Origin of the sequence: Erythrobacter longus (assembly GCF_000715015.1) — a bacterium.
Taxonomy (GTDB): domain Bacteria; phylum Pseudomonadota; class Alphaproteobacteria; order Sphingomonadales; family Sphingomonadaceae; genus Erythrobacter; species Erythrobacter longus.
Map to the genome: position 1 here is coordinate 1 of NZ_JMIW01000001.1, position 458205 is coordinate 458205.

A 458205-nucleotide genomic window follows, 5' to 3' on the forward strand; every position below is an offset into this window, starting at 1 on the left:
TAAGCCGTGTTGACAAAAGCCTTCAGCCATAGGCGCGCTGCGGCGAGGTTGAGGAAGCTCTCGAAGGACAGGACCGTCTTGTCATAGCGGGTGGCGATGCGACGCTGCTGTTTGAGCTTGCCGAACATGCGCTCGACGCGGTTGCGGTCACGGTAGCGGCGATAGTCTGGGTGCTCCGGCACCTTGCGGTTCGAGCGGGGCGGAATGATCGGCAGGATACCCCGGATCAGCAGGCTTTCCCGGAAGGGATCACCATCGTAGCCCTTGTCCGCCAGCAGCGCCTTGGGCGTGGTGACGGGGATCTCCATGAGCGGCTCGGCTGCGGTGTAGTCGGATGCCTCGCCGCCGGTCAGGATGAAGCCGAGAGGCAGTCCCTGATTGTCGCAGCGGGCGTGGATTTTGCTCGTAAAGCCGCCGCGTGATCGACCAAGAGCGTTCGCACAAGCCCCCCTTTTCCGCCCGCCGCCGAGACGTGGCCGCGAACGCTGGTGCTGTCGATCATATGCTGCCAGTCATCGGTGAGGCCCAGATCAACCAGCGTCTGGAGGAGCGCATCCCAGACACCCTGCTCGGCCCAACGCCGAAACCGGACATAGACCGAATTCCACTTGCCATATCGCTCGTGCATGTCACGCCAGGGACAGCCGACCCGAAGCACGTGGAGCATTCCGTTGAGGAAACGACGGTTATCGCCAGCAGGTCGCGCCCAGCGACCCCGCTCAGGCGGTAACAGCGGCCCGATCAGTTCCCACTCCGCATCCGACAAATCCCCGCGACCCATGACTGCTCCTCAAAAAGCAGTCTTGAATCAGAACCAAGCCCGTTTGGGAATCCCTTTTGTCAACACGGCCTATCCTCAAAAAGCAGTCTTGAATCAGAACCAAGCCCGTTTGGGAATCCCTTTTGTCAACACGGCCTAGAGAAACTCTTCCAAAACTAGTAAACAGGCCTTTCGTTTCAAGACCTCTGAACCTCACGAATAAATCATGTGCATGTGGCACAGGTCCAATGCGATTGGTGCGCTCGGCAAGCCGTGCAAATTTTTCGTCAAAAGGCTCTTGAAGCCGTTTTCGCCAAAACTAGATCGCGAATTATCTCCTGCCGAGAATTGAGGAGATGTTTGTGTTCATTTCGCTTTGTAATGGAGGTTATGCATGCATTTTAAACCTTTGCACGATCGTGTGCTGGTTCGTCGCATTGAGGCGGAAGAGAAGACCGCTGGCGGCATTATCATTCCCGATACTGCCAAGGAAAAACCGATGGAAGGCGAAGTTGTCGCTGTCGGGCCGGGCACTCGTGATGAGAGCGGCAAGCTGATCGAGCTTGGCGTTGAACCGGGCCAGCGCATTCTGTTCGGCAAGTGGTCCGGCACCGAGGTGCGGATCGATGGCGAGGACCTGCTCATCATGAAGGAGAGCGACATCCTTGGCATCATCGAAACCACCGCCGAGCTTAAGAAGGCGGCTTAAACCCGATACGTTCAATCTTCTGTTCAACAGAAAGAAGCTAAGAAAGGAGCAGGCCAAATGGCTGCTAAAGAAGTAAAATTTGCGTCGGATGCGCGTGATCGCATGCTCCGCGGCGTGGATACGCTTGCAAATGCGGTCAAGGTAACTCTCGGTCCGAAAGGCCGAAACGTGGTGATCGAAAAGAGCTTCGGCGCGCCTCGCATCACCAAGGACGGCGTCACCGTTGCCAAGGAAATCGAGCTTAAGGACAAGTTCGAAAACATGGGCGCGCAAATGCTGCGCGAAGTTGCCAGCAAACAGAACGACAAGGCGGGCGATGGAACGACCACCGCGACCGTTCTGGCTCAAGCCATCGTGCGCGAAGGCGCCAAGGCGGTTGCTGCGGGCATGAATCCCATGGACCTCAAGCGCGGGATTGATCTTGCGGTTGGCACCGTCGTCCAAGACATCGAAAGCCACGCCAAGACGGTTTCGGCCAACAGCGAAATCGCACAGGTTGCCACCATCTCGGCCAATGGCGATCAGGAAGTCGGACGCATTCTTGCCGAAGCGATGGAAAAAGTCGGCAATGAAGGCGTCATCACCGTCGAGGAAGCCAAGAGCCTCGAAACAGAGCTCGAAACCGTGGAAGGGATGCAGTTTGATCGCGGCTATCTCTCGCCCTACTTCGTGACGGATGCCGAGAAGCTGCGCGTTGAACTCGAAGACCCTTATATTCTCATCCACGAGAAGAAGCTGTCGAACCTGCAGGCGCTTATCCCGCTCCTTGAAAAGGTTGTGCAGTCGAACCGTCCGCTGCTCATCATCGCTGAGGATGTGGAAGGCGAAGCTCTGGCAACCCTTGTGGTCAACCGCCTGCGCGGTGGTCTGAAGGTCGCAGCCGTCAAGGCACCGGGCTTCGGCGATCGCCGCAAGGCCATGTTGCAGGATATCGGTATCCTGACTGCAGGCGAAGTGGTGAGCGAAGAGCTTGGCACCAAGCTCGAAAATGTCACCATCGGCATGCTGGGCCGCGCCAAGAAGGTCATCATCGACAAGGACAACACCACCATCGTCGATGGCGCTGGCGAGAAGTCCGAAATCGAAGCGCGCGTCAGCCAGATCCGCGCTCAGATCGAAAGCACGACCAGCGACTATGACCGTGAAAAGCTGCAAGAGCGCGTCGCCAAGCTTGCGGGCGGCGTTGCTGTCATCCGCGTCGGCGGCGCGACAGAAGTCGAGGTCAAGGAGCGCAAGGACCGTGTCGACGATGCGCTGCACGCAACCCGTGCTGCCGTTGAAGAAGGCATCCTTCCCGGTGGCGGGATCGCTCTGCTTCGCGCGCTCAAGTCGCTCGAAGGCCTCAAGGCTGGCAATGACGACCAGCAGTCGGGTATCGACATCGTCCGCCGCGCGCTGCGCGCGCCGGCCCGTCAGATCGCCGAGAATGCGGGCGAGGACGGTGCCTACATCGTCGGCAAGCTGCTCGAAGGCGACGACTACAACCATGGCTTCAACGCCGCGACCGGTGAGTATGAAGACCTGGTGAAGTCGGGTGTGATCGATCCGGCGAAGGTCGTTCGCACGGCGCTGCAGGATGCGGCATCGGTCGCCTCACTGCTCATTACCACGGAAGCACTGGTGGCTGAAACTCCCAAGGAAGACTCGCCGGCTCCTATGCCGGCGATGGATTTCTAAGTCTATTTGCTAGGCGTCCGTTTCTCCTGGAAGCCGAACGGGCGCGCTCGAAAGGGTGCGCCCGCTTTTCTATCAAAGCATTGATTATAATATTGAAAAATTTAAGATTGGGATCTTGAAAGTGCTTTTAACCTCACTAAATCGAAAGGTGCCGGATGCCATAATGGATCCGGTTGGACATTAGGGCGTCAGCTCTTTCGTTCGCTGACGCTTCTCGTGCCCAGATTGCTCAACAAGGAGGATTTGGAAATGAGAACTGCATTTGACCTTGCTCCGTACCGGCGTTCCACCGTCGGCTTTGACCGTCTTTTCGACGCTCTCGAACGCAGCACGCGTGTAGAGACGCAAGACGGCTATCCACCCTTCGATATCGCCCGCACTGGCGAAGACAGCTATCGCATCACCCTTGCGGTGGCTGGTTTCAGCCCGGACGAAATCGATATCACGGCTCAGCAGAACCAGCTCGTCATTTCCGGTGAAAAGGCCGAGAAGGACGAGGAAGGCGTAGAAGTCATCCATCGCGGCATTGCGATGCGGGCGTTCGAGCGCCGGTTCCAGCTAGCTGATTATGTCGAGGTCCGCGACGCATCCTATGAAAACGGGATGCTGACTGTCTCGCTCGAACGCGTGGTTCCCGAAGCGATGAAGCCGCGCAAGATCGAGATTGGTTCGAGCGGTAACGATAACACCCCTCAGCTGACAAAGGACAAAGCCGCTTAAAGGCTTTGGACCCTGGCCAATCGGGTAGGCTGACGCACCAACCCGCCCTTCATCGAGTTCGCCCTGTCCCCCTGGCGAACGTGAGACGGCGGCTGACGCTTGCCCGTTTGGCAGAGGGATGCTCGCTCGCCCCCAAGTGACCCGAACGCGGGCATCCCTCACCCATTCTCACATGTTGAACAGTGAAAGGAGAAAATGATGAACGTTCGTGATCTTATTCCATGGTCTCGTAGTGCCGAGTCTCTCCCTGTCACTCGGCGGTTGGAGCGCGCTGATCCTGTCAGCACTCTTCGCAGCGACATTGATCGCCTTTTCGAACAGGCCTTTGGTTCTTTCGGCTCGTTCGGTTTTCCAGCCTTTGGCCGAACCCCCTCCTGGCCAAGCGTCGAAGTGCGCCGCAACGAGGGAGAGATGCTGGTAATCGCTGAAGTCCCCGGTCTTTCGCAGGACGATATCGAGCTTTCGCTTGATGACGGAATGCTCGTCATTCGTGGCGAACGTCGTTCGGAGGAAGGTGACAACACCAGCGGCTATTCAGAACGCTTCTATGGCCGGTTCGAGCGACGAATGAGCCTTCCGGCAGGCATAGAGGAAGACAAGGTAAGCGCTGAATTCCGCGACGGTGTTCTCACGGTGCATTTGCCACACACTGAGGACAGAGAAGTCTCGGGCCGACGCATTCCCATCAATCAGGAAACGCGTCACTGATAGAGGCTGCATGGAGCGACCGGAAACCCGCGTCGCTCCGTGCGAACACTAATCCGTTGTCAAAAGAGACGATGAACAGTTTGCTGCCACGTAGCGTTGGACGAGGCCAGTCGCTGCCGCCAGGTATATTGGCCCGCAGCGCACTTTACGGTGTGCATGAAACGGCGCGCCCTGCACAGCACGTCTCACAACGCGAGCGAAGCATTTCTGGCGAGCATGAGGTGAGCCATGCTGAGCGACCGCGCTTTGTTGGACGCGTGTCTGTGCTGGAGCCAGACATCCCCGACACCAATCGCTGCGCTCCCAAGCGCATCCGCTCGTGGAAGCTGCGTTTTCGTCGCGAGCGGGCTCCTTGGGCAGATCCCTTGACCGGATGGTGCTCTGGCGATGATCCCGAAGCCCACATCACCCTTAAATTCCCAACCGAAGAGGCCGCGCTTGCATTCGCTCAGAGGACAGGTTTGACCGTTCAAGGTTCACGCAACGGTTGGGGCAGCACATCCTAATTTCCGGCCTCCAGTTGGAGGTTCACCCGGCGGCGGTCTCCGCTGCGCAATAATGTAAGCTCGACTCTCTCGCCGACCGAGAAATCATCAAGACGGGCCAGCAAGTCGCCCACGCGGTCAACGGGCCTGCCGTTGAGAGCGACCACGATGTCGCCGGGCACTACGCCGCGCCGCGTTCGTCTGGCTGGAATGAGACCAGCCCGGTCAGCGACGGATCCGGGCGCAACCCTTAAAACGAACACCCCTTCGATATCAGCTGCACGTTTAAGCCTGTCATTGATGTCGTCATCGCTTTCAATACCAAGCGTTGGCCGAATGTAGCGGCCATTTTCGATCAGCTGGGGCACCACGCGCATGACTGTATCGACGGGGACCGCGAAGCCGATCCCTGCCGAGGCGCCCGAGGGGCTGTAAATCGCTGTGTTGATCCCGATGAGGCGACCAGCGGAATCAAGCAGCGGGCCACCGGAGTTGCCGGGATTGATCGCCGCATCGGTTTGGATCAGGTGGCGGATATCAGGGCCGCCTTCGTTTGGAAGAGAACGATCAAGCGCTGAAACGATCCCCTTGGTCAGGGTCCAGTCTAGGCCGAAAGGATTGCCGATCGCGAAGACATTTTGGCCCACCTGCAAATCACTGCTCGTACCAATTGGAATTCTGCGCGGAGCTGCGAAGCCAGCCCCGCCGATCTTGAGCACGGCGAGATCATGCTGCGGGCTCACCCCCACAAGTCTTGCGTTGAACTCGCGTCCATCGACGAGCTGTATTTGCGCCTCCGATGCGCCTTCAATGACATGGTAATTGGTAACAATGTGGCCAGCATTGTCCCACACCAGCCCAGACCCTGAACCGCGCGGCACAGTATACACATTGCGCGTCCAAAAATTGGTCACCCGCTCACGTGTCGAAATGAAAACGACCGAACCGCGAGCGTTCTGAAACAGGTCGATAGTCGCCCGTTCATCGGCTCCAAGATCGCCTCGCGGGGTTACAATGGGCGTTTCGGCTGCGGGGGCCGATTGAAGAAGCAAGAGCGATCCAACGGCGGAAAGGAGGGCGATGTTCATGACGGCTACGACGATAAAGATGGTTCTTGAACTGCCTGTGGCTCGGTTAGGCGGCTTATCCATGGAAGAGATTTAAGCAAGCGCCCGCTTCAATCAATGGCAGCATTTGCGGGTCGGCACCAAACGAAATGCCCAGCGAGGTGTGGCCGAGTCCGCACCTGCAGAAATCGCTTAGCATGGCGAAGGGTTCGTTCGTCGAAGGTCCGCTTAATGCATCGCTGAGCCCAAAAGCAGACAGACCGCTTACGGCCCAGTTTCAGTCATTGCGCGCGGCCAGGTTCGACAGCAGAAGATTCTTTCGCCCATGCAGATTGGAAAATTAGCAAGGATCGGGCTAGCGGCACATACTCAACCGGGTTCGCGCAAAATCGAGCAACGTTGGCGCGGAAATCCGTCTTCGCCGCTTCAAATCAGCGCATGTCTGCCGCAAAATCGGGGGGGAGCAAAAAATCTTCCGCGCCGAGGGCATCGGAGCGGCTTGTCCGCAAAAGTCTCTCACCGTCCATAGACGGTTCAAATCGTGCAAATCGTTGAAGAATTCTCCGAGTTTCAACTGAATCTCGCCCTTGCGCGCTACAGAAAAGTTCTCATTATGTTCCCCGGAGGGGCTGCTAGTGTCAGAAAAGAGAACGCCCAATGTCCAATACCGAACGTATCATCCGACTGAACACAGTGCTCGACCGCACCGGTCTTTCCCGCTCCACCATCTACCGCAAGATCGCCGAGGGCACTTTCCCGTCACAGGTGAAGATCAGCGTGCACGGCGCGGGTTGGCATGAGTCTGCTATCAATCGCTGGATTGCCGATCCTGCGCACTATCGTGAAGAGGGATCGGCAGAATGAGCGGGCAGCAACCCGTCGAGCCGATCTGCGTCCGGGTCAATGACGCCGCCCGCATGATCGGCGTTGGCCGAACAAAACTTTACGAGTTGATTGCCAACGGTGAACTTGAGACGGTCAAGATCGGCAAGGCAACGCGCATTACGACTGCCAGTCTGCACAATCTGGTTGAGCGGCATCGGGCAATGAACTGACCAGGCCGCGAACTCGCAAATGGACAGTGTCAGAACGTGGCATTATGCTGCGACAAGGCGCGCTACGCACCGCCCATCTATTCAGCTTTTTGATTAAAACGCTGAACCGAACCACCGTTAAATGAACGAAAATGTGGGGGAGAGTGTGGGGGAAGGTCTGCATTCTTTCCAAGAATAGAATTGATATCAAAGGGTTATTTTTCCGGTTCGATTCAAGCCCTGCACCACTTGGTTCCCATGACCGGCTTTTTCGACAGCCCTTTCATCTCGTCCAAGACTAGGCGTCCTTGAGCTTGGCGGCTTCATCGGGTCCGTCGAATTCTTCCAAATCGTCCTGGCCCATGATTTGCGCCATCTGCTCCTGGAACAGCGGGTCCCATTCTCTGCGCAGCTTTTTGATGAGGGCGATCATCTCCTCGTTCTCCCAAGCTGGCGTTCCAAAATCAAACGCTTCGGCCATGGGTAGCATCGTGCTGCGGTCCATTTCTTCAAACGCTGTGCGCATGGTTTCGGCGCGGGCCTTTGAAATGCCCAGGGCCTCGAAGGCTGACCGGCCCATCCGAAGGCTGCTGTCATAGGTTTCGCGGATGATGTCGCGGCAACCAAGCGACCACAATTCGAACACATGACCCCGATCATAAGCGCGCGCGACGATGTGCACTTGCGGGTATTGCTTTGTCACATGGGAGACGAGCCTGTTGGTCGCCTCTTTGTCATCGATGGCGATGATTAAAAGGCGGGCCTGTTCAATGCCGGCCGATTTCAACAGGTCAGGCCTTGCCGCGTCACCAAAATAAGTGCGGATGCCAAACTTGCTCAAACGATCAATCTGGGCAGAGGAATAATCGATGACCGTCGTGCGATAGCCAGCGGTTTCGAGCATCCGGTCAACAATCCCGCCGACCCGGCCGCGCCCGGCAAGAATGATATCAGTAGGCTTGTCGATATCGTCGAAGGCCCGCTCTCTCCCCTTTTGATAATGCGGAAGGATGGCCTTGTCGTAGAGGATGAACAAGAGCGGTGTTATCAGCATTGAAATCGCCACAATCAGCAGCAATTGCTGTGCCAGCAAATCGGGGATGACGTGCGCGCCAACTGCAAAACTTAGCAGCACAAAGCCAAACTCGCCCGCCTGCGCAAGGCCAAGCGAGAACAGCCAGCGGTCCTGACCTTTGATGCCAAAGAACGTGCTGAGCGCATAGAGCACTGCGATTTTTGTGATGACCAAAACGGCAGTCCAACCCAGCACGCTCGCATAGCTATCGAAGAGCAGCGCGAAGTTTATCCCTGCGCCAACCGTGATGAAAAAAAGCCCCAGCAACAGGCCCTTGAATGGCTCGATGTCCGATTCAAGCTCATGGCGATATTCGCTGTTTGCAAGGACAACACCGGCAAGGAAGGTGCCAAGGGCAGGGGAGAGGCCGACAACTGTCATTAGCAATGCAATCCCAACCACAACCAACAAGGCGGTCGCCGTGAACAGTTCGCGCAGGCCTGCCATCGCGATAAAGCGGAACAGTGGGCGGGTCAGGTAATTGCCCGCCAAAGCGACAAAAGCGATCGCTGCAAGGGTCGCTAGCCCCGAGGCCCAGGTGGGCAGCCCTTCGAGGATATTGATCCCGCCCCCATGGCTATCGCCCCCATGCTCACCGGAAACGCCCGCAGCCTCGCCTGCCAGCTCTGGCAAAGCCAACAGCGGAATAAGCGCCAACATCGGGATGACCGCAATGTCCTGAAACAACAGAACAGAAAACGAAGATTGGCCCCCTTCTGTCTTCATCAGTCCCTTTTCATCAAGGGTCTGTAGAATAATCGCAGTCGATGACAGCGCGAGGATCATCCCCACTGCGAGCGCGGTTTGCCACGCTTCGCCCACCATCAGCGCATAACTCGCCATGATCAGGACCGTCAAAAGCACCTGACTGCCGCCAAGTCCCAGCAATCGCACCCGCAGATCCCAAAGCTTTTTGGGTTCCAGTTCCAGCCCGATCAAAAACAGCATCATTACGACGCCAAATTCGGCAAAATGCTGAAGCGAGACGACATCCACGCCCAGCACATCGAGCGCGGGGCTAATCGCCATGCCCGCAATCAGATAACCCAGAACCGAGCCAAGGCCGAGCCGCGATGCGATGGGCACGGCGATAACGCCAACGGCGAGCAGGATCGTAGCGAGCAAGAGAGATTCAGTCATACCCACTAGCTATGACGGGCCGAGCGGCAATTTCAAAGCGTTTAGGGTGAGGCTTTCGCAGGGCGCAACCAAGAGGCCGTTTGATGACGCGACTGTGGTTTTGCTTTACAAGATGGCTTGCGGGCTGTCGTGGGCGGTCCTATCTGTGCGCGCCATGCAAGAGACACTTTCAAACGAACCTTCGGCGACACGCGGCTTGGACGACGTGGTTTTGACCGGTCGCCCCGTAATTTCATCGACGGGGCTTTTTACACCTGAAGAATCGATCACCAACGAAGAGTTGGTCGCAAGCTTCAATGAATATGTGGACCGCTTCAACGCGGCGAATGCAGCGGCGATTGAGGCTGGCGAGACGCAAGCTCTGACTTATTCCTCGGTTGAGTTCATCGAAAAAGCGAGCGGCATCAAAGCGCGCCACGTGATGAGCAAAGCGCCTATTCTTGACCCCGACATCATGACGCCGCGGTGGGAAGAACGCACGAACGATGAACACTCGATGATGTGCGAAATCGGCGTGAAGGCTGCTCGTCAGGCTCTGGAAAGGGCAGGGCGCGATCCCAAGGATGTGGACGCGGTCTTGTGTGCTGCGTCGAATATGGAGCGGGCCTATCCCGCAATGGCGATCGAGATCCAGCAGGCGCTGGGCATCGAGGGCTTTGGCTTTGACATGAATGTTGCGTGTTCATCGGCGACATTCGGTATTCAAACTGCGGCTGATTATGTGCGCGCGGGGAATGCGAAAAGCGTTCTTGTGGTGAGCCCTGAGATCACCTCTGGCCATCTTAACTGGCGTGACCGGGACAGCCATTTTATCTTCGGTGATGTCGCAACGGCGGTGTTGGTCGAAGACGAAGCGATTGCTCCCAAAGAGCATTGGGAAATCCTCAGCACCAAATTGAAGACGGTGTTTTCAAACAACATCCGCAACAACTTTGGCTTCTTGAACCGGGCCGCTCCTGAAAATGCGGGCAATGCCGACAAGCTGTTTGTGCAGGAGGGTCGCAAGGTCTTCAAAGAGGTCGTGCCAATGGTTGCGCAGATGATCATTGATGAGGCCAAACGCCTCCAGATGGACCCGGCAACACTGCGCAGGCTCTGGCTGCACCAGGCCAATGCGGGCATGAACCGTCTGATCGCACAGCGCGTTTTGGGGCATGAGGCCAATGATGACGAAAGCCCGACGGTGCTCGACACCTATGGCAACACGTCGAGCGCTGGCTCTATCATCGCCTTTCACTCGCATAGTGACGATCTGAAAGCGGGTGACACAGGGCTGATTTGCAGCTTTGGGGCCGGATATTCGGCTGGAACGGTGTTCGTGCGCAAGACCGCTTAATCGCACCCAAACCGAGGAATAACGCGCATGGATGTCGACGGGGCAGTTGTCCCAAAGGCAAGCAGCGCCTAAATGGTTTACCTATGGCAGGCGAAATTCTTGATAATCAGGGCCGCGGCGAGGCGAGCTGGGGCTTGCCCTCGATCCACCCGGAAGGGCGCAAATATGGCTTGATCGCAGCGGCGATCGCGCTCGTGCCTTTGCTTTTGGGATGGCAGTTTATCGGCTGGCCCTTGCTGCTTTTGTCGCTGGGTGTGTTTGCATTCTTTCGCGATCCCGAACGGGTTGTGCCGCAGGATGACAAGTCGATTGTTGCGCCCGCAGATGGCCTTGTGACGCTTATTCAAACGCTTGAACCACCGGCAGAAATGCTGGGCAGTGATGGTTCAGGGGTTCCCGGCCTTGCGCCAGGACCGGTCACGCGCGTTTCCATTTTCATGAGCGTGTTCGATGTGCACATTAACCGCGCGCCTATCGCCGGTACGGTGCAGCGAGTGGTCTATATTCCCGGCAAATTCGTGAACGCAGACCTTGATAAGGCGAGCGAGGAGAATGAGCGTCAGCTTGTCTTGATTGAGCGCAATGATGGTCTGATGATCGCCTTTACCCAAATCGCAGGGCTCGTCGCGCGGCGGATTGTGCCATTTATCAAGCCCGGTGATACGGTTGCGAAGGGGCAGCGCATTGGCCTCATCCGTTTTGGCAGCCGGGTGGATGTTTATCTTCCAGCAGGCACACAGCCCAAGGTCTTGTTGGGACAGCGCGTTATCGCAGGTGAGACGATCCTTGCCGAAATCGGCGCGACGGCCCTGCTTGAAGGGATAGCGCAATAACTGCGCTGAGAGGTCTGGAATGAGCGCTCCATCATCACCTGATGGGGGAAAACCTCCTGCACGCCTTGGACCAAAGGCGGCCGAAGCTGATGGTCTGGTGCCCAGCGACGATGACTTCGATGATGACTTCGATGATGAAGCAAACTCAGAAGAGAAAGGCGGGCTTACCCTTCGCGGTATGGTCCCCAACGCTATTACCGCAGCCGCTTTGTGCGCAGGGCTGACCGCGGTTCGTTTTGCGATTGACGAAAACTGGTCCTTTGCCGTCCTTGCAATTGTGGTTGCAGGCATACTCGACGGGATGGATGGCCGCATCGCCCGGCTCTTGAACGCGCAATCACGCTTTGGGGCGGAGCTGGACAGTCTGGCCGATGCCCTGTCCTTCGGCATGGCGCCGGCCTTGATCCTGTTTCTCTGGTCGCTGGAGGATTTGACCCGCTTTGGGTGGTTCGCAGCGCTTGCCTATGCGATTTGCTGTGCGCTTCGTCTTGCCCGTTTCAACGCGCAGATCGATGTCGAAGATCAGCCGCACAAACTGGCAGGTTTCCTGACCGGGGTTCCAGCGCCGGTTGGGGCAGGCCTCGCACTGACGCCCCTGTGTCTGTGGATTGAGACGGGAATGGACATATTTCGCGAACCGGTCTTCCTTGCCGTCTGGATGAGTGCGATCGGGGTGTTGTTCATATCAAACATGGCAACCTTGAGCTGGACCGCGATCCGCCCACAGCGCGACATTCGCATCTGGTTTATTGCAGTGGTCGCTATCGGATTTGCCGCAGCGCTGGTTGAGCCGTGGTGGACGTTTAGCGCCATTAGCCTCGGCTACCTTACACTGATGCCGTATTCATTGATCCGGTACGGCAAGATCAAGCGAGCGCGCGCGCCAATAACTTAGCCGATCGCTTGCACGCCGCCCAAGTTTGACCGTTTTGCGCCGCCAAAGCCGCTTTGCCGTGCGCGTGAAGCCGGGGCCCGCCGGGCAGAGCGGTGAAGCGGTTGACGCAGCCGTATTTCGCTGGCTTCGAGCTGAGGGACAAAGCCTGCGTCCAACAATTGCTGCTCACGAAAGACGCTCCAAAACGCAGCGCGCGCTTGGAGCCAATTGTCGAGAAGAGTGAGCCCGGTCGCCAAAGCGGCAATGACAAACAGGCAGGTTATGGTCATTGCAATCATCATCGGTCGGCTCCGCCTTATTCTTGTTCGTTCAGTCTTTGTTCTCACGTCTTGTTCCCTAAGTGTTCTTCCGCGTCAAGCAGTTTGTTCCATTTGTGTTCTTCCTCTTGCGAAAGGCACTAGATTTTGTGGCTCAGCCCCTCTATGTGCGCGGACCTCGCTAAAGGGCGGGTGCGAATCATCGCATCTGTTCCCACGCGAACTTCACATGGAAGAGCACACATACCGGTGCCACGGCGGGATTCACCGCCAACGGTCACAAACGCCCTTCCAGAGGACTAACCGGAAAGGAAATACCTTATGGCGACCACTACCGTCACCATGCAGCAATTGATTGAGGCTGGCGCACACTTCGGCCACCAAACCCACCGTTGGAACCCGCGCATGAAGCCGTATATCTTCGGCGCGCGCAACGGCGTTCACATTCTTGACCTGTCACAGACCGTTCCGCTCTTTGCGCGCGCTCTCGACTTTGTCGAGAACACCGTCCGCGCGGGCGGCAAGGTTTTGTTCGTTGGCACCAAGCGTCAGGCGCAAGAGCCGATCGCTGACATGGCGCGTCAATCGGGTCAGCACTTCGTGAACCACCGCTGGCTGGGCGGGATGCTCACCAACTGGAAAACCATCAGCGGTTCGATCAAGCGCTTGAAGACCCTTGAAGAGCAGCTTTCAGGCGACACCAGCGGCTTCACCAAGAAAGAAGTCCTGCAACTCACCCGTGAGCGTGACAAGCTTGAGCTGTCGCTCGGCGGTATCCGTGACATGGGCGGCGTTCCAGACGTGATGTTCGTGATCGATGCCAACAAGGAAGAGCTCGCTATCAAAGAAGCAGCTGTTCTTGGTATCCCGGTGATCTGCGTGCTCGACACCAACACTGATCCAACCGGCATCGCATTCCCGATCCCGGGTAATGACGATGCAAGCCGTGCTGTGCGTTTGTACTGTCAGGCTATCGCAGATGCGGCCAATGTTGGCCGTGGCCGTGCGGTTGAGCAATCGGGCGAAGATTTCGGCGCGATGGACACGCCTCCTGCTGAAACGGTTGCTGAAGAAGCGCCTGCTGCAGAAGCTTAAGTTCGCATTTCTGGTGGCGCGTCAAGGCGCTGTCACAAATCCAATCTAGCGCGCCGGGCTATAGCCCTCCCTTGGGTGCAACCCGGCGCCCCCAAATTACAAAAAGGAAATCACCATGGCTGCTTTTACCGCCGCTGATGTGAAGAAACTGCGCGAATTGTCTGGCGCAGGCATGATGGATGCAAAGAAAGCCCTGACCGAAGCCGATGGCGACATCGACGCAGCGGTTGACGCTCTGCGCGCAAAAGGCCTTGCAACCGCTCAAAAGAAATCCAGCCGCACCGCTGCTGAAGGCCTCGTTGGCGTTGCCGTCGAAGGCACGCGCGGCGTTGCAGTTGAAGTGAACTCGGAAACCGACTTCGTTGCGAAGAACGATAAGTTTCAGGACTTCGTGCGCAACGCCACCACCGCAGCGCTTGGCGTTAACGGCGATGATGTTGAGGCCCTGAAAGGGGCGGCGTATCCTGGCGGCGGCACAGTTGCTGACAAGCTGACCAGCAACATCGCGACCATCGGTGAGAACCAGCAGGTTCGCCGTATGAAGACCGTGAGTGTGACAAGCGGTGCAATCGTTTCTTACGTCCACAACGCAGCGGCTGACGGCCTCGGCAAAATCGGCGTTCTGGTCGCTCTTGAAAGCGATCTTGGCGCTGACACGCTTGAGCCATTTGGCAAGCAGATTGCGATGCACATCGCTTCGATGTTCCCGCAAGCGCTGAACGCTGACGGTCTCGACGCAGACGTCATCGCCCGTGAACGTGCGATTGCACAGGAAAAGGCTGCTGAAAGCGGCAAGCCTGAAAACGTGCAAGAGAAAATGGTTGAAGGCGCGATCAAGAAGTTTGCCAAAGAGAACGCTCTGCTCAGCCAGATGTTCGTGATGGACAACAAGACTTCCGTCGAAGACACGGTTGCCAAGTTCGGTAAGGACAATGGCGGTTCGGTCGTCCTGAAAGACTACGTCCGCTTCCAATTGGGCGAAGGCATCGAGAAAGAAGAGAGCGACTTTGCAGCAGAAGTTGCAGCGGCCGTTGGCGGTTAAGCGCTAACCCACGCTTTCAAGCGAATAGAGAAGGCCGTCGCGGGGAAACCTGCGGCGGCTTTTTTGACTAGAACCTGCAAAAAATCCTGACCATGGCTCGTACCGCTTGCTCAGGTACAAGATCACCTATCTCCTGAGTGCTCAGCGGCTCTTGAAACAGGTTCCCGCTATGCCAGAAGTATTTGCCGTTTTCGCAATTGAGTTGGATGACGCCTGAGAACTCAACGGTCTTGCCTTCACCACGGATCGTCAATTCTGGAGAACTGCCTGATCTTATGGGATAAGCCGTCCAGAAGTTCGAATAAACGCCTTCGATGGGATCCTCGTATAAAAATGTTCCGCCGAGATATTGCCCTTCCTTTGCAAGCTCGTCTTGCTCGAGCTTTCGCTTGATCGCCTCAATCTCGGAGCGTGTATCGTCAAGTTTGGTTTCCGTATCAGCGAAACCTTCGTTCAGCTTTGTCTCAGTGCCCGTAAAGCCCTGGCCGAGTTGCTGGGTTGTTTGGGATGCATCAAGCCGGTCGCGTTGATACCCCACAACCGAAAGCCAGAAACCGGCGAAGCCAAGGATTGCCAACAACCCAGTCGCCAAGGGATGTTCCCCAATAATCTCAATTGATTTTCTAAGCACTTACAAAAACCCTAAGATATTTCGAAAGCATAGCCTTGTTTGATTTGCATTCAAGTGGCTCGCTTTCCTCTTACTGGCGTGCTTTCCAAGCATATCCAATTGTGAGTGCTTTTCCTACAGACCCCTGATTTGCTAACCCGAGCGCGGCTCTTTCTCCACGTTGGTCCCCTTTGCATTTCAGCGGCGGTTAAACGTCCGGGTTCTGCTGCTCGCAGCTGGCAAAACGCAAGTTGACACTTGATCGCGTCAATTCCCGGTCAGGGCTCTGAACTATAAGTGAAAACCCGAAAACCCGAACTTTCTAAAAGCCTGGGGTTTGGTGTTTCAATTCTCACCCACAATCCTCATCGCCTGACACCATCCCTCTTGGCATAATCGCGCCTGCCGGATAAGGGCTCGGGTCAAGCGCAAATTCCTGCATGGAGACCGATCCCGTCATGACCCTTCCTCCCATCAAACGCGTTCTCCTCAAGCTTTCAGGCGAAGTGCTGATGGGGAACCAGGAATATGGCATTGATCCTGAATATGTCGCGCGCCTTGCCGAAGAGGTGAAGGCGGCCAAGGACAGCGGCATCGAAGTCTGCCTTGTGATTGGCGGGGGCAATATCTTTCGGGGTATCTCGGCGGCGGCCAAGGGGCTTGACCGGACGACGGGCGATTACATGGGTATGTTGGCGACGGTTATGAACGCGCTCGCGATGCAAAACGCCTTGGAGCAGGCGGGTGTGCAAACCCGCGTCCAGAGCGCAATTCCGATGGCGAGCGTGTGTGAGCCCTATATTCGCAGGCGCGCTGAACGCCACCTTGAAAAAGGGCGGATCGTGATCTTTGCAGCGGGCACGGGCAATCCGTTCTTCACGACTGATACGGGCGCGGCCTTGCGGGCGGCTGAGATGAACTGCGATGCGCTATTGAAAGGCACCAGCGTTGACGGCGTTTATGACAGCGATCCCAAGCACAACCCGGATGCTGTGCGCTTCGACACAATCACTTACGACCAGGTGCTAGCCGATAACCTCAAGGTGATGGACGCAACCGCCGTTGCGCTTTGCCGCGAGAACAATATCCCGCTAGTGGTCTTTTCAATCCGTGAAAAAGGCAATGTTGCCAAGGTGCTCTCGGGCGAGGGCACCCAAACGATCGTACAAAAGGACTGATGGGCAATGGCTCAGTATGACAAGTCAGACATTGAGCGCCGCATGGCTGGCGCTGTGGAATCGCTTAAAGGTGATCTTTCGGGTCTTCGCACAGGACGCGCGAACGTGGCGCTGCTCGATCCGGTTGTCGCCGAAGTCTACGGCGCGATGATGCCGCTTAGCCAGGTTGCCACCGTCTCTGCGCCAGAGCCGCGTATGCTGGCCGTGCAGGTGTGGGACAAAAGCAATGTGAGCGCGGTTGAGAAAGGGATCACGAAGGCGAACCTTGGTTTGAACCCGATGACCGATGGTCAGACCATCCGCTTGCCGATGCCCGATCTTACCGAAGACCGCCGTAAGGACCTTGCGAAACTTGCCGGTGAATATGGCGAGAAGGCCAAGATTGCCGCGCGCAATGTTCGCCGCGATGGCATGGAAAGCCTCAAGGCCGACGAAAAGGCCAAGGAAATCTCGGAAGACGAGCGCAAGCGCTTGGAAGACGAGGTTCAGAAACTTACCGATAAGCATGTGGCGGACATTGATGCTGCGATTGAAAAGAAGGTTCAGGAAATCCTGACGCAGTAAGTCGGGAGACGGGTCGAGAGAGAGCTAGGGGCATCAGTTTGGAGAACGGCGGCGTCAAGAACGGTGCTAGGCACGTCGCCATCATAATGGATGGCAACGGCCGCTGGGCGAAGAAGCGGGCGATGCCGCGCGCCCTTGGCCATCAGCGCGGGGTCGAAGCGGTGCGCCGCCTTGTGCGCGCATTGGAGCCGACGAACCTTGATTGCCTTACGCTTTACGCTTTCAGTTCGGAAAACTGGAAGCGATCCGAGGACGAGGTCGATGACCTCATGAACCTCATGCGCAAGTTCATCAAATCGGACTTGGCCGAATTTGTCGCGAATGGTGTGAAGCTGAAAATCATCGGCGATTGGCGCGGGCTGGCCCCTGACATTGTGGCCATGCTTGAAGATGCTTTGGAGCAGACCGCAGGTGGCACACAGACGCTGGCCGTGGCGCTCAATTACGGGTCACAAAACGAGATTGCACGGGCTGCGGCAAAGGCAGCGGAAAAGGGCGAGATTACGCCTGACACCATCTCAGCTGAGCTTGATACAGCCGATTTGCCCCCGCTTGACCTTTTGATCCGCACGAGTGGTGAGATTCGGCTCTCCAATTTCCTGCTGTGGCAGTCGGCCTATGCAGAAATGCTCTTCGTTGATACGCTTTGGCCAGATTTCAAGCCTGAGCACCTTAGTCAGGCGCTTCAGGACTTTGCGCAAAGGGAGAGGCGCTATGGCGGACGCTGAAGGTCAAAAGGCGCCGCAGATTAAAAGGCAACCCACAGGAACATCGGACCTGCCAGTGCGGTTTGTCTCAGCGGTGGCGATGATCGGTGTGTCGGTCATTGCGCTGTGGCTGGGCGGCTGGATCTGGATCGGCTTCGTCATCCTGCTTGCGGGGCTTGTCTTGTGGGAATGGAACCTGCTGGCGCGCGGCTTTGGCATTTCGTCCTTGGGCGAGGTGGTCTGGCAGTTCTTTGGCGCGATTTATGTGGGCGGAGCAGCGCTTGCGATGATCGCGGTGAGAAACGGATGGGGCTTTCTGTTTGGTGATGGCGCATCGCGCGGTTACGATATGTGGTCAGTACTTTTTGCATTCTTTGTGCCCGTTATCGCGGTTGATGTAGGCGCCTATTTCTCAGGCCGTCTTATCGGCGGTCCTAAAATCGCTCCATCAATCAGCCCGTCCAAAACATGGGCAGGCTTGATCGGAGGGGCTGCGGCAGCTTCGGCGGTTGCGGTTGCAATTGAATTTTTGGATTTTGGACCGGCGTCATTTGTGCCCGGCTACACATTGACCAGCATTCTTTGGGCGATCCTTGCAGGCGTTCTGATTGCAATCATCGCGCAGAGCGGGGACTTTTTTGAAAGCTGGATGAAACGGCGCGCAGGGGTGAAGGATTCAAGCAATCTCATTCCCGGCCACGGCGGCGTGTTTGATCGGCTTGATGGGTTTATTGCTGTGTTCTTCGTTCTGTTTCTCTTCGCCTTCATGCCTGCTCTGGTCGGTTTTTGATGATCCGCTCGATCACAATTCTGGGTGCGACAGGCTCGATAGGTGCCTCGACCCTCGATCTCATCCGGCGCAACCCGGAGCGCTGGCAAGTCGACACTTTGACCGCAAACTGTTCGGCCAAGGAACTTGCCGCTCTTGCACGTGAGTTTGAGGCAAAGCTCGCGGTGGTGGGCGATGAAAGCTGCCTTGGCGAACTGCGCGCGGCGCTTTCAGGAAGCGGGATTGAAGCGGCGGGCGGGGCACAGGCGCTGTGCGATGCGGCAAAACGGCCCGTTGATATGACTGTTGCAGCGATTGTCGGGTGCGCAGGACTTGCCCCCACGATGGCAGCGGTGGAGCGCGGCGGCACGATTGCGCTTGCAAACAAGGAGGCGCTGGTTTCTGCAGGCGAAGTGATGACCGGAGCCGTTGCCCGGCACGGTGCGACATTGCTCCCCACCGACAGCGAGCATAACGCCATTTTCCAATGCCTTGCGGGCGGAAAGATGGATGATGTCGCAAGGATCACCCTGACCGCAAGCGGTGGCCCATTTCGCACCTGGGACGCGGCAGCAATCCACGCCGCCACGCCAGAGCAGGCGGTGGCGCATCCCAATTGGTCGATGGGCGCAAAGATCAGCGTCGACAGCGCCACGATGATGAACAAAGGCCTTGAGTATATCGAGGCGCATCACCTGTTCCCCGTAGGACTGGACCGCCTTCGGATCGTAGTGCACCCGCAAAGCGTCATTCACTCCATGGTCGAATACCGCGACCGTTCAACGCTGGCGCAGCTTGGCCCATCTGATATGCGTGTACCGATTGCGTCGTGCCTTGCGTATCCTGACCGGATGGAGACCCCGCTCGAACCGCTGGATTTGGCAGCCATCGGGGAGCTCACTTTCCAAGCACCCAATGAAGAGCTTTTCCCTGCCACCCGCATTGCGCGAGAGGCGATTGAGGCGGGCGGGGCAGCGCCTGCGATCCTGAATGCAGCTAATGAAATCGCGGTCGAAGCATTCCTTGCTGGTCACATTGGGTTCAGCCGCATTACGGCAGTAGCGCAAAGCACATTAGAGCGCTATGAGGCGCCAGCGCCGAGCACACTGGAAGATGTGCTCGCAATTGATAGCGAAGCGCGGATACGCGCCGCTGAGGCTTTGGAGAGCAACCCCCTTGTTTGAGCAGCCCCCTTTCTGGATGTACTTCATCGGCTTTCTAGCTGTGCTGGGGCCATTGGTGACTTTGCATGAGCTGGGTCACTATCTCGTGGGCCGCTGGTTTGGTGTGAAGGCGGAGGCCTTTTCCGTTGGTTTTGGCTCGGAAATCGCCGGTTGGACCGATAAGCAGGGCACGCGCTGGAAGCTGTCCTGGCTGCCGCTTGGCGGTTATGTTCAGTTCAAGGGCGATATGAACCCGGCGAGCATTCCGAACGCCGATGCGCCGCTTGAAGGTCATGCCAATGACGGCAGTTTCCAGAATGCGTCATTGTGGAAGCGGGCTTTGATCGTTGCGGCTGGGCCTGTCACCAATTTGATTGTGGCCATTGCGATTTTTGCAGCGTTTTTCGCTATTTACGGCAATCCCACCATCGTTGGGGCCGACGATTCGCGCACTGTGGGCGAGTTTGCCGAAGGATCGGTTGCCCGCGATGCAGGGATGCAGGTTGGCGATACGATCATCGAGGTGGACGGTGATACCGTCGCCGACTTTGAAGAAATCCGCGATCAGGTCCTGCTTTATCCTGATAAAGAAATGGTCTTCACCGTCCTTCGCGATGGCGATGAAATCGAAATCCCTCTCACCACTGCCCGGATCGAAGAGCCCGATGGATTTGGCAATGTCAGTGTCCTTGGCCAGATCGGCGTGCGGCCAGATGGCGGGCGGTATGAGTTTGAAGAGGTTGGTGTTCTTGGCGCGATCCCGCTCGCAGCGGAGCAGTGCTGGAAAATAACCGGCATGATGGTCACCGGCATAAAACAGATTTTGAGCGGAGAGCGTTCGATCAAGGAGCTTGGCGGGCCGTTAAAAATCGCGAAATACTCGGGTGAGCAGATGAGCCTTGGCTTTTTGGCGTTTGTGAATTTTGCCGCGCTTATCTCGCTTAATTTGGCATTCATCAACTTCTTGCCAATCCCTGCGCTCGATGGCGGGCATCTGGCCTTTTACGCCGCTGAAGCGATCCGCCGTAAGCCGGTCGGGCCGCAAGCGACGGAGTGGGCATACCGCACCGGCATCGCGCTTGTGTTGTTGTTCATGGTCGTTGTGACCTGGAATGACATCACGGGATTGTTGCCAATCGGCAGCTAATTTCCCCCGTGAAACGGGGTTGCTTCGTAGGTTTGCCGGGTTAGACGGGCGGCTTATCGAAGAAAGGGGGCGGGCAATCGTGTATTGCCCGGTCATAGTGCGCTTAGCCTGCTTGACCGCTGCGACCTGCATCGGGCACAGGCGAAAGCTGTTTAGAGAAGGTTTGGCCTGCAAGGGTGGACCAGTCGCGTTTCGGGCAGGCGCATTGAATACGGGTAGGACGGGATATTTCATCCATGATGTTTTGTGAGCAAGCAGGCGGTGGCCTTGCGTCTTTCAATAATGCTGGCAGCAAGAGTTCGGTCACCCGCTTTGGGTTGGCTCTGACAGGCGCGACCATGCTGGCAGGTGTGCCGGTTGGCGCGCTTGCCCAGGATAGCACTCCCGCTGCTCAGCCAGCACCGGCTCCGGCACCTGCTCCTTCTGCGAACACGATCCGTTCGATCAATGTGGTCGGAGCGGAGCGCTTGGAGCCAACGACAATCCTTTCGTACATTCGTTTGCGGGTTGGTCAGGAATACACCTCTGCTGCTGCCGATGAGGCTCTCAAAGACCTTGGCGCAACAGAGCTGTTTGCCGATTTCTCGATCGTTAGCGAAAATGGCAATGTCGTTATTACCGTGGTCGAAAACCCGGTGATCAACCGCATCGTTCTTGAAGGCAATGAGCGCATCAAGAACGACAAGATCCTGCCGGAAATCCGACTTGCCCCGCGCCAGATATTTACCCGCTCTAAAGTGCGCGCAGACGTTGCGCGTATTATCGAGCTGTACAAGCGCCAAGGCCGTTTTGCCGCCACCGTTGAGCCGCAGGCGGTGTCTCTTCCGCAGAACCGCGTTGATATCGTATTTGAGATCACCGAGGGGCCCAAATCCAAGGTTCGTCAGATCAACATCATCGGGAACGAGAAGTTCTCCGATAGCGAGCTGCGCAGCGAAATGGTGACGAAGCAATCGCGCTTCTTCCGTTTCTTCAGCTCCAACACCAGCTACGACCCTGATCGCCTCGCGTTTGACCAACAAAAGCTGCGCCAATTCTATCTGACTGAAGGCTATGCCGATTTCCGCGTCGTGTCGGCTGTGGCTGAGCTTACGCCAGATCAGCAGGACTTCATCATCACCTATGTGGTTGAAGAGGGCGAGCGCTACACCTTCGGCGAAGTCGAAGTGGACAGCCAGCTGCGCGATTTCGACAGCGATGCGCTTGCATCGGGTCTCGGCATTCAGACCGGCAGTTTTTACGATGCGAAATCGGTTGAGGATACGGTCGAATCGCTGACCGAGCTTGCAGGCCGCTTTGGCTACGCATTTGCTGACGTGCAGCCGCGCTTTAACCGCAATCCCGAAGATTTGACGATGGATATTACCTTTATCCTGCGTCAGGCGCCGCGTGTGTATGTCGAGCGTGTCGATGTGAACGGCAACACGCTGAGCCAGGACAAGGTTATCCGCCGCGAATTCCGCTTGTCGGAAGGCGATGCGTTTAACTCGCTTGGTGTTCAGCGGACCACTGCGCGGATCAACTCGCTTGGATATTTCCAGGAAAACTTCGAAGTGAGCCAGGTCGAAGGCTCTGCGCCTGACCGGATCGTGCTTGAGGCCAATGTCGAAGAACAGCCTACGGGCGAACTTCAATTCTCAGCTGGCTTCTCCTCGATTGAGCGGTTCATTCTCGCAGGCTCCATCCGCCAGCGGAACTTCCGTGGCCGGGGCCAGACTGTTGGTCTGTCGCTGAACTTCTCGCAGTTTTCGCGTTCGGCACAGCTAAGCTTTACCGAGCCATATCTGTTCGACCGCAACATCTCGGCAGGCGCAGACATTTACCGCCGTGATTTCAACAGCTTTAACCGGTTCGACGGCAATCGTAACAACACGTTTGAACAGTCCACCACAGGCGGCGCGTTCCGTGCAGGTGTGCCTTTGACCGAATTCATGTCTCTCGTCGGCAGCTATACGCTGAACTACGACGAGGTGAGCCTGGATGAAGGCGTCTTCTTCACCGACAACAATAATGACGGTATTCTCGGAAACAGCCCGGATGACTTTTGTGATCCGTCACGCGCCGGCCGTTTCCTTTGCGACCAACTTGGTAATCGCCTCAGCTCGATCGTCGGCGTTAGCGTCAATTATAACACTTTGAATTCAGGCTTCCGTCCAACAGCAGGGCGGCAAGTGTCGCTCAGCACGGAATTTGCAGGACTTGGCGGTGATGTTCGCTACCTGCGTTTCCGTGGTCAGGGGCGTCAGTTCTGGAACCTGTTCAACACCGGATTTATCTTCTCGCTCTCGCTTGAAGGCGGGGCGGTTATTCCTTTGCGAGAGCGCGAAGGTATTGGAGTTGATGATGTGTTCCTCACCGACCGGTTCTTCCTCGGTGAGCCACAGTTTCGCGGCTTTGACATTCGCGGTGTAGGGCCGCGTGTGCTGCGTCAGGCCGCCCTTCCAAATCCCGATGTGAGCTCGTTGGCTTTGCTCGACGATGACGGCAATGTTCTCTTCAATCAGGAACGGCGCCAACAGCGTGATGACGCGCTTGGCGGCCGTTATTACTACCTTGGCCGCGCCGAAATTGAGATCCCGCTGGGCTCAGGCGCACGAGAGTTGGGCCTTCGTCCGTCAGTTTGGGTTGATGTGGGCGCGCTTTGGGGGCTTGAAACACCCGTACTGGATAGCACCGCAGTATTCGCAGAGCGTATTGAGACGCCGATCCTTGATGATAATGGTAACCCTACATTTGATGGCAACGGCAATCCAATCGTATCGGTCAACTTCATTGATACTCTCAATCCAATCGCGTCTGATGGCGTGACGCCAAACGCGGTTAGCTCAAACAATGTTCGCGAGATTTTCGTTGGAGACTCTTCCAGCCCTCGCATAACCGCAGGGATCGGTGTGAACTGGAATTCACCCTTTGGCCCCTTCCGTATCGACTTCGCCCAAACGATCCGCAAGGTCGAAGGCGACGACGATCAAGTACTCACGTTTAACGTAGGAACACAATTCTAATGACCCGTTTCACCACGACACTGCGCGCGGCCGCTCTTGCCGCTTGCGCTACTTTCGCTGCTGCTACGCCAGCAACTGCTCAAGTCGAAGGCCGTCTCGCGACCGCTGATGTCAGCCGCGCGATCATTGGTTCAACTGCGCTTCAGACCGCATACAACCAGATCGGCACGACCTATTCAGCTCAAATCCAGCAGCGCACTGCAAAACAGCAGGAGCTCACAACGCTGCTTCAGCCGTTTGACGCCAACGGCAACGGTCAGCTTGATGATGCTGAGGTGCCAGCCGTCCAGGGCGCGTCGAATTTTGCGCAAATTCAGACGCTCGAACAGGAAGTCGCAGCACTCACCGGTCAGGTGAACGGCGCGCGTATCTTTGCTGTTGAGCAGATTTTGGCTCAGTATCCAGCGGCTCTTACAGACGTTACAACTCAGCAGCGGATCGTGCTTGTTGTACAGCCTGACACTCTCCAATTTGCAGCGGAAGGCGCTGATATTACTCAGCTTGTCACAAGCGCGCTGAACACACGTGTGCCGTCTGTTCAGATCGTTCCACCCGCAGATTGGCGTCCTCAGCGTCAGTCAGCGCAGATCTTCCAGGAAATTCAGCAAACGCTTCTCACAGCTCAGTTTATTCAGCAGCAGCAAGCCGCACAGCAGCAGCAACAGCAGCCAGCTGCAGCGCCTTCGGGCCGCTAAGCCGCGCGAAAAAGCAGGGGGCAGAGTATGAGCGAAGACCAGAGTACGTCGCAGCCGATCACCGACTATGACATTCACAAAATCCTCAAGGCTCTGCCGCACCGCTATCCGCTTTTGTTGGTGGATCGGGTGCGCGAAATTCATCTGAATGAGCGCATCCACGCGGTGAAGGCCGTGAGCATGAATGAGGAGTTCTTCCAGGGGCATTTCCCCGGCGCTCCCATCATGCCCGGCGTGCTTCAGATCGAGGCCTTGGCGCAAGCGGCGGCAATCCTTGGAATTGAAACGCTTGGTCTTTCCGGGACTGGCAAGCTTGTGATCTTCATGGGTATTGACGGGGCGAAATTCCGCGCCCCTGTGACGCCGGGCTGTCTCCTCGACCTTGAGGTTGAATTTCTTCAACAGCGCCGCACTATCTACAAGTTCAAGGGCAAGGCCAGTGTGGAGGGCAAAACGACGTGTGAATGCGAATTCACCGCGATGATTGCTGACCCGCCAAAAGACTAAGCGTACATCTTCGCCTCTTGCAATTTTCGGGGGCGGCGTTATGTGCGCCGCTTCTTCCAGTTTTATAGCTCCTCCGGTCGGTACCGGCGAACGCTCACAAGGATAAAGACGATGAAAGCCGAAGGGCACCCACAATATCACATGATCACGGTCAAAATGACCGATGGCACCGAATTTCAAACGCGCTCCACCTGGGGCAGCGAAGGCGAGACGCTCGCACTTGAAATTGACCCGACAAGTCACCCGGCTTGGACCGGCGGCAACCGTCAAATTCAAGAAGGTGGCCGTGTGGCTGCGTTCAACAAGCGTTTTGGCGGCCTTACTCTCAAGAAGTAAGCGGCTTCCGATCTGAAACGAAAGAGGGCGGTCCTGTCGGGGCCGCCCTTTCTTTTTGGCGGTTCGGCTCACGCCGGTGTAAGCGTTCAGCGATGAACGCATGGATATTTCTGAGCCTTGCCATTGCCTTCGAGGTGACCGGCACCTTTTTCCTCAAGCTCTCATCGGGTTTTGAAAAATGGCAATGGGGCGTGGCCTCGCTTGCCGCCTATTCGCTCAGCTTCTGGATGCTTGCACCTGCGGTAAAGGTAATCCCGGTTGGGATTGCCTATGCAATTTGGTCAGGCTGCGGGATTGTCGCGATCAGTATGATCGGCCTGTTCGCCTTTGATGAACGGCTAAGCGCGCTGCAATTTGGCTTTATCGCGATGATCTTGATCGGGGCAGTAGGACTAAACCTGAGCGTTCAGCATGGGTAGGACGGCTTACATGCAAGCGTAGTCAACAAGCGTTGCAGATGCCGGTTTGGTCAGTTTACCGTTGTCGCTGGCCCATTCGATTTCATATCCATAAAGGCAGGGGATCCCCGGATACTCGCGCTCTGCATTCTTTGCCTCAGCATCGAGATTGAATTTATGCGTTTCGAGCCATTCAATTAGCTCGGCCTCGCCGGTGCCCACTGGGAATGCCTGCGCGAAATGGTCGATCTGAAGCTTGTCGGGCCACGAAAAATCGCGAAGGACTTCTGGGGGACGTTCGCTTCTTGCAGCAGCTATGCCGAGCATGATCGGCTGCCATGCAATTGCCACCAGAGCGCTGAGCACCAGAACTGCGGCAAGTGCCCATTTACGCCATCCTTTCAACACATGCTCTTTCACCACGGCCACTCCCTTTCCCGGTACCATTTGGTGATGACGTATTTCACGCCTTTGCGCACCTTCATTCCATGGTGAAGCGTGTTGGGGTTTAGCTCTCCGTCGGGGCGTTTGTTGTTCCAGCATAGGAGCTTTCCAACTTCGGGCTGAAAGGTCTTGCCCACGACTTTGAACCGAGTTGCGCCGCCGGCTTCGACCTTGTTCAAATAGATCATAAAGGTCCATGTGCGCTGGCCAGAATCGCTGCAGAATTTCTTGAAATCCGCTGTGCCCGGAGTGAAATAGTCGGTGTGCGGTTTGAACTCCTGTCCCACGTCATAGCGTTGCCCCTGAACCGGCTCACCCAACGAAGGGTCAATGCCGTTGAGATCATGCAAAAGCGCGTCGAGCTTCTGCACAACCGGGTCCTTTCGCGCGAGGTCGCAGGTTTCGCTGGTGCGAAAGTAATCATCGCCATTGGGGTCCGCGATCGTGCTGGGCCGCCGGTCATGATCGATCATCGCCATCAATTGCTGGCAATGGTCAGGGGTGAGGAAATCTCGTGCTTGAAAAAGCTCAATCGCGGGGTGGGGAATGCGCTGGATACCCTCGCGCCGCACAAGCTTGTCCAGTACAGAATCGGTCAGCACACCCATGCTTTCGCATTGTTAAGTGGATGACTGTTCAAGGCAAGCTTTCTTGCCGACGTAACATTATTGCGCAAAGTGCGATTGATGGCAGTTTTCGCTTCCAATGCTGGCGACATTGTGCAATTGGCTCGCGCCCGCACACAGCGGTCTTGACCTTGGCAGTTCTTCGAGCAATGGCGCGCAACGCAGCGCGACTTGGCAAAGGACCAACATGGTCACCCAAAGGAAGCGGGGCATGTGGCGATCGTAGCTCAGTTGGTTAGAGCGCCGGTTTGTGGTACCGGAGGTCGGGGGTTCGAGACCCCTCGATCGCCCCATTTTCCCCCTTTGGACTGCCCCTTTTCAAGGGCTTGGTTAAGCCGCGCGCGAAATATGCGCCGATGACGCCGGGGGCCCTGATTTATGACTGCTTTTTGGACCGAAGCCGATTTTGATGACCATGAATTCGTGCACTTTGTGCGCGATCATGCATCGGGTCTCACAGCGATTATTGCGGTCCACTCGACCCATTTGGGTCCAGGAGCGGGCGGTACGCGCTTTTGGCATTACCCAAACCCCAAAGACGGTCTTCGCGATGCGCTGCGTTTGTCGCGCGGCATGAGCTACAAGAACGCAATGGCGGGCCTTCCTGCTGGCGGTGGCAAGGCTGTGCTGCTCGCAGATGAAGCGCGCACCAAGACGCCTGAAATGTTGGCGGCGTTTGCCCGCGCTGTCGAAGGGCTTGGCGGGCGCTATATCACTGCGCAGGACGTTGGGATGTCGCAGGACGATATGGTCGCTCTAAAAGCGAACACCGACCATGTCGCAGGCCTTCCGGGGCAGGGCGGTGATCCGGGGCCGTATACGGCGCGCGGTGTGTTTCTGGGAGTGAAAGCGGCGGCTCAGCGCGCTCTGGGCGCGGGCGACATGCGCGGCGTGCGCGTCGCCATTCAAGGCCTGGGCAGCGTTGGCGGAGGTCTTGCGCGTTACCTGGCTGCTGAGGGGGCCGAACTGACCCTTGCTGACATCAATCGGGACCGTGCCACCGCGATGGCAGAGGAATTGGGCGGCACCGCCGTTTCCGCTGACCAAATACTCGCAGCCGAAGCCGATATTATCAGCCCCAATGCTTTGGGCGCGATCATAACTGAACAATCAATCGACGCGCTCAAGGCCAAAGTGGTCGCTGGCGGAGCCAACAACCAACTCGCAACCGGCAGCGAAGGCGCAATGCTGAGGGATCGCGGCATTTTGTACGCGCCCGATTATGTGATCAATGCAGGCGGGATCATCAATGTCCTGCGCCATGTCGATAATGCCGATGACGATGAAATCAACGCGCGCATTGATCGTATTCCAGGTCGTCTTTCCCAAGTTTGGGACGAAAGCGATACTTCAGGCCAATCACCGGATGTCGTCGCTGATCGCATGGCTCAGGAACTTATTGGCCGCGCATAAGTACATTTGCGAGTGCTGTTGCAAAGTTTGCGCTCTTGCTAGGTCCGCTGAGCGCTCTATGACGGGTCGCAAGAGGTATATGTCCGTTGCATATTTACGCGAACCCTAAGCGATTTTTGTCGCTCGCAAGCTGGATGACACCGCTCCTGTTTTGGGGCGGGTTGGTGATGGTTGTTGGATCTATCGCATGGGGCCTGTTGGTTGTCCCACCTGACCGCTTGATGGGCGAAACCGTCCGCATTCTGTTTATCCACGTGCCAGCAGCATGGCTTGGCATGGGCGGATGGACCGGGATTGCGATTTCCTCTGCTGCACTTTTGATATGGAAGCACCCGCTCGCAGGCCTTTCTGCGCGCGCAATTGCGGTGCCTGGCATGGTGTTTACCGGCATTTGTCTGGCCACCGGCTCCATCTGGGGACGGCCCACTTGGGGCACTTGGTGGGAATGGGACGGACGCCTGACCAGCATGTTGGTGCTTCTGTTCCTTTACGGCGGCTACATCGCGCTGGCTCAGGCAACCGCGCGCGAAGGCGGATCGCCCAAAATCCCTGCGATTCTCGGCATTGTGGGCGCGATTATTGTGCCGATCATCAATCGTTCAGTCGTGTGGTGGAATTCTCTTCACCAACCGCCAAGCCTTACAGCTGGCAAGAGCGCGATTGATCCAGAGTATTTGTGGCCACTTCTCATTTCTACCCTGGGCTTTTCGCTTTTGTTCGGAGCCATTGTGCTGATGCGCATGCGGGCTTTGATCGCAGAGCAGCAGGTTGAGGCGCGCCTGCGTCGGCGGGCGCTTGATGAAGATGTGGCGCCCGATAATGTGGCGCCCGATAATGTGACAGGCGTCACACCGTCCGGAATGGAGACCGCGTAATGCGTGAGGCATTGGACCATTGGCCCTTCGTGATCGGCGCTTATGCTATTGGCGCTCTGGCCATGGGCTTTCTGATTGCATGGAGTTATCAAGCCATGCGCAAGGCGGAAAAGCGCCGTGAGGAGTTGAAACGCAAATGAAGGCGAAACACCAGCGCATGACTTTGGTCATCCTTGCTCTGATCGCGATTGTGGCAGCGGGCCTGATCGCGGCTTGGGCATTGCGCAGCCAGGCCAACTATTTTTATCTGCCCGAACAGATGGCAGCAGAGCCACCTGCGGTCGGTCAAGCGGTGCGTTTGGGCGGTATGGTCGCCGCCGAATCCATCAAGACCGCCGAAGATGGGATTACCGTCAATTTCCTCGTCACCGGCAACACCGACGACATGATCCCCGTGACGTATAGTGGGATTTTGCCAGACCTATTCGTCGAAGGCTCGGGCGTTGTTGCCGAAGGGTCTTTGCAATCCGACGGCACTTTCCTTGCGACCAATCTTCTGGCCAAGCACGATGAAAACTACGTGCCGCGTGAGCTGGAAGGGCTTGAAGGACACGAGAAATCAGACAGCTATGCAGAAACCGTGGCGGGGTTGAAATAAGATCACATGATAGCTGAACTGGGACACGCTGCCCTATGGCTCGCCACGGCTCTTGCTGTGCTGCAGATGGTGGCAGGGGCGCTCGGGCTTAGAGAAATGGGCCTCAAAAACGCGAATGCGGGCGTTGTCGCTTTGGCAAGGCCTGCAGCGGTCGTGCAGGCTTTTCTTGCAACGCTGGCCTTTTTCCTCCTGCTCTATGCCTTTGCGATCACCGATTTGTCGATCAAGCTGGTTGCAACCAACTCACATTCGATGAAGCCGTTCATCTATAAGCTGACGGGCACTTGGGGAAACCACGAGGGCTCCATGCTTTTGTGGGTGGCGGTGCTGGCGCTGTCTGGTGGGCTTCTTGCAGGGTTAGAGCGGCGCCTGCCTGAAAAGACCATGTCAGCCACTTTAAGCGTTCAAGGCTTTGTTGCGCTTGGCTTTTACAGCTTCCTTTTGATCTCTTCCAATCCGTTTGAACGTCTGCCGCTGCCAGCTCCAGAGGGCTCTGGTCTGAACCCGCTGTTGCAAGACATTGGCCTCGCGATCCACCCGCCAACGCTTTACATTGGCTATGTTGGACTGTCAGTTGCGTTCAGCCTTTGCATGGGCGCGCTTATCACCAAACAAGTGACGCCAGACTTTGCCAAAGTCATGCGGCCATGGGTTCTGGGTGCCTGGGTGTTCCTCACCTTTGGCATTACGGCGGGCTCTTACTGGGCGTATTACGAGCTTGGCTGGGGTGGCTGGTGGTTCTGGGACCCGGTTGAAAACGCCTCGCTCATGCCGTGGCTTGCAGCGACCGCATTGCTCCATTCGGTCAGCGTTCTGGCCGCGCGCGATGCGCTGCGCACATGGACCATCATGCTGGGCGTTCTTGCATTCTCCATGTCGATGCTTGGCACCTTCCTGGTGCGGTCCGGCGTCATCACCAGCGTCCACGCCTTTGCCGTCGATCCAGAGCGCGGGAGCTTTATCCTTGCGCTTCTTGGGCTGTATATTGGCGGCGCTTTGGTGATCTTCGCAATGCGGGCAGGGTATATCGCAGAAGGAAAGCGTTTTACCGCGACAAGCCGCGAGGGCGCTCTGGTCTTTAACAATGTGATGCTTTCAGCGATCCTTGCGATTGTGCTTCTGGGCACGCTCTACCCGGTCTTTACCGAGGTGTTCGATGTGCGCGTTTCGGTTGGGCCACCATACTTCAACCCGGCAGGCGCAATCTTCGCGATCCCGATGTTTGTGGTGATGGCCATTGGCCCGCTCCTTCGCTGGAAAGACGATAAGCCCGCACGCATTCAGTTTGAGATGATGATGCTTGCCGCCATTGCGATCTCGGTCATCGCACTGGTCGCATTCTTTGGCAGCTATGGCTTCTTGCCGATCCTTGGCCTTGCCTTTGCGGCCGCTCTTGGCGTTGCTGCGCTCCTTCCTCTTCGCGGACGAAAGCTTTCGCGTGTTCCAACCGCGACTTATGGCATGGTGATGGCGCATTTTGGCGTCGCAGTCTCACTCTTTGGCATGGCAAGCGAAAGCGCATTTACAGCCGAAAAGCTCGCAGCGGTTTCTGCTGGTGGGCAAGAGCAAGTCGCAGACTGGACAATCGAGCTTGAAAGCGTCGATCCTATTGCAGGGCCCAACTGGACCGCGGTCGAAGCGCGCGTCATTGCAACGCGCGGCGACGGGGAAAGCGTGCTTCTCACCCCGCAGGCGCGCAATTTCTGGGCGCCTTCTCAAGCCACTAGTGAAAGCGCACTTCTCACCACCTGGGACGGACAACTCTACGCAGTAATTGGCGATTCTGCAGGCGTCGATGCAAACGGCAATCCGCGCTGGCAGCTGCGTATCTGGTGGAAACCGTTTGTGACTTTCATCTGGTACGGCGGCTTGCTCATCGCGTTTGGCGGGGTCTTGTCGATCATTGGCCGTTTGCAGGTCGATCTCAGGCGCCGCTCGGCGATCAAGCGCGGGAAAGAGCGCCGCGAGGACGCTGAAGCCATTGGCAGCAGCGCCGCGCCGGAGCCTGCGGAATAATGCGCCTTTTGTATCTCATCCCGCTTGCCCTGTTCCTGTTTTTTGCAGGGGTGGCTGGCTATCAACTGACCAAGCCTAAACAAACGGCAATTCCGTCGCAGATGGTTGAGCAGGCTTTGCCCGAGTTCGAGCTTCCACCTGCGCTGGACGGAATGCCAGGCGCATCGCGCGCCGATTTTGTTGGCGGAAAGCCCAAGCTTCTCAACATCTGGGCCAGCTGGTGCGTTCCCTGCATCGCTGAGGCACCGCACCTTGAACGCCTTAAGGAAGAAGGTGTCGAGATTATCGGCATCGCCGTGCGCGACCGGCCAGAGGCTGTTTCGGGCTTCCTTTCGCGTTATGGAAATCCCTACACCCGCATCGGAGCCGATGACATTTCGGAGCTTATGCTCGCTGTGGGGGCCTCTGGTGTCCCGGAGACTTACGTGATCGATGCAGAGGGAAACATCCGATACCAACACATTGGCGATATTCGTGAAAACCACGTCGATCTGCTTTTGGAAAAGCTTGAGGAGGCGGGTTGATGCGGCTTTTCATTGCGCTTTTGGCTCTCATTGCAGTGCAGCTTACCGGACCGGTTGCTGCCCAGTCGGGTATGCCGCCTGCGCCATACGCTTACACCCAGCTTGAAGACCCGGCATTAGAGGCTGAGGCGACGGCGCTGATGCACACGCTGCGCTGCCTGAAATGTCAGTCGCAAAGTATCGCCGATAGCGATGCTCCAATGGCTGGCGATATGCGCCATCAGGTCCGCTCGCGCCTTCTTGCTGGCGAAAGCGCGGATGAAGTGCGCGATTGGCTGACGCAGCGGTATGGCGACTATGTCAGCTATGAGCCCACGGTGAGCAGCACCACGTGGCCGTTGTTCGCCATCCCGCTGCTGTTGCTGGCCCTGGTCGGCCTTGTGTTATTGCGCCGTCTTGGCAAACGCGGCTCACATGCGGATGGTGCGGCATGATCGGTCAATGGCTTGCCATTCTCGCGCTCACTCTGGTGAGTTTTGCAATCGCGGCTTTCTACTTGCGGATGCCCAAACAAGGTTTCGCCGTCTTCGGAGCAGCGCTTTTGCTTGGCCTTGTGGGATACACCTGGGCCGGGTCTCCTGGACAGCGCGGCAGCCCCAAGCAGCCTGAAACGCAAGTCGAAGCCCAATCAGGCGAGGAAATGGTCGAAGCGCGCCGTGCCTTGTTTGACCCAAGCCAGGCCAAGCCCGATTATCTCACCTTGTCCGATGGCTTTGCGCGCCGTGGCAAGTTTGACCAGGCCGCTGCGCTCCTGCGCAAGGGTCTTCGTGAAAACCCCAATCACCTTGAAGGTTGGCTTGCGCTCGGCATGGCCCTGACCGGTCATGCAGAGGGGTTTGTCACGCCTGCTGCCAACTATGCCTATGGAAAGGCGCGGGAAATTGATCCGTCCAATCCGGGGCCGGACTTTTTCCTTGGTACATCTCTCTTGCAAACGGGCCAGATCGTTGCCGCGCGCGACATTTGGGGGCGGTTGCTTGAAAACTCGCCCGATGATGCGCCTTGGAAAGAGGAAATTGAAAACCGAGTTGCTCGCCTCGATCAGATGATCGCCAATGCGCCCATGCTTCAATAAATGCTCCGATAGGGACTTGTCCCTAGACCAGAGTTGCAGGGCCACATCCTCGGTGGTAGAGCGCGCGGCCTTGAACGGGTGAAGACACAACTGAGTCTCGCCGGTCAAGCCACGATACGGGATAATCGCACACCATGAGCGAAACCTCAGCAACACCAGAAGGCTCTTCGCTGGATACGCACTCCAGCGGGCACGCGCACGGCGGCTCTAAAGCCGCACTTGCGGTCGGCGCGATTGGTATCGTTTTTGGCGATATCGGGACCAGCCCGCTTTACGCTTTCCGTGAGACTTTTGCGGGCACTGCCAATGTCGCAATCGACCGGATGCATGTGTTTGGTGTCGTTAGCCTCATTTTCTGGTCGATGCTGCTTGTGGTGTCGATCCAATATGTGACCATCCTGATGCGCGCCGACAACAAAGGGCAGGGCGGTTCGCTCGCTCTCGTGGCGCTGTTATCGCGGCATATGGGCAAATCGTCCTATGGTTGGATGGTGGTCCTGCTGGGCGTGTTTGCGACTTCGCTATTCTACGGCGATTCCATGATTACGCCGGCGATCTCCGTTCTCTCAGCGGTTGAGGGACTGACCGTTGTGGATGCGGGGCTCAAGCAATATGTGATCCCGATTGCGCTGGGTCTGCTCGTGTTCCTCTTCATGCTCCAGGCTCGCGGGACAGCGAAAGTGGGCGCTTTGTTCGCGCCGGTTATGATCGTTTGGTTCACCGTGCTTGCAGGGTTAGGTGGATGGCAGATCCTCCAGAACCCCGACATCTTGTGGGCGCTCAACCCCTATTACGCTGTCATGTTCTTTGTAACCGATGGCTTTGTCGCCTTTCTTGCATTGGGCGCTGTGGTCCTCGCTGTGACGGGGTCCGAGGCGCTGTATTCAGACATGGGGCACTTTGGCCGCGGACCGATGCGCTTGTCGTGGTTCGGCTTTGTCATGCCGTGCCTTCTTCTCAACTATTTTGGCCAAGGCGCGATGATCGCCGGGCTTCCCGCGGATCAAGCCGCCGTTGTGGTCCAGAACCCGTTCTTCCTTTTGGCAAGCGAAGAGTGGCGCTTGCCACTGGTGTTTCTCGCTACGCTTGCGACCTTTATCGCTAGCCAGGCGGTGATCTCGGGCGCGTTCTCGATCACTCATCAAGCGGTGCAGATGGGCTTTATGCCGCGCCTTTCAATCCTTCACACGTCTGAGACCGAGGGCGGCCAGATTTACATTCCAGTCGTCAATTGGGCGCTGATGGTGGCGGTGATCCTGCTGGTGCTGACGTTCCAGAACTCGTCCAGCCTTGCAAGCGCTTACGGCATCGCGGTGACCGGTGCGGTCACTATCGACACGCTTCTGATGGCGTTTTTGCTGATCAGCGTGTGGAAGTGGAAATGGTGGTACGCAGCGCCGGTTGTGCTGCTCTTCCTGATTGTCGACGGAGCGTACTTTGCAGCCAACCTGACCAAGGTGCCGGACGGTGGCTGGTTCCCGCTGGCCGTTGGTTTTGTGGCGTTCACCCTTCTCACCACATGGGCGCGCGGTCGCAAGTTGATGCGGGCCAGGATGAGCGAGGGTGCACTCCCGATGGAGATTTTCGCCAAGTCCGCCAAAAACTCTGCACTACGCGTACCGGGAACTGCGATCTTTATGGCGAGCAGTCAGGCAGGCGTGCCCTCCGCGCTGCTCCACAATATCAAACACAATAAGGTCCTTCACGAACGGGTCGTGATCCTCACCGTCGACATTCAGGACGAACCTTATGTCGATCCTGACAAACGGTGCGAATACACCGACATGGGCGATGGCTTCTACCGCGCGGTGCTGCGCTATGGCTTTATGGAAGACACCAATGTGCCCGAGGGTCTTAAAAGCATGGGCGTCTATTGCGGCGGGCATTTCGACATGATGCACACCAGCTTCTTCCTCTCGCGCCAGACTTTGCTGGCCAGCGACAAGCCGGGAATGTCGATCTGGCGAGAGAAGATATTTGCCTGGATGCTGAGGAATTCAGCCAGCGCGATGGACTTCTTCAAACTGCCCACAAACCGCGTGGTGGAATTGGGCAGTCAGGTCGAGATTTAGAGCCACGGGCTCGGAATCGAAGTATTCAGGGGGAGCCGCTTATGCCCACGAAAGTCGATTTCAAACGCACCGTGCGCGATCATGCCAAGCTTGAGGGTGAGGCGGTCATTTCGATTGGCACCACCACTTTCACCGGAGATGGCGACCGGCTGTTTCTGAACTTCAAGGATGTCGGGATTCTTTTCTCTCACGAGGACGCCGAAGACTTTCTCAAAGCGGCGATGGCGGCATATTTGCGCCTTGGATATGGCGGCGATTCTGGCACTTCTCAGTAAGCTTGCACCGGGCCTATGAGACACCGGTGTCTCATAGGGTCCAACACGAAATGGGTTAAACCGCTGAAAAATGGTATCTTGTAGGCAAAATCCTATGAGACACATTTGCGGCAGAGCGCAAAAACGAGATTCACTTGTGAAAGAGCGGACGGCAGTATCGCGGCCTTTTCACAAGTAGGAAAGCGCCGCGATCAGGGCCTCTTTTATTCGCCTTTTGCGCTCTCTTTTTTATCGCCTTTGTCTTCCTCATCCTGCCCCACATCGAGCCCGTGCTTGAGCAGCATCGGCAATTGCGTGAAGGTGAAGAGGAAGGTGAGCGGCAGGAATACCCAGAGCTTTGCCCACAGCCAGCCTTCGAAATCGAGATAGGCGCGTAAACCTTCGTTGAGCCCTGCAAGCAGCAGGAAAAACACGCCCCAATTGCGCGAGAGTTTGAGCCAGCCTTCTTCCGAAAGCCCCTCAAACGCAGCTTCGAGCAGGATTTTGAGGAGGGCTTTCCCTTTGAAAAATCCGACCAGCAGCGCCACGCCGAAAAAGGCATAGATGATGGTCGGCTTCAATTGCACGAAGACCGGATCGCCAAAGAAGATCGTCAGCGCGCCGAAGCCTACGATCAATGCGGTGGAGAGCCACAACATGGGCGAGATTTTGCCGAGGCGAAATTTGGAGAAGAGCAGGGCGGCGACGGCGGCGACCATAAAAGCGCCAGTGCCATAGATGATGGCGAGAAGTTCGCTTGCTGCACTGGGCTCAGCAGGCGCGTTCCAGCGGTACACGCCAAGGAACACGAGCAGCGGGCCGTAATCGACCGCCACATTGAGCCAGCCCGATCCTTGCTTCTTTGTCTCAGTGGTCTCGTTCATCAGGCAACCCCTGCAATCACGCGCGCGACCAGATCGGGGTCGAACGGGCGAAGGTCTTCCATTTTTTCGCCAACGCCAATCGCGTGGATGGGAAGGCCATATTGCTCGGCCGCAGCGACCAGAACGCCGCCGCGCGCGGTGCCGTCGAGCTTGGTCATGATGAGGCCGGTGACGCCCGCCACTTCCTTGAACACGTCGATTTGGCTGAGTGCGTTCTGGCCGTTTGTGGCGTCGAGGACCAGGACCACATCATGCGGGGCCTCCTCGTTCAACTTGCCCAGAACCCGGCGGATTTTGGCAAGCTCTTCCATCAGCTCTTTCTTGTTCTGAAGACGCCCGGCGGTGTCCACGATCAACGCATCAATTCCGGTGTCGGTCGCCTGTTTCACCGCGTCAAACACGATGGAGGCAGGATCGCCGCCCTCTGGCCCTCGTACAAGGTCCACGCCAGCGCGCTCAGCCCATGTGGCAAGCTGTCCAATCGCGGCGGCGCGGAAGGTGTCGCCTGCTGCCAGAAGCACGCCGTAGTCATCCTCGGTAAAGAGGTGGGCGAGTTTGGCGATGGTGGTGGTTTTGCCAGAACCATTGACCCCGATCACAAGGATGACTTGGGGACGCGGGAATGCGGTGATTTCCAGCGGCTTTGCCACAGGGCGCAGGATCTCTGCAATTTCCTCTGCGACCGCCTCTTTCAATTCTTGTTGAGTGATCTCGAGACCAAAGCTCTTGTCCGACAGTTTTTGACGAATGCGCGCAGCTGCCGCTGGCCCCAGGTCCGAGATGATCAGCGCATCTTCCAGATCATCCAGCGTCGCATCATCAAGGCGCGTCGCAACACCCGTCAGATTGCTGCCGATACGCTCAGAGGTCTTGCGAAAGCCGCTAAAGAGCCGTTCGCTCCAGCTCTGCGTCATGTGAGCATTCCTCCTTCAAGGGCGTGCGGGGTGAGGGGTATGATCTCGCCCGGATTGGCGTTTGGCGGGCATGTTACCCGCGCGTAATTGGGGGCATAGCCGGTGCCGTCTCTTTCGGCGAGGACTGGGAGAGTTTCGCCCACAAGCGTGTTCAGCCAAGCCGTGCGGCGGGCCTTCACGGCATTGCGAAGCTCAGCCGCGCGGGCCTTTACAATCGCGCGGTCCAATTGCGGCATACGCGCTGCTGGCGTGCCGGGGCGCGGTGAATAGGGGAAGATGTGGCCGTGGACGATATCCAGCTCTTCGATGATCGAAAGGTTGGCGGCGTGGTGCGCATCGCTCTCGGTCGGGAAACCGGCGATCAGGTCTGCGCCAATGGCAATGTCCGGGCGCCGCGCCTTGAGGCGTTGGACCAGATCAACCGCATCACCGCGAAGATGGCGGCGCTTCATGCGTTTGAGGATCAGATCGTGGCCATGCTGCATCGACAGGTGCAGGTGCGGCATCAGGCGCTCTTCGCTCGCGAAAAGCTCAAACAGCACGTCGTCAATCTCGATCCCGTCAAGCGATGACATCCGCAGGCGTTCAAGGGCGGGGAAGCGGTCAAGCACAGCCTCAACCAGCGCGCCCAAAGGCGGCGTATCGGGCAGGTCATGGCCCCAACTGGTCACATCAACGCCGGTCAGCACGACTTCCTTCGCGCCAAGTTCAAGGTGATGCTCCACCTCGCGCAGGACCTCGGTGATGGTCATCGAGCGGCTTTTCCCGCGCCCCTGCGGGATGACGCAGAAGGTGCAGGCGTGGTCGCACCCGTTCTGCACCGCGATAAAGGCTCTGGTGCGCGTTGGCGGGGGAGGGGCCTCTGGCAGAGGCACATTCCACACGCGCGGGTCTAACTTGCGCTCATTGGCGATCAGGCCGTCAACCTCGGGCATGTCGGCCAATTGCTCGCGTTCGATATCGGCGGCGCATCCTGTCACCATAAGGCGCGCATCAGGACGCTCGCGGCGGGCTTTGCGGATCGCCTGGCGGGTCTGGCGCACGGCCTCGGATGTGACGGCGCACGAATTGATGACCACAACGTCGCCAGCATCGCCGAGCATTGCCTTCATGCGCTCACTCTCAGCGATATTGAGGCGGCAGCCCAAGGAGATGACTTCAGCACCGCTCACGCAAAGTCATCCCAGTTAAACTCGCCGCGAAAACTCTCAGCCGCAGGGCCGGTCATACGGATGCTCTCGCGCTCTCGCCATTCGATGATGAGGTCGCCGCCGGGGAGGGTGACGGTGACCCTGTTGCCAACAAGACCGCGACGGATCGCTGCAACAGCGGTTGCGCAGGCCCCCGTACCGCAGGCGCGCGTCAGGCCAGCGCCGCGTTCCCACACGTGAAGTTTCAAATGATCGGGGCCAACAAGGCTCGCCACATTGACGTTCACGCGGGCCGGGAAAAGGGCGTCGTGTTCGATCTCAGGCCCAATCGCGGCCAGGTCTACCGCGTCCGCATTCTCGACAAAGAAGATCACGTGCGGGTTGCCGACATTCACCGCAGCAGGATTTTCCAATTCGCCCCAGCCAACCGGCATGGCGCAAGTGTCCATCGCATAGTCGAGCGGGATTGCGTCCCACTCAAAACGCGGCTTGCCCATGTCCACCGTTGCTCCGCCCTCAGACGGCTCAAGCGCCAGGACCACCCCTCCAGCGGTTTCAATCGTGGCCGCTTCTCCATGAAGCAAAGCCACAGCGCGGGTCGCATTGCCGCACGCTTCGACCTCGCCGCCGTCCGAATTGTATATCCGCATTGTGAAGGCATGGGCCTCGCTTGGCTCCAGCACGATCAACTGATCGCAGCCAATACCGGTGTGGCGATCGGCAATCGCGCTCGCCATTTGTGCAGATAGAGCAGGCAAAGGCATTTCGCGCGCGTCAAGCACGACGAAATCATTGCCAAGTCCGTGCATCTTGATGAAGGGCGTGCGCATCGTGGGAGCGCATTTATGCACCCTAACCCCATGCGTCCAGTCTTAGCGGTGAATTCGCACCTATGCCCTGCGCGGCATGGCCTGTTCGATATCCGAGGTCTTGCGCTTGGGTGCGCCTGTGCTCGCGCCGATATCGCCCTCGACATGATCGGCAAGCCTGCCTGCCTCAGCCAGCCGTTTGCGGACCTGCTCTGCGCTTTCAGGGCGGCCATAAAGGAAGCCCTGACCTTTGAGTTTGCCCATCTGTTTCAGCTGGCGCAGGATGACTTCATCCTCAATCCCCTCGACCGTCATCGGCAGGTCGAGCCCGCGGCCAAGTGAAACAATCGCATCCACAAGCGGTGACTTGGCGCTTGGCGTTGAAAGTTCGCCGACAAAAGATCGGTCAATCTTGAGCCGGTCAAATGGCAGGGTGCGCAGCTGTTCCAGCGAGGAATAGCCTGTGCCAAAATCATCAAGACTGATCTGGACACCCTGGTTGCGTAGCGACACAATCATGCCGCGCACCATGTCGACATTGTCGTGCAGGCAGCTTTCCGTGATCTCCACTTCGAGCCTTTGAGGCGGGAAATTATGCTTGACCAGCATCTTAAGCAGCTTTTGCGCAAACCACGGATCGCGCATCTGAACTGGAGAGATATTGATCGACAAGGTGAGGCTCTTGTCCCAATCGCGCGCATCAACCAAAGCGCGGTCAATCAGTTGGTCTGAAAGATCAGAGATGACCCCGATTTCTTCTGCAATGGGGATGAAAACCTCCGGGCTGATTGTTCCCAGCGTGGGCGAAATCCACCGGGCCAACATTTCAAAGCCCATAAGGTCGCCGCTATCGAGGTCGATCTGCTGTTCGTAAAAGGGAACAAATTCTCCCTCCAACAAGCCTTTGCGGATACCCAGCTCAAGCTCATTACGAAAACGAAGTTCGTTTTCCATGCTTGGTTCAAACCAGAAATAGCGGTTCTTGCCCTCTTTCTTGGCTTGATACATGGCAATGTCTGCGCGGTGCATCAACGCATCCAATGAGCACAGATCAGGGTCCAGATCATTGTGTTCGTGGTCGCTGGCAAGGCCAATGGAAAAAGTTGTATCAACCGTGACCTTGTCGAGCGCAAAAGGCGTTGCCATTGCTTCAAAAAGGCGGATCACCAGATCATCAACGCGCTCTGGTTGGTGAGGGTCATAGGACCAGACAAACGCAAATTCATCGCCGCCAATGCGGGCAAGATGAGCATCCGCCGGAAGCGCAGTTCTGATCCGATTTGCCATTTCGATCAAGGCGCTATCGCCAGCGGTGTGGCCATTCATATCGTTGATTTGTTTGAAATTATCGAGATCGATCAAACCGTACACGACCGCCATGCCTGTGGCGTGTGCTTGATCGCGCAGAGCGTGCGTGGCGCTCGATATGCTACGCCGATTGAGGCACCCTGTCAGCGGGTCGGTTTCAGCCAGTTTGCGCGCCAAATCCTCTGCGTTGCGCCGCTCATTGATTTCGATTTTGAGTTCTCTGTATCGCCGCCATCCAAAGATGATGAGAACCACATTGAGAAGAAGCGCATTGACGAGCAGAGTGTCTGGTGCCGCGCCTACGCCGCGTAGCGAATTGACTATAGCGGGGAGGACCGCGCCGCCTGTGCCAACGAACAGAATGATAGCGGCAAAGGCAATACCAAGCGCAACCAGATCACGCTCTGCAGAACCTTTAAGCTTTTCGGGTTTTTCGCGATCCACCATACTTGATCCGTCGAAACTCGACCTTTTGATTACTCCAAGATGGATGCAAATATCCGAAACGTCTTAAAGATTGGGTTAACTGATGAAAGACTTGTGCATTAACCGCTTTGATCCGGCGTGTTGGCCCCAGGGTTCAACTGCTCAAAGCTGGAAACGTTCTTTGTCTTGCCCTATTTCGTCTGTCCAATCGCGAGGTTTTAAACGCGCCTTGCCCAATCTCATGTGGAGACTGCGACCGTGCCCCAATACTGGCTGATGAAATCAGAGCCGTTCAAATATAGTTGGGACGACCTTGTGGCCGAAACAGAGGGCGTTTGGGACGGGGTGCGCAACCATTCGGCCAAGCTGAACCTGCGGGCGATGGGAGTCGGCGACCAATGCTTTTTCTATCACTCACGCGAAGGGCTTGAGATTGTGGGAATTTGCGAGGTTAGCGTTGCCGGCATCCTCGACCCCACTGATGAAACCGGCAAATGGGCTGCGGTAAAGGTGAAGCCGATGCGCAAATTAGCAAAGCCTGTGAGCCTTAAACAGATCAAGGCCGAACCCAAACTGGCCGACTGTGAGCTTGTGCGCTTGTCGCGCCTTTCGGTGGCCAAGATCACGCCAGAGGAATGGCAGGTGATCTGCGATATGGCCGAAGGTTAGGTCCTGAGCCTAGGTCCTGAGCCTAAGACGGTTTGGACCTGAGCCCGCTGATTGTCGCACCGCTTGCCGCAAGCTGTTCGACGTCTATTTTCATGTGGATCAGACGCAGCCCCTCGCGGTTTTTTGCCTCGTTTAACGCTGAGACAAACTCTTGCGTGGTGGTCGCGGTTGCGCTCCATCCGCCAAAACTTGCCCCCAGCATTGCAAAATCCGGGTTTGAAAGACCAGTGCCCGAAACACGGCCCGGATATTCGCGCTCTTGGTGCATACGGATCGTGCCATAGGCACCGTTATCAACCACCAGCACGATAAGGTTTACCCCATATTGCGCAGCGGTCGCAAGCTCTTGCCCGTTCATCAGAAAGTCGCCGTCGCCAGCCACGGCCACCACGGTGCGGTCGGTGTAACGAAGGGCCGCAGCGACGCTTGCAGGCACGCCATATCCCATCGCGCCAGCGGTCGGTGCCAATTGGCTGGGATAGCCTGCGTAACGCCAATATCGGTGCCACCATCCGGCAAAATTGCCTGCACCATTGCAAATGATGCTGTCGTCTGGAAGCGCCTCTCGCATCGCGGTAACGCAGGCCGCCATATCGAGCGACGGGGGTGTTTGCGAAGGTGTGTGTGTGGCCCATTCGCGCCATTGCGCATTCGCCTCAGCGCCTGCATCAAACGGGATGATACTTGCATCTTCCCAAAGGCTTGCGGCTTCTGCGAATTCATCAACCGAACAAGCGATGCCAAGGTCCGTGCGGTACACGCGGCCAATTTCGTCGGGGTCCGGGTGGATGTGGATCAGCAATTGATCGGGATGCTCTAATGAGGGGACTTCGTATCCGTCGGTCGTGGCCTCGCCCAACCGTGCGCCGACCGTCAGCACGAGGTCAGCGTTCTTCACCCGCTCAATCAGCTTGGGGTTTGGCCCATATCCAAGGTTGCCAGCGTAAACGCTTGAATTGGGATCAATTGCATCCTGACGCCGGAACGCGGTCGCGACTGGCAGGCCGATGCGCTCAGCAAACTGTTGAAAACCGAGGCGCGCTTTCGTGTTCCAGCCGGCACCGCCGATGATGGCAATCGGGCTGGCCGCATCTGCGATCATCGCAAACAAGGCCTGCATCGCATCCGGGCACACCGCCTGGGTTGGGCGCACCGCAAGCGGGCGGGGCGCAAGATCGGCGGATACGGGATCGCACAGCATATCTTCGGGCAGGGCAAGGACGACTGGGCCAGGGCGCCCACTAATCGCGACCGAGTAAGCGCGGGCGATGTATTCGGGCACGCGAGCGGGATCATCAATACGCGCAGCCCACTTTGCAATGGGTCCGAAGAAGGCTTCGAAATTAATCTCCTGAAACCCTTCGCGGTCGCGGCAAGGGCGGGCGACATCACCCACGAACAAGATCATCGGCTGCGAATCCTGCATTGCAACATGGACGCCGATCGAGGCATTGGTTGCACCAGGCCCGCGAGTGACAAAAGCGATACCGGGGCGAAGCGCGTCTCCAGCCGCGCTCATCGCGCCATCGGCACACGCCATAAACGCAGCGCCGCCTTCCTGCCTGCAGATCACGGTTTCGATGCCGCTTTGTCCGTGAAGCGCGTCGAGCACCGCCAGAAAGCTTTCACCGGGGACAGTAAAGATCCGGTCAGTGCCTTGCGCCTCAAGGCATTCAACCAGAAGCTCGGCTGCGGATTTCGTTCTTTGCGTCACGTTATTACCCTTGTCCATTGCCGCTGGATTAGCGGGGGCGCGGGGCAAGAGCAAACGCTGTGACGGGGTTTTGCGCGGCGCGCAGAGGCTTGTGGAGATTAACCACGCCCTTGAGGATGTGTCCCGCTAATGGGCAGGGCAAAATAGGCGCTCGCGAAAAAGTTAAGAAAGTCTTAATGACATTCCATGAGCAACGCCATTTTGACCGCCGACGGTTTCCTTAACGCTGCCCCCGCTCCTGAGATCGAGCGCAGGCGCCTTCCGGGTCGCAAACGCCGCGCATTGGTTCTCACCGACGAAACGGCACGGCATCGGTTCAGAGCCACTTTGCCCCGGCATGTGACTGAAGTTCTTGATTGTGGCGAACAGCACTTCGAAACGGCCGCTGCCAGTCTTTGGCGTTTAACCAGAGACGATGTGCGCGGATTTGCGAGCGTCTATTTCGCTACTTTTGCCGCTGTGCTGGTGTTTATCCTCTAAAAAGGCCCAGAACCTCTAAAAAGGGTCAGCGAGGCCCGCCTCTTTTTCGGCCTTGTAAAGTAACCATCCAAGCCAGGCCGACACCATCGTCATCGCTGCTGCGACCAGCAGCTGGTCAACCACTGGAAGGCCAATGCTGGTCAGGCCAATCGCCAGTGCCGATCCCAGAACCATGCTGATGCAGTTGACGATATTGTTGACCGCAATCGTACGGCTTGCCGCATTCTTGGCGCAGCGGGTGGTGAGAAAAGCATAAAGCGGCACCACAAACATGCCCCCAGCTGTCGACACACCCAGCAGCATTGCCGACAAAGGCACCGCGAGAGGTTCAAGTATCCATTCGTCGATGGGCAGCAATTGACCGGCGGAATTGGGCGTCCAGGCTTTTGCAACGATGTAAAAGCCGATCAGAAAAGCGCCCATCACGACGACAGAAATTGGTGAATACCGTGCAGAGACAACGCCTTTCAAAAGCGCGTTGATGCTGACAGAGCCAATGGCGATACCAAGCGAGAAAATGACGAGAAACAGGCTGGCGACTTCGGGTGTCGCGAGCAATTGGTTTTTCGCCAGCGGGGGGAATTGAATGAACAACACCGCGCCCATCGTCCAAAAAAAGCTGATCGCGATAATGGCGAGCCAGATCTGGCGACTTTGCTTGACCTCTTTGATGAGGCGAAAGCTCATGACCACTTGGTCAGCGACGGCAACGAATGGGTAGCCCAGCCACCGCTTAACCGCATTCTTGGTTTTGGCGGCATAAGGTTCGAGCAGCGGGAAGTGCATCTCATAATCGCCTTGCGGCAAAGCCTCGGGCACAAAGCGGGCCGAGATATAGCCAAGGACTGCGGTGATCATAATGAGGATCATCGAAGTTTCGACCTCAACAAAGCCCGCCAAAATCGTTCCGCCAAGGATTGCGATATACGTGCCAGCCTCGACCAATCCGGTGCCCGGCAGCACTTCATTGGGTTTCAACTGTTGGGGCAAAATTGCGTATTTGATCGGGCCAAGGAACGCCGATTGGGTGGAGGCCAGAAACAAAACGACCAACAAAAGCGGGATCGCAAATGTGTGCACCGCAATCCCTTGCCACACCAGATAAAGCCCAAAGACCCCAAGGCTGGCCCAACCGATTTCGCACAGCTTGACCACTCTGATGATTGCGGCTTTGTCGCGCGTGTCGGCGAGTTGCCCTGCAAGAGCGGAAAAAAGCACAAAGGGCAGCACGAAGATGAGCGATCCCACCCCGCTGAACAGCGCTTCATCGCGTTCAGAGGAATAGACGGAATAGACCACAAAAAGGGTCATCGCGGTCTTGTACAGATTGTCGTTAAACGCGTTGAAGAATTGCGTCACCATTAGCGGCAAAAAGCGCTTTTGACGCATAAGGTGCGTTGCTGTGGTCATGCTTTACGTTGCGTCCCGGCGGCTTGTTGCGCACCCCATTTAGTGGAAACACTCAGGCACACAAGTGCGCGCGGTGTTCAATGTCCCGATCTCTTGCACCGCGAAACTAGGGTATTTTGCTTGTGACAAATGGGCGCTAAGGAGCGTTTCGTATCATGCTGACCTTGCCCAACATCCTTACCCTATCGCGCATTTTTGCGGTTCCGCTGCTCGGCTTCTTCTTGTGGTGGCCGGATTGGAAACTTGGTTATCTGATTGGTTTTGTGCTGTATTGTGGCATTGCCATCACCGACTTTTTCGACGGTTATCTGGCGCGGGCGCAAGGCACGGTGTCAAAACTTGGCATTTTTCTAGACCCGATTGCCGATAAAATCATGGTGGCCGCCGTCATCCTGATCCTGACCGCACAAGGGTATCTGCGCGGGCCATATGTGGGCGATCTGCATGTTATTGCTGGCGGTATTATTCTGGTGCGCGAGATTACGGTTTCGGGTCTGCGCGAATTTTTGGGCGGCATTCAGGTGTCTGTGCCCGTTACAAAACTCGCAAAATGGAAGACCACGCTCCAATTGATTGCGCTTGGCGCGTTAATCCTGGGCGGGGCGGTGCATGGTCAGCCGTGCCAGTCACCCGACCCTGATTGCCACACGATTGCGGAAAGCTGGATTCATGTTGTGGGACTGGCAAGCCTTTGGCTCGCCGCAGCTCTCACCTGTATCACGGGCTGGGATTACTTGCGGGTTGGCATCAAACACATGGAATAAGGCCCACAGAGCCCGGCGCGATTACGCTGCTGATGTATTCGACGCGCACGCGGAACGGATTTGCAAGCATGAGCGCGCGTTTCCATAGTCTTGATCCCAACGCGCGCTCGCCCAGTGCCACCCCGGGGGAAAGCAGTCGTCAGCTTGCGGTAACAGTAAAACTCATTTGGCCATAATTATCGCCGCCTGATACGAGCCACATTTGGCGCGGCGGTCCCGGTCGTTGTCGCTGCTGCTGTTTCTTTCGCAGTCGTTTTGGCAGCTTCCGTCGCCGAAGTCTTTGACGCATTGGTCAGCATGATCGGCACATCGCTCAGAATATCGGTGTCGCGGCGACGATCTAGGCTTTGTTGCAACCGGCCCAGTCGCTCGTGCAGCTGAGTGTTCTCGCGAAGGAGTTGGTCCGACTGACCGGCCTGTCTCTGCAAGGTGACCGCGTCTTTCTTCGCTTCCTCCAATTGCATCTCCAGGCGTTGGATGTCGCTATGCGCAGAATCGATCCGCAGGTGCGCTTCTTTAAGCTTGTCTCCATATTCTTGGACCTGCGCTCTGGACGCGCTCAATTCGCGTTTCATCTTTTGCGCATCTCTTGAAGAATTGACGGCCTGGTCTTTGAAAAGCGTGTTCTCATCGCTCAGCATATCGTTGCTTGAACGCGCTTCTTCCAGAAGTTTGAGCGTCATTCGGTGACTCTCGCGCTCCTGGCTAAGACCGTCATTCAATGCGATGATGCGTGCTTCTTGCGAGATTTTGAGTTCGGAATATTTGTTACCAAGAACGCGGATTTCTTCGCGCGATGTCTCGGCATTGGTCTCAAGCTCGGCAATCCGGTCCTTTGCTGCATCAATCTCAGCCGCCTTTTCCAGCACAACCCGCTCTTTGCGCGACAGTGCATCGATTACCTCTTCGTTTTGGTCTGTGAGCTTGGCGACCTGCATTCGCAGATCTTTTTCCTGCCGCATCAGCGCGTTTTGTGTCCGGTCACGTTCTGCCAGATTTGCCTTAAGGCAAGAGGCATCGATCTCGGCCTTGTCTTTGGCATCGCGAAGCGTTTCAACCTCGCGCCGGGCCTCGTTAAGCGCCGCAACCGCACTGCGCAGGCGATCTCCAATGCGTTCAGCATCCAGAGCATTTGCGTTCGCCTCGCGCTCGCTCTTTTCATAATCGGCGTGAAGGCGGGTAAGATCTTCTTTAAGGCGGCCGATTTCGCGCGCGGCCTCTTTGGCCTTGGTTGCCTCGGCAATTGTTTCGCGCGAGGTGTCTTCCAATTTATCGCGCAAGGCATCGTTTTCGCGGCGCAAGGATGCTGCCTGCCCAGCTTCGACTTCAAGTGCGGAGATATCTTCGATCATTTGATCGGCATCGCGGCGCGCATGTTCGATCTGATTCATGAGCACATCAAGATTGTCGCGGACCTGCATAGAGCGGCTCCCGCGCGATTGTGCAGCAACCGGGTCATTGACAACGGGCTCGCTGGTCAAATCCTGTGAACTTATTTCCTCTCGTGTTTGGCTCATGCCAAGGAGAGATCGGAACTGGAAAGCGTTGGCCATAATGTCCTCGCTGTTAAAGACTGTTTCACAGCACCGTGTCGCACGAACCATCGTGGTGAACACTTTGCTGCAAAACAGGGTTACTCGAAAACTAACGAACGGAACGGTACTTGAGACCTGCGGGGGAGCCCTAAGGAAAATAGCTTAGGGAATACCCGAGGGTCGCGTGAGTTGAGGACATCGAAGCCCTCGGGGGTTGACCTTGTGCGCGGTGCTTGCGAAGGAAGTTTCCAAGCGTGAAAAACGTAAAGGATAAAAGCTTCCATGACAGCCTGGCGCTTTGCGATTGATCGCGGGGGAACCTTTACCGATGTCGTCGCGCTGACGCCTAAGGGTGCGCTTGTAACCGACAAGCTGTTGTCAGAAAGCCCGGGACACTACGAAGACGCCGCAAGCGAGGCTGTGCGCCGATTGATGGGGCGACACGGGTCTGCCCCTATCGCAGAGCTAAGGATCGGCACAACGGTTGCCACCAACGCTTTGTTGGAGCGCAAGGGAGAGCGACTGGCCTTGGTGATTACCAAAGGGTTTGGTGATGCGCTGAGGATTGGCACACAGGCACGGCCTCACATTTTTGCACGGCATATCGTCTTGCCCGAACAATTGCCTGAACGTGTCATCGAAGTGGCTGAGCGTGTCGGAGTGGATGGCGAGGTTCTGACCCACCTTGATGAAGAGGCCGCGCGTGCCGATTTTGAGCAGCTTCGCAAGGATGGGTTTGACGCGGTCGCGATTGTTTTGATGCACGGCTGGAAATACCGCGCCCATGAACAGCGCCTCTCTGAAATCGCGCAGCAAGCGGGTTTTGCGCAAATCAGCACCTCTCATGAGGTTGCACCGCTGATAAAGCTGATCCCGCGCGGCGATACCACTGTGGTGGACGCCTATCTCTCGCCGGTGCTGCGCCGATATACCGATACTTTGCAGGCCCAGCTTCCCGATGCCGACGCCTTGCGCTTTATGCAGTCAAACGGCGGTTTGGCCGAAGTGGGCGCGTTCCGGGGCAAGGATGCAATCCTTTCGGGGCCAGCGGGCGGCGTTGTCGGCATGGCGGCTGCGTGTGAGCCACTGGGGCACTCTAAACTCATCGGTTTCGATATGGGCGGGACCAGCACCGACGTCGCGCATTATGCGGGGGAATATGAGCTAACCGGAGACAGCGTTGTCGCCGGCGTCCGGGTGGCGGCCCCCATGATGCAAATTCACACGGTTGCCGCTGGCGGAGGATCGATCTGCGAATTTGACGGGGCGCGTTTCCGCGTCGGGCCGCATAGCGCGGGCGCTGATCCGGGGCCTGCGTGCTATTGCAAGGGCGGGCCGCTTACCGTGACCGATTGCAACTTGTTCCTTGGCCGTATTGATCCGGCGTTTTTCCCAAGCGTCTTTGGCCCGGCTGGGGATGAGCCGCTTGATCCCAAGGCAGCGCGCACCGCCTTGGAACAGGTCGCAGCGCGCCTGCCGGAGCCAAAACCCCTGGAAGAGATCGCCGACGGTTTCCTATCCATCGCGGTCGACAATATGGCGAATGCGATCCGCAAAATCTCGGTCGCGCGGGGCCATGACGTCACCCAATATGCGCTTGCCTGTTTTGGCGGTGCAGGGGGACAACACGCGTGCAGGGTCGCTGACACTTTAGGGATGGAAACCGTCCTTGTTCACCCGCTCGCCGGGATGCTCTCTGCGTTCGGCATTGGCTTGGCACCTGTTAAAGCAATCCGCGAAGTGAGCGTGGTCCGCCCGCTTGGCGAAGGGTTTGCCGCCGACCTTGGCAAGCTTGAAAGCGCCGCCCGCAGCGCTCTGATCGATCAGGGAATTGGCGAAGACGCGGTCCACATCCACGCCCGCGCAAGGCTGCGCTTCGAGGGCAGCGATTCCATGCTCACCGTCGATTGCGGCGATATGGCCGAAATGGACCAAGCATTCCGGGCCTTGCACTTGTCCCAATTCGGCTATTCTGACGCGGGCGCCTCAATCATTGTCGAGGCGTTGAGTGTTGAGGCCAGCGGCACCTCTGGCGGTTTGGGCCGCGCTGAGGCGGTGTCGGTGTCTGTCGGGGCAATACCGTCGGGCAGATGGAACACGGTAGAACGCGCAGCCATGCGCCCCGGCGAAGTGGTCAAAGGCCCGGCGCTTGTCATCGATCCCGGTTCCACCACGGTGGTCGAACCCGGCTGGCAGGCAGCATTGGCCAAGGAGACGAGCCTCGTCCTGACCCGCAGCGTGCCGCTTGAAAGAGAGCGCGCAGCCGGGACCAGAGTTGATCCGGTGCGGCTTGAGATATTCAACAACCTGTTCATGGCGATTGCCGAGGAGATGGGCGTCGTGCTCCAATCCACGGCGACCTCGGTCAACATTAAAGAGCGTTTGGACTTCTCCTGCGCTTTGTTTGATGCACGAGGAAGCCTGATCGCCAATGCGCCCCATATCCCGGTGCACCTTGGCAGTATGGGCGATTCTATCGCTCGCGTGATTGAAGCGAGAGGAGATGCGCGCGACGGTCGCGGATTCCTTCGCGGTGATGCCTATGTGCTGAACGATCCCTATCGCGGCGGCACCCACTTGCCCGACATCACTGTGATCGTGCCGGTCTTCTACAATGACCAAAGCATCGCTCCCGACGCCTTTGTCGCAGCCCGCGGGCACCATGCCGATATTGGCGGCATTGCACCCGGTTCCATGCCGCCTGAAAGCCGCACTATCGAAGAAGAGGGCGTCCTGATCGACAACCTCCTGATGGTGGACCAAGGCGCGTTCAAGGAGGCGGCAGTGCGCGAAGTGCTGGCCTCCGCGAAATACCCGGCGCGAAGCCCTGATCGCAACATCTCCGACCTTCGGGCGAAATTGGCCGCCTGCACGAGGGGTGCAGAATTGCTCATCGGAGCCGCGCGTGATCAAGGCGCGGATGTGGTTGCCGCCTACATGGGCCATGTGATCGCCAATGCCGAAGAAAGCGTGCGGCGATTGCTGGGGCGGCTGGAAGATGGGAGCTTCACCACCCATCTCGATAACGGCGCGCAGGTGAAAGTCGCGATACGCATCGACCATGAGGCGCGATCAGCGGTGTTCGATTTCACCGGCACCTCTGACCAGCTTCCCGACAATTTTAACGCGCCAAGGTCCATCACACGCGCCGCTGCGCTTTATGTCCTGCGCACGCTTATCGACGATGTGATCCCGATGAATGATGGGTGTTTGCGCCCTGTAGAGCTTATCGTGCCCGAAGGCTCCATGCTGAACCCTCGGCCGGGCGCAGCGGTGGTCGCGGGCAATGTCGAGACAAGCCAGGCGGTGACCGACACGCTGTTCGCCGCCACCGGAAAGCTCGCGCCATCCCAAGGGACGATGAACAACTTCACCTTCGGTAACGCACGGCATCAATATTACGAGACGATCTGCGGCGGTTCTGGCGCAGGGCCTGACCATGACGGGACGAGTGCGGTGCAAACCCACATGACCAATTCGCGTCTCACTGATCCTGAAATCCTTGAAACACGGCTTCCTGTGCGGCTGGAGGAGTTTTCGATCCGGCGCGGGTCAGGGGGCAAGGGCGCGCACACTGGCGGGGACGGGACCATCCGCCGGGTGACTTTCCTCGAAGAGATGCGCGCCAATATGCTCGCCAATCGCAGAGCGGTGCCGCCGCGCGGTTTAGCGGGCGGAGGCGACGCGCAGCCGGGTCGCAATTGGGTCGAGCGCGTCGATGGCACGCGCGTTGAACTGACCGCCACTGACAGCGCCGAGATGGGCGTGGGCGATACATTTGTAATTCTGACACCGGGAGGAGGGGGATACGGCCATGAATGAGGCTGAAATGGCAACCAATTACTGGCCGTTGCTGGGCATCGCCTTGGTGGTGATCGGCTTTGCGCTGCGGTTCAACCCGCTGATGGTTGTTGTTGGCGCGGCGGTTGTGACAGGGCTTTTGGCAGGCATTGATATCATCGGTGTTGTTGAGGCCTTGGGAAAGGCCTTTAACGACAATCGCTATATCTCTGTCACCTGGATCATCCTTCCGGTCATCGGCCTGCTTGAGCGGCATGGTCTGCAACAGCGCGCTCGTTCGGTGATCGAAAGCGTGCGAGGGGCGACGATGGGTAAGCTTCTTGTGATCTATCTGGGCTTTCGCCAGATCACCGCAGCGTTGGGGATGAAGGATATCGGTGGTCATCCTCAGGCTGTGCGTCCGCTGGTCGCGCCAATGGCAGAGGCTGCGGCGGAAAAGTCGCATGGCGAATTGCAGCCCGAAGATCGCGAGAAAGTCCTCGCCATGTCGGCGGCGACCGACAATGTCGGATTGTTCTTTGGTGAAGATATTTTCTTCGCAATCGCTTCTATCCTCTTGATTCAAGGGGTATTTGAAAGCTACGGATACCCGCTCACCCCGCTTGAGCTTTCGGTTTGGGCGATCCCCACGGCGATCTGCGCGTTCCTCATTCATTCGTGGCGTATCAACGCCCTTGATCGGTCATTGGGGAGGCGCACGCCATGATTACCTATGAATGGCTATACTGGCTCGCAGGCGCGTTCTTTGCCTTCTGGTCAATTCTCAGTATTGGCGACAAACGCATTGGAAATGCTGCATTTTGGGGTCTTTTGGCTGTCAGTTTCTTCGCTGGCACACATCTTGGCGATCTTGCCAATGGCGTGCTGGTTCTTGCGCTGGTGGTGATTGCGGGCATGGGCGGGTTGAAGCGCTCTGACCCTGAGACGACATCGCCGGAAGAGCGTTCGGCCTTTTCCGAGGCGCTGGGCAACAGACTGTTTGTCCCGGCTCTGATCGTGCCGATCACCGCAGTCGCAGGGACGCTGCTATACAATTACACCCCGCTCAATGGGACTGGCCTGTTCGAAGAGCGGCGCGAGACGCTTATTCTGTTTGGGATTGGTGTGGTGATCGCGCTTGTTGCTGCGATGGTGTGGCTGCGTCCACCCTTGCTTGCGCCTGCTCAAGAAGGACGACGTTTGCTCGATTCCATCGGGTGGGCAGCAATCCTGCCGCAGATGCTGGCGGCGCTTGGCGCGGTGTTTGCGCTGGCCGGAGTGGGGGAGATCATCGGCGGGTTTGCAGGCGATATGATCCCTGAAGGCAGCGTGTTCCTCACCGTTGTCGTCTTCGCCCTTGGCATGGCGCTGTTCACGATGATCATGGGCAACGCCTTTGCCGCCTTCCCGGTGATGGCGGCGGCGATTGGTATTCCACTTTTGGTGGAGGGGTATGGCGGTAACCCGGCGGTGATCGGCGCGGTCGGGATGCTCGCAGGGTTCTGCGGCACATTGCTCACTCCGATGGCGGCCAACTTTAACATTGTGCCTGCCGCGCTGCTTGAGCTGAAAGATCAAAACGCGGTTATTCGTCAGCAGATCGGTACTGCGGTTCCGCTGTGGGTGTGCAATGTTCTCATCATTTACACCGGGGCATTTCTCTTATGGAACTGAAGCTTACGCCGGAAACTGCAAGCAAGTTTGCAAGCATCGCGATTGGTCATGTGGGGCAGGAATATCCCAATGCGCCCGGCCATGTGATGGCGGGGGATGCGGATGCAAAGACGCCGCGCGCGCTCCATCCGGCGTTTTTCGGCAGCTATGATTGGCACTCTTGCGTGCATTCATGGTGGCTTTTGTTGAGCTTACGGCGGCTTTATCCCGCAATCTCTGAAGTATCAGAGATAACTGGCTTGGCTGAAACAACTTTTACCCAAGAGAAGCTCGCTGTTGAGCTCGCCTATCTCGACCGTCCGACCGCGCGCGGGTGGGAGCGGCCCTATGGCTGGGGCTGGCTGTTACACCTCCACCATGAGGCGGAGCGCCACGATGACCAGCAATGGGGCGCGCGGTTGGAGCCACTGGCGCGCGCTTTTGCCAAGCGATTTACCCAGTTTCTGCCGCTGCTCACCTATCCGATTACGGTGGGAACGCATTTCAACACCGCCTTTGCGCTAACTCTCGCACGCCAATGGGCAAAGGGGCGTGATGCAGCGCTGCTTGAGCAGATCGACAATTGGTCGATGCACGCTTTTGCGAATAGAGAGGATTACGCCGGATGGGAGCCGGGCGGTGATGAATTCCTCTCGCCCGTGCTCACTGCGGCTGTGCTGATGAGTGACGTCATGGAGCCCGATCAGTTCGGCCCTTGGTTTGAAAGGCTTGTGATTACTAATGGCTGGCTTGAACGGGAGTGTAAGCCCGTCACCGTCTCTGATCGCAGCGACGGGAAGATTGCGCATCTCGACGGCCTGAACCTCAGCCGGGCCTGGTGTCTTTTACGCATTTCGCGGGTGCTTGGGCCTGCCAAACTTCGCGACCTGCTCAAAGCCCGAGCATCAGATCACCTTTCAGCTGCGATCCCGCACGTGGCAGGGGATTATATGGGCGAGCACTGGCTTGCCAGCTTTGCATTGCTGGCATTGCTTGAGAGCGCTTCAGCTAACCGATGAACGCTACGGAATGCCGCATTGTATCGCCCGTTCTGTTAACCAATTAGCTAAAATTTATCATATTCTTCAATGGGTTGATATTTACCAGATTTTACACGCAAGCTAATGCCGCGTTAACCATTTGGGGCTATTGACCCCTACGTATGGATACGCAGAAACTCATAAGCTCGCTATTGGCCACGTCTGTTCTGGCCACATTAACCCTTTCCGCTCCGGCTATGGCTGAGGGCGTGAGTGCGGGGTCTTTGATCGAAAACACGGCCACCGCCACCTACGAAGATGGTGAGGGGCCCAAGACGGTGGATTCAAACACCGTAACCGTGCGGGTGGATGAACTGCTCGATGTGACAGTGACGTCGCAAGACAGCACTCCGGTCGCAGCGGAACCGGGCCAAGAGGTGCTGACCTTCGAGGTAACGAACCAGGGTAACGGCCCCGAAGCTTTCACTCTGACCGCCAACCCGGCTGTGGCTGGCAATGATTTTGACACATCCGTCACGTCGATCGCAATCGATACCAATGGCAACGGCGTGTACGATGACGGGGTCGATGTGATCCTGACCGGACCAGAGACAACTCCTGATCTTGCAGCTGACGAAGCGATCACAGTTTTTGTTATCGTTGAGGTGCCAGCAGGTGTGAACGATGGCGATATCAGCGATGTAGAGCTGCTTGCCGAGGCCGTCACAGGAACAGGTTCGCCCGGTACAACCTTTGCAGGCGCAGGCGTTGACGGCGGCGATGCGATTGTCGGCACAACGGGCGCCGATAGTGCTGCAAACGGTTCGCTGGTTGTGGGCCTGACCACGGTGGACCTTACCAAGGCAGTGAGCCTTCTTGATCCCTTTGGCGGGACCGGCGCCGTTCCCGGAACAGTCGCAACCTTTACGCTTACCGCTGTGGTCGTGGGCTCAGGTTCGCTCGACAGCCTCGTGATCACTGACGGCATTCCGGCCGACACCACTTACGTGCCCGGCAGCCTGACGCTGGATGGCGCACCTCTTACAGATGCAAGCGGCGATGATGCGGGCGAAGCGTCCGATGCAGCCGGCATCTCAGTCGACATCGGCACTGTGAATGGCGGTGATAGCTACGATGTGACCTTCGACGTCACGATCGATTGAGCCACACAAATTAATACGACGGGTCAATAACATGAACACTTTCAAAAAAGCTCTCGCCACTGCCGCTTTCGTTGCATCAGCAGCGTTTGCCGGGCCCGCCTTTGCACAAGAGGCAAGCCCGGTCGTGCTTTCTGGCGATGTTAAAGCGGTTGTGACCTCGGCTGATGCTGAGGGTAAAGAGACCACCCAGCTGGTTGAGCCAACCACCATTGTTCCAGGGGACCGCCTGGTTTTTGGCACCGATTATTCCAACACAGGCGATGAGCCGGTGAAGAATTTCGTCGTGACCAACCCGCTTCCGGGTCCTGTTCGCCTTGCGCCTGATGCTGATGCTGACCTTACGGTGTCGGTTGATGGCGGGGAGACATGGGGGCCGCTCGCCTCGCTTTTGGTCACCCTCGAGGATGGCAGCACGCGGGCCGCTGGCCATGCCGATGTCACTCATGTTCGCTGGACCCTTGCGCAGATCGCGCCGGGTGAAAGCGGACGCCTCGAATATCCAGCGATCATCCGCTGATAGGGCGCTGATCGGGCGCTGAGAGAAGTTTCGTCCTTCAAAACAGGTTTTTCCCAACAGGGGGGACGTAAGCCGCCGAGCCTTGTGGGCGGCAATGATGACGCAGGGCACACACTCGCAAAGGACCACTTGCAATGAGACAATCTAAACGATTGCTGGGTGCAGTCAGCGCGTTCGCGCTGATTGCGATGTCCAGCACTCCGGCTCTCGCAGTCGGCACAACGGCAGGGGACACGATCACAAACTCCGTGACCGTCTCCTACCAGGTTGGCAACGACCCCAACACAACGCAATCTGTCACAGACAGTGACACATTCACCGTAGACCGCGTCATCGACGTCAACGTCAATCTGACCAGCGTGAGCCCTGTTACGGTTGCGCCAGGCCAGACACAGGCTGTTCTGGCCTTTGACGTGACCAACCTGTCGAACGATGTGGTCGATCTTGACCTCTCAACCGTTCTGACCGGCGGGACCGCTGCCAACATCGAGAACATCACGATCTATGCTGATCTTGATGGTGACGGCGTTCTGGACCAGGCTGAAATCGACGCTGGCCCGATCACTTTCCTTGACGAAGTGGCCGCTGACGATGGTGCGGGTTCTGAAACGATCAAAGTTCTTGTTGTGGCTGATATCACGACGGATGCGGTAAACTCAGACACCTTCGACATCGTTCTGATTGCTGACGCACACGAAGCTGGCGCTGCTGGCCTTGGCGTTGAAATCAATGCAAACAATGGCGATGCCAACACCGCAGGCGTGGACACCGTTCTTGCCGATGGTTCGGGCACTGCTGAAGAAGGCGTTGCAGGCGGCGATCACTCGGACTTGGGTTCGTTCAGCGTTTCTGGCGCGCTTGTCACGGTCGTCAAATCGAGCCGTATTGTAAGCGATCCGGTCAACGGCACCACTAACCCGAAAGCTATTCCGGGTGCGGTGATCGAATACTGTATCGCTGTTACCAACGGCGCGGGCGCTGCTGATGCGACGGCCGTTTCGGTAAACGATGACCTTCCAGGCGACGTGACCTTCACGGTCGGCTCTGGCATCTTCCTTGGCACCGCGACAGTCGACAGCTCGGGTGCAACCCCGGTTGCAACCTGTAGTGGCGGCACGGATGAAGAGGGCGGCGATGCCACCTTCACTGCTGGCGGTGCAAATGGTGCAGGTGTCATCAACGGCACGCTTGCCGACATTCCGGCGTCGACCACCAGCTCGGTCTATTTCGAAGTCACGATCAACTAAGATCCTGATCCAGAGACAATAGACCCATGCGTGTGTGCTCTTCTCTTAAGCGTCTGGCAGCAGGCCTCTCAGCAGTCCTGCTGCCTTTCGGCGTGCTTGCAGAAGACGCATTTGCGCAAACCAATACCAATGATGCGGAGGTAATCCGCACCATCACAAACACGGCGGAGGCCAGCTGGCAGTTCGAGGGGCGCCAGCGCGAAACGGTCTCCAATACGGTTGAGTTTGACGTCACATTGCCCCCACCTGCGATTCGAGCATTTCGTTCGACCCCTCAGGGCAATGTTGACCTCAGTTTCCGGGCACCATTGTGCGCAGCAAGCGGGCAAACCCCTGCATCTGGCGGTGGCGGAGCGCCTCCTTCGACAATTGAGCTTTCCCCTCAAGAAGGCATGGTCGAAGTCACATCGACGATCAGGCCGGGGCAAACGCTTCTGTTCGAGATCACCGCGCTCGCAGCCAATGTTGACCGAAATGCGGAAGATCGGCTGTCTGTAACCATCACCACTTCGACGGGTGATGAAGAAACTTTGACGATTTTTGAAACCGGTCCCAACACCGGCGTTTTCGTGGGTCAGATCGGCACCGCGCGCATCCCGCCTCTTCCTGCCGCTGGCGACTGTCAGCTGAGCATCAATGATGGCGCGAATATTTCTATCGAAGCAAGGCTTCCCAACGAAACCAGTGTTCTGGTCGAAACACGGGTCGAAGTGCTTGCTGATCCGTTTGGCGTTGTTTTTGACAGCGAAACCGGTGAGCCCGTTTCTGGCGCGCGCGTTTCGCTTGTCGATGCGGTAACTGGCGCGCCTGCAACGGTATTTGCCGAGGACGGTGTCACGCCGTGGCCTTCGACGGTGATTTCGGGTGAGCCTATCGCTTATGGCAATGGTCTTATCCAGATACAGGCACCGGGCGAGTTCTGGTTCCCGCTCACAAACCTTGGCGATTATCGCCTGGTTATCGAACCGCCAGAGCCTTACAGCGCACCGTCGGTCGTGGCTCCTGCAAGCCTTGCACAGCTAAGACGCCCTGACGGACGCGCTTTCGTTATTCTTGATGCGTCATTTGGTGAGGTTTTCACTCTTACTGATCCAACTCCGGTGCAGGTGGACATTCCGCTTGATCGTCCGGGCACTGACATTGGTCTTGTGAAGACCGCATCGCGCGACCGCGTTCAGCCAGGCGACGTGGTGTTCTATGCGATCACTGCCACCAACCAGGACCCATCGCGGCCAAAGCGCGGCGTGGTGCTGACCGATACGCCGTCTTCAAGCCTTCGCTTCCGCCCTGAGACGGTCCGCGTGAATGGCGCAGAGGCTGGCGATAATGTGCAATTTGCACCTGACGGCAGCACTTTGACCATCGCGCTTGGCGATCTGGCTGGCGGCGAAAGCGTGCGTGTCACATACGCCATGACGGTGCGCCCTGATGCCAATCCTGGCCCTGCGATCAACGAAGCTGTGACAGTGGACACGCTTGGCCGCGTAACGCGCGCTGGCGCAGTGGTTGATGTTGAGCGTGAGACGATTGCTGACCGCATGACGATTATTGGCCGCATCACCGCTGGCCCATGTTCAGTGCGCGACACCCGCGACAATCCGCGTCCCGGCGTACCCGGTGTGCGCGTGGTCATGGAAGATGGCTCTTACGCAATCACTGATGCTGATGGCCGCTATCACTTTGAAGGCGTGGTGCCGGGCACGCACGTCGTGGCTGTTGCTCGCATGACAGTGCCAGAAGGCGGCAAACTTGTGAATTGCCACCGCGACACCCGCAATGCCGGCAGCGCAAGCTCGCGCTTTGTTATCGGGCAGGGCGGCACGCTGGCGGTTGCGGATTTCCACATTGAGTTTCCTGAGCTCAGCATTGCTGACACCGATCAAGCCGTTGCAAACCTTGTGGGCGAAACCCGTCCAGAGGGCGCAACCGCACACGCGTTGAACGCAATCGCAGGTGGCTCTGGCCGCCCGAACATCGACCGCGCCACGCGGCAACTTGGTGATGATACTCTTACAGGTGCTGGCCTGCCCGCAACGACTGTAGAGGCCGCGACCCGCGCTGCGCCAAGCTATGCGCCGAACACCGATTGGATTGCGCTTGGCGATGGCGAAGATGGTTTCCTCACCCCAGGCGTCACCGCGAACCCGCGTGCTCCAGCGATCCGGGTGGCGATCCGTCACCGCCGTGGTCAGACGATCAAGTTGCGCGTCAATGGCGAAGAGGTAAGCGGCCTTTCCTTCGACGGAACGCTGACGCCAGCAGAGGGCCGTTTCGCGGTCAGCACATGGCGCGGCATCGTCCTTGAAGGCGAGCACACATTGCTCGAAGCAGACGTTGTGAATTCCTTTGGCGGCGTCAACGAAACCTTCACCCGCGAAGTGTTTTTCACCACCACGCCGACCCGTGTCGAACTGGTGCCTGAATTGTCGAACCTCGTTGCCGATGGCCGCACGCGTCCTGTGGTCGCGATCCGCGTCCTTGACCGCAACAACCGCCCGCTTCGCGAAGGTGTATCGGGTAACTTCACCCTGAATGCGCCCTATGAAAGCGCCGAACAGATTGATCGCCAACAGTTAAACCAATTGACTGGTTTCACGCCAAGCCAGGCGCGCTGGGTTGTCGAAGGCACAGACGGTATCGCACGGATTGAGCTTGCGCCGACCATGGTGTCCGGCTCACTGCGCCTCGACTTTGACTTTAACGATGGCGAATTGGTGCGTGAGCAGCAGCTTGAAACCTGGGTTGTCCCCGGCGACATTGAATGGACCATTGTCGGTCTTGCAGAAGGCACCGTCGGCGCTCGCTCGGTGGCTGAGAATATGGAGCGCGAGGGCCGATTTGACAGCGATCTTGGCGATGATGCGCGCGTTGCGCTGTACGCCAAGGGCCGCATTCTTGGTAAGTTCCTGACCACAATCGCATACGACAGCGCCAAGCAGCGCGAAGACCAGCGGGTTCTGGGTCAGCTTGACCCCAACGCATATTACACCGTCTTTGCCGATGCATCGTCGCGCCGGTTTGACGCTGCATCACGCGAAAAGCTCTACGTCCGGATTGAAACCGCGACTTTCTATGCGCTTTATGGCGACTTTGAGACCGCTTTCGATCAGACCCGCCTTGCGCGTTACAACCGCACCGCAACCGGCGTCAAAGCCGAAGCGCGTGTAGGCCAGTTCAAGGCTTCTGGTTTTGCCGCTGACATCTCGACCCGGCTTCAACGCCGCGAGATCCAGGGGCAGGGCATCACCGGGCCATATGACCTTGGCAGCCGCCGCATTCTTGCCAACTCGGACCGCGTGACCATCGAAGTGCGCGACCGTTTCCGTCCAGAGCAAATCGTCAACACGATCACTCTGACGCGCTTCCTCGATTATGACATCGACCTTCTCACCGGGACGCTGACTTTCACGCGCCCTGTGCTGAGCCGTGATGAAAACCTGAACCCGCAATTCATCATCACCGAGTTTGAAACCGATGGCTTTGGCGATGGCGAATTTAACGCAGGTCTTCGCACCGACTGGACCAGCGAAAACGGCCGCGTCCGTATCGGCGCCAATGCCATCACCGACAAGGGTGAGGGCGCGCGCACTGATTTGGGCACGCTCGACCTTCGCGCGAACATCGGGAACAACACCGAAGTGCGCGGCGAAGTGGCATTGAGCCGCAGCGAAGGCGAAACCGCAACCGGCTGGCTTGCCGAAGTGCAGCATCAGACCGGCAAGGTTGATATCCTTGCTTACGCCCGCCAGCTTGATCAGGATTACGGCATTGGTCAGCAAAACGGCGTTGACCTTGGCCGCCGCCGCATTGGCGTTGATGGCCGCGTGTTTCTTGGCGACAATTTGAGTGTTCTGGGCAGCGTTTGGCAGGACGACAGCCTGTCCGACACATCGCGCCGCCGTGCAGCCCAAACGCAATTGAACCTGACGCGGGCTGATACCGATTTCCGCGTTGGCCTCACGCACTTCAACGATCGTCTCATTGACGGCACGACCAACACCTCGACCGTGCTCGAAGGCGGCGTGACCAAGCGTCTGCTCAACAATTCGCTTGAGCTTTCGGCATCGACTGCAATCGCTTTGGACGAAGCCGAAAGCCTCGACCTGCCAGCGCGTCACCGCATTGGTGCTCGCTATGCGATTGCCAATGGTGTGCGCCTTGTGGGTACTTATGAGATTGCCGATGGCGAAAACATCGATGCACGCACGCTGCGTGGCGGGATTGAACTAACCCCATGGCAGGGTGGTCAGGTGATTACATCATTGGGTCAAGAAAGCATCGGCGAGCTGGGTAACCGCACTTTCGCAGCCTTTGGCCTTGCGCAAACGCTTCAGCTTACCCCTGAGTTTACTATCGATGCGACGATTGATGGCAACCGCACATTGAACGGTGCGCCTGATGCGACTGACCTTATCAATGTGGCACAGCCCGCTGCCTCTGGCGGTCAGCTTACCGGTGGCCAATTGTTCGAAGACTTCACCGCAGTCACCTTTGGTGGTGCATGGCGCAAGGACCGTTGGAGCCTTACCGCACGCGGCGAATATCGCGATGGCGAACAGGCTGATCGTTACGGTGCAACCTTCGGCGGCATCCGCCAATTGGGCGAAGGCAGCATTGTCGGCACTGGCATCACCTGGACGCGCGCCGAAGACGAGCTTGGCCCAGAAGTTGAGATCATGGACGCGAGCGTTGCTTTTGCTCACCGTCCAGACGCCTCAGAAATCGCGATGCTCGGCAAGCTTGAATATCGCAGCGACAAAGTGACCGGCGGTATCGCTGGCCAGGCAGGCGGTGCTGGCGCAAGCGCTTTGATCGTTGATGGCGACGCAATTTCGCGCCGCGTGGTCGCCAGCTGGTCCACCAATTGGAGCCCGCGCGACTATGACGATGATGAAAACGGCATCACGCGCCAGACGCGCCGCAATGAATTCGGCCTGTTCCTTGGTGGCCGCTATAACTTTGACGAGTTTGAAGGCACAGAGTTTTCAGGCACGACCGCTTTTGTTGGCGCAGATGCTCGCATCGGCATCGGTGAAAAGTTCGAGATCGGCGCAAGTGCAACCGTTCGCGCCAATCTTGAAGACAATGTGACCAGCTTCTCTTATGGCCCGACTATTGGTTTTACCCCAGTGGACGGGATGCTCGTGACTGTTGGTTATAACGTCGAAGGCTTCCGTGATGGTGACTTCTCAGAGGCGCGCAACACCGACAAGGGCGTTTTCGCAGCCGTTCGCCTGAAGTTCGACACCAGCAGCTTTGATTTTCTGGGGCTGGGCCGATGATTGGGTCGATGACCGTCAAATCTTGTAACGATTTGAGTAAGGTAAACGACGTGTTTACCAAAAACACCTATGCAGGCAAGATGTTCGAACGCGCCTTTTCCGCTGCAAAAACCCTCAGTGCCTGGGCGAGCCTTGCACTTGCCCTGTTTGTGTTCCAGCCAAGCACAGCTTTCGCGCAAAGTGAGGATATTGACTGGGGAGATGCAAACCAACCGAGCCAGGGCACTTTCCCCAGCGGCACGACGGTCACCGGGTCGGATGGGACCACGGCCACGGTCACGCGGGTGATCGCTACCGATGGGGGCACATTCACGCCGGCATTCTTTGCCACAGATTTCCTTAGCTATTTCAGTGGTCAGATCGGTGCAGGCACGCGACCCTTGCTGCTGAATTTTGACAACTCGTCATTCGACCCTGATGACACTGTCACCTACGACATTGTCTTGAGCCGTGCGGTTACAAACTTCAATTTCACATTAAGCGACGTGGACAATGGTGGAGGGACCGATGCGATTGAAGTGTTCTATGACGACGACCTGACAGGAGGCTTCACGAATGCGGCCGGCAACAATGCGCTTTGGGTAGGTGGGCCGTCTGTTACTCGTACAAACAACGCTGTGATTAATGGTTGGCGCGGAACAGGAGCTTCCGGGCAAACCACTACCGACGGCGATATCGCTTTCGACTTCAACACGGTACAAGTTCGCCGCATTCGCGTGGTGTTTCGCAGTTACACTGGCACCGGCGATCCGGGCGCGCAGTTTGTCGGACTTTCCACACTCAGATACGACGAAGCGACAATCGCACCGGGCGCCGATTTGTCGCTCACAAAGTCGCTGGTCGGCTCGCCGCCCGTACAAGGCGGTGTGGCAACATGGCGTTTGCGTGTGACCAATAACGAAATTTCCACGCAAGGTGCGACCGGTGTAATCGTGCGTGAGACATTCCCCGCTGCATTCACTCTTGGTTCTTTCAGCGGAGATGGCACATTTAATACGGGCAATGGAAACTGGACCGTTCCAGATCTTTTACCCGGCCAAAGCGCTTCGATCACATTCACCGGGACGATCTCTGCAACGGCCGGCACAACGGTAACCAATACCGCTCAGATAATTGCGTCCAACCAGCCTGATTTCGATTCCACGGTGAACAATGGCGTCACCACCGAAGATGATTACGCTACGAACAGCTTTGTCGTCCAAACTGGCCGCGCGCCGGGAACCCCTCCGGTTCTTTCATGCCCGGTCGGGCAATCGGTATTCGATTGGGACAATGTCACCAACTGGGGCAATGGCGATACTTCCAACACATCTGCTTTTGCTGGCTTTGGTGATGTGAATTTCACGCTGACCAACAATGGCGTTTATGTGAACAATGCGCTGTGGGGTGGAAACGTGCCGAACTTGGGGACGTATTTCAATGGCGGGTTGAACCCAGCTGAAGACGTGCTCCAAATCGTTTCCGATCAAGCAAACCAGTCAGGCGAAGTGGTTTTGACCATTGCCTTGCCGCGCAGTTTCACAGGACTGCAATTCTCGGTCTTTGACGTCGACTTTGGTGCAAACCAGTTTGCCGATCGCTTGATCGTGACGGGCAGCAACAACGGGACAACTTTCAACCCCACACTTACCAACGGCAACGTCAACTTTGTAAGTGGCAACACCGTCATCGGGGATGGAGTCGCTGATAATAATGCCTCGACCGGAAACGTGGTTGTGACGTTCACGCAAGAGATCGACACTGTCGTCATCAGATATGGCAATGCCAACACCGCGCCAGCCAATCCGGGGCAGCAAGGCATTGGTGTGCATGACCTTTTCTTCTGTACGCCAGATGTTGATTTGACGGTTAGCAAAGTCAGTTCGATCATTGCTGATCCGGTCAATGGAACGACCAATCCCAAGGCAATCCCTGGCGCAACGGTTGAGTATCTGATCACCGTGACCAACACCGGCATTGATGCCGCATTCGAAGACACGGTGCGCGTCCTCGACAATGGACCAGCGGATGCAAGAATGTGCCTCATCAGCCGTGCAGGTGGGCCGATCATTTTCAACGATCCGGGCGGCAATTCTAACCTGACTTACGCTTTTGCAAGTCTGGGTTCGGGCGCTGACGATGTGGAGTTTTCCAACAACAACGGAGCCTCATTCGCATATACGCCGGTTGACGATGGAACAGGCTGCGATGCCAATATCACCGATTTCCGCGTGAACCCGGGCGGCGCATTTGCAGCAGGCGCAACCTTTACCATCACCGTACGCTACGAAATCGAATAGGCATCAAAGGCTGTGCGAGCCTACCTCGCATAGCTATGCTCATTGTTGCATTGCAGCAAATGCGTTGACCACGCAGCGGTTTTCTCTACACTTTTGTGTCATGCATTCCACGCTTGCTCAAAGCGCGCCCCCAGCGCTTACGTCTATTGCCAAGGGCAAGGAGCTGGCGCTGTTTCTCGATTTTGATGGGACGCTGGTTGAGATTGCTGATGGCCCTGATGAGATTGCGCCGATTGCTGGCCTTGCAGATCGGCTGGCTCGTTTAGCGGATCGATTTGATGGAAGATGCGCGCTGGTGAGCGGGCGTGGAATCGACAATATCGAGCATCATCTGGGCACGGTTAGCATCGCCATTGCCGGCTCGCACGGTTCAGACATTCGCTTCGCCTCTGGAAAGGGGATGGGGCAAGGAGCTCGCAGCCTTCCGTCAGAGATAGAGGCCGAGTTGCGCGCCTTTTCGCACGAACACGGCGTTGAATACGAACACAAATCGCATGGCGGCGCGCTCCATTACAGGCGCAATCCTGAGATGGGTGAGCGCGCGGTCACCTTTGCAAAAGAGCTTGCCGCAAAACACGGCTGGAAAGCGCAAGGCGGCAAATGCGTGATCGAAATTCTTGAGAAAGGCAGCGACAAGGGAAGCGCTGTGCGCAGCTTCATGAAAGACGCCCCCTTTGCAGGGTCCTGCCCCATCTTCATCGGCGATGATCTGACTGATGAGGCGGGCTTTGCCGCTTGCCAAGAGCTTGGCGGGGTTGGCATCCTTGTTGGAAAGCGGGCGGACACTTGCGCCGGGTATCGTCTGGCGGATGTTTCATCCGTGCACAATTGGTTGGAGATTGAATAGCTTGTCGAAGCAACCGAATTTGGAGCTCTGGCCTATTGGCAATTGTCAGGTGTCTGGCCTTATTGATGAAACCGGCGCGCTTGTGTGGGGCTGTATCCCCCGGGTTGATGGCGATCCTGTGTTCTCAAGCCTCCTCAACGGGGATCAACGCGATGCTGGCATTTGGCGCTTTGAACTCGACGGGCAGGTGAGCGCCTCGCAAAACTATATCCGCAACACTCCCATCCTTGTCACGACCTTGGAAGCAGACGATGGGAGCGCTATCGAAATTCTCGATTTTGCACCGCGATTTGAAAGTTCAGGCCGGATGTATCGCCCGGTTGCATACGCGCGGATTGTTCGCCCGATCAAAGGGCACCCGCGCATCAAAGTGGTTCTCAAACCGACCAAGAATTACGGCGCTGGGCTGGCTGAGATGACCAGCGGCACCAACCACATCCGCTATCTCACTGCCGGGCACGCGCTGCGGCTCTCCACTGATGCGCCGGTCGGATATATCATGGAAGGGCGCACCTTCCGGATTGAGGAAGACACGCATTTCTTCCTTGGCCCGGATGAACCTTTCGTTGGAAATTTGCGCGAAACGGTCCGTTCGATGGAGCAGGCGACACGCAAATATTGGCAACGCTGGGTCAGAGGGCTGTCGATCCCGCTCGAATGGCAGGAAGAGGTCATCCGCTGCGCGATCACACTGAAACTGTGCCAGCATGAGGAAACCGGCGCGATTGTGGCGGCGCTCACCACCTCGATCCCCGAGGCCGCCCATTCGGAACGCAATTGGGACTATCGCTACTGCTGGATCAGGGACAGCTATTACACCATTCAGGCGCTGAACCGTCTGGGCGCGCTTGATGTGATGGAGAAGTATCTCGGATACCTTCGCAACATCGTCGATGGCGCGCACAAAGGCGAACAGGCCGGGCAGATACAGCCGCTTTATTCCGTGATGGGCGAAAGCGAACTGAATGAAACCACGGCCAGCTATCTTGCGGGCTATCGCGGGATGGGGCCGGTCAGGCGCGGCAATGCTGCCTACAAACAGATCCAGCACGATTGTTATGGCCAGATCGTCCTGCCCTCCGCGCAAGGCTTCTTTGACAAACGCCTGATGCGCCCGGCTGATGATGCGGATTTTACGAGCCTTGAAGAGGTGGGCGAGATGGCGTGGGCTATGCACGACCAACCCGACGCAGGCCTGTGGGAATTCCGGACGCGCGAGGAAGTGCACACCTATTCGGCCGTGATGAGCTGGGCAGCGTGCGATCGCCTTGCCAATGTTGCCGATCATCTTGGCAAACCGGACCGTTCCTGGCTTTGGCGAGAGCGCGCCGACAAGATCGCTGCGACCATCGAAGAAAAGGCATGGAAGCCAGATGCAAGCGGTGAGGGCGGCCATTATGGCGCAAGCTTTGAAAGCGATTATCTCGACGCATCGCTCCTGCAAATGGTGGAGCTAAGGTTCCTGTCGCCTGATAATGAACGCTTCCAACAAACCTTTGCCGCCGTTGAAGAGCATTTGCGGCGCGGCGACCATATGCTGCGTTATGCCGCCGAAGATGACTTTGGTGCGCCTGAAACCGCATTCAACGTCTGCACATTCTGGCTCATCGAAGCGCTGCATCTGGCGGGCCGCAACGATGAAGCGCGTACACTGTTTGAAACCATGCTCAGCCACACGACACAATCCGGCCTCCTTAGCGAAGATCTCGATTACGAGACCGGCGAACTGTGGGGCAATTTCCCGCAAACCTATAGCCTGGTGGGCGTGATCAATTGCGCGGGGCTCTTATCCAAGCCATGGTCCGAGGTTAGATGAGCCGTCTAGTCGTCATATCCAACCGTGTTGCTGTGCCAAAGGCACGCGGCGTTGCGGGCGCGCAAGGGGGATTGGCGGGGGCTTTGAATGCTGCGCTTAAAGACCGGGGCGGGGTTTGGTTTGGCTGGTCGGGTCAGGAAAATGACGAGCAGCTTGGCAATATGGATCTTCAGCGCAGCAATGGTGTGACGACGGCCACCATCGACCTGTCGAAACAGGAGCTGGACGAGTATTACAACGGCTATGCCAATTCGACGCTTTGGCCGCTGTTCCATTACCGCATCGATCTGGCGCGGTATGAAAACAAAACCGGCGAAAGTTATGAGCGCGTAAACGACCGTTTTGCGGAAAGCGTCATGCCTCTGATCGAGGAAGGCGATCTTGTCTGGGTCCACGATTATCACCTTATCCCACTGGGTGAGCGGCTGCGCTCGCGCGGGGTCAAGAACCGGATCGGGTTCTTCCTTCATACGCCGTGGCCCCCAACGCGCCTTTTAACCTCGCTTCCGTTCCACGAGCGGTTGGTCAAGACCATGTTGTCCTATGACCTTATCGGCTTTCAAACGCCCGAATGGCTTTCCAGCTTCGTGCATTATTGTGAGAACGAACTGGGGGCCAAGATCGATCGCGAGAGCGGGCGCATCACCCACGAAGGGCGCACCACAATCGCGCGCGATTATCCCATCGGTATCGATTGGGAACACTTTCAGGCAGAGGGTGCAAAGCCAGAGGCGAAGGAAGCTGAGCAGCGCTTCCTTGCTTCAATCCGGGGGCGCACGGGGATGATCGGGGTTGACCGGCTGGACTATTCCAAAGGCCTGCCAGAACGCATCGACGGGATCGGGCGATTTTTTGATGAGCATCCCGAACGCGTGCGCGACCTTGTCTATGTTCAGATCGCCCCGCCAAGCCGCGAAGATGTGCAAAGCTATCAGGAAATTCGTGAGGAGCTGGAGCAGAAAACCGGCCAGATCAACGGCGCGCGCTCAGAGGTCGACCTTGTTCCTATCCGTTATGTGAACCACGGGTACAGCCACGCCGAGCTCTATGGCTTCTTTCGCGCGTCCAAGATCGGCCTTGTCACGCCTTTGCGCGATGGGATGAACCTTGTGGCCAAGGAGTATGTCGCTGCGCAAGACCCGGATGATCCTGGCGTTCTGGTGCTTTCCGATTTTGCAGGTGCCGCCTATCAATTGGACTGTGATGGGAAGGGCGCGCTGCTTGTTAACCCGCACAGCCCGGATGCACTGGCGAATGCGCTGAACAAAGCGCTCGATATGCCGCTTGAGGAGCGCAAGAGCCGATATGAGGCGATGATCACCACCGTTCGCGATGACAATGTGCGCGAGTGGACCACGCAATTTTGTGATGATCTTGCAAAGGGTTAAGCGTATATTCGCTGTGGCTTGCTAAATCACTCTTCTGGGCCCGGCAGCTTTGTTTGCAAAGCCTGCGTTTTGTTCCAGATACGTCTGCAAGTCTTGATGCCGAGGCCGGTCCTTGCGCTTGGCAAGCACGCGCTGAACCCGGCTGGTAAGGCCGCGTGGGTCAAACGGCTTTCGGATGAACCCTTGCGCGCCAGCATAAATCGCCTGCGTTTCGTCCTGAACGCCGCTCATCGCGGTGAACATCAGAACCGGCAGATCATAGAATTCGGCGCTTTGCCGCAGTTTGCGCAGCATGGATAAACCGCTCATCCCCGGCATATCCTGATCAAGCAGCACCGCATCGGGACGCCGCCTTTTCAAAAGCTCCCAGCAGTCCTCCGCGCTTGTCACCCAACCGCACGCATGGCCTGCATCAATCAAAACCTGACTTGCAAGCTCCGCGATGAGTTCGTCGTCGTCTGCGATAAGAATAAAGGCCATGTATCGAATACCGTTAAGGAGTGAGCAGAATTAGAGCCTTTTCGAATTATGCGACCACTAGCAAATGCAGCGTGTTCAAGCGCCCTCGCACCACTACTTACGCGCGATTGCGGTATCTAAAGCCTTGGCCAACCCGGCATCCGGCTTGCCGCAAGCACTCAGCGCTGCCACAGCCTGTTTGCATGATTCGTGACCCTTTCCCCGAACCCTTCCTCACCACCGAGGGCATCCATAACCTGCGCGATTATGGCGGTTATGCGGGCGCTGATGGCGCAACAGTGCGCAAAGGTCTGCTTTACCGTTCTGGTCAGCATATTGATGCAAGCGAGGCCGATCTGGAGCTTGTGCAAAGCCTTGATATTCGCACCATCATCGACTTTCGCGGGGAAAGCGAGCGGGCCACTTTCCCGTGCGCGCGCCATCGGGAATTTGCCGCAGATGTGATCGCGTTCGACGGCGAAACTGCCAGCTCACCTCCCCATGAAGGGGGCTCGGAAAAAACCGATATGACCGCTGAAAAAGGGCGGCAGCGGATGATAGCGGTTTATACCCGTATGCCGGTGAACTCTGCGATGATCGATATGTTCTCACGCTATTTCAAAGCGTTGGAGACGCGCGAGGGTGCAAGCCTGATCCATTGCTTTGCGGGCAAGGATCGCACCGGGGTAGGGGCAAGTCTGCTCCTTCATGTGCTGGGCGTGCATTATGATGACATATTGGCCGAGTTCATGCTCACCAATGACGCGCCGACACAGCATATCTTGGAAGGCCAATCGCTTCCCCGGATGAAAGCGCATTATGGCGAGATCGAACCGCAGGCGATCCGCAATCTTATTGGTGTGCGCGAGGAATATCTTGGCACTTATTGGCAAGAGGTCACCCGCGACCACGGTTCCATCGACAATTACCTGGCGCAAACATTAGGTGTGGATGAGGCAAGGAAAGCTCGCCTCCAAGAGCGTTTGCTGGCGTGACAACGCGCCGCATCGCCCCCATATCTGCAACCACAACGACACCAATCTAAGAGAAATTCCATGGCTACACATCGCACAAAGATGCTCATCATCGGTTCTGGCCCTGCTGGCTATTCCGCTGCGATTTACGCAGCGCGCGCCATGCTTGAACCGATCGTGGTGCAGGGGCTTCAACCCGGTGGCCAGCTGACGATCACCACCGATGTTGAAAATTACCCCGGTTACCGCGAAGTGGTGCAAGGGCCGTGGATGATGGAAGAGATGAAGGCGCAGGCCGAAAGCGTCGGCACGCGCATGATGTATGACATCATCACCGAAGTGGACCTTGAAAACGGCTCACCTTTTCGCGCAGTTGCCGATAGCGGTGATGAATTTATCGCAGATACTATCGTCATTGCGACCGGCGCTCAGGCCAAATGGCTGGGTGTGCCGGGTGAAGAGGCGCTTGGCGGTAAGGGTGTTTCAGCCTGCGCGACCTGCGACGGCTTTTTCTATCGCGGCAAGAAGGTTGCGGTCATCGGCGGCGGCAACACGGCTGTCGAAGAGGCGCTGTATCTGACCAACCATTCGGACGATGTGACGATCATCCACCGCCGCGATGAATTCCGCGCCGAGAAAATCCTTCAGGAACGCGTGTTCAAATCGGACAAGATTAACGTCATGTGGAACAAGACGGTCGAGAGCTTTGAAGCGGGCGAAGACGGCACGCTGGGGCACCTCAACTTGCGCGATACTGTGACAGGCGAGACCTCGACCTTGGAAGTCGACGGAGCCTTCGTCGCGATCGGCCATGCGCCTGCGACCGAATTGTTTGAAGGCAAGCTTCCGATGCATTCGGGCAAATATCTTCAGGTTGAACCCGGCACCCCGAAAACCGCCATTCCCGGCGTGTTTGCAGCAGGCGATGTGACCGACAGCGTTTACCGCCAGGCGGTCACCGCTGCTGGCATGGGCTGTATGGCGGCGCTCGATGCCGAACGTTTCCTCGCAACGATGGAAGATGCGCGCGAAGCCGCAGAGTAACGGGTGAGGGCGGCTTTCCGGCCGCCCCCAGCGTCCTTCAAACGAAGACGATCATCGCCGCCTTTGCGATCAACACAATGAGCACCACGCTTGACAAAGCAAACAGCACGAACCGGACCATCACCCGGTTGGCGGTGACTTGGACGAGGCTGTGCGCAATGCGCAGACCGGTATAAATCCACGCCAGAAACGCGTTCATCCCGTCACCTGCGCCAAGGATCGCCAGAACGATTGCAACCGCGTAAAACACCGTGGGCGCTTCGTGCAGGTGGTTGTAATTGTCCGCCTTCCAATTGACGGTTTCGGGCAGCTTTTCGCGAAGCCCGGCACCGGTTGAGCCCACAAGCTTGCTTGGCGCTTCGATGTCGGGCGATTTGCTCATCGCGGGGATGCGTGTTGCATACATCCATGCCCACATCACCATCGTCCAGATCATCAGCGCGACCGCTGGGGCGAGAATTTCCATGCCAATCATAATTGGTCCTTTGGTTCTTTGTTATTGCGGGGCAAGGCTTGGGTCAGCAAAGGCGGTGGCCATAACGGCGCGCACGGCCAGGACTATCAGCACGACCGAACTGACCAGAAACAGCGCAAAGCGCACCGGAATCTTGTTGATGAGGATCTGCCAAAGCGAGTGCAAGATGCGCAAGGCAACATAAACCCACGCGAGCGTCACATCGATTGCGGCTGCTCCCACAATCGCCAGGATCACGCTAACGGCATAAAACAGCGTTGGTTGTTCATGCAGGTGCGTATGGTTGTGGGCGGGCCAATTGGCTTTGTCCGGGATTACCCCTTCCAAATCCTGTCCACGCACACCTTCTTTGCCTGCGAGCACGGACTTGTCCTCGAGCTTTCCAAATGCGCCAAAGCGTGATGGAATAATCCAGAACATTACGATGAGTGTCCACACCACCAAGACGGCGGCGGGCGCCAGCATTTGAGCTTGCATAGAAACGATCCCTATTCCCTGTTTTGATCATATTCCTGTGAGAGGCGGCCGTGATTGTCAAACCCGCTGGCTGCCTGATTTGGGGGTCAAGCGCGATTGTCACCTATCAAATCTTTTGGGCAATTGTTCGGGCGAAAGCCGCCGGATCGGCATTGCCGCCGGTGATCATGATGATAGTGCCTTCATCAATCGGCACTTTGCCAGCCAGCGCAGCGGCAAGCGCTGCTGCGCCGCCGGGCTCGACCACCAGGCGAAGGTTGGCAAACGCCCATCGCTGAGCGTCGCGAACTTCGTCATCGGTGACGGTGACGCCCGGTTCAGCGCGGGTTTTTAGGAGGCCCAGGTTCAATGCTTTTGTGGCCGTTGGCTGGAGCGCGTCGCAGATCGTCTTTGGCGCATTGGCGCTCGCAGTTACGATCTCGCCGCTTGCGATGGCCTGTCCCACCATGTCCCAGCCTTCCGGCTCTACCACGTGCACGGCTGCATCCGGGCAAGACAAGGCAAGACCTGCGGCAAGCCCCCCGCCGCCGCAACAGGCGATAAAACGGGAGGGCGCGCGGCCCAATTGCCCCTCCAATTGCCCCTCCAATTGCTTCGCCGCCTCAATCCCTGAAGACCCTTGCCCTTCGATTACCCAAGGATCGCCAAAAGCATGGACCAGCACGCCGCCTTGTTCCTCTATCAGTTTTGCGGCGATTTCATCACGGTCTTCGCCCCCCTGTTCCCTGGACGCGCGCTTATACAGCACCACGTCCGCGCCCAATGCCTTGGTATTGGCAAGTTTTACCTCCGGCGCATCGTGCGGCATCACGATGGTCGCCTTGATCCCGAGCCTTCTGGCTGCCCATGCGACGCCTTGCGCGTGATTGCCCGAAGACACCGCAACAACGCCCTGTTTGCGTTCATCTGGAGAAAGGTTGGACAATCGCCACCAGCCACCGCGAATTTTAAAAGCGCCAATGGGTTGAAGGTTTTCTGCCTTCACATGGGCGCCCACGCCTCCGATCTCGACCGGCAAAAGCGGTGTTTGAGGCAAAATTTCGGCGATGCTGCGCGCTGCGGCGACAACGCCATCGTGTGTAGGTGTTCGGATCATTTGTAGGCCTTAGCGCATTGGAGTAGGGGACGCGCAAGATTCGAATTTGCAAAGGGCAAGGTTATGTCAAAAGTATTGGTAATCGGGGCAGGGGGCGTGAGTTCTGTCTGTGTCCACAAAATGGCAATGAATGCTAAGATTTTCCCCGAAATCCATCTGGCCAGCCGTACTCAGTCAAAGTGCGACGCGATTGCCGCTTCTGTTAAAGAGCGCACCGGCGTCGATGTCCCGACCTACGAGATTGACGCAGAAGAGGTGCCCGCGATGGTCAACCTCATCAAACGTCTGGGCGCGACTCACGTGGTCAACTTGGCGCTGCCTTATCAGGATTTGCCGATCATGGATGCGTGTCTGGAAGCAGGCGCGCATTACCTCGATACCGCAAATTATGAGCCCAAGGATGAGGCCAAGTTCGAGTATCACTGGCAATGGGCCTATCACGACCGGTTTAAGAACGCTGGCCTGATGGCACTGCTCGGCAGCGGGTTTGACCCTGGCGTAACCAGTGTTTTCACCATGTGGCTGAAGAAGCATAAGCTCAAAACCATCCGCACGCTCGATATTCTTGATTGCAATGGCGGCGACCACGGACAGGCGTTCGCGACCAACTTCAACCCGGAAATCAACATCCGCGAAGTAACGGCTCCTGCCCGCCACTGGGAAAACGGCGAGTGGGTGGAGACGCCCGCGATGCAGGTGAAGACCGAGTTCGATTTTGAAGCAGTCGGTCCGAAAAACGCTTATCTTATGTATCACGAAGAGCTGGAAAGCCTTGCCAAGTTCAACCCTGAGATGGAGCGCGCGCGCTTCTGGATGACCTTTGGTGATGAGTATATCAAGCACCTCACCGTGCTCCAAAATGTCGGCATGACGCGGATTGATCCGGTAAAGTACAAGGGCAAGGAGATCATCCCGCTGCAATTCCTCGCAGCTGTTTTGCCCAAGCCAGAGACCTTGGGCGAGACGACCAAGGGGAACACCAACATCGGCTGTATCGCAACGGGCGAGGCACTGGATGGATCAGGCGAGAAGACCTTCTACATCAACAATATCTGCAGCCACGAAGCAGCGTTTGAGGAAACCGGCAACCAAGCGGTGTCCTACACCACCGGCGTGCCCGCGATGATTGGCGCAGCGATGATGGTCCAGGGCATCTGGTCAGGCGAGGGCGTCTTCAACATGGAAGAGATGGACCCTGACCCCTTTATGGATATGCTGAACGAGCATGGCTTGCCTTGGCAGGTGAAGGAGCTGGACGGGCCGGTCGGGTTTTAGGTTTTTGGGGTCACACGAAGACACAAAGGCACGAAGATGGAGCATGATGCTGAGATCGAACGGCTCGCAACGATCGTGATCGATTGTGGCTTCCACATTCATAAAGACTTGGGGCCGGGTTTGCTGGAATCAGCTTATGAGTTGATACTGGCGAAGCTTCTTGAAGAGCGAGGCGTCTCTGTGAGACGGCAAGTGGCAGTTCCTATTCATTATCAGGGCGTTGTCGTAGACAACGCATTCAAAATCGATCTTTTGGTTGAAGAACGCCTAGTCGTTGAGCTCAAATCAACCGAGCGCAATGCACCTGTTCACGCAAAGCAGGTGCTCACCTATCTGCGCCTAATGGAGTTACCACTTGGTATGCTTATGAATTTTGGATTGCCGACATTCAAAGGTGGCCTACAGCGCGTTGCTAACAATTATTTTGGTCAAAGCGGTAGGCACTGACCTCTTCGTGTCTTCGTGTGAGACAATAGGATACGCATAAAATGCAAACCCAAGCCGGAAATCCAGGCGCTTTCGCCCAGTTCGACCTTGCCCGCGTCGACAGCCCCGCATTCGTCGTGGATGCCGCCAAAATCCGCGCCAATTGCCAGATCCTTGCCGACATTCGCGATGCAGCCGACTGCAAGGTCTTTGCAGCGCTCAAGGCGTTCTCCATGCACTCGGTTGCGCACATCATGGGCGAATATCTCGACGGCGTATCCACCAGTGGCCTTTGGGAAGCGCGGTTGGCGTCCGAGTTCTACGACGGTGAAATCGCGACCTATTCCGCCGCTTTCAAGCCGGAGGAACTGGACGAGATTTGCCGCCTTTCCGACCATGTGATCTTTAACTCGCCCGCCCAGATGAAGCGCGCCGCGATGATCCTTGACCAAGCTTCGGTGACTGGCGGCGATGTATCCGTTGGCCTTCGGTTAAACCCAATGGTCGCAACAGGTGAAGTGCCAAAATACGACCCCAGCGCCCCGGGCTCGCGTCTCGGCTTTCCTATCGACCAACTAACCGAAGAGCATATGGAGGGCGTGGAGGGCATCCACTTCCACAATTTGTGCGAGCAGACATTTGAGCCGCTGCGTGCAACATGGGACCGCGTGTTTGACGCGATTGAGCCCTATTTCGGGCAGCTTAAATGGATCAATATGGGTGGCGGGCACCACATCACCCGCGCCGATTATGAGCGCGATGAGCTGATCGAGTTTCTAAAGGACGCGGCGGATGACACAGGCGCGGAGATCATTCTGGAACCGGGCGAAGCGGTGGCGCTCGATGCTGGTATTCTGGTGGGCACTCTGCTCGATACAGGGTTCAACGAAGTGCCCTTTGGCATCGCGGATATCTCGGCCACCTGCCATATGCCCGATGTGCTCGAAGCGCCCTATCGCCCCGCCATGCTAGGCGAACTCGAGGACGACAGCGTCCCCATTCGCCTTGGCGGGCCGTCATGCCTCGCTGGCGATGTGATCGGCGATTATCGCCTACCAGTCCCCGCAGAACCAGGCGCACGTTTCGCCTTCCTCGACCAAGCGCATTATTCGATGGTGAAGACCAATACCTTCAACGGCGTGCAGCTGCCCAGCATCTACCTTTGGGATTCAGACACAGACGTATTGGAGTGCGTGAAAAAGTTTGAATATGAGGACTTCCGCAACCGGTTGAGTTGAGGCGTTACAGCCCCTTGCGCCCAAATCCGCCCACGCGGCGCGGGGTCGCCTCGCGCACACCTTCCGTAATGCCGGGGTTGTCAGGTTTTGTCATGATCGGCGCAGCTTTCCCGCGCTCGGTCTGATTGATCGCCATGATCAAGCGGGCAAGCGCTGCGAATTGATCTGCGGTCTCTTGGGCGCGCCGGTTGTCTTCCTCAGCCTTCATTGAGCCGCTCTCGAACATGTTGTCGCTTTCGACCACCACGACCAAATGCTGGTCGAAGAAAAGCGCGCGGATGGACTTTCCGTGGAACGCTTTTTCAAGCGCTATCAGGTGCTCGACATAGGATGGGTGGATCAAGACACGCGCTTCGACCTGGTCATCGCTGAAGACTTCGAAAACGTCTTCAAACTGCGGGTGCACCTGATCGACATATTGCATACGGTGGCCGTCGAGATTGATCACGTCCTTGACGCCGCCAAGGCCTAACCATCTGTTATGCTTGCCCTTGCGTTGGAGCAGCGTGGTGGAGCGAAATGCGCGGCCAAACGGTACAGAGATAATTGCACCGCGAAACACCGTGACCCAGCGGCGGTTCTTGCCTGACCCTTTGCGCTCTTCCAGATGCGCCTCATACAGGTTGAATGCGTGGCCGCCCAGTTCGCCGTACCAACAGTCTTCAAACGCATCGCGGTCATATTTGGGGACAAGGCCGTAAGAGCGCGCCTTGTTGAACTCGACGCCGGGTTCGACATCTGCGTCATAGTTGATGCCAAGATCGCGTGCGATCGCCTCGTTTATGCCCACCTTAATGGCTTTCTTGGCCTCTTGGATGGGTTTGTAGCCCCAGGCACCCACGCCGAGGATCGCAGCGCCGGCTGCAAAAAGCTTAAGGTCGAACAGACCCAGCGGCATGAACCAAAGGAAGGCGAATACAGGCAAAAGGGCGATCCCGCCGTAAAACCAGCGGTCAAAGGCCTTCTTCTGGGCCGCATCGCGCATGTCAGATTGCTCAGCAAGCCAATTGCCAAGCTCCCCGCGCATTAGTCCCTGAACATCGGCCTGCATGGTCGTTAAAATTCCCTATCTCTTAACTATTGGCTGCTACGTTACTGTCAGAAAGTAAAAGAGGAATGGACGATGGTTGATATTTTCGGTTGGTTCTGGACTTCGGCGATTTTCGTCATCGCGTTTATTGGCGTGTTCGGCATCATCGCAATTTACAACACGCTTGTGCGCCTGCGTCAGAATGTGAACCAGGGCCGCGCGGATATTGACGCGCAATTGCGCCAGCGCCACGACCTGATCCCCAACCTCGTCGAAGCGGTGAAGGGTTATGCGGGCCACGAGAAATCGACGCTCGAAGAAGTGATCAAAGCGCGAAGTGCCGCTTCAAAAGGCGAGCCTGACAGCGCGAGCGAGCAGGGCCTCAAGATCGCTCTCGACAATTTGCTTGCTCTGGGTGAGGATTATCCTGACCTCCGCGCGTCTGAAAACTTTCAGGAGCTTCAATCTGAACTCGCTGATATTGAAGACAAGCTGGCCGCAGCGCGCCGCGCGCTGAACGCAGCAGCAGCGCAGTTCAATGGAGCGCGTGAAGCTTTCCCAGCTGTTCTGTTTGCCAGTATGCTTGGCTTCAAAGAGGCCGACTTCAACACGCTCGACCCTTCAGAACGTGGAACTGTGGATCAGGCACCCAAGGTGGCTTTTTCATAAATAACTCATATCCCCGGGAACTTACCGGGAAGATGCGAATTTGATTGCAGGCCTGCGCAAATGTTGTATTTGCGCAGGCCTCGCTGCCGAGCCTCAAGTCATTCTGGGGACTTAATCAACCGCAAGGCAGCCCTGTTGAAACGCTTACGGTTCGCGAACCGTTTTAAGGGGGTCCCTTGAGTTGTACGTTTATCCTGACGCCCAATATCCTGACGCAAAGGCTGTAACGCGGGCCCTCGAGCCCGACGAGCCCATCATCCTAAATCGCCCACACGCAGCGCGCCGTGCCGCACGGTTCTTTGTCGAGAAATTTCCCGGCAAAGTGCTTTATGCTGTGAAAGCGAACCCTGCGCCTGATTTGATCCAGGTTTTGTGGGAATCGGGCGTGACCCATTACGATGTCGCCTCGATTGCTGAGGTGCGTTTGGTGCGCGAGGCTCTGCCAGACGCTCAGCTGTGCTTTATGCACCCCGTCAAACGGCGCGGAGCCATTGCTGAGGCCTATCACCAGCATGGCGTCAAAACGTTCAGCCTCGACACTGTGGAGGAGCTGGAGAAGATCGTCGAAGCGTGCGCTGATCCGGAGACGGGTGAGCCGGCGAGCGATCTTCGCCTGTGCGTGCGCATCCGGGTTTCGAGCGAATATTCCGAGCTGTCTCTTGCCGCCAAGTTTGGTTGTGACCTCACCGAGGCGCCTGCCCTCCTTCAACAGGCCCGGCAGCATTGCGACTGGCTTGGGATATGTTTCCATGTCGGAAGTCAAGCGATGACGCCCTTTGCCTTTGTGCAGGCATTGGACCGCACCCGCGCAGCGATCGCCGAGGCCTCGGTGGTTATCGATATGATCGACGTTGGCGGAGGCTTTCCCAGCATCTATCCCGGTATGGAACCGCCCCCGCTCGAAGACTACTTCGCGATGATCGCCAAACACTTTGAAGCGCTCCCCATCGCCTACAACGCAGAACTTTGGTGCGAGCCGGGCAGGGCGCTTTGTGCGGAATACTCAAGCATGGTCGTGTGCGTGGACAAGCGCAGGGGCAATGAGCTTTACATCAACGATGGCGCATACGGCGCTCTGTATGACGCAGCCCATGTTGGCTGGCGTTTTCCTGTCGTCGCGCTCGAAGACGATCTGATCGAACCGTTGGAGGATTTCTCCTTCTACGGTCCGACCTGCGATGATGCCGACTTTATGGCAGGCCCGTTCGCGCTGCCCGCAGACATTCAGGCAGGCGATTACATCGAGATCGGAATGCTCGGCGCATATGGTGCAGCGATGAAGACCGGCTTTAACGGCTTTGGCAACGCGCAAGTTGTGACCGTGGCAGACGAGCCGATGATGAGCCTGTTTGATGGTTCTCGCACGCGCGAAGCTAGCGATAATGTTGTAAGCTTGCGGTGATAACTTCCCTTTGACCCGCAGAGCGAGGGCAGACCTTTCGTGAGCTCTGTTATCGCGGTAGACAATGCAGATGAACTCAGAAAACCTGAACCCGGAAAAACCAAAGCTCGTCATCAGAAAAGCGGAACTGGGGGATGCGCGAAATATCGCTGCCTTGTCGCGCAAAATCTACGGCAAGGACGAAGGCTACACCGCTGAAGAGTTGCGCGGTCAGATCAACAATTTTGCCGATGGCCAGTTGGTGGCCGAATACGAAGGCAAGATCGTGGGCCATTGCGCCACGTTTCAGATCTCCGAGAAAACGGCCTTTGCAGCGCACAGCTGGGCGGAGATCACCGGCGGTGGCTTTGCCGCCCGGCATGATCCAGACGGTGAGATCCTTTATGGCATGGAAGTCAGCGTGGACCCGGATTACCGGCGCCTTCGCATTGGCCTTCGCTTTTACAAAGTCCGCCGCGAGCTGTGCCAGCATCTGGGGCTCAAAGGCATTGTCTTTGGTGGGCGGCTTCCCGGTTACTCTCGGCGCAAGCGCAAATTTCCTGACCCGGCCGATTACCTCGCCGCAGTCGTCGAAAAAGAGTTCCGCGATCCCGTTATCAATTTCCAATTGAATCAAGGGTTTGTTCCGCTGGGTATACTCACCGACTATATGCCAAGCGACAAGGCATCAGGCGGCAATGCAGTCCATATGTATTGGGAAAATCCGCTTCAAGCTGAGGCGAAACTCTCCTCGCAAACCCCGCATGATCGCTTGCCCCAATCGGTGCGCGTGGCCACCGTGCAGTTTCAGATGCGCAAGATCGCATCACCAAGCGAATTCGAGGAACAGGTCGAGTATTTCGTCGATGTCGCCGCCGACTATGGCGCGGATTTCGTCACCTTTCCCGAGCTTTTCACCCTCCAATTGCTCTCGATTGAGAAAGAGAAGCTGGAGCCTGCAAAAGCGATTGAAAAGATCGCCGAATACACCGAGCGCTTTGTCGCCTTCATGGAGAAGCTCGCGGTCTCCTATCACATCAACATCATCGGCGGTTCACACCCGACGCGGATGGAAAACGGCGATATTCGCAACATTTCCTATGTCTTCCTGCGCAGCGGCGCGGTTTACACTCAGGACAAGCTGCACCCCACTCCAAGCGAGGTTCGCTGGTGGAACATTAAAGGCGGATATGGCGCAGAAGCCATCCCCACCGATTGCGGCCCCATCGGGGTGATGATTTGCTATGACAGTGAATTTCCTGAAATGGCACGGCATCTGGTCGATCAGGGCGCGATGATCCTCTTCGTGCCGTTCTGCACTGACGAACGGCGAGGCTATTTGCGGGTCCGCTACTGCTGTCAGGCGAGGGCGGTAGAGAACCAATGCTACGTCGTCATGTCGGGCGTTGTTGGCAACCTGCCCAATGTCGAGAACATGGACATCCACTACGCCGAAAGCGCGATCCTGACCCCGTCAGATTTCCCCTTCGCGCGAGACGGCGTCGCCGCTGATACTGCTCCCAATACCGAGACGATTGCACTTGCCGATTTGTCCATGACGAGCTTGCTTACCAGCAGGCAATCGGGCGCGGTGCAGAACCTGAAGGATCGGCGGTTTGATTTGTACCGGGTGGCGTGGAAGAAGTAGTTGGATTGCAGCGACCTGGAAGACGCAGATTTGGGTTGCTTCAGCAGTCACAAGCCGCCTTTTCAGTGAAGACACGCAGCGTGGTCACCTATGCCCACAGAGGCGTTAATGCCATGATCTTGTGCAAGGCCGCTTACGATCTTGAAAACTGTCGTCAAATCGCTGTTTACTCCAAGATAAAGCATTCATATGATATTCACGGCTTCGGGCGCCTTCGTTGTTTCGATCGATAAGGGATGACTTTAATGCAGAAGCGTTTCTCAATACTCGGCCTCGCATTCCTTCCTTTATCCATGGCAGCCGTGTCCAAGACTGCGGACACGTCGCAGACTGATCTTGTGGTTCGCGCCGGCGATACCATTGCGATGACGATCAACGATCAATCTGTCCAGTTTCGGCTCTCGCCCGATGCCATTTCGGTTCCGACCTTGAATGACGATGCAGCGCGCAGGATCGGTCTGAAACCGAGCATGATCGGATATGTCTATGTCATCGGTCCGGAGAGGATATCGTTCCGCACCGACAATGTGCGGTATCTTGCCGACGCCACGTCCTTCAAGCGTCGCACAGCTTTTAGCAATCGCAATCTCGTCGATGGCGCGGATGCGATTGCAGGGCCAGAAACTTTCCCCTTTCGTCGCACGATATTCATTTTGCGAGAGCCCCAGCCCGGTGATCGTGAGATAACCTTCCCCCTCGACAGTGAATTGGGTCGTAGCCAGACAAGCGTGCGGATCGACATTGGTGACCGCCCGATCTACGCAGCCTTCAGTCTGGACCGGTCCGAAAGCCTCATAACGGCAACGGGGGGCAAATGGATCGCCGATGCCAATGGCGGCTGGTTTGATGGCGATGCGCGCGACACACCCATCCTGTACGGCGTTGCTCGACCTATCCGCTCGTTAAAGCTGGAACGCCCACTGATGCTTGGAGAACTGCAGGTCCGCAATCTTGCGGTAAGGGTATCGGACGTGGGCAGTTCGCGAGGTATTGCGGAAGGAGCAGCACCAGAACAGGACCCCAACGAGATCGTGGTTTCAGGCGACGGCAAGCGGAAGGTTCCAAGCCAAAGGATGTATATAGGCATGGATACGATCGGACATTGCGCGTCGATCGCCTACGACTTCGATTCCGCAACCGTTACCCTCAGGTGTCCTGATCAACCTGCAATTCGAGAGGGCTAAAGGTTCAATTTCGGAAGGATCAAACCCTCACCTTCCGGCGATCATGCAATTGAAGGTTTCAATCAAACCCCACAAACGTCGCTGCCTCATCCACCGTCCGCCGCGTGATCTTTACAGGGTTTGCCGGAAAGTCCGGGTCGGGCCAGCCAAGCGCCACCGCTTTCATAATGACCTGATCGTCCGGGATGTTGGCGTGTTCACGTACCACGGGGCTTTGCATGATGCCTTGGGAATTGATGACGCAGCCCAGGCCCTTGGACCATGCGGCATTGACCAGAGCCGTGGTGGCGGCTCCGCAGTCGAAGACGGTATCGTCGGCCTCGGAAAGCTCTTTGTCATAGGTGATGATCACGCAAACGGGCGCGTCGAACTGGCGAAAGCCGCGCAGCACCCAGTCTGTGCGCTTTTCCTTGTCGTCGCGGCCAATGCCCATCGCCTCGAACAGCTGGATCGCGCAGCCCACCTGCCGGTCGCGGTGCTTGCCTTCGAAGGGGTGACCCTTGCGAAACTCGCGTGAGTCCGGTTCGCCCGCGAGAATACGCTCTGTATTGCCCTTGCGGATGCGGTCCAACGGTTCGCCGGTGATCACGTGGAAGTGATAGGGCTGTGTGTTCATCGAAGAGGGTGAGCGCATGGCCATCGCCAAAACCTCTTCGAGAAGCTCGCGCGGCACGGGTTTATCGAGATACCCCCGGATCGAGCGCCGCCCGTTTACAACTTGCGCAAAGGTCTGTGTTTCATCGCCGTATTCATTGGCCACGTGAGGCTCTCCCGAATTGTGTTTCGATTGGAGAGCTAGCGCAGCTTTGCTCTAGTGCAAAGGACGTTACGAAAGTGGGCGGTTCAAGTTGTTTTTGACGAACCAGCAGATCTGTCTCGATGACCGGGTTTGGGTGGGGAGTGGAACGTCGGCTTTTGGGAGATTGTGCCAACTTTCCGACCAGCATCGAGAATTCGCAATTACGCGGTAGCTGATGAAAGACGTCGATCCAAATCTCTGAGCTTCGCTGATTTCTGGATCAGGATTGGTGCCTGATCGAGGCTTTCGACAAAACGCCAAAGATATGAGAACATCGCGAAGACATCGCCCGCCTGAGGCTTTTCCTGAGCAGTGCCCACCTGCCAAAGGGCGACGACGAAGAGAACGATAACGAGCATTTCCATCAGGCCGAAAGCCGTGGACTCAGCATCTGAAAGCTTGATTCGCCAGCCAGCCAACGCCTCGAAGTGACGCCGGACCCGGTTTTCATTGTCATTCGAAAGCAGCCTCACCTCGCTTTCAAGGCGGTCGTTCAGACCTTTGTTAAGGAAACGGGACCTTCGTCCCAACCAACCGCCTACGAGCAGCAGCGGAACGCTTAGCGCAAGGCAGGCAAGAGCGAGCAACGGTTCTAGGAACGCGAGCGCAGACAATGAAACGGTCAAGGCTATGAAGGCATAGAGTACCCGAGGCACGTCTTCTTCCAGAAAGACCGTGTACTCACGGGAAAGCGCTACGCGGGCGACAACGCGTGCAGGCTCAAGCCCATCCGCGCGAGACCGGGCAACGACACTCGCAGCCAGCGCGCCATAAACTTTCGTGAATACGCGGGTGTCGTATCGCTTTGACGCAACCGTAAGCATTAGTTGCGCGGCATGGCAGCCCACAAGCCACAGAACTGCTTCGTACTTACCGGCCAGCACGCCGTTGATGGCAAAGCCAGTAGCTAAGGGATAGAGCAGTGCGGCAATCATGCCGCTAGCTGTAAGACAATAGGCAGTGAAAAAGCGTCCACGATGGACACGCGCAAGTTCGAGTAACATGGTAAGTCTCGATGATCAGATATGGAGATGTCGCGCGGATAAGCGCGCGTTCGGTCGCTTGTTTGCGCCGCTAAGCGGTGAATACTGACCTGATCATTTTGACCTCGGAATGCACTTCTAGAACCTCTCCTTATGTACTCGAATTAATGTGGGTGAGCAATGCGATTCCGAATGGCAACACTTCAGCGATAAATGTCTGCTGTAGGGTGTCGCCGGAAATAGACTGAATGGCCGAGATTCGGTCGATCGCTTAATGTCGGCTCTTGGCTCTCAGACTCGAATGGCCGCTGGTTCTTCGTTGTCCGCTCAGCTTTTACGCCGCCTCGGCAAGCTCAATATCGAGGCGGTCCCAGATTTCGACCAGAGCCTCGGTCAGCTCAGTCATCATCTCTTCGGTGTGATGCGGGCCAGGGGTGAAGCGCAGACGCTCTGTCCCGCGCGGCACGGTGGGATAGTTGATCGGCTGCACATACACCCCGTATTCGGCGAGGAGAATGTCGCTGATTTTCTTCGCACGCGCCGGATCGCCTACCATCAGTGGCACGATGTGCGTGACGCTGTCCATGACGGGGAGGCCCGCCTCTGCAAATTTCAGCTTGAGCGTCGCAGCGGCCTGTTGCTGCGCGTTGCGTTCCACGTTGGATGATTTGAGGTGCTTAACCGAGGCAAGCACGCCTGCAACGAGAACTGGCGACAGGGATGTCGTGAAGATAAAGCCCGGCGCATAGGAGCGGATGCAGTCGATGACCTTGGTGCTGGCGGTGATATATCCGCCCATGACGCCAAACGCTTTACCCAAAGTGCCCTCGATAATGTCGATGCGGTGAGCGGCGTTATCGCGCTCTGAAATGCCGCCGCCGTGGTCGCCATACATGCCAACCGCGTGCACTTCGTCGATATAGGTGAGGGCGTTGTATTTCTCTGCGAGATCACAAAACGCATGGATCGGGGCAACATCGCCTTCCATGGAATAGACGCTCTCAAACGCGATCAGCTTGGGCGTCTCGGGGTCTTCTGCGGCGAGCAATTCTTCAAGGTGGGCCACGTCATTGTGGCGGAAAACGCGCTTCTCACAGCCGGAATTGCGGATCCCTGCGATCATGCTTGCGTGGTTCAATTCGTCGGAAAAAATCACGCATCCGGGCAAAAGTTTTGCAAGCGTTGAAAGCGTCGCATCGTTCGAGACATAGCCGCTGGTGAACAGCAGCGCGCCTTCTTTGCCGTGAAGTTCGGCGAGCTCTTTTTCAAGTTCGACGTGGAAGTGGGTGTTGCCGCCGATATTGCGGGTGCCGCCGGAGCCTGCGCCCACATCGTGCAGCGCCTCTTCCATCGCGCCGATCACGACATCGTGCTGGCCCATGCAAAGGTAATCGTTCGAACACCACACGGTGATGGGTTTGGGGCCATTGTGCCCGTGAAAACACCGCGCATTGGGGTAGGAACCCTTGTTGCGCATGATATCGATAAAGACGCGGTAACGGCCTTCTTCGTGAAGGCGGTCAATCGCTGAATCGAAAATCTGATCGTAATTCATAGGCCAGGTTCTTTATCCCAACTTCGCGGCCCGTTTCAGGCTCTTCGATGTCTCATCTTGCTTTCATTCAGGACCATATAACCCGCCAATGGCCCAAAGGTTTCCGGCAGGCTATGTAGCATCTGAGCCGCGGATGAAAACCCGTGATCTTTGCGAATGGTTTGCGATTAAAACCGTTCAATCTGATCGATTCCATAGGTCGTTAACACAGGTTTCAGCATCAAAAAGTGATCCAGATCACCTGTTGTCACCGCGCGGTCAGGGCCGGTGCGCTGGAATGTTTCTCCATCGAGAAGATGCGCAATTCGCCGCGCAATTCCCGCAGCGCCATCGACAAATTGCACATCAGGTGACCAGCCAAGATCGTGCACTGCGACGTCAGCCAACTCTTTGCGCAAGAGCGGGAAGTGGGTGCAACCAAGGATAACCTGATCGAGCGCCATCGCCTCATCCTGCGCTGAAAGCGCATACAATGCAGCGGCGAGCACTTTGCGGTCTGGTGTGCCCCCGCGCAGTTTCCTTTCCGCTTCTCCCACAAGTTCAGGGGCGGCATGGCGAAGCAGGGTCTTGCCGCTTGCAAACTTGGCTTCGAGATCATCGACATATTGCTGCCGGATTGTACCGGCTGTGCCGAGCAATCCGATAACGCCCGTGCGTGTGTTTTCTGCTGCCGGTTTGATCGCGGGCACTGTTCCCACGATCGGGATTTCGAGCACCTCGCGCACCATGCCAAGCGCAATCGTGCTTGCCGTATTGCACGCGATGCAGGCAAGGCGCGGGCGATACCGCTCTGTCACCCGGCCCAGCAATCCTGCAACGCGCGCCGCCACTTGAGCCTCGGTTTTCTGGCCATAGGGCTGGCCCGCATAATCGGCTGCGAACAGGATTGGCGCTTGCGGCAGGCTTTTGCGCACTTCTCCAAGCACGCTTAGGCCGCCAACGCCGGTGTCGAGAAAAAGGATGGGGGAGGAGGCTTGCATTAGATAAAAACCGTTCGTGCCAAGCTTGTCGAAGCACGCCGCTTCTCCTAGCTTGATGGTCACATATAGAAATACGGCCCTTCGACAAGATCGAAGGCCAATTGGAGTTCTTAAATTGGAACCAATTCTGGCGGCACTTCTGGGTTATCTTTGCGGCTCAATCCCCTTCGGTCTGATTCTCACAAAGGCGGCCGGGATGGGCGATGTGCGTGATATTGGCTCTGGCAATATTGGTGCAACCAATGTGCTGCGCACCGGCAATAAAGGTCTGGCTGCGGGCACCTTGCTCCTAGATTTGCTCAAAGGGTTTGCGCCCGTTTTTGCAGCGGGTTTCATCTGGGCGGGCGAGATAAGCGATGTGGCCAAGGCGTTTGCCGCAGGCGGCGCGGTGATTGGCCATTGCTACCCCATCTGGCTGGGCTTCAAAGGCGGAAAGGGTGTTGCGACCAATGCGGGCGTTTCCTTCGGGCTCGCTTGGGTCATCGGCGGTGTCTATGCGCTCGTTTGGGTGTCGATGCTTGCAATTTTCCGCATTTCCAGCCTTGCCGGTATGAGCGCGGTTGTGGCGGCTGCGGCCGCTGCGCCTTTGTTCGGCTTTCCCCAATTCTTCCCCGTGCTCGCCGCGATTGCAGGGCTCATCATCTATCTCCACCGAGAGAACATCGGGCGCCTGATGAAAGGCGAAGAACCGAGGGTTGGGGGGAGTAAATGAGGGCCAATTGCGCCCTTGTGCTCTCCTGCGAAAGCAGGAGCCCATCTTCCAGCCTCGGAGTTGGACTCCTGCTTTCGCAGGAGAACACGGGTCAATGACCGAAAGCACACTCAGCCAGACAGAGGCCTTTGCCCGCATCCGCCTTTTGCGTTCGCCCAATATCGGCCCGGTTTCCTATCGCCAACTGCTTGCGCGGTTTGGCAATGCTGTGGCCGCGATTGAGGCTTTGCCCGAACTGACAGGTCGCGGCAAAAAGGCATATCGGCCCGCACCCAAAGACAAGATTGAGCGCGAGATTGAAGAGGTAATCAGTGCAGGCGCGCGTTACCTTTTCCACGATCAGGATCACTATCCACCGCTGCTTGCCGAAATCGACAGCTCGCCTCCGATCATCACGTGCCGGGGTGATCAGGCTCTTGCCAGCCAGCCATGTGTCGCGATGGTCGGCGCACGCAATGCCTCTGGCGCTGCGACCAAAATGGCGCGCGAATTCTCTCAATGTCTTTCGCAGGCAGGCTTCACAGTGGTCAGCGGCCTTGCACGCGGGATCGACGGGGCCGCGCACGAAGGCGCTATGCCGAGGACCATTGGCGTCATCGCCAGCGGCATCGACATCGCTTACCCGCCCCAGCACACAAAACTGCAAGAACAGATCGCCACCGAGGGATTGCTCATAGCCGAACAACCGCCCGGCACAGAACCACGCGGACGCCACTTCCCCAGTCGCAATCGCATCATCGCAGGGCTCGCCAGCGGCACCGTAGTGGTAGAGGCCGCGCCGCGTTCCGGTTCGCTCATCACCGCAAGGCTGGCCGGAGAGGCGGGCCGCGAGGTTATGGCGATCCCCGGCTCCCCGCTCGACCCGCGTTCCGCTGGATGCAACCAGCTGATCCGCGACGGGGCGGTGCTGGTGTCGACCCCCGAAGACGTGATCGAGATTTTGGAAACCTTCACCGGAGCACCGCGCTCAACCTACCGTGTCGCCGAAGATCCGACCCAGTTCGACTACGCGGAGTTGAGCAAGCTTGAATGGGGCGAGGCAAGGGCCTCGGGCGATGAAGCAGGCGCGATTGCCCGGCTCCTTACCAAAGCGCCCATTGGTGTGGATGAACTCATCCGCCAATCTGGCGCTCAAGCAGCGGCCGTGCATATGGTGCTCCTCGAACTGGAGCTATCAGGCGAGCTTGAGCGGCATTCTGATGGCGGGGTGAGCCGGTTGCAGAGCGACTGAACGTGCTTCACTTTCACAACATCTCGGGGGAATAAATTGGACCGATCGTTCAGCCAATTGCTGGTCGCAGAGCAAAAGGCCATCGCAAGCAGGGGGCTCAAATATATGATCGCCTTCCTGCTGCTTTGGGCGGGGCCTTACATCTACGTAGACATACAAATGCCGGATTCTAACGGAGCGTATTTTCTATTGTCGTTCGTTGGTATCGGACTGACTTTCTTTCTACTGTACAGCCTGTTGCGGTCCAGCAGCGCGCATGATGAGGCCACCAAAACGGGGATCGCAGGGTTCTTTGGCCTCTCCCTTTTGCATTCGATTGCTGTTTTTGCCGGCTTGCTTTTGTTCGTGATCCCGGGGCTCTATCTCGCGATGCGATGGTTGCCTGCGTTTGCGCGCTTGTTAAAATCTGATGAAGGCATAATCGAAGCGCTTCGCTGGAGTTGGGAGCGAACAGGCGGTTACCAAAGTGCCCTTGCGGTCCCTTTCATGTGGGTAATGTCACTATATCTTTTGGGAATGGGGCCGATCCTCGGCTGGGAGCTATTGTACCAATTTACGGACTATGTCTCGTACGAAACGCTCGACAGTCTGTATGAACCATCTGTGGTGCTGAGCAATATCGCTCTGGCTGTAGGCGCCGCATGGTACACGACCCTTGGCGTCGCCAGCTATGTGTGCCTGCGCGGTGAAGCAAGGTTAGAGGCTGAAACGTTTGAGTAGGCCGCTTTGTGAACTGAGCTTGCGCCAACGGCCTCATAAACCTACTTGACGCTAGCCCGCGAGGCGCGCCACCCTCGCGCGTACGCGTAAGGTGCTTTGGCACGTGTAAGGAAATCGAACCCTCTCTCATGCAGCTTGTCATTGTTGAATCGCCCGCGAAGGCGAAGACTATTGAAAAATATCTCGGCGGCGACTTCAAAGTCCTCGCCTCATATGGTCACATCCGCGATCTGCCGCCAAAGGATGGCAGCGTGGTGCCCGATGATGATTTCGCCATGAGCTGGGAGGTGTATTCCGACAAACGCAACCGCGAACAGGTCAAGGCGATCTCGGACGCGGCGAAAAACGCATCGCGCCTTGTGCTCGCAACCGACCCGGACCGCGAGGGCGAGGCGATCAGCTGGCACGTGATGGACGTGCTGAAAAAACGCAAAGCGCTTCCGACAAAGGTCGACCGGGTGACGTTCAACTCGATCACCAAGAAGGCCGTGACCGAAGCGATGGCAAAGCCGCGAGAGCTCGATCAGCCTCTGATTGACGCCTATTTGGGCCGCCGCGCGCTCGACTATCTGTTCGGCTTTACATTGTCGCCGGTCCTGTGGCGCAAGCTTCCTGGCGCAAAGTCAGCTGGCCGTGTGCAATCGGTGGCGCTGCGCCTGATTGTCGAGCGCGAGCGCGAGATTGAGGCGTTTAAGCCTGACGAATATTGGTCGGTGCTTGCCAAGCTGGAGCACGCCGGGACCGAATTTGATGGCCGGTTGGTGCGCTTCAAGGGCGAGAAGCTGGAAAAGCTCAGCCTTGGCGAAGAAGGCATTGCGATGGAGGCCAAAGCCGCTGTCGAGAGTGGTCGCTTTACGGTTGAGGACGTTGAGAAAAAGCCGCTCAAACGCAACCCTGCGCCTCCATTCACGACATCGACCATGCAACAAGAAGCCGCGCGTAAGCTCGGCTTTTCCGCCAGCCAGACCATGAGCGCGGCGCAGCGTCTCTATGAAGCAGGCGCAATCACCTACATGCGGACCGACGGTGTGCAGATGGATGGCAGCGCAATTGCTGCGTGTCGCCATGAAATCGGTGACCGGTATGATGCGGCCTATTGCCCTGAAAAGCCGCGCTTTTACGCGACCAAGGCTAAGAACGCTCAGGAAGCGCACGAAGCAATCCGCCCGACCAATTTCGCGAAAGATCGTGTGGGCAGCGGCGATGAGGGCAAGCTTTACTCGCTGATCTGGAAGCGCGCCATGGCTAGCCAGATGGCAACCGCGCAATTGGAGCGGACAACCGTTTCCATGCTCGACGCCACTGGCCAGCATGAACTGCGTGCCACGGGTCAGGTCGTGGTCTTCCCCGGCTTCTTTGCGGTCTATCAGGAAGGCTTTGACGATAAGGAAGAGGACGAGGATGGCCTGCTTCCCGCTTTGAAAGCGGGCGATACGCCTGCCAAAAAGTCTGTTGAAGCCACCCAACACTTTACCCAGCCACCGCCGCGCTTTTCCGAAGCGTCGCTGGTCAAGCGATTGGAAGAATTGGGGATTGGCCGCCCGTCGACCTACGCCTCAACCATTCAAACCTTGCGCGACCGCGACTATGTGCGCGTTGAAAGCAGGCGCTTTTTTGCCGAGGAATCCGGGCGTCTGTTGACCTCGTTCCTTGAACGGTTCTTCCCAACCTATGTCGCCTATGACTTTACAGCGGGCATGGAGGATGAACTCGACACCGTTTCCGACGGGCGTGAGGATTACAAGGCGCTGCTGGCGAAATTCTGGGCCGATTTCAAACCCAAGGCCGATGAGGTCATGGAAAAACTGCCTTCGGAAGTGACCGAGGCATTGGACGAATATCTCTCCGATTATCTCTTCCCGCCGCGCGAAGATGGCAAGGATGCGCGCCATTGCCCCATGTGCGAGACGGAAGGCCGCGAGAATGGCCGTTTGTCGCTGCGTGGTGGCAAATTCGGCGCGTTTATCGCGTGTCAGAATTATCCCGAATGCAAGTTCACCCGCCGCTTTGCACAGCCGGGCGGGGATGATGGATCAGACGATGGCCTTATGGGCGTGCACCCTGAAACGGGCGCAGAAATTCATCGCAAAACCGGTCGGTTCGGGCCTTATGTTGAGATGGAACATGAGGATAAGAAGACGCGCGCTTCGATCCCCAAGGACTTGGATGATTTCAACCTAGAGTGGGCAGTGAAGCTGCTTGATCTGCCGCGTATTATTGGCCCGCACCCGGAGACGGGTAAGGACATTGAGGCTGCGATTGGCCGCTATGGTCCGTATCTGCGCCACGATGGCAAATACGCCAATATGAAGAATACGCTGGACGTGTTTGAGACGGGCATGAATGCCGCGGTCACGCTTCTGGCGGAGGCTGCGAACCGCAAAGGCGGGCGCGCTAAGGCTGAGCCGATCAAGACGCTGGGTGAGCACCCCACAAGCGGGGGCGAGATCAAGGTGATGCCGGGGCGTTATGGCCCATACGTCACCGATGGCACCACCAATGCGACGATCCCAAAGGATATCAAGCCTGAGGACATCGAAGCGGCAAAGGCGATCGAGCTGATCGACGCCCGCGCTGCCAATGGCCCTGCGAAGAAGAAAGCGAAAAAGAAGGCTCCGGCGAAGAAGAAAGCTCCGGCCAAAAAGGCAGCGGCGAAGAAGCCCTCGGCCAAGAAAAAGGCACCAGCCAAAAAGAAAGCGCCCGCGAAGTCGGACGAGGCTTAAGCCGCAATGGGCAAAGAGAAATTCGAACGCCACAAGCAACCGTGGAACGCCGAAGAAGCGGGCCGCGTGCGTCTGCTCGCGTCGAAAGGGCAGGGCCTCAAACAGATTGCAAAAGCATTGGGGCGCAGTGAGGAATCAACCAAAACCTTTGCCAAACAGCAAAAGATCAAGATCGCCAAGAAGCATTGAATGTGTAGTCCGTGTGCGGCAAAGTCGTCACCCCAGCGATGGCTGGGGTCCAGGGCGAGCTAGCGCCAAGGGCGGCAAACAAAGCACCTCGCCGCTCTAGATCCCGGATCAAGTCCGGGATGACGGACGAAAGCGTGGGTTACTTCACCCAATCAAGCCCCATTTCTTCAAACACTTCCTTGTCATCGGACCACCCTTCGGAGTGCTTTACGTGGAGGAACAGGTGCACTTTCACGCCCAGAATTTCGGATAACTCTGCGCGCGCTGCTGCGCCGATTTCCTTGATGCGCGTGCCGCCTTTGCCAAGGACGATGCCTTTCTGGCTTTCGCGCGCGACAACGATCTGTTGGCGGATTTCCACGCTCCCGTCGGGGCGTTGCAGATAGCTCTCAGGCCGCACGGCGCTGTCATAGGGGAGTTCTTCGTGAAGCTGTTTGTAGAGCTGCTCGCGGGTGACTTCGGCGGCGAGAAGGCGTTCCGAGGCATCGGAGACCTGGTCTTCGGGATACATCCACACGCCCTCGGGCATGAGGTCTGCGAGCGCCTGTTTCATCTCCGGCACGCCGTCGCCGGTGAGGGCTGAGACGAAGAACACCTCTTCAAACGGGATACGCTCGCCAAGCTCTTGGGCGAGTTCCAAAAGCGGCTCTTTCTTCGCCTTGTCGACCTTGTTGAGGACAAGGATTTTACGCTCTTTGCGGTGCTCCAATGCCTCAACCAAAGGCAAAAGCTCATGGCGGCGTTGCTTGATCGGATCAACGATCAGCAGGATAGCATCGGCGCTTTCCGCACCTTCCCAGGCAGCTGAAACCATTGCGCGGTCGAGGCGACGCTTTGGCGCAAAGATACCCGGCGTATCGACCAGGATCATCTGCACCTGATCCAACAGCGCAATGCCCAACATCCGGGCGCGCGTCGTCTGCGCCTTGGCGCTCGTAATCGCGACTTTCTGGCCGACGAGCTGGTTCACCAGTGTCGATTTGCCCGCATTAGGCGCGCCGATAACGGCAACAACGCCGCATTTAGTCTTAGAAGGATTTGTATCTGTCATAAATTCCGTTTGCCCCCATTTGAGGGTATCTTTTGTCTCAACCAAATTGCTCAAGAAAGGCCTTGGCCGCAAGCTTTTCGGCTTCGCTTTTGCTGGTTGCTTCGGCTTCTGCTTCGCCGACATTGTGGATGCGAACCTTGACCATAAAGCGCGAGGCATGGTCAGGCCCGCTGCGCCCGGTCACGTCGTACTGCGGCATAGCGCGTTTGTTGTGAGCGGCCCATTCTTGCAGCGCGCTTTTGGGGTGCTTGGATTTTCCAGCATCGCCGGCAAGGTCACTTTTCCAGAGAGCCAGAATGACATCACGGGTGACATCAAATCCGTTGTCGAGAAAGCTTGCCCCGATCACCGCTTCCATGACGTCACCAAGGATATTGTCGCTATCCGCGCCGCCGTCTTCGCGCGCCTGTTTGCCAAGGCGCAAATGGTCCGGCATTGCGATAGAGCGGGCAATCCGGGCGCAGGTCCGCCCGCTTACCAACGCGTTCAAGCGTTGAGAGAGCTGCCCTTCATGGCTGTCGCTTGCGCTGTAAAGCCAGCTGGCAACGGCCAAGCCCAGCACCCGGTCACCCAGAAATTCGAGCCGCTGATAATCGCGGGCATGGTCTTCCTGAGCCGGGCTGCCTGAATTGAAGCTTCCGTGGGTAAGGGCCTCTTGCCAGATCGCCTCGGTTTTAACCGTGAAGCCGCAGGATGTGAGCCACTTAAGGCTTTCATCGGGGAGTTCGCTCATAACAAAGTTCCAATCCTGCCCCAGCGGACGGTCGAAAACCAACTCACCGGATTATACCAAACTGCGCTGCCATCGCTCGACCATAGAATGATCGCAGCCTCACCCACTAACAGGTCTTGGCTGACAATGCCCACGGCATCTCCGCTGCGCGCGGCAAAGCGACTGTCGCGTGAATTATCGCGGCTATCGCCCATAACGAACATATGGCCTTCTGGAATAGTGGTCGCGGTGAAATCATCGCCCGGGGTCAGGCCGAAATCCAGAGTATTGTAGCTGCGCCCGCTGGGCAGCGTTTCGCGATACTGGGTGTAGCGGCACAGCAGCTCGGCTTGCGCGCCGCGTTCTTCGCGCCCGCCCCATGCGCAACCGGTGTTAGGCGACAGCTCAATTGCGAAATCGGAGAGCGGTTCGCGGGTCAAGGGCGCTCCATTTAGGATCACCGCGCCGTCTTCGATTGCCACGCGGTCGCCGGGAAGGGCGATGACGCGCTTGACGTAATCGACGCCGTCCACCGGGTGTTTGAAAATCACAATATCGCCGCGCGTCGGCTCACCTTCCAGAACCCGGCCTGGAATAATCGGTGCGTTAAAGGGAAGCGAATGCTTCGAAAACCCGTACGGCCATTTGGCAGCCAGCAGCAGATCGCCGTTCATAAGGCGCGGCAACATGCTTTCCGAAGGGATAGAAAAGGGGGCAAAAATAAAGCTGCGGAAGATCAAAACCGCTACCAAAAGCTGCAACAGAAAGATCGTGAAGCTCTTAGGCGTCTCTTTCTTTACAGGGCGTGCAGACGTATTCGCGCCGTCCTCGGAGGAACCAAGGGCAGCATCGCTTGCGCTTTGTTGTCTATGGGCTTTACCATCCATTGCGACCCCCTTACTCGCACGGTTCCTTCGCGCATAGAGGTTTTGCCCAATGAAAACGTCCCAAAGCTCACTAACCACAGCAAACGCGATCTGGGAGCAGCTTTCGCAGCTTGATCGCAAGACATTGGCACAGCTGTTCGCAGCTGATGAGGCCCGTGTATCCAAGATGAGCCAGCGGCTTGAGTTTGACTTGGGAGAAGCGGGGCCAATGGGCATTTTCCTCGATTGGTCAAAGACGCATTTGGGTGATGGTGAGCTGTCGGCGTTTGAAGAATTGGCGAAAGTGATGGGCTTTGATGCGGCGCGAGAGGCGCTGTTTAGCGGCGGGATCGTAAACCCCACCGAAGGGCGCCCTGCCACCCACGGCGCAATGCGCGGCAGCGGGACCGAGGCCGACGTCGAAGAGGCTGACCAATTGCTTCGCCGGATGGGAATGCTGGTCGAAGCGATCCATCAGGGCGCTTTGGGAGAGGTGAAGCACCTTATCCATATCGGCATTGGCGGCTCAGCCCTCGGCCCTCAATTGGCGGTCGATGCGCTCACCCGCGATTTGGCGCTGGTGGATGTGCATGTCGTCTCCAACATCGATGGTCTGGCTTTGGAGCAGGCCTTTGCCGCGTGTGATCCTGAGACGACCCTGATCGCGGTCGCGTCCAAGACTTTTACGACAACAGAGACGATGACTAATGCGACCTCAGCGCTCAAATGGCTATCGGATAACAAGGTCGATGATCCCTCGGGCCGCGTGATTGCTCTGACCGCGAGTCCAGAAAAGGCGGTAGAATGGGGCGTTGATGAGACCCGCGTTCTGCCATTCCCGGAAAGCGTCGGCGGGCGGTATTCGCTATGGTCCAGCATCGGTTTCCCGCTTGCTCTGGCCGTCGGCATGGAAGAATTCACCGCGTTTCTTGCCGGTGCGCAAGGAATCGATACACATTTCCGCGAGGCAGAAGGCCGCGCCAACGGGCCTTTGCTCGCAGCGTTCGGCGACCTCTATTATTCTAGGCTGCGCGGATGCCAGACCCGCGCAGTTTTTGCCTATGACGAGCGTTTGGGCCTCTTCCCCGACTATCTCCAGCAGTTGGAGATGGAGAGCAATGGCAAGTCTGTCACCTCGTCTGGCGAACCGGTCGATGGGCCCACGGCTTCCATCACATGGGGCGGGGTGGGGACCGATGCACAGCACGCCGTGTTCCAGCTCCTTCACCAAGGCACGCATCTCATTCCGGTCGATTTCATCGCCAGCATCGCGCCCGGCGACGAGCTAGACCCTGCGCACCATAAGGCTTTGCTGGCAAATTGTTTCGCCCAAGGTGCGGCCCTCATGGCAGGCGGCAATATGAGCGCGGACGGGAAAGACCCCGCGAGAGGCTTTGCAGGCGACAGACCTTCCGCGACGATATTGGTTGATGACCTGGACGCCGCGACCCTGGGCGCGCTGATCGCCTTCCACGAACACCGCGTTTTTGCCGGAGCGGTCCTCATGGGCATCAACCCCTTCGACCAATTCGGCGTGGAGCTGGGCAAGAAAATGGCGAAAGAGGTGGAAAGCGGCGAAGGGGACTTTGATGCGAGCACCAAAGCGCTGATGGAAGCTGCGGGGTTGGGTTAGCATACTATTGGTCTTGCCTATCCCCTGCTTAGATTCGCTTGCGCCAGTATAACCATCGCTGGACTTGCAAGGAGCAACCCCAAAGTAGGAAGATGATCGCCACAATCAGCACAACGTACATACCAACTGATGCAAAGAACTGCCAATATCCGTCGGACCTCTTGACGTAGAGATCAAGCAAACCAGTGACCATAAGCGGGGCACCGTCGAATGCTCTAATAAGCCGATGGCGAAAGACGACAATTTGGGCGATCAAAACAGGAAACATAAATACTGTGGCGATCAATTCGTAACCTTTTGGTGGCCCCCAGGCCTCCAATTCTGATCTTGGCATGAATATCATCATCGAAGTTTAGACGATAGATTGGCTTAAGCAACAATCGGTTTGCATACCCCCGTTCGTCCTGAGCCTGTCGAAGGACGCGCTCCAACCTATCCGCCTTCCCGGTTTCGAGCGAGGCGTTTGATTTCATCCCAATCGCCTCGGATCAGTGCTTCCTTTTTGGCTCGGCTCCAACCTTTGATCCTTTGTTCGCTGGCTAGAGCCTCTTCGCGGGTCGGAAATTCTTCGCACCAAACGAATTCAATCGGTAGCCTTTCGGCCGTGTAGCCGGGGATCGCTCCCACTTTGTGCGCGGCTATCCGTGTTTCGAGATTGTCTGTGTGCCCAGTGTAATAGCTGCGATCATTGCATTTGAGGATGTAACAATAAAAGGGCATTCTGTGCGTCTACCATGGGTGTGCGTCCTTCGACAGGCTCAGGACGAACGGGGGTGGTGGTAGTTGCTAGAAAAGCGAATTGCTTTGACATCTGCCCCCGCATCCCCCATCTGCACCCCGAACACGAAACGCACACCTAAGCCAGCGTGAAGCGGCCGCTCGTTTGAGCACTGCCCCGGCTAAGCGTTTCATTCCGACCTCTTACAGCTTCCCAATTCACGCGGGCGGTTCCTTGAACCCGCGCTTCGTGACGCCCGTTTTCGGCGTTGCGCATCGCACTTTATGCGAGTCAAAATGACAACAACTGATACAACTACTTTCGACGATTTGGGGCTGTCACAGCCCATTCTTCAAGCTCTTGATCTCAAGGGCTATTCCATTCCTACACCGATCCAGGAACAGGCCATTCCGCCAGTTCTTGAAGGGCGCGATCTCCTTGGTATTGCGCAGACGGGGACCGGTAAAACGGCGGCCTTTATGCTGCCTGCGATTGATCGCCTGCGCGAAAGCGACAAGCAGATCCCGTTCAAATCCTGCCGTATGCTGGTGCTTGCCCCAACGCGCGAGCTGGTGCAGCAAATTGCCACCGCTTCCAAAGACTACGGTTCGCTTGCAGGGCTAAAAGTCCAGAACATCGTTGGCGGCACCTCGGTCAATAAGGACCGCAACAAACTTCATCGCGGCACCGATATTCTGATCGCGACGCCGGGGCGTTTGCTCGACCTCATCGACCAGAAGGCCTTTAACCTGAACGCTGTTGAAGTGCTGGTTCTGGATGAAGCAGACCAGATGATGGACTTAGGCTTTGTCCACGCGCTCAAGCGGATCAATGAACTGGTGCCCAAAGAGCGTCAGACCCTGTTTTTCTCTGCCACTATGCCAAAGGCGATCAAGGAGCTGGTGCGAAACTATTGCCGCAATCCGGTGCAGGTTTCCGTCACTCCAGAGAGCACGACGGCTGAGCGGATCGAGCAATATATCTTCATGGTCCAAAAGGATGAGAAGCAGGCGCTTCTCGATATGATCTTGTCAGGTCGCCACAAGGTGCCCGGCGATTTTGAGCGTATTCTGATTTTCACCCGGACCAAGCACGGCGCAGACCGCGTGGTGAAGAAACTTCGCCAGAGCGGGATTGAATCAAACGCCATCCACGGCAACAAATCCCAACCTCAGCGCCAGCGTGCTCTGGATGAGTTTCGCCGGGGTAAGACCAGCGTTCTGATTGCGACCGATGTGGCCGCGCGCGGAATTGATATTCCGGGCGTATCCCACGTCATCAATTACGAACTTCCCAATGTGCCAGAGCAATATGTGCACCGCATTGGGCGGACGGCTCGTGCTGGCAAAGACGGCGTAGCGATTGCATTTTGCGGTGAGGATGAGCGCGCGTATCTTAAAGATATTCGCAAAGTCACCGGCGCAGAACTCGACCGGCTTCCCCTGCCTGACAATTTTCGCGCAGTGGTTGAAGGCGTTGGTCCAACCAAGCCTGATCCCAAAGGCGCTACGCGGGTTTCCAAAAAGAAAATCCGTCCCAAACCTGTGGGACAGGCACGCAGCGAAGCGGCGCAAAAGCCCAAGAAGCCAAAGCATCAGGCCCGCAAGGGCAAGCCATCTTTTGGCAAGTCAACAGGGGGTAATCCATCGGGCCGTCCCCAAGGCAAACCCTCTGGCAAACCGGGCGGCAATCGCAGGCGTCAGGGCGGGGGCGGTGGTGGACGTCCACGCTCAGCCAACGGCTAAAACACTGTCAAAAGGGGTAAAATTTCTTCGCAAGCTCGAAGAGTTTTAAACCGAAATTAAGCAAAAGGCTCCTAACTGGCGGTTCAAACCAGTCAGGGGCTTTTTTGCGTTTATGATCCGCACCGATACCACATTGATTATTGGCGCCGGGGCAAATCGCGAAATCGAAATGCCTGATGGCCCAGAGCTGCTGAACAAGATCGCGAGCGGGTACGAGTTTGAGCGGCTCAATTCCGAGGTCAAATCGCGTGACCTTGTGAATTTGGCTCACCTGTTTGAACGCGTCGCACCCGAATTCGGGATGACCTATGACCAGTTGGTCGACGGGGCAAAGGCCATTCGCGATGCGACTTTGGTCAGCACCAATATTGACGCAATCCTCGAGCAATATGGCCATGATCCTGCGGTTCAGGCAGCGGGCAAGCTCGCAATCGTTTATTACACGCTTCAAGCGGAATCGAAGTCGACCCTTGCGGTAGAGCCGCGCGGCCCGGACGAGTTGCCCCTTCGCGGGTCGGAAAACTGGCTGTTCCAGCTCGGTCAGCTGATCGTCAAAGGCGTGCCGCGAGCGAAAGCAGAGGAATGCTTCGAAAAGCTGTCTATTGTCTGCTTCAACTATGACCGCGCGATTGAACATTACCTTCCATGGGTGGTCCAACGCGCGTTTGGGATGAGCCTTGAGGAAGCCCAGGAATTGGTCGCAGGGCGGCTTCGCATTGTGCACCCTTACGGAGTTGCAGGCCGCCTTCCGTGGCAGGGCGATGAAGAAAACGGCGCGGTGTGGGGCGATGTCGATGCGCAGAACATCGTTGCGCTTTCCCGTCGCATTTTCACCGCAAGCCAGCGAGAGAAATCGCGCCAGTTCCGCTCGTACCTGCGCTCAGAGATGTCGCGCGGCAAACGGCTTGGTTTTCTTGGCTTTGGCTTTGATCCGATGAATGTCGCTATGCTTTTTGATGAGCTGGAACATGACAATCCTGACATGCTTATCACGCTCCAGAACATTGGCGAGGTGGAGCAAAAGGCCATCCTTCGCCTCATCCACCGCCTGACGGGCATCACCGATGATGGGCTTATCACGCTTGAGAACATGAAAGCCTTTGAACTCTTGCGCGATTACGCACGCTTCCTTGAAAGCTGAAGGCTAGGCCAAGGGCCAGCGATTAGGAACTTCGCCGCGCTGTGCCGGTTATCCCTTGAAAGAGATCGAGGGACGCCAAGGCACACACATGAGCGATCAAGAGCAAAACTCAGAAAGCACCCTAAGGCGCGCCTTTGAAGCGCTTGCAATTGATGATGAGGGCCGGGCGTGCCGGGATATTCCCGAAAGCGCGTGTCGCGAAGAGCCGCGCAACTTTTTCACCCATGTGACCTCGTTATCGCTCAGCAAGCTTGCGGATGGTCTGGTTGATCCCAAGCTGGTTTTGAGCTGGCTGTTGACGAGCCTTGGCGCGCCAGGCGCTGTGATAGGGCTTTTGGTGCCGGTGCGCGAAGCGGGCGCACTTTTGCCGCAAATGTTCACCGCTGCATCCATTCGCGCCATGCCGCTGCGCAAATATGCGTGGGCAGGGGGCGCGGTAATGCAAGGGGTTGCAGCGCTTGCGATCTTCGCCTTTGCGCAGATGTTCGAAGGGGCAACAGCGGGCTGGGCAATCCTCGGGGCGCTAGGCGTGCTCGCGCTTGCAAGAAGCGTGTGTTCGGTGTCCTACAAGGATGTTCTTGGCAAAACCGTCTCGAAATCGCGGCGCGGCACGGCGACAGGGGTCGCAGGATCAATTGCGGCAGGAATGGTCATCCTATTCGCGGTGCTGCTGGTGTCTGGCCTGGTGGAACGGCGTACAATTGTGCTCGCAGCGCTTGTCGGTGCGGGGCTGTGCTGGATCCTTGGCGGGGTGGTTTTTGCAACCCTTCAGGAAGCCGAAGGAGCAACCGAAGGCGGTGAACAAGCCTTCAGCGTCGCGCGCCAGAACCTCTCTCTCCTTTCAGAGGACCCGCAATTGAGGATGTTCATCGCGGCGCGCGGATGTCTTACTGCAACTGCCCTTGCGCCGCCATTTATGGTCGCGGCTTCGTCGAGCGAGGGGCAAACCGCATTTGAAGGGCTTGGCTTTCTGGTCCTCGCATCATCCGGCGCGGGGCTGGTGAGCTCATTCGTCTGGGGGCGGCTTTCGGACCGGTCCAGCCGGAAGGTTTTGCTGATCTCGGCGTTGGCAGGCGCGCTTTCTCTTGGCGCGACAACCCTTGCGGCAGTGGCCGGCGCGCTTGCGACCATTTGGGTCTTGCCGCTGCTGCTGTTCGGTTTGATGATCGCATACCAAGGTGTGCGCCTGGGGCGTTCTACCCATCTTGTCGACATGGCGAACGAAGACACTCGCGCAGCTTACACGGCAATTTCCAACACTGTTATCGGGGTAGTCTTGCTCGTCGGAAGCGTTTTCGGCGTGGTGGCGCAAGCTTTCGGCAATGCCGCCGTGCTAGGCTCAATGGCCTCGCTGTGCCTTGCCGGGGCCTTTTTCGCGTTCCGCCTCGAAGAAGTGCAAGCGGAGTAACCAAGGCAAGTCTTTGCCCGAACAATGGGCGATGGGCTTGGCAAGCTGCCAGCACGCCTCCATATCGCATCGCAACGCACACGGGAGCGCTTCTTCATGGACGACACCACTTACGATTACGATCTTTTCACCATTGGCATTGGTTCAGGCGGAGTCCGCGCAAGCCGTGTCGCTGCTGCCCATGGCGCGCGCGTCGCCGCTGCAGAAGAATACCGGGTCGGCGGGACATGCGTCATCCGTGGCTGTGTCCCCAAGAAAATGCTCGTCTACGGCGCCCAGTTTGCCGAAGATCTGGAAGATGCAAAGCAATTTGGCTGGGACATTCAGGGCAAGAGCTTTGATTGGGTGCGCCTTCGCGACCACGTTCAGCGTGATATTGACCGGCTTGAGGGGCTTTACGGCGAAACGCTGAGCAATCACAACGTCACCGTTTATCACGAGCGCGCGGAGATCACTGGCGACCACGAAATCACCCTTGCAAGCGGCAAAGTGGTGACTGCGAAATACATCCTTGTCGCAACCGGGGCCCAGCCTCACATGCCCGATTTTGAAGGTAATGAGCACGCAATCACGTCAAATGAGGCCTTTCACCTCGACGAAATCCCTAAGCGCATTCTGATTGCAGGTGGCGGATACATTGCCAATGAATTTGCCGGTATCTTCCAGGAGTTCGGCAGCAAGGTGACCATTGCAAACCGTTCAGATGTTATCTTGCGCGGCTATGATGCGGCCTTGCGCGACCGTTTGCTGCAAATCTCGCTCACAAAGGGCATCGAATTTTGTTTCAACGTGCAGTTTGAATACGTCAAAAAGCAGGATGATGGCACGCTGCTGGTCAAATTGACCGGCCATGACGAGCGTGAATTCGATCAGGTGATGATTGCCACCGGCCGCACGCCCAATACCAAAGGGCTTGGCCTTGAGAAAGTCGGCGTTGAGCTTGGCGATAAAGGCGAGATCGTGGTCGATGCAGCGTCCAAAACCAATGTCGATTATATCTATGCCGTGGGCGATGTGACCGACCGCGTGCAGCTAACCCCGGTTGCAATCCGCGAAGGTCAGGCATTTGCTGATAGCGTGTTTGGTCCGGGCGAACCCTACACGGTCGATCACTCTTGCATTCCGAGCGCGGTATTCAGCCATCCGCCGATTGCATCTGTTGGCCTTACCGAAGGCGAGGCGCGCAACACGCTTGGCTCAATCAAGGTGTTTCAGTCCGATTTTCGCCCGATGAAACACGTCGTTGCAGGCCGCAATGAGCGCGGGCTTTACAAGATGATTGTCGATGCGGCGAATGACCGGATCGTGGGTATCCATATGATCGCGCCTGAAGCGCCAGAGATCATGCAAGCGGCAGCGGTCGCGGTTAAAGCGGGCCTTACCAAGGCTGATTTCGACGCAACCACCGCGATCCACCCGACCATGGCCGAGGAATTGGTACTTCTTAAGTAGCGCGTGAAAAGCGGCCCGGCGCAAACAGGGCGGGGGTGATGCCTCGCTCTTTCAGGTCGCTTGGCCACTCGCGCCCCAACGCAAGTATCTCTCCGATGTGGGCAAGGGCAGGGGAGGTTTGGAAGCCGTAACCACCTTGTCCTGCGCACCAGAAGAAACCGGGCGCATCAGGCGCAAAGCCCACCACTGGCAATTCATCCGGGGCAAAGCTCCTGAGGCCCGCCCATGAATGCGCGATGCGTTCAATTTTCAGATCGGTGGCCTCTTCAATGCGGTGCGCGATCGTGGCGATATCGATTTCTTCGGGCGCCGCATCGCAAGGCTCGCTTTCCCCTTCATCTTGAGGCGAAGCGAGCAATTGTGTGGTCCCTTCCGGAAGGAAGTAAAACCCTTCGCCAACTGTCTTTACAAACGGCCAATCGGTGGTTTTTGTACCTTCGGGCGAGGCAAAGGCGATTACGGTGCGGCGGCGTGGTTCAATGCCTATAGGAGTGACCCGCGCCATTTGCGCAATTTCGTCGGCCCACGCCCCGCTTGCATTGACAAGGACGGGAGCGGCAAAGTTCCCTACAGTTGTTTGCAAGCCCCAACCCTTGCCCCTGCGGCTGATGGATTGGACCATCGCCCCGCACACAAGCTCACCTCCACGCGCGCGAAGATCGCGCAGGTTTCCTTGAAGCATGGCGTCGGTGTCGAGTTTAAGCGCGCCATGGTCCAAAAGGGCTTCTGCAACAAAATCTGGCCCAGCCTTTAGCGCCGGGATAAGCGCCCTTGCTTCTTCTCCGGTTATCCTTTCGCAATCACATCCAAACCCCTTGTGAACCTCATCCAGCGCATCAAGCGCCGCGACTTGATCTGTGCGGGCGATGTGGAGCGCGCGGTGAGGGCGTGCGTAGCGCGCTCTGTCATCCACTGGATCAGCAGAAAGATCGGCAAGGCTCAGCGCCGTGAGTGTGCGAACGACCTTCTCCCCCAGACCAAAGTGAGCAAAAGCCACACTGCGGCCCGACGCATGATAACCCGGCGCATCTTCCGCCTCGAGCACGATCACAACTCCATGCTGAGCCAAGCGCGCGGCCAAAGACAGACCGGCAATGCCAGCCCCAATCACAAGAAAGTCTGCGCTTCTGATCGTTTCCGCTTCCATTGCTGGCTTTCCCTCAAACCGCTACGCCTGTCGGGATAACACAAAAATGAGGGTTTCGTTTATGACAAAAACCGTATGTGTCACCGGGGGCACTGGCTACATTGCCGGTGAATTGATCCGCCAATTACTGGCGCGCGATTGGACTGTCCACACAACGGTGCGCAGCAAAGCGAAAAGCGAAGAGACGCTTCGCAAACGGCTTGGCAATGCGCCGCAAGAGAAGGTCAAGGTATTCGATGCAGAGCTGATGTCGGATGACGGCTGGGCCGAGGCCATGGTGGGTTGCACCCACGTCGCCCACGTTGCCTCGCCTATCGCTGCCTCCACTCCCAAAGACGAGAACGAGATGATCGTGCCAGCAAGAGAGGGCACATTGCGCGCGCTTCGCTTTGCCAAAGAGGCAGGGGTCAAACGCTTTGTCCAGACAAGCTCGATGGCCGCTGTCGCCTATGGCCGCAGCGAGAAGGATTACACCGTTTCTGAAGCCGACTGGACCGATATCACCCACCCGGACGTCTATCCTTATATCAAGTCCAAGACCATTGCAGAGCGCGCCGCGCGCGATTGGGTCGCGGCGGAAGGGGGCGATATCGAATTTGTCTCAGTGAACCCATCGATGGTGCTGGGCCCGGTTGATGATCCTGACTTTTCGCCTTCCGTCGAGGCGGTGCGGCAATTGCTCGCTGGCGATGTGCCGATGGCCCCAGACCTCGGCTTTGCGATTGTCGACACGCGCGATACCGCCGAATTGCACGTCAAATGCCTAGAAGAACCGGGCCTTGCGGGAGAGCGCTTCTTGGCGGCGGGCAAGTTTTATAAGTTCATCGATGTCGCCAAAATGCTGAAAGAAGGCCTTCCGCCTGAGCACACCAAGAAGGTGCCCACGCGCGTCATGCCCAACTTCTTCGTTCACGTTCTTAGCCTTTTCAACCCAGCCATCCGCTCGATCAAAAGTGAGCTTGGCAAGAGCCGCCACTGCGATGTCAGCCATGCGAAAGAGCGGCTCGGTTGGGAAACGCGGCCCGCTAAAGAGAGCGTAGTCGACTGCGCCAAGAGCCTTATTGAGCATGGGGTGGTCAAAGTCTGATGGACCTGAAAGGCAAACACGTGCTGCTCACAGGCGGCACGAATGGCATCGGAAAAGCGCTCGCGTTCCAGCTTCGCGACGCGGGCGCGAATGTGGTTGTCACTGGCCGAAACGCCGAGAGGGTCGCGGCGATGCGAGCTGAGGGCTTTGAGGTAATCGAAGCCGGGCTTTCCAATGCCGCCGGCGTCGATGCGCTTGTCGATGGTTGGGGAGATCGCGCGCTCGATGTTCTCATCAACAATGCGGGCCAATTGGTTGATCACGACTTTCGCAAAATGCCGCCTGATTCTGATGCGGCGGACGATGCGATCTATGCCAATCTCAATGCGCCGATCCGCCTCGCGACAGCCTTGATGTCACATCTCCAATCGCGGCCGGAAGCGTCTATCGTCAACGTCACATCCGGCCTCGCGATTGCGCCTGCTGCGCGCCAACCGGTTTATTGCGCGACCAAATCGGGTTTGCGCTTCTATACCCTTGCTCTGCGCGAGCAGCTTAAAGGCACCCGGATCAAAGTGATCGAAGCGCTGCCCCCGGTGGTCGATACGCAAATGAACGATGGCAACCCGATGAAGAAGATGCCTGTTGAAGAGTGCGCGAGGCAAATTCTCAAGGCCATTTTGAATGACCGCGAGGAGGCCAACATCGGCATGACCAAGGCCTTGCGCTTTGCCGAAAGCCTCTCGCCCGGGCTTGCAAAGCGGGTCACGCTGAGGTTTTGAGAGATTGACGCTTCTTCGCTGCTCCGGCAACGAACGCGCGAAACATACAAACAGGGACCACTGAATGTCTGCCAATATTGCCGAAATGGAACGACGCCGCGAAGCCGCCAAGATGGGCGGCGGGCAAAAGCGCATCGATGCACAGCACGCCAAGGGCAAGCTGACGGCGCGTGAGCGTCTTGACGTGCTGCTCGACGAAGGCTCTTTCGAAGAGATCGACACTTACGTTGAGCATGACTGCGTCGATTTCGGCATGGAAAGCCAGAAAATCCCCGGCGACGGTGTGGTCACGGGTTCTGGCACCATCAACGGTCGGCTGGTCTATGTGTTCAGCCAGGACTTCACCGTCTTCGGCGGTTCGCTGTCGAAACGCCATGCGGAGAAAATCTGCAAGGTGATGGACACCGCCATGAAGGTCGGCGCTCCCGTCATTGGCCTCAACGACAGTGGCGGCGCGCGTATTCAGGAAGGCGTTGCCTCGCTTGGCGGCTATGCCGATGTGTTCCAGAAAAACGTGCTCGCATCAGGCGTCATCCCCCAAATCAGCCTCATCATGGGCCCATGCGCTGGCGGCGCAGTGTATTCGCCTGCCATGACCGACTTCATCTTCATGGTGAAGGACTCATCTTACATGTTCGTGACCGGCCCCGATGTGGTGAAGACCGTCACCAATGAAGAAGTCACGCAAGAAGAGCTGGGCGGGGCGATTACGCACACGACCAAGACTTCGGTCGCAGACATTGCGTTTGAAAACGATGTCGAGACACTGCTCGCAACGCGTGATTTCTTCAACTACCTGCCGCTCTCCAACCGCGAGGAAGCGCCAGAGCTTCCCACCAACGACCCTTGGGACAGGTTGGAGCCATCGCTCGACACGATCATCCCCGACAATGCGAACCAGCCTTATGACATGCATGAGGTGATCCGGAAGACGCTGGACGAGGGCGAGTTTTTCGAAATTCAGCCAGCGCATGCGGCCAACATCATCTGCGGATTTGGCCGGGTCGAAGGGCGCACGGTGGGTGTTGTCGCGAACCAGCCTATGGTGCTTGCTGGCGTGCTCGATATCGCGTCATCGAAGAAAGCCGCGCGTTTTGTGCGCTTCTGCGATGCGTTCGATATTCCGATTGTGACTTTCGTTGATGTCCCCGGCTTCCTGCCCGGAACGGCGCAAGAAATGGGCGGCATCATCAAGCACGGCGCAAAGCTATTGTTCGCATACGGCGAGGCGACCGTGCCCAAGATCACCATCATCACCCGCAAGGCGTACGGTGGCGCTTACGATGTGATGGCGAGTAAGCACCTTCGCGGCGACCTCAACCTCGCATGGCCCACCGCAGAGATCGCGGTGATGGGCGCCAAAGGCGCGGTGGAGATCATCTTCCGCCAGGACCGAGGCGATGCTGAGAAGATCGCGGAGAAAACCAAGGAATACGAAGACCGCTTTGCCAACCCCTTTGTGGCGGCATCGCGCGGCTATATCGACGAGGTGATCCACCCGCACTCAACGCGGCGGCGGGTTGCGCAAGGGCTACGTCGGCTGCGGACCAAGCAGTTGGAGAACCCTTGGAAGAAGCATGATAATATTCCGTTGTGAGGTGATATGACAGCGAGAGAATTGATAGTTCGAGTATCTTTTTGGACTATGGTAGGGACGGTGATCTTGACCGCATTCATCCTGTCTAGTCCAAGAATACCCTAGGAGGCGACTATCCTCTCTTCGTCACCCTGAACTTGTTTGAGGGTCTATTTCTCGGCTGGCGAAGTTGGTTCTCGAATGTGAAATGGATCCCGGATCAAGTCCGGGATGACGAGTGGGGGATGGTGACTGGTCAATGAAAGAACTTCTCCTGCCCCTCTCCCTGCTGCTCGCCACCGCCGCCTGCGCGTTCATCGCCCACCGCGTCTACCGAAGCCCCAATAACTGGCACATCGACGGCGAAACAAAGGAACTGCGCTTTCACAATTGGCCCAGTGTCGGCATATTTGTTTGTATCGGCGTGATGTGCGCGATGACAGGATATCTGTTGATGCTTGGTATTTTGAATTGAAGGTGAGCGGATGGACTGGTCCAGCATTTCAATAATTGTCGCCGGTGTCTGTTTCCTGGGCATGCTGTTGTTCTGGGGCCTTGCTGCGGCACAAAAAAGCGCAGGCAAGCTAGCTGGAAGGCCTTCCTACGCGCTGTTTGCATGGCTTGCATTTGTGTGCTGCTTGTTCTTTGTGTTCCTCGCATTTGCCACTCTGGAGATAAACGTAATCCAATGAAACTAGGCCGCCTTAATCACATCGGGATCGCAACGCCCTCTATCGCGGACTCCATCGCCCACTATCGGGACACCATGGGCGCGACGCAGATTACCGAGCCCTTTGACCTGCCCGAACAAGGCGTCAAAGTCTGCTTTGTCGATACACCTACGGACAGCGGAATGAACGGCACGCAGCTTGAGTTGATCGAGCCTTTTGACGAGAGCTCTCCGATCAATGGCTTCCTCGCCAAGAACCCGGCGGGTGGCCAGCACCATGTCTGTTTTGAAGTGCCCGATATCGACGAAGCGCGCGCTGAGTTTGAGGGACAAGGCAAGCGCATCCTTGGCCCCACGCGCATTGGCGCTCACGGCACGCCGATTTTCTTTCTGCACCCCAAGGATATGCAGGGCATCCTCACCGAGATCATGGAAACGCCTAAAGAGGGCGCGCATTGGTCCAACTGAGGCCTTATTGACGCAGCGCGACGTAGCGGACTTGTCTTGACGCTCACGTCAAGGCAAAGAGTTGCTAAACGAAACGCGCCAATAAAATGCGTATCCAAGATTCTGGGAGAGAGCCAAGATGACCTACGAAACGATTCTAGTGGAGCGTGAAGGCCCGCTGATGATCCTGACGCTGAACAAGCCGGATCGCCTGAACGCTATGGCACCGCAAATGGCTGATGAAATCGGTCAGGCGTTCTACGATCTTGGTGATGCACGCGCGGTTCTCATCACGGGTGAGGGCAAGGGCTTTTGCTCTGGCGCTGATCTTTCAGCTCGCGGCGATGGCAGTGCATTGGGCTCTAAAGGCGGCTCACACCAGGCGCTCCAAAAGCATTATAACCCCGCGATCAGCCAGATTATCCGCGCTGAGGTTCCGGTAATCTGTGCTGTTAACGGTCCAGCGGCTGGCGTAGGTTGCAGCCTCGCGCTGGCGGCAGACTTTACGATTGTCGGCAAAAGCGGCTATTTCCTCCAGGCATTTGTCAACATTGGCCTTGTGCCAGATGGCGGTTCGACCTGGCTGCTCACCCGCGCGATTGGCCGGGCTCGTGCAACCCGCATGATGATGCTGGGTGAGAAAATTCGCGGCGAACAAGCGGAAGAATGGGGCCTTGCCTACAAATGCGTCGAGGACGCCGATCTGATGAGCGAGGCGCGCGCTTTGGCTGAAAAACTCGCCAATGGACCAACGCTCGCGATTCGGACGATGAAGCGCAACATTGCGCTCGCGGCAGATGGCAGCCTTGAGCAGGTTTTCCTTGCGGAAGCAGAAGGTCAACGGCTTGCAGGGGCCAGCCAGGATGCGATGGAAGGCGGCATGGCCTTCCTGCAAAAACGCAAAGCCGAGTTCAAAGGGCAATAAGGGCAAAGGCTCTTAACATTGCCAAACAACGCAAAGTCCGGCGATTTTAACGCGCCTATATTCGCATTTCTTGCCCTGCTTTCGACAGGTGGTGCAGGGGTGGCGTGGCTCGATGCGCTCGACTTTGATCCTTGCGACTCCATCCTGACCAAAGGCGGTTCGGATTGCATTGAACCGGGCCTAACCGGGGCAATCGTTGGCGGTGTCCTAGTGCTTTTCGGTCTAGCGATTCTCTGGGGAGCAATCGTTGGAAGAAACGACGCACAAGCGCCCATTTTCATTCGCATCTGCCTCGGATGGTTTGGGCTCATGTTTGCCGCTTGCGGAGGCGCGATTGCCTTTGCGCAAATAACCGTAGGCGTGTGAGCAAGGATTAATTTCCCGCCCGCACTTTTTCCTCGGCCTGAATGTGGATATGGGACACACCATGACTGACACAAACAAATCCGGGCCAACCCCCGCCGATTGGAAAGCCCTCGCTGATAAGGAAGTGAAGGGCCGCGACCTGACCTGGGAAACACCAGAGGGGTTTGCGATCAAGCCGCTCTATACGGCAGAAGATCATGAGGGCTGGGACCCGGGGCTTCCCGGCTTTGCGCCGTTCACGCGCGGGGTGAAGGCTTCGATGTATGCAGGGCGCCCTTGGACAATCCGGCAATATGCGGGCTTCTCGACGGCTGAGGAATCGAACGCTTTTTACCGCCGCAATCTGGCTGCGGGTCAAAAGGGGCTGTCGGTCGCGTTCGACCTCGCAACGCACCGGGGTTATGACAGCGACCACCCGCGCGTTGTGGGCGACGTCGGTAAGGCGGGCGTCGCGATTGATACGGTCGCGGATATGGAAATCCTGTTCGACCAGATCCCGCTCGACACCATGAGCGTTTCCATGACGATGAATGGCGCGGTGATCCCGGTCCTTGCGTTCTACATCGTTGCGGCGGAACGTTCGGGGGTTTCTCAGGACCAGCTTTCCGGCACCATTCAGAACGACATCTTAAAAGAGTTCATGGTCCGCAACACCTATATCTATCCGCCAGAGCCCTCGATGCGGATTATCTCGGATATCATCGGCTACACCTCGGCTAACATGCCGAAATTTAACAGCATTTCGATCAGCGGCTATCATATGCATGAGGCGGGCGCGACGGCCGTGCAGGAGCTTGCCTTCACCATTGCCGACGGCAAAGAATATGCGACCCGCGCGATGGCAACAGGGCTTGATATTGATGCCTTTGCGGGGCGTTTGTCGTTCTTCTTCGGCATCGGCATGAACTTCTTCATGGAGATCGCCAAGCTGCGCGCCGCGCGCACGCTTTGGTATGAGGTGATGGATGGGCTGGGCGCAAAGTCTGAGCGGAGCAAAATGCTGCGCACTCACTGCCAGACGTCCGGTGTGAGCTTGCAAGAGCAAGACCCCTATAACAACGTCATGCGCACGACGATTGAGGCGATGGCGGCGACACTTGGCGGCACACAGTCGCTCCACACCAATGCGCTCGATGAAGCCATTGCGCTTCCCACCGATTTCTCCGCCCGCATCGCGCGCAACACTCAGCTGGTGCTTCAGGAAGAGACGGGGATCACCAACGTCGTCGATCCGCTGGGTGGCTCGCATTATATCGAAGCGCTGACTTCCAAACTGGTCGAAGAGGCGCGCGAACTTATGGCTAAGGTCGATGAAGCGGGCGGCATGACAGCCTATGTCGGCACCGGCGCTCCCAAAGCCGAGATCGAACGCGCGGCGGCGGAAAAGCAGACGATGGTCGATCAGGGCAAGACCGTGATCGTGGGCGTTAACAAATACCGCAAGGACAAAGAGGACCCTATCGACACGCTCGACATCGACAATGCAGCGGTGCGCAAAGGTCAGATCAAACGGCTTGCCGCAGTGCGCGCAGGCCGCGATGAAGCGGCGTGTCAGGCGGCGTTGAAGGCTCTCACCGAGGGCTCTGCAAGTGATGCGAACGTGCTGCAATTGGCCGTGGAAGCCGCGCGCCACGATGCGACTTTGGGCGAGATTTCCTCCGCTATGGAAGAGGTCTTTGGCCGCCACGATGCAACGCCAAAGCCAGTCTCTGGCGTTTACAAAAGCGCCTATGAGTTCGATCAACGCTGGGCGCAGGTGACGGACGGGGTGGAGGCGGTCAGCCGACGCTTGGGCCGCAAGCCGCGCATCATGGTCGCCAAAATGGGTCAGGATGGCCACGACCGGGGCGCAAACGTGATCGCGTCGGCGTTCTCAGACATGGGCTTTGAGGTCATCTCCGGCCCGTTGTTCCAGACGCCCGAAGAGGCGTGCAAAATGGCACTTGAGAAAGACGTCGACATCGTCGGCGCGAGTAGTCTTGCCGCAGGTCACAAGACGCTGATCCCGGAGCTGATAAACAAGCTCAAAGACGCAGGCCGCCCCGACATCAAAGTCACCGCAGGCGGCGTGATACCGCCGCAAGACTACGACTTCCTGCGCGAGGCGGGGGTGCAGGGCATCTACGGCCCCGGCTCAAACGTGGTCGAATGCGCGGCGGATATCCTGACGCTGCTAGGTCACAACATGCCGCCGCTGGACAGCGCGATGGAGGAGGCGGCGGAGTGAGTTTTGAATTCACTGCTGGCAAGATTGGTTGCATTGATCCAACTAATGGCGATGTCCTCAAGCGAAGGCATGAGCACTATCAAAGTCGGGAATACCATTACTCGATCATTGGTTCGGATGGCGTAACGAAGTTCACCGCGCTGGTGCTACAGGATGCCGATGGGCAGCGAGCGAATCCAAGTAAGAAAGGAGATCATGTCCTGGTCCGGGCACTCCGTCACAATATCGATGGCAGCACAACTGATGTGACATCATCTCGAGACCGCGACCTTTCCCGCTTAATCAGCTATCTCAAGAAAGTGCATTCACATAATTACACGGCCAAGTTCACCATGTCGGACAAACGGTTCCAGTATCGACCTATCGAAGGACCGCTCTTTCTCAGAGCCAAGGAACTAATCAAAAAAGCCCTTCGACAAGCTCAGGGCGAACGGAGTTTTGAAGATGACTGACCTACCCGAAGGCACACGGCCCGAAACCATGTCCGTTCACGCGGGCACGCAGCCTGACCCGACAACCAACGCGCGGATCACGCCGATCTACCAGACGTCCTCCTACGTCTTCGACAGCCCGGAGCATGCGGCAAACCTGTTCTCCCTCGCGGAGTTCGGCAACATCTACACCCGCATCATGAACCCCACCAACGATGCGTTGGAGAAGAAAGTCGCAGCGCTTGAAGGCGGCGTGGGCGCGCTGGGTGTCGCTTCGGGCCATGCAGCGCAATTGCTGGTGTTTCACACATTGATGGAGCCGGGCTGCAACATCGTCGCGGCGAGGAAGCTTTACGGCGGATCGCTCAACCAGATGGGTGAGGCTTTCCTCAAATTCGGTTGGGAAACGCGCTTTGTTGACGTCGATGACGTCGAGAACGTGCGCTCCGCGATGGATGAAAACACGCGGGCCGTGTTTATCGAGAGCCTTGCCAATCCCGGCGGCGTTGTCACCGATATCGAAGCCATCGCGGCTGTCGCTCATGAAGGCGGGGTGCCGCTGATCGTCGACAACACGATGGCTACCCCGGCGCTGTGCCGCCCGTTTGAGCACGGCGCGGATATCGTCACGCACTCGACGACCAAGTTCCTGAACGGTCACGGCAATGCCGTGGGCGGGGTGATTGTCGACAGCGGCAATTTCGACTGGAAAGCCCAAGGGGATAAGTACCCCTCGCTGACCAAGCCCAATGGTTCTTATCACGGCGCGGTTCTGGTCGATGCGTTGGAGCCAATTGGTCCCATCGCCTTTATCATCGCTTGCCGCGTTCTGGGTCTGCGCGACCTTGGGCCTGCGATGGCGCCTATGAACGCCTTCCTTGCGCTTACCGGAATGGAGACACTGTATCTGCGGATGGAGCGGCATTGCGCCAACGCCCATGCGCTTGCCGAATGGCTCCAAGAGCAAGATGCGGTCGAGTGGGTGAGCTATGCGGGGCTTCCCGACAATCCCTATAATGCCAACGCCAATAAATACCTTGGCGGTAAGGGCGGGGCGGTGTTCACCTTTGGCCTCAAAGGCGGTTACGAAGCGGGCAAAGCGCTTGTCTCAAACGTCAAGCTCTTCAGCCACTTGGCCAACATTGGTGACACGCGTTCGCTCATCATTCACCCTGCGTCCACTACCCACAGCCAGCTTTCAGCAGAAGATTTGGTTGCAGCAGGCGCTGGCCCGGATGTAGTGCGCATCTCGGTCGGTATCGAGCATATTGACGATATCAAAGCAGACCTTCTCCAAGCGCTAAACGTAAGGTAAAAATGACCCAAATTCGCAACGATTGGACCCGCGAGGAGATCGCGGAACTCTTCAACCTGCCCTTCACCGAGCTGCTTTTCCAAGCCGCGAGCATACACCGCGAGAACCACCCGCCAGAGCAAATCCAGCTGTGCACACTGCTCAGCATCAAGACCGGCGGGTGCCCCGAGGATTGCGGCTATTGCTCGCAGTCGGTGAAGGCCGAAAGCGGGGTCGAGGCGACCAAGCTGATGGACGTACAAGCCGTTCTGCAACGCGCAGCGCAGGCCAAGGATCAAGGATCGCAGCGGTTCTGCATGGGAGCCGCATGGCGCAATCCCAAAGACCGCGACATGCCTGCAATCGTTGAGATCGTGAAGGGCGTGCGCGATATGGGGCTTGAGACTTGTATGACGCTGGGCATGCTGGAGCCGCATCAGGCGGACATGCTCGCCGAAGCGGGGCTGGATTATTACAACCACAATATCGACAGCAGCCCGGAGTATTACGAGCGGGTGATTTCGACCCGCGATTTCCAATGCCGCCTCGATACGCTCGATAATGTGCGCAAGGCGGGCATCAATGTTTGCTCTGGCGGGATTGTTGGCATGGGCGAAACACGAGAGGACCGGGTGGGCTTTGTGCACACGCTTGCGACGCTTGAGAGCCACCCCGAGAGCGTTCCGGTGAATGCTCTGGTGCCCGTCAAAGGCACGGTTCTGGGCGATATGCTGGCCGATACGCCGATGGCCAAGATCGACGACATTGAGTTTGTGCGCACGGTTGCGGTGGCGCGGATCACTATGCCCATGTCCATGGTGCGCCTCTCCGCTGGCCGTGAAAGCATGTCAGAGGCGACACAGGCGCTGTGCTTCTTGGCGGGTGCAAACTCGATCTTCACCGGCGACAAGCTGCTCACCGCTCCCAATGCGGGCGATGACAGCGATGGCGCCTTGTTTGCGAAATTAGGGCTGACAGCATTGCAACAGGAAGAACCAGCACGCGCAGCCAAACAAATAGAGCCGGCCGAATGATATCTCAGATCGCAGCAGTGCTTCTCGCAGCTCAAGGGGCGCCAGAGTTTGCGCCGCTGGTGGTGGGGGAGACCGCGACCGCATCTGTCCTTGATGCGCAGCGTGAGATCAATGTGATCCTGCCGCCCGATTACGGCGATGATCTTGAGCGCCGGTGGCCAGTGGTGGTCATGCTTGATGGGGGATTGCAGCAAGATCTGTTTCTGGGTGTGGGCATCCACAATTGGAACAGGCTGTGGGGACGCAGCAAAGGTGTCATTTGGGTCGGGATTGAGACTAAAGACAGACAGCGAGAATTGCTTCCGCCAACACGCGACCTTGAACAACAAGAGCGTTTCCCAACTGCGGGAGAAAGCGAGCAATTTCGCAGCTGGCTCGTTGGTGAGATTCTGCCGATGATTGCCTCTCGCTATCGCACCAGCGACGAAGTCTTTCTGGTCGGCGAAAGTGCCGCTGGGCATTTTGTGATCGAAACCTGGGCGACCGGCACGGAGGCGTTTTCTGGGTTTGCTGCGATTTCGCCTAGTCTGCAATGGGATGAGCAATCGCTATCGCACCAAATTGCAAATCAGGGCGCGAGCGGTTCGTCGCTCTACATCTCACTGGCAGATGAGGGCGGGGCGACACAGGAGGGCATCCTGCGACTGGTTGAAGCGCTGCCTGAGAACCAAAACTGGTGTTTTTCGGACCGCCGCAAAGACCTCCTTCATTCCAACAGTTTGCATGGATTGCTTCCAGAGGCGCTGCAGTTCTTGTTGCCAACGCCAGCGGATTGGTTGGAGGAATACGGCTTCGTTCTTCGGTGCGATCAGAAGGGGAGCGGTTCTGACTAAGCCTGCTCTTGGCTTTGGCGTTGATACGCTGCTCCCCAAGGCGCGCGGGGGTGGGCGACTGCGCATGGGGCTGGCGCGGCTGACCGAGGCTGAGTGGCTTCAGCCGCAGCCTGATCTTGCCGCTCGTAGGCGCGGTTTTGCGGACTGGCCAGAGGGTGTTGAGCTTACGCGCGAGGCGGAGGCACCTGGCCGCGAATTGGCGGCGATGCTTGGTGTGCAAGGCGCGCTGCCCGAGGCCGCCTTGGCCGCGCACGAAGACATGTGCCTGCTGACAAAGGCGCCCGGCGATGACCAATATCGCCTGATTGGAGCGGCGGTCGCATGGCCCTCTGATTGGCACCCCAAGGACAAGATCGGCCTTCCGCTACGCGCGCTTCATGCACCGATTGCGGGTTATGAGGAGCATCTGGCAAGCGGTGTCGATCGGTTTATGGAAACGCTCAAACCGGGCGCGATCTTCGGGCGATGCAATTGGTTTATCGCTGCCACCGGAGAGCGGCGATGGCTGGAAACTCGCCCGGCGCTAGAAGCATTTGCCCATGTGACCGATGAAAATGCTGGCGAAACCCTGTTCGTTCGGTCGGAACGTCAAACCTTGAGGCGACTGCCTGAAACGGGCGCGATCCTCTTCACGATTGGCATCTATGTCGAACCGCTGGCTGCCTTGAGTGGGGGCAATACCGCCATGCTTGCGCTTGCAGCGAGTGACTTGCTCAAAGGAGAAGGTGACCGGCGCGGCGCTCCTGCGTATGCTGAAAGCCTGATCCAATTTGCCCGTAAGAGGAATGCTGAATGATATGGAGCCTGCTTTTAGTCGCAATGCAGCCCGAGGGCTTGCCTTCGTGCGATAAGGAAAAGGCTGATCAGGGTATTCAGCAAGAGATGAATATCTGCGCTGCCAACGACTTTTTTATTGCCGATCAGGAGATGAATGCGGCTTGGGCGCTTGCCCGCGCGAAGATGAAAGAGCTGGACAAGAGTTATGCCGACCATCCCGGCCCGCCTGAAGCCGACTTACGCAGCTATTTTGAAATCTTGCTTAGTGCACAGCGTGCCTGGCTCAAATACCGCGATGAGCATTGCAGATTGGATGGATATCGCGCGCGCGGCGGTAGCCTTGAACCCTTGTTGGTTTCGACTTGCAAGACGGTACTCACAGAGGCGCGCACAAAGGAATTGCGAGAACTGGCCGAGACTTATTAGTCGGGAAATCTGAGATCAAACTCGATAGGTTGCAAGGGGCCAACCAACCAGCCATAGGCGTATGCGCAACACGTTTTCCCACACGGAGAGACAATGTTTTCTAAGATTTTGGTGGCCAATCGCGGTGAAATCGCTTGCCGTGTTTTTCAGACAGCGAAGCGGATGGGGATTGCGACGGTTGCGGTCTATTCCGACGCGGACCGCAACGCGCCATTTGTGCGCATGGCCGATGAGGCAGTGCACATTGGTGCATCGCCTGCGGCTGAAAGCTATCTGATCCCGGAAAAGATTATCGCTGCGTGCAAGGAAACCGGTGCTGAGGCGGTTCATCCCGGTTATGGCTTCCTGTCAGAGCGGGCGAGTTTTGTCGAAGCTCTTGAAGCCGAGAACATCGCCTTCATCGGCCCGCCAGCAGGTGCGATTGCGGCGATGGGCGACAAGATCGAGTCCAAGAAGCTCGCCAAAGCCGCTGGCGTCAATGTCGTCCCCGGCTTTGTTGGCGAAATTCGCGACACCGATCACGCGGTCGAGATTTCCGATGACATCGGCTATCCCGTGATGATGAAGGCTTCTGCCGGCGGCGGGGGCAAGGGGATGCGGCTTGCGTGGTCTGAAAAAGACGTGCGCGAAGGCTTTGAAGCGACCAAGCGCGAGGGTCTCAACTCCTTTGGCGATGACCGTGTTTTCATTGGAAAATTCATTGAGAACCCGCGTCACATCGAAATCCAGATCCTCGGCGATAAGCACGGCAATACGCTCTATCTGAACGAGCGGGAATGTTCGATCCAACGCCGCCACCAGAAGGTTGTCGAAGAGGCGCCGTCGCCTTTTGTGACCGAGAAAATGCGTAAAGCCATGGGTGAGCAATGCGTCGCTCTGGCCCAGGCGGTGGATTATCATTCTGCGGGTACGGTCGAACTGATTGTTTCCGGCGCGGACAAGACGGGGGAGAGTTTCTACTTCCTCGAAATGAACACCCGCCTTCAGGTTGAGCACCCTGTGACCGAGGCGATTACCGGCGTTGATCTGGTTGAACAGATGATCCGGGTTGCTGCGGGCGAGAAATTGGAACTCACGCAGGACGACATTGGCATTGATGGCTGGTCAATTGAAAACCGCGTCTATGCCGAAGACCCCTATCGCGGTTTTCTGCCTTCGACGGGCCGCTTGATCGAATACTCACCCTCGGTCGAAGGGTGGAGCGATGACGGCGAGGTCGCTGGCAAGCCACGCCGCGGTGTGGCGCGAGGGAACGGCAGCGTGCGCGTGGATGACGGCGTCTTTGAGGGCGGCGAGGTTTCGATGTTCTACGACCCGATGATCGCAAAGCTCATTACATGGGCGCCAACGCGTGAAGAAGCGGCAGACCTCCAGATCGAGGCACTGGACAGCTTTCGCATCAAAGGGCTTGGTCACAACGTCGATTTTCTCTCAGCGATCATGCAGCACGAACGGTTCCGTTCAGGCGAGCTCACCACAGGCTTTATCGCGGAAGAATATCCCGAGGGTTTCGAAGGCGCGCCTGCAAGCGAGGCGCATCTTCGCCAGCTGGCCGCATTGTTCGCAGGGGCCGAGTTCGACACTCAGGTTCGCGCAGGCAAGATCTCAGGCCAGCTAAATGGTGGCGGCAATCCGCCATCCAATTGGATGGTCAAAATCGGCAGCAAAAGCTTTGATGTGATGCTCGAAGAAGGCGGGGCAACCGTCGATGGGCATCGCCTCAACGGCACATGGGACTGGCGCGTGGGTCAAACCTTCGCGAATGTCACCGGCGACAACACCATTGTTGTCCAGGTCGAACGCGAGGGCGTGCGGTGGCGCATTACCACACGCGGCGCGTCGCATCAGGCGTTGGTATTGCCAGCCCGCCTGACGGCCCATGAAGGGCATATGATCGAGAAAGAGCCGCCTGATCTTTCCAAAATGCTGATCTGTCCAATGCCTGGTATGCTGGTGAAACTGCACGTGGCCGAAGGCGAAACGGTTCAACCCGGGCAACCCCTTGCGACTGTCGAAGCCATGAAAATGGAAAATATTCTTCGCGCAGAAAAAGAGGCCGTGATCGCCAAGATCAATGCCGAAGAGGGTGAGAGTCTGGCCGTAGATGCAGTCATTCTTGAGCTAGAATAAGGCTCTAGTTGGATTGAACCGCAGTCTTCATCCCTTGTTCTGGGCTGAAATTTCATAAGTGGTTGCGGTAATCTTTGCGCTCTGACTGTTTCAAATTAGACCAATTGGTGCGCTTTTGCACAGATGTTCTGGCGCTGCCCTGCTGATTGTAGGATTATTACGTATCCGAATCGGATACTGTTTTTTGATATGCAATCTGAGGGGATCAAGTCGTGGCGAAAAAAGGGACAGGATATTTCGACCGAAAGGGTCATTTCTTCAAAACTGCCCGTGAGGCGACTGCCAGCGATTTGGCTGGCGTACTCGGACAGATTGGCGATGGCGAGAGTCTGGCGCCGGGGATTGCGATAACGCTCCTTGAAAAGCGGACAGAGATTGAACGGCTTTTCGCAGAGCACGATGCGATGATGGAGAATGAAGCGCTCTTGGACACGTCTGGCAAAGTGACGCAGCTCCCGCGCACTGCGAGCTAGGAAATACCTGCCAGCACCCTGCGCGCCAAGGCGTCGGGCGTTTGAGTATGGGTGTCCAATTCCAGATCGTATTCAATGCCCTTGTGGAGGCGTGACGATTGTTCGCGCGCCAGACCAGGTAACCTGTCGCCGCGCTCACGCTCGCGCCGTTCAAGTTCGGGCAAGGGGGCATCGACTTTCGCCACCAGGCACGATGGGCCCAGTCGATTGCGGTAATCGTCGATTACGGGTTTTTCTGCCACCTCGTCCACGATTACGTTGAAGCCGGCTTCTGACATTTGTTCAACCAACTGGCGCATCTGCGTCAGCAGACCCTCTCCGCTCGGGCCGTTGCCGATGCGTGGCAGCTCTTCGCCTTGATGGTTCACTTGAGTGATCGGAAACCAATCACGATCAAACTCGCTGCCATCGGGCAGCATCGCGACAAAGGTGTCCATTGCAATATGCAGCCAAATGTCGGTTGCGTATTTCTGGATCGCTTTGGCAAGCGTGGTTTTCCCGGCGCTGCTCACTCCATTGAGGATGATGACCTGCCCGTTCATAGCGTCCCCTACTCCTCGATAATCGCCACGGCACGGATCCATCCAGCACTGGCGCGTTCAATCTTCACCGGGAAACAGCTGAAAGTGAAGCCACGGGCGGGTAGGCTTTCGAGATTGGTCAGCTTTTCTATTTGGTAATAGGGGCGGATACGGCCTGCCTTGTGACCTTCCCAGATGATCTTGGGGTCGCGGGTCTCGGCCCAGCGCTTTGCGGTGTGGCTGAACGGTGCGTCCCAGCTCCATGCATCGGTGCCCACGACCTCAACGCCGCGCTCGGTTAGCCACAAAGTCGCCTCTGCACCAAGTCCCACGCCTTGATCGGTAAAATTGTCCGTGCCGTATACCGCGCCCGATTGGATCAAAACGATATCAAGCGGTTGGAGATCATAATCGATCCTGGCAAAAGCCTCGTCAAGCTCGGCAGCGCTCACCAAATGGCCGTTCGGCAGGTGGGTGAAATCAAGCTTCACGCCGGGGCGAAGGAACCGGTCTAGCGGTGCTTCATCAATGCTGGGTGCAGGTGCTGCGCCCGCATCAGTGGTAGAATGGTAATGCCATGGTGCATCCATATGGGTGCCGTTGTGGGTGGAGAGTTCCAGCATTTCCACCGCCCAACCTTCGCCATCGGGGAGGTCTTCTTTCTGAAGACCGGGGAAAAACATAGCGATCTGCTCCCAAGTGTCTTCGTGGGTCATGTAAGTGACCTTGGGGCGCATGACTTCAGGATCAGAGATCACATCATTGGTGATCGGGATGGAGAGGTCGACAAAGCGGGTCATGCCAGCTCCTCGTCCAGAAACTCGGCGACATCATCAAGCGCAACATCGCGCGCCATGTATGCCTCGCCAAGGCCCTTCAAAAGAAGGAAGGGCAGGGTGCCTGTCCCCTCCATCTTCTTGTCGTGGCGCATATGATCGACAAGCCGCGCGCCATCACAGGTAAGGCCAAGCTGGTTGATCTGGGATGGCAGGCCAGTTGTCCCAATCGCCTGTGCCGCGCGTGCCGCGTCATCGCGGGATATTTCCCCGCGCCGTGCCGAAAAACGCGCGGCTAAAACCATGCCAAGGGCAACTGCCTCACCATGCAGCAAGCGGTCCGAGAACCCGGTTTCAGCCTCCAAAGCATGGCCAAATGTATGCCCAAGATTGAGCAATGCCCGCGCGCCCGATGTTTCACGCTCATCTTCTGAGACGATGCGGGCCTTGGCGCGGATGCTGGTGGCGATGGCGTGTTGAAGCGGTTTGTGGGCGCGCGTCAAAACTTGCGCACCGTTTGCCTCTAACCAGTCGAAGAATTCCCGGTCGCCCAAAAGCCCATATTTGATAACCTCGGCATATCCCGCGCGCATCTCCCTGTCTGGCAGGGTGGTGAGCGTGTCCATATCGGCCAGCACAAGGGAAGGCTGATGAAATGCGCCGATCATATTCTTGCCAGCAGCAGTGTTGATAGCGGTCTTTCCGCCCACCGAGCTGTCGACCTGGCTCAGCAATGTGGTCGGCAATTGCACAAAGCCGCATCCACGTTTGAGGATGGCGCAGGCAAAACCGACCAGATCGCCCACAACCCCGCCACCAAGGGCAAAGACGTGATCTGATCGTGTCACCCCAAGGGAAAGGAGCCAATCCGTCAGCTTCTCTAACCCCGACCAGCTTTTGGACGCTTCGCCAGAGGGCACATCGTACCAGACCGCCTCGAACCCTGCTTTCGCAAGGGATGCTTCGATGCGCGGGCCGTGGTGGTCCCTTGCATTGACGTCGGCCACGATAGGCACCGGGCGCGTGGCATAAGATTTAAGAAACGGCCCTGCGAGATCGGCAATCTGGTCGAGCAGGCCCGCACCGACGATCACGTCGTAAGATCGTCCGCCAAGTTCCACTCTGATGGTTTCAGCCAAGGTCATAGCCATTTATCAATTGCCTCAAGGATCGCTTTGGCCGTTTCCGCGTGGGGCGCGTTTTTGCTTTCAACCCGGATTTGTGCCTGAGAATAAAAGGGTTCGCGCTCATTATAGAGGCGCGTCAGAATTTCTTTTGGATTGCCGTTTCGCAAAAGCGGCCGGGTGTTGCGCCGCGATGTGCGCTCAACCAGAATGTCAATGTCGGTATCGATCCACACCGCGATCGCTCTTTCAAGGATTAGCGAGCGGGTTTCAGGATCGACAAAGGCTCCGCCACCGGTTGCGATCACTCCGCCACCTTCTTCGATCAAGCGGGCGATCACCCGGCGTTCGCCGTCGCGAAAGTAAGCCTCTCCAAACTCTTCGAAAATCTCTGCGATTGAGCGCTGTGCTGCATCTTCTATCGCGTCATCCGCGTCGACGAAATCGCTCCCCAGCATTTCGGCGAGCCTTCGCCCGACGGTCGACTTGCCCACACCCATGAGGCCAACCAGGACAACGGGCCGGTCGATGCGCGCCGCTATTCGGGCAATTTCGCTCCCGTCCATTGCAAGGTGCTCACTCATCACTTGTCCGCATTTCTTGGCCACATAACTTTGACGTTGTATCGAAGTTTCGATTTTTCGTGTTTCATGTGGGCCTAGACTTGGGGTAAGCGCTGCGCAATATGTCAGGCATATCAGTGAAGAATAGAGTGCAATCCGATACACGCCCCAAATCACCCGCAGGAACGCCCTCTGGCAAACCTCGCACTTCCCTTTCGGCTGAGCGGGGGAAATCGAAGGCGCGCATCGCATTTTACGCAGTGGGAGCGCTGTTTGTGATTCTGGCTCTAGCTTATATCGACGGCGGCGAAGAGCCCCTCCATCCGATTGTGCAATCGGTTTCGGTCGCGGCTATGTCAGGGAACCAATCTTGAAGAATTGGCAAACCATGAATTGGAAAACTGGGGTTGCAGCGATTGCGATTGCAGGGGCATTGGGCGGAGCCTTGGCGAGCGGGCTTGCAACCGCGCAGGATGCACCCGAATCGCTCCTTCCGCCCGGATTTGATGATCCAGCGCCCGCACCAACGCCCGCGCCCCAATCAACATCCGCGCCCCCTGTTGCACCCCCTTCTAATTCAGGTGCCGCGCCTCGCGGCGCGCAATCATCGCCAACCGCGCCCAACGCAGGGTCTGTTCCCGGCAGTATTCCCAATGTACCTCAGCTTTCCGATTCTGAACGTTCCGGTCTGCCCAGCCTTGCGGAATTGGAAGAGCTTTCAACCGATGAGCTGGACGATCTTCTTGGGCTAAAGCCGCAGTATGACATTCCTCCCGCTGCACGCCGGTCATTGGCGAGGGTGGGGGTCTTGGCACCCTCTGAAGGCGGGCTTGCAACAAAGTCTCTGGCCAATCAGCCTGAACGATTGGTGCGCGCAATCTTGAAAGGCACGAAAGGGCCGCTGGTTTCGCGTTGGGGGCATATCATGATGCGCCGCGCGCTTGCGAGCCGCCTCGAAACGCCGAACGGGATGAACCCGGTTGAGTTTGCAGCGCTGAGGGCCGGGGTGCTCAATTCGATGGGCGAATTCACCATTGCCCGCGCCTTGGTGCAAGACATTGATGCGGGCAATTGGAACGATGATCTGACCAGTCAGGCGATCACCGCATACATTGGGGCAAGTGACATTGTGGGCACGTGCCCTGCGATAAGGCTGGGTGGCTCACGCTCGGATAATCCGCAGTGGGTCATGCTTTCGGCGATTTGCAACGCATATGCCGGTGAGGGCGCGCTGGCATCGCGCCAGCTGAACACAGCACAAAACGAAGAAATCGCGCCGGAAATCGATCTTTTGCTGGCTCAGCGATTTGCCGGGGCTGCTGGTCGAGGGCGCGGAGGGACCACTGTTAGCTGGGAAGGCGTCGAAGGGATCACCCCATGGCGTTTCAGCCTCGCAAAAGCTCTTGGTGAAACCATCCCGGCACCGCTCCTTGATGCCGCATTGGAAAGCCCGTCGGGCTCCTATTACATGCTTGCAGGCGCAGGATCGACGGCCGTTCCAATAAATGAACGCATACCTTACGCTGAATTTGCCGCGACGCGCGGTGTGTTTTCGGCAAAAGCGTTGGTGGGGCTCTACAGCGAGCTTTACAATAACGAAGGCCTTGGCGGCGATGCGGCGCAGCGTGCTGCGCGTTTGAGAGATGCCTATGTGACGCCTGATCCGGCGGCTCGAATAGCGGCAATGCGCGGGCTATGGGACACAGGAGCGACCGGCTTTGCTGGCCAAATTCTGACCGCTTATGCTGCCGCCCGCGTTCCGCCTGCTGCTGAAAACCTTGGCGATGCGCCGCAGTTGATCGGCTCCATGCTCACCGCAGGATTGGACCGCGATGCCATGGCCTGGGAGCCTTTTGTTGAAGAGGGTTCTTTGAGTTGGGGCCTGCTGGCGCTGTCTAACCCCAATGCTGGCAGTGCTAGTATTGCGGGCGTGGATGACTTTCTTAGCAATGACGACAGCCAAGAGGCGCGCAAATCAGCGTTTCTCATCGCTGGCCTAGGTGGTCTTGGCCGTTTGCCGGGCGGGGATGTCAACGGTTACGGCGCCCAAATTGGTGTGGATTTCGCACGTCAAACCCGCTGGACCCGGATGATCGACCGCGCGGCGCAGGTGAACAACAAGGCCATGGTCGCGTTTTTGGCGGGGCTGGGCATGCAAGGGGAAAGCTGGAGCCAGATGACCCCTGTGCATCTTTATCATCTCGTGTCGGCCTTGAACCAAGTGGGCCTGAATGCAGAAGCTCGAATGATCGCCGCAGAGGCGGTCGCGCGCGGGTAAGCTTGCCCATGTCGTCTGCGACACGGGATTTTCTCGATATGCTGGCAGCAGAGCGGGGCGCTTCGGCGAACACTCTTGCCGCTTACACCCGCGATCTGGATGGGGCCGAGGAGCTATTGGGCGACCTTGCCAAAGCGCCGCGTACCTCAGTTGCGAAGCTTGCCAGCGCTTGGAGCGACCTTGCCCCTTCGACAATTGCACGAAAGACGTCGGCGCTGAGGCAGTTTTTTGGTTTTGCGATTGAAGAGGGCTGGCGCGAGGATGATCCCTCAGGCGCTCTCCCCCGGCCACGCACGCGCCGCCCCCTTCCCAAAGTGCTGGGCCACGAAGCGGTCGATGTGCTTTTCAAACGTGCCGAAATGGAGGCAGAAAGCGGAAGGCCCGCAGCAATTCGCGACTTGGCATTGCTCGAATTGCTCTATGGCTCCGGACTTCGGGCGACCGAATTGGTAAGCCTTCCTTTAAGCGCGGTGCCGCGCGATGCGCCTTTGCTCACCGTCATGGGCAAAGGCGGCCAGGCGCGCATGGTCCCGGTGAGTGAGAGAGCAAAAGAGGCGATTTCGGCGTGGTTGGAAGTACGGCCAAAAGTGCCCGTATCGCGGTTCTTATTCCCGTCACGCGGCGGCAAACCGCTTAGCCGCGTGCGGCTCTTCCAGCTATTGAAGGAGCTTGCGACGCGCGCAGACCTCGACCCAAAAGGGATTTCTCCGCACGTCCTTCGCCACGCCTTTGCAACCCACTTGTTGGAAGGGGGCGCGGACCTGCGCGTTCTGCAGACGCTTTTGGGCCATGCCGACATCGCGACAACCCAGATATACACCCACGTTGATGCGGCACGGCTTGTTGAGTTGGTAAACTCGCGCCACCCTCTTGCCGAGAAGCGCGTGAAGCACTAGCGCAAAACCCATGATTTCTTATCTCGAATTTGAAAAACCCGTCGCAAGCTTGGAACAGCGTATCAAAGAGATGCGCTCGCTGGAAAGCGATGACGGCGTTGATGTGGCATCAGAGATTGAGCGGCTTGAAGTCAAAAGCGGTGAGCTGCTTGCATCAACCTATGCCTCGCTTACCCCGTGGCAAAAAACGCAAGTCGCGCGCCATCCGCAGCGTCCCCATTTTCGCGACTATATCGCCCACGCTTTCACTGACTTCATGCCTTTGGGCGGTGATCGCAATTTTGGCGATGACGAAGCGATCATGGGCGGTTTTGCAAAGCTTGATGGCAGGCGCGTTGTGGTCATCGGGCACGAAAAAGGCCACGATACCCAGACCCGTATCAAGCACAATTTTGGCATGGGCAAACCCGAAGGATACCGCAAAGCTATCCGCTTGATGGAGCTTGCGGGTCGTTTTGGCCTTCCGGTTGTCACACTGGTCGATACCTCAGGCGCATTTCCGGGAATTGAGGCCGAAGAGCGCGGGCAGGCGGAAGCGATCGCGCGTTCAACAGAAGCATGCCTTGCGCTGCCCACTCCGATGGTCTCTGTGATCGTGGGCGAGGGCGGTTCTGGCGGGGCGGTTGCGCTTGCGAGCGCTGAACGTGTCCTGATGCTTGAACACGCGGTATATTCGGTCATTTCGCCAGAAGGCTGTGCATCGATTCTGTGGCGCACGTCTGAAAAGGCAGCGGATGCGGCGCAAGCAATGAAAGTCACAGCGCAGCACCTTAAACGTCTCGGCGTGATCGACCGTATCGTCAAAGAACCGGTTGGCGGCGCGCATCGTGATCCGCAAGGGACAGCGATAAACCTTGGTAAGGTTATCGGCGAAGAGCTTGATAAATTGGGCGGTATGGACAGCACAGAAATTATCGCGCTTCGTGAAAAGCGGTTCCTCGACCTAGGCGGTTAATAGCCTCATAAGACAAGCAATCTGAACGAGCAGGGCTTGCTCGCAAGGTGTATTTCCCGTTAACATTAATCCCAAGGGGTTTTTCGAAGGCGGGAGATATACAATGGCCAAATTCGGGCGCAAAATTGGGATGGCAGGGACAGCGACACTCGCGCTTGCCTTAACCGGGTGTATGGGCGGGGGCGAAATCCCATCTGCTTCCACACCGATCACCACTACAGAAGCGCAGCAGGGCGCTGAATATCACCCGCAATTGCTCAACCAGTTTGGTGGCGCGATGACCGGTTCACAGGCGCAATATGTCGAATCGGTTGGTAAGAATATTGCGGTGCAATCTGGCCTTGGTAATGCGCGCGAAAGCTTCACCGTCAGCCTGCTCAATTCACCTGTAAACAACGCTTTTGCAGTACCGGGTGGGTATATCTACACCACACGCCAGCTCGTAACGCTCATGAATAACGAAGCGGAATTGGCAGCGGTCATGGGGCATGAAGTCGGCCACGTCGCGGCGCGCCATTCGCAAAGGCGCCAACAACGCGCGCAGCGTAACCAGATCGGCGGCGTCCTGGGCGCCGTTCTATCGGGCGTACTGCTGGGTGATAGCTCTATCGGGAACACGGTCTCTCGTGGGTTTTTGCAAGGGTCACAGCTGCTTACCCTAAGCTTTTCACGCTCTCAGGAAACGCAGGCCGATGATCTGGGCATCCAATACCTGACCAATGCCGGATACGATCCACGAGCGATGGGCACCGTTTTGGCAAGCCTGGCTGCGCAAAATTCCTTGGATGCAAGGCTGCAAGGCCGCAATGCGAGCGTGCCGGAATGGGCATCGACCCACCCGGAGCCCGCAAGCCGGGTACAGCGCGCGCTCACTGCGTCTCAGGGCCTTCCGGGCACTGTCACGAATCGCGACACATTCCTCTCGCGAATCGATGGGCTCATTTACGGGGATGACCCCGCGCAAGGCGTTATTGAGGGTAGCCAGTTTATCCATCCCGAGCTGCGCCTGAGTTTTACAGCGCCCCAAGGGTTTTACATGGTCAACTCAACGCGTGCGGTGAGCATCAATGGGCAAGGCGGGCAGGGGCAGCTTACCCTTGCGAGCTATTCCGGTGATCTTGCATCCTATGTGAGACAGCAATTCACGGCTTTGGGGGGAGAGAACAACGCTCTTGCGCCGCAAACTTTGGAGCGCACTACGGTCAACGGTCTACCCGCCGTTTACGGACAGGCGCGCGTAAATAACGGCAATTCCCAAGTGGATGTGACGGTCTTCGCGTATGAGTTTGCCCGCGACCGGGCCTATCACTTTGCGACCATTACCCCTGCGGGGAGCGCAAACCCCTTCGCATCCATGTTCCAGTCCATGCGGCGCATCACGGCATCAGAGGCCGGGCAGGTTGTACCGCGCCGTCTTGATGTCGTGACAGTGCAGCGCGGGGACACGATTTCGGGCCTTGCCCGCAGAATGGCTTATGAAAGTGGACAAGAGGAGCGCTTCCGCGTCCTCAATGGCCTTGGGCAAAGAGATGTCTTGCAGGCCGGGCAAAAAGTGAAATTGGTCGTTCGCGCCCGGTGAGAGCGCGCCCGCGCTTTTGAAGTGTCAATTTATTGCAGGCAAAAGAAAAGCGGCGGGGATGGACCCCGCCGCTTCGCTTTTTGATTAAGTCGCTTAGACTTAGCCAGCTGCAGTGATTGGCGCCTGCATGTCGCCTTGTACCTTGTTGAAGGTGTTGGTGAGCGTGCCACCAAGTGCACCCATAGCGGTGATTGCAGCAACAGCGATAAGAGCAGCGATAAGGCCGTACTCAATTGCAGTTGCGCCAGCTTCGTCACGTGCGAGTTTGTTGATGAAAGTCATTTGTAGTCTCCTGGTTTTGGTCTTCGGTACCCGTGTCCGCCTGCCCTGTGGCCAATTGGACGATTCGTGGATTAGACGGTAAGCAATTGAGAAATTCCTAATTCGGAACCTTTCTAAAACGTTACTAGTTGTTCATCGCCTCCACTGAGCGATCTTGAACGAGGGTCCATGTTTGATCGGAAACAGCTGCAACGCTTTGCAACGCACCGATCATGGCAATCACGATCAAGCTCACAATCAGACCGTACTCAACAGCTGTGGCGCCAGAATTGTCGTTCCCAATGTGCTTAAGGAAGTTCGTCAAATTCATGAAGTCACCCGTAAATACGTTCCTGACGAGTTAGAAAATCGCCGGAACCCGTTAAGAAAAGACTAAGGACAGGGCCAAAGATGGAAAAAAATCCGACATGACTGACGCTCCGCTCTGGGTTGTCGCTGGCGCTTTGGCTGGTCCTGATGCGCGGTGGCTTATGCACCGCAGGCCCTTAAACAAAGCTCACGGCGGACTATGGGAATTTCCTGGGGGCAAGGTCGAAGAGACTGAAATTCCCGTAGAATCCCTTGTACGTGAATTGCACGAGGAACTCGGTATCATTCTTAAAGCGCCCGATTGCACGCCTGTTTGCTTTGCCGAGGATCACCGCAAATCGGGGAATCGGCCGATTGTCATATTGCTTTACAAAATCACCAATTGGGTGGGTTTGCCGCAAGCTTTGGAAGGCGGGGAGGTCGGTTGGTTCAGCGCGCAAGAGGCAATGAAATTGAAAAAACCGCCGCTTGATGAGCAATTGGCGGCCCATTTGTTCGAAAAATGAGATTTGAGTGACAAATTGCACGAACTAGGGATTGCCAATCTGCTCACACCCTCTTATGTGCCGCACCTCAATGCGCGCCAGTAGCTCAGCTGGATAGAGTACCTGACTACGAATCAGGCGGCCGGAGGTTCGAATCCTTCCTGGCGCGCCAAGAAAGCCCATCCTCGAAAGAGGGTGGGCTTTTTTGGTTTCGGACCTCTCGGAACAATGAACGCAAATGCCGCGCTGTTCAGGAAGGACGTGCAATCTGACGATTGCTCTCTATATTTTGTGAGGGGGCAGCCTATTTCGGCTGCGATTGAAACTGATGCTTGTTCAGATGCAAATTTTGCACGGAACTATTTGAGCATACAGCGATTTTTACCCTTGGGATCTCGAAAGGAAGTATGACGGACCATCACCGGGTCCCTGTGCTTGCCATGAATATGCCGGCTTGCGGCAACAGAAAGGTAATGCGATGAACAATATGTGTAGCCACAGCCATGGCGAATTTGACCCGGATAATCCGTTGAACAAACCTGATGTTCCCGACGATGTGCAAGATGCAATCCGCACGCTTTTGCGTTGGGCGGGTGATGATCCCGACCGCGAAGGTTTAATCGACACACCCAAGCGGGTGGGCCGCGCGTGGCTCGAGTATTGCCGAGGCAATCAGGAAGATCCTGCGATCCATCTGGCGCGCATCTTTGAAGAGGTGGGCGGTTATGAAGAGATTGTGCTGCTCAAAGGCATTCCCTTTCAGTCGCACTGCGAACACCACATGGCCCCGATCACCGGAAAGGCTCACATTGCCTATCTTCCGGCCAAGAAAGTCGTAGGCATCTCCAAGCTTGCCCGCGTGCTGCATGGCTATGCTAACCGCCTTCAGGTGCAAGAGCGCCTGACCGCAGAGGTTGCCGACTGTATCTGGAACAACCTTGAGCCGCGCGGTGTTGCGGTTGTTATTGAGGCCGAGCATGGTTGTATGACCGGACGCGGCGTTAAAGTGCACGAGGTTGAGATGCTCACCAGCCGCATGATGGGCTGTTTCCTCGAAGATGCAGCAAGCCGCAAGGAAGTGCTCAGCCTCATGGGCTTTTGAGCTTACGCAAATTTATCGCTAGAGGGCGGGGATGACAAAGCTCCAACCCCTCCTGACAGCTGACGAACTCGTCGACTTTTTCTGCGAAGCTTTCCCCGGCCAAGACCGGTCTGCTCACGATTTTGTTGAGATCAAATCCGGCTTTCTGCGGCTGCGTAATTCAGCCAAGCACGCGATGCTGCGTCCGGGCGGCATTATATCCGGCCCTACACAAATGGCGGTCGCTGACCGCGCGGCCTATGCGGTGATCCTTGCGCATATCGGGATCGTTCCGATGGCAGTGACCAGCAACCTCAATATGAGTTTCCTGCGAGGCGTTGAGGCCCGCGACTTTTATGCCGATGCGCAGTTGATCAAGCTTGGCCGCCGATTGGCGACGGTTGATGTGCGGCTTTGGCAGGACGACGAGAGCACCGTGGTGGCGCAGTCCACCGTGACCTACGCGATACCCGACCAATAAAAAGGGCGCCTCAATAGTGGCGCCCTTTCTCAATTCGCTTTTTCCCGCCTTTTACATCTGGCCAAGCATATGCTCTGCGCTGGACACTTTGAAGTCGCCGGGCTCTTCGACGTTCAGCTGTGTGACTGTGCCGTCCTCGATCACCATCGAGAAACGCTGACCGCGCTTGCCCATGCCAAAGTCTGAACCGTCCATCGTAAGGCCAACCGCCTCGACAAATTCGCCATTGCCATCGGCGAGCATGGTAATGTCGCTGGACCCGGCTGCCTCATTCCATGCGCCCATGACAAAGGCATCATTGACGGCGGTGCCGACAATCTCATCTACGCCTTTGGCTTTGAGGTCGGCGGCTTTCTCTACAAAGCCGGGGAGGTGCTTGGCAGAACAGGTCGGTGTAAACGCGCCCGGCACTGAAAACAGCGCCACTTTCTTGCCTGCGAAATACTCTGAGGCTTTGACCGGTTGCGGCCCTTCGGCGGTTGCTTTCACCATGTTCACTTCTGGAACTTTGTCGCCAACTGAAATCGTCATCACTGTCTCCCTTGCGGTCTAAGGACTCGTACCTAGACACGCTGCGTGTCCAGATTTCTCATCCGATATAGGCGCTATAAGCGGCTCGACAATGTCTGAATTTTGAGGGGTATGCTTGGTTTATTTCGCTTAACTGCAGATGTTGAATTTCGCGTAAACTGATGCAGCGACCCTTGGGGACGTGGTGGAACACACGCCTTTAAGGATCGAGACAATGAACAAGCACGCTACATCTATAGACCGAGGGTTCTGGCGCGGTGCGAAAGCTGTGGTCATGGTCATGGCCACTGCGCTTGGCGCAGCAACGATGACCGCTCCCGCACAGGCGAACGCCGGGTCGACCACCGGTTTCGACCAGGCCCATTCCCTTCGCAGTCTCGACATCATGCTGATGGTGACCTCTCTGCGCTGCCGTTCTGGGCCTCATGATTTTCGAAGCGATTACAACAATTTCTCCGCCGTTCAATCGGCGCATTTGAATGCTGCGGGTCGCACTCTCAGGCGGTCTTTTGCTGCGAGCTATGGTGAGACAAACCCGGCACGCGCTTTGGACCGGATGGGAGTTAAGATTGCAAATTCCTATGGCGATGGTCACCCATGGCTTAACTGTGCCCAGTTGCAGCAAGCGGCTCGCGAATTGTCGCAAAGCCCAGATGTTGACCACCTTGCAAACAAAGCACGCTATTTGCTCAGCGCCCGGCGGCCGTTGGAACAACCCGCTGTGCCCCGCCAAATTGCGCAGTCTCAGCCTGTGCAGATCGCTTACAATATGACCGCTGATTGGGAACAGCGCCCCTAAATAACGTTCGCCAAGTGCGCCACTGCGGTGAGGGCATATGGTCATATAAAGGAAACTTTATATTGTGATTGCTCATGGACGGTTGGGCGGCTATCAGCGCGCCTAGCTTTTAAGACGCCGCGCGCTTGTCGATCGGCGTTTGTCTATAGAACACGCCCTTTGAACTTTAGGAGATGGCCCATGGCCACCGCAGCCCACACCCACGAATATGTGATCAAAGATATCGCGCTTGCCCAGTTTGGCCGTGATGAGATCGCCATTGCTGAAACCGAAATGCCGGGCTTGATGGCTCTGCGCGAGGAATATGGCGCTGCGCAGCCTTTGAAGGGCGCGCTTATCACTGGCTCGCTGCACATGACGATCCAGACCGCCGTTCTGATTGAGACGCTGGTCGCGCTTGGCGCAGAAGTGCGCTGGGCAACCTGCAATATCTTCTCGACCCAGGACCACGCAGCCGCCGCGATTGCCGACCAAGGCATTCCGGTCTTCGCGATCAAGGGTGAGACCTTGGCCGAATATTGGGACTATGTCGGCCGTATTTTCGATTGGTCGACGGATGCTAATCCTGATCAAACCGCCAATATGATCCTCGACGATGGCGGCGATGCGACCATGTTTGCACTTTGGGGTGCGAGGCTGGAAGCAGGCGAAGAAATGCCTGCGCCTGCCAATGCCGAGGAAATCGAATTCCAACGCGCTCTTAAAGCTTATGTGAAGGCAAAGCCTGGCTACCTCACCAAGAGCGTTCAGAACATCAAGGGCGTGTCGGAAGAGACCACGACGGGCGTTATGCGCCTCTATCAGATCGCGAAGCAGGGCAAGCTCCCGTTCCCGGCGATCAACGTCAATGACAGCGTGACCAAGTCGAAGTTCGACAACCTTTATGGCTGTAAGGAGAGTCTCGTCGATGCGATCCGCCGTGCGACCGACGTGATGCTGGCAGGCAAAGTCGCTTGTGTCGCTGGATATGGCGATGTGGGAAAAGGTTCGGCAGCGTCCCTTCGTGATGGCGGCGCGCGCGTTATGGTCACTGAGATTGACCCGATCTGTGCGCTTCAGGCGGCGATGGACGGCTACGAAGTCGTCTCCATGGAAGATGCCTGCAAGCGCGCTGATATCTTCGTGACCGCCACCGGCAATGAAGACGTCATCACCGGCGAGCACATGAAGAACATGAAAAACATGGCGATTGTGTGCAATATCGGTCACTTCGACAGTGAAATTCAGATCAGCGCTCTCGACAATTACGATTGGAAAGAGATCAAGGAAGGCACCGACATGGTCACCTTCCCAGAAGGCAATTCGTTGCTGATCCTTGCCAAGGGCCGCCTTGTGAACCTTGGTTGCGCCACCGGTCACCCAAGCTTTGTGATGAGCGCAAGCTTCACCAACCAGGTGCTCGCTCAGATCGAGCTTTTCACCAAGTCGGATGATTACAAGAACGATGTGTACGTTCTGCCCAAGCACCTCGACGAGAAAGTGGCGGCGCTTCACCTTGAAAAGCTTGGAGTGCAATTGACACAGCTGAGCCAGACGCAAGCAGACTACATCGGTGTGCCCAAAGAGGGTCCATTCAAGCCGGATCATTACCGTTATTGATCGGATTTGGGCGTAACCGCCCGAAGATATTCAGCCCCCGGACGCTCTCAGGCCCTCGGCCTGTGGGTTTCCGGGGGTTTTTGCACCATTTGCCCGTTGCATGAGGGCGCGCCCGCGCATAGCTCACACAAATGGAATTGACGCCGCCCGCCTTGATCGTGATCGCACTGTTGCTCGCCGCTTGGACGATAGCGGCGGCGGTCCTTGTGCTGCGTGCGGGAGCAAAGACGAGCCGAGCCAAAGCGCTGCAAACTTCGCTTCGCCGGATGCAGCATCTGATCGATGTGGCTCCAGCAATTCCGCTTTTGGTGCGCACCGATGGACGGATCGAAGCGCCAGAACGTTTGGCGCGGTGGTTGGGGCTATCGCAAATACCTGCCTACCTTTCGGAATTGGTGGGAGAAGACGGGGAAGGGCTTTCTCGCCCTCAGGTAGATGAGCTTTGGGAGAAAGTGCGCACGACGCAGAAAAGCGCCTCGCCTTTCTCGATGACGGTAACGCCGCCAGGCTCTCAGAGGAGCCTTGCGTTGGAAGGTTCGCTTGCCGATGCGCAGGTGTCGCCGGGCGGGGCCGCAATTGTCTGGGTGTTCGATTTTACCGCCAGCGAAAGCGAGCTTGCGCGCCTCAGCGAAGAAGCAAGCAACGCCAAATCCGATTTTGCAAGCCTCAGCGGCCTGATCGCATCTGCGCCAACGCCAATGTGGATCCGCGATACGGATATGAACATAAGGCTCGCCAACGAGGCCTATATCGAGGCGGTGGGCGCGGATAGCCTTGAGGCCGTGATAGAGGGTCAGATCGAGCTCCTCGAAGCGCGCGATGGGCAATCTCCGGCTCAGATCGCGATGGAGGCCTATCAAAGCAAAAAGCAGATCGACCGGATTGATGGCGTCACCATTGACGGTGAGCGCCGCTCGATGCGCGTGACCGATCTGCCCTTGGGCGAAGACGGCGTTGCTGGATACGCGATTGATGTTGAGGAACAGCAGCAATTGGCCCGCGATTTCCGGGCGTTCCGCGAGGCACAGCGCAGCATGCTGGATCAGCTTTCCGTGGGCGTGGCGCAATTTGCCCCGGATGAGACGCTAAGCTTTGCAAACCGCCCGTTCCGCAGGCTTTTTGGCTTGTTTTCCAATGATGCGCTCGAAGGCAAACTGCTTTTTAGCCGTTTGCTTTCCGACGCGCGTGAGCGAGGGCAGACGCCGGAGGTTCGCGATTTTCCAGAATGGCGTGAAGAGCACCGTTCGTGGTTTGATGCGTCAGAAACGCAGGAAGAGAATTGGCCGCTGCCCGGCGGAATGCACCTTCGTATCGTCGCGCAGCCAATGCCCGATGGCGGGCTAGTGATGATCGCAGAGGACCGCACGGAGCAACTCGCGCTTTCGGCCACGCGTGACACCCTCTTGCGCACGCGCACAGCGACCCTCGACAGCCTGATTGAAGCCCTCGCGATTTTCGCACCCGATGGCTCGGTCCAATTGTGGAACCGAAGTTTTGCAGGGACATGGGGCCTTTCAGGAGAGTTTCTCGATACTCACCCAAGTGCTCAGGATTTGCTGGGGGCGATTGGAAGCAATCTGCAAGACCCTTACGAGACGGAAGCCATTGGCGCTGTGGTGCGAGCAGCGACTTTGGATCGACAAGAGAAGCAGGGGCAGGTCAGGCTTTCTGATGGGCGCACATTGCGCTTTGCTGGCGCGCCTCTGCCTGATGGAAACGGTCTTTTGACTGTGCTCGACGTCACCGATTCGCAGAAAGCAGAACAAGCCCTTCGCGACCGGGCGAAGGCTCTCGAAGAGGCTGATGCGGTCAAGGCCCGCTTCCTTGCCAATATGTCTTATGAATTCCGCACGCCTCTCACCACGATTGGCGGCTATGCCGAACTGCTTGCGAGCGGGGCTGCGGGCGAAATGAACGAAGCGGCGAGTGAGTATGTCGATGCAATTCTTACGTCCGCGGCGCGGCTGACCGAGCAAGTTGAGAACGTCCTCGACCTTTCACAAACCGAAGCTGGCCTTATGCCGATAACCAAGGAGGACGTGGACCTCTTGCCTTTCCTAACCGCCCTTGTGCGCGAGCGGGAGACAGCGATTGTGAAGGCGGGCATTGGCCTTGACCTGAAAGGCCGGCGCGGGCGCATGGTCGAGGCCGATCCGCGCCAGCTTGGCCGCGCCGTTGGAAACCTTATCGACAATGCGATTGCCGGTACGCCGGAAGGGGGCAAGATCACCATCCAGCTTCCAAAGCCTGCGCGCGAAGATGATTGGCGCGGACGCATCATCATTCAGGATGACGGCTGCGGAATGTCGCGGGAGCAATTGGAGCGGGCCATGGGCGCTTCGTCCCAGCCTGAAGAGCCGGGCGAGGGCGCTGGCCTTGGGATAAGGCTGGCCCATCAATTGGTCGCAGCCCACGGGGGCATGCTTGAACTCGACAGCCAAGAAGGTGTTGGCACAATTGCGATGATTACGCTGCCGTGAGCGCGCCTTACACAAAAGTTCTGCCCGATCTGGAGGCGACGGCCGAATGGGGTGCAAAAATCGCTGACGCTTTGCGGCCCGGTGATGTCGTGGAGCTTAAAGGCGGGCTTGGTGCTGGCAAGACCACGCTTGCGCGCGCCATTTTGGGCGCTCTTGGGCACGCAGGCGAGGTCCCATCACCGACATTCACAATTATCGAAACCTATGACGCGCCGCCTTTGCGTGTTCCAGTGGCGCACGCCGATTTCTATCGTTTGGAAGACCCCTCAGAGGCGCTGGAACTTGGCCTTGATGATTACCGCGAAGACGCGGTTTTGTTGGCAGAGTGGCCCGATCACGCTGGCGGATTTGCGCATGAGGCGGGATGTCTTACGATTGTGTTGGAAAGTGCCGGAGAAAGCATGGGAGAAGGCCGCGTGGCGACTGTGAAACCGGGGAGAGATTGGTTAGAGCGTTTGCCATGAGCGATTTGCCCCAAGGATTTCACGAGTTTGTAGCGAAGGCTGGCTGGGAAAATGCGGCGGTGGAGCCGATCCCCGGCGATGCGTCATTCCGGCGCTATTTCCGTTTACGGCGCCAAAGCGGTGAGACGGCGATGCTTATGCACGCGCCGCCCCCGCATGAGGATCCCGTGCCGTTTCTCGATGTCGCTGCTTGGCTGCGCAAGCATGGGCAACGCGCGCCGCAAATCCTTAGCGAAGACAAAGCGCAAGGCTGGGTTCTGACAGAGGATTTTGGCAATGACCGGATGCGCGAATGGCTCGATGCGCGGCCTCAAGACGAAGTGCTGGCATATGAAGCGGCGATTGATGCGCTTGTGGCACTACACCGGGAGCCTGCCGGACCGTTTCCGCCGTATGATATGGCAGTTTATCAGCGTGAGGCGGGCCTTCTGACTGAATGGTATTGCCCAGCCAAATCGTTGCAAGTGGATGAGGCGGGATACACCGCCGCATGGGACGAGGCTCTTGCGCCAATGGTCAATCGGGCGCCGCAACCCGTCACAGTGCTGCGCGATTATCATGCCGAGAACATCATGCTTCTGGGTGCAAAGCCCACTGCGCCTCAGGGTCTTATCGACTTTCAGGATGCGCTCGTCGGGCACCGCGCTTACGATCTTGTATCGCTGCTTCAGGATGCCCGGCGCGATGTGTCGCTTGAACTCGAAGAGGCAATGCTCGCCCGCTATATTGCGGCCAGTGATGCGGACCAACACTTCCGCGCCGATTATGCGCGCCTTGGGGCCCAGCGAAATGCCAAGATTGTGGGCATTTTCACCCGGCTCGCAAAGCGCGATGGAAAACCCAAATACCTCTCCATGATCCCGCGCGTGTGGGCGGCGATGGAGCGAGATCTGGCGCACCCTGCCTTGGCGCCGGTGGCAAAATGGTTTGACGCGAACATCCCCGATGAACTGCGCAAATCTGGCGGAGGGACCATCGCGTGACAGGGCTTGCCAGCGACACTGCCATGGTGATGGCCGCCGGTATGGGAAAGCGTATGCGGCCCCTGACCGCGACGATGCCAAAGCCGATGGTGCGGGTTGCTGGAAAACCGCTGATCGACCACGCGCTTGATCGGCTCGCGGACAGCGGTGTTGAGCGCGCTGTCGTCAATGTCCATTATCTGGCCGACGCGCTTGAGGCTCACGTCCTTGAACGCGCGGTGCCAAAGATCACGATTTCGGACGAGCGTGACGCCCTGCTTGAAACAGGCGGCGGGTTGATCAAGGCGCAAGATATGCTGCCTGATCAGTTCTTTTGTCTTAACGCAGACAACATCTGGCTCGATGGTCCAAAAAGCGCTTTTCATGACCTTTCTGCGCGCTGGAACCCGGATGAAATGGATGCGCTGTTGCTTTTGGTAAGCCATGCGCGCGCTGAAAACTTCTCAGGCAAGGGCGACTTTCACATGGACCCGGTCGGGCGTCTCTCCCGCCGTAAATCGGGGCGGATAGCGCCATTTATCTACACCGGCATTCAGCTCCTTTCAAAGCGCCTCTTGCGCGATGCGCCAGAGGGCAAGTTTTCGACCAACATTTTGTGGAACAGGGCCATGGATGAAGGGCGCCTCTACGGTATTTCATTCACTGGCCTATGGTTCGAAGTCGGCACGCCTGACGCGATCGGGCCCACAGAAGACGCGCTCAAGCGTGGCTGAGGGTAAAACACCGAACATCTACTCCATTGCCGCGCACCGCGGTTTTGCTGATGCTCTCGTGGCAGGGCTGGTCCCGCGTTATGGTGATGACGAGCTTGGCCTTGCGCGCCTCACCCTGCTTGTTCCCAGCTCACGCGCGGCGCGGACCATGTCCGAAGCCTTTATCCGGCACGCGGGGGAAACCGGCAGGCCGGGAATGCTGATGCCGCGCATGGTGGCGATTGGCGATCTTGATCTCGACGAGGCATTGGGCGCGTTGCTTGATCCGCTTGGGGCAAGCGATATTCCGCCTGCAATCGAGCCCACGCGGCGCTGGCTTGGGCTTGCGCAGTTGATCGAGGAAGAGCGCAAAGAGCTTAGCGAGACACCTCTGCCCGGAGCTGCGCGCCTGCGATTGGCGCGGGAGCTTGCTCGCACGATGGACCGGCTTTTGGTTGAGGAGAAGACGCCCGACGACCTTCTGGGCGAGCCCATTCTCGATATGCTCGGAGATTTATCCGACCATTGGAAACGATCTCTTCGCCTGTTCGCGCGGGTTCAAGAACGGTGGCGTTCGCGCCTTGATGAATTAGGCGAAGTCGATGCCGCAACGCGGCGCAATCTGTTGTTCAACAGGGCGACCACAAAGTGGAAAGCAAGCACGCCAGCAACGCCGATTGTCGCCGCAGGTGTCACCAGTGCGTCGCCCGCCTTGGCGCGGATGCTTCGCGCAGTTGCCGACCTTCCCAATGGCGCGGTGATCCTGCCCGATCTTGACCTTAAGCTTCCCGATGACGCGTGGGAGGAACTGGGGAGGGCTGGCGCAGCGCCAGAGCCTGGAGGTGAGGTCTTTGGTTCCAAAGATGCGCTCACCCACCCGCAATATCATCTCAAACTCCTGCTTGAACGCATGGGGGTGGCGCGCGCGGAAGTGCGCCCCTGGCACCGATCTGGCATAAGCGCGGCGGAACCTGCACGCGCGGTCGCGATCAGCTCGTTGTTCTTGCCGCCTAAGGCAAGCCGGTCATGGGCACAGCTGGAACCTGAAAAGCGCCGTCTAAAAGATGTGCGCCTAATGACGAGCGCCACGGTCGAGGACGAAGCGCAGAGCATTGCTCTGTTGGTGCGTGAGGCATTGGAAGTGCCGGAAAAGCGGGTCGCGGTGATCAGCGCGGATCGCTCGCTTGCACGCCGCGTTACGCAAAATTTGCAGCGCTGGAATATCGAGGCGAACGATACAGCGGGGCGAGCCTTGTCGCTCACTCCTGCAGGTAGAATGCTCGGGCTGCTGGCCGAGTTGGTCTCACACGGACCGGGACCCGCGCACGTGATCGGCGCGCTTGCGCATCCGCTGGTGCTGCGTGATGACGCGGAGGCACGGGCCGAATGGTTGCGTTCTTTGCGCCAGTTTGACCGCAAATTGCGCGGACCATCGCCAGCACCGGGCCTTGGTCCATTGCGGGAGATTGCCCGCAAGGCTGGTGTTTGCGAATGGTGGGAAAAGGTGGAGGAGGTTCTTACCCCTCTGACAGATCTGCCAGAGCATTTGCCGCTTGCCGATGCGCTGGACCTGTTAGCGCAAGGGGGAGAGGCGCTTGCCGCAGAAGCATTGTGGTCGCGCGAGGATGGCCGCGCTCTGTCAGCCATGGTTGAAGACTTGCGGCTTAACGCGCGGCTGCTTGGCACTGTGATTGAGCCGGCGGACCTTGCGGGAATCGTGCGTGATTGCATGGACGAAATCGCGGTGCGCCCCCCTTACGGCGGACACCCGCGCGTGGCGATTTACGGCCTGCTCGAATCTCGGCTTGCAAGGGCGGATCTGGTCATTTGCGGCGGGCTGAACGAGGGCAGCTGGCCGCAGGCTCCCGGCTCTGACGCATTGCTTGCGCCCGGTGTTCTTCGCGCGCTTGGCGTACCTGGCGCAGAGTTTCGCATCGGTCTTGCCGCGCATGATTTGGCAGGGGCACTTGGTGCGCCTGAAGTTGTGCTTAGCCGGGCGCAGCGCGATGCGGAGGGGCCAACTTTGCCCTCGCGTTTCCTGCTTCGCGTCGAAGCCTTGTTGGGCGAAATTGTGCAGGAGACGCGCGAGACGCGCATGCCCTGGCTTTTGGCAAAGCTTGACCGCGCGCCCGAGCCTGCCGAACCCTATCCGCGCCCCGAACCCCTTCCCAGCGCCAAGCAGCGCCGCGTGGATATCAAAGTCACCGCGCTCGACCGGCTTCTGGGCGATCCTTACCAGTTTTATGCAAGCGAGATATTAGGCCTTCGCAAGCTTGACCCGCTCGCCGCCGACCCCTTCAGTGATCCGGCACTTCGCGGCACATTGGTGCACGAAATTCTGGACGCATGGCACAGGGCGAGGGAAGGCGACCCCGTACTGCCCATAGCGGAATTCGCCGCCCGAAAGTTTGCCGAAGCGCAAGTTCACCCGCTGTTTAAAGGGCTGTGGCAACCGCGCCTGATCGCTGCGATGGAGCGGTTTGAGGCATGGGTTGACGCGGCCAAGCAAGAAGGCCGCCATGTGCTTGCCACCGAAGCGGATGGGTCAATGATGGTGCGCGGCGTGAAAGTGCGCGGACGAGCAGACCGGATAGACCGGTTGGCTGACGGCAGCCTTGCGATTGTCGATTACAAAACCGGCAGCGCCCCTACTAAAAAGGAAGTCGAGAAAGGATTTCGGCTCCAGCTGGGCTTGCTCGGGCTTATCGCTCAAGACGGCAGTTTCGAGGTGGGCAATGAGCTCATTTCGGGCGCGGCAAGTGTTTTTGAATATTGGTCGGCGCACAAGAAAGACGGCGAATATGGCGAGATATTTGTGCCGATGAAGGTGGCTGGGAAGAAGTCGGGCCTCCTGCCCGACCAATTCCTTCCCGAGCACGACAAGTTTCTGCACATTGCTATCGACCGCTTTATCCTTGGCAGCGACCCTTTCACGGCGAAGGAAAACCCCGATTACCCCGGCTATTCCGACTACGATCAGCTTATGCGGCTTGAGGAATGGATCGTCCGGGTAAGCAATGCCGAAGGGGAGAACGGCCAGTGAGCGGCGCGGTCTATCCTCTTCAGGACAACCAGTTGGGCGCGGCCAACCCGCGCGATAATGTCTGGCTTTCCGCCTCTGCCGGAACGGGTAAGACACAGGTGCTTTCCGCGCGCGTTTTGCGGATGCTTTTGACGCCGGGCGTCGATCCTTCGCAAATTCTGTGCCTGACTTTCACCAAAGCAGGCGCTGCCGAAATGGCGACGCGGATCAATTCGGTTCTGGCGCGCTGGGTCAGGCTGGATGCGGGAACCTTGGGCAAAGAGCTCAAATATCTGGGCGCACCGATTGATCCCGACACACAGGCCCATGCGCGCACATTGTTTGCAAGCGTGCTGGATTGCCCGGGCGGCGGTCTGAGGATCGATACAATCCACGCGTTTTCGCAATGGCTGCTGGCGAATTTCCCCGAAGAAGCAAAGCTTACCCCCGGCGCGCGGCCAATGGAAGACCGCGAGCGCGAGCTTCTGGCGCGCGAAGTTTTGGCACAGATGCTGTCCGAGGGGGATGAGGAATTTGCCGCGGCAGTGGCAAATTTTTCCAAACTCAAAGAGCCCGACAGCCTTCGCCAGTGGTTGATGCGCTGCGCCAAATCGGCCGATATGTGGGAAGGCCAGGGCGCCTGGCAAAGCCCGATGGATGCGCGGGTCCGCTCGGTTCTGGGTATTCCTGTCGATGCCGGGGATGAATGGGTTTACGAAGGGCTTGGGCCTGATCGTTTTCCTGATGATCACGTTTTGAGGATGATCGGCCCGCTTCAGGAATGGGGCACCAAGACGGCTGATAAATGCATACCTTTTATGCAGGAGTGGCTGGGCCTCGGCCATGAAGAGCGGATCGGGGCGTATTCAGGATTTCGTGGCAAGTTGCTGCGGGCCGATGGCGAGCCTGCGCTCAATCTGAAAAAGCCGCGTGAAACCTATCCCGGCTTTGTCGAGGGGCAAGACCTTGTCTCTCAAGCTATCAAGATGGTCGAAGAACGCCGCGCCCTCCTGAACCTTGCGACCTTCCTCACCAGCGCGTTTGAAATGGGGCGCAAGTTTGCTCTGCGCTGGGAAAAGGCAAAGGAGCGTGAGGGCTATCTCGATTTCGACGATCTCATTCGCCGCGCTGCACAGCTGCTTGGCAATACCGATGCCTCGGCATGGATCCGCTACAAGCTTGACCGAAGCTTTGACCATATCCTGATCGATGAGGCGCAGGACACCAATGAAAGCCAATGGGATATTGTCTTTGCGCTGATCGATGATTTCTTTTCAGGCGAGGGCGCGCGCGGGGACAAGATCCGCACGATCTTCACTGTGGGTGATTATAAGCAGGCGATTTTCGGCTTTCAGGGGACCAGTCCCGAGAATTTCGAAGCTGCCAAGCTGAAGGTCAAGGCGCGCATTGATGCGGCCAAGGCCAACGCCCACGAACTGCGTGACGAGCGCCTCCTGCCGACCTGGAATGACCTCGATCTGGGTCGCTCTTTCCGTACAGCGCTTCCCGTGCTCGACTTCGTCAACCAGACCATGGACGCCATCGGGCATGCGGAATTCGGCCTGACAAAGCCGTCCGAACCTCACGAAGGCGATGATCGCGCTGGGCTCGTCACCCTTTGGGAGCCGGTGCGGGGCGGGGAGGAAGAAGCAGGTCACGAAGACCGCAAGCAGGATTGGCTGCCTGCCCATGACACTCAAATGGCGGAAAACATCGCAGAGCAGGTCCGCCGCTGGGTGAGCGGTGAAGAGCCCTTTGTGCTTGAAAAAGATTATGAGCGAACCGGAAAACGCCGCCATGCGCAGGCCGGCGATGTCATGGTGCTGGTCCGCAAGCGTAAGGATCTGGCGCGGCAGATCGTGGCAAAGCTGCATTCCAAAGGTGTCGCGGTGGCAGGTGTTGACCGGTTGAGGCTGGGCGAACCGCTGGCTGTCAAAGACCTGATGGCGGCTTTACGCTTTGCCTCGCAACCGCTTGATGACCTTAGCCTTGCCAATGTGCTGGTCTCGCCATTGATCGGGTGGACGCAGGAAGAATTGCTGGAGTACGTGCCGCGCGCGCCAAAGAAGCGGCTATGGGACCATTTGCGCGTCCACGAAGCGCCGCGCGTTTTGGAGACGGCCGAAAAGCTCAAGGCGCTGCTCGCGCGAGCCGACTTCGAGACACCGCAAGACCTATTGTCATGGCTGCTCACCGGACCATGGGCCGCCCGCCGCAAGCTGGTTGCAAGGTTGGGGCGCGAGGCCAACGACCCGATTGATGAGCTGATCAACTCCGCCTTTGCCTATCAGGCCGCGCATACACCCAGCCTTGCAGGCTTTATCGAGTGGTTTGATGCAGGCACCACCGACCTGAAACGCGATGCCGACGATGCGGGCGGACAGGTGCGGGTGATGACCGTGCATGGCTCCAAGGGTTTGCAGGCTCCGATAGTGATCCTTGCCGATGCGACCGGAGATCCCGATACGAAAGGTGATTTGGAGCTGCGAGATGATCGCTTGGGCGATCAGGCGCAGGACGCTCGCAAAGTGCCGCTGCCATCGCTCAAAAAAGAAGAGCAGGTCGGGCCGGTTGAGATCGCAAGCGACGCGTCCAAAGCGGCAGCGATGCAGGAGCATTGGCGGCTGCTTTATGTGGCTATGACGCGGGCAGAAGAGGCGCTGTTCATCGGTGGATCGCTGGGCAAACAGCGCGCGCAGAAGGGCCCCCATGAGGACAGCTGGTATGCGCGTCTCGAACCGCTCTTCGATGATGGCCCTACCGACGCCGACGAGATTTGGGGGACGCGTCGCGAGTTTGGTAACCGCGCTGATAATCAGGACATTTCACTTGATTCACCCGGTCACGACGAAGGCGATGCTCTGCCCCGATGGCTGACCAATCCCGTCGGCGAAGAGCCCAAGCCGCCTCGCCCGCTTGCGCCAAGTTCTGCTGGCGAAGAGCAGGGCGCTGACCCGCCGCTTGCACCAGAGATAGCAAAGGATGCCGCGCGCCGGGGAACGCTCATCCATGCGCTGCTTGAACGTCTGCCCGATGTGGCGCCCGATGATCGGCGCGAAGCTGCGAAACGCTGGCTTTCGAGACGGGCGCCGGACCTTGACGAAACGACGCGCGGCGAAATGCTTGAAAGCGCTCTTTCTGTCCTTAAAGAGCCCGATTTTGCTGAAATTTTCTCTGATAAAGCGCTCGCTGAAGTGCCTTTGACGGCGCAAGTTGGCGGCGTGGTGATCGCAGGGACAGCAGACCGGCTGCTGGTGACTTCTGACAGTGTCACGGTGGTTGATTTCAAGACTTCCCGGCGTCCCCCAACAGACCCAGATCACATTCCCAGGGGCACAATCAAACAGATGGCCGCCTACGCCTCAGCGCTTGAGGTGATTTATCCCGGACGAGAGATAAGGGCCGCTGTCCTTTATACCCACGCGCCCCAATTGTTTGAAATTGAGCGCGCAAAGCTTGACGAACACAAAAGAAGTTTGGGGGACACACAGGATAAGTTTGTGCCCCTTGACATTGAGTGAGGCGCGTTCACGTCCTAACTCGGGTCCAACAGCAATTAAGGAGTAGCCCCCATGGCCACCGTCAATGTCACCGATGAAAGCTTCAAAGCCGATGTGCTTGAGAGCGATAAGCCTGTTCTAGTCGATTTCTGGGCCGAATGGTGCGGCCCTTGTAAGATGATCGCCCCTGCGCTTGAAGAAATCAGCGAAGAGTTGGGCGAAAGCGTCACAATCGCCAAGATGGACATTATGGAGAACACCGGGATTCCAGCGGACATGGGCGTTCAGTCGATCCCGTTGATGGTCCTGTTCAAGAACGGTGAACCGGTGGCCCGCAAAGTGGGCGCGGCTCCTAAAAGCCAGCTTAAAGAATGGATTGAATCAGAGATTTGATCCGTTGATAGCCTAATCAACAGTCCACCCAACTGCGACTAAACTTACCTGCGGCTCGTTAAGTCTCGTTCCCCTCCCGCTTGCGGGAGGGGTTAGGGGTGGGACATCAACCCAGCTGCCCCTGAAGCCTCTTTGCAAAAGCTTCCCATAGATCGGGGTGCGATGCGCCTAGCAAGCCTTTGCGGCTCGGTTCGTCCACGCGGTATTCGCTGCCGTCATAGCGCGCGACTTTCCCGCCTGCTTCATTTAGCCACAATGCCCCTGCGGCATGGTCCCATGGAAGCGTGCGCTGGAAGGTTGAGATGTCGTTTTCGCCAAGTGCGAGGCGCGGATATTGCTCTGCTGCACAACGCGGAATGTCGGTCAGTGCATAATGCGGCGCGATTTTTCTATCCAGCTCAGCGCGCTCTTCCTCGTTTAGAAACAGGCGGCTGATCGCAGCAATCGGCGGTGTTTGCCCGCTTGTGCGTGCTTTAATTTTTTCGCCATTAATGAAAGCGCCTTCGCCTTTGCGCGCGTGGGCAAGGCGATCTTTGTGGGGGTCATAAAGCCAGCCTGCGAGAGTGGTTCCTGCATCGGCGAGTGCGACGATAATGCCGAAAGGCTCCTTGCCTTCGGTAAAATTCGCGGTCCCGTCCAGCGGGTCGATGATCCAGCACGCTTCGGACAGCTTTTCGAGCACCGTTTCGTCTGCCGCGACCGCCTCTTCGCCTACCACTGCCACATCAGGTGCAAGCCGGGTGAGAGCCTCTGTCAGGAACTGCTCCACCTCGCGGTCGACAACCGTGACAGGGTCATCGACGCCCTTCATCTCTATCTCCTCATCGGCCAGCGCCCGAAAACGCGGCATCATGGAGCGTTCGGCAGCAAAGCGAAGGAGATCGCGGATTTCTGCGTCGAGGGGAGAAAATTCGGTCATAAGAGCTCTTTACGACCGGTAATCCGCATTGATGGAGATATAGCCGTGGGTGAGATCGCAGGTCCAAACTGTGGCAGATCCTGCACCTATTCCCAACTCTACTGCGAGGTCGATCTCTTGGCCTTTTAAGTGTTTTGCCACAGGCGTTTCGTCATAATCCTCGACCGGCAAACCATCGCGTGCTGCCCAAACGCCTCCAAAAGCAATGGAGAGCTTGTCGCGGTCCGCCGGTTCTCCTGCCTTGCCCACCGCCATGACCACGCGGCCCCAATTGGCGTCCTCGCCCGCAATCGCGGTTTTGACCAGCGGTGAGTTGGCGATCGCAAGGCCCACAGCTCTCGCGCTGTCGTCGTCCACCGCGCCCGATACCCGCACCGAGATGAATTTGGACGCGCCTTCGCCGTCGCGCACCACCAATTGGGCAAGGGTGCGGCATACATCGTTCAACGCCGCTGCAAAGGCATCTGCGCCCGGACTATCCCAACCGGTAATACGGTGATTGCCTGCTTTGCCGGTTGCGAAGGCCAAAACCGTGTCACTGGTCGAGGTGTCCCCATCAACGGTGATGCAAGAGAAAGTCCGAAGATTTGCCGCGCTCAGCATCTCTTGCAAGAATGCCGGCTCCACATCGGCATCGGTAAAGATGTACCCCAGCATGGTCGCCATATCTGGCGCAATCATGCCGGAGCCTTTTATAATGCCGCACAATTCCACTCGCGTCTCACCTATTATGGCAGAGGCATGAGCACCCTTGTTGAAGGTGTCGGTGGTGTTGATGCTAGCGGCCGCATCCTCCCATCCGCACGGTTCAGCGTTCAGCGCACCGGCCACGCCTTCGCGCGCTTTGTCCTTGGGTAGTGGCACGCCGATTACGCCGGTGGAGGAGACCAGGACTTCCAGCGCACCACATCCCAGCGCGTCCGCAACCTGAGCTTGGATTGCTTCCACCGCTTCACGCCCGCGATAACCGGTGAAGGCGTTGGAATTGCCCGCATTGACGATCAACGCGCGCGCTGTGCCGGATTTCACCTGTTCACGGCCAAGTTCCACTTCGCTTGATGCGCAGGCGCTTTGGGTGAATACGCCCGCGACGCTTGTGCCTTCGCAAAGTTCGGCAAACGTCAGGTCGCAGCGGTCCCAATTCTTATACCGCGCCCTTGCAACGCGCAGCGTAACGCCTTCGATTGGCGGCATATCAGGGAAGGGCAGGGCCAGAGGAGAGGTTTGAAGTTCCATGCCTCGCCCCGTAAATCGGCAAGGCATGGGTTGCAATCACCTTCGCGCGAAGACAAGGCCGCATGTCTTACCGCTATTCTTACCGCTATGAAAAAGCGGTGCCGATCGCAAAGCAGATTGCCGTAATGGTCGAGTTCAGGATTGACGATATCCCCAAATGAATTTGCAGGCGCTGAGCGCTAGGCCTTTTGTAACCTTACACCAGTAGTGGACGGATCGCTTTTCAGGCATTATCTGAAGCCAAAGTAACCATGCGTCATCATCTGATCGCCCTTTTCGCCCTTTTGAGTGGCCTTGCTGCGCTTCAAGCGCCCGCCCAAGCCAATGCGCTTGAAGCGGCGGTGCATGACGCACACAGCGCGGCGCGCACGGGCGACAATAACGCGGTCCAGGTGTCAGTTGTGGCGATGCAGTCACTGCAAAGCGCGGCCAAGCGGCCAGCGCCTGTGTTTGCAACCTTTGCTGGTCGTGTGCTCCACACATTAGCCGCGCCTGTTCTTGTGGGAAGCGACCGAGCGCTCGAATAGCGCGCGAGTAAGCCGACTTTCTCTTCCTGTGTGCCTGAGAACAATCAGGCCCGCGATTTTTCCTAAATTCATAGAGCTTTATGACCGGCTGCGCGAGTGAACGCAGCGCTTGTGCATAAGGCGAACAATTTAAAGGCCTTGTTTAGTCCCATGTTCAACAAAATCGTCAAATCGGTCTTCGGCTCATCCAACGACCGTTACATCAAACAAATCAGCAAAGTCGTCGACAAAATCAACGCGCTAGAGCCAATGATCGAAGGGCTCTCTGATGACGCCTTGAAGGCGCAAACCGCCAAGTTCCGTGAGCAGCTCGATGCCGGGACCAAGCTCGATGACCTCCTGCCAGAAGCATTTGCGACGGTGCGTGAGGCATCGAAGCGTGTGTTTGGTATGCGCCACTTTGATGTGCAGATGATTGGCGGCATCGTCCTTCAACGCGGCGAAATTGCCGAAATGCGTACCGGCGAGGGTAAGACCCTCATGGCGACGCTTGCGGTGTATCTGAATGCGCTTGACGGCAAGGGCGTGCACGTTGTCACCGTCAACGACTATCTTGCCCGGCGCGATGCGGAGTGGATGGGACAGCTTTACAGCTGGCTTGGCCTCACCGTTGGCGTGATTGTCCCCAACATGATGGAAGCGGACAAGCGCGACGCTTACAATGCCGACATCACTTACGGCACAAACAACGAGTTCGGCTTTGATTACCTGCGCGACAATATGAAGCACGAGCGCGCCCAAATGGTGCAACGCCCGTTCAACTACGCGATTGTCGATGAGGTGGATTCGATCCTGATCGACGAGGCGCGTACGCCGCTGATCATCTCAGGCCCGACCGAGGATAAGTCCGACCTTTATGTCAAACTCGACGAGGTCGCCAAAGAGATCCCCGAAGAGTGGTACGACAAGGACGAGAAGACCAAGAACATTCAGCTGAATGAAGACGGCCTTGATAAGGTAGAAGAACTGCTGATCGAGAAAGGCTTGCTGGAAACGGACAACCTTTATGACGTTGAGAACACGCAGGTTGTTCACCACCTCGACCAAGCTCTCAAGGCTGTCCACATGTTCAAGCGCGATGATCACTACATCGTGAAAGACAACAAGGTTGTTATCATCGACGAATTCACCGGCCGGATGATGGACGGGCGGCGTTGGTCCAACGGTCTGCACCAGGCGGTGGAAGCCAAGGAAGGCGTCAAGATCGAGCCTGAGAACCAGACCATGGCCTCGATCACCTTCCAGAATTATTTCCGCATGTATCCAAAGCTTGCCGGGATGACCGGTACGGCGGCGACCGAAGCGGCTGAGTTCTGGGATATTTACAAGGTCAACGTCGTTGAAATCCCGACCAATCTGCCCGTTGCGCGGATTGATGAGGAAGACGAGTTCTACAAGAACACGATGGACAAGTTCCAGGCGATTGCCAAAGCGATCCGCGAAAAGAACGAAATCGGTCAGCCTATCCTTGTGGGCACGGTTTCGATTGAGAAGTCCGAGCTTCTTTCCAAATTTCTCGACGAAGAAGGTGTCCAGCACGAAGTCCTGAACGCGCGCCAGCACGAGCGTGAGGCGCATATTGTGGCGCAGGCGGGCCGCATCGGCGCGGTGACTATTGCGACCAATATGGCTGGTCGCGGGACCGATATTCAGCTTGGCGGTAACGTCCAGTTCCGCATCGATGGTGAACTTGGCGACATGGAAGACGGCCCCGAAAAGGAGGCCGCTATCGACCGGATCAAGGCTGAGGTTGCGGAAGAACGGCAAAAAGTGCTTGATGCAGGCGGGCTCTTCGTTCTGGGAACAGAGCGCCACGAAAGCCGCCGGATCGACAACCAGCTTCGCGGTCGTTCTGGCCGTCAAGGTGACCCGGGCTTGTCGCGCTTTTACCTGTGCCTTGAAGATGACTTATTGCGGATCTTTGGCCCAGATACGCTTTTCTCCAAGATGATGAATTCCAACCTTGAAGATGGTGAGGCGATTGGGTCAAAGTGGCTTTCCAAAGCCATCGAAACCGCTCAGAAAAAGGTGGAATCGCGCAATTACGACACGCGTAAGCAGGTCGTCCAATACGACGATGTCATGAACGACCAGCGCAAGGTCATCTACGAACAGCGCGGCGAAATCATGGAAAGCGCGACGGTCGATGATGTCGTGCTCGATATGCGCCACGATACACTTAGCGCGATCATTTACGGCAACTGCCCCATGGGTTCATACCCGGAACAGTGGAATGTTCAGGGACTTAAAGACAAGCTCGAAGAAGTCTTTGGCATCACGCCTCCCATCGATGATTGGCTTGAAGAAGACGAGGTCGAGCAAGAGATCATCGAGGAGCGTATCAGAGCGCAAACCGATGAGATGATGGAAACCAAGATCGCCAAGAATGATCCGGCGATCTGGCGCATGGTTGAAAAGCAAATCCTGCTGGAGCGGCTCGACTTCCACTGGAAAGAGCACCTTGCGACCCTTGATGCACTGCGCCAGGTGATCTGGATGCGCGGCGTTGCACAAAAGCAGCCGATCAATGAGTATAAGCAAGAGGCGTTCGGCCTGTTTGAAAATATGCTTGAAACCTTGCGCGAGGACGTGACCAAGCTTCTTCTCAAATCCGAACTGCGCATGGCAGAGCCTGAGCCTCGGGCATTGCCGGACCTGCCCGAATTCCTGACCAGCCATATCGACCCGCTCACCGGGCTTGATAACTCAAACGATGGTGATGGCTCGGAAAATCGTCCTGACCTGATCGGTTCGCTCGCGCCTTCGGCGCGCGCCGAAGCTGGCACTGGCGGGGCGGTGACCCAGAACCCCTATGCGCACATGAACCTTAGCCGCAATGCGGTTTGTCCGTGTGGTTCGGGCAAGAAGTACAAGCATTGCCACGGTGCAGCAGGCGTCCCGCCAGTCGCAGCTCCTGTCTAAGGCAGATTAGATCATGCCGCTGATCCTGCTTCTGGCAGCGGGGTTTTTCCTGACCGCGCTGCTTTATGCAAGTGTGGGGTTTGGCGGCGGATCAACCTATGCGGCGCTTCTGGCGATTGCGGGCACGGACCACCGGGTGCTGCCGCTGATCGCATTGGCGTGCAACATCGTTGTGGTGGCCGGGGCCACCATTCGCTTTGCCAGAGCGGGGATCACGCCGTGGAAGCCTGCATTGTTGCTGACCGCTTTGGCAGCGCCTGCGGCCTTTGTGGGCGGACTTGTTCCGATCGAGCGCGAGGCGTTCTTGCTTCTGCTTGGCGCAAGCCTTGTGCTGACCGCGCTCACCATGCTGATTCCTGTAAAGGAGGAAGCTGGCGAGGGACCGGGCGAAGGCACGCAGACCAGATGGGGCAAGGCCATGCCCTTTGTCGCTGCCCCCATAGGCTTTCTCGCAGGATTAGTGGGCATTGGCGGCGGCATATTCCTTGCGCCTCTGCTCCACCTCACCCGGTGGAAAGGGGCCCGCGAAATTGCAGCCACGGCGAGCCTTTTTATCCTTGTAAATTCGGCCTTTGGTCTCGCTGGGCAACTCCTCAAAAATGGTCCCGCTATGTTTGCAGGCGCGATGGTCGAGGCTCTGCCTCTATTGCTCGCAGTGGTTATCGGCGGCCAGATCGGGAGCCTGATGGCTGTGCGCGTGCTTCCGGGGCAGTGGATCCGCTGGCTGACGGCTGTGTTGGTTCTGTTTGTAGGTTTGAGGCTTTTATTTGTTTGAAGCTTGCGCCCCCCCGCGAATGCTCGCATTGTACTGAAAAAGGGGGGAAGAATCATTAAATTGAAGCAACCTTTTTTTGGGATCTCACATGAATATTAGAGCAGGTGCCTCACTTATCGCTGCATCGCTAATGGTCACGGCCTGTGGAGGTGGTGGGTCAAGCTCGCCGACACCCACGGCCACTTCATCCCCGACACCGCCGCCCGTCGCGGTGCTCACACCTATACCGGTTCGGACTTCCACCGCAGAATATAGGCGAGGTTTCACCCCGGATGATAACAGTGCCGTTGGCGGGTTTCGGATTTCGGTTACCAATGTGGAAACCGGAAACATCCTTGCAAATGGTAATCCCGAGCTGGAATCGGTTGTTGAGGTAGAGGAAGACGGCGGCCCGAGAAGCTCTGATGGCATCGGCTTTTCAGCCGGCTTTTTTTATGACCCGGCCTTGGGACAGGGCAGTTTTACTGACTTGGCCAACAACGTCTCGCTATTTGAAGGTGGGGCGACCAATCTCGAAAGGCAGTCAAGCTTCCTTCGATGGATTCTACCAGCAGGAGGGATGCGACCTAAAGCCCAAACTCTAACATGGAGCATGGCCAACGCCTTTGGAGGGCTGCAGCCTGAATTCTATTCGGTCGTCATGCTCGATTGGCCAGATACAAACGAAGTGCGGCGCACATGGATGTTCCTTGGCGGCTCGCCCACGCTAGGCGATGATTTGCCTCAAAGTGGACAAGAAGAACAAACCGCGCGGATCATGATGGAATCGGATGAGCCGGGCGATGGGAGCTATCTTTTGTTTGCCGATGGCCCTCTCACAATTGATTATTCCGCAGGCAAGATAACCGGCAGATTCGTAATGCAGCCGGCCAACAACTCGCTCGCCACCACAACTGTCGTCGATATCGATGCGGACTTCAATCTGGAGTTCGTGGCGCTTTCAACTCCGGTGGGTCAGATCCTTGGAGACGTGAACAGCACCTCTGGCCAAGGCCGGATTGTTGGCGCGTTCTTTGGGCCATATGGGCGCGAAATCGCCATGTCCTTCTCGTTCGAAACAAGCAATGGGCAGTCCTTCTACGGCGACCTTGAGGCACGGCGGCAATAGCCAGAATTATTCCTGCTTGAGATTTGTCCCGTCTTACCCGACGATGCGCAAAACCATTTCTAGCGCAGAACGGGTACATAAGGGGCAAATATGACCAGACCACTGTATTGGCGTCTCGGGGCGCTTTCGCTCTTACTTGCGGCCCCGATTGCCCCCTTGCATGCAGATGGTGATGTTCGAAACGTAAGTGCGCCTGCGGGTGAAACGGCGTTTATTCCGGTTCAGGCAGATGACCAAAAGGGACGCATTCTCCTGACGCTGCCGCGCCCGGATAAAGACGGCGTGGCGATGCGCCTTATCTACAGCACGGCTTTGCGCACCGGCCTTGGCTCTGCGCCGCTCACGCTTGATCGCGGGCGCACAGGCAATACGCAATTGCTCGCCTTTCGCCAGATTGGGGGCAAGGTCGCGGTTGAATTTGAGAACCCGCGTTTTCGCGCAAGCCAGGGTGATGCAGCGCAGCAAGATGCCGTGGCGAGCGATTTTGGTACCTCGCTTGTCTGGATGACCGACATCGTCGAGACGCGCGGCGACGGCAGCCTTGTGATCGACATCGCCTCGTTCTTAACTCGCGATGCCTTGGGCATTACCGGATCGCTTAATCAAAGCAGCGCCTCCTTCGGTCTTGATGCGGCAAGCAGCATTGCGGGCAAGGGCTTCAAACTTGATGACAAGCTGAGCCTTGCTGATCCTGCATCGGTGCGCGTGTTTCCCGACAATCTTGAGGTTGATGCGGTGCAGACTTTCGTGTCGAAAACACCGGGCGCGGAAGTTTCGAATATTGTGCCTGAACCCGATACGGTGACATTCCGCGTCCACCACAGCTTTATCCGCCTGCCTGAACCAGGCTTTGTCCCCTTGCGGTTCGACCCGCGCATTGGCGGGTTTTCGACGCAGGTGGTGGACTATTCCGCATCGCTGGCAGAGCCGGTGGTCTATGACCTTGCCAACCGTTTCCGATTGGAAAAGGTTGACCCGGACGCCGCACGCTCTCGTGTGAAGAAGCCGATCGTCTTCTACCTTGATCGTAACACGCCCGAACCCATCCGCTCCGCAGTCCTCGAAGGGGCAGGATGGTGGAGCGATGCGTTCGATGCGGCAGGTTTCATTGATGCCTACCGGGTGGAGATGCTCCCCGAAGGCGCAGACCCGCTCGATGTGCGATACAATATGATCAATTGGGTGGACCGAGCGACACGCGGATGGGCCTACGGACAACAGATCGCTGACCCGCGCACCGGAGAGATTATCAAGGGTATGGTCGTCCTCGGTTCCCTTCGCGCACGGCAGGATATCCAGATTTTCCAAGGGCTGGTCGGCGCCGGTCAAATGGGCACAGGCGGTCCGAATGATCCGGTCGAAGTGGCGCTTGATCGCCTGCGTCAATTGGGCGCGCATGAGGTTGGGCACACGCTGGGCTTTGCGCACAATTTCGCTGCCAGCACGCAAGACCGCGCGTCCGTGATGGATTACCCCCCGCCGCGCATTGGCCTTGTCGATGGTCGCCCGGACCTGTCCGACGCTTATGCCAAAGGGATCGGGTCTTGGGACATCGCGACGGTGCAGTACCTCTATGGCGGCGCAGACACAGCAGAAGTCGCAGAGACGGTGCGGCGCTTCCGTTATGTCCAAGACGATAACGCCCGCGCTGCTGATACGGCCTATCCATGGGGCGGGCTTTGGGACGACGGCGCAGATCCGGTTGATGAGCTCAATCGGTTGATGCAGGTGCGTAAGGCCGCCATTGACGGTTTTGGCCTCGATGCGCTCAGCCCCGGAGAGCCTGTCGCCAATCTTCGCCGACGTTTTGTCCCTATCTGGCTTTTGCACCGCTATCAGGTGATCGCGGCTGCCAAGCAGGTCGGCGGTCTGCAATTTGAATACGCAATCAACGGGGGAGGGCGCGAGGAAGCTGTGCCTGTATCTCCTGCTCGCCAGCGCGCTGCGTTGGAGGCGATTTTGGCGACGATCAACCCGGATGCCATGCGCGTGCCTTCTGATCTCTTGCCGCTGCTGTCTGCGGCGCAAAACGGGACGAGTGACCGTCAGTATGACGTAGAGGTTTTCGTGACTGCCGGGGGCCCCGTGTTCGATCCTCTGGTCGCAGCAGACGTTTCGACACAGCTAAGCGTTCAGACCCTGCTTTTCCCGCACCGCCTCGCGCGGATTGTCATTCAGCACCAGAACGATCCATCGACTTTGAGCCTCGATGAAACGCTAGACGCTTTGGTAAGCACGGTGTTGGCCTCAACCGGGGATGATCTGGGCCGCCGCATTGCTTTGCGCACGATCGCGACGATGGCGCAAATCGCAGAGCGCCCCGACGCAACCCCCGAAGTAAGCGCTGCGCTTGACCAAAAGCTTACAGAAGTGGGTGAGACGCTTTCCAGGCAAAAAGGCGATTGGGCACAAAGCCTTTCGCGCAAACTGCTCGACACCGAAGCCCGTATGCAACTCGCAAAAACCGCACGCCGCGGTGTGCGCGTGCCACCGGGATCGCCCATCGGTGAGGAAAGCTGGATGGACCTCTCAACGCTGCTGAGCGTTGATGAGTGATCGATTGAGCGGAAAGATGATGGCTCCCCGAGTTGGATTCGAACCAACGACCAAGTGATTAACAGTCACCTACTCTACCGCTGAGCTATCGGGGAGCAGCTTCCCAAGCGGTATAAAGGGAAGCGAGAGCGCGCCTATATGGGGGCTTTGCGACCTTGGCAAGAGGGTGATCTGCGTTTTTTGTGGTTCGCATCATTTTCATGGCTGAAAACTCGAACATAAAGGTCCGGGCCACACCACAATTTGCGCGTTAGTCGACCGCGAATTGCTCCGAAACGATGCGTTCGGCAAGGGACTGGCCCGGGTCAAACAACAGCTCTAGCGCAGAGGAGTGGTCGATATCGACGCTCACCTCTGCGATGTCGCGCAGTTCCTTTTGATCGGCCACTGCCGCCACGGGCCGTTTCGCCGGTTCTAGCACCCGCAAAGTGATGCGCATTTCATCAGGCAAGATCGCTCCGCGCCAACGCCGGGGGCGAAACGGGCTGATCGGGGTAAGGGCAAGCATGGAGCTGTCCAAGGGCAAAATCGGTCCATTGGCAGACAGATTGTATGCGGTGGACCCTGCCGGCGTGGAGACAAGAACACCGTCTCCCACCAATTCCTCAATCCTGACGCGGCTTCCCACCGTGACCTCGATTTTTGCTGTCTGACGCGTTTCACGAAGCAGGGATAACTCGTTGATAGCGCACATTTTGTGCATTTCGCCATCCTGCGTCACCGCGGTGATCCGAAGGGGCGAGATCGTTTTTCCCCGCGCCTTTTCCAACCGCCGCGTGACATTGGCGCGGTTGTCATAACGGTTCATCAAAAATCCGACCGTGCCCCTGTTCATTCCGTAAGCGGGCACGATGCGGCGCATATCGAGCATGTTGTGAAGCGTGTGCAGCATGAAACCATCACCGCCCAGAACGACGACCGCATCGGCTTCGTGTAACGGGACCCAGTCACGCTGAGAATAGAGCTTGGAAAAGGCTTCCTGCGCGCGCGGCGTTTCTGATGCGACCAGAGCGACTTTCTCAAATCGATTGATTGCCGCGTCATGCGATCCGCCGTCCGCATCCATGCTAATTGCCGTATCCATATGCGTACTCCGCAAGAATTTCCCCCATTGCAACGCTGCTTTCCCTTGCCATTGGCTGGCCCTCGTAAGACACAGTGCATGACGAAAAAGCAACGCGCCCCCCAATTTCGGCGCTTGTGGTGAACCCTGATGTTCCAAAATCGGTCAGATTGCAAACAGACAAAGCAATCGGGATAATCAGGGCTAAAGGACGAGGAATGGCTAACGGCAAGACATCCAATACGGTGCGGCTCGCAAATTCACTCAGAGGCCCAGTGGGGACCGATCTGGCAGGCGAATTTCCGGGTGTGAAGCCGGGCGCGCTTGACGCAGATCTTTTGCGCGCATTGGACCGCCGCGAGATTGAGGTTTTGTTTCAGCCGCAGTTTTCCTGTCGCACCGGGGCGCTTGTGGGCGCCGAAGCCTTGGCCCGATGGCAGCACCCTTCCTTAGGGGAGATCGGCGCGCGCGATTTGTTCGCAGTGGCCGAACGCGCAGCGCTTGTTGCGCCTTTGTCACGCCATGTGGTGGCGCGGGCTCTGGAAGATGCGAGCGAGTGGCCCAAAGAGCTCTCCGTGTCGCTGAACATTACGCCTGAAGAACTTGGCGATCCGCGTTTTGCGGCCGACTTTGCGCAAGTGATCGCGAAAAGCGAGATAGAGCCTCAGCGCCTTATGCTGGAGATTACAGAGGACGTACTGCTGCGCAATCTGGAGCAGGCAGGGTCTGCTTTGGGCGCGCTGAGAAAGCTTGGTTTCAAGACGGCGCTTGATGATTTCGGCGCAGGGTTTTGCAACTTTCGCTATTTGCGAGAGCTGCCCTTGGACGCGATCAAGCTGGACAAGATCATGGTCGATGGCGTGCCGGGCGATGCAAAGGCATTGGCGGTGCTGCGCGCGATTATGCAGCTTGCCAAGGCGCTTGATCTGGACATCTACGCCGAAGGGATCGAAGACGATGTCCAGCGCGCGGCGATCACGTCAGAAGGGTGCGATTACTGGCAAGGGTTCTTGCGCGCACAGCCGATGAAGAGTGATGATGTGCTGGCGCTCGCCGCAACGGCACGCGGGCGCGGGCATGGGTAGGCCTTAGAAATCGCCAACATCGCATTGCAGGCAGGTGATGCCTCGACGCCGCCACATATCGACCATTTGCTGCCGATCATCGACCGTGAAGTGGGTGGTAAGTCCTTCTGCTAGCAGCTGATCCAAAATCTCTTCTTTGATGATGTGGTCTGCTCTAAAGTCTTTGGCTTTGCGCATCAGCATACGGCTGAACGGTATTTCGTTCCATATCAGCCACTGTTCGGTAATCTTTCTGGAGGTTTCGCTCCTGCTAGTGACCAGAATCGGACTGTACTCGGGCGAAGACCAAAGCGTCAGGTAGAGCGAAACAACTGGCTCATTCGGAGTGTCGTCCCCCATGGCAGCGTTGAATGCCTTCCAATCGGGGGAAGGTTTATCCAAGTGGCCCCGGCGGCGCTCGATGTCCGCCAAAGTCCCGTCAATATCGAACAGCACGGTTTTGGGTTGACTGGGATTGTTCATTTGGGCGTTCATTTTCTGCTTAGAACGGTCCTACTTGTTCTTGCGGTGCTTGCGCACAATCCCCGACAGCCCCTTGGTGAGTTGGAACAATCCATTGAGGCGGCTTTCCGGGCTGCTCCATGCGCGGTTGATGACGAGTTTCATATCGGGGCGCAGTTTGGCGGTTTCCTGACCGTTCTGGTTCTTTGTCTGGTTCAGCCGGTCGACATAGGCGACAAGGCCGGGGCCATCGGGGAAGTCGTCCTTGTGGAAAGTCACTAGCGTACCGCGAGCGCCAACGTCGATCTTGGCAATGTTGGCCTCGATCGCCTGGTGCTTGATTTCAATCAGGCGAATGAGATTTTTGGTGGGGGCGGGCAGGTCGCCGAAGCGGTCGATCATTTCTGCGGCCATTCCCTCGATCTCGGCCTTGTCGGATGCTTGGTTGAGGCGGCGGTATAGCGCCATGCGCACTGCAAGGTCGGGCACATAGTCTTCAGGGATCATAATCGGCGCATCGACCGTGATCTGCGGCGAGAATGCGTCAGCGGCTTTCTCGAGGCCCATTTCGCCAGCCTTTGCGGCCATGATCGCATCTTCGAGCATCGATTGGTACAGCTCAAAGCCAACCTCGCGGATGTGGCCGGATTGTTCATCGCCCAGGAGGTTGCCCGCGCCCCTGATGTCCAAGTCATGCGAGGCAAGCTGGAACCCTGCGCCAAGCGAATCGAGATCGGAGAGGACCTTGAGCCGTTTCTCTGCAATTTCAGAAAGCTGCACGTCTTTTTCATAGGAGAGATAGGCATAGGCGCGCAGTTTTGATCTGCCCACGCGGCCGCGCAATTGGTAGAGTTGGGCGAGGCCAAAGCGATCAGCGCGGTGGATGATGATGGTGTTGGCGGTCGGCAGGTCGAGCCCGCTTTCCACGATGGTGGTCGAAAGCAGAACTTCGTATTTGCCCTCGTAAAAGGCGCTCATCCGCTCTTCGATTTCGCCTGCGCTCATTTGGCCGTGGGCGCTGATCGGTTTTACCTCGGGGACGTTTTCGCGCAGCCATTCTTCGACATCGGCCATGTCGGAAATGCGGGGCACGACGATAAAGCTCTGCCCGCCGCGGTGATGTTCGCGAAGCAGCGCCTCGCGCATCACCATATCGTCCCACTCCATCACGTAAGTGCGCACGGCCAAGCGGTCGACCGGAGGGGTTTGAATGGTGGAAAGCTCGCGCAGGCCCGTCATCGCCATCTGCAGCGTGCGCGGAATGGGCGTGGCGGTCAGGGTGAGCATATGTACGTCAGAGCGCAGTTGTTTGAGCTTCTCCTTGTGTGTCACACCAAAGCGCTGTTCTTCATCAACAATGACGAGGCCAAGGTTCTTGAACTCGGTCGATTTGGAGAGGATCGCGTGGGTGCCAACGATGATGTCCACGTTGCCGCTCGAAAGGCCCACGCGGGTTTCCGTCGTTTCCTTGGAGGAGACGAGCCGCGAAAGGCGTCCTACGTTCAGCGGAAAGCCGGCAAAGCGGTCTTTGAAACTTTGATAATGCTGGCGTGCGAGCAGGGTCGTGGGGGCAACCACGGCAACCTGCTGGCCGTTCATGGCGGCGACGAAAGCGGCGCGCAAAGCCACCTCGGTTTTGCCAAAGCCGACATCACCGCATACAAGCCGGTCCATCGGCCGCCCGCTTTCCAGATCGCGCAGCACATCGGTGATGGCCGCATCCTGATCGTCTGTCTCTTCCCACGGGAAACGGTCGACGAATTGGTTGAAGCTGGCCTCTTCTGCCTGGAAAACGGGCGCTTTCTTAAGAGCGCGCTCTGCTGCAACCTTCATCAACTCGCCAGCAATGGCGGTGATGCGTTCTTTGAGCTTGGCGCGGCGTTTTTGCCATGCTTCGCCGCCCAGACGGTCGAGCATGACCGCGTCTTCGGAAGAACCATAGCGGCTGAGTACGTCGATGTTCTCAACCGGGATGAACAGCTTGTCGCCGCCTTTATATTCCAACTGGACACAGTCGTGCTGGCTCTTGCCCACGGGGACGGGTTCGAGGCCCATATATTTGCCAATGCCGTGCTCGACATGGACCACAAGATCGCCTTTGGTGAGCGCCTGAAGCTCCGCCAGAAACGCATCGGAATCCTTGCGCTTCTTCTTGCGCCGCACAAGCCGGTCACCCAGCACATCCTGTTCGGTGAGGATTTCCAGCTCGTCACTGGAAAACCCTGTGTCGAGCGGCAGGACCATTGCGGCGATCTTGCCTTTTGCGGCCAATCCTTGGGCCTCTTGCCAAGTGTCAGCGATTACCGACGGTGCGCCTGCTTCATCAAGGATGGAGGCTATCCGTGCGCGGCTTCCGGTGGAATAAGCCGCGAAAAGCGCCTTTCGGCCAGACTTGGTAATGGCGCTGAAATGCTTGGCCGCCGCTTCATAGACATTGTCGCCGCGAGCGCGTTCGGGCGAAAAGTCACGGGCGGCCTTGAATCCGAAGTCCAGCGTAGCGGCGCTTTCGGCTTGCGCAAAGACGCTGGCCTTGTGAACGGTTTTGGCGGCAAGTGCGGATTTGAACTCATCCTCGCCCAGATACAAAGCGTCTTTGGAAAGAGGACGGTAACTGCCGCTCTTCTCGCTCGCGATCCGTTCGCGCTGCTTGTGGTAATCAGTGATGTCAGACAATCGCTCTTCCGCTGCACCAATCGCGCCTGCGTCAATAAGGACCACATCATCCGCGCCCAAGTGATCGAACAGAGTGGAGAGTTTATCTTCAAACAGGGGAAGCCAATGCTCCATCCCGGCAAGCCGCCTGCCTTCGCTGACTGCCTCATAGAGGGGATCTTGCGTGGCGTTTGCCCCAAACAGTTCGCGATAGCGTGAACGGAAACGCTTGATGCTCTCATCATCGATCAAAGCTTCGGATGCGGGGAGCAGGAGGTGGTCTTTCAGCCGTCCGGTTGACCGCTGGGTGCTGGTGTCGAAGAGGCGAAGGCTCTCCAACTCATCGCCAAAGAAGTCGAGCCTTAGCCCTTCGTCCAATGACGAAGGGAAGATATCGACAATTGATCCTCGCACCGCAAATTCGCCGTGGTCGATGACTGTATCTGTGCGCGAATACCCCTGGCGGGTGAGAAGGGCGGCAAGACTGTCGTGCCCGATGGTCGTGCCAACCTTAAACTCGCGCACGCTTTCGCGGATGCGAAACGGGGTGAGCACACGCTGAAGCATGGCGTTCGCGGTTGTGACCAACAACTGCGAGCTTGAGGAAGGGCGTTGTATGCGGAACAGGGCCGACAAACGCGCAGCGCTCACCGATAATGCAGGTGAGGCGCGGTCATAGGGAAGGCAATCCCATGCTGGAAACTCAAGAACCTCAATCTCGGGCGCAAAAAAGCGCGCAGCCTCTGCCACTGACCGCATCGCCGCATCATCGGCTGCGATAAACACGGCGCGTTGTTTTGCGGCCCGCGCCAGATCGGCCAGCACCAAGGGCTGGGCTCCGCGAGGGAGCGATGACAAGGTGAGCGGCGCCTTGGCCGAGAGGATGCGGGAGATATCAGGCATAGTCAGTTCAAAAGCAGCGAGGCCCCGCGGGGTTCCCGAGGGGCCTGTCAAAGGATTAGAGCTTGCGCGCTTAGCTTGGAATATCGACGTAGTCGAGGCGCTGCATCTTCTCGATCATGTCGCCTTGGAAACGCTCCGGCACAGCCTGTGTCTGAAGGCCCCATGCCATGACATCCACGTCATCTTCGGCAAGCAGGTCTTCGAACCAGTCCATCTCCGCCTCGCCCCATGTTTCGTGGTAGCGATCAAAATATCCGCCGATCATGTAGTCGGCCTCGCGGGTTCCTCTGTGCCACGCGCGAAACTTTGCGCGGGCTTTCCTGACTTCCATACTGGGCTGAGTTTCTAAAGTGGGCATATCCGACATGCCCGCACAGGTAAGACACTCGAAAGCTGCGCGCAAGCCGCCTATAGAGCAAACCCATGCGGCCAGACGTGCTCAATCCCCTGTTTGCTGAAAGCCAGACGCTGGACGGCGTTGGGCCAAAGCTTGCCAAGCCGTTGGAGAAGCTGGGCCTGACGCGGGTGCGCGATCTGATTTATCACCTGCCGGAGCGGTTTGTGACGCGCCGCGCGATCACCAATCTGGATGAGGCGGGCGAGGGTGAACAGGTCATCGTCGCGCTGACCCCGACAGAGCACCGTTCCTCGCGCAATCCGGGGCGCGGGCCTTTCCGTGTTCTGGCGCAGGATGACATCGGCAATATCTGCGCGATCACTTACTTTGGCCGCGCGTCTTACACGGGCAAGAAACAGCTTCCCGTGGGCGAGAAACGCTGGGTCGCGGGGCGGCTCGATCGGTATGGGGATATGCTCCAGATCGTGCATCCAGACCATGTCGAGGAAACGAGCGACGCCAATATGGGCCGGATGACGGAAGCCGTTTATCGCCTGTCAGAAGGGCTGACCCAGCCGCGCGTTGCTTCGTTGGTGGAGCAATCGCTGTCCAAGGCACCCGAATTGCCCGAATGGATCGAACCGGGGCAATTTGAACGCGAAGGCTGGCCGTCATGGCAAGAGGCTGTGAAGGAGGCTCACAAGGGCCCCAATGAGGCAGCGCGCAATCGCCTTGCCTATGACGAACTGCTGGCGAACAGTCTCGCGCTTCTTCTGGTGAAAGCGGACAGTCGCCGTCGCAAAGGGCAAGCGCTCCAAGGCGATGGAAGCCTTCGTGCTAAGCTCGACCTGCCTTTTGAGATGACGGGGGCGCAAAAACGCTCTGTCACCGAGATCGAGGGGGACTTGCAGCAAGAAGCACCCATGCTGCGCCTGCTTCAAGGCGATGTGGGGGCGGGTAAGACCGTTGTTGCCTTGCACGCGATGCTGATCGCCAATGAAGCGGGTAAGCAGGCAGCGCTCCTTGCTCCCACTGAAATCCTCGCGCGCCAACATTACGAGACCCTCCGAAAAATGGCAGCGCCGTGCGGTGTTGAGGTCGCACTCCTTACAGGGCGTGCCAAGGGGCGCGAGCGTGAGGGTTTGTTGATGGGCCTGATCCAGGGCGAAATCGACATTCTGGTCGGCACCCATGCGATCTTTCAGGATAGCGTTACCTACAAAGATCTCGGGCTTGTTGTAATCGACGAACAACACCGTTTTGGCGTGGCACAGCGGCTGGCGCTTGCGGGGAAGGGCAAGCGTGCGCCGCACACCCTTGCCATGACCGCAACGCCGATCCCGCGCAGCCTTACCTTAGCGCAATATGGTGAGATGGATGTCAGCCGCCTCGATGAATTGCCTCCGGGACGGCAGGCCATAGACACACTCGTATTCCCGCAAAGTCGGCTGGACGAGATGGTCGCAGCGGTGGGACGGCACCTTGCCAGCGGGAGCCAGGCCTATTGGGTCTGTCCCATGGTGCGCGAAAATGAAGTGACTGACATTGCGGCGGCAGAGGCGCGCTATGCCGCATTGTCCGAACATTTTGGCGATGCCGTGGTGATGGTCCACGGCCAGCTTCACCCCGACATCAAAGACGCCAATATGGCACGCTTTGCCAGCGGTCAGGCAAAGCTGCTGATCGCAACCACCGTGATCGAGGTGGGCGTTGATGTGCCAAGCGCCACTTTGATGGTGATCGAACAGGCAGAACGCTTTGGTCTGGCACAGCTTCACCAATTGCGCGGGCGTGTGGGGCGGGGCTCGGAAAAGAGCCGCTGCGTTCTGCTTCGCGGGGATGAACTTTCCGAAACCGGTAAGAAGCGCCTGACCTATGTGAAGGAATCGCAGGACGGCTTTCTTTTGGCGGAAAAAGACCTTGAGCTTCGCGGTGGCGGGGAACTGCTTGGCACGCGCCAATCGGGCGAGGCCGCGTTTCGCATCGCTGACCTTGATCAGGTGCAAAAGCTGTTGCCCGCAGCCCATGCCGATGCGCGTCTTTTGATGGAACGCGACGGTGGCCTCACCTCAAAACGCGGCGAGGCGGCGCGGATACTGCTTTATCTGTTTGAGCGCGATTGGGGCGTGCAGCTTTTGCGCGGGGGGTAAAGCTATTGCGCAATGGTCTGCTTTGTGCGCGATTCGCCGCGCCCTTGTGATACCAGCTGCCTGATTAGTGCATCAACGGCCTCGCTAATGACGGTCCAGCATTTCTCGAAATCATCGTCATCGCCGTAATACGGATCGGCGACTGAACTGTCTGTGTGATCTTCAAAAACATTCATCAACAGCCCGACTTGCGCCGTCGCCTGCCGTGGCGTTCGGGCACTGATGCCAGCCATGTTCGCTGTGTCCATTGCAAGGATGTGCGTAAACCGTTCGAAATCCTCATCGGCCAGCTGGCGTCCCCGCAATTGCGAGATATCAACACCGTAGCGCGCAGCGGTTGAGATGGCTCGTGGGTCTGGTGGTTCTGCGATGTGATAAGCGGCGGTACCTGCCGAATCCACCTTCACGCTAAGGCCTGCCTTTTCGGCGGCGTTACGAAATGCGCCTTCTGCCATTGGTGATCGGCAAATATTGCCGAGGCACACAAACAGAACCGCTGGCTCAACGTTATTTTCCCATTGCATCTGTGACACTTAGCATCACTAAGGTTAGTTGCAACAAATCATAGTTAAAAAGTGGGCAAATTCTTTCCCACATCTTGCGCAATGCTAATCTTGATTAACTGCAAAGGCTTTTGTTTTGCCGAGAACTTCTTCGGTCATGCGCCGCACGTTAACTTTCGCTTTCAGCCTTGCTCCCAAAAGCGCTGTGCCAGAGACTTTGCGTTGCACGAACAAGGTTTCGATAGGCGGGAAGGCCCAGGTTGCCTTGTCCTGAGCAATCTCCCAGCCTTCATCGCGGAGCAGTGGGATAAAGCTACGATCGCCAAAATCGAAGGGCGCATCCTCGCGCATTTCGTTGATCACAATGTCGATCATCCGGGCAACGCGTTCAGGGTGGCGTTCGGCGACGATGGGCATCATGGACCCTGATTCAATGGTCGCTTTCAGCACTTCATCGCGGTTTCCATTGAGCCCTGCTTCAAGCATTCTGCGATAGCCATTGGCCACTACAGGATCGACCGTGCGGCAGGCTCCAAAATCGAGCAGGATGATCTCGTCCGTATCGCGCCGGTATCGGAAATTGGCAAAATTGGGGTCGGTTTGCATGACGCCAAATTCGAACAATTCGCGGCAAACCAGACGCATCATTCGTCCGGCAATATCGTTGATGCGTTCGGCAGGCAGGTCGCTCAAATCTTCGATACTGGTCCCCGCCTCAAAACTCATCGCAAGGATTGCGCCGCGCGTGAGCCCTTCGTGAAGGGTTGGGACGACGAAACCTTTGTCACCGGCCAAGCGGTTGCGATACATCTCCATCTGCTCACCCTCTCGGGTGTAATCTGCCTCTTCGTGAAGCTGTTTTTTTGCAGCGGCGAGAAGCTTTTCGATTTCAAGCTCGGGCGGGGCGAAACCTGCGATTTTGAGCAGGGTCATCACATTGTCGACGTCGCTGTCGATGCTTTTGGCAACGCCGGGATATTGGACTTTGATCGCTAATTCCTGACCATCCCTGGTCATCGCCTTGTGCACTTGACCGATGGAGGCCGCAGCAATCGGGCGCGGGTTGAACCATTTAAACTGGCGGCGCCAATCATTGCCCCATTCCTTTTTAAGGACGGTGTCGAGCTGTTTGGTAGGCATGAAATTGGCCTGATCGCGCAGGCGCGCCAGAATGCTGGAAAGCTCCTCAGGCAGAAAGTCGCCTGCATCCATGCTGATCATCTGGCCCATTTTCATGGCTGCGCCGCGCATGTGCGACAGGCGATCCGTCATACGGGTTACGTTGCCCGGCGTTAGGATAAGCTCGCGTGCAGAAATGCCTTCTCCACTGGCGAGCCGCCGCGCGCCTTCAGCGGCCATCCCGCCTGCGACACCGCCAACCAACCTGCCGAACGAACCGATGCGCGCAATGCGGCTTGAAGGGACTGCGCGCTCGCGTGATCGTTCGGCCCGGCCCACGTTTGTTGTGTGCGCACCCGTTCGCTCACTATCTGGTACCGCGTTTTCTGCACTCGTATCGGGGGTTTTATCAGGCACGCGGTCTCTCAATGTGTTAGATGCGAATTTATAACGGGAATGTGGGGAACCGGTTCCGCTTTCCAAGCGCTGTAGCGATACATTGTGTGTCAGCGTACTCGGGTGTGCGCAGTGTTCGTCAATTCAAGAAGATACCTCAATGAACAATCAAACCTCACTAACTCCCGCGTCGCGTTGGCTTGGTTACGCAGGGCTTTTGCCGCAGATCATCTGCCTTGGCTTGGCGATCACGGGGCATGAATATGCTTACACCGCGCTCGCTGGCGGGTTTGCCTATGGTGCGGCGATTTTCAGCTTTCTAGGCGGTGTTTGGTGGGGGCAGGCTATCCAGAGCGGGAGAGCAGGAACGATTGCAGGAGAGCCTGCGGGTGCGGGCGCGTATTTGATCGCGGTCATGCCAAGCCTTATTGCCGTTGCCCTGTTTCTGCCGTGGAGCTTTGGGTGGGAATGGCCCGGACCCGCTTTGCTTTATCTGGGCGCTTTTATTGCGTTGTCGCCTCTGGTGGACCGGGCCCTTGGCTTTGCCGCGCCTGATTTTATGCGCCTTCGCTGGCATCTGTCCTTGGGGCTGGGCGGGCTCACCATTGCTCTTGGCTTTGCGTCAATGCACCTTATGCGCAGCGGGCTTTCGGTTTGACTTTACAAAAGCCTATCAATGAATGCTAAGCCTGCGACCAACCGATTTTCTTTGAGGGAGCCGCCATGCTGGCCCGTTTTTTCGCTGTTCTTTGCGCGTTTTCATTTGCCCCCTTTGCGCTGACATCGCCCGCGTTTGCTGAGCCGATTGGCTATTTTCAGGTCGAAGGTGTCACCTACGACGAAAGCGTTCCGGCATATGAAGATGCAGCAGGCTACGAAATCGGCGAGCGGCCTGTGCGCCTTGGCGAGATGGTCCCCTATTTGCGCGGACTTGCGGCGAATTCGGACCGGATCGTGGTTGAGACATTGGGCTATTCGCATGAGCGGCGCCCGATCCTGTCTTTCATCGTCACGAGCCCTGAAAACCACGCCAATCTGGAAAGCATTCGCCAAACGCATTTGGCGCGCCTTGAGGGCAGGGCAGGGGCTAATGATGCGCCAATGGTGCTGTGGCTGAACTTTGGTGTGCACGGGGCAGAGACGTCTGGGATGGAAGCATCGGTTCCCGTGCTTTACCACTTTGCCGCGGCTCAAGGGCCAGAGGTTGAGGCGATGCTGGACAACACTGTCCTTATCTTCACCGTGCCGTTTAACCCGGATGGCCACACCCGCCGGATTGACCATGTCGATACCTACTGGTCATACGCCGACAATTCCGACCCCAATGATGCCGCGCACGACCTTTGGGTAGAAGCGCGCACCAATCATTACTGGTTTGATTTGAACCGCCAATGGCTCCTTTTGACGCAGCCTGAATCTCAGGCGTGGATCAAGCAGTGGCACAAATGGAAGCCGATGCTGTCCGTGGATTATCACGAGATGGGATCGAACGCGCCGTACTACTTCCACCCGGGGGAAGAAAAGCGCAAGAACCCGCTGATCCCGGACCGCGCGCGTGATTTGACGTACAGCATCGCAACGCGTCATGCGGCCTATCTGGATAGCGAGAAGCACCTCTACACCACCGAAGAGCGGTTCGATAATTACTATATCGGCAAGGGTTCGACCTATCCGCAGGTCAATGGCTCGCTTGGCATTTTGTTCGAAGCAGGGGCAGCGCGCGGCGGCGCAATCCAGACCGAGCGCGGCCTTGTCAAAACGGCGCAAAATGTGCGCACTCAGTTCCGCACAAGCCTGACCAGCATTCAGGGCGCGCTTGACCTTCGCCAAGAGATCACCGCCTACCAACGCGACTTCTTTGCAGAGAACGCGCGACAGGCAACAGGCGGTGGCTGGGTCTTTACCGCAGAGGGCGATCCAGAACGCGCGGCGCGCTTTGTCCGTCTTCTCAACATGCACGATATCGAAGTCAGCGCGCTTGGCTCTGACCTTAATGCAGGCGGCAAAACCTATAAGGCAGGGGCAAGCTATTTTGTCCCGATGTCGCAGACGAACAACCGCCTCATCCGTGGCATTTTTGAACGGGTGACGCAGTTTGAAGAGAACATCTTCTACGATGTGTCGGGCTGGACCCTGCCGCTGGCCTATGACCTTGATTACGCGCAGATAAGCCGCGCGCCATCGGTCGCAGGCCGGGCACAAGGTGCTTTTCAGAGCGCCGCTGCACCCGATGTTGCTCCCTATGGCTATGTGTTCGACTGGTCGCACACATATGCGCCGCGCGCGCTGAACCGTATTTTGTCAAAAGACATTATGGCACGCGCCGCGATGGAAGGCACGATTGTGCGCACCACCACCGGCGAGGTGACACTTGGACGCGGTTCGATCTTTGTACCGCTCGACCGGCAAGAAGTGTCTGCCGATGCAATCCACGAGGTAATGCAGACGATCGCCGACAGTGACGGCGTGCCGGTTCACTCAGCAATCTCTGGCCTTACGCCTGTTCCGGGACGTGACCTTGGCGCTTCCAATGTTTTCCGCGCATTGGAACAACCGCGCGTGGTGCTCGCCTACGGCGACGGTCTTGCCTATTATGACGCAGGCGAGATGTGGTGGACATTGGACCACGGGCACAACATGGCCGTCACTTTGGTAAGCAAGGACCGCCTCGGCAGCCTTGATTGGAGCGAATACACGCACCTCATCCTTGTTGGCGGCAATGCAAGCTTGAGCAAATCCGTCACCGACAATATCACGCGCTGGATTAACGGTGGCGGCACCCTGATCGCGACCCGCAACGCCAGCCTTTGGGCGCAGGAGCATATCCTTGGCCGCGCCAAAGAGGGTGAGGGTGAGGACGCCGAAGAGGGCGAAACGCTGCAACGGCTGAACTTTGAAGACTTGGATGTGCGCGATGCAGAGCACGTGATTGGCGGCGCAATCTTTGCCAGCGACCTTGATACCTCGCACCCGCTGGGCTTTGGATATTCTGACCGCGACCTGCCGGTGCATCGCAATGTGACTTTCACTTTGCAACGGCCGGATAAAAACCCTTACGCCGTGCCGGTTCAATACACTTCCGACCCGCTGCTTTCAGGCTACGCATCTGAGCGCCGCCAGAAAGAGATCGCTGGCACACCTTCGATTGTGGCAGAGCGAAAAGGGCGCGGCACTGTGATTCTGATGGCGGATAACCCTGTCTTCAGGGGCACTTATCCGGGGACAGAGAAGCTGTTGATGAACTCGCTGTTTTTCTCAAAGCTGATCGATGCGCCGCGCGGTGAGTATTCGGAGCAGGATGACCACGTCCACAATTAGACACAAATCAGGAAGCGGCCCGGTGCCGGGGTGTGGATAGCCATGGTGGCAAGCGCACACGCGCCCGCCTATAGTTCGCGCCATGGCTACTCAACCGATTCCATCCGCTGTCCCGCATCCTGAACAGCAATATCTGGACCTGATGCACCAGATTTGGACCTCTGGTAGCGAGCGCGTAGACCGCACCGGTATCGGCACGCGCTCGGTTGCAGGCGCAATGTTGCGGTTTGATCTGGCCGATGGGGCGATGCCGCTGCTCACCACCAAACGCGTCTATTGGAAGACCGCAACGCGCGAAATGCTGTGGTTCCTGACGGGTGAGACCAATATTCGCCCGCTTGTCCTGCAAGGGGTGAAGATCTGGAACGAGTGGCCCCACGCGCGCTATGTGAAAGCGACAGGCGACGACATTGCGCTCGACGACTTTGTTGAACGCATCGCCGATGACGAAGCCTTCGCGCAAAAATGGGGTGATCTAGGCCCAGTTTACGGCAAGCAATGGGTGGATTGGCCCACATACCAGCGGCGCGAAGATGGGCTTTTCGAAAAAGGTCCCGGCATCAATCAGGTTGCCGATGTGGTCGAAAGCCTCAAGCACAATCCCGGAAGCCGCCGCCATATTATCGAAGGCTGGAATGTGGCCGAGGTGGACCAGATGGCTCTGCCGCCGTGCCACAAGACCTACCAATTCCACGTGGCCGGCCAAGAAACTGGGAAACGCCGTCTCAATTGCATGCTCTACCAACGGTCCTGCGATGTTGCATTGGGCCTGCCGTTTAACCTGTGGTCTGCGGCGCTTTTGAACAGGATGCTGGCGCAGCAGACCGGGCTTGAGGCGGGTGAGCTGATCTGGATGGGCGGGGACGTGCATTTGTACCTGAACCATGCGCATTTGATCGAAGAACAATTGAGTCGGACGCCCTCTGGCAACCCGACGCTCGAAATCACCAGAAAGCCCGAAACAATTTTCGATTACAAAATCGAGGACTTTGTGGTGCATGATTACGCGCCTCTGCCTCCAATCAAGGCTCCTGTTGCGGTTTAGCAGGCGCGGCTTGACCGAGCATTTTGCCCGCGCCAAACGCTCTTTCACACGCTTTTTCTGGGAGAGCAGACATGGCCGATCCGGCCTCAAATCGCCCTACGCTAGCCTTGCACGTACCCGAGCCCAAATCGCGGCCCGGCGATCCTGTTGATTTCAGCGAATTTCATGTTCCCGAAGCAGGCGCGCAAAGCCGCCCTGACGAAGGCACCAAGCCTGAGGATATGAAAGATTTCGCCTATGATCTCGTCCGCGTTCTGGGCGAAGACAATAAGGCGCACGGGCCCTGGGACCCGAAGCTTGATCCCGACACGCTTCGCACGATGCTTGGCCATATGGCGATGGTTCGCGCGTTTGATGAACGCATGTTTCGCGGACAGCGTCAGGGCAAGACCAGCTTCTATATGAAGTGCACCGGCGAAGAGGCGACCAGCGTGGCGGCCTCCATGGCTCTGGCCAGCGACGATATGGTGTTCCCAAGCTATCGCCAGCAGGGCATTCTGATCGCGCGCGGATACCCGCTGATCGAGATGATCAACCAGATATATTCGAACGCGGGCGACAAGCTCAAAGGCCGCCAGCTGCCGATCATGTATTCCAGCCGCGAGCACAGCTTTTTCTCAATCTCGGGCAACTTGGCCACCCAAACCCCGCAGGCAGTAGGCTGGGCCATGGCGAGCGCGATCAAGGGCGACAGCCGGATCGCAGCGACATGGGTGGGCGAGGGCTCAACCGCAGAAGGCGACTTCCACTCGGCCTGCACCTTTGCCAGCGTATACAACGCGCCAGTGATCCTGAACGTGATCAATAACCAATGGGCCATTTCGAGCTTTAGCGGCTTTGCAGGGGCTGAACGCACCACCTTTGCGGCGCGCGCCTTGGGTTACGGCATCGCTGGCCTGCGCGTCGACGGCAACGACGCGCTTGCGTGCTTCGCGGCGCAGCAATGGGCGGCAAACCGGGCGAGGGCGAACCAGGGGCCGACGCTGATTGAATATTTCACCTACCGTGCTGAAGGGCACTCCACGTCGGATGATCCATCGGGCTATCGCTCGGCGCAAGAGCGCGAGGAATGGCCGCTGGGTGATCCGGTGATGCGGCTCAAAAACCACCTTATTGCCATTGGCGAATGGGACGAAGAGCGTCAGCAAGCGATGGATCTGGCGTGCGCCGAAGAGGTCAAGGCAACCACCAAAGAGGCCGAGAAAAACGGCATTCTGGGCCACGGCCTGCACCATCCGTTCCACACCATGTTCGAAGATGTGTTCGAAGAACTGCCTTGGCATCTCAAGGAACAGGCCGAGCAAGCGACCCGCGAGCGCAAGATCAAATGGCCTGACCAGCACCCGATGGATGGAGCCGGCAAATGAACGCGCAGAGTAAGGAAATGACCGAGACAAGCGCACCCACTGGACGGCGCATCAACATGATCGAGGCGATCAATGAAGCCCTCGACACGATGCTGGCGCGCGATCCTGACGTGATCGTGATGGGCGAAGATGTGGGCTATTTCGGCGGCGTCTTCCGCTGCACCGCGGGCCTGCAGGAAAAGCACGGCAAGACCCGCGTGTTCGATACCCCGATCAGCGAATGCGGTATCATCGGAGTTGCTGTGGGGATGGGCGCTTACGGCCTTCGTCCGGTCCCGGAAATCCAGTTTGCGGACTACATCTACCCCGGCATCGACCAGCTGATCAGCGAAGCGGCACGCCTTCGTTATCGTTCGGCGACCGAATATATCGCGCCCATGACGGTGCGGTCCCCATTCGGTGGCGGGATTTTCGGGGGGCAAACCCACTCGCAATCGCCCGAAAGCATGTTCACCCATGTCTCGGGGCTGAAAACGGTAATCCCCTCTACGCCCTATGATGCCAAGGGTCTGCTGATCAGCGCGATCGAAGACAACGATCCGGTGATCTTCTTCGAGCCAAAGCGCATCTACAACGGCCCGTTCACAGGCTTTTACGACAAGCCGGTTGAGCCATGGAAAAAGCACGATGCCAGCGTGGTGCCGGAAGGGTATTACAAAATCCCGCTGGGCAAGGCGCGGCAAGTGCAAGAGGGCGAAGCGCTTACCGTGCTGGCCTATGGCACCATGGTTCACGTGGCAGAGGCGGTGGCAAAGGACAAAGGCATTGACGCCGATATCCTTGATCTTCGCACGCTGGTGCCGCTCGATATCGAGGCGATTGAAGCGTCGGTCAAAAAGACAGGCCGCTGTCTGATCGTCCACGAAGCGACGCGCACCAGCGGCTTTGGCGCGGAATTGTCGGCGCTCGTCACAGAACGCTGTTTCTATCACCTCGAAGCCCCCGTTGAACGGGTCACCGGTTTCGACACACCCTATCCCCACAGTCTCGAATGGGCCTATTTCCCGGGCCCTGTCCGCATCGGCGAGGCAATGGACAAGATTTTGAAAGACTGAGCAGATGGCAAAGTTTACATTCAACATGCCCGACGTGGGCGAGGGCGTTGCAGAGGCCGAGATCGTCGAATGGATGGTCAAGGTTGGCGACACCGTGTCCGAGGACCAGCACCTTGTCGACGTCATGACGGACAAGGCGACAATCGATATCGAGAGCCCGGTTGACGGGAAAGTGATCGAGGTTGCCGGCGAAGTCGGCGATGTGGTCGCGGTTGGCTCGATGCTGCTGGTGGTTGAGGTCGAGGGTGAGGACGTGCCCGAGGTTGAGGAAGAAGCTGCCGCAGCTCCCGCACCGACGCCGGCGCCTGCTCCAGCCCTTGAACCGATTGACGCTACTCCAGAGCCCGTTCGTCCTGAGCCTGTCGAAGGACAGCCACAAACCTCATCCGATGGCGAGCATGCTTCGACAAGCTCAGCACGAACGGATGTTGGGGTCAAAGTCCTTGCTTCCCCCGCCGTGCGCCAGCGCGCCCGTGATCTCGGAATTGATCTGTCCGAAGTAAAGCCGGCAAGCGATGGACGTGTGCGCCACGCGGACCTTGACCAATTCCTCGCCTACAATGCAGGCGGAGGCTTCTCTCCTGCTGCTGGAAAGCGCGAAGACGAGGTCATCAAGGTCATCGGCCTTCGCAAACGCATCGCTGCCAATATGAGCGCGGCCAAGCGCAACATCCCGCACTTCACCTATGTCGAAGAATGCGATGTCACTGCACTCGAAGCGGCGCGGGCCGACCTTAACGCAGGTCGTGGTTCCAAGCCCAAGCTTACCATGCTGCCGATGCTCATCACGGCCTTCTGCAAGGTCCTGCCGAAATATCCGATGATCAATGCGCGCTTCGATGATGAAGCAGGCGTTGTGACCAGACACGGATCGGTCCACCTCGGCATGGCGACGCAGACTGACAATGGCCTGATGGTGCCAGTCATTCGCGATGCACAGGCGCGCAATTTGTGGCAGCTTGCGACCGAAATTGGCCGTTTGGCAGCCGCTGCCCGCGATGGGTCGGCAAAGTCCGAGGAACTCTCTGGCTCAACGCTCACAGTGACCTCTCTGGGGCCGCTGGGCGGGGTTGCGACGACTCCGGTCATCAATCGCCCGGAAGTTGCGATCATCGGCCCCAACCGGATTGTCGAGCGCCCGATGTTCGTCTCAGACGGAATGGGAGGCGAGCGAGTCGAGAAGCGCAAGCTCATGAACATCTCGATTTCGTGCGATCACCGCGTGGTCGATGGCTATGATGCGGCGTCCTTCATTCAAGAGGTCAAGCAGTTGATCGAGACGCCTGTTTTGCTGCTTTCAGAGTAAGCTTACAAAAAAGCGCTTTTAGGTCGCATGTGGGCGTTGACAGCCCCGATTAGCTGGCCTAGAGGCGCGTCTCCCAAGAGGCGCTAGCCGCTTAAATGCGCGGGTGTAGCTCAGTTGGTTAGAGTATCGGCCTGTCACGCCGAGGGTCGCGGGTTCAAGTCCCGTCACTCGCGCCACTTGGGACATTTTCTTCATCTTAGACCTGACGTTAGTCAGCACGATTGGAAAGTGCCGTGAGGTTCGCCTCATGCTGCGCTTTGTCGATGGTGTAACGCGACAGGCAAAAAAGCGCCGCCAGATAAAGCACGAGCAGCGATGGTGCATAAGCGGCGCCCAGCATCCACAATGTGTCATCGGAAACATTGGCAAGCTCCTCGCCTTGCGGGAAAGCAATTGCCGACAAGATGAGCCCGGCCGCAAGCACGCCTAACCCCTGGGTGGTTTTGCGCGTGAAGGTCATCGCCGCATAGTACACGCCTTCATTGCGCCTTCCGGTGCGCAGCTGGTTTGATTCGACCAGATCAGCCGTCATCGCATAGCTCAACATCTGCACCGCGATGATCAGCGCCAGATCAATCATGTTCACTGCGACAAGCAAAGGGAACAGGATCGGATCGCCATTTTCCGGCATCAATCCGAAAAGCCGAAGCAGATAGGGTGCAGGCTGGATCGTAAAGGCGAAGAAGCCGAGCAAGAGCGCCGCTTTCTTCTTACCCATTTTGCGCCCGATCATGGGCGCCAAAAACAAGGCAAGACCTGCCGACAAAAACACCGTCGAGGTCCAGATGAAGATTTGGAATTCGGACAGGCCCCAAAAATGCTTGAGCATGAGGAAAGCAAGAGAGGTGTTGAGGCCAACCGCTACCGAGAACAGCACTGTGGCGATAAACAGCACGATGAAGCTGCGCTCGCTCAATATCTCGAACATTTCGCGCATGATGCGGGCAAAGCTGAATGGTTCGGTCGCTTGCGCTGGTTTGGTGAGCGTTGGAATGCGGTGGTGGGTGGCCATGGATGAGACGATGATCGCGGCAAAGATGACGCAGCTGGCGATGATACCGTAGGTTTCAAAGCCGCTTCGATCCTGCATGCCCATTGGCCCGGCAAGCAGCACTCCGAACAACAGAACGCTCATCAAATTGCCGCTGGCCCACCCGAAAAAGATGCGGAAAGACTGAATGCTTGTGCGTTCTTCATAGTCACGCGAAAGCTCTGGCAGGAGCGCGGAAGAGGGCGTTTCATAAAGCGTTATGAATGTGCGGATCGCGATGGCGAGGAAGGTCAGATAGAAGAACAGCCCCGTCTGCGACCAGTCAGGCGGGTTCCACAAAAGGAAATAGCTGAGCCCCACGGGGATCGCCGAGGCATACATAAAGGGATGCCGCCGCCCGAGGCGCGAACGAAAATTGTCCGACCAATAGCCAACGAGCGGATCGGAGATCGCATCGAACACAAGGGCGATGAGGATCGACAAGCCCACAAGGCCCGGTTCAAGCCCCACGACCGTTACGTAGAAGAGAAGCAGGAAGTAGCTGAACCCGCCCTCTTTGATGCCGAGCGCCGAAGACCCGAAGCCGTGTGTAATCTTGAGCCACAAGGTGGGCGGGGCTGGTTGGCCCGCGTTTCCGCCAGCCTTGGCCGTGCTTGCCATATATTTGTCTCTCCGGGGGGAGAGGCTAGGGGTAAGCGTTCAGGCTGGCAAGGGTTCAGGCTGGCAAGGATTCAAGCTGGCAGGGGTCGCAATGGCGAAAACGCTAGTCGGGCTTGGTTCCCCATTTCCCCGTTTCCATCCAGATGAGGAAATTGCCCAGCGGCAAAAGCCAGACCACGCCGAGGAAGATGTAGACCACAGTCTGCGCCAACCAGTGCCAGCCAGCGAGAATATCAGCGAGATAGACGGCGATTAAAATGCCATAGACCATCAGACCCAGAAACAGGCCGATAATGCCGACAGGGATTCTCCAGGTGGGTGTCTCGCGCATTAGTCTAGTCCATACATCCGTGTGGGGGTGATGACCCCGCTGAGTTTCATATCGTGCGGCTCTACAGGCAGTTCTTCGCACAATTGCACATCCCAAGCGAGGCCGATGGCGGTCGTCTCAGGGTGCTTTGCAAGCCAGCGGTCATAATGCCCGCCGCCTTGGCCAAGGCGCTCAAACCGCTTTGTAAAGCCCAGCAAAGGTACGAAGAGGATGGCGGGAGAGATGAGCTCTGCGTTTTGGGAGGGTTGGACAAGGCCAAAGTGGCCAGGTTCAAGGTCGGTTTGCCCATGTGGATCGGTGTGGACGCGAAACTCCATCGCGGCGGTTTCATCTGCAAAATGGGGAAGGGCGATCTTGTGCCCTGCCTCATGGAAGAAACGCGCGTATCCCGTCGTTGGCGCTTCGAACTCGGCGGCATGATACAGCCCGATGGTCGCGCTTGCATCAATCATTGAAACGAGCGGGCGAGGGGGCGTGTTGAACAAAAGCCCGCGCACCATGTCCGGCTGTGCCAATACATGTTCGCGGCGCAGCTTTCGTAAAGATTTGCGGAGTTGGGACTTGGAAGGCATTTGGTTCCGACATCATTCGGCCCAATGGGCCGCAAGGGTGACCACCCGCCCGCAGCGAGTCCGAAGCGCCAGCGAAAGGCCGTCTAGCGAGGACGTTTGCCCGGATGGGCGAACGAAAAACAATAAAGTGACGGAACCACTATGGGTCGGACCATGAAATCCTCTGACGCGAAAACGTCAGGTGGGCGCCGTATTCTCTAGACCCCAGGACAAACCCGTTATCTAAAGCAGGGACAGCTCCCTAGGATTGCTTATAGCCTCAGGGATATTCGTTGGCTCGTGCCGAGCAGCCCCGTCGCCATGACACTTAGGACGCCTTGGCGAGAGCTTCAAGATAACCCTTCAAGCTCACTAGCGGTTGTTTCAGCCCGCAATGCCAATGCTTCAAGCTTTTCGGCAAGAGCTTTGGTGTGCGCCGCATTGTCTTCGGCGCTTCCGAACAGGTCGTGCTGGTGCCGGGCATCTTCCTGTAATGCGGCGATTTCCGCTTTCAATCGGGCGACTTCCTTGCGCGAATGCTCTTCGGCTTTGCGCAAGGTTTCGATTTCCGCGTGCAGCTCAGCTTTGCCCTTGCTCGCTTTTTCGATGTCTTGTTCAGCGTCTGATTTCGCTTTGCGCGCAGCATTGGCGATATCATCCTTGGCGCGGGAAAGTTCGGCATTCGCCTGCGCCAATTCGGTGCGAGCGTTGCCGATGGTCGTTTTTGCCTCATCAAGCTCATCGGCCATGAACAGGGCGGCAAAGACCAGGTTCTCCGCCTCTTGCGCGGCGCGTGCGGTTCCAAGCTTTGCGTAATTCTCGTCGATCAATGCGCCAAATTTGCGCACCTTGTCTTCGTCCGCTGGATCGCAGGCAATTTGGTAAGAGCGCGGGCCGATCTGGATCTTGACCTTATTCACTCTCCAGCTCCTCAATCAGAGTGTCCAATTCCCCAAGGGTATCAGCCACTTCTTCGCGAAGCTTCTCATGGGCATTCACAAGCGCCATGACCCGCGCGGACCCGGGGGCTTCCGTTGGAGCTTGCGCTTTTTCGGATCCTTGTGAAGACGCCCTCAAATCCAGCCGCGCCGCATCAATGCGGGCCATCGCAGCCGTTAACCGTGTCATTGCCTGATCGATGCGTGTCGCGCTCATGCTTTGCGAAATACCAAGTTTGCGCCCTTTCGCAAAGCTTTGCGTGGCGCTGTTGATAAATGATCTGTGGTAGCGGTCGAATTTACCGCACGGTGTATCGATAGGCCCCCAAGTGTTGACCTGCCGGGACGGCTCAGCAATGGCCTTTCCACAGCGGGTAGGGCTGCGAATCGCCGCGGATTTCCCGCTGATAAAATTTGCGTTCAACACCAAGCGCGCGCCGCCCAAGGCGCGCCAGCAGGAGCCGCTTAGTACCATGACCATCGAGCCCGCCACGATTGATCCGGCCCGCCTACAGCCCATGGCCAATGCCATTCGTGCCTTGTCGATGGATGCGGTACAGGCTGCAAACTCTGGCCACCCCGGTATGCCGATGGGCATGGCAGATGTGGCGACCGTGCTGCTTGACCGACATATGAAGTTTGACCCCGCGCGCCCTGATTGGGCCGACCGCGACCGCTTTGTGCTTTCGGCGGGCCACGGCTCGATGCTGATCTATTCGCTTCTCAACCTGTCAGGTTACGCGCGCCCGACGATGGAAGAAATCGCCAACTTCCGCCAGCTTGGTTCTCCGTGCGCGGGCCACCCTGAAAACTTCCTGCTCGATGGGGTTGAATGCACCACCGGTCCATTGGGTCAGGGGCTTGCGATGGCGGTTGGCATGGCAATGGCCGAACGCCACCTCAATGCGAAGTTCGGCGATGAACTGGTGAACCACCGCACATGGGTTGTGGCTGGTGACGGGTGCCTGATGGAAGGCATCAACCACGAGGCGATTGGCCTTGCCGGGCACCTGAAGCTTGGGCACCTTAATGTCCTTTGGGACGACAACGCGATCACGATTGATGGCGGCACGGATATGTCGACCAGCGAAGACATCTGCGCACGCTATGAGGCAACCGGATGGCACGTTGTGCGCTGTGATGGCCACGATTTTGCAAGCATTGATGCTGCGCTCGAAGAGGCCAAGGCCGACCCGCGCCCATCACTTGTCGCGTGCAAAACCATCATCGGCAAAGGCGCTCCCAACAAGCAAGGCACCAGCGCAACGCACGGCGCGCCCCTTGGTCCTGAAGAGATTTCTGCTGCGCGCGATGTTCTTGGCTGGGATGCAGGACCTTTCACCGTGCCTGCGGATATCGAAGCGAATTGGCGCGCCGTTGGTGCCAAGGGCGCAGAAGCGAGTGCGGCCTGGGATGCGCGTCTTGCGGCGTCGGCGCACAAGGATGCGTTCGAGGCGCAAATGGTTGGTCCTTCTGCTGGCGCTGATGCGGCGCTTCAGGATTACATTCGCGGTCTTGCGGCAGAGCCCAAGAAGGTTGCCACGCGCAAGGCGTCTGAAATGGCGCTCGGGCCTCTCACCGAGAAACTGCCGCAGCTTATCGGCGGCTCAGCCGACTTGACCGGTTCCAACAACACCAAGACGCCTTCGACCACCCCGTTCATGGCGGACGATTATTCGGGCCGCTATGTCTATTACGGCATTCGTGAATTTGGCATGGCAGCCGCGATGAACGGTATGGCGCTGCATGGCGGAGTGACCCCCTATGGCGGCACGTTCCTGATCTTCTCTGATTATTGCCGCAATGCAATCCGCCTGTCGGCGCTGCAACAAGTGGGCGCGATTTACGTCATGACCCATGACAGCATCGGCCTTGGCGAAGACGGTCCGACGCACCAGCCGATCGAGCAGGTGATGAGCCTTCGCCTGATCCCGAACCTTTTGACCTTCCGTCCGTGCGACACGATTGAAACCGCCGAGTGCTGGGCGCTCGCGATCAAATCAACCGAGACACCTTCGGTGCTGGCGCTTACCCGCCAAGGCTTGCCGCAATTGCGTGGCGAGGGTGATGAGGCGTGGACCGGCGCGGACAACCGCTGCGCCAAGGGTGGCTATCGCCTCCAATCTGCCAAGGCTGCGCGCAAAGTCGTGCTGGTCGCTTCGGGCAGCGAAGTCGCGCTCGCCGCAGACTGCGCAGCCGCGCTTGAAGAGCAAGGTATCGGCACCGACGTCGTCTCCATGCCGTGCACCGAATTGTTCGACACGCAGGATGCGGCCTACAAAGCGGACCTCCTGCCAAGCCATGCGCTGATCGTTTCGATTGAAGCGGGCGTCACCCAAGGGTGGGAGCGCTACACGGGACTCAGCGGCCTCAACATCGGGATCGACCGTTTCGGAGCGTCTGCTCCAGCGGATCAACTTTTCGCCAAATTCGGCCTCACTCCAGAGGCGATTGTTCCACAAATCCTCAACAAATTGAGCAACTAAGCAGGAAACCCTCATAATGACGACTAAGGTTGCAATTAACGGTTTTGGCCGCATCGGCCGTCTCGTCGCCCGCGCCATCCTTGAGCGCAGCGATGACGATATGGAGCTGGTCTCGATCAACGATCTGGCCGACACCAAATCAAACGCTCTCCTTTTCCAATACGATTCAACGCATGGCCGTTTCCCCGGCACGGTTGAGGTCGAAGAAGGCGCAATCGTGGTCAACGGCCACCGCATCGCTGTGACTTCCGAGCGCGATCCGGCAAACCTCCCGCATGGCGAGCAGGGCGTGGACATCGTGCTGGAATGCACCGGTTTCTTCCAAAGCGACGAAGCCTGCCGCCCGCACCTCGCTGCTGGCGCGAAACGCGTTCTGATTTCTGCCCCTGCAAAGGGCGTTTCAGCAACCGTTGTTTACGGCGTGAACCATGATGTTCTGACCGCAGAAGACGTGATCGTTTCCAACGCAAGCTGCACCACCAACTGCCTGTCGCCAATTGCCAAAGTGCTGAACGACACGGTCGGGATTGAGCGAGGCTTTATGACCACGGTCCACTCCTACACCAACGATCAGCGTATGCTCGATCAGATGCATAGCGATATGCGCCGTGCGCGGGGCGGGGCGCAAAATATGATCCCGACCACCACGGGTGCTGCTCGCGCCGTGGGTCTGGTTCTTCCAGAACTGGCGGGTAAACTCGACGGGTCTTCGATCCGCGTTCCGACACCAAACGTGAGCCTTGTCGACCTCGTGTTCCAACCGGGCCGTGACACGACAGCTGAGGAATTGAACGCAGCGCTTAAAGCGGCAGCCGAAGGTCCGATGAAGGGTGTTCTCGACTACACCACCGATCCGTTGGTGAGCAGCGACTTCAACCACCATCCGGCAAGCTCGACCGTGGACAGTCTCGAAACCAGCGTGATGGAAGGCAAGCTTGCCCGCGTCGTCAGCTGGTATGATAACGAGTGGGGCTTCTCCAACCGCATGATCGACACCGCCAAAGTTATGGCGACGTTTTTGTAAGTCCACTTAATCCCCTCCCGCCTGCGGGAGGGGCAGCGAGACTTGTGAGCTTGCTCACTAGTCGCAGCGGGGTGGGGCCCCCCCCGCCTGCGGGAGGGGCAGCGAGACTTGTGAGCTTGCTCACTAGTCGCAGCGGGGTGGGCCCACCCCCGACCCCTCCCGCAGGCGGGAGGGGAGAAGGAGCAAAAAATGGCCGCTTTCAAAACTCTCGATGATCTTGGCGATGTGACCGGCAAGGTTGCGCTGGTGCGCGTCGATTTGAACCTTCCGATGAAGGATGGCTCGGCCACTGACCTGACCCGTGCAGAGGCGGTGAAGCCGACCATTCTCGAGCTTTCGCAGAAGGGCGCGAAAGTCCTGCTGCTCGCGCACTTTGGCCGTCCCAAAGGGATGCGGTCGTCAATCTTGTCGACCAGCATGGTCGTGGGCGATGTCGAGACGGTTCTGGGCAAAGAGATCATGTTCATCCCCGAGGTCTGTGGCCCGGTGGTCGAACAAACCCTCGGCATCCTTCGCAATGGCGACATCGGCCTTCTGGAGAACACCCGCTTTTGGCCGGGGGAAGAGGCGAATGATACAGAGTTCGCGCAAGCCATCGCGGCGCATGGCGATTTCTATGTGAACGACGCCTTCTCCGCCGCGCACCGCGCCCATGCGACGACTGAGGCAATCGCCCATATCCTGCCGGCCTATGCTGGCCGCGCGATGGAAAAGGAGCTCAAAGCTCTCGATGCAGCGCTCGGCAATCCGCAAGCCCCCGTCGCAGCCGTTGTGGGCGGGGCGAAGGTTTCGACGAAGCTTGCCGTGCTTGAGAACCTGGTAGGCCGGGTTCAGCACCTCATTATCGGCGGCGGCATGGCCAACACCTTCCTCGCCGCGCGCGGGGTGGATGTGGGCAAATCGCTGTGTGAGCATGACCTTACCGATACCGCGTCAAAGATCATGGACGAAGCCGACCATTCAGGCTGCACGGTCCATCTCCCATACGACGTTGTGGTGGCGAAGGAATTTGCGGCAAACCCTGCGTCCTTGCGCACCTGCAACGTCCATGAAGTTGCCGCAGACGAGATGATCCTCGATATTGGTCCGCAAGCCACCGAAGCGCTCGCCGATGTGCTCAAGACATGCCGCACGCTCGTATGGAACGGGCCGCTGGGCGCGTTTGAAACCGAGCCCTTCGACACCGCGACCATGTCGCTTGCCAATCATGTCGCTGCGCTCACCCTTGAAGAATCGCTGATCAGCGTTGCGGGGGGAGGGGACACGGTTGCCGCGCTTGCTCAGGCTGGCGTCACCGAGGACGTGACCTATATCTCCACCGCAGGCGGGGCATTCCTTGAGTGGATGGAGGGCAAAACCCTCCCCGGTGTTGCGGCTCTGGAAGGCTAGCATGAGCAGAATTCAGGCCGAACTTGAGGTCGACGAAACGCGCCTGATGCGTGCGTGGATGAACCGCGACGCAGACGAGGTGCGCGCGGTTGTTGCCCGAAATTGCCTGATGCTGTTCGGCACGCAGCCGCCTGCGCTGCTTGACCGGCCAAGTTTTCTGGCCGGGCTCGATCGCGGGCTCCAATGCAAGGGTTTTCGCTTTCATGAAGCCACGGTTCGCAGATATGGCGCGACTGCGTGGTATTGCGGCCAGGTCGATATCGAGCTGAAAATCGGCGGCAACGATTGGTCCGGCACCTTCCTTTTGACCGATCTGTGGCGGCGCGGAACGATCAAGCGCAAGTGGCAATTGGCCGAGCGCTCTCTTGCCCCGACAGACCCCGATACGAAGCTGTGCGATGCCATTCGCGCGCTGCAATTGTGGCGTTGATGCGCCTATCCAAGGAACTCTGAAAATGACCGAGCAGAAAACCGAATACGGTTATGGCAACGCTGTCGAATGCAAGGAAGGCGAGTTTGCGGGATGGTACCATTGGAACCACGATCCCTATGAAACGCGGTCCGGCCCGTTCTACATGCGCCGCGAGGATGACGGATCGTATCTCAGCGCCTTTCGCGCCGAAGAAAAGCACATGAACGGTGCAGGGTCGATGCATGGCGGATGCCTGATGACTTTTGCCGATTTTGCGCTGTTCGCAATCGCGACCGATGAAATGCGCGACCAGATGGGCGTGACAATGAACCTGTCCAGCGATTTTCTGGGCGGGGCACAGCCTGGTGCCTTGATGGAAGCGCGCGGCGAAGTGACACGCGGCGGCGGTAAGACTATTTTTATCAGAGGCCTGATAACGGGTGACGGCGCGCCGGTGCTCAGCTTTACCGGCATTATTCGCAAGTTCTCCAAACGGCCTTGAGAAGCCCGGTTGCTCGTTACGGGCGGCATGGCTAAAGGGCACGAAACACTCACGCATACGAATGCAAGGGCAGGGACCTTTTCACGATGAACACTCAAGAGATGACAGCCAAAATTGCAACCGGCGAAGGCTTTATCGCAGCGCTTGACCAATCGGGCGGCTCAACTCCCAAAGCTTTGCGTGGCTACGGTGTCGAAGATGGCGAATGGTCAGGTGATGACGAAATGTTCGCTCAAATCCACAATATGCGCGCCCGCGTCATCACCTCGCCATGCTTTTCCAGCGGTAAGGTGATTGGCGCTATCCTGTTTGAAAAAACGATGGATGGGCAAGTCGATGGCAAGTCCACTGCCGATGCATTGAAAGCGCGCGGCATTGTGCCTTTCATCAAGGTTGATCAGGGTCTCGCCGACGAAGAAAACGGTGCGCAAATGATGAAGCCTTTGGACAAGCTTCCAGCGCTGCTCGAAAAGTCGGTTGGTTACGGCATGTTCGGCACCAAAATGCGTTCGGTCATCAAATCTGCCAACGCGCAAGGGATCGCCGCCGTGGTGGCTCAGCAGTTCGAAGTCGGCAATCAGATCGCAGACGCAGGGCTTATGCCGATGCTTGAGCCTGAGTTCGACATTACGGCGGACGACCGCGAGGCGGGCGAAGATATTCTGCTGGCCGAAATCATGAAGGGTCTGGACGCTTTGCCAGAGGGCCGCAAGGTCATGCTAAAGCTGTCTATCCCGGTAAAACCGGGTCATTACACCCCGGCAATCGAGCACCCCAATGTGCTGCGCGTGGTGGCATTGTCGGGCGGTTACTCAACCGATGACGCCTGCGATTGCCTCGCCAAGAACCCCGGCATGATCGCAAGCTTTAGCCGCGGGCTTTTGCAGGACCTTCGCAAAACCCAATCGGACGGTGAGTTTGATGACGCTTTGAGCAGGGCAATCGATAAAATCCAGGCAGCCAGCGTCGCGGGATAGTGCTTGCTTGATGAGCGACACCGAGAGATTTCCCTATCACCAAGGCATCGCGCCCATGATGTGGGCGCTCTTCGCCCTCTCGCTTATTGAATTGGTGGTGGTGCACATTTTTGTCGCGCTCAAATGGCCGGTTATCGGGTGGACGCTCACCACGATCTCGGCTCTTGGAGCAATCTGGCTTGTTTGGTGGATATTTTCCCTCAAACGCCTGCCCCATGAACTGCGCGATGGTGCCCTTACGCTGCGGCTTGGGACGCTTAAAAGCGTTGAAGTCGCGCTCGACAATGTGATCGCCATCAAATCCACATGGGAACAGGGGGCGCATGATGACAAGGCGAGCCTTAATTTGGCGGCCATTGCCTATCCCAACCGTTGTCTTGATCTGAAAGAGCCGATCGAGAAGGGCAAAGCGCGTGTCTTCATTCGCTGTGATGATCCTGCATCTTTCGATTTGATCATGCGAAATCATGGATTTGCGATTGATTGAGCAAAGGCGGCTTGGCGTGGGCTCTAAGGATGGCTAAGCGCAAGCCATGACGGACACCCAGCTTTACCTGATCTCCCCGCTAGACGTTGGCGGCGACTTTCCCACTCGGCTTGAGCGCGCGCTTGAGGCGGGCAAGGGTTTTGTGACTGCTTTTCAGTTTCGGGTGAAGGGCATTGCTGACCAACACGAAGCGGCGCGCCTTGCGGCGCCCTTGCAGGAAATTTGCGCCGCGCATGATGTGGCCTTCATCGTCAATGACAGCGTTGCGCTTGCCAAACGGTTGAAGGCGGACGGCGTGCATTTGGGACAGGATGACGGCGATCCAAGGGACGCGCGCGAAGAGCTTGGCCGTGATGCGCAGATCGGTGTGACCTGTCACGCGAGCAAGCATCTTGCGATGGAAGCGGGCGAGGCGGGCGCGGACTATGTCGCCTTTGGCGCTTTCTTTGAAAGCTCGACCAAGGATAAGGGGGACGCAGAGCGGGCCACGACTGAGACAATCGAGTTTTGGACAAAGCTTTTCGAAATCCCGGTGGTCGCAATCGGCGGCATTACCCCTGAAAATTGCGCACCCTTGGTGGCTGCGGGCGCTGATTTTCTGGCAGTCTCAGGCGCGGTTTGGAATGGCGATGAGAGCAAGGCCATTATTGCATTCAAGGAAGCGATCAAAGCGGCGCGATAACGCCAAGTGTCAGCGTCGGCGGTCGGCAAGCCTGGTGCAAAGAAGGTCGCCGTGATTGCCCTTTGCATCCGCTTTGCGCAGCTGGTTTTCACCAACACGCTTAAAACGCTCGCCATTCTTTGGGCCAGCGGTGAAGGTCAGATTGTCGCCGCGAAGAATATACGTGCCTTCGCCCGCATCACTGCGGTAGCGCGAGGCGGTGCTGATGCTAAATCCTTGCGCCTTCACAACTTCATATGCGCGACCACTCGCATCGCCCGGCAAAGCGCATTCATAATTCCCGTGGGGCATCGTGCGCAGCATGCCGCCTGCGGGAACATCAGCCGTAGCTGGAGGCGCGATCAGCTGCCCTTGGTCCAGCTGCGAAATCACAGGTCCAGCCGTCGCAACAACTGCGCCCGTCATAGCCAGGAGTATGATGAAGAGGGTTCTCATGTTTCGCTTCTGTAACCGATGGGAGCTTTACTACCGATTTACCGTAAGCGCGGCCAGCGCATTAACCGTAAAATCGTGCATCTTGGGTTGAGCCTGACCGCACAATCCTTTTAGGGCGGCCCAATAATACCCGTCCAATATCCACTGTGCTTGCCCATGCAGGCGAGAGCGGCTATTGGCGCGCATTGATTTTTTACAAGAAGTGCGCGTTTCAACCAAGCGACTGCGCTTCGCCATTTTTCGAAAGCATTGATCTCATGAAAATCAGCGGCGTCGACATCCGTCCCGGCAATATCATTGAGTATGAAAAAGGCATCTGGAAGGTTGCCAAAATCCAGCATACCCAGCCCGGCAAAGGCGGCGCGTATATGCAGGTCGAGATGAAGAACCTTCAGGATGGCCGCAAAACCAATGTGCGCTTCCGCAGCGCCGATACGGTCGAGAAGGTGCGCCTCGATACGCAGGAATACCAATTCCTTTATGAAGACGGCGATATGCTCGTCTTCATGGACACGAACACCTATGAGCAGATCAATCTGCCCAACGATCTTTTGGGCGATGCGCGTGCGTTCTTGCAGGACGGGATGCAGGTCATGCTTGAGCTGTGGGAAGAAAAACCCATCAGCTTGGCTTTGCCGCCGCAAATCGAGGCTGAAATCGTCGAAGCAGACGCAGTGGTCAAAGGCCAGACCGCCTCGTCCAGCTACAAGCCTGCCGTGCTCGACAATGGCGTTCGCATCATGGTTCCGCCGCATATCGAAAGCGGCACGCGCATCATCGTTGATGTGTATGAGCAAACCTACGTCGGCAAAGCGAGCTAACCACTATGTCGATGTTTTCAGGCCTTATCCGCGTGATGGAGCGCGCCGCTCGCAAAGCGGGTGGGCGTTTGCGCCGCGATTTTGGCGAAGTTGAACACTTGCAGGTGAGCCGCAAGGGCCCTGCGGATTTCGTCTCCAAAGCCGATATGCGTGCAGAACGCGCGATCTATGATGAGCTTCTCCATGCACGCCCTGACTGGGGCTTTGTGATGGAAGAAGCGGGCGTGATCGAAGGGGCACCAGACAAGCCGCGCTGGATCGTCGATCCGTTGGACGGCACCTCCAATTTCCTCCACGGCATCCCGCATTTCGCGATCAGCATCGCAGTGCAGGAACCGCGCATTGACGGCAAAGGTTGGGGCGAGGTGACTGCCGGCCTCATCTACAACCCTATCAATGATCAAACCTATTGGGCAGAAAAAACCCGTGGTGCATGGCTTCAGGATGCGCGTCTTCGCGTTTCTGCCCGCCGCCATTTGTCTGACGCACTGATCGCCACCGGCATCCCGTTTCAGGGCCATGGAGACTTCGCTGAATGGAGCCGCATTTACGGTGCCATCGGTCAGGAAGTGGCTGGCATTCGCCGCTTTGGCGCAGCGTCGCTTGATCTGGCGTATGTTGCGCAAGGGCGATTTGACGGCTTTTGGGAAAGCGATCTCAACGATTGGGACACGGCTGCTGGGTGTTTGCTGGTGCGCGAGGCTGGCGGATTTGTGTCCGACTATCGCGGGCGTTCTGAACAGATCCATTCAAAGCAGGTTCTGGCGGCGAACGATGCGCTGCACTCCAAACTGCACAAAATTCTAGCGGGAGCCTTGCGATAAGGTCCAAGCCTCGCTAACAGCGCGCTTCTGCGTTCTCGCAGGCGTGCCCCTGTGGTGGAATTGGTAGACGCGTTCGACTCAAAATCGAATTCCTAACGGAGTGCCCGTTCGAGTCGGGCCAGGGGCACCATTTTTCTTTCTCACGGCAACTTGGCCAAATTGGATCAGGGTTCGCGTCTCCGACGGTTCGGCTTGCTGTCTGACGCGCCAGCGCGCGCACAAACTCTCGCACGAAATCTCGGGAGGTCGATTGGTTCGTTCTTGGTGGCTTAACCTTGATGCTTAGCAAAAACACTTGCCAAGGCTCACGCAAATTGAGACATCTGCGACCAGACGCTCAATATGATCGAAGCCCCCTCCTATCACGCAATGGCCGCAATGGCCGTCACGGTCTTGATGTTTATCGAGTTCGTACGCGCGCGCCTGTCGATTGAGATCGTTTCGCTTCTCACCATCGCCGTGATTGCGGTGGGGCTTTATTTCTTCCCGCTTCCTGAAAATCGGCCAATTGACGGGCTCGCTCTCGCATTTGGCGGCTTTGGGCATTACGCGCTCATCACGATCTGCGCGCTGATGATTATGGGCAGGGGGCTGGTGGTTACCGGCGCATTGGAGCCAGCCGCGCGCGTTTTGGAGCGGTTGTTCAAGTTCAACCTTCAACTGGGTCTGCTCATATCGCTGGTGATTACGCTGGTGCTTTCCATGTTCGTCAACAACACGCCGGTTCTGGTGTTGATGATCCCGATCTTTGCAGCGCTCGCCAGCAGAGGCGCGCTGCCCACCTCCAAAACACTCATGCCACTTAACGCGGCCAGCCTTATCGGCGGGCTTGCCACCACCATTGGTACATCGACCAACATTCTCGTTGTCTCGATCGCCGTGGACCTGGGGATGCGCGAGATTGGCGTGTTTGACTTTACCCCGATTGTCCTTGGCGCAGCGCTTGTCGCCATACCCTATATGTGGCTCGTCATGCCGCGCCTTCTTAAGGACAACAGCGTTGCAGCGGCGGCGGGTGCGCGCATGTTCCACACCCGGCTTCGCGTGGGCACTCAATCCATGCTGACAGGCAAAGAGCTTTCAGAAATCGCGGATAAGCTTCCTTCGGGCATTACCTTCCACGGAGAGCAGTCTGGTCCGTTTCAACCGCAGCAGCGCGTCCATATCTCGGGCACGCACGAGGCATTGGAAGACGCAACGCGCGAACTTCGCGGAGAGCTTGCCCCGTCATGGGTGCTTGACCGGATCAAGCGTACAGCATCCGCCAAAAGCATGGATCAAATGGTGGTCGAGATGACCGTCACTGCAGATTCGCGCCTCATCACCCGCACGCTTCCCTCATCCGGCATCGCAGACCTCTACGGTGTCGCGGTTCTGGGTATCCACCGGCCAGATCGGCTGATGGGGGAGCGCGACAAATATTCCGATGGCGGCGATCTTCGCATCAAAGAGGGCGATGTGCTCCTCGTGATGGGGATCGAACCTGACTTGCAAGAATTTGCCCGCGCCGACAGCCTCTTGATGCTGGAAGGTGGGCGCGAACTGCCTCGCCGGTCCAAAGCTGTGCTCTCGACCGTGATTATGGGCTTTTCGGTTGTGATGGCCGCTTTTGGTATCCTGCCGATTGCGATCAGCGCGCTCGTTGGTGCGATCCTGATGTTTGTGACGGGCTGTGTGAAGTTTGACCGGGTGGGAAGGGCGCTTTCGGGCCAGGTCATCGTGCTGGTCGCCGCATCCATCACCATAGGCCGATTTATCGACGAAAGCGGCGCTGCGGCGTGGCTGGGAGAGACATTGTCGCTTGGCCTCGTGTTCTTGCCGCCAGCGCTGGTTCTGGCCGCGATCATGGCGTTTGTGACCGTGCTCACCAACTTTGCCTCTAATGCGACCGCCGCGACCGTGGGAACACCAATTGCGTTCAGCATCGCCTCCACCCTTGGCCTGCCCGCAGAGCCGCTGGTTCTCGCCGTGCTGTTTGGCTGCAACTTGTGTTACGCAACGCCGATTGCGTATCAAACCAATATGCTGATCATGGCAGAGGGCAAATACGAGTTCGCCGACTATATCCGAACAGGTGTGCCGCTGGTGGTGATTATGGTGGCGACACTCTCGGTGCTGCTGGTGATGAGCTACGGGCTTTGATGGCGGCGAAGAGGCCGGAGAGAATCTTTTTCCGGCGGATAGCGGCATTACCTCGCCGCACGCTGTGCTGTTGGCCGGAGCGATAAGTCAGCTGTTCGGGTGGATCATGCCCTTCGGCTTACTCTATTGGAGCAGCCCGATCATCACGCTTGGGGTTGCGACCACGATCTGCCTCTATGTCGCCCGGTTAGTTTGGGACCGGTCCATCAAGTTCCAAAGCATCGCGTGGAAGCTTTCATTTGCGATCAGTTCAATCGGCAATTTGTTGCTCCCGTTTCTGATAGTGTGGTTGCTTGAGAAATGAGCCCTTCAATCTGCCTTGAGCGATGAATACGGCCCGCCGAGTTTTCCTACAGTCAACCAATCTGCGATGCTCGGTTCATGGTCGTTGCACAGCTAACAATTCAATCGATTCAGGCGATCATAGGGCGAATGATTGATCGATTGGTTTTTTGGCCCTGGACAGTGTGTCAAGTGTGTCAAAACTCCCCGATTAAGACGCAAAGACAGTGCTTTACGGATTTGGGCCAAAAGTTAACGGCCCCCAAACAGTTACGGCCACCAAACAGGGCGAAAACCCCGCTTGGCGGCCGTGTTCTCCTCCCCAGGAGAATTTGGTGATGGAAAGCGCCCTACGCTTTAGCTTGGCACATATGTGCCTAGGCGGTGATGCAGGGCGTTGATCTTCGCCAGCTCCTCGCGGTCTTCGGTTCCGCGTGCATGACTCTCAAGCGCGCGGCGCAGGAGTTTCATGTCAGCAGTCGAAAGAAGCGCACGGGCGCGGGCTGGTTCTGTGTTCGGGGTATCTGTGTCGCTCATCGGTTCTCTCTTTTATGGTCCCTTTTGGGCCGAATGATGAGTTAAGCTAATGACGGGTTGGTTCGGTTCCCGCAAGGCCAGTCTTTCGATGACCTTGCGGGTCCCCTCTCCAGCTCGTTGGCTGTTCGATTACGCAGCGGCGAACTGATTCATCGTGTTGTCTTTGCCGCCAGCCTTGAGGGCTGCTTCACCAGCGAAGTACTCCTTGTGGTCATCGCCAATGTCAGAGCCAGCCATGTTCTGGTGCTTGACGCAGGCAATACCCTGACGGATTTCCTCGCGCTGGACGTTCTTGACGTAGCCAAGCATGGCCTGCTCACCGAAGTACTCTTTCGCGAGGTTGTCGGTGCTCAGAGCCGCCGTGTGATAGGTCGGCAGAGTGATGAGGTGGTGGAAGATACCGGCGCGCTTTGCAGCGTCAGACTGGAAGGTGCGGATCTTCTCATCGGCTTCAACGGCCAGATCGGTCGTGTCGTAGTCGATGCTCATCAAACGGTCACGCTCGTATGCGGAGACGTCTTTGCCTGCTTCTGCCCACGCATCATACACTTGCTGGCGGAAGTTGAGGGTCCAGTTGAACGAAGGAGAGTTGTTGTAAACCAGCTTTGCGTTCGGGACGACTTCGCGAACCCGGTCAACCATGCTGGCGATCTGTTCGACGTGGGGCTTCTCGGTCTCGATCCACAGGAGGTCCGCACCGTTCTGAAGCGACGTAATGCAATCAAGCACGCAGCGGTCTTCGCCGGTGCCAGCGCGGAAGCTGTAGAGGTTCGAGGGAAGGCGCTTGGGAGCCAGAAGCTTGCCATCACGGCTGATGAAGACCTGACCGTTGGTGATGTCCGCCGGGTCCACTTCGTCGCAATCGAGGAAAGCGTTATACTGGTCGCCAAGGTCGCCCGGCTCTTTCGAGTAGGCAATCTGTTTGGTGAGACCAGCGCCGAGCGAGTCGGTCCGGGCAACGATCACGCCGTCTTCAACGCCCATTTCAAGGAAGGCATGGCGACAAGCACGGATCTTCTGGAGGAAGTCTTCGTGAGGAACGGTAACCTTGCCGTCCTGGTGACCGCACTGCTTTTCGTCAGAAACCTGATTTTCGATCTGCAAAGCGCACGCGCCCGCTTCGATCATCTTCTTGGCGAGGAGGTAGGTCGCCTCTGCGTTACCAAAGCCTGCGTCAATGTCTGCAATGATCGGAACAACGTGTGTTTCGTAATTGTCGATATCGTTCTGAAGCTGCTTGGCCTTCACCTCGTCCCCAGCATCGCGCGCCGCGTCGAGTTCGCGGAACATACCGCCAAGCTCACGGGCGTCGGCTTGTTTGAGGAAGGTGTAGAGCTCTTCGATCAATGCTGGAACAGATGTCTTCTCGTGCATGCTCTGGTCGGGAAGAGGGCCAAACTCGCTGCGAAGGGCAGCCACCATCCAGCCAGAAAGGTAGAGGTACCGCTGTTTGGTGGTACCGAAGTGCTTCTTGATAGAGATCATCTTCTGCTGAGCGATAAACCCGTGCCAGCAGCCCAGCGATTGGGTGTAGTGGCTGGTGTCGTTGTCATAGGCTTCCATGTCGGCACGCATGATCTTTGCAGTGTATTTCGCAATGTCGAGACCGGTCGGGAAGCGGTTCTGGATCGCCATGCGAGCGGTCGCCTCAGGGTCGATCGCGCCCCAGCTTGGGCCGTTGGCGGCGATTGTTTTGCCCATTGCGTCGATAGTGTTCTGATATGTCATGGGGAGGTCCTTATTGGGAGAGAATGTGTATGACGCCTAAATGCCATGGTGCAGCGCAGCACAACAGGAAAACTTACAGACTTTATTGTCTGTATGGCCGCGATTTCGGTAATTCTTGTGTAATGATGTAAAGATATTTACAACGGCCTTATGACCGACTCCTCACTCCTCGCCGGACCGTCCCTTCGCCGTCTTCGCAAGCGCGAAGGGCTCACCCAGGCCACAATGGCCGCGTCACTTGGCATCTCGCCAAGCTATCTCAACCTCATCGAACGCAACCAGCGCCCGCTGTCGGCGCGGGTTCTGGTTCAGGTCATCGAGCGATTCGACTTCGACCCGCGAGATCTTCGCGAAGATGAAGCCATCGGCGGGATCGATGGCCTTGCAAGGCGCATGGCAGACAAACGTTTTGCCGATCTCAATATCGACCGCGAGGAATTGCAGGAGTTCCTCTCTGCCGCCCCGCAAGCTGCCGCTGCATTCGCGCGTCTCTATGACAATTCGGATGAACGCGAAGGTGGAGGCGAGGACCCGGTGGACGAGGTGCGCCGCGCGATAGAGCGCTGGCAAAACCACTTTGCCGACCTCGATCAATCCGCAGAGGCGCTGGCAGATGAGCTGCGCCTTTCGCGCGGCGATATCAGTGCAGGGCTGATCGAGCGGCTGCGCGAAAAACACCGGCTTTCGGTCCGCGTCCTTCCCGCAGAGGTCGTGCCAGGCCTTGTTCACCGGCTTGATCTGCATGCGCGTCAATTGCAGCTTTCCGAAATGCTTGGCGGGGCGGCGCGGCGTTTCCAGATCGCCCGACAGATAGCGAGCCTTGAACAACGCGAGAACATTGAGTTGGTGGTCGAAGGAGCAAACTTGTCCTCAGCCGAAGCGCGCGAAAGGATGCGCGAACACGTGACGGACTATGTCGCCTCAGCATTGCTCATGCCTTACGGCCGGTTTTTAAGGGCTTGCGAGAAGACGGGCTATGACTTGCCGATTCTCTCACGCCGATTTGCGGTGAGTTTTGACCAATTGGCCCAGCGCCTGACAACGCTGCAACGCTTGGGCGAGCGGGGCTTGCCTTTCTTCACGGCGTGGTTTGGACGCACGGGGCGCATGGTGCATTTCAGCGCCGGGGCGAGCGGTGCGATCTATCCTCTCGACGGCGCGCGCTGGCCTGCTTGGGCGCCTTATGCTTCGTTTGAGAGCCGGGGGACCATGCACACACAGGCCGTGACCTTTGGCGAAGGCGAGGCCGCTCCCAAACACTGGTTCACGATTGCGCGTACGATTGAGGTCGATGGGGCGGCCTGTTCTGCGCGCCGGTCAATCGTGCTGGGGCTGGAGGCTCGCTTTGCAGGAGAGCTTGCGCAGGCTCGCGGGGTATCGCTTGACCCCCAAGACGCGGTGCCATTGGGGGCAGGGTGCCCGCGCTGTGGCCGGATGGAATGCCTGACGCCTGCGCCCGCCCGCCTCGCGATGCAGCAGGAGTGATCGCAAGGGTAAGGCTTATTGCGGTGTTAACTCCTGTCAGGCCAGCATTCCTGCGGGGTTCAAAAGACAGTGTAAAGTTTACCGACACTTAAACTCTCGTAGCTAAAGCGGAGCGGAATAGTCCCTCAAGCCCAAGGCTTTGCGCTGCAATGATCCGTTTGTTTAAGCACTATATTCCCCATGCCGTGTTGCTTCTCGGCATGCTCGATTTTGCGCTTTTGGTGATCGCCAGCGAAAGTGCATGGCAGCTAAGGGCAAATCAGATCGGGATGGATCCCGGCCCTATCGAAGGGCGTTGGGTCCCGCTGGTTGGATCGGCGAGCGTGGTGTGGCTCGCGATGATTGCAGTGGGAGTTTACGGGCCTTACGCATTGAGATCGCTTCGTTTTGCGAGCGCACGCCTGCTTGTCGCAATCAGCCTTGGCATTATCGCGCTTGCGGCGATTGACTGGATTTTGCCGGGTGAGACATTCTGGCGCTCAACCCTGCTTTACGCCATGGGATTGTCGATCCTCGTGCTGATTGCTGACCGGTTATTGTTGAACAGTTTTCTTGGGTCTTCTGCCTTTAGAAGACGCGTCATGGTGTTGGGCGCAGGGGACCGCGCACAGCGTTTGCGAGTGCTTGGCGACCGGCCCGAATCCGGTTTTGCCATTGTCTCCTACATCTCCATGGGCGAAGCGGACCGCGTGGTTGAGGAAGCGATTGCCCGCGATGCGATCCATGATCTGGGCCGCTTTGTCGAAAACCTGGGCGTGACCGAAGTGGTGCTTGCGCTCGAAGAGCGGCGCAATTCGCTGCCCTTGAGCGACCTTTTGCGGATCAAGACCAAGGGCGTTCACGTCAATGATTTCTCCAGCTTTATCGAGCGGGAGACGGGCCGGGTTGATCTTGATACGGTCAATCCCAGCTGGCTCATTTTCTCCGACGGGTTTTCGAGCAGCCGTATCTTGTCGAGCGCAGCAAAGCGTGTGTTTGACATTATTGCGAGCCTCATTTTGCTCCTGCTGACATTCCCGATCATCGCCATTTTTGCGGTGCTGGTGAAGCTCGACAGCAAGGGGCCTGCTTTCTTCCGGCAGAAGCGTGTCGGTCTGTATGGTGAGCCGTTCTACCTCGTCAAACTGCGGTCTATGCGGGTTGATGCGGAAAAGGACGGTGTGAAATGGGCGTCTGAAAATGATGACAGGATCACCCGCGTCGGCCGCTTCATTCGCAAAGTGCGCATTGATGAGCTGCCTCAGACATGGAGCGTGCTCAAAGGCGAAATGAGCTTTGTCGGACCGCGCCCCGAGGTGCCCAAGTTCGTGGATGATCTGCAGGAAGAAATTCGCTTTTACGGCGAGCGCCATATGGTCAAGCCGGGCATCACCGGGTGGGCGCAGATCAACTATCCATACGGCGCATCGATTGAGGATGGCCGTAAAAAGCTCGAATATGATCTGTATTACGCGAAGAATTACACTCCCTTCCTCGATTTCGTGATCCTGTTGCAGACGGTTCGCGTTGTCCTTTGGCCGGAAGGAGCGCGATAGACGTGCCGATTGTCACCGATCTTGCTCCCATGATTGCGCTGGTTTGCTACCTGATCGGCGGTATCGCTGCTGCAGGTGCGGGTGTGTGGATCGCGCGCGCAGGCGACGACCATCGTCCGGACCGCGAAGCTGTGCTGATCGCATTGGGCGCAATCGTGATTTGGTGCAGCCTTTCGATTGCAGCGCAGCCCGGCTCAATCCTGATCGCTATCGCAGAAGTGGCGCGCAACCTTGCGCTTCTGGCGGTGATCTTTCAGCTTTTTGCTGCTGATGGTCGCGATGAAAGCTTAAAGCCCACAAGGCCAGTGATTGTCACATTGGTGCTGGTTCAGCTGTTTCAGCTTTTGGTGATTCTGATCGAAACACAGGCGGTCGGATATCCGCAGGTGATCCAACTCGCCCATGAAATCAGCGAGCTTTTCAGCATGATGATTGCCATTGGCGCGCTTGTCTTGCTGCACAATCTGTATGCGGGCGCAGCAACCGCATCGCGCCGGATCATCTTGTGGAGCGGGATCGGTCTAGGCGCCTTTTTCGCCTATGATCTTAACCTCCATACGCTTGCCTATCTGGGCGAGACTAATCCGGTGGTGCTCGGATCGCTCCACGGGATTGTGGCAGGGGTCATGGCAGTCATGATGGCTGTGGGTGCCAATTCGAGCAGTGCAGGCCTTGAATTTCGTCCATCGCGCGCCGTGACTTTCCAAACGCTTTCGCTACTGGTCATTGGGTCATATCTGATCGTCATGGTGCTGGTCACGCGCAGCCTTGCGTTGCTGGGCGGTGATGTGGGCAGGGCGAGCCAGATTGCTTTTCTGGTGTTCGCGATTGCAGCTGCGATCATATGGCTTCCATCACAGCGCATCCGCCGTTCCTTGCGCGTGATGGCGGCAAAACACCTGTTTCAGCACCGCTATGACTACCGCGAAGAATGGTTGCGATTTACCCGCACCATCGGTCATGCCTCAAGCTCTGGCAGCAGTTTCAAAGAGCGCGCGGTAAAGGCGATTGCGGACATCACTGAGAGCCCGGCGGGCCTGCTGCTGATGCCCAATGAAGAGGCGCAGCTTGAGCTGAATGCGCGCTGGAATTGGGCGACGCTCGACGTGCCAGCCATCGCCAGCGATTTCAAATTGCCCAGCACACTTGAACAGAACAACCACATCCTTGCGCTGGATGAAGCGCGTTCGGGTGTAGAGTATTTTGGTGAGCTGGAACAGATACCTGCCTGGCTCATCGAGGCAGAAGACGCGTGGGCCCTGGTGCCGCTTTTGCATTTTGACCGATTGGTTGGCGTAATCGTCCTCGCGCGCCCGAGGATTGAGCGCAAGCTTGACTGGGAAGACTTCGATTTGCTGCGCGTCGTGGGCCAACAATTGGCGAGTTACCTTGCTGAACAAGCGGGTCAACAAGCCTTGATGGATGCAAGCCGATTTGACGAGTTTAACCGCCGCATGGCCTTCGTGATGCACGACATCAAGAACATCGCAAGCCAGCTCTCTTTGCTGTCCAGGAACGCGCAAAAGCATGCGGACAACCCCGATTTTCGCGCAGATATGCTTGTCACATTGCGCAATTCGTCTGACAAATTGAATGCGCTGCTAGATAGGCTTGGGCGATATGGCGCGGGGCAATCGCAAGCGGCGCATGAATTCGATCTTCGCGATCTTGCTGCAAAGGTGTGTGAGCGGTTCAAAGGTGTGCACCCGGTTTCCTTGGCGCGCACCGAAAGGGTCACCGTACTCGCAAACGCGGAAGCTGCCGAACAGGCGATCCTCCATCTTGTCCAGAATGCCGTTGATGCAAGCGAGCCGGGCGAACCGGTCACAATCAATACGCACCGCGAAGGGCCTTCAGGGATGCTTGAGGTTGTCGATTCGGGCACTGGCATGTCCCCTGAATTCATGCGTACTGGTCTGTTCAAGCCCTTCGTCTCATCCAAGCAGGGCGGCTTTGGCATTGGCGCATTTGAGGCGCGCGAATTGGTCAAGGCGATGGGCGGTCGGCTTACGGTCGAATCGCGCGAAAACATTGGCACGCGTTTTTCCGTAAGCCTTCCAGTGCCCGAGGCAGTGCGCATAGCCGATGCAAGGGTGGCTGGTGGGCCACCAAAGCGCGCGTCGGGTAACTCAACAACAAAGCAATCGACAATCGAAGAAAGCGAAGAGGTCGCCTGATGGCTGACAAGAAACCCGTATTGCTCGTCATCGAGGATGATGAAGGTCTGCAGGCTCAATTGAAATGGGCCTATGAGGATTTCGAAGTCGTGATCGCTGGCGACCGCGACAGCGCGGTTGCGGCCTTGCGAAGCGAGATGCCTGCGGTTGTCACGCTTGATCTCGGGCTTCCGCCTGACCCCGATGGCACGACCGAAGGGTTCGCTGTGCTCGATGCCATCATGGCGTTGAAGCCAGACACCAAGGTGATCGTTGCCAGCGGCCATGTCGCACGGGAAAGCGCGCTTCAGGCGATTGAGCGGGGCGCGTATGATTTTTATCAAAAACCGGTTGATATTGAACAGCTTGGGCTGATCGTGCGACGCGCGTTCAACCTTCATAAAATCGAGCAGGAGAACCGCCGCCTTGTCGCCAATGCGAGCGAGGATAAGACCGTCCTTGGCCGCCTGATTACGGGCGCACCCGAAATGGTCAAAGTTGCCCGCACGATTGAGCGCGTGGCATCCACCAATGTGTCCGTCATGCTTTTGGGAGCAAGCGGCACGGGTAAGGAATTGCTCGCCCAAGGTCTGCACGATGCCAGCAATCGCTGTGACAAACCGTTTGTTGCGATCAACTGTGCAGCGATCCCTGAAAGTCTTTTGGAAAGCGAGCTGTTCGGCCACGAAAAGGGCGCATTTACGGGCGCTGTCAAAACGACCGAAGGCAAGATTGAAAGCGCCAATGGCGGCACGCTCTTCCTTGACGAGGTCGGCGATATTCCACTGCCGCTTCAGGTGAAACTGCTGCGGTTCCTGCAAGAACGCACGATTGAACGCATTGGCGGGCGCAAAACCATCGAAGTGGACACGCGCATCGTTTGCGCCACACACCAAAACCTTGAAGGCATGATCGCAGCAGGCACGTTTCGCGAAGATCTGTTCTATCGCCTTGCTGAAATCGTGGTGCGTATTCCTGGCCTTGCCGAACGGCACGGCGATGCAATCCTGCTGGCCAAGGCTTTCCTCAAACGCTTTGCCAAAGAGATGAACCCTGCGGTCACCGGCTTTGCGCCCGACGCGCTTAAGGCCATCGACGGGCATGAATGGCCAGGTAACGTGCGCGAGCTGGAAAACCGGGTGAAGCGCGCCGTCATCATGGCCGATGGCAAATTGGTGGGCGCTGGCGATCTCGACTTTGAAAGCAGCGATGACGAGGATGAGGAAGTCCTCAACCTTAAATCGGCGCGCGAACAATCGGACCGCCGGGTTATCCGTCATGCGCTCGCCCGAAGCGAAGGCAACATCTCCAGCACAGCCAAACTTCTGGGAATCAGCCGCCCCACTTTGTACGATTTGCTCAAGCAGTATGATCTCCATGTTTAAGCGCGGTTTGATCATCTCCTCGCTGGCTTTGACCAGCCTTGGCGTTACCGGCTGCTCAAGTGACCCGGCCCCGGTTGAGGCGACGCAGCTTAGCGGAAGCAAGGAATTCCTCAGTCTCATCGAAGATGCGCGCCGCTATGTCCGGCAAGGCGACCTTGTGGAAGCTGGCAAAGCCTATGATGAGGCACGCAAGATCGAGCCTGAAAACCCTGGATTGTGGGTCGATATTGCCCGGCTTCGGTTCCTTGGCGGGGAAAACCTGACCGCGATCGAAGCGGCGGACTACGCGCTCGAATTGCAACCAACCTATGGCCCCGCACTCTTGTTGCGCGCGCAGATGGTGCGCGATGCGAACGGGATGGAAGAAGCGCTGGCGTGGTTTGAGTCTGCAAATCTGGCCGCCCCTAACAATCCAGAAGTGCTTGGCGAATATGCCGCCACTCTGGGCGATCTTGGCTACAATCGCGATATGCTTTTGGCGGTGCGTGATTTGACACAGTTTGCTCCTGATAACGGACAAGCGTTGTTCCTTCAGGCCGTCCTGGCGGCGCGCGGCGATAAACCTGCTGTCGCGGCAAGACTGCTTGAACGAAGCCGCTATCTTCAAAACGAAGTGCCTGCGGCAAGGATGCTCAATGCGATCATCAATCTTCAGCAAGGCAATTACGATACCGCTGCCAATATCCTCGACGTGCTAGCCGAGGAGCAACCCGCCAAAATGCGTGCACAAGAGCTTTTGGCCAAGGCATGGTGGCTTGGTGGGCGCGATGATTTGATTGCGCAGCGCTTTGGTGAAACGGCAAAAAGGCCCGGTGCTTCATCGTATCTCGTCATGCTGGTCGGGCGTTCGCTCGAACGGGCTGGCAACCGCGTGGCGGCAATCCCGTTCATCGAAAGGGCCAATTCATTGAGCAATGGTTCAAGCTTTGTCCTGACCAGCGAAGGCGATCTTCCCGCGCCGACAAGCCAATTGCGTAGCCTTGTCGCTGCAGGCAATCTGGGCGGCGCTCGCTCTGTCGCAGCGGGCGTGGTCCGCCAGTTTCCGCAATCGGGCGATGCCTATTCGCTTGCTGGCGATGTTGCGCTTGCAAGTGGGCAGCCACTGGAGGCGATCGAGGCCTATCGAGTGTCAGCGCAGGTGCGCCGATCCTGGCCTTTGACGCGTAAACTTGTTGCCGCAATGCTTGAAGCGGGCGAGGGCGATGCTGCAAAAGCGCTCCTTTCGAGGTATATTAAAGGCGACCCGCAAAACCTTGACGCCTTGATGGTGCTGGCAAGGATCAGCGCGCAAGATGCCGATTGGCTTCGTGTTGCGGTGCTGCTCGATACAGCCATTGCCCAAGGCGCAGGGAGCGACCCCACGGCTTTGGCATTAAGAGCAAAAGCGGCGCGCGAATTGGGCAATGAAGAGGACGCGGCCCAGGCGGATGCCTTGTTCGGGAACCTTGTCCCCAAACCGTTCCTGTAGATAGCCGTGTAGCGATCTCGACAATCACACGATGAGCGGGCAGGGGCCTTTGGCAAATGCTGTCCCGCTTTTCAATCCTTGCCGATCCGATGATCGTGGTTCTGCTTACCGCGACGCTTTTGGCGATTGTTGTGCCAGCGGCGGGCGAGGCTCGCGGTATCGCTCAGGCCATTTCCAATATTGCGATTTTCCTCCTTTTCCTGGTCAACGGAATGCGTATTGCGCGCGGTGAAATTGCTAAAGGGCTGGCGAACTGGCGGTTCTTCTTACCGCTCTTTGCGTGGGTGTTTGGCGCGATGCCGCTTATCGGCTTTGGCTTGTCTAGCGCTGCTTCAAATGTCCTTCCGCCGTTAGTGGCCCTTGGCTTCCTGTTCCTTGGCGCGCTGCCATCCACCATCCAGTCTGCGACCTCTTACACCAGCCTTGCGGGCGGCAATGTCGCACTGTCCGTCGTTGGCGCAGCTCTGATCAATATCGCTGGCGTCTTCATCACCGCGCCGCTGTTTGCGCTTCTTGCGGGGAGCGAGGCGGCGGATATTGGCACTGAGACTATCCTTCGCATTGGCGTTATCCTGATCCTGCCCTTTATGATTGGCCAAGCGGTTCAGGGGTGGACGATTGACTGGCTGAAAGAGCGCAAGTCCGATGTCGCATGGCTCGACCGGGTCGTGATCGGCATCGCGGTTTACGTCGCTTTTTCAGGCGCGGTCGAACAAGGGCTGGGTCAGATGTTTACTCTCCTTGGTTGGGCCTCTCTCATTGGTCTTATCATCGTCTATCTTATCGCCGCTTCAGGAGGCGCCTGGCTCACGGGCGGCCTTCTCAACATCGCCCGGGAAGACCGGATCGCCTTCCTCTTTGCAGGCGCGCAAAAGAGCGTTGCTATCGGAGCGCCGCTCGCTGCCATTTTGTTTGCGCCTGATGTTGCAGGCTTCGTCATCGCGCCGCTGCTCTTGTATCACCTGCTCCAGCTGGTGATTGCAGCGCCGCTGGCGAACCATCTGGCAAAACTCACGCCTTAGGCTGGTACGTCTGCTCTTCGGTTGGGAAGGTACGCTCGCGCACTTCCTCGGCATAGTGGGCGACCGTCTTTTCAATGACGCTGGCGATGTCTTCGTATTTCTTCACAAAGCGCGGCACGCGTTCAAACATGCCCAGCATATCTTCGGTCACCAGCACCTGTCCATCGCACTGGTTTGACGCGCCGATACCGATAGTGGGGCAGGACACGGCCTTGGTCGCCTTGATCGCAATGGGTTCAAGCACCCCTTCGAGCACAATCGCAAACGCGCCCGCCTGATCCAATGCAATCGCATCGTTCACGATCTTCTCTGCCTCTGCATCAGAGCGCCCACGCGCCATATATCCGCCAAGCACATTTACCGCCTGCGGGGTAAGGCCAACGTGACCCATCACCGGAATGCCGCGCTGGTTCAGGAATTCGACGGTTTCAGCCATGGCCTCGCCGCCTTCAAGTTTTACCGCAGCCGCGCCCGTTTGTTTCAGGAGGTAAGCCGCGCTTTCAAACGCCTGTTCTTTTGACGCCTCGTAAGAGCCAAACGGCATATCGACGACCACCACCGAATGGTAACTTCCGCGCACAACTGCGGCACCGTGATTGGCCATCATCTCCAATGTCACAGGCACCGTTGTCGGCAGCCCGTAAATGACCTGTGCAAGAGAATCTCCGACCAGCAACAGATCGCAATGCGCATCCAGAAGCTGGGCCTGACGTGCGGTGTATGCGGTCAGCATCACCAAGGGTTCTTGCGTCACCCCATCTGCTTTGCGCGACCGGATGCGCGGCACGGTCAGCCGCTTCATTGGCTGAGGGGTGGGATTGGCTCTGCTGGTGCTCGTATCGAGCTGGAATGTTGTGGACATGGGGACTTCTTTAAAAGGGGACTTTGCAAAACGCAAAGCACTTGGAAACGGGCAAATTTGCGGTCAGCCATGGCGCGGCAGGGTGGGACTGCTTAATCCGCCTATGAGACACCACTGTCTCATAGGATGGTCACTGCTTTCCTACTTTATTCATAAATTCAGTACCTTGCTTGTTAACCCTATGAGACACTTTTGCGCTGGAAATTTGGCTATCTGCCAAAATTGTACGGTGGCTCAGCCAGTTTGACGAGAGATACCGATGTAGGAAAGCGCTCGCTTGCGGCGCGTGCCTGGTTGGAGCTTTGGCCCAAAGCGCAGGTCAAAGCGGGCATCATGCACGAAAACCCGCAAAGTGGCCCTTGGCCTCGCGCGCGAAACATTGCACAAAGGCGCGCATAAATGAGGGATAGCGCCAATAAGGGGCGCGCATAAAAGGGAACTACCACAAGATGGCAGCAGCAGGTTCGGGCGCAAGAGCCGGTCACGAGAACTGGTCATCGCGCAGCGCGTTTATTCTTGCAGCCGTCGGATCAGCCGTCGGCCTTGGCAATATGTGGCGCTTTCCGGCAGAGGCGGGCGAAAATGGGGGAGGGGCCTTTGTCCTGTTCTACATTTTCTGCGTATTGCTGATCGGCTTGCCGGTTCTTTTGTCAGAGGTTCTTATCGGCCGTCACGGTCAGGCCAACGCGCCTGAAAGTGTGCGGCGGCTGGCGCGCGATTCCAAAGCATCGGAAGGGTGGAGCGTGCTCGCCTCGATGGGTGTTTTTGCAGCCTTCCTGATCCTCAGCTTTTACTGTGTCGTGGGGGGCTGGGTTGTTTATTACATTGGTGTGTTTGCCAGTGACCTGTTCCAGACTGGCCTTTCCGGCGGGGCGTTTCAGGGGCGCGATCCGGAAGAGATCAAGGCGTTGATGCCGGGTCTGTTTGCTGATGGCACTTTGATGGCCGGGCTCAATCTTGGATTTCTTGGCGTCACCATGTTCTTTGTAGCGCGCGGCGTATCAAGCGGCATTGAATGGGTGGCGGTGTATTTGATGCCGCTGTTCTTCGTCCTTTTCCTTGCGATCACGATCTATGGCGCGTTCACCGGTAATTTCGCTGAGGCGGTCGCTTACCTGTTCACTTTCGACTTCTCGAAGTTGACGGGCGAAGTGATGCTGGCAGCGGTTGGTCAGGCCTTCTTCTCGCTCTCATTGGGTGTGGCAGGCATGATGACATATGGCGCATATGCCAATCGTGACACCAATCTGGGCGAAACCTCCGGCATTATTGCAGGCGCGGATACAGCGGTTGCGCTGCTCGCTGGCTTGGCCATTTTTCCGATTGTATTTGCAGCAGGCCTTTCGACCAATGCAGGTCCGGGATTGATGTTTGAATCGCTTCCGATCGCGTTCCAGCAAATGCCATTTGGCTCAGCTATCGGGCTTGCGTTCTTCGTGATGATCTTCTTCGCGGCGCTTACCAGCTCGGTTTCGCTGCTGGAGGCTCCAACTGCTTACGTTTTTGAAAAATTCAAACTGGCGCGGCCTGTGGCGACGATCATCGTTGGCGCGGGCGCTGCGGTGCTGGGGGTTTTGTCTGCGCTGTCGTTCAACGATCTGGCAGAGTTTTATCCGCTCGGTTTCATCCCGCTGTTTGCAGAGACCAATTTCTTCGACACGCTGGACGGGGTGACGGCCAAGCTGTTTATGCCCATCGGTGCGATTTTGACTTGCATCTTTGTCGGTTGGATCGCCGATGCGCGGCTGATCGACAGTGAGAACGGCCTTGATGGCGCTTTGCACAAGCTGTGGCGGGCGTTGGTGCGCTTTGTGTGCCCGATTGTTCTTGCCGTGATCCTGTTTGTGGGCCTGACCAGCTAGGGAAAAATAGGGAGGAGCGCGGGACTTGCGCTCCTCTGTTTTTTGTGGAACATAATAGGAACAAAGGGTCTCTCTATGAGTCTCTTGATATGTTCCTATGACCAAACCCGATCCTCTTTCCCGGCCTAAAGTGCCGCCCCTTGCGCACCTCTCGGGTGTGGATGTCGCCGCTCTGTCAAAACAGCGTGAGGCGCGCTGGCGGCCGGGGCTTACCGATCAACCGCTGCACAGCGAGATTTTTGCAAGTGCCCGTGATGCAAGCGGGGCGGGGCTGGCACTGGCTTTGGCGCGCGATGGCTTAAGCGTTTGCGAGGGGGTTCGGGAACAAGGTGCGCTGGCCGAAGCAGAGGACCGGCGGCAGATTTTGTGGGTGCAGGATAAACGCGCGGTCGAACTCAGCGGGCGACCTTACATCCACGGCCTTCCCGAAGAATGGCGCGAACGGGTGATCTGTGTCGAGGCGGGCAAACCCGAAGATGCTCTGTTTGCGCTGGAGGAGGGGCTGAAATGCCGGGACTTGGCTTGCGTGATCGGGGAGATTGCGGGGAATCCGCGCGCGCTCGACTTTACGGCTTCGCGGCGGCTTAGTCTGGCAGCAGAAAAGCATGGCGTGGCCTTGTGGCTGGTGCGGCTTGAGGCGCAGAGCGATTTGTCTTCGGCAAGGATGCGGTGGCGCGCGCGCCCTGCGGTTTCACCTGAGCCGCGCTGGGATGCGAAGGGGCCAGGTGTACCCACTTGGCAAGCGGAGCTTTTCCGGGCGCGCTCTCATGCTCCGGGGGAGTGGAAGCTTGCCCAGGACGCGAAGCGATTGTGTGTTTCCAAATCGCCCAAGCCACCCGCCAAAGAAACTGAACGCCCCCTCGAGCACACCCCAGATGTCCCTTTCAAATCCTCCAGAAAATCCCGGCATAAACCGGCGCATAATGGCAATCTGGTGCGCGCAACTTTCGGTCGATCGATGGCGGCTGTCTCAAGGGGATAGGGCGCGCGAGGCTGAGTCTGCGGGGGCTAGGGCGCAAGGGGATAAGGGCGAGAGTGAGGGGGAAGAAGAGCTTCCCACCGCCCTCATCACCGAAACCGCCCATGGTCCGCGCATTGATGCGGTGAATGCGGCGGGGCATGCAGCGGGCGCTCGCACAGGACAGATGCTGGCGGATGCACGCGCGCTTTATCCGGGGCTCAAGACCGCGCCGTCTGACCCTGCGGGCGATCTTGCCTTCCTCGAAAAGCTTGCCCTTTGGGCCCAGCGTTGGGGGCCGTGGAGCGCGCTTGATCCGCCCGATGGTGTGATCGTCGATGTGACGGCGGTCGCGCATTTGTTCGGTGGGGAGGGCAGGCTTCTCGCCGATGTGGAACGTGCCTTTGCGAAGCGGCATCTGGCTGTGCGTGCGGCAATCGCTCCCACAGCAGGTGCTGCCTGGGCATTGGCACATTTCGGACCGCGCCTTGGCGGTGGGAGCAGCATCCTTGCACCTTCCAGCGAAGAGGCGATGATGCGCCAGCTTGCGGACCTTCCCGCAGCAGCGCTCAGGCTCGACACCGACGTTCTTACCGTCCTTCGCCGCCTTGGTCTGAAGCGCCTCGGCGATCTTGCCGATATCACGCGGGGGGCGATCAACCGGACAGAAGCGGCTGCGCGTGATGCGCTCCACCGCCGGTTCCGGGGCCGCAAGTCGCCATCGGCCAACCCGCTCATCCGGCTCGACCAATTGCTCGGCCGCGTGCCCGAACCGCTGCTTCCTGTGGTCCCGCAGCATATGCCCCTGGTACAGCGCCGCTTGATGGAGCCGCTGCGCCACCGTTCGCTGCTTGACCAGGTGCTGGAGGATTTGGCGCAGGATATGGCGCGCGAACTTGAGGCACAGGGGCAGGGCGCACGGCGGCTTGAACTGGGTATGTGGCGGGTCGATGGAGAGGTGATTGTGCGCCGCCTTGAACTGGCCGCGGCGACAAGGGACGCAGCTCACATCACCCGCCTGTTTGCAGAAAAGCTCGAAGGGATCGAGGCAGGCTTTGGAATAGAAACCGTGCGTTTGCGGGTCAGCTGGGCAGAACCCTTCGCCGCCTCCCAAAGCGATGTCGAGGAAGCCGCGGCCCGTCATGGCACTTCGCTGTCTGCATGTATCGACCGGTTGAGCGTGCGCCTTGGCCCTCAAGCGGTGCGCCGCCCGGTTGCCCATGCCAGCCACCTGCCTGAACGCGGCGTTATCTGGCAGCCTGCGCTTTCCTCTTTTACGGCCCCTTTAACGGCCCCCAATACGCTCAATATCCCCCTTGCCAGACCGCTCAAACTGCTCGACCGGCCAGAGAAAATCGCCGTGCTTTACGCCTCACCCGATGGCTACCCCCAGCGTTTTCGATGGCGCGCGCGGGTGCATGAGGTTGCCCGTGTCCAGGGCCCGGAACGCATTGCCCCTGAGTGGTGGCGAGAGCGCTCCACCACGCGTCTGCGCGATTATTACCGCATCGAGGACAAGCAGGGCGCGCGTTATTGGATTTATCGTTCAGGGATCACAGGCGATGGCCGTGGCGGTACTCCGGATTGGTTCCTGCACGGGATCGACGCGTAAATTTTCGCAAAATCCAAAGACATGGTTATCCTTTGTTTACGTGTTTCTGCGATAATCATACCATGATGACGCAACAACAACCGCAACAACCACCGCGCGGATCTGACAGGCGTCCTCTTCACCTGATGGTCAAGGGGCGCGTACAGTCGCGTACAATCTTTGCTGATCTGGTCGATATCTCCGAAGGTGGCTGCAAGCTTCGCGCAAGCTCAGGCTTTGCCAACGAAGGCGACCGCGTAACCATTCGCATAAACGGCATCAACGCGCCCTTGGGCAAGGTCGTATGGGTCGAAGGCAAGGTCGCAGGGGTCGCCTTTGAAAGCGCCATGCACGTCGCGGTTCTGGATCACCTGTGTCAAGCTGTAGAGACTGCAAGCTTCCAAGATAAGCTGCGGATGCACCGCGTCTGATCCGCGCCGGACTTACAGATATTCCAGACACAGAAAAAAGGGGCCGGGAGGAACATCCGACCCCTTTCTCTTTTCGGCAGGTTCGCCGAACAATCCAAATTCTTAGCTTGGCCAAATTCTTGGCTTGGTCAAACCATTAGCTTGGCCAAACCATTAGCTTGGCCAATGTTTAGCTTGGATTGTATGGAATCGTCGATTTGTGCACGGTCATTTTCAAATCACCCTCGGCATCGCGGATATAGCCGATGGTGTATTCGACCTTCACCTCATCCCCGCCATTTGCAGGCGTGAAGTAATAATTGCCCATCGCAACAGCCATATTGCAGATGTTGTTCGTGATGCCAGCGTTCTGCCAGCGCACCTTTGACCATGGGGTGATCGCAAAGCCCTTGTCTTCTGGGTAAGACGGGTTGCCACCTACGAAATAGGATAGTGCGCCATCAAATGATGGGCGAAACTGTTCTGCCGAAGCAAGCGTTGGTTTAAACAGGACCAGGCTTTCATCATAGGCGTAAAACTGGTCGATGTGATCAATCGCGGCTTGGCGGTAATCGCCGCCAGATGAATATACGCCGCCGATTTTTACGATACCATTGCCCCAGGCTTCCTGCGCGGCAATCACTTCCTTTTCGGTGATGCACTGCAATTGTGCCTCGGTGGGCGCGCGAGGCTGACCGGCGCCGATTGGCGTTGTATTGTCAGTTTGCGCGCCCGCAGCAGTGGCGAGCACTGCAGTGACCGCGGCTGTTACTGCGGTGGTGGCTGCAAGGCGGATCTTTGCAAGGCCTGTTAGACTGCCTGTTGTATTATTTGTCATCTCACACTCCTTGGTGGGTATTTCCACTCGTGTTGACAGTGAGATATGCCGAAACGCAGCGCCGCGAAATTGCCCGATAAGCCTAAGTCAAACTGTGTAGGCTGTATGGCTTATGCCTTTCTGGATCAGTTGCACACTTTGCATTTGCGGCCATGGATGTTGGAACATATAAGGAACATATGCCCCAAGCCATCCTAAAACAGCAATCTTTACGCGAACGCCTCGAAATCCTCGCCGATGCGGCGAAATACGATGCGTCCTGCGCGTCTTCGGGCACGGCGAAGAAGAATTCGATTGGCGGTAAAGGGGTTGGCTCAACCGAAGGGATGGGTATCTGCCACGCTTATGCCCCCGATGGGCGGTGCATCTCGCTGCTGAAGGTGCTTTTGACCAATCACTGCATCTTTGATTGCCACTATTGTATCAATCGGAAGAGCTCGAACACGCCGCGCGCGCGGTTTACACCGCAAGAGGTCGCTGACCTCACGATCAATTTCTACAAGCGCAATTATATCGAGGGGCTGTTCCTCTCCTCCGGCATTATCAAAAGCTCCAATCACACGATGGAGCAGTTGATGGAGACAGCGCGGATCCTGCGCGAGGAATATGATTTTCGCGGTTATATCCATCTCAAAACCATTCCAGAGGCCGATCCTGAACTGATCGAGCAGGCGGGGATGTATGCGGACCGGGTGTCGATCAATGTGGAACTGCCAACACGCGCAGGGCTTACCCGGCTTGCACCTGACAAGGACGAGGCGGAGATCGAAGGCGCTCTGGCGAAGACAAGCGCGCGGATTATTCAGGCAAAGGATGAAAGGAAACGCTTTCGCCATGCGCCGCGCTTTGCCCCGGCGGGCCAATCGACGCAGATGATCGTGGGCGCAGATGATGCGAATGACACCGCGATCGTGAGCCGTGCGGCGGGCCTCTACGGCAATTTTGGCCTTCGCCGCGTCTATTACAGCGCCTTTTCACCGATCCCTGATGCAAGCGCGGTGCTGCCTTTGAAACGACCTCCGCTGATGCGCGAACACCGCTTGTATCAATCCGATTGGCTGATGCGGTTTTATGGCTTTGGCGCAAATGATGTGGCCGATGCGACGGAGGATGATGGGAACCTCCCGCTTGATATTGATCCCAAGCTTGCCTGGGCTTTGAAGTTTCGTGGGGAATTCCCGGTCGATGTAAACCGCGCGTCCAAAGAACAGCTTTTGCGTGTGCCGGGGTTGGGAACAACGGCGGTGGGGCGGATTTTGAAAGCGCGGCGATACAGGCGTTTGCGGCTTGAGGATGTGGGCAGGCTCACCCAGTCAATTGCAAAGGTTCGGCCCTTTCTGGTCGCGGCTGATTGGCGACCAACGCAGCTTACGGACAGGGCAGATTTGCGCTCAATGCTTGCGCCTAAGCTGGAACAGTTGGAGCTGTTTTGATGACCGCTCTCCAGCACGTCTCCCTCGGCGCCCATTATGTCGTCCATCTCCCGCGCCCCGATGACTTTGCCTTTTGGCGTGAGCGGGCGCGCCAGCTTATCCAGTGCGATGTGCCCCCTGACCGGGTGAGCTGGGTGGAGCCGGGGGGTACGGGTGATCTGTTCGCTTTTGAAGGGCCTTCTCGGGGTGAAAAACGCCTGCCTGTGCCGGAGGTGGACGCTCCTCAAGTGCGCGCTTCCAAGCGGTTTATGCGCCTTGCCCGCAATGTTTGTGTCCATTCTGAGCCAGAGCGGTTCAGCCTCCTCTACCGCACCTTATGGCGCCTCCAATCGCAGCCCGGCTTTATGCAGGACAGCGCGGATACGGACGTGCGCCGGATCGAGGAACTCGACAAAGAGGTTCGCCGCGACGCGCACAAGATGCACGCCTTCGTCCGCTTTCGCGAGGTGACAAGTGAAGAGGGCGATCACTATGTCGCCTGGTTTGAACCAGACCACCACATTGTGCGCGCGCAGGCGGGCTTTTTCATGCGCCGTTTTGCCAATATGCGCTGGTCGATCCTCACGCCCAGAGGCTGTATCCATTGGGATGGCAAGACGATGCGCGAAGGTCCCCCGGCGCGGCGCGAGGATGCTCCCACAGGCGATCCGGTGGAGGCGCTTTGGAAGTCCTATTACGCCTCAATCTTCAACCCCGCGCGGCTCAAAGTGGGCGCGATGCTGTCGGAGATGCCCAAGAAATATTGGAAGAATATGCCAGAGGCCGAGCTTATTCCTCAGCTGATCGCAGGCGCACAGGCGCGCGAGGCGGGCATGGTGGCAGCAGGCGCGCGTGAGGTGCGCGAGGTGCCTTCGAGCCTGGAGGCGATTGCTGAGGGGATCAGCGCTTGTAGTGATTGCCCCATCGCTGAATGCGGCACCCGCGCCGTGATGGGCGAAGGCGCACCGGGCGCGCCATTGATGATCGTTGGCGAACAACCGGGCGATTCTGAGGATTTAGCGGGCAAACCTTTTGTGGGACCGGCGGGCCAATTGCTCGATGTGTATCTGGGCAAAGCCGGGATTGACCGGAGCGAGGCCTACGTCACCAATGCGGTCAAGCATTTCAAGTTCGTCGCGCGCGGCAAACGCCGCATCCACCAGACCCCGCAGGCCAAGGAAATCGACACCTGCCGCTTCTGGCTTGAGGCAGAGCGTAAGGTGGTGGCCCCGCGTGTGGTGCTGGCGCTTGGTGCGAGCGCTGCAAGAGCAATGCTTGGCCGCACGGTAAGCCTTGCCAAAGAGCGCGGGGCGCCGGTGCCCTTGGAGGACGGCAGCGAGCTTTGGATCACCGCGCACCCGTCCTATCTCCTGCGCCTCGATGGCGAGGCTAGGGCGGCGCAGGAGGAGCTTTTCGCGCGGGACTTGGCAGCGGTGAGAGGGCGTTTGCTCGAGGTCACCTCGTGACATGCCCGAGGCTCCGCTCACCCCTGACAAACGCACGATTGCGCTTGATCCTGACCTGATCGAGCCGCCATCCAAAGCGCCCTTTGTGGAGCTGGGGCTGGTGAGTTGTTTCAGCTTCCTTCGCGGCGCGTCTGATGCGGTGGACCTTGCGATGACCGCTCGGGCGCTGGGATATGATGCGCTGGGGATTGCAGATAGCAACAGCTTGGCCGGGGTCGTGCGGCTCCACACGGAAGCCAAAACCCTCAAACTACGGCCCGTGATCGGCACACGCATTGAAACGGTCGAGGGGCTCCATTTCCTCGCCTACCCGAAGGACCGCGCTGCCTATGGCCGCCTCTCGCGCCTGATCAGCCAGGGGCGGATGCAGACGCTTGACGGGGAGTGGCAGGAAAAAGGCGTGTGCGAGATCAGCCTTGCGATGCTCGCGGAGCATTCGGAAGGCGTGCAGCTGATCCTTCTCCCGCCGGGTGATCTGGAGGCCGCAATCACCATCGAGGTTGAAAGCAATGTCGTTCCCCTTCGACCTGAAGATGGGGTGGCGGAGAAGGTGAAACTCACCGCGCCTTTCCCCAAACTGCTCCCTGATCTCACCCGGCAACTGCCAACCCTTCGTCACCTCGCTGCAAGCTATCTCTACCGCGGAGATGATGTCGCGCGCATTGATCGGTTGGACGCGCTTGCTCGCGACAATGGCCTCACCCTGCTCGCCACCAACGATGTGCATTACCACGCCCCCTCGCGTCGCCCTTTGCAGGACGTGATGACAGCGATTGCGAACAAGACCACGGTGGCAGAGGCAGGGCATCTGCTCCACGCCAATGCCGAACGGCACCTCAAATCGCCTGAGCAAATGCTGCGCCTGTTCGCGCGCTGGCCCCATGCGATCCGTGCTGCGCGCGAAGTGGCGGACAATTGCGACTTTTCGCTCGACGAACTCTCATATGAATATCCAGAGGAAATTTACCCTGATGGGATGACCCCGCAGGAATATCTTGAGGTGGAGACATGGGCGGGGGCTCTCCGGCGTTATCCTGAAGGCGTGCCGGACAGTGTCCACGATACGTTGGAGCGCGAACTGGCGTTGATCGCCAAGCTCGACCTTGCGCGATATTTTCTCACCATCAAGGACATCGTCGATTTCGCGCGCAGCGTCGACCCGCCGATCCTGTGTCAGGGCAGGGGGTCTGCGGCCAATTCTGCCGTCTGTTATTGTCTTGAAATCACCAGTGTAGACCCTGCCAAGCATCAACTCCTCTTCGACCGCTTCATCTCTGAAGAACGTAAAGAACCACCCGACATCGACGTCGATTTCGAGCATGAACGGCGCGAGGAGGTGATCCAGTATATCTATGCCAAATATGGGCGAGCACGTGCCGGGCTGACGGCAACGGTCATCCACTATCGTCCCCGAATGGCTATCCGCGAAGTGGGCAAGGCGATGGGGCTGTCTGAGGACGTGACGGCGCGCCTTGCCAAAAGCGTTTGGGGGTCATGGGGCCGCGAGATTAGCGAGAAACACGCAGGCGAAAGCGGTCTGGACGTGAGCGACCCGCATCTTCGCCGCGTGCTTGCATTGACCGAACAGATGATCGGCATGCCGCGCCATTTGTCTCAGCATGTGGGCGGGTTTATCCTCACCGACGGGCCGCTCACTGAAACCGTGCCGATTGGCAATGGCGCCATGCCCGACCGCAGCTTCATCGAGTGGGACAAGGACGATATTGAGGCTCTGGGTATCCTCAAGGTCGATGTGCTGGCGCTGGGGATGCTCACTTGCATCAAGAAATGCCTTGATCTGCTCACCGCGCACCACGACCGCACTCTCACGCTTGCCACCGTCCCGCGCGAGGATCCGGAGACTTATGCGATGCTGCGAAAGGGAGATTCGCTGGGTGTTTTCCAGGTGGAGAGCCGCGCGCAGATGAACATGCTCCCGCGCCTTCGTCCGCGTGAGTTTTATGATCTGGTGATTCAGGTCGCGATTGTGCGCCCGGGGCCGATCCAAGGGGATATGGTGCACCCCTATCTCAAACGCCGCCGGGGCGCAGAGCAGGTGATGATCCCCAAGCCATCACCAGCGCACGGTCCTCCTGATGAGCTTTCCAGCATCTTGGCGCGCACTTTGGGTGTGCCGATTTTTCAGGAGCAGGCGATGAAAATCGCTCTTGATGCCGCCAAATTCTCGTCGCTTGAGGCCAACCGTTTGCGTAAAGCCATGGCGACGTTCCGGTCGCGCGGGATGGTGGATGAACTGCAAGACATGATGGTCGAGCGGATGGTCACGCGCGGCTATGAACGCGACTTTGCTCAGCGGTGCTTCAACCAGATCAGGGGATTTGGCGAATACGGTTTTCCCGAAAGCCACGCGGCGTCTTTTGCGCATCTGGTGTATGTTTCAAGCTGGCTCAAATGCCATTTCCCGGCGGCCTTTGCAGCAGCTTTGCTGAACTCTCAGCCGATGGGCTTTTATGCGCCCGCTCAGATTGTGCGCGATGCAAGGGAGCACGGCGTGGAGGTGTTGCCAGTGGATGTGAATGCAAGCGAGTGGGATTGTACGCTGGAGATTGCGCAGGCCCACCCCGCTGCGACTAGCGCCGACGATGTCGACGCCAGTCTCACTGCCCCTCCCGCAAGCGGGAGGGGAGCGAAGCTTGGCAGCTTGCTGCCTAGCGAAGCGGGGTGGGCAGGGCGCAATCAGGGCCGCCAAGACCGGCACATCGCCCTGCGCCTGGGCCTGCGCCAAATTGACGGTTTGCATGAACATATCGCCGCGCAGCTTGTCGCAGAGCGTACAGAGAATGGCCCGTATCGCGATGTGGCTGAACTGCGTGAGCGCGCCGGGCTCTCGCCGCCGCATATCGAGCGGCTTGCGAGCGCGGACGCTTTCACCTCTCTGAACCTGTCTCGCCGCCAAGCCCTTTGGGATGCGCGCAGCCTTATTGCAGGGCCTGACCTGCCGCTGTTCCGGGCTGCTGAGGAGCGCGATGAAGGGGCGGAGAAATCGCCCACGAAGCTTCCCACAATGCCGATGTCCGAAGAGGTGGTGAACGATTATCAGACCACGCGGTTGAGCCTGAAAGCGCATCCGATGGCTTTCCTGCGGCCGCGTCTTGCCGAGCGCGGATTTGTGCGCGCCTGTGACCTCAGGAACCGCAAATATCGCTCCATGGTACAGGTTGCAGGCGTTGTCCTCATCCGTCAGCGCCCCGGCAGCGCCAAGGGCGTGTGTTTTATCACGCTGGAGGATGAGACCGGGGTGGTGAACCTTGTGGTGTGGCCTGACCTGAAAGAGAAACAGCGCGGCGTGGTCATGGGCGCGCGGCTGATGGAGGTGCGGGGGCGCGTTGAATATGACGATGAAGTCATCCACGTGATCGCGCAAAATATGGTCGATGCCAGCGACCAACTTTACGCGCTGTCTGATGATATGCTGACCGCCCCGCTCGCCCGGGCAGACCATGTGAACACGCCGCTTCAGGGACGAAAAGCGCCAGCGACGCGCGAAGCGATACATCCGCGCGACATGATCGATGAGCTACCAGCCTCACGAGGGCACCCGCGCAATCACCGGATCATTCCTAAATCGCGGGACTTTCACTAAAGGAAACGCATGGCACGAAAACCTCGATCAAAGTCGAGACAGCGCAAGCGCACAGGCGGTAAGCGGCCTTTTCTGAGCGTGGCCTTGGTCTGTATCGGCGCGCTTGCGGGGTTTGCGGGGTGGAACTGGCTAGAGCGTCACCCGCAACACAACCCGCTTGCACCGCTCGATTTGCGCCATCCCATTGGCCTTGCAACCACCACGAAACTTGTCGCTCTACGCGATGATATCCCGGCTTGCAGGGCCGTCCTTGATCGCAGTGAGATCGCGTACAGTGCACTGCCTGAGACGGGCGAAGGGCCATGTGCGCGGCCTGACCGAACTGAGCTTACCTCCTTTCCGCTTCGCCCCAGCGTGCCTGCGACAACATGCCCTGTGGCTGCGGCTTTGGAAGTATGGCGCGCGAAAAGCGTTGCCCCTGCCGCGCGCGAAATACTGGGAAGCGAGCTTTCCCATTTTGAACATATGGGGGTCTATAATTGCCGCCGGATGCGCGGGGGCAGCTCCAATGCGTGGAGCGAGCATTCAACCGGAAACGCGATTGATATCAGCGCAGTGGTACTGAAAGATGGACGGCGCATCAGCCTGATCGATGATTGGGATGGTGATGCGGACCGGGCGCGTTTCCTGCGCCAAATTCGCGATGATGCCTGCGGTGTTTTTGCAGTGGTGCTCTCACCCGATTACAACGCGGCGCACGCTGATCATTTTCACTTTGACCAGGGCGGTACCTGGGTCGGAGCCTGCCGTTAAGCCGGTTCGAGCGCGTATCCGGCAGAGCGCACCGTCCGGATCGGGTCTTTGACGCCTTCCATCTCAATCGCTTTGCGCAGGCGGCGGATGTGCACATCGACGGTGCGCAATTCGATATCGCTTCCCGTGCCCCAGACACCATCCAGCAATTGACCACGGCTGAAAACCCGGCCCGGGCTTTCCATGAAGAATTTCAGCAGCCGATATTCGGTTGGGCCCAGCTTCAGAGCCTCACCGCGCCGTTGAACCCTATGGGCGACCGGGTCCAGTTTGATGTCACCGACCTCGATGCTCTCACCGGCAAGCGCCGGGCGAATGCGGCGCATTACCGCAGCGACACGGGCCAGCAATTCTCGCGGGGAAAAGGGTTTGGTCAGATAGTCATCAGCGCCCATTTCAAGCCCGCGCACCCGGTCGTCTTCGGTCTCACGCGCGGTGAGCATGATGATAGGCACGTGCGCGGTCGCCTTGTCGCGGCGCAATTGGCGGCACACTTCGATGCCGCTGGTGCCTTCGATCATCCAGTCGAGGATGACAAGGTCCGGCACATCTTCGCGGGCAAGGACAAGCGCATCATCGCCGTCCTTGGTGCATCGCACGTTATACCCCTCATTCTGGAACCGATATTCCAGCAATTCAGAAAGGGCAGGATCGTCTTCAACCAGTAGCAATTTGGCGGCAAACATCGGCTTGGCATCCTATGGTTTCGACAGGTACTAAAAAACTACCTCAGCGGTCATCCTCTGGCGGGTAAACACCTGTTGCAGCGAAGTGGACCATTTCTGCGACATTGGTCGCGTGGTCGCCAATCCGTTCCAGATTGCGCGCAACGAAAAGCAGCTGCGCCGCGCTTGAAATGGTGGCAGGGTTTTCCATCATGTGGCTGACAAGATTGCGGAAAATGCTGTTGTAAAAAGCATCGACCTTATTGTCGGTGGCGATCACTTCGCGCGCCAGATCCGGGTCGCGCGCGGCATAGGCGGTAAGCACATCGTGCACCATTTCGGCGGCCACTTCGCCCATTGCGGGCAGCAAAGTGAGAGGCTCAAATCGGTCCTTGCCGTCAATCTCGCCCACGCGTTTCGCGATGTTCTTGGAATAGTCGCCAATGCGTTCAACCACGCCTGCGATTTTGAGCGCTGCGATCACTTCGCGAAGGTCATCGGCCATCGGCGCGCGAAGGGCGATCACCCGGATCGCCAGCTTGTCGACCTGCATTTCGAGCTCGTCGAGCTTCTTGTCGCTTTCAACGACCTTTTTTGCGCGCTCCTTATCGCCCGTGACAAGCGAGGCGAGTGCCTCTTCGATTGCCACTTCGGCCAAGCCGCCCATCTCTCCGATGAGGCCGCGAAGCCGGGTGATGTCCTCGTCGAACGCCTTTACTGTATGGTCTGTCATTAGCCGTATCGCCCAGTGATATAGTCTTTGGTGCGTTGCTCGATGGGGTTGGTGAAGATATCGGACGTACGCCCGTATTCAACAATCTCACCAAGGTGGAAGAACGCCGTTCGATCAGAAACACGCGCCGCTTGTTGCATGGAGTGGGTGACGATGACGATAGCATATCGGCTCGAAAGCTCTGCAATAAGTTCTTCGATCTTCGCTGTCGCAATCGGGTCAAGCGCGGAGCAAGGCTCGTCCATAAGGATGACTTCCGGGTCCACCGCAATCGCGCGCGCAATGCACAAACGCTGTTGCTGACCGCCCGATAGCGCCGTGCCCGGATCGTTCAGGCGATCTTTGACTTCATCCCAAAGGCCAGCGCGCCTCAGCGAGCTTTCAACGATCCCGTCAAGGTCGCCCTTTTGTTCAAAAATACCGTGGATGCGCGGGCCATAGGCGATGTTGTCATAAATCGACTTGGGGAAGGGATTGGGTTTTTGAAACACCATCCCGACACGGGCACGCAATTGCACCACGTCCATTTTGTTTGAATAGATGTCTTCGCCATCCAGCTCGATCTGACCTTCGACACGGGCGGATGGGATCGTATCATTCATGCGGTTCAATGCCCGCAGGAATGTCGATTTGCCGCAGCCTGATGGGCCGATAAAGGCCGTCACATATTTCGCAGGGATCGCGATAGAGACGTCTTTGATGGCTTGCTTGTCGCCGTAATACACAGAGACGCCTTCGGCGCTCATCTTTGGGTCGACGGCTTCAAGATTGGGATGAATTACAGTCACCAGGATTTCTCAAACTTGTTGCGCAGATAAATGGCGAGGCCATTCATCATCAGGAGGACGATCAGAAGCACGATAATAGCGGCACTTGTCCGCTCGACAAAGCCGCGGTCGATTTCATCGGACCACAGGAAGATTTGCACCGGCAGAACGGTGGCGGCTGAGGTAAATCCGTCGGGCGGCGATGCGACAAAAGCGCGCAAACCAATCAGAATGAGCGGCGCCGTTTCACCCAACGCACGCGCCATGCCGATAATTGTACCGGTCAGCATTCCGGGGAGCGCGAGGGGCAGGACGTGGTGGAACACGACTTGAACAGGCGATGCGCCCACGGCAAGCGCGCCATCACGGATGGACGGGGGCACTGCCTTGATCGCGTTACGCCCGGAAATAACGATCACCGGCATCGTCATCAGCGCAAGCGTGACCCCGGCAATGATCGGAGTGGAGCGCAGGGTTGGAAAGGCCGTCATCAGAAAGAACAGGCCCAAAAGACCAAAGATGATCGATGGGACAGCGGCCAAATTGTTGATCGACACCTCAAGAAAATCAGACCAGCGGTTCTTTGGCGCGTATTCCTCAAGGTAAAGCGCAGCCATAATTCCGATCGGGAAGGCCAGCATAAAGGTCACCAGCATGGTGAGCACCGACCCTTTGAGCGCGCCCCAGATACCGGCAAGTTGTGGATCGGTTGCGTCCGACCTTTCAAGGAAACCGAAGTCGAAATTCTTGTCCAACAAACCTTTGGCAGAAAGGTCGCTAGCAAGCTCCTGCATTTGTGTGGAGCCTTCGCCGGAATACCCCGCCGAAAGGTTTGCGGATGCGGGAAGTTCAAGCAATTCCTTGCGCGTCAACATCGACGGGTTGGCATGGATCATCGCCGCCACTTCGCGCCAGGCTTCGCTGTTAAGCTCTTCGGCCCCTTCATTTCCAAGACTAGCCTGAGCCGCGCCATAGACCACAGAGCGGAGGCCCTGATTATCAAGGCTGCGCATGGTTTCAGCCGGTGTCGCGCCTTGCTCGGGCGCGGTAAGGCCGCTTTGCACAAAGTCGATTTCGACGGACAATTCAGCGCGCTGGAAACCGCCAAGGCCGTTGAACGCCATGTTCGCAAGCAGCACGATCAGCACGATCACCGAGAAGGAAATCGCGGCAAGACCAAGCATCTTGAAGCGACGCTCCTGTGCGTAGCGGACTTTCAAACGCTGCGCGAACCGTTCGGTATCGTGAGCATTTACGGGCGCGTTGCCGGCGGTGGGGGCGAGAGTATCACTCATAAGCTTCGCGATACCTTTTAACGACGCTCAAGGCGACGAAGTTGAGGGCCAAGGTCACAAGGAACAGGATGAAGCCAAGCGCAAAGGCGCTAAGCGTTGCTGGGTGATCAAAGCTGCCTTCACCGGTTAGCATCGCAACGATCTGCACCGTGACGGTGGTCATGGAATCGAGCGGGTTGGCAGACAGATTGGCAGCGGTCGAGGCCGCCATCACCACGATCATCGTTTCACCGATCGCGCGGCTGATCGCCAGCATCACCCCGCCGACAATACCGGGAAGGGCGGCAGGAACGAGAACCTGCTTGATCGTTTCGGACGTGGTCGCGCCCATCGCAAGGCTGCCATCGCGCATCGCCTGGGGCACGGCAGCGATGCTGTCATCGGCCATGGAAGAAACGAACGGGATAATCATCACGCCCATCACAAGCCCTGCGGCAAGCGCGCTTTCAGATGAGGCGTTGGCAATACCCACCGACATGGCGATGTCGCGGATCATCGGTGCAACGGTCAGCGCAGCGAAATAGCCGTACACAACCGTTGGAACCCCTGCGAGGATTTCGAGTGCGGGCTTTGCCCAGGCGCGGAAGCGCGGGTGGGCGTATTGGGTGAGGTAAATCGCGCTCATCATGCCGACGGGGATCGCAACAATCATCGCAATCACCGCGCCGATCAAAAGCGTGCCCCAGAACAGCGGAATTGCACCGTAACGTGTGGGGTCGGGATTGTCGGGGTTCGCCATCGGGTCAGGCGACCAGAATGTGCCGAACAGGAAGTCAATCGGCGACACCATCTCAAAGAACCGGAAGGTTTCAAAGATAAGGCTCGCCAGAATGCCAAAGGTGCTGAACACAGCGACGAGCGAGGCAAGGATCAGCATGGCCATAATGACCCGCTCAACCCGCGTGCGTGCGCCAAAATCAGGTTTTACCCGAAGGTAGGACCAAGCGCCCGCAGCGCCTGCAATAATCACGGTCAGGGCAATCCCGATCCAGCGATATTGCGACAGCGCATCGCTAAACGGTGCAACCATAGGAAGGGCGTCGGGATTGGTCGTCGAGGCAAGCGCCCCGGACGCAACCGCGCGCGCTTCTCTCAACGCGTCCAGCCGAGCGCTGTCGATCGCTGGCAGGCCATCGGCTGCTGGACTGGCCAACACCGACTGGATCACGAGATTTGGTGAAATCGCGTCCCAGATGAACACAAAAATAATGGTTGGTACGAAGATCCAAAGACCCACGTACCAACCGTGATAGTTGGGAAGGCTGGCCAACCTGCTGCCGGAATTGGCACGCAGCGCCCATGCGCGGCTGCGTGCTGACAGCCATCCGGCAAGGGCCAGGCCCAGAACCAAAAGGAAGGAAGCAGTCAGCGTCTTATCCTAACTTACAAATTGCCTTACTTAAGCTGCGACCCGTCGAGGGTCGTGTACTTAGTAGCGGCCGAGAGATTCGCAGCCATTACCTCGTCTGGCGATGCCACTAGTCCAATGGCAGCCAGAGGACCACCGCGTTCCCACATTTTTGTCCACTCCATCAGATATTCGGCCAAACCGGGGACTTCACCGATGTGCGCTTTCTTGACGTAAACATACAGCGGACGTGCGCCAGGGTATTTAAAACTAGAGATATTTTCGTAGGTTGGATCAACCCCGTTCATCGGAAGACCTTGAACTTTGTCGCCGTTTTCTTCGAGGTATGAGTACCCAAAAACGCCCACAGCATTCTCATTGCCTTCGATCTTTTGCACAATGAGGTTATCCTGCTCGCCCTGATCGACATAAAGGCCATCGGCGCGCACTTCGGTGCAAACCTGGTCGTATTTGTCTTCGTCCTGCTCTTTCAATGCTTCCATTTCAGGATTGCTCTCACAACCCACTTCAAGGATCAGCTCTTTAAGAGCATCGCGCGTGCCCGATGTGGTGGGCGGACCGTAAACGAGGATGGGCAGGGCAGGGAGCGATGGATCAACATCGGCCCATGTCTTGGTTGTCTGCTCACCGCCGTAAGGCGATGCTGCCAGCGCTTCGTAAACGATCTTTGGTGTGAGGTTCAGCGTGATACCGCCTTGTGCCGAAGCAAATGCGATCCCGTCGAGACCCACTTGCATTTCGATCACTTCGGTAACGCCGTTTTCCTGACAATCGGCAAATTCCGATGCCTTCATGCGGCGCGATGCGTTGGTGGCTGATGGGGTGTTAAGCCCTGCGCCTGAACAAAACAGCTTCATGCCGCCGCCGGTACCGGTCGATTCGATAACCACAGCAGGCAGTTCCGGGTTTGAACGCGCCAACGATTCCGAAACCGCTTTCGCAAATGGAAAGACCGTGGATGAGCCAACCGAGCGGATAGTGTCACGGCTTGTCGCGGTGCCCAGATCGTCACCACACGCAGTGAGCGCGAGAGCCGATGCAGCCAGCAGAATGGCAGATTGTGCGAGTTTCATATGCGTATTCCTATTGTTTGCCTAAAAGGCCTGTAGGGATTGATGTTACGGTTTGGAGACATTTGGTGCTGGTAATGCAGCGCTTAGAAATCGATTTGTGCCCGCGCACCGATGACATGGGCGTTGTATGACGTATCGCCGGTGTCTGTTGGGAGAGCGGAATTATCATATCCCATCAAAGCGTAGTTCAGCAAAAGCCGGGTGTAATCTGTCGGAGTCCAGATGAGCGAGGCTTGCAGACTATCCTGCGTACCGCCGATGATACCTTCTGAGTTCAGGTCGAGATAATCATAGCGAAAGTTCACCTGAACCGCGCCAATGCCGCCTTCGCTCACTTCGCTAACCGGTTTTACCCTGTCATACTCGCCAAGCTTGTATCCGCGGGTGTCGCCTTTCGTCAGGAAATATCCGACCTCCGCTGATGCGCCAAGGAAGCTGGGATTGCCAAGCGCGCCGGGGCGATAGACCTTCTGGTTGTAGCCTTCGAGCGAGACGTGGAATGGCCCCGCAATTGCTGCGGCCTCAAGGCCGATGCCAAGCTCGCTTGTCGCAGAAAAGTTGCCGGTGTCGATGAAACGGTCGTCGGTCGTGCGCACAAGCGGACCTTGACGATACCGAATCTCGCTGCCCTCTGCGAGCATATTGTAGTGCATGGACCCGCCAAAGTGGAGCTGGGTCGAGCCGGACTTTGGCGCATAGACAACGCGGCTATCGAAGCTTGTATTGTCATTGGGAAGATCTTCGCTGTTGTCGCTGAAAACGCCGCCCTGAATCATGAAATCGCCGGTTTCGTAGGCAGCAGACGCACCAACGCGGCGCTCAAGCGGAAAGACATCTGTCCACGCCGAGCGTTCGATAAACGATGTGTGCAGGCTGCTGGAAATCTCTTCAAGGCCCCAGAACGGGTTGAACTGTCCTGCCTGAAGCGTGAGGCCGCCATCGCTATAGCTGACGATGGCATCGGTCAGGACGGCTTCGTTGCCTGCAAAGTCCACCTCGATCTTATAGCCAAAGCCGCCGGGCACCTCGCCGGTCGCGCCAAGGCGGATACGGCGCGCAATCGCATTGATGCTTTGATCTGCGCCGGTTGAAGAAGGTGAGCTGACAAGGCCTGCGTCGATGTTGATGCGCCCGCGCGGTTTGAAGGTAAAGCCGCGGTTGTCTTTGACCTCGGGCGCACCTTTCAATGTAACCTGCGTTGCAGAGTTAACCGCAAGGCTTGCTGCCTCTGCGTCCTTCGAGGCGGATTGTGCAATGCTGGTCGCTTGGGCCGCAGCGTTTTGCGCGATCTCAGTATCCTGAGCATTCTTTGCGATGCTGCTTTCAAGTTGTTGAATGCGTTGTGACAAGCGGATGAGCTCTGCGCGAAGCGATTCGATGTCATCTTCGCTTGATTGGGATTCCTGTGCCGCAGCCTGCTGCGCCATTGCCTGGCTCGACACGCAGCTACTTAGAATCGCGGCAAAAATTGCGACCTTCGTTCGGGTTCTCATTGTTCTTGTTCCTCTTTGATCAGCCGGAAACCTCGACTGACAAGAGGGGCAAGTATGACCACGATGTGACGTGAAAATGACTCTAGTGTTTCAGAAAAATGACAGTCGTGGATAACCCAGTACGACCCGCTCAAGCCTTTGCCCCGTGAGTGGGTTCATCGACCATCGGCAAGCGCACGATCACCCTTGTGCCAACACCCTCCTGGCTTTCGATGTCAAGCCGCCCGCGGTGACGCTCGACAATGTGCTTTACGATTGCAAGGCCAAGGCCGGTTCCACCTGATGCGCGGCTGCGTCCGGGATCGGTGCGATAGAACCGCCTTGTGAGATGCGGCACGTGCTCTGGTGCAATGCCTTCGCCCTGATCGCTGACCGTGATGCGCGCTTCGCCAAGGCGCGAATGATCGATGCGGATGCCTACCGGTGTGCCAGGCTTACCGTATTTGAGCGCATTATCGACCAGATTACGGATAACCTGCTCGATCTGAGGCTCATCCCCTTGAACGATGGGCGTTTCGGCAAGCTGAATGTTCAGCCTGTCAAACCGCTCAGATCCAGCAGCATCTTTGGCCGCGCGTTCGACCACTGATGCAAGTTCCAAGGTCTTTTGCGGCACATCGTGCTTTTCCGCCTCGACCCGCGACAGGCTCATCAGATCGCTGATGAGGCTTTGCATCCTGCTCGCTTCGCGCTGAATGGTGTTCAGAAACTTTTGCGAAGTGGGCGTGTCAAAATCAGCGCCGCTTTCGCTCAAGGTTTCGACGTATCCAAGAATCGAGGCGAGGGGGGTGCGCAGTTCGTGGCTGGCATTTGCGACAAAATCGGTGTGAGCGCGGCTGATGTCTGCCTCCGCGCTCTGGTTGATAAGCTCCAGCACGGCGAGATCATCGTCAATCGACTGACGACTGAGCCGCCAGATATCCTGACGCCGGGCAAGGCCGCGAACGATTGCCTGACCGCCCGGCTCTTGATCCAATAACGCAATCGCCGCCGGTTGGCGGAAAACAAGCCGCGCATCTTGTCCCACAATATGCTTGCCAAGCAACTTGCGGGCCGCACGATTGGCGATCGCAATCGTGTTTCTCTCTGTCACAATGACGGGCGTTGATGAGTTTTCGAGCAATTCTTGCATGGAAGAAAGGCTGAGTGACTTCTTATCCTTTTTCACCCGCGATTCGGGCGGCGTGCCGGTCACCAGGAAAAGCGAGCCGATCCAAAGCCCAGCGACGGCAATAACAAGCACCGGGTCAAGGCCAAAAAGCAGCATTGCCCCGCTCGTGACTATCGCGAGCCAAATGCCTGTTTGAGGAATCGCGCGGCGGTTTTCCATGGCTCAAGCCTCTACCGGCAAGGAAGCTCAGATCAAACGCGAATTTTGGGAATGTCACCGGTTTGTCAAAAACCGTGTCGCAAACCCTTGGAAGCAAGGGCCCCTGCACAAAATGCGAGGGGGAGGTGGTGACCCGTACGGGAATCGAACCCGTGTTTCAGCCGTGAAAGGGCCGCGTCCTAACCGCTAGACGAACGGGCCACGCTCGTTGCGGAAGCGCGCAGATACGAGGGCTCATGGTACGGGTCAAGCCCTCATATTGCGAAGTTTCGAGAAAAATTGCCTAAAGGCGTGGGTAATCGCTCTTTTGCCCCATTTTTCAGCCCTTTTTTCAGTCCGCAAATGCCGCATCTTCGAGGTGAAGCTCCGCTGCGGGGAGGGGGCCCCAGTCGTCAATCTTTACCCGGCCTGCCAAATGGAACCGGCGAGAGGCGCTGCGATGGAGCAGAGTTTGCGCCATTTCGGTGTCAGCCGCGCGAAAAGCGATGGCCTTAAAGCTTTTGCCGTCGGCGCCAGCTGCAATAATGCGCAAATGATCCTTACCCACAATATCGGCCTTGATAATGCGAACAGGGCCCACCGCAACGCGTGGGGCCGGCCAGCCGACACCGTACGGTCCAGCCTTTTCCAGCGTCGTCACCAATTCAGGCGTCAATCCACCGGGCGAAAGCGACAGATCCAGCTGCATCGATTGTGAAAGGCGCGCGCGGTCCACATCCCGTGCAAGGCGCGTGTCGAGGAACTCGCTGAATTCGCCAAGTTTGTCGCTTGCAATGGTGAGCCCGGCTGCCATGGCATGGCCTCCACCTGCGACAAGCAAGCCTTGTTCGCGCGCGGCGATGATGGCTGCGCCCAGATCAACCCCGCTGATTGAGCGGCCTGACCCTTTGCCTGTGCCAATGCCCTCTTCGCCGTCCAGCGCGATGACAATAGAGGGCTTTCCGGTTTTCTCTTTGATTCGCCCTGCAACAATGCCGATCACGCCCGGATGCCAACCGGTGCCCGAAAGGATTTGCACAGCCATATTGTGCTGTCCGTCAAGCTGCGCTTCTGCGGCCTCTTGCACCTCGGCCTCAACCGCGCGGCGCTCTTCGTTAAGCGCCGACAATTGCTCGGCAATCTCGCGCGCTTCTTCCGGATCGTTGGTTGTCAGAAGCCTGACGCCCAGAGTTGATTCGCCGATCCTTCCGCCTGCATTGATGCGCGGACCCAAGGCAAAGCCAAGATCAGAGGCAATCGGTGCGCGTTTTAACCGGCTTGCATCAAGCAAGGCCGCCATTCCGATCCGTTCCCGGCGGGCGAGCACTTTAAGCCCTTGCGAAACAAAAGCGCGGTTCAGGCCGTGCAACGCCGCCACATCGGCCACTGTGCCAAGCGCAACGAGATCAAGCAGCCCCATCAGATCAGGTTCTTTGCGATCCTTGAAATAACCCTTTGCCCGCAGCGTGCGCACCAATGAAATCGCCAACAGGAAGGCGACGCCGACCGCTGCCAAATGCCCGTGTGAGGCGGCAAGGTCGCTTTCATCCAGGCGGTTGGGATTGACGAGAGCAGCCGTTGGGGGAAGCTCGCTTGCGCATTTGTGGTGATCGACCACGATCACATCGACCCCTGCATCGCGCGCCATCGTAAGCGCCTCGTATGCCATTGCCCCGCAATCAACGGTGACAATCAGGCTCGAGCCATCGTTTGCAAGGCGCACCAACGCCTCTCCGCTTGGCCCATACCCTTCGAGCAATCGGTCCGGGATGTAATAGCCCGCCTTGACCCCAAGCGATGCAAGAAGGTCGATCAGCAAAGCCGCGCTTGTGGCTCCATCGACGTCATAATCACCATAGACGGTGATCTGTTCTGCGTTAATCACCGCGCTAGCGATGCGTTCTGCTGCCTTTTCCATGTCGCGAAATTCGGACGGATCTGGCAGAAATTCGCGCATCGTGGGTGCAGCGTGTTTGGCAATCTCATCGCGGGCAACGCCGCGTGAGAGGAGCAATTGCTCCAGAATGTTGCTGCTGAGCCCGAAGGTCTCGTCGCCGCAATCCATCGTGCCTCCGCGCCAGAGCCACTCACGCCCGCCAAGCGATTGTGAGACACCCAGCACGTTTGAAAGTGATCGTGTTGCCATTCATCTCATTTAACGCATCTATCGCCATGACAACAGGCGCTAAGGATTGACAATCGACAGTCTGCTGGGATTGATGGGCCATGGGCGAGGATAAGACGGTTCTGATAATCTGGCATAGCCGCACGGGGGCAAGCGAACACATGGCGAAGGCTGCTGCGGGCCATGACAGTGCGCGTTTGATGCAAGCCCGGGATGTCCGTGCGCGCGACATCCTCGATGCATCGGCCTACATCTTTGTATGTCCTGAAAACCTTGCTTCGATGAGCGGCGAAATGAAGGAAATGTTCGATACGCTCTATTACGATATTCTCGGAAAAGTCGAAGGGCGCCCCTTTGCATCGATCATTGCCGCAGGCTCCGATGGAACCGGCGCTCAGCGGCAGCTTGATCGTATTTGTACAGGCTGGAGATTGAAACGCGTGGCGGAGCCAATGATCGTTAGTTTCGCCGCACAAACAGCCGAGAAGATTTGGGCAAAAAAGACTGTACCAGATTCTGTAAAAAGGGATTGTGAGGAGCTTGGGTTGTCAATGGCGGAAGGCATTGGTCTGGGCGTATTCTGAATTGCGGTGGAGAAAGATTGGGATGACGCACATTTTGGGAACAATCAGGGCTGGCAATTCTGGCCCATTTGCCTTTTTTGAGTTTTTGATAAATAACCAGCGAAGCCGTGAAAATGCCCGCCGGAAATTGAAAGTTGGGGGGATTTGCTATTTCTGATCACAGTCCCCCGGGCCCACAAGGGCTCTTCCTACTGTTCTCTCGCGGGAAGCGACCTGATCGCCATGCAATTCGCGAGTTCGCTGCGTGCCGGCCCAATGTGTCCATTAGCCATGACCCTCTGGATGAAGCCTCCTTGGACTTGGTTACTCCCGATGGCGGGGGGGCAGATCAACTCGGCGAAATTCTTGCCAGTGTCCGGCAAAAACGGGTCTGGGTCGAATTCGTTCGGGATGGTTTGACATTCGACCTTACTGGTCTTGCGCCAGGTCTTACAGCTGACTTTCCTCAGGTTTTCCATCGCTTCGATCTCAAGCAATTGCCAGAGCAAGCCGACTATGAAGTGCTTCACCTGACGCCAGGACATCACCTTGCAGGAGGCGAGAGGCTTATCCCGATCGCCCAAGGTCTTCTTGGGTTGGCTCGTGATTTGGTTGATCATTTCGATGAATTGGACTGCGTTGTCTGGCCACCATCAGCCAGCGCAATCGGGCACCAATTCTTTGAATCTGTTGTGACCGCTTGGCTTGAGGGCGGGCCATTCCCGGCGCTTGGTCTCACGGCATTTCGCGAGACAGTCGACGGCGCTTTGCAAAGCGAGGGGCTCGATTACTGGATTGGTCAGGAAGTGCGGATCGAACCGCCGCTGTCAGCTGACAAGGTTACGGCTACCAGACTTGGTGTCCGGCTTATCAACCAATTGGTATTGGTTGGCGGTATAGAGCAGAGCGAACGAGTGGTTGCACCCGACGGCACTAACCTGGTGATGCGGACCTCTCGGAATGGAAAATTCGTAAGAGTATGGCGAGAATGATCGCCGCTGACGACGAGGGATCGGTTGTCTGGGATCAATGCGCACAGAAAAGCGCGCAAGAAAACTGCAATACGACCGCGTGCGACCGGGAAGATCGCAAGCACCCGTAGTGCTGCTCGGGTAACAATCCCTTTCCGGGCCATAAATCGCTGCGGATCCCCCAATTATCACCCCGGACTTCAACGCCACCACCTGTTGCCTATGCAACTGCTCACCAAACGCTATTTTGGCCGAATGTTCGAAAGCATAGGGCGTGCGCGCGTTGGCCTTGACGATTTCCGGTTCAATGGGCTTTTGCTGCCCTCGACAGAGCAAGCCTCTGTCCAGACCGGTCTTCCGCTCCACCGCGGACCGCATCCCGTTTACAATGAGCTTGTGATTGAGCGGGTCGCATCAATCGAGAGCCGCTGGGAATTGGTCCAGAAGAAGGACCCGGAGACAGCGCGCAGGGAAGCCCTTGACCGGATGCGCCTGCTGCAAAGAGCGCTGCGCATCCGATTGATAAATGCAGACAAAGGGTTCGTGCTAAATCGCAAGGACCCGCTGGGAACAGGGTTCAACTTTGACACTTTGGACGCAATGGCCGAACAAATCTGGTCTTCGACCTAGCTCCAGGAGTATCTAATTCCAGGAAGTGTAGTCGGAAACCTCAAGCATCCGCGCTTTGGCATCGTGATATTCACGCTCAAAACGCGATACCATGTCCTCCACCGTGCCAACCGATTTGATCGCGCCAATACCCTGGCCGGAGCCCCAGATGTCTTTCCACGCCTTGGCCTTGGTGTTGCCGCCTGATCCAAAGTTCATTTTGGATGGGTCACTTGTCGGAAGGTTGTCGGGGTCCATGCCAGCGTTTTCGATAGACGAGCGCAGGTAATTGCCGTGCACGCCGGTAAACAGGTTGGAATAGACGATGCCCTCGGCTGATCCTTCGACAATGCCTTGCTTATAGCCCTGGTCAGCGTTCGCTTCTTCGGTGGCGATAAATGCGCTTCCGGCATAGCCGAAGTCTGCGCCAACCGCTTGCGCTGCAAGGATGGATGCACCGTGTCCGATGGAACCGGAAAGCGCGATAAGACCATCGAACCACTCACGAATTTCGCGAACGAGCGCGAAAGGTGATTGCGTGCCTGCGTGACCGCCGGCCCCTGCTGCTACCGGGATAAGACCGTCTGCGCCTTTCTCGATGGCCTTTTTGGCAAAGCGGTTGTTGATGACGTCATGCATCGTGATGCCGCCCCAATTGCGCACTGCGTCGAAAATCTCGGTGCGCGCGCCAAGCGAGGTGATGACCAACGGAACCTGCCATTTTTCGCAAGTTGCCATGTCCTGCATCACCCGGTCGTTCGACTTGTGAACGATCTGGTTGACGGCAAATGGAGCGGCGGGGCGGTCCGGGTTTTCGCGGTTGTGCTTGGCCAGTTCTTCCGTGATCTGGTGCAGCCATTCATCAAGCAGGCTTTGCGGGCGCGCATTGAGCGCCGGAAAGCTTCCGATGATCCCGGCCTTGCACTGTGCAATCACCAGCTCTGGGCCGGAAACAATGAACAGCGGTGAACCGATAAGCGGCAAACGCAGACGGTCAAACGGGGCGGGAAGGGCCATCAAATTCTCTCCTGAATCACAATTTTCGCCTGAGTTAGGTTGCAAATCGCAATCCGACAAGCATTCTCAGGCCAGCAGGTCCTCTAACCCATAGAAACCCTTCGCGTTCCCGGCATAGAGCGCAGCTTTCTCATCATCGCTGGCATCGGCTGTGATGCGCTTGAATGTGTTCCAGAGCACCGAATAGCTCGCGCCCCAGCGATCCACTGGATAATTGCTTTCAAACATGGCGCGGTTTGTGCCGAACGCCTCAATGCAGGTTTCGATGTAAGGCTTCCAAAGAGGGGCGAGCTTTTCAGAAGTCCAGCCCGCAGCAGGTCCCTCTGGTGGCAAATCGCAATTGTGCATCGCAAGCCCGCCAAGCTTCACCATGACATTCTCGCACTTGCCCAGCTCCATGATTGCCTCGCGCCAGATCGGAAAGCGCTCTTCAAGCTTGCCGGAATAGCTCGCATTGCCAAGCGGTGTTCCGCAGTGGTCAAGGCAGATCGGCGTGTCAGGAAAGGCGCGGGCGAGGTCGATGACGTCGCCGATTTGCGGCTCCAATATCCACGCATCAAAGGTCATGCCGCGCCTGCCCAATTCAGCGAACCCTTCGCGGAATGTCGCATCACGGTAAAGCTCTGGCGGCGCATGGAAGGGAGGGCCCAGCACTTCCGGGTCGGCGTCCCATGCTCCCTGATGACGAATACCCTTGAAGCGGGATGGGGCGGCGGCCTTCAACGCATCGAGCACTTCGCCCGCCTTTGCGCCCAGCATCAAATCCGCAAGGCCTACAATGCCAGCACAAAGCCGCGCATCGCCATAAAGGCCGCTTGCGCTCTGCGCGGCAACGCCGTTCACATATTCAACCTCGCCAACAGGTTTCAGCGCGTCGCCATAGGCCCCGTTGTAGAACGCGCCGCACTCCATAAAGACGGTGCCGATGACATTGTGACCGCTGCCGGAAACCTCTGCGTTGAACTGGTCGAAAGTGTAATGCGCGACCGGGACCAGCGTTTCGATAAAGCGGTGGTGAGGTTCCGGAAACATCGGCATCATCGGGCGCAGGTCCCACAGGTGATGATGCGGGTCGATGATCGGCAGGTCAGCTTCCAGAATGGCTTCGGTCATATGCGGTCTCTCTTCCCGGAGTTATGAAGTGGGCTATAGCCTTGTTTTAATGACATTATACGGCAGTTTTGACACACTTGGGACACTGTCCAGGGCGTGAAAAACTATTGATGCAATCAGGGCATGAAAAAGGCAACAAAGGCGAAGCAAAACAAGCATGCGCGAGACGTTAGACGGTGGCTCAAGTGTAGGAAACTACCAACTGCGCGGTTTTGCGAAACGGAGTTTTCAAAGCGGGTTCAGGCCGTAAACCACTGCTTTGTTGAGCAGGGCGGCGCTGGGCGTGTTGCCTATGGAAACGACAACCCTCGCCGCCGTATTTGCTGTTGCCGGTCGCGCCAGAAAGTGGCTTCTGTAGCCTGCATTTGCGCCGGTGTGTGATATACCCACCACAGCACCTTCTTTATCCAGTTTCAGCATTGTGCCCAAACCATAGTGTGTCGGGCCTTCGCCGGTTTTCCAACCTGTTTCCATCTGCGGTGTTACCATTACTTTGGCCACAGTCGAAGGGATAGGAGATTCCAGCCCCTCCGATGCTATGAGCAACGCCAACGCAAAGCGCGCATAGTCCTCAGATGTGCTCCAGAGGCCTGCGGCGGCTTGCTCGGGATAATTGTGCCAGGAATCTGTGAGTGAGGAGAAAAGACCCTGTGTCGGAGCAACGGGCGCGTCTGCACCAGTGATCTTGCCCGGTCCGTTATGCGTGTCGTCAATCGGCTGTGCAAAGGTGCTGTGTTCCATGCCCAGAGGTTTCAACAGAAGTTCATCTGCAAGCTGGGTGAAATCTTTACCGGACACATCCTGAGCCCATAATTGCGCAATGCTATATCCCCCACCTGAATAGCGAAACCTGCCGGGCACCCCATCGAACGCCAGAGCTGACTCAAAGAAACGCGGCGGTGAAGAGATCACTTCCAGAAGGCCAGGAACATCTTGCTCTCGCGGGTAGCCAGCATAGCCGGATTGGGAGGCGCCAGTAGTATGCGACAGAAGCTGTCGAAGCGTGATAACTCTGTCACCCCCTTCAAGGGAGGTGATGTCAAACGATGAAATCTGCGACCTGATATCATCGTCAAGGCCAACACCCGATAGCTCTGCCTGGATCATGATAACTGCGGCTGCGACGGTTTTGGAAAGGCTTGCGGCTTGCATCATAGCGCCTTCTTCGGAACGTCCGAAATGAAGAGTATGGGCACGCTCGCCGGAATCAATAGATGTGATGGCCAAAGCAGTAACCTGAAGATTTTCAGCCTCTAGAGCGATCAGTGATACAACCTGGTGTTTTTGAGCTTTGCCAAGCTTCTGGGCGAAGGCTGGACTTATTTCGGGAGCCGGAAAGCCGGTCACATAGGCCGCGCCGCCAAGCAGCAGTAAGCCTGACACTACGAACACAGCAATTGCTCTGCGGATTATCATTCGCGCAGCCCTTACATCGTTAGTCAGCAACCGCCGAGTTTGCCGCGCTTAGAACGGCGCGCACGCTGGCGGTTGCGACGTCTTCGTCTATGCCGCAGCCCCAGATAATGCGGTCGCCAGATTGGCACATGAGATAGGCCGCTGCCTTCGCATCACGCCCTGTGCCAAGCGCGTGCTCGGTGTAGTCGAGCACCTTCAAATCCAGGTCGAACGCATCTTCCAGAGTGGTGACGACGCTCGAGATGAGGCCGTTGCCTCTGCCCGATACGCTTTGCGTGCCGCCATCAACCGCGATCTTGCCAGCAAACAGGCGCGTCCCGTCAGAGGCCCGGCTTTCTTCATAATCTTCCAGTTGGAATTTTTGCTCCTGCGTGTCGACGTGGTAAGCGCCCTTGAACGCGTCCCAAATGTCGGCAGCGTTCAATTCGCGACCAATATCGTCTGCCATATGCTGGACATGGCGGGAAAAGTCCGCCTGCATCTTCTTGGGCAGTTTGAGGCCCTGATCCTGTTCCAATACCCATGCAAATCCGCCTTTGCCGCTTTGTGAATTGACGCGGATGACCGCCTCGTAGTCGCGGCCCAAGTCTGCTGGGTCGATTGGCAGATAAGGGACACGCCAAAGTTCGTCATTCTGCATATCGTGGGCTTCAAAGCCCTTTTTAATGGCGTCTTGGTGGCTGCCGGAAAATGCTGTGAAAACGAGTTCGCCGCCATAAGGGTGGCGTTGATGGACGGGCAGGTCGTTGCAATATTCGACTGTCTCGATCACGCGGTCGATGTCGGAGAAATCAAGCTGCGGATCGACGCCTTGCGTGTACAAATTGAGCGCCATCGTCACGAGGCAGCAATTGCCGGTGCGTTCGCCATTTCCAAACAGGCACCCCTCAACCCGGTCTGCGCCCGCCATCAGGCCAAGTTCCGCCGCAGCCACACCCGTGCCGCGATCATTGTGGGTGTGAAGCGAGATGACCGCGCTCTCACGATTGGGCAGGTGCTTGCAGAAATACTCGATCTGATCGGCGTAAATATTGGGGGTCGCTGCCTCAACCGTTGCGGGCAGGTTCAAGATGATCGGCTTGTCCGGCGTGGGCTGGAGCACTTCCATCACGGCCGCACACACTTCGATGGAGAAGTCGATTTCGGCGGTCGAAAAAGTTTCTGGCGAATATTGGAAATGCCAATCGGTGTCAGGCTGCGCGGCGGCGCAATCGCGCATAACCTTGGCGCCCGTCATGGCAATCTCGCGCACTTCGTCCTTGGACATGCGAAATACAATATCGCGCCACGCAGGGCTGACCGCGTTATAGAGGTGGACGATGGCCGCGCGTGCGCCGCGAAGGCTTTCAAAAGAGGTGCGGATCAGATCTTCGCGTGACTGGGTGAGCACTTGGATAGTTACATCCTCGGGCACCGCACCAGACTGAACCAGCCCTGAGATAAAATCGAACTCAGTCGCGCCAGCGCTGGGAAAGCCAACCTCGATCTCTTTCACGCCCACTTCGACCAGAAGATCGAAGAAACGCCGTTTTTTGACCCCATCCATGGGATCGATAATCGACTGATTGCCGTCGCGAAGATCGGTGGAGAGCCAGCGCGGCGCTTTATCAATGATGCGCGAGGGCCATTGGCGGTCCGGCAAATTGATTTGCGGGAAGGGGCGGTATTTGTGCGATGGATTTTTCAACATGGCTTAGACTTACTCGGTGGGACTTGCTCATTGGGGCTGATCACTTGTGATGAAAGTGATCGCGTGATGGCTTTAACTGGACCCTTGAACGGTGGGCCGCGCCATTGTCCTGCGCAAACGCCCTATGCCGCCCAAGGGCGCATAAGTCGTAGTAGGAGAGCTTTCCCGAAAGTGGCGGGGCCGTAAGTCATGCGCACAGTCTTTGCCCAATTGTGCGATCAGCGCAAGCCGCTCAGCGCCGTAAAACAGCCAATTTCAAACCAATTTGACAATTTTTCTGACGAAAGGTGTTTTTTCTGTAACCATCGTGAGTGGACTGGCGAAAAGGCAAGTGACCCAGCAATCAGGCTGCTGGGATATTTGAAGTTACTCTAACGGAGGATACCCCGATGAAGAAATCACTTTTTACTCTCGCCCTTTTGGCCACTGTTGCTGCTTGCAGTGCGCCCGCTGAAAACGCTGCTGAAGGCGCCAATAACGAAGACAGCATGGTGGCCGCTGAAGGCGCAGCTTTAGAAGGCCCAGCGCTTTTCGCTGATCTGGGCGGTGAAGCGCAAAACCCGATCTACACCGAAAACATTGGCGATACGCTTGCCGTGCGCGGCTATGACGTTGTCAGCTATTTCGTAGGCGATGGCACACCGACCGTTGGCAATGAAGATCTCACCGTTCGCTATGACGGTTTTGATTATCGCTTTGCGAATGAAGACAATGCGAAAGCCTTTGTCGAAAATCCTGCAAAATACGCACCCGCATATGGCGGTTACTGCGCATGGGCCATCGGCGCGAACGATGCTCTTGCACCGGGCGATCCAGAAGTCTTCGAAATCGTCGACGGCAAGCTCTACCTGAACTTTAACAAGGATGTTCAGGCGAACTGGGAAAAAGACATCCCCGGCTTCATCGAGAAGGGTGATGTGAACTATCCAACCCACTCAGCCGATGAGCACTTCAAAAGCTAATCGCTGAACCTGAAAAACAAGAAGCCCGGTGCTGATCGCGAAGATTGGCGCCGGGCTTTCTTGTACGCTTTGCGGTTCAACCGCAGCGTGCGTCGCGGATAATGTTCAGATTGTCGATCATAATGCTGAGGCGAGCGCTAGTGGGGTCAGGATTGACCACCGCGCTCCCCGGCATAACAAAGCGCACCGATTCTGCACCCGTTGCTGCCTCGAGAATGGCATTACGCGTGGCCTCATCGGCAGGTTGACCGATAAAAGGCTCCATCAGATTGGCAGCGCAAATGGAACTGTTCGGATCGGTCATTGTGCCGGGCACATAAGGGCCAGGAACTGCGCCGGGCAGAGGCGCTGCAACAGTTGGAGCGGTCAACGGCTCGTTTACCGGAGTGGCTGCGGGTGCCGCAGGTTTGGCGCCATTGATGCGAGCTGCAAAATCGTCCGCATTGTTCGACCCGCTGTCAGGGCTGGCATTGCAGGCCGACAGGGTTAGCAACAACGAAGTGGCGAGGAAGATTGCGGGCGTTCTCATGGCCGATATCCCTAGGCTCATTGCTTTGACAATTTCAAGACATACGCCGTGATCGAAGGCGCTCCGATGTGAGTTGGTCCACCGACGTCACTCCCATCAAACGCATCCCGCGCTCGATTTCATCTTTAAGGATGGAAAGCGCACGTTCGACACCGTCCTGACCCGCAGCAGCGAGCGCGTAGAGGTAAAGCCTCCCGCCTGACGCAGCCGTTGCTCCGGTGCACAAGGCCTTCAAAGCGTGAGTGCCGCGCCTCACACCGCCATCACAGATGATTTCAATTTCGCCGCCGACTTCTGAAACGATTTCTGGCAGTTGATCGAACGGTGCACGGCTCCCGTCCAATTGGCGCCCACCGTGGTTGGAGATCATGATCGCATCCGCGCCGATCTCAACCGCGCGCCGTGCATCGCCTGCGCTCATCACGCCCTTGAGGACAAAAGTGCCGCCCCATTGTTCGCGGATGCTAGCAGCGGTGCGCCAGTCCATCGAGGTGTCGAGCATGGTGTTGAAATATTCCGCTATACTGACAGCCTCGCGCGAGCCCTCGCTCACATGGGTGTCGAGATTGGGCAGGCGGAATTCCTCACGCAAAAGGTAATCCAGCGTCCAACGTGGCCGGGTGGCATAGCTCCAAATGCTTGCCGGGGTAAAACGGGGCGGGGTGGTAAAGCCGCTGCGCAAACACCGCTCCCGCTTGCCCGAAACTATAGTGTCGACGGTGAGGGCGAGCGCATCGAATTTGGCCGCCTGACACCGCTCGATCATATGGGTGTTTAGGCCCTTGTCCTTGTGGACGTAGAGCTGGAACATCTTCGGACCATTGGTAAGCGCTGCAATCTCTTCGATGGAACGGGTGGCAAGGCTGGAAATCCCGAACCACAGGCCGAATTTTTCAGCCGCCTTGGCAACCGCCGTCTCTCCCTGCCAATGAAAGGCGCGTTGGACGGCGGTAGGCGACAGGATGAGGGGAAGGGCGCTTTTACGGCCAAGGATGGTGCAAGAGGTGTCAATCGTCTCCACCCCGGCCAGCACATCGGGCACCAGGTCCACTGCATCAAAGCTTTGCGTATTGCGCGCTTTTGTCAGCTCATCGTCCGCCGCCCCGTCGATATAATCGAAAACAGGGAAGGGCAGCCGCGCCCGTGCAAGCTTTCTGAAGTCGTCGATATTGTGACAGTCGGTAAGACGCATAACCCTCGCTCTGAATATCCTCTCTGCCTCTGGCGCATAGTCTTGCCCCTGTCGAGGCGGTGAACGCAAATCGCCTACGCTGGGGGCAAAGCGGGGGCGAGATTGAGAATCTGAAAATTTTTTGTGCAGCACTGTCACCTTTTGCGCGGTGCCGGCGAAACAATAGATGTGCGCGGCTGCAAGGCGCTAATCAGGTTCTCGCCGGGTCCCCCCAAATACCGGCGTTCCCCCCTAGCACCCTTGCCCGAACAGCTCTTGCAGTCGCCGCACAACGCTTCTCCCCTAAGAAGCGGAATAAAAGGAGATTACACATGAAACTCAGGTATTTGGTGGCCGCTGCTGCCGCTATGCTCACCGCCCCTGTCGCAGTGAGCGCCCCCGCAATGGCCGATGGCGGCGTGTTTGTTGGAGTAGAAGGCGGCAATGTCGCCGTCAGCGGATATGACACGGTCAGCTATTTCCAAGGTAACGGCAAACCCGTCCTTGGCAGCGCAAATTTCAAAGTTAAGCACGAAGGCGCGGTCTTCCATTTTTCAAGCCAGGCCAACGCAGACACGTTCAAAGCGAACCCCGACGCTTATGCCCCGCAATATGGCGGACACTGCGCATGGGCGATGAGCCGTGGCTCCCTCGCACCGGGCGACCCCACGCTCTACAAAATTCACGGTGGCAAGCTCTATCTGAACTTCAACCGCGATGTTCAAACCACATGGCTTGGCGATATCGACGGCTTCATTTCCAAGTCTGACCCAGCCTGGGCGAAGGTGCCCGAGGGCAAGAAGTTCGGCGACTGATCCAAGTGATACCCCCTTGTGTGGCGGCTGCGTGCTTACCCTTCCTGCCTCCCCTGTGCAGGAGCAGCCGTCCACAATCCTACGACGTGTTTATTTGAGAGGAATACCCCATGACTACTAAGACAAGTTTTGCAAAAATGTTGATGGTTGCAGGCGGCCTTGCTGCGGCAACGGCAGGCGCTCCAGCAATGGCTGATGTGCCTTGCGGCCCAAGCGGATTTTCAAACAGCAGTTCAGCGTCAAACGGTGGCTATTCAGAGCGCCGTGCAAATCGCGAAGCACGCCGTCAGGCGAAGGCTGATCGCAAGGCGGCTTGCGCTGCTGCTGCGTGCGCTGCGTCGGCCTGTGCTGGATCGGCGTGTGCTGCGTCTGCGTGCGCCGCATCGGCGTGTGCAGCATCAGCGTGCGCCGCATCGGCGTGTGCTGCGTCTGCCTGCGCCGCCTCTGCTTGTGAAGCTTCGGCCTGCGCTGCCTCTGGTTGCGCCGCCTCAGGGTGTGCGCCTGCTGCCTGACGGGCGCATGCGTGAGTGTGGTCGGGAGGACACTCCTCCTAGCTTCTTCCGGCCACACTCTTTCACCTGTTACAAAGGTGCCTAACAGCTGGGAGAAGGGCCGCTAAACCTGTCGGCCAATTGCGATATTGTAAACCGGTCCGGGATGACATCGTCCTCGCAAGGTTCGTATCGCGCATCCTGGATCATGCAATTGGGGCCGCACACAAGGTTTGCGACCTGCGCCTCGTGGTCAATATGCCAAAGCCGCCCGCCTGGTGTTGAAACATACCCATCAAACCCGCTTTCTATATCGCTTTGGATATCGGTGAGAGACGGCACTTCGGTGTCGTAATCGCGGCTAAAGCGGCCATGGGTGTGAAAACTGGCAACCGGGACCATGCCGGGCTCATCAAAATAGGACAGGTCGCAGGTGCTTTCGTCCCCGCCAATCTTGCGCGATGCGCCAAGTTCACCTTCGCTCGTTTCGAAAATGATCCCGCAAAGCTCGATATTCTCGGCAAAACTGCGGGTTTGCAGAGCGTCCAACTGCTCTTTTGCAAAGGCTTGCACCTGTGACTGAGGGAGCGTTGGCTGAAGCGCGTCGGTGCCTTTTACATTCATGTAAGCGCGCGCAATAATCACCACAAAGGCAAGGGCGCACAGACCATAAATAAGGCGGGTGGTGGACTGGGTCATCGCCCACCACCCTTGAAGTTAGTTTTTCGCTTTGTCGACCAGCTTGTTAGCGCTGATCCACGGCATCATTGCACGAAGCTCTGCGCCGGTTTTTTCAATCGGATGCGCTTCGGCACGCTTGCGAGCAGCTTTCAGCTCTGGCTGGCCAGCGCGGTTGTCGAGCACGAAGTCTTTCACAAAGCGGCCCGATTGGATGTCATCAAGGACGCGCTTCATTTCCTTTTTGGTTTCTTCGGTGATGATGCGCGGACCGGTGGTGATGTCGCCATATTCCGCCGTGTTCGAGATCGAATAACGCATATTGGCAATGCCGCCTTCATACAGAAGGTCGACGATCAGCTTGGTTTCGTGGAGGCACTCGAAATAGGCCATTTCAGGCGCGTAGCCTGCTTCGGTCAGCGTCTCGAAACCGGCTTGAATGAGGTGGGTGATCCCGCCGCACAGAACGGCTTGCTCACCAAACAGGTCAGTTTCGCACTCTTCGCGGAAGTTTGTTTCGATAATGCCGCTGCGCCCGCCGCCAACGCCAGAAGCATAGGCAAGCGCCACGTCTTTGGCCGAACCGCTCGCATCCTGATGGATAGCGATAAGGCAAGGCACGCCGCCGCCGCGCTGGTATTCGCTGCGTACAGTGTGGCCGGGGCCTTTGGGCGCGATCATGATGACGTCGATGTCATCTTGCGCTTCGATCAGGCCAAAGTGGATGTTGAGGCCGTGCGCAAAGGCAAGCGCGCTGCCCGGCTTCATCCGCCCATGAATGTCATCGGCATAGATCGCGGCTTGATGCTCGTCAGGTGCCAGGATCATGAGGATGTCGGCCCATTCGGCTGCTTTCTTGTTGGAAAGAACCTTGAAGCCAGCATCTTGCGCCTTTTTGGCAGTCGCTGAGCCGTCGCGAAGGGCAATCGCAACCTCGCCAACGCCGCTATCACGCAGGTTTTGCGCGTGCGCGTGGCCTTGTGAGCCATAGCCTAGCACGGCAATCTTTTTGGATTTGACGAGGCCAAGATCGGCATCTGCGTCGTAATAGACTTTCATGGGTGTTCCCTTTGGTTATTCGAATAAATGGTCAAGAAAAGAGGTAATAAAGCGCGCGTGGCTCAAGTGTCGCCAAGCCCGCGCATCATGCCAACGACGCCTGAGCGGCCGACCGATTGAAGACCGATACCGCGCATCAAGGCGATAAAGCTGTCGATCTTGTCAGGCGCACCGGTGAGTTCAAAGACGAAGCTTTCGGTGGTGGTGTCGACGACCTTGGCGCGAAAGACATCTGCAATACGCAGGGCCTCGACCCGTTTGTCACCAGTGCCAGCCACTTTCACAAGCGCCAATTCGCGCTCTACATGGGGGCCGGCAGCTGTAAGGTCGGTGACCTTGTGAACCGGCACAAGCCGTTCCAATTGCGCCTCGATCTGGTCGATCACCTGAGGGGGCCCGTTGGTTGCAATTGTGATCCGGCTGACCGCGTGGTCATCGGAGATATCGGCCACGGTCAGGCTGTCGATATTGTACCCGCGCGCGGTGAACAGGCCGGTGATCTTGGCCAGAATACCCGGCTCATTGTCGACGGTGACGGTGAGAACGTGTCGCTCGCTTTGTGCGTTTTTGATTTTCATTTTGCGTGCCCTTAACCAGTGCCCTTAGACCAAAGCCTTGGCTTCATCATCCATCGTGCCCTCGTGCGTATCGCCGTAAAGCAGCATGTCGGTGTGAGCGGCGCCTGATGGGATCATGGGCAAGCAATTGGCATCCTTTGCAACGCAGCAATCGACAATCACCGGACCATCATAGTCAAGCATCGCCTGAATGCCGGCGTCCAAATCTTCCCTTTCGGTGATGCGAATGCCTTTCCATCCGTATGCCTCACCCAAAGCCACAAAGTCGGGCAGGCTGTCGGAATAGGAGTTGGAATAGCGGCTTTCATAGGTCAGCTCCTGCCACTGGCGGACCATGCCCATATATTCGTTGTTGAGGATGAAAATCTTGACCGGGAGGCGGTATTGCGAGGCTGTGCCAAGCTCTTGAATATTCATCTGAATGCTGGCTTCGCCTGCGACATCAATGACTAGCGCATCGGGGTTCCCCAATTGCGCGCCAATCGCCGCAGGAAGGCCGTAGCCCATAGTGCCAAGCCCGCCAGAGGTCAGCCATTTGTTGGGCTTATCAAACCCGAAATATTGCGCTGCCCACATCTGGTGCTGGCCCACTTCGGTGGTGATGATGGGGGAGCGTTCGTGGGTGAGGGCATAGAGCCGCTCGATTGCCTTTTGCGGCATGATCGCCTTCGCATCGGCCTTCGAGACTTCTGGATAGGCGAGACATTCACGCGCGCGCCAACCGGCGATGCGTGCTTTCCACTCGCCAAGATCCTGTGGCTTGCGGGTCCCCCATGCCTCGATCAATTGCTCCAGAACGGTCGCGCAATCGCCAACAATGCCAAGGTCCACTGGCACGGTTTTGTTGATCGAGCTGCGGTCGATATCGATGTGGATTTTCTTGGAGTCGGGTGAAAAGGCATCGAGACGGCCCGTCACACGGTCATCAAACCGCGCGCCGATACACACCATCACATCGGCCTTGTTCATCGCCAGATTGGCTTCGTAAGTGCCGTGCATTCCCAGCATACCGAGCCAATCAGGGTGCGTGTTGGGAAAGCACCCCAGACCCATCAATGTCGATGTTGTGGGCGCGCCGGTCATGTCTTGAAACTGGCGCAGCAGCTCTGTTGCCCGTGGCCCTGAGTTGATCACTCCGCCCCCGGTGTAGAAAATCGGCGCCTTTGCCCCGGCGATCATCTCAATCGCCTCGGCAATCTGGTCAGCTGGTGCGACCGTTTGTGGATTGTATCGGTGCGAGCCATGATGCGCGACATGATCGCGGCTTTCAGAAGGCACGGCGATCTGCACGTCTTTGGGGATATCGACCACAACCGGGCCGGGGCGACCCGTGGTTGCAATGCGAAAGGCTTCTTCAAGTGTCGCGACCAGTTCCGCTGGGTCTTTTACCAGATAATTGTGCTTGGTGCAGTGGCGGGTGATGCCAACGGTGTCCGCTTCTTGAAAGGCGTCAGTGCCAATCAGGCCAGAGGGAACCTGCCCGGTAATCACAACCATGGGGATCGAATCCATCCACGCATCGGCAATGCCGGTCACCGCATTGGTCGCGCCGGGGCCAGATGTGACCAGCACAACGCCCGGCTTGCCGGTGGCGCGTGCGTATCCTTCTGCTGCGTGCGCCGCGCCTGCTTCGTGCCGCACGAGGATGTGGCGAATGCGTTCATCGCCAAAAAGCTCGTCGTAAATGGGGAGCACCGCACCGCCGGGATAGCCGAAGACATACTCGACCCCCTGTTCGACAAGGCATTCCATCAAAAGGGCCGCTCCTGAGCGCTGTCCCACGATTACTACTCCCACATATAAAAAAGGCCCGGTGCATGATCGCATCGGGCCGGTCAGGTCATCTATGATAGATCCCGATCAGCCCGTTTTCTCAATAAGAATGACACGCAACATGACCGTTTGGACCCTATACAATTGTTTCCATTCACACCGCTTGCGAACCGTATCAAAGAACCAAGCCCGTGAATGGCGCAGGTTATAGCGGCTTAAAGATTGAGAGCCAAGCTATTGCTCAGCCGTTGTTTGACGGCGCTATCGATTAGAATCTAATAAGTCAAGCATAAATTGCGCAATTTTATTCCATTTAGGGCAATACCGTTGAAACATCCTCAGGCTTGATGCGCGGCCATTCGGGCGGGCATTGGTTGCGAAGCCAGGTGAATTGGCGCTTTGCATATTGCCTTGTGGATTGACCGCCAGCCGCAATAACTTCCTCGCGGGTTTTCTCGCCCCTAAAAAGCGCCGCGATTTCAGGAACGCCAATAGCCCGCATTACAGGCAGGTCAGGGGAAAGGTCGCGGGCGAGCAGCGCTTCAACCTCTGCGACCGCGCCATCGTCCATCATTTTCGCAAAGCGCGCATCACAAGCGTCATAAACCCATTGACGTTCGGGCATAAGGACAAGCGGGTGCAAGGTGACTTCTTCCCCGATCCCGCCGGATTTGGCCTGCTGCCAATCGGCCAAGGTGACCCCTGTGGAGCGCTTAACCTCTAATGCGCGCGCGATCCGCTGGCTGTCGCCCGGTTCCAGCACGTCGGCACGAAGCGGGTCTTCGATCTGTAAGGCGGCATAGGCATCGGCGGTTTCCAGGCTGCGCACTTGCTCGCGCACTTCAGGGTCGATCTCGGGGATGGGGGCAATCCCTTCGATCAGGATTTTGAGATACATCCCCGTGCCGCCCACAAGGATCGGGACTTTGCCAGCATCATGCGCTTCTTCGATCTCAGCTTTGGCGCACGCCGCCCAATCGGCTGCGGAACAGGCTTTCGCCCCGTCCCATGCACCATAAAGCCGGTGTTCGCATTGTGCGCGTTCGTCTGCATCGGGCGCAGCGGACAATATCGGGATATCGGCATAGACCTGCATGCTGTCTGCGTTGATAATCACGCCTGTCTGATCTTTGTCAGAAAGCGCTTTTGCCAATTGAAGCGCAGATGCGCTCTTGCCGCTCGCGGTTGGCCCTGCAATGAGCCAGACCGGCCGTGTGGATGCGGCAACTGAAGGAGAATTATTCGTGCTCATCGCGCGTCTGATAGCAGACAATCTGGATTGGGAAACACGTCTTGACGAGATGATGCGCGCACTTGCGCCCACTTCGAAAGTCAGCGCGGACTTGCGGCCGATTGCCGCTGCGCCGCTTCGTACTGTCCCGAATGTTCTCGAAATGCACTTCAAGACGAAAGAGGCGCAGCTGGTTTCGAACATCCTGGACACGCATTTCCCGCAGTATGATCGTCTGGTCGCAAGCCAAGAAGTCCAACTTCCCCGTTTGTTCATCTCCGACATGGATTCGACCATGATTGAGCAGGAATGCATTGATGAACTTGCCGATTTCGCGGGGCTGAAAGCAAGGATTTCAGACATTACCGAACGCGCGATGCAAGGTGAGCTCGACTTTGAAACTGCTCTGCTTGAACGGGTAGGGCTGCTGAAAGACTTAGGCGAAAGCGCAATAGATCAGTGTTTGGCTGAGCGGATCACGCCGACGCCGGGGGCAAAGACCCTGACGCAGACACTCAAAGCGCATGGAGCGCGCACTGTGCTCGTGACCGGGGGTTTCCACCATTTTGCGGACCAGGTGGCGGATTGGCTCGGCTTTGACCGGGTGGTTGGCAATCGTCTTGGCGTGGCAGATGGCAAGCTAACCGGGCTTCTTGACGGGCCGATTTCCGATGCGAGCACGAAGCTGACAACCTTGCGCGAGGAAGCGGCAAGGCTGGGCGATGATGCACATTTGCTGGCATCGGGAGATGGAGCGAACGACATTCCCATGCTTGAGGCGGCGCATTACGGATTTGCATACCGAGCCAAGCCCAAGGCGCGTGAGAACGCAAATTGCCGGGTTGATCAAGGTGATCTGACTGCGATTCTTTCGCTGCTTGGCATTCCCGAAGAAGAGTGGGTGACAGGTTAAACCGTGAAGTGAATGCGGAGAGTTGCGGAAATTAGGGTTGCAAAAGGGAACCTATATCGCTATTAACACCAATGTAAGTAACACACTTTACAGCGACCTTTCACCCAATCTTTCGCGAAGAGCAGCCCATTATGACCACGCCATATTCTCAATCATTCGCAGCCGATGGAACCGTCCTTCGTCACCCGGAGCGTCCTGAGCCGCGCTATTCCATGCCGCGCGCGGTCAAGAACTTCCGCCTGCTGATGAAGGATAAGGAAGACACCAGCCTGGTCTTCAAGATTTACGAATCGCTTCCCTCCAAAAACTTCATGCCGCGTGTGAGAGATCTGGCGTTGTCTGAGCGCGGTGAGTTTCTGCGCCGGACAGAACCAAGCCTGCCCGAAATCCTCGACGATCACGCCGCGCTTCGCAAAACGCCAAAGGGCAGCTTGGGGCACGCCTATTGCGATTTCATGGAAACCGAAGGGCTGACGGCTGCTGGCCTCGTTGCCGAAAGTGACCGTCTGGGCCGTCCCAAATATGACGATCTTGTTCAATGGTTCGGCGATCGTTCGCGCGATACACATGATCTCTTCCACGTCCTCACCGGTTATGGCCGCGACGCGCTGGGTGAGCAGTGCGTGTTGCTGTTCACGCATGGCCAATCGCCAACGCAAGGCCACTTGCTGATCGGTTATGCGGGCGCTGCCAACATCAAGAAGATGGTTTGGGGGTCGAAGGCGCCTGTCATGGGTGCTGTTCGCGAAGCCAAGGCAACCGGCCGCGGCGCGCCGCCGATGATCGAACAGCCGATCCGTGAGCTGTTGAAGCAACCGGTGGATGAGGTGCGCAAAGCGCTCAATATCCCTGAACCAACGCAATACCGCGAATGCCACCGCATTTGGGCAGAGGAGGGCATCGACCCCTACAATCTGCTTGCAAGCGAAAATACGCCTAAAGAGCTCGCCTCAGCTTAAAGCCAGCTGGTGATCTGGCTTAACGGCTTTTTGTTGAGAGCATGGGTGGGTACGCTGGCATCTTCCGCTGGCCGGCCCACCACGACAATCATAAGCGGCTTTTCCCAATCTGGCCGCCCGCACGCATCGCGCAGGAAACCCATGGGTGAGGGCGTGTGGGTGAGGGTGGCGAGGCCTGCTTCGTGCAGGCACGCGATCAGCATGCCGCAAGCAATCCCAACGCTTTCATTGACGTAGTAGTTTTGCGTGTTTCCGTCTTCTTCAATCCCGCCTTTGCGCTGAGCAAAGACGACGATGAGGTAGGGGGCTGTCTCCAAAAAGGGCTTATCCGCATCCGTCCCAAGGTCTTTGAGCGCCCCAAGCCATTCATCGCTCGCTTTGGGATCATCGCCATCTTCGCCATAAAACCGGCGCTCTTCCGCCTCAGCAGCCTCGCGGATCGCGCGCTTTTTATCAGGCGATGAGACGACCGCGAAATGCCAAGGTTGGTGATTGGCCCCGTTGGGCGCAGTGCCCGCCGCCTCAATCGCGGCCTCGATTGCCTCGCGCGGCACAGCTTCATCCGAGAAATACCGGCAAGTGCGCCGCTCTTTCAAACGGTCACGCAGCGAACGCGCGCGCGCAATGCTTTCCTCATCGGACAGTTTTTCAAGCGAATAGGGTACGGTTTCATGGTCACGCATAGGGCTCTCTATCGTAAGTTTCGCGTGCGAAGGCTAGGGGCTAATGGGTCCTGACCCTAGTGGACTTTTAATTGACACAGTTGTAAGTTTCACGCCCTCAGGAGGAGCAAAATGGCTGTGTTGGATCTACCCTTGGTTTCGCCAGAGCGCGTTGTGTCAGGCTTTCACCCGCTCAAAGTGCTCCACCATTTCGGCAAATTGGTCGAAGACAAGGAAGACACAGAACAGGTCTTTCACATCATCGAGGCCACCAAAGGCAAGAAAGCCCACCGCCAGGCTTGGGATTTCATCCAATCGAAGGACGGGCAACGCTTCCTTCGCGAAGGCGTGAGTATTCCCGCGATGCTTGATGCCCACGAAAATTGGGCTGATTTGCCAGAGAACAGCGTCGCCAAAAACTACATCGCTTTCATGAAGCGCGAAGGGTTAAGCGCGCAAGGTCTGGTCGACGAAAGCCACAAATGGGCACCGCCCGAGGCGCTCCCCCAAGATCAGACGCAGTGGTATTTCGACCGTCTGCGTGACACCCATGACCTTTTCCATGTCCTCACCGGCTATGGCCGCGATGCGCTGGGTGAGGCGTCATTGCTTGGCTTTAGCTATTCGCAAAACCACAATAATGGCATTTTCTTCATCGCCTATGCCGCCGCGCGGCAGATCAAGAAAGTAACCGGGACCAAAGCCCCGCTTTACAGCGCCGTGCGAGAAGGTCAGCGTCTGGGCAAAGCCGCTGCAAAGCTTGCCCATCAGGACGTCGCGGCATTGATGCGCGAAGACATTGGCGAAGCGCGCAATCGGCTCGGCATTGGCAAGCCGGTGATTTATCGCGAGTGCCTCGATATCCTGCACAGAGAAGGGTTCTCAAGAGAAGAGCTTGGCCTGACAACAGATGAAAGCGCACAAGCTCAGGCGGCCTGAACTTTCCAGCCACCGCTGCGCTTGATGTTCCATAAGGCGATTGCCATGGCCGTCGCACCGCACAGGAATGCGATGAAGTAAGGCGCCCCTGGGAAAAACAGTCCCTCGGCATCGGCAAAGGTGCTGAAGGCATTGGTCATTATCAATGGGCCGATGATCGCGGTGATACTCATCGTGCTGGCGATGGCCCCTTGCAATTCGCCTTGCGCGTCCTCTGAGATTTTCGCGCTCATCATTTGCTGCATCGCTGGGAACGTCATCCCGCCAATGGCCCCGATGACAATGCCGATAATCATGAAATAGCCAGCCGGTGCGAAGGCGAAAAAGAGGTTTGCGGGCAGGGACAAGGCAAAACCCAACAGGATCGTGCGCGCAGGACCAATGCGTTCAATCACTTTGCCAGTGACGCCGCCCTGAACGACGACAAGCATGACGCCGAAAAGGGCTACACTGAGCCCGATCTGGAGCGCGTTCCAGTCAAACAGCAATTCGGTATGATAGGCCCAAACCGTCTGGTGCGATTGCGCGCCCAATTGCGAGAAGAAGATCACTGCAAGAAATCCCACAACAAGTGGCCCCTGCCGCATCTGAATGAGAGTACCCAGAGGGTTTGCACGTTTTATGCTGAACGCGCGGCGGCGATCCTTGGGAAGCGTTTCTTTGAGAAGCCAAAAGCCCGCAATCGCGCCGGTTATCGCAAGGACTGACGCAGCGACAAAGGGAAAGCGCACATCGACCGTACCCAGCAGCCCGCCAAGCCCTGGACCAATGACAAATCCGGCTGCGCCTGCTGCTCCCATGATCCCAAAATATTTGCCCCGCGTCTCTGGTCCGGCAACATCGGCAATGCAGGAATTGGACGCAGCCCAGCTTGCTCCCATGATTCCTGAAAGGATGCGTCCAATAAACAGCCAGAACAGCGTCGGAGCCCACGCCATAATCGCGTAATCAATGCCAAGCATAAAGAGCGTGGCGAGCAGTACCGGCCGACGGCCAAATCGGTCCGAGAGCCCGCCTATGATCGGCGCAAACACAAACTGCATCATCGCATAGGCAAACAGCAGCCACCCGCCGATCTTCGCCGTTTCATCAAGGCCAAGTCCCGTGACCTGTTCTAGGAGGCCAGGCAGGACCGGAATGATAAGGCCAATCCCAAGCATATCGATGAAGACGATCAGCGCGACGATGAAGAGAGTGGCTGGGGTGGCTTTCGCCAAGGGTGCTGAGGTCTCGCTCATAAGGTCAACGTAGTCATCGCGATACAATCGCCTGCGTCAACAATAAGATGCCACAAAGCGCCAGCGCCAAACGCCCGCGCCCACCAGCGAGGGACGAAGAGTAGGGCGCAATAGCAAAGCGCCGCCTCCCATCCGTGGAAGGTGTGAAACCCGATGGAACAGCGCCCCGGATCAAAGATCGGTATTGCCCAAAGGTGGTCAATGTCGATCATGTTTGCCGCCACCATGACCGCACCAAACCGCTTCCATTCGCCGCGCGATAAAGCCCAGGCAATCAGAAAAGGCGCTATGAAATGGCCACCGTAGTGCAGGATCGGTTGGAGCAACTCCACCCCGGTCCCTTTTACGACCCCATCCAGTCGGCGAAGAAGCTCTTATGAGCGCTGCGCATCTCTTCGAGCGAGACGCCAAGCAGGCTGTCACCGCCCACGGTCCCGATCCGGGTGAAGCCGACCATTTCGGCCTCTTCGATGTCGGGGCCTTGCGCAACCATGGCGTTGAAGGCGTCGGCTTTCGCAGGGGAGACTGTCACGACATAGCGCGCCTGATCTTCGCCAAACCACCATTGTGCAGCGGTGTAAGCATCGCTTGCGGATACTTCTGCGCCGATCCCGCCCGACATGGCCATTTCGGCCAAAGCAACCGCGAGGCCGCCATCGGAAAGATCATGAACGGCGCTAAGCAGCCTTGCATCAATCAGCTTGCGTACAATTTGCCCCGCACCAAACTCAGCGGCGAGGTTCACAGGCGGCGCGCGGCCTTCATCGCGGCCCTTCACCACATCAAGCCAAAGCGATTTGCCAAGGTGCGAACGGGTGGGATCAGGCTTTGCCCAAAACTCCGGCGCAATCAGGTAGATCGCATCGGCCTCTGCCTTGAAGGCTGGCGTCACCATTTTCGAGGCGTCTTCGAGAATTCCCACACCGCCAATTGCGGGTGTAGGGAGGATCGCCGAGCCGCCGCCGGTTGCCTTGCTCTCATTATAGAGGCTGACGTTGCCCGACACGATCGGGAAATCGAGCGCGCGGCAGGCGTCGCCCATGCCTTCCAATGCGTGGACAAACTGGCTCATAATCTCGGGCCGCTGCGGGTTTGCAAAGTTGAGACAATTGGTCACAGCCAATGGCCGCGCGCCCACTGCGCAGATGTTGCGGTATGCTTCGGCAATGGCCTGTTTGCCGCCTTCGTATGGGTCGGCATAGACGTAGCGCGGGGTGCAATCTGTGCTCATCGCAAGCGCTTTGTTGGTGCCGTGCACACGCACAACGCTCGCATCGCCGCCCGTTTGCAGCGTGTCGGCCATGACCTGGCTGTCATACTGCTCGGTAATCCAGCCGCGCGAGGCGAGGTTGGGGGAGGCGAGCATTTTCAAAAGATCAGCGCCCGGATTGTCCGTGTCCGGCACATCCTTCATCGGCGCGATGCCAGCCCATGCTGCGTATTCCTCTTTCGAGACGTAAGGCCGGTCGTATTCCGGCGCATCTGCTGCGAGCGGCCCAAGCGGAATGTCGCACACCACCTCGCCATCGAATTCGAGAACCATGTGCCGCGTATCGGTGACTTCTCCGATAACCGCGAAATCCAATTCCCACTTTTCAAAGATCGCCGCTGCCATCTCTTCTTTGCCGGGTTTGAGGACCATGAGCATCCGCTCCTGGCTCTCTGACAGCATCATTTCGTAAGGCGTCATGCCCTCTTCGCGGCAGGGGACCTTGTTCATGTCGAGACGAATGCCCGCCTTGCCATTGGTCGCCATTTCGACGCTGGAAGACGTGAGGCCCGCCGCGCCCATATCCTGAATAGCGACAATCGCGTCTGTTGCCATCAGCTCAAGGCAAGCCTCGATCAGCAGTTTTTCAGTGAAGGGATCGCCAACCTGCACTGTGGGGCGCTTGGCTTCTGCATCTTCCTCAAAGTCGGCAGACGCCATGGTTGCGCCGTGGATACCGTCGCGGCCGGTTTTGGAACCAACATAGACAATCGGGTTTCCAACGCCGGTCGCCGCTGAATAGAAAATCTTATCCGCATCGGCGATGCCAACAGTCATGGCGTTGACGAGGATATTGCCATCATAGGCCGGGTGGAAATTTGTCTCCCCGCCGATGGTGGGGACGCCCACGCAATTGCCATAACCGCCAATGCCAGCGACCACGCCTTGCACCAAGTGCTTCATCTTGGGGTGGTCGGGACGGCCAAAACGCAGCGCGTTCATATTCGCCACAGGCCGAGCGCCCATGGTGAAGACGTCGCGCAAGATACCGCCAACGCCGGTCGCCGCACCCTGATAGGGTTCGATGTAAGAGGGGTGGTTGTGGCTCTCCATCTTGAAGATTGCGGCCATTTTCTGTCCATCAGGCCCATCGCCAATGTCGATGACGCCAGCGTTTTCGCCGGGGCCGCAAATCACCCAATCCGCCTCGGTCGGCAATTTCTTCAGGTGCAGGCGCGAGCTTTTGTAGGAGCAATGCTCGGACCACATGACCGAGAAAATGCCAAGCTCAACCAAGTTGGGCTCGCGGCCTAGACCTGCCAGCACGCGCTCGTATTCCTCGGGTGAAAGGCCGTGTTGTTCGATAACTTCAGGGGTAATTTCGCTCATGAGCGACCCCATAAGCTACACGCTCGCCGCCGCCAAGCCGCCAGCTTGCGTAAAATAGCGATTCTTCCCCACCCACATGGCCAGAAGTGTCAAAACGCCAAAGGCAAAGAGCGATTGGATATAGAGAAACAGGCTCGCCTCTGTCGGGTGAGGGGCAAACCAGTTGATCGCCTGCATCGCGAACAAGACAAGCAGCAGCACGAGGGGTTGCACAATCGGCCCGCGCGATCGTTTTATATAGAAAAGGAAAGCGGCCAAAGTGATCCCGATCTCCAATGGCATGGCAATTTCAGGGAAATTCCAAAGGCCAAGGCCATAGAGTTCTTCGCCGCCTGCAAAAGTCAGATCGGGACGGTGTGTGACCCAATCCAGAACCCAGTGAGAGCCGACAACGCATGCGGTAAGAAGGCCTGCAAGGGTGTCTTTGTGCCAAATCGCAATGACAAGGCCAAACGCAAGCGCCCAAACGCCAGTGCCAACGACGCTGTGTGTGTAAGGCATATAATGCAGGTCAAACGGCACCATCACGGTGGCGTTTGGATCAATCCGCATCTTTTCAACACCGATCATGGCAAGAGCGAAAAACGCCCAATCAACCAATTGCGCGGCGACGAAATACGTCGCAAGCTTTGGCCCGCGCGAATAACTCGCCGCTGCTACGAATGCTGGTGCGAAATGACCTATAAACATGAATGCGCCCCCGCAGATTGTTGTTCTTGTATTAGCCCCGGCTAACTAGCTTGCCTTAGCTCGCAGCGCTAGCGGGTGAAGCGTAATGCGATCCAGCATGCAAGGGTGCTGGTCGTGCCTGTTGCAAACGCTCCCCAGAAGATATCGAAAACCGTGACTTTGGTCGCCCATACTTTGAACACCGCCTGGCTGGTCAAATCGAAGGTCGCGTAACAAAGCGCGCCCAAAAGGACGCCGTTCAGAAGGCTTCTGCGCACATCGCCGCTTTCAAGACCGGGGCGGATTGCAAACCATATCATCCCCAGAAGATAGGCGACGTAGAAAACTCCTGCTGGTGCCACATTGAAGCTATCGGCCATGATTTCGCCAATGTTGGGCTCATAAAGATTAGGGCCAGCCCAATTCAGCCAGATGGCATCCATCGCGCCAAAAATGACGGCAGCGCTCAAAAATGCGATCACATATCTGGTCATAAGCTGATCCTTTCGGGTTTTTGGCTTCTGGTTTCGGGCTTGTGCAGATCCTTGACCAGTGGGGCCTTGACCGGGCGAGCGCGCAGCGTCAATGCTCAAAGCCATGGATGAGGGAACGCAAACGCCAGAAATCGGCGATATGAGCTTTGAACAGGCGCTGACCGCGCTTGAAGAGATCGTGACACAATTGGAACGCGGCGATGTGGCGCTTGATAAGTCGATCGCGCTTTACGAGCACGGCGAAAAGCTGCGCGAGGCGTGCCAGAAAAGGCTCGATAGCGCACAGGCGAGGATCGAAAAGATCGTGGCCGGCAGCGATGGGAGCCCAAGCGGAACCGTGCCGCTTGATGGAGGCCAATAGATGAGCGTGGTCGGTATGGACGGTGACCTGCTCAAAGACGGTCTCAAACGGGTTCAGGCCGAAATCGATTCGGTCTTTGATGCGTTTCTGCCAGTGCCATCTGACACGCGCGCACGCCTTGTCGAAGCGATGCGATACGCGGCGATTGGTGGCGGTAAACGGGTGCGGCCCTTGTTGTTGGTCACCACGGCGGAACTGTTTGGCGTCGATCGCACCTCGGCCTTGCGTGCAGGGGCTGCGGTGGAGGCAATCCATTGCTATTCGCTGATCCATGATGATCTGCCCTGCATGGACGATGACGATCTTCGCCATGGCAAGGCGACGTTGCACCATGTTTATGATGAGGCAACAGCCGTTCTTGCAGGTGACGCGCTCCACGCATTGGCCTTTGAAATCCTGGCCGATCACGGCACCAGCTCCGATCCCTTTGTGCGCAGCGAGCTTATCGCAACTCTTGGCACCGCCAGCGGCATGAACGGCATGGCAGGCGGCCAGATGATGGATATGGTCGCCGATGAAGAGGGCGTGACTTACGACCTTCAGGCGATCACGCGGCTACAGCAATTGAAGACAGGCGCGCTTTTGTCGTGCGCGGTCGAAATGGGCGCAGTGCTTGGCAAAGTTCCGGTTGAGGGCCGTGCCCACCTGCGCGCCTATTCCCGCGACATCGGCCTTGCATTCCAGATTGCCGACGACCTTCTCGATGTTGAAGGTGATGCGCAGTTGGCCGGCAAGGCTCTTCGTAAAGACGAAGGCCAGGGCAAACAGACATTCGTCACCCTGATGGGCGCAGATCAAGCCCGCGATCAGGCACGAATGCTGGTCGATCAGGCCATTGGTCACTTGAGCTCGCACGGGTCCGAGGCAGACACTTTGCGGGCATTGGCACGCTTTATCGTGGAGCGGGACAGGTAATGCGATCAACTGTGATCCTTGTAAGCCTTTGTCTTGCGTTAAATGCTTGCTCATCAGAACCGGCAGAGGTTGATGGTGAACGTGTTTCCGAAGAGCCCTTCGAATTGACACCGCCCACTGAAGTCGCCGCTTCGCAGATGAAAGTGTATATCAATATTCTGGTTGATCGCTTCGATGCTCAAACCTGCCTTGATGCGCAGGTATTGGAATATGGCGGGAAACGGGGTGACAATGGACATGAAGTTCACCGTTCTTATCAGGCTGATTTGGAATGTCTGGATGCGGTTGAAGCTGAGTTGTTGTCCGTTGGCTTTGAGCTGGATGTCGAGCAAACCTATGTCGCAACTCGTGACAATGGCTGGGTGGAACGCGTTGCTTTTGAACGTGATGAAGACGGCGAAACTGGCACAATCAAATGGGTGGAGGTTAATCCATGAGCAAGCGCATCGGGATTTACCCCGGCACCTTTGATCCGATCACTTTGGGCCACACCGATATTATTCGGCGAGGCGCTAAACTCGTGGACGAACTGATCATCGGGGTCACCACAAACCCTTCCAAAAACCCGATGTTCTCTACCGAAGAGCGCTTTGCGATGGTTGAGCGCGAGGTGAAGGCACTTGGTCTTACCAATGTGAAAGTGGTGGGTTTCAACGCGCTTCTTGTGAAGTTTGCGAACAAGATGGGTGCCAATGTCATCATCCGCGGCCTGCGCGCTGTTGCGGACTTTGAATATGAGTATCAGATGGCCGGCATGAACCAGCAACTGGATGAGGAAATCGAGACCATCTTCCTTATGGCGGATGTCTCGCTCCAGCCGATTGCCTCGAAACTGGTCAAAGAGATCGCCCTGTATGGCGGCGATATTACTCCGTTTGTCAGCGCCGAGGTCAAAGGCGAGGTCAACACCCGCGTTGCCGAAACAGGGCGCAAAGGCGATTACTGAGCGCGGGTAACAGGCCCGGGTGCGCATCTGTGCAGCAAACCACACTCATTCATTGAAGTGTCAGGGATGCGCCGTTAGATGGCACGTAACAAATTTTTACGGACCAAAGCAAAATCCATGATCAAATCGCTCACCACCTCTTTGACGGCTCTAAGTCTGCTCGCGTTTTCGGGCACCGCTTTTGCGCAGGACGAAGAGGCGCCTGCTCCACAGGACACACGCACATATCCTCCTGTCAGCTTTGATCAGACCGAGAAGCCTGAAAACGTCTGGGTGCTTGATCTTTCCAACGGTGAACGGGTGAAAATCCGCCTGATGGAAGAGTGGGCACCGGCCCATGTGGAGCGCATCAAGACACTGACGCGTCAGGGTTTTTACGATGGTGTGATTTTTCACCGTGTGATCGACGGCTTTATGGCTCAGGGCGGCGACCCTACCGGCACAGGGCAGGGCGGCTCGGAGCTTCCTGATCTCAACGAAGAATTTAATCCGATGCCGCACGTTCGCGGCTCGGTCGCGATGGCCCGTGCTACCGAAGAAAACAGCGCGAACAGCCAGTTCTTCATCGTGTTCTACCCGCGCTTCAGCCTCGACAAACGCTACACCAATTTTGGCCGCGTCATCGAAAATATGGCCGCCGTCGATGCGATCAACAAAGGTGAGCCACCAGCGGACCCGACCCGTATCGTTCAAGCTTCGCTTGCCGTTGATAACAAGCCGGTACCTGCTCCGGCTTCCGCTCCGGCAATTGAGCAAGAGCTTACCGCTGACCTTTTGAACGCTCCACTGGGCTCGCAATAGAAGTGTAGGCCGGAAGGCCTACGCAGAAATGGGTTTTCGCAATCGCATGGACGCACTAATGCGCTGCGCATGCGTGTAGACCTTTTCAATTTTGAGCTTCCCCAGGACCGTATCGCCTTAAGGCCGGTTCGCCCGCGCGATGCGGCGCGCATGCTGGTTGTTCGCGGGCAAGATGCACCTTTCGTGGACGCTGGCGTTCTGGACCTGCCGAAAATGCTGCGGCCCGGCGACGTTCTGGTCTTCAACGACACGCGCGTTTTGCCTGCGCAATTGGAAGGTCGCCGCGTGGGCGGTGAGGCCCGTATTGGTGCGACATTGCACAAGCGATTGGACCTGCGCCGTTGGCAAGCCTTTGTCCGCAATGCCAAACGCGTGAAAGAAGGCGATCAATTGATCTTTGGCGGAGGCGTTACCGCCATTGCGCAAGACCGCTTCAAGGACGGTTCGATCACGCTCTTTTTCGAAGGGGATGAGCCGGTTGAAGTCCTGCTGGACCGGGCAGGGACAATGCCGCTCCCACCTTACATAGCATTAAGGCGCGGCGTGGATGAGCAGGATTTGTCCGACTACCAAACCATGTTTGCCGCCGAAGATGGCGCAGTGGCCGCCCCCACGGCCAGCCTGCATTTTACACAGCGCCTTGTCGAAGCGCTGGATGCACGCGGTATCGGGCGCGAAACGCTGACATTGCATGTGGGGGCTGGGACCTTTCTTCCGGTAAAGGCGGATGACACGGACGACCACCAGATGCACTCGGAATTTGGCCGTATTTCCGCTGCAACAGCCCAGCGCCTGAACGAAGCGCGCGAGGCGGGCGGGCGGGTTATTGCGGTTGGCACCACCTCCCTGCGCACCCTTGAAAGCGCGGCGGGAGAAGACGGGAAACTGCGAGAGTTTGCCGACGACACTGACATCTTCATCACGCCCGGCTATCGCTTTCGCGTGGTCGACGGGTTGATGACGAATTTCCACCTTCCCAAGTCCACTTTGATGATGCTGGTCAGCGCGCTGATGGGGCGTGAGCGGATGATGGACGCGTACACCCATGCGATCCAAAACGATTACCGCTTTTATTCCTATGGTGACTCATCGCTGCTCCTGCCCTAGCGGGTGTCACTATGTCCGATCCTATCCTTTCCATTAGCGGCCTCAGCAAGGTCTATTCCGGCCCAAAAGGCGGCGGCGTGAAAGCGCTCGACAATGTCGACCTCGATATTCGCGAAGGAGAGATTTTCGCGCTTCTGGGACCGAATGGTGCAGGCAAGACGACTTTGATCGGGGCTGTGTGCGGTTTGGTTCGGCCAACCTCGGGCACCATCACCGCCTTTGGCAGTGACCTTGCCAGCGATTGGCGTTCCGCAAGGGCTCGCATCGGTTTGGTCCCGCAAGAGCTTTCGACCGATATGTTCGAGACGGTTTGGCGCGCGGTTTCCTATTCACGCGGTCTGTTCGGCCTTGCACCCGACAAGGCGCGGATCGAGGAAATCCTGCGCTCGCTCAGCCTTTGGGAGAAGAAAGACAGCCAGATCCGTGAGCTTTCCGGCGGGATGAAGCGCCGGGTGTTGATCGCAAAGGCGCTCGCACATGAACCCGACCTTTTGTTCCTTGATGAACCGACCGCAGGGGTCGATGTCGAACTGCGCAAAGGGATGTGGGAACAGATCGGTGCCCTTCGTGACAGGGGCGCGACGATCATTCTGACGACCCACTATATCGAAGAGGCAGAATTGATGGCGGACCGGGTCGGCATCATTCGTAAGGGCCGCATCCTGATGGTCGATGATAAAGCGTCGATCATGCAGCATATGGGCAGCACCGAAGCTGTGCTCACACTGGCTGAGCCGTTGGACGCTGTTCCGGCAAGCCTTGCAGAATTTGCACTGACGCTGGGCGAGGGCGGGCGATCGCTCATCTATCGCGGTGGCGGGGCCGAAGAGACGCAAGGCGGCAATGCTGAGGTCGCAAGGCTGACTAAGGCATTGATTGCAGACGGTATTGACTACACCGGGATCGACATTCACGATTCCTCGCTTGAGGATATTTTCGTCGATCTGGTTTCTGCCCGCGAAGAGGAGCCCGCATGATGGCCCTCTCAAGCGTCTTCAACGTGCGCAGCGCATGGTCAATCTACAAGCGTGAACTGATGCGCGCGATGCGCACCGCGTTTCAGTCCATCTTATCGCCAGTGCTGACCACATCGCTTTATTTCATTGTGTTCGGAACCGTTATTGGCGCGCGGATGGAGCCTGTTGACGGTGTCTCTTACGGGGCATTCATCATACCGGGCCTGCTGATGCTGACCTTGCTGGGTGAGACGACGAGCAATTCCTCTTTCGGCATCTATATGCCGCGCTTCACCGGCACGATTTACGAGCTTTTGTCCGCGCCCGTTGGGGTGGGCGAAACGCTGGTTGGCTTTGTCGGAGCGGCCGCGACCAAGGGCCTTATCCTGGCGGCGATTATCCTTGGAACAGCAACCTTCTTTGTCGATTATGAGATTAGGCACCCGCTTGCAGCCATAGGCTACATCATGCTGGTTGCGGCGAGCTTCTCTCTGTTTGGATTTATCTTGGGGCTTTGGGCGGACAGCTTTGAAAAACTTGGGATTATCCCGCTTCTGTTCCTGACGCCGCTGACGTTCCTGGGCGGGACTTTCTATTCGATTGATGACCTCCCTGGTGTCTGGTCCACCATCGCCTATGCCAACCCGATCGCCTTTTTGGTCAGCGGCCTTCGCTGGACGTTTTATGGAACGTCTGATGTGTCGATTTGGACATCGCTTGGCATGACATTCGGCTTTTTGGCGCTGTGTGTTGGCGTCATCGCTTTCATCTTCAAGACCGGTTGGCGGTTGAGAGAATAATTCGCACATGACCCGTTTTTCCTTCGATCTTCACGCTACAGATGGCCGTGCGCGCACTGGCAAAATCACGATGCAGCGCGGCGAAATCCGTACGCCTGCATTTATGCCTGTCGGCACGGCTGCGACAGTCAAGGCGATGAAGCCCGAAAGCGTGCGGGAAATCGGCGCCGACATCATCCTTGGAAATACCTATCACCTGATGCTGCGCCCTGGGGCAGAGCGGGTGGCGCGCCTTGGCGGGCTTCACAATTTCATGAAATGGGATCGCCCGATCCTCACCGACAGCGGCGGTTATCAGGTGATGAGCCTCTCCGACCTTCGCAAATTGACCGAGAAAGGCGTCGAATTTCGCAGCCATATCGATGGCTCCAAACATATGCTGACGCCAGAGCGTTCGATGGAAATACAGCGCCTGCTTGGCTCCGACATTGTCATGTGTTTCGACGAATGCCCGCGCGCAGACCGTCCGCGTGACGAGATCGCCGCTTCTATGGAGCTTTCCATGCGCTGGGCCAAGCGCAGCCGTGATGGCTTTGACAGCGGCGAGGGACACGCTTCGCGCTCAGCCCTGTTCGGCATTCAGCAGGGCGCATTGGACGAAGACCTTCGCCGTGTCAGCGCGCAAAAGCTCATCGATATCGGCTTTGACGGTTATGCGGTAGGGGGCCTTGCCGTGGGTGAGGGGCAAGAGGCGATGTTCGGAGTGCTCGATTACGCCCCCGAAATGCTACCCAAGGATAGGCCGCGTTATCTGATGGGCGTTGGCAAACCCGACGATCTGGTCGGCGCGGTGGAACGCGGGATCGATATGTTCGATTGCGTCCTTCCGACACGATCAGGTCGCAATGGGCAGGCCTTCACCTGGAATGGGCCGATTAATTTGCGCAATGCAAAGTTTGCCGAAGATCAAGAACCGCTAGACCCGGCGTCCGATTGTTCCGCCTCGCGCGATTACTCAAAGGCGTACCTGCATCACTTGCACAAGAGCCACGAGATCCTGGGCGCAATGCTTCTTACCGAGCATAATCTCGCCTTCTATCAGGCTTTGATGCAGAAAATGCGTGATGCCATCGCGCAAGGCACTTTTACTGCATTCGCGGCTGAGTTTAGGCACAATTACCTGAGCAAGTGAGCTTTGACAAAGCTCTGATACTTCGTAATATTAGCTCCATATTGTGATGGGGCCAAAATTCATGAAATCGACTGTTCCGGGCCTTTGGGGCCTTTTTTCGTGCGTCCTGCTTGCGGGCTCGGCTTTCACCTCGCCTGTTTTGGCGTCGGAGGCTGAAGAGGATGCGAAACGCTTTGGTGCACGTTCTTCCGTGCTCGACATCAGCCTCTCGCCCAGCGGCACAAAGCTTGCGTGGATTGCGCCGGGCCCCGGCCATACTGAACAGCTCTTCGTGATCGATATGGAGGATGGCAAAGGCGTCACCCCGATAAGCACCAATTCCGCAGTCCACGCTGATCTTTCGCGCTGCGAATGGGCAACGGACGAACGGCTCGTGTGTGAGATTTACGGGATGAGCAAGGCGGGAGACGGTGTGCTTGTCCCGTTCACTCGCATGTTCACAATCGGCGATGACGGGTCAGATGTTACCTCCCTGACCGAACGAAGCACCTCGCGCTCGCTGGGTTTCAATCAGGATGGCGGCGATATTGTTGCTCTTGATATTGAGGGCGAGGAAGGCCGCCTTCTTATGACCCGCAACTATATTCCCGAACGAACGACCGGCACCCGCATGGCAAGCAGCAAAGAAGGGCTGGGTGTCGACCAAATCGATGTTGAGAACGGTAAGCGGCGCACCGAACTGCAACCAGACGCCGGTGCAGATTATTACATTGCCGATGACAAGGGATATGTCCGCCTAAAAGCGCGCAGTGCAACCGATAGCAGCGGTTATGTGAAGGACAGCCGCATGTATCTTGTGCGTGAAAGCGGCAAGAACAATTGGGAGCGGTTGGCTGATATCACGTTGAACGGCGAGCAAATCGAATTCACACCTGCGGCCATTGATGCCGGTTCAAATCAGCTTTTTGCCTACAGCACGATCAATGGGTACGTTGCGTTAGTCGGCATCCCGCTTGATGGTAGCGGAACAGCGAAGATCATCGCAGCGCGCGATGATGTCGATGTGGACGGTCTTGTGCGTATCGGCCGTCAACGCCGCGTGGTCGGCGTCAGCTACGCCACGGAAAAGCGCGCGGTTGAATATTTCGACGAAGAGCTAGCATCATTGGCAAAAGCGCTGGGCCAGGCTCTGCCAAAACAGCCTCTGATCAATTTTGCAGGTGCGAGTTCGGATGAGAGCAAACTCATCATCATCGCATCCTCAGACACCGATCCGGGGACGGTTTATCTCTTTGATAAGGGGGCAAAGAAGCTCGAAGTGCTGTTGGCGATGCGCGATCCGTTGGTGGATCGCACAATGGGAGAGATGCGGCCGATCACTTTTCCGGCAAGCGATGGCACGCAAATTCCGGGGTATTTGACCCTGCCGCCCGGTTCCGATGGAAAGGGCTTGCCCGCGATTGTGCTCCCCCATGGCGGCCCTGCGGCACGCGATTATTGGGGTTTTGACTGGATGGTTCAATTCTTCACAGCCCGCGGCTTTGCCGTTCTCCAACCCAATTTCAGAGGGTCGGCAGGTTACGGCGAAGCATGGTTTGGCCGCAACGGATATCAGGAATGGGATGTTGCCATTGGCGATGTGAACGATGCGGGCCGGTGGATGATTTCCGAAGGAATTGCAGCCCCCGACAAGCTTGCTATCGTTGGCTGGTCTTATGGCGGCTATGCGGCGCTGCAATCGCAAGTGGTGGATCCGCAGCTCTACAAAGCGGTCGTCGCCATCGCTCCTGTGACAGACCTTGAATATCTGCGCTCTGACGCGCGCGCATACACCAATTTCCGGTTTCGTGATGAGCAGTTGGGGCGTGGGCCTCACATCGACGCAGGCAGCCCACGTCGTCATGCGGAGAAATTCGCAGCACCCGTTGCCCTGTTCCACGGGACGCTGGACGTTAATGTGGATGTGCGCCACTCCAAGGGCATGGCCGATGCGCTGAATGATGCGGGCAAGCCGGTGACCTATGTGGAGTTTGAAGACCTTCGCCATGGCCTTCGCGACAGCGATGCCCGCACCAGGATGCTGGGATCAATTGATAGTTTCCTGACGCAGAGCCTTGGCCGCTAAATCTGGCGGTCGAAATTGTCATAGAAACCCCTCTCGACAAATCCGCCGCAAGAGGCCAAGTGCCTTTGCATGAACGACACTTCCGCCAGACTGCCCGAGACTGCAAAACTCCCTGAACAGTGCGAAACCATGATCGATGTGCGCGCCGGAGTTGATGCGACCGACCGCGAACTTGTGGCACTTTTGGAACGGCGCTTTGGCTATATGCGCGCGGCCGCCCGGATTAAGCCAACGCGCGATGCGGTTCGTGATGAAGACCGCAAAGCCAGCGTCATTGCCGCCGCCGTTGCGGAGGCAGAGGATCGCGGACTTCCCGGTGATTTGATTGGCGAGCTTTGGGAGCAGTTGGTCGAAGGCTCCATCGCCTATGAATTTGTCCATTGGGACCAAATTCGCGACTAGCCTTTGCCAAGGAATGCGGCGAGACGAGATGTCTTCATCTCAGGTGATTTCGGGCGGATTGAGCGCGCCATTTTCTCAATCTTGGCTGTCCATTTGTCGATGTGCTTCTCTGTGCCACCGCCTTTGATTACACCGCAAGGTAGGAACCGCACTGGGGCGAAGCCGACAAAGCCTAAGATCTGACCCTTCCAGCGTCTTATAATGGAGTTGCCGTAGAGAAGGCGCAGAAAGAAGGGCGGGGTGTCCATCGTGGCGATCACATCCGCTGAACGCCCCTCAAGATATTTGTCCCACAGCATCCCTTTCTCGTGAAACTGGTACATAAATCCGGGCAGGAAGAGGCGGTCGATCAGGCCCTTAAGCTCAGCTGGTTCAGCGCCCCACCACATCGGGAAGGCGAATACTGCGTGATCGCAAGCGTCGAACTTTTCTGCGAGCAATTGAATATCCGGCTCCCAATCGGTGCGCTTGAGATAGCCATGCTTGAGGTTGGGTTTGAATTCCATATCGCGCACATTCACGCGCGTTATCTCAGTGTCTGAAGGCAGAGCGGCTTGGTAGATATCAAGAAGGTGCGATGAAAAACGTCCCTCATCGGGATGGCCGTCAATCAGTAGTATGTTCATCTTGTTGATCCCTTTTCATGCCAACCTTGCAAAAAGAGCTCCAAAAGAAAAGGGCGGCCCAATCGGACCGCCCTGAATTCTTGTCTGATGTTCGCTCACGGTAATTAACGCGAGTAGAACTCGACCACGAGGTTTGGTTCCATCGTTACCGGGTAAGGCACTTCGTCAAGCTTCGGCACGCGGGTGAACTGCACCTTGTCGTTGCCATCCGGTGCAACGTAGTCAGGAATTTCACGCTCTGGCAGGCTTTGCGCTTCGATCACGAGGACCATTTCCTTGGCCTTGTTGCCGAGGCTGATGACATCGCCCACGTCACAGCGACGCGAAGGAATGTTACACTTTACACCGTTTACATAGATGTGGCCGTGGTTGACGATCTGACGCGCTGCAAAGATCGTTGGCGCGAACTTGGCGCGGTAAACGATCATGTCGAGGCGGCGCTCGAGCAGGCCGATGAGGTTTTGGCCGGTGTCACCCTTCAAGCGGGTTGCGTCTTTGTAGGTTGAGCGGAACTGCTTCTCGGTCACGTCGCCGTAATAGCCTTTGAGCTTCTGCTTTGCGCGAAGCTGAAGACCGAAGTCGCTCACCTTGCTCTTACGACGCTGACCGTGTTGGCCCGGGCCATAAGAACGCTTGTTCACTGGAGAATTTGGACGGCCCCAGATGTTTTCGCCCATCCGGCGGTCGAGTTTATGCTTGGAGCTCTTACGCTTCGACATATGTCTTTCCTTTAAATTTGCCTGGCCTACCCCCCAGTCACATTGACCAGCGGCAGGCGTTGAACCCGGCATCGCACCACTAAGCCGATTTGCTCAGTGCGGTCGCCGCTTCACCGGGGTGCGGGACCAATCTTGCCAGCGCGCGTATACAGTGCCGCGCGTCTAAATCAAGTTTAATCGGAAACGTCTTTGTCGGGTCGGCCCAGAGAGGTGAGAACCCCGCGCAAGGTGCGCACCTCAAGGTGGTTCCAACCCGGCTTTGTCAGCACCGTGCGAAGGGTGCGCCTTGTCGCTTCTGCACGGGCCTCTGGATAGAAATACCCCTTTGGGCCAAGCATCCCTTCAAGATGCGCGATCAGGCCCTCAAGCTCGTCCTGCGGGGCAGGGGGAAGGGTGTCTTCCTCGGCTGTAGGCTGGACCAGATCGCTTTGTTCAAGCTCACGCCCGATGCGCGACCATTCATAAGCGGTCAGGATTACCGCTTGCGCAAGGTTCAGCGAGCCAAATTCAGGATTGATAGGCACCGTCAGGATATGGCGAGCAAGCGCCACGTCTTCGGTTGCCAAACCAGATGCCTCCCGCCCGAACAACACCGCATGCCGCCCGTTTTGCGAGTGCATCAGGCGGGCTGCATCATCTGGGCCCACGACAGGCTTGGTCACCCCCCGCTTGCGCACCGTGGTGGCGTAAACATGCTCGCAGTCAGCGACGGCCTCTGCAGTCGTTTCGTAAATCTTCGCCTCGTCCAGAACGGTATCGGCACCCGCTGCCGCTGGCCCGGCGCTCGGGTTTGGCCAGCCATCACGCGGGGCAACGATGCGCATTTCCGTCAGCCCAAAGTTGAGCATGGCGCGCGCAGCTTTACCGATGTTCTCACCCAATTGCGGGCGCACCAGCACGATGATCGGCTTATTGCTCACAGATCAGTCTTTAGCCGCATCAGCAATCGTGCTGGCAAACTCTTCGAAGTCCTTGGCCTCAGAGAAATCGCGGTAGACGCTGGCAAAGCGGATGTAGGCGACCGAATCCAGCTGCTTCAAACCATCCATCACCATCTCGCCAATGCGCGAGGAGGGCACCTCGGAATCGCCAGCGGTCTCAACCTGGCGTTGAATTCCGGAGACGAGCTGATCGATGCGTTCCTGTGATACCTCGCGCTTGCGACAGGCGAGCGAAACCGATTTTTCAAGCTTGGAGCGTTCGAACGGTTCGCGCCGGGGTTCAGAGCCGTCGAGGCCCGTTTTCACGATGACAACTTCGCGCAATTGCACGCGTTCGAATGTGGTGAAGCGTGCGCCACACGAATTGCACTGACGACGCCTGCGAATCGAGGTGTTATCCTCGGTCGGGCGACTGTCTTTCACCTGCGTGTCGTCATGGGCGCAAAAAGGGCAGCGCATATGGGGTGCTTAGCTTTCCGGATAGACCGGGAAGTCAGCGCACAGCTTGGCGACGCGGCCCCGCACGCTTTCTTCGATCTGTGCATCACCTTCCGGGCCATTCTTCGAAAGCCCGTCGACGACTTCGGCGATAAGCTGGCCAATCTGACGAAATTCAAGCGGGCCAAAACCGCGCGTCGTGCCCGCTGGCGTTCCTAAGCGGATACCAGAAGTCACAAAGGGTGAGCGTGTGTCGAAGGGAATGCCGTTTTTGTTGCAAGTGAGCCATGCGCGGTCGAGGCCAGCTTCTGCCGCTTTACCAGTCACATCCTTCGCTGTGAGGTCGACCAACATAGAGTGGTTGTCCGTGCCGCCTGAAACGATGCGAAGACCATTTTCTTCAAGGCTCGCAGCCAGTGCGCGGGCGTTTTCAACGATGCGGTGCGCGTAGGTTTTGAACTCAGGCGCCAGCGCTTCTTTGAACGCCACCGCCTTGGCGGCCACGACATGCATCAAAGGACCGCCCTGAAGGCCGGGGAACACCGCCATATTCAATGGCTTGGTAAATTTCTCGTCATTCCATAGGATGATGCCGGAACGCGGGCCACGAAGGCTTTTGTGCGTTGTTGAGGTCACAATGTCGCAATGCGGGAAGGGCGAGGGATGCGCGCCGCCAGCAACGAGGCCGGAAATGTGGCTCATATCGCACAGAAGGACCGCGCCCACTTCATCGGCAATAGCGCGGAATGCCGCAAAATCCCATTGGCGCGAATAGGCGGTGCCGCCGCAGATGATGAGCTTTGGCTTGTGCTCGCGCGCGGTAGCCGCAACCGCATCCATATCGATCAGTTCTTCGCCCTCGGTTACGCCGTAGCTGACCGGATTGAACCACTTGCCGCTCATATTGACGGGCGAACCATGGGTCAGGTGACCGCCAGAATTGAGGTCGAGGCCCATAAAGGTGTCGCCGGGCTCAAGCATGGCAAGGAACACCGCCTGGTTCATCTGGCTGCCCGAGTTTGGCTGCACATTGGCAAAATTGCATCCAAACAATTGCTTGGCGCGCTCAATTGCCAGTGTTTCGACCACGTCGGCATAGTCGCAGCCGCCATAATAACGCTTGCCCGGATAGCCTTCGGCATATTTGTTGGTGAAGACGCTGCCAGTCGCCTCAAGCACAGCCTTCGAGGCGATATTTTCCGAGGCGATCAGCTCGATCTTGTCCTGTTGACGCGCGAGTTCCTTGCCAACGGCTGCCGCGATTTCGGGATCGGCTGTCGCCAGATCATCATGCCAGAAGCCGCTCATCGGGTCGGTTAGGGTCGAAGGGTTAGTGCTCATTGGTGTGTCTCGATGTGATCTGGGCCAGAATCTGGAGTTGCAGGTGGATTGCCGAGCTTTGCAACGCGGCGTTGATGACGGCCAGCCGGATCACCTTCATCGGCAAACTGAGTGGCAAGAAACGTAGCTACGCAAGACTTCGCCATTTCGATGCCTGTTAAACGCGCACCCAAGGCAATGCAGTTTGCGTTGTTGTGTTCCCGCGCAAGGGCTGCGGACAGTGGCTCTGACACAAGCGCGCAGCGAACGCCGGGATGGCGGTTGACGCTGATCGAAATGCCAATGCCCGATCCGCACAAGGCGACACCGAATTGGGCTGTTCCATCGGCAATGACACCAGCAAGCTTGTACCCATAATCGGGATAATCGACGCTTTCCCCGGCTTGTGGGCCCAGGTCAGCGACTTCATGCCCTTCTTCCATCAACCATTCAGCAAGCTCAGCTTTCAGGTCCGTGGCGGCATGATCAGAGGCAATGGCAATACGCATGACGCGCTACATAGTGTGGTGATGCGTTCGACTCCACCCCGATATCATGGCTTTTCGACGTTTCCGGCCATGCAAAGGCTCTAACGCTTGATAGCAGGCGCGCGATGTTTCATGCCGTGCGCTTGATGATTGGTCAGCTTTCAGGTGTAATCCCATGCGTTTCGTGATGTTTTGTGCTCTTTTGCTCGCCTTGGGTGCCATGGGGTCGGCAGGTGCACTTGCCCAGACCGCAAATGAACCCGCCCTCGAAGCTGCACAGGTAAAACGCGCATCCGCTATTGCTGCCGGCCATGGCGCTGTTGTCCTTTCGATTCGCAGCGAGATTTATCTGGAAGAGCCGCTGGACGTATATTTCCTGCGCGAAGGCGGCGATGTTACCAACGCAGCCGATGTGATCAGTTTCAGGCGCAAACAGAGCTTCTTCGCCTTTGGCAATTCCACCGTTGAGTATCAGGTGCGCGCCTACCAGTTGAGAGCGGGCACATATCGTTTGATAGCCCACGGTATCGACTGCCCCAAAATCCCGGCTGAGGATGAACGGTGCTTGGTTGATCGCAGAGGGCTGACGGGTACGGTCGAAGTGTCGCGTCCTTCGCGTGGATACGGCGGGGGCGCGCCCACTTTTGAAGTCCGAGAAGGAGTGCTCACCAACGCAGGCGAATTTGCACTGACCGCGCGCAATACTATCGAATGGTCAGCAATTCCGCCCAAGGAATTTGGCAAGGTCAGCCAGCGGTTTCGAGGTCTGAAAAGCGGCCCTGACCCGGTGATCCCGGATGGCTTTAAGCTTAAATACGGGCTCTTCCCGCGCAGTTTCGAAGATGATCGCGGGCGCCGCTATTAAGGGCAGGACCCTAAGTCAGCGTGCAACTCAGCCCTTCGACTTTTTGAGCGATTTGTTGAGCCATTTCCAGAGCATGTCGATTTCGCCGGCGGCCTTTCCGTCAGGTGCAAGCTCGCTGGCGGTTTCGCCCTTTGCGCTTGAACGGTGGAAGTCGGCGCGCTCTCCCAATTCTACCGGGCAAATCTCGAGCCCCATTTGCCGAGCTGCTTTGCGGGCGTCTTCTGCAAGCTTGGTCGCGCCAGTGGGCACCGCGTTTAACACCACATAAGCGGGCGTCTTCGCGTAATTCACAAGGTCAGCGATGGGTTCAAGTGCGGCCAGATCAAAGGCACGCGGGCGAGTTGGGATGAGGACGATGTCCGCTGCCTTGATCGCCTCGCGCGCTGCTGCATCGGCGTGGGGAGGGGTGTCCACCACCACAAAATCTACGCCGTTTTTCTTCGCGCTTTCAATTGTGCGGCCAAGCCGGGCAGGGGGAGCTGTCACCACAACGGGCAGGAAATCCCCGCGCCAATCGCTCCACGCAGCCGCCGTTGCCTGAGGGTCGGTGTCGACCACGCAGGATTCGTGTTTCGCCGCCGCCGCGCGGGTAGCCAAATTGACCGCAAGCGTGGTCTTACCCGAGCCGCCCTTCTGGCTGACGATGGCGACAGTTATGGAGTTTGACTTTGGCATGGGATGTTCCCGTGATCTTTAAGCGTTCACGATCCCCCAACTGGCTATATATTGCAAGTGCGAAGGTAAAAGCCAGCCTAGCTGCCTTAGCCTACGCCTGCTGCTTGGAGCCGTTCAATCACTTCAGGGTTTTTTTGAAGATAGTCGACCACTTTGGCCTGGATTTTCTCGACCTCAACCTGCTGCGCAGCGTTCACATCTGAAAAAAACGCCTCATTAGCCGCAGCAACCGCGGGGTCTGCCAAAAGCCCTTGGGCGCTGGAAAAATATCGCTGTCCGCTTGGAGTGGTGGCAAAAGCACGGATGTCTTGAAGCTCGGACAGAGTAAACTCCCGCGTGTAAGCAATCGCGGTCGATTTGATCATGCTGGGCAGATGTTTGACGATCATGGGCCGCATCACCTCGGGCAATGAAGCGAGAAAGTCGTCCATGATTGCCTTGATGCCTGGCTCTTCAAAGATCGGACCAGTCATAAACGATCCCGCCATCTGGTTGCCCATGGTGGTTGCTGTGTCGATCATCGCTTGCTCGCGTGTGTCGGGCGGAAACACGACTTCCATAATCGCCATGGCTTCAGCAAGCTCATCAGCAGGAGGAGTGTAGGTGTCCGTTTGAGCAAGAGCGGGGGTGGTGAGCAAGAGAGCGCCCGCTCCCAAAGCGAGAGTTTTCAGGAACTTCATCTTCGGTCCTACTACTGATCCAAGAATGACCGCATCTTGCGGCTGCGGCTCGGGTGCTTCAATTTGCGCAGCGCCTTTGCCTCGATCTGACGGATACGTTCACGGGTAACGGAGAACTGCTGGCCCACTTCTTCGAGCGTGTGGTCGGTGTTCATACCGATACCAAAGCGCATCCGCAGAACGCGCTCTTCACGCGGGGTGAGCGAGGCGAGCACGCGGGTGACGGTTTCCTTGAGGTTTGCCTGAATAGCAGCATCCACAGGGATGATCGCGTTCTTGTCCTCGATAAAATCACCAAGGTGCGAATCTTCTTCGTCACCGATTGGCGTTTCGAGGCTGATCGGCTCTTTGGCGATTTTCATCACCTTGCGAACCTTCTCCAATGGCATGGAGAGACGCGCTGCCATTTCTTCCGGCGTCGGCTCGCGGCCTTCCTCGTGAAGGAACTGGCGGGACGTGCGGACCAGCTTATTGATCGTCTCGATCATGTGGACCGGAATACGGATCGTGCGTGCCTGGTCGGCAATCGAGCGGGTGATCGCCTGACGGATCCACCACGTCGCATAGGTCGAAAACTTGTAGCCGCGGCGGTACTCAAACTTGTCGACCGCCTTCATCAGGCCGATGTTGCCTTCCTGAATAAGATCAAGGAATTGCAGGCCACGGTTGGTGTATTTCTTGGCGATAGAGATCACCAGGCGAAGGTTGGCTTCGACCATTTCCTTCTTGGCGATACGCGCTTCGCGCTCGCCTTTTTGCACCATGTTGACGATGCGGCGGAACTCCTCGAGCGCCATGCCGGTGTTAGCCGCAATATCGGTGATTTCGGTGCGGATGCGGTCAAGCGCGCCTTCTTCCTTCTCAGCGAAGGCGGCCCATTTCTTGTCCTTGGCCGCACGCTCAGCAATCCAGGCGTCGTCGAGCTCATTGCCGACGTAGGATTTGAGGAAGTCAATCCGCTTGATCTTGTGGCGCTCAGCAAGGCGCAGCATCTGGCCACCCAGGGCGGTCAAACGGCGGTTAAAGGCATAAAGATTGTCGACAAGAAATTCGATTTTCGCAGCATGGAACTGCACGCTTTCGACTTCTGCGGTGAGCTCTTCAGAGAGCTTTTCATACTTGTTTTCTTTGGCTTTCGGGAACACGCCGCCATCCGCGAGCACTTGAACCCGCTCAAGCTGAAGCTTTTCGAAGCTTTTGAAAAGCTTGGTAATCCGGGCAAAACGCTCAATCGCGTCTGGCTTAAGCGCCGCCTCCATTTGCGCCAGAGAAAGAGTGTTGTCCTCCTCCTCTTCATCGTCTTTTTTGGAGCCTTCGCCCTCCTCGCCGTCTTCGTCATCTTCTTTGTGATCTTCAACTTCATCGTCGTCGTCACGGATGGTCGGGCCAGCGGTCTCTTCGGAGATCTCGCCGCCTTTTTCAGCTTCCTCGTTTTCCTCTTCCATCTTGTCAGGCGGAGGCTCTTTGGAAAGCATCGCGTCAAGATCGAGGATTTCGCGAAGCTGCATGTCTTCGGAATTTAGCGCTTCGGACCATTGGATGATCGCGTGGAATGTGATCGGGCTTTGGCAAAGGCCCATGATCATCATGTCGCGGCCCGCTTCAATGCGCTTGGCAATCGCTATCTCGCCCTCGCGGCTGAGCAGTTCCACCGCGCCCATTTCGCGCAAGTACATACGCACAGGGTCATCGGTGCGCTCACCCGTGCCGGTCTTCTTGGCAGCAGGTTTCGCAGCAGCGGCAGGCTTTTTCTTCTCGTCGTCGACTTCCATCGCTTCGACTTCGGCTTCCTGTTCAGCCTCAGCTTCCGCTTCCTCGTCGTTTTCGACAATCTGGACGCCCATTTCGGACAGCGCGGTCTGGATATCCTCGATCTTGTCTGGGCTCATCTCTCCCGAAGGCAAAGCAGCGTTGAGCTCATCATAAGTGATGTAGCCCTTCTTCTTTGCCTTGGTCATGAGCTTCTTCACCGAAGCTTCATTGAGGTCGATCAGCGGTGCGTCGTCTTTGTCGGTCGCTTTTGCACTCGAGGCCATATATCTCGTCAGTCCGTATAGCTTGTGATTGTTTGGGCCTGGGTCCGCTATCGAACCGCAGCTTTTGCAACCACCTAACTGTTTATCCCACTCCGGATCGCAAAACCCGGAGCAACTCAGATCAGCCGGCTGTCCGGCTCTTCTTTCGCCCAAATTCCTTGAGCCGCTCTTCAACTGTGAATAGCTGTTCTCGCAATCTGACTTGCTCTGCCAAAGCCCCTTCCGGGTCTTCATCAAACCGCGCGATCGTCGCTGCCATAGCAGCTTCGAGCGCTGGCTTTTGGGCCAGCAGCGATACAGCTTCAGCCAATTCCTCGCGCGCTTCACCGGGGTCTGTGCCTTCTCGAAGAAAGGCGAACTGTTGGTTTACCGGTGGGGCAGGAATGCCTTCATCGCTCGATATGGCGTTTGTGGTGTGCGAATCAAGTGTTTCCGAGAGCTCCATCAACGATTCTATCGCAGGGGCGGCATTTGGGTCGAGCTGCGCAAGGCGTGAGAGTGCCTCGGAATGGGCCGAAATCTGTTCGGGAAAGCGCACAAGCCCGGCGATAACGGCGGACATTAGCGAGGCGCGTTGCCCGCCTGACATGGCGCGGCCGAGGCGTTCACGCCCCTCTTGCGAAAGACCGGGTTGCGGAGCCTTTCGGTTTTGCCAGTTGCCGCGGTTTTGAAACTGGCGCTGCGGCCCAAGGTTGTCACGGCGCGGGAAGGCAAATGCAGAAAACCGGTCGAGGAGTTCGCGGCGGTAGAGCGCCTGAATGTCCTTGTTCTCGATCGTATCGACATGCTCCATGAGCCGCGCTTTGAGCCCCGCTTTGGATTCTGGACTGGACAGCGGCTGTGCATCGCGTTCCCCTTCCCAAAGGGCATCGAGCAGGCTTTTGGGATTATCGAGCAGATCCCCCATCGCCTTGGGACCATCGCGGTTAATGAGGTCATCAGGGTCCATGCCGCTGGGCAGGCGCACAATCGAAAGGGATCGCATGGGAGCAAGCAAGGGAAGGGCGCGCGAAATTGCCCGCATCGCGGCACGCTCGCCTGCTTTGTCTCCGTCAAAGCACAGGATCGGCACTTCAACCATGCGCCACAGCATCTCAAGCTGTGTTTCCGTCAGAGCCGTTCCTAGAGGCGCAACCGCATCCCCGAACCCGGCCTGAGCCAGCGCGACCACATCCATATAGCCTTCGACCACAATCACGCGGCCAGATTGGCGCGAGGCAGGCGAGGCACGGTGGAGATTGTAGAGCGTGCGGCCCTTGTCGAAGAGCGGCGTGTCGGGGGAGTTCAGATATTTGGCAACCCCGTCGCGTTTATCCATGATCCGACCACCAAAGGCGATCACACGGCCCCGTGCATCCTGAATGGGGAGCATGACCCGGCCACGAAAGCGGTCATAGGTGGTGCCATCGTCGGTCTTGATCCGCATGCCGGTTTCAACCAGCATTTCGTCATCATACCGGGCAAGCGCACGGTTTAATGCCTGCTTGCTCTCTGGTGCGTAACCAAAGCCGAACTCTTGCAAGGTTTCAGGCTTAAGCCCGCGACCTGTCAGATATTGCATCGCCTCGCGCCCATCGGAACTGCGCAGATTGTCAAAAAACCACGCTTGCGCATCAGTGGTCACATCGATGAGTTCAGCGCGTTTCTCTGCCTTCTTCGCCGCGATGGGATCAGGGGCAGGGACCTCCATTCCCGCTTCCGCAGCAAGTTCCTTGCACGCATCGATAAACGACAGCCCCCGCTGCTCCGTCATCCAGGAGATTACATCGCCATGCGCCCCGCAGCCAAAGCAGTGGTAAAACCCCTTCTGATCATTGACGTAGAAGCTCGGCGTTGCCTCGTTATGGAACGGACAACAGGCCTTCCATTCACGCCCCGCACGGGTGAGCTTGGTCGAGCGATTGATCACGGTTGATAGCGTGATCCTCGCTCGCAGCTCGTCCTTCCATTGCGGGGTGATCGACATAGGTTCAAAGATGCTCGTGTAGGCGCGCCTCAGCAAGCGCGGCGGTGGACAAGTCTGTGTTTAGCTCAGCGCCGCCTTCACAAGCCCGCTCGCCAGTTTCCCGTCGAGAACCGCGCCGTGCTTCGCCTTAAGAGCACCCATAACCTGGCCCATGTCCTTCATGGATGAAGCGCCGGTTTCGGCCTTGATCGCCTCAATCGCGGCCTTGGTTTCGTCCTCGCTCATCATCTGCGGCAGGAACTCCTCGATCACGGCAAGCTCAGCCGTTTCCTTGTCGGCCAGTTCCTGACGGCCGCCGGTTACGTACATCTCAATCGATTCGCGCCGCTGCTTGGCCATTTTCTGCAGAACGCTGGTCACCAGAGCATCGTCTTCGATCTCCTTACCAGAGGTGCGTTCTTCAATATCGCGGTCCTTGATCTTGGCGCTGATCTGGCGAAGCGTTGCTGTGCGCTCCTTTTCTTTGGCTTTCATCGCGGTAATGGTCGCTGCTTTGATGTCGTCACGGATCATCGTAATTCACGTCTTTCTTGTGGATGGATTGGTTTGATGCAGGGCTTAGCCGAAATATAGCCTGTGAGATAGGTTGACGTGAGGCCCCCACAAGCTTAGCCGGTGAGACTTAGCGACATTGCTGTAAAACCTTTGCTTGGAGAGCCCCTAATGGCTTCTGCTCCCTCTCGTCCTGCGCAACCCAAAGGTGCGACAGGTTGTCTTGTTCTGGCCGACGGAACGGTTATCTGGGGACGGGGCTTTGGCGCGGTCGGTGATGCGGTGGGCGAGGTGTGCTTTAACACGGCCATGACCGGCTATCAGGAGGTGATGACCGATCCCTCTTACGCCGCGCAGATCGTGACGTTCACCTTTCCCCATATCGGCAATGTCGGCGCGAACAGCGAAGACGTCGAAAGCGTGGTGGAGGGCGCAGTGGGCTGCGTCGTGCGCGAAGATGTGACCGAGCCATCAAACTTCCGCAGCCTCGAACGCTTTCAGGAGTGGATGGAGAAAAACGGCAAAATCGGCCTTTCCGGCGTAGACACCCGCGCTCTAACCCGCCGCATCCGCCAGTCAGGCGCGCCCAATGCGGTGATTGCGCATTCGACCGATGGCAAATTTGACATTCCCGCCCTTATCCAGCGTGCGCAAGAGTGGGCTGGGCTGGAAGGCATGGACTTGGCGGTCCGCGTAACCCGCGCGGGTCAAGAAGATTGGGAAGGCGGCTATTGGCGCTTGGGCCATGGCTACGGCCGCGCCGCTCACGATGCGACCCCGCATGTGGTCGCGATCGACTATGGCGCGAAGGACAATATCTTTCGTAACCTCGTTCGCGCTGGTGCCAAGGTGACTGTGGTGCCTGCCAAAACCGCTTACGACGACATTATGGCGCTAAAGCCTGACGGCGTGTTCCTCTCCAACGGTCCCGGAGACCCTGCGGCGACGGGCGAATACGCGGTGCCGGTTATTAGCAAGCTGCTCGCGGCCGATATGCCGCTTTTCGGCATATGCTTGGGCCACCAAATGCTGGCTCTCGCGGCAGGCGCTAAGACGATCAAAATGCACCAAGGCCACCGGGGTGCAAACCACCCGGTTCAGCGTGTTGGCGAGGGCTGGGGCGAGACCACGGGCATGGTTGAGATCACCAGCATGAACCACGGCTTTGCGGTGGATGCGGACACTCTGCCAGAGACGCTGGAGCAGACCCATGTGAGCCTCTTCGACGGCTCCAACTGCGGGATTGCGGTGAAGGGCAGACGCGCGTTTGGCGTGCAGTATCACCCGGAGGCGTCACCGGGGCCTCAGGACAGCTTCTACCTCTTTGAGAAGTTTGTTGGGGGGCTGGGTTAGTTGAATGCAAGCCGAATGCGCCGTCCATGTTTTGACTGTCCTATATGTGGCTTTTGACAGCGATCAGAATTGGGCTGACCCAAAGAAGATCGCAGGTCAACTGCGCGCGAAAGGCTTTGGAGGCCGACGTGTCGAGCACGCGTTTCAATTACTGGTTCAACTGCAAATGGTTGATGAAAAAAAGTTTGAAAGCGGATTGGTCGGATATCGGATCTCGTCGTATGGAATTGATTGGATCGAGAAATGCATGCCTTTAGCTGAAAAAGAGGGTGGAAATTACTCGTTTGACCTTCCTGTCTTCCGTACACTCAAGCTGGTTCCCCCGGACCAGTTCTATGCCCAGAAGGGCAGCAGGCCTGCTTGGAGTAACTCTGCCGTTAACTGGACGAAGTGGGGCGCAGTTGCTGCGCTCTTAGCCTTACCCACGATGATTGGCCTCTGGTGGTTTTCATGATGCGTTTTGTCCTTTCATCTTTGGCCCTCCTCAGCCTCACCGGCTGCCACATCCTCTTCCCCGAGGACCCGCGCGAGGGCTCTGAGCTCAGCGCAGATTGCCCCACCCGCGTCGCAGGCCTCCTCGGCCCGGCCTCCCAATTCGCCAATTACACAGAAGAAATGGGCGTCCCCACCTTCACCTTTGACATCACCAAGATGGCGTTTGAGGACATGCAGCGCCTGATGGTGGATGGCAGCGACGACACTGCTGGCAACCGTGCGATGACGTCCACCAACGAAACCTCGACTGCTGTCGATGTGTTCATGCGAACACCGGTCGATGAGAAGGGCGCTTTTTTCACAGGGCGCGACCCGGCGCTTTACCGGGTGCGCGGCGGGCTTCAGCCCAAGTCGACCATGATCGCGACCGGCTGTGCGCGGCAGCAAGAGGGAATGCGCCTCATCATGATTGATGTGGGCGCCGTCCCTGCCAACCAAGAAGCCAAAACCGACAACACCGAAACACCTCCTGAAAGCGAAAGCCAATAATGCCCAAACGTAATGACATCTCCTCTATCCTTGTGATTGGCGCAGGGCCGATCATTATCGGGCAGGCGTGCGAGTTCGATTATTCGGGCACGCAGGCGATTAAGGCTCTCAAAGAAGAGGGTTACCGGGTCATTCTGGTGAACTCGAACCCGGCAACGATCATGACCGATCCCGAGTTTGCGGACGCGACCTATATCGAGCCGGTCACGCCGGAAATCGTCGCCAAGATCATCGCCAAGGAAAAACCCGACGCGCTGCTCCCCACGATGGGCGGGCAGACGGCGCTGAACTGCGCGCTGGCTCTGGAGGAAATGGGCGTCCTTGAAGAGCACGGCGTGGAGATGATCGGGGCCAAGGCCGATGCCATCGACAAGGCAGAGAACCGTCAGCGCTTCCGCGATGCAATGGACAAAATCGGGCTGGAAAGCGCTCGCAGCGGCGTTGCCAACACCATCGAAGAAGCGCGCGAGATTGTGAAGCGCACAGGCCTTCCCTCGATTATCCGCCCAAGCTTTACCCTTGGCGGCACAGGCGGCGGGATTGCTTACAATACTCAGGAATTTGACCGGATCGTGCGCGAGGGGCTCGATGCCTCGCCCACCACCGAAGTTCTGATCGAAGAATCACTGCTGGGCTGGAAAGAATATGAGATGGAGGTTGTGCGCGATAAGGCGGACAATTGCATCATCATCTGCTCGATCGAAAACGTCGATCCGATGGGGGTCCACACCGGCGATTCCATAACGGTGGCCCCGGCGCTGACGCTGACGGACAAAGAATATCAGATTATGCGCAATGCCTCGATTGCGGTGTTGCGTGAGATTGGTGTTGAGACAGGCGGTTCCAACGTTCAATTCGCGGTGAACCCTGCCGATGGTCGTCTCATCGTGATTGAGATGAACCCGCGCGTTTCGCGCTCATCCGCTCTCGCCTCCAAGGCAACCGGCTTCCCGATTGCGCGTGTCGCGGCGAAACTGGCGGTGGGTTACACTCTTGATGAGATCACCAATGAGATCACCGGAGCAACGCCGGCGAGCTTTGAGCCCACAATCGACTATGTCGTCACCAAGATCCCGCGCTTTGCCTTTGAGAAGTTCAAGGGCGCTGAGCCATTGCTCGCAACGGCGATGAAATCGGTGGGCGAAGTCATGGCAATTGGCCGCAACTTTCAGGAGAGCGTGCAAAAGGCGCTTCGCGGGCTCGAGACGGGTCTTGATGGGTTTAACCGTATGGTTGATCTGGAAGGCGCATCAAAGGACGTCATCACCGCCGCTCTTTCAAAGCGCACACCGGACCGTCTTCTGCAAGTGGGACAAGCTTTCCGCGAGGGGCTCTCTCTTGAGGACATCCAGGACGTCACAGGCTACGACCCGTGGTTCCTGCGCCAGATCGAAGGGATTATTGAGGCGGAGAAGGAGGTTCAGGCCGATGGCCTTCCGCGCGATGCGCAGGGGCTTCGCCGCCTGAAATCCATGGGCTTTTCCGATAGGCGCCTTGCGACCCTTGCTGTGCGCTCTGTCGGTGTAAAGGACGGCCTTGCCGAAACGCAGGCGAAACGCTCTGGGCTTCTTCATGACGCGCTCCAGGCCATGGCCGGTGCTACCAGCGAAGAAGAAGTGCGCGCACTTCGCCAAAAACTTGGCGTCAATCCGGTGTTCAAACGCATCGACAGCTGCGCCGCCGAATTTGAGGCGATCACGCCCTACATGTACTCGACCTATGAGGCCCCGAGTTTTGGTGAGCCCGAGTGCGAGGCGGACGTTTCCTCCGCCAAGAAGATCGTCATCCTTGGCGGCGGCCCCAACCGGATCGGGCAGGGGATTGAGTTTGATTATTGCTGCGTCCACGCCTGCTTTGCGCTTGCCGAGCAGGGCTATGAGACGATCATGGTCAACTGCAACCCGGAGACCGTTTCGACCGATTATGACACTTCCGACCGCCTCTATTTTGAGCCGCTGACAGCAGAAGACGTGCTCGAAATCCTGCGCGTGGAACAGCAGTCGGGTGAGCTTGTTGGTGTCATCGTACAGTTCGGTGGGCAAACTCCGCTGAAATTGGCGCAGGCCTTGGAAGATGAAGGCATCCCGATCCTTGGCACATCGCCGGACGCCATCGACCATGCCGAAGACCGCGAAAGGTTTGCCAAGCTCGTCAACGAACTGGGCTTGAAACAGCCCGACAACGGCATCGCCTACACCCGCGATGAAGCCGCTGCCGCAGCTGCGCGCATTGGCTATCCGGTGCTCTTGCGACCAAGCTTCGTGCTGGGTGGGCGTGCGATGGAAATCGTCGATAGCGAGGCGCAGCTTGATGATTACATCAAGACCGCCGTGAACGTGTCGGGCGACAGCCCCGTGCTGGTCGATCAATATTTGCGCGACGCGATTGAGTGCGACGTCGATGCCCTGTGTGATGGCGACGAAGTGCGTGTTGCTGGCGTGATGCAGCACATCGAAGAGGCGGGCGTTCATTCCGGTGACAGCGCGTGCACGTTGCCGCCCTATTCGCTGCCAAAGGAAATCATCGAGGAGATGGAGCGTCAGGCAGAGGCGCTTGCCTTTGCGCTTAAAGTGCGGGGCCTTATGAATGTGCAATTCGCGGTGAAGGACGGTGAGGTCTACTTGATCGAAGTGAACCCGCGGGCAAGCCGGACCGTGCCTTTCGTTGCGAAGGCAATCGGGCAACCGGTTGCGAAAATCGCTGCGCGGGTAATGGCGGGCGAAAAGCTTGCCGATTTTGAACCCTTCCGCCGCGACTTGCCTTACATGGCGATCAAAGAAGCCGTGTTCCCATTTGCCCGGTTCCCCGGTTCGGACCCCGTCCTGTCGCCTGAAATGAAATCCACTGGCGAGGTTATGGGACTGGATTGTGCGTTTGAGCCTGCCTTCTTCAAATCACAGCTTGGCGCCGGGATGATACTTCCACAATCAGGCACTGTGTTTGTCTCGGTCAAGAATTCCGACAAGGTCAATATCGTGCCAGCGGTCAAAGACCTGCTCGATTGTGGTTTCACAGTAATCGCCACGGCGGGCACGCAAAAATACCTCTCGGAACAAGGGCTTGCGGTTGAACGGGTTAATAAAGTTGCTGAAGGGCAGCCGCATATTGTCGACAAAATCATCGACGGCGAGATCGCGCTCATCTTCAACACTACCGAAGGGTGGCAGTCTTTGAAAGATTCGAAATCCATCCGGGCAGGGGCCCTGGAAAAGAAGATCCCTTACTACACAACGGCTGCCGCATCGCGCGCGGTTGCTGCGTCAATAAAGGCGCTTGAACCCTCACAGCTTGAAGTTCGTTCCTTGCAAGACTATTATAGCTGAGCACTTACGACGTATCTCCCATAATTTCGCTGTTTCAAAGCTGCCTCGACCGGAGCGGCTGAGGGTGAAATTTCACGATTGCAAAGTGGGGATGCGTCCAGACTGAAAGAAACAGGAATGGCTACGATGGATAAGGTTCCGATGCTCGCTGAAGGTTATGAGCGTCTGACCGCAGATCTCAAAGCGCTTCGTGATGAACGCCCCCGGATCGTTGATGCGATCGAGGAAGCGCGCGCACACGGCGACTTGTCGGAGAATGCCGAATACCATGCCGCAAAAGAGCGTCAGGGCCAGGTCGAGGCGCAAATTGGTGATCTTGAGGGCAAGATTGGCCGCGCACAGATCATCGACCCGACAACATTGTCCGGCGACAAAGTGGTTTTTGGTGCCACAGTCACGCTGCTCGACGAAGATGATAAGACTGTGAAATATCAGATCGTGGGCGAGACAGAGGCGGATGCTGGCAAAGGGCGTATTTCCTATTCATCGCCGATTGCACGTGCCTTGATCGGTAAGCAGGTCGATGAAGAGGTCGAAGTGACTGTCCCATCCGGCGACAAGTTCTATCTCATCGAAAAGATCGAATTCATCTAAGCTTTGTCTGGTTAAGGCCTCAAATAAGGGGCTTTTCCCTTAAAACCTTTTCCATGGCATAATTGTGGATCCGGGTGCCGCGAAGTTCAAAGTCGCGGCGCTCAGTCACAGCATATCCCGCGCGCTCGAATGGTGTGCGGGCAAGCTCGCTCGCCTCGGTATAAAGCCTCGTCACGCCAAGCCTGTGCGCCTGCTCTTCGGCGTGCGCCAGCAATTGCGATGCCAGACCGCGCCCTGCGTGGGTGGGAGAGCGATAGAGCATATCGAGATGCCCGTCGGGCTCTAGCAAAGCGTAGGCGACAGGCATATCCGCGTCATCAGCCATGACATAGATATGATGGCCAGCCTTGGCCCTCTGCGTGAACCGCTGCGCACTGGTGTGTCCCGATGCCCAGACTTCGACCTGCTCAGGTGAGTAGGCCCGAGCACCAATGTTTCGGATCGCGTCCAAAGTAAGCGCGGCAAGCGCAGCGGCATCGCCGCTTAAAAACGGACGAATGGTGTAGGCCAATTGAGAAACGCTTAGTCTTCTGGCGTCAGCAGCTTGTGGATGTGGACGACGACATATTTCATTTCCGCATCATCAACTGTGCGCTGTGCTTGTGCGCGCCATGCATCGACCGCTGCGTCGTATGAACTGTAAACGCCAACGACGTGTACGCTTTCAGGGTCTGCAAATTCGTGCCCGCGCGGATCGGTTACACGGCCACCCATGACAAGGTGGAGACGTTGGCTTGTGGTTGCTTCTTCCATGATAGCTTCCTTGGGGAGGAGTTGGTGGGCAATCGCCCCTATTGTCTCGCCCGTTAAGCGATGCCTGCTTTTAGCACAAGGCGTGTGCATACCAATGTCTAAGGCTGCTTGTTCTTTAGTGGCTTATGCGGTCAGTCAGATCGCGTACGGCACGTTCGGCACGGCGCTTTGTCCGGCGCGTGGCACTGCGGCTCTTGTCCGCTGCACTTCCGGCAAGATAGCTGGCTTCGCGGCGCAATGAGCGGGCCTTCGAAGCGGCGGTGTCGCCAAGGTCTTCCAGAGTGTCTTTGGCGGCATTGGGACCGCCGAGCGCATCATCGATCAGCTTGATCGCATATCCTACAAGCGCATCGCCAATCAGCACCCAAACCGCATTTGTCCGGTCTTTGGCCGCAGTCTTCACCTTGCTCGCAGCCGCTCCCGTAGCGCTGCTTGCTGCGCCGCCGACTTTGCTGGCAGCACCGGTCGCAGCACTTGCTGCGCTTGAGGCAGCCTTTCTAGCAACCCGCCGACCCGGTTGCGTCATCAACCCAATGGCAAGGCCAATCACGACGGCACCCCCGATCACTTTAAGCGGGTTTTCCCGGGTGTAATCAACCGCAGCATCAATGGTTTCCTTGGCCTGTTCGCCCAAGGTACGTTCTGCAATACGGCGCTCGTTGGCTTCAATCTTTTGGCGCAGCGCATCGCGCTTTGTTTCATCTTGTGAAAGCTCAGGTGTCATTGGTACCTCCGCCAAGGGGCGTGTCTGTTAGTGTGTCTGAAATGGTGTCTGGAACCGTGTCGGTTTCGCTTGGCTGAACAGGCGCGATGTCACTCGCATCCGCGCTAATTTCGTCTACCTCTATTTCCTCAGCCCCAATTTCCTCACTCATCGCGGCGAGCAAAGGTTCGCGACTGAACCATAAGGCGAGTGCGCCCAGAACAATGGCAATGATACCGCGATTGTCGACAGTTTGGACCTTGGCGATCTCAAAGACGTCTTTGCCACCCTCGATTACTCCGCCAAAATAGCGGGAAGTGAGCCCTTTGGCAGAGAACGTCGTGCGAGCGTGTTCGACATCGGCCATCAGCACTTTTCTGGAGGAATCGCGAAGCGATCGATAGTCGGCAAGGCGTTCTTCAATCTTGCTCATGAGCTTTCCTCATCAGGAGAAGAGAACAGCGATGCGAGCTTTTTCGCGCGCTTAAATGCGCCCCATCCCAGCAATACGACGACCGCGATCAAGGCGCCAAACACAATAGCGATTGAGCCCCAAATGCCGGCCAATGGCTCGAACGCAAGCACAAGCCCGACAGCAAGCGCGAGGAACGCGATGTGCAGAAGGATAAGCGCGACAATGACAAGCCCAAGTGAAGCGCCCACCAAGCGACCGGCAAAAGCGGCCCTGGTCTTTTGAAAGCCCAGTTCAGCTTCGGCATAGGTGCGCGCGTTGTCAATCAGCGCTGAGGCCTCTTCCAATAACGAGGGATCGAACTGAGGATCGGGAGTTTCTCCCGTGTCCTCAGTCACAATATCGTTAGGGTCAGGCGAGCCGTCCCCGGCACCCTTGGCGCCGGTCTGGCCATGAGCCTCCTGCATTCAGTCCCCCTTCGTAAGCTTAAGGGCTTGGTTATTTCCGATTGCGGAAAAGGCGGGCGAGAAGGAAACCGGCAACCGCAGCAATGCCAACAGCTGCTGCCGGGCTCTTGCGGATCGCTTGGCGTGTGTCTTCGCCAAGCTCTTCAAGGCTTTTTGCTTCAAGCTTTGCCGAGGTTTCAACAAGAGTGCGCGATGCCGAACGGGCGTAGTCACCATATTGTTCGCCGAAGCGTTCATCCAACTGCGTAGCGGTGTCGCCCAGCGCCTTGCCAACCGATGCAATGGCATCGCTTGCCGCAGCCTTGCCGTCAACAGCAAGCTCGCCTGCTTTCACTCTTGCTTTTTCACCATATTCTTTGGCTTCAGCCATCACATCATCTCCACGGCTCTTGGCCTGTTGGCGCACTTCACCAGCGCGTGTGTTTGCTTCACTGCGAAGCGCTGCTGCGCCCGCTTTTGCTTCTGCAAGAGCTGCGTTGAAGCGGCTCTTGGCTTCGCCAGTGCCTGAGACAGCCTCTGTTTCGGCTTTCTTTGCGCTTGCGCCCGTTTTCTTGGGTGCAGCTTTTTTCGCCGTGGTTCGCTTGGCCGGTGTCTTAGCCGGGGTCTTGCTCGTCTTTGTTTCTGCCATGTGGTTTTAGCCCTCAAGTTTTGCGCGTTGCAGCATAACGCAAACGCGGCTGTGTGTCATGAAATTCTATGTCACTTGCACCGATCTTTTCTCCCGCATAAGGCGTGCAGCAAAGAAGCGATACAGACGTCCTTTGCGGGGTATCCGCGCGGGCATCATACCACTGATATAATCTCAACACGCCGGAGTTCCAATAATGACAGCGATAATCGACATACATGGACGTGAAATTCTCGACAGCCGGGGCACTCCGACGGTTGAAGTGGATGTTTTGCTCGACGACGGCAGTTTTGGCCGCGCGGCGGTTCCTTCGGGCGCATCGACCGGCGCACACGAGGCGGTTGAGCTGCGCGATGGTGATAAGGATCGCTATAAGGGCAAAGGCGTGTTGAAGGCGGTCGAAGCCGTAAACACAGAAATCCGTGACTTGTTGATCGACGCATTCGATGCCGAAGACCAGCGTGATATTGACCTCTCGCTCATTGCCTTAGATGGCACCGAGAACAAGGGCCGTCTCGGCGCAAATGCCATTTTGGGCACCAGCCTCGCCGTGGCCAAAGCTGCCGCTAATGCGCGCGGACTTCCGTTGTATTCCTATCTTGGTGGAGTGGCGGCACATGTTTTGCCCGTGCCGATGATGAATATCATAAATGGCGGCGAACACGCTGATAACCCAATTGATATCCAAGAATTTATGATCATGCCCGTGGGCGCTGACAGCATCGCAGAAGCGGTGCGTTGGGGTTCGGAAGTGTTCCATACTTTGAAAAAGGGCCTCCACGACAAAGGCCTTGCAACCAGCGTTGGCGATGAAGGCGGCTTTGCCCCTGACCTTGCCAGCACGCGGGCTGCGCTCGATTTCATTATGGCATCGGTTGAGCAGGCCGGGTTTAAGCCGGGCGACGATATTGTTCTCGCCCTCGATTGCGCCGCGACTGAATTTTACCGCGATGGCAAATATGAGATTTCGGGCGAGGGGCTGAGCCTCGATGGCCAAGGCATGGCAGATTACCTAGCCAAGCTGTGTGATGATTATCCCATCCTTTCCATCGAAGACGGCATGAGCGAAGATGATTTTGAGGGCTGGGCGGCTGTAACCAAAGCGATTGGTGACCGGGTACAGCTTGTAGGTGATGACCTGTTTGTGACCAACCCAGCGCGTCTGGGGCAGGGGATTGCCGATGGCCTCGCCAATTCGCTGCTCGTGAAAGTCAACCAGATCGGGACGCTCACCGAAACACTGGCCGCGGTCGATATGGCGACGCGTGCGCGATACACATCAGTGATGAGCCACCGTTCGGGCGAAACCGAGGATGCGACCATTGCCGATCTCGCGGTTGCGACCAATTGCGGTCAGATAAAGACCGGTTCGCTCGCACGCTCAGACAGGCTGGCCAAATACAACCAGCTCATTCGAATTGAAGAAGAGCTTGGCGATAGCGCCGTTTATGCAGGACGCGGCTGCTTTGGTTCGCTCGGTGCTTAGAATTGGGGCAAAGGGGTGGCCGCCTTCGATCAGGCGGCTATCCCAGTGCTCGCAAAATACTCATCCATCGCCCTCAGCCCTTTGTCAGTCAGACAGACAAGGACGCGGCGTTGATCCTCTGGATCGTGTTGCCGCAAGATGAGGTCATGCTCTGCCAAAACGCCGAGCCAGCGAAGGCCCGTGGTCGGCGGTGCGGCAGAGCCAATACACGCACTCGATACCGAAACTGGCTTGTTTTCGACATGAGCGATGTAAAGGTCCAAGAGAATATCCCACGCCGGTTCGCCGAAAATTTCATCGTTTTCGAAGATTTCAGACCGGCGGCGGCGGACGGCATACGCCTCCCGTGCTAAGCGGGCATATCTCCTCCGCTGGACCGTGATGTCCGCTGAAAAGAAAGGGGATGGAACAAGGCCCGCTCTTCTAGAAAGGGCCGCGCCCGCTTGCTGCTCGTTCTCTTTGCTGAAAAGCGCGCTGGCGGCTGTCTGAGAGGTTCTCTCCAAGCCAGGAACGCTGTTGGTCGTCCGGCGCAAAGCATCAGCGATAATGGAAAGGTGTTCTGCCAATGCGCCCAAATCAGTTTCCGCGTTGGAGCTATTTTCAGGTCGTGGGTGAACAGTCTCATTGAGCATCGGCCCCTCCTTAAAGTCGTTGACGGTGGCATCAAATGAGACGCCACCAGGTCAAGGGAGGCCTGGCGCCAAGCCGGTTTTGCCTGGATCGAATGAACGCCTGTGCCCCACACAAACTCTAGGCAGTTGTACGAGGCGATACATTACGTGGGACTGCGTAGAAATGGCTTATGATTCAGCCAATTCCGAGCAAATACGGTTAAAGACCATTCATATCGGAGGTATTAGTCCAGGTCTTCCTCAACGAAGAAGGCAGGCCTTCCATTGCCCGACTGAGGGGCCAATGCTGCGAGGTTCCTTTTAAGCTGCTCAATCGCGGCATTCACATGGATTGCAGCAATCCCAGCGCCCGCGTGATCAAGGATTTGCAAGACCGCTTCAAGCTCCTGCTTGCAGTGTTCGATATCATCTATTTCATACGAAGTGAGTTGGATCATAGCACCCTCCTTCTCTTAACTTCTTTGTTGATTGCACCGAAGGACCTCTAGGTAAGTTCCCTCAAGGTCGCCTTAGGCCCGTTTCGTAAAATGGTGCATCCGTAGAAATACCTAACCCTCGGGATAGGTCATCAATTCGCGATTATCTGTGAAGTGTTTGGGATGAAGCGAGGCCTGCAGACTGGCTCGATCAGTTACCGCTTCAGGCGTCGAAGCGTGCGGCCAATGACAACAAGGCAAGAGCCGCTTTTGCAGCCTCTCCGCCTTTATCCTTTTGCGCAGGATCAGCTCTGACCAAGGCCTGCGCGTCGTTTTCTACCGTCAGGATGCCATTGCCAATGGCAATGCCGTCCATGGTGAGAGCCATGATCGCCCGGGCGCTCTCACCTGCGACGATCTCGAAATGATAGGTTTCGCCCCGGATCACGACGCCAATCGCCACAAAGGCGTCATATTCTCCGCTTTCCGCTGCAAGAGCAATCGCACCGGGGACCTCCAGCGCGCCTGGCACAGTGAGAACTTCAACCTCATGGCCCGCCGCCTCAATCACAGCTCGGGCGCCAGCGATCAGCATGTCGTTAAAATTCTCGTAGAAACGCGCTTCAACGATCAAGATTTTCGCCATGGGTCTGTCCTTTGCTGCAATTGGATAAGCGCTCAAAAAGGGATGTGCCAAAGGTTTGAACGCGTTGATTGGGTAGGGGGCCGCCTATGATGCGTGACGGTGCGCGAGGCAAGCCGCCTACCACCATTCTTGTTCACATCATAACCCAGCAGATCAATCAGGGATGGACTGGTGTCCGGCAATCGAAATGCCATAGCCTTCGAGCGCGACCAGATCAGGGCGCGAATTGGAAAGCAGTACCATGTCCTGCACACCAAGGTCGGCGAGGATTTGAGAGCCGATACCGATATTGCGGTGCTCTTCATCGGGCGTCCATTTTGCACCTTGTCCAACGCGCTGGGTCAAGATGACAATGATGCCCGCACCCTTTTCGCCGATCGCTCCCATGGCGCGCTGCAGTGTGCGTTTGCGCGGCCCAGGGGCGCCAAGAACATCGTCGAACACAGAGATAGGGTGCACACGGGCGAGGGTAGGCTCATCGGGCGTCACATGCCCTTTTTGGAGGACGTAGGCCATGTTGTCAGAGACCGTATTGCGGTAAGTGATCATGCGCCATTGGCCACCGTAATCGCTTTCAAAGCTGCTTTCATCGACGCGTTCGACCAGATGGTCATTGCGCATCCGGTAGGCGATCAAATCGCGGATGGTGCCGATTTTGAGGCTGTGCTTGCGTGCAAACTCGATAAGGTCATCGAGCCGTGCCATTGTCCCATCTTCATTCATGATCTCGCAGATCACGCCTGAGGGGTTAAGGCCAGCGAGCCGCGAGATGTCCACCGCCGCCTCTGTGTGCCCAGCGCGCACCAAAGTGCCACCTTCACGCGCCATCAGGGGGAAGACATGGCCTGGCGTCACGATGTCATCTGCGCCCTTGCTCGCATCAATAGCGACTGAAATGGTGCGCGCTCGATCAGCGGCGGAAATCCCTGTCGTCACCCCATCCTTCGCCTCAATCGAGACGGTGAAAGCGGTTTGCATGCTTTCCTTATTGTTGCGGCTCATTGGGTCGAGGCCGAGTTGGTCCACGCGCGCCTTATCAAGAGCCAGGCAGATCAGCCCGCGGCCGTGGGTCGCCATAAAGTTGACCGCAGCAGGCGTTGCCATCTGGGCAGGAATGATGAGATCGCCCTCATTTTCGCGGTCCTCATCGTCGACAAGGATGTACATGCGCCCGTTGCGCGCCTCGTCGATGATCTCTTCAGCGCCCACAAGCACAGGCGTGCTATCGTTCGCGTCGAGGAACTTTTGCAATTTAGCGAGAGTTTCTGCTGTAGGGTTCCATTCAGGCTCGCTTGCATCGCGCAAAGTGTTGGCATGAAGGCCCGCTGCACGCGCAATTCCGGCTTTGGTGTATGCGCCTTGGTCGATCAGGTCACGAACCTGTGTGATTGTTGATGTGCTCATGATGTTCGAATAGCACATTTCAATGTGATTGCAAGTATGGCGCTGTGGTGCGATGGTTTGAGCACATATCGGGGCTGTCGTGCTTTGGCCCGCGAACTGGCGCCCTGATGGCGGTGTTATCTCGCCTTCGCCTAGACTTGAAGTGGTTTGGCCACTTGTTCCCTCAGGCATCTGTTTTAAAGTATTTTTGTCCCGATTTAGTAGTCCCAAGGTTATGCTGGAAGTGGTGCGATAAGTAAGGGTTGCCGCATCGCCTGTTTGGCGCTCTTTCCCAAAACTCCGGTGCTGCATCGCAGAGTTGTTCAACGGATTAACGGCGGTATCGTGCTGGATATTTGCGCCGCCGAATTTCTCAAGCGCGTTGTTTAGTTTTTGCTCGAAGTGCTGCAAGACGTCTTGAAGACTACGAGATCGGCCAGATCGCGCATAAAAAATCGACCGGTTCACCCGGGCCGCTTTGGGAAAAAGTTGCGCTGCAGAAGCGCCGGGATTGCGCTTCCATGCCGTCATGAATCGCGATGCGCCGCCTGTCCCAAGGAAATGCGCCAAGTAAAGCTCCGTGCCATTGGCTCGCCTGCCCAGCACTACCTCCAGACGTCTTCCGTTCTCTAGGGCATAGGCGGCCGCAACGATGGAGGCGAGCTCGGGATCAAAGCGCCAATCGAGCCTCTCTCGCCGCGAAGCGCTCTGCCCTAGATCCGCAGCAGTGCCGATCTGAGCTTGATACCGTTCCAGACTGCGCAGCCACGTTCCCTCGATGAATTGAAAGAGACCAGCGGCGCTAGAGGATGACGCCTTGGCGTCAGCGTTGAGGCCCGATTCAATCTGCGCCTTTGCAAGCAGATACTGATAGTCCACGCCCGTCTGCTGCGAAGCTTTCCAGATTGCGCGCATGACGTGTCTTTTCGATGGCGAAAGCGCCCTATTTTGCCCCTTGTTCCGATTTTGGCGCAGGTCATAGCCAGGCATCAGGTTAGAGTGCTTTTGGGGCTGCTGGCCAAACGCTTCATAGCTTGATCGCTCTGGGGAAAGGGGGGCGATGGACCCGGCGTTTGCAGGCAGCGAAGCGCACATAAGGCACGCCAGCACCATAACCCTGAAAATTGCAGCTGCCCTCACCATGGAAGAGCGGTAGGCGGCCTCGAGTTAAGAAGCGGCTGTTGGAAATTGGTGAATTTTGAACAAACAGCCTTGAATCTTTAAAACGATATGGGATCAGGCAGGGGTGGCGGACGTAAGAGTATGGATGCCAAGCGCTTGCTGATCGGGCACCTCCAAACGCCTTGGAGCCCTCACACAGTGGTGTTCGAGACGACCTGAAGAATGGTGTGTAAAGATCTGTTTATAAACGCAAATGCCGTTTAATCCATCTGTCAAAGCGTGCCTTTAGCTTTCGACATTGAGCCCATTACGAGCTCGCAATAAGGGGTTCGATGATAGGGTGTTTCTCCCTTGGCTCGGCACCCAACCAGGCCCACGCATAATCCTCTTGACCCAGTTCAAAGGTTCGAATTTCCATCTTGATCAATGGTTGCAGCGTGGTGATCCATTTCTCCATCCATTTAGGAGCACCCACCACCGCGTATTTCTTTAAGTCGCTGAACATCGCCAGCTTCATGCGGATATAATCCATGTGGAAGGCACCCGAAGGTTCAAATCCGGCATAGTTGCGTAAGATCAGGATCATCCCTTCGGGCGGGGCTGACTTGTGCCGCTTGTTAAGCTCAGCAGCGATAGCGTGAAGCTCTTCGGCAGCGATTTTGCCATCGACCACAAAGCCTACGATGGTGTCGCAGTCCGTCTCAAGGATCTCGACGGTTTGTCCTCTTGGCAGCGCAGAGCTGCCTTCGATCCATTCTCTGGCAAGGTAACATTGGTCCTGATGGAATAGTTCATAGCTGATACCGGGTAAGAGTGCGCTTTCAGCTTTGGAAAGAGCGCGCATCAAGGTATCATCGCTAACAATTGCGACACGCCCCAACTGATCGCGCCGAACAAAGATATCGAGGGCATTGCGCAGCCCATGAACGATTGCCCGCACGGACATCTCAATGTCTTTGTCCAGTTCGTAGTAGAGGTTGACCGGTCCGTCATTTTCGAACGCCAGCTGGAGCTCGTGCGTGAGTTGGTCGGTGTCCTCAGGCTCAATTCTCCGGTTCAAGCGGCATGCGACGACGCCGGGTGTTGTTGAGAGAAACTCGATCATCTGGACCTCCTGCGTCTCGCTTTGTCATCGGCATACTATCTCCGCTTATAGCCTCGGACGTTACGCAAATATCCGTAGGCCCGACTTGCGCCGCACGCCTTAACAGTGCTCACTTTTTGCCGCGCGACCCTAGGGGGTTTCCTTAGTGAGCTGTTGAAGGCCGCGAGCTATTCCGGTTCAGCAAACTTAACGCAAAGGAACACGGGCATGAAAATCGCGACAGGCACGCTGGTGATGGCGATGGATGGAAGCAAAGCGCATCTCTTCAAGAACGCCGGGGATACGCAAAAACCCTTGCTCGAGCCCATTAGTTCGCATCAAGCGGCCAATCCGCGGTCGAGCGAGCAGGGCACCGACCGGCCTGGACGCTCTTTTTCGAGTGGATCGCCGCGCCGAAGCGCGATGGGTGAAACCGATCTGCACGATCTGGCCGAAACAGACTTCGTGCGCGAGGCTTCACAACTCTTGGATAAAACACAGCAGGAGCATGATCGCGGCGTCATTCTACTGGCTTCCCCCACAGTCTTGGGCGAGTTTCGCAAATGCTGCCCCGAGCGGCTGAGACCTTCGATCTTGGCGGAAATAGGCAAAGACGTGGTGAACCACGCACCAGACAAGATCGTTTCAATCATTGATGCAGTCGATGGCTGACATACTTTACCCCACGAAATGTCGGAGTTGAACATGGCCACACAGCCTCCAAAGCCGGATCGCATTGAACCTGCCGCGCCGCCAGAACGTCCACAGCGCGAGCCCGAGCCGGGGCCATTTAGTCCACCGGAAACCGAACCCCTTGCGCCGGACATTTATGAACCTGATGGATCGCCTGATGAGTTTCCCACACCAGAATGATCTCTAGGGTCCTGACCCTAGTGCGAGCGCAATTATCGGTTGTTCGCAGATGGCTCACTCTTGATCAGGCTGCGGTGTGTCTTGAGAAGGGGTTTCCTCGATAGGAAGCTCCCGGACAGGTATCTCGGGCAAGTTCACCTGCACACCCTCTTCGGGGGCCGTCGTCCATTCTGAAGATGGAGGTGCAGGCTGCTGTGCCGATTGCTGGGTGCCGAAAATGACATCTCGAAAGAGCACCAGACCGCCCACAATGGTCAAGAGTATGAGGATGAGCGCCCAGAAGGGAGCAAATTTGCTTCTTTGATTGCTTGCCATGTTGGTTTCCCAAGTTTCACGAATGCGCCCAGTATCGCTGGCAATCAGAGGGCGCTTTATCCGGAAACCTCCTTAGTCGCGTGGGCCCACGAGCCATGCGGAACAAAGAGTGCTAAGGTGCAGACCTTGGTGTCACCTTGCTAAAAACAAAGCCATGATAGCGGCTCTTATTGAGGATCGGGCCTTTTGGCCGGGGTCTTAGTGTCTCTATCCTCTCCAATACCTGCGGCAAATGCTATCCGCAAAAGGTCAGACAGATTGTACACGTCCAGCTTCTTCATCGCGTTAGCGCGGTGTATTTCAACCGTGCGCGGGCTGATGTCGAGATCATAGCCGATGGTCTTGTTTGGATAGCCCTTGGTAAGCCCTACTAAAACGTCGTGCTCTCGCGGTGTGAGAGCGTTTACAAGCAATTCCGCTTCCTTGCGGCGTTTACTCTTTTGGCCAGATCGCTCAAGCTGGTCGAACGCTTCCGCAATGGCATCAAGCAGTGTTTCTTTTGCGAACGGTTTTTCGATAAAATCAATCGCTCCGCCCTTCATTGCTTTGACGGCGATTTCGACATCGCCATGGCCCGTCATCACGACGACAGGAAAGGCAATGCCGCGGTCGCGCAGTTCAGCTTGAACTTCCAAACCATCGATCTCAGACATTTGGATATCAAGCAGCGCGCAGCCCGGATCGAGCGATCCGGCTTCTTTCAGAAATGCGGTTCCACTTTCGAAAGACCTGACGGTGAGGCCCGAAGTCTTGAGCATAAATCCAACAGAGCGGCGAACGCTCTCATCGTCGTCAACGAGATAGATGGGATACTTAACCGTCATCGCCCGATACCTCTGCCAGTGGGACTGTAAAGTGGAAGGCCGTGCCGCCAAAGTCGGATGGCTCGACCCAGATTTTGCCGTCATGCGACTGAACGATTGAGTGGCAGATCGAAAGGCCAAGACCCATTCCATCAGACTTGGTGCTGTTGAATGGGTGGAACAAGCGCTCTGCTACATTCTTGTCGAGCCCCGGGCCGCTATCAATCACGGATACTTGCGCGAAAGCACCACCCTTGCGCTGGGTTTCTACTCGCAAGTGCTTGTGTTCAGAATCTAGCATTGCTTCGAGCGCATTGCGGATGAGGTTAAGAACCACCTGTTGCATTTGGACGGGGTCCACGATGACCTGATCTGCATCGGTATCGATTTGAGTTTCAAAATCGACGCCTTTGCCATCGCCATTCATCAGGGCAAGGGCGGATGCCTCTTGAATAATCCGTCCAAGGCTGGCCACCTGACGCTCTGTTTCGCCCCGCTTGATAAAGTCGCGCAGGCGATGGACAATCTGCCCTGCCTTTAATGCGGCTGATGCACATTCGTCGAGCGCTTCGCGAACAAGTTCAATGTTGTGCGCCGTTGGGTCTGCAAGCAGATCGCGCGCAGCATTGGCATAATTGGAGACCACGGTGAGCGGCTGATTGAGCTCATGAGCCAACGATGTTGCGAGCGAGCCCATTGATGAGATCCTCGACACATGCGCCAATTCATTTTGCAGCGTGTGAAGCTCTCGTTTGGCTTCTACGCTCTCAGTCAAATCGCGAATGTAGGCAATATATGCCTTGTTACCTTCTGATCCCAGATCACCAATTTCCAGCTTTATTGGAAAGGTGCTTCCATCGCGGTGCCGGGCCGTCGTGACCCGGCCAGAGCCTATGATCTTTGCTTCACCGGTTAAGGCATAGTTGTGCATGTAGCGATCATGCCGCTCTCGGTCAGGTGAGGGCATCAAAATGCCTACGTTCTCTCCAAGAACGTCAGCCTCGTGATAGCCGAAGATGTCGTGTGCGCCCTTGCTGAAGGTCAAAATCGTCCCATGCTGGTCAGAAATGACGATGGCATCAGGCGCTGTGTCGATTAGCGCGTGCAACTCTTCTGCACTGCGCAGTGACAAAAACGACTTAGGGTCTGCTTTTTCTTGTCCGGCCATGGTCACAGCATTCCTTTGGATGGACGTGTTCAAAAACCTGCCCACGGTCCTGTTCCTAGGATATTTACCTATATTAGGCCAGTCTGGCTTTGGGGCATTCCAGCCTCATGAAACGCATCGCGATCATTGATGGACACCCCAGCGGGGAGCCAGATCACTACATCCACGCGCTTGCAGATGCTTATCAGAAAGGCGCAGAAGAGCTCCACGAAGTGAGGCGTATCAATATCGCCGAATTGGATTTTGCAATTCTTCGCGAACCACGGGTGTGGCATGAGCTTGAACCGGAAGAGGATATTGCAGAAGCCCAGAAAGACATTGCCTGGGCTGACCATCTGGTCATCCTTTACCCCTTGTGGATGGGCGATGTTCCCGCGCTACTGAAAGCGTTTCTGGAACAGGTATTTCGCCCCGGTTTTGCGATTGAGATTACGGCGCGCGCAAACTGGCGAAAACTGCTTACAGGCAAAACGGCCAGAGTCATCGTCACCATGGGAACGCCTGCGCCGATCTATCGCTATTTCTTCTTCTCGCACAGTGTGAAGAGCCTGAAACGTCACATCTTGCACTTTGTCGGGATAAAGCCAGTTCGAACAACCATTATTGGGCGGGTTGATAGCTGGGCTGGTTATCGCAAAAAATGGCTGAAGCGTGCTGAAACCATGGGACGGCGAGGGCGGTGACTATGCTTTCCCGAGATGTAACCGCGCAGACCATGGAAGCGATGCAGTTTTCTCAGGTGGGAAAGCCTCTTGCTTTTGTAGAAAAGCCTTTGCCTGTGCCGGTCGATGGTGAGATATTGATCGAGGTTGCGGCGTGCGGTGTTTGTCGCACTGACTTGCATATTATTGATGGAGATATTGAAGATTGCTTGCCGATAGTGCCGGGCCATGAGGTCGTCGGCCGCGTCGTGGGGAAGGGCGAGAAGGTGAAGATTGCTTGCCGATAGTGCCGGGCCATGAGGTCGTCGGCCGCGTCGTGGGGAAGGGCGAGAAGGTAACACGCTTTGAACTGGGAGACCGGGTTGGGGTTCCATGGCTGGGCGGGACTTGTAAGGAGTGCTCCTATTGCACGAGGCGCGCCGAAAACCTGTGCGATAAGCCTGTCTTCACCGGTTTTACGATCGACGGCGGATACGCCACGCATACCATTGCAAATGCCGACTACTGCTTCGCAATCCCGGACGAATTGAACGACATCCATGCTGCGCCTTTGTTGTGCGCTGGTCTGATCGGTTATCGTGCATTCGCTATGTGCGGTGATGCGATGCGGATTGGCTTTTATGGCTTTGGGGCATCAGCCCATATCCTTGCCCAGCTGGCCACCGGTATCGGATGCAAGATTGCAGCGTTCACGCGGCCAGGTGATGAAGAAGGGCAGAAGTTTGCGCGTCAAATGGGCTGCGTATGGGCGGGCGGGTCCGATATGCTGCCTCCGTTCGAACTAGACGCTGCGATCATCTTCGCACCCGCAGGCGAGCTCGTTCCGCAAAGCTTGGCCGCAATCCGCAAGGGAGGCGTAGTTGTTTGCGCAGGTATCCACATGAGCGACATTCCCGCCTTTCCTTACGAGCTATTGTGGGGAGAGCGAAAGTTGCGTTCCGTCGCCAATTTGACCCGCGCAGATGGCGATAGCTTTTTTACCGCGATTGCAGATCATCCGGTTCAAACACAGGTCGAAACATTTGCTTTGAAGGATGCGAACGAGGCGCTGAAAAGACTACGCGAAGGATCGATAAGCGGCGCAGCGGTGCTCATACCATGATCCGTTTTGCCTTCCTCTTCCTGTCGGCTCTGTTGGCTTTGGCAAGCCCCGCACAAGCAGACAACCGTTGGTCTACCGCGCAAGCCGAGAACCTGCTTACCTGGGCCCAACGCGTGTCTGATGAAGGTTTGAAGCTTCCATCAGCGCAGGCACGCGAATTGCGCCTTGCGATTGATGCCGGTGATCTTGAAGCCCTCGCGCCTGTTGCCGATAGGTCGGCCATTACCCTCATGCGGGCATGGAGCGGCAGGTGTTGTGGGCCTGCGCGCCCATCGTGGTGGCATATCTCAGGCGTGGCAAGCGATGCGGAATTGCGCAAGGGCCTCGCAGATGCACTCAAAGCTGATCAGCTTGACCTGTATCTTCGCTCCGTTCGCCCGGTGCACCCGCATTATGCCAGCCTGGTTAGCGCGCTTGCCGATGAAACCGACCCCGTTCGTCACGCAATCATCGAAACCAATCTGGCGCGCTGGCGGTGGATGCCCCGGACGCTGGGCAAACGCCATCTCCTCGTAAACATCGCCTCGCAGCAACTTACCTTGTGGGACGAGGGCAGGCCCGTAGGTCGCTGGCGTGTTATTGTTGGAAAACCCGCGACAAAAACGCCGGTATTCTCCGCTCAGGTCAGCGGCGCGGTCCTAAACCCTTGGTGGGAAATACCGTCGAGCATTGCGGCAGAAGGCATCGGCAGCTTCGTCCGGCGAAATCCGTCGGCGGCCCGCGCGCGCGGATATGTCTATCAGAACGGCCGGTATCGTCAGATGCCGGGCGATAACAACGCGCTGGGACGGATGAAACTGTTGATGCCCAATCCCTACAGCGTGTTTTTGCACGAAACATCGAAACGCGAATTGTTCGACGAAGAGCGCCGGTTTTTAAGCCATGGCTGCGTCAGAGTGGATAACGCGCTGTCATTTGTCGCGACGTTGTTTTTTAGGGATGGTTGGGACCAAGAACGGGTCGATGCCGTGGTTGGAACAGGCAAGACGCAGACCATTTCACTGGCTGAAAGTGTTCCGCTTTACGTAACCTATTTCACTGTTGAACCCTCGCTTGGGCGGCAGGGGGTTCAGTTTTTGGAAGATGTCTATCGCAGGGATCCAGCACGGCTTTCGGTTTCACAGACCACAGCAGCCGGAGTTCAGTTTGCACAATCTGGCTTTGGCGAGCCCGGCGATGCGTCTGCGAATGCCGTAGACCCTTCTTGCCGTGCAAACTAGATGACCCGACTTCTAATGCATTAGGTATTACTAGATTATATATTGAAGCTAATGACAAAGACCATCAATCCCCGATTGGTTGAAATGCGGGAAAGGTCAGGTGAGGCGGCTGAATTCTTGTGAGTCCTCTCGAACCAGCCTCGGCTCCTTGGCCTGTGCCATCTCGTTGAGTCGCAGGAACTCAGCGTTGGCCAATTGGTCGAGAGGGTGGGGATCAGTCAGTCTGCGCTTTCCCAACATCTTGCAAAGCTGCGAGAACAAGGCATTGTGGCCTTTCGCCGGGAGGCGCAGACCTTGTTTTATCACATTGCAGATGCTCGGTCTTATGCTCTATCTTTTGGTTAGCATCGCGCCCGGAGAGCTTGGAGGCGATTAATCACCGGCTTGCCGATGCTGAAATCAGCCTGCATCTATCCGAAGTCAAAGGGCCCGTTATGGACAGCCTGGATCGCATCAGCTTTCCGGACGAGCTTTATGGCAAGGTCTTCCTGTCACACGACAAGGCGATGGCACATCTTAAGAAATTGACCGAGATATCTCCCGAAGGGGAAGACCATAGGCTCGCACGGGGTTTGATATAGTTTCTCGGGGCAAACCCTCGGAGGTTTACTTATATCCTCCCGGCTTCGAGCATCGCATTCTTCAAGCCTCCCTTTCCAAGGTAGAGGAAGCTTTGCGATGGCGTCGAGAACCAAATACATTCCCCTAACTGCGGCGATCGCTGGCATCCTTGCCACTATGGGATGCGCGGGGAGCAGCACTCCGTATCAGCCATTGAGTGCAGGCAGCCGCGTATCGGGTGGGTATTCCGATCTTCGCATTGACGAGACCCATTACCGCGTCACCTTTACGGGCAACCGCCTGACTTCGCGGGAGCAGGTGGAAAGCTATTTGTTATTCCGCGCAGCTGAACTGACCCTGCTCAAAGGCTACGACTATTTTATCATTCAGGACCGCGAGGTAGAGCATCAGATTGAACGACAGGTTCGGCGCGATCCGTTCTATGATCCGTGGTATGCGCCCTATCACACCTACTGGCGGCCTTATTGGCGTTATTATCGCTCCGGCCACGGTTGGTATGCATGGTATCCATATTATGGCGACCCGTTCTGGGCCGACCGCTATAATGTGCGCACCATCGATCGTTACGAGGCAAGCGCTGACATTATCCTAGGCAAAGGCGATAGGCCCAATGGCATCGTTCGCAGCTTTGATGCAAGAGAAGTGAGCGCGCGGCTCAGGCCTCAGATCAAGTATCCATCAGACTAGAACTGGCGCATTAATTCGTGAGAGAAATCAGCAGTCCGACACCGCCGAAATACACGATGATTGCAGTCAGGGAATCCTCCCCCATGCGCAGAATGGTCCGGTCCCGACGTTCTATCAACCCGATGACGAATATACCGGTCAGCCCAAGCGCCAGCATCGTTCCGGTGATCTCAAACCCTCCCGCGCGCGACAGCACTCCTGGGCTCGGTGTGACGAGATCAATCGCGAGGATGATTGCAAGATTGAACATGTTCGAGCCGAAAATCTCGCCGATTGCCAATTCGTATCGATGATGCCGCATTGCGCTGATGATCGCGCTTGCTTCGGGCAGGGATGTTGCAATTGCGATTATGAGCAAGCCGACGATGCCAGTGCTCAGCCCGGTTTCGCGCGCGATGGTTTCCCCCGAATTGGCCAACGTCACGCCGCCGATCAGGATGACAGTGGCCAGCCCCAAAAGCACAAAAGCAAGCTTGCCGGTTGATATGGGGGATTTGCGTGTTTCTTGTGCTGCTACAAGATCGGGCGGATTGATGACCTGCCACATCGGACGCTGTTCGGCGCGGTGAGAGATGAATAGGGCGATCACTACGCCTGCAAAAATTGCCAGCGACCATGCGCTCGCAGGCCCACCCCAATCGCCGCCACCAATACCAATCGCGGCCGCCACCAGAGCAAACAGCGTCATGCTCAATACCCCCTGGATCAGCGTTACAGGGCGAGCCACCACCGAGGTAAGTGGCCGGGCTCCGATCACCATGTCGGCAAGAGCCAGCAACAGGAGATTAAGACTAGCGCTGCCGAGGATGTCGTTAAGTGATAACAGTGGCACTCCGATTGCTGCAGCAGTCGTACCTGTGGCGAGCTCGGGTAACGAGGTTATCCCGCCAAGGACCAGCATCCCTGCGATACCTTGGCCAAGCCCTGTCCTCTCGCTCAACGCGACCACATAGGCAGGCAGTCTTGTCCCGGCCCACCACACCGCAATCGCTGCCAGGGCAAAAACAAATGCCGTCTGCCACAAGACTGTCATGGACGCCCGCTTTCACCGCAGCCGGATATTGTCCAATAAGGGCAGGTGGCGGTTTGGGAAGAGGCACCGCCAAGCCCGAGATTGGCAATCATGCCATTGCAGGCGAGCCGGTCGATGTGTGATCCGAGCTGGACAACATACCGGTGACCTGCCGCCCGAATGCTCCCAATCCGAATAGCATGGCAAGAAGCATTACCAACAGGCCCACCAATGGGATCATGGCTAGAAGCAAGAGAACCACCACGCCCCCAAGCGGCCACAGGAAGCGTTCCGCAGTAGTTTCAGGATCATCGGTTTTCTTCGCAATAATTCGGCGTGCGCTCATGCCGAGGAAATGCGCGGTCACGGCCACTGCAATCGGAGTGAGAGCGAGGGAGGCGATGAATAAGAATACCGCCAGTGGAATGCCAAATCCGGTCCAGAAAAACAAAAGTCCAAGCACCGGCACGATCACGGCAAACAGGACGCCGATAGCCAGAGCTGGCAGCGGCTTTGCGGCGAGCATATTTGAGGTCGCTCTCATTACACGCGGTACTGCAAAGACTAACGCTGCAACGATGACGAAATAGCTGATGAGCATGGACAGGCCGAACGAGAGGAGAAATTGCCCAATGCCTTTGCCGTATTCCTCTGCGGTAAAAGGCTCAGACGCTGTCAGCTGCGTCCGGCTCCCCTCGATGACAGCCGCAGGATCAATTTCAATGCTGGAGCCGCGATACAGCAGATCACCCGCGATGCGAGCGTTAGGGCCAAGTGTAATTGAGTCGCCCGACAGGCGCGCGTTACCGGGAACGATGGAGTTCACGTAGATCTCGCTTGCACCAATTCGCAAGTCTCGCCCAACAGGCGCATCAAAGCGCACTGTCCCGCCTGCGATGACGGCGGAACCGCCGATTTGAACTGTATCCGCGGCAACAATCTCACCGCCTGCAAGGACAATGTCATCCTCGACTATTGCTTGCTTGAGATCGATTTCGCCAGCCGCAGCAATGATGTCGCGAACACTCGCATTCGCGATGGTTAAGTCACCGCCAGCAATGATCAGGTGGTCGGCACCCGCGCCATCGACCGTCATCTCACCTGCTGCTGCGAAAAGATCGTCGCTTGTTTGCTGACGAATGACGAGCTCGTCAGCGGCGAGGAAAACCATGTCCTGAGCCGCAGTCTCGGCAGCTTGTGTTTCAGCAATTCCTGTTTCAGCAGGCGCAGTCTGATCTTGTCCAACTGAACTTGTGGGCAATGCAGCTGCGCCCAGTGCCACCAAGCAGCCAGCGGCAATGCTCTTTAGCGAAACCGTTTTCAGTAAAGCCATTGTGAGTGCCTCCTTTGCGGGCGCATTGCCCGAACATGGCGAACTTCAAGGATATTGGCGCGCGCGAATATCCGTAAATGTCCTGAGGCAATCAGCCCTTAAGGGGTCAGGATGCGCAATTGATGCAGCGCGATGCGATCGGCCGGGCCTTCAAACGCTGTGCGCCGATGTCTTTGCCGCACTTTGCGCAAGTGCCGTAGGTCCCGTTGTCGATCCGTTTCAAAGCATAGCCAATCTGGCGAATTTCAGAGCGCAAAGCCTCGTCAATTCCTTCGAGCGCTTCATCATCGGCAAGATCGACTGCCTGTTCACTCCAGTCCGCATCAAGCGGATGGCGCAGATCATCCTCGATCACTTCCGCGCGTTCCAAGAGGTCTTGCAAGCGGCTCTTTAATTTTGCGGCAAATTCGGAATTGTCGGTCATGTTTGCTTCCTCATCAACACGATTGATCGCAAGTTCCGACGATTTTGAGAGACTTGCTTGTGCCAAGAGTAGCGCAGCCACACGAATGATGGCTCTACGGCAATTTACGTAATTCGCTGATCCGAGCGCAGACTATTCTTAGTGGCAGTTTCCAACACTATCAGGGTGAGTGAGAGCCATGAAATCCATTCTTCTCCATGTTTATGACGATGATTGTTTCGAAGCCCGCCTTCAGGTGGCCTTGGACCTTGCCCGGCAGTGCAAAGGGCGCATCACTTGTGCGCAGGCTGTTCCCTATGATCTGGGAATGCCGAGCGACTTTTACGGGATGATGTCGGCTGAGATGATTGTCGAATATGACAAGATTGCCGAGGACGCGAAGAAGGCTATCGAAGAGCGGCTGTCCCATGAGGATGTTCAATGGGAATGGAAACGATCAAGAGGTTCAGCCGCTGCGCTGATCGGCTCGTGCGCTCCGATCCATGACGTTGTGATAGTGGGCTCACATGATCCACTCAAATTGCCCAAATCGCCCTCGCGCTTTGTTGGAGAGTTGATTGAGCGGGTCCGCGCGCCGATCATAGTCGTGCCTTCGGATGTGCGATCATTCGACCTTGAAGTTCCAGCAATCGTTGCATGGAATAGCTCGGCAGAAAGCGCGCATGCACTGAGGGCTGCTATGCCGCTTTTGAGCCGGGCGAAGGAAGTGCACGTATTGAGCGTGAACGAGAAGAAGAGGGCTAAAAAGCACGCGCCGCACTTCGACTTACCCTCTCTCAAGGCAGCGGAATATCTTGCTGAGCACGGCGTAAAAAGCGAGATTACTGAGCTTCCGAAAACCAAAGGCCGCTCAATTGCAGATACGCTGGTGGCCGCTGCAAAGGCACGCGAAGGTGGCTACATCGTAATGGGTGCCTATGGCCATTCACGCTTCCGCGAACAGATACTTGGCGGGGTGACGCGCGATATGCTCAGGGATCTGAAGTTACCGCTCGTCCTTGCCCATTAAACCTTGATAGCAAGGGCATAGCCGAGCTGTGAGCGAGGGCAGAACGGGGCCGCGTGCCAGAGCATTCCTAGGGCTCAAAGCAAACCTGTCGCTAGCAACATGACGCTTGAAATTGCGCCTAATACTGGAACGAAACGCGGCACTGAAAAGCAGCCCGTGGGCGGTACTTTCTCAGAGCGCTTCACGCGGATCAGGGCCACGTTGACCAACGTAAAAGTAAACAAGACGATTTGAGAGGTCCGCTGCGCCAAAATCTCGATGGGGAACAGTTGAGACAAGGCGATGATGATCCCTGCCACCACTGCTGTCGCCAATATGGGTGTGTGCGTGCGCTTTGAGATCACAGCAAGCGGCTTTGGCAGATATCCTTTGTCGGCCAATCCGTAGAGCATTCTGGATGCCATTATGATCTGTATCAGGATACCGTTCACTGTGGCGACAATGGCGATTAGCCCGAACCCTTCGCGCAAAAACGCAGGGGCGTTTGCAAAAACCAGTAAAAGCGGAGAAGAGCTGACGGCCAAAGTCTCGAGCGGGATCGTCATCACAACAGCAGCCGTGGTTAGCGTGTAAAGCAATGTCGATATGAGCAGGGTCAAAATGACCGCGCGCGGATAGGCCTTGAGCGGGTCTTTCACTTCCTCTGCAACGCTTGCCATGTCCTCAAAACCGATGAATGCAAAAAAGGCGAGGGTGGAGGCTGCGACAATGCCGAACCAATGGGCGGCTTTGAACGAAGGAAGGAGCTGCGCTGTCTCGATTATCGATTGGGAGGGCCCAGCCATTGTCCAGCCAATTACCAGAAGCAATCCGGCGATTTCGATCACGGTAATGACTGCTGCTGCCGTGACAGATTCGCTTATACCCCAAGCCGCAAGCAGCCCCATGCTAATGACTGTCAAAAGAGCAAGTAGCGGCACGGGAAGTCCGGTGAGACCGCTGAGATAACCACCGGCACCAATTGCGACTGTTGATGCTGATACCATACCGGAAATCGCGATAAGCAAGCCGGCGCCGATTGTGAGCCATCGCCGATCAAATCCGGCCTCGATATAGGCCGCAGCGCCCGAACTGACGGGATATCTGGTGGCAAGCTCGATGTAGGAAAGAGCAGTGATTGCAACCACAAACGCAGCAATCAGGAACGAAAAAGGGGCGTAAAGGCCAGCTTGTGCTGCTGTTGCACCGACCAGGACATAAATCCCTGCTCCAAGTGTGACGCCCAAACCGTACAAAGTAAGCAGCGGCCAAGAAAGGGCACGTTTAAGCCGGACGGGGCCATCTGCACCGTCATGCGAAGTAGGTTTTGATTGTGTCCCTGCCTTCGTCATCGCCGCCTCCTTTATGACCCGCTAGAACCGCATCCTTGCCCACACAGGCAGGTGGTCCGATGCACGCGTTGCCAGCGAACTGCGATGCACGCCCCATTCGAGCGCCTCGATGCGGTCACAGTGCATTATTCGATCAAGGCTTGCGACAGGGCGGTTGCTGTGAAAGCTGCGTCCGCAATCCAGCACTGTGAAATTCTTGGCAAAGACTTTCAGACACCCGGCATTGCTGCGCCATTCGTTGAGGTCGCCGGTTAGGATCGTGGGGTGTTGCCTTTGCTGTTCTTTGGCAAGGTCCGCGATCACATTCGCCTGACGGTTGCGCCAAAGGCCAGACAGATCGAGATGCATCCCAAAGATCGAAACGCGCTGCCCGCTGATGTTTAGTGTCGCAGTCACAACTCCCCTTGGTTCCAAATAGGGAATATGGATAATGTCGTGATGCTCAACCGTTATGGTCTTGCGCACAAGAATGGCATTGCCGTGCCATCCCATTGAATCGCGCTGAACATCAAGGGGTACGGGCACGTAATTGGTATGCGCTTCAATCTGGAAAGCGGGCAGGGCGCTTTGCCGCCTACCGAACCGGCGATCCGCTTCTTGCAGCACGACAATATCGGCATCAATCTCTTCAAGGACATTGAGGATACGCAGCGGCCGACGTGTGAAATCGGTCCCGATTGCTTTTTGGATATTGTAGCTCGCAATTTTGATTTCGGTTCGTGCCATCAGATCAGATCAGCCATCAGACGTGCTGTATTCTCCAAGATTTTAAGGTGAAGGGGGCGCTGTGACCATTCATCAAGGCTGAGCCGCTCACACTCGCCCAAAAGCGCCGTTTCGAATTGTTGCAGCCTTTCTGCAAATTCAGCGTCATATGTCACCAAATCGATCTCTGCATTCAGCTCGAACGATCTGACATCCATATTGCTGGTCCCCACGATTGAGACTTCGTTGTCTACGCGAAAATGTTTTGCGTGCAGGAAGTCTGGGCCATGCAAATGGATTTCTGCCCCAAGGCTTAAGAGCTGCGAATAATAGCTGCGCTGCGCCAGCCCAACGAGGCGATGGTCGCTTTTTCTTGGCGTAATCAGTTTGACCCGGACGCCCCCGATGACCGCAGCTTTGATTGCAGAGATCACGGCATCGTTCGGGATGAAGTATGGCGTTGTGATGACCACTTCAGCTTCAGCGTTATGCATTGCACGGGCAAAGATCAGGTCAACGCCCACGTCCGGATTTTCAGGGCCTGTGGGAACAATTTGCGCTGTGCAGTCGCCGCTGGTGGCGGGCGAAGGATAGAACTGCTCGTGCGATAATTCCTCAAGTGTTTCAAGATACCAGTCGGCAGCAAAAACCGCCTGAAGCTGAGCGACAACGGGGCCTTCAACGCGCAGCAAAAGATCTTTGTTTGCCCGGCCTGATTGTTCAAGCACGTCCCACACATTTTGCGAGCCGGTGTATCCGATCATCCCATCGACCACGACAATCTTGCGGTGATTGCGCAAATCGACCCTTGAGCTGCGTAGCCTTCTGCGAAGTGGCAGAATGTCATGGACTACCACGCCAACGTGCCTCAATCGCCGTTTCAGCCGGACCAGCGACCAGTAAGAGCCAAGCGCGTCGACCAAAACTCTGCATTGGACGCCGCGCAAAACGGCCCGTTCGAGCGCTGCGATGATCATTTGGCCCATGCGATCATCCCTGAAGATGTAGAACTCCAGGTGAACATGAACCTTAGCCGCATCGATATCTTTGACGATGGCATGATATGCGGCGTCGTAGTCACCAATCATCTCAATACGATTGCCCTTAGTCGCCGCAAACCCGCCAATTCCATACGCCATGCGCTCGACTGAGCGATTATCGGATGACAATTCTGGCGGCTTGCATGACCCATTCACCAGCGGCAGAATACGATCATTGAGCGAGGGCAAGGCTTCGAGATGTTTCTTTCTTTTTGCTGAGAAATAGGGACGTCCGATCAACCCATATCCAACCACCGCGAGCCATGGCAGGGCGAAAAAGACCAGCAACCAGCTGCGTGCTTCGGAAGGGGCGCGGCGAAAGGGGACGGCCACGAAAGCGACAATGGCGATGATCCATCCGCCCACAGCAAACTTGTTCGCCCACAGCCAAGAGCTGGAGGTCAATAGCAGGTCTGTCACGGTCGTTGGATCAATAAACTTCAGAGCGCTCCTCCTATTGGAGAGATAGTCGAGGGCGGCATAGTAACGCAACGCGCAACCCAGCTACTCTAGCTTATGAGATCAAATACCGCTTCCCATGAGCCAAAACCCAAAAATATCCTTCCTGCCATCATGGATAGAAGCATAATCAGCAGGATCGCCCATACGAACAAGATCCCGCCTGTGATGCGCCAACTCTTGGGAGGCAGGCCCTGAAACAGGAAAGTCGCGATCCCAGCCACATTTACACAAACCAGATTGACCGCGAAGAGGAATGCCGCGCTCGCACTGGCACCAGGGAATCCGGCGCCAAGGTAAATGCCAATCGCTGTCAGTGGGGGAACCAATGCAACCGCTATCATCACACCAACCAGCGACAATGACGCCCCACGACTAAAAGCAAGAACGCCTGCCGCACCGCACGCAAGAGCCAGCGCGACATCGGCAGGCTGAACAAGAGTGCGGTTCCTAAGTTCCGGGGTAAGGGGATCAATCTCGACGAATATCCCAAGTATCAGCCCAGATACCACAGCGAACAGGCATCCGATGGCGAGTGTAACGGAGGCTTTCTTTGCGAGCTTGCCATCACCCACCGTCGCAGCCAGCGCAACTCCCATTGTAGGGCCCAGCAGTGGCGCGATAATCATCGCACCGATCACCACGGCGGTCTGGCCGCTTCGCATACCAAGACCCGCAATTATCGCGGAAAGCGTGACTGTGATGAGGTATGACGGCCTGACATGGAGGCTTTCTTCGATGTCATCGTAAAGCTCGTCAGTGCTAAGCCTGTCACGGCTGAAAAAACGCTCCAGCATTGTCGGCGGAGGCAGGTCAGTGCCGAGCGGCAACTCGGTCGCGGGCGTTTCCTCGATCGGCGGGATAATCGCCTCAAGTGCCTCAACATATGCGGTGAAATCGGGATCGTCGGCAAAAACTTCGTAAAGGTCTTTCAGCAGGCGCTCGGTATAACGTTGCTGGACAACGCAGCTAAGCTTTTCCTGCCCGCCCGGGACGGTCTCTCGCCAAAAGCGCCGCGAATGTTTTTGTACAATCCCCTCCAGCTCGCCAATACGCGCCTCGGGTAGATAAATCTTTACAATCCTTGCGGACATCCAACCTCTTTCGCAAGCCTGCCAGTGGCCCCATCACTTGCTAGTAGCGAGGGCGCGAAGGCTGTCTCTATGGAAATATCCTTATCCAGTCTCAAGAGCCAGCACCGATCACAACCATCTGCCCAGATCAGACCATCAAGATGTACAATGGCGGGATAAGGCGGGTGGGTGCTGAGCCTCGCTTTGCGAACCCACGCACAACCGCGCTAACAAGTCTGGCACCAAAGAAGAAGGGCGTGGTGGTGGACGCACCAGGGTTCGAACCTGGGACCCGCTGATTAAGAGTCAGCTGCTCTACCAACTGAGCTATGCGTCCACACGAAATGCGAAGGTTGGATTGGTGCGCTGAACGCGCATCACATCGCCAAGTGGCGTGCATATAGCGCGCCTTTTTGCGATTTAAAGGCTCCTCTTGCGATTATTCTATCCCGACAGCCCATAGCGGGGCGCCTCGCGGTTCCAACGGTTCACCATCATTAAAGCGCCAATACAGATCATATTGGTCAACATCGACGAACCGCCGTGGCTCATAAAGGGCAAGGGGATGCCGACAACAGGCGCCATTCCCATCACCATCATCAAATTGACAGCCACGTAAAAGAAGATGGTCGCCACCATCCCAGCGGCCAAAAGACTTGCAAACCGATCGCGGGATTCGCGCGCCACCCGCAGGCCCCAGCTCAGGATAATGGTGAAGACCGCAAGGACGAACAGGCCTCCGACAAGGCCCCATTCTTCTGCCATGGTTGAAAAGACAAAATCGGTCTGTGGTTCGGGCAGATACTGCAAGTGGCTCTGCGACCCGTTGTTAAAGCCTTTTCCGAAGATCCCGCCTGATCCGATTGCAATCTTTGATTGATTGATATGATACCCTGCACCCAGTGCATCGGCTTCGGGATTGAACATCGTGAGGACGCGGCGCTGCTGATAATCCTGCAACCCGAAGAAAAAGACAATTGGCGCTACGGCCATCGCAGCAAGTCCTCCGCTAACAAACCATTTGAGCGGAAGGCCGGCAAGCAGCATGACCACGGCTCCGCCAAAGGCAATCGCTACCGAGGTGCCAAGGTCGGGCTGAAGCAGAACGAACGACACCGGCAAGGCTATCAACGTCCCCGGTATAATCAAAGCGCGCCATCCGGTGATCATGCCAAGGGGCAGGCTTGCGTAAAACTGCGCCAAAGTCACCACGATGACGGGTTTCATGATCTCGGAAGGTTGGAGCACCATAAAGCCCAGATCAAGCCACCGCTGGCTCCCCCCGCGCACGTTGCCAATTATCTCGACCCCAAGGAGCAAAACCAAAACAACGACATATGCAGGGTAGGTCATAAACCGCACAAAGCCGCGCGGAAGCGAGGCAATGATCGCGGCCATTACCAGGAAGACGCAAAAACGGATGAGATGGGAGGAGGCAAAGGGGTCCATGCGACCGCCTGCTGCTGAATAGAGAACGGCTGCACCAAACAAGACGAGCAGGAACAGTGGGACTAACATGCCCCACGGCTGGCGCGCAATTGGCTCTGGGATGACGCCGGTGTTTGCGCTCACGGTATTGGCTCGGGACTGGGCGCGGGTGCTGGGCTTGATGCTGGCGCTGGGCCTGATGTTGGCGCTGGGCCTGATGCTGGCGCTGGGCCTGATGTTGGAGCCGGGCCAGGCGTGGTCACAAGAGCATCGGGTGGCGGGGTAGACCCTCTGGCGGCTTGATCCTCGCGCGGCACCACAAAAGTCTCACCGATCTCCTGTGTTTGCTCTGCTTCAAGCCGGGCCTCAGCCTCGACCCGGTCAAAGATGTCCTCATCGCGCTGGGGAGGCGGCTCGACTGTTGCACCGCGTTCAGCAGCATAAGCAGCATAGCGGCGCTCTAACCGTTCTTGCGCGGTGCCACCCCATTGCTGCTCAAGACCGCGCAGGGCCTCAAGACCTTTGGCCGGATCGAACATGAACGTCATCACATCGCGAGCGATTGGATAAGCTGCACCTGAGCCCCCGCCATGCTCAATCACAACTGCGCCGGCATAGCGCGGATTGTCGGCAGGGGCATAGAAGGTGAAGAGCCCGTGATCGCGATATTTCCACGGCCCGCTTCGCCCATCGGACACGCTGAGGGAGACGACTTGCGCAGTTCCGGTTTTCCCGGCGATCTGCACGTCGGGGATCGGCAGCTGCGCCCGGCGGGCGGTACCGGCGCCGTTCACAACATTGTTCATCCCCTGATGCACGTGAGCGAGTTTCTCCGGGTTAAAGCCATAGCTTTCAGGTGGCGATGCCGGACCATCCAGAAGCAGACGCGGGATCACGCGTTTACCCGTGGCAAGCCGCGCACTCATCACTGCCAATTGCAAGGGACTGGCCAGATAATACCCTTGGCCAATCGAGGCGTTCACCGTGTCAAACGTCTCCCATTTGCGGCCAAACTTGTTGAATTTCCAGTCGGATGTGGGAACGGTGCCGTAGAACTGGCTGGTCACGGGAAGGTCAAATTCCTGCCCCATGCCAAGGTCTTTGGCCAACGCTGCCACCTTATCGAAACCGATTTTCTGAGCGAAATGGTAGAAATAGCTGTCGCAGCTTTGCGCGATAGCTTTGTCCATGTTCACGACGCCGTGATTGGAGTGGCAATTGAAGAAACGGCTGCCGATGCGCCGCCCACCGCCGCAAACAATCGTTTCATCCGGGGAGACACCCGCTTGGAGAAACGCGAGGCAGTGCATGGGCTTTACAGTTGATCCGGGTGGGTAAAGTCCTTTGAGAACCTTATTGCGCAACGGCACACGCTGGTCATCGCGAAGCATCGAATATTCGACCGAGCCAATGCCATCGGAAAAGCTGTTTGGGTCAAAACTTGGCATGGAGGCCATGCACAAAAGGTCGCCCGTCTGACAGTCCATGACCACGACCGAGCCGCTTTCGAGCCCGATTCGGCGCGCGGCGTAGTCCTGCAACGGGCCATCGATCGTGAGTTTGACCGCTTCGCCTTGAATATCGTCGCGCGTTTCAAGATCGCGCACGATACGGCCGCCGGCGGTCACTTCGACACGGCGCGCTCCCGGTGTGCCGCGCAGGCTTTGCTCAAATTGTTTTTCAAGACCATCCTTGCCGATCTTATAGCCGGGCGTGATCAGGATAGGGTTACGGTCCAGCTCGTACTCTTCGGCTGATGCGGGCCCGACATAACCAATCAGGTGGCCGACAGAAGATGCGGTGGGATAGAATCGCGAAAAGCCGCGCTGTGGAACCACACCCTGCAAATCGGGAAGGCGCACGCTTAGCGCTGCAAATTGTTCGTATTTCAGCCCGCTTGCAACTTCCACAGGGGCAAACCCGCGCGCGCTGGTGACCTTCGTTTTGAGGTCCGTGATCCTATCTGCTTCAAGGCCGAGCAACCCGCCAATCTCATCAATCATCGCTTCGGGGTTGGCCAGGCGTTCCGGCACAACGTCGACCCGGAAATCAGCCCGGTTGGAGGCGAGGGGGTCGCCGTTGCGGTCCAATATCCACCCTCTGCGCGGGGGGATCAGCGTAAGGTTTACCCGGTTGCTTTCTGATTCGAGGCGATATTTCTCGTTCTCGGCAATCGCGAGATAGCCCATCCGCGCAGCCAGCAAGACCCCGATAGAAGCCTGAATCCCGCCGATCACAACCGTGCGCCGCTCAAAAGTGTTGCGCATCGTCGATGCATTGACCACGGGGCCACTGCGCTTCGTACCGCCTCGAAGTTTGAAAAACCGCTTCACCCGATCCTCCGGGCCCGAGACAGGCGGAAACGGTCAGCGAATGCGATCACCCGCGCAATCAACGGATAAAGTAGGATTGAAAGCGCGATCTGAGGGAGGATCACGATCAATAATTCAGCAGAAAGAGTGGCCCCGGACACGATCATCGCCGCAACAATATAGAGCAAAATACCAAAACCGGCGGTGAACCAGTCCTGCCAAAACCCGCGCCAGGGGAAGCGTGTCTCAATAAGCTCCAGCGCGATCATCGTAAGCGACCACAAAAAGATAGCACTGCCAAAGGGTTGCCCGCTGAAGAGGTCGTCAAATGCGCCAAGCGGGACACCAACCCACAAAGGCATCAAACCTGGCCGCATTAGCCTCCAGCCAAGAAAAAGGATGAAGCCCAAGGGCGGGGCGATTGGCATGGTGTCAGCAATAACGAACAGCGGAAGCAGCGATCCCAAAACGATAGTGACGTAGTGAACCGAATTTGTGCGCCATGGATCTTGAACGCGGTTGATTTCGTCACCGCCATACGCGCGGCGTTGTAGCGGAGGATCAAGCCGGTCGATCAATTGGCAAGCTCCTCTTCGGTGAGCTCGTCGCGCTCACGCACCCCTGCGGCCTCCACCGCCAAGGGCTCATAGATCGGCTCAACGCTGACATAATTGGTCGCAGCAGGCTCTGCAATTAACTGCGCGATACCTCCATCGGGTGTGATCTCAGACAGCACTGCGACCGCAACACCAGGGCGGTAATATCCGCCAGCCCCGCTGGTCACGAACACGTCTCCAATCTCGAGCGGGTTCAGGCCGAGGTTTATCAGGCGGATGCGCAAAAACCCGTCGCCGCGACCTTCTGCAAAAGCCACCGTTTGGTCAGACGCGCGCCTCACGGGAAGCACACTTTCGGTGTCGGTAAGGAGCAGCACGCGCGAAGAGGCGAACGAGGTTTCGAGTATGCGCCCGATCACGCCGCGCTCTGAATGGACCGGCATGCCAATCTCCACCCCGTCTGCACGGCCAACGCCGATATAGGCGAACCGGCGCACCGACGACGAGCTGGAGGCGACAAGCCTTGTGGTCGCGACAGGCGGATTTTCCTGATTGTAGAGGCCCAAAAGCGCCTTCAAGCGGTCGTTCTCAGCTTCCACAGCCTGCGTCTCGGCAAGGCGTATGCGCGCAATCTCGACTTCTTCCCGCAAGGCTGCATTCTGGCTGCCCGCTCTCCAAAACCCGCTGATCGTGGCCCAGATGCCGTTCTTGCCTGCGCGCGCTGTTGCGGTCGCTTCGCCAGCAGGACTGGCAATGGTCGTAGCTGTGCCGCGCAAAGGCTGCATGATCGCAGGCTGCCAAAGGGATATTGCCAACAGAGCGAGCCCAAGCACCGCGCCAAGGGTCGCCAACAGATACCCGGTAAAGACCGAATACTGCTGCTTTTTCGAAAAGCCCGATCGACGCGATTTGGGCGACGCCATGGCTGAAAGTGACCCCTTACTTCAAATAGTGCCTTACGCGGTCATCAGCACGCCGCGATAAACCGGGTCTTCCATTGCACGGCCAGTGCCGATTGCAACGCAGGTGAGCGGGTCTTCAGCGATGGAAACGGGAAGGCCGGTTTCTTCGCGAAGATGTTCATCCAAACGGCGAATAAGTGCGCCGCCGCCGGTCAAAACGATACCCTGATCCACGATGTCAGCGGCCAGTTCGGGCGCGGTGTTCTCAAGAGCGATACGCACGCCTTCAACAATCGCGCCAATGGGTTCCGACAAAGCTTCTGCGACGTGCGATTGGTTGATCGTGATCTCTTTAGGCACGCCGTTCACAAGGTCGCGGCCCTTAAGAGTGATCGTTTCGCCGATCCCGTCATCCGGGCTGATGGCGATGCCATAATCCTTCTTGATCCGTTCAGCGGTGCTGTCACCGATCAAAAGGTTGTGGTGTCGGCGGACATAGGAAACGATTGCCTCGTCCATCTTGTCGCCGCCGGTGCGAACCGATGTGGTATAGGCAAGACCGCGAAGCGAAAGAACGGCGACCTCGGTTGTGCCGCCGCCGATATCAACGACCATTGAACCTACAGGCTCTGTTACAGGCATATCAGCGCCGATCGCCGCGGCCATTGGTTCAAGGATAAGATGCACTTCCGAAGCGCCAGCGTTCGATGCGGCATCGCGGATTGCGCGTCGTTCAACCGAGGTCGAACCCGATGGCACACAAATAACGATTTCGGGATAGCGGAACAGGTTACGCTTGCCGTGAACTTTACGGATGAAGTGCTTGATCATTTCTTCCGCGATTTCGATGTCGGCAATAACACCATCACGCAGCGGACGGATCGCTTCGATTGAATCCGGCGTCTTGCCCATCATCATCTTTGCATCATCGCCAACCGCCTTGACGCGCTTGATCCCGTTAATCGTCTCGATCGCAACCACAGAAGGCTCGTTCAGGACGATCCCTTGATCCTGAACATAGACCAGCGTGTTGGCGGTCCCCAGATCGATCGCCATGTTTTGCGACCCGAATTTGAAAAGATTGGCAAAGAAGCTCATTTTCGAAGTGTTCCGTGATATCCCGTAAGTGCGATCCCGCCGTGCGGGTGCACCAAGTCCATATGTGCTCACACTCTTTGATGTGTTCACACGTCTTGTGCATTCCGCCTAGCGAACCCCGCGCAAAAAGGGAAAATTTTTTGTTGACTGTGGAGCGGATTTTCCCCCGCTGCCCTCGAATTTGCGACGCTTTAGCGCTAGCATGAGACAAATGCCCGAAATTCGCCGCCTTCCTGAAACTCTCGTCAACCGTATTGCGGCCGGAGAAGTCGTTGAAAGGCCTGCTTCTGCCCTAAAAGAGCTGGTTGAAAACGCGATTGACGCAGGTTCTTCGCGAATCGCTGTGTCGCTTGTTGATGGGGGGCTTACCCGGCTTGAGGTAACTGATGATGGCTGCGGGATGAGCGCGGATGAGATGGCGCTCGCGCTTGAACGTCATGCGACATCTAAATTGCCGGACGAAGCCATTGAAATGGTTGCAACCCTGGGATTTCGCGGAGAAGCGCTCCCTTCCATCGCCAGCGTCGCTCGTCTGACGTTGGAAAGCCGTGTTCGCGGGGCAGAAGAAGGCCAAGATGCGGGATGGCGCCGAGTGGTGGATCATGGCGATTTGGTGGAAGAAGGGCCCGCAGCGCTTCCCTATGGAACGCGCGTTCGGGTTGAGCAGATTTTTGCCCGCATCCCTGCGCGCCGCAAATTCCTTCGCACGGCGCGCAGCGAGTATATGGCCTGCCTCGACAATGTCCGGCGTCTTGCGATGGCCCGGCCTGATATTGCATTCACTTTGGAAAATGTCACTGACGGGAAGGTCCGAAAAGGACTGAACACCCAAGGGAATGAGCCACTTGCGACGCGTGTTTCACAGATCGTCGCGCGCGAGCTTAAAGACAATGCGGTAGAGATCGACCTCGCAAGGGAAGGGCAGCATGGCCCCATGCGGCTGACAGGGTTGGCGGGGCTACCGACGTACAACCGGGGCGTTGCCGATCACCAATATCTGTTTGTGAACGGGCGCCCGGTCAAAGACAAGCTGCTCACGGGCGCAGTACGCGGGGCCTATTCCGATATGCTTGCGCGTGATCGCCATGCGGTGCTTGCTCTTTTTCTGGACATCCCGCCGCAAGATGTGGATGTAAATGTCCATCCGGCCAAGACTGAAGTGCGCTTCAGGGATGCCGCCGGGGTTCGCGGGTTTATCGTTTCTGGCTTGCGCCAAGCGCTGGCAACAGGCGACCGGCGTTCTGCCCAAGGCCCTGACCGCGCCGCCATGGGGCGCTGGGTCGCTGAACCCTCCCGGCCCATTCCGCACGAAGACGCGCCCGCCATGCGCTCGATATTCGACGCGCCAGACAGGCAGGCGAGCGACGCCTATCTTGCAGAGACGCGTCCCGGCTTTGCGTCACCTTATGCGGCGTCACAGCAAGGCGCTTCGGCGCAACACTCCGCTCTGCCCCAAGGGCGCGCTGAAGAGGCCGTACCGCTGTCAGAGGAAACGCAGGACTACCCCTTGGGGATTGCGCGGGGACAGGTCGCCAACACTTACATTGTTGCTGAAAGCAAAGACGGGCTGATCCTCGTTGATCAACACGCAGCGCACGAACGTCTGGTGCTTGAACGCCTGAAACGGTCCGGTGCAGAAGAAGCCGTCCAGCGCAGCCAAGCTTTGCTTGTCCCCGATGTCGTCGAAATGGACGAAGCGGACTGCGACCGGCTTGAAGATGCAGCAGAAGGCCTTGCGCGCTACGGCCTTTCGGTTGAGCGCTTTGGGCCAGCGGCGATGCTTGTGCGCGCTGTTCCTTCGGCCATCGCAAAGGCTGACACGGGCAAGCTTTTGCGCGATCTTGCCGATGACATTGCAAAGCATGGCAAGCAGGCGACAAGCGGCTCGCTGCTCCTAGCTGAGCGCCTTGAATACGTGCTCGCTACTATGGCTTGCCACGGATCGGTAAGAGCAGGGCGGGTTCTCAGCGTTGCCGAGATGAACGCGCTCCTTCGCGAAATGGAGGCAACTCCGCGTTCCGGACAGTGCAATCACGGGCGGCCCACCTGGGTTAAACTGAGTATGGAAGACGTTGAAAAACTGTTCGGCCGCCATTGAGCCGGTCACTAATGCTTCAAGTTAGCCGCGCAACTCACGCAAATGGTCCACCAAGTCATTGAAAGGTAGAGTTCGCTCTAAAGTGGACCCAAAACTATACCATTTTGAACATAACTGTGTTAGTCATTCCAATGGATCGCTCGCCACAACACAATTAGGCGGCTTTGGAGGATGCCTTGCGCTGCAGGGGCGCGTATTGCGTTCTGGTGCAGGAATTCCTCAGGCTGACCCTTAGAGGTTTGAGTGCATTGCGTCCCTGCGTGGAGGCATTGCTAGTCTAGCACTATGAAAATTGCGTTTGGTGATACTAGCAAGGGCTGGACCGACAGGCTTGGCGATCCTGTCGTCGCTCAAGCCGAGCGGCTCTTTGCGTATCGGCAGGAACGCATTCAATTGATTGATCCTGAGCTTTTGGGTGAACCAGGTTGGGACATACTTTTGTATGCTTTCATCACCGCCGGAAGTTCGAGAGTGTGCCGGCCAGAGGCCTTGGCAAAGGAACTGCGCCTATCTTCTGATGCCATCCGCAACTGGATCGAGCGTCTTGCGGAGCGAGATTTGTTACAGGATTGCGGTGCGACCACGCGGATCACCCCGCATGGCGAGGCAATAATGCGCAGATTGCTTAACGCGCACCTTAAGGATATGGCGAGAGAATTGGGAGCCGGAGACGGGCTCATCCAATTCTCAAGCGGATCTGTTCCTGAAGGCGAGTAACGGTGCGGGGGACTTTCCCCCTTACCCCAAGCTCTACACGTTGAATTTGAACAACAATATATCGCCGTCCTGGACAAGGTATTCCTTGCCTTCCTGACGCAGCTTGCCCGCTTCGCGCGCCGCAGCTTCCCCGCCAAGTGCGATGTAATCGTCATACGCGATTGTTTCTGCGCGGATGAAGCCTCGTTCGAAATCAGTGTGAATTTCGCCTGCCGCTTGGGGCGCTTTTGCGCCGTTCGGGAATGTCCACGCCCGCGCTTCTTTTGGGCCAGCTGTGAAGAAAGTTTTGAGGCCTAGCAGCGTGTATCCAGCGCGGATCACCCGTGCGAGCCCACTCTCTTCAAGGCCAAGTTCGGCGAGGTATTCCGACCGATCTTCTTGCGGCATCGTCACAAGCTCCGCCTCAATTGCGGCAGAGACAACAACGGCCTGTGCGCCCTCAGCCTCAGCCTTGGCGAACACTTTTTGCGAAAGCGCATTGCCGCTGGCCGCTTCGTCTTCTGAGACATTGCAGACATACAAAACGGGTTTTGCCGTCAGAAGCTGCGCCTGTTGAAGGACGCGCGCTTCCTCTTCGTCATTGGGCTCCACCAAACGCGCGGGCTTGCCATCTTTGAGAAGCTCAAGTGCCTGACCCAAGACAGAGGCCATAATCTTGGCCTCCTTGTCGCCAGCCGTGGCCCGCTTTGCCGCGTTGGCAACGCGTTTTTCAAGGCTTTCCAAATCAGATAGCATAAGCTCTGTCTCGACCACCTCGGCATCGGCAATCGGGTCGACGTGGTTGGATACGTGCTGAATGTCGTCGTCTTCAAAACAGCGAAGTACATGCACAATCGCATCAACCTCGCGGATATTGCCCAGGAACTGGTTGCCCAACCCCTCACCTTGGGCAGCGCCCTTCACAAGACCAGCAATATCCACAAAGGCGAGCTGTGTCGCGACAACCTTCGCGCTTTTTGCAATCGCGGCAATTTTGTCTAGCCGTTCATCCGGCACAGCGACCTGACCCACATTGGGTTCAATCGTGCAAAACGGATAATTCGCAGCCTGCGCGGCCTGCGTTTCTGTGAGAGCATTAAACAAAGTGGACTTGCCAACATTGGGCAAGCCAACGATCCCGCAACGGAAACCCATGGGTGCGTTCTTTCGTATAAGAGGTTTTCGCGCGCCTTAGCTTGGGGCAGGGCGCTTGACCAGCCTGCTTGGTCAGGAGTTGTGAACCGCCTTGATCCAAGGGCCATAAGGGCTCCCGCCAAGCCAGCCGACCTGAACTTCGGAACTGACCTTGTTGATTGCCATCTGCGGTTTGGCACCAGGGTGCACTTCGCGCCGAAGCGGGCGCGTGCCAGCCGGCATCGCGATAATCTCAGCCATAGCGTTTGGCACATCCATCGGATCGGTCGAACCACCGCCGGTGCGCCCACCCAATTGCGCGATCAGAGCCTGATATCCGGCAGTGTGCTTTTCTTCAGCGCGTTCGAGTAGCGCAAGGCTGTTCTCGTTCGAGTTTTTCCAGATCATGGTCGGATAGCCGCCTGGCTCGATGATGTTCACATCGATACCGTGGGGTACAAGCTCATAGGCAAGCTGTTCGCTCATGGCTTCAAGAGCAAATTTGGTCGGCGAATATTGCGCGTAGGCCGGAACGATCACGCGGCCCAGTTGGGATGTGACGTTGATGATAAGGCCGCTTTTCGCCTTGCGCATCGCGGGAAGGACCGCGCGCGCCATGCGGTGCGGGCCAAAGACGTTCACATCGAACAGGTGCTGCGTTGCCTCCATGTCCTGAATTTCAATCGGGCCGCCGTAAGACGTGCCCGCATTATTGATGAGGACATCCAAAGTGCCGCCTGTCGCAGCAAGCGCTTGTTGCACGCCGCTTTCCACTTGGCTGTCCGAGGTAACGTCAATCTCGATCACTTGCAGGTCGAGCTTTTCATTCAGGGCAAGCACACGCAGTTCGTCCGCTTCTGCCCGCGGCAGGTTGCGCATTGTGGCAAAAACCTTTGCCCCCTGGCGCGCGAACTTTTCAGCTGCCAGCCTGCCAAAACCCGTGGAGCATCCGGTGATGAGGACCGATTTGCCGCTCATATCGTGATCAACGCTGATCTTGTCCTCAGCAGCGACATAAGCGCTTGCCGCAAGCGCTCCTGTGGCTGCGGCGCCTGCAAGAAGGGTGCGACGGTTCATATTAGGCATGGGGTCAATCTCCGGTTTCGGGGCAACGGCCAATCGGACCGTTTGCGCAATTGGCACCATACTATCCCAGCTGCGCCGCTTCGTCGATATCGCTTTGCAACTCATCAAAAACACCAAGCCGGTGCATTTCATTCTGGACGTACCAAAGCGCCCAAATGTCGTAGAGCCCGTGTCCAATCATCACGGCAAGCAGGCTTTCCAGCGTTAGATAGAGCCCCGCAAAAACACATCCTATCACAGCGATCAAAATTGCGACCTTAAGTTTTGCAAGGTGGATCGCGGCGAACATGATTGAGGTGCCAATCACCGCGAGCCACATGGGCATGTAATCGCCTGCAATGATGAGCAATCCGCCGCGGAAGAATGCCTCTTCCCATATGCCTGCGCAAAGCGAGATAACGATGATGGGGCCTATGCCCAATTTGTTCTTGAGGAAGGCCAGACTGTGCGCTTGATCGCGCACCAGTTGCTCTGAGAACCGGGGGAACGCTTTGAACAGAGCAAAGCCGCTTGCGATCATCGCGGCTGCGATTGCTAGTCCATACGCGACCTGAACAAGGTCAAAGGTGACAAAGGCCAGTATATCGCGCCCTGACGCGTACCAGATCAACGCTCCGATCCCTGTGAACAATGCTGCTTGAGCACAGGTCGCGGTTAGCAATTCGCGCGTGCTCATTGCCGCCATTTCGTCGCTTGGATGGCTCACGCTTGCTGCCTCAACGCCACATCGCTCATAAAGCGGGGATCATTGCCCTCGGCGAGCCACTTCGCCTCTGCGCCAATTGCTCCAAGCATCTCGATCAAGTCATCCTGCTCTGCTTTGGCATAATTGCCCAGAACGTAAGAGTTGACCTGATCCTTGTGCCCCGGGTGCCCGATGCCAAGGCGCACGCGGCGGAAATCTGCGCCCAAATGCCTGTCGATAGAACGAAGGCCATTGTGCCCTGCATGCCCGCCGCCGTGCTTTACCTTCACCTTGAACGGGGCAAGGTCCAATTCGTCATGAAAAACGGTGAGGGCATTTAGCTCAAGCTTATAAAAGCGCATCGCCTCACCAACGCTTCGCCCGCTCTCATTCATAAAGGTCGCAGGCTTCAGCAGCAGGATTTTCTCTGAGCCGATACGACCCTCTTTGACCCAACCTTGGAACTTCTTTTGTTCAGGGCCAAAGCCATGCATCTCGGCGATCACGTCGAGTGCCATAAAACCGACATTGTGCCGGTGGAGCGCATATTTTGGGCCGGGATTTCCGAGGCCTGTCCAGATTTGCATGGTGCCGCTCTAGCGATACCTTCCACAAAACAAAACACCGAGCCCCTTTCGGAAAGCTCGGTGCCTTGGTGATTTCAACAGTGTGAAGTGGCTTTTTCGCCCTTTATCACTCAGCGTCGTCGTCGCTCTTTTGTGAAGTTGCTTCGACTTCGTCAGCTGCTGGAGCCGCATCGGCCTCATCAGTGGTGTCGCCTTCAGACTGCTTGAGAGCAGATGGAGCAACCAGCGTGGCGATTGTGAAGTCGCGGTCTGTGATCGCGCTTTCGCTGCCTGCTGGAAGCTTGACTTCGCTGATGTGGATCGCGTCGCCAACGTCTTTGCCAGCAACCGAGACTTCGATTTCGCCGGGGATCTTGTCCGCTTCACAAACCAGTTCAAGTTCGTGACGCACAACGTTAAGAACGCCGCCTTTAACAAGGCCGGGTGCATCGGCTTCGTCAATGAAGACAACAGGGATCGATACTTCGATCTTGGAGTCTTTTGACAGACGGAAGAAATCCGCGTGCGTTGGACGATCATTGACCGGATGCAGAGCGACATCTTTAGGGATGGAGCGAACCGACTTGCCGTCGATTACGACCTGCACGACCGAGTTCATAAAGTGACCGGTGTTCAGCTGACGCACCAGTTCCTTTTCCTCGACGTGGATCATCAGGGGTTCTTCCTTGCCGCCATAAATGACAGCGGGGACCCGACCTTCGCGGCGAAGTGCTCGGGAGGCTCCCTTGCCAGCCCGTTCGCGGCGCTCGGCGGGCAGATTAAGAGCGTCGCTCATAACAATAGCCTTTCGATTGCATATTTAACTAATGGTTCTCAGCGCCCCGCCTCCAGGGATGACCAGTGCGCCAAGAGGCGGGCACATACAGTGTGGGGGGCGAAATACAACTGAATTCTCAGATGGGGGGTACTAAAGCGCAGGAAGACGCCGCACTGTGTACCCTTGAGCCTTGAGCATGGTGACAAGACCATCAGGGCCCACCAGATGCGCGGCCCCCACCGCGATAAGGGGGCGGGGCATTTCGTTTAGCTTAGGCGCAAGCTGTGCCATCCAGCTGGAATTGCGCTGCACCAAAAGAGCATCGCGCAGTTCAGGGTCCGCCATAATCCCCTCGATTGTCGCTGCCTCAAGGGTCTTTTCATCCCCCGAAAGCCATGCCCGCAAAAGGCGTTCGGGGTTGGCTTTGGATGCGGCCCAGTCTTCAACAGTCCCCTCGAGCAATTCACGCTGATCTTGCGGCGCCAATTGATCGAAAATGCCAAGCTGCGTGCGAGCGGTTTCAAAACCAATGACTTCGCGGTCGCTGAACTGCGCTATCAGCGCTCTATCAACGCCATATTGGGGATCGCCGGGGGCATCGACCTGCGCGAGCATGATCGCAGCGGCCCAATCCTCTGATGAGCGCAAAATCGCGCGCGATGTATTCAGCCGAGCAACCATTGCGTCCAAGTCCGGGCGCAGATCGGGAGCGACGCGGTCTTCGATCGGTCGCAACCCTGGGCTTTGCGAGAGCTCAAGGAAAGCCTGCCTGACCGTATCACCCTTACCAAGGCTCGCTACCTCAACCGCCAAGAAGTCAGCCTCCTCAACCACTCGGTCGATTTGGGCTGTTCGCCATGAAACGCCTTCGGGGAGGGCGTGAATGGTGCCTAGCAACCATCCCTCGACCTCCCCGTCAGCGTTTGCGAGCTCATAAAAAAGAGGGTTGGGAGGGGGATAAGGCTCCACCTCGTCCGTCTTTTGCTCCTCGCTGCACGCCGCAATGGCAAGCAGCAGGAGAACCAAAGCAAAGGCCAGCACCGCACGCGCCGATTGGCAGGTTAGATCAGCGGCGCTGGCGCTTTGGTAGGTCATTACTGCACACGCTCGATTTCGATGTCGCGATCAGCGAGATAGTCCTGAACGCTGTTGTCGCCAGCAAGGTGGCCTGCACCCACAGCGATAAAGACAGTGCCTGGTGTGCTCTCGAGACGGCTTTCGATCCAATCCGCCCATGTCGCATTGCGTGAATAAAGGAGAGTTTCTGCCAGAGCTTCATCTTCAAGATCAGCATTCATCACTTCTGCCAAGCCATCAGGATCGCCCTCGACCCACTCAGCCACCATAGAATCGATGGTTTCCTTGACCTTGCCCATGCCTTCGACCGCTTCCATCATGAAGGAAACTTGCGCCTCCTGGGGAAGCCCGTCGAAGATGTTGATCTGAAACTCGGCCGTTTCCAGAGCGTCCTGCGTGCGATCACCTGCTTTTGAGATAATCACTTTGTCGACGCCAGAGTTTGGATCATAGCCTTGCTGCATCAAGGGAACCAAGGAAAGCGTGAGCCCTGCAAGCCAAGGTTTCATCGGATCAAAGACCGATGGTGGTGCGCCAAGCCCTGCGAGAGCGGCTTCGAAGGTAGCCGTTTGTTCTTCATTCAGGAGAGAGCGCAAGGTTGTGCCATCGGTAAAGATGCCGCGCGCCTGAGCGAGTTGGCCCATTGCCGCCTCGCTTTGCGGGTCCATCTTGATTTCGGTTACGACGGTGTCTGAGCTGTTCAAGGCTGCGTCGATTTCAGCGTCGTACCATTGCAGTTCTTTGGGAAGCACGTGAACGGTGCCGAACAGGTAAATGGTTGTGTCTTCGTCGGCGACTTTCCAAAGGGCGGGCCCCTCTGGGCCGCTCGGAAGTTCCATTGCTGCCTCGGCAGCGGGGCTTGCGTGATCGTCAGCGAGAACCGGGCTCGAAGCTAAAAGAGCAAAGCCTGCAACGCCGGATGCAAGGATAGAGGCAATTTTCATAAAGGAAGTCCTTTCGGAAGGTGGGGTTAGTGTGAACGTGTTAAATGTGAAGTGAATGAAAGAGCGGGTGCGTGCACGATCAGCCTGACCGCTTGAATGCCCAGATGAAGAGGAAAGTGAATGTAACGATGAGAAACATCACTTGGTGATCGAATTGGGGGAAAATTCCGCCAAATGCACCGATAACCCAAGCAATGTATCCGTAAAAATAGACGTTGAAAGTCCAGAATGTTGCGTCTTTCATCGCCGCTTTCTGAAAATCGTCAAACTGCCTCCATTGATAGAATGCAGATGGGATCATGGCAGCCAAAATGACCAAGGCAACGATTGCCTCAGTTCGGCTTGGCTGGAACGTTCCGTCGAGGATGCTGTCTGTGTGAAAAGCATTCACGTAGATCCCGGCAGCGCCGCCGACGACAACATAAGTCAGCAGTAACAGCTGTGACCGGCCCGTTTTTGAAGACAATGAAGGTGGATCGAAATCCCCGAAACGAATGCCAGCGTAGGTCATGCCACCGCCGATTGCCAGCAATGCCGCCGTGACACCAATTTCTATGCCGCCAAGATCGCCCCGGTTCATGAACATGAAGGCAGCGCCTATGGCTCCTGCGAACAGGGAAAAGCCGAAGTAAAACAGCACTTGGCCAAGAAATGGACGAGCCGCTGGCCGGTCCACTTTGTCATAAGATGTTTGATCAGATCTGGTCATTGAAAATCTCTTCAATTTTCATGTCGAACAGGCGGGCTATTCGAAAAGCGAGTGGGAGGGAGGGGTCGTGCTTGCCGGTTTCGATGGCGTTCACAGCCTGGCGCGAGACATCGAGATGTCCAGCCAGATCAGCCTGCGACCAATCGCGTTCCGCGCGCAGCACTTTGAGACGGTTTTTCATGGGCTGGCGCTTTTCAAGCGATCCGCGAGGAAGCGGCAGCGGAGTTAAAAATGGTACGCATATGATAGGCTCCGATTAGCAAACTGGGCAATAATGTGTGATGAACCTTACGAAATGTCAGGTTACCCTTACTTTATGTAGTGATTCGCTTACAATGTCAACAACACCTTACATTTTGTCGTGCTTCAATGACGAAAAGCGCAGAATGGCTGACTTTTTTGCGCATAGATTTGAGCCTTGTGCGCCGCACCATTGACGCCTCACGGGGCATCGGTCATTGGCTCCAACCCATGGCGACACAGCTTTCTTCTACGACGGCGAATCCGACTGGGGTTCCTGCACGCGATCCTTCAGGCAGCTTCCAGGACATGATCCTGACGCTGCATGATTTTTGGGCGGCCAATGGGTGTGTGATCCTGCAACCATACGACATGCGCATGGGAGCAGGGACGTTTCACACCGCAACCACACTGCGCACGCTCGGACCTGAGCCTTGGAATGCTGCCTTTGTGCAGCCTTGCCGCCGGCCAACCGACGGGCGTTATGGTGAGAACCCCAATCGGCTCCAGCACTATTACCAGTATCAGGTGATCCTGAAGCCAAGCCCAAGCGATATCCAGGACCTTTATCTTGAGAGCCTGCGCGCCATCGGCATTGACCCGCTGGCCCATGACATTCGCTTTGTCGAGGATGACTGGGAATCGCCGACGCTGGGCGCTTGGGGTCTGGGTTGGGAAGTGTGGTGTGACGGGATGGAAGTCACCCAGTTCACTTACTTTCAGCAGATGGGCGGCTTTGATTGCAAACCGGTCGCGGGCGAGCTGACATATGGGCTAGAGCGGCTTGCCATGTATATTCAAGGCGTTGATAACGTGTACGATCTTGCCTTCAACAAGCAGGGCGTAAGCTACGGCGATGTGTTTCTTGAAAACGAACGCCAGATGTCGAAATGGAACTTTGAGGTCGCGGATACTGACGCTTTGTTCGACCTGTTTGCAAAGGCTGAGGCCGAGTGCAAAAACGCGATTGCTGCTGACGTTCCCATCGCTGCTTATGAGCAAGCGGTAGAGGCAAGCCACGTCTTCAACCTCCTTCAGGCGCGCGGCGTGATCAGCGTGCAGGAGCGCGCGTCATACATGGGCCGCGTGCGCGATCTTGCTCGCTCATCTTGCGAGAAATACGCTGAAAAAATGGCGCCTGAATGGGCCGAGAAATACCCGGGATGGAGCATCCAGGATAAGGGGGCGTCTAATGGCTGATTTCCTCCTTGAACTTCTCACCGAAGAAATCCCTGCGCGCATGCAAAAAGGTGCGCGCACTGAGCTGGAAAAGCTCTTTACCCGCGAATTGTCGGCAAGCGGCGTTTCAGCTGGCGACATCACCGTATGGTCGACCCCGCGCCGCCTGACTTTGGTTGCCCGCGATCTCCCGACCGAAACCGAAGCGGTGCGCGAGGAAGCCAAGGGGCCTCCCGTGGGCGCCCCCGATCAGGCGGTGGACGGTTTCTGCCGCAAGAACGGCGTTTCGCGCGACAGCCTCGAGGAGCGCGATGTTAAGGGCCGGACCACCTACTTCGCAGTCATCGAAAAGCCAGGGCAGCAGGTCTCCGACCTCTTAGCCGCCAGCATCCCCACGATCATCCGCGACTTTGCATGGCCCAAGTCGATGCGCTGGGGCGAGGCGTCTATCTCTAGCGAAAGCACGCGCTGGGTCAGGCCTCTATCAGGCATTGTTGCGCTGCTTGGGGGTGAAATTGTTCCAGTGGTGATGGACGGCCTGTCGAGCGGGCGTGAGACGATGGGGCATCGCTTTCATTCAGCTGGCCCGATCCGCATTGACGGCGCGGACGACTACGCAGCGAAACTGCGCGCGGCCCATGTGATTGTCGACCATGAAGAGCGCGCCGCGATCATTCGCGATGGCGCAAAAAGTGCGGCTGAGGCTGCGGGGCTGGTCCTTGTCGTAGACGAAGGGCTGGTGGTTGAAAACGCTGGCCTGACCGAATGGCCCGTGCCTTTGTTGGGCCGCTTTGACGAGGAATTCCTCGACGTGCCGCCCGAGGTCATCCAGCTTACCGCCCGGGTGAACCAGAAGTATTTTGTGTGCGAGGATGCATCGGGCAAACTCGCCAACGCCTTCATCTGCACCGCCAATATTGATGCAGCGGACCCCGCCGTGGTGGTCGACGGCAACCGCAAGGTGCTCGCAGCACGATTGGCCGACGCACGCTTTTTCTGGGAGCTTGATCAGAAGACGACGCTTGCTCAGCACGCGACCAAGCTGGAGCGGATTACCTTCCATGAGAAGCTCGGGACGGTCGCTGACAAGGTGGAGCGGGTGGCGAAGCTTGCGCGTTGGCTGTGTGAAGAAGGCATTGTCACCCCCCGCTCTCCTGCGAAAGCAGGAGCCCAGCTCCAAAACGAAGATGATGGACTCCTGCGTTCGCAGGAGATCACAAGGGAAGAACTCGCAGACTTAGCCGAACAAGCGGCGCGCCTCTGCAAAGCGGACCTTGTGACCGAAATGGTGGGCGAATTCCCCGAGCTGCAAGGCCTGATGGGCGGCTACTACGCCGAGAAAGAGGGCCTGCCGCAAGAAGTCTCCGACGCCATCCGCGATCACTACAAGCCCGTGGGGCAGGGCGACGAGGTGCCGACTGCTCCTGTGACGGTGGCGGTGAGCTTGGCGGATAAGTTGGATACGCTCGTAAGTTTCTTTTGGGTCAACGAAAAACCTACAGGATCGAAAGACCCTTTTGCTTTACGAAGAGCAGCAATTGCCGAAGCTAGGTTGACCCAAGATAACCTGCTTCGAATTCCACTCTTGCACGCGATTGCTGCAGCGACTGCCTGCCTCGTTGAGACTGCGATGAATTGGGCAGGCAGGACTCAAGCAATCTCGATGGACACGATCAAAGAATGGCGGAGTGTAATTGATGGCCGCGATTTTCCAGGCCGGTTGGAACTGCTCGATGAGGCGAAGGTCGATCTAGCGGAAGTCCGAAGTGAAGCCGAAGCAGCCATGGCTCTCCTTCGCACCCTAAAAGTTGATGCCGAAGCTGCGGTTGCGAAGTACGCCGAAATTTTAGACTTCTTCGCCGACCGCCTCAAAGTCCAGCAACGCGAAGCTGGCGTTCGCCACGACCTGATCGACGCTGTATTTGCGCTCGGCGGAGAGGACGACCTTGTCCGTCTCCTTGCCCGCGTCCATGCCCTCCAAAGCTTCATCGCAACAGATAACGGCGCAAACCTGCTCGCTGGCTACAAGCGGGCGGCGAATATCCTCAAGAAAGAGGGCCACGTCACCCCGGCGCAGGCCGGGGTCCAGTCTAGCGATGAAGACCAAGCCGTTCTGGATTCCGGCCTTCGCCGAAATGACGATGCAGGGCTTTCGCACACTCCCGAACCTGCCGAAGCTGCTCTTATCGCAGCGCTCGACGAGGCGGAACCCAAGGCGACTTCGGCCATTGAGGCTGAAGACTTCGAAGCCGCGATGGAAGCGCTTGCATCCTTGCGCGGCCCGATTGATGACTTCTTCGAAGCTGTGATTGTGAACGCGGAAGATAAGAATGTGCGCGCGAGCCGCCTTTCTCTGTTAGCGCGGCTTCGCGACGCGGTTCACAAGGTCGCAGATTTCTCAAGGATTGAAGGTTGATGGTCCAGACAGTCTACCCCTTTGGCGGAAGCGCCGCCCATGACGACCCGCGCCAAGGCGACAAGACAATCACCGGGGGCAAGGGCGCAAACCTTGCCGAAATGGCGAGCATCGGCCTGCCGGTGCCTCCCGGTTTCACCATCACCACCGAAGAATGCGTCGCGTATTTGCAGGACGGCGCGGAATTCTCTGATGCTCTGCGCGAAGCGGTGACGGGTGCGATCGGCCATATCGAAAAAGCAGTTGGCAAAAAGTTTGGCGACGCTTCCGACCCGATGCTGGTTTCGGTGCGCTCAGGCGCGCGGGTTTCCATGCCGGGGATGATGGACACGGTCCTCAACCTTGGCCTTAACGACGCGACCGTCGAAGGGCTTGCAGCAACGTCTGGCGACGAACGTTTCGCATGGGACAGCTATCGCCGCTTTATCCAGATGTATTCCGATGTGGTGCTGGGCCTTGACCATGGCCTGTTCGAGGAAGCGCTCGAAATCTGCAAGGAAGACAACGGTTATTATGCCGACACAGAGCTTTCTGCCGAAGAGTGGAAGGCGCTGGTTACCGAGTTCAAAGGCATTGTTGAGGCCGAATGGGGCAAGCCATTCCCACAGGACGTGACCGAGCAATTGTGGGGCGCGATCCGCGCTGTGTTCGACAGCTGGGATAGCGACCGCGCCAAGGTTTACCGCCGATTGAACGACATTCCCGGTGACTGGGGCACGGCCGTCAATGTGCAGGCGATGGTGTTTGGCAATATGGGCGACACGTCCGCGACCGGCGTCGCCTTCACCCGCGATCCAGCCACTGGTGAGCGCGCCTATTACGGCGAATATCTCATCAATGCGCAAGGCGAAGACGTTGTCGCGGGCATTCGCACGCCGCAATATCTGACCAAAGCCGCCCGCGAAGCAGCAGGCGCAAAACCGCTCTCCATGGAAGAGGCCATGCCCGACGCCTATGGCGAGCTGGCGCGCGTGTTCGACCTTCTCGAAGGTCACTATAAAGACATGCAGGATATCGAGTTTACCGTGGAGCGCGGTAAACTGTGGATGCTGCAAACCCGCTCTGGCAAGCGCACAGCGAAAGCGGCGCTCAAGATGGCGGTGGATATGGAAGCCGAAGGCCTCATCACGCAGGAAGAGGCCGTGCGCCGGGTTGATCCCATGGCATTGGACCAACTGCTTCACCCAACACTTGATCCCGAAGCAGAACGCCATGTTCTGGGCAGCGGCCTGCCAGCGTCGCCCGGTGCTGCTGCGGGTAAGATAGTGCTCGATGCCGATACGGCTGAGCAATGGGTTGCGCGCGGTGAGAAGGTCATTCTCGTGCGGGTCGAAACCTCGCCCGAAGACATCCACGGCATGCACGCAGCACAAGGCATTCTGACCGCACGCGGCGGCATGACCAGCCACGCCGCGGTCGTGGCGCGCGGCATGGGCCGGCCTTGTGTTTCTGGCGCAAGCGCGCTTTCCATCGACCGGGCCTCGCGCACCCTTCGCATCGGGAACCATGAGCTTAAAGAAGGTGACGAGATCACTCTCGATGGCGCTAATGGTCAGATTATGCTGGGTATTGTGCCAACGGTTGAACCTGAGCTTGCCGGTGACTTTGGCACTTTGATGGTGTGGGCAGACGCGCTTCGCCGCATGAAAGTGCGCACCAATGCCGAAACGCCAGCAGACTGCAAGATGGCGCGGCAGTTTGGCGCAGAAGGCATTGGCCTTTGCCGCACAGAGCATATGTTCTTTGATGCTGGCCGGATTAAAGCTGTGCGCCAGATGATCCTGGCCGAAGAAGATACGGCGCGTAAAGCGGCACTGGATATCCTGCTGCCGGAACAACGCGCCGACTTTACAGCGATCTTCGAAGTGATGGCGGGTCTTCCTTGCACGATCCGCCTGCTCGACCCGCCATTGCATGAATTCCTGCCAACACAGGACGCTGACTTCGAAGAGCTTTCCGATGTGACCGGGCTTGGTGTCGATCACCTGAAACGGCGGGCGGCTGAGCTGCATGAATTCAACCCGATGCTGGGCCACCGTGGGTGCCGTTTGGGTATCACTTTCCCCGAAATCTATGAAATGCAGGCGCGCGCCATTTTCGAAGCGGTGTGCGATGTGAAAGCGTCTTCTGGCGAAGCGCCTTTGCCTGAGATTATGATCCCGCTGGTAGCGACCAGGAAAGAGCTCGCCATCCTGAAAGCGTTGGTCGACCAGGTGGCGAAAGAAGTGTTCGCAGAGATGGGCACGAGCGTCGAATATCTGGTCGGCACCATGATCGAGTTGCCCCGTGCAGCGTTGATGGCAGGCGAGATTGCCAAGGAAGGCGCGTTCTTCAGCTTTGGCACGAATGATTTGACGCAAACCACCCTTGGGGTGAGCCGCGATGATTCCGCCAAATTCCTCGCCCCCTACGTTGAGAAAGGCATTTTCGCACGCGATCCTTTTGTCAGCCTCGATGTCGAAGGCGTTGGCCAATTGGTCGAACTTGCGGCCGAACGGGGCAGGGTAACACGTCCAAATATAAAGCTTGGCATTTGCGGTGAACATGGCGGCGATCCGGCTTCGATCGCCTTCTGCGAAAAAGTTGGCCTCGATTACGTCAGCGCGTCGCCTTACCGTGTGCCGATCGCTCGGCTCGCGGCGGCTCAAGCAACGCTCAAATAGGTTTTATCGCCACCCTGTGAGGACGAGGATGTTGAAGGTTTCAGTGACCTTCCCATCCACTTCACGCCTTTGATCAAACGCCGCTTCTGCGCGCTTTAACCAGGCACGCGTAAGAGGCGGAACCGGAGTGTTCAAAGACCGTGTCAAACCGTGGTCTCTAAGGTCACTGATAAGCTGCCCCAGCGACGAAAAGCGGACGTTGAGCGGGAAGCTGTCAACCACTTTGCGGGCAAATCCTGCACGTTCAAGCAACGCTGTGCCTGCGCGGTTATCGACGAGCGGGTGCATCCGGGCCGCAGGTTGATCAACGTCAGCCTCAAGCGCAATCTGGCGCAACACTGGAAGTGAACCGGCTCCCGGAAAGGCTGCGATAAAAAGACCACCCTCTTTCAAGGCAGCGCGTACGTGAATTAGCGCGCCTGGCAGGTCGTTGACAGTGCCAAGGCCAAGGATGTGGGCGATGAGATCATAACCCTCAAAACTGGCGGGCACCTCTTCGTCAAACTCACCCAGCTGAGCCCGAGTAGTAGCGCTCACTCCGCCCGTTTGATCCCCCACAACCAAAGCTGCCTCAGCATCGAACCGCATAAAATCAAGCCGGTCGGCAATGTCATCAGCAATCGCGTAATAAAGGTAGGACGCGCTGTCCTGGAGCTGAAGGCGGGAGCGCGCTCGCGCCCATTTGGCGGCGGCAGCTTCACGGTCGAATATTCGGGGAACTTGGGTGGTTGGCATTTGGGTTTCCATGGACGCATTCCTTGGCCCGCTTGCCGCGCCTGCGCAAGAGGTGCACAATAGCGCGCAATGGCTTGGGGCGCGCATCTTACCAAAGAGATCACGGAAGGTCTGCGGCCTCTGGTCGATCTGGTCTATCCGCCACGCTGCCCATCTTGCGGGGCTGCGACGGCTTCGCAAGGATCGCTGTGCAGCGATTGCTGGAGCGAGCTTGAGTTTCCCCGCGCCTATGCAACGCCTGAGGGTGCGCGGCATTCCGGCATCATTGCGGCAACGATCTACAACGATATGTCGCGCGCGCTCGTGCTGAAATTCAAGCACGGGGGCAAGATTGCACTTGCTCCTCTGCTAGGGACCATGCTGGCCTCTCGAATACACAGCGAGCAAGATGAGCAGGGCGATGTGGGCGAACAGCCGCTTATCGTGCCGGTGCCGCTCCACCGTACGCGGATATGGCAGCGTGGGTTCAACCAGTCGGCTTTGCTGGCACGCGAAGTTGCCAAGGCGGGGAAGGGTGAGCTGATCCTTGATGCCCTTATCCGGCAGAAGCGCACACCCAGCCTTGGCAATTTGAGCGCGGAAAAGCGCAAGGCTGTTCTGGCAGGGGCGATAGCGGTTCGCGCCAAGGCGAGGCCCTTGATCAAGGCGCGCAGGGTCATCCTAATCGATGATGTACTCACCAGCGGCGCGACGAGTGATGCGTGTGTTGAGGCATTGCTGGAGGCAGGGGCGACAAGCGTTCAAATAGGGTGTTTTGCCCGCGCAGACCACGGCGCTTTGGGTTAAAACCACCCCGGGCCTGCGGAGAAATCTATCCCAGAAACCGAAACGCCCGAGGCCGTTAGACCCCGGGCGCCACGTGACGAAACGGTTTAGATCCGCTCAAAGAGCTCAGAAAGCGACCCCCTAACTTCGCTTTCAGGACCCTATGCCTCATTCGTTCAATCGGCCACTCCGACACCCCGCTGTTGGCTCTGACCGACAACCCCCTGAACCCGGCGTTTGACAACACCGCTTGTTAGGTGGATGGACGCTCTTGCGTCGTCCGTGAGGAGCGTTGTTCCATTGTAGTTCCAGTTCTTAAAGTCGATTCACGGATTTTTGCGTATTTTGGCGCTCATCTGTGGTTATCATGCAACAATCTGTCGCGTCAGATGAACCGCTGAACGCTAATCGTCTCAATTTGTTACGCCGAGGGAGAGCATTCTTGTCCGCAGCTGCATCTATTAACGCCCAAGAGCGCGAAGAGGGGACGCAGTTCGCTCCCAAGTTCGATGGCAATGGTCTGCTGAGCGCGGTGGTGCTGGATGCTGAGTCGAAACAGGTGTTGGTGGTCGCATTTATGAATGCAGAGGCCCTTACGGCGACGCGCAAAACCGGCAAGGTTACCTTCTGGTCGCGTTCAAGGCAGAAGCTTTGGATGAAGGGGGAGACCTCTGGCCATGTCCTTCACGTTGAAGAAATCTTGGTCGATTGCGATCAGGACGCGCTTGTTATCTACGCCAAGCCAGCAGGTCCCACGTGTCACACGGGGCGCACATCATGCTTTTACCGAAGGCTCGACCTTGAAGCCGATGATGCCACCGCGCTTGAGAGCGTGTTATCGTAGGCGTAAGGACTTGACGCTCACGTAAAGGTAAGGTAGTCCATTTGCTCATGGACACTCAAACCAACTCGCTCGCTGACACGCACAAGCTTGCTACAAAGGGATCTGCTGACGAGCCGCGCCGCAATGGGGCGCATCTTGATCGGCCCGACGATCTTGCGCGTGAACAATTTTCCATTTCTGACCTCACTTCTGAGTTCGGCTGCACGGCCCGCGCCTTGCGGTTTTACGAAGATGAGGGGCTGATTAGCCCGGCCCGTGTGGGGTTGACCCGTGTGTATTCCAAGCGTGACCGTGCGCGGCTTGCGTGGATTATGCGGGCCAAAAACGTGGGCTTTAGCCTCACCGAAATCCGTGAGATGATCGACCTTTACGATCTCGACGACGGCCGTGTTGAACAACGCCGCGTAACGATTGAGAAGTGCCGTGCGCATATCGCGAAGCTGAAAGAGCAGCGCGATGACATCGACTCATCAATCAAAGAGCTCAGCGATTTTGTGGTCGAGATCGAGCATCTTGACCTTGGCTAAAGCCAGGCTTTTGGACCAATTCTTATATAACCCGCTCAGATAAAGGGATCACCTGATGCCAACCTATACCGCCCCAACCAGAGACACACGCTTTGTCCTCAATGAGATGCTTGATCTTGCTTCCTACGGCAATCTGCCGGGTTTCGAGAACGCCACGCAGGATATGATCGACACGATTGTGAACGAAGCGGGCAAGTTCTGCTCCGAAGTTCTCGCGCCGATCAATCAGTCGGGCGATGAGGAAGGCTGCACCCGCCATGAAGATGGCTCGGTCACCACTCCCAAGGGCTTCAAAGAAGCCTATGACGCCTATGTTGAGGCGGGCTGGGCGACGCTGGCAAAGCCGGAAGAGTTTGGCGGGCAGGGACTGCCGCACACACTTGCGATGGTGGTGGAGGAGTTCACTGCGTCTGCAAACCAGGCTTTCGGCATGTATCCGGGCCTCACCAATGGCGCATCTGCCGCACTCGAAGCCGCGGGCACGCCGGAGCAAAAAGAGGCCTATTTGCCCAAAATGATCACCGGTGAGTGGTCTGGCACGATGAATCTGACAGAGCCGCAGTGCGGGACTGATCTCGGCCTCATTCGCACCAAAGCAGAACCGCAAGCAGATGGTTCATACAAAATCACCGGCACGAAAATCTTCATTTCGGCAGGTGAGCACGACCTTACCTCCAACATCATTCACCTTGTGCTGGCAAAGACGCCGGGCGCACCGGATTCATCAAAGGGCATTTCGCTCTTCATCGTTCCCAAGTTCATCCTCGATGAGAACGGTGAGCCGGGTACACGCAACGGTGTGACGTGTGGCTCGATCGAGAAGAAAATGGGCATCCACGCCAACTCCACCTGCGTCCTCAACTATGACGAGGCGACCGGCTATATGCTGGGCGAAGAGAACAAGGGGCTCGCCGCCATGTTCGTCATGATGAACGCAGCGCGTCTGGGAGTGGGCCTCCAAGGGCTCGCACAGGCAGAAGTTTCTTATCAGAACGGCGTCACCTATGCGCTTGACCGTCGTCAGGGCCGCGGGCTTGCAGGGCCAGCTGAACCAGAGGCAAAAGCCGACCCGATCTTTGTGCACCCGGACGTGCGCCGGATGTTGATGGATGCCAAAGTCTTCAACGAAGGGATGCGCGCTCTGTGCTTGTGGGGCGCTCTCCAAGTGGACCTTACCCATGAGGCGCAAACCGAAGAGGAGCGCCAGCTTGCCGATGACCTCATCGGCCTCATGACCCCGGTCATCAAAGGCTATGGCACCGACAAGGGCTATGACATCGCCAACAATATGCAGCAGGTTTACGGCGGCCACGGTTACGTCAAGGAATGGGGCATGGAGCAATTCGTGCGCGACGCGCGCATTGCGATGATTTACGAAGGCACCAACGGCGTTCAAGCAATGGACCTTTGCGGGCGTAAACTTGCCAGCAAAGGTGGCCGCGCAATCCAGGCCTTCTTCAAGATGATCGATGATGAGATCGCAGAAGCCAAGACCAATGAAGCGCTTAGCGACCTTGCCACCAAGCTTGAAAAAGCGCTGGGCGAGCAGAAAGCGGCGACCATGTGGTTCATGCAAAACGCGATGGCCAACCCCAATCACCTTGGCGCGGGCGCGCACCACTACATGCACATCATGGGCATCGTGACGCTAGGCTTTTTCTGGCTGAAACAAGCCAAGACGGCTTCCGCAGCGCTTGCCGGTAACCCCGAAGACAAGGCGTTCTACGAGGCGAAGATGACCTCGGCGGCATACTATGCCGAACGTTTCCTCCCCGATGCAGGCGCGCTGCGTCGCAAGCTTGAAGCGGGCAGCGACAACATGATGGCGCTTCCAGAAGAGGCATTCTCGACCGCCGCTTAAGCGTAGCCTTTTGAGATATCAAAGCCCCCGTCAGCCGAGTGCTGGCGGGGGCTTTTGTCTTGAAGATACGCTTGCCAGATGGGCGCTCTCCCAATAGCCTTTGCGACGAGAGAAAATTGGGGAGAGTGATTATGCGCGTTATGGCACACGGTTTGGGAGCTTTGCTGGCATCAACCGCATTGGCGGCCACAGCGGCCGCCGATGATCACGCGGCGTCTGAACAAGGGACGTTTCAGGCTGATATCACCCGCACCACGCACAACATCGCTCATATTGAGGCCGAGACCTGGGAGGGCGTGGGGTACGGCGTTGCCTACGCGTATGCGCAGGACAATATCTGTATGCTCGCCGAAGAATTCGTCAGCGTGCGCGGCGAACGTTCGCTCTATTACGGGCCCGAGGGACGCAACGAGCTTGGCCTGAGGGGCGCTGACAATCTTACGTCCGATGTATTCTTCCGCAGTCAGATCAATTTGCCCGCCCTTCGCGAAGGGTTAGAGGGCTCCAGCCCGATTAATCAGGCGCTTATTGCGGGCTATGTGGCGGGATATAACCGCTTCTTGTTCGACAATCCGGTTGCAACCTTGCCTAAGGAATGCCGCGATGCGCAGTGGGTACGCCCAATCACCACCGATGATATGCTGCGGCTGAACGAAAAAACGATGCTTTTGGCCAGTTCGCTTCAATTTGCAGGTGCGATTGCCAACGCAGCGCCGCCCAGTGACACGGTGGCCATTGCAGACCCACAGGCCATCACATTCCCCGATCCGCCCGAACCCAATTACGGCAGCAATGGCTGGGCCTTTGGCTCAGAGGCGACTGCCGACGGAAAAGGCCTTTTGATCGGTAATCCGCATTTCCCGTGGGAAGGGCCAGCGCGCTTCTGGCAGATGCATGTGAGGGGCCCGTACGGGTATGATGTTATGGGCGTTGGGATCGCGGGAACACCGCTTCCAACGCTTGGTTTTAACAAAGATGTTGCCTGGACCCACACGGTGACCGCCGCGCGCCACTTCACCGTTTACATGCTTCAACTCGCTCCCGGTGACCCCACCAGCTACATGGTCGATGGCGAAGCGGTACCGATGGAAGAGACGCTTGTCAGCGTGCCGATGCCAGGAGAGGAAGAGCCTTTTGAAACTGTGCTTTACTCGACCCAGTTCGGCCCTGTTGTCTCCCTGCCCAGTGCAGGGGCGCAGTGGACACGGCAAATGGCTTTCACCTTGCGCGATGCAAACACCGGCAATCAGCGCGGGATGGATGCATGGCTTGGCATCGGCTTTTCGAGCACAGTTGGCGAAGTCGAAAGCGCGATCAGCGAGACGCTCGGCATTCCGTGGGTGAACACAATTGCTGCTGACCGCGAAGGCAATGCTCTCCACGCTGATATCACGGCTGTCCCTAATGTGAGCAAAGAGTTCATTCATGGCTGCTCAACCCCGTTCACCCAGATGGTCGAAGGGCAAATCACACTGCTAGATGGCAGTCGTTCTGAGTGCGATTGGATGTCACAACCCACAGCTGCGTCGCAGCCCGGCCTGATGCCCGCAAACGATCAAGCCTCCCGCATTCGCAAGGACTATGTCACCAACTCCAACGACAGCTATTGGCTGAGCCACGCAGGCGAGCCTTACCGCGAATTGTCGCCTATCCTTGGGGGGCACAAAACCCAGCTTTCTCTGCGCTCAAGGTCAAACTTTATCGAAACAGAGGCAATGCTGGCAGCGGGTCCAATGGATCATTCCCGCGCACAGGAACTGGTGTTCGGCAACAAAGTGCTGTCCGCGGAAATGGCGTTGGATGCGGTTCTGGACCTTTGCGAAGGCAACAACGCGCTTGCAGAGGCGTGCGGCGTGCTCAGCCGCTGGGATCGCCGGGTGAACAATGAAAGCAAGGGCGCGCATCTGTTCGTTGCTTTCTGGGAAAAAACACCGGGCGGGCCCAATTTTTGGAACACGAAGTTTGACCCCGAAAATCCGGTTGCGACACCAGCGGACCTCAATATCGAAGGGGACGCAGGCGAGAAGCTGCTGACCGCTCTGCGTGAGGCGGTGGAGCAGCTTACCGAGGCTGGCATTGCTCTTGATGCCTCATTGGGAGATGTGGTCACACGCGCCAGTGGTGATGAAAAAATCGCCATCCACGGCGGTCCGGGCGGTCCCGGCATCCTCAATATGCAGCGCTCTCGCCTGATTGAAGGCGGCATGACCCCGGTGCACGGCTCCAGCTACATCCAGATCGTCGGCTTTGATGAAGACGGCCCGGTCGCCGATGCAATCCTCAGCTATTCGCAAAGCACCGATCCGGCTTCACCGTTCTACGCGGACCAGACGCGGCTTTATTCTCAGAAGAAATGGCACCGCCTGCCGTTTTCTGATGAGGAGATCGAGGCTGCGCGCATTGGAGAAACGCTGACGATCAGCGAGGAAGCTGCCGAGTAGGGCGCAGCGCGCAGCGCACCGCGCCCCTTCGCGTTATTCCACCGGCAGGAAATCAGGCACCGACAGGTACCGCTCGCCGGTATCATAGTTGAAGCCCATGACGCGTGAGCCTGCTGGCAGTTCGGGGAGCTTCTTGGCAATCGCGGCGAGTGTTGCGCCTGAAGAAATGCCGATCAGCATGCCTTCCTCGCGCGCGGCTCTGCGGGCCATTTCCTTGGCGTCTTCGGCATCGACCTTGATCGCGCCGTCAATCGCATCGGTGTGGAGGTTGCCGGGAATAAACCCTGCTCCAATCCCCTGAATCGGGTGAGGGCCGGGCTCGCCGCCATTGATAACAGGCGAGGCCTCTGGCTCGACTGCGTATGCTTTGAAGCCTTTCCAGTGCTTTTTAAGCTCTTCCGCGCAACCCGTTAGGTGGCCGCCCGTGCCAACACCGGTAATCATCACGTCAATCGGTGTGTCGATAAAGTCCGCCAATATCTCTTGCGCAGTCGTTCGAGCATGAATGGCCGGGTTCGCGCCATTGTCAAACTGGCTTGGCATCCAGGCGCCTGTCGTCGTCTCAACAATCTCGCTTGCACGCGCAATCGCACCCTTCATGCCTTTTTCCTTGGGCGTCAGATCAAAAGAGGCACCATAGGCAAGCATCAAACGGCGGCGTTCAATCGACATCGATTCTGGCATAACGAGGACGAGCTTGTAGCCCTTAACCGCAGCCACCATGGCAAGGCCAATGCCAGTGTTGCCAGACGTGGGTTCAACGATTGTGCCGCCGGGCTTAAGATCGCCCTTGCTCTCCGCATCCTCGACCATGGCAAGCGCGATACGGTCCTTGATCGAACCGCCAGGATTGCTGCGTTCTGATTTCAGCCAAACTTCGTGGTCAGGAAACAACTTTGACAACCGAATATGCGGCGTCGCGCCAATCGTTTCGAGAATGTTTGCAGCTTTCATCGGTCAGGCTCCCTGAGAGTGTTTTGTTGCCCGTTCTTCTAACAGATCAACCTCTAGAAGGTCATCGGGCGGATCGAAGGTTTTTGTGTGTCTTAATACGGGGAATATACGGCTCCACAACGCAACGGTTACAATTGCGCCCACACCGCCCGCCACCAAAGCGGCAACTGGCCCGATCGCAAAGGCAAGCGCGCCGGAGAAAGCATCGCCGCCTTCATTGGAGGCGCTGATTGTGAGCATGCTGACAGATGAAACTCGCCCGCGCTTGTCGTCCGGGGTGTGCAATTGGATGAGCGACTGTCGCACATAGACGCTGAACATATCAGCCGAACCGATGATAAAGAGCATCGCAAGGCTCAATGCCATGTTGCGCGAAAACGCAAAAGCGATTGTCGCAAGGCCAAAGACGAACACCGCCCATAGCATCTTGGGCCCGACTTGGGTCCTGAGCGGGCGGAAAGAGAAATAGGCAGCGGTGAGAGCAGCTCCGATACCCGGCGCCATGGCAAGCTGTGCCAAACCATCTGCGCCCACTTGCAAAATGTCCCTTGCGAAAACCGGGAGGAGCGCATTTGCTCCGGCTAAGAACACGGCAAACAGGTCTAGCGTAATCGCGCCCAGAACCATCTTGTTTCGGCCGACATATTGCAGGCCATCAACAATGGCACCGATAGGGCGTTGGTCCTTGCGCATCGCGGGTTGAGGGACTTTGCCAACACTGCTCAACGCCAGAAATCCGACGATGTAGAGCCCAAAGGCAGCCACATAGGGAAGGGGGGCGCCGAGCGAATAAAGGTATCCACCCATAGCCGCGCCCAGGATCGTGCCCAATTGCCATGCAACCGTGGAAACCGCGATCGCCGTTGGCAAAAGCTGTTTTGGCACAAGGTTGGGGGCAAGCGCGGAATAGGCCGGGCCAGCAAATCCGCGTGCCACCCCTAAAAGCACAGCAACCGCGAACAGGATCGGCAAAGAAATTGTGCCAGCGTAAGTGAACCAGCCCAGCACGCCTGCGCAGACCATCTGCAAAAGAATGGTGAGCAGCGCCAAGCTGCGGCGGTCAAATCGGTCTGCGGCAAGCCCGGTAAAGGGGGTGAGCACAAACAGAGGCAGGAATTGCAATAGCCCGATCAAAGCAAGCTGGCCGGAGGCAGCGGGAATGCTCATCCCCGCATCGCGTGCCAGATTGTAGGTCTGCCACCCGATGATCAAAATCATTGCATATTGGCCAAGCGTCATCGCAAACCGCGACGTCAAATAGGCGCGGTAATTGTGGACCTGAAGGGGATGGGTTGGGTCTTTAGAAGTCACCCATGCGCCATGACAGGCGCGCGAAGGCTTGCCAAGCGAAGGGTTTCAACGCGGGGCTAAACTTAGGGTTCTAGCGGTTTTTCCAGTGGCTGTTTTTAGCGCCCGCGGCGAAGGCGTGGATTGGGTTGAAGCGTGTCAATCATTGCGACGAAATCGTCGAGACGGATGATGCGCTCAAACTGGAAACCAGCACGTTTTTCACGGGTCCAGATCACATAGGCTTCGATCCGGCCAACAACCGGCAGGCGAATAATTACCCGCTCACCCCTGCCAAGACTGTCAGCATCATCGACCATAAAGCCGTGCGCCGAGATGTTGCACACGTGCAGATTGATATCGCCTTTGGAATAATGCTCGACGATCACCGGGAAATCCACGGGGTGACGCGCCGCGCGCCGCATGTCTGTTACGCTTAGATTTGCTCCGCCTGCCACAGGCCCAGCCCTCCATTAAACCTTGCCCGAACCCATGCGGACAATCTGTAAAATGAGAGAAAAAGGCTGATATTTGGTAAAGCGCGTGGGACAGTTTCAAAGTTAACTGTCTTTCCTAGGCATCTTCGCCTCTTTTCAGTTACGCTCAAAGCTCCTGCGCAGGTCGTCAATCGGGCATGCTAAACCGTTATGAGGCCGTGCTTTTTCTTGCCAAGGCTAAGTTTTAGCGGGTGCCCGTCTTGCGGATGCACGACATATCCTGCGTCCAGGATGACATCCCCGTCGATCTTGACCGCGCCTTCGGCAATCTTGCGCTTTGCCTCTTTATTGGAGGCGGTAAACCCAATCCCTGTGAGCACTTCCAACAGGCGCGCGCCGCCGTTGCCAGCAGCAAAGCTGGGCAGATCTTCACCAGCACCGCCGCCAGCGAAAGTTTCGCGCGCGGTTGCTTCTGCGCTCTTTGCTGCATTAAGCCCGCGCACCATCGCGGTCACCTCATTGGCAAGCACGGCCTTGGCATCATTGATCTCAGCACCCTCAAGCGCTTCCAAGCGGGAAATTTCATCCAAGGGCAAATCGGTGAAGAGGCGAAGGAATTTGCCCACATCACGGTCATCGGTGTTGCGCCAGTATTGCCAGAAATCATAGGCCGGAAGCGCGTCTTCATTAAGCCAGATGGCCCCATCAACCGATTTGCCCATCTTGGCACCGTCGGCCCGCGTGATGAGAGGCGCCGTCACCCCGTAAACCTCGCGCGCATCAATGCGGCGGTTAAGTTCAATCCCGTTGACGATATTGCCCCACTGATCGCTTCCGCCCAGTTGCAGCGTGCAATCATAATCGCGCGCCAGCACAAGGAAATCATACGCCTGCATGATCATGTAATTAAACTCGAGGAAGCTCAAAGGCTGTTCTCGATCAAGCCGCGTCTTCACCGAATCAAATGTCAGCATCCGGTTGATCGTGAAATGCGGCCCCACATCGCGCAGCATCTCGACATAGCCAAGCTTGCTGAGCCAATCATCATTGTTGATGAGCAGCGCGCCGGTCTCGCTATCGTTGAATTCAAGGATACGTTCAAAACTGCCTTTAATGCCCGCGATATTGGCCGCGAGCCTTTCATCCGTCATCAATTGCCGCGTTTCATCCTTGCCCGAAGGATCGCCGACTTTGGCGGTGCCGCCGCCCATGATCACAATCGGGCGGTGGCCTGCCTGTTGCAGCCGCTTTAGCAGCATGATCGAGGCCAGGTTGCCAATGTGGAGCGAGGAGGCTGTGGGATCAAATCCCACATAGCCGGTGATGACCTGTTTTTTGGCACACGCGTCCAATGCGCCCGGATCGGTGATTTGGTGCAAATGGCCGCGTTCTTCGAGCAGGCGCAACAGGTCGGATTCGTAAGTCATAAATGCGCGCTTATCAGTGTGGGCCCAAGTGGGCTAGGGGGCGCGGGCTAGGGGGCATGCGCCAAGGGCGCATCCTTGGGGGAAAGTCACTTGCGCAAGCTATCTCTCTTGGCGATAGGAAGGGTCATGAAACCTTTGATGCTCCACAACTCTTGCGACCTTGGCCCGATCCGTTCTGTCACTGCCGAGGTGAAGGATACAGATGTCGGGTGCGAGGCCCGCTTCAGGCTTGAGGGCGGGGTCGATCGCATCAAGATACCCGCAGCTGCACCATCGGTCAGGACCGATGATTTGTGGAAGACCACCTGTTTTGAGATTTTCTGGCAACCTGTAGGCGGCACCTATTACCGCGAGTTCAACCTATCGCCTTCGGGACGCTGGGCCGCGTATGATTTTGATAATTTCCGCGAAGGAATGCGCGATGCGCCCGTCGATGCGATTTCATTGAGCGTTGCCCAAGGGTCATCGAACGGCGTCGGCGAGCTTGAATTGATTGCGACCATTGCCTCTGAATTGCCTACGCCAGCGCAAGTCGCCTTGAACGCGATTGTCGAGCACGAGGATGGTAGTTTGCAATTCTGGGCGCTCGCCTTCGCGCCGGGCAAGGCCGAGTTCCACTCCGAAGCGTGCCGTCAATGGGTCCTCGGGGGCGAATAGGAAGATCTCGCTTCTAAGGGGCGCTTGCATCCCCAAATGGACGGTTCCGGCGCACGATCTCAAGGTTGAGAAGCAGCGCAAAACTGACCCAGCAGATGTACGGAACGTTCAGCCACCCGGCGAGCGTGGAATAGCTGGGCAGGAACAGGCACAAGGATAAAACCGAAAGCCAGAGAAACACGTTTTCAAACAAGGCCCAGTCGGGCCGCTTAATTTTGAAAAACAGCGGCGACCATGCAAAATGCAGGATAAAGTTGATCCCGAACAAGGTGCCGATGAACATCACATCGCTCGATGTTTGTGCCCCTGATACGGCGAGGTAAAGGCTCCAGCCCGATAGTCCAAGGATCAAGGTCCATGCAGGACCAAACAGCCAGTCAGGCGGCTGCCAGCTTGGCTTATTGAGGTTGCGATACCACTCACCAATATCGGTAAGCAGGCCGCCCGCGCCGCCAAGAATTATCGCCCACGATGCCGCGACAAGAGCCAAGGTCCAATTAATATCCATGCGGTTTCCTACACACTTCGAACTGGATTAGATACAGCCAAGCTACGCATTTGCGCGCGCAAGCTATGCATCCGGCATTGCGTTTGAAGTGCCCTTGCGCCAATTCGCTTGTCATGACTTCACAAGTGAAATTCGGAATTGACCGCCTGCTCGAAAATGCCGAGCTTTTGGATGAGCTAAAAGGCCGCCGTGTCGCCCTTGTCGCGCACCCTGCCAGCGTGACGCAGGATTTGACGCATAGCCTTGATGCTCTGATCGCGGCAGGCGTCAATGTGACCGCCGCTTTTGGCCCACAGCACGGGCTTAAAGGCGACAAGCAGGACAATATGGTCGAGACGGCTGACGAGATGGATGCCGAATACGGCATTCCGGTCTTCTCGCTTTATGGCGAAGTGCGCCGGCCAACGGGCCAGATGATGTCTGCCGCGGACGTGTTCCTGTTCGACCTTCAGGATTTGGGCTGCCGGATATACACCTTTGTGACAACGCTGCTCTATCTGCTGGAAGAGGCGGATAAGCTCGGCAAAGAGGTGTGGGTATTGGACCGCCCTAACCCGGCAGGGCGTCCGGTAGAAGGCGCCATGCTGATCCCGGGGCATGAAAGCTTCGTTGGCGCTGCTCCCATGCCGATGCGCCATGGGCTGACTCTGGGAGAAATGGGCCACTGGTTTGTTGAGCATTTCAACCTTGGTGTGGCGTACAAGGTTGTCGCAATGCAAGGCTGGAAACCGGATGAAGGCGGCAAAGCGATTGCAAGCGGTTATGGCTGGCCGGAAGACCGCATTTGGGTGAACCCGTCACCCAATGCCGCAAGCCTCAACATGGCGCGCTGTTACGCGGGCACCGTAATGATCGAAGGGGCAACCGTTAGCGAGGGCAGGGGGACAACGCGGCCCCTGGAGGTCCTGTTCGGAGCGCCTGACATCAACGCCAAAGCAGTGGCGAAGGAAATGCTCAGCATGGCGCCCGATTGGTGCGCGGGTGTGACAATGCGCGATTGCTGGTTTGAGCCGACATTCCACAAGCATCAGGGCAAGCTATGCAACGCGCTTATGCTCCATGCCGAAGGGCCAGACTACGATCACGATGCGTTCAAGCCGTGGCGGATGCAAGCGCTCGCATTCAAGGCGATCCGCAATCTTTACCCGGACTATGAGCTGTGGCGCGGAACGGATTTCAAATACGAATACACCAATGACCTGCTTGCGATCGACGTCATCAATGGCGGGCCTTCCTTGCGCGAATGGGTCGATAATCCGAGCGCGGCTCCCGATGATCTGGACGCGATGGCCTCTGCTGATGAAGCGGCGTGGATACAAACCGTGCGGACACATTTGTTGTACTAAGGGCGTGATTGATGAGCATTGAAAAGCCCATTGCCGCCTTCGACGAGGCAGAGGCCGACCGCAGACTGACGGCAAACAACCGCGATGCGACAGCAATGCTGGCCAAGGCGGACAACCGTATGTTTGCTGGGGACAGGCGGGCTGCGGGGGCCTATTATCAAGCTGCCCTCCAACTGCTTTCACAATCAGGGCAAGGGCAGGGGCCGGACGCTCAGCGCGCGTTTGAAGCGATGCAGTGGATCAACGCGCGCTATGTCGAGCATATGGTCAAAGGCGTCGAGGAAGCCGGGCACCCGCGCAAGGATTGGCATCCGCGCTTCACCCGATCACTGGCGATGATGATCGGCCAGATCGAGCGCCCACCCGAAGCGCGGCAGTACCCTCAAAATCCAATGACCATGTTCTACGCCGACATGAAGTACTGCGAATTTGCATCCCGCGATGCATTCGATTGGGCCGAAGCGTTAGAAGCACGCACAGATGCAATCCGGGCGGAAGGTGCAAAGCTTCTAAAAGAGGGCACGCATCTCTCGGCTTACGTCAAGAAAGTCGGCGACCGACCGCAAGGCGATGTGCACGGCATGCTCGAGAACGAGGATTGGTCGAGCTTCGAATTGTCGCAAGGCGGCGAATTTGTGCCCGAACGCACCGCTCTTTGCCCCGATACCTATGACGCTCTCAAGGACCTGCCGCTGTGCCGGATTAAGGGACGCGCGCCCACGCCGATGTTCTCACGCCTTTCCCCCGGCAAGCGCATCCCGCCTCACACCGGCATGATCAATGTCCGCTACATCTGCCATCTGCCACTGATCATCCCGGGCGAGGGCGCGCTGCGTGTTGGACATACGACGAAAAGCTGGACCGAGGGCGAGCTTATGATGTTCGACGACAGCGTTCAGCATGAGGCTTGGAACGATGCGGACAAGGACCGCCTGGTCCTGATCTTCGACGTATGGCGCCCGGAATTGGAACAGGCCGAACGCGAACAGCTAAACGCGCTTTTCCAGGCGGTCGATAGCTATTGAGGGTGCAGTCTGAGCACCCTGTCAGGCCCCTGTTTCCTGTTCAAATCGCACACAGTATCACGGCTTCGCGGGCAACAGGTATGGTCCGTTAGGATCTGCTGAAGGAAGCGGTTGGATGTCGCCTTGTGAACCCATCATCACCATAACCGAACATCCGTCTTGCTCTCGGTGTACGGCGTAGATCGCATAGGGTTTTTCAGGTGACGCGGGCTCGCGCTCAAGGAGAGGGCTCTGGCCTATTGCCTTGCGAGCTTGTGATATGTGGTCACGGCATTTTTCGACTTGAGCCTGAGTAGCTTCAGGATCAGATGGGAGAACACCTAGGCCAATTTGCGGTGAAACAGACCCTCCCCCGGTTTTTGTTGCCGTGTCCAGCGTAACAACTTCATTTGAAGCTGTTGCTGACGCTGTGCCGATCAAGGCTAAAGAAGAAACCAGAACCAAAAATTTGCTCATCATTGCCTCCGTTGAGTACACTTGCAAGAATCAACTATAACGCGCTTGGATCGAAGCTTAATGTCCTTGCTTCCGGCTCAACTCGCGCATGGCATCATCCAATCCCTCAAGCGTTAGGCTATACATGCGGTCGTTCACGAGCTCTTTGAGCATCTTGGTCGACTGCGAATAGCCCCATTGTTTTTCGGGTACGGGGTTTAGCCACACGGTTGCAGGATAGGTGTCGGTCACCCGCTTCATCCAAAGCGCGCCGGCCTCGTCGTTCATGTGCTCAACGCTGCCGCCTGCATGGGTGATTTCATAGGGGCTCATCGCCGCATCGCCCACGAAGATCACTTTGTAGTCGTGGCCATATTTGTGGAGGATGTCCCAGGTCTTGGTGCGTTCCTGCCAGCGGCGCTTGTTGTCCTTCCACACGCCTTCGTAAAGGCAGTTATGGAAGTAGAAAAATTCGAGGTTTTTGAACTCGGTAGTGGCCGCACTGAACAATTCTTCGCACAGCTTGATAAACGGGTCCATTGAGCCGCCGACATCAAGGAACAACAAGAGTTTCACCGCATTACGGCGTTCGGCTCGCATGTGGATGTCGAGAAAGCCTTGCTTGGCCGTGCCATCAATGGTCGCGTCCAGATCCAGCTGATCCTGCGCTCCTTCGCGCGCAAAGCGGCGCAGACGGCGAAGGGCCATCTTGATGTTGCGGGTGCCAAGCTCTTTGGTGCTGTCGAGGTTTTTAAACTCGCGCTTCTCCCACACCTTTACGGCGCGCTTGTGCTTGCTCTCGCCCCCGATCCGCACGCCTTCGGGATTGTAGCCTGAATTGCCAAAGGGGGAGGTGCCGCCCGTGCCAATCCACTTATTGCCGCCTTCGTGGCGCTTTTCCTGCTCGGCGAGGCGTTCCTTGAGCTTTTCCATAAGCTCGTCCCAATCGCCGATCTTCTCGATCTCGGCCATTTCCTCATCGGTGAGGAATTTCTCGGCAACCGCCTTAAGCCAATCCTCGGGCACGTCGACGGGGTTTTGGCCGTAATCGGACATGATGCCTTTGAAGACCTTGTGGAACACCTGATCGAACCGGTCGAGCATCCCTTCGTCTTTCACAAAGGTCGCGCGGCTGAGATAGTAAAACGCCTCGGGCGTCTGCTCGATCACGTCCTTATCTAGCGCCTCAAGCAGCGTCAGATGTTCTTTGAAACTTGCGCCAATGCCAGCTGCGCGCAGCTCATCCATGAAATTGAAAAACATGGACGCTTTCCTAATCGCGAAAAACCGCTCTTACTAGTCCCATTGCACAGCTGCCCATCTTAAGCCTTCGATAACCATCTTTTGACAAAGCAGTCTGCGTCTTAAGGGGACCAAAAACGATGAAGCCTATCACAATCGATACTGACCATGCCTCTGCTCTTGGCGCTATACCGGAGAAATGCGGGGAAGTGACAGTTGGCTGCACCGATGTGGCGGGCATTGTCGATGCGGTGATTACCTCATCGGAAAAGCTTCGCAAAGAACACGAGGCCCTGCGCGGCACAGTCGCAGCGCTTGAGGGTGACCAGATCAAGGTTTCCGAGGCAAGCGACGAAGCCCGCCTCCTTTCTGAACGGGCCATCGAACGATTGAACGAAGGGACCGAGCTGATCCAATCATCGCTTGGTCAGATTACTTCGATGCTCGAATTGGTCGGCGCGCTTGGGGAGCATGTTACCGGGTTTGCTGCAGCGATGGAGCAAGTTCGGCGGAGCGCCAAGGACATCGAAGAGATTGCCGAGACAACCAATATCCTCGCATTGAACGCCACAATCGAAGCGATGCGCGCAGGCGAGGCGGGGCGCACTTTTGCCGTGGTCGCGGATGAGGTGAAAAGCCTTGCCAATGACACCCGCAAAGCAACCGATGAGATCGCTGCGACTATCGACAAGCTTGGCGAAGAAGCCAGCTTCGTGATCACTCAGGTCGAAGAGGGGAGCCGGGCGAGCAAGGACGCGAAGGAATCCGTGTCTCAGATCGAAAACACCATCGCAAGCGTCGGGTCACTGGTCGAGGAAGTGGACCGCCAGAACGATGTTATCGCAAGATCCACCGGAACGATCACAGGCCACGTCGATGCGGTTCAAAAGGTCCTGATAAGCTATGAAGGCGCTACCCGAGACAACGAAAACCAGCTCAACGGCGCAAGCAAGAGGATGGAGGAGCTCGAAGCGACGGCAAACGATATGTTTGACAGCCTCGTAAAAGCTGGGCTCAGCCCGCACGACAACATAATGGTCGAGCAAGGCCAAGAGCTGGCCCGGAAGGTTGCAAAGGCATTCGAAGCCGCCATTGAAGCGGGCGATCTTGAAGAGGCGCAAGCCTTCGATCAGGACTATGTCGCGATACCTGGCAGCAACCCGATACGGTATCGCACCGGGTTGACCGACTGGGCAGATGCGAATTTGCGTCCGCTGCTCGATGAATTGAAAGCGTCAGATAGCCACATCATTGCAGCTATTTGCACCGATACGAAGGGCTATCTGCCAACGCACCTCACCGAAATGTCCCGCACGCCTACTGGCGATGTAGTCCATGACACAAAGTATTGCCGCAATGGCCGCATCATCCTTGGCGCTATCGACCAGAAAGCCAAGGACAGCACCGCGCCATACATGATGTGCGTCTATCGCCAAGAAGGCGATGGCACCCAATATCGCGTGGTCCGGAACGTTTACATCCCGGTTTATATCAACGGTCGCCGTTGGGGCGACTGCGAAATTGCATATAGCCTTAGGTGACGATTTAGCTTGGATTGCGGCGCGCCATAAAGGCGAGACGTTCAAACAGCATCACGTCCTGCTCATTCTTGAGCAATGCACCATGAAGCGGCGGAATTGCGCTGTTTGGATTGGAATCCTGCAGGACTTCCAAAGGCATGTCTTCATTCAGAAGAAGCTTGAGCCAATCGAGCAGCTCGCTCGTTGAAGGCTTCTTCTTCAGGCCTGGTACTTCGCGCAGCTCGTAGAAGATATCCATCGCCTTTTTGACGAGCGTTTTCTGGATGCCGGGGAAGTGCACATCAATGATGGATGACATCGTGTCACGGTCGGGAAACTTGATGTAGTGGAAGAAACAGCGGCGAAGGAACGCATCGGGCAGTTCCTTTTCGTTGTTCGAGGTGATGACCACAATCGGGCGTTCTTTGGCCTCGACCCGCTCCTGTGTTTCGTAAACATCGAAGCTCATCCGGTCGAGTTCCTGCAACAGATCGTTCGGGAACTCGATGTCGGCTTTATCGATCTCATCAATCAAAAGCACGGGAAGCTCCTTGCTGGTGAAGGCTTCCCAGAGCTTACCCTTCTTGATGTAATTGCTGATGTCGTGAACGCGCTCGTCACCAAGCTGACCATCGCGAAGACGGGCGACCGCGTCATATTCGTAAAGGCCTTGCTGCGCTTTGGTGGTGGATTTGATGTTCCACTCGATCAGCGGGGCATTCAGAGCCTTGGAAATCTCATGAGCGAGAACCGTCTTGCCTGTGCCCGGCTCACCCTTCACCAGAAGCGGACGACGAAGAGTAACCGCTGCGTCCACCGCAACTTTAAGGTCGTCGGTCGCGATGTAATTGCTGGTGCCTTCAAAGCGTTGGTTGTTCGTGTCGCTCATGGGTTTTCCTTCAAAACGTATATCTTTGCGCACCCCGATACGGATGCGAGGGGAGGTGTGCAAGAGGGCAGTATTCTAGGCCTATGGCTGATACGCAAGAAGCCGCTGAGCGATGAGTTCAAGCGAGCTTGGGTCAAACCGCACGTCATCATCGCGCTGGCTAAGGGTCAATGCGTAATCGCGGCCTGCTTTGTCTTGGAGCAGCCAGGTCAGGTTGAGGACGCCCGGTTCCGAGCCTCCCTTGTAGCCGACGTAGTGGAATTTCTCGCGCCGCTCTTTGGACATGGAAGGGTTTATCGCCATGATTTCACGGGCCTGCGGATCGGCGGTTCTACCCATATATCCGAGCAAATTCGCAAGATCGCGGGCGCTTGCAAACCACTCAACGTCCAATGCCACCGGTGCGCCGGAGAAAGCGGCTGCGACCTTGTTTGGAGGGACGTCCACATCTTCGATCCCCTCCAAAATCTGTTGACGAACGTCCGCGTCGCTTCGTTGATAGGTTTCCAGGCGGCCCTTTGGCCCAGCTTTCAAAAGAAACATTTCACGCGTTTTGAGGAAGGGATTGTTGAGTTCGGGCTGTGAATGCCCACTGTCGATCACTGTCTGAAAAATCGCATCGCGCCCGAGTTCCTCAATCAAGGTGTCCGTTGCGGTATTGTCGCTGATTGAGATCATAAGACTGGCAAGAGTGTGCAGCGATAGCGGCGCATTTTCCGGCCAATCCTGGATCATCCCGCTTGGAAAACTTCGAGCTTGGCCAAGGGTCACCTGATCGCTCCAGCTGCGTTTCCCCTCCGCAATCTCGCGGGCAAGGGTCGCCAGCACATAGAGCTTGAAGGTCGACCCGATCGGCATTTGCTCAGCGGCTCTGGAGGATGCGATGGGCGGTGATGTTCCATCAAGGGGGCCAAACCACCATGTGACCTTGCCCGGGAGCGCGGCAAGATCGGTTTCGATTTTGGCGAGGCTATCATCGACCGGATCGAAGGTCTGGAAGAGAAGCTCGCTCACCCGGCTGGCGCTGCTTGGGTCAATCGCGATGGCGCCCTTGGTAATGGCGTGTTCCATCCGGATAGAAAGGGCCGAGCGCGTTGCGCCGGGCGACCCAAGGCTTTCAACGGAGAGAGCAGCCCCAAACTGCGAGGTGAGCTGGCTTGCAATGGCCTTGAATTGGTCTGGAGGGACTGCGCGCAGGAACGCATCGGTGAAGACTTCTTCCGGCTCAATCTCGCCATTCACAAGTGCCACGACTTGCTCCGCTCGATCGCGCAAAGGGGAAGTTTCAGATTCGTCAGCAATCGTGGTGGGCTCTTCTTGCGCGATCACTTGAGCAGGAAGCGCCGACACGAAAAACAGCCCGGCAAGCGTTTTAAGAACGACCTTTTTCACAGCGTTTCTCCCGATTACAGCCGGGCGCTGGCGCCAAGGCACACAAAGGCGAGTTGCGCGATAAGGACCATAATTGTGGCAATGCGCCAGCCAGTGCCCGCATCGCGCATCCCGCGCTCCCATGTCCACATCCCAATTGCGCCCGTCGCAAGGCTGGAAAGCGCAATGGTCAGCCAACCGGTTTGACCCACCAGCAGGACGAATATCGCGAACAGCACGACCATCTGAACCAAAAAGGCAGCCGCAAACCATGCGATGGGGATGGGCCGATATTTGGCGTCCGGAATATGCCAATCGGGGATCGCGCTATCAGGCCGCGAGATACGCCTGTCGCCAGCATAGATATCCTCTTCGCGCGGGTCGGGGTAATCGCCCACTCTATTGGAGCCCTTATCAGGCATCAATCATATCGCGGTCCATTTCGCCCGCGCGGTTCTGGATGAAGTTGAAGCGGTGCTCCGGATTGCGGCCCATCAATTGGTCGACCAATTCCTTGACCCCGGCACGGTCTTCGAATTCTTGGGGCAGGGTAATGCGGATCAAGCTTCGCGTTTCCGGGTTCATCGTGGTTTCGCGAAGCTGCTGCGGGTTCATTTCGCCCAGACCTTTAAACCGGCCTACTTCGACTTTCTTGCCCTTGAACACCGTCTCTTCAAGCTCAGCCCTGTGTGCGTCATCGCGGGCATAACGGCTCTCTTTGCCAGAGGTCAGACGGTAGAGCGGCGGTTGGGCAAGGAACAAATGCCCTTTGCGCACAAGCTCAGGCATTTCCTGGAAGAAGAACGTCATCAAAAGCGTCGCGATGTGCGCGCCATCGACGTCCGCATCGGTCATAATGATGATCCGGTCATAGCGCAGGTTTTCAGGATCGCAGTCCTTGCGCGTCCCGCAGCCCATTGCGAGGGTGAGGTCCGCGATTTCCGAATTGGCGTTGATCTTGTCCTTGGTGGCGCTGGCCACGTTCAGGATCTTGCCCCGGATCGGCAGGATCGCCTGCGACTTGCGGTCGCGCGCTTGCTTGGCAGAGCCGCCTGCAGAATCCCCTTCGACGATAAACAGCTCGGTTTCCCGCTCCCCTTCGCCCGAACAATCGGTAAGCTTGCCAGGCAGACGCAGTTTCTTCGCATTGGTCGCGGTCTTGCGCTTGATCTCGCGCTCTTGCTTGCGCTTGAGGCGTTCATCCATGCGCTCCATCACTTCGCCTAGAAGCGCTTTCCCGCGGTCCATATTGTCGGTGAGGAACAGGTCGAACTGATCGCGCACGGCGTTCTCGACGAGACGCACCGCTCCGGGAGAGGTCAGCCGGTCCTTGGTTTGTGACTGGAACTGCGGATCGCGGATAAAGACGCTGAGCATGACCTCAGAACCGTTCATTACATCGTCAGCGGTGATGTCCTTGGCTTTCTTGACGCCGGTCAACTCGCCAAAACTCCGAAGCGCCTTGGTCAGTGCTCCGCGAAGGCCCTGTTCGTGGGTGCCGCCATCGGGGGTTGGCACAGTGTTACAATACCAGCTTGTCGAGCCATCGGAATAAAGCGGCCATGCAATCGCCCACTCAACGCGGCCAGCCTCATCGGGAAACTCTTGGCGACCCGTAAAGGGCTGGGCCGTCACACATTCGCGCCCGCCAACTTGTTCTGCCAAATGGTCCGCAAGCCCGCCGGGGAATTTGAACACGGCCTCTTGCGGTACGTCATCGGATGAAAGCGATTCCACGCATTTCCAGCGGATTTCAACACCAGCGAACAAATACGCCTTTGACCGGGCAAGTTTGAACAGACGGTGAGGCTTGAAATTGCGCTCTCCGAAAATCTCTGTGTCGGGGACGAAAGTGACCGTGGTCCCGCGCCTGTTCGGGGCAGCGCCAACCACTTCGATAGGGCCAAGAGTTTGCCCCCTTGAAAATTCCTGCGCGTAAAGCTGTTTGTCGCGGGCCACTTCGACGCGGGTTTTGGAGGAAAGCGCGTTCACCACGCTCACCCCGACGCCGTGAAGGCCGCCGCTGGTCGCGTAGGCTTTACCCGAAAACTTTCCGCCAGAGTGCAATGTGGAGAGGATCACCTCCAGCGTGGATTTGCCGGGGAACTTGGGATGTTCATCCACCGGAATACCGCGCCCATTGTCCGAAATGCTTAACCGGTTGCCTTCTTCAAGGCGGATTTCGATCCGGTTCGCGTGGCCAGCAACGGCTTCGTCCATCGAGTTATCGAGGACCTCTGCCGCGAGGTGATGGAGTGCGCGGTCGTCGGTGCCCCCGATATACATACCGGGGCGGCGGCGCACCGGCTCAAGCCCTTCGAGAACTTCGATAGAGGAGGAATCGTAATCGCCGCTGGACGCAGGCGCATTTTCAAACAGGTCATCGGACATAGGAGGGATATAGGCACGGGCCCCGCCTGCTCACAAGCAGGGGGGAACCCGTTTTGCGCCGTTATTGCGCGAAATCCTAGTCACCAAAGCTGCGCGGAGCCGCGTCAACAGCGACAACCTGATTGCCTTTCACTTGCCGCACTTCGAGGGCGCGCTCTGCAACGCCGTTGCGCATAAAGCGGAACGGGCCATCAACGCCAAGAAAACCACCGCTGTCATAAAGCCGCGCCACAGGGAACCTGTCACCCACCCGCCAATCGCGGGCGATGCGCAAGGTCAGAAGAACAGAATCGTATCCCAAAGTGGCAATCCGGAATGGTTTTGTGCCAAAGCGGGCTTCGTAACTGTCTGAAAAGCGGCGAAAACGCCCATCAGACACAGCCGAGAACAAGGCACCATCGATCGATGCCGAACGGGTGAGCGCGCTCTCACCGCTCCACAATTCGGTCCCCAAAAGCCGGGTGCCTTGCGCCCCCTGACTGCGCAATTCACCAGCAGCCTGCATCGATAGGCGTGCTCCATCTGCGATAAGGACTGTGTCATAACCGCCCCGTTGACGAAGTCGCTGCGCCGCGCCGACAATCGACGTGTTACCGCGGGCATAGCGTTCAAAGCCGATCAGATTGCCGCCATAGTCACGCAAAGAATTCTGCAAGGCGCTGTACGCTTTTTGGCCATAGTCACCCTCGGGCAACAGGGCAGCAAAGCTCGACGAGCCATTGGCTCGGGCATATTGAACCGAGCGAGCAACAGATTGTTCGGGCACATGACCCATCACAAACACATCATTGCCAGCAACGCTTGCATCGTTGGAAAAGGCAATCGCGGGCACTCTTGCACGCGCTGCTGCGGCTTGAACGGCTGGCACATTATCAGCCATCAGCGGGCCAAGGATCAAACGGTTACCATCGGCAATCGCCCGCTGCGCTGCGGCGCCTGCACCGCCCGACGTGTCGTAGGTCGTGATGCGAATGTTGTCTGCATTTGTGTCCAAAAGCGCCATAGTGGTCGCATTGGCAATCGCCTGACCCACATCAGAAGCAGTTCCACCCATAGGCACAAGCAAAGCAACCCGGTGCCGTGTCGTATCGCTTGGCAATGCGGTCGCGCTTGGCTGAGCCGTGGGTGTTGGGTCTGGAATACTCGCCACTGTTTCTGTGCGCGGAACCACCTGACACCCGGCCAAAAGCGCAGCAGAACCCGCAATCAAAGCGGTGCGACGATTGAAACTGCGCTTCCAAATATCAGATGCAGCGCGCACCCACTTCGTGCCGAAAAACGACTTTTCCTTAACCTTCATTCTTGAAGACCCCTCAAAGCTCTATACTAGGATGGTTCCAATCACGAAGAAGGCCCGCTGAGCACACTGTGAGCACGCCGCCCCCAGAATCACCCGACCCATCGTCTGTTACCAAACCTCTTGATCCGGGGTTCTATATTGTTGCGACGCCAATTGGCAATCTTGGCGATGTAACGATGCGTGCAGTCGACGTATTGCGTTCGGTCAGCCTAATCGCTTGTGAAGACACCAGAGTTACCGGCAAATTGCTGAAGTATTGCCAGGTTTCCACCCGAATGCAGCGATATGACGATCATGCTTCGTCTGCGGTCAGAGAGCGCTTGATCGACATCGCCCGGCGCGAACCGGTGGCTTTGGTGAGCGATGCAGGTACGCCGCTTGTGTCTGATCCCGGATACCGTCTGGTGCGCGAGGCGAGGGAGGCAGGCGTTTGTGTCACCACCATCCCCGGCCCATGCGCGGCGATTGCGGGGCTGACACTGTCGGGCCTCCCCAATGACCGCTTTCTTTTTGCAGGCTTCCTGCCGGTCAAGGAAAAGGCGCGCAAAGAGACGCTTGAGGAATTGGGCGCGGTGGAGGCCACGCTGATATTTTACGAAACCGGCCCGCGTCTGTTGCGATCATTAGAGGCGATTGCGGAGCTTTATGCGACCCGCGAAGTGTCCGTTGCGCGCGAATTGACCAAAATGCACGAAGAATGCCGATCTGGCAGCGCAAGCGAATTGATCGAGCATTACACCGCGCACCCGCCCAAGGGTGAGATTGTCCTGATGATCGGTCCGCCAGTGCCCAGCGATGAGATCGTGGACTGCGACGCGCTGTTGCAAGAGGCGCTCACAGAAATGAGCGTCAGCAAGGCGGCAGGAAAGGTCGCGAAGGCCACCGGACTTGATCGGCAAACTCTTTACACCCGCGCGGTGGAGATCAAAAGCCAATGAGCGACAAACGCATCATTGCCGATCGCAAAGGGCGCGAGGCCGAGGCGCAAGCCGCGCAGTTCCTGATGCAGCAAGGTTTTGAAGTCGTTGCTGAACGCCGCAAGACCAAGCTTGGCGAAATTGACCTGATCGCGCGAAAACCGGGCCTTGTTGTCTTTGCAGAGGTCAAATGGCGCGCCCGCAAAGCTGACCTTGCAACGGCCATAGACGAACATCGTTTGGCCCGCGTGGCCGCCGCTGTAGAGGTCGTCGCACATGAATATGCGGGCGGCGGTGAGGACATAAGGATCGACGTGATCCTGCTTGCACCCGGATCACGCCCGACCCACATTGAAAACGCCTGGATGCCTTAGGAAACACGACATGACATTGAAGATCGCGGTCCAGATGGACCCCATCGAAGACATCAACATCAAAGGCGACAGCTCTTTTGCGCTCATGCTGGCGGCGCAGGAACGCGGCTATGAGTGCTTTGAATATCATGTCGAAAGCCTGACACTGGATGCCGATGACCGGCTGATTGCCGAATGTTTTCCGGTGAAGGTGAAGCGCGTCGTGGGCGATCACTTTGAAAAAGGCGCAGCGCAAAGGCTGGACCTTGGACGCGATATTGATGTTGTCCTGATGCGTCAGGACCCGCCTTTTCACATTGGCTATATCACCGCGACGCACATGCTTGAGCGGATCAAGGACGAGACCCTCGTGGTCAATGACCCGGCGAGTGTCCGCAATGCGCCGGAAAAGGTCATGGTCCTCGACTACCGCCAATATATGCCGCCCACATTGGTCACGCGCAGCGTCGATGAGGTTCGCCGCTTTATGGCTGAGCATGGCGCGGTTGTGGTGAAGCCCATCCACGGCAATGGCGGAAAAGCGATCTTTCGCGTGCCAGCAGACGGCGATAACCTCACAGCCTTGTTTGAGGTCTTCAACCAGACATGGCCCGAACCTCATATGGTGCAGCCCTTCCTTCCCGAAGTGGCGGAAGGCGACAAACGCATTGTCCTGATCGACGGGGAGGTAGCAGGCGCAATCAACCGCATCCCTAGCGAGGGTGAGTTCCGCTCAAACCTTGCAATGGGAGGCAGTGCAGAACCGACGGGCCTTACAGAGCGCGAGAAAGAGATTTGCGCTGCGATGGGACCAGACCTGAAACGCCTTGGCCTGACATTTGTCGGGATCGATGTGATTGGCGGCAAATGGCTGACCGAGATCAACGTGACCTCGCCCACGGGCATTGTTGCGATTTCGGAGTTTGACGGGACTGATCTTCCCGGGATGATCTGGGATGCGATTGAGGCGCGGTTGGGCGAGTAGGACCGCTTTTGATTTACAGAAAATAGTTTGGGACCGGCTGCTTCTGGGGATGATTGCTGTCGCTTAATCAACGCAAAGAAAGTGGCTGGCTATCCTGCCGCGTCGGACTTCGGCGAAGCAGCCAAAGGTGAGGTTTGAAGCCTCACAAGTCCCACTAACCTTGGTCCCGACAGAAGGTGGTCGATCACTGTCCCAGTCATCCACGATGCAGCGTCCGTCGCATTCGGAGCTGTCTTTACATCTTTTCCCGCCGTCGCTTGTGGGCACAACGCAAGCAGGCGAGCGGGTCAATCCCACCGGCTGCATTGACCCGCCCGAAGCTTCGCATTGTTCGGCCGGGGGAACCTGCAAAGTTGAGGGCGACGGATCACGAGTTTGACAGCTAGCCAAGAGCAAAAAAAGAGCAGTCGCCCAGAGGGTTGTGAGGGTTCGCATGAGTTCAGCGATACCGCTTTCGCAGACCGGCGACAATGGGGTCGAGAGCGGAAGGTCGGCTTTTTACTAACATCATCCTTTCCTCGCCCTCGGATGCGCCCCGCGATACGTTTCCAGCAAGCTCGCAGCATCGACCTTCGTGTAAATCTGTGTCGAACCCAGCGATGCATGACCCAAAAGCTCCTGCAATGACCGCAAATCCGCACCAGCGCTTAGCAAATGCGTTGCAAAGCTGTGCCGCAAGGCGTGGGGCGTTGCCGTGTCCGGTAAACCCAATGCCCGCCGCGCTTTGGCCATCGCCTTTTGCACTATGCCGGGAGAAAGCGGCCCGCCTTTTGCGCCTTTGAAAAGCGCTTCGTCCGCGCCCATTGGATAAGGGCACTGGCCTGCATATTCCGCCACAGCTTCTGCCGTGATCGGCAGGATGGGTACGACCCGTTGCTTGCCGCCTTTGCCCGTTACCATAAGCGTCTCACCCATTGGCACATCGCGGCCTTGCAGGGACAGCGCCTCGGCAATCCGCAGGCCCGAGCCGTACATGAGCAGCAAGACCGCACGGTCCCGCGCACCGATCCAGTCTTCTGCCGCTGTCCCGTCGATCAGGTCAGCGATGTTGACCGCATCATCGGGCGTCACAGGGCGGGGCAGGCCTTTTTTGAGGCGCGGGCCCCGAAGGCGAGGGGCGGCGGGGTCGGGGTCGCCGCTTTCAGCGCGGGCAAAAGCAATGAGCGCCTTTAAAGCGGAAAGCTCTCTTGCAGCGCTTGCATTAGCAAGCCCCTCTGCCCGGCGCGAGGCAAGGTGTGCGCGCAAGTCCTGCGCTTCGATTGCGGCGACATCTTCCCATGAAGCAAGGCCGCGAGCACGGATCAATCGCTGAGCCGCAGAGACATAGGCGCGCACCGTATGGGGGGAGCGCCGCCGAGCATCGGTCAAATGCGCGCGCCAGTCAGCAATAAGCGCGGCTTCCTTCACGACAGCACCAGATCTTCTGCAACAAGCTCGCCAAGGATAGCATCAAGAAGGGGCAAGCCTTTACCTGTCACCCCGATACGGGTTTCGTCAGTCCACAAGAGGCCAAGCGAGCACAAATGTTCGCGTTTTGCCTCATTGATCAGTGCGCCAGCATTCACCCCAAGCCGCTCACCCAGAGCGCTCAGATCAAGCCCTTCAACAAGGCGAAGGCCCATAAGTAGCGCTTCGGATGCCTGTTCGCCTCGCGTCAAATGGCGTTGCTCGGCGATGCCATGCCCGCGCTCGCCAACGGCTTTGAGATAGTTCTCCGGCTTCTTGTGCCGCGTTGTCGCAAATCCGCCCCGGCGACCGTGCGCTCCGGGGCCAATGCCGGCGTAATCCTGATACCGCCAATAGGTGAGGTTGTGGTGGCTTTCCTCACCCGGCTTCGCGTGATTGCTGATCTCATAGGCGGGAAGGCCCTGCGCCGCGGTCATTGCTTGCGTGATGGCGAAAAGCTCGGCGGCTTCATCGTCGTCCAGCGGCGTGAAGACCCCGCGCCGCACATCGGTCGCAAATCTGGTGCCGGGCTCAATCGTGAGCTGGTAGAGCGAGAGGTGGGAAGTGCCGAGGCCAAGCGCGCGGGCAAGCTGCGCCTCCCAATGCTCCGGCGTTTGACCCGGCAGGGCATAGATCACATCGAAATTGACCCGCGAAAAATGCGCCTGCGCCACTTCCAAAGCCGCCAATGCCTCATCCGCTCCATGAAGTCGGCCCAGCCATTGTAAGGTTTGATCCTCAAGTGATTGCACACCCAGCGAAACTCGGTTCACGCCCGCCTGCGCGATGCCAGCAAAGTTGGCGGCTTCGACTGAAGAAGGGTTGGCTTCAAGAGTGATCTCAATGCCAGCATCAAAGCCCCAAAGCGTCTCGGCTTCTTTGAGAAGGCTTTCCACAAGGCGTGGCGGCATGAGTGAAGGCGTGCCCCCGCCAAAGAAGATTGACGTCAGCGTGTCACCCCCTGCTACCCGGCCCGCGACCCCGCCTGCAACTTGGGCTTCGGCGCGCATATCGGCGATGAGCGCGCGCTCCCATGCGTCCACATCAACGCGATCGCGTACGTGACTGTTGAAGTCGCAATAAGGGCATTTCTTGGCGCAAAACGGCCAATGAATGTAAAGAGCGCGGGCCAAAATTGGGGTGTCTCAGTCTTTCATTAAGGGTTGATCGTCCATCCTTTAGGGCATGGTCACCCGCGCGACAATTCTATCTGCCGTTGCAGCGCTCGCTTGCGCCTTATCAATTGGCAGCAACGTCAGTGCGCACGGTGACCTTTCGGGCGAAGAGGCCGCTTGGCTCACCGCGCATAATGACGCGCGTCAAGAATTTGGCACAGCTCCCCTGCAATGGTCGGATAAGCTTACGAGAGAAGCGGAGCAATGGGCGCGTCAGCTTGCGCGTGAAAACACGATGCGCCACTCGCGGCCAGAAGATCGCGGCCGAACGGGCGAGAGCCTGTGGATGGGCACAAGCGGGTATTTTCACCCCGCCCAAATGATCGGCTTTTTCGTCGAGGAGCAGCGATATTTTCAAGCTGGCCGGTTTCCCGATGTATCACGCACGGGAAATTGGGCAGACGTCGGCCACTACACGCAGATAGTGTGGGCTGACACGCGCGAAGTGGGATGCGCCAAGGCTAGCAATGGCCGGAATGACGTGCTGGTGTGCCGCTATTATCCCGGCGGGAATGTGCTGGGCGAGGTGATTGCTCCGCAGCGTAAGGTCGCGCGTCGCTAAGACTTCATGGTCTAAGCGCCGAACTGATCGGCAACCATCTTCGCAAATGCATCGGCGCGGTGGCTGATCGCGTGCTTTTCTGACGGCGCAATTTCGGCGAAAGTCTCAGAGCCATCGCGCGTCGAGGGCACAAACACTGGATCATATCCGAAGCCCATTTCGCCGCGTGGTGGCCAGGTGAGCGCGCCGGGGCATTGCCCTTCGTAAACCGCGTGCTCGCCATCGGGCCAAGCCAGCGCGAGAACGCAATGAAACGCCGCCGAGCGGTCGGTATCAGGGCCCAATTGTTGAAGCATCCCTTCAACCTTGCCCATCGCCATGTACCAATCACGGCCAGGGCTCCCCTCGAACCATTGCCGCTCTGCCCAATCGGCGGTGTAGACGCCGGGACGCCCGCCAAGCGCATCAACGCTAAGCCCGCTATCATCGGCCAGAGCAGCGAGGCCGGATGCCTCTGCCGCAGCGCGCGCTTTGATAAGCGCATTCTCTACAAATGTAGTGCCCGTCTCGGGTGGTTCAGGCAGGCCCAAAGACCCGGCCGATATGCACTTGAGCCCGTAGGGACCAAGCAAGGCCGAGATTTCCTTGAGCTTGCCTTCGTTATGGGTCGCAATGACAAGCGACCCGCCACCCAGTCTGCGTGTCACTTGCTCGCTTCCAACTGCGCTTTGAACACCGCGTCACAACCGATGTTGGCAAGACGCAGAAGGCGCAAGAGGCCCTCTTCATCGTAAGTCGCGCCCTCGGCTGTGGCTTGAACTTCGGCAATTTGCCCGCCGCTGATCAAAACAAAGTTTGCGTCCGCATCGGCGTCGCTGTCTTCGGGATAGTCGAGGTCGAGCACGGGTGTGCCCTTATAAATCCCGCAGGAAATCGCCGCGACTTGCGCTGTGATCGGATCTTCCTTGATATCGCCTGATGCCATGAGGCTGTTCACCGCAAGACGCAGCGCAACCCATGCGCCCGAGATCGAGGCTGTGCGTGTCCCGCCATCGGCCTGAATAACATCGCAGTCGAGAGTGATCTGACGCTCGCCCAGTTTCTTCAAGTCCACCACGGCGCGCAAAGAACGCCCAATAAGACGCTGAATTTCCTGCGTACGGCCCGATTGCTTGCCCCGTGCAGCTTCGCGACTGCCACGAGTGTGGGTGGCGCGTGGGAGCATCGAATATTCACCCGTGACCCAGCCTTCGCCTTTACCGCGAAGCCATGGCGGAATGCGTTCTTCAACAGAGGCTGTGCACAAAACGCGCGTGTCGCCAAAACTGATCAGGCACGACCCTTCTGCGTGTTTGGTAAAGCCTGTTTCGATTGTGATAGCGCGCATTTCATCCGCGCTACGTCCTGAAGGGCGCATGTATGTCTCCAAATAGAATTTGCTTTGACTAGAATTTACGGGGGTCACTGACAGCCAAGGCTTGCCGCCGCAAGCGCAAACACTAAGATTAGCCACATGAACGGCCCCTCGATCACCGAATTGACCACCAGAGCGCGCGACATCTTTCAGCGCGTGGTCGAAGAGTATCTTGAAAATGGCCAGCCCGTGGGGTCCAAAACACTTGCTACGGATGGCGGGATCAATTTGTCGCCTGCCTCCATTCGCTCCGTGCTCGCAGAGTTGGAAGGGCTGGGCTTTCTTGCCGCACCCCATACAAGCGCCGGGCGTATGCCAACCGATGCGGGGCTTCGCATTTTTGTCGATGGCATGATGCGCGTGGCCGAACCCTCGCGCGAGGAACAAGCCCAGATCGAAGCGCGGCTTTCCGAAAGCGGGCCGGTAGAGCAAGCCTTGCAACAGGCGAGCGCTTTATTGTCAGAGCTTTCCGGGGCGGCGGGCATGGTCATGGTGCCAACCCGCGAACAGCGGCTTTCTCAATTCAGCCTTGTAAGCCTTGGCCAGGGACGGGCACTGGCGGTTCTGGTGGGCGAGGATGGCGGTGTGGAAAACCGCGTTCTGGAACTGGGCCCGTCTGAAATGGGCTCGCTTGAAGCGGCGAGCAATTACATCAATTCAAGGCTCGCCGGGCGAACTCTTGCCGAAGCAGCCCAAGCGATGCGCGCCGAGATCAACGCGGGCAAAACCCAGCTCGACACCGCAAGCCGGGACCTTGTCGAACGCGGGCTTGCCGTGTGGAGCAAGGATGCCAATCAGCGCCCCGTCCTGATCGTGCGCGGCGCGTCCAACCTTATTGACGAAACCGCGATGGATGACATTGAACGGGTTCGTTCGCTGCTTGATGACCTTGAGGACAAGCAATCCGTCTCCGCCCTTCTTGAAAGCGCGCGCGAAGCAGAAGCCACGCGCATTTTCATCGGCAGCGAAAACCGATTGTTCGGTCTTTCGGGCTCCTCGGTCATCGCTTCGCCTTACCGCGATAGGGAGGGGAGGGTGGTCGGTGTTCTGGGTGTGATCGGTCCCACGCGCTTGAATTACGCCCGCGTGGTCCCCATGGTGGACTTAACAGCTCGCTCGCTCAGTAAATCTCTGGGTGGTCCGTCGGGCAAATTGATCGCGTAAACCGCAGGAAACACAAAGACATGAACGATGAAAATAAGCCGCAAGCAGATGCGGCCGCTGAAGCTGAATTGAAGGGTGTGCCAGAAGAATTCCTCGATAATGGGGAATGCGAAGCGGAAGGCGAGGGCGACCCTAGCAACGCCATGGCCGAAGCGCTTGAAGCTTTGCGCAATGATCTTGAGGCGGCCAAGCAAGATGTTCTTTATGCCAAGGCAGAAGGGCAAAACGTGCGCCGCCGCGCGGAAAAGGACATTCAGGATGCCCGCAATTATGCCGCAACCGGTTTTGCCCGCGATGTCTTGAGCGTGTGGGACAATCTTTCGCGCGCAGTTGACGCAATCCCCGATAGCCTTCGCGAAGACGAAAAGATGAAGGGCCTCGTGGTCGGCATCGAAGCGACCCAGCGCGAGCTTGAGAAGGTTTTCAAACAGCACGGTGTGGAACGCATTGCCGCAATGGGTATGCCGCTCGACCCCAATCAGCATCAGGCGATGATGGAAATCCCGTCAAACGACCACGAAGCCGGCACTGTCATTCAAGAAATGCAGGCAGGCTGGATGATCAAGGACCGCCTGCTGCGCCCTGCCATGGTGGGTGTAGCGAAGAAGCCGGATTGATAAATTTGTGAGCGGGTCTGGGGCTTTTATCGGACTGGCATTCATTGGACTGCTGGCTCTGCTATTTTGGTGGAGTTGGCCATTTAGACCAAAAGTAAAGCTCCCCGAAGACAGACCGGACATTGCATACCGCCCATTCACCATCCGTTTCGATGTGGAATGCAGGGGAGATGATGCTGCTAAGATTGTTGAAGATCATGCAGTTTCCAGCGAACTCACGAAATTTCTGAAGGGGATTTCCACCGAGCAGCGCGAGCAAATGTTTTCCTTCGCGTACAACGCTAGTTCGAAGGAGCTAACAGGGAGAGCGTCCGGTGAGCTACGCGATACAGCTGTTTTGCTCCTCGTCGACCTATCTGGTTCGATGGCAGAGCAAATTTTCGGCATAGCAGGTGAAATCGAAGCGATCCGCGACCACCTCAGCAAGCAAGGTAGCGCTGTGATGGTAGCCGGCTTCACGACTGTGGGCTGGAAAGGCGGGCAATCACGACAGGAATGGCACTATGCTGGAAGACCTGCCCATCCTGGGCGTTTGTGTGATCTACTCCACATCATCTATCACGATTTCGGCGAGCCAAGCCAATCACCACAGTTCGAGCCCTGGATGCACGTGCCCCTTTTCGAAAATGTGGATGGCGAGTCGCTTAGGTGGGCGAAAGGGAAGCTTCTAAGTAGGCTTGAGAGCAAGAAACTTCTTATCGTCGTGAGTGATGGTGCCCCTGTTGACGACAGCACTCTTCAAGAGAACGGTCCACTTATACTAGAGCGTGACCTTCGCATGGTGCCCCTGTTGACGACAGCACTCTTCAAGAGAACGGTCCACTTATACTAGAGCGTGACCTTCGCAGCGTTGTTCACGAATTGGAGGCGACACCTGCGATCCGGTTGGGTGCGATTGGAGCAGGATTCGATGTCGCTCGATACTACGATTGCTCTCGCAGCGTTGAATATGGGGAGCCAGTCACTCAGGCATTCACCGAGTTGCTGGATGAAATGATTGGCTGTGCCTAGTTCTGCGTCGCACCCTTGAACCGGACGAGCAAGTCGTAAGCCGACTTATCCGCCACTCCGGACAATTTGGCCCCGTGTCTCAGAAGAAATGCATGAGCCACAATTTCGGCCTGCTGCTCTATTCCATAGGCCGTCAACGCAGCGCCGGGTTTCAGGGAATAGCTGTAGCGGCAAAATGGGTGGCGATGCAGGATCAGATACCAGCGCCCAAAGGTTTGCGTCTGCCACACATGGGTAAGCTCATGGATGAAAAACGCCTGAGTGGTTAGCGGGGCGTTTGAAAAGTCATCGCAATACGCCTCACCCTTGGGGTGAAAATACAGATGACCATTGGGCGCCATCGTAATGCGTGATGGTTGAAACGGCCACCATTTGCGGCGCCGTATCCGAATGGGTGCATAATCCAGAGCATCCCCAAAAATGGTGCGGGCAAGCGCAATTTCCCCTCGGCTAAGCGGACGCTCACCCCCAACTGGGCATGCGACTGGATAGGGCTCAGTCAGCGTTCTTCCCCGGCCGCATTGACCTCTGCTTCAAAAGTGTGGGTTGAACCATCCGAAAGAGTGATGGTGACACTGGTGGTTTGACCGGCCTTGATGTCAGGCGACATTTCCATCGCCATGACGTGATACCCGCCGGGTTTAAGTTGGAATGTCTCACCTGAATTAAGGGTGATAGGCCCAGCCATCATCATGGCGCCTCCGGTTCCATCCTCGCCCATCTGGTGGATCATAGCGTTTTGCGCCCCTTCGACGGTAACGCTATCCAATGCGACGGTTGCATCGCCGATATAAGTGAGGTCGAAATACACCGCAGCTGGATTGCCCGACACAGGGGACAGCATCAGGCGCGGATTTGCAACCATAACGCCTTTGACAAGCTGCGTTTCGCCAGATTCGTTGAGCGTGTCATCCTGCGCACCGGGTGCTCGTGTGTTTTGGTCGCAAGCACCAAGCGCCAAAGCGGACATCAAAACCAGAGCAGGGGCTGCAACCCGGCCAGCTGCGGCATTCTTCATAAAAACTCACCTTAATCCTTGGAAAGAGCACTGGAAGGAAGTCATCCCTCTTGTGGATGATGCAAAATCTAGGGCCTCCGGGTTCTTGTGCCAAGCAAAACCACACCTATATCCGCCTCATATTCGAGCCGCCGAGCTGTCTCGCCATATAAGGGAGGCGCAAGGCGCGGTGTCCAACTATATCCTCAGAGGATGGAAAAAACATGGGTAAAGTAATCGGTATTGACCTTGGCACAACCAACAGCTGTGTCTCGGTAATGGATGGTGGCAAACCAAAGGTCATCGAGAATTCAGAAGGCGCACGCACGACGCCTTCGATTGTCGCTTTCACAAAAGACGGCGAACGTCTTATCGGTCAGCCGGCCAAGCGCCAGGCGGTCACCAATCCCGACAATACTCTTTTCGCAATCAAGCGCCTTATCGGTCGCCGGTTCGATGATCCGCTGACGAAGAAGGACATGGAAATTGTCCCTTACGACATCGTCAAGGGCAAGAACGGCGATGCATGGGTTGAAGCCAATGGCGACGATTACTCGCCTTCACAAATTTCTGCCTTCATCCTGCAAAAGATGAAGGAAACAGCCGAGAGCTATCTTGGCGAAACCGTGACGCAGGCGGTTGTGACCGTTCCTGCATACTTTAACGATGCACAGCGTCAGGCAACGAAAGACGCAGGCGAGATCGCCGGTCTTGAAGTGCTTCGTATCATCAACGAGCCAACTGCCGCAGCGCTTGCTTATGGCATGGACAAAGAAGACGGCAAAACCATCGCGGTTTATGACCTTGGTGGTGGTACGTTCGACGTCTCGATCCTCGAGATTGGCGACGGCGTCTTCGAAGTGAAGTCGACCAATGGCGACACCTTCCTTGGCGGTGAAGACTTCGACAATGCGATTGTTGAGCACCTTGCCAGCGCGTTCCAGAAGAAAGAAAACATGGACCTGAAAGCCGACAAGCTCGCGCTTCAGCGTCTGAAGGAAGCAGCCGAAAAAGCGAAGATTGAGCTTTCCTCTTCGGCCACAACCGAAGTGAACCTGCCCTTCATCACCGCACGCATGGAAGGCGGCGCATCGACCCCGCTTCACCTTGTTGAAACAATCACCCGCTCCGACCTTGAAAAGCTCGTTGGTGGTCTGATCGACCGCACGCTTGAGCCTTGCAAGAAGGCGCTCAAAGATGCTGGCGTTTCCAAGAGCGAAATCGACGAGGTTATCCTTGTCGGTGGTATGACCCGTATGCCGCGTGTTCGCGAAGTGGTTGAGAAGTTCTTCGAAGCCAAGCCGCACACCGGCGTAAACCCGGACGAAGTGGTCGCGATGGGCGCGGCCATTCAGGCAGGCGTGCTTCAGGGCGATGTTAAAGACGTTCTGCTGCTCGACGTTACCCCGCTGTCGCTGGGTATTGAAACGCTGGGCGGTGTCTTCACCCGTATGATCGACCGCAACACGACGATCCCGACGAAGAAGACGCAAACTTACTCGACCGCAGAAGACAATCAGAACGCTGTGACGATTAAAGTCTTCCAGGGTGAGCGCGAGATGGCCGCGGACAACAAAATCCTCGGCAATTTCGACCTTGTCGGCATCCCGCCCGCACCGCGCGGTGTTCCTCAGATCGAAGTGACCTTTGACATTGACGCGAACGGCATTGTGTCGGTCAGCGCAAAAGACAAAGGCACCGGCAAAGAGCAAACGATCAAGATCCAGGCCTCTGGCGGTCTGTCGGACAGCGACATCGACCAGATGGTTCAGGATGCTGAGAAGTTTGCCGAAGAAGACAAAAAGCGCCGCGCTAGCGCGGAAGCGCGCAACCAGGCGGACAGCCTTGTCCACGCAACCGAAAAGCAGCTTGAAGACAATGGCGACAAGATCGACGCTGACACCAAGACCGCTGTTGAGGAAGCAATTGCTGCAACCAAAACCGCGCTTGAAGGCGGCGATGCTGACGAGATCAATGCGAAGGCTCAAGAGCTGACGCAAGCAGCCATGAAAATGGGCGAGCAGATCTACAAGCAAGAGCAAGAAGCAGGCGCAGATGGTAGCGATGCTGGCGAAGATGCCGGCTCTGCTGACGAAGCCGATGAGGACGTTGTCGATGCCGAGTTCTCGGAAGTCGACGACGAAAAGCCCAGCGATAACTCGGGCAAAGAGTAACCTTCATAATCTCCCTGTCCTCACTTGCCCGATCAGCGGTGAGGGCAGGGATTTTTCAAAGGCGTTCTCATGGCTGATTATTATCAAACACTTGGTGTGTCGCGCGATAGCGACGCGGGCACTCTGAAATCTGCCTATCGCAAGGCTGCAATGAAGTGGCACCCGGACCGCAATCCAGGTGATGCGCAGGCTGAGGCGAAGTTCAAGGCATTGGGCGAGGCGTACGAAGTCCTCAAAGACCCACAAAAGCGCGCGGCCTACGACCGGTTTGGTCACGACGCCTTTACCCAAGGCATGGGCGGCGGTGGTGCTGGCGGCGGTTTCGGCGGCGGCCAGGAAGGCTTTGGCGACATTGGCGACATCTTCGAAACCATTTTCGGCAGCGCCTTTGGCGGCGGCGGTGGAATGGGCGGCGGACGCCAACGTCAACGCAGGGGCGCTGATCTTCGTTACGATATGGAGATCACCCTCGAAGAAGCATTCGACGGCAAGACAACCGAGATCGAAATCGAGGTTAGCACCGAATGCGAAACCTGCGATGGCTCTGGCGCAACCCCCGGCACGTCCGAACGCACATGCAATATGTGCCACGGTCAAGGGTCTGTGCGCGCCAAACAAGGGTTGTTCGTGGTCGAACGCCCTTGTCCCACATGCGGCGGGCGCGGCTCTGTTATCGAGGACCCTTGCGGTGATTGCCGCGGTGAAGGCCGCAGCGATCAGGCGCAAACGCTCGAGGTCGAAATTCCGCCCGGCGTTGACACTGGCACCCGCATTCGTCTGTCCGGCAAGGGCGAAGCTGGCGGCCGCGGCGCGCCTCCGGGTGACCTCTACATCTTTATCCATGTCAAAAGGCACGCTCTGTTTGAACGCGAGGGTACAACGCTCGCAACACGTGTGCCAGTGACCTTCACAACGGCTGCATTGGGCGGATCGGTCGATATCCCCGATCTCGATGGTTCGACCAATACAATCGACATCCCTGTGGGCATTCAATCGGGCAAGCAATTGCGTGTGCGCGGTGCCGGTATGCCGGTTCTGCAAGGGCGCGGGCGCGGCGATCTGGTGGTAGAGATCAAGGTCGAAACCCCGACCAAGCTCACCCGCAAGCAAAAGGAAATCCTCGAGGAATTCCGCGAGACGGAAACCGGCGATGAATGCCCTGAAAGCCGCACCTTTTTTAGCAAGATCAAGGACGCATTCGGAGCCTGATGGATGAGCGGCGAGGTTCCAATGTCGCCGCTCAAACACTCCCTCAAGGATAGGGCGCTCAATGCCTTTGAGCGCGGCGAAGAGGGCGCAGCCCAACTCCTCGAACAGGCTTTGGCAGAAGGCCCCAATGATGGCCCTCTGCTGATCGCGCATGCTGCGGCCTTGTTTCGTGCGGGCGCGCCCGAACCGTTTGCCCGCCTTGAGACCATGTTAGAGAAAGCCCCTGACTGGGTTGAGGGTCATAAAGCGCTTTGCCGGTTGCGGGCCGAGGCGCGTGCTCCCAATCCGCTTGCGAGTATTGAAGCCGCTTTGGAAAAAGCGCCCAAGAGCCCGCGCCTGTGGATGGCCTATCTCACATTGCTGGGGTCTGCGGGACGGCACGAAGAGGCCGCCGAGCACACAGCCAATTTACGCAAAACAATCGCGGACTTGCCGGAACTTCGCCTGGTCGAGGCCCGTCATAGAGGCTTTGCCAAACAGTTTGAGCAGGCGCAGCGCCTTCTTGTTGACCTGCCAGCGGGCCTGCCAGAACTTGAATTCGAGCGGGCGCGCAATGCAATGCGGATGGGCAAATTGGACAGTGCGAGCGCCGCGCTTGAAACGGTTCTCAAAGAACACCCTAAAGACATCGGCGCATGGGCTCTGGCCGAACTCACGTGGCGCGCGTCTGATAATTCTAGGCACTCATGGCTGTGCCCAAGTGATGCGCTCTTTACGCAAGCGGACTTAGGACTTTCGCAAGGGGAATTGGACACCTTGAGAGACACGCTGCGTGCGCTTCATGTCACCCGCTCGGCGCCGCTCGGTCAAAGTGTCGAGGGCGGAACGCAGACCCACGGCAATCTGCGCTTGCGACATGATCCCGCGATCTCGCATCTGTTTGAAGCCATTGATGCGGCTATCGCTGATTACAGCAGCGGTTTACCCAAACTGCCCGAAGGTCACCCTATGGCTGCGATCCAATCGCGGCGGCCCCAGATTTCTGCCAGCTGGTCAATCCTGCTCTCCAAAGGCGGACGCCACGTGCCGCATTTGCACGACGGAGGGCTGATCAGCTCGGCGGCTCATATTTCCATCCCCGATGACTTGGCGAAAAACGAAGGTCTGCTTGAGCTGGGACGGCCGCCGGAAGATATTCCTCTGAAGGTTGAGCCCATCTCCTCCTTTGCGCCTAAGCCAGGCCATCTCGTGCTGTTCCCGAGCTTTGTCTATCATTCCACATCACGCTTTGCCGAAGGCGAACGGCTGACAGTCGCTTTTGATGCGGTTTGAGGGAGTGGCTCGACACAGGTGCCATGGGATTATAGACCACGGTCTCACTTAAAGGACATCTTCCCATGACCCGTTTGGCCCATCTGGCGATCATTCCCGCCGCTCTTTTCGCGACAACCGCAAGCTCGCAAGGCGATTTTTCAGGCGTCGAGGTCACTGCACAAGAGATCGCGCCGGGTATCGCCGTGCTTTTCGGGGCAGGGGGCAATATCGGGGTCAGTTATGGCGATGAGGCGACCTTGATTATTGACGATCAGTTCGCGCCCTTATCAGCCAAGATCGAGGCGGCCATCGCGGACCTAGACGCAAAGCCAGTCAAATATGTCGTCAACACGCATTGGCACTTTGATCACACCGGAGGGAATGAACATTTTGGCAAAACGGGCGCGACCATTTTCGCTCATCAAGATGTGCGTGTGCGCATGGCTGAGGGGAACCCGGACGGGCCGGGCGGGCGCAATATCCCGCCTGCGCCGCGAGTTGCATTGCCGATTGTCACCTATGATCAGGGTCTTCGCATTCACCTCAATGGCGACACGATCAATGTGATGTTCCTTGGCGGTGGTCACACCGACGGTGACAGCGTCATCTTCTGGGAAGAGGACAACGTCGTCCACATGGGCGATCTCTATTTCAAGATTTCAGGTTACCCCTTCATCGACGTCAAATCGGGCGGCAATGTTTATGACGCGATGCGTTCGCTGGACCTCGTCATTGCCCGCATTGATAGCGATACAAAGGTGATCCCAGGCCATGGTTCGATGTCGAATAAAGCGGAACTCACCGCCTATCGCGCGATGATTGGCGAAGTCGTGCGCCGGGTAGAGGAGCTTCGCGGGCAAGGATTGACCCTTGAAGAAGCGCTTGCGACCAAACCTCTGGCGGACATCGACCGGGGCGAGGGCGGGTTTATCGGACCCGATGCGTTCGTAACGGCGGTCTGGGACAGCGCGCGCTAAGCGGGACTAGTCACCCAGACGCGCAATCACTTCGCCGCGCAATTGTTCGATCAATGCGCTGCTGCACCGTCTGGTTTTCGCCTCTTCGTCCAAAATGGCAAGGAAGGCCGAGCGTTTGGCGCTGCGAACGGCGTCTTCGCCCATGGGTATCTCCAAGGTCGAAACCACAAGATCAATCATCCGTTCAGCCCCGTGCAGGCGGCCCCAGATGTAGTCGTTCTCCCGGTAAGACCGGCTGAAAAACGCGCCGAAGTTGTAAAACTCCGTGCCGCGCAAAGTATCATTCGTGCCCCCTTCGCGGATAGAGCGGGCATCATCAGGTGAGATGCGGTCGATCTTGACCGGGTTGTATTCATCAAGCCGCTCGCTTTGGAGCAAAGGCAAGGTCGCGACATCGTAGAAGGGAAAGCCGAGATAGGTGAGCAGCATCCGGCGTTTCAGATTGCGCGGCATTTCTGAAAGCGCTTCTGCAAGAAGGTTTTCTGCCTCAATGTCGATTTCTGGCGGCATACGATTGCGGGCAAGGAAATCGAGAACAGCGCCCGGGTCCTCAATCGCAGTAGCGGCGATGGGCGCAAAACCTTTGCCCAAATGCGCCACATCATCGACACCTTCGTATAGGCTGAGGATATGGTAGATTTTGCCGCGCGCTAAATCGAGCGCATCGTCGGGGATGTCGGGGTCGATTTCCCAGTCACGCGATAGCCTGCGGGCAAGGAGCTGCAATCGCCTGATCCGAAAGCCGACATCGTGCGAGCGGAAGAAAGCAATCGCTTCCGGTGAGGCTCCGCTGTCGTCGCACAGCCGTGCAAGACCGCGGGTGGCCAATTCGCGCCGGAAATCATTCGCCACCCGGTCGCAATCAGACATCGCAAACCCCGGCACAGCTTTACAGGTGAGCTCCGCAAGCCGGTCCAGAATTACGCTGAACTTGGTTTCGGCATAAGCGCTAAAGGTATAGCCCGCCCGGTCCGCTGCTGCGGTCTGGGCCTTGGCGCGCCAACTGGACAGCCGCTTGGGCGTGGGACTGTCGAGGAAGAATGTGCGCCCGAACAGCTTTTCTACCGCGCGGTCGATATCGGGCCGCAAACCCATCACGATCTGGCGAAGTCGGTGCGCATCGCGTGATTGTTTCTCAATCCGTTCCAGATCATCTCGGATCGGTTGTTCGCGCGGGATCGTGGAGAGCGCGCCAAAAATGGTACTAAACCAGCCAAGAGGGCGGATGGTGGTTTCACCTTCCGCATTCTCGCTTTCAACAGGTGAACGATCAGGGCGCGGCTCAATATACACAAACCGCCGGTCCACTTCGCGCTGCGACGTGCGTCCTTTCATCGCTTTGAGAGCCGCACCAAAAGGCGCGTTGACCAGAACCGCACCGTCGATGAGCGCGACATCATTGACCGTTCCTTCGTGCACATGGGCTGGCATGATGCGTGAAAGAAAGCTGCCGCGCGTGGCCCAGTGGTGGCCCTCCATCGCTGCAAGCCGGTCGATCTCATCCAGCATCACGGGCGGGAAAGCTCCGGGAAAGCTCGCGGTTGCGCGTGCGGCAAGAACCAGTTCCAAGGGATCTGCCAATTGCCCGCCCGGTTGGAGGAGTGCTTTCGCCTCAAAGGCAATCGGCATCCGGTGCTCGGTCTCTTCCACTTGCGGAGGCGAATTCAGGCGAAGGGTTTCGGCGTGCCCTCTAAAATCGGTTGCTGTGACAAGCAGATTAACCGAGTGGGAGGGCGGGAGCAGAACCGGTCCCGGCTTTGTGTCCTCCATGCTTTGCAATGCCTCAAACAGCATCTCTGAAAACCGTTCGCCCGAAAAGGGCGGGCTAAACCAGCGGCCACGAACAAGCGATGAAACCTTTTCGCGCACCTCTTTGCGTGTTTCAGGGGAGACCGTTTCATCAACCGCATTCCCGCTGCGCCGCAAAAGCCAATCAGCAAAGGGTTGAGCCCAGAATTTGGCAAATCGCCATCCTGGCCGGGCTTCGCGCGCGGTAAGTTCGGTTACGTCTGCATTCTTCAGCCACAGATCGGTAACCGGCTCAAGCGAGCCGCCAGAATACAGCGCCTGCGCCAGAAACACCGCGTTAATCCCGCCAGCGCTTGCGCCTGTCAAAATATCCGGCAGGACGCGCAGCCTGACATCTTGCTCACTCTCTATACGCGCCAGAAGATCGCGGTAGACACCCGCAACCCCATCCAATTCTTCGCCGTCAAGATGCGCGCGGCTGGCTCTGGCAAGGTGCCAGACTTCCTTTGTCACGCCGTGCATATAAACCGCGAGACTGACGCCGCCGTAACAGACAAGAGCAAGACGAAGTTCTTTTTGCCGCATAGTCACTTGTCCATGCCGGGAAATCACACTTCACGCAATTGCGTTCCTCAAATGTTCTGGTTAAAGATCACCCATGGCAAAGGCAAAGAAAAGATATGTGTGCTCCAATTGCGGCGCGGTGAGCCCGCGTTGGCAGGGACAATGCGGTGACTGTTCAGAATGGAACACGCTTGGCGAAGATGTGCCTGCGACCGTTTTCTCGCAAAAGCATGACCTTTCCAGCGGGGGCAGGGGGATTGAATTCATCCCCCTTAATCGCCCTGCTGAAATGCCGATTCGCAAATCAACGGGTTATGCCGAATTTGACCGGGCGCTGGGCGGGGGGATCGTGCCGGGCTCCGCTATCCTGATGGGCGGCGATCCGGGGATCGGGAAGTCGACGCTTCTTTTGCAGACCGCCGCGACGATTGCGCGCGGCGGAAATGACGTTGTCTATGTCAGCGGAGAGGAAGCCGCAGGCCAAGTGCGTCTGCGGGCACAGCGGCTGGGCGTGGTGGATGCACCTATCAGGCTGGCCTCTGAAACGTCCGTACGCGATATTCTGACAACCCTGGGGCAGGGGGAACCGCCAGCGCTGCTGATCATCGATTCTATTCAGACCATGCACTCCGACACCATCGAGGGCGCGCCGGGCACGGTTAGCCAGGTGCGAGGATGTGCGCTTGAATTGATCCGTTTTGCCAAGGCGACAGGCACAGCGCTTGTGCTGGTTGGCCATGTGACCAAGGACGGCAGCATCGCTGGCCCGCGCGTGCTTGAACATATGGTCGATGTCGTGATGAGCTTTGAGGGCGAGCGCAGCCACCAATACCGCATCCTTCGCTCGCTCAAGAACCGGTTTGGCGCGGTCGATGAAATCGGCGTTTTCTCGATGGTCAGCGAGGGGCTGGAAGAAGTGTCCAACCCTTCCATGCTGTTCCTGTCAGGCCGCGATCACCCCTTGGCAGGAAGCGCGGTGTTCCCCGCCCTTGAAGGCACGCGGCCCGTACTGGTCGAGATCCAGGCGCTTATCGTGCGGCTCCAATCGGGCGCAACGCCGCGCCGCGCGGTCGTTGGCTGGGACAATGGCCGATTGGCGATGCTGCTTGCGGTTTTGGAATCGCGCTGCGGGCTCAGCTTTTCAAGCGCAGAGGTTTATCTCAATATTGCGGGCGGATACCGGCTTGCTGACCCTGCGGCCGATTTGGCGGTGGCGGCCGCGCTGGTCTCGGCCTTGGCGGACAAGCCATTGCCGCAAAAATCAACGTGGTTTGGCGAAGTTTCTCTGGCTGGAGAGATTCGCCCCGTCGCTCACGCTGATCTCAGACTGCGCGAGGCGGCGAAACTTGGCTTTGCAAAAGGCTACGGTCCGTCGGATGCAAAGACCGGCTCGTCGAAGCTTGATTACAAAGGGCTAAGCCAACTTTCCAATCTCGTTGACCATGTGGTGACGAACGCATAACTCGCATCCTGTTATGACCGTGTTTGACATCATCGTTCTCATTATTGTTGCAGTAGCGGCGGTTGGCGGGTTTTTAAGGGGCCTTGTGCAAGAAGTTTTAAGCCTCGCGGCTTGGATCTTGGCGGCTTGCTCGGTCTATTACCTGCACGGCGATTTCACTCAATTCTTGCGCGGGTTCTATGACCTTGATCCAGGCGCTGGCATTCTCGCTTTCGCAATCCTGCTCCTTATCCCCTACGCCGCGATGAAGCTGATCGCTGGCAACGTCGGAGAGGCATCGCGCGGTTCCATCCTTGGTCCCATCGACAGGGTGCTGGGCTTTGGCTTTGGAGCAATCAAGGGCGCACTCATCGTGATCTTTGCGTTTTCGCTGCTCGTGCTCGGCTTTGATACGGTGTGGGGCTTCAAAGGGCGACCTGACTGGATCGCGCAGGCGCGGACCTATCCCGCAGCCGATGCTTTTTCGCGCGAGCTGGTAGACATGATCGCGGTGCGCCGGGACAAGATTAACGCAGAGCGGGATAGCGCTGCGGATGAATAGGCGCCTTGGCGGGCAAGCCCGTGGCTAATCAACCGGCGAGCAAGCTCTACACCCCGAACCTACTCGCCTTGGCAACGCAGCTTGCGGATTATCCTTTGGACAAGGAATTCTCCCACAAGGCGCAAGTACGCTCGCGCACCTGCGGGAGCACAATGGAAATCGGGGTCGATCTTGACGCAGCAGGGTGCGTTGCGCGCCTTGGCATGCAGGTGAGCGCTTGCGCTGTTGGACAAAGCTCGGCTGCGATCATGGCAGCAGGGGCGACGGGGCGAAGCGTCGAAGAAATCGCGGCAGTAAACGACGCGCTTTCGGCTTGGCTTCTAGCGGATAGCGAAGACGAAACCGGCTTACCGGATTGGCCAGGGCTCGATGCGCTCAAACCCGCGCGCGAGCACAAAGGGCGACACGGCGCTTTGTTATTGGCGTGGGATACCATCACAAGGGCGCTTTCCACCGAGGCGGGCACACGTTAAGCCTCTCGCGCAAAGAGCCGCAAACAATGATCATGGCTTAAGTGAACGGGGAAATATGTCATCACCATCTGTAATAAGTGATGCCGCTGCACTTGCAGCGCGTGAGCCGACAAAGAAGGAAATCCGTCTTGTCGTTGGCGCGTCCAGCGCGGGGACCATTTTTGAATGGTACGACTTCTTTATCTACGGGACACTTGCCTACATCCTGAAAGACGCGTTTTACGATGTGGATGACCCGACTCTTGGACTTCTGCTCGTGTGGTCGACCTTTGCGGTTGGCTTTGCCTTCCGGCCAATCGGCGCGATCCTGTTCGGGTTTTTGGGTGATAAGCTGGGGCGCAAATACACCTTTCTTGTGACGGTTACATTGATGGGGATCGCGACGGCCGGGGTGGGTTTTATCCCAACGGTCGACACTATCGGCGTGGCTGCGCCCATTATCGTCATTATATTGCGCGTCCTTCAAGGCCTTGCGCTAGGCGGTGAATATGGCGGCGCGGCAATTTATGTTGCGGAACACTCTCCCCCCGATCAACGCGGTTATTACACCAGCTATATTCAGGCGAGCGTCGCGGGCGGATTTGTGCTGTCGATCATCGTGGTGCTGGCGTGCCGCTTCCTTATTCCAGAGGCTGAATTTGAGGCATGGGGCTGGCGCGTGCCGTTCCTGCTGTCGATTTTGCTGCTCGCGATCTCGCTCTGGATGCGCCTCATGCTTTCAGAAAGTCCGGTATTCCAGGCGATGAAAGAAGCGGGCGAGACGGCCGGCAATCCGTTCGTTGAAAGCTTCACCTACCCCGGCAACAAAAAGCGTATCTTTGTAGCCCTGTTTGGTGTGACCGGTATTCTGACAACCATTTGGTACACCGCCTTCTTCTCGGGCATGAGCTTCCTTCGCGGGCCCATGCATGTGGAGGCTTTTACGGTTGAACTCATCCTCCTTGTCGCAGGGTCAATCGGGATGGGTTTCTATATTCTGGTGGGCAAATGGTCGGACAAGGTCGGGCGCAAGCTGCCGATTATGATCGGTGCGATTGCTACTTTGGCACTTCTCTTCCCCGCATTCTGGGGTTTGGGAAGCCTTGCCAACCCTGCGCTTGCCGAAGCATCCGAACGCACGCCCATTGTGGTCAGCGGTCCAGAATGCGTAACCGATCCGTTCGCAGAACTGTTTGACCGGGACCAGACCGATTGCGGCAAGATCCTCGGCACGCTGACCGCGTCGGGCGTGACCTACACATTGACGCCTGGCGATGAGCTCAAGATTACGGTTGCCGGCAACGCAATTGATCAGGAGCCGCAATGGTTCGAAAGCGGCACAGCGCGGACCGAAGGCGTGCAGGCGGCTTTGAGCGAATACGGCTTTGACTTCTCCAAGCAGCAGCCATCCTTTGCCAACATTGTCGGGATCATAGGGATATTGCTCGTCCTCGCGATGCTGTCTGCCCTCACATATGGCTCTGTCGCTGCGCTTTTGTCGGAGATGTTCCCGCCCAAAATCCGCTATTCCTCCATGTCGATCCCCTATCACATCGGGGCGGGGTATCTGGGCGGGTTCCTGCCGCTTATCGCAGGGGTGATCGTGGCGAGCACGGGCGATATTTACGCCGGGCTCTGGTACACATGGGGCATTGTTGCATTCGGTATTGTGGTGGCATGGTGGGGCATTCCAGGCGGCCCGCCCAAAGACTTTGCAGACGATGTTGCCACCTGAGCCCACCCTTCGGCTAAGCATCGACAGCCACGCGCTGGCGCACAATTGGCGTGAGCTTGATGCGCTCTCAGGAGATGCCGCAGCAGGCGCTGCGATAAAGGCCAATTGCTATGGTCTTGGCATCGACCATTGCCTGCCGACTTTGCGCGATGAGGGTTGCGAAAACTTCTTCGTCGCCCATTGGAGCGAGGTTGATGCAGCCCGCGCCCACGTGCCTGCGCACAAAATTGCGGTCCTGCATGGTCCCATGCGCGACAGCGACGTCGCCTATGCCAAGGCGACCGGGGCCGTGCCGGTCATCAATTCGCTTTCACAGGCGCGGCGTTGGACACAAGGCGCAGGGCAAACATGCCACCTGATGATTGATACAGGGATCAACCGGCTTGGCATATCACCCGGTGAGATCAGCGATCCTGCTATCAAAGCGCTCAATATCGATACCGTGATGAGCCATCTTTCAAGCGCTGATGAAGAGAGCGACGCGAACAGGCAGCAGCTAAAAGCCTTTCGCGAATGCCTGCCCCATCTCTCTTTCAAAAAGGCCAGCCTCGCAAACAGCGCAGGGATTGCACTTGGTGCAGATTATGCGTTTGACCTGACCCGGCCTGGCCTTGCGCTTTACGGCGGGGTTCCGCGTCCCGAATTGCAAGACACTATCCGCCAGGTTGCCTACGTCGAAGTGGCTGTGATCCAGACACGTATTCTGAGCGCAGGCGACGCTGTTGGATATAATGGAGCCTACATCGCTGAAACACCGATGCCGGTGGCGACGGTCTCGCTTGGCTATGCCGATGGATTTTTGCGGGTGCGAGGTCCCGGAAATGCGTTGATGTATGGCGAGGCAAGGCTCCCCATTCTTGGCAAAGTGTCGATGGACATGGTGGTCGTCGATCTTTCAGCCGCGCCCGGCATTGCCGAAGGGGACTGGTTGCAAGTGCCGTTCAACCTTCCCGATGCTGCGCAGCAAAGCACTCTTTCGCAATATGAATTGCTGACGGTTCTGGGTTCGCGCTGGGGTTGAGATTGCCGCGCTATCGCGGGTTTGTTCACAGATGTAACGCAATTGTTGCACCGCACATTGTGCAGGTGCTAAGGCTGCAGCATAACTATTTCGGGAAATGTTATGCCTCGCAAGAACGCTGATCCGGCGATGAATGTCTCTGACGATACCATTGTCATCAAAAAATACGCCAATCGGCGCCTCTACAACACTGCTTCCTCCAGCTACATCACGCTAGACGACCTTGCTTCGATGGTCCGCGAAAACGTCGAATTTGCGGTCTTCGATGCAAAATCGGGCGATGATATTACGCATTCGATCCTGACCCAGATCATCATGGATGAAGAAGCCAATGGCGAGCAGATGTTGCCCGTCAGCTTCCTTCGCCAGTTGATCTCGATGTACGGCAATTCGATGCAGAGCATGATGCCATCCTACCTTGAGGCAACGGTCACAAACTTTCGCGAAAAGCAGACCGAAATCCGCGAGGCCTTTGAAAAGGGCATGGCCAACAACCCGATCAGCGCGATCCACGAAACCAATATGGCAATGATGCGCGCAGCAGCCGAGACTTTCATTCCGGGCGTCAGCGGGAAAAGCAGCGCGAAGAAAGCAAAAAGCGGGCCCAAAGAAGGGTCCGGCGATGAAATCGCAGCCCTGCGCGAACAGATGGCAGCCATGCAAAAGAAGCTGGACGATCTTAGCAAATAGCGGCAGGCGCCACGGCACAATTACAAAGCTCAAAAATAGGAAAAACCCTCGTGTCCAACATTAGGCACGCGCTCAACGTGAAGCGCGAAGACGATTTTGCCAAATGGTATCAAGAAGTCATCAGCGCCGCTGACCTTGCTGAAGAGTCGGGCGTGCGTGGGTGCATGGTAATCAAGCCGTGGGGCTATGGCATTTGGGAGCGCGTCCAGCGCTTGATGGATGACCGGATCAAGGCCGCTGGCATTGCGAACGCCTATTTCCCGCTGTTCATCCCGCTCGCCAATTTTGAGCGTGAGGCGGACCATGTTGATGGCTTTGCAAAAGAAATGGCCGTCGTCACTCACCACCGCCTGATCGCGGACGGGAAGGGCGGGTTGATCCCCGATCCAGAGGCGAAACTCGAAGAGCCTCTGGTTGTGCGCCCAACATCCGAAACCATTATCGGCGATGCAATGGCGCGCTGGATTCAGTCCTGGCGCGATCTGCCTTTGATGCTCAACCAATGGGCCAATGTTGTTCGGTGGGAGATGCGCACGCGGATGTTCCTGCGCACGAGCGAGTTCCTTTGGCAAGAAGGCCACACCGCCCACGCCACGCGTGAAGAGGCGCTGGAGGAAACGCACCGCGCGCTCGAAATGTACCGGGCCTGCGTTGAAGAAGACCTCGCCATGCCGGTGATCGCGGGCGAAAAGCCTGAGAATGAGCGTTTTCCGGGAGCGGACGAAACATGGTCGATCGAGGCCATGATGCAGGATGGTAAAGCGCTCCAAGCGGGCACATCGCATTATCTGGGCACCAGTTTCGCAAGCGCGGCGGGCATTCATTATCAGGACAAAGAGGGCCAACAACAGCTGTGCCACACGACGAGCTGGGGCACGTCCACGAGGCTGATTGGCGGGGTTGTGATGACCCACGGCGATGACGATGGCCTGCGCGTGCCCCCACGCATTGCGCCGCATCAAATCATCATCCTGCCAATGCTTCGCGACAAGCCAGAGGATGAGGCTGTGCTCGCCTATTGCGAGGAGGTTCGCAAATCCTTGGCGGGCGTTTCTGCCTTGGGTGAGCCGGTCCGCGTGCTGCTTGACAAGACGCCGGGCAAGGCGGCCGCAAAGCGCTGGAACTGGGTCAAGAAAGGCGCACCGATTATCGTCGAGGTTGGCACGCGCGATATGGAAAACGGCAAGGTAGCTGTGCTTCGCCGCGATGCTTTGTGGAACATGGACAATGGCAAGCCTGCGATGGCTTTCACCGCGCGCGATGAATTTGTTGGGGGCGTTGCGGCCTTGCTCGAAGACATTCAGGCGGGACTTTTCAACGAAGCCAGAGAACGCCGCGATGCGAAGATCACTCGCGGGATGACTGATTGGCACGATGTCGTAAATTCCTTCCGCAAAGGCGGCAAATATCCTGGCTGGGTAGAGGTCCAATGGGCAAAACCAAGCGGCGCTGAACTCGAAGCGGTGGTTGAAAAGCTGAAGGCTGAAAAACTCACCTTCCGCAATGTGCCGCGTGATCCATTGGGTGATGGAACGCCTGACGACGGTGTTTGCATCTTCTCTGGCAAACCTGCGGTCGAGCGGATTTTGATAGCGCGCGCCTACTAGATGGCCAATCGCAATCCCAATTACTCGCCCAAAATGCCTCAGGGCATGCCGACGAAAAAACAGATCCTTGAGTTCATCCAGTCGAGCGACATTCCCGCTGGAAAGCGCGAAATTGCGCGGGCTTTCGGGCTTAAAGGTCAGGAAAAGATCACACTCAAACGCCTGCTTAAAGACATGGCGGAAGAGGGGCTGATCGATGGGAAGAAGACCGCGTACCACCAGATGGGCGGCGTGCCCAAGGTGACGGTTCTTCGCGTGGTCGAGATCGAAGATGGCGAGGCCATAGCGATACCGGACAATTGGTCCCCCGAAGCGCCAAGCGAACCTCCGCGCCTCACCATGAAAGAGATGAAGGCACCCAAAGGCAGGGGAGGCGGCAAGAGTGCGCCTGCCCTCAAGCGCGGCGACCGGGTGCTGAGCCGGACAGAGGAAACAGACGCGGGGTGGGTCGCCTATCCCATGAAGAAACTGCCCGCGCGCACAGAAGGCCTTATGGGCGTGGTCGAGCTTGACGGCACGGGCACACCGTGGCTTGCGCCAGTTGATAAACGCGTTCGCAATTCAGCAAAGATCGTGGATCTGGGCGGGGCCGAGGAAGGCCAATTGGTGCTCGCAGAAAAAGCGGGCCGGTCAGAACGCGCAGGCGTCAAAGTAATCGAAGTCGTGGGTGATCCGCTCGCGCCCAAAAGCTTTAGTCTTATCGCCATTGCGAAACTTGGCATTCCCCATGTCTTCCCCGACACAGTCCACGAAGAAGCGCGGCGCGCAGCGACATTGCCACTGTCAGAAGACAAACGCGAAGACCTGCGCCATGTGCCAATCGTTGCGATTGATCCCGCCGATGCGCGCGATCACGACGATGCAATCTGGGCAGAGCCTGACGGGGAGGGAGGCTATAACGCTCTCATCGCGATTGCGGACGTCAGCTTTTACGTGCGCCCCGGCTCCGCGCTCGACAAAGAGGCAAGGAAACGCGGCAATTCAGTGTATTTCCCCGACCGCGTCGTGCCGATGCTTCCCGAAGTGCTCTCAGCCGACGTGTGCTCTTTGCGCGAAGGCGAGGACCGTGCGGCGATGGTGTGCCACGCGCATATCGATGCAAGCGGCACAGTCAAAACGCGCAAATTCACCCGCGCAATCGTGCGCATCCACCACAATATCGCTTATGAAGATGCGCAAAGCGCCGTGGATGCAGGCAGTCCGCCGGAATATCTCGCCAACCTTTGGGGCGCGTGGAAATTGCTCGCGGAGGCGCGCGAAAAGCGGGAACCTCTCGAACTGGAGATACCCGAACGCCGCGTCATGCTGAACGATGAGGGTCAGATTGCCGAAATCGCCGTTCGCGAGCGGCTTGATGCGCACCGCGTCGTCGAAGATTTCATGATCGCAGCCAATGTGGCGGCGGCCAAAGCTCTCGAGGCCAAAAACTCACCGGTCGTTTACCGCAACCACGAGGTGCCCGCGCGCGAAAAGATGATTGCCCTGCGCGATTACATGGCGACGCTTGAAAAGAAGCTCTCGCTTGGTCAGGTGATCAAGCCGTCGCTGTTCAACCGCCTGCTTTCGGACATCACGGATGAAAGCGAAAAGGCGCAATTGATGGAAGCGGTGCTGCGCAGCCAGACGCAGGCCTATTACGGTCCCGCCAATACGGGGCACTTTGGCTTGGCGCTGGGTTCCTATGCCCATTTCACATCGCCCATCCGGCGGTATTCCGATCTTCTCGTGCACCGCGCTCTGGTCGATGCCTACAAGCTTGAACAACCCAAGCCCCCCGGTTCGCTCCCCGATACAAGCGGTTTGTCGGACAAGGACCGCGCCAACATCCAGGAGGTGTGCGACGCCATCAGCCAGGCCGAACGCCGCGCGATGGAGGCGGAGCGCGACACCATCGACCGCTATGTCGCAGCATGGCTTTCAGGGCGCGTGGGCGAACAATTCGACACGCGCATCACTGGCGTGCAAAGCTTCGGCTTTTTCGCAACCATCGAGAGGCTTGGCGGAGACGGTCTGGTGCCTGTTTCAACCTTGGGCCGCGAACATTTCCGTTATGAAGAAGCCGCGCAAGCATTGATCGGTGAAGACAGCGGGAAAACCTACAAATCAGGCGACCGGCTAAGGCTGCAACTGGCAGAGGCGAACGCGCTCACCGGCGCTCTTAAATTCGCGGTACTTGATGCCGATGGCAATGTGATCGAACCGCGCGGCGCTCGGCCAGCACCACGATATGGCCGCGGGGGTGACCGGAAAGGCTCTGGCCCCAAGAAAGGCAAGTACCAAACGAACAAACGCGGGCGTCCCGGCAATATCCGGCACCAGGGGCGGCGGAAATAACGGTTCAACGCAGCGCTTAAGCTTCGTGGTCGCTGTTCTTTTCGTCATAGCCTTCGGGCACGATGTAAAGCGGACAGGGCAGGCTCCCGGCCACTGTGGCAAAGTGCGACACCAATGGCCCCGGCGCGCTCCCTTTTGCAGCCCCTAGAACAAGCGCTGCGACTTCTTTGTGGCCTTCCAGAAACTCGGTCACGATCTTTGGGCCGTTGCCGATCTTCACCGAAATCGTGGGCATAACCCCGCTTTCCGCCAGCAAATTGCCTGCGACACCATGGGCTAGCATCTCTGCCCGGTCGCGCGCTTCCTGCTCGATTGTGGCCTGAACCCCGCCAAATGCGCTTACGCTTTGCTGCGCCACGAAAGCGAGCAAATGCACCGCGCCGCCCACCGCAACCGCGCGCCGCGCAGCATATCGCAAAGCTGCGCGCGCTTCGTCACTTTCATCAATGATGACTAGAAATGTGCGCATCAATGCCTCTCCGACCCGCTCCCAAGTCGCCGGGTATCCCGCCAATCGGGCAGTATTGCAAGTGAGCGTGCGATAAGAACTGGTGAAGTCGTATGCAAACACTTGCCCCATGTGGTGCCAAGCCGTAACGGAAAGAAAGACGGTCAAACACGTGATGGGGATCATCAAAGCCAATGGCGATTGAACTGAAAATGCCTGCTCTTTCTCCAACCATGGAAGAAGGGACGCTGGCCCGCTGGCTTGTTAAAGTGGGCGATAAAATTTCCTCCGGCGACATTATGGCCGAGATCGAAACCGACAAAGCGACGATGGAATTTGAGGCCGTCGACGAAGGCATTTTGGCCGCGATTGTTGTCGAAGAGGGCACAGAGAATGTGGCTGTGGGAACAGTCATCGCAATGCTCGCCGAAGAGGGCGAGGATGTTGGCGATGTAAGCGCACCATCGGCGTCTGCTGCTGCGCCAACTCCTGCATCTGAGTCTGCACCAGCCCCAACACCAGCGCCCGCAACCGCTTCGAGCGGCACGGCTAAGGCAAGCCCGCTCGCACGCCGGATTGCCGCCAATGAAGGCGTTGATCTTGGCTCTGTCTCTGGATCAGGTCCCAAGGGCAGAATTGTGAAAGCGGATGTCAAGGCGGTTGCTGGCGGCGCGTCTGCCCCAACACCTCAGCAACACGGCGACCGAGTGATTGCATCCCCGCTTGCCAAGAAACTTGCAGGCGAAAAAGGGATCGACCTTGCGGCAGTCTCCGGCACTGGTCCGGGTGGCCGCGTTGTGAAGGCCGATATCGACAATTACGTTCCAGCACCCGCAGCCACCGCACAGGAACCCAAGGCGGCACCATCTGCGAAGGTTTCTCCTGCCAACGATCTCGACGCGCCGTATGAAGAGCAAAAGCTCAACAATGTGCGCAAAGTCATCGCGCGCCGCCTGACGGAAGCGAAACAAACCGTCCCGCATATCTACCTCACCGTGGATATCCGGCTCGATCCGCTGCTCGCCATGCGCAAGCAATTGAACGAGGCATTGGAAGCGGACGGCGTGAAGCTTTCGGTCAACGACCTCATCATCAAGGCTCTCGCCCGCGCTTTGACGCGTGAGCCGCAGTGCAACGTCAGCTTTCAGGGCGATGTGATGCACCAATACGCCCACGCCGATATATCGGTAGCGGTGGCCGCGCCCTCGGGCCTGATCACGCCGATCATCCGCGATGCCGGGCGCAAGAGCCTGTCGGAAATCTCTGCCGAGATGAAAGAGCTTGCGGGTAAAGCGCGAGAGGGCAAGCTGCAACCGCATGAGTACCAAGGTGGCACGGCGAGCCTTTCGAACCTCGGCATGTTCGGGACCAAGCAATTCGATGCGGTCATCAACCCGCCGCAAGGCATGATCCTCGCCGTGGGTGCTGGTGAGCAGCGGCCTCATGTGGTCGACGGCGAATTAACCGTCGCCACCGTGATGAGCGCGACAGGCAGTTTTGACCACCGCGCGATTGACGGCGTGGACGGGGCAAAGCTGATGGATCAGCTCAGGACCCTGATCGAGAACCCGATGGGGCTGGTGGTCTGATTAAGGTTGAGGGCGGCTCAAAAGGGGCTGTCCTACACGGATAGGAAAATGCGAGGGGTGAGGCGATGAACATGCGTCTTCTTCCCTTGAGAAACACTTGAGAATGGCACCGGTTTCGGGTGGTCAGATTTTCTACCCCTGGACAGTGTGTCAAGTGTGTCAAAAAGTGAAGGTTATTAAGCAATGTCAGAAGCTTACGACGTTATCGTATTGGGTTCGGGGCCGGGTGGTTATGTGGCGGCTATTCGCGCATCTCAACTGGGGCTCAAAACCGCGATTGTTGAACGCGAGCTTCTGGGCGGGATCTGCCTCAATTGGGGCTGTATCCCGACAAAAGCGATGCTACGCTCTGCCGAGGTCTTCCACCAGATGCAGCACGCGAGCGATTATGGCCTGAGCGTTGCGGGCGAGATCGAGGCGGACTTGGCCGCGATTGTGAAACGCAGCCGCGGGGTTGCAAAACAGCTTAATCAGGGCGTCACGCATCTGATGAAGAAGAACAAGATCACCGTCCATATGGGCGAGGGGGTGCTGACCGGCCCCACCTCTTTGACGGTGACGAGCGACAAGGGCGAAGAACAGCTCAGCGCCAAGCACATCATCGTGGCAACCGGCGCGCGGGCCCGCGATCTGCCCTTTGCACCAGCGGATGGGAAGCGCGTGTGGACCTACCGCCACGCGATGACACCACCGGAGAAACCGACCAAGCTGTTGGTGATTGGTTCGGGCGCTATCGGGATCGAATTTGCAAGCTTCTACAACGACATCGGGGTCGATGTGACGGTTGTGGAGATGCTCGACCGGATCGTGCCGGTGGAAGATGCGGATGTCTCAACCTTCTTGGAGAAGAGTCTTTCCAAACAAGGCATCACGATCATGACGGGCGCAGGCGTCGAGGACCTGAAGGTTGGCGACAAAGGCGTGACCGCGACGATCAAGGACAAGGCTGGCAAGGTTGAAACCACCGAATACAGCCACGTCATCACCGCGATCGGCATCGTGCCAAACACCGAGAACACTGGGCTCGAAGACCTTGCCGACATGGACCGGGGCTTCATCCAGATTGACGACTATGGCCGCACCAAATCAGCAGGGCTCTGGGCGATTGGCGATTGCACGCCGGGCCCGTGGCTTGCTCACAAGGCCAGCCACGAAGGTGTGACCGCCGCCGAAGCTATCGCTCAGGAACTGGGTAATTCCGAGGTTCACCCGCATGCGCTCGACCGGTCGAGCATTCCGGGCTGCACCTATTGCCACCCGCAAGTCGCGAGCGTCGGCATGACCGAGGCGAAAGCCAAAGAGGCAGGATACGAGCTGAAAGTCGGCAACTTCCCCTTCATCGGCAACGGCAAAGCGATTGCCCTTGGCGAAGCGGAAGGCTTCATCAAGACCGTCTTTGATGCGAAAACCGGAGAGCTTTTGGGAGCGCATATGGTCGGCGCAGAAGTGACCGAGCTGATCCAGGGCTACACCGTGGGTAAGACGTTGGAGACGACTGAGGCAGAATTGATGCAAACCGTTTTCGCTCACCCGACACTGTCGGAAATGATGCACGAAAGCGTGCTCGATGCCTATGGGAAGGCGATCCATATCTGATGGGTGAAACCGACGAAAAGCAGGCGAAATACGATTGGGCCGGTGAACAGGGCGAACGCTGGCTTTCGCAAGTGGACCGTTTCGAAGCGATGCTGGCACCGATTGGCGCGGCCTTGCTTGAACGGGCGGCGTTTGCACCGGGGGACGCGGTTCTTGATCTTGGTTGCGGTGGCGGCGCTTCAACGCGCGCAATTGCCGATGCTATTGGTCCAGAGGGACGCGTGCTTGGCGTGGATATCTCCCCCGGTCTTATCAACCATGCCTCAGCGATCTCAGCGGGGAAGGGCAACATCGCCTACACCTGCGCCGACGGAGCCAGCTTAGACGCGGGAAGCGAGCGGTTTGAGCGGCTGCATTCCCGCTTTGGCTCGATGTTCTTCGATGACCCGCATTGCGCCTTTGCCAATCTGCATTCGCAATTGGATAACAGTGCGCGCATCGATTTGGCGGTTTGGGCAAATCCGCGTGACAACCCATGGATGATGGAAATGATGGGCGTTGTGCGCAACCATGTTGAAGTCCCGCCGGCCGAACCGCGCGCGCCAGGTCCCTTTGCTTTTGAGGATTTGGACTATCTTCAAGAGGTGCTCAATGCGGGCGGCTTCAAGGACATGCAGGTTGACCCGTACGAAGGCGCGCAAGCCATCGGTGGTCCTGCAGCAAGCCCTGAGGAAGCGACGCGTTTTGTGCTCTCATCGCTTGGGGTAGGGCAGATCCTTGCCGAGCAGGCCCAAGACATACGCGATGCTGCGGCGCGCGATTTGACGGCGAAGTTTGAAGAACACCACAAGGCGGGCGAAGGCGTCATGCTGGGCTGCAAGGCGTGGCTTGTCACCGCCCGCGCATGACACGGCTTTGAATTGTGAGGGTAGGTGGCGGACAGTCAGGGATTCGAACCCTGGAAGGGCTTGCACCCTTGCCGGTTTTCAAGACCGGTGCATTCGACCACTCTGCCAACTGTCCGCTTGGGGCAGCGAGCTAGCGATGTAGTTTGATTCTGTCACCCCGTTTTTTGCGAATTTGGAGAGAATTCCCTTGGCCAAAGGCACACATGACTACCAGGCAGACCCGCGCAATGACGCGATATTGATCGATGTAAACGGCACTCTCGTCCCGCGCGCAGAGGCCAGCGTCTCGGTTTTCGATAGCGGCTTTATGCTGGGCGACGGGGTCTGGGAGGGTCTTCGCGTTCACCGCGGAAAGGTTGCCTTCCTCGATGCGCATATGGACCGCCTTTTCGAAGGGGCCAAAGCCATTGCGATGGATATCGGCCTGACGCGCGACGAGCTTGAGGCGCGGATTGATGCGACGATTGATGGGAACGCCATGCGTGACCAGGAGGGTGTGCACATCCGCTTGATGGTGACGCGAGGTATCCGCTCAACGCCTTATCAGGACCCGCGCGTGGTCATATCGCCTGCGACGATTGTCATCATCCCTGAGTACAAGTCTCCGCTCCCTTCGACCATTGAAACCGGCATTCGCCTGTTCACGGTGCACGTGCGGCGCGGCGATCCGGCGGTTCAGGACCAAAAGCTTAACTCGCACTCCAAACTGAACTGCATCACCGCTTGCATACAGGCGACGCAGGCGGGCGCGGATGAGGCATTGATGCTGGACCCGCACGGGTTTGTCGCGACCTGCAATTCCACCCACTTCTTCATCGTGCGCAAGGGCGAGGTATGGACCTCGTCTGGAGACTACTGCCTTGGCGGTATCACTCGCAGCAATGTCATCCAGGTGTGCCGCGAGGCGGGCATCCCGGTTTATGAGAAGAACTTCTCGCTCACCGATGTGTACGGCGCGAATGAGGCTTTTGTGACCGGAACATTTGCAGGCGTTGTACCCGTAACAGATATCGACGGGCGCGCCATGACACTGGCTCGCGGGCCAATGGTTGAACGCCTGCAAGGGCTCTACCGCGACCTTATGGACCGGGATGTGGGTGCATGAGCGAGACGATCAGGATCGCAATGTGGTCCGGCCCCAGAAACCTCTCCACTGCAATGATGCGCAGCTTTGGATCGCGCGCCGATACTGCGGTCAGTGATGAGCCGTTCTATGGTGCCTATCTCAAAGCAACCGGCGATCCACAGCCAATGGCTGACGCGATTATCGAAGACATGGATTGCGACTGGCACTCCGTCGCAGAAGAATTGCGCGGTGATGTACCCGGGGGCAAGCCGATCTGGTATCAAAAGCATATGCCTCACCATATGGAGGGGCCGATCAGCATCGCCGACTTTCCTGATATGCGGCATGCCTTCCTGATCCGCGATCCCGTGCGCGTTGCAGCAAGTTATGCGGGCAAGCGCAGCAAGATAAACCCGGGCCATCTGGGGATTGCGCGGCAAAGGGAATACTTCGATCTCATCGCGGATAAAACCGGCTCTGCGCCGCCTGTGGTTGACAGTCATACGATCCTTACATCGCCCGAAACGGTGCTGCGCAAACTGTGTCAGGCGATTGGCATTCCGTGGGATGCAGCGATGCTCAAATGGGCGAAAGGCCCGCACCGTGACGATGGGATCTGGGGGGCGCATTGGTATGACAAGGTCAACGCCTCAACCGGATTTGGCGATCCACCCGGCGCGCTGCCCGAACTTGATGAGGCATATCTCAAAATTGCAGAAGAGTGCCGCGAGGACTATGCCTTTCTTGCCAGACATGCGATCACAGCGGGCAGTAATGATGAATAATATCAACACGCTCATTGACCGTTCAACTTGGTTATAAGAAACAATACAAATGAACCTTCGTAAATCTGCTTCGCTTGGCCTACTTTCCGCAGCGACCCTCTTCGTAGGAGCAGCCTCACAGCTTGCCCCGGCGCAGCCCGCCAATGCACAGGTTGCCGCACGCGATGGGATCGAATTTGATGCCTATCTGGAGCTTATAAAAGCAAAGGCGCGCGCGCAGGGTGTGTCTGAGGCGACGCTGCAACGCATGACCTCTGGCCTGACGCCTAATGAGCGTGTGATCCGCCTCGATCAGGGACAGCCCGGCCGGCCAACAGTGCGCGGCTATCCTGCGATGGCGCCCTATATTGCGACCCACGTCAATTCGACCCGCATCAGCAGCGGTCGCCGCGAATTTCAGAACAACCGCAGCATCCTTCGCGCGGTGGAGCAACAATACGGCGTTCCGGGCGAAATCGTCATTGCCATCTTCGGGCATGAAACAAGCTATGGCCGCATCCGGGGCGACTTTGACCTATCACGCAGCCTTGCCACCCTTGCTTGGGAAGGTCGCCGCCGTGCGCTCTTCGAAGGCGAATGGATCGCTTTGATGAAGGTCGCGGACAAGGGATATTCTCGCTCTGATTTGGTGGGCAGTTATGCAGGGGCCTTTGGCAATCCTCAGTTCCTGCCGTCCGTCTACCTGCGCCTTGCCACCGATGGTGATGGCGATGGGCGGGCAAACATCTTCAACAATCGCGCCGACACATTTGCCTCGATTGCGAATTATTTCCGCGACGCCGGATGGCGCACCGGTCAACCATGGGGCGTGCGGGCCTATGTCCCGGCTGGCTTTGATGTCGATGCCTATAAGAACAAGCTTGTCTCTCCTGTCTGTTCGCGGGTGCATGAACGCCATAGCCAATGGAAAACCGTGGCCGAATGGCGCGCGCTTGGTGTTCAGCCACAGCGCCCCTTACCCGATGATACAATGACCTCGCTGTTCCAGCCCGATGGTCCCGGGCAACCGGCGTATCTGCTGACTGGTAATTACCGCGTGATCCTCGAATACAATTGCTCGAATTATTACGCGATGAGCGTCGGGCTTTTGGCTGACGAAATCGTGAACTAAGCGCGCGGGCGCTCTCGCTTCGAAGGCATAGACCTCCTATGGTCCGCCGTGTGATAGGGAATACGCAACCGCGATGCGCTGCTGTGCGCTTTCTTGGCATTCTTGCCATTGCGCTTCTTGGCGCGGTCTTGCCGGGCACTGCCTTGGGGCAAAGCCCTGCGCCAATTGGCTCTGAAGAGGATGTGCCCATCGCGCTTCTGGTCGATGTGACCAGCGACCAGGTCCTCTTTGCGCGAGAGGCGGATCGCAGATTTGTTCCTGCCTCAATTACAAAAGTGATGACCCTGTTTCACGCCTTTGAGCTCATCGAAGAAGGCAACCTTGACCCGCGTCAGCAATTCCAGATGGCCCCTGAAACGTGGGAGGAATGGTATCGCAAGGGTTCAACCATGTTCATTGGTGCCGAGGACCGGGTATTGGTGGACGATCTCTTGATGGGAATTGCCAATGTGTCGGCCAATGACGGATCGATTGCGCTTGCCGAAGGGCAGGCCGGTTCGGTTGAAAACTGGCTCGATGGGATGAATAGCCGGGCGCGGGCGCTGGGCATGACGAACAGCCATTTTGGCACCCCCAACGGTTGGCCTGACGAGGGACGCACTTTCACCAATGCCTTCGACCTTGTGAAGCTGGCCAAAGCGATTGCCCGGCGGCATCCGGAAAAATACGCGCGTTATGTCGGGAGAAACGGGTTTCGCTACAACAACATCGCGCAAAACAACCGCGATCCGATGATTGGCCGGGTCAAGGGCGCTGACGGGATGAAGACAGGCTACACCAATGAGTCTGGCCTGGGATACCTTGGGTCAGCCAAACGCGGCGATCAAAGGTTGGTTGTCGTCGTGGCTGGAACAAACCGCCAAGACATACGCGCAGCCGCTGCCCGAGGACTTATCGAATGGGGATTTGCGGCATTTGACCGGGTACAAGTGGCCCGGAAAGGGCAATGGGTGGGGTCGGCGCGGGTCCAAAACGGCGATGCGCGCAGTGTCAGCCTAGAAACTGTTCAACCCGTCTTCGTGAATGTGCCTGTCGGAAGCGAGAGGGATGTGAAGCTCTCGATTGCCTATGACGGCCCTCTTCGTGCTCCGATTGCAGCCGGATCACGGGTCGCTACGCTAGTCGTTGAAGTGCCCGGCGGCGAGCCTGCACGCATTCCGCTTGTTGCTCAGGATGCCGTCGGCGAAGCTGGCTTTTTTACCCGAATCTGGAATGGCATCGCGGGATGGTTTTCATGAACGGCGATCCGGCCCAAGGCAAATTCATCGCCCTTGAAGGGGGCGAGGGGACCGGCAAATCAACCCAAGGGCGAATGCTTGAACAGGCTCTTCGCCAAAATTACGGCCTTGATGTCATTATGACCCGCGAGCCGGGTGGTACCCCTGGGGCTGAGGCGATCCGCGCGCTTTTGCTTGATCCTCCGGGGGAGGGTTGGGAACCGGAAGCTGAGGCACTTTTGTTTGCTGCTGCACGCGCTGACCACGTGGCACGGCTTATACGCCCACAATTGGAAGCGGGCGCTTGGGTCATCAGTGATCGGTTCGTCGATTCAAGCCGCGCTTACCAAGGCGGTGCAGGGGGGCTGGGCGATCACGCGATTGCTGCGCTGCACGATTTTGGCAGCCACGGCATCCGCCCGGATTGCACGATCCTGCTCGAAGTTGATGATGCAGTTCGCGAAAAACGCCTTGCGGCGCGCGACGGCGATACAAGCGATGCCATCGGAGGGCGAAGCGCGTCATATCACAATGCAGTTGCGGCAAGTTTTCGCAAATTGGCCCAAGGCGACCCGGAAGGCTTTCGCATCGTTGATGGGACGGGCACCGCTGAAAAAGTCCACGAAAACGTGATGGCAGCGCTCGCCCATATACTTGAAGGTCGCACCGCATGACCGCTTGGCCCAATCACGAAGATGCATGGCGGCAATGGCGCAGCGCGATGTCGGGCGCGCGGATGCATCATGGCTGGATCCTTGCCGGTAAGAAAGGACTTGGCAAAAACGATTTTGCCCTCGCTGCAGCGCGTGAATTGGTCGCGGAAGACGGCGTGCCTCAGCCAAGCGGCGATCATCCCGATATCATGACCGTCACCTACGGCCCCAAAGACAAAAAGGCGGTATCCGCACAAGAAGCGGGCAAACCCTTTGAACTCGCCCGTAGCATCCGCATCGCCCAGATCCGCGAGATGCAGCGTCGGTTAACGGTGCGCCCGACGCTTGGCGCGCGGCGTGTGGTTATTATCAATCCGGCCGATGATATGGAGCGAGCGACCTCGAACGCCCTTCTGAAAAGCCTTGAAGAACCCCCGGCGGGCACGTTTTTCGTCCTTGTGACACACCGCCCTGCGCGCCTGTTGCCCACGATCCGTTCGCGCTGCCGTATCTTGCGCTTTCCGGTACTGGATAAGGCACAGATGCAGCGGATGCTTGGCGATGCAGGGGTACAGGGCGACACACAGGCGGCGATTAGCGCGGCAGAAGGCTCTTTTGGCGCGGCGCTTGAATTTGCAAAGCAGGACTTGGGACCGGTCGCATCGCATATCTCAAGGCTTTTGAGCGAGGGTGATGCAAGCATGAGTGGGCGGGGCGACCTTGCGCGGCTTATCGGCGGGCGGGCTGATCGTGACCGCTTAAGCGCCATTTTTGAGCTTGCTCAATCCATTGTGGCACAGCGCGCCCGCACATCGCAAAATTCTGCCGAGCGCGCCGCGTTGGTCGATGCGCATTCCCAGTTGGTAACGCTCGCCAGCCAAGCACCCAGCTACAATTTTGACACCGGATTGCTATCGCTTGAAATCGGCACCTTGCTCTCCCGCGTCCACGTCGCTAGCGAGCATTCCCATGCCAGAAGCTGAGAAAACTCCCTATTACATAACCACCGCGATCAATTACCCCAACGGCCGCCCGCACATCGGGCACGCTTATGAGGGGATTGCCGCTGATGTTATCGCCCGCTTTCAAAGGCTGCAGGGCCGCGAAGTGCGGTTCCAGACGGGGACCGATGAACACGGCCTCAAAATGGCGCGCAAAGCCGAAGAACAAGGCCGCACAGCGCGTGAGCTTGCCGATGAAATGTCGGGGTATTTCCATGAGATGGACGCGAAACTGAATATCAGTTTTGACCGCTTCATCCGCACCGTAGAGCCCGACCACCACCGCGCCAGCCAAGCCATCTGGCAGCGCATGGCGGATGCCGGGGACCTTTATCTTGACCGCTACGAAGGGTGGTATTCGGTTCGCGATGAGGCCTATTATGACGAAAGCGAGCTGAAAGAGGGCGAGGGCGGCGAAAAGCTCTCCCCGCAAGACACTCCTGTCGAATGGACCGTTGAGGAAAGCTGGTTCTTCCGTCTTTCAAAGTATCAAGAACCACTGCTTGAGCTGTTGAAATCACCCGGTTTTCTAGAGCCTGCAAGCCGCCGGAACGAAATGATTGCCTTTGTCGAACAGGGCCTTCGCGATCTCTCGGTTAGCCGGACGAGCTTTGACTGGGGCGTGAAGGTGCCCGGTTCCGACAATCACGTCATGTATGTCTGGGTCGATGCGTTGACCAACTATCTCACCGGTCTCGGTTTCCCCGATGAGACGGAAAATATGGCCAAGTTCTGGCCCGCCGACCTGCACTTGATCGGTAAGGACATCGTCCGGTTCCACACAATCTACTGGCCAGCATTTCTGATGAGCGCCAAGCTGCCCGTGCCAAAGAAGGTGTTCGGGCACGGTTTCTTGCTCGCCCGCGGCGGTGAGAAGATGAGCAAAAGCCTTGGCAATGTCATCGATCCGCTTGAATTGGCTGAGACTTTCGGGGTCGACACCTTACGCTATTTCCTCATGCGCGAAGTCGCCTTTGGCAAGGACGGCACCTATTCTCCCGAGGCGATTGTCGAACGATCCAACGGTGAGCTTGGCAATGCGTTTGGTAACCTCGCACAGCGCACGCTTGGCTTCATGGCCAAGAACCTTGATGGCAATCTGCCAGCGATCCACGGCCATACGGATGCCGACAATGCGCTGTTCCAAACTCTGGACACAGCGATTGCGAAAGATATCCCGCAAGCCTTTGAACAATTGGCACTTCAACAAGCGGTTGAGCTTTGGCTTCAGGCGGTTTTTGCCTGCAATGCCTATATTGATGCAGCGGCTCCCTGGGCGCTTCGCAAGACCGATCCAGAGCGGATGGAAACCGTTCTTGCAACGCTCTACATCTGCATTGCGCAACTGGCGGTTGCGATCCAACCCGTCATTCCGACAAGCGCTGGTAAATTGCTCGATATGCTGGGTGTTGGGGAGGAGCTTCGGACCTACGAGGCTATTCGCTCTCACTGGTATTCGCCGCTAGCGGAAAGCGATTTTCAGATTGAAAAGCCAACGCCGCTGTTCCCGCGCCTGGAACTTCCCGCAGAGGTGGAGGAGGGCGCCTGATGCTCATCGATAGCCACTGTCACCTTGAGTATAAGGGGCTTGTCGAGGATCAAGCAGGCGTGTTGTCTCGTGCACGAGACGCAGGGGTGGGGGCGTTTCTCAATATCTCCACCAAACAGTCCGAGTGGGCACAAGTTGTCGCCACCGCGAACCGTGAGCCGGACGTTTTTGCCAGCGTCGGCATTCACCCGCACGCAGCCGACGACCACAAAGAGCTGGACCGGGCCACGCTTTATGAAGCAACCCAAGACCCGCGAGTGATCGCAATTGGCGAGACCGGGCTCGACTATTTCTACGAATATTCAGACCGTAAGGTTCAAGCCGACCTGTTCCGCATGCATATCGATGTCGCGCGTGAGACGGGTTTGCCCGTTATCATTCACACCCGTGATGCCGAAGACGATACCTATGCAATTCTCGCTGAAGAAATGGAGAAGGGGGCCTTTCCCGCTCTCATCCACTGCTTCACCGCATCGGCGGAATTTGGCCGCAAGGTGCTGGAATTGGGCCTCACCATATCGTTGTCCGGGATCGTAACTTTCAAGAATGCCAAAGACTTGCAAGCCGTGGCAAAGGAAGTTCCTGAAGATCGCCTGCTTGTGGAAACGGACAGTCCATTCCTCGCCCCGGTCCCGCACCGGGGGAAATCGTGCGAACCTGCTTTTGTCGCGGATACGGCGCGGTTTGTGGCAGACTTGCGCGGCACCGATCCAGAGCAGCTTGCCAAAGAGACCACGCGCAATTTCACTAAGCTTTTTACAAAGGCGGCCTTGTGAAAGTCATTATGCTTGGGTCTGGCACGTCGACGGGCGTACCACGCGTCGGCGGCGAAGATGGCACTGGCGATTGGGGAGCATGCGATCCAGATGAACCGCGCAACAGGCGTTCCAGGGTCTCAATTGCGATTGAAAGCAACGATGGCGCGCGGGTATTGATCGACACAAGCTCTGATTGCCGGGCACAGCTTCTTGCAAACAAGATCAACCATTTAGATGCCGTATTTTGGACGCATGATCATGCCGATCATTGCCACGGGATCGATGATCTTCGCGTCCTTCGCTATGGCCGCGGCGGTCCCATTCCCGGCTATGCGCACACCGAAACCGTCCGCCGCTTGCGCCAGCGTTTTGGCTATGTTTTTGCAGGCCAAGAAGACTATCCCACGATTTGCACAATCGACTCTCTCGACCGATTGCGCATGGTCGCAGGGTTTGGTGTTGAGTGGTGCCAGATGGAGCATGGCCCGGGCGAAACCACTGGTTTTCGCTTCGATGCCGACGGAAAGTCTATCGCGTACACTACTGATTTTTCACGTATTTCAGAAGATATGATCGATCTTTGTGATGACGTCGACATTCTTGTGAGCGATTGTCTCCGGCGCGAACCACATCCAACCCATGCGCATTTGGCGATGGCTATCGAGCTTGCGCAGCGTTCGGGCGCAAAGAAACTTGTTCTCAGCCATCTCGACAAGAGCATGGATTATCGGACATTGTGCGATGAAGTGCCGGACTTTGTGACAGTCGGCTATGATGGTTTGGAGATGACAGCATGAACGAAGGCATGATTATCTCGATTGTGGCGATGATCGGTTGGCTGATCCTTGCGGGCGGCGCGTTGGCAAGCTTTCGTCTTGGGTGGAGCAAACTCGCGCAAATGGCGCTGGTGTGGTTTGCGATCTTTGCAGGTTTGTTTGTGGTTGCCGATTTGTTGGGGGCACGGCTGCCGAGCTGAACCCTCTGCGCCATGGCACTCTATTTAACATAATATATATTATCAACCCGGCGTATCAGATTGGAACCCTTCGCACGTGACCCAAAATCCTGAGTCCCCTCAGATCGAACGGCTGCTCAAAATTATGGCCCGTTTACGCGATCCTGTTCACGGCTGTGAATGGGACACCGCGCAAAATTTTGGAACAATCGCGCCTTACACCATCGAAGAAGCCTACGAAGTCGCCGACGCTATCGAGCGTGACGACATGCAGGATCTAAAGTCGGAACTCGGCGATCTCCTTTTGCAGGTCGTATTCCACGCGCAGATGGCAGCCGAGGCTGGACATTTCACTTTTGAAGACGTTGCCCGCTCGATCAGCGACAAAATGGAAAGTCGCCACCCGCACATTTTTGGCAGTGAAGATGGAACCATGACACACGAGCGCTGGGAAGACATCAAGGCAAAAGAGCGTGCGCAGACAGGCGACGTGAGCGCACTTGATGGGGTCGCCAAAGCTTTGCCTGCGTTGATGCGGTCCGATAAACTGCAGAAACGCGCGGCCCGCGTCGGATTTGAATGGCACGATCTCAAAGGCCCATTGGCCAAACTTGAGGAAGAACTTGAAGAGCTTGACGCTGCTAATGTCGCTGCAAATGACGATGAAAAGCTTATGGAAGCCGGCGATGTTCTTTTCGTCGCCGTCAACATCGTTCGCAGATACGGGGTTGATCCGGAACAAGCGTTGAGAGCCTCAAACTCCAAGTTCGAAAGCCGTTTCCATGCAATGGAAGCCTTGGCCAAGGCGGACGGGACGGACTTCGCCACGCTTTCGCTCGACCAACAGGAGGCCTATTGGCAAAGGGTCAAGGCGCAGGAAAAAGCCAAGAACCCAGAACTATAACGTCGTGTACTGACCCATTTCCTTAGGATTGAGGCGAACGGTCATACGCCGCATGGGGCCTTGCTCCCCTTCCCCAGCGTCCTCATCCACAATCACCTCACCGTGGGCATGAAGCCAAGCGATGCGCCGGCCATCCGAGACCGGAATGGTAACCGTTACCTCGCTGGCTTTTTCGGTGAGAATTTCTGCAATGCGCGCCTCAAGATCCTCTAATCCTTGACCATTGGCCGCCGAAACAAGCACCGCATCCTGGCTTTGTGCCGCCTCGCGCAGCTCCTCGGCTCGCTCCTCGTCGAGAAGATCGGCCTTGTTCCACACTTCAAGGATCGGAACTTCGCTGTGCCCGCTGTCTGCATCAACCACGCCAAGGTCAGAGAGGATTTCCATCACCTGCTTTTTTTGCGCAGCATGGGCCGGATTGGCCATATCGCGCACGTGGCAGATGATATCGGCGCCCGTGACCTCTTCGAGGGTCGCGCGAAAAGCAGCGACCAGTTGTGTCGGAAGGTCCGAGATAAAGCCCACTGTGTCCGAAAGGATGGCTTTTTCGACGCCTGGCAAGCTGACCGCGCGCATTGTCGGGTCCAGCGTTGCAAACAAAAGATCCTCCGCCATCACGTCCGCACCGGTCAAGTGATTGAATAGCGTTGATTTTCCAGCATTAGTATAACCGACGAGCGCAATCACGGGCCAAGGTGCCCTTCCCCGCCTTGCACGGTGAAGCTGCCGGGTCTTGCGCACCTGCTCCAACTCCCGGCGCAGGCGTCCCATACGCTGACGGATCATCCGTCTGTCCGCTTCGATCTGGGTTTCGCCGGGACCGCCAAGGAAGCCAAAGCCGCCGCGCTGGCGCTCAAGGTGGGTCCACGACCGGACAAGCCGGCTTTGCTGGTAATCAAGGTGGGCAAGCTCGACCTGCAGTCGCCCTTCGGCAGTGGCCGCGCGCTCACCAAAGATTTCAAGGATTAGTCCTGTGCGATCAATGACTTTGCGCTTGAGTTTGTCTTCAAGATTACGCTGTTGAATAGGCGTTAGAGCGCCGTCAACAATGACAAGCTCGCACTCATATTGTTCACAAATGGTCGCGATATTTTCGACCTGACCCGAACCAAAGAGGGTGTTGGGCTGCATCTGACGCACGGGCATGACGGCGCTGTGTGCGATGATTACCCCGATCGCCAAGGCCAGTCCTTCTGCCTCTGCCAATCGTTCTTTGGCATCAAGGTCGTAGGACAAGCTCCTGATATCAGGGCACAAAACAAGGCACCGCGCACCGCGCGTTACCTCGTCCATCAAGGTTTCATCAAAGCTCAGTAGTCGTCCTCAAAGCCATCGTCGGCGTCATCGACGTCTTCATCATCGCTGCCATCATAGTCAGGGTCGTCTGACAAATCGACTGGGCTTGCTGGCTGGATCGTTGAAACAGCGTGCTTGTACGCAAGTTGCACCGCGCCATCACGCTCAAGCAGCATGCAGAACAGGTCAAAAGCAGCAATTCTGCCTTGGAGCATGACGCCGTTCACGAGGAACATAGTCACTTGCACGCCTGAATCGCTCACACGGCTCAAAAATACGTCCTGAAGCAGGCGTTGTTTGCCTGAGCCATTGCGATTGCTGAATTGTTCCGCATCTACGCTTGCGCCCGGCATGATTGTCGAGATCGCATGCTTGTACACAAGCTGCGACTGTCCGTCGCGCCGTAAAAGGATCGAGAAATTGTCGAACCATGTGACAATCCCTTGAAGTTTCACGCCTTTTACAAGGAACATGGTCACAGGCGTCTTATTCTTGCGAAGAAGATTTAGAAACGCATCCTGCAGATTGCCTTGTGGCTTACCGCCGCCAGAGCGGCTCGGTTGTCCTTCACCAGAGGCTGGACGGGGGCGTGGAGAGAGGGTTCGCCCACTGGACATATTATATGCTCCTATTTTTGGTAGCCGTCTTTACGGTCCACATTCTCATTACTCCCTCATGAATTTTCGGAGCAACTCAGAGGTATAATGGCGATTGTGCAACCAAGCCGCAATGGCTGATTTGCTTAATAGCGCGATAATGCGCTTTTCTTCGGGCGAACAATTTGAGTTTACTTGCGCTCGACTTCGCGTCGGTCCGCCATCCCTAAAAGCTTGAGTTTACGGTGCAATGCCGAACGTTCCATTCCAATGAAAGTGGCCGTTTTGGAAATATTTCCCGAGAAACGGCGGATCTGAATGGTCAGATATTCGCGTTCAAAACTTTCACGGGCCTCGCGCAAAGGCACGCCCATCATGGCGGTTAGACCTTCGCCCGAATTGACCATTCTGCCGCCAGTCACTTCAGCAGGAAGCATGTCCGTTTCCACGCTCGTCAAGCGTTCGCGCGGGGTCATGATGATGGTGCGTTCCACGACATTGCGCAATTGGCGCACGTTGCCAGGCCAGTCGTACGCCTGGAGCGCTGCCATGGCCTCTTCGCTGATCGCAGGAGGCGGGATGCCCTGATCGCTCGAATAGCGGGTAAAGAAATGTTCAGCCAGAGCAGGAATGTCGTCGCGCCGGTCGGCCAAGGAGGGGACGGCCACCGGGACCACGTTAAGGCGGTAGAAGAGGTCTTCACGGAACCGCTTCTCTTCCATTTCAAGCGGAAGATCCCGCGATGTCGAGGAAACAACGCGCACATCCACCCCGATTTGACGGCTGCCGCCAACGCGAAGGAAGCTTTGCTCTGTCAAAACCCTCAAGATGCGCGCCTGTGTGGAGAGCGGCATATCGGCCACCTCATCAAGGTACAAAGTGCCCCCATCAGCCAGTTCGAGAAGGCCGGGCTTCACCTGCCTCCCGTCGACCTCTTCCCCGAAAAGCTCTTGCTCAAAGCGTTCAGGGGTGATGCGTGCAGAATTCACGAGGACAAACGCAGCATCAGCCCGGTTGCTCCACGCGTGAAGCATTCGCGCAGCAACTTCCTTACCGGCACCCGCTGGGCCTGTAATCATTACCCGGCTGCCGGTGTTGGCAACGCGTTTCAGGGTCGCGCGCACCGTGTTGATTGCTGGCGAGTTACCGGTGAAATCCGGATCACCCCATTTGGATTCGCGCAGCTGCGTGTTCTCACGGCGCAAACGCTCGGTTTCTGTCGCGCGTTCGACCAGTAGCAGCAGGCGCTCGGCCTCAAACGGCTTTTCGATAAAGTCCATTGCGCCGCGCCCGACGGCAGAAACAGCGGTGTCGATATTCCCGTGGCCTGAAAAAATGATGACAGGAAGGTCAGGTTCGCGCGCCTTGATCGCATCAAGAGTTTCCAGCCCGTCCATCTCGCTGCCATGCAGCCACACATCGAGCAAGACCAAGCTTGGACGGCGTTCATCAACCGCAGCAAGCGCGCTGGTGGAGTCGGCAGCGGTGCGGCACTCATAGCCTTCATCACCCAGAACGCCGGCGACAAGATCGCGAATGTCGCGTTCATCATCAACAATCAGGATATCAATCGACATGCGCCCCTCCGTAAAATGTATTCAGTCCAAAAGAGGGGTTCGGGTTTGATCGAAAGTACAACAGGTGGTCACTCATGTAATTGTGGTCGGTCATGATGGGTCGCCCTCCCCCTTTGGTTCCGGGGCTCTGGCAAAGCGCAATGTGACGCGTGTGCCGCCATTGCTTGCACTTGCAAAGCTCATGTCCCCGCCATGTTCGTCAACGATCTTGTTGACGATTGCGAGCCCAAGGCCGGTGCCTTTTGCCCTTGTGGTCACATAGGGTTCGACAATGCGTTCACGGTCGGCAGGAAGGCCAATGCCGTTATCTTCGACAATGACCGCGATACGGTCGCCGTCATCTGCCATGATCACCGATATTCGGCCGCGATAATCGGGTTCCGCAGATTTCGCGCGTGCTTCGACCGCCTCAACCGCGTTCTTGACCACATTGGTCATGGCTTGGCCCAATTGATGGCGGTCGCACGCAATCTCGCGTTCCGAGAGCTTTTCCGCATTCACGTCGAAAGCGATGTTGGAATGGGCGACCTCCTGGAGAAAGACCGCTTGGCGAACCAGATCAAGCGCATCCTCGGGCCGGAATACCGGCTTTGGCAGACGCGCGAAGGATGAGAATTCATCCACCATTTTGCGAAGATCGCCAACCTGGCGAACAATCGTACTGGTCAGTTCATCAAACAGTTCGCCTTCATCATCGGCAACCTGCTTGCGGTACCGGCGCCTCAGGCGCTCTGTTGCAAGCTGGATGGGGGTGAGCGGGTTCTTGATCTCGTGCGCGATCCTGCGCGCGACATCGGACCACGCAGCTTGACGTTGGTCCAGCAATTGGCGCGTTATGTCCTCGAAAGTGATGACATAGCCGCTGGTGCCGGGCGCCATCGTTACCGCAAGTGTGAAAAGCTCGCCTTTGTGCGCGTGGCTGATGATGGAGCGTTCTTTGCCATCGCGGATCATCTGGACAATTTCAGGCGACAGCGTGGCAAACGAATTACCTTCTGGATTGGAGGCTTCGTCTTCGCAGAACAGGCGCTGCGCGGTGCCGTTCATAAGAAGGACACGCATCTCCTCATCCACTGAGATCACGCCAGCGGTCACAGATTGGAGCACGGCCTCCATAAAAGCGCGGCGTTCGTCAATTTGGTGGTTGGCACTGACCAAAGCATCGGTTTGCTTTTCAAGCTGCGATGTCATGCGGTTGAATGCACGGTTCAAAAGGCCGATTTCATCCGCGCCCGTGCGTCCCTCTACCCTGAGGGAGAAATTGCCCTGGCCCACTTTGTTGGCTGCACCGATAAGCTCAGTCAGAGGCTGAACCTGCCGGTCCGCAAAGCGAAGCGCGAACCACACAGCAAGGCCCACCAAAAGCAGGCTCATCGCAACAAGCGCGATGTTGAACCGCAATTGAAGCGTGCGCGCTTCATTAGTGAGCGTTTCATAAGCGGTGCCAATGGCCTGCGCCCGCTCCCAGGAATTGAACATCGTCTCTTCGGTGGTGCGCGCATTGTATAGGTAAATGCCGCTTTCCCTATCGATAGGCGCGATCGCTGCGATGCGTTCGGCGCTGCCCTCGACGACCACGAATTCGCCCGCATCCAATTGCGAGAGTGCGGCTGTGCTGAACGCAAGGGGGCTGTTGTCCTCCATCAGATTCATGATGGCAGCGGTGCGCAGGCTCCCATCTTCCAAACGCTGGAGGATAGCGCTTTCACTGATTTCGCGACCTTGCGCCTGAAACGCGTAAAAGTCGGGAAAGTCAGGATCGCTGATCGGCACGCGTCGCAATATCTCGCCCATATCCACCGCCATTGTGATGGTATGCTGCTGCACGTCGCGTTGGTTGGCATCGTAATAGCTTTGCGCCAACGCATTGGCATTTTGAAGCAAGCCGCGCGATTCATCAGAAAACCAGAACGCAACGCCTGTCTGGAACAGAAACGCGGCAAACCCGGCGACGAGCAGCGTCGGCACGGCCGCGACCATAGAGAAAAAGAACACCAGACGCACATGAAGGCGCGCTGTGCTGCCCGCGGCCCTGCCAAGCGCCACGCGTCGGCCGATAAAGACCAATATCGCCATTGCTGGCACAAGGATCGCAACGAGGAGGATGGACACCTGAAGCGAGGGAAGAGCACCTGCGTCTTCAGGCGTGTTCATATAGGCAATGTAATTGGCAACAATTGCTAGCAATAGCGCAGCAACCGAAAGCCATTCCAATATCCGGAAAACATTGGCCCGCCTGAGTGTAACGCTGAATTCACGCCACCACCGCGGCGAATGGCGCGTGGCGTTCGCAGCTTCTTCGCCGCCTTCGCCAACCGCATCCTGCGCGCCGATTGCTGTTCCAACGTCCATTGTGGCGACGTTACAACTCGACTGTTGCATTTAGGCAAGTCAAAAGTGACATTTATGCCGCAAACTGCGTTAGAGCGGTCTTGCGAAGCGATCAGGCTCTATCGAAAGTTCGGTAATGCGCTTGCGCAGAGTGTTGCGGTTAATGCCCAGCAACTTGGCCGCACGCAATTGGTTGCCACCTGTCTGCCTCAACGCATATTCGATCAATGGCTTTTCAAACGCCGAAAGCGCGCCGCCATAGACTGTGCCATGGGGTGGATCTTGCCGCAAAAGCCACTGTTCTAGGGCCGCTGCAATCCCGGCGTCCGGGTGGTCTGCGTCATCCTCAGGCGTGAAAATCGCGCGTTCTTCTCCGAGGGTGTCGATCAAGACCTCATTGTCGATCTCATCTTTGCGGCTCATCACCGCCAAGCGATAGATCGCATTGCGAAGCTCGCGCACATTCCCGCGCCAATGCCGCTTGGAAAGCGCTTCGAAAGCCTCCTGCGTGAACACCCTCGGTGGCAATCCTTCATCGACGGCTTGCGCAAGGAAATGGCGCGCGAGAACTTCGATATCCTCACGCCGCTCGCGCAATGGCGGCAGCTCAATTGGCACCACATTAAGGCGATAGAACAAGTCTTCGCGAAAGCGGCCCGCTTCGATCAGCGGTAGAAGGTCGCGATTGGTCGCAGCGATAATGCGCACATCAACAGCGATCTCCTGCCTGCCTCCGACCCGGCGCACCCGGCCCGATTGAAGAGCGCGCAGCAAACGGGTCTGCGCCTCGGGTGGCATATCGCCGATCTCATCAAGGAAAAGTGTCCCGCCATTGGCTTGCTCGAATTTACCAATCGCTTGATTAATCGCGCCGGTAAACGCGCCTTTTTCGTGCCCAAAAAGCTCGCTTTCGATGAGGTCATGGGGGATCGCCGCTGTGTTGACCGCAACAAAGGGGCCCGTCCTGCGGCTCCCCAATTGGTGGATCGCTTCGGCGACAAGCTCCTTACCCGTCCCGCTTTCTCCGGTGACAAGCACGGTCAGATCATTGCGCAAAACGCGCGTGATCATCCTGTAAACGCTTTGCATTGCCGGACTGCGGCCAACCAGAGGCATACCGTCGCCCTCAGCGTCATGGGACAGCGCGCTTACAACTTCCTTCCGGCTGTCAGCAGCTTGACGAACAGCGCGAACAAGCTCGTCCAGGTCGAAAGGCTTTGGAAAATACTCAAAAGCCTCATTGTCGCTTGCCCGGACGGCGGTATCGAGCGTGTTCTGCGCTGAAAGCACGATCACCGGCATTTCAGGAGCCTCGCGGCGCACATCAGGCAGGCTTTGCAAACCATCGCCATCTTCAAGCATGACATCGGTGAGCATCACGTCGAAATAGCGCGCGCCTACATGCTCATCACGCCGCGCGATGGATGTGCAATGCGTTATTTCAAATCCCTCATCTTCGAGCGCAGCCGTGATAACAGTCGCAATCGCGTTATCATCTTCGACGAGGAGAATGGATCGTGCCATCGTAACGCGTGCTTTCTTTGTTTATCGTGATTTGCTGTTGGCCATGGGAAGATGCACGCGAAACCGTGTGAGCCCCTGCTTGGCATCGCGTTCGTGGCTGACTGACCCGTTCATGTCGTGCACCAGCTTTCGCACCAAAGCGAGGCCAAGGCCCTGCCCCGATTTTTTGGATGACACAAAAGGTTCAAAGATATGATCGCGCATACCGCGCTCTACGCCGGGACCATTGTCGCTGATCGTGATTTCAATGGGCAAACGCACCGCACGGCCAAAACGGATCGCGCTAAATGCAAGACCGCTGACAAATCGGGTACGGACAGTGACTTGCCCCTGCCCTGATGGACCGACCGCATCGCGCGCGTTCGAAATGAGGTTGATCAAAACCTGCTCCAACGCATCCCGATTGGCGATGACGGGCGGCAAAGAAGGGTCAAATTCCTCGATAATCTCAACCTTGGCTTTGTTGGCCGCGCGCACGGTCGCGATGGCTGAACGAATGGCTTCGTGCGGATTGCACGGTTCGCCCGTTTCCGTGCTGCGCGCGCCCAATTGCTGCATCCGGTCAATCAAGCGCACGATCCGGTCCACCTCATCGGTGATCATCGTCGCAAGCTTTGTGTCAGAGCCCGTTAGCTTTCGCGCCGCCAATTGCGCCGCGCCGCGAATGGCAGCGAGCGGGTTCTTGATTTCATGCGCAAGAATGGAGGGCGCGCCCATCGAAGAGGCCAATTCTTCGTTATTGCCGGTTTCATCATGGCCGACCTCTGACAGCGTAATGACGCGCCAGCCCGGATGACTGGCAAGGGGTGATACCGTGAGGTTGATGCGTCTCTCGGTTTCGTCGGTCGAGATCATAATTTCGCGCGCAACCAAGGCTGCATCATTTGTACCAAGGCGATGTTCTACCCGTGGATCGATCGGCCCGATGACTTGCAGCAGGCCTTGCCCAAGCAAGCGCTTGGCCCCCCTTCCGAGCATATTTTCCGCCGCCTGATTGACTTCCACAATCTGCAGATTGGGATCGACCAGAATGAGCGCGAACAAAAGCCCAGCGATTTGTTCTGAGCTGCCGGGGCGCGCGGGGTCGAAGTTTGACAGGTCAGAGGGCTGCGCCATGGGCCGGGCTGTTCTTATCAAGCGGCTTTGGCAGTGCGGCCAAGGAACGGCTCAAAAAACCGCTCAATCTCGCCTAGCACTTCGTCGGGATTGTCGATGAAATTGGCCTTGTTGCGGAAGTCGGCAGAGCCGTGCATCCCTTTGGTGTACCAACCCAGGTGCTTGCGCGCGATTTTTGTGCCGACATCGCGGCCATAGTGGTCAAGCATCCGGTGATAATGCTCAACCAGAACGCTGTATTGCTCATCAAAACTGGGCGTGGGGATCACCTCGCCGGTGCGCCACCAGTGCATTACCTGACCCAAAAGCCATGGTTTGCCATAAGCGCCCCGCCCGATCATCAGACCATCGGCGCCCGATTGTTCCAGCGCTTTTGCCGCATCATTGATCGTGCAAATATCGCCGTTCACGATGACCGGGATGGACACCGCCTCTTTCACCTTGCGGATAAAGGACCAGTCGGCACTGCCTTTATACATTTGGTTGCGGGTGCGGCCATGGACCGTGATCATCTTGACGCCCAAATCCTCGGCAATGCGGGCCATTTCCGGCGCATTAAGGCTTTGATGGTCCCAGCCCATGCGCATTTTGACCGTAACCGGCACATTTACCGCCTTAACGGTGGCTTCCATAAGCTTTGTCGCAGTAGGCACTTCGCGCATCAAAGCAGAGCCGGCAAGCTGCCCCACAACTTTGCGCACCGGGCATCCAAAGTTGATATCGATGATCGCCGCGCCATTGCCCTCTTGCAGCTTTGCCGCCTCACCCATTGAGGCAGGGTCACATCCCACAAGCTGCATCGAAACGGGCTCTTCGGTTTTATCCCATTCCGTTTTTTGCAGCGATTGGCGCGTCTCACGAATGGCCGCTTCACTTGCGACCATTTCTGTCACATTCAGGCCTGACCCATAGCGCCGCACAAGCGTGCGAAACGGCATATCCGTCACACCCGTCATCGGCGCGAGCAGGACCGGCTCATCAATTGTCACAGGACCGATGTGGATCGGCTTTTGAGGAGGAGGTGCTGGAATGTTTGACATGGCTGTAACGGGTGCCGCTCGATAGGGGTGCTTAAATTTTGTGCAGCGCATAGTGGATTGCTAAAGAGGCGTCCAGACCTTAAGCGCTGCGAGTGTATGGTCAGTACCCCGCCCCTCCCCCTATTTGGAGCGCTCATCGTTGCCGCTGGCAAAGGATTGAGAGCGGGCGGCGACACCCCCAAACAGTTTCGCGATTTCTGCGGAAAGCCGGTAATCCGGCACTCGGCCAAGGCTTTGCTTGATGCAGGCGCTGCGCCTTTGATCGTCGTAATTGCAGATGGCGCAGAAGAAGACGCCAGGGCGGCTTTGGCAGGGCTGGATGGATATAGCCTCGTCAAAGGCGGTGCGACACGGCAGGAATCGGTGCGCGCTGGGCTTGAGGCGATGGCTGGCGACGTGCCTGATAGGGTGCTTATCCACGATGCCGCGCGCCCTGATTTGCCTTTCGCCGTGATTGAACGGCTGCTTGATGCGCTCGATCATCACTCTGGCGCGATCCCCACGCTGCCCGTGGTCGATAGCCTTGCTGTGGCGAGCGCGGACGAGACAATGGCAGGTTCGGCTAGCCGCGAAACCTTGCGCCGGGTTCAAACACCGCAAGCGTTCCGCTTTGCCGATATTCTTGCCGCGCACAGGCAATGGGCCGGGACAAACGATGCGGGCGACGATGCTCAAGTGCTTGCAGCAAGCGCAGGTTCAGTCGCGCTTGTCCAAGGGGATGAGCGACTAAAGAAAATCACTTTTGCGGAAGACCTTATGAGCGCCCTTACGATGCCGCCAATGCGTGTCGGCCAAGGATATGATGTCCACCGCCTTCAAGAAGGCGAGGAGCTTTGGCTTTGCGGGATCAAACTTGAGCACACTCACGGGCTTGCGGGGCATTCCGATGCCGATGTGGCGCTCCACGCGATCACTGACGCGGTTCTTGGCGCGGTTGGCGACGGCGACATCGGGACACATTTCCCGCCCAGCGATCCGCAATGGAAAGGCGCGCGTTCCGGTCAATTCCTGGAACACGCGGTGAAGCTCGCCGCGCAAAAAGGATATGCGCTTGGCAATATCGACCTCACCCTCATTTGCGAGGCCCCGAAAATCGGCCCGCACCGCCCTGCTATGCGCGCTGAGGTTGCGCGCCTGACAAGGCTTGGCGAAGACGCGGTTAGTATCAAAGCAACCACCACAGAAAAGCTCGGCTTTACCGGGCGCGGCGAAGGGATCGCTGCGCAGGCCATAGTGTCGTTATTCCTATTGGAGAAAACATCATGAAAACCAAGATTGCCAGCGCTGCCCTGGCTATCACCGCGCTTGCCTCTGGACAGGCCCTCGCAGCACAACAAGCCTGCGTCGAACCTGCCGATCTGGGCGACACGATCACTTACGCCATGCCAATGCTTTACGAAGCGGTTGAAGCGCCGTGCTCTGCCATTTTTGCAAAGAGCGATTTCATGACGAATGAAGCGGACGCCTTCCTCGACCAATTCCGCGAGCGTCAAGACGACGCATGGCCGGGCACTTTGCGCCTTTTGAAAGTCTTTATGGCTCAGCAAGGCGAAAAGAACGGCGGCGAGGATGCTATGGCATCGGCGATTGCGATGATGCCGGAAGACTCGCTGCGTCCCATCGTTGATGTTATCATTGGTCAGATGGTCACGGAACGGATTGCAAAAGAAATCAAGGTGAGCACCTGTTCAGATGTCGCCGAGGCCATGGAACTTATCGCGCCATTGCCGCCTGAGAATATCTCGGGCCTCACAGTGTTTCTTGCCAAGCAGGCGAAGCTTGACGATCCAAAAATCTGCGGTGTGGCAACGTCGCCCGGTTCACCGCCGCCCGTTTATTACGCTCCTGTCCCGCCGGCCGGTCAGTGAGCAGATAATGAGCAATTACCTGCTTGAAGACGAGATCAGCGAACTTGCCGCGCGCGTAGTCGAAGAAAACGCGAAGGCGGGTCGCATGGTCGTAACCGCAGAAAGCTGCACGGGCGGCCTTGTCGCCGGTGCAATTACCGAGATTGCAGGCTCATCAGTTGTGCTTGATCGGGGCTTTGTGACCTATTCGAACGATGCGAAGATGGAAATGCTCGGGGTTGCACAAGACATCATCGAGACCTTTGGCGCGGTGTCGATCGCGTGCGTCTGGTCCATGGCGCAAGGCGCGCTGGAGCGCTCGAATGCTGACGTTGCCGTCGCAGTTAGCGGTGTGGCAGGGCCCGGCGGCGGCACACAGTTAAAGCCTGTGGGAACGGTGGTGTTTGCGCGCGTTTACCGCAATCAAAAAGGTGAGCCTGAGGGTGAACTTAAGCATTTTGAAGGCGGCGATGGCCCAGGCGGGCGCGCTGCGATCAGGCGTCAGGCGACATTGTGTGCGCTTGAGCTGTTATTGCCGTAGAGTTCGCCCGCACGCATTTCAAAGGCGGCCACCATCTTGCGAAAGGCACGGTCGAAATATTGGCCTGCGATCGCCTGAAAAACGCGGTTTTTAAACTCAAAATCGACAGCAAAATCGATCTCGCAAGAGGTGTCGTCGATTGCGCGAAAGGTCCACACATTGTCGAGATCGGACAAAGGTCCATCGACATAATGCACTGCAATTTGCGAGGGCCTCGTCTTCATCACGCGCGAGGTAAAGGTCTCGCGAATGGACTTAAATCCCACGACCATATCGGCCAGCATTTCGGTGTCGCTATCAGAGCGCACTCTTGTGGCGATCACCCACGGCAAAAACTCGCGATACTTCGCCACGTCCGCGACAAGGTCGAACATCTGTTCAGCGCTGTAAGGCAGCCTGCGGGTTTCGCGAATTCCAACCATCAAAGAGCGATACGGTCCGGCTTGCGCGATTTGAGCAGCTTTTCTTCTCGCGCCTTTTTCATAACCGCAAAATCATCGCCAGCATGGTAGCTTGACCGGGTAAGCGGGCTGGAGGCGACCTGAAGGAAGCCTTTGGCACGGCCGATTGTGCCATAGGCTTTGAACGTTTTGGGCGTCACGAACTCTTCAACCTTGGCGTGCTTGGGCGTGGGTTGAAGATATTGACCCATCGTGATGAAATCGACTTCGGCAGAGCGCATGTCGTCCATCACCTGGTGTACTTCCAACCGCTCTTCGCCAAGGCCAAGCATGATGCCGGATTTGGTAAAGATCAATGGATTGTGCGACTTCACCTCTTCGAGCAAGCGGAGCGATGAATAGTAGCGCGCACCGGGTCGAATGGTCGGATAAAGGCGCGGGACCGTTTCGAGATTGTGATTGTAAACGTCAGGACCAGCCTCGCAGATCGCCTCCACCGCTGCGCGCATTTTACCGCGAAAATCGGGCGTCAGAATCTCGATCGTCGTGGAGGGTGTGTTGCGGCGAAGCGCCTCGATGACCTTTACAAACTGCCCTGCCCCGCCGTCGGGCAGATCATCGCGGTCAACGCTGGTGATGACGATGTGTTCAAGCCCCATTTTCGCAGCAGCAACGGCTGTGTTCTCAGGCTCCATCGGATCAACCGCGCGCGGCATTCCGGTCTTAACATTACAGAACGCACAGGCCCGTGTGCACACGTCGCCCAAAATCATCACGGTTGCGTGCTTCTTGGACCAACATTCCCCGATATTGGGACACGCAGCCTCTTCGCACACTGTATTGAGATTAAGCTCACGCATCAGCTTACGCGTCTCATGGTAGCCCTTGCTCACCGGAGCACGGACGCGAATCCAGTCAGGTTTGCGCTGACGCGCCGTTCGTTCTTGGGGGCGTTCGCCTTCGGGAGCGTTTGAAAGGTCATTCATGGCCGCTCATTTAGGCACCTTACCCCTCGCCTGCAAGCCGAGTGAGCCGTAGGCCGCGCGGCCTATACCCAAATTGCAGAACTCGCGATGCCGCCCGATCGTGCGTGATCGGGTGTGTAAGCGGAGGATAAGGGCTCAAGGCTCTTGCCCAAGAGCTTCCACCTATGCTTACAAACCCGCACGATATCCTGAGCATGGAGTGTTCAGGGTTCTCGGGGCGAACGGTTCAAATGAGCCGGCGTCCTGCGCATTTGGGAAGGATTGGGACGTGCCGGAGTATACCGAGCTGCTAAAAGGTTATCGCCGGTTTCGAGAGGACACATATCCTCGTCAAAAAGCACGTTTTGATGAAACCGTCGCCGAGGGTCAGCACCCCAAGTTGATGATTATCGCTTGTTCGGACAGCCGGGTGGACCCTGCGCAGATATTTGACGTTGACCCCGGAGATATCTTCGTTGTCCGCAATGTCGCAGCGCTGGTTCCACCGTTTGAAACATCGCCGGGACAGCACGGTGTATCAGCCGCTGTCGAATTTGCGGTGCAAATGCTGGGGGTGCGCCAGATATTGGTCATGGGCCACGGCAGATGCGGTGGGTGCAAGGCGGCTTTGGCGCAATCGTTTGATGAGGCAGATCCGGGCGAAGGTGCATTTGTCGCCAAATGGGTAAGCCTTCTGAAGGAAGCGCGTGAACCTGTTGCCCGCAAACACGGGACAACAGGTCGAAAGGCTGAACTCGCGATGGAGTTTGCCGCTATTCGCGCCAGCCTCAAAAACCTTCGGACCTTCCCTTGGGTGGCAGAAAAAGAGGCCGCAGGTGAGCTTAAGCTGCGCGGCGCACACTTCTCGATTGTCGAAGGGGTACTCTATTCGCTCGATGAAGAGACAGGCGAGTTTCTCCCCGAGGATTAGGTTGGGACCAACCGCGAACCACAAATAAGAAAGGGGCGCTTGGCATGAAACCCAAGCGCCCCTTTTTATTGTTAGCCTAGCCCGTGTTTATTCGCTTGCGGTCGCCGGTGCAGCCGACGGCATGACAGCAGGTGCTGCGCCTGATTTTGCCGCTTCTTGGTCGATAAAAGCCATCCAAAGCATCGCGATCGGAGCGCGAGTGCCCGAAACGCGGGCAAGCGTCGTGCGAGCAGCGGTGTAATCACCCATGCCAGCCTGAGCGATAGCAAGGCGCGTCAGCTCTTCATTGGTTTCAACCCCAGGCATAGTCAAAGCACGCTCATAAAAGCCTGCTGCCTTGGCGTATTGACCATAGCTGAGGAAGGCATCGCCCGCTGCAACAATCGTGCGAAGACCGGCACCAGACGCCTTGGCATCGCGCTCAAGAGCAGGCAGATCAGCCCGGTCAGCCGCGATACGGCTATTGGCAATGTCCAGGGCCTCGGCAAGGTAAAGGTTGTTTTCCTTCACCACGCCAGATGCCTTGCCCTCTTCAATGACCGTTTTTACCTCGCTTGGGAGGCGACGAGCATCTGCGACTTCGACGTAATAATCGTAGTCCGCTGGATCAATCAGCGCGCCAGCGCTGCGTGAAAGGCGGAACAGGTCCAACATTTCAGCGGGCTGGAAATCATTGAGGTTACGGGCGATGTTGATCGTATCGCGCCAGTTTGTGGAGCTTGGATAATCATTAAGCCACATTGCCGCGACTTCATAAACCTGCGGTGACAGCTCGTTTTCATAAGCCACAGTAAGCCCGCGGCGATACCATGTTTCGTCGACTGGTTGACCTTGTGCCTTTTGCGCCTCGATTGCCTGGGTCAGATAGTCGAAACCGGCGCTATACTCACCGCCCGAAAAGAAGCTTTCCATCATCGCGACGCGCAAACCAGATGCCGTAACGCCTTCAGCGGTGAAATTATTGTCCATCGCAGCCTGAAGATAAGTGCGCGACTTGGGCAGTTGGCCCAACTGGTTCGCAATCTGATAGGCGATGAAGTTATAGCGGCCCAGATTTTCAGGCGGAAGCTTTCCGCTCGCAATCATGAATTCCATACCGCGCAATTGCAGCGCTTGATCCTGCAATTGCGTCCCAGAATTGTAGATCATCTGCCCGCCAGCAAGCTTCTCATCGCTCGAGTTCAGGAAGCCAGCAAGGTTTTCAAGCTTGTTCTTCAAGCCGGTAAGATCGGGGTTCTCGCTCTTGAGCAGTTCATCAAGAGGGACGTAAACTTCGCGGAATTCCGCAGAATAGCCACCGCCGTCGTTTTCGTCCTTCTTCTTTTTGCGCTGCGCCGCTGCCTCAGTCGGGTAAACGGCTGTTGCTACAACCGCGCCGCCTGTTGCCAATGCAATAGCAAGAGCAAGCGATGAGGTGCGTTTGCGTGAGAGAAGCGTAATCATTCGTAGTGCACTCCAAAAAGTCATTGATGGGTCCGCAAAACTGCAATGGGGTGCGGACTGGAATTGTTTCAGCGTGTAAATCGCCCTGCACCGGCCAATGGACGAGCGCGAACATATTTGCAATTTCGAACTAGCTGAAATGGGCTGAATGGCGTTTGAATGGGGATGCCTTGAGCCAATGGCCTAACGCACCTTTTACCAAATGTTACACCCTCCCGGTAGGCGTCCACGCAACCCGTTTTTGCCCGATTGAGGGCTGCCTGGTCCCATTCGCCAAACCAAGTGTGGAAAAAGGTCGAATGTCGCTGCAATGGCGGCTTGTGCATGTGGCGGAAGGGGCAATGAACGCCTACATTGGAACTTCCGGATTTTATCATTGTAAGTAAACAAAAAGGCTCATCAGCTTTGAGTGACGAAAACGACATTATCGACACCCCTCCAGCGTCTCCCGCAGGAGTGTATGAGCGCATCGACATCGTCGATGAGATGAAAACGAGCTATCTCGATTACGCGATGAGCGTGATCGTCAGCCGTGCTCTTCCCGATGTGCGCGATGGATTGAAACCGGTGCACCGCCGGATTTTGTACGCTTCAAAGGTTGGCAATTTCGTTGCCGGGCGCCCTTATGTGAAAAGCGCAAAGATCGTCGGCGATGTGATGGGCGATTACCACCCCCATGGCGACAGCGCGATTTACGACGCCCTTGCCCGTCTGACGCAAGACTGGTCGATGCGAGTGCCTTTGATCGATGGTCAGGGCAATTTTGGTTCGATGGACCCCGATCCACCCGCATCCATGCGTTATACAGAAGCGCGGCTTGCCCGGGTGGCTGATACGCTGCTTGATGATCTTGATAAGGACACGATTGATTTCGTCGACAACTACGATGGCCGTAAGAAAGAGCCATCGGTCCTGCCTGCTCGTTTCCCCAACCTGCTTGTTAATGGCGCAGGCGGTATTGCGGTGGGTATGGCGACCAATGTGCCGCCCCACAACCTTGGCGAGGTGATCGACGGCTGCTTTGCCTTTATGGACAATCCCGCGATCACTTCAGAAGAGTTGATCGAATATATTCCCGGCCCCGATTTCCCGACGGCCCCGTTGATCCTTGGGACAAGCGGCGCGAAGTCGGCCTATACGACGGGTCGCGGCTCTATCCTGATGCGGTGCCGCCACGAGATTGAGACACGCAAAGGCGACCGGGAAAGCATCGTCTTCACCTCCATCCCTTATCAGGTGGGTAAAGCGGGTCTGGTCGAAAAGATCGCGGACGCCGCCAAGGAAAAGCGGATCGAGGGCATTTCCGACATTCGCGATGAAAGTTCGCGCAATGGCGTACGCGTGGTCATCGACCTTAAACGCGATGCGACCGCTGAGGTGGTGTTGAACCAGATCTGGCGTCACACCCCTGCGCAAAGCTCTTTCCCGGCAAACATGCTGGCCATTCGCGGTGGGCGTCCTGAAACGCTGATGCTGCGCGACTTCATTCAGGCGTTCATTCAATTCCGTGAAGAGGTCATCACACGCCGCACCAAGTTTGAGCTTAACCGTGCCCGTGAACGTGCGCACATTTTGCTCGGCCTTGTGGTTGCGGTTTCCAACCTTGACGAAATCGTGGCGATCATTCGCGGCGCGCCAAACCCGGCGACCGCGCGTCAGCGCCTGCTCGCCAAGGAATGGCCGATTGGCGATATTGCGCAATATATCCGCCTGGTTGAGGCGATTGAGCCGTCCGCTGACCAGGAAGGCGGCACTTATCGCCTGTCAGTGCGCCAGGTGAAAGCCATCCTCGACCTGCGTCTCCACCGCCTGACCGCGCTTGGCCGCGATGAAATCGGTGATGAGCTTAAGGAACTGGCCGACCGGATCGAAGAATACCTCGCGATCCTTGGTGACCGGGTGAAGCTTTACGAAGTTATGCGCGAAGAGCTGGAAGAGATCCGCGCCACTTATGCGACGCCGCGGGTGTCCGAGATTGCGCCTGCGTGGGACGGGCTTGACGACGAAGATCTTATTGAGCGCGACGACATGGTCGTGACGGTCACTCTGGATGGTTACATCAAGCGCACGCCGCTCAGCACTTTCCGCGCGCAAAATCGCGGCGGCAAGGGCCGCGCTGGCATGTCGACCAAGGACGAAGATGCAATCGCCGAAATGTTCGTCACATCGACGCACAATCCGGTGCTGTTCTTCTCCACCGCTGGCAAGGTGTACCGGATCAAGGTGTGGAAACTGCCTGAAGGTGGTCCAACCACCCGCGGACGTCCTATCGTAAACCTGCTGCCCGCCTTGGACGACGGGGAGACAATTCAAACCGTTCTGCCCCTTCCCGAAGATGAAGAGACTTGGGGCGCGCTGTCCGTGGTCTTTGCAACCGCCAAGGGCAATGTGCGCCGCAACTCCATGGACGCGTTCAGCAACATTCCATCAAACGGTAAATTCGCCATGCGCTTTGACGAGGATAGCGAAGACCGCTTGATCGGTGTGCGCCTTGTCGAGAACGGCGATGATGTGATGCTCGCATCCAAAACCGGCAAGGCGATCCGCTTTGCCGCCGAAGATGTGCGCGAGTTCACCTCTCGCACCTCGACCGGTGTGCGCGGCATGAAGCTGGCCGATGACAATGAAGTCGTCTCGCTTTCGACCCTCGTCGCAACCGGCACCACTCCTGAAGAACGCGAGCAATACCTCAAATACGCCCCATACAAGGGCGATAAAGAGGGCGAGCCTGACATGACGCCGGAACGCTTTGCGGAGCTTGAGGAGAAGGAGCAATTCATCCTCACCGTATGCGCCAATGGCTATGGCAAGGTCTCAAGCTCTTACGAATACCGCAAGACGGGCCGGGGTGGTCAAGGTGTCGTGAACATCGACAATATCGAACGCAACGGCCCTGTAGTCGCAAGCTTTGTGGTTAGCAAAGGCGATCAGCTGATGCTCGTCACCGATCAGGCGAAACTTATCCGCATGGGACTGGAATCCTTGCGCATTCTTGGTCGCAACACGGCCGGTGTGCGTCTCTTCAATGTCGGCAAGAACGAGCATGTCGTCTCGGCGGTCAAGATCGATGAGACCGAAGAGCCTGAAAACGAGGCTGAAGAAGTGATCGTTGAGGAAATGGTTGAACGGCGTGGCGGCGGGGATGAAACCTCTCCTGAAGGTCCGACCGAAACCGAGTAACCTTGCACCGAACGCTTCCTCCCCTTAGCCTTGCCGCTGAGGGAGAGGGCATTTGGAAATTCAACCATCAGGGCAAGCCTGCGGTGCGACCGTGCGAGGCGTCGACTTGGCAGGCGAACTAACGCCAGCGCTTATGGCCGACATTCACAAGGCGTGGCTGAAGCATAAGGTTCTTGCCTTTGCGGGTCAGCGGATGGACGATGATGCGCTTGAGAGGTTCAGCCTTGCGATGGGTGACTTTGGCGAAGACCCTTTTTTCGACCCTATCGACGGGCGCAAAAACATCGCCGCCATTCAGCGTGAAGCCGATGAAACCAGCCCGTTATTTGCCGAACAATGGCATTCGGACTGGAGCTTTATGGAGCACCCTCCCAAGGCGACTTGCCTGATGGCGGTCGAAATTCCGCCCGTTGGCGGCGACACGATGTTTTGCGATCAGGCGGCAGCCTTTGCGGCGATGCCAGAGGCTCGCAAGGACGAGCTGCGCCAGATCAAGGCGATCCATTCCGCGCGCCGTGGTTATGCGCCCGACGGTCTTTATGGTGACAGTGACAAGGGCCGCAGCATGGCGATTCGTCCCGGCAAAGCGGCCATGGCAACATATACCCACCCCCTCATCAAGCCCCATCCTGAAACGGGCGAGGAAGTGCTTTTTTGCTCGATCAGCTATACCATCGGGTTCGAAGGTATGGACGAACAGGCCGCGATGGCGCTCCTCCTCGATCTCCACCAATGGTGCGATCAAGAACGCTTTCACTACCGCCACAAATGGGAGCCCGGTATACTGGTCATGTGGGACAATCGATGCCTTAATCACAAGGCAACCGGCGGTTATGAAGGGCACCGGCGCGAGCTCCACCGCACCACCATTGCGGCCTAATTCAACGCCTTCTTTGTAAACGCGCTATGCCGTTTGTCAGTACAATAGCGCAATTGGTAGAATACGGACTGCTTGCCGTACTCCGTTTTGCAACTACAACCATAAACGTAAAGCCGAAGGAGGGGCTTTTCCATGCTACGATACGCCTTTGCCGCGAGCCTGTTGGCTTTCTCAACAATGCCGGGACAATTGTCTGCGCAGCAAAACGACGAAGCCGTATCCAAGCCATCACCGGCCAGAATTGCTGGCTACCACGCTGACCTGAGAGAGCTTGGTGCACGCATTAAAGCAGAGCATCCCCGCCCGTTCCGCGTTATTACCGAGACCGATTTCGACGCCCTTATCGAGCGCGAAGTCGCCCAGCTTACCGAAAACTCGACCCGCGCCGATTTCCTATGGGCGATGTCCCATGTGATCGCCTCTATCGGATGCGGGCACAGCGCGCTGCCCTTCTTCAACCAGCAAAATCAGGAAATCTCCATCACGCAGCGCTTCCCGGCGAAAGTGCGCTTTCACGCAGGGCGCCTTTACGTGACCGATCCGATGACCAATTCAGACAGCCTGTCAAAAGGGCAAGAGATCGTCGCAATCAACGGCATATCGGTTCCCCAACTACGAGAGACCATATTCGCTCGGATCACAGCAGACGTCCATCTTCCCACTGCCAAGGATCTGGCTACCAACGTTTACGCAACCGCATATCTTACGTATGCGCTCGAATTTCCGGAGCGATATGCCGTCACCTTGCGCGGGCAAGCAAAGCCGTTGACGCTGAAACCGCTCAATGAGTTTGCTTCCGACCCCGTACTTAGCCCGCTTGATCCGTGCCAAGAGGAGCTTTGCTACGAGCGCGACGAGACGCGCAATATCGGGATCGCGACCCTTAACCGCTTGGACTATTACGGCGGAGAGCGGGCCGACCGTTTTGTGGCGTGGTGGGCGGAGGTCATGGAAGATTTGACCACCAATGATCGCAGTGGATTGCTAATTGATATGCGTGGCGTCCTTGGCGGGTCAGGCAATGCGGGGAGCTATATACTGCGTCATCTGACCGATCAGCCATTCAAATTTTATTCTGCGAACTCTGACAAAAGAGGGCGTGAAAGCCTGTTTCTCACCCAAGAGCCGATCGGCCAAGGATACAATGGAGAGGTTTACATTCTGATCGACGGGATGACCTACTCAGCAGCCCCCCACCTTTTTGCAATCGCACAGTCGAATGGCATCGCGACCCTGATTGGCGCTCCTGCTGGGGGCGGAAAATCGACTAATGACGGCAAACTTCGCTTCACGTCCACCAATGAAGATGTCGAGTATTTTGTCGCTCGGATGATCTTTGAAGTGGAAGCGCCAGAGCTTGGGATTGATGAGGGTGTGGAGCCAGACATCACGCTCACCTACTCGCTTACAGACACGCTTGACCGAACAGACTCCATGCGAGATCGAGCCGTTGATCTGCTTGGGATTGCCGCTTCTCGCCTGTAAAAACGCGAGACTGTTTGAAGCAGGTGGGAGCATGCAGTGATTGGACCGACAAGGCCTATGGGACAGGTTCTTCCCCGCGCAGTGTTTGCACAACTCCCGTTGCGATCATCAATTGTCCTGCGAAATAGAGCGGCCAAATGGCCAAGTCCGGCAATTGTCCCAAATCATATGGTCCCATTCGGCTAAAGATCAGCCAATCGCTGATCACAAACAGGATAGCCCCGATCCCCACCCGGTAACGCGGAAACCGGCTCGTCCACGCTGCTGCTGCCATGGCGCCAAGGGTAACCGAATAAACCGCAATAAGCGGATTATTGCTCAGCAGATACGAAAGTGCAGGTACCGCAATCAAGAGCGTTAGCCCCAAGAGGTTTTGACTGAACGAGGGGTTCTCGCGCCGATTGCGCAGATAAAGCGCGATGGCAACGCAGTGCGAAAGCGCAAAAAGGCCCCCGCCCACTTCAAACCAAAGCTCCAACGCCATGTCCGCAAGCGCCGAAATTGCCAGAGCCGCAGCCACGATGAACCCATCCAGGCCCGGTGCGCGGCGAAGGGCGTAAATCGCCAGAGAGCCCACCCCGGCCCCTTTGAGCAGGATCAGCCAAATCCCGCCAATCGGATTGTCTGACAAAAAGTAATGGGCAAACGCCGCAATCACCCCGGCCAGCAGCAATGGACGATGCTCTACAAGCGCGCGTTTGGGCATGGGTCCCTTCCTCCAACACCGAACAGTCTTGAAGACGGCTTAGCACGAGGCTAGATCGCCCGCCATGACAACACTTTCTAAAACGTATGATGTGCACATCATTGGCGGCGGGCTCGCCGGGTCTGAGGCCGCGTGGCAATTGGCCAATCGCGGTGTGAAAGTGCGTCTTTCTGAAATGCGTGGAAGTGGAGAGATGACCCCCGCCCACCAAACCGATGGGCTTGCGGAATTGGTGTGCTCCAACTCCTTCCGCTCGGACGATGATACCAAGAATGCGGTTGGCCTGCTCCACCACGAGATGCGCCAGCTCGATTCCATTATCATGCGCGCAGGCGAGGTCGCACGCGTACCCGCAGGAAGCGCGATGGCGGTGGACCGAGATGTGTTTTCACAGGAGGTCGAGAAAGCCCTTGGCGACCATCCCAATGTGGAAATCGTGCGCGAGCGGGTCGATCAATTGCCGGATGCTGGCCTCACCATTGTCGCAACAGGCCCTCTGACCGCGCAAAGTCTTGCGGAGAGCATTATCGGCACCACCGGCCACGACCGACTCGCCTTCTTCGATGCCATCGCGCCCATCGTTCACCGCGACAGCATTGATATGTCCAAATGCTGGATCCAATCACGCTGGAACAAGACAACGGCGGCCTCCAATGAAGACGGCGATTACATCAATTGCCCGATGACCAAGGAGCAGTACCTCGCTTTTCATCAAGGTTTGATGGACGGCGAAAAGGGTGAGTTTCAGGAATGGGAAAAGGACACGCCCTATTTCGATGGCTGTATGCCAATCGAGGTCATGGCAGAGCGCGGGGTTGAAACGCTTCGCTATGGTCCAATGAAAGGCGTTGGGCTCGACAACCCGTTTGATACCAATGACGAATTCCCTCAAGGCAAATGGCCTTATGCCGTGGTGCAGCTGCGTCAGGACAATAAGCTGGGCACGCTCTGGAACATGGTGGGTTTCCAGACCAAGCTGAAATACGGCGCTCAGGTGGAGCTTTTTCGCACTATTCCGGGCCTGGAAAACGCAGAGTTTGCGCGGCTTGGTGGCCTGCACCGCAACACTTTCCTCAATTCGCCCGAGGTACTGGACCGCCAGCTTCGACTAAAAGCTGCGCCCCATATCCGTTTTGCCGGCCAAGTGACCGGTTGCGAAGGCTATGTCGAAAGTTCGGCGATTGGCCTTGTCGCTGGCCTTATGACAGCCAAGGAATTGGCGGGCGAAGAATGGACATCCCTTCCGGCAACCACCGCGATGGGTGCGCTGTTGAGCCATATTACCGGCGATGCCGATGCGGCGACATTCCAGCCTATGAATGTGAATTTCGGCCTCTTCCCGCCTTTGCATGAGGTCAAGAAAAAGCAGCGCAAGGAAGCCTATACTTCCCGCGCAAAGGCCGATCTGGCATCATGGATCAACGGCGCGCGCGAGGCCGTGCCCGCCTAACAGTTACAGCGCGGCTTGCGGCTGGGTTTGGGCGCACTTGTCGCAAACTCGGCCTGTGACAACTCGCGATTCCCGTCGCCATCCATTTCGGCAAAGCGGTCTGAGGTGCGCACCGCCCATTCCTCAAAGGTCAGCAGATTGTTGCCGTCCTTATCAAGTTTACGAAAAGCATCTGCCCTGCTCGAAAGCATTTCATTGCGCGTAATTTTGCGGTCGCGGTTGCGGTCGTAGCGGAAAAAACGGCGTTCTTCGCGGGTCAACTCGCTCGCCTCAGGCGGAGCGGGTCCCACCATTTCGCCTGGGTCGCCTTCCGGCAAAGCATCCGGATCGACTTCGACAATCTCTTCGGGCTCAGGAGGCGGCGGCGCATTTGCCTCGACCTGAGCGCGGCCCTGCCACCAGAATACCCCAACACCGGCAAAGACAAGTCCTAACAAAACTCCCAGTACAGTCTGACGCATTGTGACCCTTTCGCTGTCTCACAATGGTTAGAATACATAGGATTAGCGCCCGAAGATAGCCGCTCGTAATGCAGTGATTGATGCACCGCGCCCTTCCATTAGGGGGCGGCCGCCTTTTTCTAATGATCTCAATGCCAAAGCGCCCAATATGGCCACGCCTTTGTAAGGGGCTGACAGTTTTTCCACCCGGTCTGCTCCGCTCAATCCGACTGTGACAAGCATTTCGCGCTCATCTGGTCCTGAGACACTAGTCGCAAGGTCTGCGATAGCCCAAAGCTCAGCCGAGGCGGCCACGCCAGAAGCGCCTCTGACACCCCCCTGATGACCAAATGCAGCCGCCATCGCGCGGCTGCGGCCTTGGGCAAACCTTCGCGCATGGTCCTCGCCAAGGGGCGGTTCTGCCAGAAGTTCCTCCCAACAATCAACAAGAGCAATGAGAGCGGTTTCGCGGCCTACCCAGTGCTTGCCGATAGCGTCCAGCACGACGTCGCCACTGGGGCGCTCCTCGACTGGACGCATCAAAGTCTCGCGCCACCAAGCGAGGCGCATTTGGCCCAGCATTGGCTCGGTAGTGCCTGACAAAATCCGGCCAAGGCGCAAATCGAAGTCAAAGAAAATCGTTAACGCCTCGCGGTAGGCTCGCGGCGTATGGGCCAGTGCAAGCCGTATTTCGGCGGGCAAAATGTCATCTGAAATGGGGGTCATTGCGCATTTGCATAGGCGGTGAGAACGTTGGTTTGTCAAGTTGACGATGATGAAAGCCAGGGGTGACAAAAATGGTTAAAGCGCGGCTGTAAAAGCAATATCTTGTTAACCACCTTACTTCGTAATCCGCTTACCTGCCCTGCGCTATTGCCGTGTCCAATAAAAGTAATCTCGCGAACCAGGCGCGCAAACCCAACTGAGGACGTAGGCAGATGAGGCGGCAATTGAAGCAGCAAAAAGATCATAGCATGTCTTTCTTTCGCAGATTGGCGAAGGATCCGACTGCGAACACGCTTGCCATTTCTGCTGCGTCCCTCGTCCCTGTCATGGCAATGGTCGGCGGCGGCGTCGATGTCAGCCGTTTCTACATGGCCCAAACCCGCCTTCAGGCCGCGTGCGATGCCGGCGCCCTTGCAGCACGGCGAGCCATGGATAACGAGGAATTTAACGACACCCACAAGAAAGTCGGCGAAGACTTTTTTGACACCAATTATCAAAGCGGTCTGTTTGGGCTGACAGAGCTGGAGCGCGATTTCATTGCAAGTGACACAGGTGAGATCGAAGGCACCGCAAGCGGCACTATGCCAACCTCGATCATGGCCGCCTTTGGCTATGACGAATTCGAAATCGAGGTAGGCTGCGAGGCAGACATCAACATCGCTGACACTGACATTATGCTGGTGCTTGACGTTACCGGGTCCATGGCCTGGCGACCTGATGGAACAGACTGCGGTTCGAGCGCTGGCCGCTGGATTGAATGCACTGATTCACGGATTTCAGCTTTGCGGTCCTCCGTGCTCAACTTTTATGACACCGTTGAAGGCGCAGGCTCGTCCCAAGCGCAAATCCGCTACGGCATCGTTCCCTATTCGATGCAGGTCAATGTCGGGAAGCTGCTGAAGCCAGAATGGCTGAAATCCACCCACGAATATGAATCGCGCGAGACGATCCGCACTCTCGACTATAGCTCTCCGGTCGAGCTTAGCGTCGATGTGGTGCGCACTGGCGGTGCTGTTAGTGGAAGCTTTGTCGATACAGGTGACGATGAATCCTTCGACCAGGTCCTGCCGACATATAGCGCTTGTGTGGATGTTGCTTTTAACAATCCGCCGGGCAAAGACGACTATATCGAGCACGACATCGACGATTTCACCCTTGTGTCACAGTCCGATGGCAATCCAAGGGTCTCTGTTTATCAAGGGCCGGCGCGCTTCAAAAGCCTACAGCTTTCTGGAGGCACTTGGTATGGCTCGACCAGCAACACCAACCGCAGGTGCGAGCTAGACTGGAACATCATGTCTTACGAGGCCCCTGCAACGGTCACGATTACCGAAGAAATTCCCTACACGTGGGAGTTCCGCTATGGCGAAGTCTCTTGGCCAATTTCTTCGGTTTACACAAACGATCAGGTCTCCCTCCCAACCGGCAATGACATGGCCAATGTCATACATCCGTGGGATGGCTGTGTTGAAATGCCGCGCACTGCAAACACCGGCACTTTTGATCCGATGCCCAGCAATGCTTTTGACTTGAACATCGACCTTGTCCCATCAACGGAAGAGCAGAAATGGGGCCCTGTTCTCAGGACTGCCACGTTCCAGCGAAAGAACGGATCTGGCAATAACGTTGAGGCCGACGTCAATACCAAGTCAAACTTCGCCAACCCATACACGTCATGCCCTAAACAGGCACGCAAGCTTGCCGAGTTCTCAGCACGCAGCGAGCTGGATGATTATCTAAAGGCCTCCAATGGCTTTATCGCAGATGGCTCGACCTATCTTGATGTCGGGATGATCTGGGGGGCGAAATTGCTCACTCCCAACGGGATCTTCGCATCCGAGAACGCTGCGGCTCCCGACGGGTCGACAATCTCGCGCCACCTGGTGTTCATGACGGACGGCGAAGCTTCTCCAAACGTGACAAGCGCGTCGGCCTATGGCGCTGAATTCTGGGCTCGCAAAATCACCACTGATGGAAACTACGACACCGCTCTTGCACGTCACGAAGCTCGCTTGCAGGTTGTCTGTAGAGCGGTGCGCAACAAGAACATCACCTTGTGGGTGGTCGCCTTTGGCGAAACCTTCCAGGATGCCCTTGGGAACCCGGTGGTCCCCGCTAACCTGCGAAACTGTGCGACCCCAGGACGCTCTTATGTCGCCGCGAACGAAGCCCAGCTCAATGTGGCTTTCCAGGATATCGCTGAAAAAATCGCAGACTTGAGGTTGACGAAATAATGCCAAACTTCCTCCAAAAACCCCTGCGCTCTGATGAGAATGGGGCAACGCTCGTGGAATTTGCGATCGTTGCGCCGGTTCTCATGATGGTGATCATGGGCATTTTCGACATGGGCCATACCCAATACACCTCTGCCCTGATGAACGGCGCGATGCAAAAAGCAGGCCGCGACCTCACCTTGCAAAGCGCAGGCGCCACTGAGAGCGCTGTTGACGCAGCAGTGGTTAATCAGGTGACATCAGTGGTCCCAGCCAGCGCCGAGATCGAGCTCGTCAAGCTTTCTCACTATGAGTTTGAAGATATTGGCGAGGAAGAAGAATACACCGATGATAACGGTGACGGAGAGTGCAACAACAACGAACCCTTCATCGATTACAACAACAATGGCGTGTGGGACGACAATCGCGGAACGGCGGGTCTTGGCGGAGCGAAAGACGCAGTGCTTTACACCGTCAACGTCAGCTATGACCGTTTGTTTCCCATGGCCGGATTGGCTGGGCTCCCTGAAAAAGTTGAATTGAGCGCTTCCACAGTGCTGCGCAACCAGCCCTATGCCGAACAGGTAATCGTACTCTCCCAAGGAAATTGCTCGTGATGAAAGCAAAACAATCTCCCCTCGCGCGTCTGCGCGGCTCGGTCAGCAAACTGCGCGGCCTTGGCCGTGACACCTCTGCCGTAGCCTTGGTCGAGTTCGCCTTTGCCGCTCCGCTCGTCCTGGGCATGGGAATGATGGGAACAGAGACCGCCTATTTCGCTGTCTCTCATATGCAAATCAGTCAGATTGCCATGCAGGTTGCCGATAACGCCTCGCGCGTGGGGGTGAGCGATCTGGCAGCTCAACTTGTTTTTGAAGACGACATCAACGGCACATTTGTGGGCGCTGAACGCCTTGGTGAACGCTTCGACATTTTCGGACGTGGGCGCATTATCATCTCCAGCCTTCAGGAGAATTCGGTCGGCGGGCAATGGATCGCATGGCAGCGTTGCCGGGGCGCCAAGGTTGTGCAATCCAAATATGGACCTGAGGGAACAGGCGCGGGCGACGTGTCGTTTCTGGGCATGGGGGATGACCCCTCCGCACTAATCAAAGCGAGCCCGAACACCGCTGTGATGTTCGTGGAAGTCTATTACGACTATGAGCCGATCACGCCATTGGAGTTTTTTGGCGATCAGTCGCTGAGATACACGGCCGCATTCAATATTCGCGACGTTCGCGACCTGAGCGGCCTGCGCCAAACGAACCCGGCTAGCCCGGTCTCTTCATGCAGCGTATACTCAGCGGATCGGCCTACATAAGAGCCGGGGCCCTAAGCATTCAGGAGAGAGCAGCTCTCGCGTGCCCTCTCCCAAACGCTCCTACTTGTAGCAAACCTTCTTGACCGCTTCGACGATGCGCGGCGCATCAATCAGCGCAAGCTTTTCAAGATTGGCAGCATAGGGCAGCGGCACGTCCTCGTTGCACACGCGCGTGACGGGTGCATCAAGGTCGTCAAAGCCTTCTTCCATACAGATCGTCGTGATTTCCGAAGCGATCGAGCACGTCGGCCAACCCTCTTCGGCGATGACCAGACGATTGGTCTTGGCAAGGCTTTTGAGCACGGTTTCCTTGTCCAGCGGGCGCAGAGTGCGAAGGTCGATAACCTCTGCATCAATGCCTTCTGCCGCCAGTGTTTCTGCCGCTTCAAGCGCAAGCCCTACACCGATGGAATAACTGACGATGGTCGCGTCCTTGCCCTCACGCATGATCCGCGCTTTACCGATAGGCAGGACGTGATCGTCAAGGTCAGGCACATCAAAGCTGCGACCGTAAACAAGCTCGTTTTCAAGGAAGACAACGGGGTCTTCTGAACGGATAGCGGCCTTCATCAGGCCTTTCGCATCGGACGCATCATAGGGCGCAATCACGATAAGGCCGGGAACGCTGGCGTACCATGGGCCATAGTTCTGGCTGTGCTGAGCGCCCACACGGCTTGCCGCGCCGTTAGGACCCCTGAACACGATAGGGCAACGCATCTGGCCACCAGACATATAGTTGGTCTTGGCCGCAGAGTTGATGATGTGGTCAATCGCCTGCATTGCGAAGTTGAACGTCATGAACTCGACGATAGGACGAAGCCCGCCCATCGCAGCCCCTGTACCGATGCCGGCAAAACCGTATTCGGTGATCGGCGTATCGATTACGCGTTTAGGGCCAAACTCGTCGAGCAGACCTTGCGTGACCTTATACGCGCCCTGATACTCGGCGACTTCCTCACCCATGACGAACACACGCGAGTCAGCGCGCATTTCCTCGGCCATACCATCGCGCAATGCCTCGCGGACGGTGGTCGGGGTGAAGCTTGTGCCTTCAGGGATCGCGGGATCGCTTGCACGTACGGCAGGCGCTGAAGGTGGTGCCGGCGATGGCGCCGGGGAAGGTGACGGCGCGGCTGTCGGCGCAGGGGTGGGAGCGGGCGTCGAAGCGGCCTCTTCCCCCTCGCCTTCCATATGAGCAATGACAGTACCAACCGCGACGTTTTCAGTGCCTTCAGCGACAAGGATCTTCGAGAGCACACCCTCATCGATGGCTTCAAATTCCATCGTTGCTTTGTCGGTTTCGATTTCAGCGATAATATCACCGGGCTCAATCGTATCGCCTTCCGATTTCAACCAGCGGGCGAGTGTACCTTCTTCCATCGTAGGAGAGAGCGCAGGCATTTTGAGTTCAATAGCCATGGATCAATACTCCTCCACCAGAACATCGGTGTAGAGTTCGCCTGGAGCTGGCTCGGGTGAGCTTTCGGAGAAGTCAGCCGCTTCGGTCACCACCTTGCGAATATCCTTGTCGATTGCCTTGAGGTCCGCTTCATCATGGCCGCCCTCGATCAGAGTTTTCTTCAACCGTTCAATCGGGTCGTGCTTCTCGCGCTGTTCTTGCACTTCGTCGCGGGTGCGGTACTTGGCTGGGTCGGACATAGAGTGTCCGCGATAACGATAGGTGTTGAGCTCCATCAAGACCGGGCCCTTGCCCTCGCGCACGTGCTTGAAGGCGACTTCGGCTGCGGCGCGTACTTCGAGCACGTCCATGCCGTTAACATCCATTCCGGGGATGCGGAACGCGGTGCCGCGGCGGTGAAAGCGGGTTTCCGCAGACGAGCGTGAGCTTGACGTGCCCATCGCGTATTGGTTGTCTTCAACCACGAACACGATTGGCAGCTTCCAAAGCGCCGCCATGTTGAATGTCTCGTAAACCTGTCCCTGGTTCGCCGCGCCATCGCCGAAGTAAGCAAGGCACAGCCCGCCGTCTTCATTGTACTGGTGAGTAAGGGCAAGGCCCCCACCCAGAGCGACCTGCGCACCCACAATGCCGTGGCCGCCGTAAAACTTATGCTCGGTCGAGAACATATGCATCGAGCCGCCCTTGCCCTTGGAAATCCCGGCTTCGCGGCCCGTAAGCTCTGCCATGATAACCTTGGGATCAATCCCGTAAGCAAGCATATGGCCGTGGTCGCGGTATCCGGTGATGACGCTGTCACGGTCATTGTCGAGCGCCGATTGAAGGCCAATCGCAACCGCTTCCTGTCCGATGTAAAGATGGCAAAAACCGCCAATCAGGCCGAGACCATAAAGCTGGCCCGCTTTCTCTTCGAACCGGCGGATGAGAAGCATCTGCTTGTAAAACTCCAGCATCTGCTCGTCTGTTGCGGCAAAGCGCTTTGCTTCTTCAAACTCTTCCTGAAGCGAATGCAGGATGAAATCCGTGTCATCCGATGGTGCGGCAGAAGCAACCGGCTTCTTCGCGGCCTTAGCGGCTGGTTTTTTGGCCAAGTGGAGATCCCTTCTCTCTCAATTCCTTCGTTTTGATGATTTCACCAAAACGACCGTCTCAAAAAGGCTATAGGCACCACAAACAGGGTTACGCAACGGCAACAGGGCTGAATAGGTATTAAATTACCAATTAGGTTATTCTTGTGATTTCGCGCAACCAAAAGAGCGCAAAATCAATCACTCATCCTCGAGCGTGACCACAATCTCGTCTGGATGAATCACGCCAAGGTCTTTGCGAACCAGCTCACCAACCAAATCCGGATCCGCGCCATTGGGGTCGAGCAGGTCAACCCTGTTCTTCAACGCATCACGCTTATCCGAGAGCATCGCAATGCGCGCCTCACGTTCGGCCAGCACTTCGGAATTTTCAGCCCAAGCCAAAAGCCCCGTTGGCCCGGCAATCGCGCCAACTGTCAGCACGACAAGCAAAACAAGCGCGAAGCTTTGTTTCACATGTTCTCTTGGCTGTTTGCGCATTTAGTCCCAATCCCCTGAAGGGCTCCTCGTCGTCCCTGATCCAAGCGCACAGAATCACAGTTAACGTGTGCTTGCAAGCGAAATACGTTCAGGCAAAGGTTTTGACGGCCAATTGCCCGAAAATAATCCCTAATATGAGCGCGGCAGACCCAAAACGTGTTCGGCCAGATAGGACAGGATCAGATTGGTTGAGATCGGAGCAACCGTGTAGAGCCGCGCCTCGCGGAATTTGCGCTCAACGTCGTATTCCTCGGCAAAGCCAAAACCGCCAAAGGTTTGAACACACATATCCGCTGCGGCCCAGCTTGCCTCTGATGCCAGGAGCTTGGCCATATTGGCCTCTGCCCCCGGATTGCCGCCTTCATCATACACTTTGGCTGCGTGCTGAACCATGAGTTCTGCTGCACAGGTTTGCGCATAAGAGCGAGCGATTGGAAACTGGACGCCCTGGTTTTGGCCAATGGGCCGGGCAAAGACATTGCGGTCGCTGGCATAGGTCTTGGCCTGCTCGACAAACCACTTGGCATCGCCAATGCACTCAGCCGCGATCAGGATGCGTTCTGCGTTCATGCCAGAAAGGATGTAGCGAAAGCCCTTGCCCTCTTCGCCGACAAGGCTGCTTGCCGGGATGCGCAGATCATCGAAGAACACCTCGCACGAGGAATGGTTCATCATGGTCCGAATGGGCTTGATGCTCATCCCGTTTTTAAGCGCCTCTTGCATATCGACGAGGAAGATCGAGAGGCCCTCGGTCTTTTTCTCCACCTGATCGCGCGGCGTGGTTCTGGCCAACAGCATCATAAGGTCGGAATGCTCTGCGCGGCTGGTCCAGATCTTTTGGCCGGAGACGACATACTCATCCCCGTCCCGCACGGCTTTTGTCTTGAGGCTTAGAGTATCGGTGCCGCTGGTTGGCTCTGACACGCCGAACGCCTGCAGCCTAAGATCGCCCGATGCAATACGCGGTAAATACTGCGCTTTCTGCTCATCAGAGCCATAGCGCAGCAGCGTGTTCATAATGTACATTTGCGCGTGGGCCGAGCTGCCGTTGCAACCGGTCGCCTGAATCTCTTCCATAATGACGCAGGCTTGATGCAAAGTGAGGCCGCTTCCGCCGTATTCTGCAGGGATGAGAGCGGCGAGAAACCCCGCCTTGGTCAGAGCATCGACAAACTCACCCGGATATTCGCGCGCAGCGTCCTTGGTGCGCCAGTACTCGCCTGGAAACCCCTCACACAGTGCCCGCACTGAGCGGCGGATTTCAGCCAGATCTTCGGTTTCATTCATTCTCGTTTATCTCAATCCCTATCGTCAGGCTCTACCGCCCCTTCGCCGCAACCAATTCCACCACTAAGCTTTGCATTGCAATGGCGGGTTTGTGAAAATTTGGAACGATCCCCGATGAGAGCGGGTTGATGTGGCAAAGAAGGACCCTCGACACACCTATGTTTCAAACAGTTTTTGACCAAATCGATGCGATGGCGCAGAGCGCTGTCGCCTCGCTTCCCTCGCTTGCAATCGCGGCCGTTATTCTGGCCATTACGTGGATGATCGCCAAATCTGCGACCAAGATAAGCGCGCGCCTTATTGGCAAAATCGATCTGCGCCCATCTTTGCGCGAAACCCATATCCGCGCCCTCTCCGGCGAACTCCACGTGCTTCCCAACTCAATCCTGTTCAAAGCCCCCCTCGAAGTCGTAACCGACCTTGATGAAGCAGGTATAGAAATCCCCTTCCCCTATATCACACATACGTTCAAAGAGGCTGTGCCATTGGGAGAGCGGCAACGCAAAGCCGCCTGATTGGGCGTACTCTGATAGTGGATGCGATCTCTCCCCGAACGAAGATTGGGAGAGATTGCCCTTGCAGATCATCAAACACGACCCCGCCCGTTTTGCAGAAATCCCTGATTACCCTTTTGCTGAGAATTGGCAGGCCGTCGATCTTGGCGAGGGGCTTACGGGCCGGATGCATTATGTCGATGAAGGGCCCAAAGACGCGCCCGCCGTGCTTTTGTTTCATGGTGAACCCAGCTGGAGCTTCCTTTATCGCAAGATGATCCCGGTGCTGGTCGATGCAGGTCTTCGCTGCCTTGCGCCTGACCTTATTGGTTTTGGGAAAAGCGACAAACCCGATGACATTGGCTTTTACACTTACGACCGCCACGTCAGCTGGCTTAGCCAATGGCGCGATGCGGTTGTGCCACAGGATGCTGGGCTTTTTTGTCAGGACTGGGGCGGGCTCTTGGGTCTGCGCATGGTCGGCGAAGCGCCGCATCGTTTCCAGTATGTCGTAGCAAGCAATACGTTTCTCCCAACCGGAGGCACGCCCTCGCCCGCATTCCTCGCGTGGCGCGAATTTGCCAAGTCATCGCCAGAATTTCAGATCGGTGAGCTCCTGCAACGCGCAACCGCGACCGAACGAACCGTGGCTGAGATTGCCGCCTATGACGCGCCCTTCCCCGATGAACCGAGCAAAGCGGGCGCACGCGCTTTCCCTGCGCTCGTCCCGGTTGAAGACGGGATGGACGGGATTGAACAGAACAAGGCTGCCTGGAAAGGGTTAGCGGGCTTCGACAAGCCATTCCTGACACTTTTCGGAGAAGATGACCCGGTAACAGGCGGCCTTGCACAGCCCCTGATCGACAAGATCGAAGGGGCCAAGGATCAACCACACGGTATGCTTTCAACCTGCGGCCACTTTTGTCAGGAAGACCGTCCCGTGGAACTTGCTCAAGCCGTGATCGATACAGCCAAGAAGGCGGGCGTACTCTGACCCAAGACACCCACGCGCAGAGCAGCGGCACGATCGCCGCCCCTGCGCCAACTTATCTCACCAAACGGCAAGAATACGCTCTTGCAGTCACGATTTCGGTCGTGTGTGCAAACGCCTATTACATCCATCCGATCATCAGCGAGGTGGCGGATGCCTTTGGCGTGGGCAAAGCGGAAATCGGGATTGTGCCTGCGCTTAACCAGTTGGGGCTGGCGCTTGGCATATTTCTGCTGCTCCCATTGGGTGATCGATATTCGAACAGACGCCTTACGCTGATTTTTGTGTGTGCGCAGTGCGTGTGCCTTCTTGGCATGGCATTGTCTGGTAGCTTTGCGCTTTTCACCTTTGCCTCGACCCTCTTGGGCTTTGTGACGATTGCGCCTTACCTGATCCCGGCGTTTGCCTCCAAAAGGGTGGCGCCCGAACGCCTTGGTCAGGTGACAGCGCTTTTGACAGCAGGGCTTGTCTTTGGCGTCCTTTTTTCGCGCGTCATTGCAGGTGTTGTGGCAGAACAATTCGGCTGGCGGACGGTCTATTGGGGCGCTGTCACCTTGATGGCATTGGTCAGCATTGTGCTGCCCTTCGTAATGCGGGTAGAAGACGCGCAAGGACCCAAGGCAAGCAAAGAGCCGCAGGAAAGCTATGGGGCGCTCCTTGCCTCTGTTTTCTCCTTGGCAAAATCGCACAAGGACATGGCGCTATCCGGGGTCATACAGGGCCTGAACTTTGGAAGCTTTATAGCGCTGTGGCTTGGTCTAGCCTTGCATTTGACGAGCGAGCAGATGGGATACGGCGTCGATACGGTGGGTTATCTTGCCGGGATCGGGCTGGTCAGCGTCTTTCTAACCCCGCGCCTTGGCAAATGGGCAGATCGCATTGGAGCCAGACGCGCAAGGCTCACCGTCAGCTTTATCCAGCTTGTCGGCATTGCCATGCTTTACCCATTGGGATGGAATGTCTGGACGCTGATTATCCCGCTGGTCATTATCAATGCGGTTGGCCCCACGGTCGATGTGACCGGACGCATGACGTTCCTTTCCCTTGAACCCGAAATCCGCACCCGGCTTAGCACCACTTATGTTGTGCTGATGTTTATCGGCGGGGCGATGGGAAGTATCCTTGGAACAAGCGTCTTTGATTGGGGCGGATGGGCAGGCACCTATGCATTGGTGCTGTCCATGTCGCTGGGCAATGTAACGCTTTGCTTCCTTGCGCAAGGTTCCCGGCAAAAGCCCCTTACGTAGCAGTCCCTATGCATTTGGTAGTGTTCTTTAGCGTTGATGCGTCTAGAGAAATGAAGAGCTCGCTACGGGACACACCGAAAGCAGAAGTACCTAACGCTTCTTCTCTCCGGTGCGGTTAAGTCCGATTTCGCCCGAACGTTCTCAAAGCCACCCCGGCCTGTTCGTGAGAGCAGCCGAAATATGAAAAGGCGCTTCGGCATCCATTTCCGAACGGTACGATCTTTGGTCGAGCCGCTCCTTTTGCGGAAATTGCCGAGCGCCTTTTTGTTTTGGCGCAATGCATTCTCTATTCTGCTTGTCGTTCGTCCTGCTCTGGGCGTCGTTGGTCGGATCAATCTTGCCCCGCAGAGCCAGAGACGGTCGATCATTTTACAAATACGCATAAGACTTCGGCTTTCCGGTTGATGAACTTTCGACCAAGCCCTAGCTTTCTTGCGTTCGGGAGACTCGGGCGCTCTCGCGTTTTTACATCACATCACTCGTGGGGAACTGAGACCCACGAATGGGGGGCTGAATGTCGCTACAAAAACTCTTCCTTACATTGCTGGCTGCGCTTGGTTTGGCCATATCTGGTCTTGGCAGCGTTGCCTTTGCGCAGGACGATGAGGATCAACCGGCCCTTTCAAGCGGCACATTCGACGCTTTCAAACTGCGCGGCATTGGCCCTGCATTCATGTCAGGGCGCATCGCCGACATCGCGATTGTTCAGGACGACCCGGCAACATGGTATGTGGCTGTGGGCTCCGGCGGTGTCTGGAAGACCGAAAATGCGGGCACCACATGGAAAAGCCTGTTTGACGGGCAAACCTCCTATTCCATCGGTTCGCTTGGCCTTGACCCAAGCGACCCGAGCCGCATTTGGGTCGGCACAGGCGAAAACCATGGTGGACGCCACCTTGCCTATGGCGACGGCATTTATCTGTCGGAAGATGGCGGTCAGACCTGGGTCAAGAAAGGCCTCGAAAACTCTGAACGCATCGGCAAGATTATCGTTCACCCCGAAGATTCCAACACCGTCTGGGTAGCAGCACAGGGCCCGATCTGGAGCGCCGGCGGACAGCGCGGCGTTTACAAGACAACCGATGGCGGGGACACGTGGGAGCAAGTGCTCTCTTCAGACAATGGCCACACGGGCGCAGGCGATCTGATGATCGACCCAAGCAACCCTGACCGCCTGTATGCCACCACTTGGCAGCGTCACCGCACGGTTGCCGCCTATGTTGGCGGTGGTCCCGAAAGCGGCATCTGGCGCAGCGAAGACGGCGGTGAGACTTGGACTGAGCTCAAAACCGGCCTTCCCGAAGGAAACATGGGCAAGATCGGTATCGCAATCTCTCCCATTCAGACCGATGTTGTGTACGCAGCGATTGAACTTGACCGGCGCGAAGGCGGCATCTGGCGCTCTGATGATCGCGGCTCCAGCTGGACCAAGATGTCTGACACCGTTTCGGGCGGTACAGGCCCGCACTATTATCAGGAGCTTTACGCAAGCCCGCACTTTTTCGACCGCATCTATCTGATGTCGAACACGTCACAGATTTCCAACGATGGCGGCAAGACATTCAGCGACCTCAACAACGAGTTGAAGCACGTGGATGACCACGCGCTCGCTTTTCGTCCTGATGATCCCGACTACGTCCTGTTTGGTTCAGATGGCGGTCTGTATGAAAGCTATGACCACACCAAGACGTGGCGTTTCATCAACAATCTGCCTGTGACCCAATTCTACAAGGTCGCGGTCGATGATGCAGAGCCATTTTACTACGTCTATGGCGGGACACAGGATAACAACTCGCAAGGCGGTCCATCGCGCACGGACAATCGGCACGGTATTCGCAACGATGACTGGTTCATCACGCTGTTTGCCGATGGTCACCAATCGGCGACTGAGCCGGGCAATCCCAACATTATGTATGCCCAGTGGCAACAGGGGAACCTTGCGCGCATCGACCGGATCACCGGCGAAGTTGTCCATATTCAGCCGCAAGCTGCGCCCGGTGAGCCGATCATGCGCTGGAATTGGGATGCCCCTATTCTGGTGAGCTCGCATGAACCAACGCGCATCTATCATGCGTCACAGCGCCTTTGGCGTTCGGATGATCGCGGCGACACGTGGCGTGCGATTTCACCTGACCTCACCCGCGATGAAAACCGCCTGCGCCTGCCCATTCAAGGGCGTCAGCAAAGCTGGGATGCAGGCTGGGATCTTCTCGCCATGTCGCAGTACAATACGATTGCAAATGTGGGGGAGAGCCCGCTTGACGAGAACCTTCTTTACGTTGGAACCGACGACGGCTTGATCCAGGTCACCGAAGATGGCGGCAACACATGGCGGCGTTTGGAAGTGGGCTCAATGCCCGGCGTACCGGACACAGCCTACGTCAACGACATTCGCGCCGATTTGTTTGATGTGAACACGGTCTATGTCGCTCTCGACAATCACAAATATGGCGACTTCAAACCGTATTTGCTGAAAAGCACGAACCGGGGCCGCACTTGGACTTCGATCAAGAGCAATATTCCAGACCGTCACCTTGTTTGGCGCATTGTTCAGGATCACGAAAATCCCAACCTCCTGTTCACCGCGACAGAATTTGCGCTGTTCTTCAGCGTGGACGGCGGAGCTAAGTGGGTGAAGATGACCGGCGATGCTCCAACGATTGCGTTCCGCGATCTGACGATCCAGCGCCGCGAAGATGACCTTGTTGCGGCAAGCTTTGGCCGGGGGTTCTTTATCGTCGATGATATCTCGCCCTTGCGCGAGGTCAGCGAGGCGAGCCTCCGGTCCGAGGCAATGCTGTTCCCGGGCCGTAAAGCGTGGTGGTACATCGAACAGCACCCGCTCGCCTTTGATGCTGGTGGTTCGCAAGGGCACGGTTACTACCGCGCACCGAACCCCGAATTTGGCGCAAACTTCACCTATTATCTGGCCGATGACATTCAATCGCTGGAAGACATCCGCCAAGAGCGTGAGAAACCCATTGTTGAACGAGGCGGTAACACCCCATTCCCCAGCTTTGATTCTCTCACTCAGGAAATTCTGGAAGAAAAACCAGAAGTGCATCTGACCGTGCGTGACAGCGCAGGGAACGTCGTTCGCCGGATCAAAGGGCCTGCCAAGAAAGGCTTCCACCGTGTCAATTGGGACCTTCGTTTCCCAAGCCAGTCTGCACTTACGCGGATGCCGGGAGAGGACGATGATGGCAGCGGTTTCCTTGTGAGCCCGGGCCAATACACCGTCTCGCTTTCCAAGCGGGTTCGCGGTGTAACAACCGAGCTTGTCGGACCGCAGGCCTTTAACGTCGAGCGGCTTCGTGATGGGGCATTGCCAGCGCAAGCGGATGCGAGCGACTTCTGGGCCGAGATTTCAGCCTTCGACCGCTCAGTTACGGCAGCAGCTGCAACGCTTAACGACGCGCAACGCCGGATCGACTTGATGAAAGTCGCTGTAGCGCGTGCTGGTGGTGATGTGACGGCTCTCGACAATCGCCTGACGGCGCTTCGTGATGAGGCCAACGCGCTTGATGCCATGATGAACGGCAATCAGGCGCGCAATGCCATCGCAGAGCGCACACAGCCAACCGTTCGCAGCCGCCTTGGCCTTGTGATGATGGGCGTAGGCGCATCCACCTATGGTCCGACGCAAACGCACCGTGACCAGTTCGGCTATGCTCAAGCAGAGTTCGCCAGCGTTCGTGACCGCCTGCGCACCTTGACCGAAAGCAGCATCCCTGCCTTCGAGGCAGAGCTTGCAGCGGCCGGCGCACCTTGGGTTGCAGGAAGCGCGCTTCCGCAATAAAAAGTTTGGCTATCAAACCAACTATGGGGGCTTGCCTTGGGGCGGCCCCCAATTCACATGAGGGATCATGAACGCAAAACGCCTGTTTCGTCAGGTTCACTACTGGCTTTCCGTCGCTGTTTTCATTCCTGCTGCGATCATGTTTGTCGCAGGCGGCTTTCTGATGCTCAAAAAAGAGGTTGAGTGGATTCAACCGGGCACTGAACGTGGGAGCGTCGAGGACACCATACCAACAGTTTCCTTTGAACAAATGGTCGAGGCGGCGAGCGCTCACCCGGAGGCGGGTATTCAGGACTGGACTGACATTGATCGCATCGACCTTCGTGTTGACCGCGGTATCGCAAAGCTTCAGGCCAATTCGGGTTGGGAGGTGCAAGTCGACACCAGCACCGCAGAGGTCTTGAAAGTCGCCTATCGACGCTCTGACACGATCGAGGCGATCCATGATGGCTCATGGTTTGCCGACTGGATCAAACTCTATGTTTTCCTGCCGGTTGGCGTGATCCTCATCATTATGTGGGGAACCGGCGGCTATCTGTTTGTGTTGCCATATTTAGCGAAGTCCAAAAAGAAGCGCGCCAAGAAGGCCGCCCAAAATTCCAGCACTCCCCCTGTCACCAATTGAGGGCCACCCCATGAGAATTCTTGCTGCTGCCACCTCACTCCTTGCTCTTGTTGCTGCGCCAATCGCGGCGCAAGAGGCCCAACCCGTCGAGGAGCAAATCGGCGCAGGCGGGCGTCCGGTGGGCGCCAATTGGTCGCGCAGCCCGGTTTATGCTGAAAACGGCATGGCCGCGACTGCTCACCCATTGGCGACACAAATCGCGCTTCAGGTGCTGCGCGAGGGCGGGAATGCGGTTGACGCAGCGATTGCTGCAAACGCCGCGCTTGGCCTGATGGAGCCAACGGGCAACGGCATAGGCGGCGATCTGTTTGCGATCGTCTATGATCCTAAAACCGATCAACTCTACGGCCTTAATGGCTCTGGCGCTTCGCCGCGTGGTCAAACGCTTGATGATCTTTTGGAAAAACTGGGCGGCGCAGACGCTCTTCCCCCGGTCGGCCCCCTGCCCGTCACCATTCCCGGCACAGTCGATGCCTGGTTTGCCATGCACAAACGCTTTGGCAAAATGCCAATGAACGAGGTGCTTGCACCGACAGTCGATTATGCCCGTAAAGGCCACCCGGTTGCGCCCGTGATTGCGATGTATCTCGACCGGTCCTTGCGTTCCTACACACAGCGGCTTGAGACAACTGCGTTCGAATTCGACAACGCGCGCGCGACCTATTTCGCCGATGGCGCGCCCGAGGCGGGCGACATTTTCAAGAACCCCGATCTTGCAAACACGCTGGAGACAATCGGGCGCGAAGGCCGCGATGCCTTTTACGAGGGCGAGCTGGCGAAAGTCATGGTCGATTACCTTCAGCGGCAGGGCTCCGCCTTCACGCTTGCAGACTTCGCCGCCCATAAAAGCGAGTGGGTTGATGTCGGCTGCGCGGAATACCGTGACGGGTTTGAATTGTGCGAGCTTCCGCCAAACAGCCAGGGTTTCGCAGCCCTCCAGATGGTCAACATCCTTCGCAATGTGGACCTGCGCCAATGGGAGCGCGGTAGCCCAGAGGTCATCCACTACATCACCGAGGCAAAGCGCCTCGCCTATGCCGATGTCGCGCGTTTCTATGCCGATCCCAATTTCTCTGCTCTGCCGCAAGAATTGCTGACGAAGGAATACGGGGCACAGCGGTTCGCTCTGATCAACCCGAATAAAGCGGCACCGGAATATGACGCAGGCGAAATTGCGGTTGCACCAAAGCTCGAGGGCGAAGGCGACACCACATACCTGACCGTCACGGACAAAGACGGCATGATGGTGAGCCTCATCCAGTCAAACTATCGCGGCATGGGCGGAGGGCTCGTGCCCGATGGCTTGGGCTTTATGCTGCAGGATCGCGGTGAACTCTTCAGCCTCGATCCAGAGCATCCCAATGCTTACGAACCGGGCAAACGTCCATTCCACACCATCATTCCAGCCTTTGTTAAGAAGGACGGTAAGCCGTTTATGACCCTCGGCCTGATGGGTGGCGGGATGCAGCCTCAAGGCCATGTCCAAGTGCTGATCAACATGGTCGATTTCGGCATGAACATTCAGGAGGCTGGCGATGCAGCGCGCATCAATCACGATGGCGGGCGTCAACCAACGGAAGGCATGACCGGCCCTTCGGCTGATCCACTGGGCACTCTGAATGTCGAGCCGGGCATCCGAGCTGAAACAGTCGAAGCCCTGCGCGCCATGGGCCACAATGTTCGCGTTGTCTCCAACGGCATAATGTTCGGCGGATACCAGGCGATCATGCGCGATCCCGAAACCGGCATTTACGCAGGCGGCACAGAGATGCGCAAGGACGGGCAAGCGAGCGGGTACTGACAGCACGTCCCAACGGTCGCTAAGCGACCGCAAGGGCGACCGCCCGCCCGCAGCGGTTCCGAAGCGTAGCGCAGGAAGTCTAGCGAGGACGCACCCGCGGATGCGGGTGCGAAAAACAATAATGGTGATCCCGACAGGATTCGAACCTGTGGCCTTTGGATTAGGAATCCAACGCTCTATCCACCTGAGCTACGGGACCAGCTCGGGTGCTCCATAGCATCATGTTCCGAGTGATCAATTCAGTTTGTCAGGTGGTGCAATTGGCAAGGGCAATGGCGCAACTGCCACGCCCTCTTCGACAAGCTCCCTGGCTTCTTCAAGGCTCGCCTGCCCGTGGATTGGCGCTACATCGCGCTCGCCATAGTGCATTTCGCGCGCTTCCTTGACGAAATCCTTGCCCACATAAGTGCTGTTTTCCAGAGCCTTGGCCTGCGCTTTTGCGAGCGCTTCGATGGCCTTTTGCACTTCGGCAGGTGGCGGGGCGTTGCTGACGGCCTGCTCTTTTCCAGCCTCGGAGGCTTGAACAGGCTGCGGCTGCACCTGCTGTTGGCGCGTGCGCTCTGGTCCGGAATCCGGTTTGGTGTTGCTCTTGGCCGGGACCGCTGGCGCCATGGGAGCCTTGCTGACCGCGCTTGTTCCACATTCAGCGCACGACACCAGCCCGCGCGCCTTTTGGTCCTCAAAAGCAGAGGAAGACTTGAACCACCCTTCAAAGCGGTGGCCGTGTTCACAATGGAGGTCGAATACGATCATCTTGCTCAGTTAGCCCATTCGGTTGTCCCAACCCGATTTGGGCATTTCTCGCCGATTAGCAAGACTGGGAATCTGGCCCCTCACCTCAGCAATGCGGGCCAAGTCAATGTCGCAAAAGCCGAGGCCTGCTTCCTTGCCGCCCATATCAAGCAGCACTTCTCCCCACGGGTCCACGACCAGCGAATGACCGTATGTTTCGCGGCCGTCCTCGTGTTTGCCCACTTGTGCTGCCGCGATCACGAAGGCGCTTGCTTCGATGGCGCGTGCCCGCAGCAAGATGTGCCAGTGTGCTTCGCCAGTGGGCTTGGTGAAAGCGGCAGGCACCGCAATCACGTCGCAACGCGCTTTTCCAAGAGCATCGAACAATGCCGGAAAACGAAGATCATAGCAGACAGTAAGACCCATGGTTCCCAACGGTGTGTCGGGTTCAGTAACCACAAATTTGCCAGGCTCATATGCATTGCTTTCTCGCCAACTTTCCCCTGATGCGAGATCAACGTCAAACATATGGATCTTGTCGTACTGGGCCGCCTGTTCGCCGTCAGAGTGGAAGTACACGGAGCGGTTCGCGTTCTTACCACCCTCGAGAGGCACTGGCATTGATCCCAGAGCAAGATCGGTATGCCCGCTCATAGCAAGGTCATTCAAGCGCGCACGAATTTCTAGGTAGTCCGGCGAGGCCATGGTCTCGGCGGCGCGCGTTCGATTGCGGTCGAGCAGGAGAGACATCTCAGGCGTGAAAAGCACGTCCGCACCTGCGGATTGCGCCTCTTTAAGCGCCTTTTCGATAGCCTGAAAATTCGCCTCGGGATCAATTCCCGATGTCATTTGCAGGACGGCAATTTTGGGCATTGCCAGCGCGCCTTAAGTGGCCAGCAAAGCGTCGAGTTCGCCTTTGGCCTCTAGTGCGGCCAGATCGTCCGAGCCGCCTACATGGGTCTCACCGATAAAAATCTGCGGCACGGTGCGTGCGTGGGGCGCGCGGGCAATCATCTCGTCGCGCTTTTCACCGCCCATGGTGATGTCATATTCGTTGTAAGTGGCACCCTTTTTGTCGAGCAAATGCTTTGCCCGCACGCAAAATGGGCATGCGAATTTCGTGTAGATATCAATCGTTGGAGCGGTCATTTCTCAATCCCGTTTAAGGCTGCCAAGACCCTCTTGAAAGCCGTTTTCGAACCCCTAACTAATGTGTGTTGCCGCATTTCGCCAGTCTTGGGAAATGCACCGGCAACAAACGCTAGCAGGCGCTGCACGAAACGCAGGTCTGCATTTGAACCAAATTGCTCAAACAAGAGGATTTGCACATTATGTCACGTCTTGATTTTACCCCCTATCGCCGCAGCACCGTTGGCTTTGACCGTCTGTTTGACATGTTAGAGAGCCAGGCGCGCGCGTCTTCGGGTGACAATTATCCCCCTTTCAACATCGCCCGCAATGGTGAGGACAGTTACCGGATCACGCTTGCTGTCGCAGGCTTTCGCCCGCAGGATATCGACATCACTGCGCAGGCCAATTTGCTGACCGTTCAGGGCCGCAAGCGCGAAGAGACCGATGAAGGCGCAGAAATGCTCCATATCGGCATTGCGAACCGCGGGTTTGAACGCCGGTTTGAATTGGCCGACTACGTCCGGGTCGAGAACGCGGCTCTTGCCGATGGCCTTCTCGTCATTGACCTCCTGCGCGAAATTCCCGACGCGATGAAGCCGAAGAAGATCGCCGTGAACGGTGCCACCACTTTGAGCGCTGTGCCCCATGAAAAGGCTTTAACTGAAGAAACCTCGCCTGAGGGCAAAGAGGCAGACGCTGCCTAACCGCAGCAAAGATCACAACAACTCTAACTGAAAAAGTGGGGGCGGCTCCAATGGAACCGCCCCCGCGACTTATGTCGCCCCGACCAGGTTTGACCATCCGGGTCGCAGTAGATGATCAATCCCCAGCTCGAGCTCGGTGAAGGAGGAGGCGTTTGATCGCGCATCCAGCCTTGGCATCCCAACTTTGCCGTTGAACCAATTGTAAAATCCTTAATGTGGTTCTGCGCGTAGAGTGATTGTTGCACAAGATGCAAGAGCAAACTTACAGACTTGTAAGTACGCGACTCACAATTCGTCGAAGCGCTATCAGCGCCCGAGGAACACCGTCAAACGAGCCGCGATTGCTTCAAAGCTGCGGCGATAAAGCCTGCGAACAAGGGATGCGGGTCAAAAGGTTTTGACTTAAGCTCCGGGTGGAATTGTACACCCACAAACCACGGATGATCCGGACGCTCCACGATCTCTGGCAAAAGGCCATCGGGCGACATTCCGGAAAAGACCAGACCGCCGCTTTCCAATGGCTCGATATAGGTGCTGTTGACTTCATAGCGGTGACGGTGACGCTCTGAAATCGAGCTTGCCCCGCCATAAATGCGCGATGTGTGGCTGTTTGCGCTGAGCTTTGCCTCATACGCGCCAAGCCGCATCGTCCCGCCGAGATCGCCGCCCTCTTCGCGGCTTTGCAGGCCCTCTTCGGTCATCCATTCAGTGATGATCCCGACAACCGGTTCACTGGTGTCGCCAAATTCAGTGGAAGAGGCCTCTGAAATGCCAACAGCGCGCGCCGCCTCGATACAGGCCATTTGCATTCCAAGGCAGATGCCGAAAAATGGAACTTTGCGTTCACGCGCGAAACGGACAGAGGAAATCTTGCCCTCGCTGCCCCGCTCGCCAAAGCCGCCAGGCACAAGGATACCGTCCATCGGCTCTAGCGCTGCGACGATGTCGCTTTGATCTTCGCCTTCAAAAACCTCCGCATCGATCCACTTGATGTTGACCTTTACCCGGTTGGCAAGGCCGCCATGGACAAGCGCTTCGTTGAGGCTTTTATAAGCATCGGGCAGGCCGACATATTTGCCGACAACACCAATCGTCACTTCGCCTTCGGGGTTGAAGTAACGGTCGGTCACATCGTTCCATGACGAAAGATCGGGATCAGGCGCATCGGTAATGCCAAATCCGCGCAGGACTTCGGCATCGAGGCCTTCCTGATGGTATTGCAGCGGCACCGAATAAATCGACGGCGCATCGAGCGCTGGAATGACCGATTCCTTGCGCACGTTACAGAAGTTCGCGATCTTCTGACGCTCGCCATCGGGGATCGGGTGTTCTGCGCGGCACAAAAGGACGTCAGGCTTTATTCCGAGGCTCGCCAACTCGCGCACCGAGTGCTGTGTCGGCTTTGTCTTAAGCTCACCAGCAGCGGCAATGTACGGAACCAGCGTCACATGGACGCTCAAAGTCTGAAATGGCTCAAGCTCGTTACGGATCTGACGGATGGCTTCCATGAAAGGCAGCGATTCGATGTCGCCAACGGTGCCGCCAATCTCGCACAGGATAAAATCGTGATCGTCCTGATCGGCAAGCGCGAACTCTTTGATCGCGTCAGTTACGTGAGGGATCACCTGCACAGTTGCGCCCAGATAATCGCCTCGGCGTTCCTTGGCGATAATGTCGCGGTAAACACGTCCGCTTGTGATGTTGTCGCTCTGGCGCGCTGATACGCCGGTAAAGCGTTCGTAGTGCCCCAGATCAAGGTCGGTTTCCGCGCCGTCGTCGGTCACATAGACCTCGCCGTGCTGATACGGGCTCATCGTTCCCGGATCGACGTTGAGATAGGGATCGAACTTGCGAATGCGGACCCTATACCCGCGTGCCTGTAGGAGAGCAGCAAGACTTGCTGCCATGAGACCTTTGCCGAGCGAGGAGACCACGCCGCCGGTGATAAAAATGTACCGCGCCATGGGAGTTGAGCCTTAAGCGTGTGTGGGGATTCGGGGCAAGCAAATTGGTGAGGCAAAGCGCCGCCAATCCACAGGGTTTACGATTTTGATGCAATTTAAGGCGAGATTTACTCGCTGAGAGGGTCTGCGTCCGCTGCAGGTGTCGCAGGAGCATCGGTGGAAGCGCTACCACTGTCTTCACCAAGCAGATCATCGCTTGATGCAGCCCCGCCCTCGTCCGCTGCGCCGCCGAGAATATCCTCAGCACTTGGCGCCGCTGCGTCGCGGTCAAGGGTCGATGAAATTTCGCTAACGCTAGATGAGCTCACCGCGAGTGCCGCCAGAACGATCGACATCACCACAAACGCAACCGCCAACCACTTGGTCGAACGGGTCAGGAAGTCCGCAGCCCCGCGTGCGCCAAGTGCGCCCGATGGATTGCCGCCAATGCCAAGGCCCCCGCCTTCGGAACGTTGCATAAGCACAACTGCCACAAGTGCAGCAGCGATCATGGCCTGAATGACGGTAAGAATAAGGAACAGCGACATATTGGCTTCTTTTTAGGTTTGCGTGTTTGTAATCATGGGTTCTTGGCCACGCACTTAGGCATAAGCGGTTCGAACGACAAGGTTTGAGGTAAATCCGTTAGACGTCGGTGGTCTCGCCCGCCGCCAGGGCAATGCCCATAAAGCTGTCAGCGGTAAGGCTCGCCCCGCCAACCAAAGCGCCACCAACATTAGACGCCGCGAAGATTTCAGCCGCATTTTCAGGCTTTACCGAGCCGCCGTAAAGAATGCGCACTTCTTCCCCATGTTCTTCGCCGTAAAGCTTGATCAAAAGCGCACGAATGGCCGCGTGCATTTCCTCGATATCGCTGGGCTGTGCGGTCTTGCCCGTTCCAATCGCCCAAACAGGTTCATAAGCAACGGCAAGCAGTTCGGTGGGGTTTTCAATCTCGGGGGGCAGCGAGGCTTTGAGCTGTTTTGTTACAAAGGCAACGGCATCGCCTGCATCGCGGGTTTCTTCGCTTTCGCCGCAGCACATGATGACGCGCAGGCCCACGGCCAAAGCCGATTCGGCCTTGGCTCTGATGAGCGGGTTGCCTTCGCGGTGGTCTTGTCGACGTTCCGAATGACCAAGGATCACGAATTTGCCGCCCGCATCCGCAACCATGGAGGCGGAAATATCACCTGTGTGAGCGCCGCCTTCTTTTTCGTGGCAATCTTGCGCACCAACCGCGATCTGCTCTGCTTCGCGGTGAATCGGATGAATCAACGTGTAAGGCGGAGCGATCGCCACTTCGACCTTCATGAGGCGCTGTGCCGCCCTATCGATGGCGCGCGCTTCGGAGAGCATGGCCCGTGTGCCGTGCATCTTCCAATTGCCAACGATGTAGGGGCGCTGGGGCATTCATGTTTCCTGAAAATCAAATGATACGAATCTGGACGCAAAGATGTAGGGTCAGACGGCCCGGTCCGCTAGCCGAGCGTGCAAGTTTAGTCAAAACCCATCCAACCTGTTGCCGCGAGGTCGCAGGCCCGATAAAGCGCCGCGTCAGTCATGCTAAATGGGTAAAGCGTGTTTTTCACCCATTTTAACAGCGCCAATTGCGGGTTCCAGCTTCCTGTCACCCGTTTCGGCCGTTATGGGCATGACGATAGATATTGGTGCGCGGGACGCCTGTACGGGATCCAGGGGCGCAATGGCTTAAAACGTACTGGGAATTGACTTAAATGATTTCGCTGTTTCGTAATTTTTTCCAGTCGAAAATCGGCCTCCCGATTTTTATCGGCTTTCTCGTGATCGTTGCTTTGGCATTTGCAGCCAGCGACATTTCGGGCTCTGCGACCTTTGGCGGCCTTAGCGGTGACGACAAGATCGCAGCGGTCGGAGGGGAAACCATCTCCGCTAACGAGGCAAATGGCGCCGTCAACAATGCTCTAACTCGCGAGCGTCAGCAAAACCCGACGATCACGATGCCCCAGTTTGTGGCCGATGGCAGCTTTGACGCCGAGATTTCCGTGCTCATCGACCGCTATGCCCTGGGAACCTTTGCCAGAAAATACGGCCTTCGCGCAGGTGACAATCTTGTGAACAGCGAAATCCTGAAAATTCCGGCTTTCCGCAGTCTGACAGGTGAATTTGACCCCGATACTTATCAGGCAGCTCTTCGCCGCCAAGGGATCACCGACGCGATTTTGCGCAAGGATATTGCCGATGGCCTGTTGGCCCAACAAATCCTGCGTCCCGTCCTCGGGGCACCGCGTCTGCCCAAAGCGGCGGCCAAGCATTACGCATCGCTTGCGCTTGAACGGCGGCGCGGGCAAATCGCGCTCGTCTCCAGCATTGCTTACGCGCCAGAAGGCGATCCAAGCGACAAAGTGTTGAGCGCGTTTTACGAACAGAACCGCGCCAATTTCATTTTGCCGGAGCGTCGCACACTGCGTTTTGCCCGGTTTGGCGCAGAAAACGTCTCAGGCGATTTAACGCCGAACGAGGCACAGATTGCCGCCCGCTTTGAACGCGATGCAGACACCTATGCAGCACAGGAGCGGCGCGCTTTCACCTCTTTTGTTGTCCCAACCGAAGATGCCGCCAAGGCGATCACCGCGCGTATCCGGGCTGGCACAAGCCTTGAAGCGGCCGCTGCCCAAGCTGGCTTTAACGTATCGCGCGGCCAACTGCGCGATCGGGAACAGACCGGCAGCGCAACCAGCGCGGCTATTGCAGAGGCTCTTTTCGCAGCTGACAGGGGCAGCCTTATCACCCCTGCTCGAAGCTCACTTGGCTGGTATGTCGCGCGCGTTGATGAGATCGAACGCACCCCTGCCCGCACACTTGCACAAGTGCGCGGCGAGATTGCGGAACAGCTTAAGGCAGAGATGCTCGCGGCTGAATTGGAAGAGCTAAGCTCGAAGATTGAAGGGCTTGTCGACACCGGTACATCGCTCCTTGATGTGGCTGAGCAGTTTGGCCTTACTGTCGATGTAACGCCCGGCCTGCTCGCCAATGGTCAGGTGTTTGGTGCGCCGGGGCAAACCGTTACCCCCGCCATACGCCCGGTGATCGAAACCGCGTTCCAGATGGAAGAAGGCAACCCGCAATTGGCCGAAATCGTGCCGGGCGCGCAATTCCTCGTCTTTGATGTGTCAGACATCACCACAAGCGCAGCGCCTCCGCTTGGTGAAGTGCGCGATGCGGCAATTTCTGCTTGGCGTATCGCAGAAGGCAGCAAAAAGGCGAAAAAGGTCGCAGAGGCAGCGCTTAAAGCGATCCGTTCTGGCACCCCTGTTGCCAAGGCGCTAAGTGATGCCGGAAACACTGGCGGCCAGTTGGAGCAGATTGACCTGACCAGAGCGGAGCTTCTCGCCAATGCAAACCAGCGGCTGCCCTCGTCATTGGTGCTCATGTTCTCCATGGCGCAAGGGTCCGCCAAGCTTTTGGAAAATCAGAACGACCTTGGCTGGTTCATCGTCAATCTTGATGAGATCGTGGTCGATGACGTCGCCGATGATAACCCGCTGCTGGCCCAGACACAGCAACAAATCGCACGCGCACTTAGCGGCGAATATGCCGAGCAATTGTCTGCCGCTGTCCGCGAAGAGGTTGGCGTTGAGCGCAATGAAGAAGCCATTGAAGCGTTGAAGCGCCAGCTCTCAGGTGAGAGCTGATAGGCCTCTTACAGCTTTGGGATAGGTCCTCGCAGTGACGCTTGCCACGGGTTCACAATCAAATCTGGAGAACGCAGGCGATGCAGCCCGCGCTCTTGCATCGGGCAGGCCTTCGCTTGTCTGGCGCAAGGTTGTGGCGGATTGCGACACTCCGGTGGGGGCTGCGCTCCGACTGATTGAGGCTGGGCGCGGCGATTTCCTGCTGGAATCGGTGGAAGGCGGCGAAGTGCGCGGACGTTACAGCCTGCTTGGCCTTGATCCCGACCTTGTGTTTCGCGCTGACAAAAGCGGGGCGGCGATCAATGCGCGCTGGAAATCGGACCGCGACGCGTTCGAGCCTTGCGATGGCGATGCGATGCAGGAACTGCGCGCATTGTCACAGCGGTGCCGGATTGATGTGCCAGAGGGGCTTCCCCCCGCCCTTGCGTGCCTTGTCGGGTATTTCGGGTATGAGACGATTGGTCTGGTCGAAACGCTTCCTCGCGCGCCAGAAGGAGAGCTTGCCCTCCCCGATATGTTGTTCGTGCGCCCGACGATTATCCTGATTTTCGATGGGCTGTCCGATGAATTGTTTTGCGTGGCGCCCATTTGGGAAGCCGGCGCGCCGGATGCTGCCATCGGACGCGCGGGCGAGCGTATAGATGAAACCCTTCGCGCTCTGACCCAGCCCCGTCCAGAAGACCCCCGCGTCTCAGGAGATACCGCAGAACCTGAACTCACGCCCGTGATGTCCGGTGATGACTATAAGGGCATGGTCGCAAAGGCGAAGGATTACATCCTTGCAGGCGATATCTTTCAGGTGGTTCTTGCTCAGCGCTTCACCTGTCCTTTTGAATTGCCACCCTTGGCGCTTTACCGGTCATTGCGCCGCGTAAACCCGTCACCTTTCCTCTATTTCCTCGACCTTCCCGGCTTTGCGATTGTCGGGTCGAGCCCGGAAATCCTTGTCCGTGTGCGAGACGGCGACGTTACCATTCGCCCCATTGCAGGCACTCGCCCCAGAGGAGCCACGCGGGCCGAAGACGACGCCAACGAAGCCTCGCTTCTGGCTGATCCCAAGGAATTGGCCGAGCATTTGATGTTGCTGGACCTTGGCCGCAATGACACCGGACGCGTCTCTGCGCGCGGCAGTGTCGAGGTCACCGACAGCTTCACCATCGAGCGATACAGCCATGTCATGCACATCGTCAGCAACGTCGTGGGCAAGCTCGCCGATGATAAAGACGCGCTTGATGCTGTTTTCGCAGGCTTTCCCGCAGGCACTGTCTCTGGCGCACCCAAGATCAGAGCGTGCGAGATTATCGCCGAACTGGAGCCGGAGACACGAGGCGCATATGCTGGCGGGGTCGGCTATTTCGCGCCCGATGGTTCGGTTGATAGTTGCATTGTTTTACGCACCGCCGTTGTCAAAGATGGTACGATGCACGTCCAGGCGGGCGCCGGGATCGTGGCCGACAGCGATCCCGATTCAGAGCTTGCCGAATGCCGCGCCAAAGCGGGCGCATTGATAGCCGCTGCTAAAGAAGCGGTCCGTGTCGCGAGTGAACCAGGGTTTGGCCAATGACGCGTTTTTCGATTGTTCTTTTGGGCGCGCTTGCCCCTGCCCTTGCTCTTACCGCGTGTCAGGAACAACCTGCGGGCGAACCTGTCACGCGCGCTGAAATTGGCGATGCTGTTCCGCGCGATACGACCGAGACGGTGCCCGAGGTCGCTGATGCGGGCAAGGATAACGCCGACGCAGTGTGCCGCACGGTAACCTTTGAAAGCGTGCCTCTTACCCATTGTATTGCCGACCCCGAAAAACACCGGATCAAGACCGATCTTGCGCCTTCGACAGGTGACAAATTCGGCACCATCGAAGGGTGGGCCGCGGGCCGCGATGAAAGCCGCATCGCCTTTGTCATGAACGCCGGGATGTACGGCGATGACCTGAAAGCCATCGGCTATTTCGTGCGCGACGAGGATCGCCTGGTCGAACTCAATCGCGGTGAAGGAAGCGGCAATTTCTATATGAAGCCCAATGGCGTGTTCTTCGGGACCGGCGGCACCTGGCGTATTCTGGATAGCGACACCTTCCTACGCACTGTGGGGACGCGGCCTCAATTTGGCACGCAGTCGGGGCCGATGATGGTGATCGGTGGAAAGCTTCACCCCGATATTCAGGAGAACGGCCCCTCCAAGGCAATTCGCAACGGAGTCGGCATTGCCTCAGATGGCAAAGCGCATTTTGTGATTTCCAACGAACCGCTTAGCTTTGGCCAGATCGCACGGTATTTCCGCGACGAATTGAAAACGCCCAATGCGCTGTTCCTCGATGGCAATATCTCGTCGCTCTGGGACCCGGCCAGTGGCCGCATGGACGCGCGCCGCGTGGGGCCTCTTCTTGTGGTGGAGAATAAATAGTGAGCAATAGCAACATGCTAAGCTACGAGCGGACACTCTACCCTCAGATTGAGCCATACGAGACGGGCATGCTCGACGTTGGTGAAGGTCATTCGCTCTATTACGAGCGCGTCGGCACGCCCGGCGCAAAGCCTGCGGTGTTTCTGCATGGCGGGCCCGGCGGCGGGATGTCGCCATCGCATCGACGCCAGTGGGACCCCGAGAAATACGACGTTCTCCTGTTTGATCAGCGCGGCTGCGGGCAATCGCGTCCGTTTGCCGAAATTGAAAACAACGACACATGGCGGATCGTTGCCGATATTGAGCGGCTTCGCGAAATGTGCGGGCATGACAAATGGCAGGTCTTTGGCGGAAGCTGGGGCGCGACGCTCGCGCTCGCCTATTCACAGGCCCATCCCGACCGCGCGTCTGAAATCATCCTTCGCGGCGTGTTCCTTGCACGCCAGAATGAAAAGACGTGGCTCTACAAATATGGCGCAAGCGAGATCATGGCAGAGCAATGGGATGCGTTCTCGGGCCATATCCCAGATGCTGAACGCGGTGATCTGGTAAAAGCCTATTACGACCGCCTGACCAGCGAGGACGAAGCAACGCGGCTTGCGGCGGCAACGCAGTGGTCCTTGTGGGAAGGCACGGTTGCGACCCTTCTGCCGAATGACGATTTGCTTGCCGACTTTGAAGACCCGGCCAAAGCAGTGCCATTTGCTCGCATCTGTGCGCGGTTCTTCCTCAATGATTTCTACCTTGAGGAAAGCCAGCTGCTTCGCGACATGGGCAAGATCGGCCACATCCCGATGATCATCGTTCAGGGCCGCCACGATATATGCACGCCACCGGGCGCTGCATGGGCGGTGAAAAAGGCGCATCCGACGGCTGAGTTATGGATGGTCCACGACGCGGGCCATGCGGCAAGCGAACCGGGGATTATCGACGGGCTGGTGCGCGCGACGGACAAGTTTGCGGTCTGCTAAAATGCGCCTGCATCGCGGCTACGCGCTCGCCGCCCTTTCAATCTTCGCCGTGGAGGTGGTGATCGCGCTGTTCGTGCGTGACGCTTTCATTCGCCCTGTCTTCGGAGACGTGCTGGCTGCGGCCCTCGTCTATTGCGGCTTGATGGCCATTTTCGACACGCCGAAGACCGCCGCAGCAATGGTAGCCTTTGCCTTCGCTTGTTTGATCGAGGCGTTGCAATATCTCGACGCGCTCACGTTTCTGGGCCTTGAGCAAAACCCGATTGCCCGTGTTGTCTTGGGAACGACGTTCAGCTGGGGAGACATCATCGCCTATCTGGTCGGAGCGATTGCAGCGCTCTTGATAGATAAGCGACTTTCGAAACCTTGAACCACCATGGCAAATCAGCGAAAGCGTTCCACATGATCCTAGTCATCGACAATTACGACAGCTTCACATTCAACCTTGTCCATTATCTGATGGAATTGGGCGCCGATGTGCGGGTGGAGCGCAATGACGCTTTGAGCGCGGCTGAGGCGCTTGCCACCAATGCCAGCGGCTTTCTCATTTCGCCCGGACCCTGCACGCCCAATGAGGCCGGTGTCAGCCTTGATCTGGTCGCGGCTTGTGCAGATGCGGGCAAGCCTTTGATGGGGGTGTGCCTTGGTCACCAGAGCATCGGTCAGCATTTTGGCGGCACGGTCACGCGCGGCGGATTGATGCATGGCAAAACCTCGCCTGTGACCCACGATGGCAGCGGGCTTTTCGAAGGTCTCCCCAGCCCCTTCACCGCCACGCGCTATCACAGTCTTGAGGTGATCGATGTGCCGACAAGCCTGATCGCAAATGCTCATGCTGATACGCCGGGCGAAGATCACCCCAGCGTCATGGGCTTTCGCCACGTCGAGCTTCCGATCCATTCTGTGCAATTTCACCCCGAAAGCATCGCGACCGAGCACGGCCACGCGCTGCTTGCCAATTTCATGAAGATTTGCGGGCTTGAACCGGAGGAACTGCCGTGAGCGTCCTACCCCTTGATGCGCCTCACCTCACCCGCGCCGAGGCGGATGAAGTCTTCGCCAATATCCTCGACCTGAAAGCCAGCGCGCAGGAAATCGAAGCTTTCCTCATCGCCCTGTCCGAACGCGGTGAAACTGCCACGGAAATCGCAGCGGCGGCAAGTGCCATGCGCGCGCGCGTGAACGGTATCGAAGCGCCAGACAATGCGGTCGATTGCTGCGGCACGGGCGGCGATGGACAGCACACACTCAACGTCTCCACCGCCGTCAGCCTTGTCGTCGCCGCTTGCGGAGTTCCTGTCGCCAAACACGGCAACCGCGCCGCATCGTCCAAGTCGGGCGCAGCGGACACGTTGGAAGCACTCGGCCTTGATATGGATGCAGCCGTTCGCTGCGCACAAAAGACGCTCGACACAGTCGGCATCTGCTTCCTCTTCGCGCGCGTCCACCACCCTGCCCTTGGCCCCATTGCGCCGATCCGCGAGAAAATCGGCAAGCGCACGATCTTCAACCTTCTTGGCCCCCTCACCAATCCCGCAGGCGTGCGCCGCCAGTTGATCGGTCTTGCCCGCCCTGAACTCGTGCCAGCCTATGCCGAGGCGAAGGCGAGCCTTGATACAGACCCCGCCTTCATTGTTTCCGGTGATGAGGGGCTCGACGAACTCAGCCTTGCAGGGGGCAACACCCTTGCCGATGTGGCTGGCGGGCAGGTCACCATGCGGCGCGTCGACGCTGGCGATATTGGCATTGCCAATGCTCCGCTCGAAGCCATTCGCGGCGATGATGCCGCCTACAACGCAGCCGCGCTCACCCGCCTGCTCGACGGTGAGAAAGGTGCATATCGCGACGCTGTCCTGCTGAACGCGGCAGGAACCCTGGTTGTCGCTGGCGTTACCGATGATTGGACCGAGGCTGCCGCCAAAGCTGCCGAAGCGCTCGATAGCGGCGCGGTGAAAGCCCTGCTCGCCAAATGGATCGAATTGACGGTATAGCGCCCCCGATGAACAAGCTCGAAGAAATCTGCCAGACGAAGCTCGGCGAAGTTGCCGCTCGCAAAGCTGCGACCTCCACCGCTGACCTTGAGGCGCTGGCTGCACAGCAAACGGCCCCGCGCGGGTTTGAAGCAGCGCTGCGAGCAAAGGCCGAAACCGGTTTTGCCCTGATCGCGGAAGTCAAAAAGGCAAGCCCCTCAAAAGGCCTCATCCGCCCTGACTTTCACCCCGCCGATCACGCGCGCGATTATGAAAAAGGCGGAGCGGCGTGCCTATCCGTTCTTACCGACGCGCCCTACTTCCAGGGCCATGAAGATTACCTCGTCGAAGCGCGCAACGCCTGCACGCTTCCCTCACTTCGCAAGGATTTCATGGTCGATCCATGGCAATGCCTCGAAGCGCGCAGCATTGGGGCCGACGCAATCCTCATCATTGTCGCAGCGCTCGACGATATCGTGATGGCGGAAATCGAAGCAGCGGCCAGCGACTACAACATGGATGTGCTGGTCGAAGTGCACGATGAGGCAGAGATGGAACGCGCCCTGACGCACCTCAACAGCCGCCTGATCGGTGTGAATAACCGCGACCTCAAAACCTTCATCACCTCGCTTGAAACCACAGAACGCCTCGCGCCAATGGTGCCGCAAGGCACAATGCTGATCGGGGAAAGCGGCATTGCCACCCATGCCGATTGTGTCCGCCTGTCGCAAAGCGGGGTGCGCGGGTTCCTCGTCGGGGAAAGCCTGATGCGCGCCGATGATGTGGCGGCTGCGACTTCCGAGCTTTTGAACGGATAGCCTATCGGCAAGGCCCGGTTCCCCCATGCTGCACTGTCCTACAACTGCGAAAGATGGCATCAGGTGATCGCAATGACCATTCAGCCGCCTCTTTCATCGATCCAAGCGATTAAAGCGCGCATCACTGAACGATTGGTTTTTTGCTCTTGAACAGTGTGTCAAGTGTGTCAAAAAGTGCCGAAAAGGAAGTAAAATGAGCCGCTTAACGCATATTGCCGAGGACGGCGCGGCGCACATGGTTGATGTGGGCGGGAAAGCCGAAACGCACCGCGTGGCGATCGCGAGCGGGCTTATCACCATGTCCAGGGACGCGCTTGAAGCGATCCGCCAAGGCGATGCACCCAAAGGCGATGTTCTTGGCACAGCGCGCGTGGCCGCAATTATGGCAGCCAAGCGAACGGGCGACCTTATCCCCCTGTGCCATCCGCTGGGCCTCGAGGCGGTCACGGTGGATTTCACCGTTGAAGAAGCGGGTATCCGCGTCAACGCCAGCGCCTCTCTGACCGGCAAAACCGGGGTCGAGATGGAGGCAATGGTGGCCGTATCGACCGCGCTCCTCACGATCTACGATATGGCCAAGGCAATCGACAAAGGAATGGTCATTGGCGAGGTTCGCCTGATCGAAAAACGCGGCGGCAAGTCTGGCACGTGGAAAGCGGATGTCTGAATGAGCGGCTGGCTTGACCTTGAAGAGGCGCAAAAAAGGCTGCTTGCTCTTGCCCCTCGCATGGGCAGCGGACAGGTCGCCGTGGACGCAGCGCTTGGCCGGGTGCTCAGCGCCGATGTAAAGGCCCGCCGGACGCAGCCACCGGCCGATCTCTCCGCCATGGATGGCTACGCGGCAGCAGGAAACGGTCCATGGCAGCTCATCGGAGAAAGCCGCTGCGGCGCTCCATTCACGGGCACCCTTACACCGGGTCAAACGGTGCGCATTTCCACCGGTGCCCACATGCCAGAGGGCGCGGACAGAGTGCTGCTCCAAGAGGATGCGACGCGCCAAGGTGAAAGGATTGCCGCTAACGAGGCACCTGTCCCCGATCGCCACATCAGAAGACGCGGATTCGACTTTCAGAAGGGCGACACGCTGCTGACCGCAGGCACCGTAATGGGCCCTGCACACATCGCGCTCGCGCTGTCAGGTGGCCATGCGAAAGTGCCCGTCGTGCGTCTTCCCAAGGTGGCAGTGCTCGACAGCGGGGATGAACTTGCCGCTGATCCCGCCAATTGCGCCCCCGATCAAATCCCGGCGAGCAATGGCGCGATGATCGCGGCCATGGTGGCCCCATTGGTGGGAGAGCCGATGCGTATCGGACCGGTTGCGGACGAAATGGACGCCTTGGCAAGCGCGCTGGAACAAGCGCGCGATTGCGACATCCTGATCACATCGGGCGGCGCATCGGTTGGCGACCATGACCTTGTTCAAGACGCCTTGCGTCAATGCGGCGCGGCAATCGACTTTTGGAAGGTCGCGATCAAACCGGGCAAGCCCTTGATGGTCGCAACCCGCACATTGGGTGAGCGCCGGCAATTGATCATTGGATTACCGGGCAATCCCGTCTCCAGCTTTGTGACCGCGTTTCTCTTCGCCCTTCCTGCTATCCGCAAAAGCCTTGGCCTTGCGCCTGAATTGCCCACGCCTCAAACCCGCATCGCTGGCGAACCTTTTGCCGCTGGCGGGCCAAGGCGCGAGTTTGTGCGCGGGATCAGCGATGGCACTTCGGTGGTCAGCGCGAACTCACAAGACTCAAGCGCGCTTGCTTCATTAGCCAGAGCCAATTGCCTCATTGAACGCGCTCCATACGCCGCCAAAACCGCGCAAGGTGAACTTCTCACCGTCTATAACCTCCAGAATGGCGGTTTTGCGCCGCTCTAGCGTCGCTGCGCGCTTGACTTGGCGAATCAAGTTGCCTATTCGTTCCGCATTCGTTCACCATAATGGTCGGACGGTTAGCGTTCTGTATCGCGCCTGTTCCGTTATCTGGTTCGGTGCCTCTATGGGATGCGCAACTTTGGCACTGTGCCGCGGGACCCTATCGTTCCGGTGCACGTAGAGTGCGGCTGATGGAGTTTGCCCATGCTAACGGCAAAGCAACACGAACTGATCCGTTTCATTCAGCAGCGTCTGGAAGAAACCGGCATTTCACCCAGTTTTGAAGAAATGAAAGAAGCGCTCGATTTGAAGAGCAAGTCTGGCGTTCACCGCCTGATTTCTGCCCTTGAAGAACGCGGCTTCATCCGGCGTCTGCCCAACAGGGCACGCGCGCTGGAAGTGATCAAAAACCCGGAAGATTCCACCCCCATCCCGCGCAGCGCTCCTGCTGTTGCGGCGAATGACCGGGTGGTTGCGGCTGCTGCGTCTGCTCCCAAAGCAGCGCCAGAGCCTGCCAATGACGTGATAGAGATCCCCCTGCACGGCCGGATCGCTGCAGGCGCTCCGATTGAGGCGATCGAGGGGCAAAGCTCGCTTCCGGTTCCTGCGGCCTTGCTTGGCCCGGGTGAGCATTACGCGCTTGAGGTTTCTGGCGACTCGATGATTGAGGCCGGGATCTTTGATGGTGACTTTGCACTTGTGCGCCGGACCAACACGGCGCGCGATGGCGAAATCGTGGTCGCTCTTGTCAACGGCGAGGAAGCAACGCTCAAATACCTTCACAAAGACGGCAGCCTTGTGCGCCTGGACCCTGCCAATGCGAGCTATGACCCGCAGGTCTATGGTCCGGGCGAGGTTGAGGTTCAGGGCAAGCTTGCTGGGCTTTTGCGCCGTTACCACTGACGGGCATGAATTGGGCGGGACTAGCCTTCGTGGTGGGTCCTGCCCGTCAATCCTGAGCCGCAATCCACCAACCATGCTCGCCTTGGCTCTCGCCGACGCTGGTGATGGTTTGATTGTTCAGGTCAAGCGCAAGACCGCCTGACTGCTCAAGGAACCCTCGGTCCGCTTTAAGCCAGCGCGGGCTGCAGGAGCGGGGCAAATATCGGTCAGCGACCACAATGTCGGCCCGCTCACAAGCAGCCGCCAACGCACGTTCTTCGATAAGCTCCCGGTTGCGAGCAAGCAGTAGCGACCAATCGCGCCCTCCCCGCTCAAGGACAATGGTGCAAAATTCAGGCGAGCAGCGCGCGCCCTCCCATTCAGCCAGCGGTATGGGTTCAGAAGTAACGCTTGCAAGCTCAAGCAGATTATCGCGCGAATAAGTCGACCGGCTATCGCGCAAGGACAAAAGGCTTCGGCTACCGTCGGGCGAGTTCACTGTAAGCCCAACATGGCGCCCGTCCCTGCCGATCAGGACATCAGGGATTGGCGTCGTGAGCAGCAGGCCCGTGGCAATGATGGCCGGTACAAACCCTAAGAGCCTTGCCTTTCCGGTCCACAATGCAAGCCAGAGCCCGCCGCTTGCAAAAAGGGCGATCGTCAGGCCGCTCATCTGCGGCATAAGCTTGACCGCCCCGGGCTGTGCTGAGGTGAAGTGAGCAAGTGCAAGAAGAAGATTGAGCGATTGCTGGGTAAGCCACCAAAACGGTGCGCCAAGCCCGACAATGTCAAATATCAGCCCAAGCGCGATCAGCGGCATCGAGACGAAGGTCACAAGCGGAATTGCGATCACATTGGCGAACGCACCGTAAAGCCCGGCTCTGTGAAAATGAAACAGTACGACCGGCATAAGCGCAATCTCAATCACCAGCCCGGTCAAAAACAGCATCGCTGTACCGCGTCCCAACCGGGCAATCCCACTCTCCTCGCGCGGCGCAAGAAAGGCCCGGACCGGCGCGCTTGTATGCAGCGCCACAATCGCGAGCACTGCGGAAAAGCTCATCTGGAAACTCGGCCCAATCACGCTCTCTGGCCAAAGCAAAAGGACAAAGATCGCCGCCATCGCCACCATTCGCAGCGACAAGGCATCGCGCCCACTTGCAAGCGCCACAAGGACCAACATCGCGGCAGCGCAGGCCCTTACCGTGGGCACCTGTGCCCCTGTCAGAAGGGTGTAGCTGATGCCCGCAAGCGCCCCGACCCCGGCGGCGAGCACCGGCAGGCGCACCCGAAGCGCCAGAGCGGGGAACAGGGCAAGGAGCTTGATTGCAAGAAAGTACGCGCCTCCGATAACCGCGCTCACATGAAGGCCGCTGATCGCAAGCAGGTGGGTCAGTCCCGCATCACGCATCGCCTCTCGGTCTTCTTCGACAATGGCGCCTCGGTCACCGCTGGCAAAAGCCGCAGCGATGTGACCCGCAGACCCATCAACCTTGCTTCGAACGTGAGTTGACAGAGCCCTTTGCGCTTGGGGGATAAAGCCAGTTTGCTTGGCCGAAGTGACGATTTCGACCCCGCCAATAACGCTTCCCGATGCAGCGAGCCCCTTGAACCAGGCCGCTCGTGCAAAGTCATAGGCGCCAGGCAGCATCGGGCTTGCAGGAGGCATCAATCGCACACGCATGCGCACCACAGCCCCTTCGACCAAGGCGCTGCCATCATTGACAAACCCGGTCGCATCATCCGGCTGGGTCAACGCGTCGAGTGGGATATTGACCCGTATCTTCCGGCTCTCACCGCTTTCGGCATCTCGCACGGCCATGGTGAGCCGTATGCGGTCTTGGGCTGGCTGATCCTCCCGCGCGAGGATGTATCCTTGCACTCGTTCGACTTTTGGCCGCTCAATTGCGCTGGCGCCCACGAACTCGGACCGCATCCAAATGACGCTTATGCCCGCTGCGAATATCAGCGCGCAGGCGATGACAGCACTGCGCAAATGATCGCGGTGGTCCTTGTCGCGCCATGCGGCAAAGGCAAACAGAGCGATGAGAAGCGCCAGGCCGATTGCGCTTGCCCATTGCCACGGTAATTTAAGGGTGAACCAAAAGAGTATCCCGCTAGCAAAGACCACCGCCAACCAAGGCGCGCGGTCAAATCCGGCTTGCGCCAGAAATCGTTCGGCCCGCTCGGCCATGGCACCGCCAAAGGCGCTCCAAATGCTGGACAATCCAGCATCCCTTTGCCACAGGCCACCCAAAGCCTTTCGGGGCGTGGCTGGGATCTGGCCCGAGGCGGTGTCAACGCCTGCGGGTTCGTCTCCCATCGGAATAATCGGCGCATCGGCCATCGGCTCGCTTCCCCCCGGGGTAGGCACCGCTCCTTTTGCACCAAACGGATAGGAAGCTTAATTCTATGACGGCCCCTGCGTCAAATTCTTTGGACAATACGCCTTCGGCAACCAAGGCGCCTGTGGTTACCAGGTTTGCCCCATCGCCCACAGGTTTCCTGCACATTGGCGGCGCGCGCACCGCTTTGTTCAATTGGCTTTATGCCCGGCACCATGGCGGCAAGGCGCTGTTGCGGATTGAAGACACGGACAAAAAGCGCTCCAATCAAGAGGCGATCGACGCGATTTTGGACGGGCTGGATTGGCTCGGCCTTGATTACGACGAAGAGCCCGTTTTTCAGTCTCAGCGCGCCGAACGTCATGCTGAGGTTGCTCACAAGCTGCTCGAGGCGGGCCACGCCTATAAGTGCTTTGCGACCGCCGAAGAGTTAGAGGCGATGCGCGCAGAACAACGCGCCAATAAACAGCCGATGCGTTATGATGGCCGGTGGCGCGACCGCGATCCCTCAGAGGCGCCAGAGGGTGCGCCCTACACCGTGCGTCTCAAAACGCCGGTTTCAGGCGAGGAAACCATCGACGACTGCGTTCAGGGCAGCGTTTCGGTTAAAAATGAAGAGCTTGATGACTACATCATCCTTCGCGCCGATGGTACGCCAACCTATATGCTTGCAGTTGTTGTGGATGACCATGACATGGGCGTGACGCACGTCATCCGGGGCGATGACCACCTCAACAATGCGTTCCGACAATTGCCGATTTACCGGGCTATGGACGAAATCGAAGGGGGATGGCCCGTTCCCGTTTACGCCCATGTCCCGCTGATCCACGGGTCAGACGGTGCCAAATTGTCAAAACGCCACGGCGCATTGGGCGCGGAAACCTACCGCGACGAATTTGGCATCCTGCCAGAGGCTCTGTTCAATTACCTGCTCCGGCTTGGTTGGGGCCACGGTGACCGTGAAGAGATCACGCGCGATGAAGCGATTGAGCTGTTCGATCTGTCTGGCGTTGGGAAAAGCCCATCTCGCTTTGATATGAAGAAGCTTGAAAACCTTAACGGCCACTACATTCGCGAAGCAGACGATGCAAAGCTTGCCGATCTTGTTGCAAAACGGATCGGCGAAGGCGCGGATCTGGAGCTTCTTGCAAAAGCCATGCCCGTGCTCAAAACGCGTGCGAAGAACCTCGATGAACTGGCTGAAGGGGCTGGATTTCTGTTTGCAAAACAACCGCTCGAAATCACTGAGAAGGCGGCCAAATTCCTTGATGATGAATCAAGAGGTCTCTTGCGACGTATTTCTAGCGCATTATCGGGCGAAAAGAACTGGACAATGGAGGCTCTCGAAGCCACTACCAAATCGCTTGCAGAGGAACTGGATCTGGGCTTCGGCAAGCTGGCGCAGCCAATGCGCGCTGCCCTTACTGGGACGACAACCTCGCCCGGAATTTTTGACGTACTGGTCCTTTTGGGACGGGAAGAATCCTTGGCTCGCATCGACGCGCAAGCTTCCTAGGAAGTTGGGTAAGAAGCTGGGCCAACAAGGTTCTAGGAAAGATTGATTAGGAGACACATGGTGGCTGACAAGCAAGCGAAGCTCGAAATTGGAGGTGCGACACACGAATTTCCCGTGCTCGAAGGGAGCACAGGGCCCGACGTTATCGACATTCGCAAGCTGTATGGCGCAACCGGCGCTTTCACCTTTGACCCCGGTTATAAATCGACGGCAAGCTGTGAAAGCGCGCTGACGTATATCGATGGCCAGGAAGGCATTCTGCTGCACCGTGGTTACCCCATCGGACAGCTTGCCGAGCATTCCAGCTTTATGGAAGTGAGCTACCTCCTGCTCAATGGCGAGTTGCCAAACGCAGATGAGCTGAGCACTTTTGAACACACGATCACCAACCACACGATGCTGCATGAGCAGTTGATGACCTTCTATCGCGGTTTCCGTCGTGATGCGCACCCGATGGCCATCATGTGCGGCGTGGTTGGTGCGTTGTCGGCATTCTATCACGACAGCACCGACATCTCTGATCCAGAGCACCGCAAGATTTCGTCCCACCGCCTCATCGCAAAAATGCCAACGATTGCGGCAATGGCGTATAAATATGCCGTGGGTCAGCCATTCCTCTACCCGGATAACTCACTGTCTTACACTGGCAACTTCCTGCGTATGACGTTTGGTGTTCCAGCAGAAGAATACGAAGTTCACCCGGCGATTGAAAAGGCAATGGACCGGATTTTCATCCTCCATGCCGACCACGAACAGAACGCATCGACATCGACCGTTCGCCTTGCAGGGTCTTCGGGCGCAAATCCGTTTGCGTGTATCGCAGCTGGTATCGCTTGTCTTTGGGGTCCGGCCCATGGCGGTGCGAACGAAGCGGCGCTCAACATGCTGCAAGAGATCGGCACGCCTGACCGCATTCCGCATTATATTGAGCGTGCAAAGGACAAGAATGACCCGTTCCGCCTGATGGGCTTTGGTCACCGGGTTTACAAAAACTACGATCCGCGCGCGACAGTCATGCAGCAGACACTTCGCGAAGTGTTTGAAGCGCTCAAGACGACTGATCCGGTATTCGAAACCGCTCTCAGACTTGAAGAAATCGCGCTCAACGACGACTATTTCAAAGAGAAGAAGCTGTTCCCGAATGTCGATTTCTATTCTGGCATCATTTTGAGCTCGATCGGCTTCCCAACCACCATGTTCACCGCGCTGTTTGCACTTGCACGCACCGTTGGCTGGGTGGCGCAGTGGAACGAAATGATCTCTGATCCAGCTCAGGTTATCGGCCGTCCGCGTCAGCTCTACACCGGGCCAACGCAGCGCGATTATGTGCCGGTTGGACAGCGCTAAGACACACCCAATCTTCAAACAAAACGGGCGCGGTCTGCATTGTTGCAGGCCGCGCCCGTTTTATTGGCAGATGAGGCTTATTCGGCGGGCATGACGGGCAGGCTCAACTTGAACTGCGCACCGGGCATATCTGTGTTCTGTTGCTGTGGCAGAACCTCAAGGTTCCCCTCCATCGCAAGCGCCAATTTGCGAGAAATGAACAGGCCAAGCCCTGAGCCAGTGTCATTGCCACCATCGCTATCCCGGCCAAGGCGTTCAAACTTATTGAAGATTTTGCCCGCCTGCGCCTTTGTGATCCCCGGACCTTGATCGGTCACCGTGACGCTCACCATGCCAAGCGAACCCTCGTCAACATTGACCGAAACTTGGCTCTCTTCGGGTGAGTAGGCAATTGCATTGCCGATGAGGTTGATTAGCACCTGAAGCACGCGGCGAAACTCTGCCTGGGCGTAGATCGGCTCTGCCAATTTATCGACTTTCACCGAAATACCGCGCGCCTGCGCCCTCACCCCCAAAATGCCGGCGGCCCGCTGAGCAACATCGGCCAGATCGACGCGCTCCTTTGCGGCCTTAAATCCAGGGGCTTCCACCACTTCGAGGTCGGCAAGGTCATCCAGCATCCCGGCCAAGTGCTGACCCGCTGCCGCGATATTGGCGGCATATTCGCTATATTCGTCACGCAACGGGCCTGCGAGCCGTGCATGGATTGTCTCTGCATTGGCCACAATGCGCGCAATGGGCTGGCGCAAAACAGGCGTCAAAGCGCTTCCCACCAAGCGCGAGTGCTGAAGTTCGCCATTCTCGAGCGCTTCTTCCCGGTGCGCATCACCTTTGAGGGGTTCATTCGCGATGAAAAGCAGCTCAAACCCGCGCGGTGCCGATGCAGAGGGGCCCACAGGCAGAACGCGCGCTCGCCAGCTGCGGTCAGAGCCGGGCACAGTCACCTTTGCCCCATCAAGCAAACGCCAATGGAGCGGCTGTTCATGCGCAATGCCATCAAGCTCCACATACTCGCTCCACAGCTTGCCGGGAGCGGCCTCAACCGCTTCACACAGTGCCTCAGCATCGCTGCTGAAGGATGTGATAAATTGAAGCTTTTGCCGCGCGTCGAGCTGCGCTGTGATCTCGGCCGATGCACGATCAGCAGCGTCCAGCCAATCTACGCTGGTCCGGGTCTGTGCATCGCCTTGCGCGCCGCTTAGCCAGTTTTCGATGATGATCTCGCAGCCGCCAATGACGTCTGTGTCGTCTTCACCAGTTTCGAGAACCGGATGCACTCTTACAAAGCCGCCTACCTTGTCCTGCCCGTCAAACGCGCTGAATTCTCGGGCGATGCGAAGGCCCCGCTCGCGGCATTGGCGGACCAGTTCGCGCAGTTCAGGCACAGCCAGAGCGCCCGGCAAACGGCCACCGCAGGCCTCCTGCAATTCTGCCAGCAGCTCGTCCGCTTTGACGAGCCGGTCGTGTTCGTCAGTCAGGCCGTGCGCGGCGATAATGGACTGTTGGCGGTTCATAAGCGCGATCTAAACCTCGCTCATTTCGCGCAAAGTGTCCTGTGCAACGCTCTGAGATAACGCCGCAAAACCATCGGGCAAAGGTTTGGTCCCACCCAAAACGGCCAACTGCCCTTCGATGGCATGCGCGCTGAGCCCCGCGGCTTTGAGCATGAGGGCAAGTCTTACAATTTGAGCTTCGTGACAGGCAAAGACGGCGTGTTCGCGTGGCTGGCCGGTCAATGATGCCATAGCGCTTGCGAACAAGGCAAGCCCCGCATGGCTAAGATCGAGAGCCGCAATGGCGCCCCCGTGCATCGACGAGCTTAGCCGCGCAAGAAGGCCAATGCGGCCCGCCCCTT

The 458205-nt window shown here is 57.3% G+C and carries 427 protein-coding genes, 9 tRNA genes and 3 pseudogenes (1 of these 439 only partly in view); 258 read left to right on the top strand and 181 right to left on the bottom strand.

The features are described 5' to 3' along the window. Positions 1 to 781: pseudogene (locus EH31_RS17465) on the bottom strand (IS5 family transposase); the annotation flags it as partial. 373 nt (positions 782 to 1154) lie between these two features. Between EH31_RS17465 and EH31_RS00015 the strand changes: the two are divergent. The 5 genes from EH31_RS00015 (at position 1155) to EH31_RS00035 (ending at position 5080) form a co-directional block, all read left to right on the top strand. Then, positions 1155 to 1469 (top strand): co-chaperone GroES, encoded by a 315-nt coding sequence (locus EH31_RS00015; protein WP_034957313.1) that lies wholly within the window; start codon positions 1155 to 1157, stop codon positions 1467 to 1469. A gap of 57 nt (positions 1470 to 1526) precedes the next feature. After that, complete coding sequence (gene groL, locus EH31_RS00020; protein WP_034957315.1) at positions 1527 to 3146, top strand: chaperonin GroEL; 1620 nt, start codon at positions 1527 to 1529, stop codon at positions 3144 to 3146. Positions 3147 to 3395: 249 nt separating this feature from the next. Beyond that, positions 3396 to 3866, top strand: a complete 471-nt coding sequence (locus EH31_RS00025; protein WP_199796982.1) for an Hsp20 family protein — start codon at positions 3396 to 3398, stop codon at positions 3864 to 3866. 198 nt (positions 3867 to 4064) lie between these two features. Further along, on the top strand, positions 4065 to 4574 hold the full coding sequence (locus EH31_RS00030; protein WP_034957317.1) for an Hsp20/alpha crystallin family protein: 510 nt from the start codon (positions 4065 to 4067) through the stop codon (positions 4572 to 4574). A 71-nt stretch (positions 4575 to 4645) separates the two neighbouring features. Next, positions 4646 to 5080: an NADH dehydrogenase ubiquinone Fe-S protein 4 gene (locus EH31_RS00035; protein ID WP_081853151.1), complete on the top strand. Its 435-nt coding sequence runs from the start codon at positions 4646 to 4648 to the stop codon at positions 5078 to 5080. Here the strand turns inward: EH31_RS00035 and EH31_RS00040 are convergent. Then, positions 5077 to 6147 carry a S1C family serine protease gene (locus tag EH31_RS00040; RefSeq protein ID WP_241765786.1) on the bottom strand — a complete coding sequence of 357 codons (1071 nt, stop codon included), beginning with the start codon at positions 6145 to 6147 and terminating at the stop codon, positions 5077 to 5079. The genes EH31_RS00035 and EH31_RS00040 overlap by 4 nt on opposite strands. 636 nt (positions 6148 to 6783) lie before the next feature. Between EH31_RS00040 and EH31_RS00045 the strand changes: the two genes are divergently transcribed. Next, on the top strand, positions 6784 to 6990 hold the full coding sequence (locus EH31_RS00045; protein ID WP_034957322.1) for a helix-turn-helix transcriptional regulator: 207 nt from the start codon (positions 6784 to 6786) through the stop codon (positions 6988 to 6990). Beyond that, on the top strand, positions 6987 to 7181 hold the full coding sequence (locus EH31_RS00050) for a helix-turn-helix domain-containing protein (protein ID WP_034957324.1): 195 nt from the start codon (positions 6987 to 6989) through the stop codon (positions 7179 to 7181). Before EH31_RS00045 ends, EH31_RS00050 begins: the two co-directional genes overlap by 4 nt. A gap of 277 nt (positions 7182 to 7458) precedes the next feature. Here the strand turns inward: EH31_RS00050 and EH31_RS00055 are convergent, their stop codons facing one another. Next, entirely contained in the window at positions 7459 to 9375 is a 1917-nt protein-coding gene (locus EH31_RS00055; RefSeq protein ID WP_034957326.1) for a cation:proton antiporter domain-containing protein, read from the bottom strand. A 154-nt stretch (positions 9376 to 9529) separates the two neighbouring features. Between EH31_RS00055 and EH31_RS00060 the strand changes: the two genes are divergently transcribed. From EH31_RS00060 to EH31_RS00070, 3 genes are all read left to right on the top strand, one after another. Then, complete coding sequence (locus tag EH31_RS00060) at positions 9530 to 10711, top strand: beta-ketoacyl-ACP synthase III (RefSeq protein ID WP_081853239.1); 1182 nt, start codon at positions 9530 to 9532, stop codon at positions 10709 to 10711. An 83-nt stretch (positions 10712 to 10794) separates the two neighbouring features. Beyond that, positions 10795 to 11544: a phosphatidylserine decarboxylase gene (locus tag EH31_RS00065; RefSeq protein WP_034957328.1), complete on the top strand. Its 750-nt coding sequence runs from the start codon at positions 10795 to 10797 to the stop codon at positions 11542 to 11544. A gap of 19 nt (positions 11545 to 11563) precedes the next feature. Further along, positions 11564 to 12439: a CDP-alcohol phosphatidyltransferase family protein gene (locus EH31_RS00070; protein ID WP_034957331.1), complete on the top strand. Its 876-nt coding sequence runs from the start codon at positions 11564 to 11566 to the stop codon at positions 12437 to 12439. Here the strand turns inward: EH31_RS00070 and EH31_RS00075 are convergent. Continuing rightward, positions 12436 to 12720, bottom strand: coding sequence for a hypothetical protein (locus EH31_RS00075; protein ID WP_034957334.1), 285 nt, complete (start codon positions 12718 to 12720; stop codon positions 12436 to 12438). The genes EH31_RS00070 and EH31_RS00075 overlap by 4 nt on opposite strands. A 297-nt stretch (positions 12721 to 13017) precedes the next feature. On the opposite strand from EH31_RS00075, the gene rpsB reads away from it, so the two are divergent. Both rpsB and tsf read left to right on the top strand, forming a co-directional pair. Next, positions 13018 to 13791 (top strand): 30S ribosomal protein S2, encoded by a 774-nt coding sequence (gene rpsB / locus EH31_RS00080; RefSeq protein WP_034957336.1) that lies wholly within the window; start codon positions 13018 to 13020, stop codon positions 13789 to 13791. A 115-nt stretch (positions 13792 to 13906) separates the two neighbouring features. Beyond that, entirely contained in the window at positions 13907 to 14833 is a 927-nt protein-coding gene (gene tsf / locus EH31_RS00085) for a translation elongation factor Ts (RefSeq protein WP_034957338.1), read from the top strand. Positions 14834 to 14900: 67 nt separating this feature from the next. Here the strand turns inward: tsf and EH31_RS00090 are convergent, their stop codons facing one another. Next, the gene (locus tag EH31_RS00090; RefSeq protein ID WP_034957341.1) at positions 14901 to 15425 is read right to left on the bottom strand and encodes a hypothetical protein; all 525 of its coding nucleotides are present in this window, start codon (positions 15423 to 15425) and stop codon (positions 14901 to 14903) included. Positions 15426 to 15901: 476 nt separating this feature from the next. Between EH31_RS00090 and pyrH the strand changes: the two genes are divergently transcribed. The 6 genes from pyrH to rseP all read left to right on the top strand — a co-directional run bounded on the left by pyrH (position 15902) and on the right by rseP (position 20971). Then, a complete protein-coding gene (pyrH, locus tag EH31_RS00095) occupies positions 15902 to 16621 on the top strand; it encodes a UMP kinase (RefSeq protein ID WP_034958641.1) in 720 nt (239 codons plus the stop codon). Positions 16622 to 16627: 6 nt separating this feature from the next. Continuing rightward, a complete protein-coding gene (gene frr, locus EH31_RS00100) occupies positions 16628 to 17185 on the top strand; it encodes a ribosome recycling factor (RefSeq protein ID WP_034957342.1) in 558 nt (185 codons plus the stop codon). Between the two features lie 86 nt (positions 17186 to 17271). Beyond that, a complete protein-coding gene (gene uppS, locus EH31_RS00105) occupies positions 17272 to 17913 on the top strand; it encodes a polyprenyl diphosphate synthase (RefSeq protein WP_051698820.1) in 642 nt (213 codons plus the stop codon). Further along, complete coding sequence (locus EH31_RS00110) at positions 17900 to 18682, top strand: phosphatidate cytidylyltransferase (protein ID WP_051698821.1); 783 nt, start codon at positions 17900 to 17902, stop codon at positions 18680 to 18682. Before uppS ends, EH31_RS00110 begins: the two co-directional genes overlap by 14 nt. After that, the gene (dxr, locus tag EH31_RS00115; protein ID WP_199796983.1) at positions 18682 to 19845 is read left to right on the top strand and encodes a 1-deoxy-D-xylulose-5-phosphate reductoisomerase; all 1164 of its coding nucleotides are present in this window, start codon (positions 18682 to 18684) and stop codon (positions 19843 to 19845) included. The genes EH31_RS00110 and dxr overlap by 1 nt, the downstream gene beginning before the upstream one ends. Continuing rightward, a complete protein-coding gene (gene rseP, locus EH31_RS00120) occupies positions 19838 to 20971 on the top strand; it encodes an RIP metalloprotease RseP (protein ID WP_422110906.1) in 1134 nt (377 codons plus the stop codon). The genes dxr and rseP overlap by 8 nt, the downstream gene beginning before the upstream one ends. 103 nt (positions 20972 to 21074) lie before the next feature. Here the strand turns inward: rseP and EH31_RS18050 are convergent, their stop codons facing one another. Next, on the bottom strand, positions 21075 to 21209 hold the full coding sequence (locus EH31_RS18050) for a hypothetical protein (protein WP_277813496.1): 135 nt from the start codon (positions 21207 to 21209) through the stop codon (positions 21075 to 21077). Between EH31_RS18050 and bamA the strand changes: the two genes are divergently transcribed. The 5 genes from bamA (at position 21208) to EH31_RS00145 (ending at position 25933) form a co-directional block, all read left to right on the top strand. Next, positions 21208 to 23976: an outer membrane protein assembly factor BamA gene (bamA, locus tag EH31_RS00125; protein WP_034957348.1), complete on the top strand. Its 2769-nt coding sequence runs from the start codon at positions 21208 to 21210 to the stop codon at positions 23974 to 23976. The two genes, EH31_RS18050 and bamA, sit on opposite strands and share 2 nt — an antisense overlap. Next, positions 23976 to 24671 (top strand): OmpH family outer membrane protein, encoded by a 696-nt coding sequence (locus EH31_RS00130; protein ID WP_034957350.1) that lies wholly within the window; start codon positions 23976 to 23978, stop codon positions 24669 to 24671. Before bamA ends, EH31_RS00130 begins: the two co-directional genes overlap by 1 nt. A gap of 27 nt (positions 24672 to 24698) precedes the next feature. Continuing rightward, positions 24699 to 25178 carry a 3-hydroxyacyl-ACP dehydratase FabZ gene (gene fabZ, locus EH31_RS00135; RefSeq protein WP_051698822.1) on the top strand — a complete coding sequence of 160 codons (480 nt, stop codon included), beginning with the start codon at positions 24699 to 24701 and terminating at the stop codon, positions 25176 to 25178. 111 nt (positions 25179 to 25289) lie between these two features. After that, positions 25290 to 25514: a 50S ribosomal protein L31 gene (rpmE, locus tag EH31_RS00140; RefSeq protein WP_034957353.1), complete on the top strand. Its 225-nt coding sequence runs from the start codon at positions 25290 to 25292 to the stop codon at positions 25512 to 25514. A gap of 92 nt (positions 25515 to 25606) precedes the next feature. Further along, positions 25607 to 25933 (top strand): DMT family transporter, encoded by a 327-nt coding sequence (locus EH31_RS00145; RefSeq protein WP_034957355.1) that lies wholly within the window; start codon positions 25607 to 25609, stop codon positions 25931 to 25933. Positions 25934 to 25939: 6 nt separating this feature from the next. Here the strand turns inward: EH31_RS00145 and EH31_RS00150 are convergent, their stop codons facing one another. After that, positions 25940 to 26332 carry a hypothetical protein gene (locus EH31_RS00150; RefSeq protein WP_152553407.1) on the bottom strand — a complete coding sequence of 131 codons (393 nt, stop codon included), beginning with the start codon at positions 26330 to 26332 and terminating at the stop codon, positions 25940 to 25942. Then, on the bottom strand, positions 26329 to 26964 hold the full coding sequence (locus EH31_RS00155) for a prolyl hydroxylase family protein (protein ID WP_034957357.1): 636 nt from the start codon (positions 26962 to 26964) through the stop codon (positions 26329 to 26331). Before EH31_RS00155 ends, EH31_RS00150 begins: the two co-directional genes overlap by 4 nt. 234 nt (positions 26965 to 27198) lie before the next feature. On the opposite strand from EH31_RS00155, the gene EH31_RS00165 reads away from it, so the two are divergent. The 11 genes from EH31_RS00165 to EH31_RS00210 all read left to right on the top strand — a co-directional run bounded on the left by EH31_RS00165 (position 27199) and on the right by EH31_RS00210 (position 35830). Continuing rightward, positions 27199 to 27275 (top strand) — tRNA-His (locus EH31_RS00165). A gap of 85 nt (positions 27276 to 27360) precedes the next feature. Continuing rightward, positions 27361 to 28395, top strand: coding sequence for a Leu/Phe/Val dehydrogenase (locus EH31_RS00170; RefSeq protein WP_034957361.1), 1035 nt, complete (start codon positions 27361 to 27363; stop codon positions 28393 to 28395). An 86-nt stretch (positions 28396 to 28481) separates the two neighbouring features. Further along, positions 28482 to 29270 carry a heme ABC transporter permease CcmC gene (ccmC, locus tag EH31_RS00175; RefSeq protein WP_051698823.1) on the top strand — a complete coding sequence of 263 codons (789 nt, stop codon included), beginning with the start codon at positions 28482 to 28484 and terminating at the stop codon, positions 29268 to 29270. Continuing rightward, the gene (gene ccmD / locus EH31_RS17110; protein WP_081853152.1) at positions 29270 to 29410 is read left to right on the top strand and encodes a heme exporter protein CcmD; all 141 of its coding nucleotides are present in this window, start codon (positions 29270 to 29272) and stop codon (positions 29408 to 29410) included. The genes ccmC and ccmD overlap by 1 nt, the downstream gene beginning before the upstream one ends. Continuing rightward, positions 29407 to 29868, top strand: a complete 462-nt coding sequence (gene ccmE, locus EH31_RS00180) for a cytochrome c maturation protein CcmE (protein WP_034957362.1) — start codon at positions 29407 to 29409, stop codon at positions 29866 to 29868. The genes ccmD and ccmE overlap by 4 nt, the downstream gene beginning before the upstream one ends. Positions 29869 to 29874: 6 nt before the next feature. Beyond that, positions 29875 to 31884 (top strand): heme lyase CcmF/NrfE family subunit, encoded by a 2010-nt coding sequence (locus tag EH31_RS00185; RefSeq protein ID WP_034957363.1) that lies wholly within the window; start codon positions 29875 to 29877, stop codon positions 31882 to 31884. Then, positions 31884 to 32408, top strand: coding sequence for a DsbE family thiol:disulfide interchange protein (locus EH31_RS00190; protein ID WP_034957364.1), 525 nt, complete (start codon positions 31884 to 31886; stop codon positions 32406 to 32408). The genes EH31_RS00185 and EH31_RS00190 overlap by 1 nt, the downstream gene beginning before the upstream one ends. Next, positions 32408 to 32842 (top strand): cytochrome c-type biogenesis protein, encoded by a 435-nt coding sequence (locus tag EH31_RS00195; RefSeq protein WP_034957366.1) that lies wholly within the window; start codon positions 32408 to 32410, stop codon positions 32840 to 32842. The genes EH31_RS00190 and EH31_RS00195 overlap by 1 nt, the downstream gene beginning before the upstream one ends. Next, positions 32839 to 33483, top strand: coding sequence for a tetratricopeptide repeat protein (locus EH31_RS00200; protein ID WP_034957367.1), 645 nt, complete (start codon positions 32839 to 32841; stop codon positions 33481 to 33483). Before EH31_RS00195 ends, EH31_RS00200 begins: the two co-directional genes overlap by 4 nt. Positions 33484 to 33617: 134 nt before the next feature. Further along, positions 33618 to 35555, top strand: coding sequence for a potassium transporter Kup (locus tag EH31_RS00205; RefSeq protein ID WP_034957368.1), 1938 nt, complete (start codon positions 33618 to 33620; stop codon positions 35553 to 35555). 41 nt (positions 35556 to 35596) lie between these two features. Further along, complete coding sequence (locus tag EH31_RS00210; RefSeq protein ID WP_034957370.1) at positions 35597 to 35830, top strand: hypothetical protein; 234 nt, start codon at positions 35597 to 35599, stop codon at positions 35828 to 35830. Between the two features lie 203 nt (positions 35831 to 36033). On the opposite strand, the gene EH31_RS00215 is transcribed toward EH31_RS00210, so the two are convergent. From EH31_RS00215 to EH31_RS00235, 5 genes are read right to left on the bottom strand one after another with little or no spacing between them, the layout of a single operon-like run. Next, positions 36034 to 36693 carry an inner membrane-spanning protein YciB gene (locus EH31_RS00215; protein WP_034957371.1) on the bottom strand — a complete coding sequence of 220 codons (660 nt, stop codon included), beginning with the start codon at positions 36691 to 36693 and terminating at the stop codon, positions 36034 to 36036. Beyond that, a complete protein-coding gene (gene ftsY, locus EH31_RS00220) occupies positions 36693 to 37607 on the bottom strand; it encodes a signal recognition particle-docking protein FtsY (RefSeq protein WP_034957372.1) in 915 nt (304 codons plus the stop codon). Before ftsY ends, EH31_RS00215 begins: the two co-directional genes overlap by 1 nt. Beyond that, positions 37604 to 38779: a MiaB/RimO family radical SAM methylthiotransferase gene (locus EH31_RS00225; protein WP_034957373.1), complete on the bottom strand. Its 1176-nt coding sequence runs from the start codon at positions 38777 to 38779 to the stop codon at positions 37604 to 37606. The genes ftsY and EH31_RS00225 overlap by 4 nt, the downstream gene beginning before the upstream one ends. Continuing rightward, a complete protein-coding gene (dapF, locus tag EH31_RS00230; RefSeq protein WP_034957374.1) occupies positions 38776 to 39588 on the bottom strand; it encodes a diaminopimelate epimerase in 813 nt (270 codons plus the stop codon). The genes EH31_RS00225 and dapF overlap by 4 nt, the downstream gene beginning before the upstream one ends. A gap of 60 nt (positions 39589 to 39648) precedes the next feature. Next, complete coding sequence (locus tag EH31_RS00235; RefSeq protein ID WP_081853153.1) at positions 39649 to 41322, bottom strand: putative bifunctional diguanylate cyclase/phosphodiesterase; 1674 nt, start codon at positions 41320 to 41322, stop codon at positions 39649 to 39651. A 237-nt stretch (positions 41323 to 41559) separates the two neighbouring features. Between EH31_RS00235 and EH31_RS00240 the strand changes: the two genes are divergently transcribed. Continuing rightward, entirely contained in the window at positions 41560 to 41970 is a 411-nt protein-coding gene (locus tag EH31_RS00240; protein ID WP_081853240.1) for an EVE domain-containing protein, read from the top strand. A gap of 22 nt (positions 41971 to 41992) precedes the next feature. Here the strand turns inward: EH31_RS00240 and EH31_RS00245 are convergent, their stop codons facing one another. Beyond that, complete coding sequence (locus tag EH31_RS00245) at positions 41993 to 43702, bottom strand: thiamine pyrophosphate-binding protein (RefSeq protein ID WP_199796984.1); 1710 nt, start codon at positions 43700 to 43702, stop codon at positions 41993 to 41995. 168 nt (positions 43703 to 43870) lie between these two features. On the opposite strand from EH31_RS00245, the gene EH31_RS00250 reads away from it, so the two are divergent. Continuing rightward, positions 43871 to 44164 (top strand): hypothetical protein, encoded by a 294-nt coding sequence (locus EH31_RS00250; RefSeq protein WP_241765787.1) that lies wholly within the window; start codon positions 43871 to 43873, stop codon positions 44162 to 44164. A gap of 15 nt (positions 44165 to 44179) precedes the next feature. Here EH31_RS00250 and EH31_RS00255 read toward each other — a convergent pair whose 3' ends face one another. Next, the gene (locus EH31_RS00255; RefSeq protein ID WP_034957375.1) at positions 44180 to 45574 is read right to left on the bottom strand and encodes an MFS transporter; all 1395 of its coding nucleotides are present in this window, start codon (positions 45572 to 45574) and stop codon (positions 44180 to 44182) included. A 155-nt stretch (positions 45575 to 45729) separates the two neighbouring features. On the opposite strand from EH31_RS00255, the gene pgsA reads away from it, so the two are divergent. After that, positions 45730 to 46338 (top strand): CDP-diacylglycerol--glycerol-3-phosphate 3-phosphatidyltransferase, encoded by a 609-nt coding sequence (gene pgsA, locus EH31_RS00260; RefSeq protein WP_034957376.1) that lies wholly within the window; start codon positions 45730 to 45732, stop codon positions 46336 to 46338. Between the two features lie 176 nt (positions 46339 to 46514). Here the strand turns inward: pgsA and EH31_RS00265 are convergent, their stop codons facing one another. Continuing rightward, positions 46515 to 47855 (bottom strand): coiled-coil domain-containing protein, encoded by a 1341-nt coding sequence (locus EH31_RS00265; protein ID WP_206742000.1) that lies wholly within the window; start codon positions 47853 to 47855, stop codon positions 46515 to 46517. A gap of 300 nt (positions 47856 to 48155) precedes the next feature. Here EH31_RS00265 and EH31_RS00270 point away from each other — a divergent pair, with 300 nt between their 5' ends. From EH31_RS00270 to EH31_RS00325, 12 genes are all read left to right on the top strand, one after another. Then, entirely contained in the window at positions 48156 to 51695 is a 3540-nt protein-coding gene (locus EH31_RS00270) for a hydantoinase B/oxoprolinase family protein (protein WP_034957378.1), read from the top strand. After that, positions 51688 to 52380, top strand: a complete 693-nt coding sequence (locus EH31_RS00275) for a DUF969 domain-containing protein (RefSeq protein ID WP_241765788.1) — start codon at positions 51688 to 51690, stop codon at positions 52378 to 52380. Before EH31_RS00270 ends, EH31_RS00275 begins: the two co-directional genes overlap by 8 nt. Beyond that, entirely contained in the window at positions 52377 to 53327 is a 951-nt protein-coding gene (locus EH31_RS00280; RefSeq protein WP_034957381.1) for a DUF979 domain-containing protein, read from the top strand. The genes EH31_RS00275 and EH31_RS00280 overlap by 4 nt, the downstream gene beginning before the upstream one ends. Then, positions 53324 to 54325 carry a DUF2891 domain-containing protein gene (locus EH31_RS00285; RefSeq protein ID WP_422110915.1) on the top strand — a complete coding sequence of 334 codons (1002 nt, stop codon included), beginning with the start codon at positions 53324 to 53326 and terminating at the stop codon, positions 54323 to 54325. The genes EH31_RS00280 and EH31_RS00285 overlap by 4 nt, the downstream gene beginning before the upstream one ends. 143 nt (positions 54326 to 54468) lie before the next feature. Next, entirely contained in the window at positions 54469 to 55449 is a 981-nt protein-coding gene (locus tag EH31_RS00290) for a hypothetical protein (protein WP_034957383.1), read from the top strand. Positions 55450 to 55480: 31 nt separating this feature from the next. Beyond that, positions 55481 to 55966 carry a hypothetical protein gene (locus EH31_RS00295; RefSeq protein WP_034957385.1) on the top strand — a complete coding sequence of 162 codons (486 nt, stop codon included), beginning with the start codon at positions 55481 to 55483 and terminating at the stop codon, positions 55964 to 55966. Between the two features lie 134 nt (positions 55967 to 56100). Then, positions 56101 to 57213, top strand: a complete 1113-nt coding sequence (locus tag EH31_RS00300) for a hypothetical protein (RefSeq protein WP_152553410.1) — start codon at positions 56101 to 56103, stop codon at positions 57211 to 57213. 26 nt (positions 57214 to 57239) lie between these two features. Next, on the top strand, positions 57240 to 62495 hold the full coding sequence (locus EH31_RS00305) for an isopeptide-forming domain-containing fimbrial protein (protein WP_051698825.1): 5256 nt from the start codon (positions 57240 to 57242) through the stop codon (positions 62493 to 62495). Between the two features lie 50 nt (positions 62496 to 62545). Then, entirely contained in the window at positions 62546 to 64774 is a 2229-nt protein-coding gene (locus EH31_RS00310) for a DUF11 domain-containing protein (RefSeq protein WP_241765789.1), read from the top strand. Between the two features lie 100 nt (positions 64775 to 64874). Next, positions 64875 to 65621, top strand: a complete 747-nt coding sequence (gene otsB / locus EH31_RS00315; protein ID WP_034957388.1) for a trehalose-phosphatase — start codon at positions 64875 to 64877, stop codon at positions 65619 to 65621. After that, the gene (locus EH31_RS00320; RefSeq protein WP_051698973.1) at positions 65584 to 67437 is read left to right on the top strand and encodes a glycoside hydrolase family 15 protein; all 1854 of its coding nucleotides are present in this window, start codon (positions 65584 to 65586) and stop codon (positions 67435 to 67437) included. Before otsB ends, EH31_RS00320 begins: the two co-directional genes overlap by 38 nt. Continuing rightward, positions 67434 to 68825: an alpha,alpha-trehalose-phosphate synthase (UDP-forming) gene (locus EH31_RS00325; protein ID WP_034957391.1), complete on the top strand. Its 1392-nt coding sequence runs from the start codon at positions 67434 to 67436 to the stop codon at positions 68823 to 68825. Before EH31_RS00320 ends, EH31_RS00325 begins: the two co-directional genes overlap by 4 nt. Positions 68826 to 68846: 21 nt before the next feature. On the opposite strand, the gene EH31_RS00330 is transcribed toward EH31_RS00325, so the two are convergent. Further along, the gene (locus EH31_RS00330; RefSeq protein ID WP_051698826.1) at positions 68847 to 69305 is read right to left on the bottom strand and encodes a response regulator; all 459 of its coding nucleotides are present in this window, start codon (positions 69303 to 69305) and stop codon (positions 68847 to 68849) included. A 182-nt stretch (positions 69306 to 69487) separates the two neighbouring features. Here EH31_RS00330 and EH31_RS00335 point away from each other — a divergent pair, with 182 nt between their 5' ends. Further along, positions 69488 to 70279 (top strand): tyrosine-protein phosphatase, encoded by a 792-nt coding sequence (locus EH31_RS00335; RefSeq protein WP_034957392.1) that lies wholly within the window; start codon positions 69488 to 69490, stop codon positions 70277 to 70279. A 60-nt stretch (positions 70280 to 70339) separates the two neighbouring features. Beyond that, positions 70340 to 71302, top strand: coding sequence for a thioredoxin-disulfide reductase (gene trxB, locus EH31_RS00340; RefSeq protein WP_034957394.1), 963 nt, complete (start codon positions 70340 to 70342; stop codon positions 71300 to 71302). Between the two features lie 37 nt (positions 71303 to 71339). Here trxB and EH31_RS00345 read toward each other — a convergent pair whose 3' ends face one another. From EH31_RS00345 to EH31_RS00355, 3 genes are all read right to left on the bottom strand, one after another. Then, positions 71340 to 71777: an MAPEG family protein gene (locus EH31_RS00345; RefSeq protein WP_034957397.1), complete on the bottom strand. Its 438-nt coding sequence runs from the start codon at positions 71775 to 71777 to the stop codon at positions 71340 to 71342. A gap of 21 nt (positions 71778 to 71798) precedes the next feature. After that, on the bottom strand, positions 71799 to 72242 hold the full coding sequence (locus EH31_RS00350; protein ID WP_422110907.1) for an MAPEG family protein: 444 nt from the start codon (positions 72240 to 72242) through the stop codon (positions 71799 to 71801). A 118-nt stretch (positions 72243 to 72360) separates the two neighbouring features. Further along, positions 72361 to 73350, bottom strand: coding sequence for a threonine ammonia-lyase (locus EH31_RS00355; RefSeq protein WP_034957400.1), 990 nt, complete (start codon positions 73348 to 73350; stop codon positions 72361 to 72363). 63 nt (positions 73351 to 73413) lie between these two features. Between EH31_RS00355 and EH31_RS00360 the strand changes: the two genes are divergently transcribed. From EH31_RS00360 to EH31_RS00370, 3 genes are read left to right on the top strand one after another with little or no spacing between them, the layout of a single operon-like run. Beyond that, entirely contained in the window at positions 73414 to 74625 is a 1212-nt protein-coding gene (locus EH31_RS00360; protein ID WP_034957403.1) for a saccharopine dehydrogenase family protein, read from the top strand. 36 nt (positions 74626 to 74661) lie between these two features. Continuing rightward, positions 74662 to 75072, top strand: a complete 411-nt coding sequence (locus EH31_RS00365; RefSeq protein WP_034957406.1) for a GxxExxY protein — start codon at positions 74662 to 74664, stop codon at positions 75070 to 75072. Between the two features lie 41 nt (positions 75073 to 75113). Beyond that, entirely contained in the window at positions 75114 to 76289 is a 1176-nt protein-coding gene (locus EH31_RS00370) for a carboxynorspermidine decarboxylase (RefSeq protein ID WP_034957407.1), read from the top strand. A 4-nt stretch (positions 76290 to 76293) separates the two neighbouring features. Here EH31_RS00370 and EH31_RS00375 read toward each other — a convergent pair whose 3' ends face one another. After that, a complete protein-coding gene (locus EH31_RS00375; RefSeq protein ID WP_034957409.1) occupies positions 76294 to 77340 on the bottom strand; it encodes a DUF3137 domain-containing protein in 1047 nt (348 codons plus the stop codon). 72 nt (positions 77341 to 77412) lie between these two features. Here EH31_RS00375 and EH31_RS00380 point away from each other — a divergent pair, with 72 nt between their 5' ends. From EH31_RS00380 to EH31_RS00395, 4 genes are all read left to right on the top strand, one after another. Next, positions 77413 to 77988 carry a LemA family protein gene (locus tag EH31_RS00380; protein WP_051698827.1) on the top strand — a complete coding sequence of 192 codons (576 nt, stop codon included), beginning with the start codon at positions 77413 to 77415 and terminating at the stop codon, positions 77986 to 77988. 181 nt (positions 77989 to 78169) lie between these two features. Then, positions 78170 to 79390: a type III PLP-dependent enzyme gene (locus EH31_RS00385; protein WP_034957410.1), complete on the top strand. Its 1221-nt coding sequence runs from the start codon at positions 78170 to 78172 to the stop codon at positions 79388 to 79390. A gap of 70 nt (positions 79391 to 79460) precedes the next feature. Next, positions 79461 to 81017: a nitrilase-related carbon-nitrogen hydrolase gene (locus EH31_RS00390; protein ID WP_241765790.1), complete on the top strand. Its 1557-nt coding sequence runs from the start codon at positions 79461 to 79463 to the stop codon at positions 81015 to 81017. Positions 81018 to 81262: 245 nt separating this feature from the next. Beyond that, on the top strand, positions 81263 to 82201 hold the full coding sequence (locus EH31_RS00395; protein ID WP_034957413.1) for a hypothetical protein: 939 nt from the start codon (positions 81263 to 81265) through the stop codon (positions 82199 to 82201). Between the two features lie 58 nt (positions 82202 to 82259). Here EH31_RS00395 and EH31_RS00400 read toward each other — a convergent pair whose 3' ends face one another. From EH31_RS00400 to murI, 4 genes are all read right to left on the bottom strand, one after another. Further along, entirely contained in the window at positions 82260 to 82961 is a 702-nt protein-coding gene (locus tag EH31_RS00400) for a nitroreductase (protein ID WP_034957415.1), read from the bottom strand. Between the two features lie 200 nt (positions 82962 to 83161). After that, on the bottom strand, positions 83162 to 84004 hold the full coding sequence (locus EH31_RS00405; RefSeq protein WP_081853154.1) for an ABC transporter six-transmembrane domain-containing protein: 843 nt from the start codon (positions 84002 to 84004) through the stop codon (positions 83162 to 83164). Positions 84005 to 84317: 313 nt separating this feature from the next. After that, positions 84318 to 85538, bottom strand: a complete 1221-nt coding sequence (gene hemA, locus EH31_RS00410) for a 5-aminolevulinate synthase (RefSeq protein WP_034957417.1) — start codon at positions 85536 to 85538, stop codon at positions 84318 to 84320. A gap of 167 nt (positions 85539 to 85705) precedes the next feature. Further along, positions 85706 to 86518, bottom strand: a complete 813-nt coding sequence (gene murI, locus EH31_RS00415; protein ID WP_034958670.1) for a glutamate racemase — start codon at positions 86516 to 86518, stop codon at positions 85706 to 85708. A gap of 55 nt (positions 86519 to 86573) precedes the next feature. On the opposite strand from murI, the gene plsY reads away from it, so the two are divergent. The 5 genes from plsY (at position 86574) to EH31_RS00440 (ending at position 92093) form a co-directional block, all read left to right on the top strand. Then, the gene (plsY, locus tag EH31_RS00420) at positions 86574 to 87230 is read left to right on the top strand and encodes a glycerol-3-phosphate 1-O-acyltransferase PlsY (RefSeq protein ID WP_081853155.1); all 657 of its coding nucleotides are present in this window, start codon (positions 86574 to 86576) and stop codon (positions 87228 to 87230) included. 94 nt (positions 87231 to 87324) lie between these two features. Then, positions 87325 to 88461 carry a DNA-processing protein DprA gene (gene dprA, locus EH31_RS00425; RefSeq protein WP_034957420.1) on the top strand — a complete coding sequence of 379 codons (1137 nt, stop codon included), beginning with the start codon at positions 87325 to 87327 and terminating at the stop codon, positions 88459 to 88461. Between the two features lie 105 nt (positions 88462 to 88566). Continuing rightward, positions 88567 to 89181 (top strand): hypothetical protein, encoded by a 615-nt coding sequence (locus tag EH31_RS00430; protein WP_152553411.1) that lies wholly within the window; start codon positions 88567 to 88569, stop codon positions 89179 to 89181. Between the two features lie 128 nt (positions 89182 to 89309). Then, a complete protein-coding gene (gene topA / locus EH31_RS00435) occupies positions 89310 to 91904 on the top strand; it encodes a type I DNA topoisomerase (RefSeq protein WP_034957424.1) in 2595 nt (864 codons plus the stop codon). A 6-nt stretch (positions 91905 to 91910) separates the two neighbouring features. Further along, positions 91911 to 92093 (top strand): hypothetical protein, encoded by a 183-nt coding sequence (locus EH31_RS00440; RefSeq protein WP_034957426.1) that lies wholly within the window; start codon positions 91911 to 91913, stop codon positions 92091 to 92093. A gap of 139 nt (positions 92094 to 92232) precedes the next feature. Here EH31_RS00440 and era read toward each other — a convergent pair whose 3' ends face one another. The 3 genes from era to lepB are packed head-to-tail and all read right to left on the bottom strand — an operon-like array spanning position 92233 to position 94743. Further along, positions 92233 to 93144, bottom strand: a complete 912-nt coding sequence (era, locus tag EH31_RS00445; protein WP_034958673.1) for a GTPase Era — start codon at positions 93142 to 93144, stop codon at positions 92233 to 92235. Between the two features lie 37 nt (positions 93145 to 93181). Beyond that, positions 93182 to 93877, bottom strand: a complete 696-nt coding sequence (gene rnc, locus EH31_RS00450; RefSeq protein WP_034957428.1) for a ribonuclease III — start codon at positions 93875 to 93877, stop codon at positions 93182 to 93184. Next, positions 93874 to 94743, bottom strand: coding sequence for a signal peptidase I (lepB, locus tag EH31_RS00455; protein ID WP_034957429.1), 870 nt, complete (start codon positions 94741 to 94743; stop codon positions 93874 to 93876). Before lepB ends, rnc begins: the two co-directional genes overlap by 4 nt. Positions 94744 to 94792: 49 nt before the next feature. Here lepB and pgi point away from each other — a divergent pair, with 49 nt between their 5' ends. Then, the gene (gene pgi, locus EH31_RS00460; protein ID WP_051698828.1) at positions 94793 to 96355 is read left to right on the top strand and encodes a glucose-6-phosphate isomerase; all 1563 of its coding nucleotides are present in this window, start codon (positions 94793 to 94795) and stop codon (positions 96353 to 96355) included. A 432-nt stretch (positions 96356 to 96787) separates the two neighbouring features. On the opposite strand, the gene EH31_RS00470 is transcribed toward pgi, so the two are convergent. Next, positions 96788 to 97075 (bottom strand): GIY-YIG nuclease family protein, encoded by a 288-nt coding sequence (locus EH31_RS00470; protein ID WP_034957432.1) that lies wholly within the window; start codon positions 97073 to 97075, stop codon positions 96788 to 96790. 294 nt (positions 97076 to 97369) lie between these two features. On the opposite strand from EH31_RS00470, the gene EH31_RS00475 reads away from it, so the two are divergent. The 4 genes from EH31_RS00475 to gorA all read left to right on the top strand — a co-directional run bounded on the left by EH31_RS00475 (position 97370) and on the right by gorA (position 102819). Beyond that, positions 97370 to 98818 (top strand): DEAD/DEAH box helicase, encoded by a 1449-nt coding sequence (locus EH31_RS00475; protein WP_034957434.1) that lies wholly within the window; start codon positions 97370 to 97372, stop codon positions 98816 to 98818. A 112-nt stretch (positions 98819 to 98930) separates the two neighbouring features. After that, the gene (locus tag EH31_RS00480; RefSeq protein ID WP_034957435.1) at positions 98931 to 99959 is read left to right on the top strand and encodes a hypothetical protein; all 1029 of its coding nucleotides are present in this window, start codon (positions 98931 to 98933) and stop codon (positions 99957 to 99959) included. Between the two features lie 88 nt (positions 99960 to 100047). Further along, positions 100048 to 101367, top strand: a complete 1320-nt coding sequence (locus tag EH31_RS00485) for an MFS transporter (RefSeq protein ID WP_034957436.1) — start codon at positions 100048 to 100050, stop codon at positions 101365 to 101367. Between the two features lie 96 nt (positions 101368 to 101463). Then, on the top strand, positions 101464 to 102819 hold the full coding sequence (gorA, locus tag EH31_RS00490; RefSeq protein WP_034958676.1) for a glutathione-disulfide reductase: 1356 nt from the start codon (positions 101464 to 101466) through the stop codon (positions 102817 to 102819). Here the strand turns inward: gorA and EH31_RS00495 are convergent. After that, positions 102812 to 103966: an NAD(P)/FAD-dependent oxidoreductase gene (locus EH31_RS00495; protein WP_034957437.1), complete on the bottom strand. Its 1155-nt coding sequence runs from the start codon at positions 103964 to 103966 to the stop codon at positions 102812 to 102814. The two genes, gorA and EH31_RS00495, sit on opposite strands and share 8 nt — an antisense overlap. Before the next feature lie 61 nt (positions 103967 to 104027). On the opposite strand from EH31_RS00495, the gene EH31_RS00500 reads away from it, so the two are divergent. From EH31_RS00500 to EH31_RS00580, 16 genes are all read left to right on the top strand, one after another. After that, positions 104028 to 105053, top strand: coding sequence for an NAD-dependent epimerase/dehydratase family protein (locus tag EH31_RS00500; RefSeq protein WP_034957438.1), 1026 nt, complete (start codon positions 104028 to 104030; stop codon positions 105051 to 105053). Beyond that, a complete protein-coding gene (locus EH31_RS00505; RefSeq protein ID WP_034957440.1) occupies positions 105053 to 105775 on the top strand; it encodes an SDR family oxidoreductase in 723 nt (240 codons plus the stop codon). Before EH31_RS00500 ends, EH31_RS00505 begins: the two co-directional genes overlap by 1 nt. Before the next feature lie 64 nt (positions 105776 to 105839). After that, positions 105840 to 107372: an acyl-CoA carboxylase subunit beta gene (locus EH31_RS00510; protein WP_034957441.1), complete on the top strand. Its 1533-nt coding sequence runs from the start codon at positions 105840 to 105842 to the stop codon at positions 107370 to 107372. Positions 107373 to 107610: 238 nt separating this feature from the next. Then, complete coding sequence (locus EH31_RS00515) at positions 107611 to 107826, top strand: hypothetical protein (protein ID WP_152553412.1); 216 nt, start codon at positions 107611 to 107613, stop codon at positions 107824 to 107826. 213 nt (positions 107827 to 108039) lie between these two features. Further along, positions 108040 to 108489: a methylmalonyl-CoA epimerase gene (gene mce / locus EH31_RS00525; RefSeq protein ID WP_034957446.1), complete on the top strand. Its 450-nt coding sequence runs from the start codon at positions 108040 to 108042 to the stop codon at positions 108487 to 108489. 118 nt (positions 108490 to 108607) lie between these two features. Next, a complete protein-coding gene (locus EH31_RS00530; RefSeq protein ID WP_034957447.1) occupies positions 108608 to 109393 on the top strand; it encodes an enoyl-CoA hydratase-related protein in 786 nt (261 codons plus the stop codon). Positions 109394 to 109411: 18 nt separating this feature from the next. Next, positions 109412 to 109759, top strand: a complete 348-nt coding sequence (locus EH31_RS00535; RefSeq protein WP_034957449.1) for a hypothetical protein — start codon at positions 109412 to 109414, stop codon at positions 109757 to 109759. Positions 109760 to 109820: 61 nt separating this feature from the next. Continuing rightward, entirely contained in the window at positions 109821 to 111986 is a 2166-nt protein-coding gene (scpA, locus tag EH31_RS00540; protein WP_034957452.1) for a methylmalonyl-CoA mutase, read from the top strand. Continuing rightward, positions 111983 to 112438 (top strand): hypothetical protein, encoded by a 456-nt coding sequence (locus tag EH31_RS00545; protein ID WP_034957455.1) that lies wholly within the window; start codon positions 111983 to 111985, stop codon positions 112436 to 112438. Before scpA ends, EH31_RS00545 begins: the two co-directional genes overlap by 4 nt. After that, positions 112431 to 113732 (top strand): O-acetylhomoserine aminocarboxypropyltransferase, encoded by a 1302-nt coding sequence (locus EH31_RS00550; RefSeq protein ID WP_034957457.1) that lies wholly within the window; start codon positions 112431 to 112433, stop codon positions 113730 to 113732. The genes EH31_RS00545 and EH31_RS00550 overlap by 8 nt, the downstream gene beginning before the upstream one ends. Positions 113733 to 113734: 2 nt before the next feature. After that, positions 113735 to 114745, top strand: a complete 1011-nt coding sequence (bioB, locus tag EH31_RS00555) for a biotin synthase BioB (RefSeq protein WP_034957458.1) — start codon at positions 113735 to 113737, stop codon at positions 114743 to 114745. Further along, a complete protein-coding gene (locus EH31_RS00560) occupies positions 114742 to 115578 on the top strand; it encodes an alpha/beta hydrolase (RefSeq protein WP_034957460.1) in 837 nt (278 codons plus the stop codon). Before bioB ends, EH31_RS00560 begins: the two co-directional genes overlap by 4 nt. A 64-nt stretch (positions 115579 to 115642) precedes the next feature. Beyond that, a complete protein-coding gene (locus EH31_RS00565; RefSeq protein WP_241765791.1) occupies positions 115643 to 116374 on the top strand; it encodes a heme-dependent oxidative N-demethylase family protein in 732 nt (243 codons plus the stop codon). Next, entirely contained in the window at positions 116371 to 116781 is a 411-nt protein-coding gene (locus EH31_RS00570; RefSeq protein WP_034957461.1) for a lysozyme inhibitor LprI family protein, read from the top strand. The genes EH31_RS00565 and EH31_RS00570 overlap by 4 nt, the downstream gene beginning before the upstream one ends. A gap of 93 nt (positions 116782 to 116874) precedes the next feature. Then, on the top strand, positions 116875 to 118911 hold the full coding sequence (locus EH31_RS00575; RefSeq protein ID WP_034957463.1) for an acetyl-CoA carboxylase biotin carboxylase subunit: 2037 nt from the start codon (positions 116875 to 116877) through the stop codon (positions 118909 to 118911). A 212-nt stretch (positions 118912 to 119123) separates the two neighbouring features. Next, positions 119124 to 119384, top strand: a complete 261-nt coding sequence (locus EH31_RS00580; RefSeq protein WP_034957466.1) for a hypothetical protein — start codon at positions 119124 to 119126, stop codon at positions 119382 to 119384. Here the strand turns inward: EH31_RS00580 and EH31_RS00585 are convergent. From EH31_RS00585 to EH31_RS00600, 4 genes are read right to left on the bottom strand one after another with little or no spacing between them, the layout of a single operon-like run. Beyond that, positions 119381 to 119926, bottom strand: coding sequence for a phosphotransferase-like protein (locus EH31_RS00585; RefSeq protein ID WP_034957468.1), 546 nt, complete (start codon positions 119924 to 119926; stop codon positions 119381 to 119383). The two genes, EH31_RS00580 and EH31_RS00585, sit on opposite strands and share 4 nt — an antisense overlap. Positions 119927 to 119934: 8 nt before the next feature. Then, positions 119935 to 120705 carry a cyclase family protein gene (locus EH31_RS00590; protein ID WP_034957471.1) on the bottom strand — a complete coding sequence of 257 codons (771 nt, stop codon included), beginning with the start codon at positions 120703 to 120705 and terminating at the stop codon, positions 119935 to 119937. Then, positions 120702 to 121832: a 3-dehydroquinate synthase gene (aroB, locus tag EH31_RS00595; RefSeq protein ID WP_081853157.1), complete on the bottom strand. Its 1131-nt coding sequence runs from the start codon at positions 121830 to 121832 to the stop codon at positions 120702 to 120704. The genes EH31_RS00590 and aroB overlap by 4 nt, the downstream gene beginning before the upstream one ends. Continuing rightward, complete coding sequence (locus tag EH31_RS00600) at positions 121823 to 122389, bottom strand: shikimate kinase (RefSeq protein WP_034957475.1); 567 nt, start codon at positions 122387 to 122389, stop codon at positions 121823 to 121825. Before EH31_RS00600 ends, aroB begins: the two co-directional genes overlap by 10 nt. 367 nt (positions 122390 to 122756) lie before the next feature. Between EH31_RS00600 and EH31_RS00610 the strand changes: the two genes are divergently transcribed. From EH31_RS00610 to EH31_RS00625, 4 genes are all read left to right on the top strand, one after another. Beyond that, the gene (locus tag EH31_RS00610; protein ID WP_034957479.1) at positions 122757 to 124646 is read left to right on the top strand and encodes a hypothetical protein; all 1890 of its coding nucleotides are present in this window, start codon (positions 122757 to 122759) and stop codon (positions 124644 to 124646) included. Positions 124647 to 124654: 8 nt separating this feature from the next. Further along, complete coding sequence (locus EH31_RS00615) at positions 124655 to 125542, top strand: tyrosine recombinase (RefSeq protein WP_034957481.1); 888 nt, start codon at positions 124655 to 124657, stop codon at positions 125540 to 125542. A 10-nt stretch (positions 125543 to 125552) separates the two neighbouring features. Next, a complete protein-coding gene (locus EH31_RS00620; protein ID WP_034957483.1) occupies positions 125553 to 126497 on the top strand; it encodes an acetyl-CoA carboxylase carboxyltransferase subunit alpha in 945 nt (314 codons plus the stop codon). Positions 126498 to 126600: 103 nt separating this feature from the next. Next, a complete protein-coding gene (locus EH31_RS00625; protein WP_034957485.1) occupies positions 126601 to 128076 on the top strand; it encodes a M48 family metalloprotease in 1476 nt (491 codons plus the stop codon). A gap of 99 nt (positions 128077 to 128175) precedes the next feature. On the opposite strand, the gene EH31_RS00630 is transcribed toward EH31_RS00625, so the two are convergent. Together EH31_RS00630 and EH31_RS00635 are read right to left on the bottom strand one after the other, a co-directional pair. Next, positions 128176 to 128358: a Flp family type IVb pilin gene (locus EH31_RS00630; protein ID WP_034957487.1), complete on the bottom strand. Its 183-nt coding sequence runs from the start codon at positions 128356 to 128358 to the stop codon at positions 128176 to 128178. A gap of 124 nt (positions 128359 to 128482) precedes the next feature. Then, a complete protein-coding gene (locus tag EH31_RS00635; RefSeq protein ID WP_034957488.1) occupies positions 128483 to 128668 on the bottom strand; it encodes a Flp family type IVb pilin in 186 nt (61 codons plus the stop codon). A gap of 97 nt (positions 128669 to 128765) precedes the next feature. Here EH31_RS00635 and EH31_RS00640 point away from each other — a divergent pair, with 97 nt between their 5' ends. From EH31_RS00640 to EH31_RS00655, 4 genes are all read left to right on the top strand, one after another. After that, positions 128766 to 129173 (top strand): NUDIX domain-containing protein, encoded by a 408-nt coding sequence (locus EH31_RS00640; protein WP_034957490.1) that lies wholly within the window; start codon positions 128766 to 128768, stop codon positions 129171 to 129173. 74 nt (positions 129174 to 129247) lie between these two features. Beyond that, a tRNA-Arg gene (locus tag EH31_RS00645) sits at positions 129248 to 129324 on the top strand. Between the two features lie 306 nt (positions 129325 to 129630). Continuing rightward, entirely contained in the window at positions 129631 to 130254 is a 624-nt protein-coding gene (gene folE / locus EH31_RS00650) for a GTP cyclohydrolase I FolE (RefSeq protein WP_051698830.1), read from the top strand. Between the two features lie 31 nt (positions 130255 to 130285). After that, positions 130286 to 130714 (top strand): PaaI family thioesterase, encoded by a 429-nt coding sequence (locus EH31_RS00655; RefSeq protein WP_034957492.1) that lies wholly within the window; start codon positions 130286 to 130288, stop codon positions 130712 to 130714. Positions 130715 to 130765: 51 nt separating this feature from the next. Here the strand turns inward: EH31_RS00655 and EH31_RS00660 are convergent, their stop codons facing one another. Next, on the bottom strand, positions 130766 to 131245 hold the full coding sequence (locus EH31_RS00660) for a peroxiredoxin (protein WP_034957493.1): 480 nt from the start codon (positions 131243 to 131245) through the stop codon (positions 130766 to 130768). Positions 131246 to 131459: 214 nt separating this feature from the next. On the opposite strand from EH31_RS00660, the gene EH31_RS16620 reads away from it, so the two are divergent. The 9 genes from EH31_RS16620 to trxA all read left to right on the top strand — a co-directional run bounded on the left by EH31_RS16620 (position 131460) and on the right by trxA (position 145177). Then, entirely contained in the window at positions 131460 to 132044 is a 585-nt protein-coding gene (locus EH31_RS16620; RefSeq protein ID WP_152553413.1) for an S-adenosyl-L-homocysteine hydrolase, read from the top strand. A 180-nt stretch (positions 132045 to 132224) separates the two neighbouring features. After that, positions 132225 to 133643 (top strand): adenosylhomocysteinase, encoded by a 1419-nt coding sequence (gene ahcY / locus EH31_RS00670; RefSeq protein ID WP_034957495.1) that lies wholly within the window; start codon positions 132225 to 132227, stop codon positions 133641 to 133643. 131 nt (positions 133644 to 133774) lie between these two features. Then, the gene (locus EH31_RS00675) at positions 133775 to 136123 is read left to right on the top strand and encodes a PAS domain-containing sensor histidine kinase (protein WP_034957497.1); all 2349 of its coding nucleotides are present in this window, start codon (positions 133775 to 133777) and stop codon (positions 136121 to 136123) included. Further along, a complete protein-coding gene (tsaE, locus tag EH31_RS00680) occupies positions 136120 to 136587 on the top strand; it encodes a tRNA (adenosine(37)-N6)-threonylcarbamoyltransferase complex ATPase subunit type 1 TsaE (protein ID WP_034957499.1) in 468 nt (155 codons plus the stop codon). Before EH31_RS00675 ends, tsaE begins: the two co-directional genes overlap by 4 nt. Then, on the top strand, positions 136584 to 137570 hold the full coding sequence (locus tag EH31_RS00685) for an aminoglycoside phosphotransferase family protein (protein ID WP_034957501.1): 987 nt from the start codon (positions 136584 to 136586) through the stop codon (positions 137568 to 137570). Before tsaE ends, EH31_RS00685 begins: the two co-directional genes overlap by 4 nt. Beyond that, the gene (locus EH31_RS00690) at positions 137567 to 138283 is read left to right on the top strand and encodes a nucleotidyltransferase family protein (protein ID WP_034957504.1); all 717 of its coding nucleotides are present in this window, start codon (positions 137567 to 137569) and stop codon (positions 138281 to 138283) included. The genes EH31_RS00685 and EH31_RS00690 overlap by 4 nt, the downstream gene beginning before the upstream one ends. Next, entirely contained in the window at positions 138276 to 141305 is a 3030-nt protein-coding gene (locus EH31_RS00695; RefSeq protein WP_034957506.1) for a PD-(D/E)XK nuclease family protein, read from the top strand. The genes EH31_RS00690 and EH31_RS00695 overlap by 8 nt, the downstream gene beginning before the upstream one ends. Further along, positions 141302 to 144805: a double-strand break repair helicase AddA gene (gene addA, locus EH31_RS00700; RefSeq protein WP_034957509.1), complete on the top strand. Its 3504-nt coding sequence runs from the start codon at positions 141302 to 141304 to the stop codon at positions 144803 to 144805. Before EH31_RS00695 ends, addA begins: the two co-directional genes overlap by 4 nt. A 51-nt stretch (positions 144806 to 144856) precedes the next feature. Next, a complete protein-coding gene (trxA, locus tag EH31_RS00705; protein WP_034957511.1) occupies positions 144857 to 145177 on the top strand; it encodes a thioredoxin in 321 nt (106 codons plus the stop codon). Between the two features lie 106 nt (positions 145178 to 145283). Here the strand turns inward: trxA and EH31_RS00710 are convergent, their stop codons facing one another. Together EH31_RS00710 and argJ are read right to left on the bottom strand one after the other, a co-directional pair. After that, positions 145284 to 146096: an inositol monophosphatase family protein gene (locus EH31_RS00710; RefSeq protein WP_034957514.1), complete on the bottom strand. Its 813-nt coding sequence runs from the start codon at positions 146094 to 146096 to the stop codon at positions 145284 to 145286. A gap of 9 nt (positions 146097 to 146105) precedes the next feature. Further along, a complete protein-coding gene (gene argJ, locus EH31_RS00715; RefSeq protein ID WP_034957516.1) occupies positions 146106 to 147332 on the bottom strand; it encodes a bifunctional glutamate N-acetyltransferase/amino-acid acetyltransferase ArgJ in 1227 nt (408 codons plus the stop codon). Positions 147333 to 147583: 251 nt separating this feature from the next. On the opposite strand from argJ, the gene EH31_RS00720 reads away from it, so the two are divergent. The 3 genes from EH31_RS00720 (at position 147584) to EH31_RS00730 (ending at position 151556) form a co-directional block, all read left to right on the top strand. Then, positions 147584 to 147859: a hypothetical protein gene (locus tag EH31_RS00720; protein ID WP_034957518.1), complete on the top strand. Its 276-nt coding sequence runs from the start codon at positions 147584 to 147586 to the stop codon at positions 147857 to 147859. Between the two features lie 150 nt (positions 147860 to 148009). Next, positions 148010 to 150781 carry a preprotein translocase subunit SecA gene (gene secA, locus EH31_RS00725; protein WP_034958685.1) on the top strand — a complete coding sequence of 924 codons (2772 nt, stop codon included), beginning with the start codon at positions 148010 to 148012 and terminating at the stop codon, positions 150779 to 150781. Positions 150782 to 150794: 13 nt separating this feature from the next. Continuing rightward, positions 150795 to 151556 carry a sulfite exporter TauE/SafE family protein gene (locus EH31_RS00730; RefSeq protein ID WP_034957519.1) on the top strand — a complete coding sequence of 254 codons (762 nt, stop codon included), beginning with the start codon at positions 150795 to 150797 and terminating at the stop codon, positions 151554 to 151556. An 84-nt stretch (positions 151557 to 151640) separates the two neighbouring features. On the opposite strand, the gene EH31_RS17830 is transcribed toward EH31_RS00730, so the two are convergent. Next, positions 151641 to 151823, bottom strand: a complete 183-nt coding sequence (locus EH31_RS17830) for a hypothetical protein (protein WP_206742001.1) — start codon at positions 151821 to 151823, stop codon at positions 151641 to 151643. A gap of 49 nt (positions 151824 to 151872) precedes the next feature. Here EH31_RS17830 and EH31_RS00735 point away from each other — a divergent pair, with 49 nt between their 5' ends. Further along, the gene (locus tag EH31_RS00735; RefSeq protein WP_034957521.1) at positions 151873 to 152664 is read left to right on the top strand and encodes a HupA family protein; all 792 of its coding nucleotides are present in this window, start codon (positions 151873 to 151875) and stop codon (positions 152662 to 152664) included. Positions 152665 to 152754: 90 nt separating this feature from the next. Continuing rightward, entirely contained in the window at positions 152755 to 155220 is a 2466-nt protein-coding gene (locus EH31_RS00740; RefSeq protein ID WP_034957523.1) for a zinc-dependent metalloprotease, read from the top strand. Between the two features lie 20 nt (positions 155221 to 155240). Here the strand turns inward: EH31_RS00740 and EH31_RS00745 are convergent. Then, positions 155241 to 155315 (bottom strand) — tRNA-Asn (locus EH31_RS00745). Between the two features lie 155 nt (positions 155316 to 155470). Then, positions 155471 to 156304: an NAD kinase gene (locus EH31_RS00750; protein WP_081853159.1), complete on the bottom strand. Its 834-nt coding sequence runs from the start codon at positions 156302 to 156304 to the stop codon at positions 155471 to 155473. 197 nt (positions 156305 to 156501) lie between these two features. On the opposite strand from EH31_RS00750, the gene EH31_RS00760 reads away from it, so the two are divergent. Next, positions 156502 to 157368 (top strand): EAL domain-containing protein, encoded by an 867-nt coding sequence (locus EH31_RS00760; protein WP_034957526.1) that lies wholly within the window; start codon positions 156502 to 156504, stop codon positions 157366 to 157368. Between the two features lie 3 nt (positions 157369 to 157371). On the opposite strand, the gene EH31_RS00765 is transcribed toward EH31_RS00760, so the two are convergent. From EH31_RS00765 to EH31_RS00775, 3 genes are all read right to left on the bottom strand, one after another. Continuing rightward, positions 157372 to 157842 (bottom strand): phosphatase domain-containing protein, encoded by a 471-nt coding sequence (locus tag EH31_RS00765; RefSeq protein WP_152553415.1) that lies wholly within the window; start codon positions 157840 to 157842, stop codon positions 157372 to 157374. An 18-nt stretch (positions 157843 to 157860) separates the two neighbouring features. Then, positions 157861 to 161364 carry a transcription-repair coupling factor gene (mfd, locus tag EH31_RS00770; protein WP_034957528.1) on the bottom strand — a complete coding sequence of 1168 codons (3504 nt, stop codon included), beginning with the start codon at positions 161362 to 161364 and terminating at the stop codon, positions 157861 to 157863. A 70-nt stretch (positions 161365 to 161434) separates the two neighbouring features. Next, positions 161435 to 161695 (bottom strand): FAD assembly factor SdhE, encoded by a 261-nt coding sequence (locus EH31_RS00775; protein WP_241765792.1) that lies wholly within the window; start codon positions 161693 to 161695, stop codon positions 161435 to 161437. Positions 161696 to 161787: 92 nt separating this feature from the next. Here EH31_RS00775 and recG point away from each other — a divergent pair, with 92 nt between their 5' ends. Continuing rightward, a complete protein-coding gene (recG, locus tag EH31_RS00780) occupies positions 161788 to 163851 on the top strand; it encodes an ATP-dependent DNA helicase RecG (protein WP_034957530.1) in 2064 nt (687 codons plus the stop codon). Positions 163852 to 163853: 2 nt separating this feature from the next. Here recG and EH31_RS00785 read toward each other — a convergent pair whose 3' ends face one another. Continuing rightward, complete coding sequence (locus EH31_RS00785; RefSeq protein ID WP_034957531.1) at positions 163854 to 164375, bottom strand: low molecular weight protein-tyrosine-phosphatase; 522 nt, start codon at positions 164373 to 164375, stop codon at positions 163854 to 163856. An 84-nt stretch (positions 164376 to 164459) separates the two neighbouring features. Continuing rightward, the gene (locus EH31_RS00790; protein ID WP_034958689.1) at positions 164460 to 165812 is read right to left on the bottom strand and encodes an ABC1 kinase family protein; all 1353 of its coding nucleotides are present in this window, start codon (positions 165810 to 165812) and stop codon (positions 164460 to 164462) included. A 217-nt stretch (positions 165813 to 166029) separates the two neighbouring features. Here EH31_RS00790 and EH31_RS00795 point away from each other — a divergent pair, with 217 nt between their 5' ends. From EH31_RS00795 to EH31_RS00825, 7 genes are all read left to right on the top strand, one after another. Then, on the top strand, positions 166030 to 166527 hold the full coding sequence (locus tag EH31_RS00795) for a DUF3429 domain-containing protein (protein WP_034957532.1): 498 nt from the start codon (positions 166030 to 166032) through the stop codon (positions 166525 to 166527). Between the two features lie 65 nt (positions 166528 to 166592). Continuing rightward, on the top strand, positions 166593 to 169187 hold the full coding sequence (locus EH31_RS00800; RefSeq protein ID WP_034957533.1) for a M14 family zinc carboxypeptidase: 2595 nt from the start codon (positions 166593 to 166595) through the stop codon (positions 169185 to 169187). Between the two features lie 82 nt (positions 169188 to 169269). Then, entirely contained in the window at positions 169270 to 170232 is a 963-nt protein-coding gene (gene thyA, locus EH31_RS00805; protein ID WP_034957534.1) for a thymidylate synthase, read from the top strand. Between the two features lie 71 nt (positions 170233 to 170303). After that, positions 170304 to 171599, top strand: a complete 1296-nt coding sequence (locus tag EH31_RS00810; protein ID WP_034957536.1) for a 3-methyl-2-oxobutanoate dehydrogenase (2-methylpropanoyl-transferring) subunit alpha — start codon at positions 170304 to 170306, stop codon at positions 171597 to 171599. After that, positions 171596 to 172654: an alpha-ketoacid dehydrogenase subunit beta gene (locus tag EH31_RS00815; RefSeq protein WP_034957537.1), complete on the top strand. Its 1059-nt coding sequence runs from the start codon at positions 171596 to 171598 to the stop codon at positions 172652 to 172654. Before EH31_RS00810 ends, EH31_RS00815 begins: the two co-directional genes overlap by 4 nt. A gap of 4 nt (positions 172655 to 172658) precedes the next feature. Further along, positions 172659 to 173960, top strand: a complete 1302-nt coding sequence (locus EH31_RS00820) for a dihydrolipoamide acetyltransferase family protein (protein ID WP_034957538.1) — start codon at positions 172659 to 172661, stop codon at positions 173958 to 173960. Positions 173961 to 174059: 99 nt separating this feature from the next. Continuing rightward, a tRNA-Asp gene (locus EH31_RS00825) sits at positions 174060 to 174136 on the top strand. Between the two features lie 32 nt (positions 174137 to 174168). Here the strand turns inward: EH31_RS00825 and EH31_RS00830 are convergent. The 5 genes from EH31_RS00830 to EH31_RS17470 form a co-directional block, all read right to left on the bottom strand. Then, positions 174169 to 175611, bottom strand: a complete 1443-nt coding sequence (locus EH31_RS00830; protein ID WP_034957540.1) for an MFS transporter — start codon at positions 175609 to 175611, stop codon at positions 174169 to 174171. Between the two features lie 103 nt (positions 175612 to 175714). Next, positions 175715 to 175942 (bottom strand): DUF2842 domain-containing protein, encoded by a 228-nt coding sequence (locus EH31_RS00835; RefSeq protein ID WP_034957542.1) that lies wholly within the window; start codon positions 175940 to 175942, stop codon positions 175715 to 175717. Next, a complete protein-coding gene (locus EH31_RS00840) occupies positions 175942 to 176514 on the bottom strand; it encodes a 5-formyltetrahydrofolate cyclo-ligase (protein ID WP_034957543.1) in 573 nt (190 codons plus the stop codon). Before EH31_RS00840 ends, EH31_RS00835 begins: the two co-directional genes overlap by 1 nt. 329 nt (positions 176515 to 176843) lie before the next feature. Then, a complete protein-coding gene (locus tag EH31_RS00845; RefSeq protein ID WP_034957544.1) occupies positions 176844 to 177413 on the bottom strand; it encodes a cell division protein ZapA in 570 nt (189 codons plus the stop codon). Beyond that, complete coding sequence (locus EH31_RS17470; protein ID WP_152553417.1) at positions 177406 to 177648, bottom strand: hypothetical protein; 243 nt, start codon at positions 177646 to 177648, stop codon at positions 177406 to 177408. The genes EH31_RS00845 and EH31_RS17470 overlap by 8 nt, the downstream gene beginning before the upstream one ends. Positions 177649 to 177904: 256 nt before the next feature. Here EH31_RS17470 and tkt point away from each other — a divergent pair, with 256 nt between their 5' ends. The 8 genes from tkt to thiE all read left to right on the top strand — a co-directional run bounded on the left by tkt (position 177905) and on the right by thiE (position 185390). After that, the gene (gene tkt / locus EH31_RS00855; RefSeq protein WP_051698833.1) at positions 177905 to 179917 is read left to right on the top strand and encodes a transketolase; all 2013 of its coding nucleotides are present in this window, start codon (positions 177905 to 177907) and stop codon (positions 179915 to 179917) included. Between the two features lie 16 nt (positions 179918 to 179933). After that, on the top strand, positions 179934 to 180941 hold the full coding sequence (gene gap / locus EH31_RS00860) for a type I glyceraldehyde-3-phosphate dehydrogenase (protein ID WP_034957546.1): 1008 nt from the start codon (positions 179934 to 179936) through the stop codon (positions 180939 to 180941). 189 nt (positions 180942 to 181130) lie between these two features. Continuing rightward, positions 181131 to 182330: a phosphoglycerate kinase gene (locus tag EH31_RS00865; RefSeq protein ID WP_034957547.1), complete on the top strand. Its 1200-nt coding sequence runs from the start codon at positions 181131 to 181133 to the stop codon at positions 182328 to 182330. A gap of 1 nt (position 182331) precedes the next feature. Next, on the top strand, positions 182332 to 182760 hold the full coding sequence (locus EH31_RS00870) for a nuclear transport factor 2 family protein (RefSeq protein WP_034957548.1): 429 nt from the start codon (positions 182332 to 182334) through the stop codon (positions 182758 to 182760). Between the two features lie 25 nt (positions 182761 to 182785). Continuing rightward, positions 182786 to 183244 (top strand): PaaI family thioesterase, encoded by a 459-nt coding sequence (locus EH31_RS00875; protein WP_034957549.1) that lies wholly within the window; start codon positions 182786 to 182788, stop codon positions 183242 to 183244. An 86-nt stretch (positions 183245 to 183330) separates the two neighbouring features. After that, positions 183331 to 184221, top strand: a complete 891-nt coding sequence (locus EH31_RS00880) for a fructose bisphosphate aldolase (RefSeq protein ID WP_034957550.1) — start codon at positions 183331 to 183333, stop codon at positions 184219 to 184221. A 55-nt stretch (positions 184222 to 184276) separates the two neighbouring features. Beyond that, the gene (locus EH31_RS00885) at positions 184277 to 184708 is read left to right on the top strand and encodes a hypothetical protein (RefSeq protein WP_152553418.1); all 432 of its coding nucleotides are present in this window, start codon (positions 184277 to 184279) and stop codon (positions 184706 to 184708) included. A gap of 46 nt (positions 184709 to 184754) precedes the next feature. Further along, positions 184755 to 185390: a thiamine phosphate synthase gene (thiE, locus tag EH31_RS00890; RefSeq protein ID WP_034957552.1), complete on the top strand. Its 636-nt coding sequence runs from the start codon at positions 184755 to 184757 to the stop codon at positions 185388 to 185390. Between the two features lie 9 nt (positions 185391 to 185399). Here thiE and EH31_RS00895 read toward each other — a convergent pair whose 3' ends face one another. After that, entirely contained in the window at positions 185400 to 185795 is a 396-nt protein-coding gene (locus EH31_RS00895; protein ID WP_241765794.1) for an elongation factor P, read from the bottom strand. Between the two features lie 287 nt (positions 185796 to 186082). Between EH31_RS00895 and efp the strand changes: the two genes are divergently transcribed. The 5 genes from efp to EH31_RS17835 all read left to right on the top strand — a co-directional run bounded on the left by efp (position 186083) and on the right by EH31_RS17835 (position 189916). Beyond that, positions 186083 to 186646, top strand: coding sequence for an elongation factor P (gene efp / locus EH31_RS00900; protein ID WP_034958692.1), 564 nt, complete (start codon positions 186083 to 186085; stop codon positions 186644 to 186646). 5 nt (positions 186647 to 186651) lie between these two features. Next, on the top strand, positions 186652 to 187470 hold the full coding sequence (locus tag EH31_RS00905; protein ID WP_034957555.1) for an inositol monophosphatase family protein: 819 nt from the start codon (positions 186652 to 186654) through the stop codon (positions 187468 to 187470). A gap of 45 nt (positions 187471 to 187515) precedes the next feature. Continuing rightward, positions 187516 to 187600, top strand: a tRNA-Leu gene (locus tag EH31_RS00910). 212 nt (positions 187601 to 187812) lie between these two features. Next, a complete protein-coding gene (locus tag EH31_RS00915; RefSeq protein WP_034957556.1) occupies positions 187813 to 189612 on the top strand; it encodes an SLC13 family permease in 1800 nt (599 codons plus the stop codon). A 106-nt stretch (positions 189613 to 189718) separates the two neighbouring features. Next, positions 189719 to 189916, top strand: coding sequence for a hypothetical protein (locus tag EH31_RS17835; RefSeq protein ID WP_206742002.1), 198 nt, complete (start codon positions 189719 to 189721; stop codon positions 189914 to 189916). Positions 189917 to 190251: 335 nt separating this feature from the next. Here the strand turns inward: EH31_RS17835 and EH31_RS00925 are convergent, their stop codons facing one another. Together EH31_RS00925 and EH31_RS00930 are read right to left on the bottom strand one after the other, a co-directional pair. After that, positions 190252 to 190431, bottom strand: coding sequence for a hypothetical protein (locus tag EH31_RS00925; protein WP_034957559.1), 180 nt, complete (start codon positions 190429 to 190431; stop codon positions 190252 to 190254). Between the two features lie 129 nt (positions 190432 to 190560). Beyond that, entirely contained in the window at positions 190561 to 192159 is a 1599-nt protein-coding gene (locus tag EH31_RS00930; RefSeq protein ID WP_034957560.1) for an isocitrate lyase, read from the bottom strand. A 150-nt stretch (positions 192160 to 192309) separates the two neighbouring features. Here EH31_RS00930 and EH31_RS00935 point away from each other — a divergent pair, with 150 nt between their 5' ends. From EH31_RS00935 to EH31_RS00960, 6 genes are all read left to right on the top strand, one after another. Continuing rightward, positions 192310 to 193644, top strand: a complete 1335-nt coding sequence (locus EH31_RS00935; protein ID WP_034957561.1) for a helix-turn-helix domain-containing protein — start codon at positions 192310 to 192312, stop codon at positions 193642 to 193644. A gap of 149 nt (positions 193645 to 193793) precedes the next feature. Beyond that, a complete protein-coding gene (locus tag EH31_RS00940; RefSeq protein ID WP_034957562.1) occupies positions 193794 to 195179 on the top strand; it encodes a TIGR03013 family XrtA/PEP-CTERM system glycosyltransferase in 1386 nt (461 codons plus the stop codon). Positions 195180 to 195181: 2 nt separating this feature from the next. Further along, the gene (gene prsK, locus EH31_RS00945; RefSeq protein ID WP_241765795.1) at positions 195182 to 197356 is read left to right on the top strand and encodes an XrtA/PEP-CTERM system histidine kinase PrsK; all 2175 of its coding nucleotides are present in this window, start codon (positions 195182 to 195184) and stop codon (positions 197354 to 197356) included. Further along, the gene (gene prsR, locus EH31_RS00950; protein WP_034957563.1) at positions 197356 to 198720 is read left to right on the top strand and encodes a PEP-CTERM-box response regulator transcription factor; all 1365 of its coding nucleotides are present in this window, start codon (positions 197356 to 197358) and stop codon (positions 198718 to 198720) included. Before prsK ends, prsR begins: the two co-directional genes overlap by 1 nt. Continuing rightward, on the top strand, positions 198704 to 200188 hold the full coding sequence (locus EH31_RS00955) for a tetratricopeptide repeat protein (RefSeq protein WP_206742003.1): 1485 nt from the start codon (positions 198704 to 198706) through the stop codon (positions 200186 to 200188). Before prsR ends, EH31_RS00955 begins: the two co-directional genes overlap by 17 nt. Positions 200189 to 200244: 56 nt before the next feature. After that, positions 200245 to 201210 carry a bile acid:sodium symporter family protein gene (locus EH31_RS00960; protein ID WP_034957565.1) on the top strand — a complete coding sequence of 322 codons (966 nt, stop codon included), beginning with the start codon at positions 200245 to 200247 and terminating at the stop codon, positions 201208 to 201210. Here EH31_RS00960 and panB read toward each other — a convergent pair. Continuing rightward, positions 201200 to 202072 (bottom strand): 3-methyl-2-oxobutanoate hydroxymethyltransferase, encoded by an 873-nt coding sequence (gene panB, locus EH31_RS00965; protein WP_034957566.1) that lies wholly within the window; start codon positions 202070 to 202072, stop codon positions 201200 to 201202. The two genes, EH31_RS00960 and panB, sit on opposite strands and share 11 nt — an antisense overlap. A gap of 449 nt (positions 202073 to 202521) precedes the next feature. Here panB and EH31_RS00975 point away from each other — a divergent pair, with 449 nt between their 5' ends. From EH31_RS00975 to EH31_RS00990, 4 genes are all read left to right on the top strand, one after another. After that, on the top strand, positions 202522 to 203934 hold the full coding sequence (locus EH31_RS00975) for a sodium-dependent transporter (protein ID WP_034957568.1): 1413 nt from the start codon (positions 202522 to 202524) through the stop codon (positions 203932 to 203934). Between the two features lie 97 nt (positions 203935 to 204031). Then, a complete protein-coding gene (locus EH31_RS00980) occupies positions 204032 to 204916 on the top strand; it encodes an ImuA family protein (RefSeq protein WP_051698834.1) in 885 nt (294 codons plus the stop codon). After that, a complete protein-coding gene (locus EH31_RS00985) occupies positions 204858 to 206504 on the top strand; it encodes a Y-family DNA polymerase (protein WP_034957569.1) in 1647 nt (548 codons plus the stop codon). The genes EH31_RS00980 and EH31_RS00985 overlap by 59 nt, the downstream gene beginning before the upstream one ends. A gap of 62 nt (positions 206505 to 206566) precedes the next feature. Continuing rightward, entirely contained in the window at positions 206567 to 206914 is a 348-nt protein-coding gene (locus EH31_RS00990) for a PilZ domain-containing protein (protein WP_241765796.1), read from the top strand. Positions 206915 to 207083: 169 nt separating this feature from the next. On the opposite strand, the gene EH31_RS00995 is transcribed toward EH31_RS00990, so the two are convergent. Then, the gene (locus tag EH31_RS00995; protein WP_199796985.1) at positions 207084 to 207731 is read right to left on the bottom strand and encodes a phosphoribosyl-AMP cyclohydrolase; all 648 of its coding nucleotides are present in this window, start codon (positions 207729 to 207731) and stop codon (positions 207084 to 207086) included. A 179-nt stretch (positions 207732 to 207910) separates the two neighbouring features. Here EH31_RS00995 and EH31_RS01000 point away from each other — a divergent pair, with 179 nt between their 5' ends. The 4 genes from EH31_RS01000 to EH31_RS01015 are packed head-to-tail and all read left to right on the top strand — an operon-like array spanning position 207911 to position 214966. Beyond that, on the top strand, positions 207911 to 209164 hold the full coding sequence (locus EH31_RS01000) for a putative DNA modification/repair radical SAM protein (RefSeq protein WP_034958703.1): 1254 nt from the start codon (positions 207911 to 207913) through the stop codon (positions 209162 to 209164). Continuing rightward, positions 209164 to 210609 carry a UdgX family uracil-DNA binding protein gene (locus EH31_RS01005; protein ID WP_034957570.1) on the top strand — a complete coding sequence of 482 codons (1446 nt, stop codon included), beginning with the start codon at positions 209164 to 209166 and terminating at the stop codon, positions 210607 to 210609. The genes EH31_RS01000 and EH31_RS01005 overlap by 1 nt, the downstream gene beginning before the upstream one ends. A gap of 1 nt (position 210610) precedes the next feature. After that, positions 210611 to 214213 carry an error-prone DNA polymerase gene (locus tag EH31_RS01010; protein ID WP_034957571.1) on the top strand — a complete coding sequence of 1201 codons (3603 nt, stop codon included), beginning with the start codon at positions 210611 to 210613 and terminating at the stop codon, positions 214211 to 214213. Between the two features lie 9 nt (positions 214214 to 214222). After that, positions 214223 to 214966: an extensin-like domain-containing protein gene (locus EH31_RS01015; RefSeq protein ID WP_051698837.1), complete on the top strand. Its 744-nt coding sequence runs from the start codon at positions 214223 to 214225 to the stop codon at positions 214964 to 214966. On the opposite strand, the gene phoB is transcribed toward EH31_RS01015, so the two are convergent. The 10 genes from phoB to recJ form a co-directional block, all read right to left on the bottom strand. Beyond that, complete coding sequence (gene phoB / locus EH31_RS01020) at positions 214963 to 215652, bottom strand: phosphate regulon transcriptional regulator PhoB (RefSeq protein WP_034957572.1); 690 nt, start codon at positions 215650 to 215652, stop codon at positions 214963 to 214965. The genes EH31_RS01015 and phoB overlap by 4 nt on opposite strands. 43 nt (positions 215653 to 215695) lie before the next feature. After that, a complete protein-coding gene (gene phoU, locus EH31_RS01025; protein ID WP_034957573.1) occupies positions 215696 to 216364 on the bottom strand; it encodes a phosphate signaling complex protein PhoU in 669 nt (222 codons plus the stop codon). After that, positions 216364 to 217110 (bottom strand): phosphate ABC transporter ATP-binding protein PstB, encoded by a 747-nt coding sequence (gene pstB, locus EH31_RS01030; RefSeq protein ID WP_051698974.1) that lies wholly within the window; start codon positions 217108 to 217110, stop codon positions 216364 to 216366. Before pstB ends, phoU begins: the two co-directional genes overlap by 1 nt. A gap of 38 nt (positions 217111 to 217148) precedes the next feature. Next, the gene (gene pstA, locus EH31_RS01035; protein ID WP_034957575.1) at positions 217149 to 218426 is read right to left on the bottom strand and encodes a phosphate ABC transporter permease PstA; all 1278 of its coding nucleotides are present in this window, start codon (positions 218424 to 218426) and stop codon (positions 217149 to 217151) included. Beyond that, positions 218419 to 219795: a phosphate ABC transporter permease subunit PstC gene (pstC, locus tag EH31_RS01040; RefSeq protein ID WP_034957576.1), complete on the bottom strand. Its 1377-nt coding sequence runs from the start codon at positions 219793 to 219795 to the stop codon at positions 218419 to 218421. The genes pstA and pstC overlap by 8 nt, the downstream gene beginning before the upstream one ends. Positions 219796 to 219821: 26 nt before the next feature. Next, positions 219822 to 220868 (bottom strand): substrate-binding domain-containing protein, encoded by a 1047-nt coding sequence (locus EH31_RS01045; RefSeq protein WP_034957577.1) that lies wholly within the window; start codon positions 220866 to 220868, stop codon positions 219822 to 219824. Positions 220869 to 220951: 83 nt separating this feature from the next. Further along, positions 220952 to 222361, bottom strand: coding sequence for an OprO/OprP family phosphate-selective porin (locus tag EH31_RS01050; RefSeq protein WP_034957578.1), 1410 nt, complete (start codon positions 222359 to 222361; stop codon positions 220952 to 220954). Between the two features lie 130 nt (positions 222362 to 222491). Beyond that, positions 222492 to 223691, bottom strand: a complete 1200-nt coding sequence (locus EH31_RS01055) for a sensor histidine kinase (protein ID WP_034957579.1) — start codon at positions 223689 to 223691, stop codon at positions 222492 to 222494. A gap of 126 nt (positions 223692 to 223817) precedes the next feature. Then, a tRNA-Glu gene (locus EH31_RS01060) sits at positions 223818 to 223892 on the bottom strand. Positions 223893 to 224022: 130 nt separating this feature from the next. Further along, positions 224023 to 225816 carry a single-stranded-DNA-specific exonuclease RecJ gene (gene recJ / locus EH31_RS01065; RefSeq protein WP_034957580.1) on the bottom strand — a complete coding sequence of 598 codons (1794 nt, stop codon included), beginning with the start codon at positions 225814 to 225816 and terminating at the stop codon, positions 224023 to 224025. Positions 225817 to 225896: 80 nt separating this feature from the next. On the opposite strand from recJ, the gene EH31_RS01070 reads away from it, so the two are divergent. The 3 genes from EH31_RS01070 (at position 225897) to EH31_RS01080 (ending at position 227959) form a co-directional block, all read left to right on the top strand. Then, the gene (locus EH31_RS01070; protein ID WP_034957581.1) at positions 225897 to 226379 is read left to right on the top strand and encodes a flavodoxin family protein; all 483 of its coding nucleotides are present in this window, start codon (positions 225897 to 225899) and stop codon (positions 226377 to 226379) included. Between the two features lie 257 nt (positions 226380 to 226636). Then, positions 226637 to 227350 (top strand): hypothetical protein, encoded by a 714-nt coding sequence (locus EH31_RS01075; RefSeq protein WP_034957582.1) that lies wholly within the window; start codon positions 226637 to 226639, stop codon positions 227348 to 227350. A gap of 24 nt (positions 227351 to 227374) precedes the next feature. Continuing rightward, positions 227375 to 227959 carry an AHH domain-containing protein gene (locus EH31_RS01080; RefSeq protein ID WP_277813498.1) on the top strand — a complete coding sequence of 195 codons (585 nt, stop codon included), beginning with the start codon at positions 227375 to 227377 and terminating at the stop codon, positions 227957 to 227959. A gap of 12 nt (positions 227960 to 227971) precedes the next feature. On the opposite strand, the gene EH31_RS01085 is transcribed toward EH31_RS01080, so the two are convergent. The 4 genes from EH31_RS01085 to leuA form a co-directional block, all read right to left on the bottom strand. Next, positions 227972 to 228955 carry an NAD(P)H-dependent flavin oxidoreductase gene (locus EH31_RS01085; RefSeq protein WP_034958707.1) on the bottom strand — a complete coding sequence of 328 codons (984 nt, stop codon included), beginning with the start codon at positions 228953 to 228955 and terminating at the stop codon, positions 227972 to 227974. 66 nt (positions 228956 to 229021) lie between these two features. Continuing rightward, a complete protein-coding gene (locus EH31_RS01090; RefSeq protein WP_034957584.1) occupies positions 229022 to 230068 on the bottom strand; it encodes an amidohydrolase family protein in 1047 nt (348 codons plus the stop codon). Positions 230069 to 230296: 228 nt separating this feature from the next. Then, positions 230297 to 231514, bottom strand: coding sequence for a serine hydrolase domain-containing protein (locus tag EH31_RS01095; RefSeq protein WP_152553420.1), 1218 nt, complete (start codon positions 231512 to 231514; stop codon positions 230297 to 230299). Beyond that, positions 231504 to 233174, bottom strand: a complete 1671-nt coding sequence (gene leuA / locus EH31_RS01100) for a 2-isopropylmalate synthase (RefSeq protein WP_034957586.1) — start codon at positions 233172 to 233174, stop codon at positions 231504 to 231506. The genes EH31_RS01095 and leuA overlap by 11 nt, the downstream gene beginning before the upstream one ends. 389 nt (positions 233175 to 233563) lie before the next feature. Between leuA and EH31_RS01105 the strand changes: the two genes are divergently transcribed. After that, positions 233564 to 234136 (top strand): YHS domain-containing (seleno)protein, encoded by a 573-nt coding sequence (locus EH31_RS01105; RefSeq protein ID WP_199796986.1) that lies wholly within the window; start codon positions 233564 to 233566, stop codon positions 234134 to 234136. 76 nt (positions 234137 to 234212) lie between these two features. Here EH31_RS01105 and EH31_RS01110 read toward each other — a convergent pair whose 3' ends face one another. Together EH31_RS01110 and EH31_RS01115 are read right to left on the bottom strand one after the other, a co-directional pair. Beyond that, positions 234213 to 234665, bottom strand: a complete 453-nt coding sequence (locus EH31_RS01110) for an I78 family peptidase inhibitor (protein ID WP_034957587.1) — start codon at positions 234663 to 234665, stop codon at positions 234213 to 234215. Between the two features lie 34 nt (positions 234666 to 234699). Next, a complete protein-coding gene (locus tag EH31_RS01115; protein ID WP_034957588.1) occupies positions 234700 to 235857 on the bottom strand; it encodes an alpha-hydroxy acid oxidase in 1158 nt (385 codons plus the stop codon). Positions 235858 to 236168: 311 nt separating this feature from the next. Between EH31_RS01115 and EH31_RS01120 the strand changes: the two genes are divergently transcribed. Next, positions 236169 to 236651 (top strand): YHS domain-containing (seleno)protein, encoded by a 483-nt coding sequence (locus EH31_RS01120; RefSeq protein WP_152553421.1) that lies wholly within the window; start codon positions 236169 to 236171, stop codon positions 236649 to 236651. Positions 236652 to 236761: 110 nt separating this feature from the next. Then, positions 236762 to 237163, top strand: a complete 402-nt coding sequence (locus EH31_RS17475; protein WP_152553422.1) for a hypothetical protein — start codon at positions 236762 to 236764, stop codon at positions 237161 to 237163. A gap of 81 nt (positions 237164 to 237244) precedes the next feature. Here EH31_RS17475 and EH31_RS16625 read toward each other — a convergent pair whose 3' ends face one another. From EH31_RS16625 to miaA, 5 genes are all read right to left on the bottom strand, one after another. Then, positions 237245 to 237841 (bottom strand): DUF4329 domain-containing protein, encoded by a 597-nt coding sequence (locus tag EH31_RS16625; RefSeq protein ID WP_051698838.1) that lies wholly within the window; start codon positions 237839 to 237841, stop codon positions 237245 to 237247. Positions 237842 to 237859: 18 nt separating this feature from the next. Then, a complete protein-coding gene (gene ilvC / locus EH31_RS01135) occupies positions 237860 to 238879 on the bottom strand; it encodes a ketol-acid reductoisomerase (protein WP_034957590.1) in 1020 nt (339 codons plus the stop codon). A 62-nt stretch (positions 238880 to 238941) separates the two neighbouring features. Beyond that, positions 238942 to 239457: an acetolactate synthase small subunit gene (gene ilvN, locus EH31_RS01140; RefSeq protein ID WP_034957592.1), complete on the bottom strand. Its 516-nt coding sequence runs from the start codon at positions 239455 to 239457 to the stop codon at positions 238942 to 238944. Positions 239458 to 239481: 24 nt separating this feature from the next. Then, positions 239482 to 241242: a biosynthetic-type acetolactate synthase large subunit gene (ilvB, locus tag EH31_RS01145; RefSeq protein WP_152553470.1), complete on the bottom strand. Its 1761-nt coding sequence runs from the start codon at positions 241240 to 241242 to the stop codon at positions 239482 to 239484. 301 nt (positions 241243 to 241543) lie between these two features. After that, positions 241544 to 242482: a tRNA (adenosine(37)-N6)-dimethylallyltransferase MiaA gene (gene miaA / locus EH31_RS01150; RefSeq protein ID WP_034957594.1), complete on the bottom strand. Its 939-nt coding sequence runs from the start codon at positions 242480 to 242482 to the stop codon at positions 241544 to 241546. Between miaA and serB the strand changes: the two genes are divergently transcribed. Together serB and EH31_RS01160 are read left to right on the top strand one after the other, a co-directional pair. Continuing rightward, the gene (serB, locus tag EH31_RS01155) at positions 242475 to 243374 is read left to right on the top strand and encodes a phosphoserine phosphatase SerB (RefSeq protein ID WP_034957595.1); all 900 of its coding nucleotides are present in this window, start codon (positions 242475 to 242477) and stop codon (positions 243372 to 243374) included. The genes miaA and serB overlap by 8 nt on opposite strands. A 131-nt stretch (positions 243375 to 243505) precedes the next feature. Continuing rightward, the gene (locus EH31_RS01160) at positions 243506 to 244333 is read left to right on the top strand and encodes a Coq4 family protein (RefSeq protein ID WP_034957597.1); all 828 of its coding nucleotides are present in this window, start codon (positions 243506 to 243508) and stop codon (positions 244331 to 244333) included. Here the strand turns inward: EH31_RS01160 and EH31_RS01165 are convergent. Further along, positions 244330 to 245016, bottom strand: a complete 687-nt coding sequence (locus EH31_RS01165; RefSeq protein ID WP_034957598.1) for a nitroreductase family protein — start codon at positions 245014 to 245016, stop codon at positions 244330 to 244332. The two genes, EH31_RS01160 and EH31_RS01165, sit on opposite strands and share 4 nt — an antisense overlap. Before the next feature lie 111 nt (positions 245017 to 245127). On the opposite strand from EH31_RS01165, the gene EH31_RS01170 reads away from it, so the two are divergent. Beyond that, positions 245128 to 245934, top strand: a complete 807-nt coding sequence (locus EH31_RS01170) for a Coq4 family protein (RefSeq protein ID WP_034957599.1) — start codon at positions 245128 to 245130, stop codon at positions 245932 to 245934. On the opposite strand, the gene EH31_RS01175 is transcribed toward EH31_RS01170, so the two are convergent. From EH31_RS01175 to EH31_RS01195, 5 genes are all read right to left on the bottom strand, one after another. After that, positions 245922 to 247172 carry a TCR/Tet family MFS transporter gene (locus EH31_RS01175; RefSeq protein WP_051698840.1) on the bottom strand — a complete coding sequence of 417 codons (1251 nt, stop codon included), beginning with the start codon at positions 247170 to 247172 and terminating at the stop codon, positions 245922 to 245924. The two genes, EH31_RS01170 and EH31_RS01175, sit on opposite strands and share 13 nt — an antisense overlap. Continuing rightward, a complete protein-coding gene (locus EH31_RS01180) occupies positions 247169 to 247504 on the bottom strand; it encodes a DUF6122 family protein (protein ID WP_199796987.1) in 336 nt (111 codons plus the stop codon). The genes EH31_RS01175 and EH31_RS01180 overlap by 4 nt, the downstream gene beginning before the upstream one ends. 11 nt (positions 247505 to 247515) lie before the next feature. Beyond that, positions 247516 to 249771, bottom strand: a complete 2256-nt coding sequence (gene purL, locus EH31_RS01185; RefSeq protein ID WP_034957600.1) for a phosphoribosylformylglycinamidine synthase subunit PurL — start codon at positions 249769 to 249771, stop codon at positions 247516 to 247518. Between the two features lie 15 nt (positions 249772 to 249786). Next, positions 249787 to 250461, bottom strand: coding sequence for a hypothetical protein (locus EH31_RS01190; protein ID WP_034957601.1), 675 nt, complete (start codon positions 250459 to 250461; stop codon positions 249787 to 249789). Between the two features lie 68 nt (positions 250462 to 250529). Continuing rightward, on the bottom strand, positions 250530 to 250934 hold the full coding sequence (locus EH31_RS01195; RefSeq protein WP_034958719.1) for a DUF2177 family protein: 405 nt from the start codon (positions 250932 to 250934) through the stop codon (positions 250530 to 250532). 103 nt (positions 250935 to 251037) lie between these two features. On the opposite strand from EH31_RS01195, the gene EH31_RS01200 reads away from it, so the two are divergent. The 11 genes from EH31_RS01200 to EH31_RS01250 all read left to right on the top strand — a co-directional run bounded on the left by EH31_RS01200 (position 251038) and on the right by EH31_RS01250 (position 260419). Beyond that, positions 251038 to 251295, top strand: coding sequence for an exodeoxyribonuclease VII small subunit (locus EH31_RS01200; protein WP_034957602.1), 258 nt, complete (start codon positions 251038 to 251040; stop codon positions 251293 to 251295). Next, positions 251296 to 252210, top strand: coding sequence for a polyprenyl synthetase family protein (locus EH31_RS01205; protein WP_034957603.1), 915 nt, complete (start codon positions 251296 to 251298; stop codon positions 252208 to 252210). Beyond that, positions 252210 to 252647, top strand: coding sequence for a hypothetical protein (locus EH31_RS01210; RefSeq protein WP_034957604.1), 438 nt, complete (start codon positions 252210 to 252212; stop codon positions 252645 to 252647). Before EH31_RS01205 ends, EH31_RS01210 begins: the two co-directional genes overlap by 1 nt. Beyond that, positions 252644 to 253156 carry a pantetheine-phosphate adenylyltransferase gene (gene coaD / locus EH31_RS01215; protein ID WP_034957605.1) on the top strand — a complete coding sequence of 171 codons (513 nt, stop codon included), beginning with the start codon at positions 252644 to 252646 and terminating at the stop codon, positions 253154 to 253156. Before EH31_RS01210 ends, coaD begins: the two co-directional genes overlap by 4 nt. 117 nt (positions 253157 to 253273) lie before the next feature. Continuing rightward, positions 253274 to 253957 carry a peptidylprolyl isomerase gene (locus tag EH31_RS01220; protein WP_034958721.1) on the top strand — a complete coding sequence of 228 codons (684 nt, stop codon included), beginning with the start codon at positions 253274 to 253276 and terminating at the stop codon, positions 253955 to 253957. Between the two features lie 69 nt (positions 253958 to 254026). After that, positions 254027 to 255064, top strand: coding sequence for a tRNA preQ1(34) S-adenosylmethionine ribosyltransferase-isomerase QueA (gene queA / locus EH31_RS01225; RefSeq protein WP_034957606.1), 1038 nt, complete (start codon positions 254027 to 254029; stop codon positions 255062 to 255064). Positions 255065 to 255075: 11 nt separating this feature from the next. Continuing rightward, positions 255076 to 256041 (top strand): ABC transporter ATP-binding protein, encoded by a 966-nt coding sequence (locus tag EH31_RS01230; protein ID WP_034957607.1) that lies wholly within the window; start codon positions 255076 to 255078, stop codon positions 256039 to 256041. Then, positions 256038 to 256820, top strand: a complete 783-nt coding sequence (locus EH31_RS01235) for an ABC transporter permease (RefSeq protein ID WP_241765797.1) — start codon at positions 256038 to 256040, stop codon at positions 256818 to 256820. Before EH31_RS01230 ends, EH31_RS01235 begins: the two co-directional genes overlap by 4 nt. A 7-nt stretch (positions 256821 to 256827) precedes the next feature. Beyond that, positions 256828 to 257952: a tRNA guanosine(34) transglycosylase Tgt gene (gene tgt, locus EH31_RS01240; protein ID WP_034957608.1), complete on the top strand. Its 1125-nt coding sequence runs from the start codon at positions 256828 to 256830 to the stop codon at positions 257950 to 257952. 61 nt (positions 257953 to 258013) lie between these two features. Beyond that, the gene (locus EH31_RS01245) at positions 258014 to 260017 is read left to right on the top strand and encodes an alpha/beta hydrolase family protein (RefSeq protein ID WP_051698841.1); all 2004 of its coding nucleotides are present in this window, start codon (positions 258014 to 258016) and stop codon (positions 260015 to 260017) included. Between the two features lie 69 nt (positions 260018 to 260086). After that, a complete protein-coding gene (locus EH31_RS01250; RefSeq protein ID WP_051698842.1) occupies positions 260087 to 260419 on the top strand; it encodes a chorismate mutase in 333 nt (110 codons plus the stop codon). On the opposite strand, the gene EH31_RS01255 is transcribed toward EH31_RS01250, so the two are convergent. The 6 genes from EH31_RS01255 to EH31_RS01280 all read right to left on the bottom strand — a co-directional run bounded on the left by EH31_RS01255 (position 260416) and on the right by EH31_RS01280 (position 264972). Beyond that, complete coding sequence (locus EH31_RS01255) at positions 260416 to 261045, bottom strand: NAD(P)H-dependent oxidoreductase (RefSeq protein WP_034957609.1); 630 nt, start codon at positions 261043 to 261045, stop codon at positions 260416 to 260418. The two genes, EH31_RS01250 and EH31_RS01255, sit on opposite strands and share 4 nt — an antisense overlap. 104 nt (positions 261046 to 261149) lie before the next feature. Beyond that, positions 261150 to 261764, bottom strand: a complete 615-nt coding sequence (gene rpsD / locus EH31_RS01260) for a 30S ribosomal protein S4 (protein WP_034957610.1) — start codon at positions 261762 to 261764, stop codon at positions 261150 to 261152. A 173-nt stretch (positions 261765 to 261937) separates the two neighbouring features. After that, positions 261938 to 262684: an RNA methyltransferase gene (locus EH31_RS01265; RefSeq protein WP_034957611.1), complete on the bottom strand. Its 747-nt coding sequence runs from the start codon at positions 262682 to 262684 to the stop codon at positions 261938 to 261940. 3 nt (positions 262685 to 262687) lie between these two features. Beyond that, on the bottom strand, positions 262688 to 263164 hold the full coding sequence (gene nrdR, locus EH31_RS01270) for a transcriptional regulator NrdR (RefSeq protein WP_034957612.1): 477 nt from the start codon (positions 263162 to 263164) through the stop codon (positions 262688 to 262690). A gap of 9 nt (positions 263165 to 263173) precedes the next feature. Then, the gene (gene glyA, locus EH31_RS01275) at positions 263174 to 264484 is read right to left on the bottom strand and encodes a serine hydroxymethyltransferase (RefSeq protein WP_034957613.1); all 1311 of its coding nucleotides are present in this window, start codon (positions 264482 to 264484) and stop codon (positions 263174 to 263176) included. Beyond that, positions 264481 to 264972, bottom strand: a complete 492-nt coding sequence (locus EH31_RS01280; RefSeq protein ID WP_034957614.1) for an RpiB/LacA/LacB family sugar-phosphate isomerase — start codon at positions 264970 to 264972, stop codon at positions 264481 to 264483. The genes glyA and EH31_RS01280 overlap by 4 nt, the downstream gene beginning before the upstream one ends. 154 nt (positions 264973 to 265126) lie before the next feature. Between EH31_RS01280 and EH31_RS01285 the strand changes: the two genes are divergently transcribed. Beyond that, positions 265127 to 265816 carry a hypothetical protein gene (locus EH31_RS01285; RefSeq protein WP_152553423.1) on the top strand — a complete coding sequence of 230 codons (690 nt, stop codon included), beginning with the start codon at positions 265127 to 265129 and terminating at the stop codon, positions 265814 to 265816. Between the two features lie 27 nt (positions 265817 to 265843). On the opposite strand, the gene parA is transcribed toward EH31_RS01285, so the two are convergent. The 5 genes from parA to EH31_RS01310 all read right to left on the bottom strand — a co-directional run bounded on the left by parA (position 265844) and on the right by EH31_RS01310 (position 271686). Then, positions 265844 to 266491, bottom strand: a complete 648-nt coding sequence (gene parA, locus EH31_RS01290) for a ParA family partition ATPase (protein WP_034957616.1) — start codon at positions 266489 to 266491, stop codon at positions 265844 to 265846. A gap of 86 nt (positions 266492 to 266577) precedes the next feature. After that, positions 266578 to 267171, bottom strand: a complete 594-nt coding sequence (locus tag EH31_RS01295; protein ID WP_034957618.1) for a DUF2059 domain-containing protein — start codon at positions 267169 to 267171, stop codon at positions 266578 to 266580. A gap of 11 nt (positions 267172 to 267182) precedes the next feature. Further along, positions 267183 to 269207, bottom strand: a complete 2025-nt coding sequence (rpoD, locus tag EH31_RS01300; protein ID WP_034957619.1) for an RNA polymerase sigma factor RpoD — start codon at positions 269205 to 269207, stop codon at positions 267183 to 267185. Positions 269208 to 269328: 121 nt separating this feature from the next. Beyond that, positions 269329 to 271173, bottom strand: a complete 1845-nt coding sequence (dnaG, locus tag EH31_RS01305; RefSeq protein WP_034957620.1) for a DNA primase — start codon at positions 271171 to 271173, stop codon at positions 269329 to 269331. Positions 271174 to 271233: 60 nt separating this feature from the next. Beyond that, the gene (locus tag EH31_RS01310) at positions 271234 to 271686 is read right to left on the bottom strand and encodes a GatB/YqeY domain-containing protein (protein WP_034957621.1); all 453 of its coding nucleotides are present in this window, start codon (positions 271684 to 271686) and stop codon (positions 271234 to 271236) included. Positions 271687 to 271836: 150 nt separating this feature from the next. Between EH31_RS01310 and carA the strand changes: the two genes are divergently transcribed. The 5 genes from carA (at position 271837) to greA (ending at position 277919) form a co-directional block, all read left to right on the top strand. Next, entirely contained in the window at positions 271837 to 273018 is a 1182-nt protein-coding gene (carA, locus tag EH31_RS01315) for a glutamine-hydrolyzing carbamoyl-phosphate synthase small subunit (protein ID WP_034957622.1), read from the top strand. Positions 273019 to 273022: 4 nt separating this feature from the next. Further along, positions 273023 to 273472 (top strand): hypothetical protein, encoded by a 450-nt coding sequence (locus EH31_RS01320; RefSeq protein ID WP_034957623.1) that lies wholly within the window; start codon positions 273023 to 273025, stop codon positions 273470 to 273472. Further along, positions 273469 to 274002 (top strand): hypothetical protein, encoded by a 534-nt coding sequence (locus tag EH31_RS01325; RefSeq protein WP_034957625.1) that lies wholly within the window; start codon positions 273469 to 273471, stop codon positions 274000 to 274002. The genes EH31_RS01320 and EH31_RS01325 overlap by 4 nt, the downstream gene beginning before the upstream one ends. After that, positions 274002 to 277325 carry a carbamoyl-phosphate synthase large subunit gene (gene carB / locus EH31_RS01330; protein ID WP_034957626.1) on the top strand — a complete coding sequence of 1108 codons (3324 nt, stop codon included), beginning with the start codon at positions 274002 to 274004 and terminating at the stop codon, positions 277323 to 277325. The genes EH31_RS01325 and carB overlap by 1 nt, the downstream gene beginning before the upstream one ends. A gap of 117 nt (positions 277326 to 277442) precedes the next feature. Next, positions 277443 to 277919, top strand: coding sequence for a transcription elongation factor GreA (gene greA, locus EH31_RS01335; RefSeq protein WP_034957627.1), 477 nt, complete (start codon positions 277443 to 277445; stop codon positions 277917 to 277919). Between the two features lie 19 nt (positions 277920 to 277938). On the opposite strand, the gene EH31_RS01340 is transcribed toward greA, so the two are convergent. The 6 genes from EH31_RS01340 to EH31_RS01365 all read right to left on the bottom strand — a co-directional run bounded on the left by EH31_RS01340 (position 277939) and on the right by EH31_RS01365 (position 280882). After that, positions 277939 to 278430 carry a GNAT family N-acetyltransferase gene (locus EH31_RS01340; RefSeq protein ID WP_034957628.1) on the bottom strand — a complete coding sequence of 164 codons (492 nt, stop codon included), beginning with the start codon at positions 278428 to 278430 and terminating at the stop codon, positions 277939 to 277941. An 11-nt stretch (positions 278431 to 278441) separates the two neighbouring features. Then, a complete protein-coding gene (locus tag EH31_RS01345; protein WP_034957629.1) occupies positions 278442 to 278672 on the bottom strand; it encodes a DUF4170 domain-containing protein in 231 nt (76 codons plus the stop codon). 115 nt (positions 278673 to 278787) lie between these two features. Continuing rightward, positions 278788 to 279396, bottom strand: a complete 609-nt coding sequence (locus EH31_RS17690) for a hypothetical protein (RefSeq protein ID WP_034957630.1) — start codon at positions 279394 to 279396, stop codon at positions 278788 to 278790. After that, a complete protein-coding gene (locus EH31_RS01355) occupies positions 279386 to 279808 on the bottom strand; it encodes a hypothetical protein (RefSeq protein ID WP_034957631.1) in 423 nt (140 codons plus the stop codon). Before EH31_RS01355 ends, EH31_RS17690 begins: the two co-directional genes overlap by 11 nt. Next, positions 279805 to 280254 carry a phage holin family protein gene (locus EH31_RS16630; protein ID WP_051698843.1) on the bottom strand — a complete coding sequence of 150 codons (450 nt, stop codon included), beginning with the start codon at positions 280252 to 280254 and terminating at the stop codon, positions 279805 to 279807. The genes EH31_RS01355 and EH31_RS16630 overlap by 4 nt, the downstream gene beginning before the upstream one ends. 31 nt (positions 280255 to 280285) lie before the next feature. After that, complete coding sequence (locus EH31_RS01365) at positions 280286 to 280882, bottom strand: hypothetical protein (protein WP_034957632.1); 597 nt, start codon at positions 280880 to 280882, stop codon at positions 280286 to 280288. A gap of 196 nt (positions 280883 to 281078) precedes the next feature. Between EH31_RS01365 and eno the strand changes: the two genes are divergently transcribed. Beyond that, positions 281079 to 282368 (top strand): phosphopyruvate hydratase, encoded by a 1290-nt coding sequence (eno, locus tag EH31_RS01370; RefSeq protein ID WP_034957633.1) that lies wholly within the window; start codon positions 281079 to 281081, stop codon positions 282366 to 282368. Between the two features lie 29 nt (positions 282369 to 282397). On the opposite strand, the gene EH31_RS17775 is transcribed toward eno, so the two are convergent. The 6 genes and pseudogenes from EH31_RS17775 to EH31_RS01400 all read right to left on the bottom strand — a co-directional run bounded on the left by EH31_RS17775 (position 282398) and on the right by EH31_RS01400 (position 287672). Further along, entirely contained in the window at positions 282398 to 283000 is a 603-nt protein-coding gene (locus EH31_RS17775) for a helix-turn-helix domain-containing protein (RefSeq protein ID WP_081853162.1), read from the bottom strand. A gap of 224 nt (positions 283001 to 283224) precedes the next feature. Next, positions 283225 to 283437: a hypothetical protein gene (locus EH31_RS01380; RefSeq protein ID WP_034957634.1), complete on the bottom strand. Its 213-nt coding sequence runs from the start codon at positions 283435 to 283437 to the stop codon at positions 283225 to 283227. Between the two features lie 202 nt (positions 283438 to 283639). Beyond that, positions 283640 to 284062, bottom strand: a complete 423-nt coding sequence (ribH, locus tag EH31_RS01385; protein WP_034957636.1) for a 6,7-dimethyl-8-ribityllumazine synthase — start codon at positions 284060 to 284062, stop codon at positions 283640 to 283642. Positions 284063 to 284215: 153 nt separating this feature from the next. Beyond that, complete coding sequence (ribB, locus tag EH31_RS17900) at positions 284216 to 285466, bottom strand: 3,4-dihydroxy-2-butanone-4-phosphate synthase (protein WP_034958731.1); 1251 nt, start codon at positions 285464 to 285466, stop codon at positions 284216 to 284218. A gap of 627 nt (positions 285467 to 286093) precedes the next feature. Continuing rightward, positions 286094 to 286588: pseudogene (locus tag EH31_RS18085) on the bottom strand (transglycosylase SLT domain-containing protein); the annotation flags it as partial. A gap of 286 nt (positions 286589 to 286874) precedes the next feature. Continuing rightward, complete coding sequence (locus EH31_RS01400) at positions 286875 to 287672, bottom strand: SpoIIAA family protein (RefSeq protein WP_034957637.1); 798 nt, start codon at positions 287670 to 287672, stop codon at positions 286875 to 286877. 207 nt (positions 287673 to 287879) lie between these two features. On the opposite strand from EH31_RS01400, the gene EH31_RS01405 reads away from it, so the two are divergent. Together EH31_RS01405 and EH31_RS17695 are read left to right on the top strand one after the other, a co-directional pair. Next, positions 287880 to 288323 carry a baeRF12 domain-containing protein gene (locus tag EH31_RS01405; protein ID WP_051698844.1) on the top strand — a complete coding sequence of 148 codons (444 nt, stop codon included), beginning with the start codon at positions 287880 to 287882 and terminating at the stop codon, positions 288321 to 288323. A 33-nt stretch (positions 288324 to 288356) separates the two neighbouring features. After that, positions 288357 to 288524: a hypothetical protein gene (locus tag EH31_RS17695; protein WP_169738758.1), complete on the top strand. Its 168-nt coding sequence runs from the start codon at positions 288357 to 288359 to the stop codon at positions 288522 to 288524. A gap of 54 nt (positions 288525 to 288578) precedes the next feature. Here the strand turns inward: EH31_RS17695 and EH31_RS01410 are convergent, their stop codons facing one another. From EH31_RS01410 to EH31_RS01420, 3 genes are all read right to left on the bottom strand, one after another. Next, on the bottom strand, positions 288579 to 288839 hold the full coding sequence (locus tag EH31_RS01410; protein ID WP_034957638.1) for a hypothetical protein: 261 nt from the start codon (positions 288837 to 288839) through the stop codon (positions 288579 to 288581). 167 nt (positions 288840 to 289006) lie between these two features. Next, the gene (locus EH31_RS01415) at positions 289007 to 289663 is read right to left on the bottom strand and encodes a response regulator transcription factor (protein ID WP_051698845.1); all 657 of its coding nucleotides are present in this window, start codon (positions 289661 to 289663) and stop codon (positions 289007 to 289009) included. Then, positions 289653 to 290810: a PAS domain-containing sensor histidine kinase gene (locus tag EH31_RS01420; RefSeq protein WP_034957639.1), complete on the bottom strand. Its 1158-nt coding sequence runs from the start codon at positions 290808 to 290810 to the stop codon at positions 289653 to 289655. Before EH31_RS01420 ends, EH31_RS01415 begins: the two co-directional genes overlap by 11 nt. A 107-nt stretch (positions 290811 to 290917) precedes the next feature. Between EH31_RS01420 and EH31_RS01425 the strand changes: the two genes are divergently transcribed. From EH31_RS01425 to EH31_RS01455, 7 genes and pseudogenes are all read left to right on the top strand, one after another. Next, on the top strand, positions 290918 to 291493 hold the full coding sequence (locus EH31_RS01425) for an NAD(P)H-dependent oxidoreductase (protein ID WP_034957640.1): 576 nt from the start codon (positions 290918 to 290920) through the stop codon (positions 291491 to 291493). 2 nt (positions 291494 to 291495) lie between these two features. After that, positions 291496 to 291759: an alcohol dehydrogenase catalytic domain-containing protein gene (locus EH31_RS18090; protein WP_034957641.1), complete on the top strand. Its 264-nt coding sequence runs from the start codon at positions 291496 to 291498 to the stop codon at positions 291757 to 291759. Further along, complete coding sequence (locus EH31_RS01435; RefSeq protein ID WP_338390472.1) at positions 291759 to 292574, top strand: alcohol dehydrogenase catalytic domain-containing protein; 816 nt, start codon at positions 291759 to 291761, stop codon at positions 292572 to 292574. The genes EH31_RS18090 and EH31_RS01435 overlap by 1 nt, the downstream gene beginning before the upstream one ends. Next, on the top strand, positions 292571 to 293794 hold the full coding sequence (locus EH31_RS16635; protein WP_051698846.1) for a L,D-transpeptidase family protein: 1224 nt from the start codon (positions 292571 to 292573) through the stop codon (positions 293792 to 293794). Before EH31_RS01435 ends, EH31_RS16635 begins: the two co-directional genes overlap by 4 nt. Positions 293795 to 293929: 135 nt before the next feature. Beyond that, a pseudogene (locus tag EH31_RS17130) lies at positions 293930 to 294139 on the top strand (ArsR/SmtB family transcription factor); the annotation flags it as partial. 17 nt (positions 294140 to 294156) lie between these two features. Further along, positions 294157 to 294375, top strand: a complete 219-nt coding sequence (locus tag EH31_RS17700) for a hypothetical protein (protein ID WP_034957645.1) — start codon at positions 294157 to 294159, stop codon at positions 294373 to 294375. A 97-nt stretch (positions 294376 to 294472) separates the two neighbouring features. After that, the gene (locus tag EH31_RS01455; RefSeq protein ID WP_034957646.1) at positions 294473 to 295063 is read left to right on the top strand and encodes a CC0125/CC1285 family lipoprotein; all 591 of its coding nucleotides are present in this window, start codon (positions 294473 to 294475) and stop codon (positions 295061 to 295063) included. Between the two features lie 10 nt (positions 295064 to 295073). Here the strand turns inward: EH31_RS01455 and EH31_RS01460 are convergent, their stop codons facing one another. From EH31_RS01460 to EH31_RS01470, 3 genes are all read right to left on the bottom strand, one after another. Beyond that, the gene (locus tag EH31_RS01460; RefSeq protein WP_034957647.1) at positions 295074 to 296096 is read right to left on the bottom strand and encodes a sodium:calcium antiporter; all 1023 of its coding nucleotides are present in this window, start codon (positions 296094 to 296096) and stop codon (positions 295074 to 295076) included. A gap of 88 nt (positions 296097 to 296184) precedes the next feature. After that, entirely contained in the window at positions 296185 to 297408 is a 1224-nt protein-coding gene (locus tag EH31_RS01465) for a DUF8173 domain-containing protein (RefSeq protein WP_034957648.1), read from the bottom strand. 106 nt (positions 297409 to 297514) lie between these two features. Next, positions 297515 to 297832 carry a TraR/DksA family transcriptional regulator gene (locus EH31_RS01470; RefSeq protein WP_034958739.1) on the bottom strand — a complete coding sequence of 106 codons (318 nt, stop codon included), beginning with the start codon at positions 297830 to 297832 and terminating at the stop codon, positions 297515 to 297517. A gap of 178 nt (positions 297833 to 298010) precedes the next feature. On the opposite strand from EH31_RS01470, the gene EH31_RS01475 reads away from it, so the two are divergent. After that, the gene (locus EH31_RS01475; protein WP_034957649.1) at positions 298011 to 298841 is read left to right on the top strand and encodes a universal stress protein; all 831 of its coding nucleotides are present in this window, start codon (positions 298011 to 298013) and stop codon (positions 298839 to 298841) included. Between the two features lie 74 nt (positions 298842 to 298915). Here the strand turns inward: EH31_RS01475 and EH31_RS01480 are convergent, their stop codons facing one another. From EH31_RS01480 to EH31_RS01525, 10 genes are all read right to left on the bottom strand, one after another. Continuing rightward, complete coding sequence (locus EH31_RS01480) at positions 298916 to 300172, bottom strand: APC family permease (RefSeq protein WP_081853165.1); 1257 nt, start codon at positions 300170 to 300172, stop codon at positions 298916 to 298918. Between the two features lie 21 nt (positions 300173 to 300193). Further along, the gene (locus EH31_RS01485) at positions 300194 to 300898 is read right to left on the bottom strand and encodes an endonuclease/exonuclease/phosphatase family protein (RefSeq protein WP_034957650.1); all 705 of its coding nucleotides are present in this window, start codon (positions 300896 to 300898) and stop codon (positions 300194 to 300196) included. Continuing rightward, positions 300898 to 302337 (bottom strand): cardiolipin synthase, encoded by a 1440-nt coding sequence (cls, locus tag EH31_RS01490; protein ID WP_152553424.1) that lies wholly within the window; start codon positions 302335 to 302337, stop codon positions 300898 to 300900. The genes EH31_RS01485 and cls overlap by 1 nt, the downstream gene beginning before the upstream one ends. A gap of 89 nt (positions 302338 to 302426) precedes the next feature. Then, entirely contained in the window at positions 302427 to 303470 is a 1044-nt protein-coding gene (locus EH31_RS01495; RefSeq protein ID WP_051698848.1) for a TIGR00341 family protein, read from the bottom strand. A gap of 240 nt (positions 303471 to 303710) precedes the next feature. After that, positions 303711 to 303786, bottom strand: a tRNA-Lys gene (locus EH31_RS01500). A 107-nt stretch (positions 303787 to 303893) separates the two neighbouring features. Next, entirely contained in the window at positions 303894 to 304967 is a 1074-nt protein-coding gene (gene rodA / locus EH31_RS01505; RefSeq protein ID WP_051698977.1) for a rod shape-determining protein RodA, read from the bottom strand. A 50-nt stretch (positions 304968 to 305017) separates the two neighbouring features. Then, a complete protein-coding gene (gene mrdA, locus EH31_RS01510) occupies positions 305018 to 307144 on the bottom strand; it encodes a penicillin-binding protein 2 (protein ID WP_051698849.1) in 2127 nt (708 codons plus the stop codon). 62 nt (positions 307145 to 307206) lie between these two features. Further along, on the bottom strand, positions 307207 to 307767 hold the full coding sequence (locus tag EH31_RS01515) for a rod shape-determining protein MreD (RefSeq protein ID WP_081853166.1): 561 nt from the start codon (positions 307765 to 307767) through the stop codon (positions 307207 to 307209). Then, positions 307764 to 308669, bottom strand: a complete 906-nt coding sequence (mreC, locus tag EH31_RS01520; RefSeq protein WP_034957653.1) for a rod shape-determining protein MreC — start codon at positions 308667 to 308669, stop codon at positions 307764 to 307766. The genes EH31_RS01515 and mreC overlap by 4 nt, the downstream gene beginning before the upstream one ends. Before the next feature lie 33 nt (positions 308670 to 308702). Next, positions 308703 to 309746 carry a rod shape-determining protein gene (locus EH31_RS01525; protein WP_034957654.1) on the bottom strand — a complete coding sequence of 348 codons (1044 nt, stop codon included), beginning with the start codon at positions 309744 to 309746 and terminating at the stop codon, positions 308703 to 308705. Between the two features lie 211 nt (positions 309747 to 309957). Here EH31_RS01525 and mutL point away from each other — a divergent pair, with 211 nt between their 5' ends. Both mutL and EH31_RS01535 read left to right on the top strand, forming a co-directional pair. Then, positions 309958 to 311844: a DNA mismatch repair endonuclease MutL gene (mutL, locus tag EH31_RS01530; protein WP_034957655.1), complete on the top strand. Its 1887-nt coding sequence runs from the start codon at positions 309958 to 309960 to the stop codon at positions 311842 to 311844. Positions 311845 to 312129: 285 nt separating this feature from the next. Next, complete coding sequence (locus EH31_RS01535) at positions 312130 to 312561, top strand: hypothetical protein (protein WP_034957656.1); 432 nt, start codon at positions 312130 to 312132, stop codon at positions 312559 to 312561. 33 nt (positions 312562 to 312594) lie between these two features. Here the strand turns inward: EH31_RS01535 and ychF are convergent, their stop codons facing one another. The 9 genes from ychF to EH31_RS01580 all read right to left on the bottom strand — a co-directional run bounded on the left by ychF (position 312595) and on the right by EH31_RS01580 (position 319700). Then, a complete protein-coding gene (gene ychF / locus EH31_RS01540) occupies positions 312595 to 313695 on the bottom strand; it encodes a redox-regulated ATPase YchF (protein ID WP_034957657.1) in 1101 nt (366 codons plus the stop codon). Between the two features lie 72 nt (positions 313696 to 313767). Further along, complete coding sequence (locus EH31_RS01545; protein WP_338390466.1) at positions 313768 to 314751, bottom strand: SDR family oxidoreductase; 984 nt, start codon at positions 314749 to 314751, stop codon at positions 313768 to 313770. A 70-nt stretch (positions 314752 to 314821) separates the two neighbouring features. Next, complete coding sequence (locus EH31_RS01550; RefSeq protein WP_051698850.1) at positions 314822 to 315466, bottom strand: CPBP family intramembrane glutamic endopeptidase; 645 nt, start codon at positions 315464 to 315466, stop codon at positions 314822 to 314824. Further along, positions 315463 to 316032 (bottom strand): aminoacyl-tRNA hydrolase, encoded by a 570-nt coding sequence (pth, locus tag EH31_RS01555; protein ID WP_034957658.1) that lies wholly within the window; start codon positions 316030 to 316032, stop codon positions 315463 to 315465. Before pth ends, EH31_RS01550 begins: the two co-directional genes overlap by 4 nt. Positions 316033 to 316138: 106 nt before the next feature. After that, entirely contained in the window at positions 316139 to 316807 is a 669-nt protein-coding gene (locus EH31_RS01560) for a 50S ribosomal protein L25/general stress protein Ctc (RefSeq protein WP_034957660.1), read from the bottom strand. A 132-nt stretch (positions 316808 to 316939) separates the two neighbouring features. Then, positions 316940 to 317884 (bottom strand): TraB/GumN family protein, encoded by a 945-nt coding sequence (locus tag EH31_RS01565; RefSeq protein ID WP_051698851.1) that lies wholly within the window; start codon positions 317882 to 317884, stop codon positions 316940 to 316942. Then, a complete protein-coding gene (locus EH31_RS01570) occupies positions 317884 to 318810 on the bottom strand; it encodes a TraB/GumN family protein (protein ID WP_034957661.1) in 927 nt (308 codons plus the stop codon). Before EH31_RS01570 ends, EH31_RS01565 begins: the two co-directional genes overlap by 1 nt. A gap of 79 nt (positions 318811 to 318889) precedes the next feature. Next, positions 318890 to 319519 (bottom strand): hypothetical protein, encoded by a 630-nt coding sequence (locus tag EH31_RS01575; RefSeq protein WP_034957662.1) that lies wholly within the window; start codon positions 319517 to 319519, stop codon positions 318890 to 318892. After that, the gene (locus EH31_RS01580; RefSeq protein WP_034957663.1) at positions 319506 to 319700 is read right to left on the bottom strand and encodes a helix-turn-helix transcriptional regulator; all 195 of its coding nucleotides are present in this window, start codon (positions 319698 to 319700) and stop codon (positions 319506 to 319508) included. The genes EH31_RS01575 and EH31_RS01580 overlap by 14 nt, the downstream gene beginning before the upstream one ends. Before the next feature lie 368 nt (positions 319701 to 320068). Here EH31_RS01580 and EH31_RS01585 point away from each other — a divergent pair, with 368 nt between their 5' ends. From EH31_RS01585 to ppdK, 3 genes are read left to right on the top strand one after another with little or no spacing between them, the layout of a single operon-like run. Then, entirely contained in the window at positions 320069 to 320959 is an 891-nt protein-coding gene (locus EH31_RS01585; RefSeq protein ID WP_034958755.1) for a glycine--tRNA ligase subunit alpha, read from the top strand. Then, complete coding sequence (gene glyS, locus EH31_RS01590; protein ID WP_034957665.1) at positions 320952 to 323354, top strand: glycine--tRNA ligase subunit beta; 2403 nt, start codon at positions 320952 to 320954, stop codon at positions 323352 to 323354. Before EH31_RS01585 ends, glyS begins: the two co-directional genes overlap by 8 nt. Beyond that, positions 323354 to 326017, top strand: a complete 2664-nt coding sequence (gene ppdK, locus EH31_RS01595) for a pyruvate, phosphate dikinase (RefSeq protein WP_034957666.1) — start codon at positions 323354 to 323356, stop codon at positions 326015 to 326017. The genes glyS and ppdK overlap by 1 nt, the downstream gene beginning before the upstream one ends. 3 nt (positions 326018 to 326020) lie before the next feature. On the opposite strand, the gene EH31_RS01600 is transcribed toward ppdK, so the two are convergent. After that, positions 326021 to 326764, bottom strand: a complete 744-nt coding sequence (locus EH31_RS01600; RefSeq protein ID WP_241765798.1) for a class I SAM-dependent methyltransferase — start codon at positions 326762 to 326764, stop codon at positions 326021 to 326023. A gap of 57 nt (positions 326765 to 326821) precedes the next feature. Between EH31_RS01600 and EH31_RS01605 the strand changes: the two genes are divergently transcribed. The 5 genes from EH31_RS01605 to EH31_RS01625 all read left to right on the top strand — a co-directional run bounded on the left by EH31_RS01605 (position 326822) and on the right by EH31_RS01625 (position 333190). Continuing rightward, entirely contained in the window at positions 326822 to 327538 is a 717-nt protein-coding gene (locus EH31_RS01605; RefSeq protein ID WP_051698852.1) for a ComF family protein, read from the top strand. 421 nt (positions 327539 to 327959) lie between these two features. Next, a complete protein-coding gene (gene hisI / locus EH31_RS01610; protein WP_034958759.1) occupies positions 327960 to 328361 on the top strand; it encodes a phosphoribosyl-AMP cyclohydrolase in 402 nt (133 codons plus the stop codon). 47 nt (positions 328362 to 328408) lie between these two features. Continuing rightward, positions 328409 to 328888, top strand: a complete 480-nt coding sequence (locus EH31_RS01615) for a MerR family transcriptional regulator (protein ID WP_034957667.1) — start codon at positions 328409 to 328411, stop codon at positions 328886 to 328888. Between the two features lie 55 nt (positions 328889 to 328943). Then, positions 328944 to 330749 carry an acyl-CoA dehydrogenase C-terminal domain-containing protein gene (locus tag EH31_RS01620; RefSeq protein WP_034957668.1) on the top strand — a complete coding sequence of 602 codons (1806 nt, stop codon included), beginning with the start codon at positions 328944 to 328946 and terminating at the stop codon, positions 330747 to 330749. Between the two features lie 131 nt (positions 330750 to 330880). Further along, positions 330881 to 333190: a penicillin acylase family protein gene (locus tag EH31_RS01625; RefSeq protein ID WP_241765799.1), complete on the top strand. Its 2310-nt coding sequence runs from the start codon at positions 330881 to 330883 to the stop codon at positions 333188 to 333190. A gap of 33 nt (positions 333191 to 333223) precedes the next feature. On the opposite strand, the gene cysK is transcribed toward EH31_RS01625, so the two are convergent. The 4 genes from cysK to tyrS all read right to left on the bottom strand — a co-directional run bounded on the left by cysK (position 333224) and on the right by tyrS (position 337295). After that, on the bottom strand, positions 333224 to 334144 hold the full coding sequence (gene cysK, locus EH31_RS01630) for a cysteine synthase A (protein WP_034957669.1): 921 nt from the start codon (positions 334142 to 334144) through the stop codon (positions 333224 to 333226). 3 nt (positions 334145 to 334147) lie between these two features. Further along, positions 334148 to 335383: an MFS transporter gene (locus EH31_RS01635; RefSeq protein ID WP_081853168.1), complete on the bottom strand. Its 1236-nt coding sequence runs from the start codon at positions 335381 to 335383 to the stop codon at positions 334148 to 334150. Positions 335384 to 335550: 167 nt separating this feature from the next. Then, positions 335551 to 335889: a PilZ domain-containing protein gene (locus EH31_RS01640; protein WP_199796988.1), complete on the bottom strand. Its 339-nt coding sequence runs from the start codon at positions 335887 to 335889 to the stop codon at positions 335551 to 335553. Between the two features lie 179 nt (positions 335890 to 336068). Next, complete coding sequence (gene tyrS, locus EH31_RS01645; protein WP_034957672.1) at positions 336069 to 337295, bottom strand: tyrosine--tRNA ligase; 1227 nt, start codon at positions 337293 to 337295, stop codon at positions 336069 to 336071. A 126-nt stretch (positions 337296 to 337421) separates the two neighbouring features. Between tyrS and EH31_RS01650 the strand changes: the two genes are divergently transcribed. Continuing rightward, on the top strand, positions 337422 to 337952 hold the full coding sequence (locus EH31_RS01650; protein WP_051698853.1) for a DOMON domain-containing protein: 531 nt from the start codon (positions 337422 to 337424) through the stop codon (positions 337950 to 337952). A 13-nt stretch (positions 337953 to 337965) separates the two neighbouring features. On the opposite strand, the gene EH31_RS01655 is transcribed toward EH31_RS01650, so the two are convergent. Further along, entirely contained in the window at positions 337966 to 338460 is a 495-nt protein-coding gene (locus EH31_RS01655) for a TspO/MBR family protein (RefSeq protein WP_034957674.1), read from the bottom strand. 125 nt (positions 338461 to 338585) lie between these two features. On the opposite strand from EH31_RS01655, the gene EH31_RS01660 reads away from it, so the two are divergent. Further along, the gene (locus EH31_RS01660) at positions 338586 to 339806 is read left to right on the top strand and encodes an exo-beta-N-acetylmuramidase NamZ family protein (RefSeq protein ID WP_034958766.1); all 1221 of its coding nucleotides are present in this window, start codon (positions 338586 to 338588) and stop codon (positions 339804 to 339806) included. An 11-nt stretch (positions 339807 to 339817) separates the two neighbouring features. Continuing rightward, positions 339818 to 340831 (top strand): aspartyl/asparaginyl beta-hydroxylase domain-containing protein, encoded by a 1014-nt coding sequence (locus tag EH31_RS16640; RefSeq protein ID WP_051698854.1) that lies wholly within the window; start codon positions 339818 to 339820, stop codon positions 340829 to 340831. A gap of 57 nt (positions 340832 to 340888) precedes the next feature. Here the strand turns inward: EH31_RS16640 and EH31_RS01670 are convergent, their stop codons facing one another. Together EH31_RS01670 and EH31_RS01675 are read right to left on the bottom strand one after the other, a co-directional pair. Next, positions 340889 to 341287 (bottom strand): hypothetical protein, encoded by a 399-nt coding sequence (locus EH31_RS01670; protein ID WP_152553425.1) that lies wholly within the window; start codon positions 341285 to 341287, stop codon positions 340889 to 340891. A gap of 57 nt (positions 341288 to 341344) precedes the next feature. Continuing rightward, positions 341345 to 342529, bottom strand: coding sequence for a vWA domain-containing protein (locus EH31_RS01675; protein ID WP_034957676.1), 1185 nt, complete (start codon positions 342527 to 342529; stop codon positions 341345 to 341347). A 119-nt stretch (positions 342530 to 342648) separates the two neighbouring features. Here EH31_RS01675 and EH31_RS01680 point away from each other — a divergent pair, with 119 nt between their 5' ends. Next, entirely contained in the window at positions 342649 to 344049 is a 1401-nt protein-coding gene (locus tag EH31_RS01680; RefSeq protein ID WP_034957677.1) for a methyl-accepting chemotaxis protein, read from the top strand. A 4-nt stretch (positions 344050 to 344053) separates the two neighbouring features. On the opposite strand, the gene EH31_RS01685 is transcribed toward EH31_RS01680, so the two are convergent. The 5 genes from EH31_RS01685 to EH31_RS01705 all read right to left on the bottom strand — a co-directional run bounded on the left by EH31_RS01685 (position 344054) and on the right by EH31_RS01705 (position 349979). After that, entirely contained in the window at positions 344054 to 344917 is an 864-nt protein-coding gene (locus tag EH31_RS01685; protein WP_034957678.1) for an AAA family ATPase, read from the bottom strand. Positions 344918 to 344998: 81 nt separating this feature from the next. After that, on the bottom strand, positions 344999 to 346309 hold the full coding sequence (locus tag EH31_RS01690; RefSeq protein ID WP_051698855.1) for a serine hydrolase: 1311 nt from the start codon (positions 346307 to 346309) through the stop codon (positions 344999 to 345001). 14 nt (positions 346310 to 346323) lie between these two features. Next, on the bottom strand, positions 346324 to 346710 hold the full coding sequence (locus EH31_RS17620) for a hypothetical protein (RefSeq protein WP_034957679.1): 387 nt from the start codon (positions 346708 to 346710) through the stop codon (positions 346324 to 346326). After that, positions 346703 to 348679: a DNA topoisomerase IV subunit B gene (parE, locus tag EH31_RS01700; RefSeq protein WP_034957680.1), complete on the bottom strand. Its 1977-nt coding sequence runs from the start codon at positions 348677 to 348679 to the stop codon at positions 346703 to 346705. Before parE ends, EH31_RS17620 begins: the two co-directional genes overlap by 8 nt. A gap of 76 nt (positions 348680 to 348755) precedes the next feature. Beyond that, positions 348756 to 349979: a penicillin-binding protein activator gene (locus EH31_RS01705; protein ID WP_081853170.1), complete on the bottom strand. Its 1224-nt coding sequence runs from the start codon at positions 349977 to 349979 to the stop codon at positions 348756 to 348758. Positions 349980 to 350047: 68 nt separating this feature from the next. Here EH31_RS01705 and rsmI point away from each other — a divergent pair, with 68 nt between their 5' ends. Genes rsmI through gshB form a run of 3 tightly spaced genes read left to right on the top strand, consistent with a single transcriptional unit; the run spans position 350048 to position 352234 of the window. Continuing rightward, the gene (gene rsmI, locus EH31_RS01710; protein WP_051698856.1) at positions 350048 to 350917 is read left to right on the top strand and encodes a 16S rRNA (cytidine(1402)-2'-O)-methyltransferase; all 870 of its coding nucleotides are present in this window, start codon (positions 350048 to 350050) and stop codon (positions 350915 to 350917) included. Further along, the gene (locus EH31_RS01715; RefSeq protein WP_034957681.1) at positions 350914 to 351270 is read left to right on the top strand and encodes a YraN family protein; all 357 of its coding nucleotides are present in this window, start codon (positions 350914 to 350916) and stop codon (positions 351268 to 351270) included. The genes rsmI and EH31_RS01715 overlap by 4 nt, the downstream gene beginning before the upstream one ends. A gap of 10 nt (positions 351271 to 351280) precedes the next feature. Further along, positions 351281 to 352234, top strand: a complete 954-nt coding sequence (gshB, locus tag EH31_RS01720; protein WP_034957682.1) for a glutathione synthase — start codon at positions 351281 to 351283, stop codon at positions 352232 to 352234. Between the two features lie 507 nt (positions 352235 to 352741). On the opposite strand, the gene EH31_RS01725 is transcribed toward gshB, so the two are convergent. Further along, complete coding sequence (locus tag EH31_RS01725) at positions 352742 to 353641, bottom strand: tyrosine recombinase XerC (RefSeq protein ID WP_034957683.1); 900 nt, start codon at positions 353639 to 353641, stop codon at positions 352742 to 352744. After that, the gene (gene hemW / locus EH31_RS01730; RefSeq protein WP_034957684.1) at positions 353638 to 354813 is read right to left on the bottom strand and encodes a radical SAM family heme chaperone HemW; all 1176 of its coding nucleotides are present in this window, start codon (positions 354811 to 354813) and stop codon (positions 353638 to 353640) included. Before hemW ends, EH31_RS01725 begins: the two co-directional genes overlap by 4 nt. Before the next feature lie 52 nt (positions 354814 to 354865). Between hemW and EH31_RS01735 the strand changes: the two genes are divergently transcribed. Continuing rightward, the gene (locus tag EH31_RS01735) at positions 354866 to 355417 is read left to right on the top strand and encodes a CAP domain-containing protein (protein ID WP_034957685.1); all 552 of its coding nucleotides are present in this window, start codon (positions 354866 to 354868) and stop codon (positions 355415 to 355417) included. 11 nt (positions 355418 to 355428) lie between these two features. Here the strand turns inward: EH31_RS01735 and rdgB are convergent, their stop codons facing one another. Together rdgB and rph are read right to left on the bottom strand one after the other, a co-directional pair. After that, complete coding sequence (gene rdgB, locus EH31_RS01740; protein WP_034957686.1) at positions 355429 to 356064, bottom strand: RdgB/HAM1 family non-canonical purine NTP pyrophosphatase; 636 nt, start codon at positions 356062 to 356064, stop codon at positions 355429 to 355431. After that, a complete protein-coding gene (rph, locus tag EH31_RS01745; RefSeq protein ID WP_034957687.1) occupies positions 356061 to 356774 on the bottom strand; it encodes a ribonuclease PH in 714 nt (237 codons plus the stop codon). The genes rdgB and rph overlap by 4 nt, the downstream gene beginning before the upstream one ends. Before the next feature lie 96 nt (positions 356775 to 356870). Here rph and hrcA point away from each other — a divergent pair, with 96 nt between their 5' ends. Genes hrcA through EH31_RS18115 form a run of 4 tightly spaced genes read left to right on the top strand, consistent with a single transcriptional unit; the run spans position 356871 to position 359563 of the window. After that, positions 356871 to 357935 carry a heat-inducible transcriptional repressor HrcA gene (gene hrcA / locus EH31_RS01750; RefSeq protein WP_034957688.1) on the top strand — a complete coding sequence of 355 codons (1065 nt, stop codon included), beginning with the start codon at positions 356871 to 356873 and terminating at the stop codon, positions 357933 to 357935. A gap of 20 nt (positions 357936 to 357955) precedes the next feature. Next, positions 357956 to 358552, top strand: a complete 597-nt coding sequence (gene grpE / locus EH31_RS01755) for a nucleotide exchange factor GrpE (RefSeq protein ID WP_034957689.1) — start codon at positions 357956 to 357958, stop codon at positions 358550 to 358552. Between the two features lie 7 nt (positions 358553 to 358559). Continuing rightward, entirely contained in the window at positions 358560 to 359384 is an 825-nt protein-coding gene (locus EH31_RS01760; protein ID WP_152553428.1) for a cobaltochelatase CobT-related protein, read from the top strand. Then, positions 359378 to 359563 carry a cobaltochelatase CobT-related protein gene (locus EH31_RS18115; protein ID WP_422110916.1) on the top strand — a complete coding sequence of 62 codons (186 nt, stop codon included), beginning with the start codon at positions 359378 to 359380 and terminating at the stop codon, positions 359561 to 359563. The genes EH31_RS01760 and EH31_RS18115 overlap by 7 nt, the downstream gene beginning before the upstream one ends. On the opposite strand, the gene EH31_RS01765 is transcribed toward EH31_RS18115, so the two are convergent. Next, positions 359560 to 359904 carry a hypothetical protein gene (locus EH31_RS01765; RefSeq protein ID WP_422110908.1) on the bottom strand — a complete coding sequence of 115 codons (345 nt, stop codon included), beginning with the start codon at positions 359902 to 359904 and terminating at the stop codon, positions 359560 to 359562. The two genes, EH31_RS18115 and EH31_RS01765, sit on opposite strands and share 4 nt — an antisense overlap. A gap of 158 nt (positions 359905 to 360062) precedes the next feature. Continuing rightward, complete coding sequence (locus EH31_RS01770; RefSeq protein WP_034957691.1) at positions 360063 to 360581, bottom strand: copper chaperone PCu(A)C; 519 nt, start codon at positions 360579 to 360581, stop codon at positions 360063 to 360065. 203 nt (positions 360582 to 360784) lie between these two features. Here EH31_RS01770 and dnaK point away from each other — a divergent pair, with 203 nt between their 5' ends. The 4 genes from dnaK (at position 360785) to EH31_RS01790 (ending at position 366174) form a co-directional block, all read left to right on the top strand. Next, entirely contained in the window at positions 360785 to 362734 is a 1950-nt protein-coding gene (gene dnaK / locus EH31_RS01775; RefSeq protein ID WP_034957692.1) for a molecular chaperone DnaK, read from the top strand. 69 nt (positions 362735 to 362803) lie between these two features. After that, positions 362804 to 363943, top strand: a complete 1140-nt coding sequence (dnaJ, locus tag EH31_RS01780; RefSeq protein WP_034957694.1) for a molecular chaperone DnaJ — start codon at positions 362804 to 362806, stop codon at positions 363941 to 363943. Positions 363944 to 363946: 3 nt separating this feature from the next. Further along, on the top strand, positions 363947 to 365215 hold the full coding sequence (locus EH31_RS01785) for a putative 2OG-Fe(II) oxygenase (protein WP_034957695.1): 1269 nt from the start codon (positions 363947 to 363949) through the stop codon (positions 365213 to 365215). A gap of 65 nt (positions 365216 to 365280) precedes the next feature. Next, positions 365281 to 366174: an MBL fold metallo-hydrolase gene (locus EH31_RS01790; RefSeq protein WP_034957696.1), complete on the top strand. Its 894-nt coding sequence runs from the start codon at positions 365281 to 365283 to the stop codon at positions 366172 to 366174. Between the two features lie 6 nt (positions 366175 to 366180). Here EH31_RS01790 and EH31_RS01795 read toward each other — a convergent pair whose 3' ends face one another. After that, positions 366181 to 368508, bottom strand: a complete 2328-nt coding sequence (locus EH31_RS01795; protein WP_034957697.1) for a patatin-like protein — start codon at positions 368506 to 368508, stop codon at positions 366181 to 366183. A gap of 73 nt (positions 368509 to 368581) precedes the next feature. On the opposite strand from EH31_RS01795, the gene radA reads away from it, so the two are divergent. The 8 genes from radA to rnr all read left to right on the top strand — a co-directional run bounded on the left by radA (position 368582) and on the right by rnr (position 378329). After that, positions 368582 to 369949: a DNA repair protein RadA gene (radA, locus tag EH31_RS01800; protein WP_034957698.1), complete on the top strand. Its 1368-nt coding sequence runs from the start codon at positions 368582 to 368584 to the stop codon at positions 369947 to 369949. 13 nt (positions 369950 to 369962) lie between these two features. Further along, positions 369963 to 370490, top strand: coding sequence for a CvpA family protein (locus tag EH31_RS01805; protein ID WP_034957699.1), 528 nt, complete (start codon positions 369963 to 369965; stop codon positions 370488 to 370490). Positions 370491 to 370510: 20 nt separating this feature from the next. After that, entirely contained in the window at positions 370511 to 370963 is a 453-nt protein-coding gene (locus EH31_RS01810; protein WP_051698979.1) for an iron-sulfur cluster assembly scaffold protein, read from the top strand. Positions 370964 to 371018: 55 nt separating this feature from the next. Then, positions 371019 to 372677, top strand: coding sequence for an MFS transporter (locus tag EH31_RS01815; RefSeq protein ID WP_051698858.1), 1659 nt, complete (start codon positions 371019 to 371021; stop codon positions 372675 to 372677). Continuing rightward, entirely contained in the window at positions 372664 to 373698 is a 1035-nt protein-coding gene (alr, locus tag EH31_RS01820; protein WP_034957700.1) for an alanine racemase, read from the top strand. The genes EH31_RS01815 and alr overlap by 14 nt, the downstream gene beginning before the upstream one ends. 102 nt (positions 373699 to 373800) lie before the next feature. Continuing rightward, positions 373801 to 374388, top strand: coding sequence for a polyhydroxyalkanoate synthesis repressor PhaR (gene phaR, locus EH31_RS01825; protein ID WP_034957701.1), 588 nt, complete (start codon positions 373801 to 373803; stop codon positions 374386 to 374388). A 50-nt stretch (positions 374389 to 374438) separates the two neighbouring features. Then, entirely contained in the window at positions 374439 to 375995 is a 1557-nt protein-coding gene (gene proS / locus EH31_RS01830) for a proline--tRNA ligase (RefSeq protein WP_034957702.1), read from the top strand. A 45-nt stretch (positions 375996 to 376040) separates the two neighbouring features. After that, positions 376041 to 378329, top strand: a complete 2289-nt coding sequence (rnr, locus tag EH31_RS01835) for a ribonuclease R (protein ID WP_241765800.1) — start codon at positions 376041 to 376043, stop codon at positions 378327 to 378329. A 16-nt stretch (positions 378330 to 378345) separates the two neighbouring features. Here rnr and EH31_RS01840 read toward each other — a convergent pair whose 3' ends face one another. Next, positions 378346 to 378798, bottom strand: a complete 453-nt coding sequence (locus EH31_RS01840) for a universal stress protein (protein ID WP_034958780.1) — start codon at positions 378796 to 378798, stop codon at positions 378346 to 378348. Between the two features lie 173 nt (positions 378799 to 378971). Here EH31_RS01840 and EH31_RS01845 point away from each other — a divergent pair, with 173 nt between their 5' ends. The 3 genes from EH31_RS01845 to EH31_RS01855 all read left to right on the top strand — a co-directional run bounded on the left by EH31_RS01845 (position 378972) and on the right by EH31_RS01855 (position 382810). Further along, positions 378972 to 380366, top strand: coding sequence for a 2-oxo acid dehydrogenase subunit E2 (locus EH31_RS01845; RefSeq protein WP_034957705.1), 1395 nt, complete (start codon positions 378972 to 378974; stop codon positions 380364 to 380366). 183 nt (positions 380367 to 380549) lie between these two features. Continuing rightward, entirely contained in the window at positions 380550 to 381962 is a 1413-nt protein-coding gene (gene lpdA, locus EH31_RS01850; protein WP_034957707.1) for a dihydrolipoyl dehydrogenase, read from the top strand. Continuing rightward, positions 381962 to 382810: a class I SAM-dependent methyltransferase gene (locus EH31_RS01855; RefSeq protein ID WP_034957708.1), complete on the top strand. Its 849-nt coding sequence runs from the start codon at positions 381962 to 381964 to the stop codon at positions 382808 to 382810. Before lpdA ends, EH31_RS01855 begins: the two co-directional genes overlap by 1 nt. 25 nt (positions 382811 to 382835) lie before the next feature. Here the strand turns inward: EH31_RS01855 and EH31_RS01860 are convergent. Further along, positions 382836 to 382925: transfer RNA gene (locus tag EH31_RS01860), tRNA-Ser, on the bottom strand. 72 nt (positions 382926 to 382997) lie between these two features. On the opposite strand from EH31_RS01860, the gene EH31_RS01865 reads away from it, so the two are divergent. The 11 genes from EH31_RS01865 (at position 382998) to mazG (ending at position 392809) form a co-directional block, all read left to right on the top strand. Next, entirely contained in the window at positions 382998 to 383915 is a 918-nt protein-coding gene (locus EH31_RS01865; protein WP_034957710.1) for an aminotransferase class IV, read from the top strand. Continuing rightward, positions 383912 to 384661, top strand: coding sequence for a sulfotransferase-like domain-containing protein (locus EH31_RS01870; protein ID WP_034957711.1), 750 nt, complete (start codon positions 383912 to 383914; stop codon positions 384659 to 384661). The genes EH31_RS01865 and EH31_RS01870 overlap by 4 nt, the downstream gene beginning before the upstream one ends. Positions 384662 to 384710: 49 nt before the next feature. Further along, positions 384711 to 385772, top strand: coding sequence for a lytic murein transglycosylase (locus EH31_RS01875; RefSeq protein ID WP_034957712.1), 1062 nt, complete (start codon positions 384711 to 384713; stop codon positions 385770 to 385772). Between the two features lie 38 nt (positions 385773 to 385810). Then, positions 385811 to 387010: a D-alanyl-D-alanine carboxypeptidase family protein gene (locus tag EH31_RS01880; RefSeq protein WP_081853172.1), complete on the top strand. Its 1200-nt coding sequence runs from the start codon at positions 385811 to 385813 to the stop codon at positions 387008 to 387010. Further along, positions 387007 to 387663 carry a dTMP kinase gene (gene tmk, locus EH31_RS01885; RefSeq protein ID WP_034958785.1) on the top strand — a complete coding sequence of 219 codons (657 nt, stop codon included), beginning with the start codon at positions 387007 to 387009 and terminating at the stop codon, positions 387661 to 387663. The genes EH31_RS01880 and tmk overlap by 4 nt, the downstream gene beginning before the upstream one ends. Then, positions 387660 to 388625, top strand: coding sequence for a DNA polymerase III subunit delta' (locus tag EH31_RS01890; protein ID WP_034957715.1), 966 nt, complete (start codon positions 387660 to 387662; stop codon positions 388623 to 388625). The genes tmk and EH31_RS01890 overlap by 4 nt, the downstream gene beginning before the upstream one ends. Then, entirely contained in the window at positions 388612 to 390192 is a 1581-nt protein-coding gene (metG, locus tag EH31_RS01895; RefSeq protein WP_034957717.1) for a methionine--tRNA ligase, read from the top strand. The genes EH31_RS01890 and metG overlap by 14 nt, the downstream gene beginning before the upstream one ends. Then, entirely contained in the window at positions 390192 to 390968 is a 777-nt protein-coding gene (locus tag EH31_RS01900) for a TatD family hydrolase (protein ID WP_034957719.1), read from the top strand. The genes metG and EH31_RS01900 overlap by 1 nt, the downstream gene beginning before the upstream one ends. Beyond that, a complete protein-coding gene (locus EH31_RS01905; RefSeq protein WP_034957720.1) occupies positions 390965 to 391747 on the top strand; it encodes an MBL fold metallo-hydrolase in 783 nt (260 codons plus the stop codon). Before EH31_RS01900 ends, EH31_RS01905 begins: the two co-directional genes overlap by 4 nt. Next, on the top strand, positions 391744 to 391926 hold the full coding sequence (locus EH31_RS01910) for a hypothetical protein (protein ID WP_034957721.1): 183 nt from the start codon (positions 391744 to 391746) through the stop codon (positions 391924 to 391926). Before EH31_RS01905 ends, EH31_RS01910 begins: the two co-directional genes overlap by 4 nt. Positions 391927 to 392002: 76 nt before the next feature. After that, positions 392003 to 392809 (top strand): nucleoside triphosphate pyrophosphohydrolase, encoded by an 807-nt coding sequence (gene mazG / locus EH31_RS01915; protein WP_034957722.1) that lies wholly within the window; start codon positions 392003 to 392005, stop codon positions 392807 to 392809. On the opposite strand, the gene hflX is transcribed toward mazG, so the two are convergent. From hflX to dusB, 7 genes are all read right to left on the bottom strand, one after another. Further along, the gene (gene hflX / locus EH31_RS01920) at positions 392804 to 394102 is read right to left on the bottom strand and encodes a GTPase HflX (RefSeq protein WP_051698860.1); all 1299 of its coding nucleotides are present in this window, start codon (positions 394100 to 394102) and stop codon (positions 392804 to 392806) included. The two genes, mazG and hflX, sit on opposite strands and share 6 nt — an antisense overlap. 17 nt (positions 394103 to 394119) lie before the next feature. Beyond that, positions 394120 to 394722: an RNA chaperone Hfq gene (gene hfq / locus EH31_RS01925; RefSeq protein ID WP_034957724.1), complete on the bottom strand. Its 603-nt coding sequence runs from the start codon at positions 394720 to 394722 to the stop codon at positions 394120 to 394122. Positions 394723 to 394892: 170 nt separating this feature from the next. Next, positions 394893 to 396278, bottom strand: coding sequence for a nitrogen assimilation response regulator NtrX (gene ntrX, locus EH31_RS01930; protein WP_034957725.1), 1386 nt, complete (start codon positions 396276 to 396278; stop codon positions 394893 to 394895). 90 nt (positions 396279 to 396368) lie between these two features. Beyond that, a complete protein-coding gene (locus tag EH31_RS01935; protein WP_081853173.1) occupies positions 396369 to 398630 on the bottom strand; it encodes a sensor histidine kinase in 2262 nt (753 codons plus the stop codon). A 69-nt stretch (positions 398631 to 398699) separates the two neighbouring features. Continuing rightward, entirely contained in the window at positions 398700 to 400133 is a 1434-nt protein-coding gene (ntrC, locus tag EH31_RS01940; protein WP_034957726.1) for a nitrogen regulation protein NR(I), read from the bottom strand. Positions 400134 to 400154: 21 nt separating this feature from the next. Further along, positions 400155 to 401249 (bottom strand): two-component system sensor histidine kinase NtrB, encoded by a 1095-nt coding sequence (locus tag EH31_RS01945; RefSeq protein WP_051698861.1) that lies wholly within the window; start codon positions 401247 to 401249, stop codon positions 400155 to 400157. A gap of 17 nt (positions 401250 to 401266) precedes the next feature. Further along, complete coding sequence (gene dusB, locus EH31_RS01950; RefSeq protein ID WP_034957727.1) at positions 401267 to 402289, bottom strand: tRNA dihydrouridine synthase DusB; 1023 nt, start codon at positions 402287 to 402289, stop codon at positions 401267 to 401269. Between the two features lie 96 nt (positions 402290 to 402385). Here dusB and EH31_RS01955 point away from each other — a divergent pair, with 96 nt between their 5' ends. Genes EH31_RS01955 through EH31_RS01965 form a run of 3 tightly spaced genes read left to right on the top strand, consistent with a single transcriptional unit; the run spans position 402386 to position 404677 of the window. After that, positions 402386 to 403555, top strand: a complete 1170-nt coding sequence (locus EH31_RS01955; protein WP_034957728.1) for a bifunctional 2-C-methyl-D-erythritol 4-phosphate cytidylyltransferase/2-C-methyl-D-erythritol 2,4-cyclodiphosphate synthase — start codon at positions 402386 to 402388, stop codon at positions 403553 to 403555. Beyond that, positions 403552 to 404157 (top strand): hypothetical protein, encoded by a 606-nt coding sequence (locus EH31_RS01960; RefSeq protein ID WP_034957729.1) that lies wholly within the window; start codon positions 403552 to 403554, stop codon positions 404155 to 404157. The genes EH31_RS01955 and EH31_RS01960 overlap by 4 nt, the downstream gene beginning before the upstream one ends. A 7-nt stretch (positions 404158 to 404164) precedes the next feature. Further along, positions 404165 to 404677, top strand: a complete 513-nt coding sequence (locus tag EH31_RS01965; protein ID WP_034958789.1) for a CinA family protein — start codon at positions 404165 to 404167, stop codon at positions 404675 to 404677. On the opposite strand, the gene EH31_RS01970 is transcribed toward EH31_RS01965, so the two are convergent. Both EH31_RS01970 and lipA read right to left on the bottom strand, forming a co-directional pair. Further along, positions 404638 to 405099 (bottom strand): type II toxin-antitoxin system RatA family toxin, encoded by a 462-nt coding sequence (locus EH31_RS01970; RefSeq protein ID WP_034957730.1) that lies wholly within the window; start codon positions 405097 to 405099, stop codon positions 404638 to 404640. The two genes, EH31_RS01965 and EH31_RS01970, sit on opposite strands and share 40 nt — an antisense overlap. Next, positions 405099 to 406064, bottom strand: coding sequence for a lipoyl synthase (gene lipA, locus EH31_RS01975; protein ID WP_034957731.1), 966 nt, complete (start codon positions 406062 to 406064; stop codon positions 405099 to 405101). The genes EH31_RS01970 and lipA overlap by 1 nt, the downstream gene beginning before the upstream one ends. Positions 406065 to 406332: 268 nt before the next feature. Here lipA and EH31_RS01980 point away from each other — a divergent pair, with 268 nt between their 5' ends. Further along, positions 406333 to 406974 carry a carbonic anhydrase gene (locus EH31_RS01980; RefSeq protein ID WP_034957733.1) on the top strand — a complete coding sequence of 214 codons (642 nt, stop codon included), beginning with the start codon at positions 406333 to 406335 and terminating at the stop codon, positions 406972 to 406974. Between the two features lie 87 nt (positions 406975 to 407061). Here the strand turns inward: EH31_RS01980 and EH31_RS01985 are convergent, their stop codons facing one another. Then, positions 407062 to 408417, bottom strand: a complete 1356-nt coding sequence (locus EH31_RS01985) for a hypothetical protein (protein WP_034957735.1) — start codon at positions 408415 to 408417, stop codon at positions 407062 to 407064. 405 nt (positions 408418 to 408822) lie between these two features. Between EH31_RS01985 and gyrA the strand changes: the two genes are divergently transcribed. The 3 genes from gyrA (at position 408823) to EH31_RS02000 (ending at position 413962) form a co-directional block, all read left to right on the top strand. Further along, positions 408823 to 411597: a DNA gyrase subunit A gene (gene gyrA, locus EH31_RS01990; protein WP_034958792.1), complete on the top strand. Its 2775-nt coding sequence runs from the start codon at positions 408823 to 408825 to the stop codon at positions 411595 to 411597. A 52-nt stretch (positions 411598 to 411649) separates the two neighbouring features. Beyond that, positions 411650 to 412477, top strand: coding sequence for a TauD/TfdA dioxygenase family protein (locus EH31_RS01995; protein WP_034957737.1), 828 nt, complete (start codon positions 411650 to 411652; stop codon positions 412475 to 412477). Positions 412478 to 412609: 132 nt separating this feature from the next. Then, on the top strand, positions 412610 to 413962 hold the full coding sequence (locus EH31_RS02000) for a S41 family peptidase (protein ID WP_081853174.1): 1353 nt from the start codon (positions 412610 to 412612) through the stop codon (positions 413960 to 413962). A 55-nt stretch (positions 413963 to 414017) separates the two neighbouring features. Here EH31_RS02000 and EH31_RS02005 read toward each other — a convergent pair whose 3' ends face one another. Beyond that, complete coding sequence (locus EH31_RS02005; RefSeq protein ID WP_034957740.1) at positions 414018 to 414668, bottom strand: lysoplasmalogenase family protein; 651 nt, start codon at positions 414666 to 414668, stop codon at positions 414018 to 414020. 64 nt (positions 414669 to 414732) lie between these two features. Here EH31_RS02005 and trmFO point away from each other — a divergent pair, with 64 nt between their 5' ends. Next, complete coding sequence (trmFO, locus tag EH31_RS02010; RefSeq protein ID WP_034957742.1) at positions 414733 to 416118, top strand: methylenetetrahydrofolate--tRNA-(uracil(54)-C(5))-methyltransferase (FADH(2)-oxidizing) TrmFO; 1386 nt, start codon at positions 414733 to 414735, stop codon at positions 416116 to 416118. On the opposite strand, the gene EH31_RS02015 is transcribed toward trmFO, so the two are convergent. Both EH31_RS02015 and EH31_RS02020 read right to left on the bottom strand, forming a co-directional pair. Further along, positions 416115 to 416579, bottom strand: coding sequence for an EF-hand domain-containing protein (locus tag EH31_RS02015; protein WP_034957743.1), 465 nt, complete (start codon positions 416577 to 416579; stop codon positions 416115 to 416117). The genes trmFO and EH31_RS02015 overlap by 4 nt on opposite strands. A gap of 42 nt (positions 416580 to 416621) precedes the next feature. Continuing rightward, positions 416622 to 417284, bottom strand: coding sequence for a hypothetical protein (locus EH31_RS02020; protein ID WP_034957744.1), 663 nt, complete (start codon positions 417282 to 417284; stop codon positions 416622 to 416624). Positions 417285 to 417532: 248 nt separating this feature from the next. On the opposite strand from EH31_RS02020, the gene EH31_RS02025 reads away from it, so the two are divergent. Genes EH31_RS02025 through EH31_RS02035 form a run of 3 tightly spaced genes read left to right on the top strand, consistent with a single transcriptional unit; the run spans position 417533 to position 420815 of the window. Further along, on the top strand, positions 417533 to 419518 hold the full coding sequence (locus tag EH31_RS02025) for a Tad domain-containing protein (RefSeq protein ID WP_034957745.1): 1986 nt from the start codon (positions 417533 to 417535) through the stop codon (positions 419516 to 419518). Continuing rightward, entirely contained in the window at positions 419518 to 420114 is a 597-nt protein-coding gene (locus EH31_RS02030) for a TadE/TadG family type IV pilus assembly protein (protein ID WP_034957746.1), read from the top strand. The genes EH31_RS02025 and EH31_RS02030 overlap by 1 nt, the downstream gene beginning before the upstream one ends. Further along, a complete protein-coding gene (locus EH31_RS02035; RefSeq protein ID WP_051698863.1) occupies positions 420114 to 420815 on the top strand; it encodes a TadE/TadG family type IV pilus assembly protein in 702 nt (233 codons plus the stop codon). Before EH31_RS02030 ends, EH31_RS02035 begins: the two co-directional genes overlap by 1 nt. A gap of 60 nt (positions 420816 to 420875) precedes the next feature. On the opposite strand, the gene EH31_RS02040 is transcribed toward EH31_RS02035, so the two are convergent. The 4 genes from EH31_RS02040 to EH31_RS02055 form a co-directional block, all read right to left on the bottom strand. Continuing rightward, positions 420876 to 422234 carry a pyruvate dehydrogenase complex E1 component subunit beta gene (locus tag EH31_RS02040; protein WP_034957747.1) on the bottom strand — a complete coding sequence of 453 codons (1359 nt, stop codon included), beginning with the start codon at positions 422232 to 422234 and terminating at the stop codon, positions 420876 to 420878. 3 nt (positions 422235 to 422237) lie between these two features. Beyond that, positions 422238 to 423326: a pyruvate dehydrogenase (acetyl-transferring) E1 component subunit alpha gene (gene pdhA, locus EH31_RS02045; protein ID WP_034957748.1), complete on the bottom strand. Its 1089-nt coding sequence runs from the start codon at positions 423324 to 423326 to the stop codon at positions 422238 to 422240. A 177-nt stretch (positions 423327 to 423503) separates the two neighbouring features. Then, entirely contained in the window at positions 423504 to 423779 is a 276-nt protein-coding gene (locus EH31_RS02050) for an FtsB family cell division protein (RefSeq protein ID WP_338390467.1), read from the bottom strand. A gap of 153 nt (positions 423780 to 423932) precedes the next feature. Further along, positions 423933 to 425090 (bottom strand): acyl-CoA dehydrogenase family protein, encoded by a 1158-nt coding sequence (locus EH31_RS02055; RefSeq protein ID WP_034957750.1) that lies wholly within the window; start codon positions 425088 to 425090, stop codon positions 423933 to 423935. 158 nt (positions 425091 to 425248) lie between these two features. Between EH31_RS02055 and EH31_RS02060 the strand changes: the two genes are divergently transcribed. The 6 genes from EH31_RS02060 to ggt all read left to right on the top strand — a co-directional run bounded on the left by EH31_RS02060 (position 425249) and on the right by ggt (position 434047). Then, on the top strand, positions 425249 to 425605 hold the full coding sequence (locus EH31_RS02060) for a mechanosensitive ion channel family protein (protein WP_034957751.1): 357 nt from the start codon (positions 425249 to 425251) through the stop codon (positions 425603 to 425605). A gap of 61 nt (positions 425606 to 425666) precedes the next feature. Further along, positions 425667 to 426578, top strand: a complete 912-nt coding sequence (locus EH31_RS02065; protein ID WP_034957752.1) for a haloalkane dehalogenase — start codon at positions 425667 to 425669, stop codon at positions 426576 to 426578. Further along, on the top strand, positions 426506 to 427822 hold the full coding sequence (locus tag EH31_RS02070) for an MFS transporter (RefSeq protein WP_241765801.1): 1317 nt from the start codon (positions 426506 to 426508) through the stop codon (positions 427820 to 427822). The genes EH31_RS02065 and EH31_RS02070 overlap by 73 nt, the downstream gene beginning before the upstream one ends. Positions 427823 to 428336: 514 nt before the next feature. Then, entirely contained in the window at positions 428337 to 431621 is a 3285-nt protein-coding gene (locus EH31_RS02075; RefSeq protein ID WP_051698864.1) for a VPS10 domain-containing protein, read from the top strand. 67 nt (positions 431622 to 431688) lie between these two features. Next, positions 431689 to 432246 (top strand): PepSY-associated TM helix domain-containing protein, encoded by a 558-nt coding sequence (locus tag EH31_RS02080; RefSeq protein ID WP_034957753.1) that lies wholly within the window; start codon positions 431689 to 431691, stop codon positions 432244 to 432246. 10 nt (positions 432247 to 432256) lie between these two features. Then, positions 432257 to 434047, top strand: coding sequence for a gamma-glutamyltransferase (ggt, locus tag EH31_RS02085; RefSeq protein WP_034957754.1), 1791 nt, complete (start codon positions 432257 to 432259; stop codon positions 434045 to 434047). Between the two features lie 122 nt (positions 434048 to 434169). Here the strand turns inward: ggt and EH31_RS02090 are convergent. The 4 genes from EH31_RS02090 to grxC form a co-directional block, all read right to left on the bottom strand. Further along, a tRNA-Arg gene (locus EH31_RS02090) sits at positions 434170 to 434246 on the bottom strand. Positions 434247 to 434281: 35 nt separating this feature from the next. Further along, positions 434282 to 434800 carry a DUF1178 family protein gene (locus EH31_RS02095; protein WP_034957755.1) on the bottom strand — a complete coding sequence of 173 codons (519 nt, stop codon included), beginning with the start codon at positions 434798 to 434800 and terminating at the stop codon, positions 434282 to 434284. Between the two features lie 9 nt (positions 434801 to 434809). Then, complete coding sequence (locus EH31_RS02100) at positions 434810 to 435652, bottom strand: carbon-nitrogen hydrolase family protein (protein WP_034957756.1); 843 nt, start codon at positions 435650 to 435652, stop codon at positions 434810 to 434812. Positions 435653 to 435664: 12 nt separating this feature from the next. Continuing rightward, positions 435665 to 435928, bottom strand: coding sequence for a glutaredoxin 3 (grxC, locus tag EH31_RS02105; RefSeq protein WP_034957758.1), 264 nt, complete (start codon positions 435926 to 435928; stop codon positions 435665 to 435667). 182 nt (positions 435929 to 436110) lie between these two features. Between grxC and EH31_RS02115 the strand changes: the two genes are divergently transcribed. Then, positions 436111 to 436614: an Hsp20 family protein gene (locus EH31_RS02115; RefSeq protein ID WP_034957760.1), complete on the top strand. Its 504-nt coding sequence runs from the start codon at positions 436111 to 436113 to the stop codon at positions 436612 to 436614. A gap of 326 nt (positions 436615 to 436940) precedes the next feature. Here the strand turns inward: EH31_RS02115 and EH31_RS02120 are convergent, their stop codons facing one another. From EH31_RS02120 to tpiA, 3 genes are all read right to left on the bottom strand, one after another. After that, positions 436941 to 438578, bottom strand: coding sequence for a CTP synthase (locus EH31_RS02120; protein ID WP_034957761.1), 1638 nt, complete (start codon positions 438576 to 438578; stop codon positions 436941 to 436943). Positions 438579 to 438685: 107 nt separating this feature from the next. After that, a complete protein-coding gene (secG, locus tag EH31_RS02125) occupies positions 438686 to 439105 on the bottom strand; it encodes a preprotein translocase subunit SecG (RefSeq protein ID WP_051698865.1) in 420 nt (139 codons plus the stop codon). 97 nt (positions 439106 to 439202) lie between these two features. Continuing rightward, positions 439203 to 439967 (bottom strand): triose-phosphate isomerase, encoded by a 765-nt coding sequence (gene tpiA / locus EH31_RS02130; RefSeq protein WP_034957762.1) that lies wholly within the window; start codon positions 439965 to 439967, stop codon positions 439203 to 439205. 323 nt (positions 439968 to 440290) lie between these two features. Between tpiA and EH31_RS02135 the strand changes: the two genes are divergently transcribed. From EH31_RS02135 to lexA, 11 genes are all read left to right on the top strand, one after another. After that, entirely contained in the window at positions 440291 to 442228 is a 1938-nt protein-coding gene (locus EH31_RS02135) for a peptidylprolyl isomerase (RefSeq protein WP_034957763.1), read from the top strand. A gap of 34 nt (positions 442229 to 442262) precedes the next feature. Continuing rightward, positions 442263 to 443792 carry an anthranilate synthase component I gene (gene trpE, locus EH31_RS02140; RefSeq protein ID WP_422110909.1) on the top strand — a complete coding sequence of 510 codons (1530 nt, stop codon included), beginning with the start codon at positions 442263 to 442265 and terminating at the stop codon, positions 443790 to 443792. Further along, entirely contained in the window at positions 443789 to 444631 is an 843-nt protein-coding gene (locus EH31_RS02145) for a phosphodiester glycosidase family protein (RefSeq protein WP_034957764.1), read from the top strand. Before trpE ends, EH31_RS02145 begins: the two co-directional genes overlap by 4 nt. A gap of 14 nt (positions 444632 to 444645) precedes the next feature. After that, entirely contained in the window at positions 444646 to 445602 is a 957-nt protein-coding gene (gene pip / locus EH31_RS02150) for a prolyl aminopeptidase (RefSeq protein WP_034957766.1), read from the top strand. 1 nt (position 445603) lies between these two features. Further along, positions 445604 to 445972, top strand: a complete 369-nt coding sequence (locus tag EH31_RS02155) for a ribosomal maturation YjgA family protein (RefSeq protein ID WP_034957767.1) — start codon at positions 445604 to 445606, stop codon at positions 445970 to 445972. A 32-nt stretch (positions 445973 to 446004) separates the two neighbouring features. Continuing rightward, positions 446005 to 446604 (top strand): anthranilate synthase component II, encoded by a 600-nt coding sequence (locus EH31_RS02160; protein WP_034958804.1) that lies wholly within the window; start codon positions 446005 to 446007, stop codon positions 446602 to 446604. After that, complete coding sequence (trpD, locus tag EH31_RS02165; protein ID WP_034957768.1) at positions 446601 to 447593, top strand: anthranilate phosphoribosyltransferase; 993 nt, start codon at positions 446601 to 446603, stop codon at positions 447591 to 447593. The genes EH31_RS02160 and trpD overlap by 4 nt, the downstream gene beginning before the upstream one ends. An 8-nt stretch (positions 447594 to 447601) precedes the next feature. Further along, positions 447602 to 448390, top strand: coding sequence for an indole-3-glycerol phosphate synthase TrpC (gene trpC / locus EH31_RS02170; RefSeq protein ID WP_034957769.1), 789 nt, complete (start codon positions 447602 to 447604; stop codon positions 448388 to 448390). Between the two features lie 193 nt (positions 448391 to 448583). Beyond that, entirely contained in the window at positions 448584 to 449057 is a 474-nt protein-coding gene (gene moaC, locus EH31_RS02175; RefSeq protein ID WP_034957770.1) for a cyclic pyranopterin monophosphate synthase MoaC, read from the top strand. Next, positions 449058 to 450263 carry a molybdopterin molybdotransferase MoeA gene (locus EH31_RS02180; protein WP_034957772.1) on the top strand — a complete coding sequence of 402 codons (1206 nt, stop codon included), beginning with the start codon at positions 449058 to 449060 and terminating at the stop codon, positions 450261 to 450263. A 201-nt stretch (positions 450264 to 450464) separates the two neighbouring features. Beyond that, positions 450465 to 451163, top strand: a complete 699-nt coding sequence (lexA, locus tag EH31_RS02185) for a transcriptional repressor LexA (RefSeq protein WP_034957773.1) — start codon at positions 450465 to 450467, stop codon at positions 451161 to 451163. A gap of 46 nt (positions 451164 to 451209) precedes the next feature. On the opposite strand, the gene EH31_RS02190 is transcribed toward lexA, so the two are convergent. Beyond that, a complete protein-coding gene (locus tag EH31_RS02190) occupies positions 451210 to 453489 on the bottom strand; it encodes a ComEC/Rec2 family competence protein (protein WP_034957774.1) in 2280 nt (759 codons plus the stop codon). Positions 453490 to 453554: 65 nt separating this feature from the next. Between EH31_RS02190 and gltX the strand changes: the two genes are divergently transcribed. Next, positions 453555 to 455003 carry a glutamate--tRNA ligase gene (gene gltX, locus EH31_RS02195; protein ID WP_051698866.1) on the top strand — a complete coding sequence of 483 codons (1449 nt, stop codon included), beginning with the start codon at positions 453555 to 453557 and terminating at the stop codon, positions 455001 to 455003. A gap of 60 nt (positions 455004 to 455063) precedes the next feature. Continuing rightward, complete coding sequence (locus tag EH31_RS02200; RefSeq protein ID WP_199796989.1) at positions 455064 to 456350, top strand: citrate synthase; 1287 nt, start codon at positions 455064 to 455066, stop codon at positions 456348 to 456350. A gap of 77 nt (positions 456351 to 456427) precedes the next feature. Here the strand turns inward: EH31_RS02200 and EH31_RS02205 are convergent, their stop codons facing one another. Both EH31_RS02205 and EH31_RS02210 read right to left on the bottom strand, forming a co-directional pair. After that, positions 456428 to 457864 carry a sensor histidine kinase gene (locus EH31_RS02205; RefSeq protein WP_034957776.1) on the bottom strand — a complete coding sequence of 479 codons (1437 nt, stop codon included), beginning with the start codon at positions 457862 to 457864 and terminating at the stop codon, positions 456428 to 456430. A 9-nt stretch (positions 457865 to 457873) separates the two neighbouring features. Beyond that, positions 457874 to 458205, bottom strand: partial view of a hypothetical protein gene (locus EH31_RS02210; protein ID WP_034957777.1) — the 3' end only. 613 nt of this gene lie beyond the right edge of the window; the window shows 332 of its 945 coding nt (coding positions 614–945); its start codon lies beyond the right edge, outside the window; the stop codon is at positions 457874 to 457876.

What these genes read in the sequence shown, in the direction of transcription:
- EH31_RS00640 (WP_034957490.1), top strand. Translation starts at nt 128,766, where the DNA reads ATGACTGACGCTCCGCTCTGGGTTGTCGCTGGCGCTTTGGCTGGTCCT.
- EH31_RS02075 (WP_051698864.1), top strand. Translation starts at nt 428,337, where the DNA reads ATGTCGCTACAAAAACTCTTCCTTACATTGCTGGCTGCGCTTGGTTTG.
- argJ (WP_034957516.1), bottom strand. Translation starts at nt 147,332, where the DNA reads ATGGAACTTCAAACCTCTCCTCTGGCCCTGCCCTTCCCTGATATGCCG.
- EH31_RS02020 (WP_034957744.1), bottom strand. Translation starts at nt 417,284, where the DNA reads ATGACCCCCATTTCAGATGACATTTTGCCCGCCGAAATACGGCTTGCA.
- mrdA (WP_051698849.1), bottom strand. Translation starts at nt 307,144, where the DNA reads ATGCGCAACACTTTTGAGCGGCGCACGGTTGTGATCGGCGGGATTCAG.
- EH31_RS00895 (WP_241765794.1), bottom strand. Translation starts at nt 185,795, where the DNA reads ATGACGGGCGCAGTTGTTGCGACGGCTGGACCTGTGATTTCGCAGCTG.
- EH31_RS01495 (WP_051698848.1), bottom strand. Translation starts at nt 303,470, where the DNA reads ATGTCCGCAAGGATTGTAAAGATTTATCTACCCGAGGCGCGTATTGGC.
- dnaJ (WP_034957694.1), top strand. Translation starts at nt 362,804, where the DNA reads ATGGCTGATTATTATCAAACACTTGGTGTGTCGCGCGATAGCGACGCG.
- EH31_RS00730 (WP_034957519.1), top strand. Translation starts at nt 150,795, where the DNA reads ATGCCGCTGATCCTGCTTCTGGCAGCGGGGTTTTTCCTGACCGCGCTG.
- EH31_RS01285 (WP_152553423.1), top strand. Translation starts at nt 265,127, where the DNA reads ATGCGTTTCGTGATGTTTTGTGCTCTTTTGCTCGCCTTGGGTGCCATG.
- EH31_RS01280 (WP_034957614.1), bottom strand. Translation starts at nt 264,972, where the DNA reads ATGCGTATTGCCATTGCCTCTGATCATGCCGCCACGGACCTGAAAGCT.
- EH31_RS02095 (WP_034957755.1), bottom strand. Translation starts at nt 434,800, where the DNA reads ATGATCGTATTCGACCTCCATTGTGAACACGGCCACCGCTTTGAAGGG.
- EH31_RS00280 (WP_034957381.1), top strand. Translation starts at nt 52,377, where the DNA reads ATGATTACCTATGAATGGCTATACTGGCTCGCAGGCGCGTTCTTTGCC.
- EH31_RS00990 (WP_241765796.1), top strand. Translation starts at nt 206,567, where the DNA reads ATGATGACGCAACAACAACCGCAACAACCACCGCGCGGATCTGACAGG.
- EH31_RS17775 (WP_081853162.1), bottom strand. Translation starts at nt 283,000, where the DNA reads ATGCTCAATGAGACTGTTCACCCACGACCTGAAAATAGCTCCAACGCG.
- EH31_RS01565 (WP_051698851.1), bottom strand. Translation starts at nt 317,884, where the DNA reads ATGACCTACCAAAGCGCCAGCGCCGCTGATCTAACCTGCCAATCGGCG.
- EH31_RS00060 (WP_081853239.1), top strand. Translation starts at nt 9,530, where the DNA reads ATGCAAGAGACACTTTCAAACGAACCTTCGGCGACACGCGGCTTGGAC.
- EH31_RS01525 (WP_034957654.1), bottom strand. Translation starts at nt 309,746, where the DNA reads ATGAGCTTCTTTGCCAATCTTTTCAAATTCGGGTCGCAAAACATGGCG.
- dusB (WP_034957727.1), bottom strand. Translation starts at nt 402,289, where the DNA reads ATGTCAAACATTCCAGCACCTCCTCCTCAAAAGCCGATCCACATCGGT.
- EH31_RS00250 (WP_241765787.1), top strand. Translation starts at nt 43,871, where the DNA reads ATGAGCAACGCCATTTTGACCGCCGACGGTTTCCTTAACGCTGCCCCC.
- EH31_RS01425 (WP_034957640.1), top strand. Translation starts at nt 290,918, where the DNA reads ATGAAACGCATCGCGATCATTGATGGACACCCCAGCGGGGAGCCAGAT.
- rnr (WP_241765800.1), top strand. Translation starts at nt 376,041, where the DNA reads ATGCCGACGAAAAAACAGATCCTTGAGTTCATCCAGTCGAGCGACATT.
- EH31_RS00915 (WP_034957556.1), top strand. Translation starts at nt 187,813, where the DNA reads ATGATCGAAGCCCCCTCCTATCACGCAATGGCCGCAATGGCCGTCACG.
- EH31_RS00195 (WP_034957366.1), top strand. Translation starts at nt 32,408, where the DNA reads ATGCGGCTTTTCATTGCGCTTTTGGCTCTCATTGCAGTGCAGCTTACC.
- EH31_RS16625 (WP_051698838.1), bottom strand. Translation starts at nt 237,841, where the DNA reads ATGACCCAGTCCACCACCCGCCTTATTTATGGTCTGTGCGCCCTTGCC.
- EH31_RS00320 (WP_051698973.1), top strand. Translation starts at nt 65,584, where the DNA reads ATGTTTCATCCGTGCACAATTGGTTGGAGATTGAATAGCTTGTCGAAG.
- EH31_RS01570 (WP_034957661.1), bottom strand. Translation starts at nt 318,810, where the DNA reads ATGAAAATTGCCTCTATCCTTGCATCCGGCGTTGCAGGCTTTGCTCTT.
- carB (WP_034957626.1), top strand. Translation starts at nt 274,002, where the DNA reads ATGCCCAAACGTAATGACATCTCCTCTATCCTTGTGATTGGCGCAGGG.
- hfq (WP_034957724.1), bottom strand. Translation starts at nt 394,722, where the DNA reads ATGTCCAGTGGGCGAACCCTCTCTCCACGCCCCCGTCCAGCCTCTGGT.
- otsB (WP_034957388.1), top strand. Translation starts at nt 64,875, where the DNA reads ATGCATTCCACGCTTGCTCAAAGCGCGCCCCCAGCGCTTACGTCTATT.
- EH31_RS00475 (WP_034957434.1), top strand. Translation starts at nt 97,370, where the DNA reads ATGACAACAACTGATACAACTACTTTCGACGATTTGGGGCTGTCACAG.
- EH31_RS01790 (WP_034957696.1), top strand. Translation starts at nt 365,281, where the DNA reads ATGACCCGTTTGGCCCATCTGGCGATCATTCCCGCCGCTCTTTTCGCG.
- EH31_RS01480 (WP_081853165.1), bottom strand. Translation starts at nt 300,172, where the DNA reads ATGACGAAGGCAGGGACACAATCAAAACCTACTTCGCATGACGGTGCA.
- nrdR (WP_034957612.1), bottom strand. Translation starts at nt 263,164, where the DNA reads ATGCGCTGCCCTTTTTGCGCCCATGACGACACGCAGGTGAAAGACAGT.
- EH31_RS01045 (WP_034957577.1), bottom strand. Translation starts at nt 220,868, where the DNA reads ATGAAACTCGCACAATCTGCCATTCTGCTGGCTGCATCGGCTCTCGCG.
- EH31_RS01220 (WP_034958721.1), top strand. Translation starts at nt 253,274, where the DNA reads ATGATCAAATCGCTCACCACCTCTTTGACGGCTCTAAGTCTGCTCGCG.
- EH31_RS00360 (WP_034957403.1), top strand. Translation starts at nt 73,414, where the DNA reads ATGTCAAAAGTATTGGTAATCGGGGCAGGGGGCGTGAGTTCTGTCTGT.
- EH31_RS00190 (WP_034957364.1), top strand. Translation starts at nt 31,884, where the DNA reads ATGCGCCTTTTGTATCTCATCCCGCTTGCCCTGTTCCTGTTTTTTGCA.
- EH31_RS00795 (WP_034957532.1), top strand. Translation starts at nt 166,030, where the DNA reads ATGAACAATCAAACCTCACTAACTCCCGCGTCGCGTTGGCTTGGTTAC.
- rpsB (WP_034957336.1), top strand. Translation starts at nt 13,018, where the DNA reads ATGGCGACCACTACCGTCACCATGCAGCAATTGATTGAGGCTGGCGCA.
- EH31_RS00610 (WP_034957479.1), top strand. Translation starts at nt 122,757, where the DNA reads ATGAATTGGAAAACTGGGGTTGCAGCGATTGCGATTGCAGGGGCATTG.
- pth (WP_034957658.1), bottom strand. Translation starts at nt 316,032, where the DNA reads ATGCAAATCTGGACAGGCCTCGGAAATCCCGGCCCAAAATATGCGCTC.
- EH31_RS01580 (WP_034957663.1), bottom strand. Translation starts at nt 319,700, where the DNA reads ATGAAAAACCGTCTCAAAGTGCTGCGCGCGGAACGCGATTGGTCGCAG.
- EH31_RS01705 (WP_081853170.1), bottom strand. Translation starts at nt 349,979, where the DNA reads ATGAAGGTTAAGGAAAAGTCGTTTTTCGGCACGAAGTGGGTGCGCGCT.
- EH31_RS00840 (WP_034957543.1), bottom strand. Translation starts at nt 176,514, where the DNA reads ATGCCTTCCAAGTCCCAACTCCGCAAATCTTTACGAAAGCTGCGCCGC.
- EH31_RS01460 (WP_034957647.1), bottom strand. Translation starts at nt 296,096, where the DNA reads ATGACAGTCTTGTGGCAGACGGCATTTGTTTTTGCCCTGGCAGCGATT.
- recJ (WP_034957580.1), bottom strand. Translation starts at nt 225,816, where the DNA reads ATGGCAACACGATCACTTTCAAACGTGCTGGGTGTCTCACAATCGCTT.
- EH31_RS01535 (WP_034957656.1), top strand. Translation starts at nt 312,130, where the DNA reads ATGAAAATTGCGTTTGGTGATACTAGCAAGGGCTGGACCGACAGGCTT.
- EH31_RS01890 (WP_034957715.1), top strand. Translation starts at nt 387,660, where the DNA reads ATGACCGCTTGGCCCAATCACGAAGATGCATGGCGGCAATGGCGCAGC.
- EH31_RS00210 (WP_034957370.1), top strand. Translation starts at nt 35,597, where the DNA reads ATGCCCACGAAAGTCGATTTCAAACGCACCGTGCGCGATCATGCCAAG.
- gltX (WP_051698866.1), top strand. Translation starts at nt 453,555, where the DNA reads ATGACGGCCCCTGCGTCAAATTCTTTGGACAATACGCCTTCGGCAACC.
- EH31_RS01250 (WP_051698842.1), top strand. Translation starts at nt 260,087, where the DNA reads ATGAACGACACTTCCGCCAGACTGCCCGAGACTGCAAAACTCCCTGAA.
- EH31_RS00335 (WP_034957392.1), top strand. Translation starts at nt 69,488, where the DNA reads ATGATTCGTGACCCTTTCCCCGAACCCTTCCTCACCACCGAGGGCATC.
- era (WP_034958673.1), bottom strand. Translation starts at nt 93,144, where the DNA reads ATGACAGATACAAATCCTTCTAAGACTAAATGCGGCGTTGTTGCCGTT.
- EH31_RS01620 (WP_034957668.1), top strand. Translation starts at nt 328,944, where the DNA reads ATGCCAACCTATACCGCCCCAACCAGAGACACACGCTTTGTCCTCAAT.
- pgsA (WP_034957376.1), top strand. Translation starts at nt 45,730, where the DNA reads ATGCTGACCTTGCCCAACATCCTTACCCTATCGCGCATTTTTGCGGTT.
- EH31_RS00050 (WP_034957324.1), top strand. Translation starts at nt 6,987, where the DNA reads ATGAGCGGGCAGCAACCCGTCGAGCCGATCTGCGTCCGGGTCAATGAC.
- EH31_RS02025 (WP_034957745.1), top strand. Translation starts at nt 417,533, where the DNA reads ATGTCTTTCTTTCGCAGATTGGCGAAGGATCCGACTGCGAACACGCTT.
- EH31_RS00590 (WP_034957471.1), bottom strand. Translation starts at nt 120,705, where the DNA reads ATGACCCGCTTTGTCGACCTCTCCATCCCGATCACCAATGATGTGATC.
- fabZ (WP_051698822.1), top strand. Translation starts at nt 24,699, where the DNA reads ATGAGCGAAGACCAGAGTACGTCGCAGCCGATCACCGACTATGACATT.
- queA (WP_034957606.1), top strand. Translation starts at nt 254,027, where the DNA reads ATGCGTGTAGACCTTTTCAATTTTGAGCTTCCCCAGGACCGTATCGCC.
- EH31_RS00405 (WP_081853154.1), bottom strand. Translation starts at nt 84,004, where the DNA reads ATGTTACTCGAACTTGCGCGTGTCCATCGTGGACGCTTTTTCACTGCC.
- EH31_RS01600 (WP_241765798.1), bottom strand. Translation starts at nt 326,764, where the DNA reads ATGGAAACCCAAATGCCAACCACCCAAGTTCCCCGAATATTCGACCGT.
- EH31_RS00570 (WP_034957461.1), top strand. Translation starts at nt 116,371, where the DNA reads ATGATATGGAGCCTGCTTTTAGTCGCAATGCAGCCCGAGGGCTTGCCT.
- EH31_RS17690 (WP_034957630.1), bottom strand. Translation starts at nt 279,396, where the DNA reads ATGACACCTGAGCTTTCACAAGATGAAACAAAGCGCGATGCGCTGCGC.
- EH31_RS00835 (WP_034957542.1), bottom strand. Translation starts at nt 175,942, where the DNA reads ATGCGCGAGACACCCACCTGGAGAATCCCTGTCGGCATTATCGGCCTG.
- dprA (WP_034957420.1), top strand. Translation starts at nt 87,325, where the DNA reads ATGACCGAAAGCACACTCAGCCAGACAGAGGCCTTTGCCCGCATCCGC.
- topA (WP_034957424.1), top strand. Translation starts at nt 89,310, where the DNA reads ATGCAGCTTGTCATTGTTGAATCGCCCGCGAAGGCGAAGACTATTGAA.
- EH31_RS01120 (WP_152553421.1), top strand. Translation starts at nt 236,169, where the DNA reads ATGAAACTCAGGTATTTGGTGGCCGCTGCTGCCGCTATGCTCACCGCC.
- mce (WP_034957446.1), top strand. Translation starts at nt 108,040, where the DNA reads ATGAAACTAGGCCGCCTTAATCACATCGGGATCGCAACGCCCTCTATC.
- EH31_RS01420 (WP_034957639.1), bottom strand. Translation starts at nt 290,810, where the DNA reads ATGGCCGGACAAGAAAAAGCAGACCCTAAGTCGTTTTTGTCACTGCGC.
- EH31_RS00955 (WP_206742003.1), top strand. Translation starts at nt 198,704, where the DNA reads ATGATCTCCATGTTTAAGCGCGGTTTGATCATCTCCTCGCTGGCTTTG.
- EH31_RS01055 (WP_034957579.1), bottom strand. Translation starts at nt 223,691, where the DNA reads ATGGAAAACCGCCGCGCGATTCCTCAAACAGGCATTTGGCTCGCGATA.
- EH31_RS00065 (WP_034957328.1), top strand. Translation starts at nt 10,795, where the DNA reads ATGGCAGGCGAAATTCTTGATAATCAGGGCCGCGGCGAGGCGAGCTGG.
- pstB (WP_051698974.1), bottom strand. Translation starts at nt 217,110, where the DNA reads ATGAGCGCCGAAGGCGTCTCTGTGTATTACGGCGACAAGCAAGCCATC.
- EH31_RS01365 (WP_034957632.1), bottom strand. Translation starts at nt 280,882, where the DNA reads ATGGCAGAAACAAAGACGAGCAAGACCCCGGCTAAGACACCGGCCAAG.
- hemA (WP_034957417.1), bottom strand. Translation starts at nt 85,538, where the DNA reads ATGAATTACGATCAGATTTTCGATTCAGCGATTGACCGCCTTCACGAA.
- EH31_RS00775 (WP_241765792.1), bottom strand. Translation starts at nt 161,695, where the DNA reads ATGGAAGTCAGGAAAGCCCGCGCAAAGTTTCGCGCGTGGCACAGAGGA.
- lepB (WP_034957429.1), bottom strand. Translation starts at nt 94,743, where the DNA reads ATGGATGGTAAAGCCCATAGACAACAAAGCGCAAGCGATGCTGCCCTT.
- EH31_RS00145 (WP_034957355.1), top strand. Translation starts at nt 25,607, where the DNA reads ATGAACGCATGGATATTTCTGAGCCTTGCCATTGCCTTCGAGGTGACC.
- EH31_RS17470 (WP_152553417.1), bottom strand. Translation starts at nt 177,648, where the DNA reads ATGAGCGCGACACGCATCGATCAGGCAATGACACGGTTAACGGCTGCG.
- ccmE (WP_034957362.1), top strand. Translation starts at nt 29,407, where the DNA reads ATGAAGGCGAAACACCAGCGCATGACTTTGGTCATCCTTGCTCTGATC.
- hflX (WP_051698860.1), bottom strand. Translation starts at nt 394,102, where the DNA reads ATGGACGAGGTAACGCGCGGTGCGCGGTGCCTTGTTTTGTGCCCTGAT.
- ilvC (WP_034957590.1), bottom strand. Translation starts at nt 238,879, where the DNA reads ATGAAAGTCTATTACGACGCAGATGCCGATCTTGGCCTCGTCAAATCC.
- EH31_RS01785 (WP_034957695.1), top strand. Translation starts at nt 363,947, where the DNA reads ATGAGCGGCGAGGTTCCAATGTCGCCGCTCAAACACTCCCTCAAGGAT.
- EH31_RS00710 (WP_034957514.1), bottom strand. Translation starts at nt 146,096, where the DNA reads ATGACCGAATTTTCTCCCCTCGACGCAGAAATCCGCGATCTCCTTCGC.
- groL (WP_034957315.1), top strand. Translation starts at nt 1,527, where the DNA reads ATGGCTGCTAAAGAAGTAAAATTTGCGTCGGATGCGCGTGATCGCATG.
- EH31_RS00395 (WP_034957413.1), top strand. Translation starts at nt 81,263, where the DNA reads ATGCAGAAGCGTTTCTCAATACTCGGCCTCGCATTCCTTCCTTTATCC.
- EH31_RS01200 (WP_034957602.1), top strand. Translation starts at nt 251,038, where the DNA reads ATGGATGAGGGAACGCAAACGCCAGAAATCGGCGATATGAGCTTTGAA.
- EH31_RS00155 (WP_034957357.1), bottom strand. Translation starts at nt 26,964, where the DNA reads ATGGGTGTGCTGACCGATTCTGTACTGGACAAGCTTGTGCGGCGCGAG.
- EH31_RS00305 (WP_051698825.1), top strand. Translation starts at nt 57,240, where the DNA reads ATGCGTGTGTGCTCTTCTCTTAAGCGTCTGGCAGCAGGCCTCTCAGCA.
- EH31_RS00810 (WP_034957536.1), top strand. Translation starts at nt 170,304, where the DNA reads ATGGCCGATCCGGCCTCAAATCGCCCTACGCTAGCCTTGCACGTACCC.
- trxA (WP_034957511.1), top strand. Translation starts at nt 144,857, where the DNA reads ATGGCCACCGTCAATGTCACCGATGAAAGCTTCAAAGCCGATGTGCTT.
- EH31_RS01880 (WP_081853172.1), top strand. Translation starts at nt 385,811, where the DNA reads ATGGTCCGCCGTGTGATAGGGAATACGCAACCGCGATGCGCTGCTGTG.
- EH31_RS01195 (WP_034958719.1), bottom strand. Translation starts at nt 250,934, where the DNA reads ATGACCAGATATGTGATCGCATTTTTGAGCGCTGCCGTCATTTTTGGC.
- EH31_RS00440 (WP_034957426.1), top strand. Translation starts at nt 91,911, where the DNA reads ATGGGCAAAGAGAAATTCGAACGCCACAAGCAACCGTGGAACGCCGAA.
- rpmE (WP_034957353.1), top strand. Translation starts at nt 25,290, where the DNA reads ATGAAAGCCGAAGGGCACCCACAATATCACATGATCACGGTCAAAATG.
- metG (WP_034957717.1), top strand. Translation starts at nt 388,612, where the DNA reads ATGCCAGAAGCTGAGAAAACTCCCTATTACATAACCACCGCGATCAAT.
- EH31_RS00515 (WP_152553412.1), top strand. Translation starts at nt 107,611, where the DNA reads ATGAAAGAACTTCTCCTGCCCCTCTCCCTGCTGCTCGCCACCGCCGCC.
- mutL (WP_034957655.1), top strand. Translation starts at nt 309,958, where the DNA reads ATGCCCGAAATTCGCCGCCTTCCTGAAACTCTCGTCAACCGTATTGCG.
- rnc (WP_034957428.1), bottom strand. Translation starts at nt 93,877, where the DNA reads ATGAGCGAACTCCCCGATGAAAGCCTTAAGTGGCTCACATCCTGCGGC.
- thiE (WP_034957552.1), top strand. Translation starts at nt 184,755, where the DNA reads ATGACGGACACCCAGCTTTACCTGATCTCCCCGCTAGACGTTGGCGGC.
- EH31_RS01605 (WP_051698852.1), top strand. Translation starts at nt 326,822, where the DNA reads ATGGCTTGGGGCGCGCATCTTACCAAAGAGATCACGGAAGGTCTGCGG.
- EH31_RS00930 (WP_034957560.1), bottom strand. Translation starts at nt 192,159, where the DNA reads ATGACATATCAGAACACTATCGACGCAATGGGCAAAACAATCGCCGCC.
- parA (WP_034957616.1), bottom strand. Translation starts at nt 266,491, where the DNA reads ATGCCAAAGTCAAACTCCATAACTGTCGCCATCGTCAGCCAGAAGGGC.
- coaD (WP_034957605.1), top strand. Translation starts at nt 252,644, where the DNA reads ATGAGCAAGCGCATCGGGATTTACCCCGGCACCTTTGATCCGATCACT.
- EH31_RS00365 (WP_034957406.1), top strand. Translation starts at nt 74,662, where the DNA reads ATGGAGCATGATGCTGAGATCGAACGGCTCGCAACGATCGTGATCGAT.
- glyS (WP_034957665.1), top strand. Translation starts at nt 320,952, where the DNA reads ATGGCTGATTTCCTCCTTGAACTTCTCACCGAAGAAATCCCTGCGCGC.
- EH31_RS01625 (WP_241765799.1), top strand. Translation starts at nt 330,881, where the DNA reads ATGCGCGTTATGGCACACGGTTTGGGAGCTTTGCTGGCATCAACCGCA.
- EH31_RS01230 (WP_034957607.1), top strand. Translation starts at nt 255,076, where the DNA reads ATGTCCGATCCTATCCTTTCCATTAGCGGCCTCAGCAAGGTCTATTCC.
- EH31_RS00040 (WP_241765786.1), bottom strand. Translation starts at nt 6,147, where the DNA reads ATGAACATCGCCCTCCTTTCCGCCGTTGGATCGCTCTTGCTTCTTCAA.
- EH31_RS00270 (WP_034957378.1), top strand. Translation starts at nt 48,156, where the DNA reads ATGACAGCCTGGCGCTTTGCGATTGATCGCGGGGGAACCTTTACCGAT.
- EH31_RS01945 (WP_051698861.1), bottom strand. Translation starts at nt 401,249, where the DNA reads ATGGCGCAGCCCTCTGACCTGTCAAACTTCGACCCCGCGCGCCCCGGC.
- EH31_RS00200 (WP_034957367.1), top strand. Translation starts at nt 32,839, where the DNA reads ATGATCGGTCAATGGCTTGCCATTCTCGCGCTCACTCTGGTGAGTTTT.
- EH31_RS00215 (WP_034957371.1), bottom strand. Translation starts at nt 36,693, where the DNA reads ATGAACGAGACCACTGAGACAAAGAAGCAAGGATCGGGCTGGCTCAAT.
- EH31_RS01455 (WP_034957646.1), top strand. Translation starts at nt 294,473, where the DNA reads ATGGCGTCGAGAACCAAATACATTCCCCTAACTGCGGCGATCGCTGGC.
- ahcY (WP_034957495.1), top strand. Translation starts at nt 132,225, where the DNA reads ATGGCCACCGCAGCCCACACCCACGAATATGTGATCAAAGATATCGCG.
- EH31_RS02190 (WP_034957774.1), bottom strand. Translation starts at nt 453,489, where the DNA reads ATGGCCGATGCGCCGATTATTCCGATGGGAGACGAACCCGCAGGCGTT.
- EH31_RS01320 (WP_034957623.1), top strand. Translation starts at nt 273,023, where the DNA reads ATGCAAGCCGAATGCGCCGTCCATGTTTTGACTGTCCTATATGTGGCT.
- ccmD (WP_081853152.1), top strand. Translation starts at nt 29,270, where the DNA reads ATGCGTGAGGCATTGGACCATTGGCCCTTCGTGATCGGCGCTTATGCT.
- EH31_RS02120 (WP_034957761.1), bottom strand. Translation starts at nt 438,578, where the DNA reads ATGGCGCGGTACATTTTTATCACCGGCGGCGTGGTCTCCTCGCTCGGC.
- EH31_RS00370 (WP_034957407.1), top strand. Translation starts at nt 75,114, where the DNA reads ATGCAAACCCAAGCCGGAAATCCAGGCGCTTTCGCCCAGTTCGACCTT.
- EH31_RS16640 (WP_051698854.1), top strand. Translation starts at nt 339,818, where the DNA reads ATGAGCATTGAAAAGCCCATTGCCGCCTTCGACGAGGCAGAGGCCGAC.
- EH31_RS17620 (WP_034957679.1), bottom strand. Translation starts at nt 346,710, where the DNA reads ATGCCTGATAAGGGCTCCAATAGAGTGGGCGATTACCCCGACCCGCGC.
- EH31_RS00875 (WP_034957549.1), top strand. Translation starts at nt 182,786, where the DNA reads ATGACCGAGCAGAAAACCGAATACGGTTATGGCAACGCTGTCGAATGC.
- ribH (WP_034957636.1), bottom strand. Translation starts at nt 284,062, where the DNA reads ATGGCGAAAATCTTGATCGTTGAAGCGCGTTTCTACGAGAATTTTAAC.
- EH31_RS01805 (WP_034957699.1), top strand. Translation starts at nt 369,963, where the DNA reads ATGACCGTGTTTGACATCATCGTTCTCATTATTGTTGCAGTAGCGGCG.
- folE (WP_051698830.1), top strand. Translation starts at nt 129,631, where the DNA reads ATGAACAATATGTGTAGCCACAGCCATGGCGAATTTGACCCGGATAAT.
- EH31_RS01400 (WP_034957637.1), bottom strand. Translation starts at nt 287,672, where the DNA reads ATGATCGAGTTTCTCTCAACAACACCCGGCGTCGTCGCATGCCGCTTG.
- EH31_RS00760 (WP_034957526.1), top strand. Translation starts at nt 156,502, where the DNA reads ATGGCTAACGGCAAGACATCCAATACGGTGCGGCTCGCAAATTCACTC.
- EH31_RS01050 (WP_034957578.1), bottom strand. Translation starts at nt 222,361, where the DNA reads ATGAGAACCCGAACGAAGGTCGCAATTTTTGCCGCGATTCTAAGTAGC.
- EH31_RS01405 (WP_051698844.1), top strand. Translation starts at nt 287,880, where the DNA reads ATGAAAATCGCGACAGGCACGCTGGTGATGGCGATGGATGGAAGCAAA.
- moaC (WP_034957770.1), top strand. Translation starts at nt 448,584, where the DNA reads ATGAGCCGCTTAACGCATATTGCCGAGGACGGCGCGGCGCACATGGTT.
- EH31_RS00940 (WP_034957562.1), top strand. Translation starts at nt 193,794, where the DNA reads ATGATCCGTTTGTTTAAGCACTATATTCCCCATGCCGTGTTGCTTCTC.
- EH31_RS00430 (WP_152553411.1), top strand. Translation starts at nt 88,567, where the DNA reads ATGATCGCCTTCCTGCTGCTTTGGGCGGGGCCTTACATCTACGTAGAC.
- EH31_RS18050 (WP_277813496.1), bottom strand. Translation starts at nt 21,209, where the DNA reads ATGGATGAAATATCCCGTCCTACCCGTATTCAATGCGCCTGCCCGAAA.
- miaA (WP_034957594.1), bottom strand. Translation starts at nt 242,482, where the DNA reads ATGAGCACGAATAATTCTCCTTCAGTTGCCGCATCCACACGGCCGGTC.
- EH31_RS01655 (WP_034957674.1), bottom strand. Translation starts at nt 338,460, where the DNA reads ATGGATATTAATTGGACCTTGGCTCTTGTCGCGGCATCGTGGGCGATA.
- EH31_RS01295 (WP_034957618.1), bottom strand. Translation starts at nt 267,171, where the DNA reads ATGAAGTTCCTGAAAACTCTCGCTTTGGGAGCGGGCGCTCTCTTGCTC.
- EH31_RS17695 (WP_169738758.1), top strand. Translation starts at nt 288,357, where the DNA reads ATGGCCACACAGCCTCCAAAGCCGGATCGCATTGAACCTGCCGCGCCG.
- EH31_RS00615 (WP_034957481.1), top strand. Translation starts at nt 124,655, where the DNA reads ATGTCGTCTGCGACACGGGATTTTCTCGATATGCTGGCAGCAGAGCGG.
- EH31_RS00300 (WP_152553410.1), top strand. Translation starts at nt 56,101, where the DNA reads ATGAGACAATCTAAACGATTGCTGGGTGCAGTCAGCGCGTTCGCGCTG.
- trmFO (WP_034957742.1), top strand. Translation starts at nt 414,733, where the DNA reads ATGACAACACTTTCTAAAACGTATGATGTGCACATCATTGGCGGCGGG.
- EH31_RS00295 (WP_034957385.1), top strand. Translation starts at nt 55,481, where the DNA reads ATGAACACTTTCAAAAAAGCTCTCGCCACTGCCGCTTTCGTTGCATCA.
- EH31_RS01115 (WP_034957588.1), bottom strand. Translation starts at nt 235,857, where the DNA reads ATGCGTCTTACCGACTGTCACAATATCGACGACTTCAGAAAGCTTGCA.
- EH31_RS00185 (WP_034957363.1), top strand. Translation starts at nt 29,875, where the DNA reads ATGATAGCTGAACTGGGACACGCTGCCCTATGGCTCGCCACGGCTCTT.
- EH31_RS01670 (WP_152553425.1), bottom strand. Translation starts at nt 341,287, where the DNA reads ATGAGCAAATTTTTGGTTCTGGTTTCTTCTTTAGCCTTGATCGGCACA.
- EH31_RS00255 (WP_034957375.1), bottom strand. Translation starts at nt 45,574, where the DNA reads ATGACCACAGCAACGCACCTTATGCGTCAAAAGCGCTTTTTGCCGCTA.
- ntrC (WP_034957726.1), bottom strand. Translation starts at nt 400,133, where the DNA reads ATGGCACGATCCATTCTCCTCGTCGAAGATGATAACGCGATTGCGACT.
- rph (WP_034957687.1), bottom strand. Translation starts at nt 356,774, where the DNA reads ATGCGCCCTTCAGGACGTAGCGCGGATGAAATGCGCGCTATCACAATC.
- EH31_RS01845 (WP_034957705.1), top strand. Translation starts at nt 378,972, where the DNA reads ATGGCGATTGAACTGAAAATGCCTGCTCTTTCTCCAACCATGGAAGAA.
- EH31_RS00275 (WP_241765788.1), top strand. Translation starts at nt 51,688, where the DNA reads ATGAATGAGGCTGAAATGGCAACCAATTACTGGCCGTTGCTGGGCATC.
- EH31_RS18090 (WP_034957641.1), top strand. Translation starts at nt 291,496, where the DNA reads ATGCTTTCCCGAGATGTAACCGCGCAGACCATGGAAGCGATGCAGTTT.
- efp (WP_034958692.1), top strand. Translation starts at nt 186,083, where the DNA reads ATGAAAATCAGCGGCGTCGACATCCGTCCCGGCAATATCATTGAGTAT.
- ntrX (WP_034957725.1), bottom strand. Translation starts at nt 396,278, where the DNA reads ATGTCGATTGATATCCTGATTGTTGATGATGAACGCGACATTCGCGAT.
- EH31_RS00635 (WP_034957488.1), bottom strand. Translation starts at nt 128,668, where the DNA reads ATGAATTTGACGAACTTCCTTAAGCACATTGGGAACGACAATTCTGGC.
- EH31_RS17475 (WP_152553422.1), top strand. Translation starts at nt 236,762, where the DNA reads ATGACTACTAAGACAAGTTTTGCAAAAATGTTGATGGTTGCAGGCGGC.
- EH31_RS01410 (WP_034957638.1), bottom strand. Translation starts at nt 288,839, where the DNA reads ATGGCAAGCAATCAAAGAAGCAAATTTGCTCCCTTCTGGGCGCTCATC.
- EH31_RS00630 (WP_034957487.1), bottom strand. Translation starts at nt 128,358, where the DNA reads ATGACTTTCATCAACAAACTCGCACGTGACGAAGCTGGCGCAACTGCA.
- EH31_RS01475 (WP_034957649.1), top strand. Translation starts at nt 298,011, where the DNA reads ATGAAATCCATTCTTCTCCATGTTTATGACGATGATTGTTTCGAAGCC.
- EH31_RS00025 (WP_199796982.1), top strand. Translation starts at nt 3,396, where the DNA reads ATGAGAACTGCATTTGACCTTGCTCCGTACCGGCGTTCCACCGTCGGC.
- EH31_RS17835 (WP_206742002.1), top strand. Translation starts at nt 189,719, where the DNA reads ATGCCCTTCGGCTTACTCTATTGGAGCAGCCCGATCATCACGCTTGGG.
- EH31_RS00720 (WP_034957518.1), top strand. Translation starts at nt 147,584, where the DNA reads ATGCGTCATCATCTGATCGCCCTTTTCGCCCTTTTGAGTGGCCTTGCT.
- EH31_RS01205 (WP_034957603.1), top strand. Translation starts at nt 251,296, where the DNA reads ATGAGCGTGGTCGGTATGGACGGTGACCTGCTCAAAGACGGTCTCAAA.
- frr (WP_034957342.1), top strand. Translation starts at nt 16,628, where the DNA reads ATGGCTCAGTATGACAAGTCAGACATTGAGCGCCGCATGGCTGGCGCT.
- EH31_RS00800 (WP_034957533.1), top strand. Translation starts at nt 166,593, where the DNA reads ATGCTGGCCCGTTTTTTCGCTGTTCTTTGCGCGTTTTCATTTGCCCCC.
- EH31_RS00205 (WP_034957368.1), top strand. Translation starts at nt 33,618, where the DNA reads ATGAGCGAAACCTCAGCAACACCAGAAGGCTCTTCGCTGGATACGCAC.
- thyA (WP_034957534.1), top strand. Translation starts at nt 169,270, where the DNA reads ATGGCTACTCAACCGATTCCATCCGCTGTCCCGCATCCTGAACAGCAA.
- EH31_RS00830 (WP_034957540.1), bottom strand. Translation starts at nt 175,611, where the DNA reads ATGGCAAGCACGGCCAAGGCTGGCGGAAACGCGGGCCAACCAGCCCCG.
- secG (WP_051698865.1), bottom strand. Translation starts at nt 439,105, where the DNA reads ATGTCGCTGTTCCTTATTCTTACCGTCATTCAGGCCATGATCGCTGCT.
- EH31_RS02035 (WP_051698863.1), top strand. Translation starts at nt 420,114, where the DNA reads ATGAAAGCAAAACAATCTCCCCTCGCGCGTCTGCGCGGCTCGGTCAGC.
- tyrS (WP_034957672.1), bottom strand. Translation starts at nt 337,295, where the DNA reads ATGACTTACGAATCCGACCTGTTGCGCCTGCTCGAAGAACGCGGCCAT.
- EH31_RS01960 (WP_034957729.1), top strand. Translation starts at nt 403,552, where the DNA reads ATGAAAACCAAGATTGCCAGCGCTGCCCTGGCTATCACCGCGCTTGCC.
- EH31_RS00070 (WP_034957331.1), top strand. Translation starts at nt 11,564, where the DNA reads ATGAGCGCTCCATCATCACCTGATGGGGGAAAACCTCCTGCACGCCTT.
- ilvN (WP_034957592.1), bottom strand. Translation starts at nt 239,457, where the DNA reads ATGAAAATCAAAAACGCACAAAGCGAGCGACACGTTCTCACCGTCACC.
- EH31_RS00480 (WP_034957435.1), top strand. Translation starts at nt 98,931, where the DNA reads ATGATCCGCACCGATACCACATTGATTATTGGCGCCGGGGCAAATCGC.
- EH31_RS01650 (WP_051698853.1), top strand. Translation starts at nt 337,422, where the DNA reads ATGAAACCTTTGATGCTCCACAACTCTTGCGACCTTGGCCCGATCCGT.
- EH31_RS02040 (WP_034957747.1), bottom strand. Translation starts at nt 422,234, where the DNA reads ATGGCTATTGAACTCAAAATGCCTGCGCTCTCTCCTACGATGGAAGAA.
- EH31_RS01085 (WP_034958707.1), bottom strand. Translation starts at nt 228,955, where the DNA reads ATGGCCCTTCCCGCCCCGTTTGACCGTCTGCGTTTGCCGCTTATCGGT.
- panB (WP_034957566.1), bottom strand. Translation starts at nt 202,072, where the DNA reads ATGTCCACAACATTCCAGCTCGATACGAGCACCAGCAGAGCCAATCCC.
- EH31_RS00565 (WP_241765791.1), top strand. Translation starts at nt 115,643, where the DNA reads ATGGGGCTGGCGCGGCTGACCGAGGCTGAGTGGCTTCAGCCGCAGCCT.
- EH31_RS00880 (WP_034957550.1), top strand. Translation starts at nt 183,331, where the DNA reads ATGAACACTCAAGAGATGACAGCCAAAATTGCAACCGGCGAAGGCTTT.
- EH31_RS01005 (WP_034957570.1), top strand. Translation starts at nt 209,164, where the DNA reads ATGACCGCTCTCCAGCACGTCTCCCTCGGCGCCCATTATGTCGTCCAT.
- EH31_RS00560 (WP_034957460.1), top strand. Translation starts at nt 114,742, where the DNA reads ATGATATCTCAGATCGCAGCAGTGCTTCTCGCAGCTCAAGGGGCGCCA.
- phoB (WP_034957572.1), bottom strand. Translation starts at nt 215,652, where the DNA reads ATGTTTGCCGCCAAATTGCTACTGGTTGAAGACGATCCTGCCCTTTCT.
- secA (WP_034958685.1), top strand. Translation starts at nt 148,010, where the DNA reads ATGTTCAACAAAATCGTCAAATCGGTCTTCGGCTCATCCAACGACCGT.
- EH31_RS00035 (WP_081853151.1), top strand. Translation starts at nt 4,646, where the DNA reads ATGAACAGTTTGCTGCCACGTAGCGTTGGACGAGGCCAGTCGCTGCCG.
- cysK (WP_034957669.1), bottom strand. Translation starts at nt 334,144, where the DNA reads ATGAAAGCTGCAAACATTCTCGAAACGATTGGCGCGACGCCGCATATT.
- EH31_RS00785 (WP_034957531.1), bottom strand. Translation starts at nt 164,375, where the DNA reads ATGCAATGGGAAAATAACGTTGAGCCAGCGGTTCTGTTTGTGTGCCTC.
- EH31_RS01345 (WP_034957629.1), bottom strand. Translation starts at nt 278,672, where the DNA reads ATGGAAGAAGCAACCACAAGCCAACGTCTCCACCTTGTCATGGGTGGC.
- rpsD (WP_034957610.1), bottom strand. Translation starts at nt 261,764, where the DNA reads ATGTCGAAGCGTAAGAGCTCCAAGCATAAACTCGACCGCCGGATGGGC.
- mfd (WP_034957528.1), bottom strand. Translation starts at nt 161,364, where the DNA reads ATGCCTGATATCTCCCGCATCCTCTCGGCCAAGGCGCCGCTCACCTTG.
- pgi (WP_051698828.1), top strand. Translation starts at nt 94,793, where the DNA reads ATGAAAACGTCCCAAAGCTCACTAACCACAGCAAACGCGATCTGGGAG.
- EH31_RS01380 (WP_034957634.1), bottom strand. Translation starts at nt 283,437, where the DNA reads ATGATCCAACTCACTTCGTATGAAATAGATGATATCGAACACTGCAAG.
- EH31_RS00510 (WP_034957441.1), top strand. Translation starts at nt 105,840, where the DNA reads ATGTCTGCCAATATTGCCGAAATGGAACGACGCCGCGAAGCCGCCAAG.
- ggt (WP_034957754.1), top strand. Translation starts at nt 432,257, where the DNA reads ATGAGAATTCTTGCTGCTGCCACCTCACTCCTTGCTCTTGTTGCTGCG.
- ribB (WP_034958731.1), bottom strand. Translation starts at nt 285,466, where the DNA reads ATGAGCACATCAACAATCACACAGGTTCGTGACCTGATCGACCAAGGC.
- ychF (WP_034957657.1), bottom strand. Translation starts at nt 313,695, where the DNA reads ATGGGTTTCCGTTGCGGGATCGTTGGCTTGCCCAATGTTGGCAAGTCC.
- bamA (WP_034957348.1), top strand. Translation starts at nt 21,208, where the DNA reads ATGATGTTTTGTGAGCAAGCAGGCGGTGGCCTTGCGTCTTTCAATAAT.
- pyrH (WP_034958641.1), top strand. Translation starts at nt 15,902, where the DNA reads ATGACCCTTCCTCCCATCAAACGCGTTCTCCTCAAGCTTTCAGGCGAA.
- EH31_RS00995 (WP_199796985.1), bottom strand. Translation starts at nt 207,731, where the DNA reads ATGACAAATAATACAACAGGCAGTCTAACAGGCCTTGCAAAGATCCGC.
- EH31_RS00550 (WP_034957457.1), top strand. Translation starts at nt 112,431, where the DNA reads ATGACTGACCTACCCGAAGGCACACGGCCCGAAACCATGTCCGTTCAC.
- EH31_RS01585 (WP_034958755.1), top strand. Translation starts at nt 320,069, where the DNA reads ATGATCCTGACGCTGCATGATTTTTGGGCGGCCAATGGGTGTGTGATC.
- EH31_RS01325 (WP_034957625.1), top strand. Translation starts at nt 273,469, where the DNA reads ATGATGCGTTTTGTCCTTTCATCTTTGGCCCTCCTCAGCCTCACCGGC.
- EH31_RS02205 (WP_034957776.1), bottom strand. Translation starts at nt 457,864, where the DNA reads ATGAACCGCCAACAGTCCATTATCGCCGCGCACGGCCTGACTGACGAA.
- EH31_RS01715 (WP_034957681.1), top strand. Translation starts at nt 350,914, where the DNA reads ATGAGCGACAAACGCATCATTGCCGATCGCAAAGGGCGCGAGGCCGAG.
- EH31_RS01170 (WP_034957599.1), top strand. Translation starts at nt 245,128, where the DNA reads ATGGCTGTGTTGGATCTACCCTTGGTTTCGCCAGAGCGCGTTGTGTCA.
- parE (WP_034957680.1), bottom strand. Translation starts at nt 348,679, where the DNA reads ATGTCCGATGACCTGTTTGAAAATGCGCCTGCGTCCAGCGGCGATTAC.
- EH31_RS01355 (WP_034957631.1), bottom strand. Translation starts at nt 279,808, where the DNA reads ATGAGCAAGATTGAAGAACGCCTTGCCGACTATCGATCGCTTCGCGAT.
- trxB (WP_034957394.1), top strand. Translation starts at nt 70,340, where the DNA reads ATGGCTACACATCGCACAAAGATGCTCATCATCGGTTCTGGCCCTGCT.
- EH31_RS01545 (WP_338390466.1), bottom strand. Translation starts at nt 314,751, where the DNA reads ATGAACCGTCGCACCCTTCTTGCAGGCGCCGCAGCCACAGGAGCGCTT.
- dapF (WP_034957374.1), bottom strand. Translation starts at nt 39,588, where the DNA reads ATGCGCACGCCCTTCATCAAGATGCACGGACTTGGCAATGATTTCGTC.
- murI (WP_034958670.1), bottom strand. Translation starts at nt 86,518, where the DNA reads ATGCAAGCCTCCTCCCCCATCCTTTTTCTCGACACCGGCGTTGGCGGC.
- bioB (WP_034957458.1), top strand. Translation starts at nt 113,735, where the DNA reads ATGACCCAAATTCGCAACGATTGGACCCGCGAGGAGATCGCGGAACTC.
- EH31_RS00235 (WP_081853153.1), bottom strand. Translation starts at nt 41,322, where the DNA reads ATGGTGGATCGCGAAAAACCCGAAAAGCTTAAAGGTTCTGCAGAGCGT.
- EH31_RS00075 (WP_034957334.1), bottom strand. Translation starts at nt 12,720, where the DNA reads ATGATGATTGCAATGACCATAACCTGCCTGTTTGTCATTGCCGCTTTG.
- lexA (WP_034957773.1), top strand. Translation starts at nt 450,465, where the DNA reads ATGCTAACGGCAAAGCAACACGAACTGATCCGTTTCATTCAGCAGCGT.
- EH31_RS00470 (WP_034957432.1), bottom strand. Translation starts at nt 97,075, where the DNA reads ATGCCCTTTTATTGTTACATCCTCAAATGCAATGATCGCAGCTATTAC.
- EH31_RS02180 (WP_034957772.1), top strand. Translation starts at nt 449,058, where the DNA reads ATGAGCGGCTGGCTTGACCTTGAAGAGGCGCAAAAAAGGCTGCTTGCT.
- hrcA (WP_034957688.1), top strand. Translation starts at nt 356,871, where the DNA reads ATGAACGGCCCCTCGATCACCGAATTGACCACCAGAGCGCGCGACATC.
- EH31_RS01970 (WP_034957730.1), bottom strand. Translation starts at nt 405,099, where the DNA reads ATGGTTGGAATTCGCGAAACCCGCAGGCTGCCTTACAGCGCTGAACAG.
- EH31_RS01210 (WP_034957604.1), top strand. Translation starts at nt 252,210, where the DNA reads ATGCGATCAACTGTGATCCTTGTAAGCCTTTGTCTTGCGTTAAATGCT.
- tkt (WP_051698833.1), top strand. Translation starts at nt 177,905, where the DNA reads ATGACCATCGAGCCCGCCACGATTGATCCGGCCCGCCTACAGCCCATG.
- EH31_RS00750 (WP_081853159.1), bottom strand. Translation starts at nt 156,304, where the DNA reads ATGGATACGGCAATTAGCATGGATGCGGACGGCGGATCGCATGACGCG.
- tsf (WP_034957338.1), top strand. Translation starts at nt 13,907, where the DNA reads ATGGCTGCTTTTACCGCCGCTGATGTGAAGAAACTGCGCGAATTGTCT.
- EH31_RS01415 (WP_051698845.1), bottom strand. Translation starts at nt 289,663, where the DNA reads ATGACGGTTAAGTATCCCATCTATCTCGTTGACGACGATGAGAGCGTT.
- purL (WP_034957600.1), bottom strand. Translation starts at nt 249,771, where the DNA reads ATGAGCGAAATTACCCCTGAAGTTATCGAACAACACGGCCTTTCACCC.
- pip (WP_034957766.1), top strand. Translation starts at nt 444,646, where the DNA reads ATGCTAAGCTACGAGCGGACACTCTACCCTCAGATTGAGCCATACGAG.
- EH31_RS00885 (WP_152553418.1), top strand. Translation starts at nt 184,277, where the DNA reads ATGATGTGGGCGCTCTTCGCCCTCTCGCTTATTGAATTGGTGGTGGTG.
- EH31_RS02030 (WP_034957746.1), top strand. Translation starts at nt 419,518, where the DNA reads ATGCCAAACTTCCTCCAAAAACCCCTGCGCTCTGATGAGAATGGGGCA.
- EH31_RS02155 (WP_034957767.1), top strand. Translation starts at nt 445,604, where the DNA reads ATGCGCCTGCATCGCGGCTACGCGCTCGCCGCCCTTTCAATCTTCGCC.
- glyA (WP_034957613.1), bottom strand. Translation starts at nt 264,484, where the DNA reads ATGAGCACTAACCCTTCGACCCTAACCGACCCGATGAGCGGCTTCTGG.
- EH31_RS02055 (WP_034957750.1), bottom strand. Translation starts at nt 425,090, where the DNA reads ATGAATGAAACCGAAGATCTGGCTGAAATCCGCCGCTCAGTGCGGGCA.
- EH31_RS00925 (WP_034957559.1), bottom strand. Translation starts at nt 190,431, where the DNA reads ATGAGCGACACAGATACCCCGAACACAGAACCAGCCCGCGCCCGTGCG.
- EH31_RS01875 (WP_034957712.1), top strand. Translation starts at nt 384,711, where the DNA reads ATGAACCTTCGTAAATCTGCTTCGCTTGGCCTACTTTCCGCAGCGACC.
- EH31_RS00130 (WP_034957350.1), top strand. Translation starts at nt 23,976, where the DNA reads ATGACCCGTTTCACCACGACACTGCGCGCGGCCGCTCTTGCCGCTTGC.
- EH31_RS01470 (WP_034958739.1), bottom strand. Translation starts at nt 297,832, where the DNA reads ATGACCGACAATTCCGAATTTGCCGCAAAATTAAAGAGCCGCTTGCAA.
- EH31_RS00345 (WP_034957397.1), bottom strand. Translation starts at nt 71,777, where the DNA reads ATGATTGGCATGGAAATTCTCGCCCCAGCGGTCGCGCTGATGATCTGG.
- mreC (WP_034957653.1), bottom strand. Translation starts at nt 308,669, where the DNA reads ATGGCGTCGCCCAAATCGCGTCGATCGGGCTTTTCGAAAAAGCAGCAG.
- EH31_RS00975 (WP_034957568.1), top strand. Translation starts at nt 202,522, where the DNA reads ATGGCAGCAGCAGGTTCGGGCGCAAGAGCCGGTCACGAGAACTGGTCA.
- EH31_RS00500 (WP_034957438.1), top strand. Translation starts at nt 104,028, where the DNA reads ATGACAAAAACCGTATGTGTCACCGGGGGCACTGGCTACATTGCCGGT.
- EH31_RS02060 (WP_034957751.1), top strand. Translation starts at nt 425,249, where the DNA reads ATGTTTCAAACAGTTTTTGACCAAATCGATGCGATGGCGCAGAGCGCT.
- EH31_RS00985 (WP_034957569.1), top strand. Translation starts at nt 204,858, where the DNA reads ATGGCAATCTGGTGCGCGCAACTTTCGGTCGATCGATGGCGGCTGTCT.
- EH31_RS00265 (WP_206742000.1), bottom strand. Translation starts at nt 47,855, where the DNA reads ATGAGCCAAACACGAGAGGAAATAAGTTCACAGGATTTGACCAGCGAG.
- EH31_RS00820 (WP_034957538.1), top strand. Translation starts at nt 172,659, where the DNA reads ATGGCAAAGTTTACATTCAACATGCCCGACGTGGGCGAGGGCGTTGCA.
- EH31_RS01235 (WP_241765797.1), top strand. Translation starts at nt 256,038, where the DNA reads ATGATGGCCCTCTCAAGCGTCTTCAACGTGCGCAGCGCATGGTCAATC.
- EH31_RS02160 (WP_034958804.1), top strand. Translation starts at nt 446,005, where the DNA reads ATGATCCTAGTCATCGACAATTACGACAGCTTCACATTCAACCTTGTC.
- EH31_RS02135 (WP_034957763.1), top strand. Translation starts at nt 440,291, where the DNA reads ATGATTTCGCTGTTTCGTAATTTTTTCCAGTCGAAAATCGGCCTCCCG.
- EH31_RS00375 (WP_034957409.1), bottom strand. Translation starts at nt 77,340, where the DNA reads ATGCAGGCCGATGTTCAGGGACTAATGCGCGGGGAGCTTGGCAATTGG.
- EH31_RS01160 (WP_034957597.1), top strand. Translation starts at nt 243,506, where the DNA reads ATGACCACGCCATATTCTCAATCATTCGCAGCCGATGGAACCGTCCTT.
- EH31_RS01015 (WP_051698837.1), top strand. Translation starts at nt 214,223, where the DNA reads ATGGCACGAAAACCTCGATCAAAGTCGAGACAGCGCAAGCGCACAGGC.
- EH31_RS00765 (WP_152553415.1), bottom strand. Translation starts at nt 157,842, where the DNA reads ATGAACGCCCAAATGAACAATCCCAGTCAACCCAAAACCGTGCTGTTC.
- EH31_RS00350 (WP_422110907.1), bottom strand. Translation starts at nt 72,242, where the DNA reads ATGCTGGCGCCCGCCGCCGTCTTGGTGGTGTGGACACTCATCGTAATG.
- gorA (WP_034958676.1), top strand. Translation starts at nt 101,464, where the DNA reads ATGGACGACACCACTTACGATTACGATCTTTTCACCATTGGCATTGGT.
- rpoD (WP_034957619.1), bottom strand. Translation starts at nt 269,207, where the DNA reads ATGGCCTCGAGTGCAAAAGCGACCGACAAAGACGACGCACCGCTGATC.
- EH31_RS01575 (WP_034957662.1), bottom strand. Translation starts at nt 319,519, where the DNA reads ATGACCAGATCTGATCAAACATCTTATGACAAAGTGGACCGGCCAGCG.
- eno (WP_034957633.1), top strand. Translation starts at nt 281,079, where the DNA reads ATGACAGCGATAATCGACATACATGGACGTGAAATTCTCGACAGCCGG.
- EH31_RS01855 (WP_034957708.1), top strand. Translation starts at nt 381,962, where the DNA reads ATGGGTGAAACCGACGAAAAGCAGGCGAAATACGATTGGGCCGGTGAA.
- grxC (WP_034957758.1), bottom strand. Translation starts at nt 435,928, where the DNA reads ATGACCGCTCCAACGATTGATATCTACACGAAATTCGCATGCCCATTT.
- EH31_RS00870 (WP_034957548.1), top strand. Translation starts at nt 182,332, where the DNA reads ATGAGCAGAATTCAGGCCGAACTTGAGGTCGACGAAACGCGCCTGATG.
- EH31_RS01245 (WP_051698841.1), top strand. Translation starts at nt 258,014, where the DNA reads ATGAAATCGACTGTTCCGGGCCTTTGGGGCCTTTTTTCGTGCGTCCTG.
- EH31_RS01560 (WP_034957660.1), bottom strand. Translation starts at nt 316,807, where the DNA reads ATGAGCGACGCTCTTAATCTGCCCGCCGAGCGCCGCGAACGGGCTGGC.
- EH31_RS00290 (WP_034957383.1), top strand. Translation starts at nt 54,469, where the DNA reads ATGGATACGCAGAAACTCATAAGCTCGCTATTGGCCACGTCTGTTCTG.
- phoU (WP_034957573.1), bottom strand. Translation starts at nt 216,364, where the DNA reads ATGACAGACCATACAGTAAAGGCGTTCGACGAGGACATCACCCGGCTT.
- alr (WP_034957700.1), top strand. Translation starts at nt 372,664, where the DNA reads ATGTTGCCACCTGAGCCCACCCTTCGGCTAAGCATCGACAGCCACGCG.
- EH31_RS01010 (WP_034957571.1), top strand. Translation starts at nt 210,611, where the DNA reads ATGCCCGAGGCTCCGCTCACCCCTGACAAACGCACGATTGCGCTTGAT.
- gap (WP_034957546.1), top strand. Translation starts at nt 179,934, where the DNA reads ATGACGACTAAGGTTGCAATTAACGGTTTTGGCCGCATCGGCCGTCTC.
- EH31_RS01070 (WP_034957581.1), top strand. Translation starts at nt 225,897, where the DNA reads ATGGGCGAGGATAAGACGGTTCTGATAATCTGGCATAGCCGCACGGGG.
- EH31_RS02080 (WP_034957753.1), top strand. Translation starts at nt 431,689, where the DNA reads ATGAACGCAAAACGCCTGTTTCGTCAGGTTCACTACTGGCTTTCCGTC.
- EH31_RS00330 (WP_051698826.1), bottom strand. Translation starts at nt 69,305, where the DNA reads ATGGCCTTTATTCTTATCGCAGACGACGACGAACTCATCGCGGAGCTT.
- EH31_RS01000 (WP_034958703.1), top strand. Translation starts at nt 207,911, where the DNA reads ATGCCCCAAGCCATCCTAAAACAGCAATCTTTACGCGAACGCCTCGAA.
- EH31_RS00655 (WP_034957492.1), top strand. Translation starts at nt 130,286, where the DNA reads ATGACAAAGCTCCAACCCCTCCTGACAGCTGACGAACTCGTCGACTTT.
- EH31_RS01795 (WP_034957697.1), bottom strand. Translation starts at nt 368,508, where the DNA reads ATGCGGCAAAAAGAACTTCGTCTTGCTCTTGTCTGTTACGGCGGCGTC.
- tmk (WP_034958785.1), top strand. Translation starts at nt 387,007, where the DNA reads ATGAACGGCGATCCGGCCCAAGGCAAATTCATCGCCCTTGAAGGGGGC.
- EH31_RS00960 (WP_034957565.1), top strand. Translation starts at nt 200,245, where the DNA reads ATGCTGTCCCGCTTTTCAATCCTTGCCGATCCGATGATCGTGGTTCTG.
- dnaK (WP_034957692.1), top strand. Translation starts at nt 360,785, where the DNA reads ATGGGTAAAGTAATCGGTATTGACCTTGGCACAACCAACAGCTGTGTC.
- leuA (WP_034957586.1), bottom strand. Translation starts at nt 233,174, where the DNA reads ATGTTGAAAAATCCATCGCACAAATACCGCCCCTTCCCGCAAATCAAT.
- EH31_RS00585 (WP_034957468.1), bottom strand. Translation starts at nt 119,926, where the DNA reads ATGAACGGGCAGGTCATCATCCTCAATGGAGTGAGCAGCGCCGGGAAA.
- EH31_RS00170 (WP_034957361.1), top strand. Translation starts at nt 27,361, where the DNA reads ATGACTGCTTTTTGGACCGAAGCCGATTTTGATGACCATGAATTCGTG.
- EH31_RS01680 (WP_034957677.1), top strand. Translation starts at nt 342,649, where the DNA reads ATGAAGCCTATCACAATCGATACTGACCATGCCTCTGCTCTTGGCGCT.
- EH31_RS00575 (WP_034957463.1), top strand. Translation starts at nt 116,875, where the DNA reads ATGTTTTCTAAGATTTTGGTGGCCAATCGCGGTGAAATCGCTTGCCGT.
- EH31_RS00675 (WP_034957497.1), top strand. Translation starts at nt 133,775, where the DNA reads ATGGAATTGACGCCGCCCGCCTTGATCGTGATCGCACTGTTGCTCGCC.
- EH31_RS02115 (WP_034957760.1), top strand. Translation starts at nt 436,111, where the DNA reads ATGTCACGTCTTGATTTTACCCCCTATCGCCGCAGCACCGTTGGCTTT.
- greA (WP_034957627.1), top strand. Translation starts at nt 277,443, where the DNA reads ATGGCTACGATGGATAAGGTTCCGATGCTCGCTGAAGGTTATGAGCGT.
- EH31_RS02145 (WP_034957764.1), top strand. Translation starts at nt 443,789, where the DNA reads ATGACGCGTTTTTCGATTGTTCTTTTGGGCGCGCTTGCCCCTGCCCTT.
- grpE (WP_034957689.1), top strand. Translation starts at nt 357,956, where the DNA reads ATGAACGATGAAAATAAGCCGCAAGCAGATGCGGCCGCTGAAGCTGAA.
- EH31_RS02100 (WP_034957756.1), bottom strand. Translation starts at nt 435,652, where the DNA reads ATGCCCAAAATTGCCGTCCTGCAAATGACATCGGGAATTGATCCCGAG.
- EH31_RS00980 (WP_051698834.1), top strand. Translation starts at nt 204,032, where the DNA reads ATGACCAAACCCGATCCTCTTTCCCGGCCTAAAGTGCCGCCCCTTGCG.
- EH31_RS00905 (WP_034957555.1), top strand. Translation starts at nt 186,652, where the DNA reads ATGTCGATGTTTTCAGGCCTTATCCGCGTGATGGAGCGCGCCGCTCGC.
- EH31_RS01900 (WP_034957719.1), top strand. Translation starts at nt 390,192, where the DNA reads ATGCTCATCGATAGCCACTGTCACCTTGAGTATAAGGGGCTTGTCGAG.
- EH31_RS00030 (WP_034957317.1), top strand. Translation starts at nt 4,065, where the DNA reads ATGAACGTTCGTGATCTTATTCCATGGTCTCGTAGTGCCGAGTCTCTC.
- EH31_RS01840 (WP_034958780.1), bottom strand. Translation starts at nt 378,798, where the DNA reads ATGCGCACATTTCTAGTCATCATTGATGAAAGTGACGAAGCGCGCGCA.
- gshB (WP_034957682.1), top strand. Translation starts at nt 351,281, where the DNA reads ATGACATTGAAGATCGCGGTCCAGATGGACCCCATCGAAGACATCAAC.
- EH31_RS01770 (WP_034957691.1), bottom strand. Translation starts at nt 360,581, where the DNA reads ATGAAGAATGCCGCAGCTGGCCGGGTTGCAGCCCCTGCTCTGGTTTTG.
- EH31_RS01955 (WP_034957728.1), top strand. Translation starts at nt 402,386, where the DNA reads ATGGTCAGTACCCCGCCCCTCCCCCTATTTGGAGCGCTCATCGTTGCC.
- EH31_RS01685 (WP_034957678.1), bottom strand. Translation starts at nt 344,917, where the DNA reads ATGAGCGACACGAACAACCAACGCTTTGAAGGCACCAGCAATTACATC.
- EH31_RS01870 (WP_034957711.1), top strand. Translation starts at nt 383,912, where the DNA reads ATGAGCGAGACGATCAGGATCGCAATGTGGTCCGGCCCCAGAAACCTC.
- EH31_RS00355 (WP_034957400.1), bottom strand. Translation starts at nt 73,350, where the DNA reads ATGATCCGAACACCTACACACGATGGCGTTGTCGCCGCAGCGCGCAGC.
- EH31_RS00625 (WP_034957485.1), top strand. Translation starts at nt 126,601, where the DNA reads ATGGCCAAATTCGGGCGCAAAATTGGGATGGCAGGGACAGCGACACTC.
- EH31_RS16635 (WP_051698846.1), top strand. Translation starts at nt 292,571, where the DNA reads ATGATCCGTTTTGCCTTCCTCTTCCTGTCGGCTCTGTTGGCTTTGGCA.
- prsR (WP_034957563.1), top strand. Translation starts at nt 197,356, where the DNA reads ATGGCTGACAAGAAACCCGTATTGCTCGTCATCGAGGATGATGAAGGT.
- EH31_RS00660 (WP_034957493.1), bottom strand. Translation starts at nt 131,245, where the DNA reads ATGACGATTTCAGTTGGCGACAAAGTTCCAGAAGTGAACATGGTGAAA.
- EH31_RS00325 (WP_034957391.1), top strand. Translation starts at nt 67,434, where the DNA reads ATGAGCCGTCTAGTCGTCATATCCAACCGTGTTGCTGTGCCAAAGGCA.
- EH31_RS02015 (WP_034957743.1), bottom strand. Translation starts at nt 416,579, where the DNA reads ATGCGTCAGACTGTACTGGGAGTTTTGTTAGGACTTGTCTTTGCCGGT.
- EH31_RS02000 (WP_081853174.1), top strand. Translation starts at nt 412,610, where the DNA reads ATGCTACGATACGCCTTTGCCGCGAGCCTGTTGGCTTTCTCAACAATG.
- EH31_RS00530 (WP_034957447.1), top strand. Translation starts at nt 108,608, where the DNA reads ATGACCTACGAAACGATTCTAGTGGAGCGTGAAGGCCCGCTGATGATC.
- EH31_RS01815 (WP_051698858.1), top strand. Translation starts at nt 371,019, where the DNA reads ATGTCATCACCATCTGTAATAAGTGATGCCGCTGCACTTGCAGCGCGT.
- uppS (WP_051698820.1), top strand. Translation starts at nt 17,272, where the DNA reads ATGGATGGCAACGGCCGCTGGGCGAAGAAGCGGGCGATGCCGCGCGCC.
- EH31_RS01765 (WP_422110908.1), bottom strand. Translation starts at nt 359,904, where the DNA reads ATGGCGCCCAATGGTCATCTGTATTTTCACCCCAAGGGTGAGGCGTAT.
- EH31_RS00815 (WP_034957537.1), top strand. Translation starts at nt 171,596, where the DNA reads ATGAACGCGCAGAGTAAGGAAATGACCGAGACAAGCGCACCCACTGGA.
- EH31_RS00685 (WP_034957501.1), top strand. Translation starts at nt 136,584, where the DNA reads ATGAGCGATTTGCCCCAAGGATTTCACGAGTTTGTAGCGAAGGCTGGC.
- EH31_RS00245 (WP_199796984.1), bottom strand. Translation starts at nt 43,702, where the DNA reads ATGGACAAGGGTAATAACGTGACGCAAAGAACGAAATCCGCAGCCGAG.
- trpC (WP_034957769.1), top strand. Translation starts at nt 447,602, where the DNA reads ATGAACAAGCTCGAAGAAATCTGCCAGACGAAGCTCGGCGAAGTTGCC.
- dnaG (WP_034957620.1), bottom strand. Translation starts at nt 271,173, where the DNA reads ATGTCGATCACCCCGCAATGGAAGGACGAGCTGCGAGCGAGGATCACG.
- EH31_RS01105 (WP_199796986.1), top strand. Translation starts at nt 233,564, where the DNA reads ATGAAGAAATCACTTTTTACTCTCGCCCTTTTGGCCACTGTTGCTGCT.
- EH31_RS00110 (WP_051698821.1), top strand. Translation starts at nt 17,900, where the DNA reads ATGGCGGACGCTGAAGGTCAAAAGGCGCCGCAGATTAAAAGGCAACCC.
- EH31_RS01485 (WP_034957650.1), bottom strand. Translation starts at nt 300,898, where the DNA reads ATGGCACGAACCGAAATCAAAATTGCGAGCTACAATATCCAAAAAGCA.
- EH31_RS00380 (WP_051698827.1), top strand. Translation starts at nt 77,413, where the DNA reads ATGGTTGATATTTTCGGTTGGTTCTGGACTTCGGCGATTTTCGTCATC.
- EH31_RS01165 (WP_034957598.1), bottom strand. Translation starts at nt 245,016, where the DNA reads ATGCGTGACCATGAAACCGTACCCTATTCGCTTGAAAAACTGTCCGAT.
- EH31_RS01910 (WP_034957721.1), top strand. Translation starts at nt 391,744, where the DNA reads ATGAACGAAGGCATGATTATCTCGATTGTGGCGATGATCGGTTGGCTG.
- EH31_RS01635 (WP_081853168.1), bottom strand. Translation starts at nt 335,383, where the DNA reads ATGACGCTTGGCCAATATGCAATGATTTTGATCATCGGGTGGCAGACC.
- pstA (WP_034957575.1), bottom strand. Translation starts at nt 218,426, where the DNA reads ATGAGTGATACTCTCGCCCCCACCGCCGGCAACGCGCCCGTAAATGCT.
- lipA (WP_034957731.1), bottom strand. Translation starts at nt 406,064, where the DNA reads ATGAATGACCTTTCAAACGCTCCCGAAGGCGAACGCCCCCAAGAACGA.
- EH31_RS00505 (WP_034957440.1), top strand. Translation starts at nt 105,053, where the DNA reads ATGGACCTGAAAGGCAAACACGTGCTGCTCACAGGCGGCACGAATGGC.
- lpdA (WP_034957707.1), top strand. Translation starts at nt 380,550, where the DNA reads ATGTCAGAAGCTTACGACGTTATCGTATTGGGTTCGGGGCCGGGTGGT.
- EH31_RS16630 (WP_051698843.1), bottom strand. Translation starts at nt 280,254, where the DNA reads ATGCAGGAGGCTCATGGCCAGACCGGCGCCAAGGGTGCCGGGGACGGC.
- EH31_RS00015 (WP_034957313.1), top strand. Translation starts at nt 1,155, where the DNA reads ATGCATTTTAAACCTTTGCACGATCGTGTGCTGGTTCGTCGCATTGAG.
- EH31_RS00055 (WP_034957326.1), bottom strand. Translation starts at nt 9,375, where the DNA reads ATGACTGAATCTCTCTTGCTCGCTACGATCCTGCTCGCCGTTGGCGTT.
- EH31_RS01965 (WP_034958789.1), top strand. Translation starts at nt 404,165, where the DNA reads ATGAGCAATTACCTGCTTGAAGACGAGATCAGCGAACTTGCCGCGCGC.
- rodA (WP_051698977.1), bottom strand. Translation starts at nt 304,967, where the DNA reads ATGTTAGTCCCACTGTTCCTGCTCGTCTTGTTTGGTGCAGCCGTTCTC.
- ftsY (WP_034957372.1), bottom strand. Translation starts at nt 37,607, where the DNA reads ATGACGCAGAGCTGGAGCGAACGGCTCTTTAGCGGCTTTCGCAAGACC.
- plsY (WP_081853155.1), top strand. Translation starts at nt 86,574, where the DNA reads ATGGTCACATATAGAAATACGGCCCTTCGACAAGATCGAAGGCCAATT.
- recG (WP_034957530.1), top strand. Translation starts at nt 161,788, where the DNA reads ATGCGGCCAGACGTGCTCAATCCCCTGTTTGCTGAAAGCCAGACGCTG.
- tpiA (WP_034957762.1), bottom strand. Translation starts at nt 439,967, where the DNA reads ATGCCCCAGCGCCCCTACATCGTTGGCAATTGGAAGATGCACGGCACA.
- ppdK (WP_034957666.1), top strand. Translation starts at nt 323,354, where the DNA reads ATGGTCCAGACAGTCTACCCCTTTGGCGGAAGCGCCGCCCATGACGAC.
- EH31_RS01255 (WP_034957609.1), bottom strand. Translation starts at nt 261,045, where the DNA reads ATGAACATACTACTGATTGACGGCCATCCCGATGAGGGACGTTTTTCA.
- scpA (WP_034957452.1), top strand. Translation starts at nt 109,821, where the DNA reads ATGACTGACACAAACAAATCCGGGCCAACCCCCGCCGATTGGAAAGCC.
- tgt (WP_034957608.1), top strand. Translation starts at nt 256,828, where the DNA reads ATGACCCGTTTTTCCTTCGATCTTCACGCTACAGATGGCCGTGCGCGC.
- EH31_RS01735 (WP_034957685.1), top strand. Translation starts at nt 354,866, where the DNA reads ATGGTCACCCGCGCGACAATTCTATCTGCCGTTGCAGCGCTCGCTTGC.
- EH31_RS00485 (WP_034957436.1), top strand. Translation starts at nt 100,048, where the DNA reads ATGAGCGATCAAGAGCAAAACTCAGAAAGCACCCTAAGGCGCGCCTTT.
- EH31_RS01190 (WP_034957601.1), bottom strand. Translation starts at nt 250,461, where the DNA reads ATGTTTATAGGTCATTTCGCACCAGCATTCGTAGCAGCGGCGAGTTAT.
- EH31_RS00740 (WP_034957523.1), top strand. Translation starts at nt 152,755, where the DNA reads ATGACCAGACCACTGTATTGGCGTCTCGGGGCGCTTTCGCTCTTACTT.
- EH31_RS00390 (WP_241765790.1), top strand. Translation starts at nt 79,461, where the DNA reads ATGAACTCAGAAAACCTGAACCCGGAAAAACCAAAGCTCGTCATCAGA.
- EH31_RS00045 (WP_034957322.1), top strand. Translation starts at nt 6,784, where the DNA reads ATGTCCAATACCGAACGTATCATCCGACTGAACACAGTGCTCGACCGC.
- EH31_RS00495 (WP_034957437.1), bottom strand. Translation starts at nt 103,966, where the DNA reads ATGGAAGCGGAAACGATCAGAAGCGCAGACTTTCTTGTGATTGGGGCT.
- EH31_RS01615 (WP_034957667.1), top strand. Translation starts at nt 328,409, where the DNA reads ATGGACACTCAAACCAACTCGCTCGCTGACACGCACAAGCTTGCTACA.
- EH31_RS00620 (WP_034957483.1), top strand. Translation starts at nt 125,553, where the DNA reads ATGATTTCTTATCTCGAATTTGAAAAACCCGTCGCAAGCTTGGAACAG.
- EH31_RS01985 (WP_034957735.1), bottom strand. Translation starts at nt 408,417, where the DNA reads ATGATTACGCTTCTCTCACGCAAACGCACCTCATCGCTTGCTCTTGCT.
- EH31_RS01465 (WP_034957648.1), bottom strand. Translation starts at nt 297,408, where the DNA reads ATGGCTTTACTGAAAACGGTTTCGCTAAAGAGCATTGCCGCTGGCTGC.
- carA (WP_034957622.1), top strand. Translation starts at nt 271,837, where the DNA reads ATGGCTTCTGCTCCCTCTCGTCCTGCGCAACCCAAAGGTGCGACAGGT.
- EH31_RS01090 (WP_034957584.1), bottom strand. Translation starts at nt 230,068, where the DNA reads ATGACCGAAGCCATTCTGGAAGCTGACCTGCCGATCATCGACCCGCAT.
- dxr (WP_199796983.1), top strand. Translation starts at nt 18,682, where the DNA reads ATGATCCGCTCGATCACAATTCTGGGTGCGACAGGCTCGATAGGTGCC.
- EH31_RS01110 (WP_034957587.1), bottom strand. Translation starts at nt 234,665, where the DNA reads ATGAGAACGCCCGCAATCTTCCTCGCCACTTCGTTGTTGCTAACCCTG.
- radA (WP_034957698.1), top strand. Translation starts at nt 368,582, where the DNA reads ATGGCAAAGGCAAAGAAAAGATATGTGTGCTCCAATTGCGGCGCGGTG.
- aroB (WP_081853157.1), bottom strand. Translation starts at nt 121,832, where the DNA reads ATGGCTATGACCTTGGCTGAAACCATCAGAGTGGAACTTGGCGGACGA.
- EH31_RS01675 (WP_034957676.1), bottom strand. Translation starts at nt 342,529, where the DNA reads ATGTTTTTCAATTTCATGGATGAGCTGCGCGCAGCTGGCATTGGCGCA.
- EH31_RS02005 (WP_034957740.1), bottom strand. Translation starts at nt 414,668, where the DNA reads ATGCCCAAACGCGCGCTTGTAGAGCATCGTCCATTGCTGCTGGCCGGG.
- EH31_RS01310 (WP_034957621.1), bottom strand. Translation starts at nt 271,686, where the DNA reads ATGATCCGTGACGACATCAAAGCAGCGACCATTACCGCGATGAAAGCC.
- EH31_RS00865 (WP_034957547.1), top strand. Translation starts at nt 181,131, where the DNA reads ATGGCCGCTTTCAAAACTCTCGATGATCTTGGCGATGTGACCGGCAAG.
- EH31_RS00600 (WP_034957475.1), bottom strand. Translation starts at nt 122,389, where the DNA reads ATGAGTGAGCACCTTGCAATGGACGGGAGCGAAATTGCCCGAATAGCG.
- EH31_RS00935 (WP_034957561.1), top strand. Translation starts at nt 192,310, where the DNA reads ATGACCGACTCCTCACTCCTCGCCGGACCGTCCCTTCGCCGTCTTCGC.
- phaR (WP_034957701.1), top strand. Translation starts at nt 373,801, where the DNA reads ATGCCTCGCAAGAACGCTGATCCGGCGATGAATGTCTCTGACGATACC.
- EH31_RS16620 (WP_152553413.1), top strand. Translation starts at nt 131,460, where the DNA reads ATGAACAAGCACGCTACATCTATAGACCGAGGGTTCTGGCGCGGTGCG.
- EH31_RS01935 (WP_081853173.1), bottom strand. Translation starts at nt 398,630, where the DNA reads ATGGACGTTGGAACAGCAATCGGCGCGCAGGATGCGGTTGGCGAAGGC.
- EH31_RS01175 (WP_051698840.1), bottom strand. Translation starts at nt 247,172, where the DNA reads ATGAGCGAGACCTCAGCACCCTTGGCGAAAGCCACCCCAGCCACTCTC.